427 protein-coding genes, 4 tRNA genes, 1 pseudogene and 1 riboswitch (1 of these 433 cut by a window edge) are annotated in these 458781 nt (G+C 60.2%); of the genes and pseudogenes, 179 read left to right on the top strand and 253 right to left on the bottom strand.

Features of this window, described 5'->3' with window-relative positions:
* Positions 1 to 286: 286 nt before the first annotated feature.
* From ACEN83_RS07395 to ACEN83_RS07150, 50 genes and pseudogenes are all read right to left on the bottom strand, one after another.
* On the bottom strand, positions 287 to 679 hold the full coding sequence (locus ACEN83_RS07395; protein WP_116580361.1) for a DUF2802 domain-containing protein: 393 nt from the start codon (positions 677 to 679) through the stop codon (positions 287 to 289).
* Entirely contained in the window at positions 680 to 1165 is a 486-nt protein-coding gene (locus tag ACEN83_RS07390; protein WP_007980742.1) for a chemotaxis protein CheW, read from the bottom strand.
* 73 nt (positions 1166 to 1238) lie between these two features.
* Positions 1239 to 2174 carry a CheW domain-containing protein gene (locus ACEN83_RS07385; RefSeq protein ID WP_495579890.1) on the bottom strand — a complete coding sequence of 312 codons (936 nt, stop codon included), beginning with the start codon at positions 2172 to 2174 and terminating at the stop codon, positions 1239 to 1241.
* An 11-nt stretch (positions 2175 to 2185) separates the two neighbouring features.
* Positions 2186 to 2299, bottom strand: a pseudogene (locus ACEN83_RS07380) (outer membrane lipoprotein carrier protein LolA); the annotation flags it as partial.
* 1 nt (position 2300) lies between these two features.
* Complete coding sequence (locus tag ACEN83_RS07375) at positions 2301 to 3089, bottom strand: ParA family protein (protein WP_007980740.1); 789 nt, start codon at positions 3087 to 3089, stop codon at positions 2301 to 2303.
* Positions 3090 to 3132: 43 nt separating this feature from the next.
* Complete coding sequence (motD, locus tag ACEN83_RS07370; RefSeq protein ID WP_008052273.1) at positions 3133 to 4023, bottom strand: flagellar motor protein MotD; 891 nt, start codon at positions 4021 to 4023, stop codon at positions 3133 to 3135.
* Positions 4024 to 4035: 12 nt separating this feature from the next.
* Complete coding sequence (locus ACEN83_RS07365; RefSeq protein ID WP_007980738.1) at positions 4036 to 4776, bottom strand: flagellar motor protein; 741 nt, start codon at positions 4774 to 4776, stop codon at positions 4036 to 4038.
* Entirely contained in the window at positions 4776 to 5906 is a 1131-nt protein-coding gene (locus tag ACEN83_RS07360; protein ID WP_429396797.1) for a protein-glutamate methylesterase/protein-glutamine glutaminase, read from the bottom strand. Before ACEN83_RS07360 ends, ACEN83_RS07365 begins: the two co-directional genes overlap by 1 nt.
* Positions 5907 to 5954: 48 nt before the next feature.
* Positions 5955 to 8222 (bottom strand): chemotaxis protein CheA, encoded by a 2268-nt coding sequence (locus ACEN83_RS07355; RefSeq protein ID WP_116580358.1) that lies wholly within the window; start codon positions 8220 to 8222, stop codon positions 5955 to 5957.
* Positions 8223 to 8269: 47 nt separating this feature from the next.
* Positions 8270 to 9058 (bottom strand): protein phosphatase CheZ, encoded by a 789-nt coding sequence (locus ACEN83_RS07350; RefSeq protein ID WP_104449902.1) that lies wholly within the window; start codon positions 9056 to 9058, stop codon positions 8270 to 8272.
* A 21-nt stretch (positions 9059 to 9079) separates the two neighbouring features.
* The gene (locus tag ACEN83_RS07345; protein ID WP_003183998.1) at positions 9080 to 9451 is read right to left on the bottom strand and encodes a chemotaxis response regulator CheY; all 372 of its coding nucleotides are present in this window, start codon (positions 9449 to 9451) and stop codon (positions 9080 to 9082) included.
* 167 nt (positions 9452 to 9618) lie between these two features.
* The gene (gene fliA, locus ACEN83_RS07340) at positions 9619 to 10359 is read right to left on the bottom strand and encodes an RNA polymerase sigma factor FliA (RefSeq protein WP_007975362.1); all 741 of its coding nucleotides are present in this window, start codon (positions 10357 to 10359) and stop codon (positions 9619 to 9621) included.
* Positions 10356 to 11186 (bottom strand): flagellar synthesis regulator FleN, encoded by an 831-nt coding sequence (gene fleN, locus ACEN83_RS07335; protein ID WP_007975361.1) that lies wholly within the window; start codon positions 11184 to 11186, stop codon positions 10356 to 10358. Before fleN ends, fliA begins: the two co-directional genes overlap by 4 nt.
* A 116-nt stretch (positions 11187 to 11302) precedes the next feature.
* On the bottom strand, positions 11303 to 12631 hold the full coding sequence (gene flhF / locus ACEN83_RS07330; RefSeq protein ID WP_495579889.1) for a flagellar biosynthesis GTPase FlhF: 1329 nt from the start codon (positions 12629 to 12631) through the stop codon (positions 11303 to 11305).
* A gap of 11 nt (positions 12632 to 12642) precedes the next feature.
* Entirely contained in the window at positions 12643 to 14772 is a 2130-nt protein-coding gene (gene flhA, locus ACEN83_RS07325) for a flagellar biosynthesis protein FlhA (RefSeq protein WP_007975358.1), read from the bottom strand.
* A 200-nt stretch (positions 14773 to 14972) separates the two neighbouring features.
* Positions 14973 to 16112, bottom strand: a complete 1140-nt coding sequence (flhB, locus tag ACEN83_RS07320; RefSeq protein ID WP_218475347.1) for a flagellar biosynthesis protein FlhB — start codon at positions 16110 to 16112, stop codon at positions 14973 to 14975.
* Positions 16113 to 16115: 3 nt separating this feature from the next.
* Positions 16116 to 16901, bottom strand: a complete 786-nt coding sequence (gene fliR / locus ACEN83_RS07315; protein ID WP_495579888.1) for a flagellar biosynthetic protein FliR — start codon at positions 16899 to 16901, stop codon at positions 16116 to 16118.
* Between the two features lie 3 nt (positions 16902 to 16904).
* Positions 16905 to 17174, bottom strand: a complete 270-nt coding sequence (gene fliQ / locus ACEN83_RS07310; protein ID WP_116580354.1) for a flagellar biosynthesis protein FliQ — start codon at positions 17172 to 17174, stop codon at positions 16905 to 16907.
* Positions 17171 to 17929: a flagellar type III secretion system pore protein FliP gene (fliP, locus tag ACEN83_RS07305; RefSeq protein WP_090324267.1), complete on the bottom strand. Its 759-nt coding sequence runs from the start codon at positions 17927 to 17929 to the stop codon at positions 17171 to 17173. The genes fliQ and fliP overlap by 4 nt, the downstream gene beginning before the upstream one ends.
* Positions 17929 to 18384 carry a flagellar biosynthetic protein FliO gene (gene fliO, locus ACEN83_RS07300; protein ID WP_116580352.1) on the bottom strand — a complete coding sequence of 152 codons (456 nt, stop codon included), beginning with the start codon at positions 18382 to 18384 and terminating at the stop codon, positions 17929 to 17931. The genes fliP and fliO overlap by 1 nt, the downstream gene beginning before the upstream one ends.
* The gene (fliN, locus tag ACEN83_RS07295; protein WP_015096241.1) at positions 18385 to 18831 is read right to left on the bottom strand and encodes a flagellar motor switch protein FliN; all 447 of its coding nucleotides are present in this window, start codon (positions 18829 to 18831) and stop codon (positions 18385 to 18387) included.
* A 66-nt stretch (positions 18832 to 18897) separates the two neighbouring features.
* Positions 18898 to 19866, bottom strand: a complete 969-nt coding sequence (fliM, locus tag ACEN83_RS07290; RefSeq protein WP_015096242.1) for a flagellar motor switch protein FliM — start codon at positions 19864 to 19866, stop codon at positions 18898 to 18900.
* A gap of 9 nt (positions 19867 to 19875) precedes the next feature.
* Positions 19876 to 20376: a flagellar basal body-associated protein FliL gene (fliL, locus tag ACEN83_RS07285; protein WP_116580351.1), complete on the bottom strand. Its 501-nt coding sequence runs from the start codon at positions 20374 to 20376 to the stop codon at positions 19876 to 19878.
* 235 nt (positions 20377 to 20611) lie between these two features.
* Positions 20612 to 21985 (bottom strand): flagellar hook-length control protein FliK, encoded by a 1374-nt coding sequence (locus ACEN83_RS07280; RefSeq protein WP_495579887.1) that lies wholly within the window; start codon positions 21983 to 21985, stop codon positions 20612 to 20614.
* A 100-nt stretch (positions 21986 to 22085) separates the two neighbouring features.
* Positions 22086 to 22385 carry an Hpt domain-containing protein gene (locus tag ACEN83_RS07275; protein ID WP_495580852.1) on the bottom strand — a complete coding sequence of 100 codons (300 nt, stop codon included), beginning with the start codon at positions 22383 to 22385 and terminating at the stop codon, positions 22086 to 22088.
* A gap of 84 nt (positions 22386 to 22469) precedes the next feature.
* The gene (locus ACEN83_RS07270; RefSeq protein WP_495579886.1) at positions 22470 to 24176 is read right to left on the bottom strand and encodes an ATP-binding SpoIIE family protein phosphatase; all 1707 of its coding nucleotides are present in this window, start codon (positions 24174 to 24176) and stop codon (positions 22470 to 22472) included.
* A 5-nt stretch (positions 24177 to 24181) separates the two neighbouring features.
* Positions 24182 to 24481, bottom strand: coding sequence for an STAS domain-containing protein (locus ACEN83_RS07265; RefSeq protein WP_007975342.1), 300 nt, complete (start codon positions 24479 to 24481; stop codon positions 24182 to 24184).
* Between the two features lie 138 nt (positions 24482 to 24619).
* The gene (gene fliJ / locus ACEN83_RS07260; RefSeq protein WP_102699429.1) at positions 24620 to 25069 is read right to left on the bottom strand and encodes a flagellar export protein FliJ; all 450 of its coding nucleotides are present in this window, start codon (positions 25067 to 25069) and stop codon (positions 24620 to 24622) included.
* A gap of 6 nt (positions 25070 to 25075) precedes the next feature.
* Positions 25076 to 26434, bottom strand: a complete 1359-nt coding sequence (fliI, locus tag ACEN83_RS07255; RefSeq protein ID WP_429385789.1) for a flagellar protein export ATPase FliI — start codon at positions 26432 to 26434, stop codon at positions 25076 to 25078.
* Positions 26424 to 27221, bottom strand: coding sequence for a flagellar assembly protein FliH (gene fliH, locus ACEN83_RS07250; protein WP_495579885.1), 798 nt, complete (start codon positions 27219 to 27221; stop codon positions 26424 to 26426). Before fliH ends, fliI begins: the two co-directional genes overlap by 11 nt.
* 4 nt (positions 27222 to 27225) lie before the next feature.
* Entirely contained in the window at positions 27226 to 28245 is a 1020-nt protein-coding gene (fliG, locus tag ACEN83_RS07245) for a flagellar motor switch protein FliG (RefSeq protein ID WP_007983391.1), read from the bottom strand.
* Positions 28238 to 30025: a flagellar basal-body MS-ring/collar protein FliF gene (gene fliF, locus ACEN83_RS07240; protein WP_495579884.1), complete on the bottom strand. Its 1788-nt coding sequence runs from the start codon at positions 30023 to 30025 to the stop codon at positions 28238 to 28240. Before fliF ends, fliG begins: the two co-directional genes overlap by 8 nt.
* 16 nt (positions 30026 to 30041) lie before the next feature.
* A complete protein-coding gene (gene fliE, locus ACEN83_RS07235) occupies positions 30042 to 30368 on the bottom strand; it encodes a flagellar hook-basal body complex protein FliE (protein WP_008021337.1) in 327 nt (108 codons plus the stop codon).
* A gap of 253 nt (positions 30369 to 30621) precedes the next feature.
* Complete coding sequence (locus tag ACEN83_RS07230) at positions 30622 to 32007, bottom strand: sigma-54-dependent transcriptional regulator (protein WP_495579883.1); 1386 nt, start codon at positions 32005 to 32007, stop codon at positions 30622 to 30624.
* Between the two features lie 5 nt (positions 32008 to 32012).
* Entirely contained in the window at positions 32013 to 33218 is a 1206-nt protein-coding gene (locus ACEN83_RS07225) for a sensor histidine kinase (RefSeq protein ID WP_495580851.1), read from the bottom strand.
* A gap of 128 nt (positions 33219 to 33346) precedes the next feature.
* Positions 33347 to 34822 carry a sigma-54 dependent transcriptional regulator gene (locus ACEN83_RS07220; protein ID WP_007975331.1) on the bottom strand — a complete coding sequence of 492 codons (1476 nt, stop codon included), beginning with the start codon at positions 34820 to 34822 and terminating at the stop codon, positions 33347 to 33349.
* A gap of 172 nt (positions 34823 to 34994) precedes the next feature.
* Positions 34995 to 35291 carry a flagellar protein FliT gene (gene fliT / locus ACEN83_RS07215; protein ID WP_495579882.1) on the bottom strand — a complete coding sequence of 99 codons (297 nt, stop codon included), beginning with the start codon at positions 35289 to 35291 and terminating at the stop codon, positions 34995 to 34997.
* 24 nt (positions 35292 to 35315) lie between these two features.
* Complete coding sequence (fliS, locus tag ACEN83_RS07210) at positions 35316 to 35705, bottom strand: flagellar export chaperone FliS (protein ID WP_495579881.1); 390 nt, start codon at positions 35703 to 35705, stop codon at positions 35316 to 35318.
* A gap of 153 nt (positions 35706 to 35858) precedes the next feature.
* Positions 35859 to 37244, bottom strand: a complete 1386-nt coding sequence (fliD, locus tag ACEN83_RS07205) for a flagellar filament capping protein FliD (protein WP_116580343.1) — start codon at positions 37242 to 37244, stop codon at positions 35859 to 35861.
* A gap of 81 nt (positions 37245 to 37325) precedes the next feature.
* Positions 37326 to 37676: a flagellar protein FlaG gene (locus ACEN83_RS07200; protein ID WP_495579880.1), complete on the bottom strand. Its 351-nt coding sequence runs from the start codon at positions 37674 to 37676 to the stop codon at positions 37326 to 37328.
* 75 nt (positions 37677 to 37751) lie between these two features.
* Entirely contained in the window at positions 37752 to 39185 is a 1434-nt protein-coding gene (locus ACEN83_RS07195; RefSeq protein WP_116580341.1) for a flagellin N-terminal helical domain-containing protein, read from the bottom strand.
* 252 nt (positions 39186 to 39437) lie between these two features.
* Positions 39438 to 40367, bottom strand: a complete 930-nt coding sequence (locus tag ACEN83_RS07190; protein ID WP_495579879.1) for a ketoacyl-ACP synthase III — start codon at positions 40365 to 40367, stop codon at positions 39438 to 39440.
* Between the two features lie 315 nt (positions 40368 to 40682).
* Positions 40683 to 42272, bottom strand: coding sequence for a flagellar hook-associated protein 3 (locus ACEN83_RS07185; protein WP_495579878.1), 1590 nt, complete (start codon positions 42270 to 42272; stop codon positions 40683 to 40685).
* A 13-nt stretch (positions 42273 to 42285) separates the two neighbouring features.
* On the bottom strand, positions 42286 to 44298 hold the full coding sequence (gene flgK, locus ACEN83_RS07180) for a flagellar hook-associated protein FlgK (protein ID WP_116580338.1): 2013 nt from the start codon (positions 44296 to 44298) through the stop codon (positions 42286 to 42288).
* Between the two features lie 23 nt (positions 44299 to 44321).
* Positions 44322 to 45608 (bottom strand): flagellar assembly peptidoglycan hydrolase FlgJ, encoded by a 1287-nt coding sequence (flgJ, locus tag ACEN83_RS07175; protein WP_495579877.1) that lies wholly within the window; start codon positions 45606 to 45608, stop codon positions 44322 to 44324.
* 11 nt (positions 45609 to 45619) lie between these two features.
* On the bottom strand, positions 45620 to 46729 hold the full coding sequence (locus ACEN83_RS07170; protein WP_495580850.1) for a flagellar basal body P-ring protein FlgI: 1110 nt from the start codon (positions 46727 to 46729) through the stop codon (positions 45620 to 45622).
* Positions 46730 to 46747: 18 nt separating this feature from the next.
* Positions 46748 to 47443, bottom strand: coding sequence for a flagellar basal body L-ring protein FlgH (gene flgH, locus ACEN83_RS07165; protein ID WP_007975317.1), 696 nt, complete (start codon positions 47441 to 47443; stop codon positions 46748 to 46750).
* Between the two features lie 52 nt (positions 47444 to 47495).
* A complete protein-coding gene (gene flgG, locus ACEN83_RS07160) occupies positions 47496 to 48281 on the bottom strand; it encodes a flagellar basal-body rod protein FlgG (RefSeq protein WP_007975316.1) in 786 nt (261 codons plus the stop codon).
* Between the two features lie 45 nt (positions 48282 to 48326).
* On the bottom strand, positions 48327 to 49067 hold the full coding sequence (locus ACEN83_RS07155; RefSeq protein ID WP_007975314.1) for a flagellar basal body rod protein FlgF: 741 nt from the start codon (positions 49065 to 49067) through the stop codon (positions 48327 to 48329).
* A 264-nt stretch (positions 49068 to 49331) separates the two neighbouring features.
* A complete protein-coding gene (locus tag ACEN83_RS07150; protein WP_495579876.1) occupies positions 49332 to 50894 on the bottom strand; it encodes a sigma-54-dependent transcriptional regulator in 1563 nt (520 codons plus the stop codon).
* Between the two features lie 393 nt (positions 50895 to 51287).
* Between ACEN83_RS07150 and phhA the strand changes: the two genes are divergently transcribed.
* The 6 genes from phhA (at position 51288) to ACEN83_RS07120 (ending at position 55664) form a co-directional block, all read left to right on the top strand.
* Positions 51288 to 52079, top strand: a complete 792-nt coding sequence (gene phhA / locus ACEN83_RS07145) for a phenylalanine 4-monooxygenase (RefSeq protein ID WP_007975312.1) — start codon at positions 51288 to 51290, stop codon at positions 52077 to 52079.
* A gap of 106 nt (positions 52080 to 52185) precedes the next feature.
* A complete protein-coding gene (locus ACEN83_RS07140) occupies positions 52186 to 52542 on the top strand; it encodes a 4a-hydroxytetrahydrobiopterin dehydratase (protein ID WP_495579875.1) in 357 nt (118 codons plus the stop codon).
* Positions 52542 to 53735, top strand: coding sequence for an amino acid aminotransferase (locus ACEN83_RS07135; RefSeq protein WP_495579874.1), 1194 nt, complete (start codon positions 52542 to 52544; stop codon positions 53733 to 53735). Before ACEN83_RS07140 ends, ACEN83_RS07135 begins: the two co-directional genes overlap by 1 nt.
* Positions 53736 to 53961: 226 nt before the next feature.
* Complete coding sequence (locus ACEN83_RS07130; protein WP_007975308.1) at positions 53962 to 54093, top strand: hypothetical protein; 132 nt, start codon at positions 53962 to 53964, stop codon at positions 54091 to 54093.
* 74 nt (positions 54094 to 54167) lie between these two features.
* Positions 54168 to 54365, top strand: coding sequence for a hypothetical protein (locus ACEN83_RS07125; RefSeq protein ID WP_102699463.1), 198 nt, complete (start codon positions 54168 to 54170; stop codon positions 54363 to 54365).
* A gap of 99 nt (positions 54366 to 54464) precedes the next feature.
* Positions 54465 to 55664 (top strand): MFS transporter, encoded by a 1200-nt coding sequence (locus tag ACEN83_RS07120; RefSeq protein WP_495579873.1) that lies wholly within the window; start codon positions 54465 to 54467, stop codon positions 55662 to 55664.
* Here ACEN83_RS07120 and arfB read toward each other — a convergent pair.
* Entirely contained in the window at positions 55661 to 56074 is a 414-nt protein-coding gene (gene arfB / locus ACEN83_RS07115) for an alternative ribosome rescue aminoacyl-tRNA hydrolase ArfB (protein WP_495579872.1), read from the bottom strand. The two genes, ACEN83_RS07120 and arfB, sit on opposite strands and share 4 nt — an antisense overlap.
* A gap of 229 nt (positions 56075 to 56303) precedes the next feature.
* Positions 56304 to 57716 (bottom strand): amino acid permease, encoded by a 1413-nt coding sequence (locus tag ACEN83_RS07110; protein WP_116580333.1) that lies wholly within the window; start codon positions 57714 to 57716, stop codon positions 56304 to 56306.
* 908 nt (positions 57717 to 58624) lie between these two features.
* On the opposite strand from ACEN83_RS07110, the gene ACEN83_RS07105 reads away from it, so the two are divergent.
* The gene (locus ACEN83_RS07105) at positions 58625 to 59587 is read left to right on the top strand and encodes an IS110 family RNA-guided transposase (RefSeq protein ID WP_495580838.1); all 963 of its coding nucleotides are present in this window, start codon (positions 58625 to 58627) and stop codon (positions 59585 to 59587) included.
* 175 nt (positions 59588 to 59762) lie between these two features.
* Here ACEN83_RS07105 and rluB read toward each other — a convergent pair whose 3' ends face one another.
* From rluB to ACEN83_RS07080, 5 genes are all read right to left on the bottom strand, one after another.
* Positions 59763 to 60974 carry a 23S rRNA pseudouridine(2605) synthase RluB gene (gene rluB, locus ACEN83_RS07100; protein WP_495579871.1) on the bottom strand — a complete coding sequence of 404 codons (1212 nt, stop codon included), beginning with the start codon at positions 60972 to 60974 and terminating at the stop codon, positions 59763 to 59765.
* Between the two features lie 236 nt (positions 60975 to 61210).
* On the bottom strand, positions 61211 to 62161 hold the full coding sequence (gene scpB, locus ACEN83_RS07095) for an SMC-Scp complex subunit ScpB (protein ID WP_495579870.1): 951 nt from the start codon (positions 62159 to 62161) through the stop codon (positions 61211 to 61213).
* A gap of 11 nt (positions 62162 to 62172) precedes the next feature.
* Positions 62173 to 62991 (bottom strand): segregation and condensation protein A, encoded by an 819-nt coding sequence (locus tag ACEN83_RS07090; RefSeq protein ID WP_007975301.1) that lies wholly within the window; start codon positions 62989 to 62991, stop codon positions 62173 to 62175.
* Complete coding sequence (locus ACEN83_RS07085) at positions 62992 to 63621, bottom strand: L-threonylcarbamoyladenylate synthase (protein WP_033047950.1); 630 nt, start codon at positions 63619 to 63621, stop codon at positions 62992 to 62994.
* A gap of 13 nt (positions 63622 to 63634) precedes the next feature.
* Entirely contained in the window at positions 63635 to 64498 is an 864-nt protein-coding gene (locus ACEN83_RS07080) for a PHP domain-containing protein (RefSeq protein WP_495579869.1), read from the bottom strand.
* Positions 64499 to 64585: 87 nt separating this feature from the next.
* Here ACEN83_RS07080 and ACEN83_RS07075 point away from each other — a divergent pair, with 87 nt between their 5' ends.
* The 6 genes from ACEN83_RS07075 (at position 64586) to ACEN83_RS07050 (ending at position 68903) form a co-directional block, all read left to right on the top strand.
* Entirely contained in the window at positions 64586 to 65182 is a 597-nt protein-coding gene (locus tag ACEN83_RS07075; protein WP_007975298.1) for a septation protein A, read from the top strand.
* Position 65183: 1 nt separating this feature from the next.
* On the top strand, positions 65184 to 65483 hold the full coding sequence (locus ACEN83_RS07070) for a YciI family protein (protein ID WP_007975297.1): 300 nt from the start codon (positions 65184 to 65186) through the stop codon (positions 65481 to 65483).
* A 111-nt stretch (positions 65484 to 65594) separates the two neighbouring features.
* Positions 65595 to 66008, top strand: a complete 414-nt coding sequence (locus tag ACEN83_RS07065; RefSeq protein WP_116580329.1) for an SH3 domain-containing protein — start codon at positions 65595 to 65597, stop codon at positions 66006 to 66008.
* A 7-nt stretch (positions 66009 to 66015) separates the two neighbouring features.
* On the top strand, positions 66016 to 66693 hold the full coding sequence (locus ACEN83_RS07060; protein WP_007975295.1) for a response regulator transcription factor: 678 nt from the start codon (positions 66016 to 66018) through the stop codon (positions 66691 to 66693).
* A gap of 241 nt (positions 66694 to 66934) precedes the next feature.
* Entirely contained in the window at positions 66935 to 67384 is a 450-nt protein-coding gene (locus ACEN83_RS07055) for a Spy/CpxP family protein refolding chaperone (protein ID WP_495579868.1), read from the top strand.
* Between the two features lie 175 nt (positions 67385 to 67559).
* Positions 67560 to 68903, top strand: a complete 1344-nt coding sequence (locus ACEN83_RS07050; RefSeq protein WP_116580327.1) for a sensor histidine kinase — start codon at positions 67560 to 67562, stop codon at positions 68901 to 68903.
* Between the two features lie 61 nt (positions 68904 to 68964).
* Here the strand turns inward: ACEN83_RS07050 and ACEN83_RS07045 are convergent, their stop codons facing one another.
* Positions 68965 to 69531: an NAD(P)H nitroreductase gene (locus tag ACEN83_RS07045; RefSeq protein ID WP_495579867.1), complete on the bottom strand. Its 567-nt coding sequence runs from the start codon at positions 69529 to 69531 to the stop codon at positions 68965 to 68967.
* A gap of 121 nt (positions 69532 to 69652) precedes the next feature.
* Here ACEN83_RS07045 and ACEN83_RS07040 point away from each other — a divergent pair, with 121 nt between their 5' ends.
* A complete protein-coding gene (locus ACEN83_RS07040; protein WP_258684831.1) occupies positions 69653 to 71107 on the top strand; it encodes a TrkH family potassium uptake protein in 1455 nt (484 codons plus the stop codon).
* On the opposite strand, the gene ACEN83_RS07035 is transcribed toward ACEN83_RS07040, so the two are convergent.
* Complete coding sequence (locus ACEN83_RS07035) at positions 71064 to 72125, bottom strand: AraC family transcriptional regulator (RefSeq protein ID WP_495579866.1); 1062 nt, start codon at positions 72123 to 72125, stop codon at positions 71064 to 71066. The two genes, ACEN83_RS07040 and ACEN83_RS07035, sit on opposite strands and share 44 nt — an antisense overlap.
* A gap of 160 nt (positions 72126 to 72285) precedes the next feature.
* On the opposite strand from ACEN83_RS07035, the gene ACEN83_RS07030 reads away from it, so the two are divergent.
* Together ACEN83_RS07030 and ACEN83_RS07025 are read left to right on the top strand one after the other, a co-directional pair.
* Positions 72286 to 72597 (top strand): Mpo1-like protein, encoded by a 312-nt coding sequence (locus ACEN83_RS07030; protein WP_116580323.1) that lies wholly within the window; start codon positions 72286 to 72288, stop codon positions 72595 to 72597.
* A 27-nt stretch (positions 72598 to 72624) separates the two neighbouring features.
* Positions 72625 to 73215: an HD domain-containing protein gene (locus ACEN83_RS07025; RefSeq protein WP_495579865.1), complete on the top strand. Its 591-nt coding sequence runs from the start codon at positions 72625 to 72627 to the stop codon at positions 73213 to 73215.
* 162 nt (positions 73216 to 73377) lie between these two features.
* On the opposite strand, the gene ACEN83_RS07020 is transcribed toward ACEN83_RS07025, so the two are convergent.
* Positions 73378 to 74193, bottom strand: coding sequence for a UDP-2,3-diacylglucosamine diphosphatase (locus ACEN83_RS07020; protein ID WP_495034411.1), 816 nt, complete (start codon positions 74191 to 74193; stop codon positions 73378 to 73380).
* A gap of 134 nt (positions 74194 to 74327) precedes the next feature.
* Between ACEN83_RS07020 and ACEN83_RS07015 the strand changes: the two genes are divergently transcribed.
* Together ACEN83_RS07015 and ACEN83_RS07010 are read left to right on the top strand one after the other, a co-directional pair.
* Entirely contained in the window at positions 74328 to 75092 is a 765-nt protein-coding gene (locus tag ACEN83_RS07015) for a helix-turn-helix transcriptional regulator (protein WP_495579864.1), read from the top strand.
* Between the two features lie 71 nt (positions 75093 to 75163).
* Positions 75164 to 76057, top strand: a complete 894-nt coding sequence (locus ACEN83_RS07010; RefSeq protein ID WP_495579863.1) for a DMT family transporter — start codon at positions 75164 to 75166, stop codon at positions 76055 to 76057.
* Here ACEN83_RS07010 and ACEN83_RS07005 read toward each other — a convergent pair.
* The 4 genes from ACEN83_RS07005 to recQ form a co-directional block, all read right to left on the bottom strand.
* Positions 76051 to 76338, bottom strand: coding sequence for an Rdx family protein (locus ACEN83_RS07005; protein ID WP_007975281.1), 288 nt, complete (start codon positions 76336 to 76338; stop codon positions 76051 to 76053). The two genes, ACEN83_RS07010 and ACEN83_RS07005, sit on opposite strands and share 7 nt — an antisense overlap.
* A 33-nt stretch (positions 76339 to 76371) precedes the next feature.
* Positions 76372 to 77625 (bottom strand): type IV pilus assembly protein FimV, encoded by a 1254-nt coding sequence (locus tag ACEN83_RS07000; protein WP_495579862.1) that lies wholly within the window; start codon positions 77623 to 77625, stop codon positions 76372 to 76374.
* Between the two features lie 128 nt (positions 77626 to 77753).
* A complete protein-coding gene (locus ACEN83_RS06995; RefSeq protein ID WP_007975279.1) occupies positions 77754 to 78188 on the bottom strand; it encodes a MarR family transcriptional regulator in 435 nt (144 codons plus the stop codon).
* Positions 78189 to 78307: 119 nt separating this feature from the next.
* Entirely contained in the window at positions 78308 to 80434 is a 2127-nt protein-coding gene (gene recQ / locus ACEN83_RS06990) for a DNA helicase RecQ (RefSeq protein ID WP_495579861.1), read from the bottom strand.
* 384 nt (positions 80435 to 80818) lie between these two features.
* Here recQ and ACEN83_RS06985 point away from each other — a divergent pair, with 384 nt between their 5' ends.
* The 5 genes from ACEN83_RS06985 (at position 80819) to ACEN83_RS06965 (ending at position 87522) form a co-directional block, all read left to right on the top strand.
* The gene (locus tag ACEN83_RS06985) at positions 80819 to 81406 is read left to right on the top strand and encodes a UPF0149 family protein (protein ID WP_007975277.1); all 588 of its coding nucleotides are present in this window, start codon (positions 80819 to 80821) and stop codon (positions 81404 to 81406) included.
* 10 nt (positions 81407 to 81416) lie between these two features.
* Positions 81417 to 81812 carry a YbaN family protein gene (locus tag ACEN83_RS06980; RefSeq protein ID WP_007975274.1) on the top strand — a complete coding sequence of 132 codons (396 nt, stop codon included), beginning with the start codon at positions 81417 to 81419 and terminating at the stop codon, positions 81810 to 81812.
* Positions 81813 to 82057: 245 nt separating this feature from the next.
* Positions 82058 to 82765 carry a cysteine protease LapG gene (lapG, locus tag ACEN83_RS06975; RefSeq protein WP_495579860.1) on the top strand — a complete coding sequence of 236 codons (708 nt, stop codon included), beginning with the start codon at positions 82058 to 82060 and terminating at the stop codon, positions 82763 to 82765.
* Between the two features lie 22 nt (positions 82766 to 82787).
* The gene (gene lapD / locus ACEN83_RS06970) at positions 82788 to 84749 is read left to right on the top strand and encodes a cyclic di-GMP receptor LapD (protein WP_495579859.1); all 1962 of its coding nucleotides are present in this window, start codon (positions 82788 to 82790) and stop codon (positions 84747 to 84749) included.
* Between the two features lie 103 nt (positions 84750 to 84852).
* Positions 84853 to 87522, top strand: a complete 2670-nt coding sequence (locus ACEN83_RS06965) for a hypothetical protein (protein WP_495579858.1) — start codon at positions 84853 to 84855, stop codon at positions 87520 to 87522.
* Between the two features lie 95 nt (positions 87523 to 87617).
* On the opposite strand, the gene ACEN83_RS06960 is transcribed toward ACEN83_RS06965, so the two are convergent.
* The 3 genes from ACEN83_RS06960 to ACEN83_RS06950 form a co-directional block, all read right to left on the bottom strand.
* Positions 87618 to 89807, bottom strand: coding sequence for an autotransporter outer membrane beta-barrel domain-containing protein (locus tag ACEN83_RS06960; protein WP_495579857.1), 2190 nt, complete (start codon positions 89805 to 89807; stop codon positions 87618 to 87620).
* A 293-nt stretch (positions 89808 to 90100) separates the two neighbouring features.
* On the bottom strand, positions 90101 to 92077 hold the full coding sequence (locus ACEN83_RS06955; protein WP_495579856.1) for a hypothetical protein: 1977 nt from the start codon (positions 92075 to 92077) through the stop codon (positions 90101 to 90103).
* Between the two features lie 275 nt (positions 92078 to 92352).
* Positions 92353 to 104754: a retention module-containing protein gene (locus ACEN83_RS06950; RefSeq protein ID WP_495579855.1), complete on the bottom strand. Its 12402-nt coding sequence runs from the start codon at positions 104752 to 104754 to the stop codon at positions 92353 to 92355.
* A 587-nt stretch (positions 104755 to 105341) separates the two neighbouring features.
* Between ACEN83_RS06950 and ACEN83_RS06945 the strand changes: the two genes are divergently transcribed.
* The 3 genes from ACEN83_RS06945 to ACEN83_RS06935 all read left to right on the top strand — a co-directional run bounded on the left by ACEN83_RS06945 (position 105342) and on the right by ACEN83_RS06935 (position 110555).
* Positions 105342 to 106700 carry a TolC family outer membrane protein gene (locus ACEN83_RS06945; protein WP_007972522.1) on the top strand — a complete coding sequence of 453 codons (1359 nt, stop codon included), beginning with the start codon at positions 105342 to 105344 and terminating at the stop codon, positions 106698 to 106700.
* Between the two features lie 149 nt (positions 106701 to 106849).
* Positions 106850 to 109009 (top strand): type I secretion system permease/ATPase, encoded by a 2160-nt coding sequence (locus ACEN83_RS06940; RefSeq protein WP_116580308.1) that lies wholly within the window; start codon positions 106850 to 106852, stop codon positions 109007 to 109009.
* A gap of 181 nt (positions 109010 to 109190) precedes the next feature.
* Entirely contained in the window at positions 109191 to 110555 is a 1365-nt protein-coding gene (locus tag ACEN83_RS06935) for an HlyD family type I secretion periplasmic adaptor subunit (RefSeq protein WP_495579854.1), read from the top strand.
* A 145-nt stretch (positions 110556 to 110700) separates the two neighbouring features.
* Here ACEN83_RS06935 and ACEN83_RS06930 read toward each other — a convergent pair whose 3' ends face one another.
* Together ACEN83_RS06930 and ACEN83_RS06925 are read right to left on the bottom strand one after the other, a co-directional pair.
* Complete coding sequence (locus tag ACEN83_RS06930) at positions 110701 to 111297, bottom strand: tRNA-uridine aminocarboxypropyltransferase (RefSeq protein WP_495579853.1); 597 nt, start codon at positions 111295 to 111297, stop codon at positions 110701 to 110703.
* Between the two features lie 5 nt (positions 111298 to 111302).
* Positions 111303 to 112196: a LysR family transcriptional regulator gene (locus ACEN83_RS06925; RefSeq protein ID WP_007972518.1), complete on the bottom strand. Its 894-nt coding sequence runs from the start codon at positions 112194 to 112196 to the stop codon at positions 111303 to 111305.
* Positions 112197 to 112536: 340 nt separating this feature from the next.
* Between ACEN83_RS06925 and speB the strand changes: the two genes are divergently transcribed.
* The 6 genes from speB (at position 112537) to ACEN83_RS06895 (ending at position 118162) form a co-directional block, all read left to right on the top strand.
* Positions 112537 to 113487: an agmatinase gene (speB, locus tag ACEN83_RS06920; protein WP_007972517.1), complete on the top strand. Its 951-nt coding sequence runs from the start codon at positions 112537 to 112539 to the stop codon at positions 113485 to 113487.
* A gap of 9 nt (positions 113488 to 113496) precedes the next feature.
* Positions 113497 to 113919, top strand: coding sequence for a YybH family protein (locus ACEN83_RS06915; RefSeq protein ID WP_102698930.1), 423 nt, complete (start codon positions 113497 to 113499; stop codon positions 113917 to 113919).
* Between the two features lie 55 nt (positions 113920 to 113974).
* The gene (locus tag ACEN83_RS06910) at positions 113975 to 115486 is read left to right on the top strand and encodes a purine-cytosine permease family protein (protein ID WP_495579852.1); all 1512 of its coding nucleotides are present in this window, start codon (positions 113975 to 113977) and stop codon (positions 115484 to 115486) included.
* Between the two features lie 163 nt (positions 115487 to 115649).
* Complete coding sequence (locus tag ACEN83_RS06905) at positions 115650 to 117029, top strand: sodium:solute symporter family protein (RefSeq protein ID WP_495579851.1); 1380 nt, start codon at positions 115650 to 115652, stop codon at positions 117027 to 117029.
* 85 nt (positions 117030 to 117114) lie between these two features.
* On the top strand, positions 117115 to 117840 hold the full coding sequence (locus tag ACEN83_RS06900) for an MBL fold metallo-hydrolase (RefSeq protein WP_495579850.1): 726 nt from the start codon (positions 117115 to 117117) through the stop codon (positions 117838 to 117840).
* Positions 117841 to 117910: 70 nt separating this feature from the next.
* On the top strand, positions 117911 to 118162 hold the full coding sequence (locus tag ACEN83_RS06895) for a phosphopantetheine-binding protein (RefSeq protein ID WP_095963797.1): 252 nt from the start codon (positions 117911 to 117913) through the stop codon (positions 118160 to 118162).
* Between the two features lie 201 nt (positions 118163 to 118363).
* Here the strand turns inward: ACEN83_RS06895 and ACEN83_RS06890 are convergent, their stop codons facing one another.
* Positions 118364 to 118492 (bottom strand): PA1414 family protein, encoded by a 129-nt coding sequence (locus tag ACEN83_RS06890; protein ID WP_007972508.1) that lies wholly within the window; start codon positions 118490 to 118492, stop codon positions 118364 to 118366.
* A gap of 135 nt (positions 118493 to 118627) precedes the next feature.
* Entirely contained in the window at positions 118628 to 119521 is an 894-nt protein-coding gene (gene ptrR, locus ACEN83_RS06885) for a putrescine utilization regulator PtrR (RefSeq protein ID WP_495579849.1), read from the bottom strand.
* Between the two features lie 104 nt (positions 119522 to 119625).
* Here ptrR and ACEN83_RS06880 point away from each other — a divergent pair, with 104 nt between their 5' ends.
* Positions 119626 to 120807: an MFS transporter gene (locus tag ACEN83_RS06880; protein ID WP_495579848.1), complete on the top strand. Its 1182-nt coding sequence runs from the start codon at positions 119626 to 119628 to the stop codon at positions 120805 to 120807.
* On the opposite strand, the gene ACEN83_RS06875 is transcribed toward ACEN83_RS06880, so the two are convergent.
* Both ACEN83_RS06875 and ACEN83_RS06870 read right to left on the bottom strand, forming a co-directional pair.
* Entirely contained in the window at positions 120752 to 121684 is a 933-nt protein-coding gene (locus ACEN83_RS06875; protein WP_495579847.1) for a DMT family transporter, read from the bottom strand. The two genes, ACEN83_RS06880 and ACEN83_RS06875, sit on opposite strands and share 56 nt — an antisense overlap.
* A gap of 179 nt (positions 121685 to 121863) precedes the next feature.
* Positions 121864 to 122700: a CvfB family protein gene (locus ACEN83_RS06870; RefSeq protein WP_007972500.1), complete on the bottom strand. Its 837-nt coding sequence runs from the start codon at positions 122698 to 122700 to the stop codon at positions 121864 to 121866.
* Positions 122701 to 123050: 350 nt separating this feature from the next.
* Here ACEN83_RS06870 and ACEN83_RS06865 point away from each other — a divergent pair, with 350 nt between their 5' ends.
* The 3 genes from ACEN83_RS06865 to ACEN83_RS06855 all read left to right on the top strand — a co-directional run bounded on the left by ACEN83_RS06865 (position 123051) and on the right by ACEN83_RS06855 (position 125113).
* Positions 123051 to 123239, top strand: coding sequence for a PFL_1563 family small protein (locus ACEN83_RS06865; RefSeq protein ID WP_015096330.1), 189 nt, complete (start codon positions 123051 to 123053; stop codon positions 123237 to 123239).
* 204 nt (positions 123240 to 123443) lie between these two features.
* Positions 123444 to 124166, top strand: a complete 723-nt coding sequence (locus ACEN83_RS06860; protein ID WP_116580299.1) for a TorF family putative porin — start codon at positions 123444 to 123446, stop codon at positions 124164 to 124166.
* 77 nt (positions 124167 to 124243) lie between these two features.
* Complete coding sequence (locus ACEN83_RS06855) at positions 124244 to 125113, top strand: DUF6279 family lipoprotein (RefSeq protein WP_495579846.1); 870 nt, start codon at positions 124244 to 124246, stop codon at positions 125111 to 125113.
* Between the two features lie 46 nt (positions 125114 to 125159).
* On the opposite strand, the gene ACEN83_RS06850 is transcribed toward ACEN83_RS06855, so the two are convergent.
* The gene (locus tag ACEN83_RS06850; RefSeq protein WP_493724910.1) at positions 125160 to 125552 is read right to left on the bottom strand and encodes a transcriptional regulator; all 393 of its coding nucleotides are present in this window, start codon (positions 125550 to 125552) and stop codon (positions 125160 to 125162) included.
* A gap of 194 nt (positions 125553 to 125746) precedes the next feature.
* On the opposite strand from ACEN83_RS06850, the gene ACEN83_RS06845 reads away from it, so the two are divergent.
* Together ACEN83_RS06845 and ACEN83_RS06840 are read left to right on the top strand one after the other, a co-directional pair.
* Entirely contained in the window at positions 125747 to 126481 is a 735-nt protein-coding gene (locus tag ACEN83_RS06845; protein WP_104450473.1) for a DUF899 domain-containing protein, read from the top strand.
* 121 nt (positions 126482 to 126602) lie between these two features.
* On the top strand, positions 126603 to 126881 hold the full coding sequence (locus tag ACEN83_RS06840) for a hypothetical protein (protein ID WP_495579845.1): 279 nt from the start codon (positions 126603 to 126605) through the stop codon (positions 126879 to 126881).
* Positions 126882 to 126944: 63 nt separating this feature from the next.
* Here ACEN83_RS06840 and ACEN83_RS06835 read toward each other — a convergent pair whose 3' ends face one another.
* The gene (locus ACEN83_RS06835; RefSeq protein ID WP_495579844.1) at positions 126945 to 128285 is read right to left on the bottom strand and encodes a DEAD/DEAH box helicase; all 1341 of its coding nucleotides are present in this window, start codon (positions 128283 to 128285) and stop codon (positions 126945 to 126947) included.
* A 192-nt stretch (positions 128286 to 128477) separates the two neighbouring features.
* Between ACEN83_RS06835 and ACEN83_RS06830 the strand changes: the two genes are divergently transcribed.
* Positions 128478 to 129776, top strand: a complete 1299-nt coding sequence (locus ACEN83_RS06830; protein ID WP_495579843.1) for a mechanosensitive ion channel family protein — start codon at positions 128478 to 128480, stop codon at positions 129774 to 129776.
* A gap of 81 nt (positions 129777 to 129857) precedes the next feature.
* On the opposite strand, the gene ACEN83_RS06825 is transcribed toward ACEN83_RS06830, so the two are convergent.
* From ACEN83_RS06825 to ACEN83_RS06815, 3 genes are all read right to left on the bottom strand, one after another.
* Positions 129858 to 130724, bottom strand: a complete 867-nt coding sequence (locus ACEN83_RS06825) for a carboxylate/amino acid/amine transporter (protein WP_218501761.1) — start codon at positions 130722 to 130724, stop codon at positions 129858 to 129860.
* A 342-nt stretch (positions 130725 to 131066) separates the two neighbouring features.
* Positions 131067 to 131666, bottom strand: a complete 600-nt coding sequence (locus ACEN83_RS06820) for an FMN-dependent NADH-azoreductase (protein ID WP_495579842.1) — start codon at positions 131664 to 131666, stop codon at positions 131067 to 131069.
* Between the two features lie 242 nt (positions 131667 to 131908).
* Complete coding sequence (locus tag ACEN83_RS06815) at positions 131909 to 132223, bottom strand: hypothetical protein (protein WP_007972481.1); 315 nt, start codon at positions 132221 to 132223, stop codon at positions 131909 to 131911.
* A gap of 49 nt (positions 132224 to 132272) precedes the next feature.
* On the opposite strand from ACEN83_RS06815, the gene ACEN83_RS06810 reads away from it, so the two are divergent.
* The 5 genes from ACEN83_RS06810 to aqpZ all read left to right on the top strand — a co-directional run bounded on the left by ACEN83_RS06810 (position 132273) and on the right by aqpZ (position 137499).
* The gene (locus tag ACEN83_RS06810; RefSeq protein ID WP_008018223.1) at positions 132273 to 133196 is read left to right on the top strand and encodes a PA3225 family LysR-type transcriptional regulator; all 924 of its coding nucleotides are present in this window, start codon (positions 132273 to 132275) and stop codon (positions 133194 to 133196) included.
* 14 nt (positions 133197 to 133210) lie between these two features.
* Positions 133211 to 134014, top strand: coding sequence for an alpha/beta fold hydrolase (locus tag ACEN83_RS06805; RefSeq protein WP_495579841.1), 804 nt, complete (start codon positions 133211 to 133213; stop codon positions 134012 to 134014).
* 3 nt (positions 134015 to 134017) lie between these two features.
* Positions 134018 to 134575 (top strand): peptidylprolyl isomerase, encoded by a 558-nt coding sequence (locus tag ACEN83_RS06800; RefSeq protein WP_095963783.1) that lies wholly within the window; start codon positions 134018 to 134020, stop codon positions 134573 to 134575.
* Positions 134576 to 134669: 94 nt separating this feature from the next.
* Positions 134670 to 136502 (top strand): ABC transporter ATP-binding protein, encoded by a 1833-nt coding sequence (locus tag ACEN83_RS06795; protein ID WP_495579840.1) that lies wholly within the window; start codon positions 134670 to 134672, stop codon positions 136500 to 136502.
* 298 nt (positions 136503 to 136800) lie between these two features.
* A complete protein-coding gene (gene aqpZ / locus ACEN83_RS06790) occupies positions 136801 to 137499 on the top strand; it encodes an aquaporin Z (RefSeq protein ID WP_007972470.1) in 699 nt (232 codons plus the stop codon).
* An 18-nt stretch (positions 137500 to 137517) separates the two neighbouring features.
* Here the strand turns inward: aqpZ and ACEN83_RS06785 are convergent, their stop codons facing one another.
* Positions 137518 to 138642 (bottom strand): GNAT family N-acetyltransferase, encoded by a 1125-nt coding sequence (locus tag ACEN83_RS06785; RefSeq protein ID WP_495580849.1) that lies wholly within the window; start codon positions 138640 to 138642, stop codon positions 137518 to 137520.
* Positions 138643 to 138923: 281 nt separating this feature from the next.
* On the opposite strand from ACEN83_RS06785, the gene ACEN83_RS06780 reads away from it, so the two are divergent.
* Positions 138924 to 140255, top strand: a complete 1332-nt coding sequence (locus ACEN83_RS06780) for a putative porin (RefSeq protein WP_007972467.1) — start codon at positions 138924 to 138926, stop codon at positions 140253 to 140255.
* 216 nt (positions 140256 to 140471) lie between these two features.
* On the opposite strand, the gene ACEN83_RS06775 is transcribed toward ACEN83_RS06780, so the two are convergent.
* The 3 genes from ACEN83_RS06775 to aceK all read right to left on the bottom strand — a co-directional run bounded on the left by ACEN83_RS06775 (position 140472) and on the right by aceK (position 147788).
* Positions 140472 to 141593, bottom strand: a complete 1122-nt coding sequence (locus tag ACEN83_RS06775; protein WP_102698950.1) for a beta-ketoacyl-ACP synthase III — start codon at positions 141591 to 141593, stop codon at positions 140472 to 140474.
* A 341-nt stretch (positions 141594 to 141934) separates the two neighbouring features.
* Positions 141935 to 145846 (bottom strand): ATP-dependent RNA helicase HrpA, encoded by a 3912-nt coding sequence (hrpA, locus tag ACEN83_RS06770; RefSeq protein ID WP_495579839.1) that lies wholly within the window; start codon positions 145844 to 145846, stop codon positions 141935 to 141937.
* Positions 145847 to 146069: 223 nt separating this feature from the next.
* Positions 146070 to 147788 (bottom strand): bifunctional isocitrate dehydrogenase kinase/phosphatase, encoded by a 1719-nt coding sequence (gene aceK, locus ACEN83_RS06765; protein ID WP_495579838.1) that lies wholly within the window; start codon positions 147786 to 147788, stop codon positions 146070 to 146072.
* Positions 147789 to 147969: 181 nt separating this feature from the next.
* Between aceK and ACEN83_RS06760 the strand changes: the two genes are divergently transcribed.
* On the top strand, positions 147970 to 148878 hold the full coding sequence (locus ACEN83_RS06760) for a DMT family transporter (protein WP_126046903.1): 909 nt from the start codon (positions 147970 to 147972) through the stop codon (positions 148876 to 148878).
* A gap of 111 nt (positions 148879 to 148989) precedes the next feature.
* Here the strand turns inward: ACEN83_RS06760 and ACEN83_RS06755 are convergent, their stop codons facing one another.
* From ACEN83_RS06755 to ACEN83_RS06730, 6 genes are all read right to left on the bottom strand, one after another.
* Positions 148990 to 150570 (bottom strand): aldehyde dehydrogenase (NADP(+)), encoded by a 1581-nt coding sequence (locus tag ACEN83_RS06755; protein WP_495579837.1) that lies wholly within the window; start codon positions 150568 to 150570, stop codon positions 148990 to 148992.
* A gap of 34 nt (positions 150571 to 150604) precedes the next feature.
* Positions 150605 to 151600 carry an AraD1 family protein gene (gene araD1, locus ACEN83_RS06750; protein WP_495579836.1) on the bottom strand — a complete coding sequence of 332 codons (996 nt, stop codon included), beginning with the start codon at positions 151598 to 151600 and terminating at the stop codon, positions 150605 to 150607.
* Between the two features lie 53 nt (positions 151601 to 151653).
* Positions 151654 to 152829, bottom strand: a complete 1176-nt coding sequence (locus ACEN83_RS06745; RefSeq protein ID WP_007972458.1) for an L-rhamnonate dehydratase — start codon at positions 152827 to 152829, stop codon at positions 151654 to 151656.
* A 290-nt stretch (positions 152830 to 153119) separates the two neighbouring features.
* Complete coding sequence (locus ACEN83_RS06740; protein WP_428606709.1) at positions 153120 to 154124, bottom strand: 4-hydroxythreonine-4-phosphate dehydrogenase PdxA; 1005 nt, start codon at positions 154122 to 154124, stop codon at positions 153120 to 153122.
* Entirely contained in the window at positions 154121 to 155080 is a 960-nt protein-coding gene (locus ACEN83_RS06735; RefSeq protein WP_495579835.1) for an amidohydrolase family protein, read from the bottom strand. Before ACEN83_RS06735 ends, ACEN83_RS06740 begins: the two co-directional genes overlap by 4 nt.
* Complete coding sequence (locus ACEN83_RS06730; RefSeq protein ID WP_495579834.1) at positions 155073 to 156413, bottom strand: MFS transporter; 1341 nt, start codon at positions 156411 to 156413, stop codon at positions 155073 to 155075. The genes ACEN83_RS06735 and ACEN83_RS06730 overlap by 8 nt, the downstream gene beginning before the upstream one ends.
* A gap of 445 nt (positions 156414 to 156858) precedes the next feature.
* On the opposite strand from ACEN83_RS06730, the gene ACEN83_RS06725 reads away from it, so the two are divergent.
* The 4 genes from ACEN83_RS06725 (at position 156859) to ACEN83_RS06710 (ending at position 161000) form a co-directional block, all read left to right on the top strand.
* Positions 156859 to 157875 (top strand): Bug family tripartite tricarboxylate transporter substrate binding protein, encoded by a 1017-nt coding sequence (locus tag ACEN83_RS06725; RefSeq protein WP_116580280.1) that lies wholly within the window; start codon positions 156859 to 156861, stop codon positions 157873 to 157875.
* Between the two features lie 53 nt (positions 157876 to 157928).
* Positions 157929 to 158462, top strand: a complete 534-nt coding sequence (locus tag ACEN83_RS06720) for a tripartite tricarboxylate transporter TctB family protein (RefSeq protein ID WP_007972449.1) — start codon at positions 157929 to 157931, stop codon at positions 158460 to 158462.
* Entirely contained in the window at positions 158459 to 159988 is a 1530-nt protein-coding gene (locus tag ACEN83_RS06715) for a tripartite tricarboxylate transporter permease (RefSeq protein ID WP_495579833.1), read from the top strand. The genes ACEN83_RS06720 and ACEN83_RS06715 overlap by 4 nt, the downstream gene beginning before the upstream one ends.
* Before the next feature lie 70 nt (positions 159989 to 160058).
* Complete coding sequence (locus ACEN83_RS06710) at positions 160059 to 161000, top strand: LysR family transcriptional regulator (RefSeq protein ID WP_007972445.1); 942 nt, start codon at positions 160059 to 160061, stop codon at positions 160998 to 161000.
* Between the two features lie 70 nt (positions 161001 to 161070).
* Here ACEN83_RS06710 and ACEN83_RS06705 read toward each other — a convergent pair whose 3' ends face one another.
* From ACEN83_RS06705 to cysK, 3 genes are all read right to left on the bottom strand, one after another.
* Positions 161071 to 161934, bottom strand: coding sequence for a DMT family transporter (locus ACEN83_RS06705; protein ID WP_495579832.1), 864 nt, complete (start codon positions 161932 to 161934; stop codon positions 161071 to 161073).
* Positions 161935 to 162400: 466 nt separating this feature from the next.
* Positions 162401 to 163339 (bottom strand): aspartyl/asparaginyl beta-hydroxylase domain-containing protein, encoded by a 939-nt coding sequence (locus ACEN83_RS06700; protein WP_495579831.1) that lies wholly within the window; start codon positions 163337 to 163339, stop codon positions 162401 to 162403.
* 220 nt (positions 163340 to 163559) lie between these two features.
* A complete protein-coding gene (gene cysK / locus ACEN83_RS06695; protein ID WP_116580275.1) occupies positions 163560 to 164534 on the bottom strand; it encodes a cysteine synthase A in 975 nt (324 codons plus the stop codon).
* Between the two features lie 100 nt (positions 164535 to 164634).
* Between cysK and ACEN83_RS06690 the strand changes: the two genes are divergently transcribed.
* Positions 164635 to 165741: a DUF748 domain-containing protein gene (locus ACEN83_RS06690; RefSeq protein ID WP_495579830.1), complete on the top strand. Its 1107-nt coding sequence runs from the start codon at positions 164635 to 164637 to the stop codon at positions 165739 to 165741.
* Here the strand turns inward: ACEN83_RS06690 and ACEN83_RS06685 are convergent.
* Entirely contained in the window at positions 165738 to 166238 is a 501-nt protein-coding gene (locus tag ACEN83_RS06685) for a DUF2442 domain-containing protein (RefSeq protein WP_495579829.1), read from the bottom strand. The two genes, ACEN83_RS06690 and ACEN83_RS06685, sit on opposite strands and share 4 nt — an antisense overlap.
* The gene (locus ACEN83_RS06680; RefSeq protein WP_495579828.1) at positions 166226 to 166456 is read right to left on the bottom strand and encodes a DUF4160 domain-containing protein; all 231 of its coding nucleotides are present in this window, start codon (positions 166454 to 166456) and stop codon (positions 166226 to 166228) included. Before ACEN83_RS06680 ends, ACEN83_RS06685 begins: the two co-directional genes overlap by 13 nt.
* A gap of 206 nt (positions 166457 to 166662) precedes the next feature.
* Between ACEN83_RS06680 and ACEN83_RS06675 the strand changes: the two genes are divergently transcribed.
* Entirely contained in the window at positions 166663 to 167508 is an 846-nt protein-coding gene (locus ACEN83_RS06675) for an AAA family ATPase (protein ID WP_007972431.1), read from the top strand.
* A gap of 12 nt (positions 167509 to 167520) precedes the next feature.
* Positions 167521 to 168699 (top strand): vWA domain-containing protein, encoded by a 1179-nt coding sequence (locus tag ACEN83_RS06670; protein ID WP_007972429.1) that lies wholly within the window; start codon positions 167521 to 167523, stop codon positions 168697 to 168699.
* 280 nt (positions 168700 to 168979) lie between these two features.
* Here the strand turns inward: ACEN83_RS06670 and ACEN83_RS06665 are convergent, their stop codons facing one another.
* From ACEN83_RS06665 to ACEN83_RS06650, 4 genes are all read right to left on the bottom strand, one after another.
* Complete coding sequence (locus ACEN83_RS06665) at positions 168980 to 169903, bottom strand: 5-oxoprolinase subunit C family protein (protein WP_495579827.1); 924 nt, start codon at positions 169901 to 169903, stop codon at positions 168980 to 168982.
* Positions 169900 to 170604 (bottom strand): 5-oxoprolinase subunit B family protein, encoded by a 705-nt coding sequence (locus ACEN83_RS06660; RefSeq protein ID WP_495579826.1) that lies wholly within the window; start codon positions 170602 to 170604, stop codon positions 169900 to 169902. Before ACEN83_RS06660 ends, ACEN83_RS06665 begins: the two co-directional genes overlap by 4 nt.
* On the bottom strand, positions 170601 to 171353 hold the full coding sequence (locus ACEN83_RS06655; RefSeq protein WP_102698968.1) for a 5-oxoprolinase subunit PxpA: 753 nt from the start codon (positions 171351 to 171353) through the stop codon (positions 170601 to 170603). Before ACEN83_RS06655 ends, ACEN83_RS06660 begins: the two co-directional genes overlap by 4 nt.
* 73 nt (positions 171354 to 171426) lie before the next feature.
* On the bottom strand, positions 171427 to 172713 hold the full coding sequence (locus ACEN83_RS06650; protein WP_007972423.1) for an MFS transporter: 1287 nt from the start codon (positions 172711 to 172713) through the stop codon (positions 171427 to 171429).
* 146 nt (positions 172714 to 172859) lie between these two features.
* On the opposite strand from ACEN83_RS06650, the gene ACEN83_RS06645 reads away from it, so the two are divergent.
* The gene (locus ACEN83_RS06645; RefSeq protein WP_116580268.1) at positions 172860 to 173774 is read left to right on the top strand and encodes a LysR family transcriptional regulator; all 915 of its coding nucleotides are present in this window, start codon (positions 172860 to 172862) and stop codon (positions 173772 to 173774) included.
* A 155-nt stretch (positions 173775 to 173929) separates the two neighbouring features.
* Here the strand turns inward: ACEN83_RS06645 and ACEN83_RS06640 are convergent, their stop codons facing one another.
* From ACEN83_RS06640 to ACEN83_RS06630, 3 genes are read right to left on the bottom strand one after another with little or no spacing between them, the layout of a single operon-like run.
* The gene (locus tag ACEN83_RS06640; protein ID WP_007972421.1) at positions 173930 to 174472 is read right to left on the bottom strand and encodes a DUF2937 family protein; all 543 of its coding nucleotides are present in this window, start codon (positions 174470 to 174472) and stop codon (positions 173930 to 173932) included.
* Positions 174473 to 174483: 11 nt separating this feature from the next.
* Positions 174484 to 175260, bottom strand: a complete 777-nt coding sequence (locus ACEN83_RS06635; RefSeq protein ID WP_218501715.1) for a class II glutamine amidotransferase — start codon at positions 175258 to 175260, stop codon at positions 174484 to 174486.
* Positions 175261 to 175292: 32 nt separating this feature from the next.
* Complete coding sequence (locus ACEN83_RS06630) at positions 175293 to 175790, bottom strand: MFS transporter (protein WP_104450503.1); 498 nt, start codon at positions 175788 to 175790, stop codon at positions 175293 to 175295.
* 278 nt (positions 175791 to 176068) lie between these two features.
* On the opposite strand from ACEN83_RS06630, the gene ACEN83_RS06625 reads away from it, so the two are divergent.
* Positions 176069 to 178129 (top strand): S9 family peptidase, encoded by a 2061-nt coding sequence (locus tag ACEN83_RS06625; protein ID WP_495579825.1) that lies wholly within the window; start codon positions 176069 to 176071, stop codon positions 178127 to 178129.
* A gap of 166 nt (positions 178130 to 178295) precedes the next feature.
* Positions 178296 to 178769: a cyclic nucleotide-binding domain-containing protein gene (locus tag ACEN83_RS06620; protein ID WP_116580265.1), complete on the top strand. Its 474-nt coding sequence runs from the start codon at positions 178296 to 178298 to the stop codon at positions 178767 to 178769.
* Here the strand turns inward: ACEN83_RS06620 and ACEN83_RS06615 are convergent.
* Complete coding sequence (locus tag ACEN83_RS06615; RefSeq protein WP_104450506.1) at positions 178766 to 179056, bottom strand: hypothetical protein; 291 nt, start codon at positions 179054 to 179056, stop codon at positions 178766 to 178768. The two genes, ACEN83_RS06620 and ACEN83_RS06615, sit on opposite strands and share 4 nt — an antisense overlap.
* Positions 179057 to 179151: 95 nt before the next feature.
* Between ACEN83_RS06615 and ACEN83_RS06610 the strand changes: the two genes are divergently transcribed.
* The 4 genes from ACEN83_RS06610 (at position 179152) to ACEN83_RS06595 (ending at position 181363) form a co-directional block, all read left to right on the top strand.
* Complete coding sequence (locus tag ACEN83_RS06610) at positions 179152 to 179838, top strand: spermidine synthase (protein WP_007984802.1); 687 nt, start codon at positions 179152 to 179154, stop codon at positions 179836 to 179838.
* Positions 179839 to 179888: 50 nt separating this feature from the next.
* Positions 179889 to 180260: a YajD family HNH nuclease gene (locus tag ACEN83_RS06605; RefSeq protein WP_007898702.1), complete on the top strand. Its 372-nt coding sequence runs from the start codon at positions 179889 to 179891 to the stop codon at positions 180258 to 180260.
* Between the two features lie 174 nt (positions 180261 to 180434).
* Positions 180435 to 180905: an RNA methyltransferase gene (locus ACEN83_RS06600; RefSeq protein ID WP_007993783.1), complete on the top strand. Its 471-nt coding sequence runs from the start codon at positions 180435 to 180437 to the stop codon at positions 180903 to 180905.
* Positions 180906 to 180985: 80 nt separating this feature from the next.
* Positions 180986 to 181363: a YgaP family membrane protein gene (locus ACEN83_RS06595; protein WP_116580262.1), complete on the top strand. Its 378-nt coding sequence runs from the start codon at positions 180986 to 180988 to the stop codon at positions 181361 to 181363.
* A gap of 113 nt (positions 181364 to 181476) precedes the next feature.
* Here ACEN83_RS06595 and ACEN83_RS06590 read toward each other — a convergent pair whose 3' ends face one another.
* On the bottom strand, positions 181477 to 182706 hold the full coding sequence (locus ACEN83_RS06590; protein ID WP_495579824.1) for a hypothetical protein: 1230 nt from the start codon (positions 182704 to 182706) through the stop codon (positions 181477 to 181479).
* 35 nt (positions 182707 to 182741) lie between these two features.
* Positions 182742 to 183191: a YcgN family cysteine cluster protein gene (locus ACEN83_RS06585; RefSeq protein ID WP_116580260.1), complete on the bottom strand. Its 450-nt coding sequence runs from the start codon at positions 183189 to 183191 to the stop codon at positions 182742 to 182744.
* Positions 183192 to 183355: 164 nt separating this feature from the next.
* Between ACEN83_RS06585 and ACEN83_RS06580 the strand changes: the two genes are divergently transcribed.
* The gene (locus ACEN83_RS06580; RefSeq protein WP_116580259.1) at positions 183356 to 183949 is read left to right on the top strand and encodes a nitroreductase family protein; all 594 of its coding nucleotides are present in this window, start codon (positions 183356 to 183358) and stop codon (positions 183947 to 183949) included.
* Positions 183950 to 184180: 231 nt separating this feature from the next.
* Here the strand turns inward: ACEN83_RS06580 and ACEN83_RS06575 are convergent, their stop codons facing one another.
* The 6 genes from ACEN83_RS06575 to ACEN83_RS06550 form a co-directional block, all read right to left on the bottom strand.
* Complete coding sequence (locus ACEN83_RS06575; RefSeq protein WP_495579823.1) at positions 184181 to 185113, bottom strand: D-2-hydroxyacid dehydrogenase; 933 nt, start codon at positions 185111 to 185113, stop codon at positions 184181 to 184183.
* A 119-nt stretch (positions 185114 to 185232) separates the two neighbouring features.
* A complete protein-coding gene (locus tag ACEN83_RS06570) occupies positions 185233 to 185526 on the bottom strand; it encodes a YcgL domain-containing protein (RefSeq protein ID WP_015093929.1) in 294 nt (97 codons plus the stop codon).
* The gene (rnd, locus tag ACEN83_RS06565; RefSeq protein ID WP_495579822.1) at positions 185523 to 186656 is read right to left on the bottom strand and encodes a ribonuclease D; all 1134 of its coding nucleotides are present in this window, start codon (positions 186654 to 186656) and stop codon (positions 185523 to 185525) included. The genes ACEN83_RS06570 and rnd overlap by 4 nt, the downstream gene beginning before the upstream one ends.
* A 123-nt stretch (positions 186657 to 186779) precedes the next feature.
* Positions 186780 to 187430, bottom strand: a complete 651-nt coding sequence (locus ACEN83_RS06560) for a class I SAM-dependent methyltransferase (protein WP_495579821.1) — start codon at positions 187428 to 187430, stop codon at positions 186780 to 186782.
* A gap of 72 nt (positions 187431 to 187502) precedes the next feature.
* Positions 187503 to 189152 (bottom strand): phosphoethanolamine transferase, encoded by a 1650-nt coding sequence (locus ACEN83_RS06555; RefSeq protein WP_495579820.1) that lies wholly within the window; start codon positions 189150 to 189152, stop codon positions 187503 to 187505.
* A 189-nt stretch (positions 189153 to 189341) separates the two neighbouring features.
* A complete protein-coding gene (locus ACEN83_RS06550; protein ID WP_495579819.1) occupies positions 189342 to 190724 on the bottom strand; it encodes a glutamine synthetase family protein in 1383 nt (460 codons plus the stop codon).
* A 485-nt stretch (positions 190725 to 191209) separates the two neighbouring features.
* On the opposite strand from ACEN83_RS06550, the gene ACEN83_RS06545 reads away from it, so the two are divergent.
* The 3 genes from ACEN83_RS06545 to ACEN83_RS06535 all read left to right on the top strand — a co-directional run bounded on the left by ACEN83_RS06545 (position 191210) and on the right by ACEN83_RS06535 (position 194379).
* Positions 191210 to 192394, top strand: a complete 1185-nt coding sequence (locus ACEN83_RS06545; protein ID WP_495579818.1) for a cyanate transporter — start codon at positions 191210 to 191212, stop codon at positions 192392 to 192394.
* Between the two features lie 13 nt (positions 192395 to 192407).
* Complete coding sequence (locus ACEN83_RS06540; protein ID WP_495579817.1) at positions 192408 to 193325, top strand: DMT family transporter; 918 nt, start codon at positions 192408 to 192410, stop codon at positions 193323 to 193325.
* Between the two features lie 115 nt (positions 193326 to 193440).
* A complete protein-coding gene (locus ACEN83_RS06535; protein ID WP_495579816.1) occupies positions 193441 to 194379 on the top strand; it encodes a LysR family transcriptional regulator in 939 nt (312 codons plus the stop codon).
* Between the two features lie 3 nt (positions 194380 to 194382).
* On the opposite strand, the gene ACEN83_RS06530 is transcribed toward ACEN83_RS06535, so the two are convergent.
* Both ACEN83_RS06530 and ACEN83_RS06525 read right to left on the bottom strand, forming a co-directional pair.
* Positions 194383 to 194748 carry a 5-carboxymethyl-2-hydroxymuconate Delta-isomerase gene (locus ACEN83_RS06530; RefSeq protein WP_495579815.1) on the bottom strand — a complete coding sequence of 122 codons (366 nt, stop codon included), beginning with the start codon at positions 194746 to 194748 and terminating at the stop codon, positions 194383 to 194385.
* A 51-nt stretch (positions 194749 to 194799) separates the two neighbouring features.
* Positions 194800 to 195726: a LysR substrate-binding domain-containing protein gene (locus tag ACEN83_RS06525; protein WP_102674441.1), complete on the bottom strand. Its 927-nt coding sequence runs from the start codon at positions 195724 to 195726 to the stop codon at positions 194800 to 194802.
* A gap of 251 nt (positions 195727 to 195977) precedes the next feature.
* On the opposite strand from ACEN83_RS06525, the gene ACEN83_RS06520 reads away from it, so the two are divergent.
* Complete coding sequence (locus ACEN83_RS06520; protein WP_217837472.1) at positions 195978 to 196184, top strand: hypothetical protein; 207 nt, start codon at positions 195978 to 195980, stop codon at positions 196182 to 196184.
* A 48-nt stretch (positions 196185 to 196232) separates the two neighbouring features.
* Here ACEN83_RS06520 and ACEN83_RS06515 read toward each other — a convergent pair whose 3' ends face one another.
* The 6 genes from ACEN83_RS06515 to dapA all read right to left on the bottom strand — a co-directional run bounded on the left by ACEN83_RS06515 (position 196233) and on the right by dapA (position 200347).
* Positions 196233 to 196424, bottom strand: a complete 192-nt coding sequence (locus tag ACEN83_RS06515; RefSeq protein WP_217837471.1) for a YegP family protein — start codon at positions 196422 to 196424, stop codon at positions 196233 to 196235.
* Between the two features lie 233 nt (positions 196425 to 196657).
* Positions 196658 to 196747: transfer RNA gene (locus tag ACEN83_RS06510), tRNA-Ser, on the bottom strand.
* An 83-nt stretch (positions 196748 to 196830) separates the two neighbouring features.
* Entirely contained in the window at positions 196831 to 197544 is a 714-nt protein-coding gene (gene purC / locus ACEN83_RS06505) for a phosphoribosylaminoimidazolesuccinocarboxamide synthase (protein ID WP_007944067.1), read from the bottom strand.
* Positions 197545 to 197572: 28 nt separating this feature from the next.
* Positions 197573 to 198331 carry an MBL fold metallo-hydrolase gene (locus ACEN83_RS06500; RefSeq protein WP_495579814.1) on the bottom strand — a complete coding sequence of 253 codons (759 nt, stop codon included), beginning with the start codon at positions 198329 to 198331 and terminating at the stop codon, positions 197573 to 197575.
* A 4-nt stretch (positions 198332 to 198335) separates the two neighbouring features.
* On the bottom strand, positions 198336 to 199451 hold the full coding sequence (bamC, locus tag ACEN83_RS06495; RefSeq protein WP_116580245.1) for an NlpB/DapX family lipoprotein: 1116 nt from the start codon (positions 199449 to 199451) through the stop codon (positions 198336 to 198338).
* Positions 199452 to 199468: 17 nt separating this feature from the next.
* Positions 199469 to 200347, bottom strand: coding sequence for a 4-hydroxy-tetrahydrodipicolinate synthase (dapA, locus tag ACEN83_RS06490; RefSeq protein ID WP_007979774.1), 879 nt, complete (start codon positions 200345 to 200347; stop codon positions 199469 to 199471).
* A 329-nt stretch (positions 200348 to 200676) separates the two neighbouring features.
* On the opposite strand from dapA, the gene ACEN83_RS06485 reads away from it, so the two are divergent.
* The gene (locus ACEN83_RS06485; protein ID WP_007979776.1) at positions 200677 to 201237 is read left to right on the top strand and encodes a glycine cleavage system transcriptional repressor; all 561 of its coding nucleotides are present in this window, start codon (positions 200677 to 200679) and stop codon (positions 201235 to 201237) included.
* A 10-nt stretch (positions 201238 to 201247) separates the two neighbouring features.
* Positions 201248 to 201721: a peroxiredoxin gene (locus ACEN83_RS06480; protein ID WP_218485718.1), complete on the top strand. Its 474-nt coding sequence runs from the start codon at positions 201248 to 201250 to the stop codon at positions 201719 to 201721.
* Between the two features lie 87 nt (positions 201722 to 201808).
* Here the strand turns inward: ACEN83_RS06480 and ACEN83_RS06475 are convergent, their stop codons facing one another.
* Both ACEN83_RS06475 and ACEN83_RS06470 read right to left on the bottom strand, forming a co-directional pair.
* A complete protein-coding gene (locus ACEN83_RS06475; protein WP_007979780.1) occupies positions 201809 to 202879 on the bottom strand; it encodes an AI-2E family transporter in 1071 nt (356 codons plus the stop codon).
* Between the two features lie 31 nt (positions 202880 to 202910).
* Positions 202911 to 203150, bottom strand: a complete 240-nt coding sequence (locus tag ACEN83_RS06470; RefSeq protein ID WP_007979782.1) for a sulfurtransferase TusA family protein — start codon at positions 203148 to 203150, stop codon at positions 202911 to 202913.
* Positions 203151 to 203248: 98 nt separating this feature from the next.
* Here ACEN83_RS06470 and ACEN83_RS06465 point away from each other — a divergent pair, with 98 nt between their 5' ends.
* Entirely contained in the window at positions 203249 to 204682 is a 1434-nt protein-coding gene (locus tag ACEN83_RS06465) for a M48 family metalloprotease (RefSeq protein WP_495579813.1), read from the top strand.
* Positions 204683 to 204759: 77 nt separating this feature from the next.
* On the opposite strand, the gene ACEN83_RS06460 is transcribed toward ACEN83_RS06465, so the two are convergent.
* From ACEN83_RS06460 to rpoE, 4 genes are all read right to left on the bottom strand, one after another.
* Positions 204760 to 206184: a DegQ family serine endoprotease gene (locus ACEN83_RS06460; protein WP_495579812.1), complete on the bottom strand. Its 1425-nt coding sequence runs from the start codon at positions 206182 to 206184 to the stop codon at positions 204760 to 204762.
* Positions 206185 to 206362: 178 nt separating this feature from the next.
* Complete coding sequence (locus ACEN83_RS06455; protein WP_495579811.1) at positions 206363 to 207322, bottom strand: MucB/RseB C-terminal domain-containing protein; 960 nt, start codon at positions 207320 to 207322, stop codon at positions 206363 to 206365.
* 8 nt (positions 207323 to 207330) lie between these two features.
* Positions 207331 to 207918, bottom strand: coding sequence for a sigma-E factor negative regulatory protein (locus ACEN83_RS06450; protein WP_104450530.1), 588 nt, complete (start codon positions 207916 to 207918; stop codon positions 207331 to 207333).
* A 31-nt stretch (positions 207919 to 207949) separates the two neighbouring features.
* A complete protein-coding gene (gene rpoE, locus ACEN83_RS06445; RefSeq protein WP_003172477.1) occupies positions 207950 to 208531 on the bottom strand; it encodes an RNA polymerase sigma factor RpoE/AlgU in 582 nt (193 codons plus the stop codon).
* A 552-nt stretch (positions 208532 to 209083) separates the two neighbouring features.
* Here rpoE and nadB point away from each other — a divergent pair.
* Positions 209084 to 210700 carry an L-aspartate oxidase gene (gene nadB, locus ACEN83_RS06440; protein ID WP_495579810.1) on the top strand — a complete coding sequence of 539 codons (1617 nt, stop codon included), beginning with the start codon at positions 209084 to 209086 and terminating at the stop codon, positions 210698 to 210700.
* On the opposite strand, the gene ACEN83_RS06435 is transcribed toward nadB, so the two are convergent.
* Together ACEN83_RS06435 and ACEN83_RS06430 are read right to left on the bottom strand one after the other, a co-directional pair.
* Positions 210669 to 211121 (bottom strand): protein YgfX, encoded by a 453-nt coding sequence (locus tag ACEN83_RS06435; protein ID WP_495579809.1) that lies wholly within the window; start codon positions 211119 to 211121, stop codon positions 210669 to 210671. The two genes, nadB and ACEN83_RS06435, sit on opposite strands and share 32 nt — an antisense overlap.
* Positions 211105 to 211359 carry an FAD assembly factor SdhE gene (locus ACEN83_RS06430; RefSeq protein ID WP_007979797.1) on the bottom strand — a complete coding sequence of 85 codons (255 nt, stop codon included), beginning with the start codon at positions 211357 to 211359 and terminating at the stop codon, positions 211105 to 211107. Before ACEN83_RS06430 ends, ACEN83_RS06435 begins: the two co-directional genes overlap by 17 nt.
* Positions 211360 to 211508: 149 nt before the next feature.
* On the opposite strand from ACEN83_RS06430, the gene ygfZ reads away from it, so the two are divergent.
* Positions 211509 to 212450 carry a CAF17-like 4Fe-4S cluster assembly/insertion protein YgfZ gene (gene ygfZ / locus ACEN83_RS06425; RefSeq protein ID WP_495579808.1) on the top strand — a complete coding sequence of 314 codons (942 nt, stop codon included), beginning with the start codon at positions 211509 to 211511 and terminating at the stop codon, positions 212448 to 212450.
* A gap of 34 nt (positions 212451 to 212484) precedes the next feature.
* Positions 212485 to 213306, top strand: coding sequence for an HDOD domain-containing protein (locus tag ACEN83_RS06420; protein WP_495579807.1), 822 nt, complete (start codon positions 212485 to 212487; stop codon positions 213304 to 213306).
* A gap of 114 nt (positions 213307 to 213420) precedes the next feature.
* Here the strand turns inward: ACEN83_RS06420 and ACEN83_RS06415 are convergent, their stop codons facing one another.
* On the bottom strand, positions 213421 to 214809 hold the full coding sequence (locus tag ACEN83_RS06415; RefSeq protein WP_495579806.1) for a sensor histidine kinase N-terminal domain-containing protein: 1389 nt from the start codon (positions 214807 to 214809) through the stop codon (positions 213421 to 213423).
* Entirely contained in the window at positions 214802 to 215473 is a 672-nt protein-coding gene (locus ACEN83_RS06410) for a response regulator (protein ID WP_007979804.1), read from the bottom strand. The genes ACEN83_RS06415 and ACEN83_RS06410 overlap by 8 nt, the downstream gene beginning before the upstream one ends.
* 442 nt (positions 215474 to 215915) lie before the next feature.
* Here ACEN83_RS06410 and ACEN83_RS06405 point away from each other — a divergent pair, with 442 nt between their 5' ends.
* The 4 genes from ACEN83_RS06405 to ACEN83_RS06390 are packed head-to-tail and all read left to right on the top strand — an operon-like array spanning position 215916 to position 219959.
* The gene (locus tag ACEN83_RS06405; protein WP_495579805.1) at positions 215916 to 216893 is read left to right on the top strand and encodes a Bug family tripartite tricarboxylate transporter substrate binding protein; all 978 of its coding nucleotides are present in this window, start codon (positions 215916 to 215918) and stop codon (positions 216891 to 216893) included.
* 58 nt (positions 216894 to 216951) lie between these two features.
* Positions 216952 to 217410 carry a tripartite tricarboxylate transporter TctB family protein gene (locus ACEN83_RS06400; protein ID WP_007979809.1) on the top strand — a complete coding sequence of 153 codons (459 nt, stop codon included), beginning with the start codon at positions 216952 to 216954 and terminating at the stop codon, positions 217408 to 217410.
* A gap of 1 nt (position 217411) precedes the next feature.
* A complete protein-coding gene (locus ACEN83_RS06395) occupies positions 217412 to 218926 on the top strand; it encodes a tripartite tricarboxylate transporter permease (protein ID WP_007979812.1) in 1515 nt (504 codons plus the stop codon).
* Positions 218919 to 219959 carry an AbrB family transcriptional regulator gene (locus ACEN83_RS06390; RefSeq protein WP_495579804.1) on the top strand — a complete coding sequence of 347 codons (1041 nt, stop codon included), beginning with the start codon at positions 218919 to 218921 and terminating at the stop codon, positions 219957 to 219959. The genes ACEN83_RS06395 and ACEN83_RS06390 overlap by 8 nt, the downstream gene beginning before the upstream one ends.
* A gap of 200 nt (positions 219960 to 220159) precedes the next feature.
* Here the strand turns inward: ACEN83_RS06390 and ung are convergent, their stop codons facing one another.
* Positions 220160 to 220852: a uracil-DNA glycosylase gene (gene ung / locus ACEN83_RS06385; RefSeq protein WP_008050720.1), complete on the bottom strand. Its 693-nt coding sequence runs from the start codon at positions 220850 to 220852 to the stop codon at positions 220160 to 220162.
* A gap of 132 nt (positions 220853 to 220984) precedes the next feature.
* Between ung and dspII the strand changes: the two genes are divergently transcribed.
* Positions 220985 to 222097, top strand: a complete 1113-nt coding sequence (dspII, locus tag ACEN83_RS06380) for an enoyl-CoA hydratase/isomerase DspII (protein WP_007979818.1) — start codon at positions 220985 to 220987, stop codon at positions 222095 to 222097.
* Between the two features lie 122 nt (positions 222098 to 222219).
* Here the strand turns inward: dspII and ACEN83_RS06375 are convergent, their stop codons facing one another.
* Together ACEN83_RS06375 and ACEN83_RS06370 are read right to left on the bottom strand one after the other, a co-directional pair.
* The gene (locus tag ACEN83_RS06375; RefSeq protein ID WP_116580232.1) at positions 222220 to 222672 is read right to left on the bottom strand and encodes a hypothetical protein; all 453 of its coding nucleotides are present in this window, start codon (positions 222670 to 222672) and stop codon (positions 222220 to 222222) included.
* 167 nt (positions 222673 to 222839) lie between these two features.
* Positions 222840 to 223097, bottom strand: coding sequence for a hypothetical protein (locus ACEN83_RS06370; protein ID WP_495579803.1), 258 nt, complete (start codon positions 223095 to 223097; stop codon positions 222840 to 222842).
* Positions 223098 to 223380: 283 nt separating this feature from the next.
* Positions 223381 to 223481, top strand: a riboswitch (guanidine-I (ykkC/yxkD leader).
* A gap of 60 nt (positions 223482 to 223541) precedes the next feature.
* Between ACEN83_RS06370 and ACEN83_RS06365 the strand changes: the two genes are divergently transcribed.
* The 12 genes from ACEN83_RS06365 (at position 223542) to ACEN83_RS06310 (ending at position 237424) form a co-directional block, all read left to right on the top strand.
* Positions 223542 to 224609, top strand: coding sequence for a putative urea ABC transporter substrate-binding protein (locus ACEN83_RS06365; RefSeq protein WP_495579802.1), 1068 nt, complete (start codon positions 223542 to 223544; stop codon positions 224607 to 224609).
* A 15-nt stretch (positions 224610 to 224624) separates the two neighbouring features.
* A complete protein-coding gene (locus tag ACEN83_RS06360) occupies positions 224625 to 225440 on the top strand; it encodes an ABC transporter permease (protein ID WP_495579801.1) in 816 nt (271 codons plus the stop codon).
* Positions 225437 to 226225, top strand: a complete 789-nt coding sequence (locus tag ACEN83_RS06355; RefSeq protein WP_116580227.1) for an ABC transporter ATP-binding protein — start codon at positions 225437 to 225439, stop codon at positions 226223 to 226225. Before ACEN83_RS06360 ends, ACEN83_RS06355 begins: the two co-directional genes overlap by 4 nt.
* 13 nt (positions 226226 to 226238) lie before the next feature.
* Positions 226239 to 226964 (top strand): urea amidolyase associated protein UAAP1, encoded by a 726-nt coding sequence (locus ACEN83_RS06350; protein ID WP_495579800.1) that lies wholly within the window; start codon positions 226239 to 226241, stop codon positions 226962 to 226964.
* Positions 226965 to 226975: 11 nt separating this feature from the next.
* Positions 226976 to 227629 (top strand): urea amidolyase associated protein UAAP2, encoded by a 654-nt coding sequence (locus ACEN83_RS06345; RefSeq protein ID WP_495579799.1) that lies wholly within the window; start codon positions 226976 to 226978, stop codon positions 227627 to 227629.
* A gap of 266 nt (positions 227630 to 227895) precedes the next feature.
* Positions 227896 to 231528 (top strand): urea carboxylase, encoded by a 3633-nt coding sequence (uca, locus tag ACEN83_RS06340; RefSeq protein ID WP_495579798.1) that lies wholly within the window; start codon positions 227896 to 227898, stop codon positions 231526 to 231528.
* A 25-nt stretch (positions 231529 to 231553) separates the two neighbouring features.
* Complete coding sequence (atzF, locus tag ACEN83_RS06335; RefSeq protein ID WP_495579797.1) at positions 231554 to 233332, top strand: allophanate hydrolase; 1779 nt, start codon at positions 231554 to 231556, stop codon at positions 233330 to 233332.
* Between the two features lie 216 nt (positions 233333 to 233548).
* On the top strand, positions 233549 to 235042 hold the full coding sequence (locus ACEN83_RS06330; protein ID WP_495579796.1) for a sensor domain-containing diguanylate cyclase: 1494 nt from the start codon (positions 233549 to 233551) through the stop codon (positions 235040 to 235042).
* On the top strand, positions 235029 to 235247 hold the full coding sequence (locus ACEN83_RS06325; protein WP_495579795.1) for a cysteine-rich CWC family protein: 219 nt from the start codon (positions 235029 to 235031) through the stop codon (positions 235245 to 235247). The genes ACEN83_RS06330 and ACEN83_RS06325 overlap by 14 nt, the downstream gene beginning before the upstream one ends.
* 34 nt (positions 235248 to 235281) lie before the next feature.
* Entirely contained in the window at positions 235282 to 235974 is a 693-nt protein-coding gene (locus ACEN83_RS06320; protein ID WP_495579794.1) for a pseudouridine synthase, read from the top strand.
* A gap of 312 nt (positions 235975 to 236286) precedes the next feature.
* Positions 236287 to 237171 (top strand): alpha/beta fold hydrolase, encoded by an 885-nt coding sequence (locus tag ACEN83_RS06315; RefSeq protein WP_007979844.1) that lies wholly within the window; start codon positions 236287 to 236289, stop codon positions 237169 to 237171.
* A 179-nt stretch (positions 237172 to 237350) separates the two neighbouring features.
* Positions 237351 to 237424, top strand: a tRNA-Gly gene (locus ACEN83_RS06310).
* Between the two features lie 162 nt (positions 237425 to 237586).
* On the opposite strand, the gene ACEN83_RS06305 is transcribed toward ACEN83_RS06310, so the two are convergent.
* Positions 237587 to 239233, bottom strand: a complete 1647-nt coding sequence (locus tag ACEN83_RS06305) for a phosphoethanolamine transferase (protein ID WP_495579793.1) — start codon at positions 239231 to 239233, stop codon at positions 237587 to 237589.
* A gap of 345 nt (positions 239234 to 239578) precedes the next feature.
* Between ACEN83_RS06305 and ACEN83_RS06300 the strand changes: the two genes are divergently transcribed.
* From ACEN83_RS06300 to ACEN83_RS06285, 4 genes are all read left to right on the top strand, one after another.
* The gene (locus ACEN83_RS06300) at positions 239579 to 239758 is read left to right on the top strand and encodes a type II toxin-antitoxin system HicA family toxin (protein WP_077184214.1); all 180 of its coding nucleotides are present in this window, start codon (positions 239579 to 239581) and stop codon (positions 239756 to 239758) included.
* Between the two features lie 38 nt (positions 239759 to 239796).
* Complete coding sequence (locus ACEN83_RS06295) at positions 239797 to 240204, top strand: type II toxin-antitoxin system HicB family antitoxin (protein ID WP_495579792.1); 408 nt, start codon at positions 239797 to 239799, stop codon at positions 240202 to 240204.
* Positions 240205 to 240652: 448 nt separating this feature from the next.
* Positions 240653 to 240922, top strand: a complete 270-nt coding sequence (locus ACEN83_RS06290; protein WP_495579791.1) for a short-chain dehydrogenase — start codon at positions 240653 to 240655, stop codon at positions 240920 to 240922.
* Positions 240923 to 241097: 175 nt separating this feature from the next.
* The gene (locus ACEN83_RS06285) at positions 241098 to 241826 is read left to right on the top strand and encodes a class I SAM-dependent methyltransferase (protein ID WP_495579790.1); all 729 of its coding nucleotides are present in this window, start codon (positions 241098 to 241100) and stop codon (positions 241824 to 241826) included.
* Between the two features lie 400 nt (positions 241827 to 242226).
* Here the strand turns inward: ACEN83_RS06285 and tam are convergent, their stop codons facing one another.
* Together tam and ACEN83_RS06275 are read right to left on the bottom strand one after the other, a co-directional pair.
* On the bottom strand, positions 242227 to 242997 hold the full coding sequence (gene tam / locus ACEN83_RS06280; protein WP_495579789.1) for a trans-aconitate 2-methyltransferase: 771 nt from the start codon (positions 242995 to 242997) through the stop codon (positions 242227 to 242229).
* A gap of 164 nt (positions 242998 to 243161) precedes the next feature.
* Entirely contained in the window at positions 243162 to 244247 is a 1086-nt protein-coding gene (locus tag ACEN83_RS06275; protein WP_495579788.1) for a type I restriction endonuclease, read from the bottom strand.
* A 212-nt stretch (positions 244248 to 244459) separates the two neighbouring features.
* Between ACEN83_RS06275 and ACEN83_RS06270 the strand changes: the two genes are divergently transcribed.
* Positions 244460 to 244870, top strand: a complete 411-nt coding sequence (locus ACEN83_RS06270; protein ID WP_102699020.1) for a low affinity iron permease family protein — start codon at positions 244460 to 244462, stop codon at positions 244868 to 244870.
* Positions 244871 to 244873: 3 nt separating this feature from the next.
* On the opposite strand, the gene ACEN83_RS06265 is transcribed toward ACEN83_RS06270, so the two are convergent.
* The 4 genes from ACEN83_RS06265 to ACEN83_RS06250 form a co-directional block, all read right to left on the bottom strand.
* Positions 244874 to 245377 (bottom strand): DUF4142 domain-containing protein, encoded by a 504-nt coding sequence (locus tag ACEN83_RS06265; protein ID WP_495579787.1) that lies wholly within the window; start codon positions 245375 to 245377, stop codon positions 244874 to 244876.
* A gap of 73 nt (positions 245378 to 245450) precedes the next feature.
* On the bottom strand, positions 245451 to 245609 hold the full coding sequence (locus ACEN83_RS06260; protein WP_007976786.1) for a KGG domain-containing protein: 159 nt from the start codon (positions 245607 to 245609) through the stop codon (positions 245451 to 245453).
* A 118-nt stretch (positions 245610 to 245727) separates the two neighbouring features.
* Positions 245728 to 247074 (bottom strand): sensor domain-containing protein, encoded by a 1347-nt coding sequence (locus ACEN83_RS06255; RefSeq protein ID WP_495579786.1) that lies wholly within the window; start codon positions 247072 to 247074, stop codon positions 245728 to 245730.
* Between the two features lie 79 nt (positions 247075 to 247153).
* Positions 247154 to 247792 carry a LysE family translocator gene (locus tag ACEN83_RS06250; RefSeq protein ID WP_007976782.1) on the bottom strand — a complete coding sequence of 213 codons (639 nt, stop codon included), beginning with the start codon at positions 247790 to 247792 and terminating at the stop codon, positions 247154 to 247156.
* 153 nt (positions 247793 to 247945) lie between these two features.
* Here ACEN83_RS06250 and ACEN83_RS06245 point away from each other — a divergent pair, with 153 nt between their 5' ends.
* The gene (locus ACEN83_RS06245; RefSeq protein WP_495579785.1) at positions 247946 to 248185 is read left to right on the top strand and encodes a CopG family ribbon-helix-helix protein; all 240 of its coding nucleotides are present in this window, start codon (positions 247946 to 247948) and stop codon (positions 248183 to 248185) included.
* Complete coding sequence (locus tag ACEN83_RS06240; protein ID WP_495579784.1) at positions 248175 to 248459, top strand: type II toxin-antitoxin system RelE/ParE family toxin; 285 nt, start codon at positions 248175 to 248177, stop codon at positions 248457 to 248459. The genes ACEN83_RS06245 and ACEN83_RS06240 overlap by 11 nt, the downstream gene beginning before the upstream one ends.
* Before the next feature lie 26 nt (positions 248460 to 248485).
* Here ACEN83_RS06240 and ACEN83_RS06235 read toward each other — a convergent pair whose 3' ends face one another.
* Positions 248486 to 249388 (bottom strand): LysR family transcriptional regulator, encoded by a 903-nt coding sequence (locus tag ACEN83_RS06235; RefSeq protein ID WP_495579783.1) that lies wholly within the window; start codon positions 249386 to 249388, stop codon positions 248486 to 248488.
* A 77-nt stretch (positions 249389 to 249465) separates the two neighbouring features.
* On the opposite strand from ACEN83_RS06235, the gene ACEN83_RS06230 reads away from it, so the two are divergent.
* Positions 249466 to 249954 (top strand): DMT family transporter, encoded by a 489-nt coding sequence (locus tag ACEN83_RS06230; RefSeq protein WP_495579782.1) that lies wholly within the window; start codon positions 249466 to 249468, stop codon positions 249952 to 249954.
* Positions 249955 to 250082: 128 nt separating this feature from the next.
* Here the strand turns inward: ACEN83_RS06230 and ACEN83_RS06225 are convergent, their stop codons facing one another.
* The 4 genes from ACEN83_RS06225 to ACEN83_RS06210 all read right to left on the bottom strand — a co-directional run bounded on the left by ACEN83_RS06225 (position 250083) and on the right by ACEN83_RS06210 (position 254853).
* Positions 250083 to 251414 (bottom strand): MFS transporter, encoded by a 1332-nt coding sequence (locus ACEN83_RS06225; RefSeq protein WP_495579781.1) that lies wholly within the window; start codon positions 251412 to 251414, stop codon positions 250083 to 250085.
* A 186-nt stretch (positions 251415 to 251600) separates the two neighbouring features.
* Complete coding sequence (locus tag ACEN83_RS06220; RefSeq protein ID WP_495579780.1) at positions 251601 to 252527, bottom strand: hydroxymethylglutaryl-CoA lyase; 927 nt, start codon at positions 252525 to 252527, stop codon at positions 251601 to 251603.
* Positions 252524 to 253717 carry a CaiB/BaiF CoA transferase family protein gene (locus ACEN83_RS06215; protein ID WP_495579779.1) on the bottom strand — a complete coding sequence of 398 codons (1194 nt, stop codon included), beginning with the start codon at positions 253715 to 253717 and terminating at the stop codon, positions 252524 to 252526. The genes ACEN83_RS06220 and ACEN83_RS06215 overlap by 4 nt, the downstream gene beginning before the upstream one ends.
* Before the next feature lie 227 nt (positions 253718 to 253944).
* Entirely contained in the window at positions 253945 to 254853 is a 909-nt protein-coding gene (locus tag ACEN83_RS06210) for a LysR family transcriptional regulator (protein WP_495579778.1), read from the bottom strand.
* 131 nt (positions 254854 to 254984) lie between these two features.
* Here ACEN83_RS06210 and ACEN83_RS06205 point away from each other — a divergent pair, with 131 nt between their 5' ends.
* Complete coding sequence (locus ACEN83_RS06205) at positions 254985 to 256004, top strand: DUF4917 family protein (protein WP_495579777.1); 1020 nt, start codon at positions 254985 to 254987, stop codon at positions 256002 to 256004.
* Positions 256005 to 256113: 109 nt separating this feature from the next.
* On the opposite strand, the gene ACEN83_RS06200 is transcribed toward ACEN83_RS06205, so the two are convergent.
* The gene (locus ACEN83_RS06200) at positions 256114 to 256656 is read right to left on the bottom strand and encodes a helix-turn-helix domain-containing protein (protein WP_116580204.1); all 543 of its coding nucleotides are present in this window, start codon (positions 256654 to 256656) and stop codon (positions 256114 to 256116) included.
* A 159-nt stretch (positions 256657 to 256815) separates the two neighbouring features.
* Between ACEN83_RS06200 and ACEN83_RS06195 the strand changes: the two genes are divergently transcribed.
* Both ACEN83_RS06195 and ACEN83_RS06190 read left to right on the top strand, forming a co-directional pair.
* Entirely contained in the window at positions 256816 to 257598 is a 783-nt protein-coding gene (locus ACEN83_RS06195; RefSeq protein WP_495579776.1) for an aldolase, read from the top strand.
* Between the two features lie 29 nt (positions 257599 to 257627).
* Positions 257628 to 258515 (top strand): dihydrodipicolinate synthase family protein, encoded by an 888-nt coding sequence (locus tag ACEN83_RS06190; RefSeq protein WP_495579775.1) that lies wholly within the window; start codon positions 257628 to 257630, stop codon positions 258513 to 258515.
* A gap of 134 nt (positions 258516 to 258649) precedes the next feature.
* Here ACEN83_RS06190 and ACEN83_RS06185 read toward each other — a convergent pair whose 3' ends face one another.
* From ACEN83_RS06185 to ACEN83_RS06175, 3 genes are all read right to left on the bottom strand, one after another.
* Positions 258650 to 258994, bottom strand: a complete 345-nt coding sequence (locus ACEN83_RS06185) for a YegP family protein (RefSeq protein WP_495579774.1) — start codon at positions 258992 to 258994, stop codon at positions 258650 to 258652.
* A gap of 164 nt (positions 258995 to 259158) precedes the next feature.
* On the bottom strand, positions 259159 to 259464 hold the full coding sequence (locus tag ACEN83_RS06180; RefSeq protein WP_110662480.1) for a ribbon-helix-helix domain-containing protein: 306 nt from the start codon (positions 259462 to 259464) through the stop codon (positions 259159 to 259161).
* A gap of 14 nt (positions 259465 to 259478) precedes the next feature.
* The gene (locus tag ACEN83_RS06175; RefSeq protein ID WP_007976750.1) at positions 259479 to 260060 is read right to left on the bottom strand and encodes a DJ-1/PfpI family protein; all 582 of its coding nucleotides are present in this window, start codon (positions 260058 to 260060) and stop codon (positions 259479 to 259481) included.
* 339 nt (positions 260061 to 260399) lie between these two features.
* Here ACEN83_RS06175 and ACEN83_RS06170 point away from each other — a divergent pair, with 339 nt between their 5' ends.
* Entirely contained in the window at positions 260400 to 261374 is a 975-nt protein-coding gene (locus ACEN83_RS06170) for a DMT family transporter (protein WP_495579773.1), read from the top strand.
* Here the strand turns inward: ACEN83_RS06170 and ACEN83_RS06165 are convergent.
* From ACEN83_RS06165 to ACEN83_RS06155, 3 genes are all read right to left on the bottom strand, one after another.
* A complete protein-coding gene (locus tag ACEN83_RS06165; RefSeq protein ID WP_495579772.1) occupies positions 261365 to 262579 on the bottom strand; it encodes a class I SAM-dependent methyltransferase in 1215 nt (404 codons plus the stop codon). The genes ACEN83_RS06170 and ACEN83_RS06165 overlap by 10 nt on opposite strands.
* Before the next feature lie 132 nt (positions 262580 to 262711).
* Positions 262712 to 263074, bottom strand: coding sequence for a hypothetical protein (locus ACEN83_RS06160; protein WP_495579771.1), 363 nt, complete (start codon positions 263072 to 263074; stop codon positions 262712 to 262714).
* Positions 263075 to 263076: 2 nt separating this feature from the next.
* Positions 263077 to 263355, bottom strand: a complete 279-nt coding sequence (locus ACEN83_RS06155) for an Ogr/Delta-like zinc finger protein (protein ID WP_007976743.1) — start codon at positions 263353 to 263355, stop codon at positions 263077 to 263079.
* 300 nt (positions 263356 to 263655) lie between these two features.
* Between ACEN83_RS06155 and ACEN83_RS06150 the strand changes: the two genes are divergently transcribed.
* The gene (locus tag ACEN83_RS06150; RefSeq protein ID WP_495579770.1) at positions 263656 to 264081 is read left to right on the top strand and encodes a helix-turn-helix domain-containing protein; all 426 of its coding nucleotides are present in this window, start codon (positions 263656 to 263658) and stop codon (positions 264079 to 264081) included.
* Positions 264082 to 264157: 76 nt separating this feature from the next.
* On the opposite strand, the gene ACEN83_RS06145 is transcribed toward ACEN83_RS06150, so the two are convergent.
* From ACEN83_RS06145 to ACEN83_RS06125, 5 genes are all read right to left on the bottom strand, one after another.
* Positions 264158 to 264514, bottom strand: a complete 357-nt coding sequence (locus ACEN83_RS06145; RefSeq protein WP_218476915.1) for a putative holin — start codon at positions 264512 to 264514, stop codon at positions 264158 to 264160.
* Positions 264501 to 264803, bottom strand: coding sequence for a helix-turn-helix domain-containing protein (locus ACEN83_RS06140; RefSeq protein WP_116580194.1), 303 nt, complete (start codon positions 264801 to 264803; stop codon positions 264501 to 264503). The genes ACEN83_RS06145 and ACEN83_RS06140 overlap by 14 nt, the downstream gene beginning before the upstream one ends.
* 129 nt (positions 264804 to 264932) lie before the next feature.
* The gene (locus ACEN83_RS06135; RefSeq protein WP_116580193.1) at positions 264933 to 265550 is read right to left on the bottom strand and encodes a TPM domain-containing protein; all 618 of its coding nucleotides are present in this window, start codon (positions 265548 to 265550) and stop codon (positions 264933 to 264935) included.
* Positions 265551 to 265578: 28 nt separating this feature from the next.
* Positions 265579 to 266334, bottom strand: a complete 756-nt coding sequence (locus ACEN83_RS06130) for a TPM domain-containing protein (protein WP_116580192.1) — start codon at positions 266332 to 266334, stop codon at positions 265579 to 265581.
* A 122-nt stretch (positions 266335 to 266456) separates the two neighbouring features.
* On the bottom strand, positions 266457 to 267062 hold the full coding sequence (locus ACEN83_RS06125) for a LemA family protein (protein WP_116580384.1): 606 nt from the start codon (positions 267060 to 267062) through the stop codon (positions 266457 to 266459).
* A gap of 262 nt (positions 267063 to 267324) precedes the next feature.
* On the opposite strand from ACEN83_RS06125, the gene bglX reads away from it, so the two are divergent.
* Complete coding sequence (bglX, locus tag ACEN83_RS06120) at positions 267325 to 269616, top strand: beta-glucosidase BglX (protein ID WP_495579769.1); 2292 nt, start codon at positions 267325 to 267327, stop codon at positions 269614 to 269616.
* A 142-nt stretch (positions 269617 to 269758) separates the two neighbouring features.
* Here bglX and ACEN83_RS06115 read toward each other — a convergent pair whose 3' ends face one another.
* The 9 genes from ACEN83_RS06115 to ACEN83_RS06075 form a co-directional block, all read right to left on the bottom strand.
* Positions 269759 to 270916, bottom strand: coding sequence for a phospholipase D-like domain-containing protein (locus ACEN83_RS06115; protein WP_116580190.1), 1158 nt, complete (start codon positions 270914 to 270916; stop codon positions 269759 to 269761).
* Position 270917: 1 nt separating this feature from the next.
* Positions 270918 to 271508: a YceI family protein gene (locus tag ACEN83_RS06110; RefSeq protein WP_495579768.1), complete on the bottom strand. Its 591-nt coding sequence runs from the start codon at positions 271506 to 271508 to the stop codon at positions 270918 to 270920.
* Between the two features lie 103 nt (positions 271509 to 271611).
* Positions 271612 to 272382 carry an IclR family transcriptional regulator gene (locus tag ACEN83_RS06105; protein WP_116580188.1) on the bottom strand — a complete coding sequence of 257 codons (771 nt, stop codon included), beginning with the start codon at positions 272380 to 272382 and terminating at the stop codon, positions 271612 to 271614.
* A 69-nt stretch (positions 272383 to 272451) separates the two neighbouring features.
* The gene (locus ACEN83_RS06100; RefSeq protein ID WP_495579767.1) at positions 272452 to 273900 is read right to left on the bottom strand and encodes an amidase; all 1449 of its coding nucleotides are present in this window, start codon (positions 273898 to 273900) and stop codon (positions 272452 to 272454) included.
* Positions 273897 to 275207 carry a citrate-proton symporter gene (locus ACEN83_RS06095; RefSeq protein ID WP_218485615.1) on the bottom strand — a complete coding sequence of 437 codons (1311 nt, stop codon included), beginning with the start codon at positions 275205 to 275207 and terminating at the stop codon, positions 273897 to 273899. Before ACEN83_RS06095 ends, ACEN83_RS06100 begins: the two co-directional genes overlap by 4 nt.
* 83 nt (positions 275208 to 275290) lie before the next feature.
* Entirely contained in the window at positions 275291 to 276466 is a 1176-nt protein-coding gene (locus tag ACEN83_RS06090; protein WP_495579766.1) for a M20 aminoacylase family protein, read from the bottom strand.
* A gap of 153 nt (positions 276467 to 276619) precedes the next feature.
* Positions 276620 to 276943: an amidase gene (locus ACEN83_RS06085; protein WP_495579765.1), complete on the bottom strand. Its 324-nt coding sequence runs from the start codon at positions 276941 to 276943 to the stop codon at positions 276620 to 276622.
* The gene (locus ACEN83_RS06080; protein WP_495579764.1) at positions 276940 to 278034 is read right to left on the bottom strand and encodes a serine hydrolase domain-containing protein; all 1095 of its coding nucleotides are present in this window, start codon (positions 278032 to 278034) and stop codon (positions 276940 to 276942) included. The genes ACEN83_RS06085 and ACEN83_RS06080 overlap by 4 nt, the downstream gene beginning before the upstream one ends.
* Positions 278035 to 278189: 155 nt before the next feature.
* Complete coding sequence (locus tag ACEN83_RS06075; RefSeq protein ID WP_495579763.1) at positions 278190 to 279068, bottom strand: acyl-CoA dehydrogenase family protein; 879 nt, start codon at positions 279066 to 279068, stop codon at positions 278190 to 278192.
* 155 nt (positions 279069 to 279223) lie between these two features.
* Between ACEN83_RS06075 and olsB the strand changes: the two genes are divergently transcribed.
* Together olsB and ACEN83_RS06065 are read left to right on the top strand one after the other, a co-directional pair.
* Positions 279224 to 279979: an L-ornithine N(alpha)-acyltransferase gene (gene olsB, locus ACEN83_RS06070; protein WP_007976720.1), complete on the top strand. Its 756-nt coding sequence runs from the start codon at positions 279224 to 279226 to the stop codon at positions 279977 to 279979.
* Complete coding sequence (locus ACEN83_RS06065; RefSeq protein WP_495579762.1) at positions 279979 to 280773, top strand: lysophospholipid acyltransferase family protein; 795 nt, start codon at positions 279979 to 279981, stop codon at positions 280771 to 280773. The genes olsB and ACEN83_RS06065 overlap by 1 nt, the downstream gene beginning before the upstream one ends.
* Positions 280774 to 280878: 105 nt before the next feature.
* On the opposite strand, the gene ACEN83_RS06060 is transcribed toward ACEN83_RS06065, so the two are convergent.
* Complete coding sequence (locus ACEN83_RS06060; RefSeq protein ID WP_495579761.1) at positions 280879 to 281448, bottom strand: acyl carrier protein phosphodiesterase; 570 nt, start codon at positions 281446 to 281448, stop codon at positions 280879 to 280881.
* 170 nt (positions 281449 to 281618) lie between these two features.
* Between ACEN83_RS06060 and ACEN83_RS06055 the strand changes: the two genes are divergently transcribed.
* The 3 genes from ACEN83_RS06055 to ACEN83_RS06045 all read left to right on the top strand — a co-directional run bounded on the left by ACEN83_RS06055 (position 281619) and on the right by ACEN83_RS06045 (position 284261).
* Positions 281619 to 281921 carry an ArsR/SmtB family transcription factor gene (locus ACEN83_RS06055; protein ID WP_007983055.1) on the top strand — a complete coding sequence of 101 codons (303 nt, stop codon included), beginning with the start codon at positions 281619 to 281621 and terminating at the stop codon, positions 281919 to 281921.
* A 93-nt stretch (positions 281922 to 282014) separates the two neighbouring features.
* The gene (locus ACEN83_RS06050; protein ID WP_007976713.1) at positions 282015 to 283181 is read left to right on the top strand and encodes an MFS transporter; all 1167 of its coding nucleotides are present in this window, start codon (positions 282015 to 282017) and stop codon (positions 283179 to 283181) included.
* A 30-nt stretch (positions 283182 to 283211) separates the two neighbouring features.
* Positions 283212 to 284261 carry an alkene reductase gene (locus tag ACEN83_RS06045; protein ID WP_102701037.1) on the top strand — a complete coding sequence of 350 codons (1050 nt, stop codon included), beginning with the start codon at positions 283212 to 283214 and terminating at the stop codon, positions 284259 to 284261.
* Between the two features lie 314 nt (positions 284262 to 284575).
* Here ACEN83_RS06045 and emhR read toward each other — a convergent pair whose 3' ends face one another.
* Positions 284576 to 285208 (bottom strand): efflux system transcriptional repressor EmhR, encoded by a 633-nt coding sequence (gene emhR / locus ACEN83_RS06040; protein WP_015093857.1) that lies wholly within the window; start codon positions 285206 to 285208, stop codon positions 284576 to 284578.
* Positions 285209 to 285485: 277 nt separating this feature from the next.
* Between emhR and ACEN83_RS06035 the strand changes: the two genes are divergently transcribed.
* From ACEN83_RS06035 to ACEN83_RS06020, 4 genes are all read left to right on the top strand, one after another.
* Complete coding sequence (locus ACEN83_RS06035; RefSeq protein WP_116580177.1) at positions 285486 to 286643, top strand: efflux RND transporter periplasmic adaptor subunit; 1158 nt, start codon at positions 285486 to 285488, stop codon at positions 286641 to 286643.
* Between the two features lie 3 nt (positions 286644 to 286646).
* A complete protein-coding gene (gene emhB / locus ACEN83_RS06030; RefSeq protein WP_116580176.1) occupies positions 286647 to 289808 on the top strand; it encodes an efflux RND transporter permease subunit EmhB in 3162 nt (1053 codons plus the stop codon).
* Positions 289808 to 291268: an efflux RND transporter outer membrane subunit EmhC gene (gene emhC / locus ACEN83_RS06025; RefSeq protein WP_495579760.1), complete on the top strand. Its 1461-nt coding sequence runs from the start codon at positions 289808 to 289810 to the stop codon at positions 291266 to 291268. Before emhB ends, emhC begins: the two co-directional genes overlap by 1 nt.
* A gap of 436 nt (positions 291269 to 291704) precedes the next feature.
* Entirely contained in the window at positions 291705 to 292964 is a 1260-nt protein-coding gene (locus ACEN83_RS06020) for an OprD family porin (RefSeq protein ID WP_495579759.1), read from the top strand.
* 92 nt (positions 292965 to 293056) lie between these two features.
* On the opposite strand, the gene pcaC is transcribed toward ACEN83_RS06020, so the two are convergent.
* The 11 genes from pcaC to pcaR all read right to left on the bottom strand — a co-directional run bounded on the left by pcaC (position 293057) and on the right by pcaR (position 303916).
* Complete coding sequence (gene pcaC / locus ACEN83_RS06015) at positions 293057 to 293449, bottom strand: 4-carboxymuconolactone decarboxylase (RefSeq protein WP_007976697.1); 393 nt, start codon at positions 293447 to 293449, stop codon at positions 293057 to 293059.
* A gap of 10 nt (positions 293450 to 293459) precedes the next feature.
* On the bottom strand, positions 293460 to 294251 hold the full coding sequence (gene pcaD, locus ACEN83_RS06010) for a 3-oxoadipate enol-lactonase (protein WP_116580173.1): 792 nt from the start codon (positions 294249 to 294251) through the stop codon (positions 293460 to 293462).
* A gap of 12 nt (positions 294252 to 294263) precedes the next feature.
* Complete coding sequence (locus ACEN83_RS06005; RefSeq protein WP_495579758.1) at positions 294264 to 295628, bottom strand: 3-carboxy-cis,cis-muconate cycloisomerase; 1365 nt, start codon at positions 295626 to 295628, stop codon at positions 294264 to 294266.
* A gap of 45 nt (positions 295629 to 295673) precedes the next feature.
* Positions 295674 to 296978, bottom strand: coding sequence for an MFS family transporter (locus ACEN83_RS06000; RefSeq protein WP_116580171.1), 1305 nt, complete (start codon positions 296976 to 296978; stop codon positions 295674 to 295676).
* A 203-nt stretch (positions 296979 to 297181) separates the two neighbouring features.
* Entirely contained in the window at positions 297182 to 297748 is a 567-nt protein-coding gene (gene pcaG, locus ACEN83_RS05995) for a protocatechuate 3,4-dioxygenase subunit alpha (protein ID WP_495579757.1), read from the bottom strand.
* Position 297749: 1 nt separating this feature from the next.
* The gene (pcaH, locus tag ACEN83_RS05990) at positions 297750 to 298454 is read right to left on the bottom strand and encodes a protocatechuate 3,4-dioxygenase subunit beta (protein ID WP_007976686.1); all 705 of its coding nucleotides are present in this window, start codon (positions 298452 to 298454) and stop codon (positions 297750 to 297752) included.
* Between the two features lie 37 nt (positions 298455 to 298491).
* A complete protein-coding gene (gene pcaF / locus ACEN83_RS05985) occupies positions 298492 to 299697 on the bottom strand; it encodes a 3-oxoadipyl-CoA thiolase (protein ID WP_178082415.1) in 1206 nt (401 codons plus the stop codon).
* On the bottom strand, positions 299694 to 300473 hold the full coding sequence (locus ACEN83_RS05980; RefSeq protein ID WP_007976682.1) for a CoA-transferase subunit beta: 780 nt from the start codon (positions 300471 to 300473) through the stop codon (positions 299694 to 299696). The genes pcaF and ACEN83_RS05980 overlap by 4 nt, the downstream gene beginning before the upstream one ends.
* Positions 300473 to 301330, bottom strand: coding sequence for a CoA transferase subunit A (locus ACEN83_RS05975; RefSeq protein WP_007976681.1), 858 nt, complete (start codon positions 301328 to 301330; stop codon positions 300473 to 300475). Before ACEN83_RS05975 ends, ACEN83_RS05980 begins: the two co-directional genes overlap by 1 nt.
* 273 nt (positions 301331 to 301603) lie before the next feature.
* Positions 301604 to 302950 (bottom strand): 4-hydroxybenzoate transporter PcaK, encoded by a 1347-nt coding sequence (gene pcaK, locus ACEN83_RS05970; protein ID WP_116580169.1) that lies wholly within the window; start codon positions 302948 to 302950, stop codon positions 301604 to 301606.
* A gap of 123 nt (positions 302951 to 303073) precedes the next feature.
* Positions 303074 to 303916 (bottom strand): pca regulon transcriptional regulator PcaR, encoded by an 843-nt coding sequence (gene pcaR, locus ACEN83_RS05965; protein WP_007976676.1) that lies wholly within the window; start codon positions 303914 to 303916, stop codon positions 303074 to 303076.
* 688 nt (positions 303917 to 304604) lie between these two features.
* On the opposite strand from pcaR, the gene ACEN83_RS05960 reads away from it, so the two are divergent.
* On the top strand, positions 304605 to 304805 hold the full coding sequence (locus tag ACEN83_RS05960) for a hypothetical protein (RefSeq protein WP_007976673.1): 201 nt from the start codon (positions 304605 to 304607) through the stop codon (positions 304803 to 304805).
* Positions 304806 to 305181: 376 nt separating this feature from the next.
* Positions 305182 to 306657 (top strand): inorganic phosphate transporter, encoded by a 1476-nt coding sequence (locus tag ACEN83_RS05955; RefSeq protein WP_007976671.1) that lies wholly within the window; start codon positions 305182 to 305184, stop codon positions 306655 to 306657.
* 242 nt (positions 306658 to 306899) lie between these two features.
* Here ACEN83_RS05955 and ccoM read toward each other — a convergent pair whose 3' ends face one another.
* The 3 genes from ccoM to ACEN83_RS05940 all read right to left on the bottom strand — a co-directional run bounded on the left by ccoM (position 306900) and on the right by ACEN83_RS05940 (position 307759).
* Positions 306900 to 307010 (bottom strand): cytochrome c oxidase subunit CcoM, encoded by a 111-nt coding sequence (gene ccoM / locus ACEN83_RS05950; protein WP_007976669.1) that lies wholly within the window; start codon positions 307008 to 307010, stop codon positions 306900 to 306902.
* Between the two features lie 145 nt (positions 307011 to 307155).
* A complete protein-coding gene (locus tag ACEN83_RS05945; protein ID WP_086776977.1) occupies positions 307156 to 307317 on the bottom strand; it encodes a hypothetical protein in 162 nt (53 codons plus the stop codon).
* 100 nt (positions 307318 to 307417) lie between these two features.
* A complete protein-coding gene (locus ACEN83_RS05940) occupies positions 307418 to 307759 on the bottom strand; it encodes an aspartate-semialdehyde dehydrogenase (RefSeq protein ID WP_495579756.1) in 342 nt (113 codons plus the stop codon).
* 218 nt (positions 307760 to 307977) lie between these two features.
* Here ACEN83_RS05940 and rapA point away from each other — a divergent pair, with 218 nt between their 5' ends.
* Complete coding sequence (rapA, locus tag ACEN83_RS05935; protein WP_495579755.1) at positions 307978 to 310824, top strand: RNA polymerase-associated protein RapA; 2847 nt, start codon at positions 307978 to 307980, stop codon at positions 310822 to 310824.
* Between the two features lie 157 nt (positions 310825 to 310981).
* Here the strand turns inward: rapA and ACEN83_RS05930 are convergent, their stop codons facing one another.
* A complete protein-coding gene (locus tag ACEN83_RS05930; protein ID WP_495579754.1) occupies positions 310982 to 312328 on the bottom strand; it encodes a spinster family MFS transporter in 1347 nt (448 codons plus the stop codon).
* Positions 312329 to 312596: 268 nt separating this feature from the next.
* Here ACEN83_RS05930 and ACEN83_RS05925 point away from each other — a divergent pair, with 268 nt between their 5' ends.
* Entirely contained in the window at positions 312597 to 312962 is a 366-nt protein-coding gene (locus ACEN83_RS05925) for a YkgJ family cysteine cluster protein (protein ID WP_126049750.1), read from the top strand.
* A gap of 146 nt (positions 312963 to 313108) precedes the next feature.
* The gene (locus tag ACEN83_RS05920; RefSeq protein WP_495579753.1) at positions 313109 to 315325 is read left to right on the top strand and encodes a putative bifunctional diguanylate cyclase/phosphodiesterase; all 2217 of its coding nucleotides are present in this window, start codon (positions 313109 to 313111) and stop codon (positions 315323 to 315325) included.
* Here ACEN83_RS05920 and ACEN83_RS05915 read toward each other — a convergent pair.
* Positions 315282 to 316178, bottom strand: a complete 897-nt coding sequence (locus ACEN83_RS05915; RefSeq protein WP_495579752.1) for an NAD(P)-dependent oxidoreductase — start codon at positions 316176 to 316178, stop codon at positions 315282 to 315284. The two genes, ACEN83_RS05920 and ACEN83_RS05915, sit on opposite strands and share 44 nt — an antisense overlap.
* Positions 316179 to 316374: 196 nt before the next feature.
* Here ACEN83_RS05915 and ACEN83_RS05910 point away from each other — a divergent pair, with 196 nt between their 5' ends.
* Entirely contained in the window at positions 316375 to 318573 is a 2199-nt protein-coding gene (locus tag ACEN83_RS05910) for a hypothetical protein (protein ID WP_116580162.1), read from the top strand.
* A 283-nt stretch (positions 318574 to 318856) separates the two neighbouring features.
* Here the strand turns inward: ACEN83_RS05910 and ACEN83_RS05905 are convergent, their stop codons facing one another.
* A complete protein-coding gene (locus ACEN83_RS05905) occupies positions 318857 to 319162 on the bottom strand; it encodes a DUF2288 domain-containing protein (protein ID WP_102674187.1) in 306 nt (101 codons plus the stop codon).
* Positions 319163 to 319512: 350 nt separating this feature from the next.
* Here ACEN83_RS05905 and ACEN83_RS05900 point away from each other — a divergent pair, with 350 nt between their 5' ends.
* The 5 genes from ACEN83_RS05900 to ACEN83_RS05880 all read left to right on the top strand — a co-directional run bounded on the left by ACEN83_RS05900 (position 319513) and on the right by ACEN83_RS05880 (position 324516).
* Complete coding sequence (locus ACEN83_RS05900; RefSeq protein ID WP_495579751.1) at positions 319513 to 320640, top strand: branched-chain amino acid ABC transporter substrate-binding protein; 1128 nt, start codon at positions 319513 to 319515, stop codon at positions 320638 to 320640.
* Between the two features lie 233 nt (positions 320641 to 320873).
* Positions 320874 to 321797: a high-affinity branched-chain amino acid ABC transporter permease LivH gene (livH, locus tag ACEN83_RS05895; protein ID WP_007976647.1), complete on the top strand. Its 924-nt coding sequence runs from the start codon at positions 320874 to 320876 to the stop codon at positions 321795 to 321797.
* Positions 321794 to 323050: a high-affinity branched-chain amino acid ABC transporter permease LivM gene (locus tag ACEN83_RS05890; RefSeq protein ID WP_007976646.1), complete on the top strand. Its 1257-nt coding sequence runs from the start codon at positions 321794 to 321796 to the stop codon at positions 323048 to 323050. The genes livH and ACEN83_RS05890 overlap by 4 nt, the downstream gene beginning before the upstream one ends.
* Entirely contained in the window at positions 323047 to 323814 is a 768-nt protein-coding gene (gene livG, locus ACEN83_RS05885) for a high-affinity branched-chain amino acid ABC transporter ATP-binding protein LivG (RefSeq protein ID WP_007976644.1), read from the top strand. The genes ACEN83_RS05890 and livG overlap by 4 nt, the downstream gene beginning before the upstream one ends.
* Positions 323815 to 324516 carry an ABC transporter ATP-binding protein gene (locus tag ACEN83_RS05880; RefSeq protein WP_007976642.1) on the top strand — a complete coding sequence of 234 codons (702 nt, stop codon included), beginning with the start codon at positions 323815 to 323817 and terminating at the stop codon, positions 324514 to 324516.
* 162 nt (positions 324517 to 324678) lie between these two features.
* Here the strand turns inward: ACEN83_RS05880 and ACEN83_RS05875 are convergent, their stop codons facing one another.
* On the bottom strand, positions 324679 to 325587 hold the full coding sequence (locus ACEN83_RS05875; RefSeq protein WP_495579750.1) for a LysR family transcriptional regulator: 909 nt from the start codon (positions 325585 to 325587) through the stop codon (positions 324679 to 324681).
* A gap of 106 nt (positions 325588 to 325693) precedes the next feature.
* Between ACEN83_RS05875 and ACEN83_RS05870 the strand changes: the two genes are divergently transcribed.
* A complete protein-coding gene (locus ACEN83_RS05870; RefSeq protein WP_495579749.1) occupies positions 325694 to 326293 on the top strand; it encodes a short chain dehydrogenase in 600 nt (199 codons plus the stop codon).
* Between the two features lie 12 nt (positions 326294 to 326305).
* Here ACEN83_RS05870 and ACEN83_RS05865 read toward each other — a convergent pair whose 3' ends face one another.
* The gene (locus ACEN83_RS05865; RefSeq protein WP_495579748.1) at positions 326306 to 326662 is read right to left on the bottom strand and encodes a hypothetical protein; all 357 of its coding nucleotides are present in this window, start codon (positions 326660 to 326662) and stop codon (positions 326306 to 326308) included.
* Positions 326663 to 326835: 173 nt separating this feature from the next.
* Here ACEN83_RS05865 and ACEN83_RS05860 point away from each other — a divergent pair, with 173 nt between their 5' ends.
* Both ACEN83_RS05860 and ACEN83_RS05855 read left to right on the top strand, forming a co-directional pair.
* Complete coding sequence (locus ACEN83_RS05860; protein ID WP_495579747.1) at positions 326836 to 327504, top strand: COG3650 family protein; 669 nt, start codon at positions 326836 to 326838, stop codon at positions 327502 to 327504.
* Between the two features lie 95 nt (positions 327505 to 327599).
* A complete protein-coding gene (locus ACEN83_RS05855) occupies positions 327600 to 329213 on the top strand; it encodes an NAD(P)/FAD-dependent oxidoreductase (RefSeq protein ID WP_495579746.1) in 1614 nt (537 codons plus the stop codon).
* Between the two features lie 109 nt (positions 329214 to 329322).
* On the opposite strand, the gene ACEN83_RS05850 is transcribed toward ACEN83_RS05855, so the two are convergent.
* Positions 329323 to 330420, bottom strand: a complete 1098-nt coding sequence (locus tag ACEN83_RS05850) for a PLP-dependent cysteine synthase family protein (RefSeq protein WP_178082416.1) — start codon at positions 330418 to 330420, stop codon at positions 329323 to 329325.
* Positions 330421 to 330667: 247 nt separating this feature from the next.
* Between ACEN83_RS05850 and nhaA the strand changes: the two genes are divergently transcribed.
* Both nhaA and ACEN83_RS05840 read left to right on the top strand, forming a co-directional pair.
* Entirely contained in the window at positions 330668 to 331855 is a 1188-nt protein-coding gene (gene nhaA, locus ACEN83_RS05845) for a Na+/H+ antiporter NhaA (RefSeq protein ID WP_258684486.1), read from the top strand.
* Positions 331856 to 332229: 374 nt separating this feature from the next.
* A complete protein-coding gene (locus tag ACEN83_RS05840) occupies positions 332230 to 332706 on the top strand; it encodes a hypothetical protein (protein ID WP_495579745.1) in 477 nt (158 codons plus the stop codon).
* Positions 332707 to 332841: 135 nt separating this feature from the next.
* On the opposite strand, the gene ACEN83_RS05835 is transcribed toward ACEN83_RS05840, so the two are convergent.
* Positions 332842 to 333306: an outer membrane lipoprotein gene (locus tag ACEN83_RS05835; RefSeq protein WP_007971612.1), complete on the bottom strand. Its 465-nt coding sequence runs from the start codon at positions 333304 to 333306 to the stop codon at positions 332842 to 332844.
* A gap of 164 nt (positions 333307 to 333470) precedes the next feature.
* Here ACEN83_RS05835 and ACEN83_RS05830 point away from each other — a divergent pair, with 164 nt between their 5' ends.
* Positions 333471 to 333707, top strand: a complete 237-nt coding sequence (locus ACEN83_RS05830; RefSeq protein WP_217837406.1) for a hypothetical protein — start codon at positions 333471 to 333473, stop codon at positions 333705 to 333707.
* A gap of 5 nt (positions 333708 to 333712) precedes the next feature.
* On the opposite strand, the gene pdxH is transcribed toward ACEN83_RS05830, so the two are convergent.
* The 5 genes from pdxH to dinG form a co-directional block, all read right to left on the bottom strand.
* The gene (gene pdxH / locus ACEN83_RS05825) at positions 333713 to 334360 is read right to left on the bottom strand and encodes a pyridoxamine 5'-phosphate oxidase (protein WP_495579744.1); all 648 of its coding nucleotides are present in this window, start codon (positions 334358 to 334360) and stop codon (positions 333713 to 333715) included.
* Positions 334361 to 334384: 24 nt separating this feature from the next.
* Positions 334385 to 335392: an OmpA family protein gene (locus ACEN83_RS05820; protein WP_495579743.1), complete on the bottom strand. Its 1008-nt coding sequence runs from the start codon at positions 335390 to 335392 to the stop codon at positions 334385 to 334387.
* A 112-nt stretch (positions 335393 to 335504) separates the two neighbouring features.
* Positions 335505 to 336650, bottom strand: coding sequence for a serine hydrolase domain-containing protein (locus ACEN83_RS05815; RefSeq protein WP_495579742.1), 1146 nt, complete (start codon positions 336648 to 336650; stop codon positions 335505 to 335507).
* Positions 336651 to 336842: 192 nt separating this feature from the next.
* Entirely contained in the window at positions 336843 to 339344 is a 2502-nt protein-coding gene (locus ACEN83_RS05810; RefSeq protein ID WP_495579741.1) for a beta-galactosidase, read from the bottom strand.
* 96 nt (positions 339345 to 339440) lie between these two features.
* Positions 339441 to 341585, bottom strand: a complete 2145-nt coding sequence (dinG, locus tag ACEN83_RS05805) for an ATP-dependent DNA helicase DinG (protein ID WP_007971623.1) — start codon at positions 341583 to 341585, stop codon at positions 339441 to 339443.
* 99 nt (positions 341586 to 341684) lie between these two features.
* On the opposite strand from dinG, the gene ACEN83_RS05800 reads away from it, so the two are divergent.
* The gene (locus ACEN83_RS05800) at positions 341685 to 342149 is read left to right on the top strand and encodes a CopD family protein (protein ID WP_495579740.1); all 465 of its coding nucleotides are present in this window, start codon (positions 341685 to 341687) and stop codon (positions 342147 to 342149) included.
* Positions 342150 to 342341: 192 nt separating this feature from the next.
* Here ACEN83_RS05800 and ACEN83_RS05795 read toward each other — a convergent pair whose 3' ends face one another.
* From ACEN83_RS05795 to ACEN83_RS05780, 4 genes are all read right to left on the bottom strand, one after another.
* Complete coding sequence (locus tag ACEN83_RS05795; protein ID WP_495579739.1) at positions 342342 to 343100, bottom strand: collagen-like protein; 759 nt, start codon at positions 343098 to 343100, stop codon at positions 342342 to 342344.
* The gene (locus ACEN83_RS05790; RefSeq protein WP_495579738.1) at positions 343093 to 343371 is read right to left on the bottom strand and encodes a DUF1145 domain-containing protein; all 279 of its coding nucleotides are present in this window, start codon (positions 343369 to 343371) and stop codon (positions 343093 to 343095) included. Before ACEN83_RS05790 ends, ACEN83_RS05795 begins: the two co-directional genes overlap by 8 nt.
* Positions 343372 to 343519: 148 nt before the next feature.
* Complete coding sequence (locus ACEN83_RS05785; RefSeq protein WP_495579737.1) at positions 343520 to 344227, bottom strand: PA1041 family peptidoglycan-binding anchor lipoprotein; 708 nt, start codon at positions 344225 to 344227, stop codon at positions 343520 to 343522.
* A gap of 91 nt (positions 344228 to 344318) precedes the next feature.
* The gene (locus tag ACEN83_RS05780) at positions 344319 to 345008 is read right to left on the bottom strand and encodes a PA1041 family peptidoglycan-binding anchor lipoprotein (RefSeq protein ID WP_007971631.1); all 690 of its coding nucleotides are present in this window, start codon (positions 345006 to 345008) and stop codon (positions 344319 to 344321) included.
* Between the two features lie 189 nt (positions 345009 to 345197).
* Between ACEN83_RS05780 and ACEN83_RS05775 the strand changes: the two genes are divergently transcribed.
* From ACEN83_RS05775 to ACEN83_RS05760, 4 genes are all read left to right on the top strand, one after another.
* Complete coding sequence (locus tag ACEN83_RS05775) at positions 345198 to 345695, top strand: DUF6231 family protein (protein WP_007971634.1); 498 nt, start codon at positions 345198 to 345200, stop codon at positions 345693 to 345695.
* Between the two features lie 2 nt (positions 345696 to 345697).
* Positions 345698 to 346186, top strand: coding sequence for a YchJ family protein (locus tag ACEN83_RS05770; protein WP_218476713.1), 489 nt, complete (start codon positions 345698 to 345700; stop codon positions 346184 to 346186).
* A 75-nt stretch (positions 346187 to 346261) separates the two neighbouring features.
* A complete protein-coding gene (locus ACEN83_RS05765; protein ID WP_495579736.1) occupies positions 346262 to 346756 on the top strand; it encodes an LEA/WHy family protein in 495 nt (164 codons plus the stop codon).
* Positions 346753 to 346965 (top strand): SEC-C metal-binding domain-containing protein, encoded by a 213-nt coding sequence (locus tag ACEN83_RS05760; RefSeq protein WP_015093814.1) that lies wholly within the window; start codon positions 346753 to 346755, stop codon positions 346963 to 346965. Before ACEN83_RS05765 ends, ACEN83_RS05760 begins: the two co-directional genes overlap by 4 nt.
* Before the next feature lie 171 nt (positions 346966 to 347136).
* Here the strand turns inward: ACEN83_RS05760 and ACEN83_RS05755 are convergent, their stop codons facing one another.
* The gene (locus ACEN83_RS05755) at positions 347137 to 347694 is read right to left on the bottom strand and encodes a cysteine hydrolase family protein (RefSeq protein WP_495580848.1); all 558 of its coding nucleotides are present in this window, start codon (positions 347692 to 347694) and stop codon (positions 347137 to 347139) included.
* A gap of 234 nt (positions 347695 to 347928) precedes the next feature.
* Here ACEN83_RS05755 and ACEN83_RS05750 point away from each other — a divergent pair, with 234 nt between their 5' ends.
* The 8 genes from ACEN83_RS05750 to ACEN83_RS05715 all read left to right on the top strand — a co-directional run bounded on the left by ACEN83_RS05750 (position 347929) and on the right by ACEN83_RS05715 (position 357626).
* Positions 347929 to 350379 (top strand): penicillin acylase family protein, encoded by a 2451-nt coding sequence (locus ACEN83_RS05750; RefSeq protein ID WP_495579735.1) that lies wholly within the window; start codon positions 347929 to 347931, stop codon positions 350377 to 350379.
* A 122-nt stretch (positions 350380 to 350501) separates the two neighbouring features.
* Complete coding sequence (locus tag ACEN83_RS05745) at positions 350502 to 351536, top strand: ligase-associated DNA damage response exonuclease (RefSeq protein ID WP_495579734.1); 1035 nt, start codon at positions 350502 to 350504, stop codon at positions 351534 to 351536.
* Complete coding sequence (locus tag ACEN83_RS05740) at positions 351533 to 353203, top strand: ATP-dependent DNA ligase (protein ID WP_495579733.1); 1671 nt, start codon at positions 351533 to 351535, stop codon at positions 353201 to 353203. The genes ACEN83_RS05745 and ACEN83_RS05740 overlap by 4 nt, the downstream gene beginning before the upstream one ends.
* Before the next feature lie 225 nt (positions 353204 to 353428).
* On the top strand, positions 353429 to 354211 hold the full coding sequence (locus ACEN83_RS05735; RefSeq protein WP_056720873.1) for a transporter substrate-binding domain-containing protein: 783 nt from the start codon (positions 353429 to 353431) through the stop codon (positions 354209 to 354211).
* Positions 354212 to 354267: 56 nt separating this feature from the next.
* Entirely contained in the window at positions 354268 to 354996 is a 729-nt protein-coding gene (locus ACEN83_RS05730; protein WP_007971646.1) for an ABC transporter permease, read from the top strand.
* A complete protein-coding gene (locus tag ACEN83_RS05725) occupies positions 354993 to 355703 on the top strand; it encodes an ABC transporter permease (RefSeq protein ID WP_007971647.1) in 711 nt (236 codons plus the stop codon). Before ACEN83_RS05730 ends, ACEN83_RS05725 begins: the two co-directional genes overlap by 4 nt.
* A gap of 26 nt (positions 355704 to 355729) precedes the next feature.
* Positions 355730 to 356848: a succinylglutamate desuccinylase/aspartoacylase family protein gene (locus tag ACEN83_RS05720; RefSeq protein WP_495579732.1), complete on the top strand. Its 1119-nt coding sequence runs from the start codon at positions 355730 to 355732 to the stop codon at positions 356846 to 356848.
* Between the two features lie 13 nt (positions 356849 to 356861).
* Positions 356862 to 357626 carry an ABC transporter ATP-binding protein gene (locus ACEN83_RS05715; RefSeq protein ID WP_007971649.1) on the top strand — a complete coding sequence of 255 codons (765 nt, stop codon included), beginning with the start codon at positions 356862 to 356864 and terminating at the stop codon, positions 357624 to 357626.
* Positions 357627 to 357681: 55 nt separating this feature from the next.
* Here the strand turns inward: ACEN83_RS05715 and ACEN83_RS05710 are convergent, their stop codons facing one another.
* The 3 genes from ACEN83_RS05710 to dcd form a co-directional block, all read right to left on the bottom strand.
* Positions 357682 to 358062 (bottom strand): hypothetical protein, encoded by a 381-nt coding sequence (locus ACEN83_RS05710; protein ID WP_495579731.1) that lies wholly within the window; start codon positions 358060 to 358062, stop codon positions 357682 to 357684.
* A gap of 247 nt (positions 358063 to 358309) precedes the next feature.
* Complete coding sequence (locus ACEN83_RS05705; protein ID WP_033047523.1) at positions 358310 to 358519, bottom strand: hypothetical protein; 210 nt, start codon at positions 358517 to 358519, stop codon at positions 358310 to 358312.
* A gap of 107 nt (positions 358520 to 358626) precedes the next feature.
* Complete coding sequence (gene dcd / locus ACEN83_RS05700) at positions 358627 to 359193, bottom strand: dCTP deaminase (RefSeq protein ID WP_007940589.1); 567 nt, start codon at positions 359191 to 359193, stop codon at positions 358627 to 358629.
* A gap of 353 nt (positions 359194 to 359546) precedes the next feature.
* Here dcd and ACEN83_RS05695 point away from each other — a divergent pair, with 353 nt between their 5' ends.
* A complete protein-coding gene (locus tag ACEN83_RS05695; RefSeq protein ID WP_002554837.1) occupies positions 359547 to 359756 on the top strand; it encodes a cold-shock protein in 210 nt (69 codons plus the stop codon).
* A 160-nt stretch (positions 359757 to 359916) separates the two neighbouring features.
* On the opposite strand, the gene ACEN83_RS05690 is transcribed toward ACEN83_RS05695, so the two are convergent.
* Entirely contained in the window at positions 359917 to 360924 is a 1008-nt protein-coding gene (locus tag ACEN83_RS05690; RefSeq protein WP_495579730.1) for a DUF481 domain-containing protein, read from the bottom strand.
* A gap of 164 nt (positions 360925 to 361088) precedes the next feature.
* Here ACEN83_RS05690 and ACEN83_RS05685 point away from each other — a divergent pair, with 164 nt between their 5' ends.
* From ACEN83_RS05685 to ACEN83_RS05670, 4 genes are all read left to right on the top strand, one after another.
* A complete protein-coding gene (locus tag ACEN83_RS05685) occupies positions 361089 to 361442 on the top strand; it encodes an MGMT family protein (RefSeq protein ID WP_007971652.1) in 354 nt (117 codons plus the stop codon).
* A 44-nt stretch (positions 361443 to 361486) separates the two neighbouring features.
* Positions 361487 to 363046, top strand: coding sequence for an AmpG family muropeptide MFS transporter (locus ACEN83_RS05680; protein ID WP_495579729.1), 1560 nt, complete (start codon positions 361487 to 361489; stop codon positions 363044 to 363046).
* 143 nt (positions 363047 to 363189) lie between these two features.
* The gene (locus ACEN83_RS05675; protein ID WP_495579728.1) at positions 363190 to 364905 is read left to right on the top strand and encodes a proline--tRNA ligase; all 1716 of its coding nucleotides are present in this window, start codon (positions 363190 to 363192) and stop codon (positions 364903 to 364905) included.
* Between the two features lie 19 nt (positions 364906 to 364924).
* Positions 364925 to 365878, top strand: coding sequence for a hypothetical protein (locus ACEN83_RS05670; RefSeq protein WP_218486245.1), 954 nt, complete (start codon positions 364925 to 364927; stop codon positions 365876 to 365878).
* Between the two features lie 89 nt (positions 365879 to 365967).
* Here the strand turns inward: ACEN83_RS05670 and dinB are convergent, their stop codons facing one another.
* Positions 365968 to 367029: a DNA polymerase IV gene (gene dinB / locus ACEN83_RS05665; protein ID WP_007977673.1), complete on the bottom strand. Its 1062-nt coding sequence runs from the start codon at positions 367027 to 367029 to the stop codon at positions 365968 to 365970.
* 301 nt (positions 367030 to 367330) lie between these two features.
* On the opposite strand from dinB, the gene ACEN83_RS05660 reads away from it, so the two are divergent.
* From ACEN83_RS05660 to ACEN83_RS05645, 4 genes are all read left to right on the top strand, one after another.
* Positions 367331 to 367407: transfer RNA gene (locus ACEN83_RS05660), tRNA-Met, on the top strand.
* A 231-nt stretch (positions 367408 to 367638) separates the two neighbouring features.
* A tRNA-Met gene (locus ACEN83_RS05655) sits at positions 367639 to 367715 on the top strand.
* A 278-nt stretch (positions 367716 to 367993) separates the two neighbouring features.
* Complete coding sequence (gene mprF / locus ACEN83_RS05650) at positions 367994 to 370636, top strand: bifunctional lysylphosphatidylglycerol flippase/synthetase MprF (RefSeq protein ID WP_495579727.1); 2643 nt, start codon at positions 367994 to 367996, stop codon at positions 370634 to 370636.
* Positions 370636 to 371931: a virulence factor family protein gene (locus ACEN83_RS05645; protein WP_495579726.1), complete on the top strand. Its 1296-nt coding sequence runs from the start codon at positions 370636 to 370638 to the stop codon at positions 371929 to 371931. The genes mprF and ACEN83_RS05645 overlap by 1 nt, the downstream gene beginning before the upstream one ends.
* A gap of 249 nt (positions 371932 to 372180) precedes the next feature.
* Here the strand turns inward: ACEN83_RS05645 and ACEN83_RS05640 are convergent, their stop codons facing one another.
* Positions 372181 to 374082, bottom strand: coding sequence for a potassium transporter Kup (locus ACEN83_RS05640; protein WP_007971169.1), 1902 nt, complete (start codon positions 374080 to 374082; stop codon positions 372181 to 372183).
* Positions 374083 to 374374: 292 nt separating this feature from the next.
* Here ACEN83_RS05640 and rimO point away from each other — a divergent pair, with 292 nt between their 5' ends.
* The 6 genes from rimO to tsaA all read left to right on the top strand — a co-directional run bounded on the left by rimO (position 374375) and on the right by tsaA (position 379547).
* Positions 374375 to 375712: a 30S ribosomal protein S12 methylthiotransferase RimO gene (gene rimO / locus ACEN83_RS05635; RefSeq protein ID WP_007971167.1), complete on the top strand. Its 1338-nt coding sequence runs from the start codon at positions 374375 to 374377 to the stop codon at positions 375710 to 375712.
* A 112-nt stretch (positions 375713 to 375824) separates the two neighbouring features.
* On the top strand, positions 375825 to 376298 hold the full coding sequence (locus tag ACEN83_RS05630; protein ID WP_495579725.1) for a GNAT family N-acetyltransferase: 474 nt from the start codon (positions 375825 to 375827) through the stop codon (positions 376296 to 376298).
* A 191-nt stretch (positions 376299 to 376489) separates the two neighbouring features.
* Positions 376490 to 377200, top strand: coding sequence for an rRNA pseudouridine synthase (locus ACEN83_RS05625; RefSeq protein ID WP_495579724.1), 711 nt, complete (start codon positions 376490 to 376492; stop codon positions 377198 to 377200).
* A 76-nt stretch (positions 377201 to 377276) separates the two neighbouring features.
* Entirely contained in the window at positions 377277 to 377747 is a 471-nt protein-coding gene (locus tag ACEN83_RS05620; RefSeq protein ID WP_007971161.1) for a YehS family protein, read from the top strand.
* 210 nt (positions 377748 to 377957) lie between these two features.
* Positions 377958 to 378728 (top strand): SDR family oxidoreductase, encoded by a 771-nt coding sequence (locus ACEN83_RS05615; protein WP_258684448.1) that lies wholly within the window; start codon positions 377958 to 377960, stop codon positions 378726 to 378728.
* 120 nt (positions 378729 to 378848) lie between these two features.
* Positions 378849 to 379547 carry a tRNA (N6-threonylcarbamoyladenosine(37)-N6)-methyltransferase TrmO gene (tsaA, locus tag ACEN83_RS05610; protein WP_495579723.1) on the top strand — a complete coding sequence of 233 codons (699 nt, stop codon included), beginning with the start codon at positions 378849 to 378851 and terminating at the stop codon, positions 379545 to 379547.
* A 183-nt stretch (positions 379548 to 379730) separates the two neighbouring features.
* Here tsaA and fpr read toward each other — a convergent pair whose 3' ends face one another.
* Positions 379731 to 380510, bottom strand: coding sequence for a ferredoxin-NADP reductase (gene fpr / locus ACEN83_RS05605; protein ID WP_003443014.1), 780 nt, complete (start codon positions 380508 to 380510; stop codon positions 379731 to 379733).
* Positions 380511 to 380655: 145 nt separating this feature from the next.
* On the opposite strand from fpr, the gene ACEN83_RS05600 reads away from it, so the two are divergent.
* A complete protein-coding gene (locus ACEN83_RS05600; RefSeq protein ID WP_033047456.1) occupies positions 380656 to 381582 on the top strand; it encodes a LysR family transcriptional regulator in 927 nt (308 codons plus the stop codon).
* Here the strand turns inward: ACEN83_RS05600 and ACEN83_RS05595 are convergent.
* From ACEN83_RS05595 to ACEN83_RS05585, 3 genes are all read right to left on the bottom strand, one after another.
* A complete protein-coding gene (locus tag ACEN83_RS05595) occupies positions 381579 to 381941 on the bottom strand; it encodes a diacylglycerol kinase (protein ID WP_015093791.1) in 363 nt (120 codons plus the stop codon). The two genes, ACEN83_RS05600 and ACEN83_RS05595, sit on opposite strands and share 4 nt — an antisense overlap.
* A gap of 76 nt (positions 381942 to 382017) precedes the next feature.
* Complete coding sequence (erdR, locus tag ACEN83_RS05590) at positions 382018 to 382668, bottom strand: response regulator transcription factor ErdR (RefSeq protein ID WP_007971156.1); 651 nt, start codon at positions 382666 to 382668, stop codon at positions 382018 to 382020.
* A 218-nt stretch (positions 382669 to 382886) separates the two neighbouring features.
* Positions 382887 to 383645: a tRNA-uridine aminocarboxypropyltransferase gene (locus ACEN83_RS05585; RefSeq protein WP_495579722.1), complete on the bottom strand. Its 759-nt coding sequence runs from the start codon at positions 383643 to 383645 to the stop codon at positions 382887 to 382889.
* 188 nt (positions 383646 to 383833) lie between these two features.
* Here ACEN83_RS05585 and ACEN83_RS05580 point away from each other — a divergent pair, with 188 nt between their 5' ends.
* Complete coding sequence (locus ACEN83_RS05580) at positions 383834 to 384256, top strand: quorum-sensing-regulated virulence factor family protein (RefSeq protein WP_007971154.1); 423 nt, start codon at positions 383834 to 383836, stop codon at positions 384254 to 384256.
* Here ACEN83_RS05580 and ACEN83_RS05575 read toward each other — a convergent pair whose 3' ends face one another.
* Entirely contained in the window at positions 384257 to 384451 is a 195-nt protein-coding gene (locus ACEN83_RS05575) for a hypothetical protein (RefSeq protein ID WP_007971153.1), read from the bottom strand.
* A gap of 482 nt (positions 384452 to 384933) precedes the next feature.
* Here ACEN83_RS05575 and ACEN83_RS05570 point away from each other — a divergent pair, with 482 nt between their 5' ends.
* Complete coding sequence (locus ACEN83_RS05570; RefSeq protein ID WP_495579721.1) at positions 384934 to 386052, top strand: LOG family protein; 1119 nt, start codon at positions 384934 to 384936, stop codon at positions 386050 to 386052.
* 45 nt (positions 386053 to 386097) lie between these two features.
* On the opposite strand, the gene recX is transcribed toward ACEN83_RS05570, so the two are convergent.
* The 9 genes from recX to ACEN83_RS05525 form a co-directional block, all read right to left on the bottom strand.
* A complete protein-coding gene (gene recX / locus ACEN83_RS05565) occupies positions 386098 to 386565 on the bottom strand; it encodes a recombination regulator RecX (RefSeq protein WP_095965054.1) in 468 nt (155 codons plus the stop codon).
* An 8-nt stretch (positions 386566 to 386573) separates the two neighbouring features.
* Positions 386574 to 387632 carry a recombinase RecA gene (recA, locus tag ACEN83_RS05560; protein WP_007971148.1) on the bottom strand — a complete coding sequence of 353 codons (1059 nt, stop codon included), beginning with the start codon at positions 387630 to 387632 and terminating at the stop codon, positions 386574 to 386576.
* Positions 387633 to 387715: 83 nt separating this feature from the next.
* The gene (locus tag ACEN83_RS05555; RefSeq protein WP_007971146.1) at positions 387716 to 388216 is read right to left on the bottom strand and encodes a CinA family protein; all 501 of its coding nucleotides are present in this window, start codon (positions 388214 to 388216) and stop codon (positions 387716 to 387718) included.
* 79 nt (positions 388217 to 388295) lie between these two features.
* Positions 388296 to 388832, bottom strand: a complete 537-nt coding sequence (locus ACEN83_RS05550; RefSeq protein WP_495579720.1) for a lysis system i-spanin subunit Rz — start codon at positions 388830 to 388832, stop codon at positions 388296 to 388298.
* Positions 388814 to 389377, bottom strand: coding sequence for a glycoside hydrolase family 19 protein (locus tag ACEN83_RS05545; protein ID WP_495579719.1), 564 nt, complete (start codon positions 389375 to 389377; stop codon positions 388814 to 388816). Before ACEN83_RS05545 ends, ACEN83_RS05550 begins: the two co-directional genes overlap by 19 nt.
* A gap of 23 nt (positions 389378 to 389400) precedes the next feature.
* Positions 389401 to 389748 (bottom strand): phage holin family protein, encoded by a 348-nt coding sequence (locus ACEN83_RS05540; RefSeq protein WP_495579718.1) that lies wholly within the window; start codon positions 389746 to 389748, stop codon positions 389401 to 389403.
* Positions 389749 to 389871: 123 nt separating this feature from the next.
* Positions 389872 to 390450, bottom strand: coding sequence for a DUF642 domain-containing protein (locus ACEN83_RS05535; RefSeq protein ID WP_116583010.1), 579 nt, complete (start codon positions 390448 to 390450; stop codon positions 389872 to 389874).
* Positions 390451 to 390460: 10 nt separating this feature from the next.
* Complete coding sequence (locus ACEN83_RS05530) at positions 390461 to 390649, bottom strand: Com family DNA-binding transcriptional regulator (protein WP_116583009.1); 189 nt, start codon at positions 390647 to 390649, stop codon at positions 390461 to 390463.
* A 405-nt stretch (positions 390650 to 391054) separates the two neighbouring features.
* Positions 391055 to 391789, bottom strand: a complete 735-nt coding sequence (locus ACEN83_RS05525; protein ID WP_116583023.1) for a LexA family transcriptional regulator — start codon at positions 391787 to 391789, stop codon at positions 391055 to 391057.
* Positions 391790 to 391999: 210 nt separating this feature from the next.
* On the opposite strand from ACEN83_RS05525, the gene mutS reads away from it, so the two are divergent.
* Both mutS and fdxA read left to right on the top strand, forming a co-directional pair.
* The gene (gene mutS / locus ACEN83_RS05520) at positions 392000 to 394579 is read left to right on the top strand and encodes a DNA mismatch repair protein MutS (protein WP_495579717.1); all 2580 of its coding nucleotides are present in this window, start codon (positions 392000 to 392002) and stop codon (positions 394577 to 394579) included.
* A gap of 142 nt (positions 394580 to 394721) precedes the next feature.
* Positions 394722 to 395045 carry a ferredoxin FdxA gene (gene fdxA / locus ACEN83_RS05515; RefSeq protein ID WP_495579716.1) on the top strand — a complete coding sequence of 108 codons (324 nt, stop codon included), beginning with the start codon at positions 394722 to 394724 and terminating at the stop codon, positions 395043 to 395045.
* Positions 395046 to 395518: 473 nt separating this feature from the next.
* Here the strand turns inward: fdxA and rpoS are convergent, their stop codons facing one another.
* The 8 genes from rpoS to ACEN83_RS05475 form a co-directional block, all read right to left on the bottom strand.
* Positions 395519 to 396526, bottom strand: a complete 1008-nt coding sequence (rpoS, locus tag ACEN83_RS05510; protein ID WP_007970728.1) for an RNA polymerase sigma factor RpoS — start codon at positions 396524 to 396526, stop codon at positions 395519 to 395521.
* Positions 396527 to 396631: 105 nt separating this feature from the next.
* A complete protein-coding gene (locus tag ACEN83_RS05505; protein ID WP_007970727.1) occupies positions 396632 to 397489 on the bottom strand; it encodes a peptidoglycan DD-metalloendopeptidase family protein in 858 nt (285 codons plus the stop codon).
* A gap of 211 nt (positions 397490 to 397700) precedes the next feature.
* A complete protein-coding gene (locus tag ACEN83_RS05500) occupies positions 397701 to 398336 on the bottom strand; it encodes a protein-L-isoaspartate(D-aspartate) O-methyltransferase (protein ID WP_177323519.1) in 636 nt (211 codons plus the stop codon).
* A gap of 41 nt (positions 398337 to 398377) precedes the next feature.
* Positions 398378 to 399127, bottom strand: a complete 750-nt coding sequence (surE, locus tag ACEN83_RS05495) for a 5'/3'-nucleotidase SurE (protein ID WP_258684425.1) — start codon at positions 399125 to 399127, stop codon at positions 398378 to 398380.
* Entirely contained in the window at positions 399115 to 400173 is a 1059-nt protein-coding gene (truD, locus tag ACEN83_RS05490; protein WP_495579715.1) for a tRNA pseudouridine(13) synthase TruD, read from the bottom strand. Before truD ends, surE begins: the two co-directional genes overlap by 13 nt.
* Positions 400170 to 400643 carry a 2-C-methyl-D-erythritol 2,4-cyclodiphosphate synthase gene (gene ispF, locus ACEN83_RS05485; protein WP_495579714.1) on the bottom strand — a complete coding sequence of 158 codons (474 nt, stop codon included), beginning with the start codon at positions 400641 to 400643 and terminating at the stop codon, positions 400170 to 400172. The genes truD and ispF overlap by 4 nt, the downstream gene beginning before the upstream one ends.
* Before the next feature lie 43 nt (positions 400644 to 400686).
* On the bottom strand, positions 400687 to 401538 hold the full coding sequence (fghA, locus tag ACEN83_RS05480) for an S-formylglutathione hydrolase (protein WP_495580847.1): 852 nt from the start codon (positions 401536 to 401538) through the stop codon (positions 400687 to 400689).
* A gap of 85 nt (positions 401539 to 401623) precedes the next feature.
* Positions 401624 to 402736 carry an S-(hydroxymethyl)glutathione dehydrogenase/class III alcohol dehydrogenase gene (locus tag ACEN83_RS05475; protein WP_015093777.1) on the bottom strand — a complete coding sequence of 371 codons (1113 nt, stop codon included), beginning with the start codon at positions 402734 to 402736 and terminating at the stop codon, positions 401624 to 401626.
* 107 nt (positions 402737 to 402843) lie between these two features.
* On the opposite strand from ACEN83_RS05475, the gene ACEN83_RS05470 reads away from it, so the two are divergent.
* Positions 402844 to 403740 (top strand): LysR family transcriptional regulator, encoded by an 897-nt coding sequence (locus tag ACEN83_RS05470; protein ID WP_495579713.1) that lies wholly within the window; start codon positions 402844 to 402846, stop codon positions 403738 to 403740.
* An 84-nt stretch (positions 403741 to 403824) separates the two neighbouring features.
* On the opposite strand, the gene ispD is transcribed toward ACEN83_RS05470, so the two are convergent.
* From ispD to rpsB, 23 genes are all read right to left on the bottom strand, one after another.
* Positions 403825 to 404532 (bottom strand): 2-C-methyl-D-erythritol 4-phosphate cytidylyltransferase, encoded by a 708-nt coding sequence (gene ispD / locus ACEN83_RS05465; protein WP_116583000.1) that lies wholly within the window; start codon positions 404530 to 404532, stop codon positions 403825 to 403827.
* On the bottom strand, positions 404529 to 404807 hold the full coding sequence (gene ftsB, locus ACEN83_RS05460) for a cell division protein FtsB (RefSeq protein WP_116582999.1): 279 nt from the start codon (positions 404805 to 404807) through the stop codon (positions 404529 to 404531). Before ftsB ends, ispD begins: the two co-directional genes overlap by 4 nt.
* Positions 404808 to 404978: 171 nt before the next feature.
* Entirely contained in the window at positions 404979 to 406268 is a 1290-nt protein-coding gene (gene eno / locus ACEN83_RS05455; protein ID WP_015093774.1) for a phosphopyruvate hydratase, read from the bottom strand.
* Between the two features lie 156 nt (positions 406269 to 406424).
* Positions 406425 to 407270, bottom strand: coding sequence for a 3-deoxy-8-phosphooctulonate synthase (gene kdsA / locus ACEN83_RS05450; protein ID WP_007970708.1), 846 nt, complete (start codon positions 407268 to 407270; stop codon positions 406425 to 406427).
* 5 nt (positions 407271 to 407275) lie between these two features.
* Positions 407276 to 408907 (bottom strand): CTP synthase, encoded by a 1632-nt coding sequence (pyrG, locus tag ACEN83_RS05445; protein ID WP_007970707.1) that lies wholly within the window; start codon positions 408905 to 408907, stop codon positions 407276 to 407278.
* A 274-nt stretch (positions 408908 to 409181) separates the two neighbouring features.
* Positions 409182 to 410510: a tRNA lysidine(34) synthetase TilS gene (gene tilS, locus ACEN83_RS05440; protein ID WP_495579712.1), complete on the bottom strand. Its 1329-nt coding sequence runs from the start codon at positions 410508 to 410510 to the stop codon at positions 409182 to 409184.
* 128 nt (positions 410511 to 410638) lie between these two features.
* Positions 410639 to 411586 carry an acetyl-CoA carboxylase carboxyltransferase subunit alpha gene (locus tag ACEN83_RS05435; RefSeq protein WP_007978369.1) on the bottom strand — a complete coding sequence of 316 codons (948 nt, stop codon included), beginning with the start codon at positions 411584 to 411586 and terminating at the stop codon, positions 410639 to 410641.
* A 139-nt stretch (positions 411587 to 411725) separates the two neighbouring features.
* Positions 411726 to 415247 carry a DNA polymerase III subunit alpha gene (gene dnaE, locus ACEN83_RS05430; protein ID WP_007978370.1) on the bottom strand — a complete coding sequence of 1174 codons (3522 nt, stop codon included), beginning with the start codon at positions 415245 to 415247 and terminating at the stop codon, positions 411726 to 411728.
* Positions 415248 to 415324: 77 nt separating this feature from the next.
* A complete protein-coding gene (gene rnhB, locus ACEN83_RS05425) occupies positions 415325 to 415951 on the bottom strand; it encodes a ribonuclease HII (protein ID WP_008057324.1) in 627 nt (208 codons plus the stop codon).
* Between the two features lie 11 nt (positions 415952 to 415962).
* Positions 415963 to 417093, bottom strand: a complete 1131-nt coding sequence (gene lpxB, locus ACEN83_RS05420; RefSeq protein ID WP_007978372.1) for a lipid-A-disaccharide synthase — start codon at positions 417091 to 417093, stop codon at positions 415963 to 415965.
* A 2-nt stretch (positions 417094 to 417095) separates the two neighbouring features.
* Positions 417096 to 417872 carry an acyl-ACP--UDP-N-acetylglucosamine O-acyltransferase gene (gene lpxA / locus ACEN83_RS05415; protein WP_495579711.1) on the bottom strand — a complete coding sequence of 259 codons (777 nt, stop codon included), beginning with the start codon at positions 417870 to 417872 and terminating at the stop codon, positions 417096 to 417098.
* Positions 417869 to 418309, bottom strand: coding sequence for a 3-hydroxyacyl-ACP dehydratase FabZ (gene fabZ / locus ACEN83_RS05410; RefSeq protein WP_007978374.1), 441 nt, complete (start codon positions 418307 to 418309; stop codon positions 417869 to 417871). Before fabZ ends, lpxA begins: the two co-directional genes overlap by 4 nt.
* Before the next feature lie 108 nt (positions 418310 to 418417).
* Complete coding sequence (lpxD, locus tag ACEN83_RS05405; RefSeq protein WP_495579710.1) at positions 418418 to 419473, bottom strand: UDP-3-O-(3-hydroxymyristoyl)glucosamine N-acyltransferase; 1056 nt, start codon at positions 419471 to 419473, stop codon at positions 418418 to 418420.
* Positions 419474 to 419476: 3 nt separating this feature from the next.
* Positions 419477 to 419980 (bottom strand): OmpH/Skp family outer membrane protein, encoded by a 504-nt coding sequence (locus tag ACEN83_RS05400; RefSeq protein ID WP_007978376.1) that lies wholly within the window; start codon positions 419978 to 419980, stop codon positions 419477 to 419479.
* A gap of 45 nt (positions 419981 to 420025) precedes the next feature.
* On the bottom strand, positions 420026 to 422416 hold the full coding sequence (bamA, locus tag ACEN83_RS05395; RefSeq protein WP_495579709.1) for an outer membrane protein assembly factor BamA: 2391 nt from the start codon (positions 422414 to 422416) through the stop codon (positions 420026 to 420028).
* A gap of 72 nt (positions 422417 to 422488) precedes the next feature.
* Complete coding sequence (rseP, locus tag ACEN83_RS05390; RefSeq protein WP_495579708.1) at positions 422489 to 423841, bottom strand: sigma E protease regulator RseP; 1353 nt, start codon at positions 423839 to 423841, stop codon at positions 422489 to 422491.
* A gap of 53 nt (positions 423842 to 423894) precedes the next feature.
* Positions 423895 to 425085 carry a 1-deoxy-D-xylulose-5-phosphate reductoisomerase gene (gene ispC / locus ACEN83_RS05385; RefSeq protein WP_495579707.1) on the bottom strand — a complete coding sequence of 397 codons (1191 nt, stop codon included), beginning with the start codon at positions 425083 to 425085 and terminating at the stop codon, positions 423895 to 423897.
* Positions 425082 to 425888: a phosphatidate cytidylyltransferase gene (locus ACEN83_RS05380; RefSeq protein ID WP_116582991.1), complete on the bottom strand. Its 807-nt coding sequence runs from the start codon at positions 425886 to 425888 to the stop codon at positions 425082 to 425084. Before ACEN83_RS05380 ends, ispC begins: the two co-directional genes overlap by 4 nt.
* Positions 425888 to 426643, bottom strand: coding sequence for a polyprenyl diphosphate synthase (gene uppS / locus ACEN83_RS05375; RefSeq protein ID WP_102699380.1), 756 nt, complete (start codon positions 426641 to 426643; stop codon positions 425888 to 425890). Before uppS ends, ACEN83_RS05380 begins: the two co-directional genes overlap by 1 nt.
* A 13-nt stretch (positions 426644 to 426656) precedes the next feature.
* Positions 426657 to 427214 carry a ribosome recycling factor gene (gene frr / locus ACEN83_RS05370; RefSeq protein ID WP_007978385.1) on the bottom strand — a complete coding sequence of 186 codons (558 nt, stop codon included), beginning with the start codon at positions 427212 to 427214 and terminating at the stop codon, positions 426657 to 426659.
* Positions 427211 to 427954, bottom strand: a complete 744-nt coding sequence (gene pyrH / locus ACEN83_RS05365) for a UMP kinase (RefSeq protein ID WP_003222124.1) — start codon at positions 427952 to 427954, stop codon at positions 427211 to 427213. Before pyrH ends, frr begins: the two co-directional genes overlap by 4 nt.
* A gap of 209 nt (positions 427955 to 428163) precedes the next feature.
* Positions 428164 to 429027 carry a translation elongation factor Ts gene (gene tsf / locus ACEN83_RS05360; protein WP_015093762.1) on the bottom strand — a complete coding sequence of 288 codons (864 nt, stop codon included), beginning with the start codon at positions 429025 to 429027 and terminating at the stop codon, positions 428164 to 428166.
* Positions 429028 to 429216: 189 nt separating this feature from the next.
* On the bottom strand, positions 429217 to 429954 hold the full coding sequence (rpsB, locus tag ACEN83_RS05355) for a 30S ribosomal protein S2 (protein WP_007978390.1): 738 nt from the start codon (positions 429952 to 429954) through the stop codon (positions 429217 to 429219).
* Positions 429955 to 430325: 371 nt separating this feature from the next.
* Here rpsB and map point away from each other — a divergent pair, with 371 nt between their 5' ends.
* The 4 genes from map to ACEN83_RS05335 all read left to right on the top strand — a co-directional run bounded on the left by map (position 430326) and on the right by ACEN83_RS05335 (position 436245).
* A complete protein-coding gene (map, locus tag ACEN83_RS05350; protein ID WP_495579706.1) occupies positions 430326 to 431108 on the top strand; it encodes a type I methionyl aminopeptidase in 783 nt (260 codons plus the stop codon).
* 41 nt (positions 431109 to 431149) lie between these two features.
* Positions 431150 to 433852 carry a [protein-PII] uridylyltransferase gene (locus tag ACEN83_RS05345; protein WP_495579705.1) on the top strand — a complete coding sequence of 901 codons (2703 nt, stop codon included), beginning with the start codon at positions 431150 to 431152 and terminating at the stop codon, positions 433850 to 433852.
* A 115-nt stretch (positions 433853 to 433967) separates the two neighbouring features.
* Entirely contained in the window at positions 433968 to 435167 is a 1200-nt protein-coding gene (gene dapC / locus ACEN83_RS05340) for a succinyldiaminopimelate transaminase (RefSeq protein WP_495579704.1), read from the top strand.
* A gap of 277 nt (positions 435168 to 435444) precedes the next feature.
* Positions 435445 to 436245, top strand: a complete 801-nt coding sequence (locus ACEN83_RS05335; protein WP_495579703.1) for a M12 family metallopeptidase — start codon at positions 435445 to 435447, stop codon at positions 436243 to 436245.
* A gap of 103 nt (positions 436246 to 436348) precedes the next feature.
* Here the strand turns inward: ACEN83_RS05335 and ACEN83_RS05330 are convergent, their stop codons facing one another.
* Complete coding sequence (locus tag ACEN83_RS05330) at positions 436349 to 437980, bottom strand: Na+/H+ antiporter (RefSeq protein ID WP_495579702.1); 1632 nt, start codon at positions 437978 to 437980, stop codon at positions 436349 to 436351.
* A 316-nt stretch (positions 437981 to 438296) separates the two neighbouring features.
* Between ACEN83_RS05330 and ACEN83_RS05325 the strand changes: the two genes are divergently transcribed.
* The 4 genes from ACEN83_RS05325 (at position 438297) to ACEN83_RS05310 (ending at position 441478) form a co-directional block, all read left to right on the top strand.
* Positions 438297 to 438659 (top strand): ArsC family reductase, encoded by a 363-nt coding sequence (locus tag ACEN83_RS05325; RefSeq protein WP_495579701.1) that lies wholly within the window; start codon positions 438297 to 438299, stop codon positions 438657 to 438659.
* Positions 438660 to 438691: 32 nt separating this feature from the next.
* Complete coding sequence (dapD, locus tag ACEN83_RS05320; RefSeq protein WP_015093756.1) at positions 438692 to 439726, top strand: 2,3,4,5-tetrahydropyridine-2,6-dicarboxylate N-succinyltransferase; 1035 nt, start codon at positions 438692 to 438694, stop codon at positions 439724 to 439726.
* A gap of 145 nt (positions 439727 to 439871) precedes the next feature.
* Entirely contained in the window at positions 439872 to 441077 is a 1206-nt protein-coding gene (locus ACEN83_RS05315) for an aminotransferase class V-fold PLP-dependent enzyme (protein ID WP_495579700.1), read from the top strand.
* Positions 441074 to 441478, top strand: a complete 405-nt coding sequence (locus ACEN83_RS05310) for a SufE family protein (protein ID WP_495579699.1) — start codon at positions 441074 to 441076, stop codon at positions 441476 to 441478. Before ACEN83_RS05315 ends, ACEN83_RS05310 begins: the two co-directional genes overlap by 4 nt.
* 110 nt (positions 441479 to 441588) lie before the next feature.
* Here the strand turns inward: ACEN83_RS05310 and tcdA are convergent, their stop codons facing one another.
* Entirely contained in the window at positions 441589 to 442407 is an 819-nt protein-coding gene (gene tcdA / locus ACEN83_RS05305) for a tRNA cyclic N6-threonylcarbamoyladenosine(37) synthase TcdA (protein ID WP_218476567.1), read from the bottom strand.
* A gap of 212 nt (positions 442408 to 442619) precedes the next feature.
* Between tcdA and ACEN83_RS05300 the strand changes: the two genes are divergently transcribed.
* The 4 genes from ACEN83_RS05300 to ACEN83_RS05285 all read left to right on the top strand — a co-directional run bounded on the left by ACEN83_RS05300 (position 442620) and on the right by ACEN83_RS05285 (position 447819).
* Positions 442620 to 445208: a glycosyltransferase gene (locus ACEN83_RS05300; RefSeq protein WP_495579698.1), complete on the top strand. Its 2589-nt coding sequence runs from the start codon at positions 442620 to 442622 to the stop codon at positions 445206 to 445208.
* A 188-nt stretch (positions 445209 to 445396) separates the two neighbouring features.
* Positions 445397 to 446548, top strand: a complete 1152-nt coding sequence (gene dapE, locus ACEN83_RS05295) for a succinyl-diaminopimelate desuccinylase (RefSeq protein WP_015093751.1) — start codon at positions 445397 to 445399, stop codon at positions 446546 to 446548.
* The gene (locus ACEN83_RS05290; RefSeq protein ID WP_217837362.1) at positions 446548 to 447357 is read left to right on the top strand and encodes a putative RNA methyltransferase; all 810 of its coding nucleotides are present in this window, start codon (positions 446548 to 446550) and stop codon (positions 447355 to 447357) included. The genes dapE and ACEN83_RS05290 overlap by 1 nt, the downstream gene beginning before the upstream one ends.
* An 84-nt stretch (positions 447358 to 447441) precedes the next feature.
* Entirely contained in the window at positions 447442 to 447819 is a 378-nt protein-coding gene (locus tag ACEN83_RS05285; protein WP_007978418.1) for a hypothetical protein, read from the top strand.
* Positions 447820 to 447903: 84 nt separating this feature from the next.
* Here the strand turns inward: ACEN83_RS05285 and ACEN83_RS05280 are convergent, their stop codons facing one another.
* Positions 447904 to 448113, bottom strand: a complete 210-nt coding sequence (locus ACEN83_RS05280) for a cold shock domain-containing protein (RefSeq protein WP_007954750.1) — start codon at positions 448111 to 448113, stop codon at positions 447904 to 447906.
* A 236-nt stretch (positions 448114 to 448349) separates the two neighbouring features.
* On the opposite strand from ACEN83_RS05280, the gene plsB reads away from it, so the two are divergent.
* The 5 genes from plsB to ACEN83_RS05255 all read left to right on the top strand — a co-directional run bounded on the left by plsB (position 448350) and on the right by ACEN83_RS05255 (position 453446).
* A complete protein-coding gene (plsB, locus tag ACEN83_RS05275) occupies positions 448350 to 450842 on the top strand; it encodes a glycerol-3-phosphate 1-O-acyltransferase PlsB (protein WP_495579697.1) in 2493 nt (830 codons plus the stop codon).
* Between the two features lie 169 nt (positions 450843 to 451011).
* Positions 451012 to 451350, top strand: coding sequence for a YbaY family lipoprotein (locus ACEN83_RS05270; RefSeq protein WP_007978424.1), 339 nt, complete (start codon positions 451012 to 451014; stop codon positions 451348 to 451350).
* Positions 451351 to 451449: 99 nt separating this feature from the next.
* Complete coding sequence (locus ACEN83_RS05265; protein WP_116582979.1) at positions 451450 to 451848, top strand: YbaY family lipoprotein; 399 nt, start codon at positions 451450 to 451452, stop codon at positions 451846 to 451848.
* Positions 451849 to 451877: 29 nt separating this feature from the next.
* Positions 451878 to 452567 (top strand): DUF4197 domain-containing protein, encoded by a 690-nt coding sequence (locus ACEN83_RS05260; RefSeq protein ID WP_007978428.1) that lies wholly within the window; start codon positions 451878 to 451880, stop codon positions 452565 to 452567.
* Between the two features lie 237 nt (positions 452568 to 452804).
* A complete protein-coding gene (locus ACEN83_RS05255) occupies positions 452805 to 453446 on the top strand; it encodes a hypothetical protein (protein ID WP_495579696.1) in 642 nt (213 codons plus the stop codon).
* Between the two features lie 178 nt (positions 453447 to 453624).
* Here ACEN83_RS05255 and ACEN83_RS05250 read toward each other — a convergent pair whose 3' ends face one another.
* The 3 genes from ACEN83_RS05250 to ACEN83_RS05240 all read right to left on the bottom strand — a co-directional run.
* Positions 453625 to 454971, bottom strand: coding sequence for a Fic family protein (locus ACEN83_RS05250; protein WP_495579695.1), 1347 nt, complete (start codon positions 454969 to 454971; stop codon positions 453625 to 453627).
* A 144-nt stretch (positions 454972 to 455115) separates the two neighbouring features.
* Positions 455116 to 455397, bottom strand: coding sequence for a DUF6124 family protein (locus tag ACEN83_RS05245; RefSeq protein ID WP_495579694.1), 282 nt, complete (start codon positions 455395 to 455397; stop codon positions 455116 to 455118).
* A 602-nt stretch (positions 455398 to 455999) separates the two neighbouring features.
* Positions 456000 to 458781 carry the 3' portion of an efflux RND transporter permease subunit gene (locus tag ACEN83_RS05240; RefSeq protein WP_495579693.1) on the bottom strand. It continues 284 nt past the right edge of the window, so only the last 2782 of its 3066 coding nucleotides appear in the window; the start codon falls outside the window, past its right edge; its stop codon occupies positions 456000 to 456002.

The following is a 458781-nucleotide window of genomic DNA, read 5'->3' as shown; positions in this document are numbered from 1 at the left end:
CTTCCTGGCAGTGTGTATGTTTGAGCAGATCAAACTACTGATCGCTGGATGCGATCACAAGACGGTGGGATCTGAGAATGTTATAGGCAGGAGACTACGACAGCGTAATCCCTGTCTGAGGATAGAGAGTCGGAGCGCGGGGAAGATTGCTGCGCATTCGAGGACGCCTTCGCGAGCAAGCCCGCTCCCACATTCGGTCTTCTGTGAACACAAATTTTGTGTACGACATTGATCCAGTGTGGGAGCGGGCTTGCCCGCGAAGGGGATCTCAGGCCAATCGCAAGAATCAGTTCTTGTGCACTTTGCTCATCAACTCCGCCTCAGCCTGGGTCAAGCCGCAGGACTGGGTGAGTTCGTCGACGCTGGCGCCCATCCCGACCAATCGTGCTGCCTGGGCAAACGACAGGCTGGTCGGGTCACGCTGTTCCAGCTGAGCGAGTTTGTCCGGCAACGGCGCAACGATCGCCCGCAGTTCATGCAGGTCTTCGCCCATGCGCACGTTGCCGTTCTGGTAGTTGTCAACGCGTTTGCCCAGGTCCTTGATGCGCTGGTCGCGCAGCGCATCGCCCTGGGCCTGTTGCGCGGCGATCTGCTTCTGGGCGCGAATGTAGGCCAGGAACATTGCCAGCGTGCCTGCCCAGAACAGGAACAGGACAATGACCGCAACCTCGAGAATCAATCAGATACTCTCCAGTTCCGACCATTCTTCTTCGCTCATCATCTTGTCCAGCTCGACCAGGATGAGCAATTCGTTGTTCTTGTTGCACACGCCTTGAATGAACTTGGCGGACTCTTCGTTACCCACGTTCGGCGCGGTTTCGATTTCCGACTGACGCAGGTAAACCACTTCGGCCACGCTGTCGACCATGATCCCGACAACCTGCTTGTCGGCTTCGATGATGACGATACGGGTGTTGTCGCTGATCTCGGCATTCATCAGGCCGAAGCGCTGACGGGTGTCGATCACGGTGACGACGTTGCCGCGCAGGTTGATGATGCCCAGCACGTAGCTCGGGGCACCCGGGACCGGGGCGATTTCGGTGTAGCGCAGGACTTCCTGGACGCGCATCACGTTGATGCCGTAGGTCTCGTTGTCCAGCTTGAAGGTGACCCATTGCAGGATCGGATCTTCGGAACCTTTTGCCGCCGTTGCCTTGTCATTCATACCCTGACCCCTCAAGAAACCGCCCTGGCGGTGTGTGTTCCGTGCAACGCCATCGAGTGACGTCGCCTGTTGTTTATTTGATGTTTGTCGGTTTGTGGTTCGGCTTGCTGCCGGACATGTGCTTTGCCCCGCCACTGGCGATCAACTCGGCCAACGAGGCGACGTCGAGCAAGGCGCACATGTGTTCAATCACCGTGCCGGCGAGCCATGGCCGCTGACCCCGGTGACTTCTCCATTTGATTTCATTCGGATCCAGACGCAACGAGCGGCTGACCTGATGCACCGCCAGGCCCCATTCATAGCCCTGGACCGAAATCACGTATTGCAGGCCCTGCTTGAAATCGTCGCGGTAACGGTCGGGCATGACCCAACGCGCGGTATCGAGCACCTTGAGGTTGCCGGCCTGGCTCGGCAGGATGCCCAGGAACCATTCCGGCTGGCCGAACAACGGCGTCAGCTCGTGACCGGCCAGGGAGTAGATCGACCCCAGGCATACCAGCGGCACCGCCAGGGTCAAGCCGGCGACATCGAACAACAGGCATTCGAAAGGCTCGGCGGCCCAGGACGGACGACCCTCGGTGTCCACCGGTGGCGGCGTATTGCTCGGTGGCCGATGCACTTCGACGACGGGCGGCACAAGTACCTGAGGCTCCTCGATAACAGGAGTCTCCAGCACTTCGGCCTCTTCGATCGGCGCCACCAGGGTTTGCAACAGCGGCGCAATGGTCGATATCGGTGCCAGAACGGGCTCCGGTGCTTCGATCACGACGACGGAAGTCCTGGCCAAAGGCGCAGTCACCGCAGTGGCTGCCAGCGCGACTTGCTGCGCATCCCGGGCCTGTTCTTCGAGCACGGCAGCCTGGAACTCGTCCAGCACGCCTTGCTCTTCGACGACGCTCAGCGCTTCGACAACCTCGGCCATCTCCTCGGTTGCGTCTTGCAGCAAGTTATCCAGATACGACTGCAACGCCAGTTGTGGGCGCGATGTTGTCTTTACCAGTCGATTCATGAGCGCTCACCTGTAGGAGCGAGCTTGCTCGCGATGAACCTGAGAGCGCCACGGGGTGCCAGGTTTCCCGCGTCATCGTTGACGACCATCGCGAGCAGGCTCGCTCCTACAGGGATCGAGGTCATGTCAGGCCACCTGCGCAACAAGTTGCGCCGCCAGCAGATGCTTGAGCAACGCACGGTAAGCGAGAACGCCACGACTCTTGCCGTCGAACTGCGAAGGCGTCAGCCCGGCACGGCTGGCATCGCGCAGGCGCGTGTCCACCGGGATGTAGCCTTGCCAGATTTCGTCGGGGAATTTGTCGCGCAGCACGCGCAAGGTGCCGAGGGACGCCTGCGTGCGGCGGTCAAACAGGGTCGGCACGATGGTGAATGGCAATGCCTGTTTGCGCGAGCGGTTGATCATCGCCAGGGTGTTGACCATGCGCTCGAGGCCCTTGACCGCCAGGTGTTCGGTCTGCACCGGGATCACCAGTTGCTGGCTCGCCGCCAAGGCATTGACCATCAGCACGCCGAGCAAGGGCGGGCTGTCGATCACGGCGTAATCGAAGTCCTGCCACAGTTGCGCCAGGCTCTTGGCAATCACCAGGCCCAAACCACTCTGCCCTGGCGACTGGCGCTCGAGGGTGGCCAGCGCGGTGCTGGACGGCAACAGGGATATGCGTTCGTCGCTGGTCGACAGCAACAATTGCCCCGGCAAGCCTTGCGGCACGTTGCCCTTGTGCAGGAACAGATCGTAGTTGCTGTGTTCCAGGCTGTCGGGATCGTAGCCGAAGTAGCTGGTCATGGAGCCGTGGGGGTCGAGATCGACCACGACCACGCGCTTGCCCGCCTCGGCCAGCAACCCGGCTAAAGCGATGGAGGAAGTGGTTTTACCGACACCACCCTTTTGATTGGCGACTGCCCAGACTCTCATTCGGATTGTTCCTCCCGGCCGCACGTATCGACCGAGAAATAGCTCAACGTGTTAATGCGGGTGACGGAGAATTGACGGCGTTCTCTCGTACCGGCGACTTGACCGGGGTCGGTGCAGTTTGTGTGCCAGCACGCTTCAATGCGGCATCCGGTTGCGCATGGGCGGTTCCGGTACCGGTCAGGCTGCGGCGAACATCGAGGTTGCGCGACACCACCAGCACCACGCGACGGTTGCGTGCGCGGCCTTCGGCGGTGGCGTTGTTGGCCACCGGCTGAAATTCGCCGTAGCCCACCGACGCCAGGCGACCGGGGTTCACCCCTTGCATCGCCAGCATGCGCACGATACTGGCCGAGCGGGCCGAGGACAGCTCCCAGTTGGTCGGATACTGCGCAGTGCGGATCGGTTGATCGTCGGTGAAACCTTCGACATGGATCGGGTTGTCGAACGGCTTCAGGATCGCCGCGACCTTGTCGATGATGCTGAACGCGATGTCGCTGGGCATGGCATCGCCGCTGCCGAACAGCAGGCTGGAATTGAGCTCGATCTCGACCCACAGCTCGTTGCCGCGCACGGTCATCTGGTTGGAGCTGATCAGGTCACCGAACGCCGCGCTGATGTCGTCGGCGATGCTTTTGAGCGGATCGCTGGCGCCGGAGACACCGGCATCGACCTGGTCACTGTCCTTGACTAGCGGCTTGGCCGGGGTCACGGTCTTCGGCCGCTCGTCACCGATGGGGATCGGCTTGAGCGCGCGATCGGAATCGGTGAAGACCCCGATCAGCGCTTCGGAAATGACCTTGTACTTGCCTTCGTTGATCGACGAGATGGAGTACATCACCACGAAAAAGGCAAACAGCAAGGTAATGAAGTCGGCATAGGAAACCAGCCAACGTTCATGGTTTACATGCTCTTCATGTTGGCGGCGACGTGCCATGAGCCTAGTCCCTTAATCCATGAAGCCCTGAAGCTTCAACTCAATGGAGCGAGGGTTTTCACCTTCGGCGATCGACAGCAGTCCTTCCAGCAACATTTCGCGATAACGCGACTGGCGCAGCGCGATGGCTTTGAGTTTGGCGGCAATCGGCAGCAGCACCAGGTTGGCACTGGCCACGCCGTAGATGGTGGCGACGAAGGCCACGGCGATGCCGTTACCCAGTTGCGACGGATCACCCAGGTTGCCCATGACGTGAATCAGGCCCATCACCGCACCGATGATGCCGATGGTCGGCGCATAACCGCCCATGCTTTCGAAGACCTTGGCCGCTTCGATATCGCGGCTTTCCTGGGTGTAGAAATCCACTTCCAGAATGCTGCGGATCGCTTCCGGCTCGGCGCCGTCGACCAGCAGTTGCAGGCCTTTGCGGGCGTAATTGTCAGGCTCGGCGTCGGCGATACCTTCAAGACCCAGCAGGCCTTCCTTGCGGGCGGTCAGGCTCCAGTTCACCACGCGGTCGATGCCACCGGCCAGGTCGACGCGAGGCGGGAACAGGATCCAGGCGAGGATCTGCATGGCGCGCTTGAAGGCGCTCATCGGTGATTGCAGCAGCGCCGCGCCGATGGTGCCGCCAAGCACGATCAACGCTGCCGGGCCGTTGGCCAGGGCGCCCAGATGACCGCCTTCAAGGTAATTGCCGCCGATGATGGCGACAAAAGCCATGATGATGCCAATCAGGCTTAGAACATCCATCAGATGCACGCCTCGACCAAGTGCTTGCCGATGTCGTCGAGGCTGTACACCGCGTCGGCGAGTTCAGCTTTGACGATGGCCATCGGCATGCCGTAGATCACGCAACTGGCTTCGTCCTGTGCCCAGATCGAACTGCCGCCCTGCTTGAGCAGGCGCGCGCCTTCACGGCCATCGGCGCCCATGCCGGTCAGGACAACCGCCAGAACTTTGTCACCGTAGGACTTGGCTGCCGAACCGAAGGTGATGTCCACGCACGGCTTGTAGTTGAGGCGCTCGTCACCCGGGAGGATTTTCACCGCGCCGCGACCGTCGATCATCATCTGCTTGCCACCCGGCGCCAGCAGCGCCAGGCCTGGACGCAGGATGTCGCCATCCTCGGCTTCCTTGACGCTGATGCGGCAGAGCTTGTCCAGGCGCTCGGCGAAGGCCTTGGTGAAGGCGGCCGGCATGTGCTGGACCAGCACGATCGGGGCCGGGAAATTGGCCGGCAATTGGGTCAACACCCGCTGCAGGGCAACCGGGCCGCCGGTGGACGTACCGATGGCCACCAGTTTGTAGGCCTTGCGTTTTGGCGCGGGCGACGACGTAGCAGGTGCATGCGTACGCACCGGGATCGGTGCCGGTGCCGGACGCGCGGGCGCGCTGCTGGCAAAACTGCCCACGCTGGAAGGCGCAGGCGTCGGCGCTGGTGCAGCGACAGGCGCCGGAGCGCTGTAGTGACTGACACGACGATTACTGCGCGAGATGCTGAGAATCTTCTCGCACAGCAGTTGCTTGACCTTCTCGGGGTTGCGCGAGATGTCTTCGAAATTCTTCGGCAGGAAGTCCACCGCACCGGCATCCAGCGCATCGAGGGTGACCCTGGCGCCTTCATGGGTCAGCGAGGAGAACATCAGGACCGGGGTCGGGCAGCGTTGCATGATGTGCCGCACGGCCGTGATGCCGTCCATCATCGGCATCTCGTAATCCATGGTGATCACGTCGGGCTTGAGGGCCAGCGCCTGATCGATCGCCTCTTTGCCGTTGGTCGCCGTGCCGACGACCTGGATATTCGAATCCGCTGAAAGAATTTCCGAGACGCGGCGGCGGAAAAACCCCGAATCGTCCACCACCAGGACTTTGACTGCCATAAACACTCCATTAGATGGAGCGAGGCCAGGCGCCCCGCTCCACCAGAATCAAATACGCCGTGTGGCGTAACGCTTGAGCATGCTCGGAACATCGAGAATCAGCGCGATGCGGCCGTCACCGGTGATGGTGGCGCCGGACATGCCCGGCGTTCCCTGGAGCATTTTGCCCAATGGCTTGATGACCACTTCTTCCTGGCCCACCAGTTGATCGACGACAAAGCCGATCCGCTGCGTGCCCACCGAAAGGATCACCACATGGCCCTCGCGCTGCTCTTCGTGAGCGGCGGAGCTGACCAGCCAGCGTTTGAGGTAGAACAATGGCAGCGCCTTGTCCCGCACGATCACCACTTCCTGACCGTCCACGACGTTGGTGGTCGACAGGTCGAGGTGGAAGATTTCGTTGACGTTCACCAGCGGGAACGCGAACGCCTGGTTGCCGAGCATGACCATCAGCGTCGGCATGATCGCCAGGGTCAGCGGCACCTTGATGACGATCTTCGAACCCTGGCCCTTGGTCGAGTAGATGTTGATCGAACCGTTGAGCTGGGAAATCTTGGTTTTCACCACGTCCATGCCCACGCCGCGACCCGACACGTCGGAGATCTCGGTCTTGGTCGAGAAACCCGGGGCGAAGATCAGGTTGTAGCACTCGGTGTCGCTCAGTCGATCGGCCGCGTCCTTGTCCATCACGCCGCGTTTCACCGCGATGGAACGCAGGACATTCGGGTCCATACCTTTACCGTCATCGGAAATCGACAACAGGATGTGATCGCCTTCCTGTTCGGCCGCCAGGATCACCTTGCCGCCACGGGCCTTGCCCGAGGCTTCGCGCTCTTCCGGCGACTCGATGCCGTGGTCGACCGCGTTGCGCACCAAGTGGACCAGCGGGTCGGCCAGGGCCTCGACGAGGTTCTTGTCGAGGTCGGTTTCTTCGCCGACCAGTTCCAGGTTGATTTCTTTCTTGAGCTGGCGAGCCAGGTCGCGAACCAGACGCGGGAAGCGCCCGAAGACTTTCTTGATCGGTTGCATCCGGGTCTTCATGACCGCGGTTTGCAGGTCGGCGGTGACCACGTCGAGGTTCGACACGGCCTTGGACATGGCTTCGTCGCCACTGTTGAGACCCAGGCGGACCAGGCGGTTACGCACCAGCACCAGCTCGCCGACCATGTTCATGATCTCGTCCAGACGCGCGGTATCGACCCGAACGGTGGTCTCGGCTTCGCTCGCCGGTTTTTCTGCCGGTGGCGCGGCCGGGGCGCGGGCAGCAGCCGGTGCAGCGGCGGCCGGGGCTTCGGCTTTTGGCTCGGGGGCCTTGGCCACAGGTTTCGGCGCCGCCTTGGCTGCCGGCGCCGCAACCGCAGCGTTCGAACCGTTGGCCGCTGTCGCGGTGCCGACTTCGCTGAACTTGCCTTTGCCGTGCAATTCGTCGAGCAGCGCTTCGAACTCGTGATCGGAAATCAGATCGCTGCCAGCCGCCGCCGCGCTTGGGGCAGCAGGTGCAGGCACCGACGCAATGGCCGACTCCAGTGCCTCGACAGCAAAGTTGCCCTTGCCATGCAACTGGTCGAGCAGTGCTTCAAATTCGTCGTCAGTAATATCGGAACTGTCACCCGGCGCTTTCGGTGCTTCTGGCGCAGCCGGAGCCTGCGCAATCGCATCGACGGCAAACTGGCCTTTACCGTGCAACTGATCGAGCAACGACTCGAACTCGGCATCGGTGATTTCGTCGCTGGCGGCCGCAGTGCTTGCAGGTGCCGCGCTTGCAGGTGCGTGGGCAACCGCCGGCGCCTCGGCCTGTGCCTTGACGGCATTGAGCGAGTCCAGCAATTGCTCGAATTCGTTATCGGTAATATCGCCTGAATCGGCTTCCGCCACCGGCGCTTCGACCACGGCGGCAACAGGCGCAGCAACTACTTCGTCAGCCGATTGCGGCTCGGCCAGACGAGCCAGCGCCGCCAGCAGCTCAGGTGTCGCAGCCGTGATCGGGCTGCGCTCGCGGACTTCGCTGAACATGCTGTTCACCGCGTCCAGCGCTTCGAGAACCACGTCCATCAGTTCCGAATCGACGCGACGCTCACCCTTGCGCAGGATGTCGAACACGTTCTCGGCGATGTGGCAGCACTCCACCAACTCGTTGAGCTGGAGGAAGCCGGCGCCCCCTTTTACAGTGTGAAAACCGCGAAAAATTGCATTGAGCAAATCCGCATCATCCGGACGGCTTTCCAGCTCGACCAGTTGCTCGGACAGTTGCTCTAGAATCTCGCCGGCCTCAACCAGGAAATCCTGAAGGATCTCTTCATCGGCGCCGAAGCTCATCAGGGGGGGTGCTCCTAAAGGTCTAAAAACCCAAAAAACCTGAAACTCTAAAATCCCAGGCTGGATAGCAAATCGTCCACATCGTCCTGACCGGACACAACGTCTTCTCTTTTATCGGCATGAATCTGCGGACCTTCACCCTGAGAGAGATGTTTTTGTGGATCTTTTTCAGCAAGCATCGCTTCACGGTCATGTTCGATGCCCGCAAAGCGGTCCACCTGACTGGCCATCAGCACGAGCTTGAGCAGGTTGCTTTCAACTTCGGTGACCAACTGGGTCACACGCTTGATCACTTGCCCCGTGAGGTCCTGGTAATCCTGGGCGAGCAGGATGTCGTTCAGGTTGCCCGACACCGCGCGATTGTCCGTGCCGCTGCGCACCAGGAAACCGTCGACCCGCCGGGCCAGTTCACGAAACTCTTCTGCGCCGACTTCACGACGCATGAAGCGTCCCCAGTCCGTGCTCAAGGCCTGGGCTTCATCCGCCAGGCTGTTGACCAGCGGCGTGGCATTCTCCACCAGGTCCATGGTGCGGTTGGCCGCGGCCTCGGTCAGCTTGACCACATAGCCCAGACGCTCGGTGGCGTCGGTGATCTGCGACACCTCTTCGGCTTGCGGCATGTGCGGGTCAATCTGGAAATTGACGATCGCGCTATGCAGTTCGCGAGTGAGCTTTCCCACTTCCTGATACAGGCCGCGGTCACGGGTCTGGTTGAGCTCATGGATCAATTGCACCGCGTCGCCGAACTTGCCTTTTTCAAGGCTCTCGACCAATTCGACGGCGTGTTTTTTCAGGGTCGATTCAAAATCGCCCAATGAAGTTTCGTTATTGCCCATAGCTCCCCCGTGGCGCAGTCATCAACCAATGCGTTCGAAAATCTTCTCGATTTTTTCTTTCAACGCCTGGGCCGTGAAGGGTTTGACCACATAGCCGTTAACGCCGGCCTGGGCCGCTTCGATGATCTGCTCACGCTTGGCTTCAGCGGTCACCATCAGCACCGGCAGGTGCTTGAGCTTTTCATCGGCACGCACGTGGCGCAGCAGATCGATACCGGTCATGCCCGGCATGTTCCAGTCCGTTACCAGAAAGTCGATGCTTCCGCTGTTGAGCACCGGAATGGCGGTAGTGCCATCGTCGGCCTCGACGGTGTTGGTGAACCCAAGGTCACGCAGCAGGTTCTTGATGATCCGCCGCATCGTTGAGAAGTCATCAACGATGAGGATTTTCATGTTCTTGTCCAATTCGACCTCCAAGCAGTCTTAAACGCGCCCAGCACCTGGACGCGCCATTTCAATCAATCCGGCAAAGCACTCAATGACTGTCTGGAGCACAACAGATCGGGACCGGCGCAGTTCAACACCACACCAGCCTCTTTCGCAGTGTCCCCACACTGCCTTCAGCGCGCTCGCCACTCCCCCAAACGCCCCCGCAAGCGGGCCGCGCACTGGCTGTGTAACTGGCTGACCCGAGATTCGCTGACTCCCAGGACCTCACCGATTTCCTTGAGGTTCAACTCTTCGTCGTAGTACAGCGCCAACACCAGTCGCTCACGCTCCGGCAAATTGGCAATCGCATCCGCCAGCGCAGCCTGGAAGCGTTCATCTTCCAGGTCGCGTGACGGCTCGGTATGAGCACTCGCGCCATCCTCGTGCAGCCCTTCGTGTTCGCCGTCCTGCAACAGATCGTCGAAACTGAATAACCGGCTGCCCAGGGTGTCGTTCAAAATTCCGTAGTAATCGTCGAGACTCAATTGGAGTTCGGCCGCAACTTCGTGATCTTTAGCGTCACGGCCGGTTTTCGCTTCAATCGAGCGAATGGCGTCGCTGACCATGCGCGTATTGCGGTGAACCGAGCGTGGCGCCCAGTCCCCCTTGCGCACTTCATCGAGCATGGCGCCGCGGATTCGAATGCCCGCGTACGTCTCGAAACTGGCGCCTTTGCTGGCGTCATATTTGGTCGATACCTCAAGCAGACCGATCATCCCGGCCTGGATCAGGTCTTCGACCTGGACACTGGCCGGCAAACGCGCCAGCAAGTGGTAAGCAATGCGTTTAACCAGCGGCGCGTAACGCTCGATCAGCTCGTACTGCGCATCACGAGCCGATTTTTTGTAGAGGTTGTAACCGCTGGCTGTCATAGCACAGGTCCTGCTGTCTGCTGCACGAGACGCTCGACGAAAAACTCCAGGTGCCCGCGCGGGTTGGCCGGCAGCGGCCAGGTATCGACCTTCTGCGCGATGGCCTTGAACGCCAGCGAACACTTGGAACGCGGAAAGGCCTCGTAGACGGCGCGCTGCTTCTGCACGGCCTTGCGCACGCTTTCGTCGTAAGGCACCGCGCCGACGTATTGTAGGGCGACGTCGAGGAAGCGATCCGTGACCTTGGTCAACTTGGCGAACAGGTTGCGCCCTTCCTGCGGGCTCTGGGCCATGTTGGCCAGGACGCGGAAGCGGTTCATGCCGTAGTCGCGATTGAGCAACTTGATCAAGGCGTAGGCATCGGTAATCGAGGTCGGCTCGTCGCACACCACCAGCAGCACTTCCTGGGCTGCACGAACGAAGCTGACGACCGACTCACCAATGCCCGCAGCGGTGTCGATCACCAATACGTCGAGGTTGTCGCCGATATCACTGAAGGCCTGGATCAGGCCTGCGTGTTGCGCAGGGCTCAGATGCACCATGCTCTGTGTGCCGGATGCGGCCGGAACGATACGGATGCCGCCTGGCCCCTGCAGCAGTACATCGCGCAGTTCGCAGCGGCCTTCGATCACGTCGGCCAGGGTACGTTTGGGTGTCAGCCCCAGCAGAACGTCGACGTTCGCCAGCCCCAGGTCGGCGTCCAGCAGCATGACGCGCCGGCCAAGCTCAGCCAAAGCCAGGGACAAGTTCACTGACACGTTAGTTTTCCCGACGCCACCTTTGCCGCCGGTCACCGCGATCACCTGTACGGGATGCATGCTGCCCATGTTATTTCTTTACCTTGTCTTGCATAGACGGAGGCCACATTACTGGCTGCGCGTTCACAAACGGAACAATGCATGGCAGACCATCGATGTAGGTACAAAAACGATTCATTATTACCTCAGCCAACCTGCTTGGTCGGACTGTGGTAGATGTCAGCGAACATGTCAGCCATGGCTTCTTCGCTGGGTTCTTCCTGCATTTGCACGCTGACGGCGCGACTGACCAACTGATGACGGCGCGGCAGATGGAGGTCATCCGGAATCCGCGGGCCATCGGTCAGGTACGCCACTGGCAGCTCATGACTGATGGCCAGGCTCAACACCTCGCCCAGGCTTGCCGTTTCATCCAGTTTAGTCAGGATGCAGCCGGCGAGCCCGCAACGCTTGTAACTGTGATAAGCGGCGGTTAGAACCTGTTTCTGGCTGGTGGTTGCCAGGACCAGATAATTTTTTGAGCGAATGCCACGACCGGCCAGGCTTTCAAGCTGCATGCGCAGGGCCGGGTCGCTGGCCTGCAGGCCGGCGGTATCGATCAGCACCACGCGCTTGCGCAGCAATGGATCCAGCGCCTGCACCAGGGACTGGCCCGGATCGACGTGGGTCACCGGCACATTGAGAATGCGCCCCAGGGTCTTGAGTTGTTCCTGGGCACCGATGCGGAAGCTGTCCATGCTCACCAGCGCAATGTTCTGCGCGCCGTACTTGAGCACGTAACGGGCAGCCAGCTTGGCCAGGGTGGTGGTCTTGCCCATGCCGGCAGGGCCGACCATGGCGATGACGCCACCCTCTTCCAACGGCTCGACTTCCGGGGTCACGATCATGCGCGCCAGGTGCGCCAGCAACATGCGCCAGGCCTGACGAGGCTCCTGGATTTCGGTTATCAGTGCCAGCAGGTCACGCGACAGCGGGCCGGACAGGCCAATGCGTTGCAGGCGACGCCAGAGGTTGGCCTGGTCCGGACGGCTGCCTTGCAGCTGGTTCCAGGCCAGGGACCCGAGTTGTACTTCCATGAGTTCGCGCAGGCTGTTGAGCTCGAAGCGCATCGAGTCGAACGCACGCGGGTCCACGCCACCGGACGCAGGCGCGGCAACCGGTGCGGGGCGACGGGGTTCGTCGTACGTCGGTTCGATCAGCGGCTCGGCGGCGGTCAACGGCAAGCCGGCGAACAACTGGCGGTTGGTCGCATTGTCGCTCTCGCCATCGCTGCGCAGGCTCAATTCGGCCTGGGCGGTGACAATCCGCGACTGAGTCTTGCGCAGCTCGTCCTCGAGCTCCATGTTCGGAACACGCGGTGCCAGCGCCGACAGTTTGTAATCCAGCGCAGCCGTCAGTTCGACGCCCCCGGCAATCCGGCGGTTGCCGATAATGGCTGCATCAGCGCCCAGCTCATCGCGAACCAGCTTCATGGCCTGACGCATATCGGCGGCGAAAAAACGCTTAACTTGCATAAACCACTACCTCAGCCGTTGGGCCCTACTGTCGCAACGATGGTCACTTGCTTGTTGTCAGGGATTTCCTGGTAAGCCAACACGTGCAAACCCGGGACTGCGAGCCGGCCGAATCGCGAAAGCATCGCGCGAACCGGACCGGCCACCAGCAGAATCACCGGCTGACCTTGCATCTCCTGGCGCTGCGCCGCGTCAATCAGCGAGCGTTGCAGTTTTTCAGCCATGCTTGGCTCCAGCAGAACGCCCTCTTCCGAGCCTTGTCCTGCCTTTTGCAGACTATTGAGCAATATCTGTTCCAACCTTGGCTCCAGCGTGATAACTGGCAGCTCCGACTCAGTGCCTACAATGCTTTGCACGATTGCACGGGATACGCCAACCCGCACGGCAGCCACCAGCGCGGCGGTATCTTGACTCTTGGCAGCATTGTTGGCGATGGCCTCGGCAATGCTGCGGATATCGCGAACGGGCACTTGCTCGGCCAACAGCGCTTGCAGCACCTTGAGCAGCTGCGACAGCGAAACCACGCCCGGCACCAGCTCTTCCGCCAGTTTCGGCGAGCTTTTGGCCAGCAATTGCATGAGTTGCTGCACTTCTTCGTGACCGATCAGTTCACTGGAATGCTTGTAGAGTATCTGGTTCAAGTGGGTGGCCACCACTGTACTGGCATCGACCACCGTATAACCGAGGGACTGCGCCTGGGCACGCTGGCTGATTTCGATCCAGACCGCCTCCAGGCCGAAAGCCGGATCTTTGGCGGTAATGCCGTTGAGCGTGCCGTAGACCTGCCCCGGGTTGATCGCCAGTTCGCGATCCGGGTAAATCTCCGCCTCCGCCAGGATCACCCCCATCAGGGTCAGTCGGTAGGCACTCGGCGCCAGGTCGAGGTTGTCGCGGATATGCACGGTCGGCATCAGGAAGCCCAGATCCTGGGACAGTTTCTTGCGCACCCCCTTGATCCGCGCCAGCAACTGGCCGCCCTGGTTGCGGTCCACCAGCGGAATCAGGCGATAGCCCACTTCCAGGCCGATCATGTCGATGGGCGTCACATCGTCCCAGCCAAGCTCCTTGGTTTCCTGGGCGCGGGCCGGCGACGGCAGCAGTTCCTGCTGGCGCTTGACCTCTTGCAGGGCCTGCACCTTGGCGACGTTCTGCTTTCTCCAGAACAGGTAGGCGCCACCGGCCGCCAGTGCCGCCATGGTCAGGAAGGAAAAATGCGGCATGCCGGGCACCAGACCCATCACCGCCATCAGGCCCGCCGAAACGGCCAAGGCTTTAGGCGAGGCGAACATCTGGCGATTGATTTGCTTGCCCATGTCTTCCGAACCGGAAGCACGGGTCACCATGATCGCGGCCGCTGTCGATAACAACAGTGATGGCAATTGCGCCACCAAACCGTCACCGATGGTCAGCAGTGCGTAAACCTTGCCGGCATCGGCAAACGTCATATTGTGCTGGAAGATACCGACCGCCATGCCGCCGATCAGGTTGATGAACAGGATCAACAGGCCGGCAATCGCGTCACCACGGACGAACTTGCTGGCACCGTCCATGGAACCGTAGAACTCGGCTTCCTGGGCGACTTCCGAGCGGCGGGCCTTGGCCTGGGCCTGATCGATCAGGCCGGCGTTGAGGTCGGCGTCGATCGCCATTTGCTTGCCGGGCATCGCATCGAGGGTGAAACGTGCGCTCACCTCGGAAATCCGCCCCGCACCCTTGGTCACCACGACGAAGTTGATGATCATCAGGATCGCGAAGACCACGATACCCACCACGTAGTTACCGCCGATCACCACCTCGCCGAACGCCTGGATCACCTTGCCGGCGGCGGCGTGACCGTCCTGGCCGTGGAGCATCACCACCCGCGTGGAGGCCACGTTCAATGCCAGGCGCAACAGCGTCGCCACCAGCAGGATGGTCGGGAACACCGCGAAATCCAACGGGCGCAAGGCATAGACGCACACCAGCAGCACGACGATGGACAGGGCAATGTTGAAGGTGAAAAACACGTCGAGCAGGAACGGCGGCACCGGCAACATCATCATCGCCAGCATGACCAGCAGCAACAGCGGCACGCCCAGATTGCCTCGACTGAGGTCGGCAATGTTGCTGCGGGCACTGTTGATTAACTGAGAGCGATCCACCGGTTTTCCCCGTTCCTTTAAAGCAAACTTTTGACGCCTGAAGCAGGCGCAGGGCGGCTACTGCAAGAAGCTTTCCAACTTTTGCAAAGGCTTGGAATAGAGGTTTTCGCGGGTAAAAAAGATCGCAGCCTTCGGTGCTCCTACAGGTTCACCGATCTCATGTAGGAGCTGCCGAAGGCTGCGATCTTTTGATTCTGAAATCAGGAATCGCGGCGCAGATCCGGCGGAATCGGCAGGTCGTCCTTGAGCGGATCAGGCCGCTTGCCCTTGCCCGCCCGGTACTGTCGAATCTGATAGACGTAGGCCAGTACCTGCGCAACCGCCAGATAGAGCCCACCGGGGATTTCCTGCTCCAGCTCGGTGGAGTAATAAATCGAGCGCGCCAGCGCCGGTGACTCCAGCAACAGGATCTCGTTGGCCGCGGCGATCTCGCGGATCTTCAGGGCCAGGAAGTCACTGCCCTTGGCCAGCAACACCGGCGCATTGCCCTTATCCGGATCGTATTTGAGCGCCACGGCGTAGTGGGTCGGGTTGGTGATGACCACGTCGGCCTCGGGAATGGCGGCCATCATCCGCCGCTGGGACATCTCACGCTGCAGCTGTCGGATCCGCTGCTTGACCTCCGGCCGCCCTTCCTGGTCCTTGTGCTCGTCGCGCACTTCCTGCTTGGTCATCTTCAGTTTCTTGATGCTTTCCCACAGCTGTATCGGCACATCCACAGCGGCGATAATGACCAGCCCGCAGGCCATCCACAGCGTGCTCCAGCCAACCACTTGCAGGCTGTGGGTGATTGCCCGGTCCAGTGGCTCATGAGCGATACGCAACAGATCGTCGATATCCGCCGACAACACCACAAGGGCCACGAACAGGACGATGAAGAACTTCGCCAGCGCCTTGAGCAGTTCGGCCACAGCCTTGCCCGAGAACATACGCTTGAGGCCGGCACCAGGGTTCATGCGGCTGAACTTCGGCGCCATGGTGCCGGCGGAGAACAGCCAGCCTCCCAGTGAGATCGGCCCGATCAACGCCGCCAGGAGCAAGGTGATCATCACCGGCTGAATCGCCAGCAAGGCAATCTGTCCCGAGTGCAGCAGATAGGTTCCCATCGCACGCTGATCCAGCACCACGTCACGCGACAGGGAAAAGTTCAGGCGCATCAGGTCCATCATCTCCTGGGCAAGCGCCCCACCGAAGACCAGCAGCGCACCGGCACCGGCGAGCATGATCGCCAGGGTGTTGAGCTCCTTGGAGCGGGCAATCTCACCCTTTTCACGGGCGTCCTTTTTCTTTTTCTCCGTGGGGTCTTCTGTTTTGTCCTGACCGCTTTCGCTCTCAGCCATGACTCAGCGCGCCTTTGCCAGTTCGCGTAAAAACTGCAGGGCCTCCGTGGCCAGCGGTTGATACTGATTAACGATGTCCGCCAGCCCGACCCAGACGATAAACAGCCCGAGCACCAGGGTCAGCGGGAAGCCGATGGAGAAGATGTTCAACTGCGGCGCGGCGCGGGTCATCACGCCAAACGCGATGTTGACCACCAGCAGCGCGGTGATCGCCGGCAGCACCAGCAACAGCGCCGCGCCGAGCACCCAGCCGAGTTTGCCGGCCAGTTCCCAGAAATGATTGACCATCAAGCCGCTGCCGACTGGCAGCGTAGTGAAGCTTTCGGTGAGCACCTCGAACACCACCAGATGGCCGTTCATGGCCAGGAACATCAGTGTCACCAGCATGGTGAAGAACTGCCCGATCACCGCCACCGACACACCGTTGGTAGGGTCAACCATCGAGGCAAAGCCCATGCCCATCTGGATCGCGACAATCTGCCCCGCCACCACGAAAGCCTGGAAAAACAACTGCAGCGAGAAGCCCAGCATCGCGCCGACCAGGATCTGCTCGGCAATCAGCAGCAGCCCGCTCAAATCCAGCGCGTTCACTGGCGGCATCGGTGGCAGCCCCGGCGCGATGACCACGGTGATGGCAAGGGCGAAATACAGTCGAATGCGCTTGGGTACCAGGGCGGTGCCGAACACCGGCATGACCATCAGCAAGCTGCCGATGCGAAACAGCGGCAACATGAACGTCGCGACCCAAGTGCTGATCTGGGTATCCGTCAACTGCAGCAGCGATGACATGGCTTAGCCGATGACCTGCGGAATACTGCCGTACAACTGCTGGATGTATTCCATGAAGGTCTGCACCAGCCACGGGCCGGCGACGATCAGCGTCACCAGCATCACCAACAGACGCGGCAGGAAACTGAGGGTCTGTTCGTTGATCTGGGTGGCCGCCTGGAACATGGCCACCAACAGCCCCACCAGCAAACTTGGAATCACCAGCACGGCCACCATCAACGTGGTCAGCCACAGCGCGTCACGAAAGATGTCGACCGCAACTTCCGGCGTCATGGTGAGACACCGCCAAAGCTGCTGGCCAGGGTGCCGATGATCAGCGCCCAGCCATCCACCAGCACGAACAACATGATCTTGAACGGCAGGGAAATGATCAGCGGCGAGAGCATCATCATACCCATGGCCATCAGCACACTGGCCACGACCAGGTCGATGATCAGGAACGGAATGAAGATCATGAAGCCGATCTGGAACGCCGTTTTCAGCTCGGAGGTCACGAAGGCCGGCACCAGGATGGTCAGCGGCGCCTGATCCGGTGTCGCGATGTCAGTGCGCTTGGACAGGCGCATGAACAGCTCCAGGTCGCTGGTGCGGGTCTGGGCGAGCATGAAATCCTTGATCGGCACCTGCGCCTTGGCGACCGCATCCTGGGCCGTCAGTTTTTCTGCCAGATACGGTTGCAAGGCGTCCTGGTTCACCCGGTCGAACACCGGCGCCATGATGAACAGGGTCAGGAACAGCGCCATGCCGGTGAGGATCTGGTTCGACGGCGTCTGCTGCAGGCCCAGGGCCTGGCGCAGGATCGAGAAGACAATGATGATCCGGGTGAAGCTGGTCATCAGCATGACAAACGCCGGGATAAAACTCAGCGCGGTCATGATCAGCAGGATTTGCAGGCTGACCGAGTATTCCTGCGCACCCTGCGCGTTGGTGCCCAGGGTGATGGCCGGGATCGACAGCGGATCGGCGGCGAATGCCAGCGGCGCGGCCAGCATCAGGGCCAGCGTCAAGACGATGCGTAGCGCACCCATTACTTCTTATCCTTCTGATCTTTACCCAGCATTTCCAGCAGGCGCTGCGCAAACTCCGGCGTCGACTTCTCGGTGCTCGGCACCTGGACCGGCTCCTTGAGGACGTGCAGCGCAGTGATGCTGCCAGGGCTCAGGCCAAGCAGAATCTGCTCGTTACCGACCTGCACCAGCATCAGGCGGTCGCGAGGCCCCAGCGCGCGGGAGCCGACAATCTCGATCACCTGCCCCTTGCCGGCCGGACCGGCTTGCTGGACCCGACGCAGCAACCAGGCGAGGAGAAAGATCAGCCCGAGCACCAGCAGCAGGCCGAACACCAGTTGCGTCAGCTGGCCACCCACCCCGCTGCTCACCACCGGCGCGGCAGCCGTGGTCGCCGTTGCAACCGGTTCGGCCGCCAGCACGCTGAACGACATGGCCAGCGCGCCCCCGACCACAGCTCCGAGAAACTTTTTCACTCAGCGCAGCTTCTTGATGCGTTCGCTTGGGCTGATCACGTCCGTCAGGCGGATGCCGAACTTCTCGTTGACCACCACCACTTCGCCATGGGCGATGAGCGTGCCGTTGACCAGCACGTCCAGCGGCTCGCCGGCCAGGCGATCCAGTTCGATCACCGAGCCCTGGTTCAGTTGCAGCAGGTTGCGGATGTTGATGTCGGTGCTGCCCACTTCCATGGAAATCGACACCGGGATATCGAGGATCACGTCCAGGTTCGGGCCTTCGAGGCTCACCGGATCGTTGTTTTTCGGCACGCTGCCGAACTCTTCCATTGGCAGGCGGTTGGACGCCGAATTGCCGGAATCGGCGGCAAGCAATGCGTCGATGTCGGCCTGACCGGCATCACCGGTTTCTTCCAGGGCTGCGGCCCACTCATCGGCCAGGGCCTGGTCGTCTTGCGTGTTCATATTGTCAGTGTCCTCGGCGAGCAAAAGTTCAGAATTCGGTTAATCACGAATGAGTAGGAGCGGCGGTCAACGGCGCTCGATCGGCTCGATCACTTGCAACGCCAGGTTGCCCTTGTGCGAACCCATCTTGACCTTGAAGGCCGGCACGCCGTTGGCGCGCATGATCATTTCTTCCGGCATGTCGACCGGGATCACATCCCCCGGCTGCATGTGCAGGATGTCGCGCAGGCGCAGTTGACGACGGGCCACCGTCGCACCGATCGGCACGTCGACGTCCAGCACGTCCTGGCGCAGGGCATTGACCCAGCGCTCGTCCTGGTCGTCGAGGTCCGACTGGAAGCCGGCGTCGAGCATCTCGCGCACCGGCTCGATCATCGAATACGGCATGGTCACGTGCAGGTCGCCGCCGCCGCCATCGAGTTCGATGTGGAAGGTGGACACCACAATGGCTTCGCTCGGGCCGACGATGTTGGCCATGGCCGGGTTCACTTCGGAGTTGATGTACTCGAAGTTGACTTCCATGATCGCTTGCCAGGCTTCCTTCAGATCGACGAACGCCTGCTCCAGCACCATGCGCACCACACGCAGTTCGGTCGGGGTGAATTCACGCCCTTCGATCTTGGCGTGCCGGCCGTCGCCACCGAAGAAGTTGTCCACCAGCTTGAACACCAGTTTGGCGTCGAGGATGAACAGCGCGGTGCCGCGCAGCGGTTTGATCTTGACCAGGTTGAGACTGGTCGGCACGTACAGCGAGTGCACGTATTCGCCAAATTTCATCACCTGCACGCCGCCGACCGCCACGTCTGCCGAACGACGCAGCATGTTGAACATGCTGATGCGGGTATAACGGGCGAAACGCTCGTTGATCATTTCCAGGGTCGGCATGCGTCCACGGACGATGCGATCCTGGCTGGTCAGGTCGTAGCTTTTTACGCTGCCGGGTTCGGCAGCATTTTCGGTCTGTACCAGACCATCGTCGACGCCATGCAGCAGCGCATCGATCTCATCCTGGGACAGCAGGTCCTGCACGGCCATGTCGTATTCCTACTGCAGTACGAAATTAGTGAAAAGCAACTGTTCGACCACCACTTTGCCGAGCTCTTTCTGCGCCACTTCCTGGACGCTGGCGGTGGCCTTCTGCCGCAGCATTTCCTGGCCGACCGGCGACGCGAGGGTCGCAAAGTCCTGCCCGGAGAACAGCATCACCAGGTTGTTGCGGATCACCGGCATGTGGACCTTGAGCGCCTCCAGATCCGCCGGGTTGCGCGCGAGCATGGTGATGCTCACCTGCATGTAGCGCTGGCGGCCGTTCTGGTTGAAGTTGGCCACGAATGCCGGCGCCATCGGCTCGAAAATCGCCGGCTGTTTGCCGATGGGAGCGGTTTCCGCTACGGCGGCAGGCTTGCTCTGAGCGCTGTGCATGAAGTACCAGGTCGCGCCCACGGACACACCGATCGCCAGCAGCAGGGCCACCACGATCAGGATGATCAGCTTGAGTTTGCCTTTGGATGCGGGGTCTTTTACTGCTGCGTCGCTCTTCGCCATGCCAATAATCCGTCACTATTCGGGTTTTCACAGTCGCACGGCAAGGCAAGAGCAAGTGTTATGCCAGAAGTGTCGGGAGAGGCATGGGTGGGGAGGGGCGCGATTTGAAGAGCACTGCAACCCCCTGTGGGAGCGGGCTTGCCCGCGAAGAGGACGGAACATTCAACATTGATGCTGACTGTGCCGACGCCTTCGCGGGCAAGCCCGCTCCCACAGGGTTATATGTCTGCCGGGATCAGGCGTAGTAATCGACCGCGCTGGAGCCGATCACGCTGGTGGTAGTGGCAGCCACTTCAGCGACGCCTGCGGTCAGGTCGTCATCCATGGAGTCGATACGGCCGCCGCTGGCGCTGGTCCGTCCGGCCTGGCTTTGCCGGGCTTGTTCCTGCCCTTGTTGCGAACCACGGGACTGGTCCGAAACGTTGACATCGACCTGCCCCATGCCCTGCTGCGCAAACATGTCGCGCAAGCGATGGACCTGGCTGTCCAGCGCCTCACGGACGCCCGGATGCGCACTCATGAACGTGACCTGGGTCTGCTGATCGGGAACCATGTTCACCCGAATGTCCAGACGCCCCAGTTCAGCGGGCTGCAACTGGATGTCCGCGGCCTTGAGGTTGGCACTGGACAGGTACATGACCCGGTTCACCACCTCTTCGGTCCAGCCGTTCTGGTGCATGGCGATCGGCTGGTTCACCGGCAAGGCATTGGCTGTCTTCGGTGTGGCCGCCTGTGTCAGTGCTGCCAGACGGTTGGCGAAATCATCGACACGGGTGTCGCTGCCGGCAGACTTGAGATCTTTCAGACCGCCGTCGATCAAGCCGCTGAAAGCCTTGTCGTCACCCTTGCCTGCACTGTCCTTGTCGGCCTGGACATCCAGCATGGTCGACATGCCGGCGGCAAAGCTTTGCGCCGACGTCAGCTCACCGTCAGCCTGGGCTTGCGCCTGTGTCGGTGCGGCCTTTGGCTGCGCCTGACTGGAAGCCGACACGTGACCGCTCTGCTCCATCGCCAGGCGTAACGCCGGCAGGGCGTCGAGTGGATCGGCCTCGGGATCGAAGTCGCCGTCAGCACTGGTCGGCGCCGGAACGCTTGTAGCCGTGATCGCCGCAGCAACCGGCGCTTCAACCGCTGGCTGCACCGCATCGGCTACGGCAGGCGCTGCTGGCGCCGGTGTTACTGGCGCTGGCACCACTGGCTGCATGGCTTGCAGCACCGAAGGATCAAGCGCCGGATCAACCGGCGCGGCATCGACGACCCGAGCCGGGTCGACCCCTGCCGCATCATCGCCGGCGGCCTTGTCGCCAGCCTGCACCGATGCGTCGGCAGGCAAGGATTTGCCGCCATCGGCAACCACTGGCTCCCCGGCGGCAGACTTGTCGTCGCCAGCATCTTTCTTTGCGCCGACACCCGAGGTCTTGTCACGATCAGGCTTGATCGGAGCATCCGCCAGCGCACTGGCCTTGTTTGGGGCCTGATTGGCGTAGACATGGGCAAAGCTTGCGGCCTTGTCCCCAGGCTCTGCGGCCACTGCCGGGGGATTGGCGGAGGCAGCCTGAGTCTTGGCCTGCCTGGAGGCCTGAAGCAGAATATTGGGGGTAACGGGCATGAAACGGTCTCCGCTGCACAGGGCTCGTAAGTACAGTTGGGTTAGATAACTGCAAAGGTCGAGCCAGTTTCACTCGACAGAGACCAAAAGCAGCGCTTGCTCAGATTTTCGCCGGGCAACGCTGTCGCTCAGCTTCGTACAGAGGGCGGATACCGGCGAATTCACCGTCGATTTCGCGGACCAGTTGCTGAACGGCGGCCCATGGCAAATCGTTGGCCCGCTGTTCAAGCTGATGGCAGAGTTCGGTCAGCTTGAGGGCGCCCATATTGCTGCTGCTGCCCTTGAAGCTATGGGCGGCTTCAACGAGCCGTGCGGCACTGTCAGTCGCTCTCAAGACTTTCAGGCGCTCTTCGGAGTCCGCAAGAAAGATATCCAGCAGATCCGGATAACCCTCTTCCATCACTTCCCGCAATGCACTCAGCACGCTGCGATCCACATGTGTGTCGTCGTCCACTTGCTCACTCCTTGATCAAGAATGCGCGGATTATGCCAGAGCCTCCCAGATAAACTCCACGCGTGCACTTCGACCATTGTCGGTCCAGCGGGCGTTCCGCCCCAATTGGCGGATCAGACTGATCCCGCGTCCCGACAGGCGGATGGCGTCCAAAGGCCTTTCCATCACCCGCTCGACATCGAACCCTTCGCCGCTGTCTTCGACCTGAATCGTCAGGCAACCGCCGTTGTCTGTCGGCGCCACCTGCAAATGGACCCGCACATAGCCTTCCTGCAGCTCGCCGAGCCGGGCATTGCGCTCTTGATAATATCGCGCAAAACCCGATGCATTGCGCTTGAGGCTCGAATCCAGCCCCAGCACGCCGTGCTCCAGCGCGTTGGAATAAAGCTCCGCCAATACACTGTAGAGCGCACCGCTCTGAGCCCGCAGGCCATGCACCTCAAGCAGCAACTGCAGCAGATAGGGCAAGGGATTGAATCGCTTGAGCGTGGCGGCGCGGAACTCGAAGCTTACCGACCAGTCCAGCGGGCACGACTGGCCGCTGTCGGAGTAGACCAACGCCGGCGGCGTGATCTGCTCCGGCTCCAGCAAGCTGATTTCGACCATGCTGACATCGTCGCGTGCCTCACCACCGAAATCGCGCAGCGCCTGCTCGATTTCTTCGAACAGCGCATCCGGCTGACGATTGGCGGCGAACACTTGCTGCAATCGCTGCACGCCAAACAACTGTTCATTGGCGCCGCAGGTGTCGATCACCCCATCGGACAAGAGGAACACCCGATCCCCGCGCGCCATGGGAAACACTTCGGTGCGCTCATCGAAGGATTCCGGGCTCAGCACCCCCAAAGGCAGGTGCCGCGCCGGCAGAGGCGTACGCTCGCCACTGGCAATGCGATGCAGGTAACCGTCGGGCATTCCACCGTTCCAGACCTCCACCGAACGACGCTGAAAACTCAGGCACAGCATCGTGGCACAGCAGAACATGTCCACCGGCAGGATGCGCTTGAGCTTGGCATTCATTTCGCGCAGGATTTCCGCCAGACCATAGCCCTTGGCGGTCATCCCGTAGAAGACTTCGGCCAGTGGCATGGCACCCACGGCCGCCGGCAGACCGTGGCCGGTGAAGTCACCCAACATTACGTGCATGTCGCCGGCCGGAGTGAACGCGGCCAGCAACAGGTCGCCATTGAACAGCGCATAGGGCGATTGCAGATAACGGATATTCGGCGCGGCGTTCAGGCAGCCGGCGTGCGCCACCTTGTCGAAAACCGCCTTGGCCACGCGCTGTTCGTTGAGCAGGTAGTCGTGGTGCCTGGCGATCTGGTCACGCTGCTGCAGAACGGTGTCCTGCAAGCGCCGCAAGCGATCCATCGCCTTGATCTTGGCCGCGAGAATCACCTGGTTATAAGGCTTCGCCAGAAAGTCGTCGCCGCCGACCTCCAGACAACGGGCCAGCGCCTCGCTTTCGGACAAGGACGTGAGGAAGATGATCGGCACCAGGGTTTCCCCGGCCAGGGCCTTGATCTGCCGGGCCGCCTCGAAGCCGTCCATGACCGGCATCATCGCATCCATCAACACCAGGTGCGGCTGTTGCTCGCGAAACGCGTCGACCGCTTCGGCGCCGTTGGCCGCCGTCAGCACTTGGTGCCCCTGGCGGCGCAGGATGCTCGCCAACAGCAGGCGATCGGCGGCGCTGTCCTCGGCAATCAGGATCGTCAGCGGCTCCAGTGGCTGCATGGCAATCAACTGATGTCGAACAGTTTGTCGAAGTTGGAAATGGCGAGGATTTTGCGCACGTCGGTACTGCTGTTGACCACGCGGATGTCGGAATCATCGCCACCGGCGTGATCGCGCAGCAAAAGCAGCATGCCCAAGGCCGAGCTGTCGAGGTAAGTGGCGTCTTTCAGGTCGACCACAACCGCCGATAGCTGTTTATCTTCGTAGGACTGACGAAATTCCTGATGCTTGGCGAAATCGAAACGACCCTTGACCGATATCGTCAGCTTTTGCCCATCGGGTGATACTTCTGTAACAACTGGCATGTCATGGCTTCCTTGTCATTTGTAAACCTGCTTGTACAAGGTTTAGCAGTTGGTAGAGGTTGGGGCAAGGCTGGAAATGGCGCAAATCCTGTGGGAGCTTGGCTTGCCCGCGATGAACGATAACGCGGTCCACCTGATTCAATACTGATCCTGCCGTGGCAAGCGCTGGGATAACTCGTCCAACAACTTTTGCTCACGCCTGTCTTCGAGCGCCCGCGCCTCATCGGCATAGCGCTGAACCAGCTTGCGCAGGCCTTCGACCCGGGCAAATGCCTGCTGCCAGGTTTCCCGGGCCTTGTTCAGGTTGTTCTGATGCCAGGCCAGGCTTTGCCGCTGCTGGTCGATGGCCGTGCCCAGCTGCGCCAGGAAGCCCTGATAACCCAGCAACCATTGGCCCGAGACGCCGCCGCTGCCGCGTACGATCCATTGTTCCTGATAGTCGAGACGGAAGGCTTCGAGGTCGGCGAGTTTGCTTTCCGCCAGGCGAACCTGCCCTTGAAAGTGCCCCAGGCGCTGGACCGCGGTTTTCTCGGCCTTTTCGGCCATTTCCACCACCGGCGCCAGCCTGCCTGCCCGACTCTGGGCCATGACCGCTTACCCGCCCGCCGCGGGCGCGAAGATCGAGGCGAGATACGCTTCGCTTTCACCCAGGCTGATGCTGTCGTTGAGGCCCTGGCGCAGGTATTTGACCAGTTGCGGTTGCAGGGAAATCGCCAGGTCGGTCTCGCGATCGCCGCCGGCGACATAGGCGCCGACGCTGATCAGGTCGCGACTCTGTTGATAACGCGACCACAGCTGCTTGAAATATTGCGCACGGGCCATGTGCTCCGGCGACACTACCGCCGGCATGACCCGGCTGATGGACGCTTCGATATCGATGGCCGGGTAGTGCCCTTCCTCGGCCAGGCGCCGGGAGAGCACGATGTGTCCGTCGAGTACACCCCGTGCCGAGTCGGCAATCGGGTCCTGCTGGTCGTCGCCTTCGGACAGCACGGTGTAGAACGCGGTGATCGAACCGCCGCCCTTCTCCGCGTTACCGGCCCGCTCCACCAGCTTCGGCAGTTTGGCGAACACCGAGGGCGGATAGCCCTTGGTCGCCGGTGGTTCGCCGATGGCCAGGGCGATTTCCCGCTGCGCCTGGGCAAAACGGGTCAGGGAATCCATGAGCAACAGGACATTCTTGCCCTTGTCGCGGAAATATTCGGCGATGCGCGTGCAGTACATGGCGGCGCGCAGTCGCATCAACGGCGCATCGTCCGCCGGGGACGCCACCACCACTGAGCGCTTGAGCCCTTCTTCACCAAGAATGTGCTCGATGAATTCCTTGACTTCACGGCCCCGCTCACCGATCAGACCGACGACGATAATGTCGGCCTCGGTAAAGCGCGTCATCATCCCCAGCAACACCGATTTACCGACACCGGTACCGGCGAACAGGCCGAGCCGCTGGCCGCGGCCGACCGTCAACATGCCGTTGATGCAACGGATGCCCACGTCCAGCGGTTCGCTGATAGGCTCGCGCTTGAGCGGGTTGATGGTCGGGCCGTCCATCGGCACCCAGTCTTCGGCCTTCATCCCGCCCTTGCCGTCCAGTGCGCGACCGGCACCGTCGAGCACCCTTCCAAGCATACTCATGCCCATGGGCAGGCGACCGGTATCGGCCAGGGGCACCACTCGGGCACCGGGTGCGATGCCGGCGACACTGCCGACCGGCATCAGAAAGACTTTGCTGCCAGAGAAGCCCATGACCTCGGCTTCCACCTGCACCGGGTGATAGCTGTCGTCATTGATGACCATGCAGCGGCTGCCCATGGCGGCGCGCAGGCCTTCGGCTTCGAGGGTCAGGCCGACCATGCGCAGCAGGCGGCCTTCGAGGATCGGTGCACCCTCCAGTCCCGTGGCCTCGGCGTAGCTGCCCAGGCGCTTGGCGAAACTGGTGCGTTCAAGGCGCATCGGGAACATCCGGAGCTGGAGCGACCGCAGGCTTGCCTTCGATCGGCAGTTCCAGGCTCAGGTCAGGCGCGGCTGGGTGCAGGGCTTGCTCGTGCAACTGGTCGAACAGTTTGTCCATCACCCGCGCGACGCGGGTTTCCACTGTGGCATCGATACGGCTGTGTTCTGTCTCGACCCGGCAACCGCCAGGCAACAACGACTCGTCTTCGACGATCCGCCAGGTTTCTTCATGGCGTTCGCGCAGGGCTTTGACCTGTTCGAAATCCTGCGGGTTGACGTACAGCCGCACATTGCCCACGCCCAGCGGCAAGAGTTTCAGTGCATCGCGCATGACGTGTTCGATCTGCGTCGAGTCGATGGCCAGTTCGCGCTGGATCACCTGTCTGGTGATGTGCTGCACGAGGTCGACCAGGGACTTTTCGATCTGGGTGTCCTGTTCGGCGATGGGCTCGAACAGATGCGTCATCAATTGCTCCAGCGCCGCGATCTTGGCGGTCAGGGCCACTTCGGCTTCCTGGCGGACCTTGAGCGTGGTGCTGTGGAAACCTTCCTTCTCACCCACCGCGAAACCTTCGTTGTAGGCTTCCTGGCGAATGCTTTCGAGTTCTTCGAGGGTCAGTGGCTGGACTTCCTCCAGCGGCACTTCCTCCATTTCTGGCGGCTCGGGTTCCGGTTCAGGTTCCGGCTCGGGTTCCGGCGGGTCGAAACTGGGCAGCGCCCAGGTATCGAAGCCACTGACATCCCTGGCCCGGATCAGGTCAGTGGGTGCATCATCATTCTTGACCATGGTGTTAGATCATTTCCTCGCCGCCCTTGCCGCCGAGAACGATTTCTCCGGCTTCGGCCATACGGCGGGCGATGGTGAGGATTTCCTTCTGCGCGGTTTCCACGTCGCTGACGCGCACCGGACCCTTGGCTTCCAGGTCGTCGCGCAACAGTTCGGCGGCACGTTTGGACATGTTCTTGAAGATCTTCTCCTTGACGCCTTCGTCCGACCCCTTGAGGGCCAGCACCAGCACATCGGAGGACACTTCGCGGAGCAGCGCCTGGATGCCGCGGTCATCGACATCGGCCAGGTTGTTGAACACGAACATGAGGTCTTCGATCTGACCGGACAGGTCTTCGTCGACTTCGCGGATCGAATCCATGAGTTGGCCTTCGATCGAGCTGTCGAGGAAGTTCATGATGTCCGCCGCGCGCTTGATGCCACCCAGGGTGGTGCGCGAGGCATTCGAGTTGCCGGAGAACTGCTTCTCGAGAATCTGGTTGAGTTCTTTCAGGGCCGCCGGTTGCACGGTGTTCAGCGAGGACACGCGCAGGATGATGTCCAGTCGCACTTTGTGGTCGAAGTTGCCGAGCACTTCACCGGCCTGGTCCGGATCGAGGTAGGCCACCACGATCGCCTGGATCTGCGGGTGCTCATAACGGATCACGTCGGCGACGGCGCGCGGCTCCATCCACTTCAGGCTGTCGAGGCCACTGGTGTTGCCACCGAGCAGGATGCGGTCGATCAGGCCGTTGGCCTTGTCTTCGCCCAGGGCCTGGGTGAGCATTTTGCGTACATAGTCGTCGGAGCCAACGCCCAGGCTGGTCTGGTCGCCGACGATATCGACGAACTCGCTCATCACCTGCTCGACCTGCTCGCGGTGCACATTACCCATCTGGGCCATGGCCACGCCCACGCGCTGAACCTCTTTGGGACCCATGTGGCGCAGCACCTGGGCCGCATCGGTGGAGCCCAGGGACAGCAACAGGATTGCGGCTTTGTCGACCTTGGACAGTTTGGCGGCAACGGCTCGGTTATCACTCATCTGCGTTAATCCACTCTTTCACGACCTGGGCCACACGACCCGGGTCTTCGGCCACCAGACTCTTGATTGCGTTCAACTGAGCGTCATAACCCTCGCTCGGGCTCGGCAGCAGAATGCTGGTCGGACCACCAAGGCTGACACGGTCGTTGGCCAGCTCGCCATCCAGACCGCCCATGCCACCCAACTCGACGTCGCTGCCGATACCGGCCAGCTGCTTGCCTTTGCCGCCACCGGTGATGTTGTTGAGCACCGGACGCAGGACACCGAACACCAGCACCAGAATGAACAGCACACCCAGCACTTGCTTGACGATGTCCCAGAACCATGGCTGGGAGTAGAACGGAATATCGGCAATCACTTCGCCGCGCTCGGCGGAGAATGGCATGTTGATCACACTGACACTGTCGCCACGGCTGGCGTCGAAACCGACGGCGTCCTGCACCAGACGGGTGAAGCGCGCCAATTCATCGGCGGTCCACGGCGCACGGGTGGTTTCGCCGTTGGCCGGGTTGATCTTGACCTGATCATCGACCACCACCGACACCGACAGGCGATTCAACCGGCCCTGCTGCTGCTTGGTGTGGCTGATGGAACGGTCGAGTTCGAAGTTCCTGGTCGATTGCTGACGCTTGTCCGCAGGGTACGGAGCAAGCATCGGCTGGCCGGTGGCCGGGTCCATGATTTGCTGGCCGTTGGCGTCGATCAGAGGCTGCCCTGGCTGCACCATGCCGGCCGACGCAGTCGCGCCACCGGTGGTTTGCGGCGCGGAGGCCGGCGATGGCGGCTGGTTGCTCAAGGCACCTGGCACACCTTGCGGACCATTGCTGGCGGTACGTTGTTCGTTGACCGACTGCTCGCTGCGCAATGCCGGTTGATCCGGATTGAACTGCTCGGAAGTCGACTCGACCGCACTGAAGTCCACATCGGCGGACACTTCGGCTTTGTAACGATCATTGCCAAGCACCGGTTGCAGGATGTTGTGCACGCGCTGGGTGAGCATGCTTTCCATGCGACGGCTGTAGTCGAACTGCTTGCCGGCCATGGTCAGTTCGGAGTTTTCCGCCTGATCCGAGAGCAGGTTGCCCTTCTGGTCGACGACGGTGATCTGCGACTTGCTGAGTTCGGGAACGCTGGTCGCCACCAGGTTGATGATTGCCACGACCTGGCCTGGCTCGAGGGAGCGACCGGAATAGAGTTCAACCAGCACCGAAGCGCTCGGCTTGCGCTCGTCGCGCACGAACACTGAACTCTTCGGGATCGCCAGGTGCACGCGGGCACCCTTGACGTTGTTCAGGCTGGAAATGGTGCGGGCCAGCTCGCCTTCGAGGCCGCGACGATAGCGGGTCGCTTCCATGAACTGGCTGGTGCCCAGCCCCTGTTCCTTGTCGAGGATTTCAAAACCGATGTTGCCGTCGCTGGGAGTGACACCAGCGCCTGCGAGTTTGAGCCGCGCACGGGACAGGTCCTCGGCCTTGACCAGCAAGGCACCGGAATTGGGTTCGACGGTGTACGGAATATCGGCGGAGGCCAGGGTATCCATGACCTGCTTGGCGTCCATGCCGGCAAGGCTGCCGTACAGAGGCCGGTAATCCGGCTGTTGAGACCACAGCACCACGGCAAAACCAATCGCCACGCTCGCCGCCAGACCGACCAACAGGCCCACCTGACGCAACATGGTCATCTCGGAGAGGTTTTCCAGGAAGGACAACCCGAACAGCGGCGGTTTGCCGTCTATTGGAGTGGCCTTGGCCGGAACATTATCGGCGACTGCTTCTGCCATGACTCAATCTCGTCCTTTAAACCGGCATCTGCATGATGTCTTGGTAGGCCTGAACCAGCTTGTTGCGCACCTGGGTCAACGCCTGGAATGACACACTGGCCTTCTGCGAGGAAATCATCACGTCTGTCAGGTCGACGCCGCTTTTGCCGATTTCGAAGGCGCTGGCCAACTGAGTGGAAGCCTGTTGGGTGTCGTTCACTTTATTGACGGCCTGGCCGAGCATGTCGGAAAAGCTGCTGCCCGCCACTTCAGGGACGGCAGTCGATTTCGGCGCAGACATGGCATCCATTTGCATGGCGCGCATATCCAGCATCAACCGATTGAATTCAATACCTTGGCTCATGGTCTCTCTCTTTGACGACCCGCAATTTTTTGACACTCACTCGGCGGGTAATGAGGTGTTAGCAACAAGGGTGCCAGCTCCATGGCCACGCTGAACAAAAGCACTCCCGGACTCTGCCCTCAACGGAATCCTGTAGGAGCGAGCCTGCTCGCGATGGACCCAGGAGCGACGTGTTTATCCTGAAACCCCGCGTTATCGTTAACGACCATCGCGAGCAGGCTCGCTCCTACAGGGCCCAGGCGCAGGCCAGCGGTCAGGTGGCGAACAGATACGCTTCCACATCCATGCCGGCATCGCGCATCTGCGCCAGCTTGTAGCGCAGGGTTCGCGGGCTGATCCCCAGGCGCTCGGCCGCCTCTTTGCGCCGACCGCGCTCGGCGCGCAGGGTATCGATAATCATCTGGAACTCACGGCGACGCAGGTCATCCCCCAGCGCACCGGCCGACTCGGACTCAGCCTCCATGGACCGCAGCGGCGCCACAACCGACACAGGCAACGGAGCGCAGGCCACCGGCCCGGCCAGGCAGAAGTCCTGCGGCTGGATCAGACCGCCCTGTTGAAGAATCAGCGCGCGCTGAATCGCGTTATCCAGTTCACGCACGTTACCTGGCCACGGATAACCGATCAGGCACGCCTGAGCCTCGGGCGACAACCTGGCAGCCGAATGCTTCATTTTATTGACGTGCCTGGCCAACAGACGCTCGGCCAACGGCAGAATGTCAGCGGTGCGCTCGCGCAGCGGACGCCAGGCCAGCGGAAACACCGACAGGCGATAATAGAGGTCTTCGCGAAAGCGCCCCGCCGCCACCTCACCCGCCAGGTCGCGGTTGGTGGTTGCGACCACGCGAATATCCAGCGCGATCGGTTTACGCGCCCCCACCCGCTCGACCTCGCGCTCCTGCAGCACGCGCAGCAATTTGGCCTGGAGCCCCAGGGGCATTTCGGAAATTTCGTCGAGCAGCAGGGTGCCGCCGTCGGCCTGCTCGAACTTGCCGGCTTGCGCGGCAATGGCGCCGGTAAAGGAACCCTTCTCATGACCGAACAAGGTCGCTTCGAGCATGTTGTCCGGGATCGCTGCGCAGTTGATCGCAATGAACGGCTGACTGGCGCGATGAGAATGCTGGTGGATGTAACGCGCCAACACCTCCTTGCCCGTGCCCGACTCACCCGAGATCAACACCGTGGAATCACTGCGCGCAACCCGCGCCGCCAGCTCGAGCAACTGCGCGCTCGCCGGCTCGAACGCTACCGGCCCCTCTCCTTCGGCCAGGCCAAGACTGCCCAGGGCATGGCGCGCCACCAGGTCGAGCAACGCCTTGGGCTCGAATGGCTTGACCAGGTAGTCCGCCGCCCCTTGGCGCATTGCATCGACCGCACGCTCGACCGCACCGTGAGCCGTCATCAGCAACACCGGCAACTGCGGCTGCTGCGCTCGCAGCATGCCCAGCAACTGGTGGCCGTCCATGCCTGGCATGTTGACGTCGCTGATCACCAGGCTGAAGGCCTCGCCACCGACAGCTACCAGCGCCTCTTGCGCCGAACCCACCGCCTTGTAATCGTGCCCCGCGAGCAGCAGCGTATCAGCCAGTGCCTCGCGCAACGCGCGGTCGTCCTCGACCAACAGAACCTTGATGCCCATCTCTGTCACTCCGCTCCTTGAGCGTTACTGAACAGCGGCAGGATCACCTGCGCGCAAGTGCCGCGACCGAGCCGCGAACGCAGCTGCAATTCTCCCTGATGCGCACGGGCCACCGCCTTGACCACGGTCAGGCCAAGACCTGTTCCGGTGGTTTTGGTGGTAAAAAAAGGTTCGCCCAATCGCGCCAGAACCGCGGCATCGATACCCGAGCCACTGTCACTGACACACAGGCGCAAGGTGTTGCCGCGGGTGTAGAGGTGAATCTTCAGGCGCAATTGACCGGCACTGGCCTGAATGGCGTTCTCGATCAGGTTGAGGATCGCGCCGACCAGTGTGTCGCGATTGCACAGCAACTCTCCCGAATGACTGTCGCACTGCCAGCGGATCGGCAGATCCTGCACATGGGTCAGTGCGGCCGCCTGCAGCGATTGCATCAGTTGGCCAGGGGTTACGCGGTCGGTCAGCGGCAACTCACCCCGAGCAAACACCAGCATGTCGCGCACCTGGTGCTCGAGCTCGTGCAGGCGCTCCTTGAGACGCCCGGCAAAACGCTGCTGGGTAGCGACCGGCAGCGCTTGCTCGGTCAAATGACTGGCGTACAGCAACGCGGCGGACAACGGCGTGCGTATCTGATGAGCCAAGGAAGCGACCATGCGCCCCAACGACGACAGGCGCTCATGCCGAGCCAATTGATCCTGCAGATGGCGGGTTTCGGTCAGGTCATTGAGCAACACCAACTGGCCAGGCTCGGCGTCCAGCGAGCGCGTGGCGATCGACAGGCGCCGCCCATCCTTGAGGGAGACCTCATGGCCATCGTCTTCGCGCGGCGCAAAGCAGCGGGCAATGACGTGGCGCCACAATTCACCTTCCAGCGGCAGGCCCAGCAACTCGCACGCCGCCGGATTGGCTTCGCGCACGATGCCCTGGGCGTCGATGACGATGACACCGCCAGGCAATAGATCAAGGAGATTTTGCAGGCGGTTGGCCAGGCGTTCTTTTTCCGCCAGTTCCTGCATGCGCTGGGCGCTGACCACCGCCAGTTCACCCTTGAGCTCGGTGACCCGGGCCTCAAGCATGCTGTAGGAATCGGTCAACTGACTGGACATCTGATTGAACAGCGCGAATGCCTGCTCAAGGCCCAGACGGCTCGCCTGCTCTACGGACGACGGCTGCCGCGAAGCATCCCCAAAAGCATCTGAGGCAGGAGATATCTGGGCGGATAGGGGCATGGTGCTCTCTCGCTTGGCTGACCGTCAGTGAAACGGAACGTTGCGAGGGACAAAGCAATACCCATGCCTAAAAAAAACTTCTTATAAATGAATGGGTTGAAAAACAGGCGTCAATCCTCCGCCTGTTCGTCTCCATCACGGCGGCTCATGCCGTACTTGCGCATTTTCTCCACCAGCGTGGTGCGACGAATACGCAGGCGCTCGGCCGCGCGGGCCACGATGCCATTGGCATCATCCAGCGCCTGCTGAATCAATCCTTGCTCCAGGCCACCGAGGTAGTCCTTCAGGTCCAGGCCCTCCGGCGGCAACATGGCGTTGGCCGTGAAGTCCTGGGTATGGCCGTTGATGGCCACGCGCTCTTCCAGATCGGTGCGCAGGCTGTCGACCATTTGCTCGTCTTCATCGTCGACGTAACGGAATTTCTTCGGCAGCTCGACCACGCCGATCACGCCGTATGGATGCATGATCGCCATGCGCTCCACCAGGTTGGCCAGTTCACGGACGTTACCCGGCCAGCCATGGCGGCACAGCGACATGATCGCCGCCGAGTTGAAACGGATCGAACCGCGCTTCTCGTGCTCCATGCGCGAGATCAGCTCGTTCATCAGCAACGGAATATCCTCGACGCGCTCGCGCAGCGGCGCCATCTCGATCGGGAACACATTCAGGCGGTAGTACAGGTCTTCACGGAAGGTGCCGATCTCGATCATGCTTTCGAGATTCTTGTGGGTCGCGGCAATGATGCGCACGTCGACGCTCTGGGTCTTGTTGCTGCCCACGCGTTCGAAAGTGCGCTCCTGCAATACGCGCAGCAGCTTGACCTGCATCGGCAGCGGCATGTCGCCGATTTCATCGAGGAACAGAGTCCCTCCATTGGCCAGCTCGAATCGACCGGCACGGCTGGTGATCGCCCCGGTGAAGGCGCCCTTCTCATGACCGAACAATTCGCTTTCCAGCAACTCGGCCGGGATCGCCCCGCAGTTGACCGGCACGAACGGCGCTTCGCGGCGCTTGGAATGGTAATGCAGGTTGCGCGCAACCACTTCCTTGCCGGTGCCGGACTCGCCGAGGATCAGCACGCTGGCATCGGTATCGGCGACTTGCTGCATCATCTGGCGGACGTGCTGGATCGCCCGGCTGGTGCCGACAAGACTGCGGAAAAGGTTGGGTTCGCGATGACGACCGCGCTCGCGGGCCTGGTCGTACATCTCGCGATAGACCTGGGCACGGTGCAGCGAGTCGAGCAGCTTGCTGTAGCTGGGCGGCATTTCGAGGGTCGAAAGCACCCGGCGACGCTGGTCTTCCGGCAGGTCAATGGAAGAATTATCGCCCATTAACAAAACCGGAAGGAACTCATCCCAGGTCGAGAGTGTCTTTAGCAAGCCCAGAAGTGCACCAGGAGCATTGACCGTCCCGATCAGGACACAGATTACTTCACGACTTGACGACAAAGAGCCGACAGCCTGCTGCCAGTCATGGCTACCGCAGGGTAAATTTTCTTCGCCGAGAAAATTTAAAATCACCGCCAGGTCGCGGCGGCGGACGCTATCGTCATCAATCAGCAGAATTTTGGTTTCACGCCACATGCAATAGCAACTTCCCTAGTCAACTCAATGCCCAAAATGCTGGGGCAAGCTAAACGCTTGCAGGCCTGATATGCCTGAAGACGACTGAATTCTGGAACCAGCCACTAGTTAAGTCAAAAAACCGTGCACAGTCAAATTTATGGCGCACATGTCTGGATTAACTTGAGGTTAATTAACCAAACAGATGGTAAACCTTTGATGCCTTTTGTGCTTGGGTGATCTGCGACATCTCGTCGACTATCGCCTGACGCTCGCCCATCGTCGCCGTCAGCAACTCTTTGTACACCGCCAGCAACCCTTCCAGATTGCTGCGCACCGCGTCTTCGTCGATCGGCGCTTCACTGAGCACCTCGTCGACGCATTCGCGACAGGTCGAATCCAGTTCGCCGATCGCGTCCCAATTACGCGCCGCCAGGGCGTCGATCAGGGCTTCGCGGGTTTCTTCTATGCGCCGCAGTGCTTGACTCATGACGTCATCCTCAGACCCTCGGGCCTATTGATTGGCAATTGCATCCCAACCGCTTTTCAGGGTTTCAAGCAAACCCGATACCTCGTCGATGATCGCCGCATTGTTATCGCGATTGGCTTCCATCAGGCGGGTCATCATGTAGGCGTACAAATTGTCGAGCTGTTGCAGCGACGCCGGATCTTCGGTCTTTTCCGGGTTCAAGCCATCACGCAGGCCGATGATGATGTCCACGGCCTTGCCCAACATCAACCCCTTGAGTGCGGTGTCGCCCCGCTCCATGGCGCCCTTGGCCTGGGCCATGCGGTCCAGCCCGCCCTCCATCAGCATCTGCACCAGGCGATGGGGGCTGGCTTCAGAGATCTGGGCATGGGAATTGACCTTCTGGTATTGGCGAAGGGCTCTCATGGGGTTCATGTTTCTACCTCGTGACAGACAACAGCTTGAAATTGGGAAGGCTCTGATCTTTATGTCGACTGGTCGACACATAACTTTAATGCAGACCCGCCCCGTGAAAAAACCCTGGCGCTGACTTTACAGGCGGCCAGGGTTTTTCATGCCTGATCCAAATCAGCTGTCTTTGGGATTGTTCAGCGCATTGAGCGTGGTCATGATGCTGTCGCTCTGGGCGCGCAGCCTGGCCACCAGGGAGTCCATCGCGGTGTACTTGGCGGTCAGACTTGTTTGCAGGCTGACCATCCGTGCATCGAGGGAGTCCTGCTGCTTCTTCAGGTCGTTCAGGCTATCGCTCAAGCTCGCCGAACGCGCGGCAAAGACCCCGGTAGTTTTCTGCGCGAAGGTGTCGGTAGCAGTCTTCATGCGCGCAAGCAAACCGGTATCGCCCGTAAAAATCCCGTTGATATCGGCGGCATTGGTCTTTGCCGCAGCACTGAACACTTTATCGTCGATCGACAGCAATCCGGTCTTCTGGTCGGTCTCGACACCAAACTGAGCGAGGGATTTCATCTGACCGGTGCCACCCATGGCGTTCAATTCGGTACGCACCGACGATAGCAACGAACGCAGCGACGCGTCGCCCGTGAGCGCACCTGTCGTCAACGAACCATCGGCATTGGTCGTGACCTGTGTCTCGGTGTTGGCGGCCTTGATCAGCGCGTTATAGGTGTCGACAAACCCCTTGACCGAAGACTTCAGCGTCGTAGTGTCGGCCGACACGGTGATAGTGGTTGGTGTTGCCGCACCGCCGCCAGACGGGACCGGAGAAACCCCTGTCAATTTCAGCGTAATTCCGCTCACGGCATCGGCAATGGTGTTGCTCTTCGATTCCATCGCCACACCGTCAAGCGTGTACTTGGCGTTCTGCGGTGTGGTGAGGATCGAGGTGCCGGTTTCCAGACCGGAGTTGCCCGACAGGGTCAGGTCCGAACCGACCCCGGTTTTACTGCTCGTCAGCACCATTCGAGAACCGTTGGCATCGGTCAGGATGTTGGCACTCAAGCCCTGGTTCGCGTACTGGGAGTTGATCGAGTCGCGAACCTGCTGCAACGTCGCGCCAGCGGGAATGCTGACGTCGAAAGTATCGCTGCCCTGCTTGATGCTCAGCGTGGACGGCACCGCCCCGGCATTGACCACCGAGGAAGCGCCATCGGCGTAAACCTTGGTGGAAATTTTCGATGCGGTTGCCAACTGGGTGACCAGCAGCGAGAAATTGCCCGCCGCCGCACCGTTACCGGTGGTCACCGTGGCCACTTTTTCATCGGACGACGTGCCGCTCAACCCGCTGAAGCTGGCGGTGGTTTTCATGTTATCCAACGCCCCACGGAAGGCATCCAGCGCCGCCTGGATTTTGCCGATCGACGACAGCGAGGTGGTTGCTTTCAGCGTCTGATTGTTGATTTGCGTCTGTTTTGGCGCTCTTTCGGAGTCCACCAAAGACTTAACAATCGCCTGGGTATCGATGTTCGAACCAATACCGCTGACCGTTGTACCCGCCATCATCTCTCTCCTTATCCAGTGGCTGCCGTTTTCTTGACCAGGAACGTCTTAAGCAGCGACAGCAACAAAATTCATGCCAGTTCAGACTTTGCCATCAAACAACAAACTACTGGCGTCCGACAGGCTCTGGGCCAGTTTTAGTGCAGCTTCCGACGGGATCTGACGAATCACCAGACCCGTATCGGTGGCGATGACCTTGACCACGACCCGACCCGTGGAGTCATCAATGGAAAAATCCAGATTGCGCTGGGCAGCCTGGACAAACTCCTGAATATCGGTAACCGCTTTTTCCAGCTCGTCACGCTTTGGCTCGGCGCTCGAGGCCTTGAGCGCTTCAGCCTTGGGCTGTTCCGGTTTTCCAGTGACATTCGGCGTTACGCCCTGAAGGGCAACCGCGGGATAGGACTGGTTCAATTTGACGCTCATGTCCATGCCTTATCTCCTCATCATGAAAAAAAACAAAAGGGCGCGTAAACGCGCCCTTCCGTCAGTTACCAAGCGCTGGAATCAACCCAGCAGCTTCAGTACAGCCGATGGCAGCTGGTTAGCCTGCGACAGGATCGCAGTAGAAGCTTGTTGCAGGGTTTGTTGCTTGGTCAGCTGAGCAGTTTCTGCTGCGAAGTCAACGTCCTGGATCACGCCACGAGCAGAAGTGGAGTTGTCCGAGATGCTGCGCAGGTTGGCTACGGTGCTGTCGAAACGGTTTTGTACCGCACCGAGGTCAGCACGCTGGGAGTCGATAGCCGAGATCGCCTGGCTGATCACGTCGATAGCGTTCTGAGCGTTGGCTGCAGTGGTAACGTCAGTGGCCGCAACAGTGGTTTTAACCGAGCTGGCAGCAGTACCGGCGTTGAACAGGTTGGTCACGCCCGCGCCGCTCATCGAGTAGCTGTTGGCGGAGTTCAGGGAAACAGCGCCAGTGATCTGCAGAGGACCGGCAAGGGCGGCAACTGGAGCACCATAGACACCGGAACCGTCTTTGGCTGCAACCGAGATACCGGCGATTGCGTCTGCGTCACCGTTGTCCAGAGTGATGTTCTCACCGGTATCGGATTTAACCGACAGGGTACCAGCCTTGGCATCGTAGTTAACGCTGATGCCCAGTTTGGCGGCGTTGGATTTCAGTTGGTCAGCCAGTTCACCGGTGTTGGTCACACCCACCATGCTCACCGCGGCACCAGTGCCGACTTTAATGGTGAAGTTGGCGCTGGTAGTGATGGCAGCACTGTTGACAGTGAATTGAGCTTCAGTGCTGGCAGTCGCGGTCACGCCACCAACAGCGGCTTTGTTGATCTGCGAAGCGGTAGTCTTCGCCGAATCACCCGCTGTAATGGTGAAGTTTGCGGTCTGGCCACCACCAACGAGAGTTACAGCACCACCAGCTACACCGGTTGCGCTCGGCGCGATCGCCAGGCTTTTCAGCTGCTGGGAGCCGATGTTGTTGGCCGATACGTCGCCCAGAGTCATGTTGATGGTCTGGTTGGCGTTGGCGCCTACCTGGAACTGGGTAGTACCGAAGGAGCCGTCCAGCAGGTTACGACCACCGAAGGTAGTGGTGGTAGCAATACGAGTCAGTTCAGCAGTCAGTGCGGAGTATTCGGCGTTGTTCGACTTACGGTCGTCATCGCTTGGCGAGCCGTTCGCGGAAGCCAGAGCCAGGGTACGCATTTTCTGCAGGATGTTGGTGGATTCCTGCATCGCGCCTTCAGCGGTTTGCGCGATGGAGATACCGTCACCGGCGTTCTTGATAGCCGCGCCCAGGCCGTTGATCTGGCTGGTCAGACGGTTGGAAATCTGCAGGCCGGCAGCGTCGTCTTTAGCGCTGTTGATACGCAGGCCGGAGGACAGGCGCTGCATGGAGGTTTGCAGATTACCGGAAGCTTTGTTCAGGTTGTTCTGAACGGTCAAGGAAGCAAGGTTGGTGTTTACGGTTAAAGCCATGACGAAATCCTCGTTGGATGGATACTGCGGCTTCCGGCCCTGGCAACCGCCTGGTGTGGCCTAGAGAACCTACGTAATAGTTATCGTCGTGAAGAGGCTTTGCTTGAGCGGTTTTTTCGAATTTTTTAGTGGCAGCTTGCCAGCCCTTTATTTTCAAGGCTTTAGAGCCAGAAAGTCGGCGTCAGAAAAACGCAAAACGCCCGGAAGTTTAAATTTCCGGGCGTTGTTTTTTTGTAGCATCGAGTCAGTCGATCAACCGCGATAGAGAATGGCCGAACCCCACGAGAGGCCCACGCCAAAGCCGCTGATGGCAACTCGAGTCCACTTGGAGTCGAAGACGTGGTTCTGCAACAGCAGCGGAATGCTCGACGACACCGTGTTACCGGTTTCAAGCATGTCCTTGACGAATTTCTCCGGCTCACCTTCTTCGAAGCGGCGTGCCACGGCATCGACGATAGCCGCACTGCCCTGGTGAATGCAGAAGGCATCGATGTCGCTCGCCTGCAAATTGGACTCATCCAACAACTCATGCAAATGCGCAGGAACTTTCAACAAGGCAAAGTTGAACACCTGCCGACCATTCATGAAGAACACACCGTCGCTGACCTTGAGGTGCGGTGCGCCGGAACCGTCGGTACCGAACTTCGACTTGCCCAGTTGCCAGACAGCGTTTTCGCCCATCCAGGTGGCGGTAGCGGCATCACCGAACAGCATCGTGGTGTTGCGGTCTTCCGGGTCGACGATCTTCGAATAAGGATCGGCAGTGATCAGCAGGCCATTTTTCAGCCCTGCCGCTTCCATGAAGCCTTTGATCGCATAGATGCCGTAGACGTAGCCAGAACAGCCCAGGGAAATATCGAAAGCAGCGACATGGGTCGGCAAGCCCAGTTTGTCCTGAACGATCGCAGCAGTGTGCGGCAACCCTTCCTCATCGCCATTCTGGGTAACGACGATCAAGCAGTCGATGGATTCACGCTTGAGTTCTGGACTGGCGGCGAACAGCGCATTGGCTGCTTCGACACACAGATCGGACGTTTCCTGATCGACACCCATGCGCGGCAAAAACGCAGAACCGATTTTGCCAAGGATAAAGGTTTCGTCCTTGTCGAACTTTGCACCCTGGGCGTAATTATCAATCCCGGCTGCCGGCACGTAACTCGCTATATTTTTTATGCCAATCATTATGGCTTCCCAATAATAAACAGCTGAACATCGCCGCTCGCTGAATCGAGGGCGTCTACAGTCAGGGCCTGGCCCCCAGAGGAGGCAACATCGGGGCTCAAGAAATACACCTTGAACAGCCCTCCACCTTCACCGCCCGCAGACAGGATACAGTGAAGATGCGCGTTTTGACTGACAGGTCACTCAGGCATCGCTGCTTTATTTGATTTTGTGGTCCGGATCCCGCCCTGCCCGGCCTCGCCCTACCCCCAATAAAAAGCAAAAAAAAAGCCAGCCCCCTGTGACAGGGGCTGGCCGCGAGCGATCAAGACCGACTCAAAGCTTGTTGAACAGGCTCAACTGGGAAACCCTGGCGAAGGCCAGTTGCGCGGCCTGCAGCATGGTTTGCTGCAGGGTCAGACGCGTCAGTACTTCCGCCGGGTCGGCGTTCTTGATCGAGTTGCCCGTCGATTCATTGATCAGGCCGGCGCTGGAGTTCTGGTCCGTCTGCATGTCCATCACGTTACCCCGGGCACCGATCGCGCCACGCGCCAGGTCGACCTGGTTCTTGCCGTTGTTCAGGTTGGCAATGGAGGAGGCTACCGTGTTCTCCAGAAAACGCTGGGCGGCCGGGTTGCCCTGGGTCGGTGCGTCGAGCGCCGAACGCAGCTGGCTGATGGTGTCGAGTACGTTCTGGGTCTGGTGCGTATTGACCGCGATATCGAACTGGTCGCCCGGATTGAGCACGCCGGGAGGAGTGCCGCCACTCAGGGTAAAGTCGACACCGGCCGCTGTCGCCACGCCAGCCACCACGGTCCCGGAGGTTACCGGCGTGCTGCCGCTGGTCAACGGACGAGCGTACAGGTCGAAGGTCCCGGGACCGGTGAACTTCAGGACCGCCCCGCCTTCCGGGAAAAAGCTGTTGTAATCAGCGGCATTGCTCACCGCTGCATTGCTCACGACAACCGTCGATACGTTGCTCGGGGCACGGTTGCTGACGAAGCTGTCCGGTTTGGCCGACAACTCGAAACTGTGAGTGGCGATGAAGCCATCGATGTTGGTGGCGTTATCGCCAGCCTGGGGGGTGATGTCCAGCTTGAACGTCACGCCGCGGAAGTTGATGTCGGAGCCGCCCTTGGCATTCGGGTCGAACACCCCGCCGCCAGTCGCCTCGGCGGTCCTGTCGGCGCCGGCGGCATCGGTGATCACGAACTGGGTGCTGCTGGTGAACTGCAACTTGTAAGGCTCGCCGCCGCGAAAGTTCGCATCGAAGGCCGGACCGGAGTTCACCAGGCCAGGCGACAGCCTGACACGTCCGTCATCGACGGGCGGCGTGAGCATGGTGGTCGAGCTGCGAGCAGCGTTGATCGCCTGCTGGAAAACGTCCCAGCCGGTATCGTTAAGGCCCAGCGACATCGAGTCACCGATCTTCAGCTCTAGCTGAGTCTGGTCACCCTGATAGCTGTAGGTACCGTCACTGTTGCGCACAAACGGCTGGGTATTGTTGCTGGCACCAGAAAAGATGTACTTGCCGTTGGCGTCCTTGCTGTTCATCAAGCTCAGCAATTGCTCTTCGGATTGCTTGAGTTCTGCGGCAATGGATTTGCGGTCATCGTCGTTCAACGAGCCGCCACCGGCACGTACCGCCAATTCGCTGACTTTCTGCAGCACGTTGTTGATGCTGTCGAGCACGCTCTCTTCTTGCGCTTGAGCGGTGTTCAACGAGTTGATGTTGGTGGTGTACTGACCCAACATGGCTTTTTGCTGCTCAAGTTGCAGAAGGCGGGCCGCGCCGACCGGATCATCCGCTGCGGTCTCAAGCTTGACGCCGCTGCTGGCCTGCTCGGCGGTCTTCATCACGTTATTGAGGTTGCGAGAGTAGTTGGCAGCCGTCGTGGCGTAATACTGTGCTGTAGAAATGCGCATGTTCTACGGCTCCTTAAAGGGCATTGATCAGAGTGCTGAAAATTTCCTGCGCAGTCTTGATGATCTGCGAAGACGCCGTGTAGTACTGCTGATACTTGGTCAGGTTGCCGGCCTCTTCATCGAGATCGACCCCCGACAGCGAGTCACGGGCGTTTCGCGCCCCGGTCAGGATGGTGTCAGTGGCGGTGCCGTCCAGTTGAGCCTGCTTGGTCTGGGAGCCGACGCTCGACACCAGGCCACCATAAGCCTCGGTAAAACTCACACCCGGGCTGGTAGCAGTGGCCCCCACCGTTGCCTTGGTTTGCAGACCGAGCAAGGCCGAAGCATTGCGGTTGTCGGTGCTGCCGGCCGCGGTCATGGAAATATTGAAACTGTCACCCGAAGCCGGGCTGCCGCTGACGGTCATCCCCACGCTGAAGGTTTTGGCATTGCCACCGGCATCGGTGTAAGGCACGGCAATGTTCAGGTCGTTGTTCTGGCCTGGCACGATGTTGCCGGTACCGACGCTGTTGCCCTTGGCGTCGAACACCTCGTAGGCCGTGGCGCTGGTCATGAGCATGCGAACCGGCATCGATGCCTTGACCGCCGTCTGCACCTCCAGACGCTGGACCGGATCGTAGATATCCAGGGCAGTGTTGAGTGTCGGCTGACTGACAGCACCGGTACCGTCATTGCCCGAGGCCTTGGAAGAGGTTAGCGGAGCGGCCGTGGCCAGGGTTTTGGCGTCGGTCATGACCGTGGTCATGTCCGCGGCGGAGCTGCGCGTCGGGGTAATCTTGAAGCTGTCGCCAGCGGTGACCGAGCCTGCGTTCAGGCTCAGGCTGAAGCCATCGATGACCGGCTCGGCAGCAGGAGGTGTAGCGAACGCGAAGTTGCCCATGTCGGTGTTATCCGACAAGCGACGCACGTTGTAGCCCGTGGCCGTGATGGTCACCTGATAGTCACTGGCCTGCAGCTTGCTGGTGTCCTTGATGGTGACGTTCAGGTTGCCGGAGGCCGGGTCGTTGTTCGCATTGGCGATGCTGCGCTGACTGATGGCCGCCGCGCTGTTGATGTTGTTGAACAGCGCGGCGCCGAAGTTGCCGTTCTGGTCCAGGCCCTGCCCCAACTGCTTGTTGACCTGATCCGCCACAACCATGGCGATGCGGCCCAGGCTATTGACCGCCGGCGTCAGCACTTCAGAGCGATAGCGCAACAGTCCACCCATCTGGCCGCCGCTCATCACACCCGTGATGTCGATCGACGAACTGCCACGATCCATGATGATCGAGGAACGGGTCGGGTCGGTCGGGTCTGCCGCCATACGCAATTTATTGACCGTGTCGCCGACAACCAACGGCTGGCCGCTACCCAGGTAGACATCCAGTCGGCCTTCGGTTTCGGTGACCTGAGTGCCGACCAGTTCGTTGAGCTGGCGAATGGTTTCGTTGCGCTGGTCCAGCAGTTCGTTGGGCGTGCCACTCGAACTGCTGACTTCACTGATTCTCTTGTTGTACGCCGCGACAGTCGACGCCAGCTTGTTGACCTGTTCGGCCATCGAGCCCAACTGATCGTTGATGTAGGTGTTCTGCTGCGTCAACTGCTGGGATATGGCATTGAAGCGGCTGCTCAAACCCTGGGCATTGGTCAACAGCGCCTGGCGTGCAGCGTTGTCGTTGGAGTTCGCGGACAGCGTCTGCAACGACGAGAAGAAGGACTGCAGTGTCTTGGTGATGCCGGTGCCACTGTCGGACAGCAGTTTGTCCACCTGAGTGGCCTGCCCCAGATAAGCTTGCGCATCACCGTTGAGCGAGGTGGTGGTCTGCAACTGTGCATCGAGGTAGCTGTTGTACACCCGACGCACATCGGCCAGCGTCGTGCCAGTGCCGATGAACACATTGCCGTACTGAATAGAGCCTTTGGTGCCCTGTACAGTTTGTTGGCGCGAGTACCCGACGGTATCGACGTTGGAAATGTTGTTACCGGTAGTCACCAGCGAAGCGTGGCTAGCAGAGAGCCCCGACATCCCGATATTGAGCAAACTCATGGTTCAGACCTTATTCCTTGTGCCTATAAAGGCGTAGTGGAAACGCCCGCCGCAGCGTAGTTCTGGTAACTCGTCATCTGCTTGGCTATCTGCGAAATCTTGCTCGCGTAGTCCGGGTCGGTTGCGTAACCGGCCTTCTGCAACTCGCGTACAAACTGTTCCGGGTTATCGGCCGACTTCACGACATCTTGATAGCGATTATTGGTCTGCAGCAAAGTCACAAGGTCATGGAAACTGTCCTTGTAAGAGTCGTAGGAACGGAACTCGGCCGTCTCCTTGACCATCTGCCCGTTCCTGAATTCGCTGGTGATCGCCCGCGCCGAATTTCCCTGCCAACTATTGCCGGCCTTGATACCGAACAGGTTGTGGCTGCTGCTGCCGTCCTGCTGGCGCATGACCGATTTGCCCCAACCGGTTTCCAGGGCCGCCTGGGCCACCAGGTAACGCGGATCGACACCAATCCGCGCCGCTGCCTCCTTGGCCATCGGCAACATGGTGTTGACGAACTGGTCCGCGGAACTGAAGGCTTTCTTCGGGGGCGCCAGTGGAATCTGCGCCATGGCGCGACCGTAGATCTGCATGCCGCCCGAGGAGGATTGCTGCGCAGTCGCCAGCCAGTCGCCGTTGTACAGAGGTCCCGTGCCGGTGCTTGTCGCGCGCTCAGGCAACAGTGTCTTGTTGATCGTCGTGGCAGCGGGCGTCGCCGAAGGCACCAACCCGGCCAACAGACGATCAGCCAGCTTCGGCGGCAATGCCAGGCGTCGCTGATTGATCAGCGCCATGTCATTGCGATGACCACCCTCACCCGCCTCTTGCGGGGCGTGGACCGAGCGCGAAGCCCACAACGGACGCTGGCCATTGACCCGCGACAGTGGTCCGTTGATTGCCGTCGTGCCGGCCGCCACCGGCGTTTGCACGGCGGCTTTCGCGGCCTCTTGCTTGGCCAGAGACGCTGCGGCGGCTTCACCCGGCGCCAGCGGTTTGTTCTTCGACATCTGGCGCATAAGCACGTCAGCCAGGCCGATACCACCGCCCTCGCGGGACATGGAAACGGCCAGTTGCTGGTCGTACATTTCCTGATATTGCTTGGCCGCCGGGGTGTTCATCGGATTGTCCTGACCCAGCGCTTCGGTGGCCGAACGCATGGACTTGAGCATTTCCCCGAGGAACAGCGATTCGAATTCCTGCGCCACCTTGCGCAGGTTGCCGTCGCTGTTCTTGTCGCCGACCTTGAGCTGATTCAGACGATTGAGGTCCGAGTAGGAACCCGAATCGCTGCTGCTGACCAGACCGCTCTTGCGCATATCCACGATGGCCGTCCTCAGATCACGATCAGGTCGGCTTGCAGGGCGCCAGCCTGCTTCAGCGCTTCGAGGATGGCCATCAGGTCACCCGGTGCCGCGCCGACCTGGTTCACCGCCCGTACGATTTCGTCGAGGGTGGTGCCCGGGCCGAACTTGAACATCGGCTTGGCTTCCTGCTGGGCATTGACCTTCGAACGCGGCACCACCGCCGTCGTGCCATTGGACAGAGGGCCGGGCTGGCTGACGATCGGGTCTTCGGTGATGGTCACGGTCAGGCTGCCGTGGGTCACGGCGGCTGGGGAAACCTTGACGTTCTGGCCGATCACGATGGTGCCGGTACGGGAGTTGATGATGACTTTCGCCACCGCCTGGCCCGGATCGATCTCGAGGTTTTCCAGGATAGACAGGTAGTCGACCCGCTGGCTTGGATCGAGCGGCGCGGTGACGCGAATCGAACCGCCGTCGATGGCCTGGGCCACGCCAGGGCCGAGCATGTTGTTGATCTTGTCGACGATGCGCTTGGCCGTGGTGAAGTCGGAACGGTTGAGGTTCAGCGTCAGGCTGTTGCCCTGGTTGAAACCGCTCGGCACCGCGCGCTCCACCGATGCACCACCGGGGATGCGCCCGGCTGACGGAACGTTGACGGTGATCTTCGAGCCGTCGCGCCCTTCCGCATCGAAACCGCCGACCACCAGGTTGCCCTGGGCCACCGCATAGACGTTGCCGTCGATCCCCTTGAGTGGCGTCAGCAGCAAGGTACCGCCGCGCAAGCTCTTGGAGTTGCCGATGGACGAAACGGTGATGTCGACCTGCTGCCCCGGCTTGGCAAACGCCGGCAGGTCCGCGCTGATCGACACGGCCGCCACGTTCTTCAACTGCACGTTGCCCGAACCCGGCGGCACCTTGATGCCGAACTGCGAGAGCATGTTGTTGAAGGTCTGCAGGGTGAACGGGGTCTGCGTCGTCTGGTCGCCGGTGCCGTTAAGCCCGACCACCAGGCCGTAGCCGATCAACTGGTTGGAACGCACGCCGGAAATGCTGGCAATGTCCTTCAGGCGCTCGGCTTGAGCATTGAAGGCTGCCGACAGCATCAGGGTGGCCACCATAAGGTGTTTGAAGTTCAACATGCTCAACTGGAAAGCCACCTAGAAAGGGAACAGCGGGCTGAGGAAGAAACGGTCGAACCAGCCTGGCTGACTCGCATCGGCAAACGAGCCGGTGCCCGAATAGGTGATGCGCGCATCGGCGACACGGGTCGACGACACGGTGTTGTCGGTCGAGATGTCATCGGCGCGAACCAGGCCGGCGATCCTCACCAGCTCATCGCCGGTGTTGAGCGTCATCCACTTCTCGCCGCGCACCGCGATGATGCCGTTGGGCAAAACATCGGCAACGGTCACGGTGATCGAACCGGTCAGGGTGTTGCCCTGCGCCGCCTTGCTGTCGCCCTTGGTCGCGCGGTCACCTTCGTAGCTGGCACTCAGGCTCAGGTCGCCATCGCCGAACGGGTTGTTGGTGGTGGCGCTGCTGCCGAACAGCGAACTCAGGCCGATGTTGGCCTTGCTGTTCTTGCCGATTTGCGAGTTGGCGTTTTTGCTGGCCTGGGTCCTTTCGTTCAGGGTGATGGTGATGATGTCACCGACCCGGAACGCCTTGCGGTCGCTGTAGAGGTTCTGTTCGAAACCGGCCTGATAGATCGAGCCGTTGTTCGCGGCCGCCGGCAACGGCGTGCGCGGCAACACCGGAGCGTAGTAAGGGTCATTGGGCTTGGGCGTCGAAGGCACGCAGCCTGCGAGCGCGGTGATCCCACTCAGTGCCAGAACAGATACATAGCGATTCATGACCCTACCTCACGGTGTTGCAGGCAGCCTCATGGCCGCCCCATAGACTTGATTACAGATTCTGCGTTACGAACGAGAGCATCTGGTCGGCGGTGGAGATCACCTTGGAGTTCATCTCGTAGGCGCGCTGGGTGGTGATCATGTTGACCATCTCCTCAACGGTGCTGACGTTGGACGTTTCCAGGGTGTTCTGCAGCGTGGTGCCGAAACCGTTCAGGCCCGGTGTGCCGACTTGCGGCGCACCACTGGCGGCGGTTTCCAGGAACAGGTTGTTGCCCACTGCCTGCAGGCCGGCCGGGTTGATGAAGTCGGCGGTCTGCAGGTTGCCGATCACCTGGGCAGCCGGGTTGCCGGCAACAGTGATGGACACGGTGCCGTCGCGGCCGACGGTGAAGGTCTGCGCATCGTTCGGAATGACAATCGCCGGCTCCAGGGCAAAACCGCTGGCGTTGACGATCTGGCCGTTGGAGTCCAGGTGGAAGGTACCGTCACGGGTGTAGGACGTGGTGCCGTCCGGTTGCAGGATCTGAAAGAAACCGCGACCGTCGATGGCCATGTCCAGTGGCTGCTCGGTGGTTTGCAGGCTGCCGGCGGTGAAGTTCTTCTGGGTGCCGACGATGCGCACACCGGTACCCAGTTGCAGACCCGACGGCAGTTCGCTGTCCTGGGTCGACTGGGCGCCAGGCTGACGCTTGATCTGGTAGAGCAGGTCCTGGAACTCGGCGCGGTCACGTTTGAAACCCGTGGTCGACACGTTCGCCAGGTTGTTGGAAATGGTAGTCAGGTTGGTGTCCTGGGCGGACAGACCTGTTTTGGCAACCCATAGAGCCGGAAGCATTCGATTCTCCTCGTGCGCCTGTTTTACGGCGCGACGTTCTGGTGATTAGCTGATCTGCAAGACCCGAGCCATGGCCTGGTCATCGTCTTTGGCGGTGTTCATCATCTTGATGTGCAGCTCGAACTGCTTGGACAAGGCCAGTACCGAGGTCATCTCTTCCACGGCATTGACGTTGCTCGACTCGAGGAACCCGGACACCAGCTTGACGCCGGCATCGGCCTGCGCCGGCTGGCCGTCCTTGGTGTGGATCGAACCATCCAGGCCCTTGGTCATGTTCTTCAGGTCCGGGTTGACCAGCTTGATGCGGTCCACTTCAGCCATCACCCGAGGCCCCTCGCCCATTGCGCGGATGCTGATGGTGCCGTCCTCGCCGACTTCGATCTGCTGCTCCGGCGGCACGGCAATCGGCCCGCCATTGCCCATGACCGGCATGCCGTTGCCGGCACGCAGCACGCCCAGGGCGTCAACGTTCAGGCTGCCGGTGCGCACGTAGCTTTCACCGCCATCGGGATTCTGTACCGCAATCCAGCCACCGCCTTGCACGGCAACGTCGAGGTCGCGGCCGGTTTCCACCAGTGAGCCCGGGGAGAAATCCGTGGCCGGGCGTTCGGACATGGCAAACGCACGCGCCGGAAAGCTGTCACCGAACACCGGCATCGAACGGGCCTGCTCCAGGTCTTTCTGGAAGCCGTTGGTGGAGATGTTCGCGAGGTTGTTGGCATGCGCCTTTTGCGCCAGTGCATTCTGGCTGGCGCCGGTCATTGCCACATAAAGGTACTTGTCCACACTCTTTCCTCTGCCTGCCGGACGTTTGCCGCCCACTGCTGTGTTGCTGAGCCATAAGCAATTTGCAGACCAACTTGTTTTTGGCGGCGCGCGGCCCGGCAAACAGGGGACTTTGAGGAATCAGAGGGGGATGGGGGATTTGTATCAGAGACGAAAAACCGGCGGTGTCATGCCGCTTCGCGGCAATGGATCAACAGATCGCAGCCTGCGGCAGCTCCTACATCGATTTCTGTAGGAGCTGCCGCAGGCTGCGATCTGTTGATCTCAAGTGCTGCTGTCCTTACCCACCTCATAATCACGCAACTTGTTGGCAATGGTGGTATGCGAAACCCCCAACCGCTTGCCCAGTTGCCGACTGCTCGGATGCTCGGAATACAGCCGCTCCAGCACCGCCTTCTCGAAACGCCCGACAATCTCGTCCAGCCCACCCTCCAGAGAAAAATCGCCAAGGGGCTGACGCACGCCATAATCCGGCAGGCGAATATGCTCGGCCTTGACCATGCCGCCATCGCACAGGGAAACTGCCTGGAACAGCACGTTCTCCAGTTGCCGCACGTTGCCCGGCCAGTGGTAGTGGCTGAGCCGGTCCATGGCCGCCGGGGCGAGTTTGGGCAATGGGCAACCGATCTGCCGGCTGGCCTGATCAAGGAAGTGCTCCACCAGCGGCGTCAAGCCGTCGAGGCATTCGCGCAGTGGAGGGATGTGCAGCGACAACACATTCAAGCGGTGATAGAGGTCCTGGCGGAACTCGCCGCGCGCGCACAATTCGGACAGGTCGACCTGGGTCGCGCAGATCACTCGCACGTCGAGGTAGACCTCCTCGTCGCTGCCGACACGACGGAAGCAGCCGTCCTGCAAAAAGCGCAGCAATTTCACCTGCAAGCGCGGGCTCATTTCCCCGACGCCATCGAGAAACAGCGTACCGCCCGCCGTCAGCTCCAGCAGCCCGAGCTTGCCTTCGGCCCGCGCCCCTTCAAAGGCACCGGGGCCGTAACCGAACAATTCCGTCTCGGCCATGGACTCCGGCAGCCCCGCGCAATTGAGCGCCATCAAGGGCGACTGCCCACGCGGACTGGCCAGGTGGCAGGCCCGCGCCAGCAACTCTTTGCCGGTGCCGGTTTCGCCTTCTATCAATAGCGGCGCATCCAGCGGTGCCATGCGCCGCGCTTCACGCACCACTGCGGCCATCACTTTCGAGCTCTGGAAGATGCTGTCGAAGCCACGCAATTCCTGCTTGCGCACGTTATAGATGCGCTCACCCACCCGGTCGGCGCGGTGCAGCGTCAGCACGGCACCGGCCATGGCCTCGCTGTCGTCATGCTCCGACTGCAAGGGCGCGATGTCGGCCAGGAACACATCACCCTTGACCTTGACCCGCAGCCCGTTGATTCGCGACTTGTTGGCGCGTACCAGTTCCGGCAAATCGAAGTCTTCGGCGTAACGCGACAGGGGAATACCCGGCACCTCGTCGACCCGCACCCCCAACAACTGCGCCGCTGCCCGGTTGGCCGCGACGATGGAACCGCCCATGTCGATCGACAACACCGGAAACTCCAGCGCACCGAGCAGGGCATTGAGTTCCATGTGCCGACGCTCGCTGGGCATCAGCCCTACACGCTTGACGCCGAAGACCCCGGCAATCGCTTCGAATTTCGGTCGCAAGGCCTGGAACTGAATGTTGATCAGGTTCGGGCAATGCAGGTAGATGGCGTTGCCATGCTCTCCCCCCACTTCACCACGGGCCACGTTGATCCCGTACTCCACCAGCAGGTTGAGAATGTCGCGCAGGATGCCGATGCGGTTCTGGCAGTGGACTTTGATACGCATGAAAAAGGCCTGAAAAAGCAGTGATTGTGGTTGATGCCTGGCGCGCAACCTGTGGGAGCGGGCTTGCTCGCGAAGGCGGTCTGCCTGATACAGCTACGTTGGATATGCCGACGCTTTCGCGAGCAAGCCCGCTCCCACAGGGGGAAGTGCGATGCACTTTTTGCCAAGGCGCCCATATAGTCGTCAAGATTATGTGACACTCAACGCGCTTTTCAAACCTGCAAATCCCACAACCTGCGCGACAGCAGCCAATACGTAACGATAACTTTACGATTCTTGAGGGTTTTTCCTGCTCAATGCGCCGATCACCTGCTGCAATGCCGCAATCCTTGGGGTATTTCTAGGTCCATAGCAGTACATAACAAGAACGAAATCCCCTAGCAGGAGAGCAGTATGAAGCAGACGCAATACGTGGCTCGCGAGCCCGATGCGCAAGGTTTTATCGACTACCCCGCCGAAGAACACGCGGTGTGGAACACGCTGATCACTCGCCAACTGAAAGTGATCGAAGGGCGTGCGTGCCAGGAGTACCTGGACGGTATCGAAAAACTCGGTCTGCCCCACGACCGCATTCCTCAACTCGGCGAAATCAACAAGGTCCTCGGTGAAACCACCGGCTGGCAGGTTGCCCGGGTTCCCGCACTGATTCCCTTCCAGACCTTTTTCGAATTGCTGGCCAGCAAACAGTTTCCGGTGGCGACCTTCATTCGTACCCGCGAAGAACTGGACTACCTGCAAGAGCCGGACATTTTCCACGAGATCTTCGGTCACTGCCCGCTGCTGACGAACCCTTGGTTCGCCGAATTCACCCACACCTACGGCAAGCTCGGCCTCAAGGCGTCCAAGGAAGAACGCGTGTACCTGGCGCGCCTGTACTGGATGACCATCGAGTTCGGCCTGGTCGACACCCCGCAAGGCCAGCGCATCTACGGCGGCGGCATCCTGTCCTCACCGAAAGAGACCGTCTACTGCCTGTCGAACGAGCCTGAACACCAAGCCTTCGACCCGCTGGAATGCATGCGCACGCCGTACCGCATCGACATCCTGCAACCCCTGTATTTCGCTCTGCCGAACCTCAAGCGCCTGTTCGACCTGGCCCACGAAGACATCATGGGCATGGTCAAGCAAGCGATGCAGATGGGTCTGCACACTCCGAAATTTCCGCCAAAACCAAAAGCTGCGTGAACCGCGACTTTTGCTGACAAGTGAGTCTGTCAGTCACCGTCGCTTTGGTTTAGCGTGACGGCACTGTCGACCGATATAAAAAACACTCGATTACAGGAAACACACCATGTCCACTCTGAACCAAGCCCATTGCGAAGCCTGCCGCGCCGACGCTCCACAAGTCAGCGATGAAGAACTGCCGATCCTGATCAAGCAGATCCCGGACTGGAACATCGAAGTACGCGACAGCATCATGCAGCTGGAAAAGGTCTTCCTGTTCAAGAACTTCAAACATGCACTGGCCTTCACCAACGCCGTCGGCGAGATCTCCGAGGCTGAAGGCCATCACCCGGGCCTGCTGACCGAATGGGGCAAAGTGACCGTGACCTGGTGGAGCCACTCGATCAAGGGCCTGCACCGCAACGACTTCATCATGGCCGCGCATACCGACGAAGTGGCCAAGGACGCCGAGGGGCGCAAGTAATGCACTTCGACGCCATCGGCCGAGTGCCCGGCGACCCGATTCTGGGCTTGATGGAGGCCTACGCGCAGGACCCGAACCCGCGCAAGTTCGATCTGGGCGTGGGTGTCTACAAGGACGCCCAGGGCCTGACGCCGATTCTCCAGTCGGTGAAACTTGCCGAGCAGCGCCTGGTGGACGGCCAGTCCACCAAGACCTACATCGGTGGTCACGGCGAACCGGCGTTCGGCAAGGCAATCAATGAGCTGGTGCTGGGCGCCGACTCGAAGCTGATCAGCGCACAACGCGCCGGCGCCACCCAGACTCCGGGCGGCACCGGGGCCTTGCGCCTGAGCGCGGACTTCATCGCCCAGTGCCTGCCGGGACGCGGCGTCTGGTTGAGCAACCCGACCTGGCCGATCCACGAAAGCATTTTCGCGGCCGCCAAGGTCAAGGTCAGCCATTACCCCTACGTCGGCAGCGACAATCGACTGGATGTCGACGGCATGCTGGCAGTGCTCAACGAAGCGCCCAAGGGTGACGTGGTGTTGCTGCACGCCTGCTGCCACAACCCGACCGGTTTCGATCTGTCCCACGACGACTGGCAGAGGGTGCTGGAGATAGTACGCAAGCGCGAATTGCTGCCGCTGATCGACTTTGCGTATCAAGGATTCGGCGATGGCCTCGAGCAGGATGCCTGGTCAACCCGGCTGTTCGCCGCCGAGTTGCCGGAACTGCTGATCACCAGCTCTTGCTCGAAGAATTTCGGCCTGTACCGCGACCGTACCGGCGCACTGATTGTCTGCGCGAAAAGCGCCGACAAGCTCACCGATATCCGCAGCCAGCTGGCCAACATCGCCCGCAACCTGTGGTCGACACCGCCGGATCATGGTGCGGCCGTGGTCGCGACCATCCTCGGCGACCCGGAGTTGAAAAACCTCTGGGCTGACGAAGTGGAAGGCATGCGCCTGCGTATCGCCCAACTGCGCAGCGGTCTGGTGGAAGCACTGGAGCCTCACGGTTTGCGCGAGCGCTTTGCGCACATTGGCGTGCAACGCGGGATGTTTTCCTACACCGGTTTGACGCCGGATCAGGTCAAGCAACTGCGCGAGCATCACAGCGTGTACTTGGTCAACTCCGGCCGGGCCAACGTCGCAGGCATCGATGCCACACGCCTGGATCTGCTGGCCGAGGCGATTGCCAAAGTCTGCCAATAAACCTGTAGGAGCTGCCGAAGGCTGCGATCTTTTTGAATGCATGGAGAGCAAAATCAAAAGATCGCAGCCTTCGGCAGCTCCTACATTCACCTGTATAGACAATCCCATCCGTCGAAACAAATGGATATAAAAGTCCGTTTGTCATTTTCAGTGCTGTATCCTGCCCAGGCTTTTTAAAAGCGCGGATCTACCAGATCTATCAACAGACTTAGCGAGGAGCGCAACCATGCACGAGATTCCTAATCTCCCCTTCCCAAGCCTGCACGAACCTGAGCAGACGACCACGCAACAAGCCGGTGCCCAACAGCCCGAGCCGAAAGAAGCCACTGACCGCCGCCAGGCTGACAGCGAAGACTGAAATACCCGCCGTACAGACCGTGTGGAAAGCGCTAACATGCGCTTTCCACACTGCCTGAAACGCGAGCCCGCACCATGACCGATGAACTCAGCGAAACCTTTGATGAAAAGCAGGCCAGCGTCCTGATTGGCACCGCCGAGAAAATGATCGAGATCTGGAATCGCCTCTCCCCCGAGAAACAAGCCGCCTTGCTCGCCCGCTTCGGCACCCAGGAAAATGCGCTGGCCGCCCTGGTCACTACGCAACTGGTTGCACCCGTCAAAGCTGAATGACACCGCCCGGCAAATAGTTTTACTTTTTCACAAACAACGACCGTCCACACCGCTATCATAAGCAGCCTATCTATCCTGCTTTACCGTGGACCTTTACCCATGCCTGAAAACCAGCGCCCCCTGGCGGTCACGCTGCAAGTCGTTTCCATCGTCCTTTTCACCTTCATCGGCTACCTGAACATCGGCATCCCCCTGGCCGTATTGCCCGGTTACGTCCACAGCGACCTGGGCTTCGGCGCGGTGATCGCCGGCCTGGTGATCAGCGTGCAATACCTGGCCACCCTGCTCAGCCGCCCCTATGCCGGGAAGATCATCGACAACAAGGGCAGCAAATTGGCGGTGATGTATGGCCTGGCCGGATGCGGTCTGAGCGGCGTATTCATGTTGATCTCGGCCTGGACCCAGAGCCTGCCGACCTTGAGCCTGATCAGCCTGTTGATCGGCCGCCTGGTTCTCGGCAGCGCGGAAAGCCTGGTGGGTTCGGGTTCGATTGGCTGGGGCATCGGCCGGGTCGGTGCGGCGAACACGGCCAAGGTCATCTCCTGGAACGGGATCGCCAGCTACGGCGCACTGGCCGTCGGCGCGCCTCTGGGTGTGTTGATCGTTCATCAACTGGGTTTGTGGAGCATGGGCGTGAGCATTGTGCTGCTGGCCGTGCTCGGCCTGCTGCTGGCCTGGCCGAAAACCGCCGCACCGATCGTTGCCGGTGAGCGCCTGCCGTTCATGCATGTGCTCGGGCGTGTCTTTCCCCATGGCTGCGGCCTGGCCCTGGGCTCCATTGGCTTTGGCACCATCGCCACCTTCATCACCCTGTATTACGCCACGCAACACTGGGACAACGCGGTGCTGTGCCTGAGCCTGTTTGGCGCCAGCTTCATCGGCGCGCGCTTGCTGTTCGGCAACCTGATCAACCGTCTCGGCGGCTTTCGCGTTGCCATTGCCTGCCTGTCGGTGGAAACCCTGGGACTGCTGTTGCTGTGGCTGGCACCGGATGCGCATTGGGCGCTGGCGGGCGCGGCGCTGAGCGGCTTCGGCTTTTCGCTGGTGTTTCCGGCGCTGGGTGTGGAAGCGGTGAATCTGGTGCCTGCCTCCAGCCGTGGCGCAGCCGTCGGCGCCTATTCGCTGTTCATCGACTTGTCGCTGGGGATCACCGGGCCGCTGGCCGGGGCCATTGCGGCGGGCTTTGGTTTCGCTTCGATCTTCCTGTTCGCGGCCCTCGCCGCGTTGAGCGGATTGATACTCAGCCTTTATTTGTACCGGCAGGCACCGAAGCAACGCGAGGCGCGGGACGCCCCCTAGAAGTCGACCTTGCCGCGCCCGGCCTTGATGTTGCCGCGCTTGGTCTTGGATTCGAGGCGACGGGTTTTCGAGCCGAGGGTCGGCTTGGTCGGACGGCGTTTTTTCTCGACCTTGGTGGCACTCTGGATCAACTCGGTCAGGCGCAACAGCGCATCGGCGCGGTTCTGCTCCTGCGTCCGATATTGCTGGGCCTTGATGATCAACACACCGTCGCTGGTGATGCGGCTGTCGCGCAGTGCCAGCAGGCGCTCCTTGTAGAACTCGGGCAAGGACGACGCCGGAATGTCGAAGCGCAGATGCACGGCACTGGAGACCTTGTTGACGTTCTGCCCACCCGCGCCCTGGGCGCGAATGGCCGTCAACTCGATCTCGGCATCCGGCAGATGCACGTTGTTGGAAATCACCAGCATGGAAAAGCGTCCGTATTCAGAACGTGCAGGATACCGCGAAAGAGTCGGACAAACGCGATCCCTGTGGGAGCGAGCTTGCTCGCGATAGCAGTGTGTCAGGCAACGATGATGTCGACTGACACGGCCTCATCGCGAGCAAGCTCGCTCCCACAGGGTTTAGTGTCATACCAAGAATTCGATAGCCACAAAAAACCCGGCACATGGCCGGGTTTGTTGTTTTCGCGCGGAGTTACTTCACTGCCGCCTGCAACGCATGTTGTGCACTGCGCTTGTTCTTGATGCCGTAGCAGACCCACATGAACACGAGCCATACCGGAATCGCGTACACCGATGTCTGGATCCCCGGAATCAATAGCATCACACCGAGAATGAACAACACGAACGCCAGGCAGATGTAGTTGCCGTACGGATACCACAGGGCCTTGAACAGCGGCGTCTGTTTGGTTTTGTTCATGTGCTGGCGGAACTTGAAGTGCGAGTAGCTGATCATCGCCCAGTTGATCACCAGGGTGGCAACGACCAGCGACATCAGCAATTCCAGCGCGTTTTGCGGGATCAGGTAGTTCAGCAGCACCGCGATCAGGGTCACGGCGGCCGAGGCCAGGATCGAACGCACCGGCACGCCGCGCTTGTCGATCTTCGCCAGGCCTTTCGGCGCATCACCCTGTTCGGCCATGCCCAGCAGCATGCGGCTGTTGCAGTAGGTGCCGCTGTTGTACACCGACAACGCCGCAGTCAGGACCACGAAGTTGAGGATGTGTGCCGCGGTGTTGCTGCCCAGCATCGAGAACACTTGCACGAACGGGCTGCCGCTATAGGAATCACCGGAGGCGTTCAGGGTGGTCAGCAAGCTGTCCCACGGAGTCAACGACAGCAGGATCACCAGGGCACCGATGTAGAAAATCAGGATCCGGTAGATCACCTGGTTGATCGCTTTCGGGATCACGGTTTTCGGCTTGTCGGCTTCGGCGGCGGTGAAACCGAGCATTTCCAGGCCACCGAAGGAAAACATGATGAAAGCCATGGCCATCACCAGACCGCTGATGCCGTTCGGGAAGAAGCCACCGTGGGACCACAGGTTGCTCACCGCCGCTTGCGGGCCGCCATTGCCGCTGACCAGCAGGTAGCTGCCCAGGGCAATCATGCCGACGATCGCCACGACCTTGATGATCGCAAACCAGAACTCGGCCTCGCCAAACACTTTGACGTTGGCCAGGTTGATGGCGTTGATCAGCACGAAGAAGCCCGCTGCGGAGACCCAGGTCGGGATGTCCGGGGCCCAGTAGTGGATGTACTTGCCGACCGCGGTCAGCTCCGACATGCCCACCAGGATGTACAGAATCCAGCAGTTCCAGCCCGACAGGAAACCGGCAAAGCCGCCCCAGTACTTGTGGGCGAAGTGGCTGAAGGAGCCGGCCACCGGATCTTCGACGATCATTTCGCCCAGTTGGCGCATGATCATGAAAGCAATGAAGCCGCAGATGGCGTAGCCGAGGATCATCGACGGGCCGGCGGATTTGAGTACCCCGGCCGAGCCGAGGAACAGACCGGTACCGATCGCGCCACCTAAGGCAATCAATTGAATGTGGCGATTTTTCAGGCCGCGTTTCAGCTCGCCTGATTGCGGGTTTTGTCCACTCATGAAAAGGGTCTCACGCAAGGTTTGATGATGTTCAGTAGACGTTGCTGCTCAAGAAAGGCGTTAAGCGGCACCGATCAAACCCCAGCGCAGGCACCAGGAGTTCAGCGTATTTACAACGGTCATGCGTCACCTGTTTGTTTTTATCTGTGACGAAATCGAACCCGACACGCTCGTGACGCGACGGAGTGAACAAGGCGGATAGCCTTGAGGTTTGCGCAGATGCGCAGGAGGTCACAGGTAAAACGCGGCGCATTGTACACCTGTAACCCCCTGCTGCCAGACCCGCTGGACAAGCGTGTCTATGGCCGGGATTGCCTGTGTCCGCCCCGGGAGGCCCGGGCGGCTGCAAAAAATGGGTCAGATCCTTGCGGATCATCGATGGGAAGGGCAGGAAAACCGCCCCTCGCAGAGAGATGGAGATGGAATACGGCGTTCATTGCGCCTCCTTTTTGTTATGCACCTGCACGACAGGCATGGCGCGCATGACACCCTGCATGGAGCGGTGAAACAAGCAGGCTAGAGCGCGGGGAGAAGGACACAAGGCAATAGCGCGTAAGTATTTTCTTACGACATTCGAGAAATGGCGATTTCACGGGGTTAATCCGTGTATTTCGTCAGCATTTCTTTACAGCGCGTAAACCCGGGTTTCCATATTGGAGTGCTCAGTGCGGCGACTGACGCCATCGCGAGCAAGCTCGCTTGTATGGTAGGACTTGAAGGGAGGAGGAGGGACAAGGCTCGATTCTGACTGTTGACGCAGTACAGACCGTGGGAGATATCGCCCCTCCTCCTTTCACCCAAGCGCCGATAAAGAATGCATCTGGCTAGACCGACGATAGGAACAAGCCTGCGCCTCTGGGTGAGCCCTTCAAGTGCTCAAACCTTATCCCGGAGGAAATCCTGTGGCAATGCCGGTCTCTCTATCAAAACCGATCGTGGGTGTGGATGTCGCCAAGAATGAACTGGTGATTTATCAGTCTGATGGTGATTTTCTTGAAGAGATTGCCAACACCAAAACATCCATCAAGCAGTGGCTGAAGGCGTTGTCGGGGACGGTGGCTATTGCCATTGAGGCGACCAACATCTACCACCTGGACTTCGCTGATCTGGCCTATGAGGCCGGTTGCACGATTTACATGGTGGGAGGCTATGAACTCAAACATTATCGCGAAGGCGTGAAAATCCGCGCCAAAACCGACGCGCTGGATGCCAAGCTACTGGCTCGTTACCTGAAGAACGAAGCCGAGGAGTTGCGTCCTTGGACCCCGCCCTCACCGCTGTACCGCCAGCTCCTGAGCCTTTTCCGCCGTCGCGCAGCCTTGGTCCAGGCCAGGGTCGGCCTGGTGCAGAGCTGGTCGAATGAGCCGCTGCTCAAGGCGGCTTTTGCCGAGCAAGTGAAGTCCATGCAGCAGCTTGAGACGCTGATCGAAAAGACGATCAACGATCAGCTCAAAGAAGCCGGTTTGCTCGGTCAATTGAAGCGCTGCCTGAAAGTTGAGGGTATTGGTTTTTTGACTGGGGCCCGCTTGATAACCGCATTTCAGCGAGGGGATTTTAGAAACGCGGATGCATTTATCGCCTTCCTGGGCATGGATTTACGGGTGGCGAAATCAGGACAGAAAGACGCTCGCCGCAGTTTGACCAAGCGCGGTGACCCCGAGGCCCGCCGACTTCTGCACAATGCAGCGATGTCGGCTAGCCGTACGAAAGCCTGGAAAGGGTATTACGAAGAACAAAGAACTCGGGGGTTCAGCACCACTCAGGCGTTGGTGATGCTGGCTCGCAAGCTTGCTCGGGTGGTATTCGCCTTGCTGAAAGGGCAAAGCGAATATCAACCAAAAAGCCAGTTGAGGGCTTTCCCTCAACCATAGAATCTCCCACAGGGAAATGAGTTTGCTCGGAGAATCGCGATCAAAATGTGGGAGCGAGCTTGCTCGCGATGGCGTACTCAAAAACGATACGGACATGAATCCAGACGAAAAAAAACGCCAACCCGAAGGTTGGCGTTTTTAACTTGTCGCTTGCAGCTTGAAGCTTACCGCTGCCTCACTCCGGCTTACGACGACCAAAGCCCGGACGCTGGCCGGAACCGGCCGGTGCGCCACGGCGCTTGCCCGATGGCGTGTCACCGTCGACCAGCTTGATCCCCGGACGCTTCGGCGCCGGCTTGGCCGGGCGCCTGGTGTCGGCCGGGCGATCGGCTACCGGCGTACCACGACCTTCGCCACGCTCGGTACGGCCATTGGCCGGACGTGGCGTGCGTGGACCGCGTTCACCGTCCTGGCGCGCAACAGGCTTGCGACCTGGACGCTCGCCTTCGATCTGCGGCTCGCGGCTGGCACGTGGCGCGGCGGGGGCGGCAGTGGCTGGACGCAGGGTACGCACACGCTCGGTCTTGGCCATCGGACGCGACGACTTGCGCTGCATACGGTCAAGCTTGTCTTTGCTCTTGGCGTTCATCTGCGGCATCGCGACCGGCGTCAGGCCGACCTCGGCACTCAGAATGTCGACTTCGTACTGGCTCATTTCGCGCCAGCGGCCCATCGGCAAGTCGGAGTTGAGGAACACCGGACCGAAACGCACGCGCTTCAGACGGCTGACCACCAGGCCCTGGGATTCCCACAGGCGACGAACTTCGCGGTTACGACCTTCCATGACCACGCAGTGGTACCAGTGGTTGAAACCTTCACCGCCTGGCGCCTGCTTGATGTCGGTGAACTTGGCCGGGCCATCTTCAAGGACAACGCCAGCCTTCAGACGCTCGATCATCTCGTCATCGACTTCGCCACGCACACGTACCGCGTATTCACGGTCCATTTCGTAGGAAGGGTGCATCAGGCGGTTGGCCAGCTCACCGTCGGTAGTGAACATCAGCAGACCGGTGGTGTTGATGTCCAGGCGACCGATGTTGATCCAGCGTCCCTCTTTAGGGCGCGGCATCTTGTCGAACACGGTCGGACGGCCTTCCGGATCGACACGGGTGCATATTTCGCCGTCGGGTTTGTTGTACATGATCACGCGGCGCACCGATTCGGCAGCCTCTTCACGCTTGATCACCTTGCCATCGATGGTGATGGCGTCGTGCATGTCGACGCGCTGGCCAAGGGTGGCGTCTTTGCCGTTGACCTTGATGCGGCCGTGGCTGATCCAGGCTTCCACGTCACGGCGCGAGCCAACGCCGATACGGGCGAGGACTTTCTGCAGTTTTTCGCCTGCTGGGCCGATTGGCTGGTCGTCTTGCTGGTCTTTGATACTCATCTGGGCACCTCCCGGTGTGGTCTGAAATCTGGGTACTTTGGCGAAGGGATCGCCGAAGGGTCGCGAATCATACGCGCATGCGGACGATTGCGCATCACAGACTAGCTGATCAAGGCAAGGTTATGGGTTTTTGCGCCGAACGGTGACGTGGCGAAGGTCAAGATCAAAAGATCGCAGCCTGCGGCAGCTCCTACAGGGGAATCGCATACATCTGTAGGCTGCGATCTTTTGACGCTTCAATCCTCGGATTCGCGGCGTTCGGCTTCGATGGCTTCAGCCAGGGCGAGGGCTTCAGCCTCTTCCTCGGACAACTCCCGTTCGGGTTTCGGTGGTTCGAGGGCGGCAACAGCGGCCAGGAGTTTTTCCCGGGCTTCGACCACGCCGAGGATGTCGTCTTCCAGCTCCGGTTCCATTTCCGGCTCAGGTTCAGGCTCGATGTCGGGCTGTTCCGAATCAAACTCAGTCACCGCGCCATCACGCAACAGATCATCGAAGTCGGTCTTGATCCCCTCCTCCATGCTGTCCAGCTCCAGCAACAGCGTGTGGAAACTGGTTTCTTCCTTCGGTTCTTCCGGCTCGGCGCTGGCGTCGGCCAGCTCTTGCAACCCGGCGGGTACAGGCGCGTCGTCAAAATCGAGCACCGGATCCGGTTCCAGCTCGCGCAGTTCCGCCAGCGGAGGCAAGTCGTCGAGGTTTTTCAGGTTGAAGTGATCGAGGAACGCCTTGGTGGTGGCGAACATCGCCGGTTTGCCGGGTACGTCGCGGTAGCCGACGATGCGGATCCACTCGCGCTCCATCAAGGTCTTGACGATGTTGCTGTTGACCGCCACCCCACGCACGTCTTCGATTTCGCCGCGGGTGATCGGCTGGCGATAGGCGATCAGGGCCATGGTTTCGAGCATGGCGCGGGAGTAACGCTGCGGGCGCTCCTCCCACAGACGCCCGACCCACGGCGCAAATTTCTCGCGAATTTGCAGGCGATACCCCGAGGCCACCTCCTTGAGTTCAAAGGCGCGGCCATCGCAAGACTTGGCAAGAATCGTCAGGGCCTTCTTGAAGACCGGTGGCTCCGGGCGCTCGCCCTCCTCGAAGAGTTCGAACAGGCTTTCCAGGGATTGTGGCTTTCCCGAGGCCAACAGAAAGGCTTCAAGCAAGGGTGCCAGGTCACGGGGTTCAGTCAGGTTCATGTTTCGACTCGTTATTCGGCTCGGGCTCGCACGTGGATCGCGGCAAATGGCTCATTCTGCACCAGCTCGACCAGGGATTCCTTGACCAGTTCAAGGATCGCCATAAAGGTCACCACCACGCCAAGGCGCCCTTCTTCAGCGGTGAACAGCTCGACAAACGGCACGAAACCGCCGCCCTTGAGCCGCTCCAGCACATCGCTCATGCGCTCCCGGGTAGACAGCGCCTCGCGGCTGACCTGATGGCTTTCGAACATGTCGCCACGACGCAAAACCTCGGCCATGGACAACAGCAACTCGGACAGGCGCACGTCCGGCAACAACTTGCGAGCCCGGGCCTCCGGGGCGTCCAGTTTGGGCACCACCACGTCGCGACCGACGCGGCTCAAGCCATCGATGCCTTCGGCGGCGGCCTTGAAACGCTCGTACTCCTGCAAGCGGCGGATCAGTTCGGCGCGCGGGTCATCCTCTTCGTCTTCGATGGTTTCGGCCCGCGGCAGCAGCATCCGCGACTTGATCTCGGCCAGCATCGCGGCCATCACCAGATACTCGGCGGCCAGCTCCAGGCGCACCGACTGCATCAACTCGACGTAACCCATGTACTGGCGGGTGATTTCCGCCACCGGGATGTCGAGGATGTTGATGTTCTGTTTGCGGATCAGGTACAGCAGCAGGTCGAGGGGGCCTTCGAAGGCTTCGAGGAAGACCTCGAGGGCATCCGGCGGGATGTACAGGTCCAGCGGCATTTCCATGACCGCCTGGCCATAGACCATGGCGAAGGGCAGTTCCTGCTGGGCTCCGGCCTGACTGTCGACGGGTTCTACTGCGGACATCTAGGCCTCGACCATGAACGGCGCAGGGTCGCCGCAACCGACGCGGATGACTTCCGGTTCGCCGTCGGCGAGGTTGATCACGGTGGACGCCTTGATCCCGCCAAAGCCGCCATCGATGATCAGGTCGACCTGGTGCTCGAGCAACTGGCGCATTTCATGGGGGTCATACATCGGGTCTGTTTCACCGGGCATGATCAGACTCACGCTCATCAACGGCTCGCCGAGCTGCTCCAGCAGTGCCAGGGCAATCGGATGGCTGGGCACCCGCAGGCCAATGGTGCGTTTTTTCGGATGCAGCAACAGTCGCGGTACTTCGCGGGTGGCGTTGAGAATGAAGGTGTACGGGCCCGGCAAGTGGGCCTTGAGCAAGCGGAAGGTGCCGGTGTCGATCTTGGCGAACAAGCCCAGTTGCGACAGGTCACAGCAAATCAGCGCGAAGTTGTGCTTTTCATCCAGCCCGCGCAAACGTCGCACGCGCTCCACAGCCACCTTGTCGCCGATCTGGCAACCAATGGCGTAGGAAGAGTCTGTGGGATAAATCACCACCCCGCCCTTGCGGATGATCTCGACTGCCTGTTTGATCAGGCGCGCTTGCGGGTTTTCCGGATGAATCTGGAAAAATTGACTCACATTCTCTACCTGTTCAGACGGCGGCAATAACTGGGTCATGTTTGAATCGACACCATAGCGGTGGCAGATCCTCCGGGAGTGGCCGGTATTCACCGATCTCCGACCAGCCTCCGGGGCCATGAAAATCACTGCCGGCGCTGACCAGCAGACCGAACTCGCGGGCCAGAATGGCCAGGCTGCCCACTTGTTCGGCAGGCTGGTAACCATTGACCACTTCGATGGCGTGGCCCCCTGCTTGAATATAGTCGGCAATCAGGCGACGTCGCTTGCTTCGAGTGAATTCGTAGTGCCAGGGGTGTGCCAGGCTGACCCAGGCCTTGGCCGCGCGCAGGGTTTCGACGGTTTCTTCCAGGGTCGGCCAGTGTTGCTTGACGTCGCCCAGTTTGCCGGCCCCCAGCCATTTGCGGAACGCCTCGGCGCGATCCTTGACGAAACCTTCTTGCACCATCCAGTCGGCGAAATGCGGGCGGGCCGGCGCGTTGCCGCTGTCGCCCAGCGCCTGCTGGATCTCCCGGGCGCCATCCAGCGCCCCCGGCATTCCTTTGAGCGCCAGTTTGCGGCTGATTTCCTCGGAGCGTAGCCAGCGGCCATCATGCAATCTGGCGATGGCCTCGACCAACGGCGCGGCGTTCACGTCAAAACCGTAGCCCAGCACATGAATGGTCGCGCCGCCCCAGGTGCATGACAATTCGACGCCGTTGACCAGTTGCATCCCCAGCGTGGTAGCCGCGTCCCGTGCCTCGTCGAGGCCCTCAAGGGTGTCGTGATCGGTCAAGGCCAGGACTCGCACGCCTTTCTCGAACGCCCGCGCCACCAGAACCGCAGGCGCCAGGGCGCCATCGGAGGCCGTGCTATGGCAGTGCAAATCAACATTCACAGGGCTTTGTAACCTCAAATCAGCTGGCGCTATCGCGCGCCCATATGTTTGTTATTATGCCGCCACATCCTGCTTCTGGCTGCCACTGTGAAACAATTCATCGATTTCATCCCGCTCCTGCTGTTTTTCATCGTCTTCAAAATCGATCCACGGGTCGTCGACATCGCCGGCCATGAGGTCACCGTAGGCGGTATCTACAGCGCCACCGCGATGCTGATCGTCAGTTCCCTGGTGGTCTACGGCACGCTGTTCATCAAGCAGCGCAAGCTGGAGAAGAGCCAGTGGCTGACCCTGATCGCCTGCCTGGTCTTCGGCAGCCTGACCCTGGCCTTTCACAGCGAGACGTTCCTCAAGTGGAAAGCCCCGGTGGTCAACTGGCTGTTCGCCCTGGCGTTCATCGGCAGCCACTTCGTCGGTGACAGTCTGCTGATCAAACGCATCATGGGCCACGCGCTGACCCTGCCGGAGCCGGTCTGGACGCGCCTGAACATCGCCTGGATCGCCTTCTTCCTGTTTTGCGGTGCCGCCAACCTGTTTGTCGCGTTCACCTTCCAGAGCTACTGGGTCGACTTCAAGGTCTTCGGCAGCCTGGGCATGACTTTGCTGTTCCTGGTCGGCCAGGGCATTTACCTGTCCCGCCATCTGCACGATGCCGACACCACTACGCCAAAAACCGAGGACTGACATGCTTTACGCAATCATTGCCACAGACGTCGCCAACTCCCTGGAAGCCCGCCTGGCCGCACGGCCTGCGCACCTCGAGCGCCTGCAAGTGCTCAAGGGCGAAGGTCGCATCGTATTGGCCGGCCCACACCCGGCCGTCGACAGCAATGATCCGGGCGCGGCGGGTTTCACCGGCAGCCTGATCGTCGCCGAATTCGATTCCCTGGGCGCCGCCCAGGCCTGGGCCGACGCCGATCCGTACATCGCCGCAGGCGTCTACGCCAACGTTCTGGTCAAGCCGTTCAAGCAAGTCCTGCCGTAACAAATCCCCCACGCGATGAACCTTGTCGGTTCATCGCGTTCTCAATCGCTCATTATTCCTGTTTATCGGCCGACAACTTGCCCAATACTCGTATTGGAATCAGGAGTCGCGATGCGCAAGGGTCCGTTGTGTCTGATGTTGGTCACGTTGTCGATCGTGGCGCCCGCCCACGGTGAAGAATACGCCGAGGGTGGAAACTCGACGCCCCTTTCCTTGAGCGCCGGCAGCCAGATCACCGAGCTGCAGCAACGCTTGAAAGAAAGCGAACGGCAACGGGAAGAACTGAACAAACAATTGCAAACTGTCGATGGCGAACGCGAAAGCCCGCTGCTGGCCCGGTTACGCCAGGAGAATCAGCGCTTGAAGCTGCAACTCAAGGAAGCCCAGGCCAGCAGTCCGCTGCCGCGCCTGCTGACCGACCAGCAACAATGGTTTGTCGTTGGCGCCGGGGTAGCGCTATTGGCGCTGCTCTGCGGTATCTTCGCCAGTGGAGCAAGTCGAAAACGTCGACAATGGCTAAATTGAGTGAGTCATGAGCGAGCTGTTACTGATTGATGATGACCAGGAGCTGTGTGAGCTCCTGAGCAGTTGGCTGAGCCAGGAAGGGTTTCAGGTACGAGCCTGTCACGACGGCCAGAGCGCTCGCCGTGCGCTGGCCGAAACCGCTCCGGCGGCCGTGGTACTGGATGTGATGCTGCCCGATGGCAGCGGCCTGGAGCTGCTCAAGCAGTTGCGCAGCGATCACCCGGATTTGCCGGTGCTGATGCTCTCGGCCCGGGGCGAGCCCCTGGACCGTATCCTCGGCCTGGAACTGGGCGCCGACGATTACCTGGCCAAACCCTGCGATCCACGGGAACTGACCGCCCGCCTGCGCGCCGTCCTGCGCCGCAGCCACCCGGCAGCGGTGTCCAGCCAGCTGGAACTGGGCGACCTGTGTTTCAGCCCGGTGCGCGGCGTGGTCAGCATCGACGAGCAGGAGTTCACCCTCACCGTTTCCGAAAGCCGCCTGCTGGAAGCCCTGCTCAAGCAGCCCGGCGAACCCCTGGACAAACAGGAACTGGCGCAGATTGCCCTCGGCCGCAAGCTGACCCTGTACGACCGCAGCCTGGACATGCACGTCAGCAACCTGCGCAAGAAGATCGGCCCACACCCCGATGGCCGCCCGCGCATCGTGGCCCTGCGCAGCCGCGGCTACTACTACAGCCTCTGAACCTTGACGACACGCGCCCCATGTAGGAGCTGCCGCAGGCTGCGATCTTTTGATCTTGCTTTTTGATCACAATCAAAAGATCGCAGCCTGCGGCAACTCCTACAGGGGAATCGGGCGTTTTGTCAGGTCGGCGGGAAACCGTCTTTACCCAAGCTTTACTCTCCGCTGACCGCCGCTGACCTTGATCTGCGTAATCTGTACTCATCCGGAACGTACCGGGAACGAGACAAGGAGATTCACCATGCGCAAGACTCTTATCGCTCTGATGTTCGCTGCTGCCCTGCCGACCGTTGCCATGGCCATGCCTGAAGGCACCGGCCCCATGGATGGGCCGATGGACGGTTCGCGCCACGGCGGTCAGATGCACGGCATGCACGGCAAAGGCCCGTACAGTGAACTGGACCTGAGCCGCGAACAGCGCGAGCAGATCCGCAAGATCATGGGCGAACAGATGCACGAGCGTAAGCAACTGGTCGATAAGTACCTGGAGAAACTCTCGCCAGCCGACCAGAAAGCCATGAAAGATGAAATGACTGCCAAGCACCAGAAAGCCGAAGCCGATGTGCGTGCGGTGCTGAAACCGGATCAACAGAAGAAATTCGACGAGATCCAGAAAAAACAGGCTGAACGTCGCGCCGAGTGGGCCGAATTCAAAGCCTGGAAAGCGCAACAACCGCAAAAAGCGCAATAATGCGTTAACCCCGGACCCGACGGCTCATCACCGTTGGGTCTGATGCTTTTGACTCAATGTGGGAGCGGGCTTGCTCGCGAAGGCGGTTTGCCAGTTAAAGCATTTGTCGACTGACACACCGCCTTCGCGAGCAAGCCCGCTCCCACACTGATCTGTGTTTGTTTGAGGATTTCCTGTGCGTTCATTGTTCTGGCGTATCCTGGCCAGCTTCTGGCTGGCCATCGCTCTGGTTGCAGGGCTTTCCATCCTGCTCGGGCACATGCTCAACCAGGACGCCTGGATTCTCAGCCGCCACCCCGGCCTCAACACGCTGGCCGAACAGTGGACGCAGACTTACGAAAGTCAGGGCGAAGACGCCGCCCAGGACATTCTCCAGCAACGCAAACGCCAGTATCACATCGACGTTCAGGTGCTTAACGAGAGCGGCGATCCGGTGGTGCGCGGCACCTTCCCCAGACGTGCGGCGGCCTTTGAGGCGCGTCAGAACAATGATGACCGGCGCCTGCCCTGGCGGCGTCTGACCGATGAATTCACCAGCGAAAAAACCGGTGACACCTTCCTGTTCATCTACCGCATTCCCCACCCGGAACTGGACGCCTGGCACCGCGAGAGCCTGCTCTGGCCGCTCAGTGCCCTGGGAATCGCCCTGGTGGTGCTGACCCTGTTCAGCCTGCTGGTGACCTTTTCCATCACTCGCCCGCTCAGCCGTCTGCGGGGAGCGGTGCATGACCTTGGACAAACCACGTATCAACAGAACAGCCTGGTCAAGCTGGCCAACCGTCGCGATGAGTTTGGCGTCCTGGCCAATGACTTCAACCGCATGGGTGCGCGCCTGCAGAGTCTGATTGGCAGCCAGCGGCAACTGCTGCGCGATGTCTCCCACGAACTGCGCTCGCCCCTGGCCCGTCTGCGTATCGCGTTGGCGCTCGCCGAACGGGCCGGCCCACAGGAACGGGAACAGCTATGGCCGCGCCTGACCCGGGAGTGCGACCGACTGGAAGCGCTGATCAGCGAAATCCTGGTGCTGGCGCGGGTCGACTCCGATAACGCCAGTGCTGAAGAGGTGGATCTGAATGCCTTGCTCAACACCTTGCAGAAGGATGCTCAACTCGCTTCACCCGAGCAGCTGGTACACCTCGAGGCCGAGTCGCAACTGAATCTGAAGGGCTGGCCGACCATGATCGAACGGGCCGTCGACAACTTGCTGCGCAACGCCCAGCGTTTCAATCCGGTGGGTGGCCTGCCGATCGAAATGCAGGCGCTGCGCCAGGGCGAGCGGATCGTCGTGACCGTGCGCGATCATGGACCGGGGGTCAGTGCCGAATACTTGAACCAGCTCGGTGAGCCGTTCTATCGAGCACCGGGGCAGACAGCGGCCGGACACGGCCTGGGCCTGGCCATCGCCCGGCGAGCGGCGGAGCGCCATGGCGGCAGCCTGGTGCTGGCCAATCATCCTGAAGGCGGGTTCATGGCCAGCCTGGAATTGCCGTTGGTGCCGGGGGCTGTCGCACAACCGTAAAAGATCGCAGCCTTCGGCAGCAACCCTGTAGGAGCTGCCGAAGGCTGCGATCTTCTGATCTTCAGGCTTTACCGGACCAAGCGCTGACAAACTCGGCCAGGTCGACCTTCTCAGCCACCCGCGGTTCTTTCTGCGGTGTACCCAGGTACAGGAAAGCAATCACCTCTTCCCCCTCCTCCAGACCCAACCCCTTGGCCACATGCGGCGAGTACGCCAGGTCACCGGTACGCCACACCGCGCCAATGCCCTGTGCATAGGCCGCCAGCAAGATCCCGTGGGCCGCACAGCCCGCCGCCAGCAACTGCTCGGACTTCGGATACTTGACGTGATCCTGCAACCGCGCAATCACCACCACCACCAACGGCGCCCGCAGCGGATTATTGCGCGCCTTGTCGATGGCCGCTTCGCTGACTTCGCCGTCCTGCAATTTCGCCGCTTCGACCAGCAGCTCGCCCATTTGCTCACGTGCCGCGCCTTCCACCGTCAGGAAGCGCCAAGGTTGCAAGTGACCGTGATCCGGGGCGCGCATGGCGGCGCCGAACAGCACCTCGCGCTGCTCGGCAGTGGGTGCAGGGTCAATCAGTCGCGGAACGGAAACACGGTTGAGCAAAGCGTCGAGAGCCTGCATCGGCCACCTCCTGAAAAATTTGTGCGGCTATTCTAGCTGTAACTGCCGCAGCAGTGCCGGTTTACATGCCCTGCCTCACGGGTAGAATGGCGCCCTTTCCTCTATCAGCCGAGCGGACCTCATGGCGTTGCCGACCTTACGGATCATTGGTTTCATCATCGGCATCTTCCTGATCACGCTGGCGATCTCCATGGTCATACCGATGGCCACGCTGGTCATTTTCGACCGCACCAGCGATCTGCCGTCGTTCCTCTGGGCCAGCATGATCACCTTTGTCGCCGGGTTGGCGCTGGTGATTCCCGGGCGCCCCGAACACATTCACCTGCGACCCCGGGACATGTACCTGCTGACCGTCAGCAGTTGGCTGGTGGTGTGCATCTTCGCCGCGCTGCCGTTCCTGCTGACCCAAAACATCAGCTACACCGACTCGTTCTTCGAAAGCATGTCCGGCATCACCGCCACTGGCGCAACCGTACTCAGCGGCCTGGACACCATGTCCCCCGGCATCCTGATGTGGCGCTCGTTGCTGCACTGGCTCGGCGGCATCGGCTTCATCGGCATGGCGGTGGCGATCCTGCCGCTGCTGCGCATCGGCGGCATGCGGCTGTTCCAGACCGAATCGTCGGACCGCTCGGAAAAAGTCATGCCCCGCTCGCACATGGTGGCGCGCCTGATCGTGGCGACCTACGTCGGCATTACCATTGTCGGCAGCCTCGCGTTCTGGTGGGCCGGGATGAGCCTGTTCGACGCGATCAACCACGCGATGTCGGCGATTTCCACCGGCGGCTTCTCGACCTCCGACCAGTCTTTGGCCAAGTGGCCGGAGCCTGCGGTGCATTGGGTCGCGATCGTCGTCATGATTCTCGGCGCCCTGCCGTTTACCCTGTATGTCGCCACGTTGCGGGGTAACCGTCGGGCGCTGATCAAGGATGAACAGGTTCAAGGCCTGCTCGGCATGCTGCTGGTGACCTGGCTGGTGCTCGGCACCTGGTATTGGTGGACGACCCAGCTGCATTGGCTGGAGGCGTTGCGGCATGTGGCGCTGAACGTGACGTCGGTAGTGACCACCACCGGTTTCGCGCTGGGGGACTACAGCCTCTGGGGCAATTTCTCGCTGATGCTGTTCTTCTATCTGGGGTTTGTTGGCGGTTGTTCCGGCTCGACCGCGGGTGGTATCAAGATTTTCCGCTTCCAGGTGGCCTATATCCTGCTCAAGGCCAACCTTAACCAGCTGATTCATCCGCGCGCGGTGATCAAGCAGAAGTACAACGGTCACCGCCTCGACGAAGAAATCGTGCGTTCGATCCTGACCTTTTCGTTCTTCTTTGCAATCACCATCTGCGTGATTGCGCTGCTGCTGTCGCTGCTCGGCGTGGACTGGATGACCGCCCTCACCGGCGCGGCCAGCACCGTGTCCGGTGTCGGCCCGGGGCTCGGCGAGACCATCGGCCCGGCAGGCAACTTCGCCACCCTGCCGGATGCCGCCAAGTGGATTCTGTCGTTCGGCATGCTGCTCGGCCGACTGGAGATCATCACTGTGTTTGTGCTGTGTATTCCGGCATTTTGGCGTCATTGACCGCTTCAGGTGCCTGCATCAGCCGCATCCGGTATTCGCCGGGTGTGGCATCGAACCAACGGCGGAAAGCGCGGAAGAAGTTGCTCGGATCGGCGAATCCCAGCAAGTAAGCGATTTCCAGCAAGGTCATGTTCGGTTGCGCCAGATACTGCTCGGCCAGTTCGCGCCGGGTATCGTCCAGCAGAGCTTGAAAACTCGTGCCCTCTTCCTGCAAACGCCGTTGCAAGGTGCGCTGAGAAAGATGCAGCGTCTGCGCCACGGTATCGCGCTTGGGCTCGCCCTGGGGCAACAGGCGGCACAACACCTGCCGCGCCTTGTGCGTCACGCGGCTTTCGGAAAAGCGCGCCAGATACTCGCCGGCAAAGCGGTCATGCAGCAACGCCATGGCCTCATTGGCCGTCGGCAAGGGCGCTTCCATGTCCGAACGCTCGAAAATCAGCGCATCGTAAGGCGCGTTGAACTCCAGCGGTGCATGGAAGGCTTGTCTGTAGGGTTCCGGATTGGCCGGTTCGGCGCCTTGCAGCACAACTTTGCGTGGTTGCAGCGTACGCCCGGTCAACCAGCTGCACAGCGCCAGGGCGCAGGCCAGTGAAGCTTCGGCGCTCTGCCGGGTCGGCGGCAGGTGGTCGCCATGCACCGTCAGAATCAGCGCGTAGCCTTCGTCCAGCAGCTTGAAACTCAGGTCGGCACTTTCGGCGATGATCCGCTGATAGCGCACCAGTCGCTGAAAACCTTCGGCCAGTGTCTGGCTGGACATCAAGGCATAACCGGTCACATGGAACTGCGCCGGTCGCACCACCTTGCCCATGTTCAGGCCGATGGCCGGGTTGCCGGACAGTTCGACCGCGCGTTGCCACAGCCGTGTCATGGAATCTTGCGGGAAGCGCGCATCCGGATCATCCAGTGCCGCGTAGTCGAGCCCCAGCTGCTTGAACAGAACCCGGCAATCCAGGCCGTCCATCTCCAGCGCTTTGACAATCCCCATCGCCCAGCTTGCAGAAGTCGTTCGTTCGCTCATGGCGTTTTCTTACATGGTGAGCCGCATGCGACGGCTATTGACCGAAGGATACTAAAGTGGCGCCTATTGTCACTGGCTGATGCCATTGATCACTCTAGACTCAAATAAGCTACCCGCAGAACAACTTGCAGCCAGAACAATAACCACAGAGATCGCAGTCGTGGAAAACATCAAGCGCTTCAACAGCTTTGCTGAGTTTTACCCTTACTACCTCAGCGAGCACAGCAACAGTAACTGCCGCCGATTGCATTTTATCGGCACGACGCTGGTTATCTTGATACTGGCGCTGACCGTTGGTCGCGGAGCCTGGATGCTGTTGTGGGCCCTGCCTGTAGCGGGTTACAGCTTTGCCTGGGCCGGTCACTTCTTCTTCGAGAAGAACCGCCCGGCAACGTTCCAACACCCCTTCTATAGCCTGCTCGGCGATTTCGTCATGTACCGGGACATGGTGCTGGGGCGCGTTCCGTTCTAGAGAACATCCGTCACAAGAGAGTTGCCTATGAATGCCAATGCCCGCTTCACCCACATGAAGGACGGCACGCAGGAAGACTGGGCGATCATCGCCGCAGACTTCAGTGCCTACGCGCGACAATTGCCGACAAGGATTGTGGCGCACCTGAAGTTACTGGAGGGTGATTTTGGCGGATTCCCGGTGGATCGCCTGACCCATTCCCTGCAAACCGCCACCCGCGCCTTTCGCGATGGTCGCGACGAAGAATACGTGGTCTGCGCCCTGCTCCATGACATCGGCGACACCCTGGGTTCCTACAACCACCCGGACATCGCCGCAGCGATCCTCAAGCCGTTCGTCAGCGCCGAGAACCTGTGGATGGTGGAAAAGCACGGGATTTTCCAGGGCTACTACTTCTTTCATCACCTGGGCATGGATCGGCATCTGCGCGAGCAGTTCCAGGACCATCCGCAGTACCAGGCGACTGTCGAGTTCTGTGCCAAATACGATGCGGCGGCGTTTGATCCGGCGTATGACACGCTGCCATTGAGTTTCTTCGAACCGATGATGGAGCAGTTGTTTGCCCGGCCGAGGAACTCGATCTACAAGGTGGCGATGGAAGAGCAATCGCCGGCCTGATGACCTATGGCGACCATTGTGGCGAGGGGGCTTGCCCCCGTTCGGTGGCGAAGCCGCCGTGAACCTATGAGTGCGATCTATCTGGTGTTCTGCGGTGAATGGCTTTAGGGCTGCTGCGCAGCCCAACGGGGGCAAGCCCCCTCGCCACAAAAATCAAATCAATCAGGCCAACTCTGCAACCTTGGCCGCCTTCAATTGTGCCTCCCGCGCCTGGGCATCCGCCAGCCGATACAGCTCGATCGAACCATCCCAATGCTCGATCAGCGCCGTGCATGACTCCACCCAGTCGCCGCAATTGAGGTAGTCCACCTCGCCCACCTTGCGAATCTCGGCATGGTGAATGTGCCCGCAAACCACGCCGTGCAGTTCGCGCTTGACGCATTCATGGGCGATGGCTTCTTCGAAGTCGCTGATGAAGCTGACCGCGGTTTTCACCTTGTGCTTGAGGTAGGCCGACAGTGACCAGTAGCCGTAGCCATACCGCGCACGCCAATGATTGAGCCAGCGGTTGAGGGTCAGGGTGAATTCGTAGGCCGAGTCACCGAGAAAGGCCAGCCAGCGATGATAACGGGTGATCACATCGAACTGGTCGCCATGGATCACCAACAGATGCCGGCCGTCGGCGGTGACGTGCACCGCTTCGTCCACCAACTGGATATTGCCCAGGATCAGCTTCGAATAGCGGCGCAGGAACTCGTCGTGGTTGCCGGTGACGTAGATCACCTCGGTGCCACGCTTGCTCATGGTCAACAGGCGACGGATCACGTTGGTGTGCGCCTGCGGCCAGTACATGCCGCCGCGCAGTTTCCAGCCGTCGATGATGTCGCCGACCAGGTAGATTTTGTCCGCGTGGTAGCTCTTGAGAAACTGCGACAGGTGTTCAGCCTGGCAATCCCGGGTGCCCAAATGCACGTCTGAAATCCATAGCGTCCGTACGCGTTGCTTACGGGTGGGTTTGGCGAGCTCGGCGCTGGTCATGGGCAACCCTCTGGCAAGTTTTGCCAAGTCTGCCGCGGCCCGGTTAATGGTCCATGACAGCGTCAAGTCAGTCCTGTGACAACGCTAGTGGGCCCGCTCGGTGTAGACTGACGCCCTGAACCGGGAGACCCGCGATGAGACCGATCCTCACGCTCCGCCAATACAGCCACGACCTGATCGTCCACAGCCATGAACACGCGCAATTGGTGTTCGGGCTTTCGGGCGCCCTGGATTTCGAGGTCGACGGCCGCGGCAGCCAGGTGGTCCAGCAGAGTTTCGTGGTGGTGCCCTCCGGTGCGCATCACGCGTGTGGCAGCGCCAATGGCAGTCGCTGTCTGGTGTTGGATGTGCCCAGCGAACAATGGGTTTCGCAGTCGTTGGGTGATCACGCCGAGTCCAGCCGACGCTTGCTCGACAACGCCGGCCGCCTGCCCCTGGACGCGGGACAAAGTCAATTGGTCAGCTGGCTGGCGAACAGTCCGGTCGAGGATCCGCTGATCGCACAACAAGGTGCAGTGCTGTTGCTGGCCAGCCTGAACAACGCCAGGCCCGACACCGTCGGCGGTCGGCGCCTGCCCTATGCCGCGCTGAATGCACACATCGATCAGTACGCGGCGTACCCGCTGCAGGTGGCCGACCTGGCCCGGGTGGCCGGCCTCTCCAGTGCCCGTCTGCATGCGCGGTTCGTGGCTGAATGCGGGCAGACGCCGATGGACTACATCCGCAGCCGACGGCTGCATATCGCGGTGGGCATGCTGCGCAACTCGGCGCTGCCCATCGGCGAAGTTGCCAGCCGCGTCGGCTACAGCTCCCAGAGCGCCTTCGCGGCGGCGGTGCTGCGCGAGTTCGGGGCGTCGCCCGGGAAACTGCGTCGCGAGGCTGGCGACAAAAAACGCTAGTCTGCCGACAGACTTGACGGGCCATTACGCGCTTCAATGAGGCCTCTGTTCGTTTGTCATCAAGGATTGCAATGACTCCCCGTACCGCACTTGGCGCCTTGCATATCGGCGCATTGATGTTCGGCCTGACCGGCGTGTTCGGCAAACTGGCTGCCGCATCACCGGCGATCATCGTGTTCGGCCGTGCCGCTTTTGCCGTGCTCGCACTGGCGTTTTTTGCACGGTTCGCCAGCCAGACGCGCTGGCAGAAACTCGAGGCCGTGGACTGGCGCCGGCTGCTGCTCAGCGGCTTGTTGCTCGCCGGGCACTGGGTGAGTTTCTTCATTGCGGTGAAAGTCGCAGGCGTGGCGATTGCAACGCTCGGCTTCGCCAGTTTCCCGGCCTTTACCGTGATCCTCGAAGGGCTGATCTTCCGCGAGCGCATTCGCGCCAATGAGGTTGTGCTGGTGCTGCTGGTGAGTGTGGGGCTGGTGCTGGTCACGCCTGATTTTGACCTGGCCAGCGGCGCTACCACGGGCCTGCTGTGGGCCGTGGGTTCCGGCTTGTTGTTCGCCCTGCTGTCGCTGACCAATCGTGCCAGCTCCGGGCGCGTCCCGCCCGTGCAGGCGGCGCTGTGTCAGAACGTGGTGGTTGCCCTGTGCCTGCTGCCGGTGGCGGCGCCTCAATTGAGCGAAGTACGCGCCATCGACTGGCTGTGGATCGGCCTGCTCGGTGTGTTCTGTACCGGTGTCGCCCACAGTCTGTTTGTCGCCAGCCTGGCGGTGATCAAGGCACGCACCGCCGCCGTGGTGTTCGCCCTGGAGCCGGTCTATGGCATCACCGTCGCCTGGCTGCTGTTCAATGAAAACCCGACCCTGCGCATGTTGCTGGGAGGTGCGTTGATCATTGTGGCAATAGTGGTATCCAGCAGGCTCTCAGGCAGTTCGAGCAAGAAAGCCGTTACCGCCGAGGTGGCGTCTCACTGAGTGCGGTCGTTGTGTCCCAGGTCGCGGTCCGGGTCGATCCGGTCGCGGACCCGTTGCTTGAGCACTTTGGCTTCAGGGAAGCCGCCGTCCGCCTTGCGCTCCCAGATCTGCACGGCGTCACAGAACACATGAAAGACCCCGCCGGTGCCCGGCACCAGGGAGACTTTGCCGAGGTCGTCTCCAAAGGTGCTGAGCAGTTCCTGGGCCAGCCAGGCCGCACGCAGCAGCCACTGGCATTGCGTGCAATAGGTGATGACGATTTCCGGTTTGTGGGCTGTCATGATGGGGCTTGACTCCAGGGTTTGACGACGCCGCTATGATAGCCCGGCCGGTGACTGTCGAGTCGACTGATCAGGTGGTGCCTCCAACCCGAACGCAGGCTGGATCATGGCCAGCGCCACCGGTTGCCTGGTCTCGCCTGGGCTGATCACGTCCCAACTCGACGCCATGGACAGCTCCTCCAGGTTGAGCCGGTACTCATCGTCAGTGGCGGATTCGCCGGACATGGCCAAACCCGGAGCCGCCGCCACGGCAGCAGCAACCGGGATGGAATGACGATTATCGACCCACTCAAGTTCATCATTGGCTGGCACCCCGTCGCGCTGCGCAGTGGGCGATTGCGTGACGGGCGGCCAGATCACTGGCTCGGTAAAAAACTCAGCCGACGACTCATGTGGCGACGGCAGAGCCTCTGAATCCGAGGCCTGATGCTGCTGGTGCCGACGACGTACAAACCAGCCCAGCGCCAGCAACCCCATCAACGCCGACACACCGGCAATCTGCAACCAGCCAACCCCGGGGGGGTCAGCAATGGCGGGGGCCGGTGCCACTGCATCAGAAACCATGGGTTGCGCCTTTACCTTCTTGAGTTCAGCCAGTTGGGTTTGCAGCTCGGCCAACTGCTGTTTCTGGCCGTCGATCAGCTCATCCTGGCTTTGCAGCTTCGCATTGAGTTCATCGACAGTGGATTGCAGCTGGTGGTTTTGCAGGGTGCTGGCAGCCAGTTGTTCCACGGCGGGATCGACCAAGGAGACGTCAGTTGCTGGCGTCGTTCTTGCCACGGGGGGCGGCGTTTCGACCGGTTGAACCCTGGGGAACGCGGACGCAGTGGAACTGGAAACCGGTTCATCGGTGGCGGGAACAATGCCCGGCGAACCCGGCGGATCGATCAGTACCGTGTACTCGCGCAATAACCGGGCGTTGGGCTGATTGAGCTGCACGAGGAAATTCAGGAAGGGTTCACTGACCGGTTTGCTGGATGTCACCTGGATCACGCTGCGCTTGCCGCGCAGGACCGGGGTGAATTTCAGATTGTCGAGGAAAAAGACCCGGTCGACCCCAGCACGGCTGAACTCGTCTGCCGTTGCCAGGCTCACCGACAGCTCGCCCTCCTCCAGGCCAGCCGCATCCACCAGGGCGATATCGGCACGCAGCGGTTGATTCAGCGCCGAATGCAGGGTGATTTCACCCAGGCCCAGCGCCGGAGCCCATGCCGAGTAAGTGATCGCCGCCCCAGCCAGCAACCCCTGTGAACAACCGCGCACAACCAACCGCCAACACTTGAGCATGAGCATCCTTGAGATCTACAAAAACTACCCGTACGCGTTCGTACATCCGTTACGAACACGATATTGCCGAGTAGTTCTTATAGTCTGCGCAATGCGGTCTCTCAAAAAGCCTGGCAGTCGGTTATGCCTCAGGACTTTTCAAGGTTGCCCAGGATATGCCCGTGAACTCGCATGCACACCTTCAAGTCCGCCTCATCGACGCCTTCGAACAGTTCGTGACGCAGTTGCGTGGCAATGGTTTCAATTTGTTCGATCAGGGGAAGCGCCGGGGCGCAGAGCACGATTTTCTTCGCACGACGGTCTTCCAGCACAGCCTGGCGTTGCACCAGACCCTGGCTTTCCAGACTGTCGAGCAAACGGGCCAGGGTCGGGCCTTCGACGCCAACGCTTTGTGCCAGCTCCCGCTGGGTTGGAGCTTCTTCGAAACGGGCCAGGTGCAGCAGCACCAGCCAGCGCGCCTGGGACAAGCCCATGCCCGCCAGACGGCGGTCCAGTTCGGCACGCCAGCCACGGGACATCTGGGCCAATTGCATGCCAAAGCGGTGTTGATCGGTTAACGGCATAAAACACTCATGGTTAGACTGAAATAAATAAAAACTAATTATTAGTCAGCTAAGCATGAGCCTCGATCCGAGGCAAGGCTTGATCTGTACTGAATCGTTACATCAGCACTACGGATGTCTCAAATCTCGAATTCCGACTGCAAGGCAGCGCGAACACAGTACAAAACCCCTTCGGGTACCCGGCCCGCGAACAGCGCGGCGATCTCGGAAACCGGCGGCAATTCGCCTTCGCCGTCGAGGAAGGCGTCCTGGACTTCACCCATCAGGTCTTCAGGCAGATCCAGCGCCTGCTCCAGCGACAACTGCTGCTTGCCGATCGCTTCGGCCAGCATGGTGTAGACGTTCTTTTCCGAGCACTGCAACTGACCGGCGATCTGCACCGGTGTCATACCGGCCCGCGCCAGCGTGATCAGTTCGTGACGTACGTCGGCCACCGGTTTCGGCGCCTCGACCTGGCCGCCGAGGACTTCGAGGAAAGCCTCGCCGTAACGCTCCAGCTTGCGCGCGCCGACGCCGCTGACCCTGGCCATTTCCGCCAGCGAGGTCGGTTGGCTGCGCAGCATTTCGAGCAAGGTCGAGTCGGGGAAGATGACATACGGCGGCACGCCATGTTCTTCGGCGAGCTTGCGTCGCAGGGCACGCAGGGCTTCCCACTGTTCGCGCTCCTCGCCCCGGACCAGTTGGCTCGCCTGGCTCTTGCTGCTTTTCGCCACGGTTTGCGCCTTGAGGTCGCGACGCAGCTCCAGGGTCACTTCACCCTTGAGCAGCGGCCGGCAACTGTCGCTCAGGCGCAAGCCACCGTAGCCTTCGAGGTCGATGTCGGCCAGACCACGGGCCACCAGTTGGCGGAACAACGAGCGCCATTCGCCCTCAGCCATCGCCTTGCCGACACCAAACACCGAAAGATGCTGATGGCCGAAGTTACGGACCTTTTCGTTGTCCTTGCCCAGCAATACATCCACCAGGTGTCCGACGCCGTAGCGCTGACCGGTGCGGTAGATCGCCGAAAGCGCCTGCCGTGCGGGCTCGGTGGCATCCCAGGTCTGCACGCCATCGACGCAGTTGTCGCAATGACCGCAAGGCTGGGGCATGTCCTCGTCGAAGTAGGCCAGCAGCGTCTGCCGACGGCAGCGGGTTTCTTCACACAGGGAAAGCATCGCGTCGAGCTTGTGCTGCTCCAGGCGCTTGTGGCGCTCGTCGCCTTCGGAGTTCTGCAGCATCTGCTTGAGCATCACCACGTCTTGCAGGCCGTAGGCCATCCAGGCGTCTGCCGGCAGGCCATCACGGCCGCCACGGCCGGTTTCCTGGTAGTAGGCCTCCAGGGATTTCGGCAAATCGAGGTGCGCGACAAAACGCACGTTGGGCTTGTCGATGCCCATGCCGAACGCCACGGTGGCAACCATGATCAGGCCTTCTTCGTTGAGGAAGCGCTTCTGATGGTAAGCCCGCAGATCGTTGGGCAGACCGGCGTGGTACGGCAGCGCCGGAAAACCCTGCTCGCTGAGGAACGCGGCGACTTCCTCGACTTTCTTGCGCGACAGGCAATACACGATGCCGGCATCGCTGCGGCGTTCGGCGAGGAACGCCAGCAACTGCTTGCGTGGCTGCTCCTTGGGCACGATGCGATAAAAGATGTTCGGTCGGTCGAAGCTCGACAGGAAGCGCTCGGCGTCTTGCAGGTGCAGCCGGGTGACGATTTCTTCCCGGGTGCGTTTGTCGGCCGTGGCGGTCAGGGCGATGCGCGGCACGTCGGGGAACATCTCCGCCAACTGGCCCAGTTGCAGGTATTCCGGACGGAAGTCATGCCCCCATTGCGATACGCAGTGGGCTTCGTCGATGGCGAACAGGGAAATGTTCAATCCCTGCAGAAATGACAGCATGCGCGGCTGGACCAGACGTTCCGGCGCCAGATAGAGCATCTTCACTTCACCGCGGCGGATGCGGGCGGCGAGGTCGCGCTGCTGCTCGGCGCTGAGGGTGGAGTTCAACGCGGCGGCGGCCACGCCCAGCTCTTCGAGGGTGGCGACCTGGTCGTCCATCAGTGCGATCAGCGGCGAGACCACCACGGCCAGGCCTTCGCGCAGCAACGCCGGGACCTGGAAACACAATGACTTGCCGCCACCGGTAGGCATCAGGACCAGGGCATCGCCACCGCTGGCCACGCGCTCAATGATTGCACCCTGGCGGCCACGGAAACTGTCGTAGCCGAAGATGTCCTTGAGGACGCGTTGAGCCTGTTCGAGCATAGAAACTCCAAAAATCACCGAAACATCCCTGCAAGGCTGGTTCAGAACCCGCGATGCTGCACCGACAAATCGTAAGTGCGCATTGCATGACGCTTCACATTTCAGCCGTGAAGCCAGCAGGGCATCACAAAACGCGCGAGTATACCCGAGCCCCGGCAGGCATTGGGCACCGCTGATAAGAGGGAATGGACATGATCCTTGTAGGAGCTGCCGAAGGCTGCGATCTTTTGATTTTTTTAAAGACAAGATCAAAAGATCGCAGCCTTCGGCAGCTCCTACAGGGACGGGCGGGGTACATGAGCGGCAAATATGCCGTGCGGCTGGCCCAAGCGCTCAAGAAGGCCTAGAATTCCCGCATCGAACATTCCCCAAGGTAGTCCTTTAATGTCCTTCGCTGAGCAACTAACCCGCCTGCAAGTCTTCCTCGACGCTGATGAACTGCATGACGAGGCGCTGGACTACGTGGCCGCCCACGGCTACCTCACTGCGCTGTCGATCTGTTCCGAAGTGGTCCCGGACCGTGAATGGATCGACGCACTGTTCGCCGAAGAGCCGCATTACAGTGGCGAAGCCCAGCGCGAAGAGATCGAAGCCACGCTGATCGGCCTCAAGGCCCACATCGCCCGCCAACTGGCCTCCGACGAGGAGTTCGAGTTGCCGTGCGACCTGGACCTGGGCGACGACCCGGACGATTCCGAACTGCGCGGCTGGTGCATCGGTTTCATGGAGGGCGTGTTCCTGCGCGAAGAAGCCTGGTTTGAAACCGCCGAAGACGAAGTCAGCGAAATGCTGCTGCCGATCATGGTCGGTTCGGGCCTGTTCGACGAGCAACCGGAGTTCTCCGACATTGCCGCCGACGCCAACCTGATGGACGACATGATCGTGCAGATCCCGGAAGCCCTGACTGCGCTGTACCTGCTGTGCAACGCACCAGACGAAAAACCGGCGATTCTCAAACCCCGCCACCACTAAGGCTCTGCCTATGGACAACCCCATAGGCAACCGCCCCCTGATGTTGCGCTACGTGCTGCTGGCCATCGGCTGGCTGAGCGTAGCGTTGGGGGTCATCGGGATTTTCCTGCCGGTATTGCCCACCACCCCCTTCCTGCTGCTGGCGGCCGCCTGTTTTGCCCGCAGTTCGCCGCGCTTCTATCAATGGCTGGTCGAGCATCCGCGGCTGGGTCCCTGGATTCGCGATTACCTCGACGGCAACGGCATTCCGCTCAAGGGCAAGGTCTACGCCATCGGCCTGATGTGGGCGAGCATCCTGTTCTCCTGCTATCTGGTGCCGCTGCCTTGGGCACGGGGGTTCATGCTGACCAGTGCGGTGCTGGTGACGATCTACATCCTCAGGCAAAAAACCCTGCGCAAATCCTGAAGTCTCCCCCGACCCTTGTGGCGAGGGGGCTTGCCCCCGTTCGGCTGCGTAGCAGTCGCAAAACAGGTGAACGCGGTGTACCAGGGATATCTGGATTGAATGGTTTGGGGTCGCTTCGCAACCCAACGGGGGCAAGCCCCCTCGCCACAAAAAGCCGTCCGCCGAACTCTCTTCCTCCGACGACCTGCCCTCCCCCTGCAAAATCTCCACCTAAACTCCACGAACCTACACTCGAGCAGCCAGACATGGCCCGCAGTCTGCGTAGTCCAGGATGGCCAGCGCTCCGACTTCGGCTCGGCGGCTGGTTGCTGCTGGCCGCTTTGCTGCTGACCGTTTTCAACGGTGTCCGGGCCGACTGGGATTTTGCGCAGATCCTGCAAACCGTGGAAAAACGCTACGGCCCGCTGGGACCGGCACGCAACCGGATCGAGGCGTGGAGTCAGATGCTGCAAAGTGCACGCGGCGCGCCCGAACGTGAGCAGCTCAACGCGGTGAACCGCTTCTTCAATCAGCAGTTGAATTTCCAGGACGACGCGCGCATCTGGCAACAGACCGATTACTGGGCCACGCCCGTCGAGGCCCTGATCAAGGGTGCCGCCGATTGCGAGGACTACGCGCTGGCGAAGTATTTCAGCCTGCGCCGTCTCGGTTTTCCCAGCGAGAAACTGCGCATCACCTACGTCAAGGCCCTGAACCAGAACCAGGCGCACATGGTGCTGACGTTCTACAGCACCCCCACGGCCGATCCACTGGTGCTGGACAATCTGATCGGCGATATCCGCCCTGCCTCCCAACGCAAAGACTTGCTGCCGGTGTACGCCTTCAACGCCGAAGGCCTTTACCTGCCGGGCAAGAACGGCGGCCAACGCAGCAGCGACTCGAAGAAGCTGTCGCGCTGGCAGGACGTGCTGAAAAAGATGCAGAGCGAAGGGTTCGACATCGGCGACGGCTAACCGCCATGGCAAGGAGCGAGACATGACACTGCGTAAACAGTTGTTCCTGGCCATCTGCCTGTTCCTGCTGGTGGCGTTCAGCGGCAGTTTTTTTGCCAGCCTCGAAAGCTCCCGCGAGCAAACCCTCAGTCAGCTGCGTGCCCACGCCCAGGACGCGGCCACCGCGCTGGGGCTGTCGCTGACGGCACAGGTCGATGACCCGGCAATGATGGAGCTGATGGTCAGTTCGATTTTCGACAGCGGTTATTTCAGCAGCATCCGCGTGATCAGGCTCAAGGATCAGCAACCCCTGGTGGAACGCAGCACACCGACAAAAATCGACGGCGTGCCTGACTGGTTCGTCAACCTGGTCAACCTGCGCCCGGAAGGTGGCGACGCCTTGGTCATGCGCGGCTGGGAACAGCAGGCACGGGTCGAAGTGCTGAGCAATCCGCAATTCGCCCTGGCCAAGCTCTGGGACAGCACCCTCGGCAGCCTGATCTGGTTGCTGTTGTGCGGGCTTTTCAGTGCGGTGATTGGAGGATGGATGCTGCGCAGGCAGTTCCGCCCGCTCGACAGCATGGTCCGACAAGCCGAAGCCATCAGTAAACGCGAGTTTCTCAGCCTGCCCAACCTGCCACGCACACCGGAGCTGAAACGGGTGGTGCTGGCCATGAACCAGATGGTTGAAAAGCTCAAGGCGCTGTTCATCGAAGAGGCTGCGCGCAGCGAAAAGCTGCGGGCCGAATCCTATCTGGACAGCCTTACCGGCCTGGCCAACCGGCGCCTGCTCGACGAACAACTGGCCGACCACTTGAGAGTGTGCGAACAGAGCCGCGATGGCCATCTGCTGATGTTGCGGATCAACGACCTGAACGGGCTCAACCAGCGACTGGGGGGCCAACGAACGGACGCACTGATCAGCGCCGCCGGCGAACTGCTCAGACGCCTGACTCAATTGCCGGAACGTCGCACCTGGCTGGCGGCGCGCAATCGCGGTGGCGAATTCAGCCTGCTGACACCGGGTCTGGACGCCGACAGCGCCGCGCGCCTGGCCGCCGATGTCAGCATCAGCCTGGAGAACCTGCGCCTGACCGGCGCCAGCGATTGTATGCCGGTCGCCCACCTGGGCGTTGTCGCCTATCGCCCCGGAGAGCCGATCGGCAACGTACTGCTGCGCCTCGATCAGGCATTGACCGAATCCCGGCAGCGTCCCGAGCGACCCTGGGTATATCTGGGCCACCATGACGCCGCGCCGAATCACTCCCAGCACGACTGGCGCACCTGGATCGACGACGCCTTGACCGAAGGCAAGATGCAGTTGTACTTCCAGCCCGTCGTGCAATGCGCCGACACCCGCCAGGTGCTGCATCACAAAGTGCTGGCACGCCTGCTCGATCCACAGGGCGAAGCGATTGCCGCCGGGCATTTCCTGCCGTGGATCGAGCGTCTCGGCTGGTCGGCACGCTTCGACCTGGCCATGCTCGAAGCCACGCTGGACGACCTGGTGGTCAACCGCAGACCCTTGGCATTGAGCCTGTACGGAAGCACCCTGCGCGATCCGGTGCATTGGCGAACAATCCTCGACCTGCTCGACTCGCTTCCGGAGCTGGCACCGCTGCTGGCCCTGGAAATCGACGAGCACCAGCTGCCCTCCCCCGAAGAACTGCAGCGTTTGAGCCACAGCCTGCTGAACACCGGTTATCGCATCGGCCTGCAACACTTCGGCGGGCGCTTCAGCCAGATCGGCAACCTCACCCAATTGGGTTTGGCGTACCTGAAAATCGATGGGGCGTACATTCGCGGCATTGACGAACAGCCTGACAAACGGCTGTTCATCGACGCAATCTTTCGCGCGACCCACAGCATTGATTTGCCGCTGATTGCCGAGAGGGTCGAGACGCAAGGGGAACTGGAGATCATCCGGGAGCTGGGTGTATTCGGCGCGATGGGGCGGTTGATCGGGTCGCCGGAGCCAGGCAGCCGACGCACCTCCGACCATTGATCGGAAACCACCTCGCACCTGTTATTTATGACAGTAGGCAAGCTATCAGGGCAGGGTTTAAATCATTCGGGCACATTCACTTTTCATGCCCGGAGTCATCATCATGACTGCTAAACCACCGAATACTTCAACACTTACGTCAGAGCCACAAAGTGAAACAACAGCGGAATTGAAATTCGAAGCAGTGCTGGACGAAGAAGGTAACACCGTTGACAGAGGCGGCGTAACTTATTCCAAAGCCCTGACCTTCAAGGGTACGGGCGACTCAGAGAGGAGACTCGAGATTCGCGATGACATAGATCGACTCACTACGGTGGACAGCGGAATTTCAGGAAGCTGGATCAAAGCGCACACACTGTCGGACTTCAAGCGCTACAAGCTTATCGCTATGGAGCTGGATTCGCCTTTTAACTTCTCCAAACCACCGTACCAGATCGTCCTGGCGAGCGAGACGCCGATCATCGACAAAGTCATCGGCGAGAATGGCGAGATTGACGACGGCGATATCTACGACGGCGTCTTGGCGGATATCAAAGGCTTCGCGCCTCCCGGTATGGTAGTTGAAGCCCTCAACCACGGCAGCCCCACGGGCAAGACAGCCACTGTCGATGGTGACGGCCTGTTCAACCTCACCTTCGACGGGCTCACCGCTGGCCGCTACAAAATCACGATCAAGGCCGCCAATGGCAAAGAATCCGGTGTGTTCGAATTCCTTGTCCCATGGGATATAGAACTGATCCTTGATAGGGTCTGCGATTCCCGCGGGAAGGTGATCGCTGAAGACGATACCACCTACGACGTCCGGGCTACGGCCTATGGCGATGCCTGGCCGTGCGAAGGCGTGCAACTGCTCAATCACAACAACCCTGTCGACGGAGCAATAGGGACCGCGGATGAGAACGGACGCTGGAAAATCGATTTTGAGTTGTCCGCCCCCAATTGGTACTGCCTAGCCGTCCAGGCGCTTTATGGCGAGGGTGAAACTTCCAAGCCGCCTTATCGCTTTTACGTGAAGGAGGACGTCAAGCTGAGCCTGGATGACGTCATCGATTCCAAGGGGCCGATCCTTGAGGACGGCACCACCTACGATAAAAGGGTAAGGATCTGCGGCTATGCCAGGCCCGGCAAACGCGTGCAGTTGCTCAATCATGAAAAGCCCATTGGCGGAGCAAACACACCCGCCGATCTGGATAGCGGATACTGGGTAATCGAACTTGATGTGACCGCCCAGCGCACCTACAAAATTACCGTCGAGGGGCTTTACGACGATCACGAAGTCACCAAACCGCCCCGCACCTTTCACGTGGCGCTGGACGTCACGCTGAGCCTGGATGACGTCCTCGAATCCGAAGACGGCCCCTCTGTCCCAGAAGGTGAAACCACCTACAAAGATAAGTTGTTCATCATGGGACATGCCCGGCCCGGTGAGAGCATTCAGCTACTCAATTATGGCGTCCCGATAACAGATGCCATCGCAACTGCCGATCCCGACAAAGGCACCTGGACATATTGGCTCGATGTGAAAGACGGTGACTACAAGCTGACCGCTCGAGAGAACTATGGCGACAACGAAGTCACCGAGCCGCCCCGCACCTTTATCGTGTCAGCCATCATCCAGCCGCACGATACCCGTGTATTCGACACGGACGGCCTGGTCGATGACAACGGTACAACCCCATTCGACTTTGTAGTTGCCAGGGGTTATGCGGCACCGTTAGCGGCGATCAAGCTAAAGATCAACGGAATCATCGACCCGACACCGGAACCAACCGACGAAGAGGGTAAATGGGCCAGACTCGTTCATGATCTGAAATACGGAACCCGATATACGATCATCGCGGTGGCAGACTATAGTGGCAATGCCGAGTCCAACCCTTGGACGTTTACTCCCGAAGCGGCCACCATCGTGCCGATCCTTGGTGAAGTTACTGACCCTGAGGGTAACAAAGTCGGAGGAAGTGAAGGTGGGCCCACACTTCATACGAAATTGACTTTTACCGGCCAAGCCAAACCAAATGGAACAGTCGAGATACTGAATGGTGCCTCCAGTCTTGGTGAAGCCACGGCCGATGGAAAGGGTAACTTCCGAAAAGTTATTTTCGGGCTACCCGAAACTACCTACGACATCAAAATCAGGGGCCTGTACGCCGATAACCCGGAAAGTACTCAGCGCTGGACGTTCACCATTGAACAGGCAGTCAGGCCGACTATCGAGCGCATTTTTGACGTCACAGCCGATATTCTCCCGGACGGTTACACATACGAAACTACCGTGACTGTCGAAGGCCGTGCCCACAGACTACAGAAAGTGCAAATATTTGATGGCGACGACTTTTTGCGTGAGGTGCCGGTCGAAGGCAATAACTCGTTTAAAGCTGAACTTGGCGGATTGAGCTTTAAAAACTACGACCTGAGAATCAAACCGCTTTACGGCAGTGATCTACCTTATTCTGCTGTTCATGGTTTCAGTATAATCACAAGAGGTGTGTTATCCATCGATAATGTCACCGACCCCAATGGAATTCCAATTCCAGATAACGGAAGTATTTCTGAAAACAAAGTGTTTACTTTCAACGGCCGCGGGGCCCCGCCAAACACCTATGTCAACCTGTACCGTGACAACGATATTTTCGCTGGCAGAAGATTGGCTGATGACGATGGAAAATTTCATGTAAACACTGGATCGCATCCACTCGGAGGCCCTTACAAGTTTTACCTGAAAGGTGTGGATGGCCGGACTTCGAAAAACTGGTACATTCGTATATCACGTTAATCAGCTGTGACTCGCAAATCAGATTGTAAAAGCAGTACCTGACAAACGAAAAAAACCGCTTAACGCGGTTTTTTTCATTCCTTTACACCAAGCCATCAAAACCCGTAGCTCAGCCCCAGCGTCATCGACCATGGCTGTTCGTAATGTTTCCCTTTGCCGTAGTCGAGGTCCGCACTCAGCCGTACATTAGACCGCAGGGAAAAGGCCACTCCGCCACCCACCTCAAAACCACTGCCCGACAAATCACTGTTGAGTTCGTTGCCGTTGACATGCACGTTGTCATTGTTGGCAAACTCATGAACCATCGCGACACGCCCGTATGGCTGCACGACGGTACCGCCACCCAGCTTGAAGTCACGACCGGCAGCGACACCCAGCTTGGCGCGCAACGAACGCGTCCGGTCGCCGTCGGCGTCCATGCCGTTGTCCAGGTCATAGCTCGCGCCCTCGATGACGGCGGCCGACAACTGGGCGGAAGGTTTGACCCGCCAGTCATCCGCCAACCGGATGTTGCGACCGACTTCCACCAGGGCGCTGACCGCCGAGTTGCTGTAGTCGCCCTTGGCGCGGGTTCCGTCGCTCAATCGGACTTTCGAATCGTTACGGAAATGGTTGAGTTTCAGTGCACCATCGACGTAGTAGTCGCTGTCCGGAGCCTGCCAGCCAACGTATGGACCGGCGTAGAAGCTGTCGACCGTTGCGCTGCTTCCGCCTTTGAGATCAATGTCCGACTGGCTGTAGCCGGCCAGCACCCCGACGCTCCACGGACCATCGCCCAGACGGGTATCGGCGCCCATGGAAACACCCTGTTGGCGCTGTTGATAGGCCACGCCCGCACCTTCGCCAACGTTGTATTTGTTGCCGTAAGGCCGTACCCAAACGCCATGCAATTTGCCGTCCGATTGCAAGTCACCCATGCGACTTTCGAGTGACTTCAGCTCGCCATAGGAAATGGTCGTCGCGGTGCGGAAAAGCGCCATCGCTGTCTGGGCACCGGAGCTGACCGTTTTGGTGGCGGGGTCGAGGAACCATTCCGTACCGCCGTTGCCATCGGTGGCACTCGCCAGATCGTAGGACCAGGTGCCCAGATCCACCCGCCCGCCGACCAGCGAAAACTGCGCAGTGCCACTGGCGGTGCGCACCAGTGCCAATGGTTGCGTGGCCACCGCATCCGTTCCCGAAGCCGCGACTTCCAGGCCGAATTGACCATTGGCTGCGCCGGTCACATTGAGAAAATCACCGGCACCGGTAGAGAAATCGCCCTTCATGGCAAACGTGCCGGTGCCATCGAGGGTTCCAACGTTCAGTTGACGAAATGCCCCCCCGGCATCACCGAAATCCACCCGGCCGCCATCCATGCTCAGGCTGCCGACGGTGTCATTGCCGGTCATGGTCCAGTTCGACTGGCTGAGGGTGACGCCCGTGACGTTATCCAGGCGACCAGTGAACTGCGAGCCGTTTTGCAGGGTGACATTGGCGGTAGAACCGTCTTCGACCACCACGTCACCGATCATCTGGCCTCGATCAAACGTCAGGTTGGCGGTGCTGGCGTCAGTGACTTGCACGTTGCCTTGCAAGGCGCTGCCGGCCACTCTCATGTTGGCCGTCGATGCACCCAGCACTTCCAGCAGGTTGCCGTTACTGCCCCCCAGCGTGGAACCGTTCAACACTTCGATACTGGCGTCGACACCGTCGTCCACTTGAATCGCCGGCCCATCGCGGCCCACGACGCTTGAGCCGTCCAGCACCAGCGACGCAGTGCCCACGGGTGGATCCGTTTCAAACCGCACACCTGCGGCTTCACCGCTGATTCGCGTATCGGCGGATGCGGTGACGGAGCCTCCCGCCACGACCAGGCCAAAGCTGCCTGCGCCCGTTCCGGTGACTTCGGAGTTGATCAGCGCGAGGGTGCTGAAACCTGTCACCATGGCGCCGGCGGAGCCACCACTGAATACGCTGTTGGCCGCGGTCACGGTCGAACCTGATGTTCCTCGTAGCGTGCGATTGACCAGCAACGCAATGGTGTCGCTGCTGACCGTCGCCCGGTCAATGGTTGCGCGGCTGGTATTGATGGTTATTCCCGCCTGGCCCGGATTGCCGGTGACGGTCGCGCCATTGATGTTCAGGGTAGAACCGGTCTGGACATGGACACTTCGGGTGGTCGCATCGGTCAAGTTCAGCGTGCTGTTGTTTTTCACCGAATAACTGTCAGGTGCAGCCGTTGAATCGATATCCAGGGTGGATCCGTTGTCGACGATCACGGCAGCGAACGCTGTCGAGCTCATCAAAAAAAATGCCGGCACTAATGCCAGCATCCCGTTGGAAGCTGAAATAAAAGGTGGGCGTAACGTTACGTTGTCAGTTGTCATGCTCATGTCCTGTTGATCAATCCGTCCTCACCGAATAAAACCAACTGGAGGACTATGAAGGGGGCGCAAGATAGCGTCACTTCCTACAAAAAAATGTAGGATTAATCTCCAATCGAACTGAAGAGTCCTCATTACCCAAACTGATTTTCAACACAGCGGATAACGTAATGAAAAACGAGAGGCGCCTAAGCGCCTCTCGTTTTTTTCGATCATGGAATACGGCAGAAACCCTCCCCCGGGCGCGTCATGCCCACCCGGAACCACCGACCATCGGACATTGTCTCATGCCCCTCCTGAACGGCATGGCAAAAGATCTCACACCAACCGTTCTTGATTTTTTCGAAGACGTGATAAGTGAAAAATACGCTAAAACCTGCAGCGGCCTCTTCCGCGTTCGGCGTTTTTGTCACGACATCCTCAGCTCCTGGCAACTTCAGGCCCGGCATATTTTTTTCATCCACCCGTATATTCTCGTACCCGATAATTTGAAAGATAACTTGGGTGTCTTTTAGATCTGCCTTTGGCGGAAACGTGACTTCAACGGCCATCGTGCCCAGATCCGCGTTGTATTTTAAAGAACTGCAATACAACTCCGGGCCATCCTCAAACTCAATAAGCTCGACAAAATTAGGCTGTGGCAGGGGAGCCTCGTGAACATAAACCTCGACGTGTCGCACATTCGACCACGCCACTGTGGAGTTTAGATCATGACTGGCAACGTATTCGGCACGTGTTTCCTTATTGTTTCGGCCGGCCTTGATGTTACGAGCGGGGATTCTAAATTCCAGAATCTTCTCGTCGGTTTCAGTACCATCCAGTTCGATAACGCCACCATCCTCTTCGTCGATTGGAGATCCGTTATAATAGAGCTGTATAACATCGCCTTTCTTGTGTCCTTTATAGATATTCACGAATGCGTCCGCGCCCCGATCGGCATCCAGCTTGCTCAGGTAGTTTGGCCGTAACACATCTACGCCCTGAACCGTTATCAGCGGCAAATTCGGATCAGGGTCATTAGGCTTACCGGGATTATCGGGGTCGGGCTGTTCGCCCGGCTTTCTCAGGTCGATCGTCAGTTTCCGGCTATGGGGTCCAGTAGTCGGATAAAGCTTGTTTCCGCGTCTTATTTGCCACTCAAAATCAACTTCCTTCGGACCAGCGTTATCATTGTAAAGATACCGATAAGTCAATGTACGGGAAAACGGAACAGCACTCACATCAGGTTCCAATGGCGGTGTTTGGTTATCAACCATGAACCGCCATTTATCATTTTGTTTGAAATTCAAATAATCGAGAACGGCGCTCACCGGCTCGCGGGCATCCTCGAACAAAATGATGCCATCATCATCATGCAGCTCAACGGTCGCTGACTCTTCAGCCGGGGCAGGGAATAGTGCCACATCAACTTTAAGTTTCGGCGAAGCAGAACTTTTGTTCCCCTTGCGATCAGTCACATAGACAAATAACTCGATTTCTCCTTCGTCTATCCCGATCAAGGATTTGGTCAGTTTTCTTGTGTTCAACGGATCCGGAAAGGTCAAGCGCTCGATGAGCGTCGCCTGATCGTCCGGTTTCCCGACTTCCTTGAACATGAACTCAAGGACATCTCCGATTTTTGCAACCGGGTAGGTCGGCAAGTATCCCAACAGCACATGGTCGACGTTTTCCTCGTCAAAGTACTCGGCCGTAATACCCTCGCTTTTGATCCTGTCAGGAACAATGACCTGGGTGGCAGGAGCAGGGGGAGTAGTGTCTACCCGGATGCACAGCAGCGGTTCCGAATCTTGATCGTTTCCTCGTAAGTAAATACGATACCCCACTGTGTACTCACCCTCGGTGGTCGTCTCACCTGCCGGCACCGTCAATGTTTGTTCGAACCATTCGTCCTGTAACGGCGTTACCCCTTCCAGCATGTTCCCTATCAGGGCGCCATTAAACAGTGCTTGTGCGGTGACTTTTGAGCCGTCCGGATAGTCTGACGTTGGAAACCGTGGGAACCTCAGCTTCATCTCAAGACCTTGATCCCTGGAATGAAGTTGATTACCCGGGTCATCGGCCGTTTCCGGTAGCAATACGATCGTTTCCAGTGTGGGCGGTTTCAATTCTTCTAGAGGACCGCTACGCGTTTTTTTCCTGTGACTGAGTAGTCTTTTTTCTTTGGCGGACAGCTTTTCAGGGACGGTCATTTCAAAGCTCCTTTCAGTGTTGGGCCTTAGCCCACGTCACGACTCAACGCCCAATCCAGAGTGATCGGCGCCTGTTCGAAGCGCAGTACAGAGGAAAATGAACTCTCGATTCGACTGATCGTTGACTCGATTAAAAGGCAGTTACAAATGGCTGGCTACTGTCAGAAATTACAGGTTTTGCTACCATTGGTCGGAGATTCAACGTTGTTTCCGGCAATAAAAAACCCGTCATCCCTTGCACAGGGATGGCGGGTTTTTTCGTTCAGGTTTTCAGGTCACACGGTATCCACCTTCAACGAATGATCGTTGAGCATGCCGTTGATGATGGTCGCCGTGTCATGCCCGCTCGCGACCACCCCACCCGCTCCCGGCGTGACACCGTATTGACTGGCGAGGTTGACGCCGGCCAGGTCGATGGTCTGGTTCGGCGCGGCGCCGGCCATGGCGCTGACGTCGATGCTGGTCACCGTCGACGCCCCGCTGCCGGTGACGGTGAAGTGCAGGTAGTCGTCCAGCGAAGCCGTGGTGCCGTTCTCCCCTTGCAGCAGTTGCGACAGGTCGAGCTTGTCGGTGCCGGGCGTGAAGTCGGTGATCACGTCATGGCCGCTGTTGTCCTTGAGCCACTGGAAGGTGTCGGCCCCCGCCCCGCCGCTGAGGGTGCTGTTGCCCAGGCCGCCAATCAGCAAGTCATCGCCGCCCCCGCCATTGAGGATGTCGTTGCCCAGGCCGCCGTTGATCACGTTGTTGCTGTTATTGCCGGTCAGGGTGTCGTTGAAGTTCGACCCGGTGAGGTTTTCGATACCAGTCAAGGTGTCCGTGCCCGCGCCCAGGGTGTTCTGCGCAGCGAGCAGACTGAGATCGACCGTGACCCCGGCGGTGGCGTGGGCATAGCTGGCCGTGTCGATGCCCGTGCCGCCATCGAGGGTGTCATTGCCCAGTCCGCTGAAGAGCAGATCATTGCCGGCGCCGCCATGCAGCTCGTTGTTGCCGGAGCCGGCAGTGAGCACATCGTTGCCGTCGCCGGCATTGATGATGTTGTTGCCCGTGCCCGCCACCATGACGTCATCTCCGCTGGTGCCGGTGAGGGTGTGGCCGTCCTGATAGCTGATGGTCAGGTTGGCCGAGTCGCTGCCGCCGTGGTTGTCGTTGGCGGTGTAGGTGCCGTGGTAATCCGGGGCAATGTCATGGGCCCCGGCGTAGTTGACGGTCATGGTCAGTTGATAGGTTTCAGAACCGTTGCCGCCGCCACCCGAGCCGTTGGGGATGTTGGTGACGTGGATCTGGTAGGTTCCATCCCCTGTCGCCGTAATGGTCTGGCCGTCCGTGATGGAGGTGAACCCACCGCCGTCGACCGAGTACTCCATGCTGATACGCCCGGCCGCCAGGTTGTGATTCAGGTTGAGGGTTTCGCCATCCTTGAGGCTGACGGTAATGAAGTCGTCACCGGTATTGCTGCCGACCGAACCCAGCGCGCCACTGACCACCAGCATAGCGGTCATGGCCGCCGCGTCGGCGACAAAGGCACTGCGGGCTATGGTCACGGCCTTCGCATTGCTGCCCGTGAAACCGAAGCTCTGGTTGGTCCCGATGAAGTCCGCCCCCCTCGGTATCCAGCCGGTATTGAAGGAAGTCGGTGTCGCCGAGAGCTGATCACCGTTAGGGTCGGTGTCGTTGGCCAGCAATAGTTCGCCCGGTACCACGACGGTGCCCGAGAGCACGTTGGTGATGACATGGTCATCGGCAGCCACTGGCGGTGCGTTCGGTATGACTTTGATCGTCAGGGTGGAGCTGGCCAGATCGCCGTCGTTGTCGCTGACGGTGAATCCGATGTTTTCGGTGATCACCACCGACGTGGCTTTCTGCGAAATGTAGGTGTATTCGCCGGTATCCAGATTGACCAGCAAGGTACCGCTGTTGTTGGTGGCTATGCTCAACGTGTTGTCCACGGTATTGAACGTGCCGTGGTTGACGCTGCCACTGTAGTTCAGCGAGCCCTGATTGCTGTTGGCGCTCGGATCGTAGGTGTACGTGGTGCCGTCCACCGTGATGGTCTTGATGAAGCCGCCGTCGGCACCAAAGGTACCGCCCTCGCCCAGCAGCGAGCCGGTCACCGGTGCGCCGATCACAGTGCCGGACAGCACCGAGTTGAGCTGGTTGAGGTCGGTCACCACCACCGCGTTGGTATCGGTGTGACTGCTGCCGTCATAGGCCAGTGGGTTGAGGTTGGCGTTGCTCACACCGCTGCCCAGGCCGATCGCGTAGTTCTTGATGTTGTTGGCATCGAGGAAAGCTTTCAGCGCGGTTTCGTCGGCGGTGCCGATTTCCTGGCCGGTGGTGGGCTTGCCGTCGGAGAAGAAGTAGCCGACGTTTTGTGCACCGGTCAATTTGCCCGAGGTGTTGAACGCGGTCTGCATGGTCGCTACCGCCGCGTCGTAGTTGGTGCCACCGTTCGCGGTGAGGCCGGCCAGCAGTGTCTTGGCGGTCGCAACATCGACCCACACCGAAGTCCTGTCGGTGGCGCTACTGCTGAAGGTGACGAGTTGCACTTTCACGTCGCCCAGGTCGTCGTATTTATCCAGCAAGGCACTGATGGCCTGCTTGGCCAGTTCCAGCCGTGACAGGCCCGGTACGCCGGAAGGGTCGACCATACTGCCGGAGACGTCGAGCACGATCAGCAGGTTGGAATCGATCTCCACCGCTGCCACCGAGCGATCCGAGGCCACCGCCTTGGGCACGTCATCGACAATGTTGACCACAATGGTGCTGGTGCTGCTGTTGCCCGACGCATCGGTGGCCTTGTAGGTGAAACTTTCAGTCAGACTGTTCGGACCGTCGTTGGCATTCGGCGAGGTTTTTGGCGCCGAGGTCAGGGTGTAGGTGTAGCTGCCGTCGGGGTTGAGCAGGATCTGCCCGTAGGTGCCGGTGGCGCTGCCGACCAGGGTGTAGGTGAGCGCACCGCTGGCACCCGAGACGGATCCGACCAGGGTTCCTGACGCGGTTTCGCCGGTATTGCCCGGGTCGCTGCCGGTGACCGTACCGGCGGCCAGGTCCTGACCGCCCTGGTTCAGGTCGAGGGCTTTTTCGTAGACCGTCACGTCGCTATCGGGGTTGGCCTTGATAATGCTGTTGGCCACATCGATGGTGATGGTGGTGGTGCTTTCATCGCCATCGGAGTCGCGCACCGTGTAGGTGAACGTGTCCGTGGCCCCGGCAGCGCCGACCGAATCCGGGTTGCTGTGATACACCGCGTTGCCGTTGGCATCGAGCGTCAGGTAACCGTAGGTGCCGTTGATCGGGTTGCCCAGCCCGCCGACGGCCGAGGTCGAGGTATTGCTGCCGGCGCGCACGCCGACCACCATCGCCGGACCATCGGCACCGTTGATGTCATTGCCCAGCACACTGATATTGACCGTGCCGCCCTCCGTTACGGACGACGAGTCAGGTTTGGCGTTTGGCAAGTCATCGACGATGTTGACATTGATCTGCCCGTTCGCGATGTCGCCATCGGTGTCGGTTGCTACGACGTCGAAGTTCTCGGTGAGGCTGTTGGCGCCATTGGCGGTTGGATGCGCTTCGTTGTCGTTGAGGGTGTAGCTGTAGCTGATCACGCCGGTGGCCGGGTTGTAGCCGGTGATGGTCAGGGTGCTGCCCAGCGGCGTGACGGCGGTTTGTGGGAAGCCGGCGGCCACGCCTGCGCTGACCACGGTGATACCGCCCACGGTCAGGGTTTGCAGGCCATCGAGGGCGGTCACCGTGAAGGTGCCGTTCTGGGTCAGGGCCGGTGTGTTGGGGGTGGTGCCGTCACTGAGGTTTTTCTCGTAGACCGTCAGCTCGCCGCCATATACATCGAGGCCGCCAAGGGTTACCGGGTCGTCATTGTTGTAGACATTCAGCACCAGGTTCGCCGTGCTGATGTCGCCGTCGGCGTCGGTGAGGGTGTAGGTGAAGGTTTCAGTGCCGTTGCCACCGCCGTGCAGGGCTTTGAAGTCAGCGTCGCTGGTGTTGAGGGTGTAGGTGTAGGTGCCGTTGGCGTTGAGCACCAGGGTGCCGTAGGTGCCGGTGAAGGTACCCGCGGTCACCGGGCCGGCATTCAGGCCGATGGCGACTTTATCGGCACCGATCACGTCGTTGTTGAACACATTGCCGCTGAGGCTCGCCACCGTCTCCGAGGCGGTGCTGGCGTTGCTGTCGTTCAGCGCTTTTGGCATGTCATCGACAATGTCCACCACGATGGTGCTGGTAACGATATTGCCCAGCGAGTCGGTAGCCTGATAGCTGAAAGTCTCGTGCATCACGTTCGGGCCGTCATTGGCGTGCGGAGTGGTACTCGGCGGGTTCGTCAGGGTGTAGGTGTAGGTGCCGTTGGCGTTGAGCTGAATCTGTCCGTAGGTCCCCACGTTGCTGCCAACCAGGGCGTAGGTGATCGCGCCGACGGCGTGAGTGACCGAGCCCACCAGTGTGCCGGAAGCAGTTTCGCCCGTGTTGGTCGGATCGCTGCCGACGACCGTACCGGCAGCCAGATCCTGCCCGCCCTGGCTCAAGTCGAGGGCTTTTTCGTAGACCGTTACATCGTTGTCGCTGACCGCTTTCAGGCAACTGTTGTAGACGTCGATGGTGATGGTGGTGGTGCTTTCGTCGCCATCGGAGTCACGCACGGTATAGGTGAACACATCCACCGCGCCAGGGCCGCTCACCGCGTTAGGCGTGCTGTGATACACGGCGTTGCCGTTGGCATCGAGGGTCAGGTAACCGTAGGTGCCGTTGATCTGATTGCCCAGCCCGCCGATGGCCGAGGTTGAAGTATCGCTGCCCGCACGCACGCCGACCACGGCGCCAGCGGCAGCCGGACCATCGGCACCGCCGATGTCGTTGTCCAGCACATTGCCACTGACGGTGCCGCCCTCTTGCACCGAGTCCGCGTCGGCTTTGGCGGTTGGCAGGTCGTCGATGATGTTGACGTCCAGTGAACCGGTGGCGGTGGTGCCGTTGTCGTCGACCGCGGTCACGACAAACTGCTCAGGCAGGGTGTTCGCGCCGTTGGCGGTTGGGTGCGCTTCGTTGTCGTTGAGGGTGTAGCTGTAGCTCACCACGCCGGTCGCGGCGTTGAAGCCGGTGATGGTCAGCGTGCTGCCCAGCGGTGTGGTGATCGATTGCGGGAAGCCCGCCGCCACGCCCGCCGTGACCACGGCGATGCCGCCCACCGTCAGGGTCGTCACGCCGTCCAGCGCGGTGACGGTGAAGGTGCCATTCTGGGTCAGCGCCGTGGTATCCGGAGCACTGCCGTCGCCGAGGTTTTTCTCGAAGACGGTCAACTCGCCTCCCTCGACGTTCAAACCACCAATCGTCACCGGGTCATCGTTGTTGTGGATTTGCAGCACCAGGTTGGCCGTGCTGGTATCGCCGTCCGCGTCGGTGATGGTGTAGGTGAAGGTGTCGGAGCCGTCGCCACCGCCGTGCAGGGCTTTGAAGTCGGCGTCGCTGGTGTTGAGGGTGTAGGTGTAGGTGCCGTTGGCGTTGAGCACCAGGGTGCCGTAGGTACCGGTAAAGGTGCCGGGGGTGATCGGGCCAGTGCCTTCACCGATGGTTACCCGGTCGGCGCCTTGTACGTCGTTGCTCAGCACGTTGCCGTTGAGGGTCAACAGGGTTTCCGACGCCGTCGAAGCGTTGCTGTCGTTCACGCCTTGAGGCAGGTCGTCGACGATGTTCACGTCGAGGCTGCCCGTGGCCGTGGTGCCGTTGTCGTCGACCAGGGTCACGGCAAACTGCTCAGGCAGGGTGTTGGCGCCGTTGGCGGTCGGGTGCGCTTCGTTGTCGTTGAGGGTGTAGCTGTAGCTCACCACGCCCGTCGCGGCGTTGAAGCCGGTGATGGTCAGGGTGCTGCCCAGCGGTGTGGTGATCGATTGCGGGAAGCCCGCCGCCACGCCTGCCGTGACCACGGCGATGCCGCCCACCGTCAGGCTGGTCACGCCGTCCAGTGCGGTGACGGTGAAGGTGCCGCTTTGGGTCAGGGCCGTGGCATCCGGGGTACTGCCGTCACTGAGATTTTTCTCGAAGACGGTCAACTCGCCGCCCTCGACGTTCAAACCGCCAATCGTCACCGGGTCATCGTTGTTGTGGATCTGCAGCACCAGGTTGGCAGTGCTGCTGTCGCCGTCCGCATCGGTGATGGTGTAGGTGAAGGTGTCCGTGCCGTCGCCACCGCCGTGCAGGGCCTTGAAATCGGCATCGCTGGTGTTGAGGGTGTAGGTGTAGGTGCCGTTGGCATTCAGCACCAAAGTGCCGTAGGTGCCGGTGAACGTGCCGGGGGTGATCGGGCCAGTGCCTTCACCGATGGTTACCCGGTCGGCGCCTTGGACGTCGTTGCTCAGCACGTTGCCGTTGAGGGTCAACAGGGTTTCCGAGGCGGTGCCATTGCTGTCATTCACGCCCTTCGGCAGGTCGTCGACGATGTTCACGTCGAGGCTGCCCGTGGCGGTGGTGCCGTTGTCATCGACGGCGGTCACGGTGAACTGTTCAGGCAGGGTGTTGGCGCCGTTGGCCGTCGGGTGCGCTTCGTTGTCGTTGAGGGTGTAGCTGTAGCTCACCACGCCGGTCGCGGCGTTGAAGCCGGTGATGGTCAGGGTGCTGCCCAATGGTGTGGTGATCGATTGCGGGAAGCCCGCCGCCACACCTGCGGTGACCACGGCGATGCCGCCGACGGTCAAGGTGGTCACGCCGTCCAGTGCGGTGACGGTGAAGGTGCCGCTTTGGGTCAGGGCCGACGTATTGGGGTTGCTGCCGTCACTGAGATTTTTCTCGTAGACCGTGAGTTCGCCGCCGTACACGTTGAGGCCGTTGAGGACCACCGGATCGTCGTTGTTGTGGATCTGCAGCACCAGGTTGGCCGTGCTGCTGTCGCCGTCCGCATCGGTGATGGTGTAGGTGAAGGTGTCGGTGCCGTCGCCACCGCCGTGCAGGGCCTTGAAGTCGGCATCGCTGGTGTTGAGCGTGTAGGTGTAGGTGCCGTTGGCATTCAACACCAAAGTACCGTAGGTACCGGTGAACGTGCCGGGGGTGATCGGGCCAGTGCCTTCACCGATGGTTACCCGGTCGGCGCCTTGCACGTCGTTGGTCAGCACGTTGCCGTTCAGCGTCAGCAAGGTTTCCGACGCCGTCGAAGCGTTGCTGTCGTTCACGCCTTGTGGCAGGTCGTCGACGATGTTCACGTCCAGTGAGCCGGTCGCGGTGGTGCCGTTGTCATCGACCAGGGTCACGGCAAACTGCTCAGGCAAGGTGTTGGCGCCGTTGGCCGTCGGGTGCGCTTCGTTGTCGTTGAGGGTGTAGCTGTAGCTGACCACGCCGGTCGCGGCGTTGAAGCCGGTGATGGTCAGGGTGCTGCCCAATGGCGTAGTGATCGATTGCGGGAAGCCCGCCGCCACGCCCGCCGTGACCACGGCGATGCCGCCCACCGTCAGAGTCGTCACGCCGTCCAGCGCGGTGACGGTGAAGGTGCCGTTCTGGGTCAGCGCCGTGGCATCCGGGGTACTGCCGTCACTGAGGTTTTTCTCGAAGACGGTCAACTCGCCGCCCTCGACGTTCAAGCCACCAATCGTCACCGGGTCATCGTTGTTGTGGATCTGCAGCACCAGATTGGCCGTGCTGGTATCGCCGTCCGCGTCGGTGATGGTGTAGGTGAAGGTGTCCGTGCCGTCGCCACCACCATGCAGGGCCTTGAAATCGGCATCGCTGGTGTTGAGGGTGTAGGTGTAGGTGCCGTTGGCATTCAACACCAAAGTGCCGTAGGTGCCGGTGAACGTGCCGGGGGTGATCGGGCCAGTGCCTTCACCGATGGTTACCCGGTCGGCGCCTTGTACGTCGTTGCTCAGCACGTTGCCGTTGAGGGTCAACAGGGTTTCCGACGCCGTCGAAGCGTTGCTGTCGTTCACGCCTTGAGGCAGGTCGTCGACGATGTTCACGTCCAGTGAACCGGTCGCGGTGGTGCCGTTGTCGTCGACCAGGGTCACGGCAAACTGCTCAGGCAGGGTGTTCGCGCCGTTGGCCGTCGGATGCGCTTCGTTGTCGTTGAGGGTGTAGCTGTAGCTCACCACGCCCGTCACGGCGTTGAAGCCGGTGATGGTCAGGGTGCTGCCCAATGGCGTAGTGATCGATTGCGGGAAGCCCGCCGCCACGCCCGCCGTGACCACGGCGATGCCGCCGACGGTCAGGGTCGTCACACCGTCCAGCGCGGTGACGGTGAAGGTGCCATTCTGGGTCAGCGCCGTGGTATCCGGAGCACTGCCGTCGCCGAGGTTTTTCTCGAAGACGGTCAACTCGCCGCCCTCGACGTTCAAACCGCCAATCGTCACCGGGTCATCGTTGTTGTGGATCTGCAGCACCAGGTTGGCGGTGCTGCTGTCACCGTCCGCATCGGTGATGGTGTAGGTAAAAGTTTCGGTGCCGTCGCCACCGCCGTGCAGGGCCTTGAAATCGGCATCGCTGGTGTTGAGGGTGTAGGTGTAGGTGCCGTTGGCGTTGAGCACCAGGGTGCCGTAAGTGCCGGTGAAGGTGCCGGGGGTAATCGGGCCAGTGCCTTCACCGATGGTTACCCGGTCGGCGCCTTGCACGTCATTGGTCAGCACGTTGCCGTTGAGGGTCAGCAAGGTTTCCGAGGCAGTACTGGCATTGCTGTCGTTCACGCCCTTCGGCAGGTCGTCGACGATGTTCACGTCCAGTGAGCCGGTCGCGGTAGTGCCGTTGTCGTCGACCAGGGTCACGGCAAACTGCTCAGGCAGGGTGTTCGCGCCGTTGGCGGTTGGGTGCGCTTCGTTGTCGTTGAGGGTGTAGCTGTAGCTGACCACGCCGGTCGCGGCGTTGAAGCCGGTGATGGTCAGCGTGCTGCCCAACGGCGTGGTGATCGATTGCGGGAAGCCCGCCGCCACGCCCGCCGTGACCACGGCGATGCCGCCCACGGTCAGGGTCGTGACGCCGTCGAGGGCAGTGACCGTGAAGGTGCCGTTCTGGGTCAGCGCCGTGGCGTCCGGAGCACTGCCGTCGCTGAGGTTTTTCTCGAAGACGGTCAACTCGCCGCCCTCGACGTTCAAACCGCCAATCGTCACCGGGTCATCGTTGTTGTGGATCTGCAGCACCAGGTTGGCGGTGCTGCTGTCACCGTCCGCATCGGTGATGGTGTAGGTAAAAGTTTCGGTGCCGTCGCCACCGCCGTGCAGGGCCTTGAAATCGGCATCGCTGGTGTTGAGGGTGTAGGTGTAGGTGCCGTTGGCGTTGAGTACCAGGGTGCCGTAAGTGCCGGTGAACGTGCCGGGGGTGATCGGGCCAGTGCCTTCACCGATGGTTACCCGGTCAGCGCCTTGCACGTCGTTGGTCAGCACGTTGCCGTTGAGGGTCAGCAGGGTTTCCGACGCCGTCGAAGCGTTGCTGTCGTTCACGCCTTGAGGCAGGTCGTCGACGATGTTCACGTCGAGGCTGCCCGTGGCCGTGGTGCCGTTGTCGTCGACCAGGGTCACGGCAAACTGCTCAGGCAGGGTGTTGGCGCCGTTGGCCGTCGGGTGCGCTTCGTTGTCGTTGAGGGTGTAGCTGTAGCTGACCACGCCGGTCGCGGCGTTGAAGCCGGTGATGGTCAGCGTGCTGCCCAACGGCGTGGTGATCGATTGCGGGAAGCCCGCCGCCACGCCCGCCGTGACCACGGCGATGCCGCCCACGGTCAGGGTCGTGACGCCGTCGAGGGCAGTGACCGTGAAGGTGCCGTTCTGGGTCAGCGCCGTGGCGTCCGGAGCACTGCCGTCGCTGAGGTTTTTCTCGAAGACGGTCAACTCGCCGCCCTCGACGTTCAAACCGCCAATCGTCACCGGGTCATCGTTGTTGTGGATCTGCAGCACCAGATTGGCCGTGCTGCTGTCGCCGTCCGCGTCGGTGATGGTGTAGGTGAAGGTGTCGGTGCCGTCGCCACCGCCGTGCAGGGCCTTGAAATCGGCATCGCTGGTGTTGAGCGTGTAGGTGTAGGTGCCGTTGGCGTTGAGCACCAGGGTGCCGTAGGTGCCGGTGAAGGTGCCGGGGGTGATCGGGCCAGTGCCTTCACCGATGGTTACCCGGTCGGCGCCTTGTACGTCGTTGCTCAGCACGTTGCCGTTGAGGGTCAACAGGGTTTCCGACGCCGTCGAAGCGTTGCTGTCGTTCACGCCTTGAGGCAGGTCGTCGACGATGTTCACGTCGAGGCTGCCCGTGGCCGTGGTGCCGTTGTCGTCGACCAGGGTCACGGCAAACTGCTCAGGCAGGGTGTTGGCGCCGTTGGCGGTCGGGTGCGCTTCGTTGTCGTTGAGGGTGTAGCTGTAGCTCACCACGCCGGTCGCGGCGTTGAAGCCGGTGATGGTCAGGGTGCTGCCCAGCGGTGTGGTGATCGATTGTGGGAAGCCCGCCGCCACGCCCGCCGTGACCACGGCGATGCCGCCCACTGTCAGGGTCGTGACGCCGTCGAGGGCAGTGACCGTGAAGGTGCCGTTCTGGGTCAGCGCCGTGGCGTCCGGAGCACTGCCGTCGCTGAGGTTTTTCTCGAAGACGGTCAACTCGCCGCCCTCGACGTTCAAACCGCCAATCGTCACCGGGTCATCGTTGTTGTGGATCTGCAGCACCAGATTGGCCGTGCTGCTGTCGCCGTCCGCGTCGGTGATGGTGTAGGTGAAGGTGTCGGTGCCGTCGCCACCGCCGTGCAGGGCCTTGAAATCGGCATCGCTGGTGTTGAGCGTGTAGGTGTAGGTGCCGTTGGCGTTGAGCACCAGGGTGCCGTAGGTGCCGGTGAAGGTGCCGGGGGTGATCGGGCCAGTGCCTTCACCGATGGTTACCCGGTCGGCGCCTTGTACGTCGTTGCTCAGCACGTTGCCGTTGAGGGTCAACAGGGTTTCCGACGCCGTCGAAGCGTTGCTGTCGTTCACGCCTTGAGGCAGGTCGTCGACGATGTTCACGTCGAGGCTGCCCGTGGCCGTGGTGCCGTTGTCGTCGACCAGGGTCACGGCAAACTGCTCAGGCAGGGTGTTGGCGCCGTTGGCGGTCGGGTGCGCTTCGTTGTCGTTGAGGGTGTAGCTGTAGCTCACCACGCCGGTCGCGGCGTTGAAGCCGGTGATGGTCAGGGTGCTGCCCAGCGGTGTGGTGATCGATTGTGGGAAGCCCGCCGCCACGCCCGCCGTGACCACGGCGATGCCGCCCACGGTCAGGGTCGTGACGCCGTCGAGGGCAGTGACCGTGAAGGTGCCGTTCTGGGTCAGCGCCGTGGCGTCCGGAGCACTGCCGTCGCTGAGGTTTTTCTCGAAGACGGTCAACTCGCCGCCCTCGACGTTCAAACCGCCAATCGTCACCGGGTCATCGTTGTTGTGGATCTGCAGCACCAGATTGGCCGTGCTGCTGTCGCCGTCCGCGTCGGTGATGGTGTAGGTGAAGGTGTCGGTGCCGTCGCCACCGCCGTGCAGGGCCTTGAAATCGGCATCGCTGGTGTTGAGCGTGTAGGTGTAGGTGCCGTTGGCGTTGAGCACCAGGGTGCCGTAGGTGCCGGTGAAGGTGCCGGGGGTGATCGGGCCAGTGCCTTCACCGATGGTTACCCGGTCGGCGCCTTGTACGTCGTTGCTCAGCACGTTGCCGTTGAGGGTCAACAGGGTTTCCGAGGCGATGCCATTGCTGTCGTCGACCGCTTGGGGCACGTCGTCGGCGATGTTGATGTCCAGCGAACCGGTGACGCTATCGCCATTGCTGTCGCCTGCCACCACGGCGAAGTGTTCACCGAGGGTATTGCCCCCCTCACCGCTTGCATGGGTTTCGGCACCGTTGAGGGTGTAGCTGTAACTGACCACGCCCGTGGCCGGGTTATAGCCGGTGACGGTCAGGGTGCTGCCCAGCGGGGTGGTGATCGACTGCGGAAAGCCTGCCGCCACCCCGCCGCTGATCACGTTGATGCCGCCGATGCTGAGGCTGGTCAGCCCGTCGGGTGCATTGACGGTGAAGGTGCCGCTTTGGGTCAGCGCACCAGGGTTCCTCGCCGAGCCGTCGGCCAGGTTGGCCTCATTGACGGTCAGTTCGCCATTCTCCACCGACAGGCCATCAAGGGTGACCGGATTGTTCGGCACTGGCGGCGTCACTGGCGGCACCACAGGGGTATCCGCCGCTACGGCGTTATTGTCCGGATTAGCGTTCAGGCGTTCTTCGGGAAGTTCGGGAATGCCGTTGAAACCGGCAGTGGGGAAACCAATGATGGGATCGACGCGCCCACCCACTTCTTCGAGCATGACGAAACTATGGCCGCTGCCCGCGATGCCACCCGGTACACCGGCAGTCGTGGTAGGCCCGGCAGCAGTGGCTTCAGCGGTCTGGGTCGGGTCGTCGCCCGCCGCAATGGCTTTTTGCAGCTGCTCGACATCCGTCAGCTGTGCCTGGCTTGGCGTCACCGCCTCGGACGAGTCCACGTGGGGAATCTGATTGGCGAGCAATTGCGGGGTCATCTGCATGCTGCTGCCGCGCCCGAGGGTCAGTTCCTGGCCATTTTGCAGATGCACCGCTACCGCGCCTTCGGCGCCGGTGCTCAGTTGGTCGCCGGCGAACAACTTGTCCCCCTCGACCAGCGCGCGCCGGGTGCCGTCGCTTGCAACCGCGAACACCTGACCGATGACCTTACTGACGATTCCTATGAGCGTAGCCATGTGCACTTCCTCCGCTGCCAACCGCTGTCGGCACCTTGTTTGTGCGAAGAACGTGCTCATGGCTCAAGCGGGTTGTCTGGCGAATCGTGTTCCGGGTCCCGGTTTACTTGAGTAAGCCGTGGCCCCGGCAACGATCTCGCCCAGCCATTCGCTCACGGCGCTGTTTACGGCTTGGGGAAAACTCCTCTGCAATCAATGGCATCGGATCCCTTTGCGCAACAACCTTGCCTGTGAACGATGCGTAACGATCTTGAATCACTCGAGTGACAAAAAACCGTCACTCCCAGATCGCTAGCGTCCCTCCCCTCCAGCACTTCTCCGCTCTATGTCGATAAGTGGATTGGAACTTTTCTCAAACCCCGACGAGCGCCCCAGAGCTCATAAAACAAGGGCTTTCGAATTGAACAATGTGCTGGATTTCGCAGAGCGCATAAGTTTTTTTTGGCATAACCGTTATGAAAAAAATTTCTTAGCTACGCTTCAGAATGTTCTTAGCTCTTTTGTTAAAGTCATGAAACAACTTTACCTATAAATGTCGTCAAATAATTGGCGACTGATAAGCACCATCAGGAATCAGGGAGATGTACATGCGCCTATTAACCCCCCTCTGCAGCGCGGTTCTTTTGGCCATGGCCTGCTCGTCCCAGGCTCAGGCCATGACGCTGACCGAAGCGATCCAGAGCACCATCGCGACGCACCCGGAGCTGGCATCGCGGGTGGACAGCCGTCTGTCGGCTGACGAGGACGTGAAGGTCGCCAAAGGGGGCTTTTATCCATCGGTAGATCTGAACGCTGCTTACGGGCGCGGGTACAGCGATAACACCAACACCCGGGCGCTCGGCAATCACCACACCGAAACCCTCAACTACACCCAGTCGGAATTGCGCCTGCGGCAAATGCTTTTTGACGGGTTCAACACTGCCAACGAAGTGGCTCGCACCAAAGACGTGGTCAACTCGCGAGCCTATTACGCTCAGGGTACGGCTCAGGATCTGGCCCTGCGCACCACCGAGGTTTATCTCGAAGTGCTCAAGCGCCGCGAACTGGTGACCCTGGCCAAGAACAACCTGCAGGCACACTTGCGAGTCAACGACCAGATCGGCCTGCGCACCCAGCGTGGCGTGGGCAGCAACGCCGATGCCGACCAGTCCAGCGCTCGCCGGGCACTGGCAGAAAACAACCTCGACACCGCCGAAGTCGATCTGGCTGACGCCGAGTCCAACTTTTACGCCGTTGTCGGGCGTATGCCCGATGAGCTCGAAGCCCCGCCGTCGATTCGCGGTGAAGTCCCAACCTCCCTGCCTGAAGCCCAGCAGAGCATGGTGGAAAACAACCCTTACCTGAAATCCGCCCAGGCCGATGTGCAGTCGGCCGAAAGCCAATACGAAGTTGCCAAGTCGCCCTTCTACCCACGTCTTGACGCCGAGGCGGCAGTGGGTGCGAACAACAACGTGCAGGGTGACGAAGGCCACGACAACGAGTGGCGGGTCGGCGTGGTGATGAACTACAACCTGTTCCGCGGCGGCAGCGACAAGGCGCGCCTGGCCTCCGACGCGCACAAGATCAACCAGGCCATGGACATCCGCAACAATGCCCTGCGCCAGCTCAACGAGAATATTCACCTGGCCTGGAACGCCATGGTCAATGCCAAGAAACAAACCCCGACCGCCCGTGAATACGCCGACACCAGCAAGCGTGTACGCATTGCCTATCAGGATCAGTTCGGCCTCGGCCAGCGGACCCTGCTTGACCTGCTCGACAGCGAAAACGAACTCTACAACGCCAACCGCCGCTACACCGAAGTGCGCTACACCGAAGAGTTTTCGATGTACCGCGTGCTGGCGAACATGGGTCAGTTGTTGAGCAAGCAACGGGTCGTACTGCCCGCCGACGCAATCGCCCAGACCGAAGTGAAAAACGAAGCTCGTCTGCCTGAAATGAAATAACGAAGTACCCGTGCAGGAGTTGCCGCAGGCTGTGATCCTTTGAACGTGTTTGCTGAAAAGCAAAGTCAAAAGATCGCAGCCTGCGGCAGCGCCTACAGTGAGATATGCAGATATCTGTCAATTGCCGCAGTGCAACGGGAGCAATCAATTTGACCAGCATGGAACCCGGCAACACTGGTGTCGATCCGCGCCTGAGCTTCGATGACCCGCTTCTGGACGGTCTGTTGATCCTCTGCAAACTCCACGGTGCGACGGTCAGTCGCGCCAGCCTCAGTGCCGGGCTCCCCATGGCACACCAACGCCTGAGCCTGGACCTGCTGCCTCGAGCAGCAGCCCGGGCCGGTTTGCAGGCGCGCCTGCTGCGCCGTGACCTCAAGGACATCTCGCCACTCAACCTGCCCGTGCTGCTGTTGCTCAACAACGGCCGCACGGCCGTCCTGCGTCGTTATGCCGAGGACGGCAAGGTGCTGATCCTGCCCAGCGAAGCCGACGGCGGCGAACAATGGCTCAGCCCTGAAGAGTTGGCCGAACACTACAGTGGCCAGGCGCTGTTTGCCCGGCCACGCCACGAACTCGAAGACTTGCGCTCGCCGCTGGTGCCTCGGGTCCAGGCCTGGTTCCGCGATACGCTGAAGCTGTCGAAATGGCTGTACAGCGACGCGATCCTGGCGAGTTTCCTGATCAACCTGCTGGGTCTGATGGTGCCGCTGTTCGTAATGCAGACCTACGACCGCGTGGTGCCGAACCAGGCCACTTCGACCTTGTGGGTGCTGGCGATCGGTCTGCTGATCGGCACCGCTTTCGAACTGGTGCTGCGGGTCGTTCGCGCACACCTGTTGGATACCGCCGGCAAGAAAACCGACGTGATCCTGTCGGCCACCCTGTTCGAGCGCATCACCGGCATGGCGATGAAAGCGCGGCCGGCGACCATCGGTGGTTTTGCCCAAAGCATTCATGACTTCCAGGGCCTGCGGGAGTTTCTCACCGCCGTGACCCTCACCAGCCTGATCGACCTGCCCTTCTGCCTGCTGATGCTGCTGGTGATCGGCCTGCTCGGTGGCTGGCTGGTGGTGATTCCGATTCTGGCGTTTCCTATCACCATTATTTTCGCCATGGTGATCCAGGTACGCCTGCGCGACACCGTACAGAAAAGCCTCAGCCTCGGTGCCGAACGCCAGGCGTTGCTGATCGAAACCCTCAGCGGCCTGGAAACCCTCAAGGCCTGCAGCGCCGAAAGCGAACGCCAGCACAAATGGGAAAGCACCCACGGCGCCCTCACCCGCCTCGACAGCCATGCGCGCAACCTCTCGGCCCTGGCCACCAACGGCACGCTGTTCATCCAGCAGATGTCCGGCATGGCGACCATCGTCGCCGGGGTCTACAGCATCATCGCCGGCAATCTCAGTGTCGGCGCCCTGGTGGCCAGCTACATGCTCGGCAGTCGAGTGCTGGCGCCGCTGGGACAGATCGCCGGCCTGATCACCCGCTACCAGCAAGCGCAACTGACCATGAAAAGCACCGACGCGCTGATGGGCCTGCCCCAGGAGCGCGACACCAGACAACGGCCTCTGGAGCGCACCCAACTGCAAGGCGCGCTGGATGTTGTCGGCGTGACCTTCCACTACAACGGCCAGAACTCTCCCGCCCTGGCCAATGTCAGCTTCAGTGTGAAACCCGGTGAGCGAATCGGCGTGATCGGTCGCAGCGGCTCGGGCAAAAGCACCCTGGCGCGGCTGGTGATGGGTTTCTACGAACCGGAGGAAGGCCAGCTATTGCTCGATGGCCTGGACTTGCGACAGCTGGACGTCGCCGACCTGCGCCATCAGATCGGTTACGTCGCTCACGACCTGCCGCTGCTGGCCGGCAGCTTGCGCGATAACCTGACCCTAGGCGCGCGCTACATCAGTGACTCACGCATGCTCGAAGTAGCCGAACTCACCGGCGTCACCGAACTGGCCCGGCAACACCCGCAAGGCTTCGACCGGCCCGTGGGCGAGCGCGGACAATTGCTGTCCGGTGGTCAGCGCCAGGCGGTTTTGCTGGCCCGGGCCTTATTGCTCGACCCGCCGATCCTGCTGCTCGACGAACCGACCAGCGCCATGGACAACAGCAGCGAAGATATCCTGCGGCAAAAACTCCACGGCTGGGTCCAGGGCAAAACCGTGCTGCTGGTGACTCACCGCACCTCGATGCTGAGCCTGGTGGATCGGCTGGTGGTGCTGGACAACGGACGGATCGTCGCCGACGGACCGAAAGAAGCAGTCATCGATGCACTGCGCAAGGGCCGTGTCGGCTCTGCGGCTGTTTAGATGCGAATACACAACCTGTGGCGAGGGAGCTTGCTCCCGCTGGGTTGCGAAGCAACCCCCTCGTTGTGTCATCTGGATCGCGCCAGCAGTTTTTGCGACGGCTTCACCGCCGGACGGGAGCAAGCTCCCTCGCCACAGGATTGTGTTCGGCACTATTTCTCTTAACTGACGGGTATCGCCCATGTCTGCTCAAACGCCAGATTCAGCGCCCCGAGGCTACTTCAACAGCTTCGGCAAAAGCGCCGAAGTCGAATTCATGCCGGAAACCGCCGGCGCCTCGTTGCAGGACTCACCGCGCTGGTCGCGGATCACCGTGTGGCTGGCGGCGGCGTTGCTGATCAGCGCGCTGGTCTGGGCCAAATTCGCCGTGTTGCAGGAAGTCACCATGGGCGAAGGCAAGGCGATTCCGTCGAGCAAGGTCCAGGTGATCCAGAACCTTGAGGGCGGCATCGTCACCGAGATCTTTGTGCGCGAAGGGCAGATGGTGAACAAGGGCGACACCCTGCTGCGCCTGGATGACACGCGCTACCTGTCGAACAAGGGCGAAAGCGAAGCCGATCGCTACGCCTTGACCGCGCAGGTCGAACGGCTCTCGGCCGAAGCCGAAGGCCGGCCGTTCAAGCTGTCAGAAGAAGTGATCGCCAAGGCTCCGCAAGTGGCCGAAGACGAGCGCTCGCTGTACGAGCAACGGCAACGTCGACTCGCGAGCGAACAGCGCACACTGTCGGAACAACTTCGGCAAAAAACCCAGGAACTGGCGGAGTTCCGCTCGAAACAGGGGCAATTCAGTTCAAGCCTGGCGTTGTTGCAGCAAGAGATGAACATGTCCACGCCGCTGGTGGGCACCGGCGCGGTGTCACCGGTGGAAATCCTGCGCCTCAAACGCAGCGCCGTGGAGATTCGCGGCTCGCTGAACGCCACCACCCTGGCGATTCCCCGGGCGGAATCGGCGATCAACGAGATCAAAAGCAAGATCGACGAGTCGGAACAGACCTTCCGTTCCGAAGCGGCCAAAGAGCTGAACGAGAAACGCACCGACCTGTCGAAAATCACGGCATCGAGCATCGCCATCGACGACCGCGTGACCCGCACTACCGTGGTCTCGCCGGTGCACGGCATCATCAAGATGTTGAAGGTCAACACCATCGGTGGTGTGGTCCAGCCCGGCAGTGACATGGTGGAAATCGTGCCACTGGAAGACAACCTGCTGATCGAGGCCAAGGTCCGCCCGCAGGACGTTGCATTCCTGCATCCGGGCCAGAAAGCCATGGTCAAGTTCAGTGCCTACGACTACACGATCTACGGCGGCCTGAGCGCCAAGCTGGAACTGATCGGCGCCGACACCATCACCGACGACAAGGGCAACAGCTTTTATCTGATTCAGGTGCGCACTGACAAAAACCATCTGGGCGGGGATGTGAAACCGCTGCTGATCATCCCGGGGATGGTGGCGACGGTGGACATTATTACCGGGGAGAAAACGGTGCTCGATTATCTGCTTAAGCCGGTGCTCAAGGCGCGGACCGAGGCGATGCGGGAAAGGTAGGCAACCTCCAAAATCTGCTGTGACTGATCTGCCGCTTTCGCGGGCAAGCCCGCTCCCACAGGTTCATTGGCGTTCGCAAACTATATGTACAACACGAACACTGTGGGAGCGGGCTTGCCCGCGAAGAGGCCGGTACATACACCGATCACTTGTCGGCATGATTACGCTGGTAAACCTCCTCCCCCATCGCCGCAATCTGCCCCTCGATCAACGCTTCGAACGGCTTCAACAACGGCGCAAACGAAGTCGGCGCTTCGAGGGTTTCCAGCGCCTGCACAATCGCCTCCACTGTCGACAACGCCCCCGGCCCCGGTGCCTTGCGCAGCCGATAACGGGACACACCGCCTTCGGCCAGCATCACCCTCGGCAACGCTGCCAGCAGCGGATTGAGGTGCAGCATCTTTCGGGCCTTGCGCCAGGTGCCGTCCGGGACCACCAGCAACATCGATTCATCTGAGGAGCCATAGGCTTTCATCGGCAGCGCTTCTTCGCCCGGAAACAACAACCGCGCCGTATATCCAGGCTGATTCAACAACACCGGCAAATCCTCGAACACCTCGCCCACGATCAACTCGGCATTGTTCAAGCCCAACGCCGCCAACCGCGCCGTATTCAGCGCATGGTTCACTTCGCTCGGATGCTGCAACAGCAACACCCGGGTGCGGCTGTCGAGGCTCGGGATCAACGGGCACAGGCAGTGCGATTGCGGACGCAGGCAGCGCGGGCACTGGATTCTGGACATCTTCTTCACGCCTGATTCAGTTGGGCTTTAAGCAGGTCGCGGAACGTCTGGATCAGCGGCTCGCGGCTACGGCCCCGGCGCACGATCATCGAGAACGGCGCCTGATAACCAAAGGTCGCCGGCAGCAACACCCGCAAGTCGCCCTTGTCGGCCCAGGCCTGGGCGTAGTGCTCCGGCAGGTAGCCGATGTAGGCGCCCGACAGCACCAGAATCAGCTGGGCTTCCATACTTTCCACGGTCGCGGCGCTGTGCTTGAAGCCGTGACGCGCCAGCTCGGCCTGGCTCCAGTAGCCACGGCCGACCATACGCTGCTGGGTGATGACCTGCTCGGGAATGCGCCGCTCGTTGAACAGCGGATGCCGCGTGCTGCAATACAACCAGTGTTGCTCACGGTACAGCGGCATATACACCAGGCCGCTCATGCGTGTGGAAAACGCACCGATGGCCAGATCGAGACGGTTGTCCTGCACGCCGAGCTGCAGTTCGTAAGGGCTCATTACCGACAGGTGCAAGTGCACGGCCGGGTGTTCCTGGCTGTAGGCACCGATGGCTTCGGCGAACGGCAGGGCCTTGTCGCTGACCGTGGAGTCGATCACCCCGAGGTTCAAGGTGCCGCGCAACTCGCCCTTCAGCGCGGCGGCGTACTGCTCGAAGCCTTCGAGTTCGCCCAACAGACGCAAGGTTTCCTGATGGAACAACTCCCCCTTGCTGGTCAGGCTGAACCCGCCACGACCGCGATGGCAGAGCACCAGGCCGAGGGCCGCTTCGAGCTGGCTCATGTAGGTGCTGATGGCCGACGTCGAGAGGTTGAGCTCCTGCTGGGCGTTGGCGAAGCCCTGGTGACGCACCACGCTGACGAAGATGCGCAATAGTTTCAGGTCGGGTAAAGCGTTGGCCATGGGTACTCCTGACACCATTTGATTTCCAGCTGTCTCCCGTAGGAGCTGCCGAAGGCTGCGATCTTTTGATCTTCATTCTTGGCGACCATGAAGCCGCCGAAAATCAAGATCAAAAGATCGCAGCCTTCGGCAGCTCCTACAGGGTTAGCCACCAGCCGTTGAACGAGTGGTGAAGTCTACCGCCGCCCTGGCCATTAGTTTAGAAAAATCTGAACTAAGTATTTGCCCGTAGCGATTCTTCCCGGCCACTACATTTCGCAGAATCGCCCCACAACGGTGCCCGTACCTTCCGTGAACGGCGCAACCCTATAAATAAAACAACGACGATGAGGCCCTACCCGTGGACAAGATTCTTCACCAACCACTGGGCGGCAACGAAATGCCGCGCTTCGGCGGCATCGCCACCATGATGCGACTTCCCCACTTGAATACCGCTGCCGGCCTGGACGCTGCCTTCGTAGGCGTGCCGCTGGACATCGGTACTTCCCTGCGCCCTGGCACCCGTTTCGGGCCTCGCGAAATCCGCGCTGAATCGGTGATGATCCGCCCATACAACATGGCCACTGGCGCTGCGCCGTTCGACTCGCTGTCGGTTGCCGACATCGGCGACATCGCGATCAACACCTTCAACCTGCTGGATGCCGTACGGATCATCGAAGAGTCCTACGACAACATCCTCGAACACGATGTGATCCCCCTGACCCTGGGCGGCGACCACACCATCACCCTGCCGATCCTGCGTGCCATCCACAAGAAGCACGGCAAGGTCGGCCTGGTGCACATCGACGCTCACGCTGACGTGAACGATCACATGTTCGGCGAGAAAATCGCCCACGGCACCACGTTCCGTCGCGCCGTTGAAGAAGGCCTGATTGACCCGGACCGCGTGGTGCAGATCGGCCTGCGCGCCCAGGGCTACACCGCTGACGACTTCAACTGGAGCCGCAACCAGGGCTTCCGTGTGGTTCAGGCCGAAGAGTGCTGGCACAAATCGCTGGAGCCGTTGATGGCTGAAGTCCGCGAGAAAGTCGGTGGCGGTCCTGTCTACCTGAGCTTCGACATCGACGGTATCGACCCGGCCTGGGCACCAGGCACCGGCACCCCGGAAATCGGCGGTCTGACGACCATTCAGGCGATCGAGATCGTTCGTGGCTGCCAAGGCCTCGACCTGGTCGGTTGCGATCTGGTAGAAGTCTCGCCCGCTTACGACACCACCGGCAACACCTCGCTGCTGGCCGCCAACCTGCTGTACGAAATGCTCTGCGTACTGCCTGGCGTAGTCCACCGCTGAGGATGGTTCATGAACGAACGCGATCAGGTTCTGAAAGCCGCCGCCGATCTGGTGTCCGCTTTTGCCCGTAACGATCGCGAAGCCTACTTCGGCGCTTTCAGCGCCGATGCCAGCTTCGTCTTCTACACCCTCGAAAAGCCCCTGCTGTCGCGCGACGCCTACCAGGCGATGTGGGACGGCTGGCGCGCCGAGGATGGCTTCGAGGTGCTCTCGTGCACCTCGAGCAACGCTTTCGTCAGCCTGCAGGGTGACGTGGCGATTTTCATCCATGACGTAGCCACCGAGCTGCGCATGCAAGGGGAGCAGCACTTTAGCCAGGAGCGCGAGACGATTGTTTTCAAGAAACAAGCGTCTGGCCAAGAACAACAAGGCCTATGGCTGGCCTGCCACGAACATTTGTCCGCGATGCCGGAAGGGCTGCCACCCCCTTAGCCAACACAGGTGACGCTCACGCACGATGAGCGCGCCTTTATGATCGGAGCTGATCATGAATAACAACAACAAAGACCAAAGCCTTACGCAAATTGAAACCTACGGGGTCGAACAAATCCCTGACAACGAACGCACCGCAGGCCCGACGGACTTGTTCCGGATGATCTTCGGTGGTTCCAACACCTTTGCTACCGCCGTTCTCGGCAGTTTCCCGGTCCTGTTCGGCCTGTCTTTCCAGGCGGGCGTCTGGGCAATTGTGCTGGGCGTGTTGCTGGGTTCGCTGATCCTCGCGCCAATGGGCCTGTTCGGCCCGATCAATGGCACCAACAACGCCGTGTCTTCCGGTGCGCACTTCGGCGTGCACGGGCGGATCGTCGGTTCGTTCCTGTCGCTGTTGACCGCCATCGCCTTCTTCTCGCTCTCGGTGTGGAGTTCGGGTGATGCGCTGATCGGTGGCGCCAAACGCCTGATCGGCCTGCCGGAAACCGACCTGACCCTGGGCCTGGCCTACGGTCTGTTCGCGATCCTGGTGCTGACCGTGTGCATCTACGGCTTCCGCTTCCTGCTGTGGGTCAACAAGATCGCGGTGTGGAGTGCCAGCCTGCTGTTCCTGCTGGGGATCTTCGCCTTCGCCGGTCCCTTCGATGCGAACTACGCCGGTAGCGTCAACATGGGTCAACCGGGTTTCTGGGCCGCCTTCATTGGTGCTGCACTGGTGGCCATGAGCAACCCGATTTCCTTCGGTGCGTTCCTCGGCGACTGGTCGCGCTACATTCCGCGTGACACCTCCAAGCGCCGCATCATGGCGGCGGTGGTGATTTCGCAGGTCGCAACGTTCATCCCGTTCCTGTTCGGCCTGACCACCGCCACCATCGTAGCGATCAAGGCACCGGACTACATCGCGGCCAACAACTATGTCGGCGGCCTGCTGGCAGTCTCGCCGAGCTGGTTCTTCCTGCCGGTGTGCCTGATTGCGGTGATCGGCGGCATGTCCACCGGCACCACCTCGCTCTATGGCACCGGGCTGGACATGTCCAGCGTATTCCCACGGGTACTGTCGCGGGTCAAGGCCACTCTGCTGATCGGTGTGATGTCGATTGCCTTCATCTTCATCGGGCGCTTCGCGGCCAACCTGGTGCAGAGCGTGTCGACCTTCGCCGTGCTGATCATCACCTGCACCACCCCCTGGATGGTGATCATGATCATCGGCCTGCTGGTGCGTCGCGGCTTCTATTGCCCCGATGACCTGCAAGTGTTCACCCGCGGCGAGAAAGGTGGCCGTTACTGGTTCACCCACGGCTGGAACTGGCGTGGCCTGGGTGCCTGGATCCCTAGCGCGGCCGTCGGCCTGTGCTTCGTGAACCTGCCAGGTCAGTTTGTCGGGCCGCTGGGCGAAATGGCCGGTGGCATCGACATCAGCCTGCCTGTGACCCTGGGCCTGGCCTCGCTGGTGTACCTGGCGCTGCTGAGCCTGTTCCCGGAATCGCGCGAAGTGTTCGGCCCGAATGATGTTCGTAGCCGTGGTGCCAGCGCCGTTGCAAAACCTGAAATACGTCAGCCCGCCTGACACAGATCCACTTGTGGGAGCGAGCCGGCTCGCGAAGACGGCGGCACATTCAACATCGATGTGACTGACCGAACGCCTTCGCGAGCAAGCTCGCTCCCACAGAAAGCAGCCCCACAGAAACGCCTTTGTTTCGCATAAAAAAGACAATCGGAGACACGCCATAATGGCTTTGGATTTATTCGTTGTACTCATCTACGCCACCGCGATGTTGCTGCTTGGCTATTACGGCATGCGCAAGGCCAAGACCAACGAAGACTTTTTGGTCGCCGGTCGTAACCTCGGCCCAAGCCTGTACATGGGCACCATGGCTGCCACCGTTCTGGGCGGCGCGTCCACCGTGGGCACCGTGCGTCTGGGCTACGTGCATGGCATCTCCGGCTTCTGGCTGTGTGCCGCGCTGGGTTGCGGGATCGTGGCGCTGAACCTGTTCCTCGCCAAACCGCTGCTGAAACTGAAGATCTACACCGTTACCCAGGTGCTGGAAAAACGCTACAACCCGATGGCCCGCTCCGCGAGCGCGGTGATCATGCTGGCCTACGCGCTGATGATCGGCGTGACCTCGATCCTGGCGATCGGCACCGTTCTGCAAGTGTTGTTCGGCCTGCCGTTCTGGATCTCGGTACTGCTGGGCGGTGGCGTCGTGGTGATCTATTCGGCCATTGGCGGCATGTGGTCCCTGACCCTGACCGATATCGTCCAGTTCGTGATCAAGACCGTGGGCCTGATGTTCATCCTGCTGCCAATCTGCATGTACCGCGTCGGCGGCTGGGATGAGTTGGTCATGAAACTGCCGGCGGCGAGCTTCAGCTTCACCACCATCGGCTGGGACACCATCATCACCTACTTCATGATCTACTTCTTCGGCATCCTGATCGGTCAGGACATCTGGCAACGGGTGTTCACCGTCAAGACCGCCAAAGTGGCTCAGGTTGCCGGTACCGCTGCCGGTATCTACTGCATCCTCTACGGCCTGGCCTGCGCCCTGATCGGCATGGCTGCACACGTACTGATCCCGGATCTGGACAACGTCAACAACGCCTTCGCCGCCATCGTCAAACTGTCCCTGCCGGACGGTATCCGTGGCCTGGTGATCGCTGCCGCACTGGCCGCCATGATGTCCACCGCCAGCGCCGGCCTGCTGGCCGCTGCCACCACCCTGACCGAAGACCTGCTGCCGAAACTGCGTGGCGGCAAACAGTCGAGCCTGGGCCTCAACCGCCTGGTCACTATGCTGACCGGTATTGTGGTGTTGGGTATCGCCCTGGTGGTCAACGACGTGATCAGCGCCCTGACCCTGGCCTACAACCTGTTGGTAGGCGGCATGCTGATCCCGCTGATGGGCGCGATCTTCTGGAAACGCGCCACCACCGCCGGCGCCATCGCCAGCATGGGCATGGGCTTCGCCACCGCGCTGCTGTTCATGTTCAAGGACGGCCTGGATGCCAACACCCCGATCTACTACAGCCTCGGTGTAGGCCTGGTGAGCTTCGTGGTGGTGAGCTTGATGTCCCGCTGCACGGCAGCAGTGGCCAGCGCTGCCTAAGCTGAACATAACGACTTGATGCTTTCTTCGACGAGTGTGGCGTCGGTTGCCACACTCGTTTTTTTTCGTCTGAAGGAAACTGCCTATGAAGATCGTCAGCCGCGACCAGTGGTTCGAAGTCAAACATCTCAGCGACGGCATTCGCTTGATTCACGAGCCGTACATCCGGCCCTTCTACCGCTGCAACCTCTGGCACATCCAGGGCCGTGACAGGGACCTGCTGCTGGACAGCGGCTCGGGCCTGGTCAGCCTGCGCGAGCAACTGCCGTGGATCACCGAGCGGCCGCTGGTGGCCGTAGCCAGCCACTGCCATTTCGATCACATCGCCGGTCATCACGAATTCGCCGAGCGCCTGGTGCATCCGGCCGAGGCGGACATCCTGGCCGCGCCGGATGGCGACAACGACTTGAGCAAAGCCTTTGTCGGCGACGACATGTTCGAGGCGCACCCTGATTGCCCGCTGTGCTACGCCGAGTACCGGGTCAAGGCCGCGCCGGCCACGGGGTTTGTCGAAGATGGAGATGCGCTGGACCTGGGCAACCGCGTGTTGCAGGTCGTGCACACGCCGGGGCACTCGCCGGGTGGCATCTGCCTGTACGAAGCCGCCACCGAGACCTTGTTCAGCGGCGACATCATCTACGACGGGCCGCTGATCGAAGACGCCTACCATTCCAACCTCGAGGACTACGCACGCAGCCTGCAACGCCTGCATGCGCTGCCGATCCGCACGGTGCATGGCGGGCATTTCGGCAGCTTTTCCGGAGAGCATTTGCGCAGCATGATTGACGAATGGCAGCGCTCACACGGCTAAAGCCTGCTGTACTCAACGGCAGGGACTGCAACGGCAGGGAGAGCTGCACCCACCTCCTCGAAGAACGATCATGAAAGAAGCCGCCCTTCGTGCTGTCGTACATCGCTACATCAGCCGCCTGCTGGAAGGCCGGGATGACTTCGACGACAACGCCAGCCTGGCGCAGTTAGGATTGGACAAAAAAGATATCGAAGAGCTGATCTTCCATCTGGAAGATGAACTGGGTGTGACGGCGTTTACCGTGGAAGAAGACCGGATGCTCAAGACCGCCAGGACGGTGAATGATTTGAGCCGGTTTTTGTTGGAGATTGGGCGGGATTGAGGCTGATCGTCAACGACGTGAATCGTGGCGAGGGAGCTTGCTCCCGTCCGACTGCGCCGCAGTCGCAAAACCTGCAATCCAATGACCTGCTAAAACTCAGTGACTATTTGGGGCTGCTTCGCAGCCCAGCGGGAGCAAGCTCCCTCGCCACAGCAAGCCCCCTCGCCACAGCAAGCCCCTCTCACTGGCGATCCGGAGCCATTACCGGCGTCGCTGCTGGCGCCGACGTTGCTCGTCGTCAGTACGAACAGGCACGGGTTGCAGAGGCGGTTCGATCAAGCCGAGCGCCACGCCCAGGTCATGCAGCCAGTTTTGGATTTTCTCTTTCATGGTGCCCCCTTCAGGGTAGTGCCGAGCGGCCAAAATTCTGTAGCCCCTTCGCACTGATAATAGTCCGAAGTCCTACGCAATGCTCGTGCAAAGTCGCAATGATCTGTTACTGAATCCATCACAATCAGCCAGCGTTCAGGCAATTTCCCGCGCCTGCGTCGGTGCCTGCGGAAAAACCGCCTGCTGCTGTTCGATCCAGGCATTCAGGTTGGCCCCGACCATGCCCTTGCGCCACATCAGCCAGGTGGTCGCGCTGGCAAACGGTTCGGCCAACGGGTGCACGGCTACACTCTCGCGGCCCGGCAAACTGGCGAGCATCGATTCCGACATCAGCGCCACACCGGATCCGGCAATCACACACGCAAGCATTCCCGGATAGGACTCGATCTCCATCGCCCGGCCCATCGCCGCATGGTCATGGGCGAACCAGGCCTCCAGGCGCATACGGTAGGAGCAGCCCTGGCGAAAGGTGAACACCGCGCGACCTTCCACATCCAGCGCGTTGCGCACGGGCGGATGATCGGCCTCGCTGATCAGCACCAGGCGCTCGTCGCACAAGGGCACACCGTCGAGCCCGGCCAGCTCCATAGGGCCATCCACCAGCGCCGCATCGAGCCGACCGGTGAGCAGGCCTTCGAGCAACTCACCGCTGGGACCGGATTGCACTTGCAGATTCACTGCCGGATACAGGCGGTGATAGCGCGCCAACAACCCCGGAAGGTGGATAGCGGCCGTGCTGTACATGGTGCCGAGCACGAAGTCGCCCGCCGGTTGCCCGCCCTGCACCGCCGCGCTGGCTTCGTCGCGCAGCGCAAACAGCTTGGCGGTGTAGTCCAGCAGGACTTTTCCCGCAGGCGACAACTGCAAACGCTGACGCTCGCGCAGGAACAGTTCTACACCCAGTTGCTCTTCCAGCTGTTTGAGCCGGGTCGACAGGTTCGACGGCACTCGATGCAGCCGTTCGGCGGCCCGGGTGATGGACCCTTCCTCCGCCACCGCCTGGAAGATGCGTAATTGGCTGAACTCCACGATATTCTCCAAAAAAGAACAAGTTACTCACTATTATTCATTTTTAAAGAAAGTCAATCAGCCCTAGCCTGACGGTCATCGATCCTCTGAACGGTATCCAGACCATGTCTCCCCTGATTCGCTTATCCGCCAGTTTCGTTGCCCTGATGATGGCCATGGGCATCGGCCGTTTTGCCCTGACGCCGCAACTGCCACACCTGCTCAGCGAAGGTCAGATCGACCTGACCGCCGCCGGGCTGATTGCCGCCGCCAACTACCTCGGTTATTTCATCGGTGCGGTAGACGCCATGTTTTCCCGGCGTCCCGCGCAAGTGCGCCGGCGCTTGCTGGGCGGGTTGTGGCTCTGCGTATTGCTGACCCTGGCGTCGTTCTGGGCCAACGGGTTCTGGTCGCACCTGCTGCTGCGCTTCGGCACCGGTGTGGCCAGCGCCTGGGTGTTGGTGATGATCACCGCACTGAGCCAGCCGCTCGCGGCAGCGGCCGGTCGTCCCCGGCTCGGCGCCCTGGTCTTCGCCGGACCGGGCCTGGGGATTTTTCTCACAGGTTTGTTGGCCCTGGGCTCCAATCTGCTGGGCCAGACTTCCGCCACCTTGTGGCTGGTGTACGCCGCCGCCGGGCTGGCGATGCTGCTGGGGATTCTGCCGTTTCTGCCGCAAGCGAGCGTAACCGCGACCGCTGCACCCGTCGCCAGCGCACCGGGCACTCAAGGCATCGCTCGTCTGGGCTTTATCTACGGCTTGTACGGGTTGGGCTACATCATCCCGGCGACCTTTCTGTCGCAAATGGCCAATGCGCAATTCCATGGCCAATGGCAGGCCGACCTGTTCTGGCCGTGCTTCGGACTTGCGGCGGCTACGGGGGTGGTGCTGGTGAGTCTGCGTCGCCAAAAAGCGGGTGCAACGCGGCGCTGGTTGATGGCAACGTTATGGCTGCAAGCTGCGGGCGTGTTTGCCTGCCTGCTGGCCAACGGTCCGGGGCTGGCATTGGGTGTGATCCTGTGCGGCACGCCGTTCCTGGCCTGCATGCAACTGGTGATCCAGCGATCCCGGGAACTGGCCCCCCATGCCACCCAGCGCAATGCCGGCCTGCTGACGGCCTGCTTTGCCGTAGGCCAGCTCAGTGGGCCATTGCTGGCGGCGCTCAGCAGTCATTTCAGTGGCGGCTTGCAGCCAGCACTGGTGGTCGCCGGCTGCGGCTTGCTGATCGCCGGCGGTCTGTTGCTCGCGCCGGTCAGTGCTGCCCCAGAGCCTTGCGCAAACGACGGCGCAGCCACTGCTCAGCGCTGACAAAGGTGATGCCCGCCAACACCAGCATGGCGCCGAGGATGAAGTTCAGGCTCAGTTTCTCGCCCAGCAGCACGACACCAAAGGTGACGCCAAACAACGGCGTCATGAACGAAAACACCGCGAGGTTCGCCGCCAGGTATCGGCGCAACAGCCAGAACCACACCAGGTAACTGAAGAACGACACCACCACGCCCTGAAACAGCACACTGGTGACCGCCACGGTGGTCAGGCTGACATGGGTGATCTGGCCGCTGAGCAGCGCGATCAACAGCAAACCGAAGAAACCGACAATCAACTGATAGAACAACGTCAGGGTCACCGGCGCTTCCGACAGGCGCGAAGCGCGCACCACCACCGTGGTCGCGCCCCAGGCGGCCCCCGCCAGCACTCCCAAGGCATCGCCCATCAACATGCGGTAATCAAGGTTGTCCCAGGACACCCCGCCGGCAAACGCGATGGCAATCCCGATAAAGGCCAGGACAATCCCCAGCCATTGCAGGGGTCGCAGACGCTCACTGGGCAATAACCAGTGCACACCCAATGCCGTGAAGATCGGCGCGGTGTAGAGGAACACCGACATGTGCGCCGCCGTGGTCAGTTGCAGGCCTTCGGAGATGAAGAAGAACTCCAGGCCGAACAAGGCACCGGCCAGCAGACCGCCGCGCCAGGTCGTACTCACCTGGCTCCAGCCACCCTTCCAGCAGATCAGCAGCCCGACCAGCAACGCCGACATGCCGGAACGCCCGGCCGCCTGCATCACCGGCGCGATATCGGCCGCCGCCCACTTGATCATCACCTGCTGAACGCCCCAGATCAGGCACAACCCAACCATCACTTGCAGGGCAAACCCGTCGGTACTGCGCCGGGTGGCGCTCACCGGAACACCTCGAAGACACAATCCATGGCAAAGACTCGGCAGTAAAAGCAAAACCCCGGCTGGCGATTATCAACCAGAACACCGGAAATAACCCTGTAGGAGGTGCCGAAGGCTGCGATCTTTTGATCCTTAAAATCAAGATCGCAGCCTTCGGCAGCTCCTACAGGGGCAGAGCGGGATCAACTCAGATCAATGCGATCGGCATGAATGACAATCTGGCCATTCTTGTACAACGCGCCAATGGCCTTCTTGAAGTTGCCCTTGCTGACACCGAACAGACTGCTGATCAACGCCGGATCGCTCTTGTCGCTCACGGCCAGGGTGCCGTTGTTTTCACGCAACTTGGCGAGGATCTTCGAGTTCAGGCTGGTAGCCGCTTCCTGGCCGACCGGCTGCAGGCTCAGGCTGATCTTGCCGTCGGCGCGAACTTCCTTGATGAAACCCTTTTCTTCTTTACCGGCGCGCATGAACTTGAAGATTTCGTTCTTGTGGATCAGGCCCCAATGCTTGTTGTTGATGATGGCCTTGAAGCCCATGTCCGTGGCTTCGGCCACCAGCAAGTCCACTTCCTGGCCAGCCGTGTAGTTGGCCGGGGTCTTGTCCAGGTAGCGGTCCAGGCGCGCGGTCGCGGTGATGCGGCGGGTGTGCTTGTCGAGGTAGACGTGCACCACCACGTACTCGCCCGCCGTCATCTGACGCTTCTCTTCGGAGAACGGCAGCAACAGGTCCTTGGGCAAGCCCCAGTCCAGGAATACGCCGATGCTGTTGACTTCAACAACTTTCAAACTGGCGAATTCACCCACTTGAACTTTCGGCTTTTCAGTAGTGGCGATGAGTTTGTCATCGCTGTCCAGATATATAAAAACGTTGAGCCAGTCTTCATCTTCGCTAGGAATATCTTTTGGAATATAACGATTTGGCAGAAGGATTTCGCCATCCGCGCCACCGTCCAGATATAAACCGAAGTTAGTGTGTTTAACCACTTGCAAACTGTTGTAACGCCCGACTAAAGCCATGTCCAATACCCTCATTGCGTGGGCGGCATTCTACCCGGTTTTAAGCGCCGCGTTCGGCCCCCGGCCCGGTGGCGCGAGAAAATCCTTTGAAGACCTTGATTTTCACGGGCTTTCATCGCATGCCTGGCCGCTCGTCAGACCGATCCGGGCATTTACGCCATGCCCAGACAAGCGTAACTCGGCATTTTTCAAGGCATGTTCTTATTTAAAACAGCGGCTTAGACCTATATTTCGAATATTGTCCGAGGACTGATTACCCCGACCTCAGGATTATTGCGAGGGGATATTTGCCAAGCAATTATCAGGTAATTCCTGTACGATGCCTGGCCAAGTTAATTTTCTACAGGTTAATGGCCGCCATGCGCGTAAAAGCATCCACCAGCAAAGCAAAGCCAGCTCCAGCCGTTGAAACCAGCGAGTCGATCAACAGCCAGATCGCAGCGTTTCTCAAGTCCGGCGGTGAAATCCAGCAAATTGCCAAAGGCGTCAGCGGCCAGACGTTCGGCCCGTCCAAGCAGATCACCCTGGGCAAAAAGTAACCCCCTCGCGTCACCTGGTCCCAAAGCGCTTTGAGCCTCGAAGCGCTTGGACTGGAACCCTCGTCACTCCCTCCGCCCCCTTAAAATCCATCGAAATCGACGAACGGCCTTCGCTGCCGATCATTCGCCGGTATCCTTGCACGCGTCTGGATCAAGCGTTTCAGCGGGCTCCCCAGCCTGCCCTCGCTGTTCATGGAGTGACGCATGTTCAAACCTTTCTGTTTATCGGCATTGCTCGGCGGCCTGTTGGTTTGCTCCGCTGCACACGCACAAATCTTTCAGCGTGAACTGGGTGCCTTCGATCTCAAGCTCGGCACCACCCCCACCCGCAGCATGGCCCAGGGCCTGGTCAAACCTTCGGCCGTCGGCTCGTTCCACGGAGGCCTGGACCTGAGCCACGACAGCGGTTTCTACGTGGGCCAATGGTCACCCAGCATGGGCATCAGCCCGGGGAAAGACCTCGAGATCGATTCCTACGCGGGCTTTAAACAACCCTTCGACCAAACCCTCGGCTACGAAGTGGGCCTGATCCGCTACAGCTACCCCGAAGTCACCACCCCTGACAGCCAGGAACTGTTCGGCGGCCTGACCTTGCTCGGCAGCCGTTTCGGCATCGCCTTCAGCAACGACCCGGACAAACAGAACAACACGCTGTTCGCTGACTTGAGCGGCAATCAACCATTCGGTGTCGGCATCAGCCTGAAATACACCACCCACCAATTCAATACGCCAGTGGCGGTGGATGGCGGGTATGTAGGCAGTTTTACCGATTGGTCGCTGAAATTGTCCCGCCCGTTCATGGGCATCGACCTCGACCTGATCTACAGTGACTCCAGCCTGAGCGGCAGCGGTTGCTCGGCCTATGCCGGGCACAACAGCCAATGCGACGGGCTGGTGACGCTCAAGGCCGAACACGCGTTCTATTGATCGGCTGAACTGCCGGCCCCCTCCCGGGTTCACAAGAGAATCAGACCCCGAAGACTGGCTTTCGCAAGGATTCGCCCATGTCCCGCTGGTTCAAACATATCGCCGTCGTGTTGACCGTTACCCTCGCCCTCGGCGCGTGCAGCCGCGTGGGCCTGGCCTACCGCAATCTCGATGTGATCATCCCGTGGACGCTCAGCGACTACCTGGACATGAACGGCGAGCAGAAAAGCTGGCTGGACGTACGCCTGAAGGAACACCTGAGCTGGCACTGCACCACCCAACTACCCGGCTACCTCGACTGGCTGGACCGCCTGCAAACCATGATCGCGTCCAACCAGGTCACCGATGCCGCCTTGCAGGCCCGCGCCCACGAAGCCGAACAGGCGATCGCCGAGACCGCGCGGGAAATCACCCCCTCGGCCATCGAGTTGCTGCAAGGGCTGGATGACAAGCAAGTCGCCGATATGAATGAAGCCTTCGCCAAGGACAGGCGCAAGCGCCAGGAGGAATACCTCAAGCCCACCCTCGACCAGCAGATCAAGGAGCGCAGCGCGCGTATGGAGAAGCGCCTGAACGACTGGCTCGGCCCACTGAACAACACCCAGCAACAGCGGGTCACCACATGGTCCCGGGCCTTGGGTGATCAGAATACGCAGTGGCTGGCCAATCGTGTCCATTGGCAGCAACAGTTCAGTGCAGCCGTTGCGCAACGCCACAGTCAACAATTCCCACAACGAATCGAGACACTTCTGATCAATCGCGAGAGCTTGTGGACACCCGCCTATCGTCAGGCCTTTGCCAACACCGAGGCCCAGGCACGTTCGCTGTTCGTGGATCTCATGGCTGCAAGCACGCCGAGCCAGCGTGAACGATTACTGAAGAAAATCGAGGGTGTGAGGAAGGATTTCAGTGATCTGAAGTGCCTGAAAGCGGCGAAACAAGGCTAAGCGCCCCCCCCTGTGGGAACTCACTCCCACAGGGTGTACGCGTACATCAAGCAATCTGCGCCTTCGACGCCACCTCATCGAATGTCGCTTCATCCAGCGCGTCTTCCTGCTCATCGAGCACCTGCCGCGGGTGATCATTACCGGGAATACTGCTGTCGATCAGGCTCAACAAACGCGAACCCCGCGCCGTCAGAATGTAATTGGCACCCGTGCCACCTTCGTCCTCCGGCCGTGGCTCGATATAGCCACGCAACAGCAGCAGCTTTTCGTACTCGCCGGCCACCGTTTTCAAGTGATCAAGATTTTCTATCGACTCGCCTTCCGCGGCCTTCTGCGCCGCATGCTGTTCGGCGTAAGGCCGCGGCGTGAAGTTGTGGCCCGCGCTGTTTTGCACTTCATGCAGCAAGCGCTCAATCAAGTCCCAGTTGTAAGTCGTCATCCTGATTCAACCTCCGGTGTCCGTTCGATGGATGCCCGTGCATTTGAACGGGCCTTACAGGTTGTGACCGGTACGCCCGACAGCCGTTCAGACGGCCTTTCGCTGACGACCGACCGGCGGTATGTCGAATTCCACCCAAGCCAAACGACTAGGCTGTGTACGTCACCTCCCCGCCCCACGCAGGAGAAAACAACATGAACATCCAGAATCACCCCGTCGTGTCACGGGAAGAATGGCTCGCCGCCCGCAAACAACACCTGATCCACGAGAAAGCCTTCACCCGGGAACGGGACAAACTCAGCGCCGAACGCCGCGCCCTGCCCTGGGTGAAAATCGACAAGGACTACCATTTCCAGGGGCCCAATGGCGAACTGAAACTGGCGGACCTGTTCGGCGGCCGCAGTCAGTTGGTCATCTACCACTTCATGTTCGCCGAGGGCTGGGACGAGGGCTGCCCCGGTTGCTCGTACCTCAGCGATCACATCGACGGCGCCAACCAGCACCTGGCCCACCACGACATTGCCGTGGTGGCGGTTTCCCACGCACCCTTCGCCGAATTCCAGGCCTTCAAGCGGCGCATGGGCTGGAAATTCGACTGGGTGTCGTCGGCAGGATGCGACTTCAACTACGACTTTGGCGTCTGTGCCCGGGCCGAAGAGGTCGCCGCAGGAAAGGCTACGTACAACTACGAAAAAACCGACGGCGCCGAGGAAGAACTCCCCGGTCTCAGCGTGTTTTATCGCAATGAAGCCGGTGAAATATTCCACACCTACTCCACCTATGCGCGGGGGCTGGACATGCTGGTCGGCGCCTACAACTACCTGGACCTGACGCCCAAGGGGCGCAACGAGGAGGAGATCATGGAGTGGGTGCGCCACCATGACAAATATGAGGAACAGGCGAAATCGAGTTGCTGCCACGGTGGATAGACCCAGGCAACGAGGCGCGAAGGGGCCCTGACAACCCACGCAAATATCACAGACTGAACTTTCCCAAAGGGCCAGCGCTCAACCGGATAACCCGCCTTGACCGGAACTGAGGCCCGCCCCCATGAAACCACTGCTGAAGAAGCTCACTCTCGCCGCTGCCCTCGCTTGTGCCCTGCCCGCCTGGGCCTGCACTCCCGAGGAAGCCACCGCCAAACGCGAACAACTGGCCCAGGAAGTGGCCAAGCTCACCGAGCAGAACCCGACCAAGGCCAAAGAGATCAATGACGAGTTGCAAAAAATGGATCTGAGCACTGCCTCGAAAGACTTGCCGGACAAGTGCCAGTTGATCGACCAGCGCTTGAAGGAGCTGGGCGCTGCCGAGAAGAAAACCGAAAGCTGATAGACGCCAGGAATAAAAAAACCCGGACACTGTCCGGGTTTTTCCTGGGTCGCTTACAGTGGCTTACTCAGCCGCTGGCGCTTCCGGCTTGCGGCGCTTGAGCGGCGCCATGCCGTCCTTGCTGACCAGGGAATCGCTCTTCGGCCGGTTGGCGCTCTTGCGCTTGGTCGGGGTCTTGGCGGCAGTTTTCTTCTTGTCGCCCTTGCCGTCGGTCTTTTTCTTCTTCACGCCGACAGCCTTGCCCGAGGCCTTGACCTTCTTCGGTCCGCCGTAGGTGCCCTTGACTTCCTTGATGGTGCGGCGCTCGAAGCTCTGCTTGAGGTAGCGCTCGATGCTCGACATCAGGTTCCAGTCGCCGTGGCAGATCAGCGAGATGGCCAGGCCATCGTTACCGGCACGGCCGGTACGACCGATACGGTGAACGTACTCGTCGCCACTGCGCGGCATGTCGAAGTTGATCACCAGGTCCAGGCCGTCGACGTCCAGGCCGCGAGCGGCGACGTCGGTGGCCACGAGGATTTTCACGCCGCCCTGCTTCAGACGGTCGATCGCCAGTTTGCGATCCTTCTGGTCTTTCTCGCCGTGCAGCACGAACGCTTTGTATTCCTGCGCCACCAGGCGGCCGTAGATACGGTCGGCCATGGCCCGGGTGTTGGTGAAGACGATGGCCTTCTGGTACGTCTCGTTGGCCAACAGCCAGTTGACGATCTGTTCTTTGTGCTGGTTGTGGTCAGCGGTAATGATTTGCTGGCGGGTGGTGTCGTTCAGCTGGCTGACCGCGTTGAGCTGCAGGTGCTCAGGGTTGTTCAGGACCTTGGCGATCATCTCGCGCAAGCCCGAACCACCGGTGGTGGCGGAGAACAGCATGGTCTGCTGACGGTTGGTGCATTCGTCCACCAGGCGCTGCACGTCTTCGGCAAAGCCCATGTCGAGCATGCGGTCGGCTTCGTCGAGCACCAGGACTTCAACTTCTTTCAAGTCGAGGTTGCCGGCGTTCAGTTGCTCGATCATCCGGCCCGGCGTACCGATCAGGATGTCCGGCACCTTGCGCAACATCGCGGCCTGGACCTTGAAGTCTTCACCGCCGGTGATCAGGCCGGACTTGATGAAGGTGAACTGCGAGAAGCGTTCCACTTCCTTCAGCGTCTGCTGGGCCAGTTCGCGGGTCGGCAGCAGGATCAGGGTCTTGATGCTGACGCGGATTTTCGCCGGGCCGATCAGACGGTTGAGGATGGGCAAAACGAATGCAGCGGTTTTGCCGCTACCGGTTTGCGCCGTCACCCGCAGGTCACGCCCCTGGAGCGCCAGCGGAATGGCCGCGGCTTGCACAGGCGTTGGCTCGACAAATTTCAGCTCGGCCACGGCTTTGAGCAGGCGTTCGTGCAGGGCGAATTGGGAAAACACGGGTGCTACCTCGAAGAAATGCAAAAAAACAGCTGCATAGGGTAACGGTTTCGAGCGCTCAGGCCGAGTTTCTTTGTGCAAATGGCGGTAAACAGTTGGTTTTTTGTTGCCTTGTTTTTCCCAAAACGCAATACAAAGCGTCTTAAATGCTCTAATCGCCCCTCGCGCCCTACAGAAGAATCGTTTTTAACCATGGATATCAAACAGCTCTGGATCAACGTCCTGGACCTTTGGGGAGCCCTCGACCAGCACCCGCTCGTACATTCCAGCCTGGCGCTGCTGCTGTTGCTGGCCATTGCGCTGTTCCTCGGACGGGTGGCGCGCTACCTCATCCTTCACGCGGCCAAAATGCTCAGCCGCCAGCCGGCCTTGCACTGGGTCAATGATTTTCTGCAGAACAAGGTGTTCCATCGCCTGGCACAGATCACGCCTTCGCTGGTGATCCAGTTCGGTCTCAATCTGGTACCGAACCTGAGCAAGACCAGTCTGAATTTCCTCGGCAACGTCGCCCTGTCCTTCACCTTACTGTTTCTGCTGCTGGCGGTCAGCGCCCTGCTCAATGCCCTGCTGGACATCTACGCCCGCACCGAACACGCCCGCACCCGCTCGATCAAGGGCTATGTGCAACTGGCGAAAATGGTGTTGTACGTGTTTGGCGCGATCGTCATCGTCGCGACCTTGATCGACCGCTCGCCGCTGTTGCTGCTCTCGGGCCTGGGTGCCATGTCGGCGGTGATTCTGTTGGTCTACAAGGACACGCTGCTGTCGTTCGTCGCCAGCGTGCAATTGACCAGCAACGACATGCTGCGGGTCGGCGACTGGATCGAAATGCCCCAGGTGGGCGCCGACGGCGATGTGGTGGACATCACCTTGCACACGGTCAAGGTGCAGAACTTCGACAAGACCATCGTCTCGATTCCGACCTGGCGCCTGATGTCCGAGTCATTCAAGAACTGGCGCGGCATGCAGGCTTCCGGTGGCCGCCGGATCAAGCGCAGCCTGTTCATCGACGCCAGCGGCGTGCGCTTCCTGCGCGACGACGAGGAGCAGAAGCTGTCCCAGGTGCACTTGCTCACCGACTACATGACCCGCAAACAGGCCGAACTCAAGGCCTGGAACGAGGCCCAGGGCAACGTCGCGGCCATGTCGGCCAACCGTCGGCGGATGACCAACATCGGCACTTTGCGCGCCTATGCGCTGGCCTACCTGAAGAGTCATCCGGGGATCCAGCCGAACATGACCTGCATGGTCCGCCAGATGCAGACCACGGCCCAGGGCATTCCACTGGAAATCTACTGCTTTACCCGCACCACGGCGTGGGCCGACTACGAGCGGATCCAGGGGGATATTTTCGATTACCTGCTGGCGGTGTTGCCGGAGTTCGGGTTGAGCCTGTATCAGCAACCGAGCGGAACGGATCTACGTGCCGGGCTGCTACCAGCGGTGTTGGGCGCCAGCCACATCCCCGAGCCAGAAAAACACGTCATGTAACACCACAAATCTTCTGTAGGAGCTGCCGCAGGCTGCGATCTTTTGATCTTGAAATCAAAAGATCGCAGCCTGCGGCAGCTCCTACGCAGTTTGTGCGCCCTTGCTGATGCCCAACCGACTGATCCACACCGCCAGCAAAATCACCGAACCGCCCAGCAACAATCGCCCCAGTTCTTCATGCTGGTTCCAGATCAGCAGATTGATCAGCAAGCCCACGGGCACATGCAGGTTGTTCATCACCGCCAGGGTCCCGCCATTCACCATGCACGCGCCCTTGTTCCACCAATACAAACCCAGCGCAGTGGAGACCAGGCCGAGGAACAGCAGCACGCCCCATTGCAAAGGCGCTTCGGGCAGGAAGTTCTGTTTGCCGAACAATAGAAACGCCGGCAACGCCACCGCCAGTGCGCCGAGATAGAAATAGCCGAAGCGTCGGTAATGCGGCAGATCGCTCGGGTGGCGGGCGACCAGGTGTTTGTACAGCACCTGCCCGGCGGCATAGGTGAAGTTGGCCAGTTGCAGCAACAGGAACCCCATGAAGAAATCCGGGTTGATCCGGTCAAAGCGAATCACCGCCGCCCCCGCCACCGCCACCAGGGCCGCGACCAGGGCCCAGGGATTGAAGCGACGATTCAGTGCATCTTCGATCAGGGTCACGTGTAGCGGCGTGAGGATGGTGAACAGCAGCACTTCCGGCACCGTCAGTACGCGAAAGCTCAGGTACAGGCAGACGTAGGTCACGCCGAACTGCAAGGCGCCGATCAGCAGCATGCCGCGCATGAACGCCGGCTCCACCGAGCGCCAGCGGGTCAGCGGGATGAACACCAGCCCGGCCAGCAGCACACGCACCAGCACCGCGAAGTAACTGTCGACATGACCGGCCAGGTATTCGCCGATCAAACTGAAGGAAAACGCCTGGATCAGCGTGACAAAAAGTAGATAGCCCATGCTCGCCTCGTTTTGAATGGCGGCGACGATAGCCGGTTTTGCCACTGATCGCGAACGCTAAACCAACACAAAAACTGTGGAAGCGGGCTTGCTCGCGAAGAGGGAGTGTCAGGCGACATAAATGTGGGATGACACACCGCTTTCGCGAGCAAGCCCGCTCCCACAAGGGTTGTATGCCCGCTCAATAATTCCGGGCAAAAAAAAGCCCGATCTCGCTAAAGCGTTCAATCGGGCCAGAGCACTCAGGAGCAAAAAGTGCGAAGGGAGGTTCGATGCGCGTACAGGCTTGAAGGGTTGCGCCAGGTCACTAGACCATCCAGCGATTATCTGGCGATTAACGGGTCAGGCCACTTGCGCAAGCCTGGCGTTCGCCTGGTTCAGGCCTTTCTCCTGGAAGTCACCGCCCAGGTTCATGCCTTCGGCGTGGATGAACGTCACGTCGTGGATACCGATGAAGCCCATGACCTGACGCAGGTACGGTTCCTGGTGATCGGCGGTGCTGCCGGCATAGATGCCGCCACGAGCCGTCAATACGTAGGCGCGCTTGCCTGTGAGCAGGCCTTGCGGACCTGTTTCGGTGTACTTGAAGGTCACGCCGGCACGCAGCACGTGGTCGAGCCAGGCTTTCAGGGTGCTGGGGATAGCAAAGTTGTACATGGGCGCGGCCATGACCAGTACATCGGCGGCGAGCAATTCGTCGGTCAACTGGTTGGAGCGTTCCAGGGACGCCTGTTCGATGTCGCTGCGCTGGTCGGCGGGCTTCATCCAGCCACCCAGCAGGTTGATATCCAGGTGCGGCACCGGCTTGACGGCCAGGTCCCGGACAGTGATCTGGTCATTCGGGTGAGCGGCTTTCCACTGGCTGATGAACGTCTGGGTCAGTTGACGGGAAACCGAGTCTTGCTGACGGGCACTGCTTTCGATGATCAGAACGCGGGACATGGGATGTAGCCTCCATCTGAGAATGCTGTAGGTCGATGGAGAGAAGGTTAAACAGAGTCATATCGATGAAAAAGCGCAAATAACTGCTATAACCCATCAATAAATTCGTTTATAAGCTCAACATACCCTGTGGGAGCGGGCTTGCTCGCGAAGGCGGTGTGTCATTCACGTTGATATCGACTGACACGGCCTCTTCGTCGGAACGCCGCCCGGAGCAAGCCCGCTCCCACAGGAGATTGCTGTCATTTCGGGGTGCAGCTCAGCTCGATGCGCAGCTTGATGATGTTGCGGCTGAATTTGGCGGTGGCATTTTTGTGCTTGCCGGCCGGTACGTCGATCTTGCGGGTACGCGGGGCTTCCGGGCCATTGATGAAAACGGCCTTGCAGCTTGCATCGACGTCGCCGTAGTTGGCCACCTGGATGGAGCCGATGTCGCTATCGGTGTCGTAGGTCTGGTAATCGATCTTCATGCCGTTGAGGTCTTTCTTCACATCGATCGGGTAAGCCATCGCCGTCAGCGGCAGCAGCGCCAGCAGCACACAACAGATTTTTTTCATTCAGCAGCCTCCAGTAAGGGTTGCCAGCTTAGGACAAGAGGAGCTCAACATGAAAGCGCCCCGCGTGACCCTTGATCAATGGCGAACGCTGCAAGCCGTGGTCGATCACGGTGGTTTCGCCCAGGCCGCCGAGGCGCTGCATCGCTCGCAATCATCGGTCAGCTACACCGTGGCACGCATGCAGGATCAGCTCGGCGTGCCGTTGCTGCGCATTGACGGACGCAAAGCCGTGCTGACCGAAGCCGGCGGCGTACTGTTGCGCCGCTCCCGGCAACTGGTGAAACAGGCCAGCCAACTCGAAGACCTGGCCCATCACATGGAACAGGGCTGGGAGGCCGAAGTGCGCCTGGTGGTCGATGCCGCTTACCCAAGCGCCCGCCTCGTCCGTGCCTTGACCGCGTTCATGCCGCAAAGCCGTGGCTGCCGGGTGCGCCTGCGTGAGGAAGTGCTGTCGGGCGTGGAGGAAGTCCTGCTCGAAGGCGTGGCCGACCTGGCCATCACCGGCTTCAGTATTCCCGGTTACCTGGGCGCGGAGTTGAGCGACGTCGAGTTCGTTGCAGTGGCCCACCCCGAGCATCCCCTGCACCGCCTCAACCGCGAACTGAGCTTCCAGGACCTGGAAAGCCAGATGCAAGTGGTGATCCGCGACTCGGGCCGCCAGCAACCGCGGGACGTCGGCTGGCTCGGGGCCGAACAGCGCTGGACCGTCGGTAGCCTGGCCACCGCCGCGACCTTCGTCAGCAGCGGCCTGGGTTTTGCCTGGTTGCCCCGGCACATGATCGAACGGGAACTCAAGGAAGGTACGCTCAAGCTGCTACCGTTGGATCAGGGCGGTAGCCGCAATCCGAGCTTTTACCTGTATTCGAACAAGGACAAACCGCTGGGACCGGCCACGCAGATTCTCATCGAACTGCTGCGCACCTTTGACACCGCACCACTGGACGCCCCGTTCGCCGCCCCCGAACAAGCCTGACACGGAGTGTATGCATGGCCTATTTCGAACACGAAGGTTGCAACCTGCACTATGAGGAATATGGCCACGGCACGCCGCTGCTGCTGGTCCACGGCCTCGGTTCCAGCACCCTGGACTGGGAAAAGCAGATCCCGGCACTGGCCACCCGCTACCGGGTGATCGTCCCGGATGTACGCGGTCACGGCCGTTCGGACAAACCCCGGGAGCGCTACAGCATTGCCGGTTTCAGCGCCGACCTGATCGCACTGATCGAGCACCTCAATCTCGGCCCGACACACTACGTCGGCCTGTCCATGGGCGGCATGATCGGCTTCCAGCTGGGTGTGGACCAGCCGACACTGCTCAAGAGCCTGTGCATCGTCAACAGTGCGCCAGAGGTCAAACTGCGCAGCCGCGACGATTACTGGCAGTGGTTCAAGCGCTGGAGCCTGATGCACGCACTCAGCCTGCGCGCCATCGGCAAGGCATTGGGCAGCAAGTTGTTCCCGAAGCCCGAGCAGGCCGACTTGCGACAAAAAATGGCCGAACGCTGGGCAAAAAACGACAAACATGCTTATCTCGCCAGCTTCAATGCCATTGTTGGCTGGGGGGTCCAGGAACGACTTTCGAAGGTCACCTGTCCAACCCTGATCGTCAGTGCCGACCGTGACTACACACCGGTGGCGCTGAAGGAAAACTACGTAAAACTGCTGCCCGATGCGCGGCTGGTGGTGATCGCCGATTCACGCCACGCCACGCCGCTGGACCAGCCGGAACACTTCAACCAAACGCTGCTGGATTTTCTGACTGCAGTCGACACCACCACTCAGGATCACTGACCCATGCTGAAAAAAATCGCCCTCGCCGCTGGCACCGTCCTGTTTGCCGCCAACCTGATGGCTGCAACGCCCGCCAAGGCGCCGCACGTTTTGCTGGAAACCACCAACGGCCAGATCGAAATCGAACTGGACCCGGTCAAGGCGCCGATCAGTACCAAGAACTTCCTTGAGTACGTCGACAGCGGCTTCTACAACAACACGATTTTCCACCGCGTGATCCCTGGCTTCATGGTTCAGGGCGGCGGGTTCACTCAACAGATGCAGCAAAAAGAAACCAAGGCGCCGATCAAGAACGAACACAACAACGGCCTGGTCAACGTTCGTGGCACCTTGTCCATGGCCCGTACCTCGGTGCCTGACTCGGCCACCAGCCAGTTCTTCATCAACGTCAAGGACAACGACTTCCTTGACCAGGGTGACGGCTACGCCGTGTTCGGCAAAGTGGTCAAAGGCATGGACGTGGTCGACATCATCGTCAATTCGCCAACCACCGTTCGTAGCGGCATGAAGGACGTGCCGGCCGACCCGGTGTTCATCAAGTCGGCCAAGCGCATCGACTGAGACTAAGCTGGACAAGGATGTCCGAGCCGTTGCCGGTGTTTGCCGGCAACGCTCAAAACGTTAAAAGGAGAGCCCGCTCGCGGGCGAACGACCCATGCTTTATCGCCGCTTTGAAAAACTGATCGACGTTTTCCGTGAAGCACCGACGGCGTCCCCGCCGGATCGTGTATTCCCTTTTTATACCTACTACCTCAAGCAGGTCTGGCCGAGCTTCGCCGCCCTGTTGATCGTCGGCCTGATTGGTGCATTGATCGAGGTGGCGCTGTTCAGCTACCTGAGCCGCATCATCGACCTGGCCCAGGGCACGCCGAACGCCAATCTGTTTCGCGAGCACGCCCTCGAACTGACCTGGATGGTGGTGGTGGCGCTGGTGCTGCGCCCCATATTCGTGGGCCTGCATGACCTGCTGGTGCACCAGACCCTGAGCCCCAGCATGACCAGCATGATCCGCTGGCAGAACCACAGCTACGTGCTCAAGCAGAGCCTGAATTTCTTCCAGAACGACTTCGCCGGGCGCATCGCCCAGCGCATCATGCAAACCGGCAACTCGCTGCGTGATTCCGCCGTGCAAGCGGTGGATGCGTTGTGGCATGTGCTGATCTACGCCATCAGTTCGCTGGTGCTGTTCGCCGAAGCCGACTGGCGCCTGATGATCCCGCTGCTGACGTGGATCTTCGCCTTCATCGGCGCCCTCTGGTACTTCGTGCCACGGGTCAAGGATCGCTCGGTGGTGGCGTCCGATGCGCGCTCCAAACTCATGGGGCGCATTGTCGACGGCTACACCAACATCACCACCCTGAAGCTGTTCGCCCACACCAACTTCGAGCAGCAATACGCCCGCGAAGCGATCAAGGAACAGACCGAGAAGGCCCAACTGGCCGGCCGCGTGGTCACCAGCATGGACGTGGTCATCACCAGCATGAACGGCCTGTTGATCGTCTGCACCACAGGCCTGGCCTTGTGGCTGTGGACGCAGTCGCTGATCAGCGTGGGGGCCATCGCCCTGGCCACCGGCCTGGTGATCCGTATCGTCAACATGTCAGGTTGGATCATGTGGGTGGTGACCGGCATCTTCGAAAACATCGGCATGGTGCAGGATGGCCTGCAGACCATTTCGCAACCGGTCAGCGTCACCGACCGCGACCAGGCCAAACCCCTGGCGGTGGCCCGTGGCGAAGTGCGTTTCGAGCAGGTGGACTTCCACTACGGCAAGCAGAGCGGGATCATCGGCGGCCTCAACCTGACCATCAAGGCTGGCGAGAAAATCGGCCTGATCGGCCCGTCCGGCGCGGGTAAATCGACCTTGGTGAACCTGCTGCTGCGCCTGTACGACGTCGAAGGCGGACGTATCCTGATCGACGGCCAGAACATCGCCGACGTCAGCCAGGAAAGCCTGCGCGAGCGCATCGGCATGATCACCCAGGACACCTCGCTGCTGCACCGCTCGATCCGTGACAACCTGCTGTACGGCAAACCCGACGCCACCGACGCCCAACTTTGGGAAGCGGTGCACAAGGCCCGGGCTGACGGTTTCATTCCTGCACTGTCGGACGCCGAAGGCCGTAGCGGTTTCGATGCCCATGTCGGTGAGCGCGGGGTGAAACTTTCCGGCGGCCAGCGCCAGCGCATCGCCATTGCCCGTGTGCTGCTCAAGGACGCGCCGATCCTGATCATGGACGAGGCCACCTCGGCGCTGGATTCGGAAGTCGAAGCGGCGATTCAGGAAAGTCTCGAAACCCTGATGCAGGGCAAGACCGTGATCGCCATCGCTCACCGGCTCTCGACCATCGCCCGGATGGACCGGCTGGTGGTGCTGGAAAACGGCAAGATCGCCGAAACCGGAACCCACACCGAGTTGCTCGCCCATGGCGGCTTGTATGCGCGGTTGTGGCAACACCAGACTGGCGGGTTTGTCGGGATCGATTGAGTCCCGAAACAACACACCGCCCCTGTGGGAGCGAGCTTGCTCGCGATGACGGAGTGTCAGTCGACAGAAATGGCGTCTGATCCACCGCTATCGCGAGCAAGCTCGCTCCCACAGGGATAAGCGTCATACCGAAGATTGAAAAACCGCCAGCCCCCGTCAAACACGGGGCCTGGCGGTTTTTCATGCCTGCTGGAATTCTGAAAAAACCGTGCTGTACTCACTGCAACGTTCTGGAGGTGGTTCTGCAGTCCATCGGCTGGAGGCTCAAGGCAGCATAATCTCGAAAGGGCACTCTCTTATGTCTCTGTTAAAACGTTCGGCGACTGAGTTGGTAGGTACGTTCTGGCTTGTATTGGGTGGTTGCGGCAGTGCGGTGTTGGCGGCGGCTTTTCCAGAGGTGGGGATCGGCTTGCTCGGGGTGTCCTTCGCGTTTGGCCTGACCGTACTGACCATGGCCTTCGCCATCGGCCATATTTCCGGCTGTCATCTCAATCCTGCGGTATCCCTCGGCCTGGTGGTGGGTGGGCGGTTTCCGGCCAGTGAATTGCCGGCCTACATCATTGCCCAGGTCATTGGCGGCGTGATTGCAGCCGCCCTGCTGTACTTCATTGCCAGCGGCAAACCCGGTTTCGAACTGGCGGGAGGCCTGGCGTCCAACGGCTACGGCGAACACTCGCCTGGCGGCTATTCGATGGCGGCAGGGTTTGTCTGTGAACTGGTGATGACCGCGATGTTCATCCTGATCATCCTCGGCGCCACCGATAAACGTGCACCGGCAGGACTGGCGCCGATTGCCATCGGCCTGGGGCTGACGCTGATCCACCTGATCTCGATCCCGGTCACCAACACCTCGGTCAACCCGGCGCGCAGCACCGGCCCGGCGCTGATCGTCGGCGGCTGGGCGATTCAACAACTGTGGATGTTCTGGGTCGCGCCCCTGCTCGGCGCAGTGGTCGGCGGCGTGCTGTATCGCTGGCTGGGCAAGGAAGACAACTGACACGCCCTACGGTGAAGATCAGCCTTGTCGATAAGGCAAGGCTGACTTCGCGTCCTCTGCATAAGCCAGCACCCCCAGCCGCTCCTGCTCCAGAAAGTCTTTCACCGCCGCCTTCAACCCCGGATGCCGCAGGTAGTGCCAGGAATGGGTAATGACGGGCTCGAATCCACGAATCAGTTTGTGCTCGCCTTGCGCACCGGCATCGAAACGCTGGAAACCGTTGACGATGGCGTAGTCCATCCCCTGGTAGAAACAGGTCTCGAAATGCAGGCGATCGAACTCCGCCAGGCATCCCCAGTAACGGCCATAAAAGCTGTCGCCCCCCACCAGGCTGAACGCCATCGCCACTGGGCGTGAACCCTGCCTGGCCAGCACCACGCGAATCGACTCCGGCATGCGTTCAGCCAACAGACTGAAAAACTCCCGCGTCAGATACGGCCTTTGCCGACGCACCGCGTAGGTATTGGCGTAGCAGGCATAGACGAAATCCCATTGCGCCTGACTCAGCTCCCGCCCCTCCAGCCATTCGAACTCGAAGCCCTGCCCGGCCACCTGTTCGCGCTCCTTGCGCATCTGTTTGCGTTTGCGCGAACTGAGCACGTCGAGGAAGTCCTGGAAATCCCGGTAACCGCGATTCTGCCAGTGATACTGACAGCCAACGCGCTGCAACCAGCCGGGCTGCTCGCTCAATGCCGCATCGGTGAATGGATCGGTGAAGTTGATGTGGGCGCTGGAAAGCCCTTCGAGTTCAAGATAGCCCGGCAGGCTTTTCAACAATTCGAAACCGTCTTCGACCGTGGCCGCCAACAGTCGCGGCCCGGTCACAGGACTGAACGGCACCGCGCTCAACAGTTTGGGGTAGTAATCGATGCCGGCGCGTTCACAGGCATCGGCCCAGGCGTGATCGAACACGTACTCGCCATAGGAATGCCACTTGCGATAGCCGGGCAGCGCGGCGATCAGGCGCTCACCTTCAACGTGCAGCAGATGCTCCGGCTGCCAGCCGGAATGGGGGCCGACACTGCCGCTGTCTTCCAGTGCGCTCAAAAAAGCGTGACGCAGAAAAGGCTGGCTCTGCGGCACCATGGCATCCCAGGTCTGCGGGGCGATTTCTGACAGTTTTTGCAGGCGTTGCAACGGCATCACCATCCTCACTCTTTATGGCGTGAAAGCCCCGCGAGTATCGCCTATCGCTCCACATTGCACACGGGCAAAGCGACGACAGTGCTCTAACTCAATGGTTCACGGCGGCGTTTTATCGTCACGGACATGACATCACATTGCCACCGCCCTGTAATAAACCATCGCGATACTGGCGCCTGTTTTTAGAGCGCCGGGTTATATCCCGGCCACAGTTTTCCGCCCCTTACGGTCGGTTGTGCCCCGGATGGCTCTGTCATCCCCTCTCATCTTCGGAGATTGATATGCGTCTTGCTTCCACGAAAACTGCGGCGGCCTTGTGCGGTGGCCTGTTGCTGGCCATGAGTGTTCCGGCCAGTGCCGCAGTCGACGCCAAACTGCTCGACATGCTCAAGGCTAACGGCTCGATCACCAACGCGCAGTACAGCGAACTGCAAGCCGAGCTGGCCAGGGATCAGAAAGAACAGCAGATTGCCCGTCAGGCTCAGCAAGAGACCAACGAGCAAATCGCGGCCACCGCGAAGAAAACCGACACACTGAGCGCCTTCGACCAGAAGCTTGCATGGGCGGCAAAGACCCAGTTCAAGGGCGACGTGCGCTTCCGTCAGGAAAACGTCCACAACGATGGCGTGCCAAACAACAAGGACCAGGACCGTCAGCGCATTCGTGCCCGCCTGGGTGCCTACAGCGAAATCAACCCGCAGGTCGACACCGGCATCCGTATTGCCACCGGCAGCAACGACGACGCTCGCTCGACCAACCAGGACCTGAACAACTACTTCGACAAGAAGCAGATCTGGCTGGACCAGGGTTACATCGACTACCACCCGGACGCGATCAAGAACCTGCACCTGGTTGGCGGCAAGATGCCGCAACAATGGGTGAGCATGGGCGACATCATCTGGGATAGCGACATCAACCCGGAAGGCCTGGCCGTCACCTACAAGTACCCGTTGAGCGGCAGCACCGAGCTGTTCGGTAGCGCCGGTCACTACACCCTCAAGGACAACGTCGACGGCGAAGGCGTGCAGTTCAAGCACGACCTGCGTCTGTACGCTGGCCAGTTGGGTGCGCGCTTCGGCATCACCGACAGCATGAAAATGACCTTGGGCGGCAGTCTCTACGCCTACGACAACGACGACAGCAGCGCCTGCCCTACCTCGGGTACCGTTACTGCGCCATGCGCACTGGCCGTCAACGGCAACAGCCCGGGCGAACGGTTCAAACTGTACGAAGGCTTTGGTCAGCTGGACTTCAGCAACCTGCCGGTTCCGCTGTCGATCTACGGTCAGTACGTCAACAACACCGATGCCAGCAACGACCAGGACACTGGCTGGCTGGCCGGTGTGAAGTCCAAGCTCTACGGCTTCAACGTGGACTACAACTACCGCGACGTACAGCGTAACGCCGTGGTGGGTGCCTTCACCGACTCCGACTTCGCCAACGGCTTCACCGGTTCGCGCGGCAGCAAGCTGAAAGTGAGCTACGACCTGGACAAGAACTTTGCCCTGGGCGCGACCTACTACATGGCGACCTCGGACCAGACCAACGCCAACATCAACAAGAAGGATTCGGACATCAACACCCTGCAACTGGATGCCGAAGCCAAGTTCTGATTCACCCGCTACACGACTCGGGCAAGGAAGCCCGGGCCCCTTTTACAGCCTGGCGTTGATGTATCGGTCCCCATCATCCTCCGATGCATCAACGCGAGACTGTTTTCTCTCCTGCAAAAAAGATCGCAGCCTTCGGCAGCTCCTACAGGGTTGGGTTCACGGTGAATCCGGTCCTGTAGGAGCTGCCGCAGGCTGCGATCTTTTCAAGCCGCAGAATCAGCGCTTGCGCAGCAACACGCTACCAATCGAGTAACCGGCGCCGAACGAGCTGAGCACGGCCAGCGAACCGGCGGCCAGATCGTCCTGGTTCTTGTGGAACGCAATCACGGAACCGGCGGAACTGGTGTTGGCGTAGGTGTCGAGAATCACCGGGGCTTCCTGTTCGGTCGCATCGCGGCCCAGCAGTTTCTTGACGATCAGGTGGTTCATGCTGAGGTTGGCCTGGTGCAGCCAGAAGCGCTTCACGTCGCTGATGTTGAGCTGGTTCTCTTGCAGATGCTCAGCGATCAGCTCGGCCACCATCGGGCAGACTTCCTTGAACACCTTGCGGCCTTCCTGCACGAACAGTTTGTCCTTGGCGCCGATACCCTCTTCCGCTGCGCGGTTGAGGAAGCCGAAGTTGTTGCGGATGTTGTTGGAGAACTTGGTCAGCAGCTTGGTGCTGACGATGTCGAACTGATACTTGGACGTCGCCAGGTCGGCACGCTCGATGATTACCGCGGTGGCGGCATCGCCGAAGATGAAGTGGCTGTCGCGGTCACGGAAGTTCAGGTGGCCGGTGCAGACTTCCGGGTTGACCATCAGGACCGCGCGGGCCTGACCCAGTTGCACGCTGTTGGCGGCGGTCTGGATACCGAAAGTCGCCGAGGAGCACGCCACGTTCATGTCGAAACCGAAACCCTGGATGCCCAGCGCTTCCTGGACTTCGATGGCAATGGCCGGGTAGGCACGTTGCAGGTTGGAGCAGGCGACGATCACGCCGTCGATGTCCGCTGCGGTCTTGCCGGCACGCTGCAGGGCTTGCTCGGCCGCGCCGATGGCCATCTGGCACAGCACCGACCACTCGTCGTTGGAACGCTCCGGCAGACGCGGGGCCATGCGTTGCGGGTCGAGAATGCCGTCCTTGTCCATGACAAAGCGGCTCTTGATGCCGGAGGCTTTTTCGATGAATGCGGCGCTGGATTCGGTCAATGCCTGCACTTCACCGCGTGCAATGGCATCGGCGTTGTCGGCGTTGAATTGCGCGACGTAAGTATTGAAAGACTGGACCAGCTCTTCATTGGAAATGCTGTTGGCCGGGGTGTACAGGCCGGTGCCACTGATGACGACATTATGCATGGTCGTGTCTCTAATCTGTTCAGGCAGAAAGCATTGGCACCGTCGTACCAATACACAAAGGGTCTATTCCCGTCCGGGGACGCAAACCTGGCATCGCTTTATTCCGACCTGCCCGCGACCGTGAAGGCTCAAAACCGCGGGGCCGGCATTTATAGGCGCGAAGTTTGCCATAAACAGTGGGTTTTGGCGCCTTTTTGCTGGATGAACCCTACCTGCGGACCATGCAAAACTGTGGGAGCGAGCTTGCTCGCGATTGCGGCCTGACAGGCAACATAGATGTTGAATGTGATGCCCCCATCGCGAGCAAGCTCGCTCCCACAGGTATTGCACTGGCCTCGGGTCTACGGCTCGACTTGCGACCACTGCTTGTTCAGGCGCTTGTCGGAGATCGGCACCTTGGTTCCCAGTTGCTGCGCAAACAGCGAAACCCGGTACTCCTCCAGCCACCAGCGATACAACTCCAGCTGCGGATCGCGCTTGCCTTCCTGGGCGTGTTTATTGGCGCGGGTCTGGTATTGCGTCCACAGGCCGCTCAATTCACCGCTCCAGACCCGGTCGCGCTGCACCTGGGCAGCGATTTTTTCGAAGCGTTGCTCAATGGCCTTGAGGTAACGCGGCAACTCCTTGAGCCATTGCATCGGTGTTTCCCGGACAAACCCCGGATAGACCAGGTGGCTGAGCTGCTGCTTGATGTCGTTCAGGGCCACGGCCTGCGCCAGGTCGATCTTGCCCTTGAAGCGTTTTTGCAGGCCATGCCAGAGCTTGAGGATTTCCAGGGTCAGCTTCGCCACACGCTCGGCGTGCTCGGTCCAGGCGCCACGCTTGCGTTCGGCCAAGGACGCCAATCCGGCGCCATCGCGTGGCAGCGGGTCTTCGCCTTCGAGAATGCAACTGTCGAGGCTGGCCAGCAGAATGTCTTCCACCAGCGCATCGACACGCCCCATGTCGCGGTACAGCAGGCCCAGCTCGGTCAGGCCCGGCAACTTGCCGCGCAGGAATTTTGCCGACTCGGCCAGTTGCTGCATCAGCAAGCGTTGCAGGGCACGGCGATGCTGGAACTCGGCCTCGGCCGGGGTCGAGAACCGCCCTTCCTTGACCGTGCCGGCTTCTTCCACCAGCGCCGGATAGACCGTCATCGATAGCCCGGCGATCTTCTGTTGGGTTTTCTCGGCCACGGCGGCGAAGACTTTCGGCTCAACCGGTTGCTGGCTCTTGGCGGTTTGCGGCACCGCCAATGCGGCCTGGCTGGCCTCGGCGAAACGCGCCGTCAGTTCGGCCAGATCGCGCCCCTCACCGAGGAACTTGCCTTGGCCGTCGACGATTTCCAGATTCATCCGCAGATGGCTTTCAACCTGCTGCGCCGCCTCGGCCCAGGCTTCATCGCTGACCCGCGCTCCGGTCATGCGCAGCAGCTCGCGACCCAAGGCCTGGGGCAGCGAGCCTTCGGCAAAGGTCATGCGCTGCAAGGCAGCCTTGACGAAGTCCGGCACCGGCACGAAATTCTTGCGCAAGGCCTTGGGCAGGTTGCGCACCAGGGCAATGCACTTGGCTTCGATGACACCCGGCACCAGCCAGTCCAGGCGCTCCGGTGGCAGCATCGGCAACAGCGGTGCCGGCACGCGCAGGGTCACGCCGTCCCGTGGATGGTTCGGTTCGAAGTGGTAGCTGAGGGCCAACTCCAGATCGCCGATGTGCAGCGTATCCGGGTAATGCTGTGCGGTGACCTCACTGGCTTCACGGGCCAGCACATCTTCTTCGCGCATGATCAACAGCTGCGGATCTTTCTGGCTGTTGATCCGGTACCAGCTGTCGAAGGTCGCGGTCTGATGAATCTCCGCCGGCAGGCGCGCGTCGTAGAACGCGTACAGGGTTTCTTCATCCGCCAGGATGTCACGACGGCGGGCCTTGGCTTCCAGTTCGTCGAGTTGCTCCAGCAGCTGTTTGTTGGCCGTCAGGCACTTGGCTTTGGACTGGATCTCGCCGCGCACCAGCGCTTCGCGGATGAACAGTTCACGAGACACCACCGGATCCACCGGGCCGTAATGCACCGGCCGTCGTCCGACCACGATCAACCCGAACAGGGTGATCTGCTCGAACGCAACCACCTGGCCGCGCTTCTTCTCCCAATGGGGTTCGAAGTGGTTTTTCTTGATCAGGTGCCCGGCGAGCGGTTCGATCCAGTCGGCGTCGATCTTCGCCACCATGCGCGCGTAAAGCTTGGTGGTTTCCACCAGTTCGGCGGTCATCAGCCACTGCGGACGCTTCTTGCCGATGCCCGACGACGGGTGAATCCAGAACCGCCGCTGACGCGCGCCGAGGTAATCGCCCTCTTCGGTTTTCTGGCCAATCTGACTGAGCAACCCCACCAGCACCGCTTTGTGCAGTTTCGGATAGTCCGCCGGCTCCTTATTGAGGCTCAACTGCATGTCGCGGCAGATCAGGCTCAACTGGCGATGAGAGTCGCGCCATTCGCGCAGGCGCAGGTAATTCAGGAAATTCTTGCGGCACCAGTTGCGCAGCGGGTTGGCGGTCAGCGCCTGGCGCTGCTCTTCGAATCCGCGCCACAGGTTGACCAGACCGGCGAAGTCCGAGTCGGCGTCTTTCCACTGGGCGTGGGCCTGATCCGCCGCTTGCTGACGCTCCGGCGGACGTTCGCGCGGGTCCTGGATCGACATGGCGCTGGCGACGATCAGCACTTCCTGCAAGCTGCCGAGCTTCGCCGCTTCCAGCAACATGCGCCCCATGCGCGGGTCCACCGGCAGTCGTGCCAATTGGCGACCGAGCGGGGTCAACTGGCTGTTGCGATCCACCGCCGAGAGTTCCTGCAGCAGGTTGTAACCGTCACTGATGGCCTTGCCATCCGGCGGCTCGATGAACGGGAACGCGCTGACCTCGCCAAGGCGCAGGTGCAACATCTGCAAAATGACCGCCGCGAGGTTGGTCCGCAGGATTTCCGGATCGGTAAATTCCGGGCGACCGAGGAAATCCTCTTCGCTGTACAGACGCACGCAGATGCCCGGCTCGACCCGTCCGCACCGGCCCTTGCGCTGGTTGGCGCTGGCCTGGGAAACGGCTTCGATCGGCAGGCGCTGGACCTTGGCCCGGTAGCTGTAGCGGCTGATGCGCGCGGTGCCGCTGTCGATCACGTAACGGATGCCCGGCACGGTGAGCGAGGTTTCCGCGACGTTGGTCGCCAGCACCACGCGACGCCCCGGGTGCGACTGGAAAATCCGCTGCTGCTCGGCCGGCGACAGGCGCGCGTACAGCGGCAGGATTTCGGTGTGCTTGAGCTGGGCCTTGCGCAGCATGTCGGCGGCGTCGCGAATCTCACGTTCACCCGGCAGGAATACCAGCACGTCACCGGGACTGCGGCGCTCACTGCGCTCGTAGGCGGCTATTTCGTCGAGGGTGGCGAGGATCGCCTGATCCACCGTCAGGTCGTCCTCGACGCGGTTACCCTCTTCGTCCTGCTCCAGGGTCAGCGGGCGATACCAGGTGTCCACCGGGAACGTACGGCCGGACACCTCGACAATCGGCGCATCGTCGAAGTGTTTGGAGAAACGCTCCAGGTCGATGGTCGCCGAGGTGATGATGACCTTCAGGTCCGGGCGGCGCGGCAGCAGGGTTTTCAGGTAGCCGAGCAGGAAATCGATGTTGAGGCTACGTTCGTGGGCTTCGTCGACGATGATCGTGTCGTAGCGTTCCAGATAGCGGTCGTTCTGGGTTTCCGCCAGCAGGATGCCGTCGGTCATCAGTTTGATCAGGGTATTGGAATCGCTCTGGTCCTCGAAGCGCACCTGATAGCCGACCAGGGCGCCGAGCGGCGTGCCCAGCTCTTCGGCAACCCGGCTGGCCACGCTGCGCGCCGCGATCCGCCGTGGCTGGGTGTGGCCGATCAAGCCATACTGGCCGCGCCCGATCTCCAGGCAGATCTTCGGTAACTGGGTGGTTTTACCCGAGCCGGTCTCACCGGCGATGATCAGCACCTGGTGCTTTTCCAGCGCCTTCTTGATTTCGTCGCGCTTGGCGGCAATCGGCAAACTGTCGTCGTAACGAATCACCGGCAGGCTGGCGCGGCGCGCCAGCACCTGCTCACAGGACGCCTGCATGCGCGTCACCCACTGGCCCAGTTTGGCCTCGTCGGGTTTCTTGCGCAGCTCAAGCAACTGCCGCCGCAGCCGGTGGCGGTCGGCGAGCATGGCGTGATCGAGGTTTTTCAGCAGTTTGTCGATGGAGGGCGATTCGTCGGTCATCGGGTACGCAATTCAGTCGTCTAGTGGCGCAGGGTGGCGATTGTCGCAGATTTGCCATGGATTGGCTGGTTCTCCTGTAGGAGCTGCCGAAGGCTGCGATCTTTTGATCTTGCTTTTCAAAGATGTCGAAAAAATCAAGATCAAAAGATCGCAGCCTTCGGCAGCTCCTACAGGAGTTTGATGTGATCGTTCCCATGCAGAGCATGGGAACGATCAGGTTGAATTATTCGTTGTCGAGGCCTTTGCGGCGATACGGGAACACGTCGATCACTTTGCCGGCGCGAATCGCCTCCTGCAGGCTTTTCCAGTAATCGGCGTTGTACAGCTCGCCATGCAACTGATCGAACAACTTGCGCTGCCCCGAATCGGCAAACAGGAACGGCGGAAACTCTTCCGGGAACACATCCAGCGGCCCGATCGAGTACCAGGGTTCGGACGCCATCTCGTCTTCCGGCGTGCGCGGTTGTGGGATGTGGCGGAAGTTGGCCTCGGTGAGAAAGCAGATTTCGTCGTAGTCGTAGAACACCACCCGGCCGTGACGGGTGACGCCAAAGTTCTTCAGCAGCATGTCGCCGGGAAAGATGTTGGCCGCCGCCAGTTGCTTGATCGCCAGGCCGTAATCTTCCAGGGCTTCGCGCACCTGCGCTTCGTTGGCGTTTTCCAGATACAGGTTCAGCGGGGTCATGCGCCGTTCGGTCCAGCAGTGACGGATCAGCACCGTGTCGCCTTCCACCGACACCGTGGAGGGTGCGACGTCCAGCAGTTCCTCCAGGCACGCCGGGTCGAACTTGCCCAGCGGGAAACGGAAGTCGGCGAATTCCTGGGTATCGGCCATGCGCCCGACGCGATCGACGCTTTTCACCAGGCGGTACTTTTCGATCACTGTGGCGCGGTCGACGTTTTTCGATGGCGAGAAACGGTCCTTGATGATTTTGAACACGGTGTTGAACCCCGGCAGGGTGAACACGCTCATGACCATGCCGCGCACACCGGGGGCCATGATGAACTGGTCGTCGGTGTTGGCCAGGTGATTGATCAGCGCCCGGTAGAACTCCGACTTGCCGTGCTTGTAGAAGCCGATCGAGGTGTACAGCTCGGCGATGTGCTTGCCCGGCAGGATGCGCCGCAGGAAGCCGATGAATTCCGCCGGCACCGGCACATCCACCATGAAATACGAGCGGGTGAAGGAGAAAATGATCGACACGTCCGCTTCGTCGGTGATCAGCGCATCGATCTGAATACCGCGACCTTCCAGGTGCAGCAAGGGAATTGCCAGCGGCCATTGCTCGTCGGCGGTGTAGATGCGCCCCACCAGGTACGCACCTTTATTGCGGTACAGCACCGAGGAAAACAGCTCGACGCTCAACTCCGGGTCCTTGCACACCCAGTCCGGCAGGTTCTCGCGCAGTTGCGCTTCGAGGCGCTTGAGGTCACCGGACAGGTCGGCGTAATCCTCGCTGAAGCGGTAGTCGGCGAAGATGCTGGCCAGCATCGCCGAGAGTTGGCCTTGCGGCTTGTAGGTGCGGGTTTGCGCGGCCCGGGCACGGCGCAGGCTCGGCCGGGTGGTGTGGATGAACATGCAGCCGTCGCTGATCAGGTCATGGCTGAACAGCCCGCAGAAGATCGAGTTGTACCAGGTCTCGGACAGTTCATCGTCGAAGCGCAGGTCGATCAGGCTGATGTAGGCACTTTTCACCAGTGGCCAGCAGCTGACGTCCAGGGTGTCGGCGTCAAACGCAGTGCGCAGCCGCTCTACCGTTTCACTGACTTTATCTTCGTACAGATTGATCCGCGCCGCCGACGCCGATTGCGTCTCTTGCCACCGGGCCTGTTCGAAGCGGGCCCGGGCACCGTCGGTGATCTGCCGGAAATGCTCGCGGTAATCGTCAAAGCCATCGAGGATCAAGCGGGCGATGTCGGCGGCTGGCCATTGCTGCGGCATGGTGAGACCTCTGCGGGAATTCGGGAGGCTTGAGCTTAGCCAGTGAACCGGGTGCAGGAGAAGCGTAATTTTCCAGGCGCCGCGTCATCGACGCCCTGAAGAGTTCAATGCCCGGTTTTCGGTTGCCATCGATCACGCACTCAGCAACACTTTCGCCCCTTCATCATGGAAGGAACGCGCTGTGAACCCCGTCGATATTTTCCGTTTACTGTCCCTGGCGGCCATTTGGGGTGCGAGTTTTCTGTTCATGCGCATCATCGCCCCGGTGATCGGCTCCCTGCCCACCGCGTTTTTCCGCGTATCGATTGCCGCCGTCGGGTTGCTGGTGATTCTTGGCCTGATGCGCATCAGCTGGGATTTCAAGGGCAAACTCAAGACCGTGATGCTGCTCGGGGTGATCAACTCCGGCATCCCCGCGACCCTGTACTCCGTTGCCGCGCAGGTGCTGCCTGCCGGTTACTCGTCGATTTTCAATGCCACGACCCCCTTGATGGGCGTGCTGATCGGCGGCCTGTTTTTCCATGAAAGGCTCACTGGCGCCAAGCTCGGTGGCGTATTCCTGGGGTTGTTCGGCGTGGGCGTGCTGACCCGTGCCGGTCCGGTGGCGTTCGATATGGCACTGCTGATGGGGGCCGTCGCCTGCCTGCTCGCCACCACGTGCTACGGATTTGCCGGATTCCTGGCCCGCCGCTGGCTCGATCAGGCCGGCGGTCTCGATAGTCGTTTGTCGGCACTGGGCAGCATGCTTGGCGCGACCTTGTTCCTGCTGCCGCTGTTCGGCTACAGCGTGATCAGCCAGCCACCGGCGAGCTGGGGCGGCTGGAGCGTATGGCTGTCGTTGCTGGGCTTGGGGCTGGGCTGCACGGCGTTTGCCTACATTATTTACTTCCGGCTGCTGAGTTCGATCGGCCCGGTGAAGTCGATGACCACGACCTTCCTGATCCCGCTGTTTGGCGTGTTGTGGGGCGCGCTGTTTCTCGATGAGCCGCTGTCGATGGCGCATATCTATGGCGGGGTGTTGATTGCGTTGGCGTTGTGGCTGGTGTTGAAGCCGGCTGCGGTGAAGCCGGGTTTGGTGGCTGAGCGGTAGAGTTGTTGCGTGGCGGATGACGCTTTCGCGGGCAAGCCCGCTCCCACAGGGTTTGCGCGGTCCTTGTGGGAGCGGGCTTGCTCGCGAAGGCGATAGACCAGACACCAACAATCACAAAGCGGAAATACTCACCTCCCCATCCACCAACCGACGAATCCCCAGCGGATTGCCGTTCTGCAACGCCTCGGGCAGCAGCGCGTCCGGATAATTCTGGAAGCATACCGGCCGCAGGAAGCGATCGATCGCCAAGGTGCCGACCGAGGTCCCCCGCGAGTCGGATGTCGCCGGATACGGCCCGCCATGCACCATGGACTCGCAGACTTCGACGCCGGTCGGATAGCCGTTGAGCAGGATCCGCCCGACCTTCTCTTGCAACAGTTCCGCCAGCCAGCGGTACTCCAGCAGTTCGTCGGCTTCGCCAATCAAGGTCGCGGTCAATTGCCCACGCAAGCCCTGCAATGCTGCCGCCAACTGCGCCCGATCCTCGACCTCGATGACGATGGTGGTGGGCCCGAACACTTCCTCCTGCAGCAATTCATCGCCCTTGAGCAACAGGCCGGTATCGGCCTTGAACACCTGCGGCTGCGCCTGATTGCCCTGTTGCGGCCGGCCCGCCAGATGGCTCAGGCCCGGATGTTCGTGCAGTTCGCCAAGGCCCCGGTTGTAGCTGGCCAGCGTGCCGGCGTTGAGCATGGTTTGCGCTGGCTGCTGGTTCATGTGGGCGCAGAAAGTCTCAAGAAAAGCACTGAACTGCGGCGAGCGCACACCAATGACCAGCCCGGGATTGGTGCAGAACTGGCCACAGCCCAGGGTCACCGAACCTGCCAATTGCGCCGCGATCTGCTCACCGCGCACCTCGAGGGCTTGCGGCAGCAGGAACACCGGATTGATGCTCGACATCTCGGCGAACACCGGGATCGGCTGCGGCCGGTTTGCGGCCATGTGGCTCAGGGCATTGCCGCCCTTGAGTGAACCGGTGAAGCCAACTGCCTGAATCGCCGGATGCTTGACCAGCCATTCACCGACACCGCCGCCGTAGATCATGTTGAACACACCGGCCGGCATACCGGTTTTTTCCGCGGCACGGATGATCGCGTCAGCCACCCACTGTGCGGTTGCCATGTGCCCGCTGTGGGCCTTGAACACCACCGGGCAACCGGCGGCCAGTGCCGAGGCGGTATCGCCACCGGCGGTGGAAAAGGCCAGCGGGAAGTTGCTCGCGCCGAACACCGCCACCGGCCCCAGGGCGATGCGGTACTGACGCAGATCCGGACGCGGCAATGGCTGGCGATCCGGCAAGGCACGGTCGATGCGCGCACCATAGAAGTCGCCGCGACGCAGTACCTTGGCGAACAGGCGCAACTGGCCGCTGGTGCGGCCACGCTCACCTTGGATACGCCCGGCCGGCAACGCTGTCTCGCGACACACGGTGGCGACGAACTCATCGCCCAGCCCGTCGATTTCATTGGCGATGGCGTCGAGAAACCGCGCGCGTCTTTCCGCACTCAGGTTGCGGTAGGTCGGGTATGCCGCAGCCGCGGCTTTGGCAGCGGCATCCACTTCGGCTTCGCTGGCCTGGAAGAAGGTGCCGGGCAAGGGCTCGCCAGTGGTGGCGTCGAGGCTTTGCAACTGCAACGTGCCGTTGGCGCTGCGGCGACCACCGATGTAGTTGTGTCCAGGAAACAGGCTCATGTGGATTCCTTGATCGATTGCAGACCTACGGGGGTCAGAGTGTGCGTACCTGACCGATAGCCAAAGGCTGGGCGCTCTCGCCGATGCCGTTGACCAAAGGCGCGCCGAACTCATCGAGACTAATCTGGAAGCTGTCCCCCGGCTGGGTCTTCACACCGTCGGCAAACGACAGCGTGGCGGTACCGAAGTAGTGCACATGAACATCGCCGGGACGCAAAAACTGCGCGTACTTGAAGTGATGAAATTCGAGATTGGCCAGGCTGTGGCACATGTTGTCTTCGCCGCTGAGAAACTCTTTTTCCCAGATCGTCTGGCCGTTGCGCGTGATGCGGCTGGTGCCGACCAGATGCCTGGGCAACTCACCGACGCGCAGCTCCGGGCCAAAGGAGCAGCAACGCAGTTTCGAATGAGCGAGATACAGGTAGTTGCGCCGCTCCATGACGTGGTCGGAGAACTCGTTACCCAGCGCGTAACCGACACGGTACGGCTGGCCGTCGTCGCCGATCACATACAGGCCGGTCAGTTCCGGCTCCTCACCGGCGTCCTCGGCAAACGGCGGCACCGGGAAATCCGCACCGGGACGCACGACGATGCTGCCGTCGCCCTTGTAGAACCACTCCGGTTGCGCACCGACCTGCTCCGCCGCCGGTTTGCCGCCCTCCAACCCCCACTTGAACATGCGCATGGTGTCGGTCATGCCGGCTTCGACTTCACCGTCGTGCTGGTGCATTTTGTCCCGCGCCGCAGCGCTGCCCAGATGGGTCAGGCCGGTGCCGCTGATCAGGCAATGGGCAGGGTCTTCGTGGTCCAGCGGTGGCAGGACCTTGCGCTGCTGCAACAGCTGCGCGTAATCCGGACCGGGTTCGCTGCCGCGCCGGGCGATTTCTTCTTGCAGGCTGCACTGGGCACGGATGGCGGCCAGGGCCAGTTCACGGGTACTGCGGGTATCGCGCAGCACCTGGACCCAAGCGCCCTCAACCACGCCAACCTGGCGTTGCCCGTCGCTGTTTTCAAACTGAATCAGACGCATGTCGGTCCTCCGAAAAGTCGTGGTGGGCGCCGCGAGAAAGCGGCGCCGGACGGTCACTCGATGATGTTGAAATCGCTCAGGTACTCATCGGAGATTTCCAGGCCCAGACCCGGCTTGTTGTCATCCAGCTGGATGTAGCCGTTGACCGGCTGCGGCTCGCCCTTGAACACGTAGTAGAAGAGCTCGTTGCCGACTTCGACGTCGAACACCGGGAAGAACTCGGCCATCGGCGAAGCCGTGGTGGACATGGTCAGGTGGTAGTTGTGCATCTGCCCGGCATGGGGGATGACCGGCACCGACCAGGCCTCGGCCATGGCGTTGATCTTGCGCGCGGCGGTGATGCCGCCGACGCGGTTGGTGTCGTACTGGATCACGTCGACGGCGCGGCGCTCCAGCAGGTCTTTGAAGCCGTAGGAAGTGAATTCATGTTCGCCGCCGGAGATCGGCATGATCCCCATCTTCTTCAGCTCGATGTAGCCTTCGATGTCGTCGGCGATCACCGGTTCTTCGAGCCAGCGCGGCTCGAACTCGGCGAGTTTCGGCAACATGCGCCGGGCATACTCGAGGGTCCAGCCCATGTAGCATTCGAGCATGATGTCGACGTCGGGGCCGGCCAGCTCCCGCAGGGCGCGCACCTGTTCGATGTTGCGGCGCATGCCCGCCGGACCGTCCTTCGGGCCATAGCCGAAGCGCATCTTCAGCGCGGTGAAACCCTGGTTCAGGTAGCCCTGCGCTTCTTCGAGGAACAGGTCGAGGTTGTCGTTGGCGTAGAGCTTGGACGCGTAGGTCCAGATCTTTTCCTTGGTGCGCCCGCCGAGTAGCTTGAACACCGGCTTGTTCACCGCTTTGCCCATGATGTCCCAGATCGCGATGTCGATGGCCGAGATCGCCGCCATGCCGATGCCCTTGCGCCCCCAGGCGTGGCTCTGGCGGTACATTTTCTGCCAGATGTATTCGTTGTCGAACGGGTCTTCGCCAATGGCGATCGGCGCCAGGTAGGTGTCGATGATTTCCTTGGCCACGCGCGGCGCCAGGGCACAGTTACCGATGCCGACGAGGCCGGTGTCGGTCTCGACTTCCACCACCAGCCAGCCGTGGAAACGGAACGAGCCCATGGCGTCGCCGCGCTCGAAGAGAATGTCGCTGGCGTTGGTGCAGAAGTGCGCCTGGGGTGGCACGACTTTGCCTTTCCACTCGAAAACGCGGGTACGGATCGCTTTGATTTTCATGAATACGGTTCCTTGCGCTGCCGGCTTCTTGTCATTGTGAGTCGCTGCGCACTGCCGTTCGGGTGGCGGTCTTGCGCATTCGATGGAGCGACTTTAGCCAGCGGCCAAGGGTTGCGGATAATCACTTATGCGTATCCGGCGATAACCTGGGGTGATAGCGGAATCCGGTTATTGGGCGTTTCAGGTTATCGGGTGACGCAAAAAAGATCGCAGCCTTCGGCAGCTCCTACAGAGGAATGCGATCCCTTGTAGGAGCTGCCGAAGGCTGCGATCTTTTGACCTTTCAACAATCAGTAACTGTTGCCACCCATCCGGCACGCAATCTCGAACGCCTGGCGTATCGCGCCGACATTCGCCTTGCCCTGCCCCGCGATGTCGAACGCGGTGCCATGGGCCGGGGTGGTGATCGGGATCGGCAGTCCGCCCTGCACCGTCACCCCACGGGAGAACCCCATCAGCTTGATCGCGATCTGCCCCTGGTCGTGGTACATGGTCACCACCGCGTCGAAGGCACTGGCATCGCCCTGGACCTTGAGGAAGATCGTGTCGGCCGGATAAGGTCCGTCCGCCGCGATCCCCAGTGCCTGCGCCGAACGTACCGCCGGGCCGATGATGTCCAGTTCCTCGCGACCGAACGAACCGTTATCACCGTTATGCGGATTCAGCCCGCAGACGCCGATGCGCGGCTTTTCCAGCCCGTTGCGCTTGAGCGCGGTGTCGATCAATTGAATCGCTTCGACCACCCGTTGCTGGCTGAGCAGGCCCGGCACATCGGCCAGGGCCACATGGGAGGTCACCCGCGAAGTCCAGAGATTGTCGAGCACGTTGAATTCGCAGAACGGTCCATGGAAATCCAGCAACTCGGCGAACCAGTGCAGCTCATCGCTGTGGGCCATGCCGGCCATGTGCAGTGAAGTCTTGTTCAATGGCCCGAACAACACGGCGTCGGTGATGCCCGCTTCGGTCAGGCGCAGGGCTTTTTCCAGGGTGTCGAGGCTGTAGCGGCCTCCGATGACGCTGGCCTCGCTCCGCGGAAATTCACCGAGGGTATCACCGCGAAAGTCATAGAACAGCGGCGTGTCATCGACGAATGCTAGCTGCTCCAGGGACTCGACGCGACGATAGGGAAATTCCATCCCGGCAATGCGCATGCCGCGACGCATTTCCGCTTCGTCGGCGATCAGGATCACATTGGCCTGGGCACGCACTTCAGGCTCGCCCAGCAGGCGCGCGATCAGCTCAGGGCCGATGCCCGCCGGGTCCCCCAGGACCATCGCGATGGTGGATTTGCTCATGCTTCACTCCTCAAGGGTTCAGGCTGCGCCCGGTCGTTGGCGCAAGGCTCGCAGCGATAGACCCGCTGCGCGTTGCTGTAGAAAAGTCGTTCCTGATCGGCTGTCGGCAGATCGGCGACGATGGATTTGAAACCGCTGTAGATGTCGTCGAACGAGCCGCACAGGCTGTCCACGGGGAAGTTGCTGGCGAACATCGCCCGGTGGCTGCCGAACATGGCGATCACCTCGCGCACGATCCAGGCGTTGTCCTTGGCGCGCCAGCGCTGGCCGCCCTGCCCCAGGCCGGAAATCTTCACCTGCACGTTCGGCCACTGCGCCAGCCGCGCCAGCGCCAGACGCCAGCCCGCCAGGCCTTCGGCACTGCGGTCATTGGGCAAACCGGCGTGGTTGAGAATCAGCGTGATGCCGGGAAAATCCCGGGCCAGGCGTTCGGCCTCGTGCAGGTTCCACCAGGGCGTCTGCAAATCGAAATGCAGCCCCAGCCCTTCGAGCGCGGCGTAACTGCGGCGCCAGTGTTCGTCACTCATCAGGCTGCGCAGGTGCCCCACCTGCGCCGGCGCGATCGGGCCACCGGGTTTGTGGCGCACGCTGCGCACATGCTTGAAGCGCGCCTGTTCGGTGAGCACATCGATAGCGTCCGGATGATCGAGCCAGGCTTGCGCCACGACCGCATTGGGTACGCCGTAGCGGGCGGCCAGTTGCTCGATGAAACGGGTTTCGCCAATCGGGTCCTGCGGGTTCCACTCGGTCTCGACGTACACCGTTTGCACGACGTTATGCGAACCTGCATCGGCGAAGTAATCCTCGGGAAAATAGCGGCGCTTGATCGCGCTGTAGTCTCCGTAGCGAAAGGGTATGATGGCCTCGGGGGCAAGCCATGGGTGGTCGTTGACGGTCGGGTCCCAGAAGTGATGATGGGCATCGATGATCGGGCCGTTCCACAACGCGTTAGTCATGACGCACCTCGTCGAGGCTGATGAACAAGGTCGCGAGCACGAAGACTGCCGAGCACGCCGCGAAGAACCCGAGCACCGGGGCAAAACCACCGGCCGCTTGCAGAATCACCCCCACCAGGATCGGCACGGCGATGCCGCCGGTGCTGCCGGCCATGTTCATCACGCCACCGATCAAACCGACCCGCGCCGGCGCCGCCAGCAGCGCCGGGAAGCTCCAGTAGAGGCTGCCCCACATCAGGAAGAACGCGGTCATGGCCAACAGCGCCACCGCCGCAAAAGGATTGCTCAAGGTCGGCAGCAACAGGAATGCGCCGAGGGCCACCAGCCCGGAAAACGCCAGCAGGCTCTTCACCGCCACCCCGCGACTCACGCCTTTGCGAATCAAGCCATCACAGAGGAAACCTCCGGTCAACGAACCCAGGGCACCGCAGACAAAAATCACGAAGGTCGCCGCACCAATCCCCTTGATATCGAAACCCCGGGCCTGGGCCAGGTAACTTGGACCCCAGGTCAGCAGGCCGAAATACACCATCGCCCAACTCGCCCTGCCGATCAGCAAACCGCTGAGCGAGCGTGGCGCAATACCCAGCCCCTTGACCGGCGCCCGGGCCGCTTCGGCGGCGGGCGTGGCGCGGCCGGCGTTGATTTTCTCAAGCTCCGCCGCATTGACTTGCGGGTGACCGGCCGGGTCATCGCGCAGATAACGCCGCGCCAGCCAGGCCAGCACCAGGGTGGCGACACCGGCGATCACGAAGGCCAGGCGCCAGGAGTCCAGCGAGGCAATCAGCCAGGCAATGATCAACCCGCCAAGGGCCACGCCCAACGGGCTGCCGCTGTCCATCAACACCGCGCCGCGACTGCGCTCGCTCGGGGCCAGCCACAGGGAAATCAGCTTGCCGCCCGACGGGAACAGCGGTGCTTCGGCGGCGCCCAGTGCAACCCGGGCAAACAACAACGACAAGCCGCCCGTGGCAAACGCCGCCAACACCTGAAACGTACCCCACAACCCGGTGGACCAACTGATGACCCGGTGCGGGCCGAAGCGGTCGATCAGCCAGCCGCCGGGAATCTGCAACAGTGCGTAGGCCCAGAAAAAGCTGCTGAGGATCAGCCCTTGCAGGCTCGGTGACAGGGAAAACTCATGGGCGATGGTCGGCATCGCAATGGACAGCGACACCCGGTCGATCAGGTTGACCATTGTCAGCGCGAAGATGATCGCGAAGATCCGCCAGCGTACGTTGCTGGCCTTGACGGCGCAGCTCTGCGCGGGTGCCGCGGCCTGGGGCTGGATATCCGCGCCGGCCAGGTTCAGGGATGCACTGGAACGAGCCATGGTGCGTACCTCTTTTATTATTTTTGTGGGGACTGCAGCGCCGCTTCCTGGCGACATTTGTGAGCACTATCGAAGGCTCGCTGATAACCGTCTAATCAAAACTTGAAATCAGGCGATAGCCTCGGGTTATGTCATGACCTGCTTTCAACGACCTTTCAACGTTGCCACGCATGCTTTTCTGTAGGAGCGAGCCTGCTCGCGATGACCTTCAACGAAAACACGTGCTTCCTGAATTAACGCGGTGCCCTCGAGTCCATCGCGAGCAAGCTCGCTCCTACAGTAGTCAGCAGTTTGCCGAGCTATAACCCCAGGCTATCGGTGTATGTATTGTTTTGACTAGACGCCGTGCCCGCACCTTCACACACTCGGGCCAGGCTTGCGGCTTTACCGCGCAAACAAGCCGCTCATAACAATTACAAGAACATGAATACGAGGCTCTTCCATCATGCGAAATGCATTCGTCCGTCGTACATCCCGTCTGTTTCTTGGTTGCGCACTGATCGCCGCCGGTACCCTTCCCGCTCTCGCCAACGCCGCCTGGCAACCGGACAAGAACGTCGAAATCGTCGTCGCCGGTGGTCCCGGTGGCGGTACCGACCAGCTCGGTCGCCTGATCCAGTCGATCATCACCACGCACAAGCTGCTCGACGTGAACACCATCGTCCTCAACAAGGGCGGTGGCAACGGCGCCGAAGCCTTTCTCGACCTGAAAATGAGCAAGGGCGATGCCGACAAACTGGTGATCGGCACCAACAACATCTACCTGTTGCCGCTGGTGTCCAAGCTCGGCTACGAATGGCAGGAACTGACCCCGATTGCCGCCGTGGCCGAGGATGACTTCATTCTCTGGAGCTACAAGGGCGCGCCGTGGAAAGACGCGAAAAGTTTCTACGACGCGGTCAAGGCCGACCCGTCGAACCTGCGCATGGGCGGCAGCCAGTCCAAGGACGTCGACCAGACCCTGACCCTGCTGCTGAACCAGACCAACAACAGCAAACTGGTGTACATCCCGTTCAAGAGCGGCAGCGAAGCCGCGACGCAACTGGCCGGCAAGCACATCGCCGCCAACGTCAACAACCCAAGCGAGAGCATCAGCCAATGGCGTGGCGATCAGGTCGAGCCGCTCTGCGTGTTCAGTAAGGAGCGCATGGGCTATACCGACAAAGTCGCCGGCGACAAATCCTGGGCCGACGTCCCGACCTGTCACGAACAAGGCCTGGGCATCGATCAGTACCGCTTCCCGCGTACCGTGTTCATGCCCGGCGACGTCACCGCCGAGCAGCGCGCGTTCTATGTCGAGTTGATGCGCAAAGTCACCCAGACCGATGAGTTCAAGGCTTACGTGAAGCAGAACGCCCTGGTGCCGACCTTCCTCGAGGGCGAGCCGCTGACCGCCTACATCGAAAAAGACACCGCCCGCGTCACGCCGGTGTTCAAAGAGGCCGGCTGGCTGAAAAACTGAGTTGCTCACGGCCGCCCGCCCTGCGTACGGCCGTCACCTCTGGAGGTGCTTTCATGTCCCATTCTTCGGATTCACCAGCGCTGGTCGGTACGCGCTGGGTCGAGCTCGGCCTGGCACTCTTCACCACGCTGATCGGCGCGGTGGTGATGTTCGGCAGCGTTGAACAGGGTATCGGCTGGGGTGATGCCGGCCCCGAGCCGGGTTACTTTCCCTTCTACATCGGCCTGATGTTGAGCGCCGCCAGTGTGGCCAACGGCGTGTTGACCCTGGTGCGCTGGCAAGCCCTGGGCATTTCATTCGTCAGCCGCAGTGCGTTCAGGCAAGTGCTGTCGGTGTTCGTGCCCATCGCGCTATTCGTCGGTGCGATGCCGTTCACCGGCATCTACGTCGCTTCGGCCTGCTTCATTGCCTGGTTCATGTGGCGTGACAAGGTCCGCGCCAAGCCGTACGGCAAATGGATGATCGGTAGCGTGTCCCTGGGCGCGGTGCTGGCCAGTTACCTGATTTTCGCGCTGTGGTTCAAAGTGCCGCTGGATGCCGGCCCAATGGGCGACTGGATTGCCCTGGCCGGGAGACATTTCAAATGAGCGAGTTCGATTCCCTGCTGCAAGGCATGAACCTGATCCTCACGCCGGGCCATATCGGCCTGATGGTGATCGGCGTGCTGCTGGGCATTCTGGTCGGCGTACTGCCCGGTCTCGGTGCCCCCAACGGCGTGGCGTTGCTGTTGCCGCTGACGTTCACCATGTCGCCGGTCTCGGCGATCATCCTGCTGTCGTGCATGTACTGGGGCGCGCTGTTCGGCGGCTCGATCACCTCGATCCTGTTCAACATCCCCGGTGAGCCCTCATCGGTGGCGACTACCTTCGACGGTTATCCGATGGCCCGCGAAGGCCGCGCCGCCGAAGCCCTGACCGCCGCGTTCAGTTCGGCGTTGCTGGGTGCGTTGGCCGGCGTGTTGTTGCTGACGTTCCTCTCGACAAAAATTGCCGCGTTCGCCATGTCCTTCAGTTCGCCGGAGTTCTTCGCGGTGTACCTGTTGGCGTTCTGCACCTTCATCGGCATGAGCAAGAACCCGCCGCTGAAAACCGTGGTGGCGATGATGATCGGTTTCGCCATGGCCGCCGTCGGCATGGACACCGTGTCCGGCAACCTGCGCCTGACCTTCGACCAGCCGATCCTGATGACCGGCATCAGCTTTGAAGTGGCGGTGATCGGCCTTTTCGGCATCGGCGAAATCCTCTGCACCGTGGAAGAGGGACTGGTGTTCCGCGGCGAGCATGCGCGGATCACGCCCATGGTGATCCTGCGCACCTGGGCCAGATTGCCGCGTTACTGGTGGACGATTGTGCGCAGCACCCTGGTCGGCTGCTGGATGGGCATCACCCCTGGCGGACCGACTGCCGCGTCGTTCATGAGCTACAGCCTGGCCCGGCGTTTCTCGAAAAACCGCGACAACTTCGGCAAGGGCGAAATCGAAGGGGTGATCGCCCCGGAAACCGCTGACCACGCGGCCGGCACCAGTGCCCTGCTGCCGATGCTGACCCTGGGCATTCCCGGTTCGGCGACTGCGGCGGTGATGCTCGGGGGCCTGATGATCTGGGGCTTGCATCCGGGGCCGACGCTGTTCGTCGAGCAACACGATTTTGTCTGGGGCCTGATCGCCAGCATGTACCTGGGCAACGTGGTGAGTCTGATCGTGGTGCTGGCCACTGTGCCGCTGTTCGCTTCGATCCTGCGCATCCCGTTCTCGATCATCGCGCCGATCATCATCATGGTCTGCGCCATCGGTGCCTACTCGGTGCACAACTCGTTCTTCGACGTGGTGCTGATGCTGGGCTTCGGTGCGCTGGGTTATCTGTTCAAGAAACTCGGCTACCCGATTGCACCGCTGGTGTTGGCGGCGGTGCTGGGCGACAAGGCAGAAGATGCGTTCCGTCAGTCGATGCTGTTCTCCGACGGGCACCTGGGGATTTTCTGGTCCAACCCGTTGGTGGGCAGCCTGACCACGGCGGCGCTGCTGATGCTGTTCTGGCCGTTGATTTCCAGAGCGCTGCAAACCCTGATCGGCCTGCGCAAACCCCAGGTCGCCAAGCCAAAATCGGTGCTGTGACACGCCAAAGCTGGCAACACCTGGCATTTGTTGTCAGGCTTGCCGCAGGACTTTTTTGCGAGCACGGCCCATGACCCGAATTCCTGCTGCCAACGTAATCCACAGCCGACTGCGCCTGCGCCAACTGCGGCTGATGCTGGCGTTGCAGGAATTCGGCTCGTTGCGTCGCGCCGCCGACCACATCGGCATGACCCAACCGGCCGCGACCAAAATGTTGCATGAAGCCGAGGACCTGTTGGGCGTCGAGCTGTTCGAACGCCTGCCCCGGGGCATGCGCTCTACCCCGTTCGGGGAAACGGTCATTTATTACGCACGCATGGTGTTCGCCGAACTCAGCGGCATGCGTGAAGAGCTGGTCGCCCTCGAATCCGGCAACCTTGGCCGGGTCGCGGTCGGGGCCATTCCGGCACTGGCTTCGGGGCTGCTGACGCGCACCATCGCCACCTTGAAACAAAGCCATCCACGCTTGTCGATGAGCATTCAGGTCGACACCAGCGATGTGCTGGTGCAGGCGTTGCTGCAAGATCAGCTGGATATCGTATTGGGGCGGATACCCGCCGGTGCCCGGGCAGAGGAGTTGCTGTTCGACAGCCTTGGCGAGGAAGCGCTGTGCGTGATTTCCGGCGCACAGAATCCACTGGCCAAAGCCACGCAGTTGAGTTGGGCCGAATTGCAGAACATGACCTGGGTACTGCAACAGCAACCCAGCCCGATGCGCGCGATCATCAATCAGGTGTTCCACAACGCGCGGGTCGACATCCCGAGCAGCATCGTCGAAACCACGTCGATCATGACCTTGCTGTCGTTGATTCAGCAGACCGACATGCTCGGCGTCACGCCGGTGTCGGTGGTCGAGGACTATCCCGGTCGGGATCTGCTGGCGGTGTTGCCGATCAAGTTCGAAGCGCGCCTGCCACCGTACGGGTTGATCACCCGGCGTCATCGCATTCAATCGTCGGCGATGCAGGCATTCATGAATTCGGTACGCGCCGAGCATGCGCTGAGCAAATGACAGGCAAAAGATCGCAGCCTGCGGCAGCGCCTACAGGTACGGCTGCGATCTTTTGATTTTCTTGCCCGGCCTACGCTGTTTTACGGAACACAAACACCAGCCCGACGATGATCAACAGCATGCCGAACAGGCTCAACAGCGCCAGGCGATTGCCGAAGACCAGATAGTCCATCACCGCCGTCACTGCCGGCACCAGGTAAAACAGACTGGTGACGTTCACCAGGTTGCCCCGGGCGATCAAGCGGTACAGCAACAGCGTCGCCAGCACCGACACCACCAGCCCCATCCATAGCACCGGCAGAATGAAACCGCTGCTGTGTTCGAAGTGAAACGGCTGGAAAGGGACGAAAATCCCGCACAACAGCAGCCCGGCGAGGTACTGCACCGGTAGCGTGCCGAGAGGATTTTCAGTGATGCGTTTTTGCATGATCGAACCGAACGTCATGCTCACCAGCGCGAGCAGACCGAAAAGCATCCCGGCCAGCGACATCCCGGCCAGGCCGATACCCTGGTAAACCACCATGATCAGACCGGCCAGCCCAAGCGCCAGACCGAACATCCGGCTGGCTGATCGTTGACGTTCCATGATCACCACCGTAAGGATCGGCTGCACGCCCATGATGGTCGCCATCACTCCGGGGGTGACTTTAAGGTCGAGGGCCAGCAGATAGAAAATCTGGTAGCCCCCCAACAACACCACGCCGGTGGCCATCGCATACAGCATCGGCTTGCCGCCCTTGGGCAACTTCAGCTTGAACAACGGCACCAGCAACACCAGCCCGCATAGGGCGATGACGAAACGAAACATCAGGAAGGCGAAGGGTGACGCGTGGGCCAGCCCCCATTTGGAGAAGATCGCCCCGCTGCTCCACAGCAGCACGAACAGGCTCGTGGACGCCGCCGCGAGCGCGTTTTTTTTCGAAAGGACAAACATGAGTACCACCTGTAGTCAGGCAAAAAGCCAACTCAGCAAAAGCTGAAATCCAGTAGTTTTTTCAGGCGGGCGCGGGAACAGCAGAAGTCAGCTGATCAGCCCGAAATGCCGACGCCTGGCGGTGATACGACTGCGCACACCGGCGTGCTACTGACAGGTGGGGGGTAATGACTGATCTGCCCGGGCTGCTGATTCCCGCACGGCACGACGCCAGCGTTGACCGCTGAATCGACTACCGCGTTGAGGAGGAATGCAGGCATTGGGCTGATCTTTGCTCGAGGGATAAAAAGTGAGTCCGAAACTCACCGTGTGCCGACTATAACCAGCGTTCGACATGGATTGCAACGAGTTGGTCAAAAGGCCATTAACGACCGTCGATACAGTGCGGCTGAAGGGGGTAGCCGGTATTTCTCGGCAATAAAAAAACCGCTCACAACGAGCGGTCTTTTTAATTCCGTATCCGGCTTCAACCAAACAACCAATACCCCAACAACGTCAGCACCGCTACCGCCAGCACCGGGCGCAGGACACGGTAAGCCTTGGGATTGCGCCGCTTCCATTGCTTGACCACACCACTGAATCTATCGCTGGAGTTCTTGCTCCAGGCGTAGGCCTTGTTGATCCCGCCCACACGTTCGTCATCCAGGTTCTGAGGGGCGGTGGCGCGCCCCAGCCAGGCGCTGATACCGCGATTGATACGGGTCATGAAGCGATTGTTCAATGGACGTTCGATATCGCAGAACAGGATGACCCGGGTCTTTTGCGTTTCATTCTTGACCCAGTGCACGTAGGTCTCGTCGAACATCACGTCCTCACCATCGCGCCAGGCGTAAACCTGACCGTCGACAAAGATGCGGCAATCATCGGAATTGGGGGTGGACAGCCCCAGGTGATAACGCAGGGAGCCGCCAAACGGGTCGCGATGCGGGTTGAGGTGGCTGCCGCCCGGCAGCAGCGCAAACATCGCGCCCTTGACGTTGGGAATGCTGCTGACCAATTCCACGGTTCTCGGGCACAGGACTTCGGCAGAAGGCAGCGGTTTGTCATACCACTTGAGATAGAAACGCTTCCAGCCCTTCTTGAAGAACGAGCCAAAACCGGCGTCGTTGTTCTTTTCCGCCGCACGAATGTACCCCTCGTCGAACAAGTGCATCGCTTCGTCGCGGATCACTTCCCAGTTGTCCTTGAGCACATCCAGTTCGGGAAACTTGCTGCGATCCAGATACGGTTTGGAAGGCACACCGGAAAACAGGTACATCAAGGCGTTATAGGGTGCGAACAGTGCCGAATGGTTAACGAATTGGCGCAAAACCGGCAGACGCGCCTTACCGCGTAAGTGCACATACAGGGTGCTGCCGAGAAACAGCAACAACAACGAGGCTTTCGCGGCAAACGAAAAGGTCATCAACAACTCCTTTGAAGATAAGCGACTTTGCACCAGGTCCATTGCCCGACGAGGCTTGCGGCATGATAAACACTGCCGGTCCGGTAAAAAACCTGCACTTTTCAACATTCAATGTTAACGAATGTGCAACAAAGCATTTCTTAACATGTGGCACCTGAACGGCGGCTGATGTGAATCCCTCATCAACCGCCGCCAGCCACGATCCGCCATTGTTTGGCGCTTACTGCTGATTCTCCTGTTCGGTAAACAGATCACTGAACAACATGCTCGACAGATAACGTTCACCGGAATCCGGCAGGATCACGACGATGGTCTTGCCCTGCATTTCCGGGGTCTCCGCCAATCTTACGGCCACGGCCATGGCAGCGCCGCAGGAGATCCCGCACAAGATTCCTTCTTCCTGCATCAAGCGCAAGGCCATGGCCTTGGACTCTTCGTCACTGACCAGTTCTACCCGGTCGACGATCGACAAATCGAGGTTCTTCGGCACAAAACCGGCACCAATGCCCTGGATCTTGTGCGGGCTCGGTTTGATTTCTTCACCGGCCAGGGCCTGGGTAATCACCGGCGACACCACCGGCTCCACCGCCACCGAGAGAATCGGTTTGCCCTGGGTATTCTTGATATACCGTGAAACCCCGGTGATGGTTCCACCGGTTCCGACGCCTGCCACCAGCACGTCGACCGCGCCATCGGTATCGTTCCAGATTTCCGGGCCGGTGGTTTTTTCGTGAATGGCCGGGTTGGCCGGGTTGTCGAATTGCGCCGGCATGAAGAAGTTCGACGGGTCGCCGGCAACAATTTCACCGGCTTTTTCGATAGCGCCCTTCATGCCTTTGGCCGGTTCGGTCAACACCAGCTCGGCACCCAGTGCCTTGAGTACCTTGCGACGTTCGATGCTCATGGACGCCGGCATGGTCAGCATCAATTTGTAGCCACGGGCGGCGGCCACGAACGCCAGGCCGATACCGGTATTGCCGGAGGTGGGTTCGACGATGGTCATGCCCGGCTTGAGTTTGCCGCTGCTCTCGGCATCCCAGATCATGTTCGCGCCAATCCGGCACTTGACCGAGTAACCGGGGTTGCGCCCTTCGATCTTGGCCAGAATGGTCACACCACGCGGCGCAATGCGATTGATCTGCACCAGCGGCGTGTTGCCGATGGAGTGGGCGTTGTCAGCGAAAATGCGGCTCATGGCTGGGTCCTTAACGACAGCATTGAAATAGGGCATCAAGGTAAGCCCTCTTGCCCGCAGGCGTCCAGTCGGGTCGAACGTCCGCCTGTCAGTGCAGTCAATGGCTTTAGATCGCCAGAGATTTGCCGCCATGAAACGTCGATACAGCTGGCCCTTGTGGACCCTCATCGGCCTCGTTGCACTGCTGATAACGTTGCACATCGCCTTGCCCTATCTGGTGCGCGACTACCTGAATGAGCGGCTGGCGGACATGGGCGACTACCGGGGCCAGATCACCGACGTGGACCTGGCCTTGTGGCGCGGGGCCTACAAGATCAACGGACTGAAAATCGTCAAGGTCGATGGCAAGGTTCCGGTGCCTTTCGTCAACGCGCCATTGATCGACCTCTCGGTGAGTTGGCACTCACTGTGGCATGACCACGCGGTGGTGGCCAAAGTGCAGTTCATCACGCCCGAGGTCAACTTTGTCGACGGCGGGGCCAACAAGCGAAATTCCCAGACCGGCCAAGGCACCGACTGGCGTGCCCAATTAGGCAAGCTGCTGCCCATTACCCTGAACGAAGTGCGGATCAACGACGGCAAGATCAGTTTTCGCAACTTCAACTCCAAACCACCGGTGAACATGAACGCTACAAAGGTGGATGCCCGTATTTTCAACCTGACCAACGTGGTCGACACCAAAGGCAAACGCGACGCACGCTTTGAAGGCAAAGCCTTGCTGCTGGGGCACGCGCCACTGGAAACCACGGCCACTTTCGATCCCTTGAGCGACTTTGAAGACTTCGAGTTTCGCTTGCGTACCACGGATATCGAACTCAAGCGCCTGAACGACTTCGCCGCGGCCTACGGCAAGTTCGACTTCAATGCCGGCCATGGCGACGTGGTGATCGAAGCCCAGGCCAACAAGGGGCGACTGAGCGGCTATATCAAGCCGCTGATGCGCGATGTTGACGTGTTCAACTGGCAGCAGGACGTGGAAAACAAGGACAAAGGGTTGTTCCGCTCAATATGGGAAGCCCTCGTCGGTGGAACCGAGACGGTCCTGAAAAACCAGGGCAAAAACCAGTTTGCGACACGGGTCGAGCTCAAGGGCAATGTGCATCAGCAAGATGTCAGCGCATTCCAGGCTTTTTTGCAGATTTTACGCAATGGTTTCATCCAGGCGTTCAATGCGCGGTATGAACGTCCCAAGCCGGATGCCGGCTAATTTTTGCGCGTGACCACGTACCGACCAGTGTCTTCTGCCGCGCGGGGCGAATTCGATTGCTGTTGCAGGAAATCCCAACCCAGGCAGGCCAGGGCCAAGGATCTCGGCACCGCTTCGCGACCACTGCTGTATCGGGTGATGCTGCGGCTACTGACCCCCAGCGCTTGAGCCGCCTGATTGAGCGATAACCCGGTGCGAGCACGCCAATCGATAAAGATTCGGGTGTTTTCGTCGGCGGCATTCTGCGCCAGGGCATCCAGGTAGAGAGTGTCTGCACCGATCTGGATATCCAGCTCAGGCCATTCGACACTCCAGCCATCGTCACCCAACGCTGCATGATCAAAAGCCTCTCCCTGCAATGGTTGCAGGCCTGGATAGGCCTGCAGGTCGCGGCTCAAATCAAGCAGCAGTTGCTGACCATCGATAAACGTCAGCGCCAATCGGTAATCCGGTAATGCTTGCACTGCCGATAGCCTTGGTCGTTTCATGGGTAACATCGTTTCCAGTCCTCCAGCAATTGAGTCCGATGGGCTCTGACCCACTCCAAAGCTTCCCTGAGAATCAGCGGCGGCGCCTTGCCCACCATCACTTCGACAGTTTCCAGGCTCAACATGACGTCCAGCCCGCCACCCGTCAGATGAACATGGGGGGGTGGATGATCCTTTTCGCGCAATTGAATGCGGTATGTGTCGCGAAATCGGTACTTAGTAGACATGCCCGGTAAAATATCGCCAAAATGGCGATATCTCAATACTGGCCAGCAGCCGAGACCGAGTCAAGATGTGACGCTCCATTCAGAGACTGAATAAGCCGTCTGCGTTCACAGTCGACCGGGCAGCGCGTTATAGTCGGGGCTGACCCTTTTATTGCGCCCCCCGCCCTGCCTCGTTCAGGTCGGCGTTACCGTTCGAGGATTAGCAGATGAAGTTCGAAGGCACCCAGGCCTACGTCGCCACCGATGACCTGAAGCTGGCGGTCAACGCCGCCATCACCCTGGAGCGGCCATTGCTGGTCAAGGGCGAACCGGGCACCGGCAAGACCATGCTCGCCGAGCAACTGGCCGAATCCTTTGGCGCCAAGCTGATCACCTGGCACATCAAGTCCACCACCAAGGCTCACCAGGGCCTGTACGAGTACGACGCGGTCAGCCGCCTGCGCGACTCGCAACTGGGCAACGAAAAAGTCCACGACGTTCGTAACTACCTGAAAAAGGGCAAGCTCTGGGAAGCCTTCGAATCCGACGAGCGGGTCATCCTGCTGATCGACGAAATCGACAAGGCCGACATCGAGTTCCCCAACGACTTGCTGCAAGAACTCGACAAGATGGAGTTCTACGTTTACGAGATCGACGAGACGATCAAGGCGAAAAAGCGTCCGATCATCATCATTACCTCCAACAACGAAAAGGAACTGCCGGACGCCTTCCTGCGCCGCTGCTTCTTCCACTACATCGCGTTCCCCGACCGCACCACCCTGCAAAAGATCGTTGACGTGCACTACCCGGACATCAAGAAAGACCTGGTCAGCGAAGCGCTGGACGTGTTCTTCGACGTGCGCAAGGTGCCGGGCCTGAAGAAGAAGCCTTCGACTTCCGAGCTGGTGGACTGGCTGAAGCTGCTGATGGCCGACAACATCGGCGAAGCGGTGCTGCGCGAACGCGATCCGACCAAGGCCATCCCGCCGCTGGCCGGCGCCCTGGTGAAGAACGAACAGGACGTGCAATTGCTTGAGCGTCTGGCGTTCATGAGCCGTCGCGGCACCCGCTAAGAGGCTGATGCCATGCTGCTCAACCTGTTCAATGAAATGCGCGCAGCCAAGGTGCCGGTTTCGGTACGCGAACTGCTGGACCTGATCAACGCGCTGAAACAGCGCGTGACCTTCGCCGACATGGACGAGTTCTATTACCTGTCCCGGGCGATCCTGGTGAAGGACGAAAAGCATTTCGACAAGTTCGACCGGGCGTTCGGCGCCTACTTCAATGGCCTGGAAAAGCTCGACGACCACCTACAGGCGCTGATCCCTGAAGACTGGCTGCGCAAGGAATTCGAACGCTCGCTGACCGACGAAGAACGGGCGGCGATCCAGTCCCTCGGCGGCCTGGACAAACTGATCGAAGAGTTCAAGAAACGCCTCGAGGAACAGAAGGAACGCCATGCCGGCGGTAATAAATGGATCGGTACCGGCGGCACCAGCCCGTTCGGTTCCGGCGGTTTCAACCCGGAAGGCATTCGGGTCGGCGATGCCGGCAAGCGCCAGGGCAAGGCGGCCAAGGTCTGGGACCAGCGCGAATACAAGAACCTCGACGATTCAGTGGAATTGGGCACGCGCAACATCAAGGTCGCCCTGCGCCGCCTGCGCAAGTTCGCCCGTCAGGGCGCGGCGGAAGAGCTGGACATCGATGGCACCATCGACCACACCGCCAAGGATGCCGGGTTGCTGAACATCCAGATGCGGCCGGAGCGGCGCAACACCGTCAAGCTGTTGCTGCTGTTCGACATCGGCGGCTCGATGGACGCCCATGTAAAGATTTGCGAGGAATTGTTCTCGGCCTGCAAGACCGAGTTCAAGCACCTGGAGTACTTCTACTTCCACAACTTCATTTATGAATCGGTGTGGAAGAACAACATGCGCCGCACCTCCGAGCGCACCTCGACCATGGACCTGCTGCACAAGTACGGCGCCGATTACAAAGTGATCTTCATCGGCGACGCCGCCATGGCGCCCTATGAAATTACCCAGCCGGGCGGCAGTGTCGAGCACTGGAACGAAGAAGCCGGTTACGTGTGGATGCAGCGGTTCAAGGAAAAGTACAAGAAGCTCATCTGGATCAACCCCTATCCGAAGGACACCTGGAGTTACACCTCCTCGACCAACATCGTGCGAGACCTGATCGATGACCAGATGTATCCACTGACCTTGCGAGGGTTGGAGGAAGGGATGCGGTTTCTGTCCAAATAAAGCTAAAAGATCGCAGCCTGCAGCTCCTACACCGATCCCTGTAGGAGCTGCCGCAGGCTGCGATCTTTTGATCCTCAAACTTTAAAGTGCTGCAGCTACACGATCTGCTCCCGATGCGCGACTTCCTGCACAACGGGCTTGAGTCGAACCGCCCGCAGACCCTTCGCGGGCTGGAAGAAGGGATGCGGTTTCTGTCCAGATAAAGCTAAAAGATCGCAGCCTGCGGCAGCTCCTACACCGATCCCTGTAGGAGCTGCCGCAGGCTGCGATCTTTTGATCTTCAAACTTTAAAACGTTGCAGATATTCGATCTGTTCCCGATGCGCGACCTCTTGCACAACGGGCTTGAGTCGAACCGCCTTCCCCGGCAAGTACTGCGCCAGCCGCGCCAGCGCCAACGGCGTCAACGCCCCCAGACGCGGATATCCACCAATGGTCTGCCGATCATTGAGCAACACAATCGGCTGCCCGTCGGGCGGCACCTGCACGGCACCCAACGGAATGCCTTCGGAAATCATCGGCTTGCCCTGGTACTGCAGCGCCGTACCCAGCAGGCGAATACCCATCCGGTCGGCACGGCTGTCGAGGTGCCATACGCTGTTGAACGCATCGAACAGGCTCTGCCCACTGAACTCGCCGATCTGTGCTCCGAGGACCAGGTCCAACGGCGCATCAAGGTTCAGGTCCGGTCGTTGGTCTGCGCTCAATTCGCGCAGCAACATCACAGGGTTGCCCGAATAGCTCAAGCTCGCCCCTTTATCCAGCGCTCGGCCCATGCCGTCCAGCCCGCCGAGTTCCTCCCGGACCACCGTCGCGCTACTGCCCAGCACTTTCGGCGCATCAAACCCGCCCGGCGCCGCCAGATAAGCCCGGGCTCCGAGCAGCGGCTGAGTGAATTGCAAACGCTGGCCTTTGTGCAGCCTGAAACTGCGCCACGGGGTCAAAGCCTCGCCGTCCACCCGCGCGCCAAGATCCGCTCCGGCCAAGGCCAGCACGCATTCGTCTTCAGCCACCACGGTGAATCCGCCGAGGGTGATTTCGATCACCGGTGCATCCAGTCCGTTGCCTAATAGCCAGTTGGCCCAGGACATCGAACGCCAATCGGCTGCTCCGCCCTGGGTCACGCCCAGATGCCGCACGCCGAATCGACCGGCATCCTGCAACAGGCACAGCGGCGTACTCGCTTCAATTATCAGACGGCTCATGCCTGTGCCTCCAGAGGCGTATCGTCACCCCCCAGGTTAATGAACTCGGCATGGCCGACCGCTTCGAACCGTACGGTGTCACCGGGCTGCATCAGGCTGTAGCCGTCACGGTTGCGGTCGAACAATCTGGCCGGCGTGCGGCCGATCAGGTTCCAGCCGCCCGGCGACACCACCGGGTAAGCCGCCGTTTGCCGCTCGGCGATGCCGACACTGCCGGCCGCGACTTTCTTGCGTGGCGTGTTCAGACGCGGCGCAGCGAGCACTTCTTCCACCAGCCCCATGAAGGCGAAGCCCGGTGCAAAACCCAGGGCGAACACCTGATATTCACGCTCACTGTGGCGGCGGATCACCTCCTCCACCGCCAATCCGCTGCGCTGCGACAACAGCGTCAATTCCGGTCCGACGCTCAAGTCGTACCACACCGGCAACACATGACAGGTACCGCGAGTACGCGCATTGGGCGACAGATCGATCAGCGCCTGGGCGATCAGTTCCCGTGCCTGGCTCGGGCTCAATGCCGTCAGGTCGTAATGCACCATCAATGTGGTGTAGGACGGCACCAGATCGATCAGGTGCCCGGCAAATGCCATGCGCAGACTTTCACTGGCCGCGAGCATCCATGGCATGTTGTTTTCGGCAATTTCATCGAACAGGCGCACCATCAGGCAATCCAGCGCCACCACTTCCACCCGCAGCTTCATGACGCACTCTGCCGGTTCAAGGCTTCACGGATGCGTTGTACGGCAGCGACCGAACTGGCGTTGTCGCCGTGCACGCAGAGGGTGTTGGCCTGCAAATGCAGGGCGCTGCCGTCGCTGGCGGTGAGCTGATCGCCACGGGCAATGGTCAGCGCCTGTTCGATGATTGTTTCCGGGTCGTGATGCACCGCGCCCGGCAGTTGTCGCGAGACCAGCCTGCCGGCGCTGTCGTAAGCGCGATCGGCAAAAGCCTCGAACCACAGCGTCACGCCGTATTCATCGCCCATTTGTTGGGCCGCGCTGTTGTCGCGGGTCGCCATCAGCATCAATGGCAGCGTGCGGTCGTAGGACGCCACCGCTTGCAAAACGGCGCGCAGCTGCGCCGGGTTGGCCATCATGTCGTTGTACATCGCACCATGGGGTTTGACGTAGCTGACCCGGCCGCCCTGGGCCCGGCAGATGCCGTCGAGGGCGCCGATCTGGTAATGCAGGATGTCTTGCAGTTCCTGGGTGGCATAGGCCATGGAGCGGCGGCCGAAGCCCACCAGATCCTGATAGGCCGGATGCGCGCCGATTTGCACACCGTGGCTGAGGGCCAGGCTGACGGTCTTGCGCATGATGCTCGGATCGCCGGCGTGAAAACCACAGGCGATGTTGGCGCAATCGATGAAGGGCATGATTTCGGCGTCCAGACCCATGGTCCAGCTGCCGAAACTCTCGCCGATGTCGCAGTTCAATAGCAGGCGGCTCACACTGAACACTCCTGTAGGCTTTATTCTTTTCAGCTGCGGGACATATCTGTAGGACAGTCCCGCAGGTTATCAGTTACTGGGCGTCGAGTTGCTTGCCACGGGTTTCCGGCAGGCTCAGGGCCGCCAGAATCACCACACCGTAGGAAACCGCCGCGAAGGCACCGATGCCCACGCTCAGCGGTACGGTCTGGCTGAGCAGGCCGATCAGCAGCGGGAACAACGCCGCCAGCGCACGCCCGATGTTGTAGCAAAAACCCTGGCCCGAACCGCGAATGCGCGTGGGGAACAACTCGGTCAGGAATGCGCCCATGCCACTGAAAATCCCCGAGGCGAAGAAGCCCAGCGGAAAGCCCAGCCACAGCATCACGCCGTTGCTGACCGGCATTTGCGTGTACAGCAAGACAATGGTGAACGAACCGACGGCGAACAGGATGAAGTTCTTCTTGCGTCCGAGGATGTCGGTCAAATAAGCGCTGATGACATACCCCACGTAGGAGCCGACGATCACCATCGCCAGATAACCGCTGGTATTGAGTACGCTCAAACCGCGTTCGTTTTTCAGGAAAGTCGGTAGCCAGGACGTGATGGCGTAGTAGCCGCCCAATGCGCCGGTGGTCAGCAACGAAGCGCGAATCGTGGTGAACAGCATGCCGGGGGCGAAGATCTCGTAGAACTTCGACGGGTTGCTCGGCTCCTGCCGGGCCTTGGCTTGACGATAGATTTCCGGGTCCTTGACTAGACGGCGGACAAAAATCACGAAAATCGCCGGCACGATGCCAAGGATGAACAGCGCGCGCCAGGCGTCTTCCGGTGGCAATACCGAGAACAGCAGCGCATACAGGATCGCCGTCAACCCCCAACCCAGCGCCCAGCCGGATTGCACCATGCCCACAGCCTTGCCGCGGTCCTTGGCGCGGATCACTTCACCGATCAGCACGGCGCCGGCCGTCCACTCGCCGCCGAAACCGAAGCCCATCAGGGTCCGTGCAATCAGCAGTTGCTCGTAGCTCTGGGCAAAGCCGCAGAGGAAGGTGAAGAAGGCAAACCACAACACGGTCAGTTGCAGGGTGCGTACACGACCGATGCGGTCGGAGAGAATCCCTGCGACCCAGCCACCGATGGCCGAGGCGATCAGGGTACTGGTGTGAATCAGCCCGGCCTGGCCGGTGGTAATGCCCCACATGGCAATCAGGGTCGGCACCACGAAGCTGAGCATCTGGGTGTCCATGCCGTCCAGGCCATAGCCGATCTTGCAGCTCCAGAAGGTGCGGCGTTCCTGCTGATTGATGTTGCGATACCAGTCGAAAGGTCCCGGGCGAGCCGTGGCTTTCGCGATGACGGGGGTGTCGGGCGCACTCATGGCAAATCTCCGCGCTGATTTTATTGGTATTGTTCTGAGCCCCGACGACGCCTATCGTGGGAACCGGATGCGTCGATTTTTGGACGCGCCCCCCCACTGCGTCCAACTAATAAAAACCCGCCTTAGACATAAGAAATCTTTATCCCATGAACCTGAAGTTTCTCGAGACCTTTGTCTGGGTCGCCCGACTCAAGAGTTTCCGCCTGACCGCCGACAAGCTCTTCACCACTCAGGCTTCGATCTCCAGTCGAATTGCGGTGCTTGAAGGCGAGCTTGGGGTGAAGCTGTTTCTGCGTGATTCGCGCGGCGTGAGCCTGACGCCCGAAGGCCTCAAAGTGCTCGATTACGCCGAGCAGATGCTGGACACCATGCAGGCGCTCAAGCAGTCGATCGAGACCCGTTCGAGCAAGGCCGGACGGGTGCGCATCGGCGTGATGGACACGGTGATCCATACCTGGCTCAGCCCGTTGGTGGCGCAGATGACCGATCACTACCCGCTGGTGGAAATCGAGCTGGTGGCCGATACCTCGCTCAACCTCTGCGATCAGCTGCAAAAAGGCTTTCTCGACGTGATCCTGCAAACCGACCTGCTGCGCCAGGAAAGCGTGCGCAGCCTGGAACTGGCCAGCCACCCCATGGGCTGGATCGTCGCCAGCAATTCCATCTACAACCGCGAGTACTCGGGCATCGCTGACCTGGCGGGCGAGCGGATCATCACCTATTCGAAAAACTCCCATCCGCACCAGGAAGTGCTGGCCCTGATGCAGGCCAATGGCGTGATGGCGCCGCGACTGAACTGCGTGAACTCGGTGTCGGCGATTACCCGGCTGCTGCGCGACGGATTTGGCATTGGCGCGTTGCCGCCGGTGCTGGTGGCCGAAGAGCTGGCACGGGGGGAGTTGACCCTGCTGGACATCGATCAGCGACCACCCGACTTGCAGGTGGTGGTGTCGTGGCGGGTGGGTGTGGAGTGGGTCGAGGAGATTGTGGCGTTGTGTCAGCAGGTACTGGAGGGGTATGCGCGGAAAGTGGGAGAGCGCTACATCACCCTCTCCAGTTGATGGCATCCTGTGGCGAGGGGGCTTGCCCCCGTTGGGTTGCGAAGCAGCCCCAATACCCATCAACCAAATCATTCAGGTAAACCGCGGCTACCAATTCTACGACTGCTGCGCAGCCGAGCGGGGGCAAGCCCCCTCGCCACAGGAACCGCACGCTGTTACAACCCGCGCAAATCCCGCTCTTCGATCGGCCGGCTCTGGCGAAGGCGTTTGCCGCCCAGCACCACCCAGTCGATCAGCCGGAACAGGCACTCGATCCCGAACGACAGCAGCAACGCGCCGCTCATGCCCCAGATCATCGCTTCGGGCGTCAACAGGATCTGGTAGCTGTAGCCGTTCCAGGTTTCCTTGCGGATGTCCGGATCGGCGGCCAGCACCACTTGCAGGAAGCGGATGTACCACGGCCCCTGCATCGCCTGGAACTGTTTATCCAACGCCAGTTGACGGGTCAGCAGGTTGCTCAGGCTGTCGGCATCGCTGCGAAAGATCGGGTCCTCGCTGGCGCGGTAATGCGCGACCAGCGCCTGCATGTCGCCCTTGAAGAACTGGTTGGCGGTGTTCTGGAAGCCGCTCAACCCGGCTTGCGCCTCGATCAGATGGGCTTCGACCCGCTTGGCGTAATCGTTGATGAACCCCGGCACCTGGACACCGATCAACAAGCCCGCCGCAAACAACACCAGCCGTAGATAACTGAGCAACATGCAAGGAGTCCTTATTCGGTCGTGCCCTGGCTGACGCATTCGCCGCGTCGCCACAGGCTCCATTGACCCGGTTCGTAGCGGGTCCAGGTTTCGTTTTCGGTCAAAGGTTCGGTGGCGATGACGGTGACCACATCGTTGGGTGTGGTTTCGGCCTGAAAGTCGACGATCACGTCGACGTCTTTCAGGCGCGCCGGGCCAAAGGGGGCGCGGCGGGTGATCTGCGCCAGTTTGGTCGAGCAATAGCAGAACAGCCAGTCACCGTCGCTGAGCAGGCAGTTGAACACGCCTTTGCTGCGGTACTCGGCGCAAGCGGCCACCAGGTCCGGCAGCAACACTTCGACCTCGACCGGTTCGGGGAACGCCGCACGCACACGGTTGAGCAAATCGCAGAATGCCGCTTCGCTGTCGGTATCGCCCACGGGGCGGTAGAAACTGGCCGTTGGCTGAAAATCCGCCAGCTGGCCGTTATGGGCGAAACACCAGTTGCGCCCCCACAGCTCGCGGACGAACGGATGGGTGTTGGACAGGCAGACCTTGCCGACGTTGGCCTGGCGGATGTGCCCGATCACCACTTCACTCTTGATCGGATAGCGCTGCACCAGGTTGGCGACTTCCGACTCGCAGCTGGCCGCCGGGTCCTGGAACAGCCGGAGCCCACGGCCTTCGTAGAAGGCAATGCCCCAGCCATCGCGATGCGGGCCGGTGCGGCCGCCGCGCTGCATCAGCCCGGTAAAGCTGAACACGATATCGGTCGGGACATTGGCGCTCATGCCCAATAACTCACACATGTTCGGACTCTCGCTCAATCGCAGGGGCAAGGTTACAGACGGGGTTCGACTCGCATCCGCTGAGGATTGCTCGGCACGGGCGGACGACCGTAACGATCATCGCCGGCACCGCCAAACGGTTGATCATCCTCAGGTTCTTCGGCACGAACGGCGGCTTTGGTGGCAGCCTCACGCTCCTTGCGGGCGTTGGCGGCGCGTTCGATGGGGAAACGGATCGCCACCAGCACCAGATAAAGGCCGAATGCGATCATGCCGTACATGAACAGATCGGAAATGGCCCGCCAGGCGTTGTTGCCGACCTTGAACAGCAGGTCGAGTGCGGTAATGGCGACGGCTGGTGCGACTTTGTCCTTCACCGGGTCGATGATGGTCGGGCTGAACAGCAGCACGACCATCAGCAGCCGCAGTGGCTCACGCAGCCAACGCCACATCCAGCGGGTCAAGCGCATCCACACCAACAGGCAGCCCAAAGCGGCAAAGGCGTAGAGGCCCCAAGCGATCAGATAGTCGTTCTCGGTCATGGTGTCCATGGCAAGGCAGGCAAAGAGGCGCTTATGATAACGGCTTTTCGCCCGTCAGGCTGCATCAATGCCTGACTGTTGAGCGCTATCCATGTGGGAGCGGGCTTGTGTGGCGAGGGGGCTTACCCCCGTTGGGTCGCAAAGCGGCCCTAAAACGAGTCATTGCGATATTGAGTCAATAACGCGGTACCTGTTTTACGACTGCTTCGCAGCCGAACGGGGGCAAGCCCCCTCGCCACACAAGCCCGCTCCCACAGGTTGCCAAGCCCCTTGCTCGAGAGTCCTTCATGCCCCTATCCGCCAACATTCACGACGCTCCGATTGCCCACAAGGCTGATGGCTCCGATCCGTATGCCTGGCTGCAAGAGCGCGACACCGATGCAGTACTCGACTATCTGAAAGCCGAAAACAGCTATCAGGAGGCGCAAACCGCCGACCAGGCCGGGCTGCGCGAGACCCTGTTCGAGGAGATCAAGGGACGGATTCTCGAGACCGACCTGTCCCTGCCCTCGCCCTGGGGACCGTATCTGTACTACACCCGCACCACCGCAGGCGATGAGTATGCCCGGCACTACCGCTGCCCGCGTCCGGCCGATGACAGCCTGACCCTCGACGAAAGCCGCGAACAACTGCTGCTGGACCCCAACGAACTGGCCAACGGCGGCTTCTTTTCCCTGGGTGCGTTCAGCATCAGCCCGGACCATCAGCGCCTGGCCTACAGCATCGACTCCAGTGGCGACGAGATTTACACGCTGTTCGTGAAGGAATTGTCCGACGGCCGCGTCAGCGAGCTGGAGTTCCAGGACTGCGACGGCAGCATGACCTGGGCCAACGACAGCCTGACGCTGTTCTTTGGCGAACTGGACGACACCCATCGCCCGCACAAGCTGTATCGCTATCGACTGGACGGCACGGCGGCCGAAGAAGTGTTCCATGAGCCGGACGGTCGCTTCTTCATGCATTGCTACCGTTCAAGCTCCGAGCAGCAACTGCTGCTGTCTGTGGGCAGCAAGACCACCAGCGAAGTCTGGGTCCTCGATGCCTCCCGGCCCCAGCAGGCGTTTACCTGCCTGGCGCCACGGGTTGAGGATCATGAGTACGACGTGGATCACGGCGCACTCGACGGACAATGGACCTGGTTCATCCGCACCAACCGCGACGGCATCAATTTCGCCTTGTACACGGCCGTCGATACCGGCGCCGCGCCCACCGAAGCCGACTGGCAGAACCTGATCCCCCATAGCGACACGGTGATGATCGACGGCATCAGCCTGAACACCGGGGCCATGACCCTCAGCCTGCGGCTTGGCGGTTTGCCGGTCATTGAAGTACACCCACAAGGCCTGGCGCCTTATCGCGTGCAATTGCCGGATGCAGCCTACAGCCTGCACGTGCAAAACAGCCTGGAGTTCGAAAGCGAGCGGATTCGCCTGCGCTACGAAGCGTTGAACCGTCCGGCGCAAATCCGCCAGCTCGAGCTGGCGACCGGCGAACAGACAGTCCTCAAGCAAACCCCGGTGCTCGGCCCGTTCGACGCCGACGCCTACATCAGCCAGCGCCTGTGGGCCACGGCGCCGGACGGCACGCAAGTGCCCATCAGCCTGGTGATCAAACGTACCGACCTCGGCAAACCGGTGCCGCTGTACCTCTACGGTTATGGCGCCTATGGCGAAAGCCTCGACCCATGGTTTTCCCATGCGCGCCTGAGCCTGCTGGATCGCGGCATGGCGTTTGCCATTGCCCACGTGCGTGGCGGCGGCGAACTGGGGGAAGCCTGGTATCGCGCCGGCAAGCAGGAGCACAAGCACAACACCTTCAGCGACTTTATCGCCTGCGCCGAACACCTGATCGCCCAAGGCTTCACCACTGCACCGCAGTTGGCAATCAGCGGCGGCAGCGCTGGCGGCTTGCTGATCGGCGCGGTGCTCAATCAACGGCCGCAGCTGTTTGGCGCCGCCATCGCCGAAGTGCCGTTCGTCGACGTCCTCAACACCATGCTCGACCCTGACCTGCCATTGACCGTGACGGAATACGACGAGTGGGGTAACCCTGAAGAGCCGGACGTTTATGATCGGATCAAGGCCTACGCACCGTACGAAAACGTCACTGCGCAAGCATATCCGGCGATCCTGGTGATCGCCGGTTACAACGACAGCCGCGTACAGTACTGGGAAGCGGCCAAGTGGGTGGCGAAACTGCGCGCGACCAAGACCGACAGCAATCCGCTACTGCTCAAGACTGAACTGGGTGCCGGGCATGGCGGGATGAGCGGACGGTATCAGGGATTACGTGACGTAGCGCTCGAATATGCATTTTTGTTCAAGGTATTGGGTATAAACCGGCCTTGATTGCGCACGGATACAACACCAATCCCTTGTAGGAGCTGCCGCAGGCTGCGATCTTTTGACTTTGATTTTTCAAGATCAAAAGATCGCAGCCTGCGGCAGCTCCTACAGGGATTGGCGGTGGCTTCAAACCTGGAATAGAACCAGACAAACAAAAGACCGTGACGACATGTCTGAATCAACCTTTCTGAACAACGAAATTCGCGACTGGCTGATGGATTGCGGCCTGTTCAATCAACTGTTGCCGGCGGACTTCGCCGCGGCCTCGGGCTACTTCAGTATCAGCACCATTGCCCAGGGCGAGGTGATCTTCCAGGAGGGCGATGCCGGCAGCTTCATGTGCATCATCCATACCGGTCAGGTGGCGGTGCAGAAAACCACCGCTGACGGGCAACGAGTCACCATCGCCACGTTGCGCAGCGGCCGCTCGTTCGGGGAAATGGCCGTGCTCGACGGCGAACGGCGCTCGGCCAGTTGCGTGGCCGCCAGTAACTGCCAGTTGCTCAACCTGGGCAAGGATTCGCTGGAAAAGATGCTCAACGATGCACCGAAAATCGCCGCCAAGATCATCCGTGCCCTCGCCGTCTCCCTGTCCAAACGCCTGCGCATGGCCGACGGTCAATTGCTGTCGCAGCAGGTCTAGCCACCCGGTGATTTGACTTTCGGCGGGTTCGGTTCGATTCCCGGCACAGGCTGATCCTTGGTTGGCGGGCTGGGCATTTCAATCGGCACCAACGGCGGCCCGCTACTGCCGGGGCCGACTTTCGGCAAGGGCGCCGGGCTGATTTGCGGGTAAGGCGTGGGCGTGGCGGTGCCGGGCGAACCGGGTATCGGCGCGGGGCTGACGGGAATCGTTTGCAACTGTTGGGCCTGCGCTGCAGTTATCGAGAGCGCGGCCAGGGCAATGACCGTTAGAATGGTGCGCTTCATCAATGGCTCCGTTGGCCTTGTCGTCATGAACAGGCTACTCCCAACTGCGTCTGTTTGCCCTCCCGAGTTCTGCCAATTTTCTTCAAGTGAGCCCCATGAAACGTTTCGTTCTGCTGGACACCACCCCCATTCCTGAAAACGGCGGTGCCCTGTGCCTGTTCGAATATGGCGAGGATTTCGTCATCAAGATCCAGGGTGGCGACGGCGGACAATTGATGAACACGCGCATGCACGGCTCCGAGGATGCCCTGGCCGAGATCCCCTGCCGCAAAGTCGCCGGCCGACCGAATTCACGGGTGCTGATCGGCGGCCTGGGCATGGGATTCACCCTTGCCTCGGCGCTCAAGCACCTGGGCAAGACCGCCGAAGTGGTGGTCGCCGAGCTGGTCCCTGGTGTGGTTGAGTGGAACCGTGGACCGCTGGGCGAAAAGGCCGGCAACCCGCTGCTCGACCCGCGCACGGTGATTCGCATGGAAGACGTGGCCAAGGTCCTGCAAGCCGAACCCCAGGGCTTCGATGCCATCATGCTCGATGTCGACAACGGCCCCGAAGGCCTGACCCAGAAGGCCAACAGCTGGCTGTACTCCGCCGCCGGCCTGAACGCCTGTGCCAAGGCCATGCGCCCCAAAGGCATACTGGCGGTCTGGTCGGCCAGCGCCGATCGGCAATTTTCCGACAAACTGAAGAAAGCCGGCTTCAAGGCCGAGGAAGTGCAGGTCTTCGCCCACGGCAACAAGGGCACCCGCCACACCATCTGGATTGCCGAGAAGCTCAAGGGCTAGGCTAAACTTCACCCTATAACCGTCATCAGTCTTTCTACAAAGGTGAACCCATGAGTTCGTCCACCCCGACCAACACTTCGAAGCTGGATCGCATCCTCGCCGACAACCAGCGCGACAAGGAAATGGGCTACCGCGACAAGGCCCTGAAGATGTATCCGCACGTCTGTGGCCGCTGCGCCCGTGAGTTCTCCGGCAAGCGCCTGAGTGAACTGACCGTGCACCACCGCGACCACAACCACGACAACAACCCGCAGGACGGCTCGAACTGGGAGCTGTTGTGCCTGTACTGCCACGATAACGAACACTCGCGCTATACCGACCAGCAGTATTTCGACGAAGGCTCGCTGAGCACGCCGAAAATCGCCAAGGCCACGCATAACCCGTTTGCGGCGTTGGCGGGTCTCATGAAAAAAGAAGATTGAAAATCTTCAGTGCCTGAACTGGCCTCTTCGCGAGCAAGCCCGCTCCCACACAGATCAAATGTGGGAGCGGGCTTGCTCGCGAAGGCGGCCTTAGCTACACCGCCAATCTCCGAACTGACCACTGCCGCCCAATCCCCGTATAATCGCGCTTTTTTCCCGAAAGGCGCCCCGCTCGTGGCAGACAAACGGTACAGCTGCATTGGTTTGTATAACCCCAAGTCACCGGAGAACGTCGGTTCGGTGATGCGCGCCGCTGGCTGTTATGGCGTGGCGTCGGTGTTCTACACCGGCAAGCGCTATGAACGCGCCGCCGACTTCGTCACCGATACCAAGCGCGTGCACTACGACATCCCGCTGATCGGCATCGATGACCTGAAGAAAATCCTGCCGCTCAATTGTGTGCCCGTCGCCGTGGAACTGGTTGAGGGTGCCCGCCCTCTACCGGAATACACCCACCCGGATCGCGCGCTCTACATCTTTGGTCCGGAAGACGGCTCGCTGGATAAGGAGATTCGCGACTGGTGCGAAGACGTGGTCTACATTCCGACCACCGGTTGCATGAACCTGGCCGCCACGGTCAACGTCGTGCTCTACGACCGCATGTCCAAGGGGCTCAATACCCGCTCCGGACCAAAATTCCGCTGAATCGCCGCACATCCGATTGAACGAGCTGCCCGCCCCGGCGGTCAGCTGGACTATCGATCACTGAAGCCTGGAGACAGACCATGAGCGAACTCAAACGCGTCGAGCGTATCGAATCCACCCCCTTCCAGAGCCCTTCCGAGCAGAACGTACAGGGCTGGGAACGCATCGGCTCCCTGGCCGGCGGCGTGGTGATGGTGGGCAAGGGACTGCGTCGTGGCGGGATCTTCGGCCTGATCCAGGTGGCCATCGGCGGCGTAGCCCTGGCGCGCGGCATTACCGGCCACAGTTCGGCGAAAAGCCTGCTGGAGAAAAGCCGCCGGGACATGGATAACGTGCGGGCGAAAATCCAGCGGGCTGGCGAGGAGCTGAGCCAGTTGAAGGCCAATGCCGAGGCGGCGACCAAAACTGCAACCGTGACGGGTAATGATTCGTTGAAGTCGCCGAAAGCCGGGGTTTGATCCAACAGTTTCGGTGAGGCTACCGGCCTCTTCGCGAGCAAGCCCGCTCCCACAGGGGATTTGTGTACGACACAGATCCCCTGTGGGAGCGGGCTTGCTCGCGAATGACGGTGTTACTGAATCAACTCGGTACTGAGCACTTTTGAAGACCCACCTATCACGCTCTCGCTGAGCTGAACAAACGCCTGGGTATCGATATCCCCCAGCCGCATCGCCCCGCGCAACACATCATCCAGCGAACGCTTGTTGTGGGTTTTCAGGCGAATCTCCTGGTCCAGCTCCTGCAGCAACACCACCGCCCTGGCCACCTGCACCGGGTTGACCCGATCACTGCGCAGCGTGGTGACTTTCTGGCTGGTCTTGACCAGTTTACCGTGCAGGCTCTCGTAGCGTTCATCGCTCATGCCGCCGGCCCGGCGCACCAGTTCGATGGCGTAATACTCGGCAAAGCCTTCGCCGATCCAGTCACTGCGCTTTGTGCCGTTGATCCGTCCGAACACCTGGGCCAACTCGCGGACCAGGGCGCTGGTGCCGCTTTCGCTGACCAATGGCAGGTGACTGTTGAGGTAGATCGACTCGTGCGCCGACCGGCTGCCACGCCACATCGGATCATTGGCCCCGACGATCAACAGTTTGCCCGGGTGTCGCGGGTACACCGCCTGCACTTGCGGCCAGACGAAGGTCAGCAGCGTCAGCACATCCATACGCCGCATGCCCTGCCCTAGCGGCGAGGCGACGGTGACTTCAGTCTCGCCCAGACGAGTCCGGCGGCTGCCAAGCTGGCCGGCGAGCATCCAGCCCGTGGGCCGGTCGAACAGTCTGGAAGGGTTATCGATACGGAACTTGTTCTGGCCGATCCGTGGCCACGCGGTTTCAACGCTTTTCCAGCCACCGGGCAGCTCGAATTGAAGGCGTGAAACCAGCTCGACGCCATCCTGTTGATCGAGCCTGGCAGCCGGCACCAGATCGTCGCCGCGCATCAATGCCCAGTTTGGCGTCATGCGCGTGTCAAAGCTGCCGTTCTTGCGCCCGTGGTTGATACTCACCCGATACGTCAGGCTGGCCTTGTCGGCCGCTGGACGCCAGACACCCCGCGCCGCTTTGCCAGGGGGCAATTGCCATTGGCCGTCGGCCTTGAAATCGCTGTAGTGGCTGCCATCGCCAAGGTCGAAATCCAGGCTGCGTACCGCCGAGCCTTGGGCGAGCGTCAGGCGCACTTCGGCTTGATCGCTCTGCGGCAACAGGCGCACGTGATAATCCAGATCGACCTTATTCGCTGCCCATACGGGCGCACTCACGGCCAGTAATCCAACGCCCCACGCCTGCCGCCATCCCACAGCCATACACACTCCTTCGTGAAAGGTTGAGCCTCTGGCAGTCAGCCGGCGCGGAAAATCAGGTGATCTTCCCAGTCGTCTTCCGGCACGCTGCCTTCGGCGAGCATGCGCCCGGACTGGGAAATCCGCTCGTGATGCACGGCATCGCGATCACCGCACACAAGGTGATGCCACAACGGCAGGTCCTTGCCTTCGCTGACCAGGCGATAGCCGCACGTCGGCGGCAGCCATTTGAATTCGTCGGCCTTGCCCGGCGTGAGCTGGATACAGTCCGGCACAGTGGCACGACGGTTAGGATAATCCGTGCACTGGCAGGTTTTCAGGTCCAGCAGTTTGCAGGCGATGCGCGTGTAATAGACGCTGTTGTCTTCTTCGTCTTCAAGCTTTTGCAGACAGCACAATCCACAGCCGTCGCACAGCGACTCCCATTCCTCCTGATCGAGTTGATCGAGGGTCTTGCGTATCCAGAACGGTTCTACTTTGGCGGCCATGGTTCGAGCATCGACATCAGGTGGTGAAAAGGCCGCCAGTCTAGTGCCCGTAGCCCCGTGGGCCAAGCATTGGCGACTGTCGGTAGAACGGGCTTGTCAGTTTCTGCGCTGCCAAGTAGGGTTTTTCGTCGCTCCCACTTTCAAACGTAGCAAGGAATCTCTTGATGAGTGCCAACCCACGCGTTGCCGATTACACCATTGACCCTCAGTTCACCGATCGCTGGTCGCCCCGCGCCTTCACGGGCGAAGCCATTGCCGAGGAAACCCTGCTGAGCTTCTTCGAAGCCGCGCGCTGGGCACCCTCGGCCTACAACTCGCAACCCTGGCGCTTCCTTTACGCACGTCGTGATACGCCGAACTGGGAGCGCTACCTGGGACTGCTGAACGAATTCAACCGCAGCTGGGCGCAACATGCTTCGGCCCTGGTGATCGTGATTTCGAAAACCACCTTCGTCGCGCCTGGCGCCACCGAGGAAACCCCGGCCCTGTGGCACACCTTCGACACCGGTTCCGCCTGGGGCCACCTGGCCCTGCAAGCGAGCCTGAGCGGCTGGCACACCCACGGCATGGCCGGCTTTGACCAGGAACTGACCCGCAAGGAGCTGAACATTCCTGAAGGCTACGCCCTGCACGCCGCCGTCGCGGTGGGCAAGCTGGGGGACAAGGCCAGCCTGGCGGAGTACCTGCAGGCCCGTGAAGTACCAAGCCCGCGTCGTCCGTTGAGCGAGCTGGCGGCTGAAGGCGACTTCACTCTCTAACAGCAAAAGATCGCAGCCTTCGGCAGCTCCTACAGGGTGATGTGTACACCTGTAGGAGCTGCCGTGTAGTGGTCGATCTTTTTTCGCCACGCCTCAATACCCGCGATCGAAGTCCACTTCCCCGCGCAACACCTCTCCCCACCTAAAACGCCCGCAGGTTGACGACGAATACAGGGTGTACACACAACCCTGTAGGAGCTGCCGCAGGCTGCGATCTTTTTTCGCCTAGCCTCAATACCCGCGATCGAAATCCACTTCCCCGCGCAACGCCTCTCCCGCCTGAAACGCCCGCAGGTTTTCGACAAACAGCTTCACCATCATCGACGGCGAAGTCGGTGCCGAGCTGTGGCCGGTGAGCAGCAGGCCCCAGGCTGTCCAGAACGGATGCCGCTGGGGCAATGGCTCCTGACGGCAGACGTCGATCACCGCGCCCGCCAGATGCCCTTCCTTCAAGGCTTCCACCAGATCCGCATCGACCACCGCCACACCGCGCCCGGCGTTGATGAACAAGCCGGTCGGCTTGAATTGCCTGAACAGCGCCGCGTCGTAGATATCGTGGGTTTGCAGCGTGTTCGGCAGCAGATTGACCACGTAATCGACTTCACCGACCAGCCGCGGCAGATCCGCCAGTGCACCGACTTCGATGAACGGCGCCTGTTCCCGCGCGCTGCTGGCAACGCCATACAGCTCGACCCCGAACGGCACGAGGAACTGCGCGACACTCTGACCGATATCACCGGTGCCGACGATCAACACCTTGCGCCCCGCCAGGCTCTGGCCATGGCGGCTGTCCCATTTGCGCTCGACCTGGCTGACCAGTCGCGCCAGCACTTCACGTTCGTGACCGAGCATATAGGTGAGCACGTACTCGGCCATGACTTGCCCGAAGATGCCGACTGCACGGGTCAATCGATAGTGCCGTGGCAAGCCATCGGCCAGCAGCGGCGTAATGCCGGCCCAGGTCGATTGCAGCCATTGCGGTTGATGGCCCTGGCGCAACAGGGTCGCCAGCAGATCAGGCTGGCCGAGCCACACCGGACAATCGGCGGCCTGGCTGGCCAGTTCGGCGGAATCACCGCTGGTCAGCACCTCCAGGTCCGGTGCCGCCTCGCGCAACAGTTGGGCGTACACGGGATGGTCGTGTTCAGCAATCAGGACGCGCATGCTTCAAACCTTTCAAAAACGGTGCAGACGGCGACCGACAGAGCGCTGCTCGGTCGATGCTGCCATCGCTAAAATCAATCAGTGTTTCATAACCACTCTGAACAGAGCCTGTCTGCCATTCACACCGGATCGTTGCGGCGCAACAATTCTTCCGGCAAGTGTTCGATGTACTCGTCTTCGGCAGGCGGCATTTGCAGGTGATAACCCTGTTTCTCGAGGTTTTCCAGCACGACAGCGATGTCCTCGCGCGACAGCTTGCGCTCGGGGCTGAGCACCAGGTCGAACGCGTGTATGGCCTTGCCGAAGGCTGCCATCAGGGGTTCCGGCACGCGCTCCAGAGCATCGCTCTTGAGCACATACAGGTACATTTCGTTTCTTTTCGAGCTGCGGTAGATGGAGCAAATACGTTTCAAGGCTGTTCTCCGGCGGTGACCAGGCTGTCGAGCAGCGCCTGGCCCATCAATTCGCGGCGCCAGCCACGCAGCGAATCAGGCAATTGGTAGGGACCATTGGGGAAGCCGCTCTTGAGCAGCGCTTCAAGGGTTTTCTTGCGCAGCATCAGTTCCGGCGCAATGTTCAGGCGCTCGGCCTCGGCCTGACCGATGGCTTTGAGCTGCTTGAGCAACACGGCAGCGTCCACCGGCAGCGGCTCCGGCACGGCTGGCGGCCATTGATCTGGCGACACACTGCCAGAGCGCTTGATCAGATCAAGCAGAAACTCACCATCCTGACGCACAGTACGCGGGTGCATGTCTTCGATTTTCGCCAGGGCGCCGAGGTTATCCGGTTGCGTACGCGCCAGCGGCCACAACGAATGCTCGCGGATGATCCGGTTGCGCGGCAGATCGCGGGCACGGGCTTCCTTTTCACGCCAGGCGCAGAGTTCACGCAATACCGCGAGTTGGGCGCGCGATAGCTTCCAGGCCAGCTTGGCATCGCGATAGACCTCGTTCGGATCGATCTCGCGGCGCAGGTTGGCCACCAGTTCGGCACCGTCCTCCAGAACCCAGGCGTATTTCTCGTCAGACAGCTTTGGACGCAGCTTTACGAAGACTTCGGCCAGGTGCACGGCGTCTTCGGCGGCATAGCTGATCTGGGTCTCGGAGAGCGGACGCTGCAGCCAGTCGGAACGGGTTTCACCCTTGGGCAGGTCGATGCCGAGCACTTCCTGCACAAGGCGCGAATAGCCCATGGAGAAACCGAGGTTCAGGTAGGCGGCCGCCAATTGCGTATCGAACAGTGGCGCCGGCAGGCTACCGGTCAGGCGTAGCAGGACTTCGAGGTCTTCGCTGCACGCGTGGACAACCTTGAGCACGGCCGGGTTTTCCAGCAACGCGGCCAGAGGTTGCCAGTTGTCGATGGTCAGCGGATCTATCAGGTAGGCACGTTCGCCATCGCCGACCTGCAGCAGGCCTGCGATCGGGTAGAAGGTGTCGACCCGCATGAATTCGGTATCGAGGGCAACGAATGGCAGTTGCTGCCACTCGGCACAAAACCGACCGAGGCTATCGTTGTCGCGAATCCAGTGAATATCGATGGCCACACGGCTCTCCCTTGAAGAATGGCGCGCAGTATATATCGCCCCCGGCGATTTCCGCGCATCCACTGAACAAGAGCGTTAGCGAAAATGACTGCGTGACATGAAGAATAGTCCGACAAGCTCGGCCTAGCTGGTCTTACCCAGCACGTAGACCCGCATCTGTGCACAACCGGGAAAAAAATCCTGATGGCTGAGCAAACGGAATCCCGCCTGCCTGAACTCGCTTTCGACCCCGGCCTTGCTCGGTAATGGCCCCTCCACGCTGGAATGCGCGCCCTTGAATAGGCCATCGAGGCGCACCGCGACGATCACCGTATCGCGACTGACCCGGTAAAACTCGCCCAGCATCGCCAGACGATATTCCGGACTGTAAAGGTGCTGAAACAGTTGCATGCAAAAAATGCAGTCAACCGCGTTTTCCGACAAACCAATCGAGAAGGCGGAGCTTTGAAAGGTCTTGATCCGCTTCAGCAGGCTTTGCGGGTGATGTGTGCGGGCATGATCGAGGATGTCCTGGGACGGGTCCGTCGCGAGGATCACCCGATTCGCATGTTCGGCCAGCACCGACCAGAAACGCCCCACCCCGCAGGCCACGTCGAGGATCAGCCCCGGTTCACCAGCGACCTTGAGTGCATTGCGCACCAGACGCGCCTCGCGCCAGTGCGTCAGCCGCCCGGCCAGGCCCGGCGCTTGCGGCTGAAGGCAGACGCGCGCGTGTTCCTGATCGTAGCGCCGGGCAATCTCAAGCTCGATGGCGGATGGGGGTTGAGCGGACATGTGCAATGGCTCTTGATAAACGTTCAACAGGCCGCAGGTCGGCAGCCACCGAGTGAAACAAAATCGGAGCACTCAATCCTTGGCCAGCACGCCGTCAGTCACCGGCCCACGACATCCGGCAAACATGTCCAGATCCTGGTTGTAGACCTTGCTGTTGACCTCCAGCAGTCCAAGCATCGAATGGAACAGGTTGTCCTGGCTCAGAGGCTTTTCACGACTCTGTTGCAGGCAGCGGGTATCTACCGCAAACGACTGTTTATAGCTGTCGGAGAACCAGGCAAACATGGCCACATGTTTTTGCTGCTCCGGTGCCAGCATGTAAGGCGTGCCGTGAAGGAACAAGTTGTACTCGCCCAGGGATTCACCGTGGTCCGACAGATACAGCATCGCGGTGTCCACTTTGGACTGGTTAGTGCGCAGCAGATCGATCAGGGTCGACAGCACGTGGTCGGTATAGACCAAGGTGTTGTCGTAGCCATTGACGATACTTTCGCGACTGCAATTGTTCAGGGCATTACTCTCGCAAACCGGGGTGAAACGCTCGAACTCTTTCGGATAACGCTTGAAGTACTCCGGACCGTGACTACCCATCTGGTGCAATACCAGCACGGTATCCTTGTCCAGGGTATCGATGAAATGTTGCAGCCCCTGCAGCAGGATTTCGTCGCGGCATTCACTGTTGGCGCACAATGCCGGGTCTTTCAGATTGCTGACGTCCTGAAGGGTGACGCGATCGCACGTACCCTTGCAGCCCGACTGGTTGTCACGCCAGATCACGTCGATACCCGCATGCTTGAGCACATCCAGCAGGCCTTCTTCGTTCTTGGCCTTGCTGGCGTTGTAGTCCTTGCGCCCCATGTTGGAGAACATGCAAGGCACCGAAACGGCGGTTTCAGTTCCGCAGGAATGCACATCGGTGAAGGCGATCAGGCCATCTTCCTTACTCAGATTGGGCGTGGTGTCGCGGCTATAGCCAAAGATACCGAAGTTCTCCGCCCGGGCACTTTCCCCGACGACAAGCACCGTCAGGGATTTGCGCCCATGAGTTTGCCAGAGCGTATTGCGTCGGGCATCTTCACCGATCTTCACAAAGGGTTGCCGCGCAGTCGCTACTTTCTCGCGCAATAAACCGGCAGAGGCACCAATGTAGTTGCTTGGCACCACCATCAGGCGCAACTCGTGGTGATTGCGAAACAGCGAAGACAAGCCTTGATAGTTAACCAGTGCAACACCACCAATGACGGCCGCAGAAGCAAATACCACTAGGACTTTACTGAGCAGCTCACGGTGCCAGCGACGATAATTAATCGGTGCCTTCCACAATAGCCACGACGGCAATACACCGAGCAGTACAATATAAACAAACAACTTGAGCGACAGTAAGTCGCGCACTTCCGTAGCATTGGTTTCAGCGAAGTTACGCAACATGCCGGTGTCGATCAGGACACCATACTGGCTCATGAAATACGCCACGCCCGCGCTGACCATGAACAGCAGGGTCAGGAGCGGCTTGAGTACCGGCCGGAAGGCCAGCAGGGACAGCACGATGTTGAAGGCCGCGAATATCATCACCCCGAAGGCCACGCGCATGACCATGCCTTTGCCATCGGACGTGGTGATTTCGAACAGGTGTTGCCAGAGTACAAAGTTGAAGCCAACCAACAAAAATGCACTGGCAATCAGTGTCACCCATTCGGGGCGCACGGCTTTAATCTTAAACATGAGGTTCGGCGAGTCCTGAAAAGAAGTGCCTTCGGTCAATGTGAAAATTTCATTGACCGAGACAATTCTAATTTTAGGTAGCCAACCATCAATTTTTTGTGAAAAAGAAGCCAACAATTAGTTGGCTTATAACACCTGCCAGAAACTTCAGACTATTTGAGAATGGTTCAGCTCGGGTTCAGTTTCGGCTCAAGCCTGATGCAGGTACCAGCGCCAGTCCTGCTCCCCGACCTCCCCCATGAACTGGCGATACTCGGCGCGCTTCACCGCCAGGTAGACACCGAGGAACTCGCCGCCGAAGGCTTCCCTGGCCCAACTGGAACCTTCCAGCGATCGCAAAGTGGTCAGCCAGTCCGTCGGCAACAGTTTCGCGGCCTGGGCGTAGCCATTGCCCTCCACCGGCGCACCCGGGTCGAGTTGTTCGCGGATACCGCGATGAATACCGGCCAGAATCGCTGCAGCCGCCAGATAGGGGTTGGCATCCGCGCCACAAATTCGATGCTCGATGTGCCGGGAATACGCCGGCCCGCCAGGAACGCGCAAGCTCACGGTGCGATTGTCCACCCCCCAGGTGGCTGCCAGCGGCGCATAGCTGTTGGCCTGGAATCGACGGTAGGAATTGGCGTTGGGGCAGAACAGCAACAGCGAGTCGAGCAAGGTACTGAGCATGCCGGCGACAGCCTGCTTGAGCAAAGGCGTTCCATCCGGGGCTTCGCTGGCAAAGAGGTTGTTGCCGTCCTTGTCCGCCAGACTCACGTGCATGTGCATCCCGGTGCCGGCCAGGTCATCGAATGGCTTGGCCATGAAGCACGCCGTCATGCCGTGCTTGTGCGCCACCCCTTTGACCAGACGCTTGTAACGCACCGCTTCGTCCATGGCCTGCAACGCGTCGGTGCGGTGTTCGAGGGTGATTTCCACTTGCCCCGGCGCGTATTCGGAAATGGCCGTGCGTGCTGGAATCCCCTGGAGCTTGCAGGCGCTGTAGAGATCGGCCAGGAACGGCTCGATCTGTTCAAGCTCGCGCAATCCATAGACCTGGGTGCCGCGCGGACGCCCGCCATCGACATCCCGTGCCGGTTGCGGCCGGCCATTGCTGTCGCGTTGCTGATCCAGCAGATAGAACTCCAGTTCCGCCGCCATCACCGGGTAATAGCCGTCTGCCTGCAACCCTTCGATGACTTTCGCCAGCAAGTGACGGGGATCGGCAATGGTAGCGGGCATCCCCTCAGTCGGGTGCATGCTGACCTGCACGGCCGCGGTCGGTATCAGACGCCACGGCATACGCGTGAGGCTGCCGCTGATCGGGTAGGCCCGGCAGTCGATATCGCCGACATCCCAGACCAGCCCGGAGTTTTCCACGTCATCGCCGTTGATGGTCAGACCGAGGATGGTACTCGGTAATGGCCGCCCGCTTTCATACACCGCCAGCAGCTCGTCACGGTGCAGCAGCTTGCCCCGCGGCACACCGTTGTTGTCGAGGATGAACAGCTCGAACATTTCAATATCCGGGTTCTGTTCCAGAAAAGTCAGGGCTTCAAGCCGGGTGGCGAACGAGGTCGTGGCACAACTCATGGGAATTCTCTTTTTCCGTGTTTGACGGGTGCACAAAGGCACACGCACTTTAATTCCGGTACCTACCGGAATATGTAGGAACGATCAGCGGAAAAAGCAGGAATCCGGCGGGCGCGCATGTCGGCAATGCCACAGCGCCCAGAAGGCCAGTTCAGAAGGAAGTGCAGAGAGGCTTGGCGCGGTGGCGGGCGTGAATCGACGACCAAGGCTCGACGCACGAGCGCCGATGGTTGCCTTGAAGTGGATTGCGACTGGCCAACCGTCCATAGAGAGAACCGCAGAAAACAGATGACCGGCAGCGTCACACGATGGGTTCAGTCGTTAAATCAGGATTTGAAGAACCTTGGATGTCGAATGGCTAAACATTCAACGGCGTCCGTATGACCGCACTCTTATTTAATTTCCAAATACATCACCAGACTTTCTGATTTGCGGCCTTGCAGCCTCGCGCGCCTAATCGCAACCCTACCGTTCAAGGTCCGATCATGGAAAACACCCGCGCGACTACCCGCCCTGCCCTCTGGTTGATGTTCAGCATTGCTCTCGTCGCCCTGAACCTGCGTCCCTCCATGGCCGCCGTCGGGCCGTTGCTCTCGGCGATTCGCGAGGACATCCCGCTGAGTTTCAGCCTGGCTTCACTGCTGACCCTGTTGCCGGTCATGGCCATGGGACTGGCGATGTTTTTCGGACTGCGTGTCAGCGAGCGTCTCGGTGAACAGCGTACTGTCGTACTTTCGTTGCTGATCATCGGCATGGCCACGGTGTCGCGCCTGTTTGTCGATTCGGTAGGCGAATTGATCCTCAGCGCCGTACTGGCAGGTATCGGCATCGCCCTGATCCAGGCCCTGATGCCTGCGCTGATCAAATCCCGCTTCAGCGACCACGTTGCCCTGTGCATGGGTCTCTACGTCACATCGATCATGGGCGGTGCCGCCATGGGGGCGTCCTTTGCGCCACTGGTGATGGCGTCTACCGGCAGCTGGCGCATGGGCCTGGCGATCTGGGCCGTTCTCGCCGTGCTGGCATTGCTCTTCTGGCGCAGCCAAAGCACAAGGATGCCAACACTGGATTCGAGGGCATCCCGCAAAGGATCGTTCTTCGCCAATTCCCGCGCGTGGTTACTCGCGATCTTCTTTGGCCTGGGCACTGCGTCCTACACCTGCGTTCTGGCCTGGCTGGCGCCGTACTACGTGGAAAAGGGCTGGAGCGAACAACACGCCGGATTGCTGCTCGGGTTTCTCACCGCAATGGAAGTGCTGTCGGGCCTGCTGACGCCCTTCATCGCCAATCGCTGCCGCGACCGCAGAGTCGTGCTGATGGTCTTGCTGGCACTGATCATCGCCGGTTTCTGCGGACTGATTCTGAGCCCGCAGCACTTGAGCCTGATGTGGCCATGCCTGCTGGGGCTGGGCATTGGCGGGCTGTTCCCGATGAGCCTGATCGTATCGCTGGATCACCTGGACAATCCATTGCGCGCCGGTGGCCTGACTGCATTCGTACAAGGCATCGGCTACCTGATCGCCAGCCTGTCGCCTCTGCTGGCAGGGATCATCCGCGACCGGCTCGGCAGCTTTGAATGGGCCTGGTGGTCGCTGGCGGCGGTCATGGCACTGATGATGTTGATGGTTTTGCGCTTCAACCCAAGGCACTACAGCCGCCACATCCACTGACCCGGAGCCTGCCATGAAAACCACCGGTTTCGCCGCCGCTCACGCCAGCATGCTGCTTTGGGCCTTGCTGATTGCCGCCTCGTTTTCCGCGGCGGCGCAAGTCAGCCAGGCCATCGACCCGATCCTGCTGACCGGCTTGCGCCTATTGTTCTGCGCCTTGGTGTTTCTGCCGCTGTTGCTGCGTGAAGGCAATGCCGTCATGACCGCCCGCGGGCTGCTGGGTCACGCGGTGCTCGGCCTGTTGTTGGCGTTGTACTTCGGTTCGCTGTTCGAAGCATTGCGCTACACCTCGGCCGTCAATACAGGAACGATGTTTACGCTGGTGCCGCTGATGACCCTGGCTTTCGAGGCCGTGCTCATACCTGACAGCCGCCTGAAACAACGGATTGTGCCGATGCTGCTCGCCGCTGCCGGGGCGGTGCTACTGATCATGAAAGGCACCGGCCCCAACGACTTTCCATCGCCGTATGCGCTGACCGTGTACGGCATCGGTTGCCTGGCGATGGCACTTTACGCCCCTCTAAGCCAACGCCTGAAAGCCAATAGCCTGAAGGGGCGCGGGCCGGTGCCCATGACGTTCTGGAACATGCTGTTCGGCGCACTGTTTCTGCTGGTGTTCTGCGGATTCAGTGGTGGTTGGCGCTCGGCATCATTACTGACGCTCAACGATTTCTATTGGCTGATGTACCTGGCGGTGTTCGCCACCCTGGCGACGTTCTGGCTACTGCATCAGGCCATCGGCGTGATCGCGCCATCCTCGGTGATTTCCTACATCTACCTGAGCACGCTGTTCATCACCTTGTTTCACTGGTTTTGGGGACGCCAGATGCCGCTGCCGCTGGAGTTGGCGGGCGCGCTGCTGGTGGGCATCGGCATGTTCGCGCTGTTGATCTCCAGCCGCCGCGCCGTGTCGGCGATGGTCCAGAGTTGAAGGGTTCCAGGGCAAAACTTCCTGCAAGGCATTTTCCCTGTTCGCTCATTCCGCTAGGATCGTTCACTCACCCTGGCACACGGTCAGTGCAAGGGGACGCAGCGAGACGCAATGGATGCTGAACAGTAATTCGCTTAGAAAACTCGACATGCAGGACCTCATGGTGTTCGTCGCCGTGTACGAGCAGAACAGCGTCACCGGCGTATCGGAGATGCTTAGCGTCAGCCAGTCCACCGTGAGTTACTGCCTGAAAAAACTGCGCAACAGCTTCGAGGACGAACTGTTCATCCATACCCGTATCGGCGGTATGCAGCCCACAGGCAAGGCCAGCGCGATGTACCCTCACGTGCTGAAAATCCTGGAAAGCATCAATTTGTGCCACGCCGGCTCACCCGCGTTCGACCCTGGCCTGCAAGCCGTGACGTTCAACCTCTGCGCACCGGAGTATTTCGAGCAGTTGATCCTGCCGCGCCTGTTGAAAACCTTCGCCCTCGCCGATCTTCCGGTGACGGTCAATGTGCTCAAACTCGAAGCCGACATCCCTGCCGAAGCGTTGCGCGAAGGCAGTCTCGACCTGGTGATGTGTTTCGGCCCGAACTTTCATCGCAGCCACGTCGATTTCAAATCCAGGACGCTGCTCGAAGATGATCTGGTCTGTGTGTTCGACAAACGCGCCACCCCGGCGGAACCGCGTTTGAGCCTGCAAACCTATGTCGAACGTCGACACGTATTCCCGACACCCTGGACGTCCGCCACCAACATGGTCGACGGCTGGCTCGCGCAGCAGGCCAAACAGCGCCAGATCGTCGCGCGCGCCAACAGTTACAGTGCAGCGCTGAAGCTGATTACCGGCACCGACTATGCCCTGACCCTGCCCCGGCGCATCCAGCGGCTGCTGGCCAGTACCGACACCTTCAATCACTGTGAAGCGCCCGAGGGTCTACCGGGTTTCACCCTCGACATGCAGTGGAGCCAGCGGGTCGATCAGGACAGCGCCAACACCTGGCTGCGAGCGCAAGTGATCCAGGCCTGCGCCATGCAGGAAACGGCCTGATACTCAGTGGCTGATGGCGGTCTTGCTGTAGGAATCGCGATCGATGTCGAGAATCTCCACGCACAACTGGACTTCAACACCGCGCGGCCACTCACACAAGTCCTGAACCACCGCCAGCAGGCTTTCGGAGAGTTGTTTCTTGATTTGTGCGGAACGCCCACTCAACAGTGCCAGTTTCACATGCACGAATGCCCGTTCAGCCAAAGTAGTACCGACCTTGAACGTCTCGACCCTGACCGCGCGGCTCTTGATGTCGAATTCGGCAGCAAACTGACCGGAACCCACCAGCGTATTGTTCAACCGCATCAACGCCACATCGGCATTCAGGTCAGTCAGGTTGGCGGTGTATTCCATGTGCAGGTGAGGCATGAGTTGGCTCCTGGAAGGGGATGGAAAGGTCGTACGTATAACATGCCCCGTTCATTCGGGCAGCGGCAAAACGGCACGCTCACTCATGAACGCCTCCAGGCGCGAACGTAACCAGCGCTCGGCAGGGTCGGTATCGACATGACTGAGCCAGACCATGGACAGGTCCAGGGTCGGTGTCTTGAACGGAAAGGGCTCCTTGAACAGCATGCCCGAAGCAGCCATCGCCTCGGCGGTGTAGTCCGGCAGGCTGGCGATCAGGTCCGTCCCGGCGAGCAGTGCGGGCAACGAACTGTATTGCGGTACCGAGAGCACCACCTGGCGCGTGCGGCCGATTTCCGCCAGCCACTCGTCGGCATAGCCACTGACGTTGGCGGTATGGGACACCAGCACGTGCGGTCGTGCGCAATATTCGTCGAGCGTCAGCGGAGTGTCGGAAGCATCGGCGCGCAAAATGCTGGGCTGGATATGCCGCAGCAACTTGCGCTTGGCATTGGCCGGCAAGCCACGGGTCTGGCTGATACCCACCGTGATATCGCCGGACGCCAGCAAGTCGGGAATCCGCCAGTAATCGACATGCTGCACCACAAACACCACCTTTGGCGCTTCCTGGCGCAGGGTTCGCAGCAACGGCGGCAACAGGCCGAACTCGACATCGTCGGACAACCCGATGCGAAACGTCATCGTGCTGCTGGCCGGATCAAAATCATGGGTCAGGCTCAAGGCCACGGACAAGGAATCCAGCGCCGGCGACAGGTGCCTGATGATCTCCTCTGCCCGTGCCGTCGGCTCCATGCGATGGCCAACACGGATGAACAGCGGATCATTGAACATCGCACGCAAGCGGTTGAGCGCCGAGCTGATGGTCGGCTGACCGAGAAACAGCTTCTCCGCCACCCGAGTGACATTGCGCTCCAGCATCAGCGTTTCGAATACCACCATCAGGTTGATATCCGCCTTGCGAAGTTCGTTGCGATTCATCCAGTGTCCCCAATCCCCAAATCTGCTGACAGTTTAGGTAGCCGGGGCAACTGCCGTCCATTCAACTCAAGTTCAACAGCCTGACGGGGTTCACGTTTAAGCAAAATGCCTGCCCACGCCTTGTCCTACAGCCTCTTCCTTTTTACCTGAAACCTCTGGCAGTTAACCCTTGGGTCCCTAAGCTCAGCGGCGCACGAGGGGAAAAACCAGCCTCGTCATCCAAAACACGCGTTATCAAAAGGAGCGGCACCATGGCCAGAGACAAAGCCAAAGACGACAAGCACTTCAACTGCACCCAGCCCCACGAAGCCGACTACGTCGCCGGCTTGTACCCGCACGCAAGGGATGAGGTCAAAACGTTCCTCGCCTCGGCCTGCAAGGACAAATCCCTGCACAACTCCACCCACAAGGACGTCTACGAACTGATCAAGAGAAAACTCGGTCATTCCCAGCCATAAGCCGGTTGAAACGAAGCTGCTCTCAACGAGCAGCTTCACCACCCTCAGCTAGATTTCCTTGATAGGGGTCTGCTCGCAGGTCCCCTTGATCAAATTGATTGCATGCAGGCAATCAGCCTTGTTGACGTAAGCCTCACCGCTGGCAATCGTTTCATGATTCCCCGCCCTTAAACGCCATCGCCATTGGCCCTTGCCAGTCAGGACGGTGCCGCGGATTTGCCTGTAAATCTCAAAATACATTGCTCGCTCCATGCGATTGCCGGTGACTGCAGGTCAGTGACCTGCGCAAGCAGAGTAAAGGAGGAGTTCCCGGAGCGATTACTTTCAATGTCAGGGGATATTTCGCACCGCAGCCCCTCGATGGCAGGGAGCACAATGGATTCGGACAGGATGTCGGCAGCGATAGTCACTGAAAAAGCTTCAGAAACGAAAAAGCCCCGTAACTTTTCAGCTACGGGGCTTTTTCAATGTAATGGCGGAGAGATAGGGATTCGAACCCTAGGTACCGGTGAAGGTACAACGGATTTCGAATCCGTCCCATTCGGCCACTCTGGCATCTCTCCAACGGCGCGCATCATAACAACACTTTCGCCGGAAGCGAACCCCCTAAGCGAAATATTTCTGTGCTTTCAGATGCTTGCGTCGGTTAAAGCGGTACGCCCAGACGGTTGGCGACTTCTTCGTAGGCTTCGATGACGTCACCGAGGCCCTGACGGAAGCGGTCCTTGTCCATTTTCTTGCCGGTAGCCTTGTCCCACAGACGGCAGCCGTCCGGGCTGAACTCGTCGCCCAGCACGATGGAACCATCGTGGAACACGCCGAATTCCAGCTTGAAGTCGACCAGCAGCAGGCCGGCGTCGTCGAACAGCTTGCTCAGGACTTCGTTGACCTTGAGCGACAGTTCTTTCATGCGAACCAGTTGCTCGGCGGTGCCCCAACCGAAAGCCACGACGTGGGATTCGTTGATGAACGGGTCGCCCTTGGCGTCGTCCTTCAGGAACAGTTCGAAGGTGTAAGGGTTGAGCTTCATGCCCTCCTCGACACCCAGGCGCTTGACCAGGCTGCCAGCGGCGTAATTACGCACGACGCACTCGACCGGGATCATGTCCAGCTTCTTCACCAGGCATTCGTTGTCGCCCAGCAGTTTGTCGAACTGGGTCGGCACGCCGGCCGCTTCGAGCTTCTGCATGATGAAGGCGTTGAACTTGTTGTTCACCATGCCCTTGCGGTCGAGCTGTTCGATACGCTTGCCGTCGAACGCCGAAGTGTCGTTGCGAAACAGCAGGATCAAACGGTTAGCGTCGTCGGTCTTGTAAACCGACTTGGCTTTGCCGCGGTAGAGTTCTTCACGTTTTTCCATGATGGGCTCCGCTTGCTAAGTAGATGGGCTAGGCGATGTGACGCCAGTCGAGCCCTGAATCTTGATCGGCCAGTTGCAGCCAGTCCGGGTCGCACCCGAGGGTGTCGACAAAACATTGCCGGGCCAGCTGCGGCAGGTTGTTCTTGCTGCTCAGATGGGCCAGGACCAGGTGTTGCAGGTCCTTCCAGCCCAGCTCGGCCACCAGGAATGCCGCCTGATGGTTGTTCAAATGTCCCAGTTCACCGCCCACCCGCTGCTTGAGAAAGTACGGGTAATGACCGCGAGCCAGCATGTCCCTGCAATGGTTGGACTCGATCATCAATGCATCGAGGTCCCGGTAACCGTCCAGCACCCTGTCGCAATAGGAGCCCAGGTCGGTCAACAGGCCGAAACGCCGTGAACCGTCACTGAAGACATACTGCGTCGGTTCCTGTGCATCGTGGGCCACGGCAATGACACCGATGCTCAAGTCGCCGATCTGCAACTGCTCGCCGCCGGCCAGAAAGCCTGCGGGTTCAATCGGTTTGCGCATCCCGCGCAAGGTCCCGCGACTGAGGTAGACAGGCAGATTGTAGCGCCGAGACAGCAAACCCACGCCATGCACGTGGTCGGCATGTTCGTGGGTCACGAGTATCGCGCTCAGCTGCGCAGGGTTCACACCCAGTCGCAGCAGGCGTTTTTCGGTTTCCCGCAGGGAAAAACCACAATCCACCAGCACGTACGTATCAGCGCTGGCTATCAGCGTGCCGTTCCCTTGACTGCCGCTGCCGAGAACGGCAAAACGCATAGGATCAGCCCAGGTTGTCTTGAATCTTGCTCAACACTTTACGCGCCACATCTGCCGGCGCCACGGTGTTGATGTTCTTCTCGACGGTGACCTGGACGTTCTCGCCAACCTTGCTCAGGCGAACCTGATAACGCTCGGCGCGAGCTTCCAGCTCTTCCTTGCTCGGCGCAGTGCCGAACAGGCTGCTGAGGAAACCTGGCTTGTCGTCTTTGCTCTCGGCTTTTTCGGCCAGGTTGATGTAGTACAGGCCCAGGCTGCGGTTGATGTCCTCAACGCGCCATTCGCCTTGTTCCAGCGCACGACCTACGCTCGACCAGGCACGGTCAAGGTCGGTACCGACGTTCAGCACAGGGTTGCCGCTGCCGTCTTCGCTCAGGCTGACACGGCTGGGCGCGTCGAAATCACGCGAAGCCAGCATGGAGACCGAACCGCCCTTCTCCGAGATACGGCTCATGCTCGCGAGCATGTCGTCGACCAGTGCCGCGTCCAGGCCAGTGTTGACCGAACGGTTGGTGAACTCGACGTCGGCGGTGCTGCCGGCTGGACGCTCGGCGCTGACCACGTAGACTTCACTGGTGTTGCGCTGCACGCCCGGCTCGATGCGCACCCGCACGCGGGTTTCGCTGTCGGTGCTGACGCCGGCCGCGCTCAGGCGCTTGGCCATGGCCGCAGACAGTTCATCGGAATGCTGCCAGGTCGTGGTGAATTCGCCGGTTTGCGGGCGCTGTTCATCCAGACGGAAACCGTTGTCCTGGAAGAACTGAACGGCCACAGGCCAGATTTCGGCAGGCGGATTCTGCGCCAGGATCGAGCTGGTGCCGCCGCTCTTCTGCAGCGAATAGGGACTGGCGTCGGCTACCGCCGTCAGCGGCTGTGGACGAGGAACGACGTATTCGCCCGTAGCGGTGTCATCGGCCACGTTGCGCGGGATCGGCAACAGCGGATCCAGACGCTTGGCGGTATGGATATCCGGCGGAATTTGCATCGGTGCAGTCTGTTGCGCTTCCAGGTAATCGCTACCACGGTCACGGAAATAACCTTCCGGGCCCCAGATCCATCCGCAGCCACTGGTGCTGGAGATAATCAAGGCAAGTGCGGAAAGTCCGGCCATTCGCTTCATGCGTTGTACTTCCTCAATTAAACCAGGACGCTGCACTGGCGCAGGGCCGTGCGGAGCGTTTCGTGACAAGGTGCGCTCAGCCAGGTCAGCGGCAGGCGAATGCCTTCGTGCATCAGGCCCATTTCGACCAAAGCCCACTTCACCGGAATCGGGTTGGCTTCGATGAACAGGTCCTTGTGCAGCGGCATCAGTTTTTCGTTGATTGCCCGTGCAGTCTCGGCATCACCCTTGAGGGCGGCCTCGCACAGGTCGGCCATTTCACGCGGTGCGACGTTGGCGGTGACGGAGATGTTGCCCTTGCCGCCCATCAGGATCAGCTCGACCGCGGTCGGATCATCGCCGGACAGCACGATGAAGTCCTTGCTGACGCCATCGAGGATGGCCTTGGCGCGCTTGAGGTCGCCGGTCGCTTCCTTGATACCGATGATGTTCGGCACGGTCGACAGGCGGATCACGGTCTCGGCCTGCATGTCGCAGGAGGTGCGGCCTGGCACGTTATAGAGAATCTGCGGGATGTCGACCGCTTCGGCGATGTGCTTGAAGTGCAGGTACAGGCCTTCCTGGGTCGGCTTGTTGTAGTACGGCACGACCAGCAGGCAGGCATCGGCGCCGGCTTCCTTGGCATTGCGGGTCAACTCGACGGCTTCGCGGGTCGAATTGGCGCCGGTACCGGCAATCACCGGAATGCGACCATTGACCTGCTTGACTACCGCTTTGATGACGGCGATATGTTCATCGACATCAAGGGTTGCCGATTCGCCGGTGGTACCGACGGCGACAATGGCATGGGTGCCGTTTTCAAGGTGGAAGTCCACGAGTTTGCTGAGGCTGTCCCAGTCAAGACGCCCCTGTGCATCCATGGGAGTGACCAGTGCCACCATACTGCCCGCAATCATGAAACCGCTCCTGCCGGAAAAAGAGAGCCGTAATGGTACTGGCGCCAAGTTGCTTGCACAAGCGAAGTACTGTGCTGCCGCCATTCCCCTTGGCGCCGGTTTTCGCTACCCTTCAGACTTTGATCGTTACAGACAAGCTCGTCCGTCGGGTTTCAGCCTCCATTTTCGGCATCACAAGTCCTGATCCAGCGTTGCCACGTCTCGCTCCCGCTCCGGCGGAGCCTGTTCGCAACCTGTCACTGGGGACTTTCTGAGTTCGCATCCGCAGGCTCGCTCCCGACCAATCAGCCTTTAGACGTACCGACCGCTCATCGCTTTAGGAATGCTGCATGTCCACCCCCACAGTTCGCGAACAATTCCTTGTTATCAGTGCCCTCGGCGCCAACCCCATGGAGCTGACCAACGTCCTGTGCCGCGCCAGCCATGAAAACCGCTGCGCCGTTGTCACCTCTCGCCTGACCCGTCATGGCGAATGCAGTGCCCTGGTGCTGGAAATCTCCGGTAGCTGGGATGCCCTGGCGCGCCTGGAAGGCAGCCTGCCCGTGCTGGCCAAGCGTCACGCATTCACCGTCAACGTGGTGCGTAGCGCCGCCCTGGAAAACCGCCCACAGGCCTTGCCGTACGTCGCTTATGTCAGCTCGGCCTACCGCTCGGACATCATCAACGAGCTGTGCCAGTTCTTCATGGACCACAATGTCGAGCTGGAGAACCTGACCTGCGACACCTATCAGGCTCCGCAGACCGGCGGCACCATGCTCAACGCCACGTTTACCGTGACCTTGCCGGCCGGCGTGCAGATCAGCTGGCTGCGCGATCAGTTCCTGGATTTCGCCGACGCGCTGAACCTGGACGCCCTGATCGAACCCTGGCGCCCACAGAACCCAATGTAAGGAAGCTTTCATGGCCGTTGCCATCGACCAACCGGTTGCCGATTTCGAAGCCCCCGCCACCAGCGGGCAGACCGTCAGCCTTGCAGGCCTGAAGGGCAAGCAGGTGGTGATCTACTTCTATCCGAAGGACAGCACGCCGGGCTGCACCACCGAGGGCCAGGGCTTTCGTGACCAGTATGCGGCGTTCAAGGCCGCCAATACCGAAGTGTTCGGCGTCTCTCGCGACAGCCTGAAATCCCATGAGAACTTCAAGTGCAAACAGGAATTCCCCTTTGAGCTGATCAGCGACAAGGACGAAGCCATCTGCCAGCTGTTCGACGTGATCAAGCTGAAAAAGCTGTATGGCAAGGAATACATGGGCGTGGATCGCAGCACGTTCCTGATCGACAAGGATGGCGTGCTGCGTCAGGAATGGCGTGGTGTGAAGGTGCCGGGGCATGTTGATGCTGTTCTGGCAGCGGCTCAGGCACTGAACAAGGCCTGATATCGAAAAAGATCGCAGCCTGCGGCAGCTCCTACAGGGATGGTCATCAATCCTGTAGGAGCTGCCGCAGGCTGCGATCTTTTTGATTTACAACAATGGCGCCACTTCCGGCTCCTTGCGCGGCCAGGCATCCAGCACTGCCTTGAACAGCGTCGCCAGGGGAATCGCAAAGAACACCCCCCAGAAGCCCCACAGCCCGCCAAACAACAGCACTGCGCAGATGATCGCCACCGGGTGCAGGTTGACCGCCTCCGAGAACAGCAAGGGCACCAGCACGTTGCCATCAAGCGTCTGGATGATTCCGTAGACCGCCATCAAGTAGATGAACTGATCGCTCCAGCCCCACTGGAACAGCGCAATCAGAAACACGGGTACAGTCACCACCACGGCGCCGACATAAGGCACCACCACCGAAATCCCCACCAGCAGTGCCAGCAACGCCGCGTAGTTGAGTTCAAGAACGACGAAGGCGATGTAGGTCACGCCACCACAGATGAAGATCTCGATGACCTTGCCGCGAATGTAGTTGGCGATCTGCCGGTTCATTTCATGGGCGACCCGGGTGATCAGCGCCCGCTCACGGGGCAGGTAACCGCGCACCCACTGGCCGATCATGGCCCGGTCCTTGAGGAAGAAAAACACCAGGATCGGCACCAGCACCAGGTAGATCATGATGTTCACCAGCAAGGGCAGGCTCGACAGCGAGAACGTCAGGGCCCACTGACCAAACTTGCCGATTTCGCCGCGCGCCACTTCGATGGCCTGCAGTACTTGCTCATCGGACACCAGATGCGGATAACGCTCGGGCAACAGCAGCAACAGTGACTGCCACTTGGCGAGCATGCCGGGCAACTCGTTGAACAAGGTGATCAGTTGATGCCACAGCAACGGCACGACCACCACGATAAATACCAGCAACAACCCCATGAACAACGCAAAGACCAGCCCCACCGCGACCCCGCCCGGCACACGCAGGCGTTCAAGCGTCACCACAAGCCCCTGCATCAGATACGCCAGCACCATTCCGGCGAGCACCGGCGCCAGCATGCCGCCCAGGGTCAATACGGCGGTGAACGCCAGAAACAGCAGGACAGCCAACACCACCGCTTCTTCATCGGAAAAATAGCGCTGAATCCAGTCGCGTAACACTTTGAACATCAATAATCCTTAGGAGCAAACGCAGCAGACTTCAGGCTTTTTTCAACCAGTAGCGGTAGACACCCGCCTCATCTTCTTCACGAAGCAGGGTATGACCAGCCAATCGGGCAAAGGTGCGAAAGTCGCGCTGCGAACCTGCATCGGTGGCGATGACCTTGAGTACCGCGCCACTGGCCAGCCGGTTGAGCTCCATCTTGGCCTTGAGCAACGGCAACGGGCAATTCAGGCCGCTGGCGTCCAGTTCAACGTCATGCTCTACAGCATCGGTCATTGCATCACTCCGGGTCAGGTGGTTGAGTTGCCTAGAATATCTGGTCGCAACGCCGGTGTCCGGCTACAGTAAGGTCTTTGTCGACTAAGGCTTTGTGCATGACATTTTTGCGCCCTACCCTGCTGACGCTCGCTTGCCTGCTCGCCTCACCGGGCTTCGCCGACGACCTGCCGTCACTCGGCGACGCCAGTTCTGCCATTGTCTCGCCACAACAGGAATACCAGCTCGGCCGCGCCTGGCTGGCCATGTTGCGCAGCCAGGTTTCGCAGCTCAACGATCCGCAACTCAAGGATTACGTGGAGTCCAGCGTTTACCGTCTGGTGGAGACCAGCCAGGTCACCGACCGGCGCCTGGAGTTCATCCTGATCAACAGCCCGCAGCTCAACGCCTTTGCGGCGCCGGGCGGGATAGTCGGGGTCAACGGTGGCTTGTTCCTTAATGCCCAGACCGAAGGCGAATATGCCTCGGTACTGGCGCACGAACTGGCTCACTTGTCGCAGCGCCACTTTGCCCGGGGCATCGAAGCACAAAAACGCATGCAAGTGCCGATGATGGCGGCATTGCTGGCGGGTATCGTGGTAGCAGCCGCAGGTGGCGGTGACGCCGGGATTGCAGCCATTGCCGGCACACAGGCGGCGGCCATTCAGGAACAGCGACGATTCTCTCGCCAGAACGAACAGGAAGCCGACCGTATCGGCATCCTCAATCTGGAAAAGGCCGGTTACGATCCCCGCTCGATGCCAACCATGTTCGAGCGCCTGGGGCGTCAGTACCGCTACGATGCCAAGCCGCCGGAGTTCCTGCTGACTCACCCGGTCACCGAATCGCGTATTGCCGACACCCGCAACCGTGCCGAACAGTTTCCAACGGGCGGTATTGAAGACAGCATGCGCTACCAACTGATCCGCGCACGCGTACAGCTGATCTATGAGGAAAGCCCGGGGCTCGGTGCCAAGCGCTTCCGCGCCCAGCTCGACGAGAACCCGAAAAACGACGTGGCGCGCTACGGCCTGGCGATCGCCCAGATCAAGGGCGGTCAACTGAACGAAGCCCGGGAAAACCTCAAGCAGTTGCTGGCCAAGGCACCGAACGAAATCATCTACAACCTCGCTCAGGTCGATCTGGACATCACCAACAATCGCCTGGCGGATGCCCAGTCCCGGGTTGACCGGTTGATAACCCAGTACCCTGGCAACTACCCGCTGAATCAGATGCGTGTCGACCTGCTGCTCAAGCAGAACCGCACCGCAGACGCGGAGAAAGCCCTCGAAGGCCTGCTCAAGTCACGGCCGGATGACCCGGACGTGTGGTATCAGGTTGCCGAGACGCGTGGCCTGTCGGGCAATATCATCGGCCTGCATCAGGCGCGCGCCGAATACTTTGCCCTGGTCGGGGACTACAAACAGGCCATTCAGCAACTGGACTTCGCCAAACGCAAGGCCGGCAGCAACTTCCCGCTGTCTTCGCGGATCGACGCGCGGCAACGCGAGCTGATGGAACAGGAGCGCATGATCAAGGACATGATGGGCTGACGCCCTCGCAGACAATCAGTCCGGACATAAAAAAACCGCCTCTTTCGAGGCGGTTTTTTATTCAGCCATCAACCGGGTTATTCAGCCAGTTTGAAGGTGATGAAGCTCGCACGACCTTGACGCAGTACCCGCATCGACACCGAACGGTTCTTTGGCAGCGCCTTGGCGATGTCCGCGAACTCCTTGGCGGAACCGATGGCCTGGTTGTTCAGGTGGGTGATCACATCACCCGGCTGCAGACCGATCATGGCGGCAGGACCGTCCTGCACTTCCTTGATCACCACACCACCTTTGAGGTCGTAGGTTTTCTTCTGGTCGTCAGTCAGTTCGACCACGGAAACACCAAGGCGATTGCTGCTGCGCTCGATGCTGGATTTTGGCTCGGCGCCCATTTCCTTGTCTTCATCCGGAATGGCACCGACGGTCAGCTCGACATTTTTGCGCTTGCCGTCACGAATGACTTCCAGATCGGCCTTGGCACCAGCCTTCAATGCGCCAACAAGATGCGGCAGGTCGGCCGACATGACGATTGGCTGACCGTTCATGCTCAGGATCACGTCGCCCACTTGCAGGCCACCCTTGGCAGCCGGGCCATCATCCTGGACCTGGGCAACCAGCGCACCCGCCGGTTTCTCCAGGCCGAACGACTCGGCGAGGTCCTTGCTCACTTCCTGAATCACCACGCCCAACCAGCCACGGCTGACCTTGCCACCGGATTTCAGCTGATTGGACACATCCATGGCCACGTCGATCGGGATTGCAAACGACACGCCCATGAAGCCACCGGAGCGGGTATAGATCTGCGAGTTGATCCCGACCACTTCACCGTTCAGGTTGAACAGCGGGCCACCCGAGTTACCCGGGTTGATCGGCACGTCGGTCTGAATGAACGGCACATAGTTTTCGTTCGGCAGACTGCGACCGACGGCGCTGACGATGCCTTGGGTCACCGTGTGGTCGAAGCCGAACGGCGAACCGATAGCAACCACCCACTGGCCGGCCTTCAGGTCCTGGGATTTACCGAGCTTGAGCACCGGCAGATCCTTGCCTTCGATTTTCAGCAACGCCACGTCGGAACGTGGATCGGTGCCGACGAGCTTGGCCTTCATTTCGCTTCGATCGGCCAGACGGACGAGGATTTCGTCCGCGTCGGCGATCACGTGGTTATTGGTCAGGATGTAGCCGTCAGACGAGATGATAAAACCCGAACCCAGGGACGTTGCCTCGCGTTGACGGTCGCGAGGAGAACGCGATTGCGGCGGCATGCCCCGCTCGAAGAATTCGCGCAGCATTGGCGGCAGGCCTTCAAGGTCGGGCATTTGCTGGCTGACTTTGCGATCCGGCAGCTTTTGCGTGGTACTGATGTTCACGACCGCGGGCGAGGCCTGTTCGACCAGTTGCGTAAAGTCAGGCAATTCGACCGCTTGGGCGGTGACCGCCTGACCGAGCACCAGCACGGTGGCAATAATGGAAAGGTAGGACTTCAAGCGTGGTATCGACATACGGCTCCCGTTACGACGAGCAGGGTTAAGCGATATGGAGCAAGGAACACCGGGAACAATACGCCGGTATTTTTGTTCCGGGAACAACAAACAAGGCCAGAGCCGAGGGGCTCTGACCTATAAGAAATTTACGGGATTTTTGCAAATTGAAATGCTCACGAAACATTTCGAATTCTGCTCACTGCTGGGTTGCAGTGGCATCGGTGCGCATTGAAAGCGCTATACGTTCAGCAGTACCGACCGGTATCTCGCCGACGACAGTCACCATCATGTCACCCTGTGCCGTGGTCAAGCGCCGGGAAACCGCAACGGTCGGCCCCAACTGAGTACGGGTGTCGGTGACGGTTGCACCATTCAACGGTTCGAGGAATACCGAAAAACGCGCCAGTCCATCGTCGTACATCAGGCTGTTGACCTGGGTCTTGGTCTGCGGATCCTTGCGAGCGGTGCTGCTGGTCAGCTCGAAACCGGGTGGTAACCAGTCGGAATGCCAGACCTGGGCAGCCTTGACGGCAGAGGCCTTGTCACTGTCGAGGTTGACCGGCTTGCAATCATTGCTGGCCTGCAGATCCTTTTCGGAAGGAAGGTCGGCCGTATCCAGTTGCGTGAACTGGAAGCGCTCCAGCAACCGCCCCTTGTCGTCCAACAACAAAGACTTCAGAGGCAGGCCGGTTTCTTTGTCCAGATGCAGTTCAAAACCGTAGCGGTGCTGGTCGCGGGGTTTGAGCGATACGATCACCGCCGAACGCCCAGCGACACGCGACTTGCCGATGACGGCAAGGTCATACCAATTCTTGAGCTTTTGAGGGTCGAGTGCACGGGCAGCGGAGTTGGGGGAGTCCCCAAGCCCTGCTATCAGTGTGCCGCTGACGCATTGAGTATGCCCATCAATGCGAACGACTTCCTGAGCGGAGCCGTCGAGCTGGATCAATCGCTCGCGGACCTTTCCATCCTGGACCAGGTGCCAGATGTTATGGGTAGAAAAACTACCGTTACGCTCGTAGACGAAAGTACCCTGAAAGCTTTGCTGCTGCTCTGCCTGGCCCAGGCGGGTCAACCAGTCCTGGGCATCATCAGCCTGGGCTGGAACGATGAACCAGCCGCTGAGCAGAAGCGAAAGTAGAGGTATGGCGCGCATGATCCTCCTTAACGGTTTTCCAGACTTGCCGCACGAGCGTAAGGCAGAGCGCTCTCAGTACCTTTCAGTGCAGCCTGTTGTGCATGTTGGCGCAAGTAGCCTGGCAGACGCTGATCGTGCCAGCCTGGTTGACCTTGCAAAACGCCATTGGCCATTGGGCCTGTAGCTTCCGAACTCTCATTGTAGCCTGCCAGGACAGCAGGGCCTTTTACTTGAGGAACGGCCAGTGCGGGTTGAGCGGATTGCTGGGCCAGTTCGGCACCTGCGATCTCATCCTGGTTGTACAGACGCACACCGGCCAGTACCGCCAGGGTCACCGAGGCTGCGACCGCCAGACGACCCAGGCTGCGCCATGGACCGCGGGACGCTTTTGCCGGTGAGGCTTCATCAGCCAGGGCAGCAGAAACAGCCGCAGCGATGTCCAGGCGTGGAAGCAGCAGATCCTTGTGCATCACTGCCCGAGCGATCTGATAACGAGCCCAGGTGTCACGGGTTTCAACATCGTCGCAGGCATTCAATACCCGACGCAATTCCAATTCGTCCGCTTCGTTATCCATCACTGCGGACAGCGATTCCTGCAGGGCTTCACGACTCATGGCGTTCCTCTCTTGGCTGTCGCCGCTGTCTTTAGTTTTCCTGCAACAACGGCTGCAGGGCTTTGTCGATGGCCTCCCGGGCGCGGAAAATCCGGGAGCGCACGGTGCCTACCGGACATTGCATGACGCTCGCAATGTCCTCGTAACTCAGACCATCAAACTCACGTAAAGTTAAAGCCGTACGCAAATCTTCCGGCAGTTGCTGAATGGTTCGATGGACGGTGCCTTCGATCTCATCCCGCAGCAAAGCCCGTTCTGGCGACTCGAGATCCTTGAGGCCATGATCGCCATCGTAGAACTCTGCATCTTCGGAACTGACATCGCTATCCGGCGGCCGACGGCCGCGTGAAACCAGATAGTTTTTCGCCGTGTTGATGGCGATGCGGTAAAGCCACGTATAAAACGCGCTGTCTCCGCGAAAATTTCCAAGTGCACGGTACGCCTTGATAAAGGCTTCTTGTGCCACATCCTGGGCTTCATGGGTGTCGTGCACAAAACGCACGATCAACCCGAGAATTTTGTGCTGGTATTTCAGCACTAGCAGATCGAAAGCACGCTTGTCGCCGCGCTGAACGCGTTCGACCAGTTGCTGATCCTCTTCCTGGGTTAGCATGAACACTCCTCGATGAGCTCGGAGGAGGCTTGCAGAAGTAAACCACCAGACTTGCAAACATAGACTCGGGCTTTTCGCAAAAGTTCTCCCCCTCCAGGCAAGTTTCCTGCGGGCTCTGATTTGGCACGCACGAAAAGCGCAGCGCGAGTGGGCCCGGCTGCGCGAATAATCTTGTCATCGGATTCTTCGCCAGGGATCGAGCTGCAATCCCGTACTGAATCCGACGCTGTCCCTTGTTTCAGGCAACGGTCTATTGATCTTGGCACTTTGGCAAAAGTTCCAAATATTTATAGCTGCGCCGAACCGACATTGTGCAACCGTGAAGCGAAAAAGACTGTTAAATCGGCGATACAGTCATTCTCGCGCGCAACGGGCAGAAAAACATCCGACGAAGCGCCCGACATTTTGCGTCACAGTAGTTTCACAATGCCATGCTGGCTCGGGTATTGTGCCGTCCCCCCCCTCTATATACTAGTGGGCTGTGCGGCTGACTCGACTCGCCAGTCCAGCTGCGCCACCCCCGACCCGGGTCGCTTTGAGCGGAATCCTGAAATGAGCCAACAGTTTCAACACGATGTTCTGGTAATTGGCAGCGGTGCTGCCGGCTTGAGCCTTGCGCTGACCTTGCCCGGTCATTTGCGCATTGCCGTATTGAGCAAAGGCAACCTCGCCAATGGCTCGACGTTCTGGGCCCAGGGTGGCGTTGCCGCCGTGCTGGACGACACCGATACCGTTGAATCCCATGTCGATGACACCCTCAATGCCGGCGGCGGCCTGTGCCATGAAGACGCGGTGCGCTTTACCGTCGAGCACAGCAAGGAAGCGATTCAATGGCTGATCGACCAGGGCGTGCCCTTTACCCGCGATGAACACTCGAGCAATGAAGATGGCGGGTTCGAATTCCACCTGACCCGCGAAGGCGGTCACAGCCATCGGCGCATCATCCACGCCGCCGATGCCACGGGCGCTGCCATTTTCACCACCCTGCTCGAGCAGGCCAGGAAACGGCCGAACATCGAACTGCTGGAACAGCGGGTTGCGGTAGACCTGATCACCGAGAAACGCCTCGGACTCGAAGGCGACCGCTGCCTCGGTGCTTATGTGCTCAATCGCGGCACCGGCGAAGTCGATACCTATGGTGCCCGCTTTGTGATCCTAGCCTCAGGGGGAGCGGCCAAGGTTTACCTGTACACCAGTAACCCCGACGGTGCCTGCGGCGATGGCATCGCCATGGCCTGGCGCTCGGGCTGCCGGGTGGCGAACCTGGAATTCAACCAGTTTCACCCCACCTGCCTGTATCACCCGCAAGCCAAGAGCTTCCTGATCACCGAAGCCCTGCGCGGCGAGGGCGCCCACCTGAAGCTGCCCAACGGCGAGCGCTTCATGCAGCGCTTCGATCCACGGGCAGAGCTGGCGCCACGGGACATCGTCGCCCGGGCCATCGACCATGAAATGAAACGCCTGGGTATCGATTGCGTCTATCTGGACATCAGCCACAAGCCCGAATCCTTCATCAAGACGCACTTCCCGACGGTGTATGAACGCTGCCTGGAATTTTCCATCGACATCACCAAACAGCCGATTCCCGTGGTCCCCGCTGCGCACTACACCTGCGGTGGCGTGATGGTCGATCAACAGGGCCGCACCGACGTGCCGGGACTGTACGCCATCGGCGAAACCAGTTTCACCGGCCTGCACGGCGCCAACCGCATGGCCAGCAACTCGCTGCTTGAATGTTTCGTTTATGCCCGCTCGGCGGCCACGGACATTCTCGAGCAGTTACCTCGTGTTCCGATGCCCGCCCCCCTTCCCGCCTGGGATGCGAGCCAGGTCACCGATTCCGATGAAGACGTGATCATTGCGCACAACTGGGATGAGCTGCGGCGGTTCATGTGGGACTACGTTGGCATCGTGCGCACCAACAAGCGCCTGCAACGGGCACAACACCGCGTGCAATTGTTGCTGGATGAAATCGACGAGTTCTATAGCAACTACAAGGTCAGCCGGGATCTGATCGAGCTGCGCAACCTGGCCCAGGTGGCCGAGCTGATGATTCTGTCAGCCATGGAGCGCAAGGAAAGCCGTGGCCTGCATTACACCCTCGATTACCCGGACATGTTGCCGGTCGCGCTGGACACTATTCTGGTGCCGCCCACCTACGTCGGCTGAACTTGAGCCGGACCCGCAGGCGTCGGTGCACATCCGCCGCCTGCGCATCCCGGGGCACGCAAATGGCCCTGACCCGGCGCTCACCCCGCAGACGGAAACGCAAGACCACCACCAATGGCAACGCCAGGCTGTCCGGCCTCAGCTGCACGGGCTGCCAACCCTTGGCCTGACTCCACAACTGCCAGCCATCGGCATCGCGCCGCAAGCCGCAAATGGCCTGCGGATGGGTCAGCAAGATTTGCCGGGGCAACAGCCAGGCGCCGTGAGCCACGCACAGCACAACGCCGAGCAAACTGGCCCAGAGCGGAATCGACAGTAAAAACAACGAACCCAGCGCGAACAGCTGGGCCAGCAGATACGCCGCCAGCAACTGCCGTGAGGCATGCCAGCGGCATTCGAACGAATTACTTGGGCTGGACACGATCCAGGATCATGCGGACCATGCGTTGCAGCTCGGGATCTTCCGATTCACTGCGTTCCATGAACCAGCCGAACATGTCCTGATCCTCACACGTCAGCAGTCGGACGTACAACGCGCGATCCACCTCGTTGAGCGTTGCGTAAACCTCTTTCGTGAACGGTACCAGCAACACGTCAAGCTCAAGCATGCCACGGCGGCTGTGCCAAAAGAGGCGGTTCAGTTCAACATCTTCGACCATGGAGCGCTCCTCAAATAGGCCGCAAGTATACAGGCCCGCGCCCGGTCGAACAGTCGGCTTTGGTCGGGCACCGATGATCCTTTGTGAACTACCCATTTCGAAGGCGGCCCCTTATGATGTCCACCAGACTTTTTACCCTGCGATGACCCATGGCCGATTCTGCTTTTTTCTGCACGCTTTCTCATGAAGGTGTTCTCGCGGTCCGCGGCGCGGACGCCAGCAAATTCCTGCAAGGCCAACTGACCTGCAATCTCAACTACCTGAGCGATTCCCGGGCCAGCCTCGGTGCGCGCTGCACGCAGAAAGGCCGGATGCAATCGAGTTTCCGCATCCTGCTCGAAGGTGACGGCGTGGTCCTGGCCATGGCCACCGAATTGCTCGAACCGCAACTGGCGGACCTGAAAAAATACGCGGTGTTCTCCAAATCGAAACTGACCGACGAGAGTGCCGCCTGGGTCCGCTTCGGCATTGACCATGGCGACGCCGCACTGGCCAGCCTCGGCCTGGACCTGCCGCCGGAAACCGACAGCGTCGTGCGCAACGACGGGCTGATCGCCATCCGTGTCTCACCGCAACGCGCCGAGTTGTGGGTTGCTGCCAGTCAAGCCGATGCGGTCAAAGGCAAGCTGTCGGCGGTGCTGAGCGAAGGTGACCTGAATCAATGGTTGCTGGGCCAGGTCCGTGCCGGGATCGGCCAGGTCATGCCCGGCACCCGCGAGTTGTTCATCCCGCAGATGCTCAACCTGCAAGCCGTCGGTGGCGTGAGCTTCAAGAAAGGTTGCTACACCGGCCAGGAAATCGTCGCGCGCATGCAGTACCTGGGCAAACTCAAGCGCCGCTTGTATCGCCTGCAACTGGCTGCCGGCGAGCTGCCGGAACCGGGTACGGCGCTGTTTTCCCCGACCCATGGCAGCTCTATCGGCGAAGTGGTGCTGGCTGCCCGCGCCGGGCAAGGCATTGAGCTCATGGCGGTGTTGCAAGCCGAAGCAGCAGACAGTGGAGACATCCACCTGGGCGCGCTCGAAGGGCCGTCCTTGCAGCTGCTCGACCTGCCTTATGAACTGGACCGCGATCGCGAAATCCAGCAATAACGGCAGCACTTGGCGTTACACCTAGAGAGATTCAATGAGCGAGCTGGCGGAAAAGGTCCAACAGGATTTGGTTGAGGCCATCAATAACGATGACCTGGTTCTGCCAACGTTACCGGAAGTGGCCCTGCAAATTCGCAAGGCCGCGGAAAACCCGGAAGTCAGCGTCAGTACCCTGAGCAAAGTGATCGGCCGTGATACCGCGCTGTCGGCGCGCCTGATCAAAGTGGTCAACAGCCCGCTGTTGCGCGCGACCCAGGAAGTGACCGACCTGCACACCGCGATCACTCGCCTGGGCATCAACTACAGCTGCAACCTGGCGATCGGCCTGGTCATGGAGCAGATTTTCCACGCCCGCTCCGACGTGGTGGAACAGAAAATGCGCGAAGTCTGGCGCAAAAGCCTGGAAATCGCCGGCGTCAGCTATGCCCTGTGCCGCAGTTATACCCGGCTCAAGCCCGACCAGGCTGCTCTTGGCGGGCTGGTGCATCAAATTGGCGTGCTGCCGATCCTGACCTACGCCGAAGATCACTATGAACTGCTGTCCGACCCGGTCAGCCTCAACCATGTGATCGACCGGATACATCCCCTGATCGGCGAAAAACTGCTCAAGGTCTGGGACTTTCCCGACATGCTGGTGCAGGTGCCGCAGCTCTACCTGAATCTCAAACGCCAGTCGGCGCAGATCGACTATGTGGATCTGGTACAGGTGGCCAGCCTGTATTGCCACAAGGACACCGACCATCCGTTCGCTCGTATTGACCCGTTGAGCGTGCCGGCCTTCAATGCGCTGGGCATCGACATCGACGACGAGGCGATGTGCGCCGACCTGGAAGAAACACGGTCGATGTTTTACTGATCAAGGACCGCGTCGCCCCCTTCGCGAGCAAGCGCGCTCCCACATTGAACCGAGTCGCCGCAGATCAAATGTGGGAGCGGGCTTGCTCGCGAAGAGGCCAGAACAGACACCGCATCACTCCCCCGCAACAAAACTCACCCGCACCTTCAACCCCGCCCGCTCTCCATCGTGCAGGCTGATCTGCGCCAGATGCGCGCGACAGATCTCGCCGACAATCGCCAATCCCAACCCTGAACCGGCCACTTGCTGATTGCGCCGGTAAAAGCGTTCGAATACCCGGTCGCGCTCCTCAAGAGGAATGCCGGGGCCATCATCTTCGACTTCCAGCACGGCGGGAGCCGAGACCCGCAGAATCACATTGCCGCCCGGCGGCGTGTGAGCCAGTGCGTTATCCACCAGATTGCTCAGCAGTTCGTTCAATAGCGTCGGCTCGCCCCGCAACCAGACGGGTTCATCCGCTTCCAGCGCCAGCGCGATGCCGCGCTTGTGGGCCAACGGCGCCATGGCCATGCCCAGTTCCCGAGCCAGTTGACTGAGGTCGAGCAACTGCGCGCCCCCCTCGGCAATCGCCCGGGCGCCATTTTCGACCCGTGCCAGGGAAAGCAACTGATTGGCCAGATGGGTCAAGCGGTCAGTGCCTTGGGCGGCGGTCTCCAGCGTGCTGCGCCAGGTCTCGGGCTCGGCCGCGCGCATGCCCAGCTCCAGTCGCGCCTTGAGGGCTGCCAATGGCGTGCGCAGCTCGTGGGCGGCATCGGCAATGAATTGCGCCTGCTTCTCGAACTGTCCACGCAGGCGCTCGGTAAAGTGATTGAGGGCGCGCACCAGCGGCCACAATTCGCGCTGCACTTCCACCAATGGCAAGGGGCGCAGATCGTCCGGCTGGCGCTCTTCCACCGCCGTGCGCAAGCGCTCCAGCGGGCGCAACGCAGCACTCACCGCAAACCACACCAGCATCAACGCACCGATTGCCAGCATGCCCAGGCGCAGCAACGTATCTGCCGCCAGACTGCGGGCCATGCTGACGCGCGCTTCATCGGTTTCGGCCACGCGGATTTCCGCCATGCCGTTCATGTTGGGCTCGCTCACGGGCTTGAGCAGGCTCACCACGCGCACGTTCTGCCCGCGGTACTGGGCGTTGTAGAAACGTGCCAGCGCCGGATAGTCATCGGTGCGCGGCGTTCCCGGCGGTGGCGCGGGCAGGTTTTCGTAACCGGAAATCAGCTTCTGATTGATATCGTTGACCAGGTAGAAAATTCGCCCGGCACTGTCGTAGGCAAAGGTATCGAGAGCCACGTAGGGCACGTCGGCACTCAGGGTGCCGTCGCGCTGGGAGACGCCGGCGGCGATGGTGCGCGCCGAGGCCAGCAAGGTCCGGTCATAGGCCGTGTCGGCGGCTTCACGACCGTTCCAGTAGGCGCTCAACCCGCTGGCCAGCATCAACACCACCAGCAACAGCGCCAGGTTCCACAGCAACCGCCAGCGCAGGCTGCTGGGCTTATGCATCGCGGCTTTCCAGCAAGTAACCGAGGCCACGGAAGGTCACGATGGCGACCGGCTGGCCATCCAGTTTCTTGCGCAGGCGGTGCACGTAGATTTCGATTGCATCGGGACTGGCCTCTTCATCCAGACCGAAGACTTGCGACGCCAGTTGCTCCTTGCTCATCACCCGACCGGGGCGCGCGATCAGGGCTTCGAGTACCGCCTGCTCGCGAGAAGTCAGGGTCAGCAATTCTTCACCAAGAGTGAAACGTCGGGTTTCCAGGTCATAGGCCAGCACACCACAACGCTGGATACGTTCACCGCCCAGCACACTGCGACGCAGCAACGCCTTGACCCGGGCTTCGAGTTCGGTCAGTTCGAACGGCTTGGCCAGGTAATCGTCGGCGCCCAGGTTCAGGCCATGGACCCGATCCTTGACGTCGCTGCGGGCGGTCAGCATCAACACCGGCAGGTTCTTGCCCCGCGCCCGCAGGCGCGCCAGCACTTCGAAACCATCCATGCGCGGCAAGCCGACATCGAGGATCGCCATGGCGTATTCCTCGCTGCCCAGCGCCAGGTCGGCGGCCACGCCATCGTGCAGGACGTCCACGGTCAGCCCGGTGCTCTTGAGCGCCTGGGCGACACTTTCGGCGAGCTGCAAATGGTCTTCGACGAGCAGGACACGCATGGATCTATACCTCGTTCAGGGATGGCCGACGCCATTCTTTGGCGCGGAGTTTACAGCCGCAATCACCGCTGTGAAGCCCGAAAAACCGTGAAAGCCCGCTGAAAGGTTAGCGAAAGGTTGGGTCGTTAGAGTCGCCCCACGGATGGTTTCGACTGCCGACCATCGAATCGTAGTTTGAAAACGTGCTTTGACATGTAACTACCGAAAAACGCCTCGAAGCGTTTTCGCCAATAAAAACAATAAACGAGGTACTGCACCATGCTGTCCACACAGCTTCAGGCTTGCCCGCCCCGCCCTTTCTCTTGCTCCCCGATGTTTACGCTTGCCAGCGCCGAAGCCGGCTGCCCGTCGTTCGATCCGTGCGGATTCGATCACGTCGGCGCCGCGCGAAAGCGTCGCACCTGAATCATCCCGAAAAACAAAAACTCCACTGGAGACAAAAATGAATCGTTCAATGCGCCGTTTCGCCCTCGCCGCCAGCTGTGCGCTGTTCGCCGGCCAACTCATGGCCGAGCCTAAACGCCCGGAATGCATCGCCCCGGCCTCGCCCGGTGGCGGTTTCGACCTGACCTGCAAACTGGCGCAAAGCGCGCTGGTCAACGAAAAACTGCTGACCAAACCGATGCGGGTGACCTACATGCCCGGCGGTGTCGGCGCGGTGGCGTACAACGCGGTGGTCGCCCAGCGTCCTGCCGATGCCGGTACGTTGGTGGCCTGGTCCAGTGGTTCGCTGCTGAACCTGGCCCAAGGCAAGTTCGGTCGTTTCGATGAAAGCAATGTGCGCTGGCTGGCCGCCGTCGGCACCAGCTACGGCGCGATCGCGGTGAAGAGCGATTCGCCCTACAAGACCCTCGACGATCTGGTCCAGGCCCTGAAGAAAGATCCGAGCAAAGTGGTGATCGGTTCCGGCGGCACCGTCGGCAGCCAGGACTGGATGCAGACCGCGCTGATCGCCAAGGCAGCCGGGATCAACCCGCGCGACCTGCGTTACGTCGCCCTCGAAGGGGGCGGCGAGATCGCCACGGCCCTGCTCGGCGGTCATATCCAGGTTGGCAGCACCGACATTTCCGACTCCATGCCACACATCCTCAGTGGTGATATGCGCCTGCTGGCGGTGTTCTCCGACAAGCGTCTGGACGAGCCGGAAATGAAGGACATCCCGACCGCCCGCGAACAAGGCTACGACATCGTCTGGCCGGTGGTTCGCGGCTTCTACCTGGGGCCGAAGGTCAGCGACGAGGACTACGCCTGGTGGAAGGACTCCTTCGACAAACTGCTGGCTTCACCGGAGTTCGCCAAGTTGCGCGACCAGCGTGAACTGTTCCCGTTCGCCATGACCGGCCCGGAGCTGGACACCTATGTGAAGAAGCAGGTCGCGGACTACAAAGTGCTGGCCAAAGAGTTCGGCCTGATCCAGTGATCGTCTCTGTCTAGCGGCTGCGACTCCGTTTGGCGGAGTCGCGGCACAGGAGTTCCTCATGCTCTTACAACGCATTTTTGCTTCGGTGCTGTTGCTGGCCTGTCTCGGCTTGGCATTGATGGCGTGGCCGTACCAAGCGGCTTTTTCCTACGAACCGGTGGGGCCTCGGGCTTTTCCATTGCTGATGCTCGGCCTGATGGGCTCAGCGCTGTTGTACATGGTGTTCCGTCCGGCACCGATCAAGCACAGTGCCGACGAGCCGCCGCTGGATCGCGAAACCCTGACCAAGATCGGCATCTGCGTGGTGCTGTTGCTGGTGTTCGCCGGCACCTTCGAGCCCCTGGGTTTCATCGTCGCCAGCATCCTGATCGGCGTACCCATGGCGCGACTGTATGGCGGTCGCTGGGTGCCAAGCATCGTGATCATCAGCTTGATGGCCGTCGGCCTCTACCTGCTGTTCGACAAGTTGATGGACGTACCGCTGCCCTTGGGCGTGCTCGACGTTCTGGAGAACTGATATGGATACTCTTGGCTATTTGGGTCAGGGTTTCGGCGTCGCGCTGAGCCCGTACAACCTGGTGACTGCACTCTGCGGCACCCTGATCGGTACAGTGGTCGGCCTGTTGCCGGGCCTGGGGCCGATCAACGGCGTGGCGTTGCTGATCCCGATCGCATTCGCCCTCGGCCTGCCACCGGAGTCGGCACTGATCCTGCTGGCGGCGGTTTACCTGGGTTGCGAATACGGCGGCCGGATCAGCTCGATTCTGCTGAACATTCCGGGCGAAGCGTCCACCGTGATGACCACCCTCGACGGTTACCCGATGGCCCGCAAAGGCCTGGCCGGTGTAGCACTGTCGCTGTCGGCATGGAGCTCGTTCATCGGTGCCTTTATCGCGACCTGCGGCATGGTGCTGTTCGCCCCGCTGCTGGCGAAATGGGCGATTGCCTTCGGCCCCGCGGAATATTTCGTACTGATGGTGTTTGCGATTGTCTGCCTCGGCGGCATGGCCGGTGACCGTCCGCTGAAGACGTTCATCGCGGCGCTGATCGGCCTGTTCCTGTCGACCGTCGGCATCGACGCCAACAGCGGTGTGTATCGCTTCACCGGGGACAACATTCACCTGACCGACGGCATCCAGTTCGTCGTGCTGGTGCTGGGCTTGTTCTCCATCAGCGAAATCCTCCTGCTGCTGGAAAAAACCCACCACGGCCAGGAAGCGGTCAAAGCCACCGGCCGGATGATGTTCAACTTCAAGGAAGCGGCGTCGGTGTTCGTGGTGAACATCCGTTGCGGTGTACTGGGTTTCATCATGGGCGTATTGCCGGGTGCCGGTGCGACCCTGGCCAGTGCCGTGGCCTACATGACCGAAAAACGCATGGCGGGTGCCAAGGGTACTTTCGGCCAGGGTGACATGCGCGGCCTGGCGGCGCCGGAAACCGCCATCGGTGGCGCGGCTTGCGGTGCGCTGGTGCCGATGCTGACCCTCGGCGTTCCAGGTTCCGGCACCACGGCGGTGATGATCGGTGCATTGTCGCTGTACAACATCACCCCGGGCCCGCTGCTGTTCCAGCAGCAACCGGACATTGTCTGGGGCCTGATCGCTTCGTTGTTCATCGCCAACGTGATGCTGGTGATCCTCAATATCCCGATGATCCGCATCTTTACCCGCATCCTCGCCGTGCCGAACTGGGCACTGGTGCCGGTGATCGCGATCATCACCGGGATCGGTGTCTACGCGGTGCACGCGACAACGTTCGATCTGTTCCTGATGATCGGCATCGGCATCTTCGGTTATATCCTGCGCAAGCTGGACTTCCCGCTGTCGCCGGTATTGCTGGGCTTCATCCTCGGAGGATTGATGGAACAAAACCTGCGCCGCGCCCTGTCGATTTCCAACGGTGCGCTGGAAATCCTCTGGTCGAGCCCGATCACCTTCGGTTGCTGGATCCTGACGGCGATCATGCTGCTGATGCCACTCATCCGTATCTGGCGCAAACGTTCGGCCGCGCAACGCATCATCCCCGATGTCTGATCGAACACCGCTCAAAGCCTGGTGGGGAACCCCGCTGGTCGGCCTGCTGGGCGGTTACCTCGCCAGCCAGGTCGGCTGGCCTTTGCCGTGGATGGTCGGCTCGTTGCTGGCGATCATCCTCGTGCGTTGCCTGACCCCCTGGCAACTGGCCGAAATCCCTGGCGGCCGCAAGTGCGGCCAGTGGATCGTCGGCATCGGCATCGGCCTGCACTTCACCCCGCTGGTGATGGAGCAGGTGCTGAGTCATTTCGGCCTGATCTTCTTCGGTGCGTTGGTCACCAGCCTGTCCGCCGTAGTCGGCGTGTGGCTGATGCGCCGTACCGGTGAAGATCGTGCCACCGCGTTCTTTTCCAGCATGCCCGGCGGTTCCGGGGAGATGGTCAACCTCGGCGCGCGCAATGGTGCGGTGCTCAGCCATGTAGCGGCGGGGCAAAGTTTGCGGGTGTTGGTGGTGGTGCTGTGCGTACCGGCAGCCTTCAAGTATTTGCTGGGTGACGGTGCGCCGATTGCCCACGCGGGCAGCATCGATTGGCGCTGGCTGGCGGTGCTGTTTCCTGCTGGCGCATTGGCGGCCTGGATCTGGGAACGCCTGCGTCAACCCAACCCCTGGCTGTTCGGGCCGTTGCTGGTCAGTGCAGCGGTCAGCATCGGCTGGGACCTGCACATCGGCTTGCCCAACGGCGGCAGCCAGATCGGCCAGTGGTTGATCGGCAGCGGTCTGGGCTGTCACTTCAATCGGCAGTTTTTCCGGCGTGCGCCTTCGTTCATGGGCCGCACCTTGCTCGGCACGGTGCTGACCATGTTGATTGCGACTGCCGCAGCACTGGGCTTGAGTGCGCTGACCCACCTGGATCTGCGCTCACTGACATTGGGCATGATGCCGGGCGGTATTGCCGAGATGAGCCTGACGGCGGAGACCCTGCAATTGTCGGTACCGCTGGTGACGGCGATGCAGGTGATGAGGTTGTTGTTTGTGCTGTTTTTGGCGGAGCCGTTGTTCAAGTACTGGAACCGGGAACCAGACGAGTCCTGACGCATTTTTTGTGGCTGGTGATGACTGTGGCGAGGGGGCTTGCCCCCGCCGGCCGGTCCGCGCTCGGGCGAAGCAGTCGTAAAGCCTGCGCACACGAGTAACCCTGCCTATCAAAAGCTGGGACCGCTACGCGCTCCAACGGGGGCAAGCCCCCTCGCCACAGCAAGCTCCCTCGCCACAAAGGCCCGTCGGGGCAATCATCAAACCGGCGGCAACCGCCACTCGATCGGCGTCTCGCCATTCTGCTCCAGAAACTTGTTGGTGCGGCTGAAGTGCCCGCAACCGAGGAAGCCGCGATAGGCGGACAGCGGTGACGGGTGCACCGAGGTCAACACCAGGTGCTTGGTCGCATCGATCAGCTTCTGCTTGCTCTGGGCATGGGCGCCCCACAGCATGAACACCAGGTGCGGCTGCTGTTGGCTGACCACCTCAATGACCCGATCGGTGAAAAACTGCCAACCCTTGTCCTTGTGGGCATTGGCGTTGGCGCGCTCGACGGTCATGGTGGTGTTGAGCATCAGCACGCCCTGATCGGCCCAGCTCTGCAGGTAGCCATGGTTGGGGATGTCGATGTTCAGGTCGCGCTTGAGCTCTTTATAGATGTTCACCAGCGACGGTGGCGCCGGCACGCCGGGTTGCACCGAGAAGCACAAACCGTGAGCCTGGCCCGGGCCGTGATAGGGATCCTGGCCGAGGATCACCACCTTGACCTTGTCCAGCGGCGTGGAATTGAGCGCGTTGAAAATCATCGGCCCAGGCGGATAGATCTCCTTGCCGGCCGCCCGCTCCTGTTGCAGGAAGTTTCGCAACTCTGCCATGTAGGGCTGGTCGAATTCGGCACGCAGTGCCTCCTTCCAGCCCGGTTCGAGTTTGATACGGTCGTCAGCAGTCATGGTTACATCCGGCAAAAACAATGGGGCGAACCCTAGGAAAGCTCACCACGCTTGTCAATTGATCTGATGCAGATCCGGCACTTTCCCACACAGCGATCATACTTAACCCTCAAATTCCCGATCGAGGTCACGATGAATCTGCACTTCGAAGAACTCACCGGCACCGACGGCGCGCGCATCGGCATCGCCAGCCTAGATGCCGAAAAATCCCTGAACGCCCTGTCCCTGCCGATGATCAACGCCCTGCGCGACCGCATGGAAGCCTGGGCCAAGGACCCGCAGATCGTCTGCGTCCTGTTGCGCGGCAATGGCGCCAAGGCCTTTTGCGCCGGCGGTGAAGTGCGCAGCCTGGTGGAAGCCTGTCGCGTCCACCCGGGTGAAGTACCGCCACTGGCTGCGCAGTTTTTTGCGGCGGAATATCGCCTGGACTTCAAACTGCATACCTACCCCAAGCCGTTGATCTGCTGGGGACACGGCTATGTGCTCGGCGGCGGCATGGGACTGTTGCAAGGCGCGAGCACCCGTATCGTCACGCCGAGCAGCCGCCTGGCCATGCCGGAGATCAGCATCGGCCTGTACCCGGATGTTGGCGCCAGCTGGTTCCTGTCGCGCCTGCCCGGCAAGCTCGGGTTGTTCCTGGGCCTGACCGGCGCGCACATGAACGGCCGCGATGCCATCGATCTGGACCTGGCGGATCGTTTCATGCTCGATGAACAGCAGCCGGAGCTGATCGAAGGCCTGCTGCAACTGAACTGGCAGGAACAGACACCCATGCAGCTCAACAGCCTGCTCAAGGCCTTGCAGCAGGAAGCCGTGGCGCAAATGCCCGAAGCCCAGTGGTTGCCGCGCCGTCGGCAGATCGACGAGCTACTGGATGTCAGCGATGTGCGTTGCGCCTGGAAGGCCATCAGCGCCCTGCGCGACCACAGCGACCTGTTGCTCAGTCGCGCGGCCAGGACCCTGAGTGAAGGCGCGCCGCTGACCGCACATCTGGTATGGGAACAGATCATCCGGGCCCGGCACCTGTCGCTGGCCGAAGTCTTCCAGATGGAATACACCCTGAGCCTCAACTGCTGCCGTCATCCGGAATTCAGCGAAGGTGTGCGTGCGCGGTTGATCGACAAGGACCAGAAGCCGCACTGGCACTGGCCGGATATCAACAACGTGCCGGACGCGGTGGTCGAGGCGCATTTTCACAAGGCCTGGGAAGGTCGGCATCCGCTGGCGGATTTGTCCGAGTACTAGAGCCTGGACATAAAAAATGTGGGAGCGGGCTTGCTCGCGAAAGCGGTGTGTCAGTCAACATCAATGTTGCTGAAATAACGCCTTCGCGAGCAAGCCCGCTCCCACATTAGAACTGCGATTGGCTATCGATGGCCGCCCCGTCCGTTGTGATCGCCACGCCCACCACGATTGCTGCGCCCATCATGACCGCGATAGTCGTTGTTCCAGCCTCCGCGGTTACGGCCGTCCCAGCCATGGTTCTGATGCGCGCGGTAGTCACCCCGCGACGGCTGGTAATAACGAGGGGCCGACTGGTAATGGCGCGACGGTTGATACATCCGCGGCTGCGAGTAATAACGCGGTGTCGGCTGGTAATACCGCGCAGGCGGCATGTAGTACCGGGGCGGCGGTGTGTAGTAACCGCCGCCATTGGAGTAGTAGGAACTCCCTCCGGCGTAATAGGTTGGCGATGGCGAGGTATAGACCTCGGAACTGTAATAACTGCCTCCTTCATCGTAGTAAGGCACGCACCCACCCAGTGACAATCCCAATACAGCAAGCAGAAGAATTCGCCGTAGCGTTTTTTGACAGAGCATGGCGGCCTCCTGGACCGCGGGTGAGCCACACCAGCGACGCTGGCAGGCGACAGTCAAATGTTCGCTGACTGTCGAAAGATCAGACATCGAATTCGGGATCTGGTGCGTCCCTGAAACAAGTAGAAACATCTGCCCGATGAAAGGTTTTTCATCCATTCACGCCCTGATTAACGGTGTCCCCCGTGATATCCACCACCGTGATGTCCACCGCCGTAATACCCGTGGCCACGGGAGTAACCATGCCCACCGTAGTAATAGGCGCGATAACCACCGTAATAACGCGGACCGTAGTAACCGTAGTAATAGGGCGAGTAGTAACCGGGGTAGTAATAAGATTCCCCGTAGACGTCGGCGGGACCGTCGTAGTAGTAGCAGCCAGACAGTCCGAGACCAAGCACTGCCCCCAACAACAATCGACGTAACATGGCGGCCTCCGTAAAGACCTGTGACAGCAGTCGGCACACACCGACTGACATCTGTTTTGACTGGCAATCCCCTGCCAAGTGCGACGTTGCACCCACCTTCTGATCAGCGGCGGACAGGTTCCAAAGCGGTGCACCCGCGCACCATCACAAGGCAGTGCGCCCCTCCCATCAACACCGTCGACCGCCCTGTCGCCCACGCTAGAGCGCTCGGACCAACTTGGCACGCCTCTCGCTTTAACAACTGCGTGCAGGAGTCAATACAGGTTCGCGGCACCACAATTTGCAAATGGCTGACTAGGGTTCCGGCTCGCAATTGCGAGTGACTGGTCCGAGAGTTGGCGACCTCCAGTTGAGGTTACACGGCGGGACAAAAGCCCGGGAGACAAGCCACCGTTAGCGGTGCCGCTGCCGTCCTGTGCGTCCTTGATCAACTGGAGAACCACCATGTCCCAGCTTCGTTTACCCGCCCTGCTCGCCGCTGCGTTCGCCGCCCTCGTGAGCTTCTCGTCCCAGGCAGCCCAGAAAGACCACTTCAGCGTGTGCTGGACCATTTACGCCGGCTGGATGCCGTGGGAGTACGCCGGCAGCCAGGGCATCGTCGACAAATGGGCGAAGAAGTACGGCATCCAGATCGATGTGGTGCAGCTCAATGACTATGTCGAATCGATCAACCAGTACACCGCCGGCCAGTTCGACGGCTGCACCATGACCAACATGGATGCACTGACCATTCCCGCCGCTGGCGGCGTCGACAGCACCGCGCTGATCGTCAGCGATTTCTCCAACGGCAACGACGGCATCGTGCTCAAGGGCGAAGGCAAGAAGGTCGCCGACCTCAAGGGCATGGACGTCAACCTGGTGGAGCTCTCGGTCTCCCATTACCTGCTGGCCCGGGCGCTGGATTCGGTGGACCTCACCGAGAAAGACCTGAAAGTGGTCAACACCTCCGATGCCGATATCTCGGCCGCCTTCAACACCGAACAGGTCAACGCCGTCACCACCTGGAACCCGATGCTCTCGGATATCAAGGCCAAGCCCGCAGTGACTGAAGTGTTCAATTCAAGCCAGATCCCCGGCGAAATCATGGACATGATGGTGGTCAACTCCGAGACCCTCAAAGACAACCCGGCCCTGGGCAAGGCACTGACCGGTGCCTGGTTTGAAGTGGTCGAGTTGATGAACGCGAAAAACGCCGTCGGCAAAGCCGCACTGGAACACATGGCCAAGGCCTCGGGCACTGACCTGGCGGGTTTCCAGGCGCAACTGGACACCACCCGATTGTTCGCCACGCCCAAGGAAGCCCTGGCATTCAGCACCAGCAAGCAACTGCCGGAAACCATGCGCAAAGTCGCCGAGTTCTCCTTCCAGCACGGCTTGCTCGGTGAAGGCGCCAAGGACACCAGCGCGGTCGGCATGGCCTTCGCCAACGGCGTGACCAGCGGCGACAAGGGCAACCTCAAGCTGCGCTTCGACCCCAGCTACGTGCAGATGGCCGCCGACGCCAAGCTGTAATCAGGAGAACCGGCCATGCGCCTGATCAACCGTCACCCGGACCGCCCGAGTCGCCTGTTGTTGGTGATCCTGCCCTTCGCCCTGGTGCTGTTCGCCTATTTCATGGGCTCGGCCGAGCGACTGGCGGACAACCCCAACGACAAGCTGCTGCCCAGCGCCGTGCAGATGACCGATGCGGTGAAACGCCTGGCCTTCGTGGCCGACACCCGCACCGGCGACTACCTGCTCTGGGAGGACACGGCATCCAGCCTGCAACGCCTGGCCATCGGCCTGGGCATCAGCGCCCTGGCCGGGCTGTGCCTGGGCATCGCCGCCGGCACCCTGCCGCTGTTCGGTGCGCCGTTGTCACCCTTGCTGACGGTGCTGTCGATGGTGCCGCCGCTGGCGATCCTGCCGATCCTGTTCATCGTCTTCGGCCTGGGGGAATTGTCGAAAGTGATGCTGATCGTCATCGGTATCACCCCGGCGCTGGCCCGGGACCTGGAACAGCGTGCCCAGGAGATTCCCGTGGAACTGCTGATCAAGGCCCAGACCCTCGGCGCGTCAACCTGGACCCTGATGCTGCGGGTGGTGCTGCCGCAACTGCTCCCACGGTTGTTGATCTCGCTGCGCCTGATGCTCGGCTCGGCATGGCTGTTCCTGATCGCCGCCGAGGCCATCGCCTCTACCGACGGCCTTGGCTACCGGATCTTCCTGGTGCGCCGCTACCTGGCGATGGACGTGATCTTGCCCTACGTGGTGTGGATCACCCTGCTCGCCTGGCTGATGGATTGGGGCCTTAAACGCCTGACCCTGCGTGCGTTCCCCTGGTATGAGGGGGCCGCCAAATGAGCTTCATCACCGTTAAAAACGTCTGGCAACAATACGCCGATCAAGTGGTGCTCGAAGGCCTCAACCTGAACGTCAACGAGGGTGAGTTCTGCACACTGGTGGGTGCGTCCGGCTGCGGCAAATCGACCTTCCTGCGCCTGCTGCTCGGCCAGGAACGTGCCAGTCGCGGCGAGATCCTGCTCGACGGCCAGCCCTTGGCCGGTGAACCGGACGCCAGCCGTGGCGTGGTGTTCCAGCGCTACTCGGTGTTCCCGCACCTGAGCGTGCTGGACAACGTCGCCCTCGGCCTCGAACTGCCGCGCTCGCCCTTGCTCGGGCGCCTGTTCGGCAGCGCTAAAAAAGAGGCCCGCGAACAGGCCTCGGTGCTGCTGCACAAGGTCGGCCTCGGCCATTCGCTGGACAAGTACCCGGCGCAGCTCTCCGGCGGCATGCAACAACGGCTGGCCATCGCCCAGGCGCTGATCATGAAGCCGCGTGTATTGCTGCTCGACGAACCCTTCGGCGCCCTCGATCCGGGCATCCGCAAAGACATGCACGCTTTGCTCCTGGAGCTGTGGCGCGAGACCCGGCTGACGGTGTTCATGGTCACCCATGACCTGTCCGAAGGCTTCAGCCTCGGCACCCGCCTGCTGGTGTTCGACAAGGTCCGTCTCGACCCGCATGCGCCCGGTCGCTATGGCGCACGCATCACCTACGACATCCCTTTGAACAGCGACCGCCGCGCCCAGTGCAGAGCCGTCGACGCCCTGCCGCTGCCGGTGGCGGGCACGCTTCGTATCGCTTAGAGGATTTTTCACAATGACTGATTCGACTCAGCTGTTCCCGCCCTTCGCCGAAGAAATGCTCCCCGGCGGCGGCCATCGTTCCTTCGTGCTCAAGCGCGGCCAATTGCTGCGCCTGACCGACCTGCGCGGCGGCGCCAACGTCAGCCTGACATTGCTCAACGCCAATGAAAAAACCGAGCGCCTGAACCTGCCCGACAGCCTCAAATGCCAACACACCGCCAAGCTCACCGCCAGCCATTGCCTGTACTCGGACATGGGCCGTGTGCTGGCCGCCATCACTGCCGACACCTGCGGCTGGAGCGACAGCCTGGGCGGCGTGCTCTGCGCCGAAGAAGTGGCAGAAAAATACGGCGCGGGCCGCTACCAGGAACTGCGCAACGGCTTCTTCCGCAACGGCACCGACAACCTGCTGGTGGAACTGGGCAAGTGGGGGTTGGGCCTGTCCGACCTGCTGATGACCCTCAACCTGTTCAGCCGCGTGAACGTCGATGACGCCGGGCGCTTCCATTTCGTCGAGGGCAATTCCAAGGCTGGCGACTACATCGAGTTGTACGCACCGATGGACACCCTGGTGGTGCTCACCGCCCTGCAGCATCCGATGGACCCGTCGCCGGAATACGCGCCGAAACCACTGAAGCTCAGCTGGATGAACGCCGACGCCAGCGTCGCCGAACACTGCCGCACCTCGCGCCCGGAAAACGAGCGCGGCTTTATCAACACCGACCGTCTGTTCGCCTGAGGATCGCTGCCATGTCACTCGCAATCGCTACCGCTGCCGTTCACACAAGCAGGCAACCAGACACCGCGATCTACCGCGCCACCATCCCCGCCGGCGAACCCTGGCTGATGGAGGTCAAGGCCGGCCAGACCCTGCGCATCCTCGATCTGGAAGGCAATCAGGCCGTCGACACCTTGTTCTACAGCGTCGCCAATCCCAGGGAGCGCTACGACGTGCAGCGCACGTTGCGCCGGCAGAACAGCGTGTACCTGAGCACCGGCAGCGTGCTGTATTCCAACCTCGGCAAACCGATGCTGACCATAGTCGCCGACACGTGCGGGCGTCACGACACCCTCGGCGGCGCCTGTGCGCAAGAGAGCAACACCGTGCGCTACGCCCTGGAGAAGCGCTACATGCACAGCTGCCGCGACAACTACCTGCGCGCCTGTGTCCACGACGGACGCCTGGGCAAGGGCGACATCGGACCGAACATCAACTTCTTCATGAACGTACCGGTTACCGCTGACGGTGGCCTGACCTTCGAAGACGGGATTTCCGCGCCGGGCAAGTACGTCGACCTGCGCGCCGAGATGGACGTGATCGTGCTGATCTCCAACTGCCCGCAACTGAACAACCCGTGCAACGCCTACAACCCGACCCCTGCGGAGCTACTGGTATGGAACTGAAACTCGCGCGCTTGCGCCGCTGGCTGTTCACCCTGTGCCAGGCCCGTTCAGGCCAATGCATTAAATAACCACCCCTGTAGGAGCTGCCGCAGGCTGCGATCTTTTGATCCTGATCTTAAAAACAAAATCAAAAGATCGCAGCCTTCGGCAGCTCCTACAGGGGGGCGTTTCAGTCATCCGGGACGACCCGGGTGCATTTCGAAAAACTGCGGGACGGCCCGCATCCCAGTCGGGGCTGATGCGCAATCGCCTCCGGGGGTTATGCCATGTTCGAAAAAGTCCTGATTGCCAACCGTGGCGCCATTGCCTGCCGCATCCTGCGGACCTTGCGTGAACTGCACGTGCAGGGTGTCGCCGTTTACTCCGAAGCCGACGCGGCCAGCCTGCACATCCTGCAGGCCGACGAGGCGCACAGCCTCGGTGAAGGCGCCGCCGCCGGCACGTACCTGGCGGTCGATAAAATCCTCGCCATTGCCAAAGCCAGCGGCGCCACCGCGGTCCATCCCGGTTACGGCTTCCTCTCGGAAAACGCCACATTCGCCGAAGCCTGCGAAGCCGCCGACATCGCCTTCATCGGCCCGACACCGGAACAACTGCGGGTGTTCGGTCTCAAGCACACCGCCCGCGCCCTGGCCAAACAACAGGGTGTGCCCATGCTTGAAGGCACCGAGTTGCTCGAGAGCCTCGACGCCGCACTGATCGCCGGTGAACAGGTCGGCTACCCGGTAATGCTCAAGAGCACCGCCGGCGGTGGCGGCATCGGCATGCGCGTGTGCCGCAGCGCGGCCGAGTTGAGCGAATCCTTCGAAGCGGTCAAACGCCTGGGCCAGAATAATTTCAGCGACGCCGGGGTGTTCATCGAGAAGTACATCCAGCGCGCCCGTCACCTGGAAGTGCAGGTGTTCGGCGACGGTCGCGGCGAAGTGATCGCCCTTGGCGTACGCGACTGTTCGGTGCAGCGGCGCAACCAGAAAGTCCTCGAGGAAACCCCGGCACCGAACCTGCCCGCGGGCATGGCCGATGACCTGTGCGCGGCGGCGATCAAACTGGCCAAAGCGGTGAACTACCGCAGCGCCGGCACCGTGGAGTTCGTCTTCGACAGCGAAGCCCAGCGCTTCTATTTCCTGGAAGTGAACACCCGTTTGCAGGTAGAACACGGCGTCACCGAACAGGTGTGGAGCGTCGACCTGGTGCGCTGGATGGTACAACTGGCGGCCGGTGAGCTGCCGCCACTGAGCGATCTGGTACAGGGTTTGAAGCCGCAGGGTCATGCGATTCAGGCGCGGTTGTATGCCGAGGATCCGGGGCGTGATTTCCAGCCAAGCCCCGGTTTGCTCACGGCGGTGAATTTCCCTGACGCCGATGGCAAACGACTGCGCATCGACACCTGGGTCGAAGCGGGCTGCGAGATCCCGCCCTACTTCGACCCGATGATCGCCAAGGTCATCAGTTGGGCGCCGACGCGCGAAGAGGCCACTGAGGATCTGCATCAAGCGCTGGGTGCCAGCCTGCTCTACGGGGTGGAAACCAACCGCGATTACCTGCGGCAGATTCTGGTTGATGCGCCTTTCGCCAGCGGCCAGCCGTGGACCCGTTGCCTGGAAGGCCTGGTCTATCAGGCCAACACGTTCGAGGTACTCAGCGCCGGTACGCAAACCAGTGTTCAGGATTATCCGGGGCGCCTCGGTTACTGGGCGGTCGGCGTGCCGCCTTCAGGGCCGATGGACAGTCGAGCGCTGCGCCTGGGTAACCGTTTGCTGGGCAACGAGGAAGGCGCGGCGGCGCTGGAAATCACCATGAGCGGGCCGTTGCTGCGCTTCAATTGCGAGGCGGTGGTGGCGGTGACCGGGGCGGTGATTCCATTGCTGCTCGACGGTCAAAGCGTGCCGATGAACACTGCGCTGGTGGTTCCGGCAGGCGCCTGCTTGAGCCTCGGCACCATCGCCGGCGCGGGCGCGCGCAGTTATCTGTGCCTGCGTGGCGGCCTGCAGGTACCGGATTACCTGGGCAGCAAAAGCACCTTCACCCTGGGGCAATTTGGCGGGCACGGTGGCCGCGCCTTGCGGGCCGGTGACGTATTGCACCTGCCGGAGCTGAATGACCGCAGCGCCGGTCAGCAACTGGCTGAAGAGCAGGTCACCGAGTTGCCGGCAGTTCGGCAGATTCGCGTGATCTACGGCCCCCACGGTGCGCCGGAATACTTCACCGAAAACTACATCGGCACCTTCTTCGCCACCCAGTGGGAAGTGCATTTCAACTCCAGCCGCACCGGTGTGCGCCTGATCGGGCCGAAGCCGGAATGGGTGCGGGCCGACGGTGGGGAGGCGGGTTTGCATCCGTCGAACATTCACGACAATCCGTATGCGATTGGTGCGGTGGATTTCACCGGGGACATGCCGGTCATCCTCGGCCCGGATGGCCCAAGCCTTGGCGGGTTCGTGTGCCCGGTGACGGTGATCGAGGCGGATCTTTGGCAGTTGGGGCAACTGAAGGCCGGGGACAAAGTGCAATTCATCCCGGTCGATATCAAAACCGCCCGCGATCTCGCCCGCAAATGGGATACCTGTGGGAGCTGGCTTGCCAGCGATGAGGCCCGACCAGACACCGCATCAACTTCATCGCTGGCAAGCCAGCTCCCACAGGGGATGGTGTCGCCTGTGGTGCTGGATATCGGTCAGGGAGATACGCGGCTGGTTGCACGACTGTCGGGCGACACGCATTTACTGCTGGAAATCGGCGCCCCCGAACTGGACCTGGTCCTGCGCTTCCGCGCCCACGCCCTCATGCAAGCCCTGGAAAGCCAACACCTGCACGGCGTGATCGACCTGACGCCAGGCATCCGCTCACTGCAAGTCCACTATCAACCCGAACAAATGTCACTGGCCGACCTGCTCGGCATCGTCGCCGGCGAATGGGACGCCGTGTGCGCCGCCAAGGACCTGCAAGTACCCTCGCGCATCGTCCATCTGCCACTGTCCTGGGATGACCCCGCGTGCCAGTTGGCCATCGAAAAGTACATGACCACAGTGCGCAAGGACGCGCCCTGGTGCCCGAGCAACCTGGAGTTCATCCGGCGCATCAACGACCTGCCGAACCTCGATGAAGTGCAACGCACGGTGTTCGACGCCAGTTACCTGGTGATGGGCCTGGGCGACGTTTACCTCGGCGCGCCGGTCGCCACCCCGCTCGATCCGCGCCATCGCCTGGTCACGACCAAGTACAACCCGGCGCGCACCTGGACCGCGGAAAACTCGGTGGGCATCGGTGGCGCGTACATGTGCGTCTACGGCATGGAAGGCCCCGGCGGTTATCAGTTTGTCGGGCGCACGCTACAGATGTGGAACCGCTACCGCGAAGTCGCCGCGTTCGATGGCAAGCCATGGTTGCTGCGGTTTTTCGACCAGATCCGTTTCTACCCGGTCAGCGCCGATGAATTGCTGCGCATTCGCCAGGATTTCCCCCTCGGGCGCTTCCACCTGAACATCGAACACAGTCAGTTGAACCTGGCGGATTACCAGGGGTTTCTGACGCAGGAAGCCGAGACCATCGGCGCGTTTCGCGAGCAGCAAAAAGGCGCGTTCAATGCCGAGCGTGAACGCTGGATCGCCAGCGGCCAGGCGCATTTCGACAGTGAAGAACCGGCCCCGGAGACGACCGAAGAGGCGCCGCTGGCCAGCGGTCAACAGAGCGTCGACAGCCACATCGCCGGCAACCTCTGGCAGGTTCAGGTCGAGGCCGGCAAGCGCGTCGCGGCCGGTGATGTGCTGGTGATCCTGGAGTCGATGAAGATGGAAATCCCCCTGCTCGCCCCCATGGCCGGCGTGGTGCGCGAGGTGCGCGTGCAACCGGGTTCGGCGGTGCGCGCCGGACAGCGCGTCGTGGTGCTGGAACTTGATTGAACCCATTTTGAAAAGGACTGACACCATGAATATCAACCTGCAACTCGACGCCCTGCGCAGCGCCTACCGCGACGGCAGCCTCACCCCCCGGCAATTGCTGACGAACCTGCGGGACAAAGCCGCCGCGCTGAATCCGGACTATCACCTGTTCATCCACTTGCTCAGTGTCGATGAACTGGAGCCGTACCTCGCCGCCCTCGAGGGTCGCGACCTCGACAGCCTGCCGCTGTACGGCGTGCCATTCGCGATCAAGGACAACATCGACCTGGCGGGCATTCCGACCACGGCGGCGTGCCCGGCATTTGCCTACGTGCCGGAGCGTTCGGCGACCATCGTCGAACAACTGCTGGCCCTGGGTGCGATTCCGTTGGGCAAGACCAATCTCGACCAGTTCGCCACCGGGCTCAACGGCAGCCGCTCACCTTATGGCGCATGCCCCAACAGCGTGTTACCGGAGTATCCGTCGGGCGGCTCCAGCGCCGGATCGTCGCTGGCGGTGGCGCTCGGGGTCGCGAGTTTTTCCCTGGGTACCGACACCGCCGGCTCCGGGCGCGTGCCGGCGGCGTTGAACAACCTGGTCGGCATGAAAGCCACCAAGGGCCTGATCTCGACGGCCGGCGTGGTACCGGCCTGTCGTACGCTCGATTGCGTCACTACGTTCACCGCCACCGCGCGGGAGGCCAGCCGGTTGCTGGCGCTCACCGCACGCCTCGACCCACGGGACGAATACAGCCGCAGCAACCCGCTGTGGAACGACGGCTCGGCGTTCGGCACGCCACGGCCGTTCCGGTTCGGCGTGCCACGTGCACAGGACCTGCAATTCTTTGGCTGCCCTGAAGGCCCATTGTTGTTCGGTGATGCCATCGACCGTCTCAAGGCCTTGGGTGGCGAAGCGGTGGAGCTTGATCTGTCGCCGTTTCTGGAGGCCGCACGTTTGCTCTATGAAGGCCCGTGGGTGGCCGAGCGCTACAGCGTGGCCGGGGAGTTGATGGCACAAAACCCCGAGGCCGTGTTGCCGGTGATTCGCGCTGTATTGGCCAAGGCACCCGCCGTCGACGGCGTGCAGACCTTCCGTGCCCAATACCGGCTGCAAGCGCTCAAGGCACTGTGCGACACGGCGCTGGAAGGCCTCGATTGTGTCGTCACGCCCACCATCGGCCGCCCGGTGTCGCTGGCGGAACTCAAGGCCGAACCGGTACTGCGCAATTCGGACCTCGGCTACTACACCAACTTCATGAACCTGCTCGACTACGCCGCCGTCGCCGTACCCAGCGCGTTCATGGACAACGGCCTGCCATGGGGCGTGACTTTGTTTGGCCGGGCCTTCACCGATCAGTATCTGTTGAGCGTGGCGGATGCCTTGCAGCGCCAGCAAGGCCTGGCCGCTCCTGCACCGGCGCCGGTAGCCCGCCATGATCGGGCGCGGCTGGTGGTCTGCGGCGCGCACCTGGACGGGCTGGCGTTGAACTGGCAGCTCAGGCAGCGCGGCGCCCGGTTGCTGGAAACGACCTTCAGCTCGCCGGATTATCAACTCCATGCCCTGGCCGGCGGCCCGCCGTTGCGTCCAGGCATGGTCCGCGTGAAGGATGGCGGCGTGGCGATTGCGGTGGAAGTCTGGGAGTTGCCCAGCCGAGAACTGGGTTCGTTCCTGACCGGGATTCCGGCACCGCTGGGACTGGGCAAGGTGCAACTGGCCGACGGCCGCTGGGAGAGCGGGTTTATCTGCGAGGCGTACGGGCTGGAGGGTGCGGTGAACATCAGTCATTTCGGCGGCTGGCGGATGTACCTGAAAACCCTCCCCTGACCCACCTCCCGTAGGAGCTGCCGCAGGCTGCGATCTTTTGATTTTGCTCTTTCAAGGATTAATAGAGAGCAGAGTCAAAAGATCGCAGCCTGCGGCAGCTCCTACAAGGACGGCGAGTAATCCATGGGAGCGACCATTCGCGGCGCATATGGGGCAGTTATTTCCCGGCAGTACCCTTAGAATGCTAGCCATCGGATGACTGCCAATGGAATTGCCATGCTGCTTCGCTCGCCGCTGTACTCTCAACGCTCGTTGGTGCTCACGCTGGTCGCATTGCTGGGCGCAGGCTTCCTCGCCACCTCCTTTCTCAGTTACTACGCCTCCCGGGCCTCGATCCGCGACAATATCGTCAACACCGAACTGCCGCTGACCTCGGACACGGTCTACTCGGAAATCCAGAAAGACCTGGTCAGGCCGATCCTGATCTCCTCGATGATGGCCCGCGACACCTTCATGCGCGACTGGGTGGTCAACGGTGAAAAGGATTCCGACCAGATGACCCGTTACCTCAACGAGGTCATGACCCACTACGGTGCCTACACCGCCTTTTTCGTCTCCAACACCAGCCTGACTTACTACCACGCCAAGGGTGTGCTCAAGCAGGTCAAGGCCACCGAGCCCCGCGACGCCTGGTATTTCCGCGTGCGGGACATGAAGGATCCGTACGAAATCAACGTCGACCCGGACCTGGCCAACAAGGACAACCTGACCTTTTTCATCAACTACAAGGTCTACGACTACAACGCCCGGTTCATCGGCGCAGCCGGGGTTGGCCTGACCGTCGACGCCGTGATCAAGCTGATCGACAAGTACCAGCAGCGTTATCAACGCAGCGTGTACTTCGTCGACAACTTCGGACGCCTCGTACTGACAGGTGCCGAAGGCGGTCCGCAAGGTGCGCGCATCGGGCAGAAACTCGGTGAGCTGGACAGCATGAAGGACCTGGTCAACCGGCTGCCAAAACCCCATAGCGGCAGCTACGAATATTCCGTGCAGGGCCAGGGGCACTTCCTCAATGTGCGGTTCATCCCGGAGCTGAACTGGTACCTGTTCGTCGACAAACGCGAGGACAGCGCCCTGGGTGAAATCCGCCAGTCGCTGTACCTCAACCTGCTGATCTGCCTGCTGGTCACGCTGACCGTGCTGGCCCTGCTCAACCAGGTCATCAGGCGCTTTCAGGACAGGATCCAGGCCCAGGCCACCCTCGACAGCCTGACCGAACTGCCCAACCGTCGCGGCTTCGACCTGTTGGCCATACAGGCCATGCAAGAAGCCCGGCGCGAGCCCAAACCGCTGACCGCCTTGCTGCTGGACCTCGACCGTTTCAAGGTGTTGAACGACACTTATGGCCACTTGGCCGGCGATCAGGTATTGAATGGCTTTGCCCAGGATCTGAAGAGCTGCCTGCGGCACTCCGACATCGTCTGTCGCTGGGGCGGTGAAGAGTTCATCGTGCTGCTCAAGGACACCGATGGTGACACCGGTCTGATAATTGCCGAGAAAATTCGTCAATACGTGGAGCAACAGCGCTACACCTACAATGGCCAGATCTTGCAAGTGACCGTCAGCATCGGCCTGACCACCCTGCAGCCCGATGACACCTTGCACACCCTGCTGTCACGGGCGGATCATGCGATGTACCGGGCCAAGCAAAGTGGCCGTAACCGAACCTGCGTGGAAATGGCTCACTCCATCCATGAACCAGCCTGACCTCTGCCCCGCCTGCGGCGCACCCAACGACTGTACCCTGGCCGACCCGCGAACCGCCGACCGCGCCTGCTGGTGCTACGGCGTCAGCATCGACCCGGCCGTGCTCCAGGCGCTGCCGGCGCAACTGCGCAACGCCTCCTGCATGTGCCCGCGCTGCGCCGAGGTCGAGGCGCAGTTGCAAGCAGCGTCCGAATCGATCAAGTAAGATGCGCGGCCCTTTCTTCACTGATCCCTAAGTCATGCGTGTCGACCGATTCCTCAGCAACCTGCCGTGCTTCAACCGTAAGCAGGTGCGCCTGTTGCTGGTGGAAAAACGCGTCAGGATCGACGGGAAAGTCGTCAGCGACCCGCACAGTGAAGTCCGCGAGTTCAGCCGGGTCGAAGTCGACAGCGACGTGCTGCAAGTCGGCAAACCCCTGCGCCATTTCATGCTGCACAAACCCGCCGGATGCGTCAGCGCCACCCGGGATCCACAGCACCCGACCGTACTTGATTTGATCCATGAGCCGGACAAGGACGAACTGCACATCGCCGGGCGCCTGGACTTCAACACCACCGGCCTGATGCTGATCACCAACGACGGCAGCTGGTCGCGGCGCCTGACCCAACCGCAGACCAAACTGCCCAAGGTCTATTACGTCGAAACCGAACAGGACATCGGCCCTGAATACGCGATCAAGTTCAACGAAGGGCTGTACTTCGCCTTCGAAGACCTCACCACGCAACCCGCCGGGCTGGAACTGCTCGGGCCGAAAAGCGCGCGCCTGAGCATCGTCGAAGGCCGTTATCACCAGGTCAAGCGCATGTTCGGCCACTTCAACAACAAGGTGATGCGCCTGCACCGCGAACGCATGGGCCCGTTGGCGCTCGACGATGCGTTGAAACCGGGCGAATACCGCCCACTGAGCGATGAAGAGATCGGATTGATCTAAGCAGGCGACCGCTGAGCAGAAGTTGTCGAACAATTTACCAATGGCACTTGCGCGATGACGTGACCCCTGCTTGAATCAGGACGTCGGCCGAAATGTGACCGATGAGTCACCTCATACTTCTAAGAAACTTTTTGCCGGTAGGAACCCAAGGGTTCCGGCCTCACCCGGCAGACTGCCCGCCAATAACAATACCCGTCGACCGGACTGCATTGGATCGACATGGGCCTCTCAAATTCCAGGCGTATGCCTACCTGTCACAAAGCTCGTGCAATCTCTATTGCGCGCATACCCGCTTGCCAGGAGTCTTATGACATGAGGCCAGAAATCGCTGTGTTGGATATACAGGGTCAGTATCGGGTTTACACGGAGTTCTATCGCGCAGACGCCGCAGAGAAGACCATTATCCTGGTCAACGGCTCGATGGCCACGACTGCGTCGTTTGCACAAACCGTGAAAAACCTCCATCCGCAGTTCAACGTCGTCTGCTACGACCAGCCCTATGCAGGCCGGTCAAAAGCCCACAACCTGCACGAGAAATTGCTGACCAAGGAAGTCGAAGGGCAGATCCTCCTGGAGCTGATCGACCACTTCGCCGCCGAACACGTGCTGTCGTTTTCCTGGGGTGGCGCCGCGACCCTGGTCGCCTTGGCCCAACGGCCACGGCGCATCGAAAAAGCCGTGATCAGTTCGTTCTCCCCGGAGATCAACGCGCACATGCTCGACTACCTCGAGCGCGGCGTCGATTACCTCGGCAGCCGGGATGGCGACCGGGTCGGCAACCTGGTGAACAGCACCATCGGCAAACACCTGCCGACCCTGTTCAAGCGCTTCAACTATCGGCACGTCAGCAGCCTGGCCGATCATGAATACGGGCAGATGCACTTCCACATCAGCGACCTTCTGCACAGCGATCGCCAATGCTTTTTCAAAGCGGCGGAAAAAATCAACGTGCCGGTACTGTTCATGAACGGCGAATGGGACGAGTACACCGCCGCCGATGGCGCGCGGTTGTTCGCCAACCACGTGCAACACGCCACCTTCACGACCCTTCAGGCCACCGGCCACTTTCTCGACATGGAACACAAAGCCGCCTGCCGAGACAGCCGCAACGCACTGATGGGGTTCCTGAAACCGGCCCAGCACGATAGCCGACCGCGTTACCACTACGTCCAGGACCACCATGCATTGGCACTCTGAAACAGAGTCATCGCGAGCAAGCCCCGCCCTGCTGAATCAAACGTATTCTGCAGGCGCGAGGCTTGCCCGCGATCGACCGTCATGCGGTCCATGCATCGTTTCACCTGCGCTAAAGCCATCTGGGGCAAAGAAAAACTTCAAATCTCCGCGCGTATCTGGTACAAAGTCAGCCGCTCTGAGCGGGTGTCGTATAATGGCATTACTCCAGCTTCCCAAGCTGATAACGAGGGTTCGATTCCCTTCACCCGCTCCACTATTTTCAAGGCTTTCAGCTGCGCCTGTACGCATCGTCAACGAGCTGAGGGCCACATTGGGGGACGTTCAGTCTCACCATCAAGCGGCATACCAAATCTTCCCCTCGCCATACCCGCCACGCCACTTCATGCTGCCCCCGTCGGAAAGCGATCTGGCCGGTTTAAAGTGCATCAAAATCAAACGATGGAACATACCCTGTGCCGAGCAGGTATGGACATTTCGACGTCACAAAATCATTGCTAAGCAAATCATCCGCACTCCTATATTCACTCGTGAGAACACCAGTGAAATTTAAAAGTGTATGCGACAAGGACGAAATGCTAACTCTTTGATTCTCCCTCTCCTTCAACTTTGAAAGCTTGAGCGCTTGCTGGCCTGAAATATTATCGGATGCCCAGACAAACGACGAAACCGGCAGATCATACTTATTGCCAATTCCATGACCCAACAACCCTCGGCTATCATCCATGATATTTTCGCCATGATCCGATGAATAAACCAATACCGATGGTTTTTTGCTCAACCTCAACTGTTCAATAATTGAGCTTAACAGCCAGTCCGTATACAAGATGGTATTATCATATTCTGCGATCATTTTATCTTTTGCGCTATTGGTTGACGGCTTGAATCTTTTGAAATCTTCTGGATACCGGCGCGAGTAATCGAAATGACTGCCCTTGATATGGATAAATATGGCTTGTTTTTGCGCATCGCCTTTGTTTAATATTTTTTGATATTCCGGCATCAATACTCCGTCATAGCTCCTTTCAAAATACTGCCAATTTTGTGCCTCTGCTGCTATTTGCGGAATGATTCCGCCGAAACTATCGACTTCCTGCACTGACAACCAATAGGTCATGTAACCGGCTGCGCGATATATACCCACCAAGGATTTTTTTGACGCAATCGCATTCCAATCCGATATGGGCTCAAGGCTGAGCATTGAGGGAACAGCGACCGCCGTATAGGGGGCGGTGGTACACATGCGATTGAACTTGTAAATCCCTGCCAGCTTGTCGAGATTTGGGGTGGTCTGCTTGTCATATCCGTAGAGAGACCAATTTTGCGGCCGCGATGACTCACCGATTACAAAAACAACAGTCTCTATATTTGACTCATTCGAAACACTGGTTATTTTCACCTCCGATTCCTGGCGCTGCTTGATAAAGTGCTCTGATTGCAAATACAGATGAGCCGTGAGGCCTATTTGCGACAAGTACCCGATGGGCGTGCTTTGATCTTTTGCAACGAGATCCAGTACCGCATGTTTCCCGAAAGAATTGACCTTGACCGTTTTATAAAAATACGCACCATACCCCAAAAGCAATGCGCTAATGGCCAAAACGAAAAAACCCTTGTTTTTATACAACTCACGCTTATACAAGCCTATGAGTCCTGCCCCATAGCAAGCGACGAATATTATCAAAACGATGGTAAGCGGCCGCCAATAAGTCGACAAAAAATCGCTGGCCTCCTTGTAGTTGTTCAAACCTATAAACACATAGGCCGCCGTGAATCTCGCATTGAAATTCAGAACAAGGAATAGATCGACGACCGCCAACAAATAGAACGGAAACAGAACGACGTGTGTTTTGAATTGATTGAACGACGCAAATCGAATCACCAAAAGCCACAACACTGAAATCGCAGCGGTATATATGGCCAACAAATCAAATTTCGAGTATCGATGGTTTGTGATCAGTCTAACTATCAGCGGTGACAACAAAAAAGCCCACAACACTAAATTCGGCCATTCCGCTTTAAAAACGCTTATTGGGTAATCGATGGCCTTTACCGATATTTTCATAGTTGAGCTGTTCTCGTCGGATACCCACCTGCTGCCCAGAGATTAGCTCAGTTGGCGTGTAGCGCCACGAGGCTCACCCTGCATTCGCAACAGCGCAGAGTCGACCTGCCAGGCCAAGCGCTCGTATAGTTTTAGTGGCCATCGGGACTCGCAGGCATTTACGGAAAAACCTCGAAATACACAAAATAGGTCATTGCAGGCTTGCCCAAGGCCTCTGCCGCAGAGCCCTTCTAGACTCGATTCCTGTCGCTTTGTTCGCCAAGCCGATGATGGCTTGGTGGTTATAGTGTTGATTACAGAATTTCAGTAGGTATAGTAACCACAAGCACACCACAGGGAGGTGATGTGAATAGCCGATTTTTGATAAGCCAACTCGTTGCGGACGGCTGGTATCTGGTGCGAATCAGAGGCAGCCATCATCACTTCAAGCATCCGACCAAGCCCGGGCTGGTGACGGTCCCTCACCCAAAGAAAGACCTGCTCAAGAAAACGGCCATCAGTATTTTGCAACAGGCGCTGCTCTAAGGAGCCCGACGCGCCAGCGTCCGCGGAGGACAATGAACATGCTGTACCCAATCGCTATTTCAATGGGCGACGAACAACACGCTTGGGGCGTGGAAGTCCCCGACATTCCGGGGTGCTTTTCCGCTGGGGAAGACCTGGATGACGCGATGGCCATGGCACGGGAAGCCATTGAAGGCCACTTCGAGATTCTGGCTGAGGATGGTTCGCCCATTCCCCCTGCCAACAAAGTGACCCTGCACGCAGCCAATCCAAAATACGCCGGGTGTGCATGGGCACTGGTGGACATCGACGTCACCAAATATCTGGGCAAGGCCCAGAAGCTGAACATCACGTTGCCGGGCTACCTGCTCAAACGGATTGATGAGTACGTACTGCATCACCCGGAAGAGAAAAGCCGTTCGGGTTTTCTCGCCTCGGCAGCGATCAAGGTGTTGCAGCAGAGCTGAAAACCTTGCTTTTGACATGAATAAACCGGTCCCAAGTGGCCGGTTTTTTGTGGGCGGGATTGGGCGAAGTACTCGCCAAAGTCAGAGTGAAAGTCCGATTTTAAAAGGCATGCAGGCGATCAACGCCAGAAAAAGCAACGTCCTACACGACACTGGGAATTGTCCGTACACTTGCGCATTGCTGTGCCTTTGTCATGAGACCTATAGTCCGACCGCGCCCAAATGGCGTATCGGGTTTGGCGACTCGATGCCGTGGTACAGGAGCCTCCGAGAGTTTCTCGGAGCGCTTTTGAACGCAGTTGGCTGCCTGTTTTTTGGTAGCTGCGCGTGGGAGACCTTCGGGTCTGCCGGTTTTACCATGGTCCGGTTCGCCAACCCGCGTACAGCTACCACCCTATTGTTTGGCGACGATTGAGTGGTGCATCCTCCTCCAACATGGTAATCACTCATGAATGAATACATGGCTTTAACCAGCAATGCCGACGACTTGCCCTCACTGTTCGTCAACACCACACAACCTCTGCACTCACTGCTTAGCACCGCCAGTTACCGCATCCGAGCGGTAACGCAGCTCCTCGAAAACCTCGCAATGCGCGGCGACCTGACCTCTGACACCCTGGTGCTGAGCGACTTCGCCTTGCTCTGCTGCGTGCCGTTGCGCGATGGTTGCGATGTGCTGGATGTGATCGCTCGACGCATGGATGCAGAGCCGGCGTAGGATTGCACCGGGCCGCATGCTGTTGTGGCGAGGGAGCTTGTCGGATCGCCGAACCGTCCCGTTGGGTCGTGAAGCGACCCCGAACAGGGACTGCTGCGCAGTCCAACGGGAGCAAGCTCCCTCGCCACAGATGCCTTCACTTATCATGTGAACACCTCAACAGAGCAACCCGAACATGACCCAAAACATCTACGACGACCCTCAGTTTTTCCAGGGCTACAGCCAGATGGCCCGCTCCATCGGCGGTCTCGATGCCGCGCCGGAATGGCCGGCGCTGAAGGCCATGCTGCCACCCATGCAGGGTCTGAAGGTGGTGGATCTCGGTTGCGGTTACGGCTGGTTTTGTCGTTGGGCCAGTGAGCAAGGCGCTGACAGCGTGCTCGGTCTGGATGTTTCGCAAAAGATGCTGGAGCAGGCGCGCAAAACCACCGTCGCATCAAACATCCGTTATGAGCGCGCCGACCTGGAAGCCCTCGATCTGCCGGTCGGCGGTTTCGACCTGGCCTACAGCTCCCTGGCGCTGCACTACATCAAGGACTTGCCGGGGTTGTTCGCCAATGTCCACGCGGCGCTCAAGCCCGGTTCGCAGTTCGTGTTTTCCATCGAGCACCCGATCTTCATGGCACCGCGCAACCCTGGCTGGATCATCGATGCCGAGGGCCGCAAGGGTTGGCCGGTGGACGGCTATCAGCGTGAAGGCGAGCGCGTCACCAATTGGCTGGCTGCCGGCGTGATCAAGCAGCATCGCACCATTGGCACCTTGCTCAACCTGCTGATTGCAGCGGGTTTCAGCATCCGTAATGTCAATGAATGGGGGCCGAGCGATGCCCAGGTGGCGGCGCAACCGGCGCTTGCCGAAGAGCGCGAGCGGCCGATGATGATGCTGGTCGGCGTCCAGCGCTGAGCCACGCGCGTATCTTTTGCGTATAGATCCCGGCAGGCAAATAAAGAAACCGTAGCGCGGCGTTGAGCCCGGAAACAGATCCCTTATTCTCCCGGCTCATCCATCGCCCAGAGATCGACATGCACAATTCAGAGTTGGGAATCATGATCATTTCATTGATCGGGTTGTTCGGCTTTGCCTCGTTTGCTTTTGAATACTTGAGCGCCCGACGCTCGAAAAAGAAGTAGGAGCAGCCGGTCGACGCTCGACTGCTGGCGATGGTCTTCAACGATAACGCGGGCGAACTGGATAAACGCGGCGCACTCGAGTCCATCGCCGGCAAGCCGGCTCCTACAGGTATTGCGCCATCCATGTTTCCCGGGAGGGACGGAAGATACTCATCAACTGTCCCTTTTTCGCATCAGCGGGTCGCGACGATGAACAGTCGCGGAAACGGCAACAGCACCGAACCATCGGCCAAGGCCGGATACGCCCGCTCGATAGCCACCTGATATTGCTTCAGATACTGCGCCCGTTCCGCCTCGTCCAGCGGTTCCAGAAACGGCCGCAAGCCACTGCCCTTGAACCACTCAACCACGCCAGACGCGCCGCCCGCGAGCGGATGATGGTAGGTGGTGCGCCACACATCGACGCGTGAGCAACAGGCCTTGAGTATCGAGTAATAACCACTGGCATCGGCCATCTCGGTCCGCTGCCCGGCGGCGCCCGCCAGTTTGCCGACCCATGGACCGTCAGCGGCGACTTCACGCATCAAGCGGTGCGAAGGTTCATTCAGGTTGTCGGGCATCTGGATCGCCAGGCTGCCACCCGGTGCCAATTTACTCACCAGTGAAGGAAACAGCGCCGCGTGATCGGGCAGCCACTGCAACACTGCGTTGGCGAAAATCACATCGAAGGGGCCTGCGTCGTTCCAGGTGTCGATGTCGGCGATGTCGAACTGCACCTGCGGCAAGCGCTTGCGTGCGGCCTCGATCATGTCGGTCGAACTGTCCAGGCCGCGGACCGTGGCGCTGGCAAAACGCTCGACCAGCAACTCGGTGGAGTTACCGGGGCCACACCCGATATCGATGGCCGAACGCACATCCCCGGCGGGGATGGCCGCCAGCAGGTCACGGGCGGGACGGGTGCGTTCATCTTCAAAAGCGACGTACTGTTTGGCGGACCAACTCATTGCGTTCTCCTGTCGGTGCGTTGTCCTGGCCGAGGCCAGCAACCGGATCGCTACGATACCTCGACTGACAAGCTCTGCTCCATTCCACTTTTGGTGGGAATCTTCGCTAAGCGTTTCAAAAAAAAACCGGCGTGATTAGCCGGTTTTTTTACTTGATACGGGCCTTAATCGTAATACCCGACAGTTTTCTTCAAATGATCCGAGTACTCGTAAATGTCATCGACGGAATTGATTGCATGCCGGGTTTCATTCTTCTCTTCGTCAAATATGCCGATGTATTTCTGCGATCGGTTGAAGTGCAGTCGGCAGATCGGTTTACGGTTGTTGTCGTCGAGCAGGATGCCAAAGTAACTCTGTGTGTCGCGCTGAACAATCCGCTTGGCATCAACAACCGACCGAACCACGGCACGGACGATGTGATAGCCCTCAAGCTCTTCCAATGTCGTCAGAACCTTGTCCTCTGATTCATCTCGAACATCTGTCTGTTCAGTTTCACCAGTAGCGACCGGTAAAGAGGCCAGCGCAGGCTGGATGGCACCACTCATAGCCGACTTTAGCCTGTCATTGATTTGGTCATTGAGAAACTGCACCACAGCCTTTCTCGTCAGCTCATGGAACTGCTCGCGGACCTTTTGAGTAATCACCCCGTCGTAAACCCGCGAAGCAAACACCTTCACAAAATCGTCGTCAGGCTTGCTGACCTGGGATGCAATCACCTTTTTGATCTGGCTGACGTACTTCAACTCACCTGCTGCGCTGATGATTGACTCCACATCGAATGCAGACTTGGTGAGTTTCACCAGTTCTGGGACGGAATACTCGTCGATATCCAGCAGGTCGAGTTCGAGAAACGGCTTCTCGTCCATTTTGTTGGGTGCGTCCAGGTCAGTGAAAAATTTATAGACCTGACCATTGGTGAGAATGGAGATTCGAGCGCTGGTGACATGAAAGTAGCGGAACAGCTGGGAGGCGTGATTGATGTGCAGTGGCTCTCGAATTTTTTTGCATTCAATGAGGATCTGAACCTCACCAGCCTTCATGATTGCGTAGTCAATTTTCTCGCCTTTTTTCGTTCCAACATCGCAGACGAATTCAGGTGTCACTTCCGTCGGATCGAAAACGTCGTAGCCCAGTACCGTGCTGATAAAAGGCATGACAAAAGCATTCTTGGTCGCTTCCTCCGTTTGAATGGCTGAGCTCTGCAAACGAACTTTGGCAGCGAGACTTGCTAACTTTTCGAAGAATTCCATGAGTAGCCTCTTTTTCGGTTTCGATCCGTATGAACACATGCTGGCAAATTGACTGCCATTGATACTAGACACAAACCTACACAAAGGAAGATTCCCACCGAGAAATCGGATCTCGCCCACTCCCCTGCTTCAATGGGTTGCAACTCCAGCCGAATTTTCATCCCACCGTCGCTGTCACAAATTCAGGCGTCCTCCCTATAAGGAACACGGTCATGAAGTTCGCAAAAATCGCGCAGAAACTCGCCCTCTGGGCCGGTAGCCCCAAGACGTTCCTGGGGGCGATCACTCTGATTTGTCTGTGGGGGCTGAGCGGGCCGATTTTTCATTTCAACGATACGTGGCAGCTGATCATCAATACCTCGACCACCATCATCACGTTCCTGATGGTGTTCCTGATCCAGAACACACAGAACCGTGACACGGACATTTTGCATTTGAAGGTCGATGAGTTGCTTCGGGTGACGAAAGAGGCGCAGAACGCGATGCTCGGGCTTGAAGCGCTGGACCTCAAGGAGCTGGAGAAGCTGAGGAAGCACTACCGCAGCCTTGGTGAAGGCCTGACCATTGACCTGGACGGCACCGTCGTCCAGGAAAAAGGTCAGCAAAACCTGAAGAATTGCTGATGATCAGCTTTTGGCTTGCAGGGCCTTGGCCATTTGCAGATGATTTTGCAATTTGGGCAGGGTTTCTTCGGCGAACGCCTTGATTTGCGGCACGTCGGTGGTCTGCGCTTCCTGCTGCAACCGTTCGATGGCTTGCTGTGTGGTCTTCACCTGGCTGGCCGTATAGGCCTCATCGAAAGTCGCCCCCTCCATGACTTGCGGCATCAGGGCTTTGGCCTTTTCGACAATTTCTTCGCGTGGCGCTACCGGTAAATCCAGTTGTCTGGCGATTTTCGCCAGGTGCTGGTTCGCCGTGGTGCGGTCGTTGATGACGACGATGGTGTAGTCCTTGACCTCTTTGGACTCGGACTTCTGGTGTGCCAGGCGACTGGCCTCGATGTCGGCCATGCCTTGGGCCGACGCATCGTCGATGAATTCGGCGGGGGACTGGGCAAAGACGTTGCTGGCAAACAGGCCCAGTAACGTGGCAAAACTGGCATTACATAATCGGGTGGCCATCCGTTTCATGGTCGCGCCCTCCTTTTTCAAATTCAAACGGGAGCTTGCGCCCCCGCTTCTCAATCAAAACCACCTGCATCCATTACTTGGATTTCTGTCCGGGTTTGCGGCCCATATCGGGTTTCGCAGGTTCTTTATCGACAGTCGTGGTGGTGGTTTTCCCACCCTTGCGACCGGCTTCAGAGGCCTTCGTTCGATCGTTGGCGAAGTTTCCCGAGTTCGAGTTTCTTGAATTAGGCATGATTCTCTTCCTCTTGGTGGTAGTCGCGGCGAGCTGGCGCCCGCATAGAATCTGAATTTGCGCGTGCCAAAAGGTTTAGAAAAATACGTGGACAGCACGACGAACGGTGTACGGCCTATCAGACCATTCGCAGGTGATGCTCACGTTTGGCGCAGTACATCGCCTCATCGGCATGCCGGAATAATTGCTTCTCTTCGGTGCCGTGATCGGGGTATCGGGCGACGCCGATGCTGGGATGGATGCTCAGGTTGTGCCCGTCCAGACGCAGGGGCCGGGCCAGGACCTGACGGATTTTTCCGACCACGATGTCGGTATCGTCTGCGGCATGAATGCTGTGCAGCAACACCACGAATTCATCGCCGCCTATGCGGGCCACGGTGTCGGTTTCCCGCACGCAGCCCTTGAGCCGGTTGGCCACCGCTTGCAGCAGCATGTCGCCGACCGCATGGCCATGGGTGTCATTGACTTGCTTGAAGCGGTCGAGGTCGACGTACAGCAGGGCCATGCGCCCGCCGTCCATGCGGGCCAATTGCAATGACGCCTTGAGGCGGTCGCGCAACAGCTCACGGTTGGGTAACTGGGTCAGTTGGTCGTACTGGGCCATGTGTTGCAGGCGAGCGTGCAGCTGTTTGCGCTCGATGGCCGTCGCGACCTGGGCGCAGACGTACTGCAGCAGTTCCTTGTCCTGCTCGGTGTAGCGCTCGCCGCCCGGAACGCTTTTGACGATCAACGCGCCGATGGTGCCGTTCTGCGAGTTCAGCGGCACACCCAGCCAACAGGGTGCGCTCTGCCCGGTCATCAGCGCTCCGAAGCCGGCAGGCGGCGTGCACGGGTCCGGGGTCAACAGGATCGGTTGCCCCGTGCGGATCACTTCGGTGCACACCTGCCCGGTCATGGTTCCGGGCAGTTCGGGTTGTGGCTCCTGGTCATCGACGTGATAAGGGAAATTCAACTGCGCACAGTGCTCGTCGTACAGCGCCACGGAAAAATTCAGCGCCGGCAGCCACTCGCCGATGATCATGTGGATGCGCCTGAACAACGCCAGCAGATCCTCCGCCGCGTGGGCCGCTTCGGATATCGCATACAACGCGGCCTGCCGGGATTCGGCCTGCTTGCGCTCAGTGATGTCGCGGGCCACGGCAATGCGTAACTGGTCGACCTCGGACCAACGTGCCGACCAGAGGATGTGCACCACACGGCCATCCTTGCGCAGGTAGCGGTTTTCGAAGTTGAGCTTGGGCTCGCCGCCCATGATTTCCCGGGCGGCATCGAGGGTACGCATGCGATCTGCGGGGTGCACCATGTCGATCATCAGCTGACCGATCATTTCATCGGCGCTGTAGCCGAAAATGCGCTCGCACGCCGCACTGACAAAGACGAAGCGGCCCTGCTTGTCCACCGCACAAACGGCGTCCAGCAACAGATCGATATAGCTCGCCAGTGGCGCGGAATTCCGGTTTTCCATGGTTCAGCGTGGGTGTCCGGATAATGCAGCGCTCATCAATCATCCCTGCCCGGTCGGCCTTGCTTCCCTGTCATCACTTTCAAGCCTTGTTCGGCATCAGCCCCGGCAACGCATGGACCAGCGCGTTGATGGCAAAGCCGATGAACATTACCCCGCACAACCGGGTGATCGCCAGTTCATGACGTTGATACAAGGTGCGCACCCGCCGTGCCCCAACGATGCCGATGAGAATAGCGTAGGCAAGCAATCCACCGACGAAGCTCAGGCCGATCAGTGCCGGCAGCATTGACCAGTTGAGCAGTTCCGCGCGGCTCGACAACAGCGCCGTGAATGTCGCCACCGCCACCGGATAAGCCTTGGGATTGGTCAGGCCGAACAGAATGCCATGCCAGAACGGCTGCCGCGCCGGGCCCTGTGGCGTATCACCATTGCTGCGTCGGGCACGCACCGCGCGCCAGCCGAGCCAGAACAGGTACAGGCCGCTGAGCACCCCCAGCACGTCGAACGCGGTGCTGCCGATCTCCCGCGCACCGACAATCGCGATCAACGCCGTGCTGCACCACACCACATCGCCGAGCAAATGCCCGCACAGAAACCCCGCCCCGGCCCGTCGCCCATGGGCCGCGCCAATGCCGAACACCGCCAGCACGCCCGGTCCCGGGGTGATGCCGTAGATAAATCCCGAGGCAAGCACGGCCATTAGTAGCGATGGGGTCATGGGAAGTCCTTGTGTACTGCTGGGTGAATGGTGGCCAGTCTATATCAGGTCATTACCTGTCGACTGAAACATCTCGACAGACGAACGGGCTGTGCCCGCCCCTCGGATGACGGTGTAGTATGTTGTATTACAAACCACTACATCGAGACCACCATGTCAGTTATGTCTCTGCGCATACCAGACGAAATCGCCGATACCCTCGCGAGTCTTGCTAAAGCGACGGGCCGCAGCAAATCATTTCTGGCCGTGGATGCACTGCGTGAATACCTGGCCCGTGAAGCGTGGCAAATCGAGGAAATTCAGAAAGCCTTGAAAGAAGCCGATGAAGGTGACTTCGCGACACAAGAAGAAGTGAACGCAATGGCTGACAAGTGGACGGTGAATGCGCGTTGAGTGGTTGCGTACGGCGTTAAAGAATCTGGATGACGAAGCCGCGTACATCGCCGTCGAAAATCCTGAAGCTGCAGCAGATTTCGTCCAGGCAATTCTCGCCAGTGTCGATCACCTTGCCCGATTTCCAGCGACGGGTCGTGAAGGACGCTTACCCGGCACCCGGGAATGGATCATGGCTGATCACCCCTATTTGATTCCCTACCGGGTTCGCCAAGGTCGGCTTCAGATACTACGAATTTTTCATACGCGTCGCCTGCCACCTTCCAATTGGTAAAGGCAATTTAGAAAAGCCTGTAGCGTTCAATCCCCTCCCCCAATCCTCTGACTCAACCAATTCAACGCCTGATCCCCGCCCCGCCGCTTGTGCCAGACCAGTACGAAGGTAAACGACGGAATCTGGAACGGCGGTGGCAAGACGACCAGTGAGGACAGATCGATATCGCGCAAGCCTCGCGATGCAACGGTGAGAATCAGGTCGGTGCCGCTGATGAGCTCCGGAGCGACGCTCCAGTGCGGCAGGCTGACAGCCACACGACGACGTTCGCGCATTGCGGTCAACGCGCGCTCGATTTCCGGGGTGCCGCTGCCGCGCATTTCCAGCAGCACATGGGGTCGAGCCAGGTAGGTGGGCAGGTCGAGCATACCGTCGGCGGGCAGGCTTTTGCGGTCCACCAGGCAGGCGTAGTGCTCTTCGAACAGCGGCGTGCTGCGCAATTCATTGGGCATTTCCGGGAACACACCCATGGCGATGTCAATATCACCGTTGAGCACGCCGTCGAGCATGCTTTCGCGGCTGCCATGGCTGATTTGCAGGTCAATGCCCGGCGCTTCGCGACGCAAGGTCCGGATCAGCCCCGGCAGGACAATGGCGGCGCCATAGTCGGACATCGCCAGGCGGAAGGTGCGCCTGGCGGTGGCCGGATCAAACGCGTTCGGCGCCAGCAGCGCTTGCACCTGGGCCAGGGCTTCGGTCAGCGGTGCCACCAGTTCCAGCGCTCGCGGCGTCGGTACAAGGCCGGCTCCGGCGCGCACCAGCAGCGGATCGCCGAGCAGGTCGCGCAATCGCGCCAGCGCATGACTGACCGCTGGCTGGCTCAAGTGCAATCGCTCGGCCGCCCGGGTCACGTGTTGCTCGGTGAGCAAGGCGTCGAGGATCACCAGCAGGTTGAGGTCGATGCGTCGAAGATCATTCATTTGCTGCATGTTCTGGATAACAAAACGGAATTTAAATCTGCGCGACGAATACTCTAGAGTCCAGCAAAACCTGTGGGAGAACGATCATGAGTACGTTGCATTGGGCCGGTCTGGTGGTGCTGGCAATGATTGCCGGGGCGGTGGTGCCGTTTCAGAGCGCGATCAACGTCAACCTCGGGCGCGGGCTGGGCCATCCGTTATGGGCGACGCTCGCCTCGTTGCTGGTCAGCGTTATCGTGCTGTTGCCGATCATCGTTGCGCTGCGCTTGCCGTTGCCAACACTGGCCTTTATCGGCAAGGCGCCGCTGTGGATGTGGGCGGGTGGCGCTTTTGGGGTGTGCTTCATTTCCCTGGCATTGGTGCTGCTGCCCAGGCTCGGTGCCGCGGGGTTCATGGCATTGGCGCTGGCGGGGCAAGTGGTGGCGTCGTTGTTGCTGGATCACTTCGGCTGGTTTGGCCTGGTGGAGCGGCAGGTCACCTTGCCCAAGGTGTTCGGGGTGGTGCTGTTGATGGGCGGGGTGGTGTTGATTCAGTTTTTTGATGCGCCGGCCAAAGGTTTGGCGACGGTGGGTTGAGAGGACAACCGACAGTCAAATGTCGGCTGTCAGTCAGTCTTCGCGGGCAAGCCCGCTCCCACAGGGGATATGCGGTCACTGTGGGAGCGGGCTTGCTCGCGAAAGCGGTTTATCTGGCAACGTAGATTTCAGGCCTTGTCGAGTGTGCGCAACTTCTGCGGCAACCCCCACAGCAACAGTGCCACCGCGATCAATGCGCAGACACCAATGACATACAGCGCCGGCGTGGTGCTGCCGGTCAGGTCCTTGATCCGGCCGACCATCACCGGGCTGACGATGCCGCCGAACTGACCGAGGGTGTTGATCACCGCAATCCCGCCCGCTGCACCCGCGCCGGCACCGGCCAGCAGTTTCGGCGGCAAGGTCCAGAAGCTCGGGATGGAGGCGATGATCCCGGCACCTAGCAGGCCCAGCGCGACGATCAGGAAGGTCGTGTGGCTGGCGAAGATCCCGGCACAGAAGAACCCGACCGCACCGACGCCCACCAGACCGGCAACATACTTGCGCCGCTCGCCGGAAGCATCGGACAGGCGTCCGATCACCACCATGCTGATGGCGCCGCAGATGTACGGGATGGCGGTCAGCAGGCCGATCATCACCGGACTTTCGGTACCGGCGCTGCGGATCAGTTGCGGTGCCCAGAAATTCAACCCGTAGGACGCCACCTGGATCAGGAAGTAGATGAGCCCCAGTGTCAGGAAACCCGGAATCCGCAGAGCGGCGAGCAACGAGCCACCGCTCTTGTGCGGCTCATGCTGGGCGATGCGGCTGGCCAGCAAGGTCTTCTCCGAAGGCGTCAGCCAATGGGCGTCTTCGATGCGGTCCTTGAGCAGGGTCAGCACCAGCAATCCGAGGCCGATGCACGGCACGCCGCCGAGCAGGAACAACCAGTGCCAACCGCGCATATCCAGAAAGCCGTCGAGGTGTTGCAGCACCAGGCCCGAGAACGGCGCGCCTACAAGGCCGGCGAACGCCGACGACAGGAACAGCATCGAGGTGATGCGTCCGCGATAGTGCTGCGGGAACCAAAGGGTCAGGTAATACAGTACGCCCGGGGCAAAACCCGCCTCCATCGCGCCGATCACGAAGCGCAGCACGTAGAACTGCCATTCGCTGTTGACGAACACCATGGCCGCCGTGGCCAGGCCCCAGGACATCATGATCCGGGCGATCCAGCGCCGGGCGCCGACCTTGTACAACATCATGTTGCTCGGCACTTCGAAAATCACATAACCGACCACGAATAATCCGGCACCCAGGCCGTACGCGGTGTCGCTCAGGCTCAGGTCGGCCTGCAGCTGAAACTTGGCGAAGCTGATGTTGATGCGATCGAAAAAAGCGAACAGGTAGCAGACCATGATCAGCGGCATCAGGCGCCAGGCAACTTTGCTGACCAGGGCTTTTTCGGTGTCGTGGCTAACGGACGGGCTCGCGCTCGCCTCCAGTGCATTCAGGCTCATTGCGGTTCTCCAGGCGGACTTCCCGTGGGTGTCCGATTGTTTTTGTTGTCTGGTTGAGTAGCTCAGCGAAAGTGCTTTTACTGTGGGAGCGAGCTTGCTCGCGATTGCGTCGGGTCAGCCAACATTGATGTTGACTGTGACTCAGTCATCGCGAGCAAGCCCGCTCCCACAGGGTTTTCAGTTGGGTCAGGAAGGTACGGGGTGCAGGTCACAATTGCGCCCGGCCTTGGCCAGTTGCCCCGGTACTTCGTGGCCGAGCAGCGCCGGCAGTCCTCGGGACAGTTTCAGCAGCAGCGGCAGATCGATGCCGGTGTGAATGCCGACTTCATCGCACAGGTTCACCAGGTCTTCTGTACAGATGTTGCCCGAGGCTCCCGGTGCAAACGGGCAGCCGCCAAGGCCACCCAATGCGGCGTCGAAACGTCGGGCACCGGCCTCGTAGGCGGCCAGCACATTGCACAGACCGAGGCCACGGGTGTTGTGGAAATGCAGGGTCAAATCCGCCGGGGACACCCGCTGCAGCACCCGGCGCACCAGTCGCTCGACCTGGCGCGGATTGGCCATGCCCGTGGTGTCGGCCAGGGTGATGCCCCGGATGCCGAGCTCCTGATAGGCCTCGACGATTTGCAGGACGCGGTCCTCATCGATCTTGCCCTCGAACGGGCAGCCGAAGGTGGTGGCGATACTGCCATTGAGACGCACCGGGCTTTCGCCAACGAACCGCACGATCTCGCCGAACGCTGCCAATGAATCCTCACAACGCATGCGCATGTTCGCCAGGTTGTGGGTCTGGCTGGCGGACATCACCAGGTTCAGCTCATCGGCACTGCACGCCAGCGCCCGTTGCGCGCCCTTGAGGTTGGGGATCAGGGCGACATAGATCACCCCCGGCTGCCGGGTAATGCCCTTGAACACCAGCTCGCCATCGCGCAGCGCAGGAATGGCCTTGGGCGACACGAACGAACCGGCTTCGATGCGGCTGAATCCGGCCAGCGACAGTTGATCGATCAGGGCAATCTTGTCGTGGGTTTCAACCCAGGTCGGCTCGATTTGCAGACCGTCGCGCGGGGACACTTCCTGCACGATCAGGCTGTCGGAATAATCGCTGATCATTGCACCACTCCTTCGACTTTCAGGCGTTCGATGTCCATCGCGGTGAGGCCCAATTGCGCGAGGATGCCGTCGGTGTGCTGGCCCAGCCCGGGGCCGGACCAGTTCACGCCGCCGGGTGTCTCGGAGAGTTTCGGCACGATGCCCGGCATTTTTACCGTGGCGCCACCGGGCAGCTCGGCATTGAGCAGCATATCCCGCGCCTGATAGTGCGGATCGGCGACGATGTCGACCACCGAGTAGATGCGTCCAGCCGGGACTTCGGCAGCTTCCAGCGCGGCCAGCACCTCGTCGATGGGCAGGCTGCTGGTCCAGTGGGTGATGGCGGCGTCAAGCTGGTTGCTTTTGGCGGCACGCCCGTCGTTGTGGGCGAATTCCGGCGCCTCGGCCAGATCGGCGCGGCCGATGGTGTGCATCAGGCGCTTGTAGATCGGATCGCTGTTGCCGGCAATCACCACGTAGGCGCCATCGGCGGTCAAATAGGTGTTGGACGGCGCGATCCCCGGCAAGGCACCGCCACTGCGTTCACGCACATGGCCGAGCATGTCGTATTCCGGCACCAGGCTTTCCATGACGTTGAATACGCTTTCGGCCAGGGACACATCGACGATCTGCCCGCCGCCCTGCCCGGTCTTGACCCGCAGCAATGACATCAGCGCACCAATCACCGCATGCAGCGAAGCCAGGGAATCGCCGAGGCTCACGCCGACCCGCGCCGGCGGCGAACCGGGGGTGCCGGTGGTGTAGCGAATCCCGCCCATGGCCTCGCCTATGGCACCGAAACCCGGACGATCGCGGTACGGGCCGGTCTGGCCGTAACCGGAAATCCGCACCAGGGTCAGGTTGGGGTTGAGGGCGTGCAACACGTCCCAGCCAAGGCCGAGTTTCTCCAGGGCGCCGGGGCGCAGGTTTTCGATCAGCACATCGGCGCTGGTTGCCAATTGCTTGACCAGTTCGATGCCTTCGGGGGATTTGAGGTTCAGCGCCAGGGACTTCTTGTTGCGCGATTGCAGGTACCACCACAGCGAGGTGCCTTCGTGCAGCTTGCGCCATTTGCGCAGGGGGTCGCCCTGGCCCATGGCTTCGATCTTGATCACCTCGGCGCCGAACTCGGCCAGCATGCGCGCGGCGAACGGCGCGGCGATCAGCGTGCCGATCTCGATCACCTTGATTGCACTCAGGGGGGCAGTCATCGCGGGGTACCTCTTGTTCTTGGAATATGAGCCAAGGCTAGAGGACTGATGCCTGATGAATCCAACCTTCAGTTGGCAACGGGCGTTAGCGAAATGCGAACGCCCCGGGGAGATTACTGTGACCTCAGGGCCGCCTTCGCGAGCAAGCCCGCTCCCACATTTGGAACGCATTCCAATGTGGGAGCGGGCTTGCTCGCGAAGAGGCCGGCCCAGTCAACAAAAAACTTTCAGACCGTCCCCCGCAAATGCTCAAACAACATCCGGCTCACCGGCGACAGCAGCGCCTCATCGCGCACCACCAGAATCAACGCCCGATCGGACCATTCGTCCGTCAACGGCACCGCGTGCAAACCCAGCGCCCGGCCAAACAATTCATAGGCCCGCTGCGGAAGGATGCCGATCCCCATGTTGGCCTGGACCATGCGGCACATGGCATCGAACCCCGGCACATGAATGCGCACCCGCAACATCTTGCCGGCTTCGCGGGCCGCTGCATGGGTACGCATGTTGATCGAACTGGCGGCATGCAACCCAACGTAATCGCTGCCCAGCGTATCGGCGAACGCCACGCTCGACCGGTTCGCCAAGGGATGGTGCGGCGGCATCAGCACCACCAGTTTGTCCTGGCGATACAGCACGCTGTGCAGGCCCTTGATGTCGCTGTCGATGGAACAGATGCCGAGGTCGGCCACCCCGTCGAGCACGCCCTGAATCACCCCGGCGCTGGGGCGTTCTTCGAGGTCGGTCTTGACCTGTGGGTGACGCTCGGAAAAATCCCGCAGGTCCTCGGGCAAAAACTGAATGATCGCGGACAGGTTGGCGAGCATCCGTACATAGCCACGCACCCCGTGGCTGTGCTCGCCCAGTTCGAGGCCCATTTTCTCGACGTTGAACAGCATCTGCCGGGCATGGTGCAGCAGGGTTTCACCCGCCGGTGTCAGGGACATGCCCTTGGCCTGGCGCACGAACAGGCTGATGCCCAGCGCCTCCTCCAGCTCCATCAAGCGCTTGCTCGCCGCCGAGACGGCAATTGCCTCGCGCGACGCGGCACGGGTCAGCGTGCCCTCTTCATGGACGGCGACGAACAGTTGCAGAGTGATCAGGTCGAGACGGCGGATCAGGCTTTTTTGCAGCATCGGGTACTCGGCGAATTCGGCTCGGGCGAAGTCGCAGCATAACGTTCTTCGCCCGCGTCGTGCCGTGGTCGGGCAGCCGGTCGTGATAAAGTCGCCGCCCAAAGACCTTTTGCCGTGAGACGAAGACCGCAATGACCGATTTCCAGGATGTCGATGCCCAACTTGAAGACTGGAACGCCTTGCGCAGCACCGCTTCGTTCAGTGCTTTGCTGGTGGGCAACGGTGCCAGTCGCGCGGTATGGGACGATTTCGGCTACGAGTCGCTGTTCGAAAATGCCCGCACCGTTGAAGAAAAACCCCTGAGCCCGTCCGAGCTGAGCGTGTTCGACGCGATGCAGACCCGCAGTTTCGAGCAGGTACTGAGCGCGTTGAAAACCACCAGCCGGGTCAACAAGGCCCTGGCCGTCAGCTCCGCCGCCCCGCGTAATCGCTATTACGCGATCAAGGAAGCGCTGATCAACACCGTACATGCGGTGCATATCCCGTGGCGATTGGTGGTGCCTTCGACGCTGGCGACGATCAATCAGGAACTGGCCCGCTACCGCACGGTGTTCACCACCAATTACGACCTCATCAACTACTGGGCGGTGCAACACCAGCCCGAGGCGATCACCGATCTGTTCCAGGGGGCCGAACCCGCTTTCGATCTGAGCGACACGGCCACCGACAAAACCCGTTTGCTGTACCTGCACGGCGGTCTGCACCTGGTGCGCAACCAGGACGGCACGGCGCGCAAGTTAATGTCGACCGAGGGCACGTTGCTGGGCAACTTCGCAATCAACAACACGATCAAGACCCTCGACGACGTGCCACTGTTCGTCAACGAAGGGCCGAGTACGGACAAGCTCAAGACCATCCGCAGTTCGGACTATCTGTCGTTCTGCTACGAGCAATTGCTCGGTCACGACCAGGCGCTGTGCATCTTCGGCCATGCGCTGGGGGAGCAGGACAGCCACATCATCCACGCCTTGCGCCTGGCGAAACCGCAGGTGCTGGCGATCTCGATTTACCCGCGCAGCAAGGCCTTCATCCAGCACCAGAAGCGGCATTACGCGAAGGTGTTTGAGGGGACGGGGGTTGAGTTGCGGTTTTTTGATTCCAAGAGCCATGCGTTGGGTGGCCCCAAGTTATCGGTTCCAGTCGAAGTTTAGTACTGACCGATCTGACGCTTTCGCGAGCAAGCCCGCTCCCACATGGGATCTGTGTCATTCACAAATCCCATGTGGGAGCGGGCTTGCTCGCGAAGCTTTTACAGTCAACTCATTCCTCGGTGCTATGCACCACCACCAGCAACTGCGCCTGTACCTCACCCACCGAACGAATCCGGTGCGGTTTTTGCGCATTGAAGTGCAGCGCATCGCCACGATCGAGCAGCACGCGCTCGTTCATGAAGTCCACTTCCACCCGCCCCTCGTGGACGAACAGAAACTCCTCGCCCAGATGCTCCTTGAAGGTCTTGTCGGTGAACTCCGCCGGCGGGTAAATGATGAACGGCAGCAGGCTGCGTTCACTGACCTGATGGGCCAGCACCGCGTAACCCGGATTGTTGCCACTGGCCCCCAAAGGTTGCCGTTCGTGGCTGCGCACCAGGCTGTAGCTGTCGAGGCTGGCGTTGTCCTCAGAGAACAATTCCTCGACCTTCACGTTCAGCGCCTTGGCCAGTTTCAACGCCGCCGCAATCGATGGCGTGTTCAACCCGCGCTCGACTTTCGACAGGTAACTCTTGGTCATGCCGGATTGTTCGGCCAGCGCTTCCAACGTCACGCCAAGTTTTTTTCTTAGTAATTTCAAACGGATAGACATGTGGAGCAATTAATCCATCAAGGAGGCGACGATTTGTCCTTGCTAATGACACAAAGTGTCATTTAGGCTCTTTAGTGTCATTTGCGCTCACCGACGACTTTGCGAGGAACCGGTGAGCGGCAAACCCGACGTCCATTGAATCACCCAAAGGACACCGATATGGCCAAGACATTAGCACTGCCCAAAGAGCAACTGGTCAAGCACGCGCTGAGCCAAATGCAAAATACCCTGGCGGATAATACGTGGACCGCCCGGCAAAAGCTGGCCCTGACCTGCCGCATTCTGTTCGAGCACGGTCACGATTCCGGTCTTGCCGGGCAAATCACCGCCCGTGGCCCGCAGCCCGGCACTTACTACACTCAACAACTGGGCCTGGGTTTCGACGAAATCACCGCGGGCAACCTGCTGCTGGTCAACGAAGACCTGGAGGTGCTCGAAGGCCACGGCATGCCCAACCCGGCCAATCGTTTTCACAGCTGGGTATACCGCGCCCGTCCGGATGTGAACTGCATCATCCACACCCATCCGACCCACGTTGCAGCCTTGTCGATGCTTGAGGTGCCGCTGCAGATTTCCCACATGGACCTCTGCCCGCTCTATGACGACTGCGCGTTTCTCGAAGGCTGGCCGGGTGTGCCGGTGGGCAACGAGGAAGGCGAGTTGATTGCCGGGGCACTGGGCGACAAACGGGCGATCCTGCTTTCGCACCACGGCCAATTGTCCACCGGCAACACCATCGAGGAAGCCTGTGTCATCGCGCAACTGATCGAACGTGCCGCGAAGCTACAACTGTTGGCGATGAGCGGGGGGACCATCAAGCCGATCATCCCCGCGCTGGGCCGCGAAGCCCATGACTGGATCGCCCGGCCGAAACGTCACGCCGCCGCTTTCAACTACTACGCCCGGCAGAGCCTGCGCCAACACGCCGATTGCCTGAACTGACCCCAGACCTTTTTGAACGGAGAGACACCATGTCCAGCGCAAACATTCACGGCATCATCGGCTACACCATCACCCCTTTCACCGCCCATGGCGAAGGCGTTGACCTGGACGCCCTCGGACGCTCCATCAACCGCCTGATCGAGAGCGGCGTGCACGCCATCGCACCGCTGGGCAGCACCGGTGAAGGTGCCTACCTGAGCGACGCGGAGTGGGATCAGGTCAGCGAATTCAGTATCAGGCACGTGGCCAAACGCGTGCCGACCGTCGTCAGCGTGTCCGACCTGACCACCGCCAAAGCGGTGCGTCGTGCGCGCTTCGCCGAAGCCCATGGCGCCGATGTGGTGATGGTGCTGCCCGCGTCCTACTGGAAACTCAGTGAAGCGGAAATCCTTGCCCATTACCGCGCCATCGGCGACAGCATCGGCGTGCCGATCATGCTCTACAACAACCCGGCCACCAGCGGCACCGATATGTCGGTGGACCTGATCCTGCGCATCGTCAAGGCCGTGGAAAACGTAACCATGGTCAAGGAGAGCACCGGCGATATCCAGCGCATGCATCAACTGCAACGTCTCGGCGACGGCCAGGTGCCGTTCTATAACGGCTGCAATCCGTTGGCCCTGGAGGCCTTTGCCGCTGGCGCGAAAGGCTGGTGCACCGCTGCGCCGAACCTCATTCCGCAGCTCAATCTGGATTTGTATGAAGCGGTGCTGGCCAACGATTTGGCCAAGGCCCGGGAGCTGTTCTACCGCCAGTTGCCACTGCTGGATTTCATCCTCAAGGGTGGCTTGCCGGCGACGATCAAGGCGGGTTTGCGGGCAACGGGTCTGGAGGTGGGGGATCCACGGTTGCCGGTGTTCCCGTTGGGTGAGGCGGGTTGTGCTCAGTTGCAAGAGCTGTTGAAAACCCTGCGCTGATTCTCAGCCACACACAAAACCAAAAAATGTGGGAGCGGGCTTGCTCGCGAAGAGGCCGTCACATTCAGCATATTTATTGAATGTTGCACCGTCTTCGCGAGCAAGCCCGCTCCCACAGGGGATGTGCGTTGATCTCAAAGCACCGGCAGCGTCTTGTCCTTGACCACCTTGGTCGGGCCGTTGGCCTTCACGCTGGCGATACCTTTCTCCATGGCGGCGTCGGAGGAATAGGTTTCGCTGCTGCCGATGATCTCGTGGTTACCCGCCTTGAGGTTGAAATACGGGTGGCCGTCCTTGGTGGTTTTTTTCTCGTAGCGCTCACCCAGCGGGCTGTTGGCCTGGACCGAGGCGATGCCTTTGTCGGCGGCGGCGTGGGTGGTGTACAGCTCGCTGGTCAGTATGGTCTCGGCGTTGGCGGCCTTGAGGACAAACCTGAACTGGCCATTGCTGCTTTTGCTCACTTCATACCATCCGGACATGCTGTTTCTCCTTGGCGATTGAGAGGTTGCGCGCTTCACAGTAAAGACCAGCCCCTGGCTTCTGTCGCCTGTACCGGCCCCTTCGCGAGCAAGCCCGCTCCCACAGGGATCATATTGAACCTGTGGGAGCGGGCTTGCTCGCGAAGGGGCCGACGCAGTTTTGACTACTTCACCACTGCCCGCACCACCGACAACTCCGGCGCCTGCGTCCGCCGCTGGCTCAGATACCGCGTACAGCTCACCCGCAGGAACGAAGCAAAATTGACCACCTCGCCGCGATAGTCCATCACCTCTTCATACAGCTTGGCGATCAACTGATTGGTGGTCATGCCGTCGACCTCGGCGATTTCGCTGAGGATGTCCCAGAACTGATTCTCCAGGCGCAGGGTGGTGACCACCCCGCAGATGCGCAGCGAGCGGGAGCGCGATTCGTAAAGAATCGGGTCGGCTTTGACGTACAGCTCGCACATGGACATGTCCCTCGTTACAGCGTGATTTTGGTACCCAGCAACCCCAGGAAACCGGCCAGCCAGTTCGGGTGCGCAGGCCAGGCCGGCGCCGTGGCCAGATTGCCCTGAACATGGCCGTCCGTCACCGGGATGTCGATATAGGTACCGCCCGCCAGGCGCACTTCCGGAGCGCAGGCCGGATAAGCGCTGCATTCGCGGCCTTCGAGAATACCCGCTGCCGCCAGCAACTGCGCGCCATGGCATACAGCGGCGATCGGCTTGCCGGCCTGGTCGAATGCGCGCACCAGTTCCAGGACCTTTTCGTTCAGGCGCAGATACTCCGGCGCACGGCCGCCCGGAATCAGCACCGCGTCATAATCGGCAGCGTTGACCTTGGCGAAGTCGAAGTTGAGGGCAAACAGGTGACCGGGCTTTTCGCTGTAGGTCTGGTCGCCTTCAAAGTCATGGATCGCCGTGCGCACGGTCTGGCCAGCGGTTTTGTCCGGACAAACGGCGTGCACCGTGTGACCGACCATCAGCAGCGCCTGGAACGGCACCATCACCTCATAGTCTTCGACGTAATCACCAACCAGCATCAGAATTTTTTTCGCAGCCATGGGGAGGACTCCTCTGGAAGTGGGCGTGCAGGAGTATTCAAGGTAGTCCTTATCCGGTGGGCCGGGTAACAACCGGCTACTACGAACACATACAACCCCGTAGGAGCTGCCGAAGGCTGCGATCTTTTGATCTTGATCTTGATCTTGATCTTCAGTGATCCGTTTAGCCGCGAATTTAAAAGCAAGATCAAAAGATCGCAGCCTTCGGCAGCTCCTACGCGGTGCTCGCATTACTCGCAAACTGTACGGATAACTCTGCACCTAGCTGTAACAGCTCGAAAGCCAGCATTTATGGCTAGATGAAGGCATCTCCCATCACCCACGATTCTGGTTGCCATCATGTCCTCGCGCGAAAACACCGGCATGGCCCTGGGCCTGCTCGGCGTTGTGATCTTCAGCCTCACCCTGCCCTTCACGCGGATCGTCGTGCAGGAACTCCACCCGTTGCTCAACGGTCTGGGCCGGGCAATGTTTGCGGCGGTTCCGGCGGCATTGCTGTTGCTCTGGCGCCGGGAAAAATGGCCGACCTGGAAGCAGGTCAAAGGCCTGACGCTGGTGATGGCCGGGGTGATCCTCGGTTTCCCGGTGTTGTCGGCCTGGGCCATGCAAACCTTGCCGGCGTCCCACGGTGCGCTGGTCAACGGCTTGCAGCCGTTGTGCGTGGCGCTGTACGCCGCGTGGTTGTCCCATGAACGACCTTCGAAAGCCTTCTGGGCCTGCGCCGCATTGGGCAGTGCGCTGGTGCTCGGTTATGCGCTGATCAGCGGTGCCGGCAGCATTCAGGCCGGTGACCTGCTGATGCTTGGCGCCATTGCCGTGGGCGGGCTGGGCTACGCCGAGGGAGGCCGACTGGCCAGGGAGATGGGCGGCTGGCAGGTGATCTGCTGGGCGCTGGTACTGTCGACGCCGCTGTTGATCGGCCCGGTGGTGTATCTGGCACTGCAACACCAGGGCGGGATTTCCGCCAGGACCTGGTGGGCCTTCGGTTATGTCTCGCTGTTTTCGCAGTTCATCGGCTTCTTCGCCTGGTACGCCGGGCTGGCCATGGGCGGCATTGCCCGGGTCAGCCAGATTCAGTTGCTGCAGATCTTCTTCACCATCGCCTTCTCGGCGTTGTTCTTCGGTGAACATGTGGAGCCGATCACCTGGCTGTTTGCCGGTGGGGTGATCGTGACAGTGATGCTGGGGCGCAAGACAGCGGTCAAACCCAGTGTGGGAGCGGGCTTGCTCGCGAATGCGGCGCCACATTCAACATCAATATCGACTGACCCAACGCCTTCGCGAGCAAGCCCGCTCCCACAGAATCAGAGGTAGCCGTCCGCGCGCAGCAACGTTTCCAGGCAATGCTCGCTGATGTGGTAGAAATCCTTCAGTTCCTGAATCTTCGCCAATAGCTGGGCCGGTTCCACCGGCTCGGCGCGCTTGACCGCCAGGATCATCTTGTTCTTGTTGGTGTGGTCCAGCGAGATGAACTCGAACACCTTGGTCTCGTAGCCGCAGGCCTCCAGGAACAACGCGCGCAAACTGTCGGTGACCATCTCCGCCTGCTGACCCAGGTGCAAGCCGTATTGCAGCATCGGCTTGAGCAGCGCCGGGCTCTGGATTTGCAGGCGGATCTGTTTGTGGCAGCACGGCGAGCACATGATGATCGAAGCACCGGAACGGATACCGGTGTGGATCGCATAGTCGGTGGCGATATCGCAGGCATGCAGGGCGATCATCACGTCCAGCTCGCTCGGTGCCACGCTGCGCACGTCACCGCACTTGAACACCAGGCCGGGGTGTTCAAGCCTGGCGGCTGCGGCGTTGCACAGGGTAACCATGTCTTCACGCAGCTCGACGCCGGTCACCTCGCCTTCGGCCTTCAAGGTGTTGCGCAGGTAATCGTGGATGGCGAAGGTCAGGTAACCCTTGCCCGAACCGAAGTCCGCCACGCGCACCGGTTTGTCCAGCGCCAGGGGTGACGAGGTCAGTGCATGGCTGAACACTTCGATGAACTTGTTGATCTGCTTCCACTTGCGCGACATCGCCGGGATCAGTTCATGCTGCTTGTTGGTCACTCCAAGGTCGGCGAGAAACGGCCGGCCCAGGTCAAGAAAACGGTTTTTCTCACGGTTGTGCTCGGCCGATGGCACTTCGCGCAATTGCTGAGGTTTGCTCTTGAACAGCGATGACTTGCCCTTTTTGCTGTATTCGAGCTGGGCTTCGTCGGTCAACGACAACAAATGCGCATTTTTGAACGACGCCGGCAGCAACCCGGCAATGCTCGCCACGCCTTCGGCCAGCGGCAGGTTCTTGGTGATATCGCGGGTCTTGTAGCGATAGACGAAAGACAGGCAAGGCTGCGCCTTGACCGTCACCGGCTTGATGATGATCCGCTGCAGGTCCGTTTCATCGCCCACATACTTGGCCAGCACCAGTTTGATGAACGCATTGTGCTCGAGGCTGGCTTGCAGCAGTTCGATGAACTGGGCGTGATGATCCGGCGCGAGGCTGGCGGGAGTGGCGGTGACGGACATGAAAAAACGGCCTCAGGCGATACAAATCGGAGAATGCCGGTATTTTAAGGGGGACGAGGACTTTGGGCACGGGGTTATTTTGTGGCAGGTCCCAGTCACGCAGCCCAGGACCTCGATACAAGCGTTGAAGCCTCAGGGTTCCACCAGGCGTAGCTTGCGATTGTTCGGTGAATTGATGATGTGTTTGACAATCAGTCCCACTGGCACTGCCCAGGTCAGGCCATTGGCAGGGTCCGTCACCACGGCGACCGTTTCGGAACTTGCATCGATGTCCAGGCGCCGACGGTCGTTGCACGACTTGAGTACGCCATAGGCACGGCTAACCAACCTTTCCGCCAGGAACATCGGTACATCCATATTCTGCAGATGCTTCACCGCGCGACAAAACAGGACTTGATCATCGATCCCCCCTTCACTTTCATGACGCCCCAGAAACGCCTGGGCAATAGCCAATAGCTCCTCATTCAAATCTGCATTTTCATTGATGACCTTCATGCTCACGTCTCCTGCGACACTTCTGTCGTGCCAGGACTGACGGCAACAGGCCGGGAGGCACGGCGCAAATCGGGTCCGGCGCAAGGCAGGCGTACGGCCGGATTGGGCATGCCACTGGGCGAAAGCTCATGGGTCATTTCAAATTCGGCACGTACGGACCAACCGCAAGCTTCCGACGTGCATTGCAGATACGCCACCCGCAGGAAAATATGTCGGCCTTCGCTGGTGCGGATGCGCATCCGGCTCAAGCAGTGCGGGCACACCATTTTATAAGTACTCATGCTTGAATCCCGAGGGTCATTGGGTGGCAATCAACCTGATCAAACGCAATACTGCTTGAGGCGTTCATCGCGGCGCTCCGGGCTTGCGAACAGTGTCTGCCAGGCATAAGGAACTGCTTCGGGCAGACGCGTAATGGGGTCGAGCCATGCTCGTAGGAAATCACCCTGATACCATTAGGAAGTTTCGACATCGTATTCTTCTGACTCATCTTTGATGATTGATTACTTACAAGAAAAAAAGTACTCATTACGCATAAATTAGGCACTCAAAAAGCATATGTCAAAAGGAAGAGGCTCAAATTGCGTAGCAAAAAATCACAAGCTGTTCTGGCTCGTCTAAAGCAAGTTACCGGCACAAAAACCGATGCTTCTTTATCTTCCGCACTACAGATCAGTCCACAAACCCTTAGTAGCTGGCGAGGCCGCGACAGCACACCATACTCATTATGCGTAGAAATCGCGCAAACCCGGGGAATATCCCTTGACTGGTTGTTGCTGGGCGAAGGGCCGATTCTGAGGCAAGCAGTTACTGATTCTTCGCAGACCGCTCAGGAAAGCACGACACGGGAAAACACCATTCTCGCGCTCTGGCGAATGCTCGATGAAAACGATCGCGGCGCCATACAAAACGCACTCGAGGAAAAACAACGACTGCGTGATATGGAACTCAGGCTTTCCGAAATGGCCGCTATCCTGGCAACACTCAAACCTTCGAATGAAACCTGATGAACGGTGTCATCCGAAGTTGCATGGCTTCAAGAAACGCCCGTCCCGGTTATCAAGGCAATCCCATTCACGATCCTCATCTTCGTCCTCTCAGGTGTCGAATGATTTCGCCGATACCGGCACCATCGATCCATTGCATGAATTTGATGCTGATAGGAATAACGATCAGCGCGCAAAGAAAGGCCGTTACACCCTCTGTCAGGAATGGCGCCAGTGGATGTGCGACAGGCGTAAAGAGGTAACCGACGCCCGCAGACAGCAACCAGGAACCGATGCGCTGCCAGGCCTTGAAGCTGGTGCGTGTGGTGGTGACCAGCCACGCGCCGAGCATCGCACCGAACAGTACCTCGCCATTGACCACTGGCAGCGTTGCAATGCCCATTCCCAACATGAGCCCATTGATACCGTTGTAGGCCGAATCAGTCAGGCTCATGCGCACCTCGCGCAACAACCGAGTCCACCTGGATCGCTCCCGACTCGATCGCCCTGAGCAATGCGCACGTGCGCGAGCTGACGTCGAACTTTCGGCGAATATTGGCGAAGTGAAAGTTGACGGTAGATTCCGTGCAATTCTCGATCCTGGCGATTTCCCAGGAAGTTTTGCCCTTGAAACACCACATCAGGATTTGCGTTTCTTTCGCCGTCAGTTTCGCCTTGGGCTTACTTCCCTCAGCGCCCTTGGCTGCCTGTGCCAAAGAGTCAATCGATTGTCGGGTTGCCATAAGAATCCCTCTTCGCGGGAACGCCCGTCGCTGGGCGTCCACTGTTGGAGAGAAATACTGACGACAAGGCCGAACCCGGACAATTGGCGGGAGTTGTAGCGGCGAGCGCTACACAACACCTGAGAGGACTTAGCCGAGTACCACCAAGCGGTTCGGCAGTTCATTGCGTACATGGGTCACGGGCACGTGCACCTTGAGCAGCTCGCCGCAGGCTTCGACGCAGCTGACAAAACCCTGCAACGTCTGCCCCTGCTTCACCTGTTGGGTGAAGGTGGCGACGATGGCATCCCAGTTCTTGTTGTCCAGACGACGGGAAATGCCTTCATCCACCAGAATCTCCACATAACGCTCGGCTTCGGAGACGAAAATCAGTACACCGGTGCTGCCTTCGGTGTGGTGCAGGTTCTGCTCCAGGAACTGCCGGCGCGCCAGGTTCGAGGCGCGCCAGTGGCGCACCGAGCGCGGGACCAGATGGGTAGTGACTTTCGGCAGACGGAACACCAGGCACAGGACGATGAAGATGGCCCATTGCACCAGCAGCAGGCTGTGCATGGTCAGCCAGCCGGTGAGGTAATGCACGATGCCCGGCACCAGCAGCGCCAGCAGGCTGGCCCACAGCAACGGGATGTACGCATAGTCGTCGGCGCGGGCCGCGAGCACGGTCACCAGCTCTGCGTCGGTGTCGCGCTCGACCCGGGCGATTGCCTCGGCGACTTTGCGTTGTTCGTGTTCAGTCAGTAATGCCATGTCGTGAAATGCCTGCTCATTTTTATTATCACCAGCCGCCGGACGAACCGCCCCCGCCGAAACTGCCTCCACCGCCGCTGAAGCCTCCACCTCCACCGCCGCCGCCAAACCCGCCACCGCCAAAGCCGCCCCCGGATCCTCCGGAGCCGCCCCGGCCGGCGGGAAGGATACCGAGCATCTGACACACAAAAACAGTCAGGATGAACAGCATCACCAAAAACACCAGCAACCCGGGATGCCGCGAGACAAAATCGTCCCCTGGATCGCCTCTGGATTCATACGCCGTGGAGGGTTCGTCCAGGGGATTGCCACCCAGCACCACCAGCATCGCCGCCACGCCGTCGCTGATGCCTTTACTGAAGTTGCCGGTCTTGAATGCCGGGGTGATGACCTGGTTGATGATCACTGAACTCTGGGCGTCGGTCAGGCGATCCTCCAGGCCATAGCCGACTTCGATACGCAATCGGCGCTCGTTCCGGGCGACGATCAGCAGGGCGCCGTTGTTCTTGTCCTTCTGCCCGATCCCCCAGTGGCGGCCGAGCTGGTAACCGAAGTCGGCGATGTCGGTGCCCTGCAGGTCCGGCAACGTCACGACCACAAGCTGCTCTCCGGTGGCCTGTTCATGGGCCTGAAGCTGTTGGTTGAGCTGCTCGCGCACCACGGGCTCGATCATCTGCGCGTTGTCGACCACCCGCCCGGTCAGCGCCGGAAAACTCAGTTCGGCCCGGGCCGTGATCGCCACCACCCACAACAACAGCATCAGGCCCGCTTTCAACACGCGCATTGGCTACCTCTTCCATCCCGAACCTGGTCTGTAGGAGCTGCCGCAGGCTGCGATCTTTTGATCTTGCTTCTACAAAATAAAGTCAAAAGATCGCAGCCTTCGGCAGCTCCTACAGGGTTGCTTCAGAATTTGACTTGCGGGGCCTTTTCCGAGCCCGGCGTGGCTTCGAAGGTCTCACGCACCGGCAGGTCGCTGTACATCACCGTGTGCCACAGGCGACCGGGAAAGGTGCGGATCTCGGTGTTGTATTTCTGCACCGCGAGGATGAAATCGCGCCGGGCCACGCTGATGCGGTTCTCGGTGCCTTCGAGCTGCGATTGCAGGGCGAGGAAGTTCTGGTTGGCCTTGAGGTCCGGATAACGCTCGGAGACCACCATCAAACGGCTCAAGGCGCCACTGAGCTGATCCTGAGCCTGTTGGTACTGCTTGAGTTTTTCCGGGTTGTCGAGGGTCGAGGCATCCACCTGGATCGACGTCGCCTTGGCCCGGGCCTCAATGACCGCGGTCAGGGTCTCTTCTTCATGTTTTGCGTAGCCCTTGACCGTTTCCACCAGGTTGGGAATCAGGTCGGCGCGCCGCTGATACTGGTTCTGCACCTGGCCCCAGGCGGCCTTGGCCTGTTCGTCGAGGGTCGGGATGTTGTTGATGCCGCAGGCGGTCAGCAACGTGGCCAGCATCAGCAGCGTGACGACCTGCAAACGCGAGCGGTAGGTTGGACTTGCATTCATCAGGATGTCGCTCCCTTGTACATTCATGAAAAAACCGACCGTGAAACCTTCTGGGCCGGCTCTTGGGGCATAATCGCCCGCGCCTCTGGATTGCAACGGGCCGATGGGCTAAAAAGAGGCCCTGCGCGAAAACGCATCCGCCACCTGGCTGTCGTTTTTTGGCTCTGATTTTTTGAGCCCGCACCCGAACAACAATAGACGCTCCCTAAATTTTGGCTGGCCGGCGTGCATATCGCCGTTTGGGCCCTTGAGAAAACTATTCATGAAGAAGCTGTGTTTGCTGGGCCTGTTCGTCAGCCTGGCCAGTCATAACGTATTGGCCGCCACGACGCCCGCACCCCTGGAGAACAAGGAAGCCTTCGTCAGCAACCTGATGAAGCAAATGACCCTCGATGAAAAAATCGGCCAGTTGCGCCTGATCAGCATCGGCCCGGAAATGCCTCGCGAAATGATCCGCAAGGAAATCGCAGCGGGCAACATCGGCGGTACGTTCAACTCGATCACCCGTCCGGAAAACCGGCCGATGCAGGACGCCGCCATGCGCAGCCGCCTGAAGATCCCGATGTTCTTCGCCTACGACGTGATCCACGGCCACCGCACCATTTTCCCGATCCCGCTGGCCCTGGCCTCGAGTTGGGACATGGATGCCATTGGCCTGTCCGGGCGCATCGCCGCCAAGGAAGCCGCGGCTGACAGCCTCGACATCACCTTCGCGCCGATGGTCGACATCTCCCGCGACCCGCGTTGGGGCCGTACTTCCGAAGGCTTCGGCGAAGATACGTATCTCGTGTCGCGCATTGCCGGCGTGATGGTCAAGGCGTTCCAGGGTACTGGCGCGAACGCGGCCGACAGCATCATGGCCAGCGTCAAGCACTTCGCCCTGTACGGCGCGGTCGAGGGTGGCCGCGACTACAACGTGGTCGACATGAGCCCGGTGAAGATGTACCAGGACTACCTGCCACCGTACCGCGCCGCCATCGATGCCGGCGCTGGCGGGGTCATGGTCGCGCTGAACTCGATCAACGGCGTGCCGGCCACCGCCAACACCTGGCTGATGAACGACCTGCTGCGCAAGGAATGGGGCTTCAAGGGCCTGGCCGTCAGCGACCACGGGGCGATTTTCGAGCTGATCAAGCATGGCGTTGCCGCCGACGGTCGCGAAGCGGCGAAGCTGGCGATCAAGGCCGGCATCCACATGAGCATGAACGACACCCTGTACGGCAAAGAGTTGCCAGGGCTGCTGAAGTCCGGCGAGATCCAGCAGAGCGACATCGACAACGCCGTGCGTGCGGTGCTCGATGCCAAGTACGACATGGGCCTGTTCAAGGATCCGTACCTGCGCATCGGCAAGGCCGAGGACGATCCGGTCGACACCTACGCCGACAGCCGCCTGCACCGCGCCGAGGCCCGTGATGTGGCACGCCGCAGCCAGGTGTTGCTGAAGAACCAGAACCAGACCCTGCCGCTGAAGAAGACCGCGAAAATCGCGCTGGTCGGTCCGCTGGCCAAGGCGCCCATCGACATGATGGGCAGTTGGGCCGCCGCGGGTAAGCCTGCGCAGTCCGTCACCCTGTTCGACGGCATGACCAACGCACTGGGCGATAAATCGACGCTGATCTATGCCCGTGGCGCCAACATCACCAGCGACCCGAAAATCCTCGGCTACCTGAACTTCCTCAACTTCGACGCCCCGGAAGTGGTGGATGACCCGCGCCCGGCGAACGTGCTGATCGACGAAGCGGTGAAAGCGGCCAAGGATGCGGATGTCGTCGTTGCCGCCGTTGGCGAATCCCGTGGCATGTCCCACGAATCGTCGAGCCGCACCGACCTGAACATCCCGGAAAACCAGCGCGAGCTGATCCGTGCCCTGAAAGCCACCGGCAAACCGCTGGTGCTGGTGTTGATGAACGGTCGCCCACTGACGATCCTCGAAGAGAAAGAACAGGCTGACGCGATCCTCGAAACCTGGTTCACCGGCACCGAAGGCGGCAACGCCATTGCCGACGTGCTGTTCGGCGACTACAACCCGTCGGGCAAACTGCCGATCAGCATCCCGCGTTCGGTCGGCCAGATTCCGACCTACTACAACCACCTGACCATTGGCCGGCCGTTCACCCCGGGCAAGCCGGGCAACTACACCTCGCAGTACTTCGATGACACCACAGGTCCCCTCTACCCGTTCGGCTATGGCCTGAGCTACACCGAGTTCAGCCTGAGCGACATGGCCCTGTCGTCGACCACGCTGAACAAGACCGGCAAGCTCGACGCCAGTGTCACGGTGAAAAACACCGGCAAGCGCGACGGTGAAACCGTGGTGCAGTTGTACATCCAGGACGTGGCAGGCTCGATGATCCGTCCGATCAAGGAACTGAAGAACTTCCAGAAAGTGATGATCAAGGCCGGCGAACAGAAGGTCGTGCACTTCACCATCACCGAGGATGACCTGAAGTTCTACAACACCCAGCTCAAATACGCGGCGGAGCCGGGCAAGTTCAACGTGCAGATCGGCCTGGATTCAGAGGACGTGACGCAGCAGAGTTTTGAGTTGCTGTAAACCCGGCAACAACGCAATACAAATGTGGGAGCGGGCTTGCTCGCGAAGACGGAGTGTCAGTCAATGATGATGTCGACTGACAGACCGCTTTCGCGAGCAAGCCCGCTCCCACATTAGGTTTCTGGTGTTTGAAGGATTGGGATCAACCGCGTCGATCCAGCAGATTCACCACCACCCGATCCACCCATCCCCACACCCGCTGCTTGACCCGTTTCCACAGTGGTCGGCGCTTCCATTCCTCCAGGCTGACTTGCTCGCTCAACCCGAAATCCCGTTCGAAACTCGCCGCCACCGCTCGGGTCAATCCGGGGTCCAGTGCTTCCAGGTTGGCTTCCAGGTTGAAGCGCAGGTTCCAGTGATCGAAGTTGCACGAACCGATGCTCACCCAGTCGTCGATCAGGACCATTTTCAGGTGCAGGAAACACGGCTGGTATTCGTAGATCTTCACCCCGGCCTTGAGCAGTCGCGGGTAGTAGCGATGCCCGGCGTAGCGCACGGAGGGGTGATCGGTACGCGGGCCAGTGAGCAGCAAGCGCACATCCACGCCGCGGGCAGCCGCCCGGCGCAGGGAACGGCGGACTTTCCAGGTCGGCAGAAAGTACGGCGTGGCCAGCCAGATCCGTCGTTGACCGCTGTTCAGGGCGCGCACCAGCGATTGCAGAATGTCTCGGTGTTGACGGGCGTCGGCATAGGCCACCCGGCCCATGCCCTCGCCACTGGACGGTACACGGGGTAACCGCGGCAAGCCGAAATGCGAGGCCGGCCGCCAGGCGCGGCGATGGCGGTTGGCGATCCACTGACGATCGAACAGCAGCTGCCAATCGAGCACCAGCGGGCCGGTGATTTCCACCATCACTTCGTGCCATTCGCTGACGTCTTCGCCCGGCGTCCAGAACTCATCGGTGACGCCCGTGCCGCCGACCACGGCCAGGCTCTGGTCCACCAGCAACAATTTACGGTGATCGCGGTAGAAGTTGCCGACCCAGCGTCGCCAGCTCAGGCGATTGTAGAAACGCAGCTCCACCCCGGCGGCCATCAGTCGCTGGCGCAAGGCCAGGGTGAAGGCGAGGCTGCCGTAATCATCGAACAGACAGCGCACCCGCACACCGCGCTCGGCGGCCTGCACCAATGCCTGGACCATGGCTTCGGCGCAAGCGCCCGCCTCCACCAGATACAGCTCCAGCTCCACCTGTTCTTCTGCGCGGGCAATCGCCACCAGCATGCGCGGAAAAAACTGCGGGCCATCGATCAGCAGTTCGAAGTGGTTGCCTTCGCGCCAGGGAAAAATCGCTCCAGCCATGTCAACGCGCCGTAAAAATCAGCACCGCACCCACCGGCACCGAAAGACTGATGGCCGAGAGGCCGGCCATTTTGCGCAACGTTTCCAGACCCGGTGCCAGATCGAAATCCTCGGCGTTGACCACCAGCGGTTCGAGGGTCACCACCTGGAAGCGCCGGTCATCGAGACGGGTGGCCAGCAGTTCGGCCTGATACTCGTGTTGCCTGCCGTGCAGGTCGACCATCAGCGGCAGGCGCAATTCCAGCTGCGCACCGGGAGCGAGGTCGTTGATCGGGCGCAGATCGATTTTCGTGGTGATCAAGGCGTCGGGGAACCGCTCGACCTGGAACAGCTCCTTGCGCATGCGCTCATCGCGCAACGGGATGCCGCTGTTGATCGACTCCAGTTCGACTTCCACCTGCGCCAGCCCCTGGGGGTCGACCTTGCCGTGCAGCACCAGAAAGCGCTGCACTTCGGAAACATTGGCGTTTTTGGTGCTGACAAACGACAGGCGTGAAGATTCGCCATCGAGGTACCAGTCGGCGCGGGCCGACAATGCAGCACCCGTCAGCAGCAGAAAAACGAGGGATCGGAGGGCGGAGCGCTTGAACATAGAGACTCGTAAGGCAGAGAAACCTGTGCTGAACCTTAACCGGCCTGCCACAGGTTGCAAGAAATGTGTTGCCTTGAGTCTCTAAACCACCACAAGTTCCAATTCAGGCCATCGCCTGCTGCACATTGCCAATGGTCGTGGCCAGGCTGTTGAGGTGCAGGTTGAGTACTCGCTCCACCGGCGCCTGATCCATCGGCCAGTGCAGCGCCATGCTGCCGACCAGGCGGCCATCGGTGCGGATCGGCAGGGCCACCGCGCGAATCAGGAACGGCAGGCGCACCGGATACTCCCAGTAACCCTCGGTGCGCTGGCCGAAGCCTTGATGCAATGCCTGCTCAGTGGTGTTGAACAGGGACTCGTCCGTCATTCGCTCACGGCTGGCCAGACGCTCCACTTCATGGCTGTCCAGCTCGCCAAGGCAGGCCCGCCCCATGGCCGAATGGAACAGGCTGGCGTGCTGGCCGACGATCTGGCAGTTGTTCGGGTATCGCTTGCGCAGCACCGTCGGGATCGCGCTTTCCATGACTTCGATCCGCTCGCCGTCAAAGCACGACAGGTCCGCCACCAACCCGGTGCGCTCACTCAACTCCAGCAACAGCGGCGCGGCGTTTTCCACCAGACGCCGCTTGAAGCGCTGCTGACTGTCACCAAACAGGCGCTTGGCGCACAAGCGATAACGCCGGTCGCTCAGGCCGCGATAGATCCAGCCCTGCTCCTGCAAGGTCAGCAACATGCGCGACACCGTGGCCTTGGGCAGGCTCGTCAGGTAGTGCAACTCCTCCAGCCCCAAAGCCTGATGCTCACCCAGCAACTCGACAATCGCCAGGGCGCGCTCGACGGAACGCACGCTACCGGTTTCTGCCTTGCTCTCCATAGGTTCGATCTCCCTAAGCGCAGATGGATGATCACTTTGCGCAGCAAGATGCGGGCCTGTCCGCTGGGCTCACGCATTTTGCAGACAACCGGGCGGGCAGCGCTTGACCCATTGAGTCAACTGCTCATGGGCATACGCCAGTTGTAAAACCGCAAGGTCAGCCTGGGCCCGCCCCATGATTTGCAGGCCCATCGGCAGTCCGGCGGGGTTGAACCCCACCGGCACACTCATGCTCGGCAACCCGGCCAGGGTCGGCCCGATCACCACTTCCATCCAGCGGTGGTAGGTGTCCATGGCGTGCCCGCCAACAACGCGCGGCCAAGGGGTTTGTGCATCAAAAGGAAACACTTGGGCGGTGGGCAACAACAGGAAGTCGTAACGATCGAACAATTCGTTCAGTGCTCGATACCACTCGCTGCGACTGACCGAGGCCTGATAGACATCCGCCGCCGTCAGACGCAACCCGCCCTCGACTTCCCATCGGGCTTCGGGTTTGAGGTGTTCGCGTTTTTGCGCATCGGCATACAACCCGCCGAGGCTGCCTTGCACCAGCCAGTGGCGATGCACCAGCCAGGTTTGCCACAGGCGTTCCATGGAGAAATCCGGCTGGCAGGCCTCGACCTTGCAACCCAGCGTGGCGAAGTCCTGCAACGCCGATTCACACAGGCTCATGACACCGGGCTCCATCGGCAGGTAGCCGTTGTAGTCCCCCAGCCAGCCGAGCCGCACATCCCTGAAATCCTGCTGCAACGACTGGTGAAATATCCCCGGATCTTCAGTCAGCGACAACGGCACACGCGGATCGTACCCGGCCTGGGTGCCGAGCAAACGGGCAACATCGGTGACCGTACGGCCCATCGGTCCTTCGGTGGCCAGTTGCTGGACAAACATCTCAGGTCCGGGCCCGAACGGCACACGCCCCAGGGACGGACGCAATCCATAGACGTTGTTGAACGCCGCCGGATTGCGCAGCGAACCCATCATGTCGCTGCCGTCGGCCACCGGCAGCATGCGCAACGCCAGCGCCACCGCCGCCCCGCCGCTACTGCCACCGGCAATCAAGGTCGGATCGTAGGCGTTGGTGGTGGTGCCGAACACGCTGTTGTAGGTTTGCGAGCCGAGGCCGAATTCCGGGACGTTGCTCTTGCCGATGATGATCGCCCCGCAGTCGCGCACCCGCGCCACGCTGATGGCGTCGTGTTGCGCAACCTGCTCGGCGAACAGCGGTGAGCCCATCGTGGTGCGCAAACCGGCGGTGGCCGCCAGGTCTTTGACCGCCTGCGGCATGCCGTGCATCCAGCCTCGGGACTGGCCCCGGTCGAGTTGGCGATCACACTCGTCGGCCTCTGCCAGTAATGCCTTGGCCGGGCGCAGGGACACCAGCGCATTGACCTGTGGATTGAAGCGTTCGATCTGCGCCAGATACGCCTGCATCACCTCGCGACAGGACACCTGCCGCCCATGAATGGCCCGGGACAGCGCATCGGCGTCCATTTCAACAATCGGATTGCTGCTCAAGGTTTCACCCCAAGATTGAGTTCAACGGATCTTTTTGCCCGCGGTGCTTCTTGCATGCAGTAGGTGCCGAGCAACGTCAGCAAGCAGGCGAACAACACGTAGAACGATGGCGCCACCGGAGTCGCCAGGACCTTGCTCAGCCAAGTGACGATCAGCGGCGCGAACCCGCCGAAGACCATGACCGCGACGTTGTAAGCCACCGACACACCGGTGGAACGCACTTCGATGGGGAACTGCTCGGCCAGCGCGGTCGGAGCCGGGCCGAAGAAACCGCCGATCGCACTGCACAGCAACAGTTGCATCACCAGCAAACGCTCCACCGACGGCGCCGCCGCCACCCACACGTACAAGGGATAAACCATCAGGAAAAACGCCAGGGTGAAGGCCATCAACACCGGGCGCCGGCCGAGTCGGTCCGACAGTGCGCCAGACAACGGAATGATCACGGTCATCAGCGCCACCGCGAGCATTTGCACCAGCAACACCTGATCCAGCGGCAGGCCGAGATTCTTGTGGGCAAAGGTTGGCATGTTCACCAGCACCACGTAGAACGACACGGTCGCGCCACAGGCCAGGCCCATGGACACCAGAATGCTGCGCGTGTGTTCGCGGAGCACTTGCATCAGGCTTGGGCTCGCGCCTTTGGCCTGTTTGCGTGCTTCGAGAAACTCCTCCGGTTCCTCCATGTGCTTGCGAATCCACAGCCCGACCGGGCCGATCAGCAAACCCAGCACAAACGGAATCCGCCAGCCCCAGCTCTCCAGTGCCTCAGGGGACAGCAGATGGGTGAACAATGCGACCATCGCCGCCCCGGAGAACACCGCCAGGCATTGCCCGACCAATTGCCACGAGCCGTACAAGCCCTTGCGGTGCGCCGGTGCGCTTTCCACCAGGAACGCCGTGGCGCTGGCGTATTCGCCGCCCGTGGCGAAGCCTTGCAGCATCCGCGCGACCACGATCAACAGTGGCGCACCCATGCCGATAGCGGCGTAGTTCGGTGCAAACGCAATCAGTGCGATGGAGACAGTCATCAGGCGAATGATCATCTGCATCGCCGCCTTGCGCCCTTTGCGGTCCGAATACATCCCCAGCAGGATGCCGCCCACCGGACGCATGAAGAAGCCGACGCCGAATGTCGCCAGGGCCATCAGCAAGGAGGCGTATTCGTCGTCAGAGGGGAAAAACTGCCGGGCGATGATGCTGGCCAGAAAGCCGTAAACGATGAAGTCATACCATTCCAGCGCGTTGCCGATAACCGCGGCGACCACCTGCCGGGTGCGCGAAACGCCTGTGCTCGAAGTCTGCATGGGGGGAACTCTCCAAAAACCTGTTGGGTAACGGCGGGCACGGCAGCGCGCACCCGGTCCGGCGGCAGTAGAAAGTGAGGAAATCAGGCCGGCTTGAGCCAGCTCTCGGTCAGTGCGCCCCAGTACGCGGCACCGGTCAGCAGGATGTCGTCGTTGAAGTCATACGCGGGATTGTGGACCATCGGCCGCGACACGCCATTGCCGATGAACAGGTAGGCGCCGGGGCAACGTTGCAGCATCCAGGCGAAGTCTTCGCTGCCCATGAGTTTGGGGGTATTGCCATCGACCGCATCGGCACCGACCAGATCAACGCCGACTTGCCTGGCGAATTCGGTTTCGGCTGCATGGTTGACCAGCACCGGGTAGGCCGGACGATGTTCGATGCGCGAACTGCAACCGAAACTCCGGACCTGGGATTCGATGATTGCGCGCACGCGTTCGAGGGTCTGTTCGCGCACTTGGGCATTCAGTGCCCGCAAGCTCAGGCGCAGGATTGCCTGTTGTGGAATGACGTTGGCCGCCTCCCCCGCCTGCAACGCGCCCACCGTGACCACCGCCGCCTGTTGCGCATCGATGTTGCGCGCGACCACGGTCTGCAGGGCCATGACCACGCTGGCCGCCGCCACCAGCGGATCGACTGCCAGATGCGGCATCGAACCGTGGCCGCCGACACCTTCGATGGTCACGTCAAGCAAATCCTGCGAGGCCATCATCGGCCCCTCACGAAAACCCAAATGGCCGGCGGGTAGCCCCGGCATGTTGTGCATGCCAAACAGCGCATCGCAGGGGAAACGTTCTAGCAGGCCATCGGCAAGCATCGCTTCGGCACCGCCCTGGCCCTCTTCGGCAGGCTGGAAAATCAACGTCAGGGTGCCGTCGAACTGGCGTGTCGCCGCCAGGTAGCGCGCCGCGCCCAGCAGCATCGTGGTGTGGCCGTCATGCCCACAGGCGTGCATGCAACCCTGATGCTGGCTGCTGTAGATTGCACCGGTGTTCTCGATGATCGGCAGCGCATCCATGTCCGCCCGCAAACCGAGTCTGCGCGGGCTACTGCCATTACGCAGCACGCCGACTACACCGGTCTTGCCGATACCGGTGTGCACCTCGTAGCCCCAATCCGCCAGGGATTTGGCCACCAGCGCCGAGGTGCGGTTTTCCTCGAAGCCGAGTTCCGGGTGGGCGTGGATGTCCTGGCGGGTGGCGTGCAGATCGCTGGCCACGTCGTTGAGCCAGGCAAGGATGTGCTGATATCGGGTCATGACGATTGTCCTCGGGCCGGGTGTAGTCCCGTTCTTGTTGTTCGCAGTGATTTCGCGACACGTCAAAGGCAGGTCGCGCTCACCGCCAGATAACCGCGAGTCGCGCGCCAGGACAATCGAATGTGGTTCCACAGAGTGGAACCTGAAGGGATATCAGGGCTGCAAGCGGCAGCCCTGGCGCTCGCTGACCCACACCGCGCCGTTGCTGCGACCCATGCCGCTGACCGTGACACGCTTGCCGGTCGGGTCATCGGTAAGGCCGCTGGCGGGCAGCCACTGTTTCACATAACCGTGGCAGTACTCGGTGTCATTGTTCATCACGTAGCGGCACGAACAGTATTCCTTGGCGGTGTAGGCGCTGATGATGTCGGGGAACGCCCACAGCGCCACCCGCTCGTGCCAGATCCAGCCGAGCAAGGCGATCAGCACAATCAGCAATAGCGAACTGACCGGTCGACGACGGATGAACCCGGTCATGGCTGCACCTTCCCGGCAAAGGCCTTGAGCGCGAGCCTGAGCAATTCGTTGTGCCGGTAACTGCCGTCGCGGTCATCGCCGTAGCGGACGATCACCAGCTGTTCACTGGGGATCACATACATCGCCTGCCCCCAATGCCCCAGCGCCGCGAAGGTATCGGCGGGGGCATCGGGCCAGGGTTGTGCCGCGCCCTCAACCGCTCGATTGAGCCACCAGTGGCCGCCGGGGACGGCATCGTCTTCGTGGGCATGATAGCGAGCGAACGGCTCGCGGTTGAACGCCACCCAGTCCTTGGGTAGCAGCTGCCTGTCTCCCCAGCGCCCCTCGCGGGCCATCAACAGACCGACCCGGGCCAGATCCCGTGCCGTCAGGTAGGCATAGGACGACGCGACGAACGTGCCGGCGGCATCGGTTTCCCAAACGGCGTGGCGAATGCCCAGCGGTTCGAACACTGCAGTCCATGGATAGTCGGGATAGGGGTCGGGGCCGACGATGGTTTTCAGCGCGGCGGACAACAGGTTGCTGTCGCCGCTGGAGTAGCGGAATACCTGACCCGGCGCTGCGTACGCAGCATGCGCCGCAGTGAACGCGGCCATGTCGTGGTGCCCGCGGGTGTAGAGCATGGCCACCACCGAAGATTTCAGCGGGGCGTATTCGTAGTCCTCCTGCCAGTCCAGGCCCGAGGCCCAGTGCAGCAAGTCAGCCATGGTCATGTCGGGATGTTTTTGCAGGGGCGGATAAAACTTCGCCACCGGGTCACCGAGTTTGAACAAGCCTTCGCCATAGGCCATGCCGAGGACCGTAGCCATCAGGCTCTTGCTGATCGACCAGGTCAGGTGCGGCGTCTCGGCCGTCGTCGGGCCGGCATAGCCTTCGTAGAGCAACTGGCCGTCGCGGATCACCAGCAAGGCATCGGTGCGAATGCCCTGGCGAGTGCTGTCATCGCGGGACGGGAAGGCGTAGGCCTCCAACGCTTGAAGCGCCGGGCCGGTCGGCGTCTGGGTGGTCGGCCATTGCTCGGCGGGCCAGTTTTCAGCCTGGGCCGTGAGGCTGAGCAACAGCAGGAAAATCAGGGACAAGCCTTTGGGCATGGCGGGGGCTCACAGGGAATAACCGGGTCAGCCTAGCCCAATTAAATGACACTCACGCGACCCCTGTAGGAGCTGCCGAAGGCTGCGATCTTTTGATCTTGCTTTTAAAAACAAAGTCAAAAGATCGCAGCCTTCGGCAGCTCCTACAAGGATCGTCAAAGGCCTGCCAGTGCCTTGGCCAACCTCTTCCCCCGGGCTCCCGCCGCCAGATCCATCACCGCTCGATCGCGCTGCCACATCGCCGCCCACTCCGGGGGCCCACCGGCCAGGGCCTCATTCACCTCAGTCTTGAGCGCGTCAAACTGCGCGAACAACCCGCCAAGCACCACATGCCCGGCCAGACTGCTCGGTGGCTGGCGGCTGGTTTCCGCGCACCCTGCCAAAAGCCCCAGCAGACGCAATTGCAAGGATGGCGGCCAGGCACAGTCCTGGCCGACCCCATGCAGCCACGCCGTCATGGCACTCAGTACATAGATGTCTTCCAGCGTGCGGAACGGTTTGACGTACGCATCCCAGCCGTCCCCGGCGAGCAATTCGCACAAGGCATTATCCAGAAACAGCCGGCCGTGGCTGATGTCCGGCATCAACGGAATCGGCGCCAGTTTTTCCACTCGCACACCCGGCTCATCGCGATAGATCACCGCCAGGCTCAAGCGCGGATCGGTGCCGGGCTCCTCGCTGCGTGCCGCCACCAGCAACCAGTCGGCGGCATCGCCGGCGGTGACGAAATCCTTGCGTCCGCTCAGGCGCAAACCGCTCAGGCGGGTCTGCATGTCGGCCGGGCGCAGGCTGCGCTGTTCGGTGGCGCACAACGCGCCGAGGCTCAGTGGCGCGCTCGGCCAGAGCATGCGCAATGCCGCTTGATACCCCACCAGAAACGCCAGCCCCGGCGTCGCCATCCGCCGCCCGCCCAGCACGGCCAATTCAAACGGCGTGACCGTGCCCAACTGCTGCAACAAGGTCGCGAAACCTTCGGCAAGGTCCGGGTTGGCGGGCAAGCGATCACGGCGGTTCAACAGGGTTTGCCAGGGCATAAGAGGCTCCTCGAGGGCTGTCATATAAGCATCACCAAAGCTTAATGGCGATGACACCGGGGCTACATAGCCTGACTTTGCACAACACGGCTAGACAAAGAAAGTCGATTCGCTGTAGCCCAAAGACGGGTGAGCAGCCCGCACGGAGATTCGCCATGACTCAGATCGCCCGCATCAGCGACACCGCCAACGAACGCCGCCTGCAAGCCGAACGCCTGGTGGGCGCCGAGGCGCTGCAGGAAGCCCAGGCCTTGCGTTTCAACGTGTTCAGCGGCGAATTCAACGCCAAGCTCAAGGGCGCTGAACTGGGTCTGGACATGGATGACTACGACGTCCACTGCGCCCACATCGGCGTGCGTGACTTGAACACCGGGCGCCTGGTGGCGACCACCCGTTTGCTCGACCACACGGCTGCCAGCAGCCTGGGCAAATTCTACAGCGAAGAAGAATTCAGCCTCCACGGCCTGGTGCACCTGCAAGGCCCGATCCTGGAAATCGGTCGCACCTGCGTCGACCCGGCCTACCGCAACGGCGGCACCATCGCCGTGCTCTGGGGCGAACTGGCCGAAGTCCTGAACCAGGGCGGCTACAGCTACCTGATGGGCTGCGCGAGCATTCCGATGCAGGATGGCGGCGTGCAGGCCCATGCGATCATGCAGCGTCTGCGCGAACGCTACCTGTGCACCGAACACCTGCGCGCAGAGCCGAAAAACCCGCTGCCAAGCCTGGACATCCCGTCCAACGTAATCGCCGAAATGCCACCGCTGCTCAAGGCCTACATGCGCCTGGGCGCGAAGATCTGCGGCGAGCCGTGCTGGGACGAAGACTTCCAGGTCGCCGACGTGTTCATCCTGCTCAAGCGCGACGAACTCTGCCCGCGCTACGCCAAACACTTCAAGGCGGCTGTGTAATGAGCCGGTTGCGGGTGTACGCGCGAATCGCGCGAGTGCTGATGGTGGTGACGCTGGGCCTGGGCATGGCCAGTGTGTTCGGCGTGTTCGAACGCCTGGGCCTGGCCCATTCGATGGCGCGTCGTCAGCGCTGGTCGCGATTTTTCATGGCCCGCCTGGGCAACGCCCTGCCCTTTGACGTGACCGTCCACGGCGAGCTGCCGAAGACACCGATGCTCTGGGTCAGCAACCATGTGTCCTGGACCGACATTCCGTTACTGGGCATGCTCACGCCGCTGTCGTTCCTGTCCAAGGCCGAAGTGCGCACCTGGCCGGTGGCCGGTTGGTTGGCGGCCAAGGCCGGCAGCCTGTTCATCCGTCGCGGCTCGGGTGACAGCCAGTTGATCCGCAAGCAGATGACCCGCCATCTGGAACAGGCCTACCCACTGCTGATGTTCCCGGAAGGCACCACCACCGATGGCCGTGCGCTGCGCACCTTCCATGGTCGCCTGCTGTCCGCCGCCATCGACTCCGAAGTGGCGCTGCAGCCGGTGGCGATCCGTTATGTGCGTGACGGCGAGCCTTGCGCGCTGGCACCGTTCATTGGCGACGATGATCTGCTGTCGCACCTGATGCGCCTGTTCGCCAATGACCGTGGTGGCGTGGAGATTCATCTGCTCAAGCCAATCGCTTGTGAAGGCCGGGAGCGCGCGGCGCTGGCGTTCGAGGCGCAGCAGGCGGTGCAGAAGGCGTTGTTTGGGGAGGTGTCCAAACCGGTCGAGCCACGTCGTGCCGGCGAACTGATCGCCGCATAACACACCCCTGTAGGAGCTGCCGCAGGCTGCGATCTTTTGACTTTGATTTTTTAAAAACAAGATCAAAAGATCGCAGCCTGCGGCAGCTCCTACAGGAGATTTGTGTCAGCGGTTCTGCGCAAAATCCTGCAACTGCGGATAGAACAACCGAAAGTCCTCGCTCAACGGTTCATACAACTGCCGCAACTCCTGCATTGCCGCCGCCAGTTCCTCCGGCCGGGTCAGGCGCCGCGAGATCCCGCGCAACACCTGCTCCAGCACTTCGAATTCCTGATACGAGCCCAACCAGTCATTGGCCACCATGTGCGGCGCAATCTTCGCCAGCCGCTCCGGCAGTTGCCGCTCACTGGACAGCACGCGATAAACGTCCGAAGTGAACAGCTCCAGAGGCCGATCGGCATACAGCCTCCAATCCCGGGCCAGGCAATGGTCGAAAAACACGTCGAGCACGATCCCCGCATAGCGACGACGGGTCAGGGAGAAACGCGACAACGCGACATCCACCAGAGGATGGCGATCGGTGAACACGTCAATGCTGCGGTGCAACTGGATAGCCCCCTCGATGTCCGGAGCGAACTGCCCTTGCAGGCGTCCCTTGACGAAATCGCCATACAGACTGCCGAGCAATTGCCCGGGACGCTGGCCACCGAGGTGAAGATGTGCGAGATAGTTCATGGGCGCAGCTTAGCACTGCCCCCTTGTCTTGTTACACTCAACGTATCGTTATAACTCGATATACCGAAATGTGAGCTGGTCAGAGCCAAATCATATTTGTATATCGCGAAATACCGATTTAAAGTTCGCCTCATCGCGATATAGCGTTTTACACATCACGAGCCCACATCATGACCATCAATCTCGACGAAATAATAAAAGCCCTGGCACACCCAGTACGGCGAGAAATCCTGCACTGGCTCAAGGACCCGACCGTCGAATTTCCCGACCAGTCCCACAGCAACGAGCACGGCGTTTGCGCCGGGCAGATCGATCAACGTTGCGGCCTGTCGCAGTCCACGGTGTCGGCACACCTGGCGACCCTGCAACGCGCCGGCCTGATCAGCAGCCGCAAAGTCGGCCAGTGGCATTTTTTCAAACGCAATGAGGAAACCATTCAGGAGTTCCTCAAAACCTTCAGTAAAGAGCTCTGACCCTGTGGGGGCGTTCTCAATTGGTTTTCATACAGCGCCGGGAAAACCAATTGAGAACGCCCCCCACGTCAGCAAGCCAAAAGGAATTAAACGATGCCCCTCTCGCTACTCATCCTGGCCTTGAGTGCCTTCGCCATCGGCACCACCGAGTTCGTCATCATGGGCCTGCTGCCCAACGTGGCGGCCGACCTCGGTGTGTCGATTCCCGGTGCCGGATGGCTGGTGACCGGTTACGCCCTGGGCGTGGCCATCGGTGCGCCGTTCATGGCGCTGGCCACCGCACGGTTGCCGCGCAAGGCCGCCCTGGTGGCGTTGATGGGCATCTTCATTATCGGCAACCTGCTCTGCGCAGTGGCCGGCGACTACAACGTGCTGATGTTTGCCCGTGTGGTCACCGCGCTGTGCCACGGAGCCTTCTTCGGCATCGGTTCGGTGGTGGCTGCCGGCCTGGTGCCGGCGAACAAACGTGCCTCGGCCGTGGCCCTGATGTTCACCGGCCTGACCCTGGCCAACGTCCTCGGCGTACCGCTGGGCACCGCCCTCGGCCAGGAAGCCGGCTGGCGTTCGACCTTCTGGGCCGTGACCGTGATCGGTGTGATTGCACTGATCGGTCTGATCCGCTTCCTGCCGGCCAAGCGCGACGAAGAAAAACTCGACATGCGCGCCGAACTGGCTGCACTCAAGGGCGCTGGCATCTGGCTGTCCCTGAGCATGACGGCACTGTTCGCCGCCTCGGTGTTCACCCTGTTCACCTACGTCGCGCCGCTGCTGGGCGAAGTCACTGGCGTCTCGCCCCGTGGCGTGACCTGGACCCTGATGCTCATCGGCCTGGGCCTGACGGTAGGCAACATCATCGGCGGCAAGCTGGCCGATAAAGGCATGGCCGCGACCCTGATCGGTGTGTTCGTGACCATGGCCGTGGTGTCCACCGTGCTGACCTGGACCAGCGTCGCGCTGATCCCGACCGAAATCACTCTGTTCCTCTGGGCTACCGCGTGCTTCGCCGCCGTACCGGCGCTGCAAGTAAACGTGGTGACGTTCGGCAAAGCCGCACCGAACCTGGTGTCGACCCTGAACATCGGTGCTTTCAATATCGGCAACGCCCTGGGTGCCTGGGTCGGCGGCAGTGTGATCGCCCATGGCTTCGGCCTGACCAGCGTGCCACTCGCGGCAGCCGTACTGGCGGTACTCGCCCTGCTGGTGACCCTGATTACTTTCCGCCAGAGCGGCAATCCCGATCTGGCACCTGCTACCCACTAATCACCTGAAACCTCACGAGGGTTGTACTTCATGACGACTATTTTCGATCCAATCAAACTGGGCGACCTCGAGTTGGCCAACCGCATCATCATGGCACCGCTGACCCGCTGCCGCGCCGACGAAGGCCGCGTACCCAACGCACTGATGGCCGAGTACTACGTACAGCGTGCGTCCGCCGGGCTGATCCTCAGCGAGGCGACTTCGGTGACACCAATGGGCGTCGGCTACCCCGATACCCCGGGCATCTGGTCCAACGATCAGGTACGTGGCTGGTCCAACGTGACCAAGGCCATCCATGGCGCGGGCGGCAAGATCTTCCTGCAGTTGTGGCACGTGGGTCGCATTTCCCACGGTTTGTACCTGAACGATGAAGCCCCGGTAGCCCCGAGTGCCATCCAGCCCAAGGGCCACGTCAGCCTGGTTCGTCCGCTGGCCGACTTCCCGGTGCCGCGCGCCCTGGAAACCGCTGAAATCGCCGACATCGTCGACGCTTACCGCGTCGGTGCCGAGAACGCCAAAGCCGCCGGCTTCGACGGTGTGGAAATCCACGCCGCCAACGGTTACCTGCTCGACCAGTTCCTGCAAAGCAGCACCAACCAGCGCACCGACAACTATGGCGGTTCCCTGGAAAACCGTGCCCGCCTGCTGTTGGAAGTGACTGACGCCGCCATCGAAGTCTGGGGTGCCGGCCGTGTAGGTGTGCACCTGTCGCCACGCGCCGACCTGCATGACATGGGCGACGACAACCTGGCCGAAACCTTCACCTACGTCGCTCGCGAACTGGGCAAGCGTGGCATCGCCTTCATCTGCTCGCGCGAAAAAGAAGGCGCCGACAGCCTCGGCCCACAACTCAAGGAAGCTTTCGGCGGCCCTTACATTGCCAACGAGCGTTTCACCAAGGACAGCGCCAACGCATTGCTCACCAGCGGCAAGGCCGATGCAGTCGCCTTCGGCGTACCCTTCATTGCCAACCCGGACCTGCCGGCACGCTTGAAGGCCGACGCACCGCTTAACGAAGCGCGCCCGGAGTTGTTCTATGCCAAGGGCCCGGTCGGCTACATCGACTACCCGACGCTGTAAGCGGCAGCCATTGAAACGCAAAAGCCCCGACTCGAAAGAGCCGGGGCTTTTTGCTACCGGAACAAATTTCATGGCTTTGACTCCATCCCTGTAGGAGCTGCCGAAGGCTGCGATCTTTTGATCTTGATTAGGGTGATGATGCCATCGCCGAAGATCAAAAGATCGCAGCCTTCGGCAGCTCCTACAGGGACTGACACAAATTCCCTACAAAATACTGAGCTTGCTACCTGTCATCGCGCCAAGGGTACGTATATAAAAGCACCCCATTAATAAACATCGAGCGCTGACACGCCGGCCCGATTACGAATTTTGTTTCATTTGCGCAGGCTGGGGCTCAAGCGCAGCATGTCCAGCCCGGTATCGACCCATCGTTCGGCTTCGGTGTGCAATTCAAAACTGTCGGGGGCCAGCAACCACTGGTACAGGATGCCGTCAATGTATGCATGCAAGCTGATCGCGGCGCGGGCGGTGTCGAGGTTTTCCGGCAACTGCCCTCGATTGACGGCATTGCTCAGGGCCAGACCGATTCGCACGTTGCATTCGAGGCTGGCTGACACACGCTGCTGGCGCAGGTCGCACATTTCATCGGTGAATTCGCACTTATGAAAAAGAATCTCATTGATGCGTCGGGTTTTCGGGTCCAGCGCAATTTGATGAAACAAATGAATCAACAGCTTGCGCATGCAGCCCAGGGGATCGAGTTCGTCTTCACTCTCGCTGGCCTTGGCCATTTCTTCCAGCGGCTCATGCAAGGTGTCGAGCATGGCCTGCACCAGATCCGCCTTGTTGCTGAAATGCCAGTAAATGGCCCCACGAGTGACGCCGGCCAGAGTGGCGATGTCCGCCAGGGTCGTACGCGCCACGCCTCGCTCGTAAAAGGCCTTTTCGGCCGCCACGAGAATTTGCGCGCGGGTTTCCTGAGCTTCCTCTTTGGTACGACGGACCATGGCAGTACAACCTCAATCAGGGTGCTTCAGCGATGTCTGAATATCAGCTGAATAAAAGTGGGGCGAACGTTCTGGGGGTTCGTCCCCGGCCTACAATTCCAACCTTTCAACAGCGTGTGTAACGGCTTCTGTAACGACGTGGATACGCAGCCCGGGTATTTACAAACAGCCATGTACGTAAGTATATTACTTAGCAAGCTACTTATCCACTCGGCAACCATATTTCACCCTTCCACCTTTCTAGTGCGCACGTTGCGCGCCTGACCCGAGGATTTTCATGCAATTCAAGCCAGCTGTTACCGCTCTGGTCGCCGCCGTCGCCCTGGCATCGCTGCTCAGCGGATGCAAAAAGGAAGAGGCAGCACCGGCCGCCCCACCCCCTCAGGTCGGCGTCGTGACTCTGCAACCGCAATCATTCACCCTGACCTCCGATCTGCCCGGCCGTACCAGTGCGTTCCGCATTGCCGAAGTCCGTCCTCAGGTCAACGGCATCATTCTCAAGCGCCTGTTCAAGGAAGGCAGCGACGTCAAGGCCGGCCAGCAGCTCTATCAGATCGATCCGTCGGTCTATGAAGCGACATTGAAAAGCGCCGAAGCCAACCTGCGCTCGACCAAATCGATTTCCGACCGCTACAAGCAACTGGTCGACGAGCAGGCTGTAAGCCGTCAGGAATACGACACCGCCGTGGCCAACCGCCTGCAATCGGAAGCCGCACTGCAAACCGCGCAGATCAACGTGCGCTACACCAAGGTCTATGCCCCGCTGACCGGCCGCATCGGCCGCTCCTCGGTGACCGAAGGCGCGCTGGTCAGCAATGCCCAGGTCGATGCGATGGCGGTGATTCAGCAAATCGACCCGATCTACGTCGACGTGACGCAGTCCTCGGTCGAGCTGCTGCAACTGCGCCGCGAGCTGGAAAGCGGCCGCCTGCAAAAAGCCGGCGACAACGCGGCCTCGGTCAAGCTGACCCTGGAAGACGGCAGCGAGTACAAGCTGGACGGCAAGCTGGAATTCTCCGAAATCTCGGTTGACCAGACCACCGGTTCCGTCACCCTGCGCGCCATTTTCCCGAACCCTGACCACACCCTTCTGCCTGGCATGTTCGTGCACGCCAAGTTGCTGGCCGGTGTGAACAGCGCGGCGATCCTGGCCCCGCAGCAAGGCGTGACCCGCGACCTCAAGGGCACCCCGACCGCGCTGGTTGTCGGCCCGGACAACAAGGTCGAACTGCGTCAACTCAAGGCCAACCGCACCGTCGGCAACCAGTGGCTGATCGAAGACGGCCTGAAGGCCGGCGATCGCTTGATCACCGAAGGTCTGCAATTCGTCAAACCCGGCATCGAAGTCAAGGCCAGTGAAGCGACCAACGTAGCCGTAAAGAACCCGGCCCCCGCTCAGACAGCTGATAAAGCCTCTGGCGGAAAAGGGGAGTAAACCATGTCGAGATTTTTTATCGACCGTCCGATTTTCGCCTGGGTAATTGCCCTGGTGATCATGTTGGTCGGGGCACTATCGATCCTGCGGTTGCCGATCAACCAGTACCCGAGCATTGCGCCTCCGGCGATCGCCATTTCCGTGACCTACCCGGGTGCTTCGGCACAAACGGTACAGGACACCGTGGTTCAGGTGATCGAGCAACAGCTCAACGGTATCGACAACCTGCGTTATGTCTCGTCGGAAAGTAACTCCGACGGCACCATGACCATTACCGCGACCTTCGAGCAAGGCACCAACTCCGACACCGCGCAGGTTCAGGTACAGAACAAGCTGAACCTGGCCACCCCGCTGCTGCCGCAGGAAGTGCAACAGCAAGGTATCCGCGTCACCAAGGCGGTGAAGAACTTCCTGCTGGTGATCGGCGTGGTGTCGCGTGACGGCAGCATGACCAAGGACGACTTGTCCAACTACATCGTGTCGAACATGCAAGACCCGATCTCGCGGACCGCCGGTGTCGGCGACTTCCAGGTGTTCGGTTCGCAGTACGCCATGCGTATCTGGCTCGACCCGGCCAAGTTGAACAACTACAACCTGACTCCGATCGACGTCAAGACCGCCATCGCGGCGCAAAACGTCCAGGTCTCGTCCGGCCAGCTCGGCGGCCTGCCTGCCCTGCCCGGCACCCAGCTGAACGCGACGATCATCGGCAAGACCCGCCTGCAGACCGCGGAGCAATTCGACAAGATCCTGCTCAAGGTCAACAAGGACGGCTCCCAGGTTCGCCTCAAGGATGTCGCCGAAGTCGGCCTGGGTGGCGAGAACTACAGCATCAACGCCCAGTTCAACGGCGCCCCGGCTTCCGGCCTGGCGGTGAAACTGGCCACCGGTGCCAACGCGCTCGATACCGCCAAGGCCCTGCGCACGACCATCGATAGCCTCAAGCCCTTCTTCCCGCAAGGGATGGAAGTGGTGTTCCCGTACGACACCACGCCGGTGGTGACCGAGTCGATCAAAGGTGTGGTTCACACCCTGGTCGAAGCGATCGCGCTGGTGTTCCTGGTGATGTTCCTGTTCCTGCAAAACTTCCGCGCCACCGTGATCACCACGATGACCGTGCCGGTGGTATTGCTCGGTACATTCGGGATCCTCGCGGCCGCCGGTTTCAGCATCAACACCCTGACCATGTTCGGTATGGTGCTGGCCATCGGCTTGCTGGTGGACGACGCCATCGTCGTGGTGGAAAACGTCGAACGGGTGATGAGCGAAGAAGGCCTGTCACCGAAGGAAGCCACCAAGAAATCCATGGGCCAGATCCAGGGCGCACTGGTCGGTATCGCCCTGGTGTTGTCGGCGGTTCTGCTGCCAATGGCGTTCTTCAGCGGTTCCACCGGTGTGATCTACAAGCAGTTCTCGATCACCATCGTCTCGGCCATGGCCCTGTCGGTACTGGTTGCGTTGATCTTCACCCCGGCGCTCTGCGCCACCATGCTCAAGCCGATTCCGAAAGGCGAGCACGGCGTACCCAAGCGTGGTTTCTTTGGCTGGTTCAACCGCAATTTCGACCGCGGCGTTCGCGGCTACGAACGCGGTGTGGGCAATATCCTGCAGCGCAAGATCCCGTACCTGCTGGCGTATCTGCTGATCGTGGTGGGCATGATCTGGCTGTTCACCCGCATTCCGACGGCGTTCCTGCCGGAAGAAGACCAGGGTGTACTGTTCGCCCAGGTGCAAACCCCGGCCGGCTCCACAGCCCAGCGTACCCAGGTGGTCGTGGATGAAATGCGTGAATTCCTGCTGCGCCCGGGCAAGGATGGCGGCGAAGGCGATGCGGTGAACTCGGTGTTTACCGTGACCGGTTTCAACTTCGCCGGCCGTGGCCAGAGTTCGGGTATGGCGTTCATCATGCTGCGTCCGTGGGACGAACGTAACGCCGACAACAACGTGTTCAAGGTGGCGGCCCGTGCCCAGCAGCACTTCTTCACCTTCCGCGATGCCATGGTGTTCGCCTTTGCACCACCGGCGGTACTGGAGTTGGGTAACGCCACCGGTTTCGACGTGTTCCTGCAGGACCGCGCCGGTATCGGCCACGAAAAACTGATGGAAGCGCGCAACCAGTTCCTTGGCATGGCCGCACAAAGCAAGATCCTGTCTCAGGTGCGTCCGAACGGCCTGAACGACGAACCGCAATACCAACTGGAAATCGATGACGAGAAGGCCAGTGCCCTGGGCATTACCATCGCCGACATCAACAACACCCTGTCGATTGCCCTGGGCAGTAGCTACGTCAACGACTTCATCGACCGTGGTCGGGTGAAGAAGGTTTACGTGCAAGGCCAGCCAGGCTCTCGAATGGGCCCGGAAGACTTGCAGAAGTGGTACGTGCGCAACGCCCAGGGAACCATGGTGCCGTTCTCGGCATTCGCCAAGGGCGAGTGGATCTACGGTTCGCCGAAACTGGCCCGTTACAACGGCGTGGAAGCGATGGAAATCCTCGGCGCCCCGGCACCGGGTTACTCCACCGGTGAAGCCATGCTCGAAGTCGAAGCCATTGCCAAGAAGCTGCCGGCCGGTGTCGGTATTTCCTGGACCGGCCTGTCGTACGAGGAACGTCTGTCCGGTTCGCAAGCGCCGGCGCTGTACGCCTTGTCGCTGCTGATGGTGTTCCTGTGCCTGGCGGCGTTGTATGAAAGCTGGTCGATTCCGATCGCGGTGATGTTGGTGGTACCGCTGGGGATCATCGGTGCACTGATGGCCACCAGCCTGCGCGGTTTGTCCAACGACGTGTATTTCCAGGTAGGCCTGTTGACGACTATCGGCCTGGCGGCGAAAAACGCCATTCTGATTGTCGAATTTGCAAAGGAACTGCACGAACAGGGGCGTAGCCTGCGCGACGCGGCAATCGAAGCCTGCCGCATGCGTCTGCGACCGATCATCATGACCTCCCTCGCCTTCGTCCTGGGTGTGGTACCACTGGCGATATCCACGGGCGCAGGTTCGGGTAGCCAGCATGCAATCGGTACCGGCGTGATCGGCGGTATGATCACGGCCACTGTGCTGGCGATCTTCTGGGTCCCGCTGTTCTTCGTCACCGTGTCGTCCATTGGCCAGCGTAAGATTGCCGACCCGGATGACGCTACTGAAACTCCTAAAGAGGCTGGCTAATGAGCAAGTCGCTACTCTCCCTGGCAGTCGCCGCCTTCGTGCTCGGTGGCTGCTCGCTGATACCAGATTATCAGCAGCCTGAAGCACCGGTGGCGGGGCAATACCCGCAGGGCCCGGCCTATGCGCCGGCCCAGGCACCGGCGCAAGCGGCAGCCGAGCAGGGCTGGAAGCAGTTTTTCCACGACCCGGCGCTGCAACAGCTGATCCAGGTCGCCCTGGAAAACAACCGTGACCTGCGTGTCGCGGCCCTGAACATCGACGCCTTTGCGGCTCAGTACCGCATCTCCCGCGCCGACCTGTTCCCGGCCGTTTCGGCCAATGGCACCGGCAGCCGCCAGCGTCTTCCGGCTAACGCGTCGCAGACCGGCGAAGCCGGCATCACCAGTTCCTACTCGGCAACGGTTGGCGTCAATGCCTACGAACTCGACCTGTTCGGTCGGGTTCGCAGCCTGAACGAGGAAGCGTTGCAGAAGTACTTCGCCACCGAAGAAGGCCGGCGCAGCACGCAGCTCAGCCTGGTGGCCAGCGTCGCCAACGCCTACCTGACCTGGCAGGCCGACAAGGAACTGCTGAAAGTCACCCAGGACACCCTCGCCGCGTTCGAGGAGAGCTACAAGCTCACCGCGCGCAGCAATGAAGTGGGAGTCGCCTCGGCCCTGGACCTGGCGCAGTCGCGGACCTCGGTGGAAAACGCCCGTGCGCAACTGGCCCGTTACACCCGCCAGGTCGCCCAGGATGAAAACAGCCTGGTACTGCTGTTGGGTACCGGCGTCCCGGCCAACCTGCCAGCGGCCAAACCGTTGAACGACGATCTGTTGGCCGAAGTACCGGCCGGCCTGCCGTCGGACTTGCTGCAACGTCGTCCGGACATCCTCCAGGCCGAGCACAACCTCAAGGCGGCCAACGCCAACATCGGCGCGGCACGGGCAGCGTTCTTCCCGAGCATCAGCCTGACCGCCAACGCCGGGACCCTGAGCCCGGACCTGTCCGGCCTGTTCAAGGGCGGCTCGGGTACCTGGCTGTTCCAGCCGCAGATCAACCTGCCGATCTTCAACGCCGGCGCCCTGAGCGCCAGCCTGGATTACTCGAAGATCCAGAAAGACATCGGTGTGGCGAACTACGAGAAGTCCATTCAAACGGCCTTCCAGGAAGTCGCCGACGGCCTGGCCGCACGCGGGACCTACACCGACCAGGTACAGGCACAGCGTAATCTGGTCAGCGCCAACCAGGACTACTACCGCCTGGCCGAGCGTCGTTATCGCATCGGTGTCGACAGCAACCTGACGTTCCTCGATGCCCAGCGTCAGCTGTTCAACTCCGAACAGAATCTGATTACCGATCGCCTGGCGCAGTTGATCAGTCAGGTCAACCTGTACAAGGCACTGGGTGGTGGCTGGAACGAACAGACGGCGAAGAACGAGCCGTTGAAGGAAGAAGCGCCGAAGATGAAGTATTTCTGATAGCGCTGTGAAAACACGAAGCCCACCGATTGGTGGGCTTTTTGTTGGCTGCGGGAAAAGGTGTACTGGCCGTACGGGCCCCATCGCGGGCAAGCCCGCTCCCACAGGGTCACTGTGGTTCACAATTTTGTATACGACACGGACACTGTGGGAGCTGGCTTGCAAGCGATGAGGCGCGCAAGAACAGCACAATAATCACCGTCAATCTAATGTTCGATAATCGCCCAAAACCCGCTTTTTACGATTGAACCATCCAGTACATTCCACGCACCATCCGAACCACAAAACCAATAACAACAGGTTCGACACCATGCCCCCGCGCCCTGCCCTCCCCGGCTGATCCGCTTCGCTTTTCATGATTTCGACTGTTCGTCTGCAACCCCCGGGTTGCGGCATCACCCCGTTTCATCCCCAAGAATTAGTGAGACCCGAGCCCATGACGCCTTCTCCCGCGCCGTACTTCGTTCCCAGCCTGATCGCCATTGCCCTGGCCTGCGCGGCCCTGCCCGCCAGCGCCGAGGAGTCGGGCTTTGTGGAGGGCGCCAAGGTCAACCTGAACCTGCGCAACTTCTACATCAATCGCAACTTCACCAACCCGACCAAGGCCCAGGGCAAGGCTGAGGAGTGGACGCAAAGTTTCATCCTCGACGCCAAGTCCGGGTTCACCCAGGGCACCGTCGGGTTCGGCATGGATGTGCTGGGTTTGTACTCGGTAAAACTCGATGGCGGCAAAGGCACTGGCGGGACGCAACTGCTGCCGCTGGACCATGACGGCCGCCCTGCAGACAACTTCGGCCGCACCAACGTGGCGCTCAAGGCGAAGCTGTCGCAGACAGAAGTCAAGGTTGGGGAATGGATGCCGGTGCTGCCAATCCTGCGTTCGGACGACGGTCGCTCATTGCCGCAAACCTTCCGTGGCGGTCAGATCACCTCGAAAGAAATCAACGGACTAACGCTGTACGGCGGCCAGTTCCGTGCCAACAGCCCGCGCGACGACAGCAGCATGAGCGACATGTCGATGACCGGCAAAGCTGCGTTCACCTCCGACCGCTTTAACTTCCAGGGCGGTGAGTACGTGTTCAATGACAAGCGCACCCAGATTGGTCTGTGGAACGCCGAGCTCAAGGACATCTACAGCCAGCAGTTCGTCAACCTGATCCACAGCCAACCGCTTGGCGACTGGACCCTGGGCGCCAACCTGGGTTTCTTCTACGGCAAGGATGACGGCAGCGCCCGGGCCGGTGAGCTGGACAACAAAACCCTGTACGGTTTGTTCTCGGCCAAATACGGCGGCAACACCTTCTACGTCGGCCTGCAGAAACTCACCGGCGACAGCGCCTGGATGCGGGTCAACGGCACCAGCGGCGGCACCCTGGCCAACGACAGCTACAACTCCAGCTACGATAATGCCCGGGAGAAATCCTGGCAGGTGCGCCACGACTACAACTTCGTCGCCCTTGGCGTACCGGGCCTGACCCTGATGAACCGCTATATCAGCGGCGACAATGTGCACACCGGCAGCATCACCGACGGCAAGGAATGGGGACGTGAGTCGGAACTGGGCTACACCGTGCAGAGCGGTGCGCTGAAGGACCTGAACCTGAAATGGCGCAACTCGACCATGCGCCGGGATTACAGCAATAACGAGTTCGATGAGAACCGGTTGATCATCAGCTATCCGATCAGCCTGCTGTAAAATCAAAAGATCGCAGCCTGCGGCAGCTCCTACAGGGGTTCACACCCTCCTGTAGGAGCTGCCGCAGGCTGCGATCTTTTTTAAGCCCTGACCTATTCCCGCGACTCGACCCCCAACTCATCCCACACCGATTCGGCCAGGTGGAAGGTCGCATTGGCCGCCGGAATGCCGCAGTAGATGGCGCTCTGCATGATCACTTCCTTGATCTCGCCACGGCTCACGCCGTTGTTGGCGGCGGCGCGCAGGTGCAGTTTGAGTTCGCCCTCGCGGTTCATGCCGATCAGCATGGCGATGGTGATCAGGCTGCGGGTATGGCGCGGCAGGCCCGGACGGGTCCAGATGTCGCCCCAGGCGTGGCGGGTAATCATCTCCTGAAACTCCGAGTTGAACTCGGTCAGGGTCGTCAGGCTGCGGTCGACATGCGCGTCTCCAAGGACCGCGCGACGGACCTTCATACCCTCGTCATAACGTTGTTTTTCGTCCACGAAAATCCCCTCAATCAGCCGACAGAAACGCCAGCACGCGCTCGCTGAACGCATCACCTGCCTGGACGTTGGACAAATGCGCGGCGTAGAACTCGGCGTACTCGGCCCCGCGCACATGCTCCTGAATGAAATGCCCACCGGATGGCGGCGTCACCGCGTCTTCGGTCCCGGCAATCACCAGCAACGGCGCCTTGATCGAGGACAACCGCTCGCGGAAATCGGCATCACGCACCGCCGCGCAATTGGCCGCATAGCCTTCGGGCGAAGTGGCCGCGAGCATGTCGGTAATCTGCTTGGCCGCCGCCGGGTTGGCGGCAGAGAAATCCGGAGTGAACCAGCGGGCAATCGAGGCATCGCGCAAGGCAACCATGGCCGCCTGACCATCACGCAGGACCATTTCGATACGCGGGTTCCACACTGACGGATCGCCGATTTTCGCTGCAGTGTTGCATACGATCAGCTTGTTCAGGCGCTCGCCGGCATTGATCCCCAGCCACTGGCCAATCAGCCCGCCCATGGACAAGCCGCAGAAATGCGCGCGCTCGATGTGCAAGGCATCCAGCAAGGCGAGCACGTCGCGGCCCAGTTGCTCGATGCTGTAAGGTCCCGGGGTCACCAATGACTGGCCATGACCGCGAGTGTCAAAACGCAACACGCGAAAATGCTCGGAGAACGCCGGGATTTGCGCGTCCCACATGTGCAGGTCGGTGCCCAAGGAGTTGGACAGCACCAGCACCGGCGCATCGACCGGTCCATCCAGTTGGTAATGCAGTTCGCCCTCGGCGAGTTGTACAAAAGCCACAGCAATTCTCCTTCAGGCAGTCAATGCAGAATGTTCGGCCACCGCCCGCTCGACCCAGGTTTGGGCCTGGCCGAGGTAATGGGCAGGGTCCAGCAGATGATCGAGTTCAGCCGCCGACAGTTCGGCGGTCACTTGCGGTTCATCGCCAAGCACCGCACGCAGGTGACGCTGTTCGGCCACCGCGCGTTTGCAGCAGCGTTCGAGCAGATGGTGTGCGGTATCGCGGCCAACCCGTTGGGCGAGGACAATACTCACCGCTTCGGCGAGCACCAGGCCCTGGGTCAGATCGAGGTTGTGCGCCATGCGCCCGGCATCCACTTCCAGCCCCTGGGTGATCAGCAACGCTTGCTGCAGGCTGCCCGACACCAGGCAGCAAATCTCCGGCAGGGTTTCCCACTCGGCATGCCACAGGCCAAGACTGCGCTCGTGTTCCTGGGGCATGGCGCTGAACAGTGTCGAGAGCAAACCGGGTACACGCGTCGCCGCGCCGATCAACACCGCCGCGCCCACCGGATTGCGCTTGTGCGGCATGGTCGAGGAGCCGCCCTTGCCCGGCGCCGAAGGTTCGAACACTTCGGCGGCTTCGGTTTGCATCAGCAGGCTGACGTCGCGACCGAGCTTGCCGAGACTGCCGGCGATCAACCCGAGCACCGCGCCGAACTCCACCACACGATCGCGCTGGGTGTGCCACGGTTGCTCGGGCAAGGTCAGTTGCAGCTCTTCGGCCAGCGCCTGGGCAATCGGCATGGCCTGCTCGCCAAGTGCCGCGAGGGTGCCGGACGCACCGCCAAATTGCAGCACCAGCAGACGCGGTTTCAATTCGGCCAGGCGCTGGCGACTGCGGGTCACGGCGCCCAGCCAACCGGCGATTTTCATGCCGAGGGTCACCGGCGTCGCATGCTGCAACCAGGTGCGCCCGGCCAATGGCGTAGCCACATATCGTTCGGCCTGCGTCGCAAGGGTTTGCCCAAGTTGCGCCAGATCGTTTTCGATCAACTCCAGCGCACGACGCAATTGCAGCACCAGGCCGCTGTCCATCACATCCTGGCTGGTCGCGCCCAAATGTACGTAACGCTCGGCCTCGGCATTCTGCGCAGCGATCTGCTTGCCCAGCGCCTTGACCAACGGAATCGCCGAGTTACCCGCCGTGGCAATCGCCTCGCCCAACGCCGCAAAGTCGTAGAGCCCGGCGCTGCAAGCCGCTTGAATCGGCGCGACAGCACTCGTCGGAATCAACCCGACCCGCGCTTCGGCCCGGGCCAGTGCCGCTTCGAAATCGAGCATGGCCTGGACCCGGCCCTGATCGCAGAACACGTCACGCATATCGCGGGCAGTGAAATAGGCATCGAACAATTGATTGCCCGGTCGCTGGTTCATAAACAGTTCCTGAAGGCGCGGGCCTTTGCGGCCCGCGCGAGAAGATCAAAGATCGTGATGCAGATACTTCGCCTGTTTCGGCAGACGCAGGCTGAACAGGAAGGCTATCGCCATCATCACCGTTACATACCAGTAGAAGGAGTTTTCCATGCCCACGGCCTTGAGGCTCAAGGCCACATATTCCGCCGAACCACCGAAGATCGCATTCGCCACCGCATACGCCAGGCCGACACCCAATGCACGCACCTCCGGCGGAAACATCTCGGCTTTCACCAGGCCACTGATCGAGGTGTAGAAACTGACGATTGCCAGCGCCAGGGTAATCAGCACAAAGGCCAGGAACGGACTGCTGACACTTTTCAGGCTCAACAGGATCGGCACGGTGCACAGTGTGCCGAGGGCGCCGAACCAGAGCATCGAGTTACGCCGGCCGATCTTGTCGGCCAGCATGCCGAAAACCGGTTGCATGCACATATAGAGGAACAGCGCGCCGGTCATGATGTAGCTGGCGGTCTTGGCCGGCATGCCGGCGGTGTTCACCAGGTACTTCTGCATGTAGGTGGTGAAGGTGTAGAAAATCAGCGAGCCACCGGCGGTGTAGCCGAGTACGGTGATGAACGCTGCCTTATGGTCCCGGAACAGCGCGCCGATGCTGCCGGCGTCCTTGTTTTCGCGCATTTCCTTGCTGGAGGTTTCTTTCAGCGAACGACGCAGATACAGCGAAACCAGCGCCGCCATGGCGCCAACCACGAAGGGAATCCGCCAACCGTAGGCACGCAACTCCTCTTCACTGAGGAACTGTTGCAGGATCACTACCACCAATACCGCCAGCAGTTGCCCGCCAATCAGCGTCACGTACTGGAAGGATGCGAAGAAACCGCGCTGCCCCTTGAGGGCGACTTCACTCATGTAGGTGGCGGTGGTGCCGTACTCGCCACCTACCGACAGGCCCTGGAGCAAACGCGCAAACAGCAACAGGACTGGCGCCCAGATCCCGATGCTGCTGTAGGTCGGCAGGCAAGCGATAAGCAACGAGCCGAAACACATCATCAGAATCGAGATCAACATCGAATTCTTGCGCCCGTGCTTGTCTGCCAACCGACCGAAAATCCAGCCACCGATCGGTCGCATCAGGAACCCGGCGGCAAACACGCCCGCAGTATTGACCAACTGCACCGTGGGGTTGTCGGAGGGGAAAAAGGCCGGTGCGAAATAAAGCGCACTGAAGGCGTAGACGTAGAAGTCGAACCATTCGACCAGATTACCGGACGAGGCACCGACAATGGCGAAGATCCGCTTGCTGCGCTCCTCACCGGTGTATAGCGGTTGTGTAGCGGTGGTCGTTGTCATTGTTTTCTACTCAATGGGGACAGTGAGAGTCTAGACATACTTTGCAACAGTCCCGTTCCACAGATGCATCAGCGACGTAGATCCCGTGTAGGAGCTGGCTTGCCAGCGAAAGACGCAAAAGCGACCCGGTTAACCAGTCAATCCGCGTAATCGTTAACGACCATCGCTGGCAAGCCAGCTCCTACAGGGATTTCGGTGTTCACTTAATAATCGAAGAACACCGTCTCCGCATCAGTGCCTTGCAGAATCACATTCCACTGATAAACACCCGACGTATCCTGCTTGGCCAGCAAGGTACCGCGACGCTCGGCCGGCACGCATTCCAGCAACGGGTCGTTGACGTTGGCCGCCTCTCCATCAAAGTAGATCCGTGTCAGCAGGTGCTTCACCAGACCGCGGGCAAACACCAGTACCACCAGGTGCGGTGCCTGAGTCGTGCCTTTGAGCCCCTCGACCGTTCCCGGCTTGATGGTGGTGAAACGAAAACGCCCTTCGGCATCCACCGGCACCCGGCCAAAGCCTTCGAAATTCGGGTCCAGGGGTTTTTCCTGGTCGTCCTCCGGATGGTCATACTTGCCCGCGGCATTGGCCTGCCAGACTTCCAGCATCGCGTCGTTGACGATGTCGCCATTGCCGTCGAGCACTTGTCCGGTGATCGCCACGCGCTCGCCCAGGGTTTGTTCGACGGTCAGGTCTTCGCGGTTCAGCCAGGTCAGGCCGATGTGGTAGTACGGCCCGACGGTGTGGGACGTGGTCGCAGTCAGCGTCATCTTATTTCTCCATCGGCGTGGCGTCGCGGCCGCGCAAAACGATGTCCCAGCGATAACCGAGGGCATAGGACGGGATGGTTTTTTCCAGGTCGAACGAGGCGATCAAGCGCTCTTTGGCGCGGGTATCGGGCACGCAGTTGTAGATCGGGTCGTACGCCAGCAGCGGGTCGCCCGGGAAATACATTTGCGTCACCAGGCGCGTCAGGATGCTCGGCCCGAACAACGAGAAATGGATGTGCGCCGGGCGCCAGGCGTTGTGGTGGTTGCCCCACGGATACGCACCGGGCTTGATGGTCTGGAACTGGTACCAGCCATCGGCGTCGGTCACCGTACGGCCCGTGCCAGTGAAGTTCGGGTCCAGCGGCGCGTCGTGCAGGTCACGGGCATGGGCATAACGACCGGCAGCGTTGGCTTGCCAGATCTCCACCAGAATCCCCGGAACCGGCAGACCGTTTTCGTCCAGCACGCGGCCGTGGATGATGATGCGCTCACCCTGTGGCTGACCTTCGTGCTGAGCGGTGAGGTCATTGTCCTTCTCGTTGACGCGCTCGGCGCCGACGGTTGGCCCGGTGATTTCCGACAACGAATGGGGCAGAAACACCAACGGCTTGGATGGCGAGCGCAGGTTGGTGGATTGATAGGTCGGGTGCAGGTACTCCGGTTGAGTACCCTCCTGCGGGCGACGGTAACCAGGCTTGTCAGTCATTACTCTTTCCTCAGTTCTTGTTAGCCGACAGGGTGTGTCAGACCCGTTCGATTGCCAAAGCCAGGCCCTGGCCGACACCGACGCACATGGTCGCCAGACCTTTCTTGCCACCGGTTTTTTCCAGCTGATGCAACGCCGTCAGCACCAGACGCGCACCGCTCATGCCCAACGGATGGCCCAGGGCAATCGCGCCACCGTTCGGGTTGACCTGGGCGGCATCGTCGGCGATCCCCAGTTCACGCAGCACCGCCAGGCCCTGGCTGGCGAAGGCTTCGTTGAGTTCGATCACGTCGAAATCGCTGACTGCCACGCCGAGGCGCTCGGTCAGTTTGCGCACCGCCGGCACCGGGCCGATGCCCATCACCCGCGGTGCAACACCGGCGCTGGCCATGCCCAGCACTTTGGCGCGGGCGGTCAGGCCGTGTTTCTTCACAGCTTCGGCCGAGGCCAGGATCAATGCGGCGGCACCATCGTTCACACCCGAGGCATTGCCGGCGGTGACGGTTTTGTCCGGGCCGTTGACCGGTTTCAGTTTGGTCAGGGCTTCCAGGGTGGTGTCGGCGCGAGGGTGCTCGTCCTGGCTGACCACGGTCTCGCCTTTCTTGTGGGCAATCCGCACTTCGACGATTTCTTCGGCAAAGAACCCGGCGGCTTGCGCGACGGCAGTGCGCTGCTGGCTGCGCAGGGCAAAGGCGTCCTGATCTTCGCGGGAGACTTTGTAATCGTCGGCCACGTTGTCAGCGGTCTGCGGCATCGCATCCACACCGTATTGGGCTTTCATCAACGGGTTGATGAAGCGCCAACCGATGGTGGTGTCTTCGAGTTTCATGTTGCGCGAGAACGCCGCGTCGGCCTTGCCCATCACGAACGGCGCACGGGACATCGACTCGACGCCGCCGGCAATCGCCAGCTCCATCTCGCCGCTGGCGATGGCGCGGAACGCGGTGCCGATGGCATCCATGCCCGAAGCGCAAAGGCGGTTGAGGGTCACGCCGGGAATGGTTTCCGGCAGCCCCGCCAACAGCAGCGCCATGCGCGCAACGTTGCGGTTGTCTTCGCCGGCCTGGTTGGCGCAGCCGAGGAACACCTCGTCCACGGCGCTCCAGTCCACCGACGGGTTGCGCTCCATCAAGGCCTTGATCGGCACGGCGGCCAGGTCGTCGGCACGCACCGTCGACAGACCACCGCCGAAACGGCCGATGGGGGTACGAATCGCGTCGCAGATATAAACATCACGCATCACGCTTCTCCGGGGGCTTGGCCGTGGGCCGCTGCAGTACGGGCTTCGAGATCGCGCAGCGCGGTCAGTTCGACGTCGGTCGGCTCGGCGGTGGTTGCAACGCTGTCGGCAAAGCGAATCGCCCAACCGGTGGCGGCGACCACTTGCTCGCGGGTCACGCCCGGGTGCAGTGCAGTGACCACGAACTCATGGGTGCCCGCTTCCGGCTCCATGATGCACAGGTCTGTAATGATGCCGACCGGACCAGCGCCTGGCAGGCCGAGACGCTTGCGCGAATCACCGCCCTCGCCGTGGCCGACCGAGGTAATGAAGTCGAGTTTGTCGACAAAGGAGCGCGCCGACTGCTTGAGGATAATCAACACACTCTTGGCGGAACCGGCAATCTCCGGCGCGCCACCGGCACCCGGCAGACGCACTTTCGGTGCGTGGTAATCGCCGACCACGGTGGTGTTGATGTTGCCGAAGCGGTCAACCTGCGCCGCACCGAGGAAACCGACGTCGATGCGCCCGCCCTGCAGCCAGTAGCGGAAAATCTCGCCGGTCGGGACCACGGTATCGGCGGTTTCCGCCAATTCACCGTCACCGATCGACAGCGGCAATACGCTCGGCTTGGCACCGATCGGACCCGATTCGTAGATCAATACCACATCAGGCGAAGACGTCAGGCGCGCCAAGTTGGCCGCTTTCGACGGCAGGCCGATGCCCACGAAGCACACAGAACCGTTCTTCAGGCGGCGAGCGGCGGCGACGGTCATCATTTCATTGGTGGTGTAAGTCATTACTTCGCCTCCGAAGCGGCAGCCAGTTTGGCCTGGAACTCGCTGAAGTCAGCGCTGCCGTGGATGTATTCGTTGATCCACGCGGTGAAGGTTTCACGGTCGCGGGCAATCGGGTCCCAGGCCTGGTAGAAGCGGTTGTCGCGTTCGGTGTAACCGTGGGCGTAGGACGGATGCGCACCACCTGGCACATGGCAAACCGCGCTCAAGGCCCAGGTCGGCAACACGCAGGCGTTCATCGGTGCATTCAGGTCGTCGACGATCTCTTCAACGGTGACGATGCAACGCTTGGCGGCCAGTGCGGCTTCTTTCTGCACGCCGAGAATGCCCCAGAGCAGCACGTTGCCTTTGCGGTCGGCTTTCTGCGCATGGATCACGGTGATGTCCGGACGCACCGAAGGCACGGCGGCCAGCACTTCACCGGTGAACGGGCAGGTAACGGACTTGATCAGCGGGTTGACCTTCGGCAGGTCGGAACCGGCGTAGGCTCGCAGCACCGCGAATGGCAAGCCGGAAGCGCCGGCGACGTAGGCATTGGCCAGGTCGGCATGGCTGTGTTCTTCGATTTCCAGCGGGTGCGGCCACTGCTTCTCGACGGCGTCACGCAGGCGATGCAGGGAGCCGACACCGGGGTTGCCACCCCAGGAGAAAATCAGCTTGCGGGCACAACCGGCACCGATCAACTGGTCGTAGATCAGGTCAGGAGTCATCCGCACCAGGGTCAGGTCTTTCTTGCCCTGGCGAATGATTTCGTGACCCGCAGCAGTCGGGATCAGGTGGGTAAAGCCTTCGAGCGCGACCGTATCGCCGTCGTTCACGAATTGCTTCACCGCGTCGTGCAGCGAAAGAATTTCAGCCATTGGGGCAGGCTCCCGTTTGTTGTTAACCGACAGTGGAAGAAGGCGCCGATGCGCAGCGCCGGAATGACTGAAGGTTAAGCCTGTGTAAAACGTCAAACAATCCGATAATCGACTAACCGTTCGATAATCGAACATATTGTTGCCTGACTATCTTTATCGGTGCCCCCCCAAAAGATCGCAGCCTGCGGCAGCTCCTACAGGTGTATGAATTCCCCTGTAGGAGCTGCCGCAGGCTGCGATCTTTTCTGGCTACACCCCTATTTCAACCCGGGATCAGGTCGCATCCGCATGACTGACCATGCCCTTGATCACAACGGCCGTGGTCGCCAGTGCCGCCGGAATCACCAGCGCCGTCAGCACTTGCTCGAAGTTCCAGCCCAGCCCCAGCAGCGTCGCGCCCATCCACGCCCCGAGGATGGCGCCGAAGCGGCCGATCCCGAGCATCCACGACACTCCAGTGGCCCGCCCCTGAGTTGGGTAAAACCGCGCCGCCAGTGACGGCATCGCCGATTGCGCACCGTTGACACACATCCCCGCCACCAGCACCAGCGTCGCCAGTATTGTGATGTTGCCCAGGCTCTGCCCCACCGCGTAGGCAAACACCCCGGCCAGCAGGTAGAAAATGCCGATGACCTTGTGCGGATTGAACCGGTCCATCGCCCAGCCCACGCCCACCGCACTCAGCACGCCACCGAACTGGAACAACGCGCCGATGAAGGCGGCCTGTTCCATGCTCGCGCCACTGTCGCGCATCAGCGTCGGCAGCCAGCTGGTCAGCAGGTAGACGATCACCAGGCCCATGAAGTAGGTCAGCCACAGCAGCAAGGTGCCGACGCTGTAGGTGCCGGAAAAGATCACCGCAAACACATTGCGCGCCTTCACGGTCTTCTGTTCCGGCACGCTGAAGCTGGACGCCTGGGCCACCACCGTCGGGTCAATCGGCGCCAGTGTCTTGCGTACCTTGTCCGTACCGCGGTTACGCACCACCAGGTAACGCGCCGACTCCGGCAGCCAGAACAGTAATACGACGGCGAGGATCAGCGGCAGGACTCCGCCGATCAGCAACAGGCTGTGCCAGCCAAAGGCCGGAATGAGCTTGGCCGAGATAAAGCCGCCGCCGGCCATGCCGAGGTTGAAACCGCAGAACATGCTGGTCACCAGCAAGGACTTCTTGCGCTCCGGGGTGTACTCCGACAGCAGGGTCGTTGCGTTCGGCATGCCGGCGCCCAGGCCCAGCCCGGTTAAAAAGCGCAACACCAGCAATTGCTCGACGTTGGTGCTGTAGGCCGAAGCCAGGCTGAAGGCACCGAACAACAACACCGCCCCGACCAGTACGACTTTTCGCCCAAAGCGGTCAGCCAATGGCCCGGAGCCCAGTGCACCAAAGACCATGCCGATCAGAGCCGCGCTCATCACCGGACCGAGGCTGGCGCGATCGATTCCCCAATCCTGCGACAGAGCCGGCGCAATGAATCCCATGGCCGCGGTATCGAGGCCGTCGAGAAAGACAATCAGGAAACACAGGATGACTACCCGCCACTGGTAGCGCGAAATGGGCTGAGCATTGATGAAGGACTGCACGTCAAGGCAGTTTCCTACAGCAGACTGGGGCTGGTTCATTATTTTTATTCCGTGGATCACAGTCGAAAGGGGCCAGCCGGGGCTGACGCAGACGCGACAGTAATGACCCACAGGAAACAGCGTCAATTCGCCAAACGTAACTCTGTGCGTTTATCGAACAGCTTAGGTGAACAGTTGGCTACTGAGGTCGCGGCTGGCACTCAGCAGGCCAGGCAGGAAGCGTTGTTCCAGCTCGTTACGACTGACTCGCCCGGCGTGGGTGCTGACATTGAGGGCCGCGACCACCTGGCCGGAGGCGTCGTACACTGGGACGGCAATTGAGCGCAGTCCCTGCTCAAGTTCCTGGTCGACAATGCACCAGCCTTGCTGTCGGACCTCTTGCAGGCATTCGAGCAATGCCTCGGGGGTGTGAATCGTGCGACTCGTCTTGGCCTGCAGTTCGGCGTGCTCCAGGTATTCGCCCAGCGAGGTGTCATCCAGTGCAGCCAGCAGGATCCGCCCCATCGACGTGCAATAGGCCGGCAGGCGCCCACCCACCGACAGGTCCACCGAAATCAGGCGCTGGGTGGTCGCGGAGCGGGCGATGTACAGAATGTCGTCACCTTCCAGCGTGGCCATGTTGCAGGCCTCGTGCAGCTGTTCGCTCATGCGGTCCAGGTAAGGCTGGGCGGAAACCGCCAGCGGCGTTGATGACACATAGGCATGGCCGAGGGTCAGCACTTTGGGCAGCAACGAGTAGGTGCGGCCGTCGGTGGTGGCGTAACCGAGTTTGATCAGGGTGTGCAGGCAACGGCGCACGGCGGCGCGGGGAATTTCCGTGCGGTGGCTGATCTGGGCGATGGTCAGGTGCCGTTTGCGTTCCTGGAACGCTTGCACCACAGCCAGGCCACGGGCCAGGGACGTCATGAAATCCGGGTCGCCGGTCAGTGCCTGGATCCGTTTGGCCGGCGAGGCAACGATGGGGGGAGCCACTGAAGCGAAGGAATTGCGCATTTGATCGTTCATACAAGGTCCTTTTACCCACTCGGATCAGCGACTATTACAAAGGGCTACCGCCTGGTGCTCAAGCCCGGCCCGTCAACTCCGGGCGATTATCGAACGATCGACCGATAATCGCAATCAGCCGTACCAATCAGCCCGTCCGCTGATGTCCGGTTTTTCACTGGATCACCAACTCGTTTACAGCCGATCGACCCAGGAATTAATGAGGCATTCTAAATACCGTAACTTGTTCGACTTAATGGCGTCAGAAAGGCATCACAGCAATCAGGATCAGTCGACGTTCTAGTAGAACGTAAAACTCAGCACAACAAAACTGCGCCCCCAAGACCGGCTTTTAACTCTTTGGAGATAGTGTTCTTCAAATAGGCCGCTATAATACAATTCAGTAGCACTCCGGTTTTTTTACTTGCCGGACCTGCTACCCGGCAATGTGATGTTCCATCTCCGTTGCCCGTTGCAAGCGCCAGAACTGCATTGCACTGCCTTGCCAGTGCGCTTGCTGAAACAGGAAACTGAAGCTACGTCAGCTGTTTATCTCTGGTGCCGTGGCCGCCTGTGGACATGAAAGTATTGATCCCGGTTGTCGCCAAAACGATGTCTTGACGGGCATTGCCCATTCGACGGACGTGATCAATCGATTTGATGCAGCGCGTTTTCACCAGAATTTATCCCAACTCAATCAGGTAGCACTGTGACGAAAGACGAACTGCGCGCGGAACTAGAGCGCCAGGAACAACGCTACAAGGAAGTTTACGGCGGAGAAGTCACCACTTACGCCGCTCAACCCGAACCGGAACGCAAACCCTGGCGTAAACGCGCCACCGTTCAGGATCAGGTTTTCCAGCAAGAACTTGAAAAAATGGAAAAGGAACTCAAAGCCGAAGAGCCATGACTGCTTCGGCCTGAACCTTACAAGGATCTGGCTCTGCACCTGTTAAAAGCGGGATGTAGAGAGGTCGCCTTGCGCGCCCGCTACGAGCGGGCTGCGGCCGCTGCCCTCCCCGAGTGAAGGCAGATTTTGATATCTGACGTATTTCTCAGATATTTCTTACAGGCATTCGACCCCATCCTTCAGCGGCGCGAATCCCTTGCCGCCGCGATCTTTTCAAGCAAAATCAACAAGTTAAAAAACACAGCAAAACCCTTGGGCTTTGGGTGCCGCAGCAAAAAAATTCGTTGAAGAATGTTACCGATGAGCAGCTAGTGCATTGATTAGCAGTCTTTTCTGGCATAATCGCGCCCCCTTATGACCGGGTCAGAAAACCTTCATGATCGATTTATTCAGCGGACTGGATGCTTGGGTGCTTGTGAGCCTCTTGCTCGCCCTGGCCTTTGTCCTCGCCTTCGAGTTCATCAACGGCTTTCATGACACTGCTAACGCGGTGGCCACCGTTATCTACACCAAAGCCATGCCGCCTCACCTGGCGGTGTTTTTCTCAGGGGTGTTCAACTTCCTCGGCGTGCTGCTGGGCGGGGTCGGCGTGGCGTATGCCATCGTCCACCTGCTGCCGGTAGAACTGCTGATCAATGTGAACACCGGTCACGGACTGGCCATGGTGTTCTCGTTGCTCGCCGCCGCCATTACCTGGAACCTGGGCACCTGGTACTTCGGTATTCCCGCTTCCAGTTCCCACACGCTGATCGGTTCGATCCTCGGTGTCGGCCTGGCCAACGCCCTGATCAACGATATTCCGTTGGCCGACGGCGTGAACTGGCAAAAGGCGATCGATATCGCCATGTCACTGGTGTTCTCGCCAATGGCAGGTTTCCTGATCGCCGCGTTGATCCTGATCGGCCTTAAATGGTGGCGTCCGCTGTCGAAGATGCACAAGACACCGGAACAGCGCCGCAAGATCGACGACAAGAAGCATCCACCGTTCTGGAATCGCCTGGTACTGGTGATCTCGGCCATGGCCGTGAGTTTCGTGCACGGTTCTAACGATGGTCAGAAGGGTATCGGCCTGATCATGCTAGTCCTGATCGGTATCGTGCCGGCGCAGTTCGTCCTCGACCTGAACAGCACGACCTATCAGATCGAGCGTACCCGCGACGCCACGCTGCACCTGAGCCAGTTCTACCAGCGCAACTCGGAAACCCTGGGCGAGTTCCTGGCCCTGGGCAAGAGCGTGGAAGGCGATCTGCCGGAGAAATTCCGTTGCAACCCGCAACAGACCGAACCGACCATCACCGCCCTGCTTGGTACCCTCAAGGGTGTAGCCGACTACCACTCGTTGCCGTCGGAAAGCCGCATCGAAGTACGTCGTTACCTGCTCTGCCTCGACGACACGGCGAAGAAGGTCAGCAAATTGCCAACCCTCGGCGCCCGTGAAAAGGCTGACCTGGACAAGCTGCGCAAAGACCTGACCACTACCACTGAATATGCCCCGTTCTGGGTGATTCTGGCAGTGGCGCTGGCCCTGGGCCTGGGCACCATGGTTGGCTGGAAACGCGTGGTACTGACCATTGGCGAGAAGATCGGCAAGCAAGGCATGACGTACTCTCAAGGTATGTCGGCGCAGATCACCACCGCCAGCCTGATCGGCCTGGCGAACATCTTCAGCCTGCCGGTTTCCACCACCCACGTGCTGTCCTCGGGCGTGGCGGGCACCATGGTCGCCAATAAAAGCGGCCTGCAAGGCGGCACCGTCAGAACCATCCTGATGGCCTGGGTATTGACCCTGCCAGCCACTGTGGCCCTGTCGGCCGGGTTGTTCTGGCTCGCTTCGAAGGCGCTTGGCAGCTGACAGGCAGCCAAACGAAAAAGGCGCGCTCCGCAAGGAACGCGCCTTTTTTATTACCGCCCCCCCCCTGTAGGAGCTGCCGCAGGCTGCGATCTTTTGATTTTGTTTTTTAGAAGCAAGATTAAAAGATCGCAGCCTGCGGCAGCTCCTACAGGGAATATCGTACAAATCTGCAGGCAAAAAAAAGGGCAACCGAAGTTGCCCAAAATGCCTTGCGTGCTCATTACATCCAGAAAGAACTACGGTTACTTCCGCTTGTGCGAATCCTTCCAGATAAAAAGTCCGAACCCTGCAAAAAACACAAACATGAGGCTGACAGTCAGCACTCCGGCGATCACCACGTTGTCGAAAAACATGACGCGTCTCCTGCACTTGCCCTGTTGCGATAGAGCCAAGTTAACCAAACGGGCAGGAGAGAATATTGACCGGGATCAATGTCGCCCGAGACTGGGCAAGAGGAAGGGGAAAGTTTGACCCGCATCAATGAATGCGGGGGGAGGATCAGCGTTTTTTCGGTTTGTTTTTCGGCTTTTTCTTTACCTTGCCCAACGGCATGGCTTGTTCGAACGCCTGGCGAACTTCATTGAGCCGTTTGTCATTGAGGTCATGAACACGCTTGGCGCGTTCCGCGTTGAGGTCAATCAGTTTGTCGTCTTGGCTCATGGCAGTCAGTGCATCGCTTGAAATGAGTTTCAGCCGCCGTGGCGTTCGGCAACCCTGCGCCAATAATGCGGCCTGACGGCCGCGCTGACCAGCCGCGTGCTCAAATCTCGATGTCGACCCACAGCCCCTGGCGCGGTTGATCTTCCATCAACGGCGCCACCGGCACTGTGTTGTCGGCATTGAGTTCATCCCCGGGAATCGCCAGGTGCGCCTCGGGATCATGATCGGCCTCATGGCGACGCCCTTCCTGCTCCTGCCTGCGGCGCTGTTCCTCGCGCAGCAACAGCCCATCCTCTTCAGGATTGCGCTTTTGCAGGTCGATGGTGCTTTCACTGGAGCTTTCCTGCACCGGCACCACCGGTGGAATATCCGGGCGCTGGCGGATCGGATCAGTCTGTGAAGTGATCGGCACGGCACTCAAGGGGAGCATCGGTGGCAGCATGGTTTTCAGTCTCCTGTCAGCAAGGTTTCGGCTGCGGGGATGGCGACTTGAGCCATCTGTCGCAAACTGTGACTCAATTGGCACTCAATGGTGCAGTCAACGGCGATCCCTGCGCAGGTGGGCTAACGTAAGACTGTGAGTTTTTCTGAGAGTCCTTTGGCCCTGAAGCCCTCATTCCGTTAAGATAGCCCGCTTTTTCAAGGTGGGAGTCAGGCAGCATGGCGCAGCAGTATCAACCGGGGCAACGCTGGATCAGTGACAGCGAAGCCGAGCTGGGTTTAGGCACCGTTCTGGCACAGGACGGCCGCTTGTTGACCGTGCTCTACCCGGCCACTGGCGACACCCGCCAGTACGCGCTACGGAATGCGCCTCTGACCCGCGTGCGGTTTTCGCCGGGTGACTCCATCACTCACTTCGAAGGCTGGAAGCTGACCGTCCGCGAAGTCGATGACATTGATGGCCTGCTGGTTTACCACGGCCTCAACGGGCAGAACGAAGTAGTCACCCTGCCGGAAACCCAACTGTCGAACTTCATCCAGTTCCGCCTGGCCAGCGACCGTCTGTTCGCCGGCCAGATCGACCCGCTGGCCTGGTTCTCCCTGCGTTATCACACCCTGGAACACACCAGTCGCCAGTTGCAGTCCTCTCTCTGGGGCCTGGGCGGCGTGCGTGCGCAACCGATCGCGCACCAGTTGCACATTGCCCGCGAAGTCGCCGACCGTATCGCGCCGCGGGTTCTGCTGGCCGACGAAGTGGGCCTGGGTAAAACCATCGAAGCCGGCCTGGTGATCCATCGCCAGTTGCTCTCGGGCCGCGCCAGCCGTGTGCTGATCCTGGTTCCGGAGAACCTGCAGCACCAGTGGCTGGTCGAGATGCGTCGCCGCTTCAACCTGCAGGTCGCGCTGTTCGACGAAGAGCGCTTCATCGAAAGCGATGCCAGCAACCCGTTCGAAGACACCCAACTTGCGCTGGTAGCGCTTGAGTGGCTGGTGGACGACGAGAAAGCCCAGGACGCACTGTTCGCGGCGGGCTGGGATTTGATGGTGGTCGACGAGGCGCACCACCTGGTGTGGCACGAAGACCAGGTCAGCCCTGAATACTCGCTGGTCGAGCAACTCGCCGAAACCATTCCCGGCGTACTGCTGTTGACCGCCACCCCGGAACAACTGGGCCAGGACAGCCACTTCGCCCGTCTGCGCCTGCTCGACCCGAACCGTTTCCATGACTTGCAAGCCTTCCGCGCCGAGAGCGAAAACTATCGCCCGGTGGCCGAAGCCGTTCAGGAGTTGCTGGATCAGGGACGCCTGTCGCCGCAAGCCCACAAGACCATCCACGGTTTCCTCGGCAATGAAGGCGAAGCCCTGTTGGCCGCCGTCAACGATGGCGACACCGAAGCCAGCGCGCGCCTGGTGCGCGAATTGCTCGACCGTCACGGCACCGGCCGCGTGCTGTTCCGCAACACCCGCGCCGCCGTGCAGGGTTTCCCGGAGCGCAAACTGCACCCGTACCCGCTGCCGTGCCCGGACGAATATCTCGAACTGCCGCTGGGCGATCACGCCGAGCTGTACCCGGAAGTCAGCTTCCAGGCCCAGCCGGACGCCAGCGAAGAAGAGCGCTGGTGGAAATTCGACCCGCGCGTCGAGTGGCTGATCGATCAGTTGAAGATGCTCAAGCGCACCAAAGTGCTGGTGATCTGCGCCCACGCCGAAACCGCCATGGACCTGGAAGACGCCCTGCGCGTGCGTTCCGGCATCCCGGCCACGGTGTTCCATGAAGGCATGAACATCCTCGAGCGTGACCGCGCCGCCGCCTATTTCGCCGACGAAGAGTTTGGCGCGCAAGTGCTGATCTGCTCGGAAATCGGCAGTGAAGGCCGCAACTTCCAATTCTCCCATCACCTGGTGCTGTTCGACCTGCCGTCCCACCCGGACCTGCTGGAACAACGTATCGGTCGACTGGACCGGATCGGCCAGAAGCACATCATCGAACTGCACGTGCCGTACCTGGAAACCAGCCCGCAAGAGCGCCTGTTCCAGTGGTACCACGAAGCGCTGAACGCGTTCCTCAATACCTGCCCGACCGGCAACGCCTTGCAGCACCAGTTCGGCCCGCGCCTGCTGCCGCTGCTCGAAGAAGCCGACGATGGCGAGTGGCAAGCGCTGATCGACGAAGCCCGCACTGAGCGTGAGCGCCTGGAAGCCGAGCTGCACACCGGTCGTGACCGCTTGCTGGAGCTGAACTCCGGTGGCGCGGGCGAAGGCGATGCATTGGTGGAAGATATCCTTGAGCAGGACGATCAGTTCGCGCTGCCGATCTACATGGAAACCCTGTTTGACGCCTTTGGCATCGACAGCGAAGACCATTCGGAAAACGCCCTGATCCTCAAGCCGAGCGAAAAAATGCTCGACGCCAGCTTCCCGCTGGGTGACGACGAAGGCGTGACCATCACTTACGACCGCAACCAGGCGCTGTCTCGCGAAGACATGCAATTCATTACCTGGGAGCACCCGATGGTGCAGGGCGGCATGGATCTGGTGCTGTCCGGCTCCATGGGCAACACCGCCGTGGCGCTGATCAAGAACAAGGCGCTGAAGCCGGGCACCGTGTTGCTGGAACTGCTGTACGTCAGCGAAGTGGTTGCCCCGCGCTCGCTGCAACTGGGCCGCTACCTGCCGCCGGCTGCCCTGCGCTGCCTGCTCGATACCAACGGCAACGACCTGTCCGCCCGCGTGTCGTTCGAAACCCTGAACGACCAGCTCGAAAGCGTGCCGCGCGCCAGCGCCAACAAGTTCATCCAGGCCCAGCGCGACCAGTTGACGCCACGGATCAACGCCGGTGAAGCGAAGATCCTGCCGCGCCACACTGAACGTGTCGCCGAGGCGCAACGTCGCCTGGCCGCCGATACCGACGAAGAACTGGCGCGCCTGACCGCCTTGCAAGCGGTCAACCCGACCGTGCGCGACAGCGAACTGGTGGCTCTGCGCAAACAACGCGAGCAAGGCCTGGCCATGCTCGACAAGGCTGCGCTGCGACTGGAAGCGATTCGGGTGTTGGTGGCGGGTTAACAACCCTCCTCCACCGCTATAAAAAGAAGGCCCGCAGCGATGCGGGCCTTTTGTTTTGGATCAACATCAAAAGATCGCAGCCTTCGGCAGCTCCTACATTAGGTCGGCGTACACCTGTAGGAGCTGCCGAAGGCTGCGATCTTTTGATCTTTACACCTTATGCCGTCACCGCCTCTATCTGCGGATCAACCGCCACCAACCCCTCCTTCATCCGCTTGGCATCGCGCACAAAACACTGCGAAGCCAGGAACAGAAACACCACGGTAAGCAACAGCGCCACCGGAATCAGGTACATCGCGTCATGCAGGCCAACCGCCTTGAACGCTTCGGTCATCTGCTCGGCGCCAGCGGCGAGCATCGCCGTGTGGGCGAAGTGATCGGACAAGGCTCCGACCACCACCGGCCCCAGGCCACCGCCCAACAGGTACAAGCCGGCAAAGAACAGCGCCATGGCCGTCGCCCGCAAGCGCGGTTCGACCACGTCCTGAATCGCCGTGTAGACGCAGGTGTAGAAGTTGTAGGCGAACAGCCAGCCGACACTGAATACGGCGACGAACACACCGATCTCGATTCGCCCGGAATGCAGCGCCCATGCGGTGCAGATCGTCGAAATCACCAGACTGAAGGCGGCAAACAATAGCCGCCCGTTGGCGACCCGCTGGTGAATCTTGTCCGCGATCCAGCCACCGAGGGTCAGGCCGACCAAACCGGTCACACCGACAATAACCCCGGTCGCCACTGCGGCTTCCTGCAACGGCATGAGGAAGTAGCGTTGCAGCATCGGCACCAGAAACGAATTGCAGGCATAGGTGGCGAAGTTGAAACACAGGCCCGCCATCACCAGCCACAGGAAGGTTGGTACGGCCAGTACCCGACGGATCGGTCGATCGATCTTTGCCTGCGACACCTGAACGCTCTCGGCGGCACCGCGTTTCGGTTCCCTGATGAAAAACATGAAGATCGCCAGGATCAACCCCGGCACCGCCGCGATAAAGAACGGCGCGCGCCAGCTATCGAAGGCCTTGACCATCGCACCGATGGTGAAGAACGCCAGCAACAGCCCCAACGGCAGCCCCAGCATGAAGATGCCCATGGCCCGTGCCCGGCGGTGCGCCGGAAACAAGTCGCCGATCAGCGAGTTGGCGGCTGGCGCGTAACTGGCCTCGCCGATGCCGACGCCCATGCGCACGATCAGGAAGCTCCAGAAACTGCCCACCATGCCGTTGACGGCCGTCAACCCGCTCCACACCGCGAGCCCCCAGCCCATCAGCTTGCTGCGCGAGCCGGTATCGGCCATGCGCCCCAGCGGCAAGCCGGCAATGGCGTAGACGATGGTGAATGCCGTACCGATGATCCCCAACTGGAAATCACTGAGGTGCCACTCCATGCGAATGGGCTCGATGATGATGGCCGGGATGGTGCGGTCGAAAAAATTGAACAGGTTGGCCAGGAACAACAGGAACAGGATGCGCCAGGCATTGGCCGCTTGGGTCGAGTTCTGCATGGGTCCGTCTCTTTTATTGTTTTTGGGGCGTCACTGCCCCCGGACTTTGCAATCTAGACAGGCCGGCCACACCTGTCTTTCATTATTCGCCAGGCTGATACCTGTCCATGGTGCACAACCTGTGGGAGCTTTCGCAGGACGGGTATTTCGCAGCTCGTCCGGCCGATGAAAAATACCTCTCGCCCCCCCTTCCCAAGCCGTTGCCGAAGCCTAGAATAGCGGCCTTGATTCCCCCCTGTGTCTCCACTCCTCCTTACGATAATCGCCCATGTCCGAAGCCAGTCCGTGTCTGAATTGCGGTGCCTGCTGTTCTCATTTTCGCGTGTCATTTTTCTGGGGTGAGTGCGCCTCGTCCGGGGGGACGGTACCCGATGAGCTTGTCGAGCAGATCAGCCCCAGCCGGGTCGCGATGATCGGCACCGGCTGCAAACCCGTGCGCTGCACCAGCCTGGTTGGAGAGGTGGGCAGTACGGTGCAGTGCTCGATTTACGAAAAACGCTCCAGCACCTGCCGGGAGTTCGATGCTTCATGGGTTGATGGCCAGGCCAATCCCGATTGCGACGCGGCCCGTGCCGCATTCGGCTTGCCGGCCCTGCAACCGGTGTTCGAGACGCCTCAGAAGCAAATCGCCTGAGTAATAGCACCAATCGCTATTAGATTAATGTCAAAATATTTGGCACCAATGTGCCACTACCGCTTGCGCTCCATCCATGCCCTCTATACTCCATGACATTCGCTGGCGCTCTTGCACCGGCCCGAGGGATAACGATGGGGCATGCTATGGAGTGGCTTGGTCTGCATTTCATTACCGAGCTACCAGAGAGTGGGCAGGTCATACTCAATTGCACACATGACCCTTTTCTGGTGCTGCTGGCTTATCTGGTCGCCTGTGTCGGCTGTTTCGCGACACTGGACATGGCCGAACGGGTGGCCCACGCGGAAAAAACCGCGTCCCAAACGCGCTGGCGCTGGGTGGGCAGCGGCTGCCTGGCGGGCGGTATCTGGGCCATGCACTTCGTCGGGATGCTGGCTTTCCAGGCGCCTGTCGACCTTCACTATCAACTGCCCGTCACGGTGTTCTCGCTAACCATCGCGCTGCTCGCTGCGTGGCTGGCCATGCATACCCTCAGCCTTCCCGATCTGAGCTTTCGACAGTGCCTCAAGGCTTCGATCGGGATCGGCCTGGGTATCGCGACCATGCATTACGTGGGCATGACGGCGATGCACTCCAGTGCCGCAGTCTATTACCATCCAGGTCTGTTCGCCCTTTCCATCGCGATCGCGATCGGTGCCGCGCTGGCAGCCCTGTTGCTAGCCTGGTATCTGCGCAACGGCGCCGGCATGCTGCATCAGCTTTTCAAATACTGCGCCAGCCTGCTGCTCGGGGCAGGCATCCTCAGCATGCACCTCACCGCCATGGCCGCCTTGAATCTGGTGTTGCCCAACGACAGCCTGCCAGTGCAAACCGGCGAACACAGCCATATGCAACTGGCGTTGACCGTGACGGTCATGACCCTGCTGATCATCGGGAGCAGCATCAGCGCGGCACTGGCGGACAAGAAACTGCAACACAAGGACCACGACCTGCAGCGGGTCAACTCCCTGCTCAGCCAACTGGACCAGGCGCGCATGTCGCTGCAGCAGGTGGCGCACTACGATGCGCTGACCAACCTGATCAACCGTCGCGGGTTCAACCAGATCTTCGCCGAAAAACTCATCGAGAAAACCAACGAAGGCGGGATGCTGGCAGTCCTGTTCCTGGACATCGACCATTTCAAGCGGATCAACGACAGCCTTGGCCACGACGCCGGAGACGAACTGCTCAAAGTGCTTGCCGCACACATCAAGAGCTCGGTTCGCAGTCACGAGGATGTGGTCGCACGCTTTGGCGGCGACGAGTTCTGCCTGCTCATCGACCTGCATGATCGTGACGAAGCGCGACAGTTGGCCCAACGCATCATGCTGAAAATGAAGGACCCCATCGAGCTGGCCGGCAGGCGCATGGTGATGACCACCAGCATCGGTATCAGCCTGTTTCCGGAAGACGGCAAGACGTGTGAGGAACTGTTGAAGAACGCCGACCTCGCGCTGTATCAGTCCAAGGGCAGCGGCCGCAACGGGTTGAATTTTTTCAGTGCCAACCTGAAAACCCGCGCCACCCTCGAGCTGCAACTGGAAGAAGAGTTGCGCCACGCCCTGCGTGAGGACACCGGCCTGATGCTCTATTACCAGCCGATCTATGACCTCAAGACTGGTCAGGTCAGCAAGCTCGAAGCCTTGATCCGCTGGCAACATCCGGTCCACGGATTCCTCGTGCCGGATCGTTTTATCGCCATCGCCGAGGCCAATGGCCTGATCGCCGAGCTGGACAACTGGGTGCTGCGCAAGGCCTGCGAAGATCTGGGCGAGCTGTCGCGCCAAGGCTGTGCAGACCTCAAGATCGCCGTGAACTGTTCGCCCCTGAACCTGGCGCGCGAAGAACTGGCCGATGAGATCGAGTACGCGTTACGGGCCGCCGGTGTCGAGCCCCACCGGCTGGAACTGGAAGTCACCGAAAACGCCTTGATGGGCAATATCGCCAACACACTGGTGTTGCTGCGGCAGATACGCGCCCTCGGCGTATCGCTGTCGATCGATGACTTCGGCACCGGTTATTCATCCCTGGCCTACCTCAAGCGCTTGCCGCTCAACACGCTGAAAATCGACCGTTCGTTCATCCAGGACATTCCCAAGGCGACCCAGGACATGGAGATTGTCCAGGCCATTATCGTCATGGCCCATACCCTGCAACTGCAAGTGGTCACCGAAGGGGTCGAAACCTTCGAGCAATACCAATTCCTGGAAGAGCATGGCTGTGACTTCGTTCAGGGCTATTTGCTCAGTCGGCCAGTGCCACTGACCGAGTTACTCCCGGTGCTGAACGAAATCAACCAGCGCAAGCACACCTACACGGTCACGGCGCTGAGTCTGGCTCACGGTACATCTGCACTAATGTAGACGGGTCCTTTTCAAGGAAACCCTGACTCCCGTGAAGGCGCATCAATTGCGCGGCCAGACCGGTGATCGGTGTCGACGAGCCCTGCTCACGGGAAAACTTCACCGCGGCATCCAGATCCTTGAGCAAGGTGCGCACGTGCCACTTGACCGGTTCGAAACGGTTTTCAGCCATCTGCGGGGCCAGGAACTGCAAGGGCCTGGAATCGGCAAAGCCGCCGGCCAGCGCTTCGGCGATCAGGCTTGCATCAACCCCGGAGCGCTCCGCCAACGCGACCACTTCAGCGATCACCAATGCATTGCAGGCAACGATCATCTGATTGCACGCCTTGGTCACCTGCCCCGCCCCGACACCGCCCATGTGTGTCACACGTTGCCCCAGGCTCAACAGGACAGGCCGGACCCGTTCCAGATCCTGTGCGCCACCGCCGACCATGATTGCCAGGCTTCCCGCTTCTGCACCGACCACGCCACCGGACACCGGCGTGTCGAGCCAGCCCATGCCGGTTCTGCCGGCGAGGTCTGCGGCCATCTCCCGCGTTGCGGTAGGCTCCAGGCTGGAAAAGTCCACCAGCAGCTGGCCTTTTCTTGCCCCCTCGACAATGCCCGCCGGACCAAACACTACCTCGCGCACGACCGCCGTATCCGCCAGGCACAACATCACCACGTCAGCGTGCTGGCACAGTTCGGCCGGGCTGGCGACCTGGCGTGCGCCAGCCTCGACCAGAGGTTTGCACTTGTCCGGATTGCGATTCCATACCGCCAGCGGATACCCCGCGGCCAGCAGTCGCCGGCACATCGGCAACCCCATCAGGCCGATCCCGGCAAACCCCAGCGAAGGTAGTGTTGACATCATTTAGCCTCCTTTTGATTAAAGATCGCCAAATACTGGCCGATTCATCATGACTTGGGAAAGGATTCCCCCCGAGCAATGCTCAGGCCAACGACCAAGGCATGGTCCAGGTGCGCGCTGAAAAAAGACGCGATTCCACTCCGTGACGGGTCGACGACAGAGAGTCGGCCAACCAATCAGCCCAGGTAGATGGCGAACAATGACTTCTAAAAACAACCCGGCCACTGCGGTAACCGATCTGACGTTGAGCCCCGCGGCCAACAGCCCGTCATCACCGAAGCCATTGATTCAATCCCGCCCGTTGGCGACCCAGCAATACCTCTACTTCACCGAAACCAACACCGACCGTATCCTCGATAACCTCGACGGCCTGCGCGACATGGTGTTCCCGCGACCACCGCATCCGGAAGGCGACAGCGAACAACACAGCGACCAGGAATTCCCCTCGGTGTGCCTGATCGGCCTGGGCCGCTGCGGCTCGAACATTGCGCTGGACGTGGCAGAGCTGGTGTATAACGCCCGCAAGTTCTACCTCAACGAATTCAACAACGAAGATCGCCTGTCACCGGACAAGCGTTTTGCCGAAAAGGGCTACAGCCCGGCCCAGTGGATCCGCAACAACCTGCGCCTGGGCCAGAACAAGAACACCAAACCGGTGTTTCTGGTCGAGCCGCTGGTGATGCTCGGCGACCTGGACAAGGACATCGCCGGACGCATCCGTTTCTCACGCAAGGGCGAGAAAAGCGGCTTCCTGCGCGACTACAGCAAAATGAAAATCATGGACTTGTCGGAAGTCCACGCCGGTGGCGCCGGTAACGCGCCGATCCTCGGCCAGTACCTGGCCAAGATCATCCTGAACAAGGACACCCAGCGTTTCTCCAGCCCAGACTGGAAAATGATTCACTCGTACCTGATCGACAGCTGCGGCATCAAGGCCAACCAGTCGCGCCTGTATTTCTCGATCTTCAGTGCCGGCGGCGGTACCGGTTCGGGCATGGCCTCGGAGTTCGGCCTGGCCCAGCAGCACTCGTACATGAACAAGACGTTCGACACCAAACCGATGGACGAGCACGACAGCAAGAGCGGCCACTCCTTCGTCTTCGAACCGATCTTTACCAGCGGCATCTGTGTACTGCCGAACATTTCCGATCACCGCAGTGAAATGTCCGAGGCCCTGCACATCAACGCCGGCCGCCTGCTGTGCAAATACCTGTCGGAAGAGTGGGACTTCTCCTACAACTTCGCCAACGAAGACAGCAGCGAAGCCAGCGTCATGGGCCGCATCCGCCCATGGAACGCGATGATGCTGATTTCCAACGACATCATGCGTTACGCCGAAGAGAACGATGACGGCAATATCCAGAACATTGATGTCAATGCCATGGAAAAGCACGCCAACCAGTACATCTCGCAGCAGATATTCAACATTCTGACGGCTCAGGCAGTTACCACCGACTACGACCAGAACTACTTCCGTCGGGCCGGCATCGACATCGGCGAAACCATTCGCCTGGACGCCAACGACCTGTTCATGAGCCTGGCCGGCCCGGTGGCGATTGCCTATGCCGAGTCCGTGGTGCCGGAAACCCCGCCGCCAAGCAGCGACAAGTTCAAGGTGTTCGAGAAAGAGCCGGCGCGCCTGAACATCGACGACCTGTTTTTCCGGTCGATCGACCTGCCGCACTTCAACAAGGTCACCCAGGCCATCGAAGGCATCAGCCTGTTGCCGATCGAGTCCAAGCGCTATCGCGCGTCGCTGGAGCAGTACAAGAACTCGGGTTACGACGCGGCGGCCCTGCACGACCTGCACTTCTTCAAGAATTGCTCGTCGGTGGTGTCGATTGTTTCCTTGCCGAAGGACTACAAGCTGTCCTACATGGACCTGAACCGGTTGAAGACCCACCTCAACAGCCTGTTCCCCAACACCACGCTCAAGCGCTACGCGCTGGTGATCGGTGCCTCGGCCAACCTGTCCCTGACCACCCTGATCGCCAAGAGCCCGTGCCTGTCGGACGATTTCCTGACGCTGATCGTAGCCTTTATCAAACGCTGCTTTGCGAAGCCTGCCTACCGTTTCGACGAAACCCTGGACAACTCGATCCTGGACTTCATCGTCCAGGAAGAATTCGACGAAGGCCGTATCGACGACTTGCTCAATGAATTCGAGAACCCGGCGAAGATCCTCGATACCAACTGGTACGCGATCAAGCCGATGTACGAGAAGAAATATCGCGAGCTGATCAACGACAAGGACAAATTCGTCTCGATCAACGACATCCGTCTGTCGCGCGATTGCGTGAAGAAAGCGATCAAGTACCTGCGCGAGATCTATCGTCACCGCATTGGCAAGACCAAGGTTATTTCGCTGAATAACCATACGGGCAAGACCGCTTACTAAGCGTCGCCCCATTCGCGAGCAAGCCCGCTCCCACATTCGACTGCATTCCTTCTGGAAGAACACGGTTAAATGTGGGAGCGGGCTTGCTCGCGAAGGCGGCCTTGAATTCACCACTAATCAACATTCAGAAACAATTGAGCAGCCGTTCAACTGCTCTCCCAACTGTTCCCGTTACGTTTACGTCACCGTGAGGCTGTGGCCTTTCTCTACGGCAACATGCCATCACGCTACTCGGCTACACACTTTCCTGCGGAAAAGGCGCGCACCAAGCCGGTGCATGCTTTTAAACCTGCGCCCTTTCCTGGATCAGAATCCACGGCGAAACAACCACCGCCCACAACTGCGGATCACGTTCAAAAAGATCCAGCGCCCGCGTTTCAGACAGCTTGGCGAGCTTGTCGGCAGCCAGCCAGGCAGCCACTTTCTCCCCTTCATCCTGGGCCACGGCCTCGGCGGCGGCGATCAGATCCAGGCCAGGATCGACCCACAATAGGGCACCCTTGGCAAAGAACGGCTCCAACTCTTTCCAGGTAATAGATGCGGTTTCACCAAGCAGTTTGGCATAGAGGGTGCTAGGTTCTTGATTCATGGGACTGTCCGGAAAAGAAATCGACGCAGATGATAACGTCGGTGGACTGGCAGAAAAACCCGGTTGCAATTGAGTGACCGAAATGAAAAGCGCAGGAAAGCCAGGGAATGCACTGAATACGGCTATAAGCCCCTCAACGCCCCGCCGCAATTCTGTCTTTTTCTTTCAATAAAGCGACACTTGCAGGTTTTGCCCCTCGGCGCTGCCTTCCCAGGCTGACAATCGGCGCTCTACACTGTACCGGTACAGTTGCCGAGGGGCTTTTCCGGGGAATGTCGTAGATATCTGACCCGGTTCTGCTGCTTTCGGCGCCAGGACTATAAAAACTACAACAGTAAGAGTGGAGCACTATGACTAAGGCTACTAAGCAGATTTCCAAACTGTTTGCCGCTATGGTTCTGGCCGGGGTTGCCAGCCATTCGTTCGCAGCTGACACCATCAAGATCGGCATCGCCGGCCCTAAAACCGGTCCTGTAGCCCAATACGGCGACATGCAGTTCAGCGGCGCCAAAATGGCCATTGAACAGATCAACGCCAAAGGCGGCGTAGACGGCAAGAAACTCGAAGCCGTTGAATACGATGACGCCTGTGATCCAAAACAAGCGGTAGCGGTCGCGAACAAAGTCGTCAACGACGGCGTCAAGTTCGTGGTTGGCCACCTGTGCTCCAGCTCCACTCAACCGGCTTCGGACATCTACGAAGACGAAGGCGTGATCATGATCACCCCGGCCGCCACCAGCCCGGACATCACCAATCGTGGTTACAAAATGGTGTTCCGCACCATCGGTCTGGACAGCGCCCAGGGCCCTGCCGCCGGTAACTACATCGCCGACTTCGTCAAACCGAAAATCGTTGCTGTCCTGCACGACAAACAGCAGTACGGTGAAGGCATCGCCACCGCCGTGAAGAAAACTCTGGAAGGCAAAGGCGTAAAAGTCGCCGTGTTCGAAGGCGTCAATGCCGGCGACAAAGACTTCTCCTCGATGATCGCCAAGCTCAAGCAAGCCAACGTCGACTTCGTCTACTACGGCGGCTACCACCCAGAGCTGGGTCTGATCCTGCGTCAATCCCAGGAAAAAGGCCTGAAAGCCAGGTTCATGGGTCCGGAAGGCGTGGGTAACGACTCCATTTCGCAGATCGCCAAGGACGCTTCCGAAGGCCTGCTGGTAACCCTGCCGAAATCCTTCGACCAGGATCCGGCCAACATTGCCCTGGCTGACGCGTTCAAGGCCAAGAAAGAAGACCCGAGCGGTCCGTTCGTGTTCCCGGCCTACTCGGCTGTGGAAGTGATCGCCGAAGGCATCAAGGCTGCCAAGTCCGAAGACTCCGCCAAAGTGGCTGAAGCCATCCACAAAGGCACCTTCAAGACCCCGACCGGCGACCTGAGCTTCGACGAGAAAGGCGACCTGAAAGACTTCAAATTCGTGGTTTACGAGTGGCACTTCGGCAAACCAAAAACTGAAGCCAAGCCTCAGTAAGGCGTTGCCTGACTGACTGCCAATAAAGCCCACGGCGTGCCGTGGGCTTTGTTTTACGAACGTACTTGGGCCGCGCTGGCGTGATCCGCCAGTCTCCCCACCTGAAAATCTCAAAACCGTCATCAGCGGTTCGCTGGCAAACCCCGAATTCGAAGTGGATGCAGATCCACGGGGCTCGGGCGGGAAAATGACTCCACCAGTGAAATGCGTATCAGGTTTTTAGGAGCGCTGTAATGCCTGACATCTATCACTTTTTCCAACAGCTGGTTAATGGCATGACCATTGGCAGCACGTATGCCCTGATCGCCATCGGCTATACGATGGTCTACGGCATCATTGGAATGATCAACTTCGCCCACGGCGAGGTGTACATGATCGGCTCCTACGTGGCGTTCATCGCCATCGCCGGGCTGGCCATGCTGGGCCTCGACAGCGTTCCGCTGTTGATGACCGCCGCTTTCCTTGCAACCATCGTTGTCACCAGTGCCTATGGCTACAGCATCGAACGGATCGCCTACCGCCCCTTGCGCGGCAGCAACCGTCTGATCCCGCTGATCTCCGCCATCGGCATGTCGATCTTCCTGCAGAACACCGTTCTGCTGGCGCAAGACTCCAAGGACAAATCCATCCCCAACCTGATTCCGGGCAATATTGCCTTTGGGCCAGGTGGCGCACATGAAGTGCTGATTTCCTACATGCAAATCGTGGTGTTCGTGGTGACCCTGGTCGCCATGCTCGGCCTGACGCTGTTCATCTCCCGCTCTCGTCTGGGCCGCGCCTGCCGCGCCTGCGCCGAAGACATCAAGATGGCCAACCTGCTGGGTATCAACACCAACAACATCATCGCCCTGACCTTCGTCATCGGTGCCGCGCTGGCGGCCATCGCCGCCGTGCTGCTGAGCATGCAATACGGCGTGATCAACCCGAACGCCGGTTTCCTCGTCGGCCTCAAGGCCTTCACCGCAGCGGTACTGGGCGGTATCGGCAGCATTCCGGGCGCCATGCTCGGCGGGCTCGTCTTGGGTGTGGCGGAAGCCTTTGGTGCCGATATCTTCGGCGACCAGTACAAGGACGTCGTGGCGTTCGGCCTGCTGGTTCTGGTGCTGTTGTTCCGGCCAACCGGCCTGCTGGGCCGTCCGGAGGTTGAGAAGGTATGACTAGGAATCTTAAACAGGCGCTGTTCAGCGCCTTGCTGGTGTGGGCCGTGGCCTACCCGGTACTCGGTCTGAAGCTGACCATCGTCGGCATCAACCTCGAAGTTCATGGCACCAGCGACGCCACCCTGATCACCATCGCGGTGTGTTCGGTGCTGATGTTCCTGCGTGTGCTGTTCGACCAGCAGATCAGCTCGGCCTGGCGTTCGTCGCCAAGCATGCCGCTGATTCCGGCCAAGGCCAGCAACTTCCTGACCCTGCCGACCACGCAACGCTGGATCATCATCGCGCTGATCGCCGGCGCCCTGGTCTGGCCGTTCTTCGGCTCCCGCGGTGCGGTGGATATCGCAACCCTGGTGTTGATCTACGTGATGCTCGGCCTCGGCCTGAACATCGTGGTCGGCCTGGCGGGCCTGCTCGACCTCGGTTACGTCGGTTTCTATGCCGTCGGCGCCTACAGCTACGCGCTGCTGTCGCACTACTACGGCCTGAGCTTCTGGATCTGCCTGCCGATTGCCGGCCTGATGGCGGCCACCTTCGGCTTCCTGCTAGGTTTCCCGGTACTGCGCTTGCGCGGTGACTACCTGGCGATCGTGACCCTGGGCTTCGGTGAAATCATTCGTCTGTTCCTGCGCAACCTGACCGGCCTCACTGGCGGTCCGAACGGCATCAGCAACATCGAGAAACCGACGTTCTTCGGCCTGACCTTTGAACGCAAGGCCGCGGAAGGCCTGCAAACCTTCCATGAGTACTTCGGTCTGGAATACAACTCGATCAACAAGGTGATTTTCCTTTACCTCGTTGCGCTGTTCCTGGCACTGGCTGCACTGTTCGTCATCAACCGTTTGCTGCGCATGCCGTTGGGCCGTGCCTGGGAAGCGTTGCGTGAAGACGAGATCGCCTGCCGTGCGCTGGGCCTGAACCCGACCATCATCAAGTTGTCGGCCTTCACCCTGGGTGCGAGCTTCGCCGGTTTCGCCGGCAGTTTCTTCGCCGCTCGCCAGGGCCTGGTGACGCCGGAGTCCTTCACCTTCATCGAGTCGGCGATCATCCTCGCCATCGTGGTGCTCGGTGGCATGGGCTCGCAACTGGGCGTGATCCTCGCTGCCGTGGTGATGATCCTGCTGCCGGAAATGATGCGTGAGTTCAGTGAGTACCGCATGTTGATGTTCGGTGCCTTGATGGTACTGATGATGATCTGGCGCCCTCAGGGTCTGCTGCCCATGCAACGTCCTCACATGGAGCTGCGCAAATGAGCCGCGAGATCCTGAAAGTAGAAAACCTGAGCATGCGCTTCGGCGGCTTGCTGGCGGTCAATGGCGTGGCCTTGAGCGTGAAAGAGAAACAAGTGGTGGCATTGATCGGCCCTAACGGCGCCGGCAAGACCACCGTGTTCAACTGCCTGACCGGCTTCTACAAGCCGAGCGGCGGCAGCATCCTGCTGGACGGCGAGCCGATCGAAGGCCTGCCGGGTCACAAGATCGCCCTCAAAGGCGTGGTGCGCACCTTCCAGAACGTACGGTTGTTCAAGGACATGACCGCGGTCGAGAACCTCTTGATCGCCCAGCACCGTCACCTGAACACCAACTTCCTGTCCGGCCTGTTCAAGACTCCGTCGTTCCGCAAGAGCGAGCGCGAGGCCATGGAATACGCCGAGTACTGGCTGGACAAGGTCAATCTGCGTGAGTTCGCCAACCGTCCGGCCGGCACCCTGGCCTACGGTCAGCAACGTCGCCTGGAAATCGCCCGCTGCATGATGACCCGTCCGCGGATCCTCATGCTCGACGAACCGGCCGCCGGCCTGAACCCGAAGGAAACCGAAGACCTCAAGGCGCTGATCAGCGTGCTGCGTGAAGAGCACAACGTGACCGTCCTGCTGATCGAACACGACATGAAACTGGTCATGAGCATTTCCGACCACATCGTCGTGATCAACCAGGGTACGCCCCTGGCCAACGGCACGCCGGAACAGATCCGCGACAATCCTGAAGTGATCAAAGCCTACCTGGGGGAAGCGTAAATGCTGCAGTTCGAAAACGTTTCCACCTTCTACGGCAAGATCCAGGCCCTGCACAGCGTGAACGTCGAAGTCCGCCAGGGCGAGATCGTGACCCTGATCGGCGCCAACGGTGCCGGCAAGTCCACGCTGCTGATGACGCTTTGCGGTTCGCCGCGGGCCCACAGCGGCAGCATCCGCTACATGGGTGAGGAACTGGTCGGCCAGGACTCTTCACAGATCATGCGCAAGAGCATTGCCGTGGTGCCGGAAGGTCGTCGGGTGTTTTCCCGGCTGACCGTGGAAGAAAACCTGTCGATGGGCGGTTTCTTCACCGCCAAAGGCGACTATCAGGAACAGATGGACAAGGTCCTCGGACTTTTCCCACGCCTGAAAGAGCGCTTCAACCAGCGCGGCGGCACCATGTCCGGCGGCGAACAGCAAATGCTCGCCATCGGCCGTGCCCTGATGAGCAAGCCCAAGCTGTTGCTGCTCGACGAGCCGTCGCTGGGTCTGGCACCGATCATCATCCAGCAGATCTTCGACATCATCGAACAGCTGCGCAAGGATGGTGTGACGGTGTTCCTGGTCGAGCAGAACGCCAACCAGGCGCTGAAAATCGCTGACCGCGCCTACGTTCTGGAGAACGGCCGGGTAGTGATGACAGGCACTGGTGAAGCGCTGCTGACCGATCCGAAAGTGCGTGAAGCGTACCTCGGTGGCTAAGCCTTTGCGGTAAAACAAAAAACGGCCTTTGCAGGCCGTTTTTTTATGCCTGCAAATACGATCCTTGTAGGAGCTGCCGCAGGCTGCGATCTTTTGACTTTGACCTTTTAAGATCAAAAGATCGCAGCCTGCGGCAGCTCCTACAAGGGTCCGTGTGTGGGTTCAAAGTCGATCCAGCGCTTCCCCACTGCGCTTGAACCAGCCGATCAAATAATCCGCCAGCACCTGCGTACGCTTGGGCAATCCACCCTGATAAGGATGCACCAGGTACATCGGCATGCTGCGGGTCTGATAGTCGCGCAGCAGCCATCGCAAACGCCCGTCCGCCAGCTCCGCTGGCAAACAGTAGGACGGCAGGCGCGCAATACCGGCGCCAACCAGTGCGGCTTTCTTCAACAGGTTGTAGTGGTTGCTGGCAAACGGCCCCGACACCCGCACCCGCAACAACTCATGCTGCTGGTGATACAGCCATTCTTCGCGGCCGCTGTAATGGCTGTTGAGCAGGCAGCGATGTTCGGCCAGCGCCTGGGGTGTTTGCGGTTCACCGTATTGCTCCAGATAAGCCGGGCTGGCACAGGTCAGTTCCTGCCACGCCAGCAATGGGCGCGCGACCAGCCTCTGGTCAAGGGCCACGTCAGAGCGGATCGCCAGGTCGAATCCGTCCCGGGACAATTCGCGGTAGCTGTTGTTGAGCTCCAGCTCGATCTGCACCTGGGGATACTTTGTCGAGAACTCCAGCAACAGACCATCGAAGAAGGTTTCCCCGAGCGACACCGGTACCGTCATCCGCACCGGGCCGGCCATGTCGTCCTTCAAACGCGCCAGGGCCTGACGTGCCCGCTCGACTTGCACCACCAGCGCCTGTGCCTGGGGCAACAACGCAGCGCCAGCGGCGGTCAGGCTCAAGCGGCGAGTGGTACGTTGCAACAGCACCACGGAAAACTGCGCTTCCAGCTGGCTGATGCGCTTGGACAACTGGCCTTTGCTGCAACCGAGCTGCTGCGCCGCCAGGGTGAAACTTCCCGCTTCGATCAATACGGCGAACGCGGCCAGGTCATCCATCTCGCTCATGGATTGTTTCCATTTGAAAACCAAAGGTTGCCTATTAGCGCGCTTATCTACAAAAAAAACCACCCTACACTGATACCTCGTTCAACCCATACGAGGATCAACCCCCATGAAAATTCTTTTGATCGGCGCAAACGGCACCATCGGTTCGGCAGTCGACAAGGAACTGTCGCAACGCCACGAAATCATCCGGATTGGCCGCAACAGCGGCGACTTTCAGGTGGACATCAGCGACAGCGCCTCGATTCGCAAACTGTTCGACCAGACAGGCAAATTCGATGCCCTGGTGTGTGCCGCTGGCAACGTGACCTTCGCACCGCTGAGCGAGATGACCGAAGAAAGCTTTGCCCTGGGCCTGAAAGACAAGCTCATGGGTCAGGTCAATTTGCTGTTGATCGGCCGCGACTTCGCCAATGACGGTGCGTCGTTCACCTTCACTACCGGCGTACTCAGCCACGACCCGATTCGCAGTGGCGCCTCGGCGGCACTGGTCAACGGTGCACTGGACAGCTTCGTTCGCGCCGCCGCCATCGAACTGCCGCGCGGTCTGCGGGTGAACTCGATCAGCCCCAACGTCCTGGTCGAAGCCATGGGCAAATACGCGCCGTACTTCCGAGGCTTCAAGCCCGTGCCTGCGGCGGATGTGGCCTTGGCCTACGCCAAAAGCGTGGAAGGCCTGCAGACAGGTCAGACCTTTCACGTAGGCTGAGCCGGTTCAAGCTCAATCAACCAAGGTGGGCAATAGGTCTTTGGCGATGGCTTTCGGGATAAACACCTGGAACTTCGCGCCCAAGGCCGATTGCACCGTCGCCGTAGTAAGCTTCCAGCCATTGATCGACAGCGTCAATTTCTGGCCTATCGATTCATGGGTAATGCGCGTCATACGCTCAGCTGCTTCAGGACTGAGCGTGACATTCATTTCATATCCCGAATGAAGCCTGTCGCTGTCCTTCAACAGCAACTCCATCCGGGTGAAGTCGGTTGCCGAAGACAAATTGATCTCGGCAGCGTGACTGCCCGTGGCTCCCGTCATCACCATCAGAAACAACCCGATCTTCCAGCCCATTGCCTGTTTCATATCCGCCTCCTGCAAAAAAGCGGCAGCTTACCTTTGGCTTCCTGACACTCGGCATTGGAATAATTCACAAGATGTTGCCGCAAATCGCCCTTCCCTTTGCCAGAGCCCCACTCCAGCCTTGTGATGAACGGTCAGCCTGAGTAACGTGGCAGCACTTGTCAGGAGACCCCAAGATGCGTGTTGCCCGTTCCTTAGTCCTCGTTGCCCTGCTTCCGCTGTTCGCCGCTTGCCAGTTGTTCGAAGGTGAGCGGCAGAACGCCTCCCATGTCGGCCAGACACGCATGCAAGGCCAGTTGACCGCGGCGGACGGCAAACTGCTGTTCCAGCCGTGCAACCAGTCGGCGCGCTACGTGGTCAACGACACCGGCGGTACCAGCGTCCTGCAGCAGGCCGCCAGCCTGGCGGACAAACAGGGCAAGCTGTTCGCCGACGTGCGCGGGCGGGTTGTGGCCGGCAGCGGTGGTGACGGCCAGCTCGATCTGGAGCAGTTGTACCGCGTCGAGCGCTCGGGCAACGCGTGTGAGGATCCGAATTTCAAGCTGCTGATCCTGCGCGCCGCCGGCCATACCCCGGAGTGGAGCGTGAAAGTCAGCGGCAAAGGCATGGTCCTCGACCGGGCCGGCCAGCCGCCGTTGGCCGTGCCTTACGTCGAAGAGCAACTGGGCGATGGCCGTTTCAACCTCAGCACCGAAGCCAACAACCAGCACATTGAACTGTGGGTTGCACCGCAACGCTGCGTCGACAGCAGCACCGGCAGCATCCAGCACATGAGCGCCGAGCTGCGCATCGACGGCCAGGTACAGCACGGCTGCGGGTATTTCGGCGGATCGCGCGACGACTGATCGTTTAAGCCTCACGGGCCTGGGCCTTTGCGGCTTATAATCGCGGGTTTCAAACGCCCTGGCGCAGTTGTGCGCCCCGCGAACCGGATCCCGCCATGTTACGAATCACCGAACTCAAGTTGCCGATCGACCATCCCGATGATGACCTGCGCCCTGCCATCGTGCAACGCTTGGGGATCGCCAGCGATGACCTGCTCGACTTCACCTTGTTCAAGCGCAGCTACGATGCGCGTAAAAAGTCCTCCGAGCTGTGCTTCATCTACACCATCGACCTTGAAGTTCGCGACGAGGCGGCGGTGCTGCACAGGTTCGCCGATGACCGTAACGTCAACGTGGCGCCGGATGTCAGCTATAAAATGGTTGGCCAGGCACCGGCCGACCTGAGCGCACGTCCGATCGTCGTCGGCTTCGGTCCGTGCGGGATTTTCGCCGGGCTGCTGCTGGCGCAAATGGGTTTCAAGCCGATCATCCTCGAACGTGGCACCGAAGTCCGCCAGCGCACCAAGGACACCTGGGGCCTGTGGCGCAAAAGCGTGCTCAACCCGGAATCCAACGTGCAATTCGGCGAAGGCGGCGCAGGGACATTCTCCGACGGCAAACTGTACAGCCAGATCAAGGACCCGAAGTTCCTCGGTCGCAAGGTCCTGCACGAGTTCGTCAAGGCCGGCGCACCGGAAGAAATCCTCTACGTCAGCAAGCCGCACATCGGTACATTCCGCCTGACCGGCGTGGTGGAAAACATGCGTGAGCAGATTCGCGCCCTGGGCGGCGAAGTGCGCTTCCAGCAGCGTGTCACCGACGTGCTGATCGACGATGGCCAACTGGTCGGCGTCGAGCTCAATGGCGGCGAACAGATCCATTCGAAGCATGTGATCCTGGCCCTCGGCCACAGTGCACGCGACACCTTCCGCATGCTCCACGGCCGTGGTGTGTACATGGAGGCCAAGCCTTTCTCGGTGGGTTTCCGCATCGAGCACCCGCAGTCGCTGATCGACCGCGCGCGGCTGGGCAAGTACGCCGGGCACCCGAAACTCGGCGCCGCCGACTACAAACTGGTGCACCACGCCAAGAACGGCCGTTCGGTCTACAGCTTCTGCATGTGCCCAGGCGGCACCGTGGTGGCGGCGACGTCCGAGCCGAATCGCGTGGTCACCAATGGCATGAGCCAGTACTCGCGAAACGAGCGCAATGCCAACTCCGGAATCGTTGTCGGCATCACGCCGGAAGTCGATTATCCGGGCGGCCCGCTGGCCGGTATCGAACTGCAGGAACGCCTGGAATCCCACGCCTTTGTGCTGGGCGGCAGCAACTACGAAGCCCCGGCGCAACTGGTCGGCGATTTTATCGCGGGCAAACCGTCCACCGAATTGGGCAGCGTCGAACCGTCCTACAAGCCTGGCGTTGCCCTGGGTGATCTGGCGCTGGCACTGCCGGCGTTCGCCATCGAAGCGATTCGCGAAGCCTTGCCGGCATTCGAGAAGCAGATTCGCGGTTACTCGCTGCACGACGCGGTGTTGACCGGCATCGAGACCCGCACCTCCTCGCCGCTGCGTATTACCCGCAATGAGTCGATGCAGAGCCTGAACGTGAAAGGCTTGTTCCCGGCCGGTGAAGGTGCCGGTTATGCGGGCGGGATTCTGTCGGCGGGTGTGGACGGGATTCGGATCGCCGAGGCTGTGGCTCGGGATATCCTTGGCCTTGAGGTTTAAGGTTTAAGGTTTAAGGTTTAAAGCAAAAGATCGCAGCCTTCGGCAGCTCCTACAGGATTTACACCATCCTTTGTAGGAGCTGCCGAAGGCTGCGATCTTTTCATTTGTGTCAGATATTGGCGCGCAGCACGCTCGCGGGCAGCGGCTCACCCCGCTCTACCGTCGCCGCGACCGAAGCCATCAAACCACTCAACTCATAGCCCTGGGCCTTGAGCCACTGCGGATCGTAATAGGTCGTGGCGTAGCGTTCGCCGCTGTCACACAGAATCGCCACCATCGACCCCATCTCCCCTGCCGCTTTCATGTGCTGAGCGGCCATCAGGGCGCCGATCAGGTTGGTCCCGCTCGACCCGCCCACATGGCGTCCCAGGCGCTCCGCCAGGTAGTGCATGGCCGCCAGTGACAGGGCATCCGGCACCTTGACCATGGCGTCGATCACCTTGGGCAGAAACGATGCTTCCACACGCGGCCGGCCGATGCCCTCGATCCGCGAACCGTGGTCCAGTCGCAGGCTGGCATCGCCGGTCTGGTAGTAATCGAAGAACACCGAGCGCTCGGCATCGGCACAGAGTACACGGGTGCAATGCTGGCGATATCGCACGTATCGACCCAGTGTGGCCGTGGTGCCGCCGGTACCGGGGCTGGAAATCAGCCAGCTCGGCTCGGGATGCTGCTCGAATCGCATCTGCTGAAAAATCGACTCGGCAATGTTGTTGTTCGCTCGCCAGTCGGTGGCGCGCTCGGCGTAGGTGAACTGATCGATGAAGTGCCCGTCGTGCTCACGAGCCAGGCGCTCGGACTCGGCGTAAATCTGGGTCGGGTCGTCGACCAGATGACTTTGGCCACCGTAGAAGGCGATCTGCGCGATCTTTTCCTTTGAGGTCGTTGCCGGCATCACCGCAATGAACGGCAAACCCAGCATGCGCGCAAAGTACGCCTCGGAGATCGCCGTGGATCCGCTGGAAGCCTCAATGACCGGCGCACCGGGTTTGAGCCAGCCGTTACACAGCGCATACAGGAACAGCGAACGGGCCAGACGGTGCTTGAGGCTGCCCGTGGGGTGGCTGGACTCATCCTTGAAATACAACTCGATGCCCGGAAAGCCCGGGAGCGGCAAGGGGATCAAGTGGGTGTCGGCGCTGCGCTGGAAATCGGCTTCGATGATCCGGATCGCCTCGCGGGACCACTGTCGGTTGTCGCTCATGATGGTTTTCTCGTTGAATCGGGCAGGAGTTGGCCTTTGTACGAGGCCCATCCAACAAGCTTAGGAAAAATCCTGCATCCGGCACAGGTACAGCTGAGATCCAATACGCCAGACAACTGCTAGGCTCAGCTCGCTGGCAACGGATCACTCTGTAACGGTATATAACAAAAAAGAATATAACTTTTGTTTTAACAACTAACGGTACTTGTTAGGGTGTAACACCTTTTGAATTCACAGATGGAGAGCGACCTTGCCTCTGCGTAGCACTTTCACGCGTTTCTTTCAGTTGGAAGCTGCCAGCGGTCTGTTACTGATCGCCGCTGCCGTTCTGGCTCTGATCATCAACAACTCACCGCTGTCGTGGCTGTACAACGGCCTGCTGGACACTCCTGTGGTGGCCCAGATCGGCGCACTGAAAATCGCCAAGCCGTTGCTGCTATGGATCAACGATGGCCTGATGGCGCTGTTCTTCCTGCTGATCGGCCTGGAAGTGAAGCGCGAAGTCCTCGACGGCCAGTTGTCCAAACCGTCGCAAATCGTCCTGCCCGGCGCGGCGGCCATTGGCGGCATGGTGGTGCCGGCGCTGATCTACTGGTACCTCAACCGCGACACGCCACCGGCCCTCAACGGCTGGGCGATCCCGACCGCAACCGACATTGCCTTCGCCCTTGGCGTGCTGGCGTTGCTTGGCAAACGGGTTCCGGTCTCGCTGAAACTGTTCCTGATGACCCTGGCGATCATCGACGACCTCGGCGCGATCATCATCATTGCGATCTTCTATTCCGGTGCCCTGTCGACCCTGTCCCTGGCGCTGGCCGCCGCCTGCATTGCGGCGCTGATCGGGATGAACCGGCTTGGCGTAGTCAAGCTCGGGCCGTACATGATCATTGGCCTGATCCTCTGGGTCTGCGTACTCAAGAGCGGTGTCCACGCCACACTGGCCGGCGTAACCCTGGCCTTCTGCATTCCGCTGCGCACAAAAAATGCCGAACCTTCGCCACTGCTGACTCTGGAACACGCCCTGCACCCGTGGGTCGCCTACGGCATCCTGCCGCTGTTCGCCTTCGCCAACGCCGGCCTGTCCCTGAGCGGCGTCACCGTCGAAAGCTTCACCCATCACGTTCCCATGGGCATCGCCATCGGGCTGCTGCTGGGCAAGACTGTGGGTGTCTTCGGCCTGACCTGGCTGGCCGTGAAAACCGGTATCGCCGCCCTGCCCCAAGGCGCCAATTGGGGCCAGATACTGGGCGTGGCGATTCTCTGCGGCATTGGTTTCACCATGAGTCTGTTCGTCGGTTCACTGGCCTTCGAGCCGGGCGTGAGTGATTTCGCCGGAATGGACCGCATGGGAATCCTGACCGGTTCGATTCTCGCCGCGCTGATCGGTTATGCGGTGACCGCGATGGCGAGTCGCAAGCGTGAGTTGCAAACCGCATAATCTTGAATCGCTTCATCAGTATGTCGGGAAAAAGAGGGAGCTATTGGCAAATGCCTGTCAGTTAAGCCCCGGACATTGTGGGAGCGAGCTTGCTCGCGATGGCAGACTGTCAGGCACCCCTTGTTTGACTGTCCAGCCGTCATCGCGAGCAAGCTCGCTCCCACAAGGTTTGCGGTGATCAAACGCTAAACTGACTGGCATTAGAGCTATTGGCTCCCTCTTTTTCTTTCTGTCGTTACCTACAGGATTGTCGGATTCGTACTGCAGTCATTTCGGACGCTGCTGGCATCAACCTCCAAACCCCCAGGCTAACTTTGCGTTCCGGACCCTGTGACTCAGGACAGATCGACAGCAAAACAGTTAGGGAGAAAATGATGGAGCTACGCCAAGAGTTGATGCCCCCGCAACTCGACGAAACGAGGGTTGTTCGGCTTGCAGCTATCGCAGCCGAAATTGATGGTGGAGAGAGGGATGAGACCGCGAGTCAGTTGGCTGAGTTTAATCGCGAAGCCATGACAAATCTGACGTTTCTCGATTTTCAAGGCATTTACGGAGGTCAGGATCACGATACGTGGGTTCGCAAGGTGTTGGCAGGACCGTATGAGTACCGTCTGACAGATATTACTCGATCTGAACTGATCGAAATGGCCGGACGGGTCATGGATGCCGAAATACCGGAGCATGCCCAGTATTTCTGGTTAAAGATGTTGGAACTCAATATTCCCGATGCGCGCATATCCGATCTTTTTTTCTGGCCGGGGGAGTATTTTGGCGATGGGGACAATTCTCGCGAACTCACAGCGGAGCAGATTATCAAGATAGCCCTGAGAAATAGCGATTTCGCAGATTGACGCTTCCATCTACATAAAAACTGAAATTGGCAGGATGGCGACATCTCAGCCCCCCAAGATAGTGTGGTCCCTCCCTAAAAGACAAACCCCCGACCAGTCGCCTGATCGGGGGTTTCCTTTTAAGCGTCTTGCCGCTTAGTGCGAAACGCGGCTGGTGCCATTCACACTGGCGATGCGCACACGTTCGCCAACACGGAACACTTCGTTCGGCTGAACTTCCTGAACGTAGGCGCGCATGCTGCCATCGTCTTCGCGCACGGTGATTTCCACGCCCTGGGTGCGGGTCATGCCCTCTTCTGCGGCCGAACCGATCAGGCCGCCGGCGACTGCGCCGATGACCGCAGCAACGATACTGCCTTTGCCGCCACCGATGGCGCTGCCGCCAACGCCGCCAACCACTGCGCCTGCAGCGCCGCCGATCGGGGTTTTGGTGCCTTCGATTTTCACCGGACGCAATGCTTCGATGGTGCCCATGCGAACGGTCTGCACGCGACGCGCCTCGTCACGGGAGTAGGAGTCACCGGTCAAGCTCGATTGGCAACCAGTGAGCAACATCGCCATCGTGGAAAAGGAAGCAACCAGCAGAACAGACTTACGCATAGCATCAACTCCAAAGAAACAGATGTTCATTAAACTCCGCAGCTTGACGCCTGTCACGGCACCGCCCGGGTAAAATTGTTTTGATTCAGGCTCCGTTAAGGCGCCTCCACGAACTCACACAGTAGCGGCAAATTCGGAAAACCGCCCACAGGCCAAGGATTTCAATGGACTACTTTATCATCGTCGTCACGACGGTTGCCGGTTTGTACTTCCATTGGTGGCTGTACGTACGGATCAAACGCTGGATGGACCGCGATCTGGCGCTAGCGCTGGCTGGCAAGGATGAGCAGAAAAAAGCCTTCATGCTCGAACAGTTGGCGAGTGCCCAGGCGCAGAAGATCAAGCGTCGAGACCTGCCGAAGTGGCTGGAGGCCGCTGCGGCAGGCTATCCCGATCGGTAGACTGTTCAGGGTGCCAGACGTTCAAGAATCCAGTCGGCGCCCTGCTGGCGGTAATTGAGGCGATCGTGCAGGCGACTCGGGCGGCCCTGCCAGAACTCGATGCGCTCCGGCAACAGGCGATAACCACCCCAGTGTTCCGGGCAATGCGGCTGGGTGTCGCTGAAACGTTGCTGGGTGTCCTTGAGTAGCGCTTCGAGCTCGCCACGATCGGCGATCACGCGGCTTTGCGGCGATGCCCAGGCCCCCAGGCGACTGCCCAGTGGACGGACCTGATAATAGGCGTCGGACTCCTCGGGCGTCACTTTCACCACCCGCCCTTCGATGCGCACCTGGCGCTCCAGCGCCGGCCAGAAAAACGTCATGGCCGCGAACGGGTTCGCGGCAAGATGCTGGCCTTTGGCGCTTTCGTAGTTGGTGAAAAAGGTGAAGCCCTGCTCGTCCAGGCCCTTGAGCAACAGAATGCGACAGTGCGGTCGACCGTCCTGGTCGACGGTGGCCAGGGTCATGGCGTTGGCTTCCACCGGCGCCTGCTCGGTTTTCACCGCGTCGGCGAACCACTGGTGGAACAACGCAAATGGCTCGGCCGGGGCTTGCGCCTCGGTCAGGCCGTCACGGGTGTAGTCACGACGCATATCAGCCAGGCCCTGGGTCATGGCGCATTCCTTTTGGTTAACGGATCACTGCTTTGCAGTATCAGTGGCGGCGACTTTCTTGTCAGCCGTGGAGGCTTTGGCTGGCGTGGTTTTCTTCGCCGGCGTTGCGGTTTTTGCAGGTGCTTTCTTGGCCGCCGTTTTTTTCGCCGGGGCTTTTTTCGTCGCTGGAACAGCAGCCTTTTTAGTCGCCGGGGCCGGTGTCACAGGCTTGGCGACCGGCTTGACGTCAGCGGCTGCAACCATGTTCACAGGGGCCGGGGCCGGCATGTTGTACTTGCTCAGCAGCGCGACCATGGTGTTCTGCGGGGTCACCAGCAGTTCCACACGGCGGTTCAACGCACGGCCTTGCGCACTGTCGTTGGCGGCACGCGGCGCATCACCGCCCAGGCCACGCAGCATCAGGCGATCACGCTGCAAGCCACTGAGACGGAAAATCGCCGCAACGGACTGGGCACGTTCCTGGCTCAGTTTGACGTTGGCAGGCGCCGCGCCGGACGTATCGCTGTGGCCGAGGATCAAGACAGCGGTCTTTGGATCGGCTTCAAGGATCTTGGCAACGCGGGTAAACGGACCGAGCGTGACCGGCAGCAGCATGGCTGGACGATCAGGGTTGAACGAGCCTTCGACCGGTGCAGTTACTACCAGCACGTTTTCGCGGCGCTCGAGTTGCAGGTTGCTGTCCTTGACCGCCTCGCGCAGACGCGGTTCGTAGTCGTCAAGCCAGGCCTGGGTGACTTTCGGGTCGGGCATCGGCACGGCTTTGGCGGCACTCTGCTCGTTGCCGCCAAACGGCCACCACCACTTGCTGCCGCTATCGGTTTCGGCCTTGGCCACCGCCACGGGTTTGACCTCAGGTTTTACCTCCGGCTTGGCCGCGGGCTTGCCGGCGCTGTCGTCGGAACCAAACGGCCAGTACCAGTGGCTGGCGCTTTCAGTCTTCGCGACAGGTGCCGTCGCGTCTTTCTGTGGAGTCTGTGCGCAACCGGTAATGGCGAAACACAGGGCCAAAGCGAGGGTTTTATTGGATGACATTGGATATCCACAAAAATGAAGTCAAAAAATCAGGCCACGACGGCCCGCACAAACTGACGCTTTGAAACTGAAAAGGCTATCGGGTTCCAGCCCTGGAGACCGATAGCCGCTTTTACAGACAAGTGGCCAGAACCCGCACCAGCTTTTGCGCGCGCGGGTCCATCAAGACGTAGGGGCCCAGGGTATTTGTCACAAATCCGAAGGCTACATCGTGTTCCGGGTCGGCAAAGCCGATGGAGCCGCCGGCACCCGGATGACCAAACGCCCGCGGGCCAAGGCCGAAGGTGGCATTGGCAACGTCCGGTTGATCAAGCATGCAACCCAGGCCGAAACGGGTCCGGGTCAGTAAAGTCTTGTCCTCGCCGAGGCTGTGCTCACGAGTCAACTCATCGAGCATTTCGCTTTCCAGCAGGCTGCCATCGAGCAGGCCGGCGTAGAAGCCGGCCAGGCTACGGGCATTGCCATGGCCATTGGCGGCTGGCTGCTGCATGCGTCGCCACTCGGATTTGTTGGTGCTGGTCATGATCGACGGCGGGTTGGTGAACGCCCGGGTCGTCATGGCCGTTGGCTCACGCATGGTCACTTGCAGCAGGCGCTGGGCGGCGGCATCGCCGACATTGCCCTTGCCCCGCGCAATGTGGGCCACGCGATAGAACTCTTCGTCGGCCAACCCCACATGGAAGTCCAGGCCTAACGGTTTGGCGACCCGCGCGACAATGGATTCCCCCGGCCCACGACCGTCGGCACGACGCAGCAATTCGCCGACCAGCCAGCCATAAGTGATCGCCGCATACCCATGGCCTTCGCCCGGCGTCCACCACGGCGTTTCGCCAGCCAGGGCGTCGACCATGGTTTGCCAGTCGTAGAGGGCTTCGGGGGCCAGTAATTCGCGCAATGCCGGAAGACCGGCCTGATGGCAGAGCAATTGTCGCAGGGTGACGGACGCTTTGCCGGCCGCGGCAAATTCGGGCCAGTAGCGCGCCACCGGCGCATCCAGTTGCAGCTTGCCTTCGGCCACCAGTTGCAGCGCGGTGACGGCGGTAAAGGTCTTGGTGCAGGAGAACAGGTTGGCGATGGTGTCACTGTGCCAGGCCTCGGCCCCGTCCTTGTCGGCGGTGCCGGCCCACAGATCAAGGACGGTTTCGCCACCAATCCGAATGCACAATGCTGCGCCACGCTCCTGGGGATCGTCGAACAGCGCCGCGAAAGCCTCTCGCACCGCTTCGAACTTAAGCTCGTAATGACCCTGAATCTGCACCCGCAACTCCCCCGGATTAACGCTCTACAAAGTGGCGGGCATTGTTCCAGCCCTTGAGGGTTTTGGGAACAGGGTTGGGCTGGGCGGTCCATTCAAGATCAAAAGATCGCAGCCTTCGGCAGCTCCTACAGTGGCAAGGCGTACCCCCTGTAGGAGCTGCCGAAGGCTGCGATCTTTTTCAGGTGTCAGAGATTAATGGCCCTTCCCCGAATGCCCACCTGCATGTTCAGCGCCCTTCCCCGGCCCCTTGCCGGCCTCGGCCTTGCGACCGCCCTCGGCGTCGTGGCTGGCTTTGTCCGCGTCGGCCGCAGCCCTCCCGGCCTCTTTGCCCAATTGTTCGACCGTCGCCAGGTTGCTCTTGCGCACGCTGTCGACAAAGCCCTGGAACGGCAGATCCGTGATCCCCACCAACCCGAAGTGACCGTTTTCACCATCAAGCAGACGCCCGGTGACCGGTTGATCGAGGTACTGGAACCAATGAACACCGACAATCGACGGCTCGCTCATTGCCTGCTTGAGGAAGTTGGCATATGCCGCACCACGGTCCTCCTCCTTCGCCAACGGCGTGACGCCACCCCAGAACGGCCCACGATCAGCCGAACCGACATTGAACTCGGTGATCAGCACCGGTTTGTCGAGACTGCGCAACTTGGCGAAGTCGTAACCATCCTGGGGTTGCAGGGTGTACATGTTGAAGCTCAGCACGTCGCAATACTGGGCGCAGGACTCCACGGCTTCCGGCGTGCTGATGGCGAAACGGCCACCGAGCAGCAGCTGGTTTGGCGCGTGCCACTTCAGAGAGTCGGAAATGGTCTTGAAGTAAGTGTCGGCAAAGACCTTCTGGAAGTATTTGAAGTCGGCTTCGATTTCCGGGTGCTCGGCGCTCGGCAGCGGTGGCACGAATCCCGGATCCTCCATCAATTCCCAGGCGGGCAGATCAATGCCCCAGGCTTTCGACAGGCCAGCCTGATTGCGGTACTTGTCCCGCAGTTGCTTGAGGAATGCACGCTTGGCCGGCACGTCGGTGGTCATTTTCAAGGTGCCGTAGGCCAGGGCATAACGGGCTTTCGGATCATCCCCGGGACCGGCCCAGGCCAGTTCGTTGTCGGCGTAGTAACCGATCAGCCACGGATCGTCACGATGGTCGCGGGCGGCAATCGCCACTGCTCGCTCGGTGGCCATGGCAAAACGCGGGTCGAACGGATCGGGCATGCCGCCCCACCAGTCGGTACCGGTGCTGATGCTGGCATAGTCGCCGACGATCGACAGCGGCAGGGTGTATGGCACGCGATCGGCATTGCCCAGTACCGGGGCGCTCCAGTTGCCGATGGTGTTGAAGCCCCAGGCCTGCAGGCGATCAAGGGTGTGACTGGCCCAGCGTTGCTCGTCGAACAACGCTTTGCACGGTTCGACAGGTGTTGGCTCTGCCGCTGTTGTTATCGTCGCTTCAGTCTTGGCGGCTTCGGCGACGCCTGACTCGGCGGTTGCAGAAACGACAGGTTGCTCCGCAGCCTTGGTCGCTGTCGCTTCAACCGCATCCGCCTTGGCCGCCGCGGCCACGCCTGCTTTGGTTTCGCTGCCCAACGCGCAAGGATCGCCATACAGACGTTGCAGGTTGGCACCATAGAAGTCGTACCAGCGCCCGGCATTGTAGCCGCGCCCTTGATCGGCACCATTGCCGCCACGGTTGTTGCCTTCGCCGTAGTGGCTGGCCAACGCCTCGTCAGCCTTGGGCAGGGACTCGAACATCCACTCGCGACCGGCCACATAGGTCTGGTTGACGTCCGGGGCCAGGGTATTGACCCCGAGGGAATAGAACGGGTGGCCTTCAGGTGTCACCAGATACCAGCGACCGTTGCGCTTTTCGGTGCGGAAAAAGCCGCTGGCCTTGAATGACGGGCCATTGGTCAATCCACCGAACTTGTCCAGGGAAGACTTCTCACGTTCAGCCAGCCAGGTTTTCAGTTGATGCTGTTCCTTGGCGGCGGCGCTTTTCAGCTGCTCGTCGCTGCTGACTTTTTCCGGCCATCTGGCCCGAGTCGACTGGCCGTACGCATCCACCAACCCGCCATACACGGCCTGGGTGACCGACTCGCCGTCCTGCACGCCAAAGCGCTCCAGCAGGATGCTTTGCGCGGCTTTGGGCTGGTCCATCGACAACGTCACGGACACCACCTGGCTGCGATCCAGCTCACCGGCGCTGCTGGCCAGCAACACACGCTGGCCCTCAACGGTCATCGGCATCGGCGGGCCGGCCTTCATGCCCTGGCTCAGCGGCGATGTCGCTTGCAGCGGCACCAACAGGGTTTGCGCCGGTCCGGCCGGCAGATCGACGCGACTGACCAGGGTCTTGCCGTCATTGCTCTGAATGGTCACGTACAGGGTCAACGCCCAGTTCATCGCGCTCTGGATCCGCAGGCTCATGACGCCCGACTGCGACCAGTCCCAGGCACCGGTTTGCGGGGCCAGACGCAACGTCGGCCGGGCGACCGGGTTGAAGGTCACCCGGCGCAGCACTTCGCCTTCAGGGGTTTGCTCGGCGTTGGATTGCGGCAGGCTGGCGTCCTGTGTCGCCACCTGGACTACGTCGGCGGGGCGCACAAAGTTGAACAGCGTCTGCTGGCTGGCAGGTGCAGCCAACAGCGGTGTTGCGAACAACAGGGCAAATACGGCAGGCAACGAACGGCAAATCATGAGAACGAAATTCTCCCTAACGACCTTCAATGGGCCAGTGAAAAAGCGGTGGCAGAGAGATAGACAACGCGGTGGGCAAAACTGCCCACCGGTGCTTCAGGAAATTTCTCGACGGAACGGCGGCAACGCGTTGAGGATGGCTTTGCCATAGCGCTGGGTCACCAGGCGCCGGTCGAGCAAGGTGATGGTGCCGCGGTCTTCTTCGGTGCGCAGCAAGCGACCGCAGGCCTGGACCAGTTTCAGCGAGGCGTCCGGTACGGAGATTTCCATGAACGGGTTACCGCCACGGGCTTCGATCCATTCCGACAGCGCCGCTTCGACGGGATCATCGGGTACCGAGAATGGAATCTTGGCAATGACCACGTGCTCGCAATAGGCACCGGGCAAGTCGACCCCTTCGGCGAAGCTGGCCAGGCCGAACAGCACGCTGGAATCCCCGCCATCGACTCGCGCCTTGTGCTTGTTCAGGGTTTCCTGCTTCGACAGGTTGCCCTGAATGAACACTTGCTTGCGCCAGTCGCGGTCCAGGCCATCGAACACGTCCTGCATCTGTTTGCGCGAGGAAAACAGCACCAGCGTGCCCCGCGAGCCCTCGACCAGTTCCGGCAGATCACGAATGATCGCGGCGGTATGTGCCGCTGCATCACGGGGATCGGCGTTCAGGTTCGGCACCCGCAGCACACCGGCGTCGGCATGATGGAAGGGGCTCGGCACCACCGCCGTCACGGCTTTTTTCGGCAGCCCGGCGCGCATGCGGAAGCGGTCGAAGGTACCGAGGGCGGTCAAGGTCGCCGACGTCACCAGGCAGCCATACGCCACGTTCCACAGGTTGCGCCGGAGCATTTCCGCCGCGAGGATGGGACTGGCGTTGACCTCGATATCGAACAGCGAACCGCTTTCGGCCAGGGTCAGCCAGCGGGCCATGGGCGGGTTGTCTTCCGGGTCTTCGACGGTGAAGGCGGTCCACAACTCCCAGTTGCCGGAAGAGCGCGACAGCAGGCTGCCGAACAGCGGGTACCACTCTTCAGCCTGGTTGCTGGCGATGCCAATGTTGACCTCGCCGTCCATGCCTTCCTTGAGCAGGTCGGTCAGGCGGGTGAACAAGTCGGTCAGCCGTGCGAAGCCTTTCTTCAGTTCGATGCCCATTTCACGCATGTGCTCGGGAATCACCCCGCCGACGAATCGGTGACGCGGGCGCTCGCGGCCTTCGACGTCTTCGCCGGGTTTGAAATCGGCGATCTGTTCGCACGCGGTGAACATGAACTGCTGCTGGGTCTTGATCTCCCGCGCCAGCTCCGGCACCTGCTCGATCAACTTGCCCAGGTCGCCCGGCAACGGGTGCTGGGCCAGCAATTTGGTGAGGTTCTTGGCGGTGGTTTCCAGCCAGTCGGCGGTGGAGCGCAGGCGCGTGTAATGGGCGAAGTGGCCGATGGCCTTGTCCGGAAGGTGATGGCCTTCGTCGAACACGTAGATGGTGTCGCGCGGGTCCGGCAGTACGGCGCCGCCGCCCAGGGCCAGGTCAGCCAGGACCATGTCGTGGTTGGTGACGATCACGTCAACCTTGCCCATGCCTTCGCGGGCCTTGTAGAAAGCGCACTGGCCGAAGTTCGGGCAATGACGGTTGGTGCACTGGCTGTGATCGGTGGTCAGGCGCGCCCAGTCGGCGTCTTCCAGGGCAGTGGACCAACTGTCGCGGTCGCCGTCCCACTTATTGCCGGCGAGCTTCTCGATCATGCTGGTGAACAGCTTCTGGCTGGCCTCGTCGACCTCGATCTTGAAGCCTTCTTCTTCGAACAGTTGCGCAGTGGCAGTCTGCGCGTGGCCTTCCTGGAGCAACATGTCGAGTTTTGACAGGCACATGTAGCGCCCGCGCCCCTTGGCCAGGGCGAAGCTGAAATTCAGCCCGCTGTTGCGCATCAGGTCGGGCAAGTCCTTGTAGACGATCTGCTCCTGCAGGGCCACGGTGGCCGTGGCGATCACCAGGCGCTTGCCGGCGGCCTTGGCCGTGGGGATCGCCGCCAGGCTGTAGGCCACGGTCTTGCCGGTACCGGTACCGGCTTCCACTGCGACAATCGCGGGGTCGCCACTGCGCCGGCCTTCGTCGTCGGTGTCGATGTCACCCAGGACCTTGGCGATTTCGGCGATCATCAGGCGTTGGCCGTATCGCGGTTTGAGGCTCTTGGCTTCGAGAAAACGCGAGTAGGCGCCCTGGATCGTGGTTTTGAGTTCGGTGCTGATCATGGATTGTCGGGCGCAAAAAACGCTGGATAAATTTTCAGTGGTTCGGATCGACGGCTATCATACCCCGCTAATGAATCCTGCGCAGAACGGAGTATCCGAATGACACCTTTTAGCCTCATATATAGCCTGCATGTACTGGCGGCCCTGGTCTGGGTCGGCGGCATGTTTTTCGCCTGGATGGTCCTGCGCCCCGCCGCGATCACGGCACTTGAAGGCCCTGCCCGGCTGAAGTTGTGGGTAGAAGTGTTTCAAGGTTTTTTCCGCTGGGTCTGGGTGGCGGTGGTGCTGTTGCCGGTGAGCGGCGTGGGCATGCTGCATATGCACTTCAACGGCTTTGAAGCCGCACCGCGCTATGTGCAAGTGATGATGGGCCTGTATGTGGTGATGACCGCGCTGTTTATCCGCATTCAGGCGCTGATGCTGCCGGAGTTGCGCACCGCCGTGGCCGAACAGGATTGGCCGGCGGGTGCCAGTATGCTGGGGCGGATTCGCCGGTTGGTGGGGATCAATCTGTTGGTGGGGTTGGCTGTGGTGGTGATTGCGGCGGCTCGGCCGATGTTTTGAAGTAGCTGTGGCCGGAGTTGCTGTTGTGGCGAGGGAGCTTGCTCCCGCTGGGGTCGCGAAGCGACCCTGATTCGGTATCCGCAATTTCTCTGAAGGTATGCGTTGCCCGGTTTGCGACGGCTTCGCCGCCGAACGGGGGCAAGCCCCCTCGCCACAAGCAAGCTCCCTCGCCACAGTAGTTCCTGGTTAACTTTATAACCGCTGCACAGTTACCGAACCAGCGGCGCCTTCAGACCCCGGCTGGCCGTCGGCGCCAGGTTTGCCGCTCTTGCCACCATCGGCCTTGTAGACCAGGCAGCCCTTGGCCTTGCCGCCCGCCCCCGGCTTGCCACCCGGGCCAGCCAGGCCGCCGGCACCGCCAGCTACCTGCACCTTGATCCGGTCTGCCGGAAAGTCGTGCGGCACCGACAGCCTGACCAACGCACCCGGCGCGCCTGGTTGACCATTGCTGCCATCACTGCCATCGGCACCGTGACCGGCCTGGCCCCAGGTGCAGCCAGGGTCCTGACCGTTGGCGCCATCCAGGCCGACAAATCCCGGTGCGCCTGCACCGCCTCGAGCGTCCACCAACAATTGTGGTGCATTCAGTGTCTTGATCTGCAAATCAAGATTGCGCCCGGAGCGGGCGGCTTTCTGATAGGTTCCGGGCGCGCCCCGCGCGGTTATCTGGCTGCCTTCGGACAAATCAGCGCGACGGACCTTCAGCGCCAGCGCTTGCTCTCCCGGCACAATGGCGATGCGCGCTTCACGCCCCAGATGCAATTCACCCACGGTGACTTCGGTGACGTTGGAAGGAATCAGCAAGGTGCCGTAATCAGCCACTTCCAGGCGTTCCAGTTGCAGGGTGCTGGCGGTGTTGGGCAAACGCATCAGCGAGTTGGGTTCGACACTCACCACCTGTGCGCTGGCCAAAGGACTGATGAGTGCGGCGAGCAGACAGAGTTTACGCATGGGAAGCCTTCGAAGCGCTGGGGGCTGGAATGGTTTGCAGGTGGAATACACCGAAAATGACGATCCTCAGGCGGTCAAGCCAGGGATGGGCGCGACCTCGCAGACTGCGATAGCACAACAGTGCTTCCAGAAGATGGATGAACCCCAACAGGCCGCCGGCCAGATTGACCAACGAGTGCAGCGGAAAGACAAATGGCGTGAGCTGGTTGACCAGCACCACCAACCAGAACAGCAGGGTCAATAACCGCCCCAGCCCCCATAAGACCTTCATATGCTCCCCCGATGAGAATTATTGTTTGGGCGCACAGTAACGGCTTACGCGCGGGATAAGCCAGAGGGCAATGGAAAAATCTTCATGAACGCCGCCGAACGGCCGTCGCAGCGCTCACAACTGTCGCTCGACGGCTCTATCTCTTGGCTCAGCGGTTTATATGCAGCTCTACGCGACGGTTTTTCGCACGTCCTTCTTCCGTTTCATTGTCGGCAATCGGCTGACTTTCGCCCTTGCCTTCGCTGGTGACTTTGTTCGGCGCCACACCCTGGCTGATCAGGTATTCCGCCACGCTGCTGGCGCGTCGCTCCGACAAGGCCTGGTTATAGGCATCCGACCCCACGCTGTCGGTATGGCCGACCACCTTGATGCTGACCACATCGGCATCCTCGAACTGGCTCATCATCGCATCCAGTTCACTCTTGGCCGTCGGGGTCAAGTCGGATTGATTGAAGACAAACATCACATCGCTCAGCGTAATGACTTGGGTTTGCGCAGGCTCGGTCTGGACGCGGTCCGGGTACAGCGGCACCGGGCAACCGCGATGGTCGACCAGGGTATTGGCGGGAGTTTCAGCGCAACGGTCACGCCGGTCGAAAACGCCGTCGCCATCTTCGTCGCCATCCTGGGCATAGCAGATCAAGCCGCCGGACAAGATACCCAGCGCCGCCCCACCCGCGGCCCAGGCGCCACTCTCGATCGCGCCCAGGCCACCGCCGACCAGGCCGCCGATGAGGCTGCAGATTGGCCAGGTACGTTGATTGAGGGGGGCAGTGCCATCGCTGTGGGTCGCGCAGCCGGTCAAGAGGCTGCCAAGTAGCAGAACCGGCAAGACGGTCCTTGTGAGAACGATCATATTGAAAGCTCCTGTGTCACCGGCCCATACCGGTTACACAGGAGTAAAGACCCGCATCCGCGACTGCACAAGGCGCGGATGCGAGGGGGAGTCAACGCTGGATTTTGATTTCCGTACGACGGTTCTGTGCACGACCGTCAGCGGTTTTGTTGTCCGCAACCGGCTGGCTTTCACCGGCACCGACCACCGACACGAAGTTGCTGCGAGGTACGCCTTGCTCGATGAGGTATTCAACCACCGAGTGGGCGCGTTTATCCGACAGTTTCTGGTTGTAGGCGTCGCTGCCCACGCTGTCGGTATGACCGGTTACGGTCAGTTGAGCAGTCGGGGCTTCGGCTTTCAGGCGAGTGGCAATCTTGTCGAGGACCTGTTTATCGGACGAGGTAAGCGTGGCTTTATCAAACTGGAAGTGAACGTCGCGGATGACGATGGTTTCTTCCTTGACCACAACCGCTTCTTCGACCACAGGCGCTGGTGGTGGGCAACCGTTGGCATCGACATGAACGCCTTTAGGCGTGCCCGGGCACTTGTCGCGACTATCCGGCACACCATCGCCGTCTTCGTCGCCATCACCGTGCACCCAGCAATAAGCCGCTGCCGTACCGCCAACGAGCAGAGCACCATACCCTGCCCATGCCGAGCTTTCGGTCGCACCGAGGCCCGCACCCACGACACCACCAACCGCCGCACAGGTCGGCCAGTCGGTTTTCTGCAAACCTGCGCAACCAGTCAACACACTGGTTAGCAGAACCAAGGGTAATGCTGTCCGAACTATGCTCATCTAGTTTTCTCCTGAAGGATCGGCTTAGAACCGATTCAGGTAGTAAAGACCCGAGTATTAATCTCCGCCAGCAATAGGCCATGCTCTTTATTCAGGCATTAACGGCAGCTTGGCGCATTTGTCGCCAAGCCGCTCTAGGCCCGAACGTCCGGGCAGGCTAGTCTTGGCAGATCTGATTGAGGATCTTCGATGATTGCAGGTATTTCTTCACGCACACCGCAGCAGGCACTGGCCGCGTTACTTGACCGATATGCCCCCGCGCGCCTGTTGTTGATCGGCGCCAGCGAGTTCCCGGCACTGGAAGCATTCAAACTCGCACACCCGGACAGTTGCGTTGCTTTCGCGGCCCCAGGCCCATTGCCCGACGAGTTGGCGGCCCGCCGGTTCGACCTGGCCCTGGTGGTTGATTGCCTGGAGCATTTGCCCAAACGCGACGGCCTGAACCTGTTGGGCGGCATCCGCAACCTCAACGCCAGCCGCATCGCCGTGCTGGCGGATCTGCCGGCCTGTGGCTGGCAGGAAACCGACTTCTTCTCCCTGGCCCTGCAAGCCAGCGAACGCTTTCAACGGGACGAACAGGTCTTGACCCTGTTTACCTACGATCTGCTTGAATACAAACAAGTCCCCGACTGGCTCAATTCACGCTTCTGGGCCAATCCGGAAAACTTTGGGAAATACTGGTGGTAGCGATGAGTACATCCATTTGCCCTTGCGGCAGCGGCACCCTGCTTGACGCCTGCTGCGGTCACTACCATGCCGGACACCCGGCGCCATGCGCCGAAGCCTTGATGCGCTCGCGCTACAGCGCCTACGTGCTGGGGTTGGTCGACTATCTGGTGGCCACCACCCTGCCCGCCCAACAGGCCGGCCTGGACCGTCAATCGATCAGCGACTGGAGCGCGCAAAGTACGTGGCTGGGCCTTGAGGTGGAAAGCTCCGAAGTGCTGGGTGGCCAGCCTGAACACGCTTTCGTGACCTTCACCGCGCGGTGGCACGACAGCAGTGGCGAGCACAGTCATCGAGAGCGCTCATCGTTCGTACAGAACACCGGGCGCTGGTATTTCATCGACCCGACCGTGCAACTCAAACTCGGGCGCAATGACCCCTGCCCGTGCGCCAGTGGACAGAAGTTCAAGAAATGTTGTGCGGGATACTTCAGCAGCCAGTCCATGGAGTGACGGTCCATCACGCAGGAGCTGTCGAAGGCTGCGATCCTTTGGGTCTAGACTGGGACTCAAGGGAGAACCACCACGATGATCATCCGCCGCTGCACACGCTGTCTGCTCACCCTGTTCCTGACACTGGGACTCGGCGGCTGTGCGTCGTGGTTCGACGACGACTTGCCGGACCCCGAGGTCCATCTGGTGAAGGTCGAGGTGGTCAGCGCCAAACTGCTGGAGCAGAAATTCCTCCTGCATTTTCGCATCGACAACCCCAACGACAGCGACCTGACGGTGCGCAGCCTGGAGTATCGCGTTCACCTGGGTGACATACTGCTGGCCGACGGGGAGTACGAACACTGGTTCACCATCAGCCCCAGGCACAGTGCCTACTTCAAGGTGCCGATCCGCACCAACCTGTGGTCCAAGGTCCGGGACCTGGCCAAACTGCTGAAAAAATCCGACCAACCCATTCCCTATCGTCTGGAAGGTGAACTGGAAACCGGTATATTCATCGCCCACTACGTGCACCTGGCACGCAATGGCGTGATAATCGCCGCCGATTTAATTCCGGAGCAACACCGATGACCCAGCAACCCCATGTCCACGGCCCTGACTGCAACCACGATCACGATCATGACCATCACCACCATGATCACGACCACGGCCATGTCCACGGTCCGAACTGCGGCCACGCTCACCAGGAACCGGTGCGCAATGCCCTGAAAGACGTCGGCCGCAACGATCCGTGCCCATGCGGCAACGGCAAGAAATTCAAGAAGTGCCACGGCGCTTGATGCTTCGGGCGAAGACTTGCTTCGCCTGTTGAATCGTCTTCGCGAGCAGACCTGAGCTGTGAATGCAGTTTCCTTTTGGGAGCGGGCTTGCTCGCGAAAGCGGTGTGTCAGGCGAAAACGATGTTGAAGCTGAGGCCCTCTTCGCGAGCAAGCCCGCTCCCACATTAGTTGTCAGTCACCCATCAGAAGGGTGGCAGCGTTGACCACCGTCGCATACTCGCCATGCAGATTCCCCAGCGACATCGCATGCACCTCTTCGGCGCTATGGGCACGGCCGAAAAAATCATTCTTGTCGAAGGTAAAGCACGCATCCTCGGCCACCCAGGTATCAAACCCCAGGTTGCCCGCGGTGCGCGCCGTGGACTCCACCGAGTTGTGGGTCGCGACGCCCACGATGATCAACTGCCCGATCCCCGCCTCGCGCAACTGCGTTTCCAGACCCGTTGCACAGAACGCATCCGGCACCTGCTTCTGGATCAAGCGCTCACCGGCCATTGGCGCGAATCGCTCCTGAAACTCCACTCCCGACTGCTGCGGCCAGAACACCGAGTCCTCCGAGCGGGACAGGTGCTGCACATGGATCACCGGCCGAGCGGTGCGCCGCCAATGAGCGAGCAATTCCAGCATGCGCTCTTCGGCCTGAGGATTATTCCTGCGACCGAGCCTGGGGTGGAGGATGCCTTTTTGCTGATCGATGATGATCAGTGCCGCGTTTGCCTTGAGCTCCATGCCGACTTTTCTCCAGGATTGTTGACCGTGTCGCACTTCAACATCACCGGTAACGACTGGCAAGCCACCCTTGGGAGTCAAAAGATCGCAGCCTTCGGCAGCTCCTACGGAGATACGCCGATCTTTGACAAATCCTGAAATAACCTCTTGCCCCGCTTGCGCGGCCATCGCCTGCTCACTAACGTAGCGCCTTTATTGCGCCCCACCGCCTCTACCCCCCGCAGGAGCTTTGCCATGGCCTCGCCAGCCCTTACTCATTTTCTACCCCGGTTCGGCGTTGCCGCAGCAGTGGCGGGCGTCTTGAGCCTGACCGGTTGTCAGAACTTCAATGCCCAGGACACCCTCCCGCCGACCTCCGGCGTGCAACCGCTCAAGGGCCTGGCGCAGAACGTTTCGGTGCGCCGCAATGCCATGGGCATGCCGCTGATTGAAAGCAACAGCTTCCACGACGCGCTGTTCACCCTCGGTTACGTGCATGCCAGCGACCGCATCACGCAGATGGTCACCCTGCGCCTGTTGGCCCAGGGCCGATTGGCCGAGATGCACGGTGCGGACCTGCTGGATGCCGACCGTTACATGCGGGCGGTCAACCTGAAGAAAAGTGCCGGCGAGTTGTACAAGGCCTCTTCGCCGCGCCTCAAGCGTTTCTTCGAAGTCTATGCGCGGGGCGTCAACGCCTACCTGTTCCGCTACCGCGACAAACTGCCGGCGGACCTCGCGGCCACCGGCTACCAGCCTGAATACTGGCAGCCGGAAGATTCGGCGCTGATTTTCTGCCTGCTGAACTTCAGCCAGTCGACTAACCTGCCGGAAGAAATTTCCTCGCTGGTACTGGCCCAGACCGTCACCACCGACAAACTGGCGTGGCTGACGCCGTCCGCCCCCGACGAAAAACTGCCGGTCGCCGAGAGCGAAAAACTCCAGGGCCTCAAGCTCAACGGGCAAGTACCGGGCCTGGCCGAACTCAGCAAAGCCACGGGACAACTGTCGGACCTGAACCTGCTGGGCGCCACCTCGTCGAACAACTGGGCCATCGCCGCGCAACGCAGCCGCAGCGGCAAGAGCCTGTTGGCCAGTGACAGTCATGGCCCGCTGGGCGTGCCTTCATTGTTCAGTTACGTGCAGATTCGCGCGCCGAAATATCAGGCGTCCGGCGTGACCATCGCGGGCCTGCCGATGGTGCTCGGTGGTTTCAACGGTAAAGTGGCGTGGAGCATGGCGTCCGTGATGGGCGACAACCAGGACCTGTTCCTGGAGAAGATCAAGCGCCAGGGCAACGGGCTTACCTACGAAAACGCCGGGAAGTGGCAGCCGGCGATCGTGCGCAACGAAACCTATTTCGTCAAAGGCCAGCGGCCGATTCGCGAGGCGGTGTACGAAACCCGCCATGGCCCGCTGCTCAACAGCGCCCAGGGCACCACGCTGGCCAATGGTTTCGGCTTGGCCCTGCAGATGCCGAACTTCACCGACGACAAGACCCTGGACGCATTCTTCGACCTGTCCCGCGCCCAGAGCGCCGAGAGAGCTTCGGATGCCAGCCGCGAAATCCGCGCCATCGCACTGAACCTGGTGTTTGCCGATGCCAGCCACATCGGCTGGCAGGTCACCGGCCGCTACCCGAACCGCCGCGAAGGCGAAGGCCTGCTGCCCTCGCCGGGCTGGGAAGGTCGCTACGACTGGGACGGTTATGCCGACCCGATGTTGCACCCGTACGACCAGGACCCGGCCCAAGGCTGGCTCGGCACCGCCAACCAGCGGGTCATTCCCCATGGCTACGGCATGCAGCTGTCCAACTCCTGGGCTGCTCCGGAGCGCGGCGAGCGCTTGGCCGAACTGGCCGGCGCAGGCAAACACGACAGCCGTAGCCTGATCGCCATGCAGTACGACCAGACCACGACCTTCGCGGCCAAGCTGAAGAAAATGTTCGAAGCGCCGGGCATGGCCCAGCCACTCAAACAAGCCATCGACGCCTTGCCGGCGGCCGATCGCGCCAAGGCACACGAAGCCTACAGCCGCCTGATGGCGTTCGACGGCAAGCTCAGCCCGACTTCCACCGATGCGGCCATCTACGAACTGTTCCTGCAGGAAAGCAGCCGGCAGATCTTCCTCGATGAACTGGGCCCGGAAAGCAGCCCGGCGTGGAAGGCCTTTGTCGCCGATGGCAAGTTGTCTTACGCGGCCCAGGCCGATCACTTGCTCGGGCGTGAGGACAGCCCGTTCTGGGATGACGTGCGCACCGCGCAGAAAGAAGACAAACCGGCCATCCTCGCGCGCAGTCTCGCCGCAGCGATCAGCGCCGGCGACAGTCAGTTGGGCGGCGATCACAAGGCCTGGCAGTGGGGCAAACTGCACCGCTATGAGTGGAAGAACAGCAGCGGCCAGACGGTACGCGGTCCGCTGCCGGCCGGTGGCGATCACACCACACTCAACACCGCCGCATTCGCCTGGGGCCAGGACTTCAACACCACGCTGGCGCCCGCCATGCGCTTTATCGTCGACTTCGGCCAGTCCGAACCGCTGATGGCGCAGAACGGTACCGGTCAGTCTGGCAACCCGGCCAGTGCGAACTACCTCAACAGCATCGAACCCTGGCTCAAGGGCCAGTACATGAGCCTGCCGATGCAGCCGCAAAACTTCGACAACACCTATGGCAAGAATCGACTGACGCTGACACCCGGCAAGTAACGCTGATCCCTGTGGGAGCGGGCCCGCTCCCACACTCGTATTTCATCCGCCCATAAGCCCGATAGAACTTCTCGCCCCGCGCCGACCTCATACCTAACAAGTCTCTCCACTCTGGCAACGCCATGGACCTTGTTATCTCGCGTCCCGAAGGTTTGTACTGCCCTGCCGGCGACTTCTATGTCGATCCGTGGCGACCGGTCGAACGCGCCGTGATCACCCACGCCCACGGTGACCACGCCCACGCCGGCAATCAGCACTACCTGGCGGCAGCGCCGGGCGACGCCATTTTGCGTGTGCGACTGGGCCAGCACATCAACCTGCAAACCCTGCGCTACGGCGAACGCCTGCTGCATCACGGCGTGTTCCTCAGTTTTCATCCCGCCGGCCACGTACTCGGTTCGGCGCAGGTACGACTGGAATACGGTGGAGAAGTCTGGGTGGCTTCCGGGGACTACAAGACCGAGCCCGACGGCACTTGTGCCGCGTTTGAACCCGTACGCTGCGACACCTTCATCACCGAGTCGACCTTTGGCCTGCCGATTTACCGCTGGCAACCCCAGCTACAAGTGTTTGCCGAGATCAATCAATGGTGGCAAGCCAACGCGGCTGTCGAAAAAACCAGCGTGCTGTTCTGTCATTCGCTCGGCAAGGCCCAGCGCATTCTCCATGGCATCGACGCACGACTGGGCCCCATTCTCGTGCATGGCGCCGTGGAACCCATCAACCGGATCTACCGCCAAGCGGGGGTTCATTTACCGCCCACGATGGATGCCGCCGACATCAAAAAGAGCGACCCGATGATGCGCAAGGCGCTGGTACTCGTGCCGCTTTCGGCGGCGAACAGCAGCTGGATGCGTCGCTTTGTCGATTACAGCGATGGTTTCGTCAGTGGCTGGATGCGCTTGCGCGGAACACGTCGGCGGCTCGGTGTAGACCGAGGTTTCGTCCTGTCCGACCACGCCGACTGGCCAGGTTTGCTGTGGGCCATCGAACAGACCGGTGCCGAACGGGTCATGGTGACCCATGGATCGAGCGGCGCACTGGTACGCTATCTGCGCGAGCAGGGGCTTGATGCCATGACGTTCGATACCCGATATGGTGAAGACGAAGAAGACCCCGCCCTCGCCGAGGCCGAACTCGCCGAGGTACTGCCATGAAGGCATTCGCTGAGCTGTATGCCAGGCTCGACGCCTCGACATCGAACAATGCGAAACTGGCGGCGATGCAAAACTACTTCGCCGAGGCTGCACCGGAAGATGCCGCATGGGCGGTGTACTTTCTGTCGGGAGGACGTCCCCGGCAATTGGTACCTGTGCGGGTACTGCGCGAACTCGCGGTGGCGCTTTCCGGTTTGCCACAATGGCTGTTCGAAGAGAGTTACCAGGCCGTCGGTGACCTCGCGGAAACCATTTCGCTGATCTTGCCGCAAGCGCCGCACCGATCAACCGATGGGCTGGCCACGTGGGTGGAGGACAAGCTGTTGCCACTGCGCGGCGAAACACCGCAATCCCTCGCGCAAAAGTTACCGCAGCTGTGGGCGCAACTGGATCGGGAAAGCCTGATGGTCTGCATCAAACTGATCACCGGCAGCTTTCGCGTGGGGGTGTCCAAATTACTGGTCACCCGCGCCCTGGCAGCCATGGCCCGTCTCGACAGCAAACGCGTGGCGCAGCGGCTGGTGGGTTACACCGATCAGGCCCACCGCCCCAACGCCGCCAGCTACCTGAAACTGATCGCCGCCGAATCCCCGGATGAGCATGCCCAGCGTGGCGGCCAGCCCTACCCGTTTTTTCTCGCCCATGCCTTGTCGTCGCCCGTGGAACAATTCGAAGCGCTGCTCGGTCCTGCACGGCACTGGCAGGCGGAATGGAAATGGGATGGCATTCGCGCCCAGGTGATCAAGCGCGGCGGGCGACTGTGGATCTGGTCGCGGGGTGAAGAGTTGGTCACCGAACGCTTCCCTGAACTGGACAGTTTGATTCTGGGCCTTCCCGACGGGACAGTGATCGACGGCGAGATCGTCGCCTTGAGATCTGCGCCAACCGGCACCGAAAAGGCTTTTGAGCCCGCAGTGCAACCTTTCGCCCTCCTGCAACAACGAATCGGTCGCAAGACCCTGGACCGGAAAATCCTCGATGAAGTCCCGGTGGTGCTGTTTGCCTTCGATTTGCTCGAATGGCAGGGAGAAGACTGGCGCAACCGGAGTCAGGCCGAGCGTCGTGCACAACTGGAACGGGTGGCCGCTGACTGCGCCAACCCTCGTTTGCGTCTCTCGCCATTGTTGACCGGCGACACCTGGCTCGACCTCGCCCGCCAGCGCGAGGCATCCCGCGCCCTCGGTGTCGAAGGCCTGATGCTCAAGGCGCGCGATGCCCTGTACGGCGTCGGCCGGACCAGGGACATGGGCGTGTGGTGGAAATGGAAAGTCGACCCGTTCAGCGTTGACGCCGTGTTGATCTATGCGCAACGGGGGCAAGGGCGCCGGGCCAGCCTCTACAGCGATTATACGTTCGCCGTCTGGGACGGCCCGCCAGAGGCCAGTGAACGCACCCTGGTGCCGTTTGCCAAAGCTTACTCAGGGCTCAGCGATGACGAAATCCGCCAGGTCGACAGCATCGTGCGCAAGACCACCGTGGAAAAGTTCGGCCCCGTGAGCAGCGTCCAGCCAAGCCTGGTGTTTGAATTGGGCTTTGAGGGAATCGCCCTCTCCCGTCGTCACAAGAGTGGCATTGCCGTGCGCTTTCCACGTATGTTGCGCTGGCGCAAGGATAAGTCGGTCGACGAAGCCGACAGTTTGACGACCCTGCAAAATCTGCTCAGCTAACCCTTCTATCCGTCCTCAAATATTTTTCTTTTTGAGTCGAACTGGTGCGGCCATTTCCCTGCGCCCGTTTTCGTGCATAAATCTGTCTCCGGCTATTTCCAGACACCTTTTAAAACGCTTGTTCGGCACTCTGGTTCGGAAATTGCTACTTTCAACAGGTCTTACGCTTTCCAGTAACAATAATTCTGCGCCACGAGCGCTCATATTGGTTTTAGGGATTGAATAATGAAAAAAGCATTGCTGACCCTTTCTGCACTGGCATTGTGCATGGCTGCTGGCTCCGCCATGGCGAAAGAATACAAGGAACTGCGTTTCGGCGTTGACCCTTCCTACGCACCGTTCGAGTCGAAAGCGGCCGATGGCAGCCTGGTAGGCTTCGACATCGATCTGGGGAACGCGATCTGTGCTGAACTGAAGGTCAAGTGCAAGTGGGTCGAAAGTGACTTCGATGGCATGATCCCTGGCCTCAAAGCCAACAAATTCGACGGCGTGATCTCGTCGATGACCGTTACCGAAGCCCGTGAAAAAGTCATCGACTTCTCCAGCGAACTGTTCTCCGGCCCAACCGCCTACGTGTCCAAGAAAGGTTCGGGTGTGACTGAAGACGTCGCTTCGCTCAAGGGCAAGACCGTCGGTTACGAACAAGGCACCATTCAGGAAGCCTACGCCAAAGCCGTTCTGGACAAGGCCGGCGTGAAAACCCAGGCCTACGCCAACCAGGACCAGGTCTACGCCGACTTGACTTCCGGTCGTCTCGATGCAGGGATTCAGGACATGCTGCAAGCCGAACTGGGCTTCCTGAAGTCGCCACAGGGCGCCGACTACGATGTCAGCAAGCCGGTCGACAACGCTTTGCTGCCAGCCAAGACAGCCATCGGCATTAAGAAAGGTAACACCGAGCTGAAAGCACTTTTGGATAAAGGTATCAAAGCGTTACACGATGATGGCACCTACGCCACCATTCAGAAGAAACACTTTGGCGATCTGAATCTGTACAGCGGCAAATAATGCCCGGCGCCCATCTCGCGATGGGCGCTTTTTTCATCCGATCAGGTTGCTGATTTATGTTCGAAAACCTATTAGAAAATCTGGGGCTCTCTGCCTTCAGCCTCAAGGGCTTCGGTCCGCTGCTGATGCAAGGCACCTGGATGACGATCAAGTTGTCGGCGTTGTCGCTGTTGGTGGCCGTGTTGCTCGGGCTGCTCGGTGCCAGTGCCAAGCTGTCAAAAGTCAAACTGATGCGCGTGCCTGCCCAGCTCTACACCACCCTCATTCGCGGCGTTCCGGACCTGGTCCTGATGCTGTTGATCTTCTACAGCCTGCAAACCTGGCTGACCTCCTTTACCGATTACATGGAATGGGAATACATCGAGATCAACCCGTTCAGTGCCGGGGTCATCACCCTGGGCTTCATCTACGGTGCGTATTTCACCGAAACCTTCCGTGGCGCGATCCTCGCCGTCCCACGGGGTCAGGTCGAAGCGGCCACCGCTTATGGCCTCAAGCGCGGCCAGCGTTTCTGGATCGTGGTGTTCCCGCAGATGATGCGTTATGCCCTGCCGGGGATCGGCAACAACTGGATGGTGATGCTCAAGGCCACCGCCCTGGTGTCGATCATCGGCCTCGCCGACCTGGTCAAGGCAGCCCAGGACGCCGGTAAAAGTACCTATCAGCTGTTTTACTTCCTGGTGCTTGCCGCATTGATCTACCTGGTGATCACCAGCGCGTCCAACTTCATTCTGCGCTGGCTTGAGCGTCGTTACTCCGCCGGTACCCGGGAGGCCGTACGATGATCGAACTTCTGCAGGAATACTGGAAACCCTTCCTCTATAGCGACGGCAACAACATTACCGGCCTGGCCATGACCATGTGGCTGCTCAGCGCGTCGATCTTCTTCGGTTTTCTCGTGTCGATCCCGCTGTCCATCGCCCGTGTATCGCCGCACTTCTACATCCGTTGGCCGGTGCAGTTCTATACCTACCTGTTCCGTGGCACGCCGCTCTATATCCAGTTGCTGATCTGTTACACCGGGATCTACAGCCTGGCCGCCATTCGGGCCCAGCCAGTACTGGACGCATTCTTTCGCGATGCGATGAACTGCACGATCCTGGCCTTCGCCCTGAACACCTGCGCCTACACCACGGAGATTTTCGCCGGGGCAATCCGCAGCATGGCCCATGGTGAAGTGGAAGCGGCCAAGGCTTACGGCCTGACAGGCTGGAAGCTGTATGCCTACGTGATCATGCCGTCGGCCCTGCGTCGCTCGTTGCCGTACTACAGCAACGAAGTGATTCTGATGCTGCACTCGACCACCGTGGCCTTCACCGCGACCATCCCGGACATCCTGAAAGTCGCACGGGACGCCAACTCGGCAACCTTCCTGACCTTCCAGTCGTTCGGCATCGCCGCGCTGATCTACCTGACCGTCACTTTTGCGCTGGTCGGCCTGTTCCGCCTTGCCGAACGCCGATGGCTGGCCTTCCTCGGGCCGACCCACTAGGTCTCAACCTGCTTCAGGAACAACAGATGCGCCACCAGAAACATGACCTGCTGGCCCCGCTGCCGGGGACCGCACGACAGATCCACAGTTTTCATTTCGGCCCACAACCGGCCAACGGCAAGATCTACATCCAGGCCTCCCTGCACGCGGACGAAATGCCCGGCATGCTGGTGGCCTGGCACCTCAAGCAACGCCTGGCGGAGCTGGAAGCCGCCGGTCGCCTGCGTAGCGAAATCGTGCTCGTGCCCATCGCCAACCCGGTGGGCCTGGAACAGGTGCTGATGGATGTGCCGCTGGGCCGCTACGAGCTGGAAAGCGGCCAGAACTTCAACCGCTGGTTCGTCGACCTCAGTGAAGAAGTCGGCAATGCGATCGAGGGCAAGCTCGATGACGATCCGCAGCACAACCAGCAACTGATCCGCAGCAGCCTGCGCGAAGCGCTGGCCCGGCAGTCTGCCGACACCCAACTGCAATCCCAGCGCCTGACCCTGCAACGACTGGCCTGTGACGCCGACATGGTGCTCGACCTGCATTGCGACTTCGAAGCGGTCGCGCATCTGTACACCACCCCGGATGCCTGGCCGCAGGTCGAGCCGCTGGCCCGTTACATCGGCGCCGAAGCCAGCCTGCTGGCGACGGACTCTGGCGGTCAGTCGTTCGATGAATGCTTCACCCTGCTGTGGTGGCAGTTGAAAGAGCGCTTCGGCGAACACTTCGACATTCCACCGGGCAGTTTTTCGGTGACCGTCGAATTGCGCGGTCAGGGCGATGTCAACCACCCGCTGGCCAGCCTCGACTGCCAAGCGCTGATCGACTACCTGATCCATTTCGGCGCGATCGCCGGTGAACCTGCGCCCCTGCCCGACTTGCCCTATCCGGCGACCCCGCTGGCCGGTGTGGAACCGGTAGCCACGCCTGCCGGCGGGCTGCTGGTGTTCACCGCACTGCCGGGGCAATACCTGGAAGCCGGGCAACTGATCGCCGAGGTCATTGATCCGATCAACGATCGCGTCACTCCCGTCCACTGCTCCGCCGCCGGGCTGATGTACGCCCGCTCGCTGCGCCGCATGGCCACTGCCGGCATGGTGATCGCCCACGTCGCGGGCACCGAAGCCTATCGCAGCGGCTATCTACTTTCGCCTTGAGGATGCACGCCCCATGTACAAATTGACCATCGAAGGCCTGCATAAAAGCTATGGCGACCATGAAGTCCTCAAAGGCGTTTCGCTCAAGGCCAAGACCGGCGACGTCATCAGCCTGATCGGCGCCAGCGGCTCGGGTAAAAGTACCTTTCTGCGTTGCATCAACTTCCTGGAACAACCCAACGACGGCGCCATGAGCCTCGACGGGCAGAACATCCGCATGATCAAGGATCGCCACGGCATGCACGTGGCCGATGCCGAGGAACTGCAGCGGATTCGCACACGCCTGGCCATGGTGTTCCAGCACTTCAACCTGTGGAGCCACATGACGGTGCTGGAAAACATCACCATGGCGCCGCGCCGGGTGCTGGGCTGCGACAGGAAAGAAGCCGAGGACCGCGCCCGGCGCTATCTCGACAAGGTAGGGCTGGCCTCCCGTGTGGCGGACCAATACCCGGCGTTCCTGTCCGGCGGCCAGCAACAACGGGTGGCGATTGCACGCGCACTGGCCATGGAACCGGAAGTCATGCTGTTCGACGAACCGACCTCGGCGCTGGACCCGGAACTGGTGGGCGAAGTGCTCAAGGTGATCCAGGGCCTTGCCGAAGAGGGCCGGACCATGATCATGGTGACCCACGAAATGAGCTTTGCCCGCAAAGTGTCGAGCCAGGTGCTGTTTCTGCACCAGGGCCTGGTGGAGGAAGAAGGCGCGCCGGAAGACGTGCTGGGTAACCCGAAAAGCGAGCGGTTGAAGCAGTTCCTCAGTGGCAACCTGAAATAACCACCGGCAGCAAGAGTGGAAGCCGGCTTGCCCGGCTTCCACCATCCATCAGCCGTTATGCCCCCGCTTGGTTTTCCAACCTGAAACTGCCATTACTCACTTGCAGACCATTAGCGTCCGTCCCGCTGAAGCGTCCGGCAAACTCCGCGTCACCGCCCACCGTCAACTCGAGCGTTCCTGGATAAAGCTCAGCCTCCGAGTTACCGGTCACATGGATGACCTTGGGAGTTGTCCCGCTGAGCTCCAAGCTGAAGCTGCCACTCTGGATGCCTATCGGCAAGTACACTAAAAACGCTGTCCCCTGACCGTTATCCGCCTCAATGCAATGCGCATTCAACGTCGGATAAAAATTGAGTCCATCCATTACGCGAAACTGCGTGGAGCCGTCTGTCGTGATGACCTCGGCACTCATATGCCCCGATCGATTTGTACTCATCTGAATGTTCCTTTTCATATTCGTAGTTAACTGCCCGATGCCCTGTTAAAGACACCAGGCACGTAGCTCGCAGATATAACCACGACCGTGCCCGTCGATTGGTTTCCACGACAGACACAGTTACTTCCGAATTTGTGCAGGCCGATTCAGACGCTACGTTCGTGAATTGCAAAAAAAAACAGGTGCGGATCCGCTTGATGAAGACACCCACAACCGTTCACCGAACATGAATGGCGGACTTCGAAAATCAGGCAACAGGCGCAGGCGGCGGCTCATCCGGCAGGGTTGGCTCTCCCGGCTCGTTGGGCTGCTCGTTCGGAGTATCAGGATCAGGCTGGCCGGGGATGCCCCCTGCCATGCTGACGGGCGGATGTGCCAATAACGACCAGGCCAGAACGCCAACCTGATTGGGTTCAAGCCTTGCCAGCTCGGCACTGATTCGCGGATCGATCTTCATTCGGCGCTCCTGGGCGATGGCCCGACCCGCCTTGCGCGGATCGGAACAGTACACTCCATAGAGTGTACGCCCGCCCAGGAATTCCCGACATTTGTCGGACGGTTGACTCAGGTGCGCGGCAGGGTCACGCCACGCTGGCCCTGATACTTGCCGCCACGGTCCTTGTAGGACACTTCACACTCTTCGTCCGACTCGAGGAACAGCATCTGTGCCACGCCTTCGTTGGCGTAGATTTTCGCCGGCAGATTGGTGGTGTTGGAGAACTCCAGGGTCACGTGACCTTCCCACTCAGGCTCGAGCGGCGTGACGTTGACGATGATGCCGCAGCGCGCGTAGGTGCTTTTACCCAGGCAAATGGTCAATACATTGCGCGGAATGCGGAAATATTCGACGGTGCTGGCCAGGGCGAAGGAATTCGGCGGAATGATGCACACGTCGCTGTGGATGTCGACGAAGCTGCCGGCATCGAAGTTTTTCGGGTCGACGATGGCCGAATTGATGTTGGTGAACACCTTGAAATGATTAGTGCAACGCACGTCGTAGCCGTAACTCGACACGCCGTAGGAGATCACACGGCTATCGTCGCTGCCGCGCATCTGGCGCTCGACGAAAGGCTCGATCATGCCGTGTTCCTGCGCCATGCGGCGAATCCACTTGTCCGATTTGATGCTCATGGCGGGTGTCCTGAATTGCGAGGTCGAAAAATTCTGTCCGGCATCTTACCGGGCGCGCCGCCGGGTTCAAAGTCCGGGGTGCAATTCTCGCTGAACAGGCAGGAATTACGCGCGTTGGCGACGAACCGTCACACCGCCGATCCTTAAAACAGAGAAACCTTCGCAAGAAGCATTGGCACGTCTCGGAAAAAGGGTTAAGGTGGCGCCACTGTGCTGCTTGTGTCACTGAGAATCTCTACACGATATGTTGAATTTCGATCCAACCATCTACAAGAATTTTTCCTGCTCTTTGCACTCAGTCTCGGCCAGGGTTCTTCCTGAGTCGCAGTTATCTTTGTTCAAGGAGTTACACCATGTCTAATCGCCAAACCGGTACCGTTAAGTGGTTCAACGATGAAAAAGGCTTCGGCTTCATCACCCCACAATCCGGTGACGACCTGTTCGTTCACTTCAAAGCTATCCAGTCCGACGGCTTCAAAAGCCTGAAAGAAGGCCAACAGGTTTCTTTCATCGCTACCCGCGGTCAGAAAGGCATGCAAGCTGAAGAAGTTCAAGTTATCTAACTTGTACTTGCTTTAGTAAAAAGCCCCGCCCTCAACAGCGGGGCTTTTTTGTGCCTGTGTGTTTTTCACAGGTAAAAAAGATCGCAGCCTGCGGCAGCTCCTACAGGGTATGCATAACACCCCTGTAGGAGCTGCCGCAGGCTGCGATCTTTTTAGCGTCTTACCAGGTCACGCCAAACCCTGCGGTGTAGCGTGTCTTGTCCAGATCCGCATCGTCGGTGCCGCTGATGATGTCCCGCTCCGCCTTCAGGTTCAGCGAAGCCCAGTCAGTCACCTTGTAGCGCAACCCCATCTCGGCATCGAGTGCGTAGTCAGCCACACCCGACAACGGCTTGCCGACCTCACCATTGGTGAAGAACTCCACACGCTTGCCGATCAGGTAGCGGTTGTAGTCCCACGTCATGGCCAGGGCGTAGAAATTTTCCTTGCTGCCATCGGCGAACTCATAGTCCGTGCGGTTGACCAGCGAGCCCAGGGAGAACGCCCCGAGTTCGTTATCCCAGAACTGATAGCCAGGGCCCGTACCAACGGTGCGTTGACGGGAAAGGTCTTCGACCTTGTCGCGTTTGTACACCAGGCGCCCCTGCCAGAACCATTGCTCGGTCAGGAACCGGTCGATGGAATACTCGGCCCGCCAGTTGTCCGTGGTCACCACGCCGTCCTGGAACTCGCGGTTGTATTCGCCTTCAGCGGTATGCCGCCAGCGACCGTGGCGCGCAGTGGTCTTGAAATCGATGTCGTAGTCATCGGTGTCGTTTTCCGCCCGCTGATAATCCAGCGCGACATCGACATTGCCTTTCCACACCAGATCCTCGACCACCGGTTTTGGCTTGAGAATCTGCTGAATGCTTGCCAGTTCGACCGTCTTCGGCGCCTCGCCATTGGCCAGCGTGACCTTGCCGGCGTCCGCCGCTTTCAGCGACTTGGCTTTCTCGCCCGTGTAGGCATCCTGCTTGACCAGCAACTCCTGATCACTGTCCAGGGTCTTGACCTGCTTCCAGTCGATCGTCACCGCACCGGCATACTCGGTCTGGATCAGCAGCTTGCCGCCATCGAACAGCGTGATCTTGCCACTGAGCTTGTCACCGTTCTTCAACCACACGGTATCGGCTAGCAAGGGAGTGGAGGCGCCAAGGACAGCGAGACATAGCAGGGATCTGGACAACATAAGCAAAATACAGGCGCTCGGGATTGCGAAAAAATCGGCATTATCCGTAGGAATAAGGCCCTGACAAGGACTGACCCGACTATTTCTATTGAGTTCATTTCTCAAGCCCCCGTGCAGGAATTACTCTACAGACGGTAAAGCAGACTTCTTCAGGACTGACGGACGTGACCGATCCAACCGATGAACCCGAGAGCGCAGCGCAAATCCGACGCACGGCGCTGTACCTGACTCTGGCGCAAGTTCCCGAGGGCAAAGTCGTCAGCTACGGCCAGTTGGCCGAGCTTGCAGGGTTGGGTCGCGCCGCTCGCTGGGTAGGCCGCACGCTCAGCCAATTGCCGAGCGACAGCAAACTGCCCTGGCACCGCGTTCTGGGCGCAAACGGGCGTATCAGCCTGCCGGTCGGCAGCCCTTCGGGCGATGAGCAGCGTGCACGATTACGCATGGAGGGCATCAGTGTCCTGAATAATCGTGTTGATATTCAGCGCCATGGCTGGCGTCCGGTAGAGCACAGCGGTTAGAGTGCGCGCTTTGTTTCCGTATTTCTTGAGGCAGACTCCAGCCCATGCCCCGTAAAACCTGGCGCGCCGCGCTCGCCGCTTATGCCAGCCCCTCGACACTCGTGCTGTTGCTGCTTGGCTTCGCCGCCGGCCTGCCCTACATGCTGGTGTTTTCGACACTTTCGGTCTGGCTCCGTGAAGCCGGCGTGGCGCGTGAAACCATTGGTTATGCAAGCCTGATCGGCCTGGCCTATGCCTTCAAATGGGTCTGGTCGCCCTTGCTCGACCAATGGCGACTGCCATTGCTCGGCAAACTCGGCCGACGACGATCCTGGCTCGTATTGTCCCAGGCACTGGTCATCCTGGGCCTGATCGGGATGGGTTTCTGTGACCCGCAAAAGCATCTGTCCTGGCTGATCGCCATTGCCGTGGTCGTCGCTTTCGCATCAGCGACGCAAGACATTGCAGTAGACGCCTATCGCCTGGAAATCGCCGAAGACAATCGCCAGGCCGCCCTGGCCGCCAGCTACATGTCCGGTTACCGGGTCGCTGCGCTGCTGGCGACCGCAGGCGCGCTGTACTTCGCCGAAGGCTTTGGCTCCACCGGCTTCAACTACAAGCATTCGGCCTGGGCCGGCACTTACATCCTGTTCGGCGCGCTGATGGTCCCGGCACTGCTGACATCCCTGTTCATGCGCGAACCACCCGTGCCGTTGCGCACGCAACTGCAGGCCGGGCGCTACAGCTTCATGCATCAGCTGGCCTCGGTGTTCGTGCTGATCATTTTGCTGGTGTCCGTGCCCGCCATGTTCACCCAGCTCTACAACACCGACTTCGCCAGCGTACTGTTCGAAGGCGTGAGCCTGCTCGACCTGCTGCTCGAAGACCGCGCATTCCTGCGGGCCATCCTCTACATCACGCTGACCGCCCTGTGCCTCTCGGCCATGGGTCGTCGCGGCCTGGCGCCGGTGCTGACGCCGGTCAACGACTTCATCCTGCGATACCGCTGGCAAGCGCTGCTGTTGCTCGGCCTGATCGCCACCTATCGCATGTCCGATACGGTCATGGGGGTGATGGCCAACGTTTTCTACATCGACCAGGGCTTCACCAAGGACCAGATCGCCAGCGTGAGCAAGATCTTCGGCCTGATCATGACCCTGGTCGGCGCCGGCATGGGCGGCTTGCTGATCGTGCGTTTCGGCATCCTGCCAATCCTGTTCATCGGCGGCATCGCATCCGCGGCGACCAACATCCTGTTCCTGATGCTCGCCGACATGGGTCCCAACCTGAACATGCTGGTACTGACCATCTCCCTGGACAACTTCAGTTCAGGCCTGGCCACCTCGGCCTTCGTGGCCTACCTGTCGAGCCTGACCAACCTCAAGTTCTCCGCCACCCAGTACGCCCTGCTCAGCTCGATCATGCTGTTGCTGCCACGCCTGATCGGCGGCTACTCAGGGGTCATGGTGGAGAAGTTCGGTTATCACGATTTCTTCCTGATTACCGCCCTGCTGGGCGTCCCGACCTTGCTGCTGATCGCCCTGCACTGGTTCCAGGAGAACCGCCGCGCAGGTCCGACACCCACTCCGGAGCCGCTGCGGACGCCGGTTGCCGAAGAATCGTAGGTTTTTTACGCAGGAATAATCGCGGAGGGCCGAGTGAATCGCGCCCTCCTGCCACACCACCGACCGCACGCCTGTACGCCAGCGGATCTCGCCCGTACAATGCTCCGTCATTTCTCGTCATCAGCAATCGATAACGGCCAACCATGCGCACCAGTCAATTTTTGCTCGCCACACAAAAAGAAACGCCTTCCGACGCGGTCGTGATCAGCCATCAGCTGATGCTGCGCGCCGGCATGATCCGCAAGCTTGCCTCGGGCCTGTACACCTGGCTGCCGATGGGCTTGCGGGTCATGCGCAAGGTCGAAGCCGTCGTTCGTGAAGAAATGAACGCCGCCGGCTCTCTCGAAGTGTTGATGCCGAGCACGCAACCGGCCGAGCTGTGGCAGGAATCCGGGCGCTGGGAAGAGTACGGCCCTGAATTGCTGCGCTTCAAGGATCGCCACGGCCGCGACTTCTGCGCCGGCCCGACCCACGAAGAAGTCATCACCGATCTGATGCGCAACGAGTTGAGCAGCTACAAGCAGCTGCCGATCAACCTGTACCAGATCCAGACCAAATTCCGTGACGAAATCCGCCCACGCTTCGGCTTGATGCGCGGCCGCGAATTCATCATGAAGGACGCCTACTCGTTCCACGCTGACCAGCCTTCGCTGCAGGTCACCTACGACCGCATGCACCAGGCCTACTGCAACGTGTTCACCCGTCTGGGCCTGAAGTTCCGCCCTGTTGAAGCCGACAACGGCTCCATCGGCGGCGCCGGCTCCCACGAGTTCCACGTGCTGGCCGAGTCCGGTGAAGACGACATCGTCTTCAGCAACGGCTCCGACTACGCCGCGAACATCGAGAAAGCCGAAGCCGTGCCACGGGAAACCTCGCGCGCCGCTGCGACCGAACAACTGCGTCTGGTCGACACGCCGAACGCCAAGACCATTGCGCAACTGGTCGAAGGCTTCGACCTGCCGATCGAGAAAACCATCAAGACCCTCGTGGTGCACGCCGAAGAGAAAGGCAAGCTGATCGCCCTGATCATCCGTGGCGACCATGAGCTGAACGAAATCAAGGCCGCCAACCAGCCAGGCGTGGCCAGCCCTCTGGTCATGGCCTCGGAAAGCGAACTTCGCGAAGCCATTGGCGCCGGCGCCGGCTCCCTTGGCCCGCTGAACCTGCCACTGCCAATCATCATCGACCGCTCGGTCGAACTGATGAGCGACTTCGGCATTGGTGCCAACATCGACGACAAACACTACTTCGGCGTGAACTGGGAGCGCGACCTGCCTGTTCCGACCGTTGCCGACCTGCGCAACGTCGTGGCCGGTGACCCGAGCCCGGACGGCAAAGGCACCCTGGAAATCAAGCGCGGCATCGAAGTCGGGCATATCTTCCAGCTGGGCAACAAGTACAGCAAAGCGATGAAGTGCGAAGTACTGGGCGAGAACGGCAAGCCGGTTACCCTGGAAATGGGCTGCTACGGCATTGGCGTGTCTCGCGTGGTGGCGGCTGCCATCGAGCAGAACAACGACGAAAACGGGATCATCTGGAGCGACACACTCGCGCCGTTCCAGATTGCCCTGGTGCCGCTGCGCTACGAAACCGAGCAGGTTCGCGAAGCCACCGACAAACTGTACGCGGAACTGACCGCTGCCGGCTTCGAAGTGCTGCTGGACGACCGTGACAAGAAAACCAGCCCGGGCATCAAGTTCGCGGACATGGAACTGATCGGCATTCCACACCGGATCGTGGTCAGCGACCGCGGCCTGGCCGAAGGCAACCTGGAATACAAGAGCCGTACCGAGGCCGACGCACAAGCGCTTCCGGTCGCCGAGGTACTGTCCTTCCTTCAGGCCCGCATCCGCCGCTGATAGCAGATATAGAGACGTCATGTTCAAGCGAAACACCTTAGGCCTCGGTGGCGCCGCCTTGTGCGGCGCCCTGCTGGTCAGCGGCTGTGCCAACCACATGTCACAACGTAGCGAGCACGAGGAACGGGTCGAGCGCAAATTGCTCGATCACAGCCTGCAGATCGATGTCGGTGAGCCCAAGGTGCTTGAGCTGCCGCAACGGCGGGTGAAAATCCACGAGCAGAAGACTTTCGAAGTCACCGAGTACGAAGTCACGCGTCACTATGACCGCTATACGCCGTACCAACCCTGGCGGGAGATCTATGAAATCCCGCTGGGCGCGGTGGCCGTGGTGGCGGGTGTCGGTGCCAACGTGGTCAATGTGTTCGCCCTCGGCAATCTGCCGGACAGCGTGACCAAAGACTGGCTGAGCTACGGTTTCGCCGGGCTCAACCCGTTCATGAACGTGCAGTCCCATGGCCGAGCGCAGCAGAACCTCGCCGGTATTGATGAAGTCCAGCGCGACAAACGCACGGAGTACTCAAGCCTGCCCTGGAGCGAGCGCCCGGTCGAGGTCAAGGCCGGCAAGGAAACCTTCGAGCTGACCACCGACAAAAACGGCGTGTTGCGCTTGAATCTGTTGGATAACCCGTTCGCTGAACATGACATCAATCATCTGAGCCGCTTGCTGATTCGTGTTGAGGCTGCTCAGGACAACGTGCACACCGATGCCACCCTGGCCGTCAGCAGCACCTTGCGCAGCAAGCTCTATGAGGCCCACGGGCTGATTTATGACGATCTCGAAGGCGACGAAGTCAGCCAGTGGGTCCACCGGGTCAAACGCCTGTCGGAGCTGGGTCTTGAAGAAGAAGCCAGTGAGCTGGAACAGAGCCTGATCGAGCTGACGCGCAACGATCCCGAATTGCAGACCGAGTTCCTGAAGTCGCTGGCCCGCAACGGCGAGCGACTGGTGGCGAATCCGGGGCTGAACTAACCAAAAGATCGCAGCCTGCGGCAGCTCCTACAACAGATCGCATTCTTCTGTAGGAGCTGCCGCAGGCTGCGATCTTTTATGTTACAGGCCTACCGCTCAAACAACTCCATCTGCTCGAACCCGCCCCGCAAGTCCTCCAGCCGCACGCCCACGCCCAACAACCGCACCGGTTTACCGCCACGATTGAAGGCCTGGGTCAGCATCAACTGATAACTTCCCAGATCCCGCCCTGCCCCGGCCTGCTCCAATGTCGTCTGCGTGAAGTCGTGAAATTTCACTTTGACGAATGGCTTGCCCGGACGATAACTGCTGTCGATTCGCGCCATGCGACCGGCCAGGGTCTCCAGCAGCTCGGGCAACTTATCCAGACAACTCTTCAGGTCCGGCAGGTCAACGTCGTAGGTATTTTCGACACTGATTGACTGACGACGACTGTCATTGTGCACCACACGCTCATCAATCCCACGGGCCAGGCTCCAGAGTCGCTCGCCAAAGCTGCCGAACTCACGCACCAGCGCCAACTTGTCCCATTCGCGCAATTGCAGGCAATCCGTGATTCCCAGCTTGCCAAGCTTGTCGGCGGTGACTTTACCGACTCCGTGCAGCTTGCTCACCGGCAAGCCACTGACAAAGTCCTCGACCTGATCCGGAGTGATGACGAACAGTCCGTTGGGCTTTTTCCAGTCACTGGCGATCTTGGCCAGAAACTTGTTCGGCGCCACGCCCGCCGACACGGTGATGTGCAACTGATTGGAGACCCGGCGCCGGATGTCCTGGGCAATTCGCGTTGCACTGCCAGCGAAATGCGCGCTGTCCGACACATCGAGGTAGGCCTCATCGAGCGAGAGCGGTTCGATGATCTCGGTGTAATCGCGAAAGATCGTGTGGATTTCCCTGGACGCTTCTCGATAGGCATCCATGCGTGGCTTGACGATGGTCAGGTCCGGGCACAGCTTCAAGGCATGCCCTGAAGACATCGCCGAACGCACCCCATACGCCCGCGCCTCATAATTACAGGTGGCGATCACCCCGCGCCGGTCCGCCGACCCGCCCACCGCCAGTGGCTTGCCGGCCAGACGCGGGTCGTCACGCATCTCAATGGCGGCGTAGAAACAGTCACAGTCGACGTGGATGATCTTTCGCTGAGTCATGGCAAAGCAGAGTTCATGGCAAGGAAAAGGCGTATTGGTGTGACGGACATCCAGTATCTCACCGACACCTGTATATAGCACCAGTAGTCTGAATGTTCTTTTCGAGGCGTGGGAAATGTCGTTGGTAAATTTATTTTTTCAATCAGAAAAACATTCCCGATAGAGCCGCAGGCCTTGCCCCGCCTGCCTCACAGGCTGACCAACCCACTCATCGGCAAGCTAACCGATTGAAGATGAACAGGTTTTATATGAATTGCAGGTTGACACCCCAGCGTATCTCTATAGAATGCCGACACACAGACGCGGGATGGAGCAGTCTGGTAGCTCGTCGGGCTCATAACCCGAAGGTCGTCGGTTCAAATCCGGCTCCCGCAACCAAACATCAAAAAAGGCTACTCGAAAGAGTGGCCTTTTTTGTGCGTGCCTGTTTTGTAACGCCGGCAGCGAAACTCGCCATCCCTGCTGGCCCGAGCAGTCAGCAGAAATCGTTCTGATTCCGAAACTTAGGCGAAGACTGCGACCGTTTGCCGCGCTTTAACGTTTATTTGACCTGGTTCGGGATTAACGGTTGACACCCTGACGATTCTCTATAGAATGCCGCCACACAGACGCGGGATGGAGCAGTCTGGTAGCTCGTCGGGCTCATAACCCGAAGGTCGTCGGTTCAAATCCGGCTCCCGCAACCAAACATCAAAAAAGGCTACTCGAAAGAGTGGCCTTTTTTGTATCTGTTGAAAAAGTCCTTTCGCAACAATGATCTGTCACTGTGCAGCAAGCCGTTTGGGGCCACCCATGCGCCGGGTTCAGACTATGCTCTATCGCAGGCTGAAGCCTTCACGACTGATGTCGCGCCGTCCCCGCCGCCCGGTGATAGGCGTTAATATTTGTGATTATTTTTTTCTACAGGGATTGGTAACTTGGCTGGATACCCCCATCCTGTCGCGCACAATCCAAGAGGTGATTGATGCGCGCCAACTCGTCTGATTCACAAGACACTGTCACAGCGACACAACCGATCAAGGCTGAGCGTTTGCGCCTGCTTGATCGATTGAGCAAATACCGTCAACCCATTGGCCTGGCGGTCACCCTGCTGTTGTTCGCGATCGCGTTGATTGCCTGTCGCCACCTGCTGAGCGAACTCGACCTTTACGCGCTGCACGACTCGATCCTCGAAGTTCCAAAACCTGCCTTGTTGGGCGCCCTGGGCGCAACCGTGGTGGGCTTCATCATTCTGCTCGGCTACGAATGGTCGGCCAGCCGCTATGCCGATGTGAACCTGGCACCGCGCACGCTGGCACTGGGCGGGTTCACGGCCTTTGCCATCGGCAACGCCATCGGCCTTTCAATGTTGTCGGGCGGCTCGGTGCGTTATCGCCTCTATGCCCGTCATGGCCTGGGAGCAGCTGAAGTCGCGCGCATGACGCTGTTTGCCAGCCTCTCGCTGGGTTGCGCCCTGCCGCCGCTGGCCGCCCTGGCGACGCTCAGCGACCTGCCTGCCGCCGCCACCGCCCTGGGAATCTCCGAGACATTGCTTGGCATAGTGGCGAGCGCCGTGCTCGTGCTGTTTTCGGTGCTGGCCATCGGTATCTACCGTCGCCGGTTGCCGGAACAGCCTTACCCGGACAACCTGCTGGTCAGGATCGGGCGCCGCAAACTGCGCCTCCCCGGGACTCGCCTGACGTTCCTGCAACTGATCATCACCGCCCTGGACGTTGCCGCCGCCGCAACGGTGCTCTATCTGTTGCTGCCGGAAACGCCACCCTTCGGTGCGTTTCTTCTGGTTTACCTGTTGGCGCTGGCCGCTGGCGTGCTCAGTCATGTGCCGGGCGGTGTCGGGGTGTTCGAGGCGATCTTGCTGGCAGCCTTTTCCGACACACTGGGTGCTGCGCCGCTGGCGGCCGCCCTGCTGCTCTATCGCTTGATCTACGTGGTCCTGCCCTTGCTGGTGGCCTGCCTGCTGTTGCTGGTCAACGAAGGTCAGCGCCTGTTCCAGACTCGCCAGACATTGCGCGCGGCCTCGGGCCTGGCGGCGCCGATACTGGCGGTGCTGGTGTTTTTGTCCGGTGTTGTCCTGCTGTTCTCCGGCGCCACCCCGGAAATCGACACCCGCCTGGAACACATCGGTTTTCTGATCCCCCATCGATTGGTCGATGCTTCGCACTTTGGCGCCAGCCTGGTCGGCGTGCTGTGCCTGTTGCTGGCCCAGGGCCTGCGCCGCCGGTTGTCGGCCGCGTGGATGCTGACCACCATCCTGTTGCTGGTCGGCGCCCTGCTCTCACTGCTCAAGGGTTTCGACTGGGAAGAAGCCAGCCTGATGGTGCTGACGGCGAGCCTGCTCGGGGTATTCCGCCGCTCGTTCTACCGCCCCAGCCGTCTGACCGAAGTACCGTTCTCGCCGCTGTACCTGGTGGCCAGCCTGTGCGTGCTCGGGGCGTCGATCTGGTTGCTGCTGTTCGCCTATCAGGACGTTCCGTACAGTCATCAACTCTGGTGGCAATTCACTCTGGACGCCGATGCCCCTCGCGGCCTGCGTTCGCTGCTCGGGGCCGCCGTGCTGCTGGTCGTGGTGTCGCTGACCTGGTTGCTGCGCACCGCACGTCCGGTCATTCACCTGCCGACACCCGAAGAGCTGGAGCGCGCCAGCAAGATCCTCATGGCCTCCGCGCAACCCGATGGCGGCCTGGCCCTGACCGGTGACAAGGCGCTGCTGTTCCACCCCAACGACGAGGCGTTCCTGATGTACGCCCGTCGCGGCCGCAGCCTGGTGGCGCTGTATGACCCGATCGGCCCGGGCCAGCAACGGGCGGAAATGATCTGGCAGTTCCGCGACCTGTGCGACATCCACCACGCCCGCCCCGTGTTCTATCAAGTGCGCGCAGAGAACCTGCCGTACTACATGGACATCGGCCTGACCGCGATCAAGCTCGGCGAAGAAGCCCGGGTCGATCTCAAGCGTTTTGATCTCGAAGCCAAGGGCAAAGAGATGAAGGACCTGCGCTACACCTGGAACCGTGGCACCCGTGACGGCCTGTCGCTGGAGATCTTCGAGCCGGGCCAGGCGCCGATGGATGACCTCAAGGTGATTTCCGATGCCTGGCTGACCGGCAAGAACGTCCGCGAGAAAGGTTTTTCGCTGGGCCGTTTCAGCGACGACTACCTGAAGTATTTCCGCATCGCGGTGATTCGTTTCGAAGGACGCCCGGTCGCGTTCGCCAACTTGCTCGAGACCTACGGCCACGACCTGGCCAGCCTCGACCTGATGCGCGCGCACCCGGACGCCCCGAAGCTGACCATGGAATTCATGATGGTCGGCCTGATTCAACATTATAAAAACCATGGATACGCGCGTTTCAGCCTGGGCATGGTGCCGTTGTCGGGGTTGCAACCCCGTCGCGGCGCGCCATTGACCCAGCGCTTGGGCTCGATGGTATTCCGCCGTGGTGAGCAGCTGTACAACTTCCAGGGCTTGCGCCGCTTCAAAGACAAGTTCCAGCCTGATTGGGAACCCCGTTATATGGCCGTGCCCGCCGGACTCGATCCGCTGGTTGCGCTGGCCGACACTGCTGCCCTGATCGCGGGCGGCCTGACCGGATTGGTGAAACGCTGATGATTCAACGCTCCTTGCGGTATGTATTGGGCACACTGGTGATAGTGGCCCTGATTCTCGGTGGCGGTTTCTGGTACCTGAAACGTCCGGCGCCGGAACCGACCCTCGAATCCCTGACCCCGACCGATGGTGCGGCGATGACCCGCGTCATCCCCGGTACAACACCTCGCGCCCAGGTGCTGGTGGCGGTCAACGAAGACCAGAAACTCAGCGACAAGCAATTGATGACCCTGAGCCGCAGCGGCTCGGCGCAGATTGTCCAGGTGATCCTGCCCAAGGACTGCCTGCTGCAAAGCCGCGCCCTGCAATCGGGCCTGAGGGAACTCAAAGGCCCGGCGACCCTGGTCAGCGGCATCGGCCCGGGTGCCGTGCTGGCCTGGCGCTGGTTGTCCGAGCAAAAGGACGACAAGGCTTACGCCGTCTCGGTCGACCTGGCCCTGGAAAAGGGTGGCTGCACTCACCTGCTGCCCAAAAGCGCGGCCCACGGCCATTGGCTGGCAGCGTGGAACGACAACCCGGACGACACCAGTGCCGGCTTCGTGCGTGATCAACCGAACGCCGAAACCAGCATCAGCGACTACGACATCAACCTGCCGCAAGTGCTGAACAACGAACTGCGCAAGATCCTCGTCGGTGGCGACAAAGCCGCTGGCGGCCTGCAAATTCCGGTGGTCGAAGTGCCCGCCGGTCAGGCCAGGGACACCGTGACCCTGTTCCTGTCCGGTGACGGCGGCTGGCGCGACCTCGACCGCGACGTGGCGGGCGAGATGGCCAAGATCGGCTACCCGGTGGTGGGCATCGACACCCTGCGCTACTACTGGCAGCACAAGAGCCCTGAGCAAAGCGCGCTGGACCTGGCCGAACTGATGCAGCACTACCGGCAGAAATGGGGCACCAAACGCTTCATCCTGACCGGATACTCGTTTGGTGCCGACGTTCTGCCGGCGATCTATAACCGCCTGGCCGAATCGGAACAGCAACGCGTCGACGCGATCATCCTGCTGGCCTTCGCCCGCACCGGCAGCTTCGAGATCGAAGTCGAAGGCTGGCTCGGCAACGCCGGCAAGGAAGCCGCCACCGGCCCGGAGATGGCCAAGCTGCCAGCCGCCAAAGTGGTATGCATCTACGGTGAAGAAGAAACCGACGAGAGTGGCTGCACCGATAAGACGGCGGTAGGCGAAGCCATCAAGCTGCCTGGCGGCCACCACTTCGACGAGAACTACCCGGCGCTGGCCAAGCGTCTGGTGGAGGTGATCGAGAAGCGGCAGCCGAAGGAAACGGCGGCTACAGAGTGATCTGACAGCCCGCAAAAAGCCCCCGCTGCCTTACGGTCCCGGGGGCTTTTTCATTCTGGAGCACCACAGATCCCCTGTGGGAGCGGGCTTGCTCGCGAAGGGGGCGTGTCAGTCGACATAGATGCAATTTGACACACCGCTTTCGCGAGCAAGCCCGCTCCCACACTGAATTTCCATAGTCTTCCCGTTTTGCACGCACCCACAAAAAAGCCCCCGCCGCCGCAAGGCAACGGGGGCTTTTTTGGTCACTTACATCTCGACCTGAGTACCCAACTCAATCACCCGGTTCAGCGGCAGATTGAAGAAACGCAAATTGCCGTTGGCGTTCTGCAACATGAAGGCAAACAGCGCCTCGCGCCAACGAGACATGCCTTCGAGCTTGGAGGCGATGACCGTCTCGCGACTGAGGAAGTACGTGGTGCGCATCGGGCTGAAGTCCAGTTCATCGAGATGACACAGCTTCAACGCCTTCGGTACGTCCGGCTCGTCGGTGAAGCCGAAGTGCAGGATCACCCGGAAGAAACCTTCGCCGTAGGAATCCACCTCGAAGCGCCGCGTCGGCGGTACCCGCGGGATGTCTTCGTACACCACCGTCAGCAGCACCACTTGCTCATGCAGCACCTGGTTATGCAGCAGGTTGTGCAACAGCGCGTGGGGCACGGCATCCGGCCGCGCCGTGAGGAACACGGCAGTACCCTGAACGCGATGGGGCGGTTGTACCGCGATACTGCTGATAAAGATCGGCAGCGGCAAACCACCCTCATCGATGCGCTCGACCAGCAACTGCTTGCCGCGTTTCCAGGTGGTCATCAGCACAAACAGCGCGAAACCGGCGATCACCGGAAATGCACCGCCCTGAACGATTTTCGGCACGTTGGCGGCGAAGTACACACCGTCTACCAAGAGGAAACCCAACAGGATCGGCACCACAAGCACCGGTGGCCACTTCCAAAGCAGCAGGATCACCGCGGACACCAGGATACTGGTCATCAGCATGGTCCCGGTCACGGCCACGCCGTAGGCCGAGGCCAGGGCGCCGGAGGATTCGAACCCCAGCACCAACAGCACCACGCCGACCATCAACGCCCAGTTCACCGCGCCGATGTAAATCTGGCCCTGTTCGGCACTGGAAGTGTGCCGGATGTGCATGCGCGGAATGTAACCGAGCTGGATCGCCTGACGGGTCAGGGAGAACGCGCCGGAAATCACCGCTTGCGAGGCAATCACCGTGGCCAGGGTCGACAGGCCGACCAGCGGGATCAGTGCCCAGCTCGGTGCCAGCAGGTAGAACGGGTTACGGGCAGCTTCCGGATCGCCCAGCAGGAGCGCGCCCTGGCCGAAGTAGTTCAGCACCAGCGCCGGCAGCACGAGGATGAACCAGGCACGAGCGATCGGCTTGCGACCGAAGTGGCCCATGTCCGCGTACAGCGCTTCGGCACCGGTCAGTGCGAGCACCACGGCACCGAGAATCGACAGGCCCATGCCCGGATGCACCATGAAGAAACGCACGCCCCACACCGGGTTCATCGCTTCCAGGACTTCCGGATGCTGGCTGATGCCATAGACGCCCAGTGCACCCAGCACCAGGAACCAGGTGACCATGATCGGCCCGAACAGAATGCCGATGCGCGCGGTCCCGTGACTCTGGATCAGAAACAGCGCGACCAACACCACCAGTGACAATGGCACCACCCAATGGTCGATGCCTTCGAATGCCAGCCCCAGGCCTTCAATCGCCGAAAGCACGGAAATCGCCGGGGTAATCATGCTGTCGCCATAGAACAGCGCCGCACCGATCAGTCCGCAAACCACCAATAGTGTGCGCAACTTCGCGTGGCCCGCCGCCGCCCGCCGGGCCAGTGCGGTCAGGGCCATGATCCCGCCTTCGCCCTGGTTGTCGGCGCGCAGGACGAACATCATGTACTTGATCGACACGACCCAGATCAGCGACCAGAAAATGAGTGCCAGAATCCCCAGCACCCCGTCATGGTTGACCGGCACGCCATAGCCTCCGGAAAACACTTCCTTGAGGGTGTACAACGGACTGGTGCCGATATCGCCATAAACCACCCCGACTGCCGCGACCAGCATACCGATCGGCTTCACCGCCGAATGCTCTGCACCGGCAGCCTGACTACTTGCCTGACCCATCCACCACTCCTACTTCTCAGACCCGGGCTTCTTTGAAAGAAGCACTATGCTTTGTCGTGCAGCATGCGCTGTTTTACTTCAGGTTACAGACGTTTTGTTGACTGTAAAAAACCAGTAAAGCGTAACGGCGCGAAGCATAGCGCAGCACTCGTCGTATTTCCCTGCATAAAGCTGGTCAAGTGGGCTTACCATCGCTAGAATTGCGCACTTTTTGACCAGAGGCGCCAAATAAGCGCCCGTCCGTCGTCTTGCCGCACTCGGCACGAGGCGTCACAAAATACCGAGGTTAGACATGTCCACCACTCCTGCGTCGGCCAATCCAAAGGTTGGCTTCGTATCCCTGGGCTGCCCCAAAGCACTGGTCGACTCCGAGCGCATCCTTACCCAGCTGCGCATGGAAGGCTATGACGTTGTCTCCACTTACCAGGACGCCGATGTCGTGGTGGTCAACACCTGCGGCTTCATCGATTCGGCCAAGGCCGAGTCCCTGGAAGTGATCGGCGAAGCCATCAAGGAAAACGGCAAGGTCATCGTGACCGGCTGCATGGGCGTCGAAGAAGGCAACATTCGCGACGTACACCCGAGCGTGCTGGCCGTGACCGGTCCGCAGCAGTACGAGCAAGTGGTCAACGCCGTGCACGAAGTCGTGCCGCCACGCCAGGACCACAACCCGCTGATCGACCTGGTGCCGCCACAAGGCATCAAGCTGACTCCGCGCCACTACGCCTACCTGAAGATTTCCGAAGGCTGCAACCATAGCTGCAGCTTCTGCATCATCCCGTCGATGCGCGGTAAACTGGTCAGCCGTCCGGTGGGCGACGTCCTCGACGAGGCCCAGCGCCTGGTCAAGTCCGGCGTCAAGGAACTGTTGGTGATCTCCCAAGACACCAGCGCCTATGGCGTCGACGTGAAATACCGCACCGGTTTCTGGAACGGCGCGCCGGTGAAAACCCGCATGACCGAACTCTGCGAAGCCCTGAGCACCCTCGGCGTCTGGGTTCGCCTGCACTACGTTTACCCGTACCCGCACGTTGACGAGCTGATCCCGCTGATGGCCGCCGGCAAGATCCTGCCGTACCTGGACATCCCGTTCCAGCACGCCAGCCCGAAAGTGCTGAAGTCGATGAAACGCCCGGCCTTCGAAGACAAGACCCTGGCACGCATCAAGAACTGGCGCGAAATCTGCCCGGACCTGATCATCCGTTCGACCTTCATCGTCGGCTTCCCGGGCGAAACCGAAGAGGACTTCCAGTACTTGTTGAACTGGCTGACCGAAGCCCAGCTCGACCGTGTCGGCTGCTTCCAGTACTCGCCGGTAGAAGGCGCACCGGCCAATGACCTGGACCTGGAAGTCGTCCCGGACGACGTCAAGCAGGACCGTTGGGAGCGCTTCATGGCGCACCAGCAGGCCATCAGCTCGGCGCGCCTGCAAATGCGCATCGGCCGCGAGATCGAAGTGCTGGTCGATGAAGTCGACGAGCAAGGCGCCGTGGGCCGCTGCTTCTTCGACGCCCCGGAAATCGACGGCAATGTATTCATCGACAACGGCAGCAACCTCAAGCCAGGCGACAAGGTCTGGTGCAAAGTGACCGACGCCGACGAATACGACCTGTGGGCTGAACAGATCTAAACGCAAAAAATACAAAAAGCCCCGCTCTCTTGACGAGATGCGGGGCTTTTTTACGGCTATCGTTTGCACATGGAAGGATTCCTATCAACCACTGCATAAGAGGCAGACGGGCATGCGTCAGCATTCGGTCATCCACACGCCGAAACTCGGCGACTACGAAGAATTGACCCGGGTCTGGGAGGCCTCGGTGCGCGCCACCCACGACTTCCTGCCGGACAGCTACATCGCACTGCTGAAAAATCTGGTGCTGACCCGCTACCTCGACTCGGTGATGCTGATCTGCACCAAGGATTCGAGCCAGCGCATCACCGGATTCGCCGGCGTCGCGGCAGGCAAGATCGAAATGCTCTTCATCGACCCCGACCATCGCGGCCAGGGCCTGGGCAAGAAATTGTTGCGTTATGCCCTGGAACACCTGAACGCCGATGAACTGGACGTCAACGAACAGAACCCGCAAGCCCTCGGCTTTTACTTCAAACAGGGTTTCGAGGTCATCGGTCGCTCGGAAGTCGATGGCATGGGCCAGCCGTATCCGTTGCTGCACATGCGTATGCGTCATCCAGAACAACTCACACGCAGTGGCTGACACAACCAGGAACCAAATGTGGGAGCGGGCTTGCTCGCGAAGAGGCCATCAAATTCAACATCGATATTGGCTGATAAACCGCTTTCGCGAGCAAGCCCGCTCCCACAAAACGCCTCACGGTGCAAATGGAACCGGGATTAACCGGCGCCAGGCAGGTACAATGCCTACCCCCTTTTTGTTACGGCCCTGACATGACTGACCCGATTCGTCTCTCCAAACGCCTCATCGAACTCGTCGGCTGTTCCCGTCGGGAGGCTGAGCTGTTCATCGAGGGCGGCTGGGTCACCGTCGACGGCGTGGTCATCGACGAGCCGCAATTCAAGGTCGACACCCAGAAAGTCGAGCTTGATCCAGAAGCCAAGGCCACCGCGCCGGAACCGGTGACCCTGTTGCTCAACGTGCCGGCCGGCATGGATGCATACACCGCCATGGCCACCCTCGGCGCCGAGACCCTGAGCGAAGAACACCGCTACGGCAAGCGTCCGTTGCGCGGGCACTTCCTGCGCCTGACCGCCAGCACCGACCTGCAGGCCAACGCCAGCGGGCTGCTGGTGTTCACCCAGGACTGGAAAATCCTGCGCAAGCTCACCGCCGACTCCAGCAAGATCGAGCAAGAGTATGTGGTCGAGGTTGAAGGCGAGATGGTGGCTCACGGCCTCAACCGTCTGAACCATGGCCTGACTTACAAGGGCAAGGAGTTGCCGGCGGTCAAGGCCAGTTGGCAGAACGAAAACCGCCTGCGCTTTGCCATGAAGAACCCGCAACCGGGCATCATCGCCCTGCTGTGCCAGGCCGTGGGCCTGAAGGTCGTCGCCATCCGCCGCATCCGCATCGGCGGCGTGTCCATCGGCAAAGTGCCCGTGGGGCAATGGCGCTACTTGTCCGGCAAAGAGAAGTTCTAAGGCTATCCGCGCCGCCACACTTTTCGGTGCTGCTGTTTTCGGCGGCACCCATAGCTGAATTATCAGGACCGCACACATGATTCATAACGACGTACTGCGCAGCGTGCGCTACATGCTCGACATCAGCGACAAGAAAGTCATCGAGATCATCAAGCTCGGCGGCCTGGACGTGACCCTGGCAGACCTGGTGACCTATCTCGACAAGAAAGAGGAAGACGAGGAAGGCTTTGTACGCTGCCCGGACGAAGTCATGGCACATTTCCTCGACGGCCTGGTGATCTTCAAGCGCGGCAAGGACGAAAGCCGTCCGCCGCAGCCGATCGAAGTGCCGGTGACCAACAACATCATCCTGAAAAAGCTGCGGGTCGCATTCGAGCTGAAAGAAGACGACATGCACGCGATCCTCAAGGCCGCCGAGTTCCCGGTGTCCAAGCCTGAGCTGAGCGCGCTGTTCCGCAAGTTCGGCCACACCAACTATCGCCCGTGCGGCGACCAGTTGCTGCGCAACTTCCTCAAGGGCCTGACCCTTCGCGTTCGTCCCCAATAAACCACCGCCCCCCCTGTAGGAGCTGCCGCAGGCTGCGATCTTTTGATCTTGTTTTTAAAAATCAAAATAAAAAGATCGCAGCCTGCGGCAGCTCCTACACAGGTGGTTCAGGGCTTGGCCGTATGGCCATTCATTCCGCGCAAAAATAGTGGCTCCGTTTCGAACGGCTGACGACTAGGGTATCAAGACCCTCAGCTCTCAGGATTCGCCATGCATCCCTACTTCTCCCTGCAAGGCCGCACCGCCCTGGTGACAGGCGGCACCCGTGGTATCGGCAAGATGATCGCCAAGGCCTACGTCGAAGCAGGCGCCACCGTGTACGTCTGCGCCCGCGACGCCGAAGCCTGCCGGCAAACCGCCGACGAACTCGGCGCGCTTGGACACTGCCACGCCATGGTTGCCAACCTCGCCACCGAAGAGGGCGTCCTGCAACTGGCCACACGCCTGGGGGAGCAGATTTCCCATCTGGACATCCTGGTGAACAATGCCGGCACCACCTGGGGTGCACCACTGGAGAGCTACCCGATCAAGGGCTGGGAAAAAGTCATGCAGCTCAACGTGACATCGGTGTTCAACTGCATCCAGCAATTCCTGCCCCTGCTGCGCAAGGCCGGTTCAGCGCAGAATCCCGCGCGAATCATCAATATTGGTTCGGTGGCCGGGATTTCATCCTTCGGCGAACAGGCGTATGCCTACGGGCCGAGCAAGGCGGCGCTGCATCAACTGTCGAGGATTCTGGCGCGCGAACTGGTGAGCCAGCACATCAATGTCAATGTGATCGCACCGGGTCGTTTTCCGAGCAAGATGACCCGGCACATTGGCGATGATGAACAGGCACTGGCCGAGGATACGGCGCTGATTCCAATGAAGCGCTGGGGCCGCGAGGAAGAGATGGCGGCGCTGGCGATCAGCCTGGCGAGTACGGCCGGAGCCTATATGACGGGGAATATCATTCCTCTGGATGGCGGGTTCAGCCTTTAAAAGATCGCAGCCTGCGGCAGCTCCTACAGAGGAATTCGTTCTGCGTAGGAGCTGCCGCAGGCTGCGATCTTTTGATCTTTAAGGCATCATCCCGGTCTGACTCCGCCTCGACCTCAAACCATGACCTACAGCGTTTCCCCCATCGGCTTCGTACGCTCCTGCTTCAAGGAGAAGTTTGCCATTCCGCGCCAGCCACAACTGGCCCCGGCCGCCCGTGGGGTACTGGAGCTGGTGGCTCCGTTCGATCAAGGGGACGCCGTACAGGGCCTGGAGCAGGTCAGCCACGTGTGGCTGCTGTTCCTGTTCCACCAGGCCCTGGAGGAAAAGCCTCGCCTGAAGGTCCGCCCTCCTCGCCTCGGCGGCAACAAATCCATGGGCGTGTTCGCCACCCGCGCCACCCACCGCCCCAATGGCATCGGGCAATCAGTGGTGAAACTGGACAGGGTCGAAGCCAACCGCCTGTGGATCTCGGGCATCGATCTGCTGGATGGCACACCGATTCTCGATATCAAGCCCTACGTGCCCTACGCCGACATCATCGATACAGCCGCCAACAGCATCGCCAGCGCTGCGCCAAGGCTGATTCCCGTGCAGTGGACGGACTCAGCGCTGCTGCAGGCTCACGAGCATGCCCGGCGCCTTGATGAGCCTTTGGTCGAGCTGATCGAGCAATGCCTGGCACAGGATCCCCGCCCGGCCTATCAAATACCTGCACCCGAGCGGGAATACGGCGCGCAGTTCTGGGACCTGGATGTGCGCTGGCATTACCCGACACCGGAGCTGATCCGCGTCCTGGAAGTCATACCCGCAAAGGGCTGAACGCTGGAAACGAATAAGCCCGCCTGACCTTCCCAAGTCATGCGGGCTTTTCAGATGCGCTGCAAATCTACTGTAGGAGCGAGCCTGCTCGCGAAAAACCTGAGGACGCCGCTGGGTATCAAGCTTCCCGCGTTATCGTTGACCTCCATCGCGAGCAGGCTCGCTCCTACACGTGACCTGCGGTCACTTCTCTACGAACGCACGCTCGATCAGGTAGTCACCCGGCTCGCGCATCCGCGGCGAAACCTTCAGGCCGAAGCTGTTCAGCACTTCGCTGGTCTCGTCGAGCATGCTCGGGCTGCCGCACAGCATGGCGCGGTCGTCCTGCGGGTTGATCGGAGGGAGGCCGATGTCGCTGAACAGCTTGCCGCTGCGCATCAGGTCGGTCAGGCGGCCTTCGTTCTCGAACGGCTCGCGGGTTACGGTCGGGTAGTAGATCAACTTGTCACGCAGGGCTTCGCCGAAGAATTCGTTCTGCGGCAGGTGCTCGGTGATGAACTCGCGGTAAGCGACTTCGTTGACGTAACGCACGCCGTGGCACAGGATCACTTTTTCGAAACGCTCGTAGGTTTCCGGGTCCTGGATAACGCTCATGAACGGCGCCAGACCGGTACCGGTGCTGAGCAGGTACAAATGTTTGCCAGGCTTCAAGTCATCCAGCACCAGCGTGCCGGTAGGCTTCTTGCTGATGATGATCTCGTCGCCTTCCTTCAGATGCTGCAACTGCGAAGTCAGCGGACCATCAGGCACCTTGATGCTGAAGAACTCGAGATGCTCTTCCCAGTTCGGGCTGGCAATCGAGTAAGCGCGCATAAGCGGGCGGCCGTTGGGCTGTTGCAGGCCGATCATCACGAACTGACCGTTCTCGAAGCGCAGGCCCGGATCACGGGTGCACTTGAAGCTGAACAGAGTGTCGTTCCAGTGGTGAACACTGAGGACACGCTCGTGGTTCATGTTGCTCATGTACGTGGGACTCCTGGAGATTGGTCTGCGCGTGTTCGGTGTGCTCTGCAAGAAAGCCAGCTCTGCGCAATTGCATCGCATTCTAAAGGCAGAGACAATATCTGTTAAATGGATTATTAAGATAAGGGTTATCGGTTATATCGATATGCGATTTACTCTCCGTCAACTTCAAGTATTCGTCGCCGTCGCCCAGCAGGAAAGCGTGTCCCGTGCTGCGGGCCTGCTCAACCTCTCGCAATCGGCGGCGAGCACCTCGATCACCGAACTGGAGCGCCAGTGCAGCTGCCAGTTGTTCGACCGCGCCGGCAAACGGCTGAGCCTGAACGCCCTTGGTAAACAACTTTTACCGCAAGCGGTCGCCCTGCTCGACCAGGCCAAGGAAATCGAAGACCTGCTCAATGGCAAGTCCGGTTTCGGCTCGCTGGCCGTGGGCGCGACCCTGACCATCGGCAATTACCTGGCCACCCTGCTGATCGGCAGCTTCATGCAGCGCCATCCGGAAAGCCAGGTGAAGCTGCACGTGCAGAACACTGCCAACATTGTGCAACAGGTGGCCCACTATGAAATTGACCTGGGTCTGATCGAAGGCGACTGCAGTCACCCGGACATCGAAGTGCAAAGCTGGGTCGAGGACGAACTGGTGGTGTTTTGCGCCCCTCAGCATCCGCTGGCCAAGCGCGGCACGGCCACCATGGACGAGTTGAGCCACGAAGCGTGGATCTTGCGCGAACAGGGCTCCGGCACACGGCTGACCTTCGATCAAGCCATGCGTCATCACCGTTCTTCCTTGAATATCCGCCTGGAGCTTGAGCACACCGAAGCGATCAAGCGCGCGGTGGAGTCAGGTTTGGGGATTGGCTGCATTTCCCGGCTGGCTTTGCGCGACGCATTCCGCCGCGGCAGCCTGGTGCCTGTCGAGACGCCGGATCTGGATCTGGCGCGACAGTTTTATTTCATCTGGCATAAACAGAAATATCAGACCTCGGCGATGCGCGAGTTCCTCGACCTGTGCCGCGCCTTCACCGCCGGGGTTCAGCGCAGCGACGAGATCGTACTGCCGACGATCGCTTAGAGCAGGATGACCGCCCACACCAGGGCAATCATGCTCAATGCCACGAACTGGGCGGCACTGCCCATGTCCTTGGCATTCTTGGACAGCGGGTGCCGTTCAAGGGAAATACGGTCGATAGCCGCTTCCACGGCCGAATTGAGCAACTCGACGATCAACGCCAACAGGCAGACCGCGATCAACAACGCCTGTTCGACCCGGCTGACATTGAGGAAGAACGACAAGGGAATCAGGATGACGTTGAGCAATACCAGTTGCCGAAAGGCGGCTTCGCCGGTGAAGGCTGCGCGCAGGCCATCCAGCGAATAACCGGAGGCATTGAGAATACGTTTCAGACCGGTCTGGCCTTTGAAAGGTGACATAGAGTGGGCAACTGACAAAAAAGGAAGTGGGAAAGCTAGTTCAACCAAAGTCAAAAAAGCGTGAAGTAACCAGCCTTTAGTGGCTGGAAGTTGACTCAAGTTGTTGCAAGAGCAGCGCGGCCTGGGTCCGGGTCCGTACATTCAGTTTACGGAAAATCGCGGTCACGTGCGCCTTGATAGTCGCCTCGGAAACACTCAGCTCGTAGGCGATCTGCTTGTTCAGCAAGCCTTCGCAGACCATGGTCAGCACCCGGAATTGCTGCGGTGTCAGGCTGGCAAGGCCTTCGCTGGCCGCCTTGGCCTCTGCCGAAACGCTGACCGCTTCGAACGCCTGCGGTGGCCAGAACACATCGCCATCGAGGACCGCACGCACGGCTTTCTGGATCACACTCAAGTCGCTGGATTTGGGAATGAAGCCACTGGCGCCGAACTCACGGGACTTGACCATGATGGTCGGTTCTTCCTGGGCCGAGACCATGACCACCGGAATCTGCGGGTACTGACCGCGCAGCAGGACCAGCCCGGAAAAACCGTAGGCCCCCGGCATGTTCAAGTCCAGCAGCACCAGATCCCAGTCGGACTTTTCCGTCAGGCGGACTTCCAGTTCGGCAATGCTCGCCACCTCCACCAGACGGACATCCGGGCCAAGGCCCAGGGTCAACGCTTGATGCAAGGCACTACGAAACAGCGGATGGTCATCGGCAATCAGGATTTCGTATGTGGCCATTTTTCAAATGATCCTGTTTTTCATGGGACGCCCGATGTATTCGGAGCTCGCCAAAGCACCTCAAGGCACAGCCATGGAGCTGCACTGACCAGGCACGTTCAACGCAAGAAACGCCATTGCAAACGCTGGCCGCACCCTGATCGGCGCCAAGCATGCCCAGCGAAGCCGGGGTGGTCAAGCAGCATGCCCGGTACAGTTTATTGCAGTATGAGCGACAATCAGTCCATCAAAGGAGTGACCGACTGGACATAGGGCATCAACTCGGCATGCGCCGGGGTCGAAACGTTCATGTCCAACTGATGTTTGGCGTCGAGGTAATGCTGGCTGAACACATCAAAGTAGGCATCCAGCGCCGAGGCTGCGTCGACATCGCCCGCAAGGTCGAGACACAGCGCCGCCACTTCCGCCGTGCACAGATGCTCGCTACGGGTCGAGCGACGCAACCGGTAGCGCGAGAGTTTTTCGGGCAGCAGGCTGAGGATCGGCAATCGATCGAAATAGGGGCTCTTGCGAAAGATCTTTCGCGCCTCGGTCCAGGTCGCGTCCAACAGAATGAACAACGGACGCTTCGTGCCATCGACATCCACACTGTTTGTCACCCGCTCAGGCTCGACATATTCACCCGGAAACACCAGGTAGGGCTGCCATTGCGAGTCGGACAACAGCGCCAGCAACTTCGGATCGACCTCCGTACGGGACCAGATGAAGGCGTGGTTGTCAGGGACCACGTCGGCGATCAGCCAACCGGTGTTGCTTGGTTTGAACACTTCCTTGTTGGTCATGATCAGGCATACGCCGGAGCGGGTCGCGACCTGCGGACGCCATGCGCACAGGCAGTGGCTCTCGATCACCCGGCAATCACGGCAACGCGGCGCACGCCAGCCACGGGCCTGAATCGGCTTGATGCCCTCCTCCTCACGCTGATCGCGCAAGCGGGCTACGGCATTCATGGCAAAGCGCGCGGGGGTGGGGCTCATAGCGGACAACGCCCACAGAGAAGGAAACTCGACACGAAACACACTCGACAGGGTAAAAAGTGCCAGCAGTTTACCAGACCGCCCGGCGCAAGCCTGTACCGTCCAGCCCGCCTCCCCTATAATTCGCCGCCACTGAACGCACAGTCACGTGACGGGTCAAACCCCCATCACTGAACCAGGAGAGTTTCATGCTGCGCCTTATCGTTCCTACCGCGGCCATTTTGCTGGCGTCGTCCCTCAATGCCCAGGCTGCGTCCTTGAAAGACACGGAACTGAACAAAATGCTGCAAAACGTCGCCACCCAGAGCAGCGTCGGCACTCCACGAGCGATCAACGAAGACATTCTCGATCAAGGCTACACCGTTGAAGGCAAACAACTGATCAACCACCTGAGTGTGCAGAGCAGCCACGCCGACAAGATGCGTGCAGACCCGAAGGCGGTGTACTTCCAGTTGGGCGCTTCTGTCTGCAGGAACGAAGGGTTTCGCAAGCTGATGGCCAAGGGCGCGATCATGCGTTACGACTTCACCGAGGTGAAGACCAACCGTCCAGTCGGCTCCGCCAGCTTCCAGGAATCGGATTGCCTGCAACCGGCCAAGAAGAAAAAGTAATCACCGGGAATTGGCGCGCCGCTGTTCATCTTCGGCGCGCAATTCTGCCAGCAGCGCCTGCAAGTAATGCGAACGGCGTTCGCCGCCACGCAAACGCCGGCAGCACTCCTCTTCGAGGCTCAAATGATTGGCCTCGGCTGACGACTTCAACAATCGATACAGTTGCGTATCGACCTCCAGAACGACTCTGGCCATGGTTTCCCGCCTCCCTGCACTTCACTCATGTTTGAGCGATTAAATCCTTGAACTGCATGTACCGTGCGCCCTGCCGTTGACGCAAAGTTGTCGTGTGGCACCTGTAACTTAGTAAATCAGAGTGCGGCCCATGCGACGCCTGTTCAGACGAGCGGTGAAACCACCTTGCAAATCGTCAATAAGCGGTTGCCAGCAAAGACGTTGTGGCGCAATGATCAAACAGCGCAAATCATTGTGAAGGTCTAGATTTCAGGTATCCACCTTCACTTTTTCAGGGCTGGAAAGGGGGCTGGCCGTCGCTTACCGTGTTGTGCGATTGTTTCTTTCATCCAAGGGAAAAACAGAACCTGTTTGGATGATCCGATGCCTTTCGGGTCAATTAGATCGCCCAGGCATGGGCCTGGGCAGACAGCGACACATGAAGTGTCGTGGCACCGGCGTACGTTGTCAGGCCGAGGGTTCTGTGCAGAAGGAGAAGTTGAATGCCTTACCAACCGAATGACCTCCTGAGCCGTCATTTTGAAGAAAGCGGCCACGACCTCCTCAGCAAGGTCGAAGAACAACTCAAGCTGATTTCACCCAACAGCCCGAACATCCCGATCTACCGCGACATGATCCTGACCGTGCTACGCATGGCCCAGGAAGACCACAACCGCTGGAACGCCAAAATCACCCTGCAAGCCCTGCGCGAACTGGAACAGGCCTTCCGCGTGCTCGAACAATTCAAGGGACGGCGCAAGGTCACTGTTTTCGGCTCGGCCCGTACCCCCATGGAACACCCGCTCTACAGGATGGCCCGGGAACTCGGCGCCGCTCTGGCGCGCTCGGACATGATGGTCATTACCGGTGCCGGTGGCGGCATCATGGCCGCCGCCCACGAGGGCGCCGGCCTGACACACAGCCTGGGGTTCAACATCACCCTGCCCTTCGAGCAGCATGCCAACCCCACTGTCGACGGCACGACCAACTTGCTGCCCTTCCATTTCTTCTTCACCCGCAAGCTGTTCTTCGTCAAGGAAGCCGATGCCCTGGTGCTGTGCCCGGGCGGCTTTGGCACGCTGGATGAAGCCCTGGAAGTGCTGACGCTGATACAGACCGGCAAGAGCCCATTGGTGCCCGTGGTGCTGCTCGACGCGCCGGGCGGTAAATTCTGGCAAGGCGCACTGGACTTCATTCACCAGCAACTGGAGGAAAACCATTACATCCTGCCCACTGACATGAAGCTGGTGAGACTGGTCTACAACGTCGAAGAAGCGGTAGAGCACATCAACCAGTTCTACAGCAACTTCCACTCCAGTCGCTGGCTCAAACATCAGTTCCTGATTCGCATGAATCACTCACTCAACGACCAGGCACTCGAACACATGCAGGAGGCTTTCGCCGACCTGCGCCTGAGCGATCATTTCCATCAGCACGCTTATAGTGGCGAGGAACACGACGAAGCCGAATTCAGCCATCTGGCGCGACTGGTCTTCAACTTCAACGCCCGCAATCATGGCCGCCTGCGCGAACTTGTGGACTACATCAACCTGCCGGAAAACTGGGCACAATCAAAATCCCAGGCACAACAACGCACGCGGGAGCCGTCAAAGGTTACGTGAGGCATAAAAAAACGGCCCGCTATCGAAATAGCGGGCCGTTTCAGTTCAGTCGTCCATCCCTCGACCGCTGAACAGGCGGTTGATCATTTCCATGGAGTATCCCCGATACGCCAGGAATCGGCCTTGCTTGGCGCGCTCCCGGACATCTGCTGGCAATTGCCCGGAGAATTTACGTCGCCAGGTGTCGGCCAGTTGCTCCTGCCAGTCGATACCGCTCTCACGCAGGGCAAGTTCAATATCGGTGCGCTGCAGGCCGCGCTGGCTCAACTCTTCACGAATGCGTAAAGGGCCATAACCGGAACGGGCGCGGTAGGAAACGAAACTTTCGAGGTAACGGGTTTCAGACAACAACCCCTCTTCCGTCAACCGGTCGAGTGCTGTTTCGATCATTTCAGGGAGGGCGCCGCGCTGACGCAGTTTACGCGTCAGCTCGACTCGACCGTGCTCGCGTCGTGCGAGCAGGTCCATTGCGGTTCGCCGCACCGCGACGAGTGTATCGAGTACGGCGGTCATCGCTTCGATCAGATATCAGCGTCAACCAGGTCGTCTTCGGTCTCTTTGACCGCAGAAGCTTTGGCGTCTGCTACCGATGCCGGGGACAGGAGCTTGTCACGCAGTTGCTTCTCCAGCTTTGCCGCGACTTCCGGGTTGTCCGCCAGGAACTTGGCCGAGTTGGCCTTGCCCTGACCGATCTTGGTGCCCTCATAGGCATACCAGGCGCCGGACTTCTCAACGAAACCGTGCAGAACACCCAGGTCGATCATCTCACCGTTGAGGTAGATGCCCTTGCCGTAAAGAATCTGGAACTCGGCCTGACGGAACGGCGAAGCCACCTTGTTCTTCACGACCTTGACGCGGGTTTCGCTACCGACGACTTCATCACCTTCCTTCACCGCGCCAGTACGACGGATGTCCAGACGAACCGATGCGTAGAACTTCAGCGCGTTACCACCGGTGGTGGTTTCCGGGCTGCCGAACATCACGCCGATCTTCATGCGGATCTGGTTGATGAAGATCACCAGGCAGTTGGCGTTCTTGATGTTACCGGTGATTTTACGCAGCGCCTGGGACATCAGGCGGGCTTGCAGGCCCACGTGCATGTCACCCATTTCGCCTTCGATTTCAGCCTTTGGCACCAGGGCGGCCACGGAGTCGACGATGATCACGTCAACCGCGTTGGAACGCACCAGCATGTCAGTGATTTCCAGGGCCTGCTCGCCGGTGTCCGGCTGGGAAACCAGCAGGTCGTCGACGTTGACGCCCAGCTTGCCGGCGTACTCAGGGTCGAGGGCGTGTTCGGCGTCGACGAATGCGCAGGTCGCGCCGGCTTTTTGAGCCTGGGCGATCACGGACAAGGTCAGCGTGGTTTTACCGGAAGATTCAGGACCGTAGATTTCAACAATACGGCCTTTTGGCAGGCCGCCGATGCCGAGAGCGATGTCCAGACCCAGAGAGCCAGTGGAAATGGCCGGGATCGCCTGACGGTCCTGATCGCCCATACGCATTACGGCACCCTTGCCGAATTGACGTTCGATCTGACCCAGGGCCGCAGCCAAGGCTTTCTTCTTGTTGTCGTCCATTAAAGTCCTCACGTAATCAATAAGGCCTGACGGCCAACACCTGTATAAGTAGCCAGTATTATTCCACAGCGATTCCGGATCGCCTACCCCTGATTTGAGATTTCTGCCGCGGCATAGCGCAGCAGCCCCTCTAGCGCGGCCTTCACCGTTTGTCGGCGCACCTCGTCGCGGTCACCGGCGAAGTGTTGCAACTCGCTGAACACTCGCTCGCCCACGCCCCAGGCCAGCCAAACCGTCCCCACCGGCTTGCTCGGCGAACCACCGTCCGGCCCGGCTACGCCACTGACCGCCACGGAAAAATACGCGCGACTTTTCTCCTGCGCGCCCCTGGCCATCGCTTCGACCACCTCGCGGCTGACCGCCCCCACCGTGGTGAACAACTCCACAGGAACATCCAGTTGCAGGTTCTTCTGCAGATTGGAATAAGTGACGTAACCGGCCTCGAACCACGCCGAGCTGCCCGGAATACGGGTGATCGCCTCGGCAATCCCGCCTCCGGTGCAGGACTCGGCCGTGGAAACGTGGGCATTGAGAATCTGCAATTGCCTGCCAAGGTCAGCGGCGAGCTGGGTAATTACTTTCACGGTCATCTCCTGATGGGGCGGGATGGGTTAACCGTACACCAGCAGACTGCACTTGCAAGCGACTGGACCGATCAAAATGTTAGTGCGCAAGCGCTCTGACATAAGCCTGACAAGCCTGCAAGGCAATCAGTCCGCGGTCGCCGGCGTCGGTAATGGCGATAATTCGTCGAGCATGCGCCGGGTCAAGTCGGGCGCGTACGGCGCCATGATCCACGCCGCCGGGGCCGGAGGTGCCTGGCACTGCACGGTCGGGGGCAACATCGCCTGCATCGAGGAGGACTGACAGGCGCAGATCAGCAGTGGCAAGACGATCGCGCAGGCGATCCTGATCACGCTGAACATCGCTTAGCACTCGGTAATGTTTTTTTTCGCTGGTGGACAATTGCTGCTCCAGGGAGAGGCGCCTGTCCTGCTCCGCCTGCCTCTGGGTTTGAGCAACCAGGGTCAGTTGATTCAGCGTTTCATGGTGCAACCTGGCCTGTTCTTCCAGTCGCCCCGCGTAGCGCCAATCCTGAATACGCCAGGCCAGCGCCGCCGAGCCGCCCGCCAGCACCACCAGTAAAACAACACTGACGGCCGTTTGGTAAGGCGCCGAAATCAAACCGAAGGCTGACATAACACTGCCCTCGCCCGCGCCCATAGCTGCAAGCGATCCTGTAGCCCGTTCAAACCGCCGTTGATACGGCGGGTGATGCTGTTGAACTGGTCGCGATCGGCCAATTCGTTCAGACCGTTTTGCGCCCAATACCACGCAGCGGATTCAGCAGCCCATTGCGGTTGCTCGAGCAGTTCAGGCGCGGCCAGCAGACGTTCGTCGCCGAACAGGCCGAGGCTGCACTGACGGTAGTTGTTGCGACCGGTGACCTGAATCAAGCCTCGTCCGCGGTACTTCTGGCCGTCGCGGTCAGGTTCTGCGGTATTGCCAAGGCGAACAGCCAGGGCACCCCTATCGTACTGGCTCAGGTACTGATCGCTGCCCAACTCCCGCACGTTCTGCAACTGCCCGGACTCATGACCGACTTGCGCGAGGAACGCAGCGATGCGCTTGGGCGTGTTGATGCGGTGATTAGCCATGGCAATTTTGAGAGCAGAAATAAAAACGCCCGCTTGGGTGCGGGCGCCTGGCATGATTTTGAGAAGTTGCCGTTCAGTCAGCGGCATGGTTTGACCTCTACTATTTATGATTATCTGTCGGAGCGGTTATCCTGCGACGGTACATCGCCAACACCGATTCGCATGGCCGCCCAACGCTCATAAAGCCTGATGGCCACGTCGGCACCGGCCATCGCTGTCAGACATCCAAATGCACAGGCTGCCCAGATCGACATGCCAGCGGCGTACAACAGCATGATCGCCGAGACGCCGCAGATCATGCAGGCCCCGGAGCGCAGGGCCAGGCGCCGTAAGAGCGACCAGCCGCGGGCACCTTCCTTGTCTGCGCGCCACATTTCGCCGGACACCCCGCCCAGCAAGGCGAGGACGATGACGAGCCAGATCGGAATGTCCAGCAACGCTTGATGCTCGTTTGTCATGTCACGCCTCCCAGGGTGATTGATGAATGCAGGGATTCAGCGAAGAGCGGCGCCCGGGACCCGGCGCCGCATGCAATCGCAACGTTGTCACCGCAAGTGCGGATGGAAAAACACCGCTGAAAATTACAGGGCCTCGACGACTACATTGTCGATGAAGGCGTAATTGCCATATGGGTTCTGCTCGTTAGAGAAGGCCAACGTCGTTTGAGGAGTGGTCGCGGTGAAATCGTAAGTGATGGTGCCCCATTCGATCGCAACACCTTGGGCAACCGGAGTATTGAAGCTGACGGTTTCCCCAGCCACCTTTACCTGAACAACACCGTCGCCGGCACGGCTAGCGTATCGCGAATTACCCGCACTGAAGGTCAATCGATACCTGGCCCCGACCACCGTGGCAAAGTTCTGCTGGATTCCCCCGCCATTGCGATAAACGTAATTCGCGAGGTCAACCATCGAAGTGCCGTCAGGACCTGTGGAACCGGCGATTGCAGCGGGCGTCAAGTACTCGATACCGGACAGAAATGTCGTCCAGCCAGTGATGAGGTTTGTTTGCGCGGTGGTATCAAGGACACAGGTAGTGCTGCAGCCAGGTTGTTCAAAGCTACCATTGACCAGGAGATTAGCCGCAACCGCACTACCTCCGAAACCAAGTAGCGCAGCGGTCAGCAAGAGCGGGGCAATGTGTTTTTTGATTTCGATCATGCGTGTTCACCTATTGAGAAGAATGATTGATCAAAGCTGTCGATACAGCTTCCGTGTCGCTCACAGGCGATCGCTCGAGGCTCTGGGCCTTCACATGATTCAATGTTCCGCATCGAGAACATTTGATCTGGAGTTCCGTGTAGTCGCCCGTCCGGGCAAGAAGTTTTTGGCAATGTCCACATCTGCAATCTCTCAACATCTGCTTTGCCTTTGAATTTCTGTCGGGCCTTCGCGCCAGCCTTTCGGCCAACCGGGGCTGTATGTGCCCACCTGTTTTTTTCCCGACCGCGGTCCCTGCCCGCCGGATAACTGCTTCTGGTGCTTTACGCTGCACACCCGGGTCAGTTGCCAACCCTCTGAACCGTTAAGGCCGGTTCATCGCTGCCTGTGTGGTGGAACTAAAGAGCTTCGTTTCGAGCTGCTTTGTCGAGCGGCTTGAGACAAAGAATATGCATGGATGCATATACAGTCAATGCACAAATGCATTTATTTATGCATTGGTTTTGCGCTAACGCATGAAAGCCCCAGCCACACAGGTCATGACGCGTTTTGGGCAGGCGAAAAAAACCCGCTCGTGAGCGGGTTTTATCGAATAGAGCGGTTGTCAGCGGGCGTACATGCCCCACCAGAAGACATGACCGAGGATGACGATCTGCTCTTCCTGGATTTCCTGGAAGCTGTAGTCCTCGTCCGGATGTTCGTCGCGGTTGAAGCTGCGCAGGCGAATCCCGGTCGGCAGGCGATACAGCTGTTTCACCCGAAGTTGTCCGTTGTGATTGATTGCATAAAGGTCGCCGTCAACGATATCGCCAATGCCGCACTTGCCGGCATTGACCCCGACCGTCGCTCCGTCACGCAGTACCGGCAACATGCTGTTGCCCCGCACTGTCACGCACTTAGCCTGATCGAACTGAACGCCGTTATGGCGCAGGCTACGTTTGCCGAAGCGCAGGCTAGAGCGCTCGCTTTCTTCGATGACGAATCTTCCCGATCCTGCGGCCAATTCAACCTCGCGAAGAAAGGGGACCGACACCTCGTCGTCATCGACAGGGGTATCGTCGTCCCACAGGCTTATATCCTTGAGTTCCGAATGCACAGGAGCGCGCCCGGCATTGGCGGCAGGCGCGACGTCCGCGCGACCTCGCAATTGATCGGTGCTCACGGCGAAGTACTCGGCGATCTTCGAAATATGTTTATCCGAAGGATCGACGATCTTCCCGCTGAGAATGCGCGAGAGCGTGGATTGAGGCACGCCGGTACGACGGTGAAGCTCCGTGGGGGAGATCCCGTGCTGGTCGAGCAATGCTCTTAAGACAGTAGATACGTTGCGTTTGTGCATACCGCGCATAGTGCTGGTTATTTTCGCAGAAAACAAATGCCCAATTGCATAATCGATGCATAACCTGTTTTTTGCATCGTAAAAGATGTCACCCGGCCGCGATGCCTGCGTCGGGTAGAGCGCCCATGGTAACCTTGCGCCCATCGCGGAAAAGCCCGGCCGTTGCCCCGCTTTTGCCCCACCTCTTTCAACGAGCTTCCTGACAATCCGATGAATAAAGCCGTCTCCGACCTGTCCTCCCACACCCCCATGATGCAGCAGTACTGGCGCCTGAAAAACCAGCACCCGGACCAGCTGATGTTCTACCGCATGGGCGACTTCTACGAGATCTTCTATGAAGACGCGAAGAAGGCTGCCAAGTTGCTGGACATCACCCTGACCGCCCGCGGGCAGTCGGCGGGGCAGGCGATTCCGATGTGCGGCATTCCTTACCATGCCGCCGAGGGTTACCTGGCGAAACTGGTGAAGCTTGGCGAGTCGGTGGTGATCTGCGAGCAGGTCGGTGACCCGGCCACCAGCAAAGGGCCCGTGGAGCGGCAGGTCGTGCGCATCATCACGCCGGGGACGGTGAGTGACGAGGCGTTGCTCGACGAGCGTCGGGACAACCTGATCGCTGCCGTCCTGGGTGATGAGCGTCTGTTCGGCCTGGCGGTGCTGGACATCACCAGTGGCAACTTCAGCGTGCTGGAAATCAAGGGCTGGGAAAACCTGCTGGCGGAACTGGAGCGGGTCAACCCGGTGGAACTGCTGATCCCGGATGACTGGCCCAAGGATTTGCCGGCGGAAAAACGCCGCGGTGTGCGTCGCCGTGCGCCGTGGGATTTCGAGCGTGATTCGGCGCTCAAAAGCCTGTGCCAGCAATTCTCGACCCAGGATCTCAAGGGCTTTGGCTGCGAAAACCTGACCCTGGCCATCGGCGCCGCCGGTTGCCTGCTGGCCTACGCCAAGGAAACCCAGCGCACCGCCCTGCCCCACCTGCGCAGCTTGCGTCATGAACGCCTGGACGACACCGTAGTTCTCGATGGCGCCAGCCGTCGCAACCTGGAGCTCGATACCAACCTGGCCGGCGGCCGCGACAACACCCTGCAATCGGTAGTGGACCGTTGTCAGACCGCCATGGGCAGCCGCCTGTTGACCCGCTGGCTGAATCGCCCGTTACGCGATCTGACAGTGCTGTTGGCGCGCCAGACCTCGATCACCTGCCTGCTCGACGGTTACCGTTTCGAAAGACTGCAACCGCAGCTCAAGGAAATCGGTGACATCGAACGGATTCTTGCGCGGATCGGCCTGCGCAACGCCCGCCCGCGCGACCTCGCCCGCTTGCGTGACGCCCTCGGCGCACTGCCGGAACTGCAAGTGGCAATGACCGAGCTCGAAGCCCCGCACCTCCAGCAACTCGCCACCATCACCAGCACTTACCCGGAACTGGCGGCACTCCTAGAAAAAGCCATCATCGACAACCCGCCCGCGGTCATTCGGGACGGCGGCGTATTGAAAACCGGCTACGACAGCGAGCTCGACGAGCTGCAATCGCTCAGCGAAAACGCCGGGCAATTCCTGATCGACCTCGAAGCACGGGAAAAGGCCCGCACCGGCCTGTCCCACCTGAAGGTCGGCTACAACCGCATTCACGGTTACTTCATCGAGCTGCCAAGCAAGCAGGCGGAGTCGGCACCCGCCGACTATATTCGCCGCCAGACGCTCAAAGGTGCCGAGCGCTTCATTACACCGGAACTCAAAGCGTTCGAAGACAAGGCTTTGTCAGCCAAGAGCCGCGCCCTGGCCCGCGAGAAGATGCTGTACGAAGCACTGCTCGAAGACCTCATCGCCCAACTGCCGCCCTTGCAGGACACCGCAGGCGCCCTGGCCGAACTGGACGTCTTGAGCAACCTGGCCGAGCGTGCACTGAACCTCGACCTGAACTGCCCGCGCTTCGTCAGCGAACCGTGCATGCGCATCAGCCAGGGCCGCCATCCGGTGGTCGAGCAAGTGCTGACCACCCCGTTCGTGGCCAACGACCTGAGCCTGGACGACAACACGCGCATGCTGGTGATCACCGGCCCGAACATGGGCGGTAAATCCACCTACATGCGTCAGACCGCTCTGATTGTGCTGCTGGCGCACATCGGCAGCTTCGTGCCGGCGGCCAGTTGCGAATTGTCGCTGGTCGACCGCATCTTCACCCGGATCGGTTCCAGCGATGACCTGGCCGGCGGGCGCTCGACCTTCATGGTGGAAATGAGCGAAACCGCGAACATTCTGCACAACGCCACCGAGCGCAGCCTGGTGTTGATGGACGAAGTCGGGCGCGGCACCAGCACCTTCGATGGTCTGTCCCTGGCCTGGGCGGCGGCCGAACGCCTGGCGCATCTGCGTGCCTACACGCTGTTCGCCACCCACTACTTTGAACTGACCGTCCTGCCGGAGGCCCAGCCGCTGGTGGCCAACGTGCACCTCAATGCCACCGAGCACAATGAACGCATCGTGTTCCTGCACCACGTGCTGCCGGGGCCGGCCAGCCAGAGTTATGGCCTGGCCGTGGCACAGCTGGCAGGCGTACCGACTGAAGTCATTACCCGCGCCCGCGAGCATTTGAGCCGCCTGGAAGACACCGCCCTGCCCCATGAGTCGCCAGCACCTGCCAAAGGCAAACCGGCTGCTCCACAGCAAAGCGACCTGTTCGCCAGTCTGCCGCACCCGGTGCTGGATGACCTGGCCAAGCTTGATCTGGACGACATGACACCACGTCGTGCTCTCGAATTGCTCTATACACTAAAGACACGGATCTAACGCAGCGGCTTGCAAGCTGTTAGAATCTCGCGCGGTTTGGGATGCTGCTGGCTAATAGCCTGGCCAGCAGACTATCGCTCCCGAACCTGGCGACCCCTACGAGAAGGGGCGCAGCAAGCCGCGCCTGAGGAGAAAATTAGAAATGACCTTCGTCGTCACCGACAACTGCATCAAGTGCAAGTACACCGACTGCGTAGAAGTCTGTCCGGTGGACTGCTTTTACGAAGGCCCGAATTTCCTGGTGATTCACCCGGATGAGTGCATCGATTGCGCGCTGTGCGAACCTGAATGCCCTGCCGTGGCTATCTTCTCCGAAGATGAGGTTCCGGCCGGCATGGAGAACTTCATCGAGCTGAACGCTGAGTTGGCCGATATCTGGCCAAACATCACCGAACGCAAGGATCCTTTGCCTGATTCCGCTGATTGGGATGGCAAGCCAGGCAAGATCGCAGACCTCGAACGCTGATTACCCCCGCGTTCGCGAAAAAGGCCCCACAAGGGCCTTTTTGCTTTTCTGCGGGCAAAAAAAAAGGGGCGGTTTGACCCGCCCACATTTTTTCCCTATTCCCTGTGTTCCTTTTCATCATCCTGATGAATCGCGTCCTGCGATTTCCATATCCCTCATCCTTGAAGGTCGTGTCTGTCCGTCGACACAACCTCAATACTAGAGTGTTCCCCTGCGGGATCAATCGCCCCCTGGCGCGAAACCCAGCTGTCACACGTCATTAATAATAAAAAATAGCCATATGAATCAAAAATATAAAAACGAAAAGCGTTCAACATGGACGATTGCCAGGGTGTAAAAATAACGAACACTTACGCAAGTGTAAGCCTGGGCTTACAGCACGAAACCAAAATCCGGAGGGGATTCGGTCTATTGATCAGGCAATAAAAAACCCCGAGCCAGTCGGGGTTTTTCATGCCATCGCAGTGAGAGCCTTATTGGAACAGCGACTCACTCGACAGACCATTTTTTTCCAGGATCTCGCGCAGTCGCTTCAAGCCTTCCACCTGAATCTGCCGGACCCGCTCACGGGTCAGGCCGATTTCCAGGCCGACGTCTTCAAGGGTGCTGCTTTCATGACCGCGCAGGCCGAAGCGGCGTACAACCACTTCGCGTTGCTTGTCGGTCAGTTCCGAGAGCCATTGATCGATGCTCTGGGACAGGTCGTCGTCCTGCAACAGTTCGCATGGATCGGTCGGGCGGTCGTCAGTCAGGGTGTCGAGCAGGGTTTTATCCGAATCCGGACCCAGCGAGACGTCGACGGAGGAAACCCGCTCGTTAAGGCCGAGCATACGCTTGACCTCTCCCACCGGTTTTTCCAGCAGGTTGGCGATTTCTTCGGGTGAGGGTTCATGGTCGAGTTTTTGCGTCAGTTCGCGTGCAGCCCGCAGGTACACATTCAGCTCTTTGACCACATGGATCGGCAGCCGGATGGTCCGGGTCTGATTCATGATTGCGCGTTCGATGGTCTGGCGAATCCACCAGGTCGCGTAGGTCGAGAAGCGGAAGCCGCGTTCCGGATCGAACTTCTCCACCGCCCGGATCAAGCCGAGGTTGCCCTCTTCGATCAGGTCCAGCAGCGACAGCCCACGATTGACGTAGCGTCGGGCGATTTTCACCACCAGTCGCAGGTTGCTTTCAATCATGCGCTTGCGCCCCGCCGGATCGCCACTTTGCGACAGGCGCGCAAAATGAACTTCTTCTTCGGGTGATAGCAGGGGAGAAAAACCAATTTCATTGAGATACAACTGCGTGGCATCGAGTGCCCGCGTGTAATCAATGTACTTGTGTTGTTTCAACGATGCGGAGTGTTTGGATTTGGCACGAACGGAAGGTGGAGCCGCCCCTTCATCATTCGACATCGAATCCGTATCGATGCCGCTCTCCATCAGGAGAACCTCATCGTCGATGTCAAACTCCGGCACTTCTTTACTGAGAGCCATTGTTATAGTCCTTTGGTGAGTTCGACCTCAAGCTCAAGCGGCGCCTTTCTCCCTGGCAACGCTGGAGCCTGTCCCCTCTACGCGACGGAACAGGCTGGTAAGCGATCAACGACGTGGCAGGAATTGCAGCGGATCTACAGGTTTACCTTGACGGCGAATCTCAAAATGCAGTTTCACCCGGTCTGTACCCGTTGACCCCATTTCGGCAATTGTCTGTCCGACCTTGACCTGCTGCCCCTCCCGAACCAACAGCCTGCGGTTATGTCCGTAGGCACTGACGTAGGTTTCACTGTGCTTGATGATCACTAATTCGCCGTAGCCCCTTAAGCCACTCCCGGCGTATACCACCGTCCCATCAGACGCAGCTAAAACAGGCTGTCCCAAATCTCCGGCGATATCAATTCCTTTATTCAAACTACCGTTTGAAGAGAATTTTCCAATCAGAATGCCATTAGATGGCCATCCCCAGCCCGTCGGGGCTGGCCCCGGAGGAGGCAAAGGAGCGGGGGCCGGCTTGCTCGCGACGGACGGTACAACCGTCGTTGTGCTGGTGGTCGTACCGTTTGCCGAACGACGGATGACCGTGGTTTTACTCGACGACGAAGGTGTTGAACTGGACGAGCTGACCACCGCCGTCGACGTTGAATCGGTACGACCATCAAAGCGAATTGTCTGACCCGGATGGATGGTGTAGGGCGCTGGAATATTGTTTCGGGCCGCCAGGGCCTTGTAGTCCCAGCCGTAACGGAAGGCAATGGAAAACAGCGTGTCCTTGGGACGCACCACGTATTGCCCGGTGGTGACCGCCGGACGCTGAGCCGCGGCATTGTTGCGATCCACGACACGAACATCACTGGATTTGTTGCTGGAACAACCGACCAGCAATGTACTCAAGACAAGGCCAGTCACCAGGCGCTGAAAGCTCGTTTTACTCATACGCTGCGCAATGACTGTGAGACTCACCCGCCGCTCCCTCTGTGGTGGCTGAAAATGTGAAATACCGGAGTCCGGCATGAACTGTCGCAAGTATAACGGGCCGTGCACGCTTTACCTTTAATGTGGCGAATCGTTGTCGCGCACACGTTTGCTGCCTGAAGATGAATCCCGTTGAAGCAATCGATGCCGCTGTAAGACAAAGGCAATCGAAGAGAATTCAGCGCGCCGAAACAAATGCTCAGGCCAATGGCCCATTGAGCAATGGCACGAAGCGCACAGCCCCCAGAACATGCCTGGAAAAACCTTGTTCCTCACGGATGATCAGCATCAATTGCTGGACTTCACCGGCCCCCACCGGGATCACCATCCGGCCTCCGGGTGCCAACTGGTCAAGCAATGCCTGGGGCACGTCAGTCGCCACGGCAGTGACGATAATCCCGTTGTACGGCGCCAGTGCCGGCCAGCCTTCCCAACCATCGCCCCAGCGGAACACCACGTTGCGCAGGTTCAGTTCGACCAGACGTTCCTTTGCCCGATCCTGCAGAACCTTGATGCGCTCGACCGAGAACACTCGCTCGACCAGTTGCGACAGCACCGCCGTCTGATAACCCGACCCGGTGCCGATTTCCAGCACCTTGTCGAGAGGACCGGCCTCCAGCAGCAGCTCGCTCATGCGCGCCACCATATAAGGCTGGGAGATGGTCTGGTTGTTGCCAATCGGCAGCGCGGTGTCTTCATAGGCACGGTGCGCCAGCGCTTCGTCGACGAACAGGTGACGCGGGGTCCGGCGAATGACCTCCAGCACCTTCGCGTTGGAGATGCCTTCTTCATACAGGCGCTGGATGAGCCGCTCCCGGGTTCGCTGGGAGGTCATGCCGATACCGCGACGCAGCATATCGTCTTGTTCGCGACCCATCAGCGCAGCCCCTCCAGCCAGCCGTCCAGACTCCTGAAGGCATCATTGAAGGTGCGATCCAGCTGCAGCGGCGTGATCGAAACATATCCCTGCATCACCGCATGGAAATCGGTCCCCGGACCACCGTCCTCGGCATCCCCCGCCGCGGCGATCCAGTAACCGGACTTGCCCCGTGGATCTACCACCTTCATCGGTGCTGCGGCTCGGGCGCGATGCCCCAGGCGAGTCAACTGAATACCGCGGATACGGTCCAGCGGCAAATTGGGAATGTTCACATTCAGTACCGTTCGCGGTGGCAGATCCAGCTCGGCATGGGCTTCGACCAGCTTGCGCGCGAAATGGGCAGCGGTGGGAAGGTTCTCTACCTGGCGTGAGACCAGCGAAAAGGCAAACGAAGGGTGTTTCAGGAAACGCCCCTCGAGGGCCGCCGCCACCGTGCCGGAATACAGGACATCGTCCCCCAGGTTCGCGCCCAGGTTGATACCGGAAACCACCATGTCCGCTTCGCGCTCCAGCAGGCCGTTGAGGCCAAGGTGCACACAATCGGTTGGCGTGCCGTTGAGGCTGATAAAGCCGTTGGCAAGGGTTTGCGGGTGCAACGGACGGTCGAGCGTCAGCGAACTGCTGGCGCCGCTCTTGTCCTGGTCCGGGGCGATAACCACGCACTCGGTGTAATCCGCCAACGCAGCATAAAGCGCGGCGAGACCGGGTGCTGTTACCCCATCGTCGTTAGAAATCAGAATACGCATGGGCTGTCCGTCTGCCCCACCGGCACCAGATCAACAAGCTCGCGCACCAATACGGTGGCGAAGCATCCGGCCGGCAGGACGAATTCCAGTTGCAGAATGTCAGGCTCGGGATAATGCCACGTCAACCCGCCAATGGGCAGCCGCAGGATGCGACGTTCGTGGCTCATACCGGCGTTGATCAGCCAATCACGCAAATCCGCTTCGCGTGCGGCGATGGCCTGCTCCAGTTCATGGACAGCGCCCGTGGCCGGCGAGTCACCTTCGCCCCACTGCGGACCGGTCGGGTGCAGATCGAGAATCGCCAGGCGCGGGTCGCTGCACTCGGCTTCGCCTGCCGGGAAAAAACTGCGGCTGTCGGTGAACGCCAGCAGATCGCCCACCTGGGCACGTTGCCAGGTGCCGTCGGCGACACGTGCGGCCAATACCTGGTTGAACAGAAAACTGCGCGCCGTGGAGAGCAGCCGCGAGCGTACGTTGCGCTGCTCCGGCAAGGCCTTGCGCGCGGCCCAGGCGCGAGCATCGACGACGTTGCCGCCGTCATGGCCGAAACGCTGGGCGCCGAAATAATTGGGGATGCCTTGTTTGGCGATCAGTTGCAGGCGCTCTTCAAGCGCAGGCTTGTCACCGGCGAACTGCGTCAGGCGCAAGGTGAAGCCGTTGGCAGAGTGCGCGCCACGTTGCAGCTTGCGCTTGTGGCGAGCGGTCTTGAGGATCTTCAGCGTATCGTTTTCCGCGGCTTTCAGATCAGGGTCGGCCTTGCCCGGCAGCTGCACGCTGAACCACTGGCGAGTCAACGCCTGACGGTCCTTGAGCCCGGCATAACTGACGGTACGCAAAGGCACGCCCGCAGCCTTGGCAATCCGTCGCGCCGCCTCTTCAGTATTCAGGCCGCGCTTTTCCACCCAGATCCACAGGTGCTCGCCTTCGCCACTGAGGGGAATGTCGAGGACTTCGTCGACCTGGAAATCTTCCGCGATCGCTTTCAGGACGGCCGTGCCGAGGGCTTCACCGTAAGCCCGCGGGCCGAGCAATTGCAGTTCGTTCATGCGCGCAGCAACAAGGCAACGGAGTGCACGGCAATGCCCTCTTCGCGACCGACAAAGCCGAGCTTTTCGGTGGTGGTAGCTTTCACGTTCACTTGATCCAACTCTACTTGAAGATCCGCGGCAATCAGCGCGCGCATCGATTCGATATGCGGGGCCATTTTCGGTGCCTGGGCGACGATGGTGTTGTCGACGTTGCCGACTTTCCAGCCCTTGGCATGGACTAGCTCGACGACGTGACGCAACAGCGCACGGCTGTCGGCGCCCTTGAATTGCGGGTCGGTATCCGGGAAATGCTTGCCGATGTCGCCCAGCGCCGCGGCGCCGAGCAAGGCATCGCTCAAGGCGTGCAAGAGGACGTCACCGTCAGAGTGGGCGAGCAGCCCGAAGCTGTGTGCAATGCGCACACCGCCCAGAGTGATGAAATCGCCTTCAGCGAAACGGTGCACATCATAGCCGTGGCCAATACGCATAAAAAAACGCCCCGATTTTTGTCAGGGCGTGATTCTACCTGCATTAGCCAACCAGAGCATGCGCGTGATGCCGCAAGTGCTCTTCGATGAAACTGGCGATAAAGAAATAGCTATGGTCATAGCCCGGTTGCAGGCGCAACGTCAGCGGATGACCGGCCAGTTTGGTCGCCTGTTGCAAGGCTTCAGGCTTGAGCTGGGTGGCGAGAAAATCGTCGCGATCCCCTTGGTCGACCAGCAGCGGCAGCTTTTCATCGGCCTCGGCAATCAATGCGCAGGCATCCCATTCACGCCATTTCGAACGGTCCTCTCCCAGATAGCGGGAGAAGGCTTTCTGCCCCCACGGGCAATCCATCGGATTGTTGATGGGCGAGAACGCCGATACCGAACGATAACGCCCCGGGTTGCGCAAAGCACAGACCAGCGCGCCGTGGCCACCCATGGAATGTCCGCTGATGCCGCGCTTGTCCGACGCCGGGAAATGGGCTTCAACCAATGTCGGCAATTCCTGCACAACGTAGTCATGCATCCGATAGTGTCGCGACCAGGGTTCCTGGGTGGCATTCAGGTAGAACCCGGCGCCGAGGCCGAAGTCCCAGGCGCCATCCGGATCGCCCGGCACATCAGGACCGCGAGGGCTGGTGTCCGGCGCGACGATGATCAGCCCCAACTCGGCGGCCATGCGCATGGCGCCGGCCTTCTGCATGAAGTTCTCGTCGGTGCAGGTCAGGCCGGACAACCAGTACAGCACCGGCAGCTTGCCGCCCTGCTCCGCCTGCGGCGGCAGATAGACGGCGAACACCATGTCGCAGCCGAGCACTTGCGAGCGATGGCGATAGCGCTTGTGCCAGCCACCGAAGCTTTTCTGGCAGGAGATGTTTTCCAGGCTCATGGGAATCCTCCCAGCTGCAAGCCACAAGCTTGAAGCTGCAAGTCGAGGCGCGCTCTCTTGCAGCTCATGGCTTGCGGCTTACCGCTGCTTTTTAGAAATGAATGACGGAGCGGATGCTTTTTCCTTCATGCATCAGGTCAAACGCTTTGTTGATATCTTCCAGGCCCATGGTGTGGGTGATGAAGGTATCCAGCGGAATCTCGCCGGTCTCGGCCATTTCCACATAGCTCGGCAACTCGGTACGGCCACGCACGCCGCCGAACGCCGAACCGCGCCAGACGCGGCCGGTGACCAACTGGAACGGACGGGTGGAGATTTCCTGGCCGGCACCGGCAACACCGATGATGACCGACTCGCCCCAACCCTTGTGGCAGCACTCCAGTGCCGCGCGCATCAATTGCACGTTGCCGATGCACTCGAAGGAAAAGTCGACGCCGCCGTCGGTCATGTCGACGATGACTTCCTGGATCGGACGATCGAAGTCTTTCGGGTTCACGCAATCGGTTGCACCCAACTGTTTGGCGATCTCGAACTTCGCCGGGTTGATGTCGATGGCGATGATGCGGGCAGCCTTGGCTTTGACCGCGCCAATCACAGCCGACAGACCGATGCCGCCGAGGCCGAAAATGGCCACGGTATCACCCGGTTTCACCTTGGCGGTGTTGAGCACGGCGCCGATACCGGTAGTGACACCGCAACCCAGCAGGCAGACTTTTTCCAGTGGTGCTTCCTTGGCGATTTTCGCCACGGAAATCTCCGGAAGCACGGTGTACTCGGAGAAGGTCGAAGTACCCATGTAGTGGAAAATCGTTTCGCCCTTGTAGGAAAAACGCGAAGTGCCGTCCGGCATCAAGCCTTTGCCCTGGGTCGCGCGAATCGCCTGGCAGAGGTTGGTCTTGCCCGACAGGCAGAATTTGCACTGGCGACATTCCGGGGTGTACAGCGGGATCACATGGTCGCCTACCGCCACGGAAGTCACCCCTTCGCCGATGGCTTCTACGATCGCCCCGCCTTCGTGACCGAGGATCGACGGGAAGATGCCTTCCGGATCAGCACCGGACAAGGTGTAGGCATCGGTATGGCAGACACCGGAGGCCACCACGCGCAGCAAGACTTCGCCGGCCTTGGGCATGGCGACATCGACTTCAACGATTTCGAGGGGTTTCTTGGCCTCGAAGGCAACGGCGGCGCGCGACTTGATCATGATGGCTCTCCAGTGAATAAAAACGAGACAGGGAGTGTAATCCATGGCTCAGCGATGAATAATCGACGTAAATGCAAAATATTATTGCCACACAGGGATAATCATCGATGTCCGAAAACCGCTGGGAAGGGATCGACGAGTTTGTCGCCGTTGCCGAGTGCAACCAGTTCACCGCTGCGGCGGAACGTCTGGGGGTTTCGTCCTCCCATATCAGTCGACAAATCGTACGCCTCGAAGAGCGCCTGCAAACCCGTTTGCTCTACCGCAGCACCCGCCGGGTCGCGCTGACCGAGGCCGGGCAAACGTTCCTGCAACATTGCCAACGCTTGCAGGACGGCCGCGAAGAGGCGCTACGCGCGGTGGGTGACTTGACCAGCGAGCCCAAAGGCATGCTGCGCATGACGTGCGCCGTGGCTTACGGTGAACGCTTCATCGTGCCGCTGGTGACCCGCTTCATGGGGCTGTATCCGCAATTGCGCATCGATATCGAATTGACCAACCGGCAACTCGACCTGGTACATGACGGCCTCGATCTGGCGATCCGCCTCGGGCGCCTGCAGGATTCACGGCTGGTGGCCACCCGCCTCGCGCCACGGCGCATGTTTCTCTGTGCATCACCCTCCTACGTTGAGCGCTACGGCCGGCCGCACAGCCTGTCGGAACTCAGCCGCCACAACTGCCTTGTCGGCAGTTCGGATCTTTGGCAACTGGAGCAGAACGGGCGGGAATTTTCCCAGCGAGTCCAGGGAAACTGGCGCTGCAACAGTGGGCAAGCGGTACTGGACGCGGCGCTACAGGGTGTGGGGTTGTGTCAGTTGCCGGACTATTACGTGCTGGAGCATTTGAAGAGCGGCGCATTGATTTCGTTGCTGGAGGCGCATCAACCGCCGAACACCGCGGTTTGGGCTCTTTATCCACAGCAACGGCATTTGTCGCCGAAGGTGCGCAAGTTGGTGGATTTTTTGAAGGAAGGGTTGGCCGAGCGGCCGGAGTATCGGGTTTGAGATCAAAAGATCGCAGCCTTCGGCAGCTCCTACAGGGGGGATCCGTACCCGAACCCTGTAGGAGCTGCCGCAGGCTGCGATCTTTTAACGACGATTAGCCCAACGCTGCCTCAACCATTCAAGATCTTCGGGACGCGTCACCTTGAGGTTATCGGACCGCCCTTCGATCAGGCGTGGTGCCGAACCGGCCCACTCCATGGCCGAAGCTTCGTCGGTAATAACGGCATCGGCCACCAGGCTGTCCGCCAATGCCCGATGCAACGCCCCAAGGCGAAACATCTGCGGCGTGTAGGCCTGCCAGATCACACTGCGATCCACGGTTTCGAGCACACGACCGTGCTTGTCGACCCGTTTGAGCGTATCCCGTGCCGGAACCGCCAGCAGTCCGCCAACAGGGTCGTCAGCCAGTTCAGCCAGCAGCTTGTCCAGATCGTCACGACTTAGGTTCGGCCGTGCGGCATCGTGAACCAGTACCCAATCCTCATTATCAGCGCCCTGCGCATGCAGGTGCAGCAAGGCATTGAGCACCGACCCGGAACGTTCGGAACCGCCTTCGACCCGGGCAATACGCGGATCTCTGGCACACGCCAGGTTCGGCCAATAAGGATCGTCGACAGCAAGACTGACCACCAGGCCTTTCAGGCAAGGATGATCAAGGAAACAGCCGAGGCTGTGTTCGAGAATAGTGCGCCCGCCCAGTTGCAAGTATTGCTTGGGACGGTCCGCGGCCATACGGGCACCGACGCCCGCGGCAGGAATCACGGCCCAGAAGGCCGGTAACGTCTGGTTCATTGCGCCAGCTGGTAAAGGGTTTCACCATCCTTGACCATGCCCAGCTCATGGCGAGCCCGTTCTTCAACGGTCTCCATGCCCTTTTTCAACTCACTGACTTCGGCGTCCATTACCCGATTGCGCTCCAGCAATGTCTGGTTCTCAGCTTGCTGATCCGCGATCTGCTGCGTCAACTCGGCCACTTGCGCCAGACTGCCGTTTCCCACCCACAGGCGGTACTGCAGGCCAGCCAGCAACAAAAGCAGGATGAGGAACAACCAATTGGGACTGCGCATCGAATATCAGGTATCCAGTGAAAAAAGACAGCCATGCCAAACGTGAAGCTTCTGATAGCACGAAGCCTGGAAGAACCAGGCTTGTGCTGATAAGGCATCAGATTAGTGGCAAAAACGTCGCTGTAGCGATTTTTCCGACACAATCCGGTGTCTTTTTTACCACGTACTTACTCAGCCGCGGAATTCGCCGCGACCGTTGTACTTGGCCTTGCCGTTCAACTGCTCTTCGATACGCAGCAGTTGGTTGTACTTGGAAACGCGATCGGAACGGCACAGGGAGCCGGTCTTGATCTGGCCAGCCGAGGTACCCACGGCCAGGTCGGCAATGGTCGAATCTTCGGTTTCGCCGGAGCGGTGCGAGATCACGGCGGTGTAACCGGCAGCCTTGGCCATCTGGATGGCTTCCAGGGTTTCGGTCAGGGTGCCGATCTGGTTGAACTTGATCAGGATCGAGTTGGCGATCTTCTTGTCGATGCCTTCTTTCAGGATCTTGGTGTTGGTGACGAACAGGTCGTCGCCTACCAGTTGGGTCTTCTCGCCGATCTTGTCGGTGAGGATCTTCCAGCCAGCCCAGTCGGACTCGTCCAGGCCATCTTCGATGGAGATGATCGGGTAACGCTCGGTCAGGCCTTTGAGGTAGTCGGCGAAACCTTCGGCGGTGAATACCTGGCCTTCGCCGGACAGGTTGTACTTGCCGTCTTCGTAGAATTCGCTGGCCGCGCAGTCCAGGGCCAGGGTCACGTCGGTGCCCAGCTTGTAACCGGCGTTGGCCACGGCTTCGGAGATCACTTTCAAAGCGTCTTCGTTGGAAGCCAGGTTCGGCGCGAAACCACCTTCGTCACCGACGGCAGTGCTCAGGCCACGGGCCTTCAGCACGGCTTTGAGGTGGTGGAAAATCTCGGTGCCCATGCGCAGACCTTCCGAGAAAGACTTGGCACCAACCGGCTGAACCATGAATTCCTGGATGTCGACGTTGTTATCGGCGTGCTCGCCGCCGTTGATGATGTTCATCATCGGAACCGGCATCGAGTAGACACCCGGGGTGCCGTTCAGGTTGGCGATGTGAGCGTACAGCGGCAGGTCCTGGTCCTGTGCTGCGGCCTTGGCGGCAGCCAGGGAAACGGCGAGGATCGCGTTGGCGCCCAGGGAACCTTTGTTTTCAGTACCGTCGAGCTTGATCATTGCCAGATCGAGCGCTTTCTGGTCGCTTGGGTCCATGCCTTTCAACAGGTCCTTGATCGGACCGTTGATGTTGGCTACGGCCTTCAGAACACCCTTGCCCAGGTAACGGCTCTTGTCGCCATCACGCAGCTCGAGCGCTTCACGCGAGCCAGTGGAAGCACCGGACGGCGCGCAGGCGCTGCCGATGATGCCGTTATCGAGAAGCACGTCCGCTTCCACGGTGGGATTGCCACGGGAGTCGAGAACTTCACGACCTTTGATGTCGACGATTTTAGCCATTGTTGTAAACACTCCAAAGTTGACGAAAACGACGCAGCTGTAGGAAATCTTTGATCGTCGGCAAGCGAGGTGCAGCGGGCAGTCTTGCAGACGACAAGGCTCAGGCCCGAGGGCCAGAGCGTTAAATCGTGCGGTACTTTACCGGAGAATTGAGGATTACGCGGTTTCTACCGTCGGAAAACTCTTCACCAGTTCGTCCAGGGCTTTGAGCTGGGCCAGGAATGGCTCCAGTTTGTCCAGGCGCAAGGCGCAAGGACCGTCACATTTGGCGTTGTCCGGATCCGGGTGGGCTTCCAGGAACAGGCCGGCCAGCGATTGGCTCATGCCAGCCTTCGCCAGGTCGGTGACCTGGGCGCGACGACCACCGGCGGAATCGGAGCGACCGCCAGGCATTTGCAGCGCGTGGGTCACGTCGAAGAACACCGGGTATTCGAACTGCTTCATGATGCCGAAGCCGAGCATGTCGACGACCAGGTTGTTGTAGCCGAAGCTCGAACCACGCTCGCAGAGAATCAACTGATCATTACCCGCTTCCACGCACTTGTTCAGGATGTGCTTCATTTCCTGAGGGGCGAGGAACTGGGCTTTCTTGATGTTGATCACGGCGCCCGTTTTGGCCATTGCGACCACGAGGTCGGTCTGGCGCGACAGGAAGGCCGGCAACTGGATGATGTCGCAGACTTCAGCGACGACCGCGGCCTGGTCAGGCTCGTGGACGTCGGTGATGACCGGCACGCCAAAGGCTTGCTTGATGTCCTGGAAGATGCGCATGCCTTCTTCCAGGCCAGGACCACGATAGGAGGTCACAGAAGACCGGTTCGCCTTGTCGAAACTGGCCTTGAACACGTAAGGGATACCGAGCTTTTCGGTGACCTTCACATACTCTTCGCAAACCTGCATGGCCATGTCACGGCTTTCCAGCACGTTCATGCCGCCGAACAGCACCATGGGTTTGTCGTTGGCAATCTCGATGTCGCCGACGCGGATGATCTTCTGTGCCATCGGGGTTACGCCTTCTTCTGGTGTTGAGCCAACGCAGCCTTGACGAAACCGCTGAACAGCGGATGACCGTCGCGTGGCGTCGAGGTGAACTCAGGGTGGAACTGGCAAGCGACGAACCATGGATGATCCGGTGCTTCAACCACTTCAACCAGTGCGCCATCCCCGGAACGACCGGAGATTTTCAAACCGGCTTCCATGATTTGCGGCAGCAGGTTGTTGTTCACTTCGTAGCGATGACGGTGACGCTCGACGATCACGTCCTTGCCGTAGCAACCATGAACCAGGGAACCCGGCTCCAGCAGGCAATCCTGCGCACCCAGGCGCATGGTGCCGCCCAGATCGGAAGCTTCGGTACGGGTTTCGACCGCGCCGGTGGCATCTTCCCACTCGGTGATCAGGCCCACGACCGGGTGGCCGCTTGCACGATCGAACTCGGTGGAGTTGGCGTCTTTCCAGCCCATCACGTTACGGGCGAACTCGATAACGGCCACTTGCATGCCCAGGCAGATACCCAGGTATGGAACCTTGTTTTCGCGAGCGTACTGGACGGCAGTGATCTTGCCTTCAACGCCACGCAGACCGAAGCCGCCAGGTACCAGGATGGCGTCGACGCCTTCGAGCAGCGCGGTGCCCTGGTTCTCGATGTCTTCGGAATCGATGTAGCGCAGGTTGACCTTGGTACGGTTGCTGATGCCGGCGTGACTCATCGCTTCGATCAGCGACTTGTAGGCGTCCAGCAGCTCCATGTACTTGCCGACCATGGCGATGGTGACTTCGTGCTCAGGGTTAAGCTTGGCGTCGACCACGGCTTCCCACTCGGACAGATCGGCACCGCCGCATTGCAGGCCGAAGCGCTCGACGACGAAATCGTCCAGGCCCTGGGAGTGCAGGATGCCCGGGATCTTGTAGATGGTATCGGCGTCTTCCAGCGCGATCACCGCACGTTCTTCAACGTTGGTGAACTGCGCGATCTTGCGACGCGACGACACATCGATCGGGTGGTCGGAGCGGCAGACCAGCACGTCTGGTTGCAGGCCGATGGAACGCAGTTCCTTCACCGAGTGCTGGGTTGGCTTGGTCTTGGTTTCACCGGCAGTGGCGATGTACGGCACCAGTGTCAGGTGCATCAGCATCGCGCGCTTGGCGCCGACTTCGAAACGCAGTTGGCGGATCGCCTCGAGGAACGGTTGCGACTCGATGTCACCCACGGTGCCACCGATCTCGACCATGGCCACGTCAGCGTCGCCGGCACCCTTGATGATGCGGCGCTTGATTTCGTCGGTGATGTGCGGGATCACCTGGATGGTTGCACCCAGGTAGTCACCACGGCGCTCTTTGCGCAGCACGTGTTCGTAGACACGGCCGGTGGTGAAGTTGTTGTTCTGGGTCATGGTCGTGCGGATGAACCGCTCGTAGTGGCCCAGGTCCAGGTCGGTCTCGGCGCCGTCGTGGGTGACGAACACTTCACCGTGCTGGAACGGGCTCATGGTGCCCGGGTCGACGTTGATGTACGGGTCCAGCTTCAGCATGGTGACCTTAAGTCCCCGCGCCTCCAGGATGGCCGCCAATGATGCCGATGCAATGCCTTTCCCCAATGAAGAAACAACACCGCCCGTGACGAATATGTAGCGCGTCATGAAAAACCCTAGAAGTCTGCGTTAAAGCGGTCCGAGCCGCCGGGGAAAGCGAAGGAAGGCCGAAGCCCCCGATCACCTGCATTAATCACAGTGCACCTTTCAAAAAAACCGCCGCGTTGGGACAGACCGGGAAATGAATCACCGGTTCGTTGCTCGCTACACATTTTTTGGAATCGCCCAGCAAAGACTGCTTGGTAATCGGCAACTCCTGCAATTCAGGCGAATCCACAGAAGTTGTATCAAGAAGGGAGCGTAGTCTACCGGAAAGCCCCTTTCAGCTCAAACCTTGATCTTCGTTCAGTGGCTGCCAATGCAAATGCCAGTTACCGATCGCACCACCATCGAGCCCGTTGAGGTTCGCTACCGCCAGCAATTGCCCGTCTTTGTAGAGCAGCGGCAATCTGCCGCGCACGAAGGACGGTACAGCGTTTTCATTGAGCAAACGTTTCAGATCCCGATGGCCACGGCCTGGCAACGCCATGACCTCTCCCCCTTCACGATAGCGGATCTGTAACGGGCCATCGGGGATTTGCCCGGTGAGCGACAGCATGCCGTTGTCCGGAATTACCAGTGGTGAACGCGGGTCCTGCCACGTTCCGGCGACAGGCAGAGGGCGCAACCAGCGGCCCGACAACCACCAGATTCGCCCGCCAGCCCGATGCAGCTCGCCATCGGCCAGCCGCCACACCGGGCAGGCATCGCCGCTGGCGTCGCGCAAATCCTCCCAACCCGACCAATGGTCAGTGTCCGGCAGGCGGGTCAGCGGTTCGAGCCAATGACTCAAGGCATTGCGCTGGCGGGCAGCGGAGAGTTGTGCAAGCGACGCCAGCTCAAGGGATCGCAAGCCCAGCCAGGCGAACTCACTGACAGAGTTGGCCTCACGCAAATCCATGTCTGCCAGTTCTTCGAGCAACCCCTGCGCTTCACTCAGATGCGCTGCGCTGCGGGCCATGGTTGCCACCGCTTGTGGCCAGCGCCGGGTCAATGCGGGGAAGACTTGATGCCGCAGGTAGTTGCGCGAGTACTGCCGGTCTTCGTTTGAAGGATCTTCGATCCAGTTCAAGCCATGCTCGTCGGCATAGGCCTCCAGTTCAGCCCGCGTGACATCAAGCAATGGCCGCAGCAGATGGCCCTTGCCCAACGGGCGTTGACGCGGCATACCCGACAGCCCGCGCACGCCGGCCCCACGCAACAAACGGAACAACAAGGTTTCCGCCTGATCGTCGCGGTGCTGGGCGGTCAGCAGCACGTCATCGGCTTGCGTCACAGAACTGAAGATTGCGTACCGCGCATCCCGCGCTGCCCGCTCCACACTCGCCCCCGGTTGCACCGTCACCCGCTCCACCTGCAACGGGATGCCCAGTTCGTCGCAGACCGACTGACAATGTTGCGGCCATGCGTCTGCCGCAGCCTGAAGACCGTGATGGATATGGATGGCGCTCAGGCTCGGGAGGGATTCGGTGTTTGCGAGATAGGCAAGCAGATGCAGCAGGACGGTGGAATCGAGACCACCGGAGAATGCAATTCGCCAATGTGCAGCATGGAGCCATGGCTCAAGATTCAGCAAAAGCCGGGAAGGCAGATCACTCTTCGAAGGATTCATAGAGATTGACCGCTTCTAATGGAGCCCTGTAGGAGCTGCCGAAGGCTGCGATCTTTTGACCTTGATTTAAAAAACAAGATCAAAAGATCGCAGCCTTCGGCAGCTCCTACAAGGTGCAGCGAGGTCCGTTAGAGACCGTAGCTCATCAGACGATCGTAACGGCGCTTGAGCAGCGCGTCGTTGTCGAACTTCTTCAGCATCGCCAGCTGCGAGCTCAGCTCGGCGCGGATCGATGCAGCGGCAGCAGCCGGGTCACGGTGTGCGCCACCCAATGGTTCGCCAATCACCTTGTCCACGATGCCCAGACCCTTGAGGCGCTCGGCGGTGATGCCCATCGCTTCTGCGGCATCCGGTGCCTTCTCGGCGGTTTTCCACAGAATCGAAGCGCAACCTTCCGGCGAAATCACCGCGTAGGTCGAGTATTGCAGCATGTTCAGCTGGTCGCAGACACCAATCGCCAAAGCACCACCGGAACCACCCTCACCGATCACGGTGGCGATGATTGGGGTTTTCAGGCGCGCCATGACCCGCAGGTTCCAGGCAATCGCTTCGCTCTGGTTGCGCTCTTCAGCGTCGATGCCAGGGTAGGCGCCCGGGGTGTCGATGAAGGTCAGGATCGGCATCTTGAAGCGTTCGGCCATTTCCATCAGGCGGCAAGCCTTGCGGTAGCCTTCCGGACGCGGCATGCCGAAGTTGCGGCGAACCTTCTCGCGCACTTCACGGCCCTTCTGGTGGCCGATGACCATGACCGGCTTGTCGTCCAGACGGGCGATGCCGCCAACGATGGCCGCGTCGTCGGAGAAGTGACGGTCACCGTGCAGTTCGTCGAACTCGGTGAAGATGTGTTCGATGTAGTCCAGGGTATACGGACGTTTCGGGTGACGTGCCAGGCGTGCGATCTGCCAACTGGTCAGCTTGCCGAAAATGTCTTCGGTCAGCGTTTTGCTCTTGTCCTGCAGGCGGGAGATCTCATCGCCGATATTCAGCGAATTGTCATTACCGACCAAGCGCAACTCTTCGATCTTGGCTTGCAGGTCGGCGATCGGCTGTTCGAAATCTAGAAAATTCGGGTTCATAGGCGTCCGTCTTGGGTCGAGTCCCAAGGAGTCTTGGGCCGGCCGGTTGTCTATTCGCGCCCTACCTTAAGGGACAGGCGCGTTGAGGTCGAGATTAAAAATTCAGGTTTGGGTCAGGGCAATCTGATAGCACTGACCGTCAACGGTATTGGAGGAAGACGTTGTCTCGCCCGAACTGGTCACGCAGGGCTTGAATCAACGCATCCGCCGGATCGATCCGCCAGCCCTCGCCGAACTGCAACAAGGCCTTCGCATCAGGGCTGGTGTAGTCCATGGTGATCGGGCATGCACCGCGGTGACGCTTCAACAACTCGCCCAACCAGCGTAGCTGATCGCCCTTGAGATCCTTGGCATGCAACTTCAGGCGCAGGCTTTCGGCCAGGTTGGTGCGCGCATCTTCCATGCTCATCACCCGTTTGACCCGCAACTTCAGGCCGCCGGAGAAGTCGTCGTTGCTGACCTCGCCTTCGACCACCACCATCGCGTCGGTCTGCAACAGTGACTGCGCCGAATGGAACGCCTCGGAAAACAGCGAGGCCTCGATCCGCCCGGAGCGGTCGTCAAGGGTGATGAACCCCATCTTGTCGCCCTTTTTGTTCTTCATCACCCGCAAGGCGATGATCATCCCGGCAACAGTCTGGGTATCACGCGCTGGTTTCAGATCGATGATGCGCTGACGGGCGAAGCGACGGATCTCACCCTCGTACTCGTCAATCGGGTGACCGGTCAGGTACAGGCCGAGGGTATCTTTCTCGCCCTTGAGACGCTCCTTGAGGGTCAGCTCCTTGGCCTTGCGGTGATTGGCGTAGACGTCGGCGTCTTCTTCGACAAACAGGCCGCCAAACAGGTCCGAGTGACCGCTGTCCTGGGTGCGCGCGGTCTGTTCGGCCGCCTTGATCGCTTCTTCCATGGCCGTCAGCAGCACCGCGCGATTGCGGTCGATATTGGCCTGGTAGGCTTTCTGCTCATCGTGGAAGTACGGCCCGAGGCGATCCAGGGCACCGCTGCGGATCAAACCGTCGAGGGTGCGCTTGTTGATGCGCTTGAGGTCGACCCGGGCGCAGAAATCGAACAGATCCTTGAACGGCCCCGCCAGACGCGCTTCGGTGATGGCCTCGACCGGCCCCTCACCCACGCCCTTGATGGCCCCCAGGCCGTAGATGATCCGGCCTTCGTCGTTCACCGTGAACTTGAACTCGGAGGTGTTCACGTCCGGTGCGTCGAGACGCAGCTTCATGGTCCGCACTTCTTCGATCAAGGTCACGACCTTGTCGGTGTTGTGCATATCCGCCGAGAGTACCGCGGCCATGAACGGCGCCGGGTAGTGCGCCTTCAGCCACGCAGTCTGGTAGGACACCAGGCCATAGGCGGCGGAGTGCGACTTGTTGAAGCCGTAACCGGCGAATTTTTCCACCAGGTCGAAAATGTTACCGGCGAGGTCCGCGTCGATGTTGTTGGTGGCGCAACCTTCAATGAAACCGCCGCGCTGCTTGGCCATTTCCTCGGGCTTTTTCTTACCCATGGCGCGACGCAGCATGTCCGCACCACCGAGGGTGTAGCCGGCCATGACTTGGGCAATCTGCATCACCTGTTCCTGATACAGGATGATGCCGTAGGTGGGTGCCAGTACGGGCTTGAGGCCTTCGTACTGGTAGTCCGAGTGCGGGTACGCCAGCTCGGCGCGACCGTGCTTGCGGTTGATGAAGTCGTCCACCATGCCCGATTGCAGCGGGCCCGGACGGAACAGGGCCACCAGTGCGATCAAGTCTTCCAGGCAGTCGGGCTTGAGCTTTTTGATCAGCTCCTTCATGCCCCGGGATTCAAGCTGGAACACCGCCGTGGTTTCGGCTTTTTGCAGCAAGGTGTAGGTCGGCTTGTCGTCCAGCGGAATGAACGCGATATCCAGCGGCGGCTCGTTGACCTTGGCGCGGTCGCGGTTGATGGTTTTCAGCGCCCAATCGATGATCGTCAGAGTCCGCAAACCGAGGAAGTCGAACTTCACCAGACCGGCCGCTTCAACGTCGTCCTTGTCGAACTGGGTTACCAGGCCATCGCCCGCCTCGTCGCAGTAGATCGGCGAGAAGTCGGTCAGTTTGGTCGGGGCGATCACCACGCCACCGGCGTGCTTGCCGACGTTACGCACAACGCCTTCGAGCTTGCGGGCCATCTCCCAGATTTCCGCGGCTTCTTCATCGACCTTGATGAAGTCGCGCAGGATCTCTTCCTGCTCGTAGGCCTTTTCCAGGGTCATGCCGACTTCAAACGGAATCATCTTCGACAGACGATCCGCCAGGCCATAGGACTTGCCCTGCACGCGCGCCACGTCACGGACCACAGCCTTGGCGGCCATGGAACCGAAAGTGATGATCTGGCTTACCGCGTTGCGTCCGTATTTCTCGGCCACGTAGTCGATCACCCGATCGCGACCGTCCATGCAGAAGTCGACGTCGAAGTCGGGCATCGATACCCGTTCCGGGTTAAGGAAACGTTCGAACAGCAGGTCATATTCCAGCGGGTCGAGGTCGGTGATCTTCTGCACATAGGCCACCAGCGACCCGGCACCCGACCCACGGCCAGGACCTACCGGCACGCCGTTGTTCTTGGCCCACTGGATAAAGTCCATCACGATCAGGAAGTAACCGGGGAAGCCCATCTGGATGATGATATCCAGCTCGAAATTCAGCCGGTCGACATAGACCTGACGCTTGGCTTCATAGTCTTCGGTGGTGTCCTTGGGCAGCAGGACGGCAAGGCGTTCTTCCAGGCCATCGAAGGACACCTTGCGGAAGTACTCGTCGATGGTCATGCCATCGGGGATCGGGAAGTTGGGCAGGAAGTGCGTGCCCAGCTTCACTTCGATGTTGCAGCGCTTGGCGATCTCGACAGTGTTTTCCAGCGCTTCGGGAATGTCGCTGAACAGCTCGGCCATTTCCTCGGCGCTTTTGAGGTACTGCTGATCGCTGTAATTCTTCGAACGCCGCGGATCGTCGAGGGCACGGCCCTCACCGATGCAGACGCGGGTTTCGTGGGCGGCGAAGTCTTCCTGTTTGATGAAACGCACGTCGTTGGTCGCCACCAGCGGCGCACCGAGCTTCTCGGCCAGGGCCACGGCACCGTGCAACTGTTCTTCATCGTTGGGGCGGTTGGTGCGCTGGATCTCCAGATAGAAACGATCCGGAAACACGTCCATCCATTCGCGGGCCAGGGTTTCAGCCTCAGCGGGGTTGCCGCTGAGCATGGCCTGGCCGATCTCGCCTTCTTTGGCCGCCGACAACATGATCAAGCCGGCGCTGGCTTCAGCGACCCATTCGCGCTCGATGATGATTGCGCCATTGCGCTGACCTTCGATAAAGCCGCGGGAAATCAGTTCGGTGAGGTTGCGATAGCCTTCAGCATTCATCACCAGCAGGCTGATCCGGCTCAGCGGGTTGTCCGGATCCTTGTTCGACAACCACAGGTCGGCGCCGCAGATCGGCTTGATCCCGGCACCCATGGCGTTTTTATAGAACTTGACCAGGGAACACATGTTGTTCTGGTCGGTAACCGCCACGGCAGGCATGTTCATGCCGACCAGGGTCTTGACCAGCGGCTTGATCCGCACCAGACCGTCGACCAGGGAGTATTCAGTGTGCAGGCGTAGGTGAACGAATGAAGCCGGCATAGTGATCCTGTCTGAGAACGTAAAGACAACAAGGCCCGGATTGTACCGGGCCTTGGTAAAAAAAATCAGCCTTGCGACTAACTCTCGATGAGACTTTCCCGTGCCTCATACGCCAGCCGCACCGGGGCAAACGAACGCCGGTGAATCGGGGTCGGGCCAAGACGGGCGAGCGCCTCGAGATGAACGGGGGTCGGGTAGCCCTTGTGGCCACCGATGCCGTAGCCGGGGTAGATCAACTCGAACGCGGCCATTTCCCGGTCGCGACTGACCTTGGCCAGAATCGATGCGGCGGCGATGGCTGGAACCTTGCTGTCGCCCTTCACCACAGCTTCGGAACGCATTGGCAGTTTCGGGCAGCGGTTGCCGTCGATCATCGCCAGCTTCGGCTGGACGTGCAGCCCGGCCACGGCGCGCTGCATGGCCAGCATGGTGGCGTGCAGGATGTTCAGTTCGTCGATTTCTTCGACTTCGGCGCGAGCGATGCACCAGCTCAGGGCTTTTTCGCAGATTTCGTCGTAGAGCTTTTCGCGACGGGCTTCGGTGAGTTTCTTCGAGTCGTTCAGGCCGAGGATCGGGCGGTTCGGATCAAGAATCACCGCCGCTGTCACTACCGCGCCACAGAGCGGGCCACGACCGACTTCATCGACGCCGGCAACCAATTCTTCGACTTCAGCGACCAAGGTAAAGTCCAGCCCCATCTGCATGTTCGTTTTACTCATTCTACTTGGCCGATCAGCTTCAGCACTGCGTCCGCAGCCTGGTTGGAGGCATCCAGACGCAGGGTCCGGTGAATTTCATCAAAACCACGGGTCTGCTCTTCCCCACCCTCGATCAAGGGCGACAAGGTCTGGGCCAGCGCTTCGACCGTGGCATCGTCCTGCAACAACTCGGGCACCAACAGGCGCTGAGCCAACAAGTTCGGCAACGAAATGTAGGGGCTTTTCACCATGCGCTTGAGAATCCAGAACGTCAGCGGCGCCAGGCGATAGGCGACCACCATCGGCCGCTTGTACAACAATGCTTCAAGCGTCGCGGTACCGGAAGCAATCAACACCGCATCGCACGCTGCCAAGGCCAGATGCGACTGTCCATCGAGCAGGGTCAGTGGCAGGTCGCGACCGGCCAACAGCTCTTCAAGCTGTGCACGACGTTGCGCACTGGCGCAAGGCATGACAAACCGCACACCCGGGCGCAATGCCCGCAGGCGCTGCGCGGTATCGAGAAACAACGCACCCAGCCGGCCAACTTCACCGCCACGGCTGCCAGGCATCAACGCCACCAGCGGCCCGTCAGGCAAACCGAGCTCGGCCCGCGCAGCCGCGCGATCGGCTTCGAGCGGAATGGCATCGGCCAGGGTATGGCCGACGAACCGCACCGGCACGCCTTTCTCTTCATAAAATTTGGCTTCGAACGGGAACAGCGTGAGCATCAGGTCGCAGCCTTCGCGAATCTTCAGCACGCGCTTCTGCCGCCAGGCCCACACCGACGGACTGACGTAATGCACGGTCTTGATACCGGCCTGACGCAGTTTGAGTTCGATATTGAGGTTGAAGTCCGGCGCATCGATACCGATGAACACATCGGGTTTCGCGGCGATCAGGTCGGCGACCAGCTTCTTGCGCCGCGCCAGCAACTCGCGCAACCGGCCCAGCACTTCCACCAGGCCCATGACGGACAGACGCTCCATCGGGAAATACGAGGTCAGGCCTTCAGCCTGCATCAACGGACCACCAACACCGATGAACTCGACGGCCGGGTGACGAGCCTTGAGCGCGCGCATGAGGCCCGCCCCCAGAATGTCACCGGAAGCCTCACCCGCTACCAGCGCAATACGCAGATTAGCCATGGTTAGCGGGTGATGCCGCGAGTCGAAGACTGGATGGAGTCACGGAACACAGCCACTTCCGGATACTGGGCGGACGGCTCTGCCAGCTCGGTAAGCGCCTGCTCCACGGTCAGGCCCTGGCGGTACACCACCTTATAGGCACGACGCAGCGCGTGGATCGCATCTTCGCTGAAACCCCGACGGCGCATGCCCTCGAAGTTCATGCTGCGGGCTTCGGCAGGGTTGCCGAACACCGTGACGTACGCTGGAACATCCTTGCCGATCGCCGTACCCATGCCGGAGAAGCTGTGGGCGCCAATGTGGCAGTACTGGTGAACCAGGGTAAAACCGGAGAGGATGGCCCAGTCTTCCACATGCACATGGCCCGCCAGCGCGGTGTTGTTCACCAGGATGCAGTGGTTGCCAATCACGCTGTCGTGGCCGATGTGGGCATAGGCCATGATCAGGTTGTGATCGCCCAGGGTCGTTTCCGAACGATCCTGGATGGTGCCACGGTGGATCGTCACGCCTTCACGGATGACGTTGTGATCACCAATCACCAGGCGGGTTTCCTCGCCCTTGTACTTCAGGTCAGGTGTGTCCTCACCCACCGAGGAAAACTGGTAGATGCGATTGTGCTTGCCGATTCGGGTCGGGCCCTTGAGGATCACGTGCGGCCCGATGACTGTCCCCTCGCCGATTTCCACACCTGCGCCGACGATCGACCACGGGCCGACCTCGACGCCGTCAGCCAGAATGGCTGTCGGATCGATGATTGCACGAGGGTCAATCAAACTCATAGTTTGCGTTCCGCGCAGATGATTTCAGCGGAGCAGACCGGCTTGCCATCGACCGAAGCCTGGCATTCGAACTTCCAGATCTGACGCTTGCAGCTGATGAACTTGGCTTCAAGGATCAACTGATCGCCTGGCAGAACCGGCTGGCGGAAGCGCAGCTTGTCGGAACCGACGAAGTAATAGAGGGTGCCGTCGGCCGGTTTCACGTCGAGCATCTTGAAACCAAGGATCCCGGCAGCCTGAGCCATGGCTTCGATGATCAATACGCCCGGCATGATTGGATGCGCGGGGAAGTGACCATTGAAGAACGGTTCGTTGATGCTGACATTCTTGTAGGCGCGAATGCGCTTGCCTTCAACATCCAGCTCCACTACCCGGTCCACCAGCAGGAACGGGTAACGGTGAGGCAGGTATTCGCGAATCTCGTTGATGTCCATCATTTCGGGGGGAAGCCTATGTAAAGATTGGGAGCGCGCGACTGACGCACGTTCCGCTAGCAAATCAAGGAGGCAGTCTAGCGGCTGTGCACACTTGATATGGAAATGGTATCAGCCATCTGATGAAGCATTACCGTCAGGGGTCACGTCCCCTACTTGCTTTTCCAGCTGTCGCAGGCGCCGCGCGATGTCATCGAGCTGACGGATGCGAGCCGCGCTTTTGCGCCATTCGGCTGCTGGCTGCATGGCCGTACCGGAAGAATAGGAACCCTTTTCGGTAATCGAGTGGGTCACCATGGTCATCCCGGTGATGAAAACGTTATCGCAAATTTCGATATGCCCCACCAGCCCTACACCGCCAGCGAGCATGCAATGCTTGCCGATCTTGGTGCTGCCGGAGATCCCGACACAGGCCGCCATGGCGGTGTGATCACCGACCTGAACGTTGTGGGCGATCTGGATCTGGTTGTCGAGCTTCACACCATTACCGAGAATGGTATCGGCCAATGCGCCGCGGTCGATAGCGGTATTCACGCCAATCTCGACATCGTCACCGACCAGCACACCACCAATCTGGGCAATTTTCTGCCAGACACCTTTCTCATTGGCAAAACCGAAACCTTCGCCACCGAGCACGGCACCCGACTGAATGACCACACGTTTGCCGATGCGCACGTCATGGTAGAGCGTGACCCGCGGGGCCAGCCAGCCGCCTTCGCCGATTTCGCAACGGGCACCGATGAAGCAATGCGCACCAATGGTCACGCCGGCAGCAATTCGTGCCGAGCTTTCGATCACCGCAAAGGCACCAATACTCGCAGCCGGGTCAACCACCGCGTCCTCGGCCACAACCGCTGTCGGGTGAATACCGGCAGCCGCTTTCGGCTTTGGATCGAACAGATGGGAAACACGCGCGTAGGCCAGATACGGATCAGGCACCACCAGCGCATTACCGGCAAAACCTTCGGCATCAGCAGCCTTCAGCAACAGCGCTGCGGCCCGGCTGTCTGCCAGGTATTTACGGTATTGAGGGTTTGCGAGAAAGCTCAACTGAGCTGGGCCAGCCTCCTGCAAGGTGGCTAGCCCAGTAATTTCTCTCTCCGGGTCGCCACGTAGCGTGGCGCCGAGGAACTCGGCCAACTGGCCGAGCTTAATGGTCACGGTCATGGATTACTTCAGCTGATTCATGCGCTCGATAACCTGGCGGGTGATGTCGTACTGAGGCTTGACATCAATCACTGCGCCACGCTCGAAGACCAGGTCAAAAGCACCTTTCTTGATAACTTCTTCCACAGCGCTGTCCAGTTTCGGCTTGAGCTGCTTCAGCATTTCACGGTCGGCAACGGCTTTGGCTTCGTTCAGTTCCTTGGACTGGAACTGGAAGTCACGGGCCTTTTGCTTGAATTCAAGCTCCAGACGCTCGCGTTCGCCCTGCTGCATTTTGTCGCCACCGGCCATCAGGCGGTCCTGGATACCCTTGGCGCTGGTTTCCAGCGCCTTGAGCTTGGTCAGCTGAGGACCGAACTTCTTCTCGGCATCCACGGCGTATTTCTTGGCCGCGTCGGACTCCAGCAGAGCCATCTGATAGTTCAGAACTGCAATTTTCATGTCGGCAAATGCCGGACCAGCGACCAGGACGCTGGCCAGGAGAACCAATTGAGTCAACTTACGCACGATGCACTCCTACAAAATTCATTGTCGTTATCTTGGGTCAGACGCTTAGAACGTCTGGCCGAGGGAAAATTGGAACACTTGAGTCTCGGCGTCATCCGGTTTCTTGACCGGCATGGCCAATGCAAAACTCAAAGGACCCAGTGCAGTGACCCACGTCACACCTACACCAACGGAACTGGCCATATTGCTCAGGCTAATGTCGTTGCACTGCGTATTGGACTTCGACGCAGGATTTGTATTGGTCGTCTGATCGCATTTGGAGTCGAATACGTTACCCACGTCCCAGAATACCGACGTACGCAGGGAACGTTGATCCTTGACGAACGGCAGCGGGAACAGAATCTCCGCACCACCTTGAATCAGCACATTACCGCCGAACGGCAGTGGGTCCTGATCCGGGTCAGCTAGAGTGCCAGGGTTGCCAGTACTGTCTACGCCACGGCTCGGAGTACTGCGTGGACCCAATGTACTGTCCTTGAAGCCACGAACCGAGTTGAAACCACCAGCATAGTAGTTTTCATAGAATGGCAAGCCGTCAGTCGAACCATAACCATCGCCATAACCCAATTCCGTGTGCAGGCGCATGGTGTAGTTTTCAGACAGAGGCTGGAACAACTGACCACGATAATCGAGCTTGAAGAACGACAGGTCGCTACCCGGTACGGTGACCTCCGCCGTCAGGCTTTGAGAATGACCACGAGTCGCCAAAACGCCTTTGTTCAGGGTGGACTCGGACCAACCGGCCGAAGCCTTGAAGTTCAGGTACTTGTCGCCTTCCCTGTTAACGAAGTCGAAGATCTCGTCGACGGTGTAAACGCCAGTCTTGATCGTGTCCTCTTGCGCATTCAGGCCGAAGGTCAGACGCGAAGTCTCGCTGATTGGATAGCCGACACTGACACCGGCACCCAGGCTGTCTACGGCGTAGCTGGCGACGTCAGTATCGAGGTCATCGTAGTTAGTCGTGCGGTAGAACGCGTTGTAACCCAGGCTCACGCCGTCGGCGGTCCAGTAGGGGTCGACGAAACCGAAGTTGTAGCGGGTCTGGTATTCGCTTTTGGTCAAGCCGACGCTGACCTTGTTACCGGTACCCAGGAAGTTGTTCTGGGTGATCGAACCACCGAGGATCAGGCCGGCGCTCTGGGCGAAACCGACACTGGCGGTAATCGAACCGGAGGCTTGCTCTTCAACGCTGTAGTTGACGTCCACCTGGTCATCGACACCCGGTACGGCCGGAGTTTCGACGTTGACCTCCTTGAAGAAGCCCAGACGCTCAAGACGGGTCTTGGATTGATCGATCAGGTAGGTCGAAGCCCAGCCGCCTTCCATCTGACGCATTTCACGACGCAGCACTTCGTCTTCGGACTTGGTGTTGCCGCGGAAGTTGATGCGATTCACGTAGGCACGCTTGCCCGGATCGACCGCGAACAGGATGTCCACGGTGTGATCTTCATCGTGCGGTTGAGGCACGCCGTTGACGTTGGCGAAGGTGTAGCCTTCGTTACCCAGGCGACGGGTGATCAGCTCGGAGGTGGTGGTCATCAGCTTGCGCGAGAACACCTGGCCTTTTTGCACCAGCAACAGGGACTTGATCTGGTCTTCAGGGACTTTCAGGTCGCCGCTGAGCTTGACGTCGCGAACGGTGTATTTCTCGCCTTCGTTGACGTTGACGGTGATGTAGACATGTTTCTTGTCCGGCGTAATGGAAACCTGGGTCGAGGCGATATCCATGTTGATATAGCCACGGTCCAGGTAGTAGGAACGCAGACGCTCCAGGTCACCGGACAGTTTTTCACGGGCGTACTTGTCATCGTTCTTGAAGAACGACAACCAGTTGGTGGTCTTGAGTTCGAACAGGTCGATCAGGTCTTCATCCGGGAAGACCGTGTTGCCCACCACGTTGATGTGCTGGATAGCCGCAACGGTACCTTCGTTGATGTTGACCTTCAGGCCAACACGGTTACGCGGCTGCGGCACCACTTCGGTGTCGACGGTAGCCGAGTAGCGACCTTGGGCGACGTACTGGCGCTGCAGTTCGTTACGCACACCTTCAAGGGTGGCACGCTGGAAGATTTCGCCTTCGGCCAGACCGGATTGCTTGAGGCCTTTCATCAGGTCTTCGGTAGAGATCGCCTTGTTGCCTTCGATCTCGATACTGGCGACCGACGGGCGTTCGACTACCGTGATGACCAGGACGTTGCCATCGCGGCCCAGCTGGATATCTTGAAAGAAACCGGTTTTGAACAACGCACGAGTGGATTCCACCAGGCGACGATCATCCGCCTGTTCACCGACGTTCAACGGCAAAGCACCAAAGACGCTACCCGCGGAGACCCGCTGGAGGCCATTGACGCGAATATCAGAGATAGTGAAGGACTCGGCGTGAACTTCGGCGATCATCAATACGGTGAGAACCGCAGTTAGCAGCAGACGTTTCATGAAGTCCTTTCTTATTCCAACTGGCAATAAACAAACTGCCGCAAAATGCGGCAGATTCGCAATTCAGCGACGTTACAGACGACCCAGATCATTAACCAGAGCGAGCAACATCACTCCGATCACCAAACTGATGCCAATCTGTATCCCCCAACCTTGCACCCGATCCGACAAGGGACGACCACGCGCCCACTCAATCAGATAAAACAACAAATGCCCCCCATCCAGCACAGGAATGGGCAGCAAATTCAGAACCCCCAGGCTAATACTCAGATAAGCAAGGAAATTCAGGAAATCAGCAACACCCGACTGGGCCGAAGCGCCCGCCACTTTAGCAATGGTTATCGGTCCACTCAAGTTTTTTACCGAGAGCTCGCCGAACAACATTTTCTTCAGTGAATCGAGGGTCAGCACGCTCATGGTCCAGGTGCGCCGAGCCCCCTCGCCAATCGCTGCCAATGGTCCGTAACTGACCTCGCGGATCATCTCCGGCGGCCAATCGACAGCCTTCACCCCTGCCCCCAGGTAGCCGCTGGGTGACTTGCTCTCGCCGCGAGCGACAAGTGTCACCGGGACGTCGATTTGAGCACCGTCCCGCTCAACCCGCAGCATGATTTTGGTATCAGGATGCATACGGACGGTATCGACGACCTGCTGCCAGTCATCCAGCGTACGACCATCGAGCGCCAGCAACCGGTCACCGGTCTTCAGGCCGGCAGCCTGGGCCGGCCCCTTTGGATCGAGTTCCGCCAGAACAGGCGGCAATGCCGGGCGCCACGGGCGAATCCCCAACGAATGAATGGGGTCTGGCTCGTCAGCCCCTTTGAGCCATTTATCCAGCGCAAGTTCACGTGGCGAGTCGGTCGTCGAGCCTTGCTCGCGAACCATTATCTGCAATGAACCGCTTTCCCCCAGGCGACGAACCAGTTGCAGATTCACCGCCGCCCAGCCGGAAGTCGCCTCGCCATCAATGGCCACGATTTCCTCGCCCGGGTTCAAACCTGCCTTGGCCGCAATACTGCCGGACTCGACAGCCCCGATGACCGGACGCACCTGCTCGCTGCCGAGCATTGCCAGCGCCCAGAAGAACACAAATGCCAGCAGGAAATTGGCAATCGGCCCCGCTGCCACGATGGCAATACGCTGACGAACGGATTTGCGATTGAAGGATTGACCAAGCTGATCGGGCGGCACTTCGCCTTCGCGCTCGTCGAGCATTTTCACGTAGCCGCCCAACGGGATGGCGGCAACGACAAATTCGGTACCCTGCCTGTCGTGCCAGCGCAGCAAAGGCATGCCGAAGCCTACGGAGAAGCGCAGCACCTTGACCCCACAGCGACGCGCGACCCAGAAATGGCCGAACTCGTGGAAGGTAACCAGCACACCCAGAGCGACCAGGGTGCCGACAATCATATAGAGCGCGCTCATCTACTTTCTCCGCAATCCTATCCGCTGCTGCCTGGGTCGACTATCTGCAGCATTTACCGCCCGTGACGGCTCAACCATTGTCCGGCCAGCGATCGCGCTTTCGCGTCTGCCGTGAACACTGCCTCGAGATCATCCACTGCCACGACGGGCTCCAGACTCAGTACTTCCTCGATGATACTCGCGATTTCCGGGTAACGAACCCGCTCGTCGAGAAATGCCGCCACCGCCACTTCATTTGCCGCATTGAGCATGGCCGGCGCGCTGTTACCTGCCTCGGCGGCCTGGCGAGCCAGACGCAAACAAGGAAAACGCTCTTCATCGGGCGCCTGGAAGTCCAGCCGCGCAATGGCAAACAGATCCAGCGGGGCCACACCCGAGTCAATCCGCTCCGGCCAGGCCAGGGCATTGGCGATGGGTGTGCGCATGTCCGGATTACCCAACTGCGCCAGGACCGAACCATCGACGTAGTCGACCAGCGAATGAATCACGCTTTGTGGGTGAATCACTACCTCGACCTGGGATGGTTTGGCATCAAACAGCCAGCAGGCCTCGATCAGCTCAAGCCCCTTGTTCATCATACTGGCGGAGTCAACGGAGATTTTTCGCCCCATGGACCAGTTCGGATGCGCACACGCCTGATCAGGTGAAACATGCGCCAGTTCAGCCAGTGGCGTCTGCCGGAACGGACCGCCGGAAGCCGTCAGCAAAATCCGGCGAACGCCGACCGCCTCGAGGCCACGAGCATAATCGTGTGGCATGCACTGGAAAATGGCGTTGTGCTCGCTATCGATCGGCAGCAATACCGAACCGCTCTTGCGCACCGCCTGCATGAACAGCGCGCCAGACATGACCAGCGCTTCTTTATTAGCCAGGAGGATTTTTTTGCCCGCCTCGACCGCCGCCAGCGTCGGGCGCAATCCTGCCGCACCGACGATGGCCGCCATGACCGTATCGACCTCCGGATCGGAAGCGACCTGACACAAACCTTCCTCACCCACCAGAACACGGGTTGGAAGACCCGCCGCGCGCAAATCATCCTGCAAGGTGCGGGCAGCCGCGACCTCAGGCACTACGGCAAATCGCGGGATATGGCGCACGCAGAGCGCCAGCAGTTCACTCAAGCGAGTGAAGCCACTCAAGGCAAAGACCTGGTAACGATCAGGATGACGAGCGATGACGTCGAGCGTACTCAGGCCAATCGAACCGGTTGCCCCCAGAACGGTAATCTGTTGCGGGCGGCTCATGGGGCCGCCATCCACAACAGCACAGCGAACACCGGAATGGCCGCCGTCAGGCTGTCGATACGATCCAGCACGCCACCGTGACCTGGTAGCAGATTGCTGCTGTCCTTGATCCCGGACTGACGCTTGAACATGCTTTCAGTGAGGTCGCCCACCACCGAAATGAACACGATCAGAGCAGCACAGATCAGCCCCTTGAACAGCTGCGCCACCGTCCAGTCGCGCACCAGTGCAACGAGCGTGGTAATGACCAGGCTCAGCGCCAGCCCACCGTACACGCCCTCCCAGCTTTTGCCCGGACTGACCTGCGGCGCGAGCTTACGCTTGCCGAATGCACGACCGGAGAAGTAGGCGCCGATATCGGCCCCCCAGACCAGCACCATCACGGCCATGATCAGCCAGTTACCCAGCGGGTACTGCTTGATCTGTACCAGACCCTGCCAGGCCGGCAGGAGAATCAACAGGCCGATCACCAGCTTGGTCGCCGCATTGGACCAGTGCTCGCTCGAACGCGGATAGGTCAATACCAGATACGTCGCCACCGCCCACCACAGCACCGAAGCGCCCAATACCCAAGGCGCCAGCCCGGGCAGGATGTACATGACGAACAGCATCAAGGCGACCACAGCGGCAAAGCCGACACGGAACGCTTGACCAGCGAAACCCGCCAGACGCGCCCACTCCCATGCACCAAGGGTAACTACCAGCCCGATGAACAGCGCAAAACTGGAACCTTCAAGCAGGAAAAACCCGCACAGGGCAATCGGCAGCAGGATCAGTGCAGTGATGATTCGTTGTTTAAGCATTAAACCCGGGCTCCAGCCTCGACCTGCTCGCTCGTTTTACCGAAGCGGCGCTGGCGGGAAGCGTAATCGGCCAGCGCATTGCGCATGGCATCGTGTTTGAAGTCCGGCCAGAACAGGTCGGAAAAATACAGCTCGGCATAGGCCAGCTGCCAGAGCAGGAAATTGCTGATGCGATGCTCGCCACCGGTACGGATACACAAGTCAGGCAACGGCAGATCACCTGTGGCCAGGCAGGTCTGCAGCAGATCAGGCGTGATGTCTTCCGGACGCAAGTGCCCGGCCTGAACCTCTCGTGCCAGTCGTTGCGCCGCTTGCGCGATATCCCACTGACCGCCGTAATTGGCGGCGATCTGCAGGACAAAACGATTGGCGCCAGCCGTCATGGCCTCGGCTTCGCGCATGGCAGCCTGCAGCTCGGGATGAAAACGCGAGCGATCACCAATGATGCGCAGGCTGATGTTGTTGTCGTTGAGGCGCTTGGCCTCACGACGCAGCGCCTTGAAGAACAGGTCCATCAAGGCGCTGACCTCATCGGCCGGACGCTGCCAGTTCTCGCTGGAAAAGGCGAACAGGGTCAGCACCTCGACCTTGGCCTCGGCACAGACTTCAATGACCGCACGTACCGCATCCACGCCTGCTTTATGCCCGGCGACACCTGGCATAAAGCGTTTTTTCGCCCAGCGATTGTTACCATCCATGATGATCGCGACATGGCGCGGCACCGCGGACGGTGCAGTCTGCTTGGTCTTTTCCATGAAAAGGCGACCCTTATACGGCCATCAGGTCTTTTTCTTTCTCCGCCAACTTAGCGTCGATTTCAGCTACGAACTTCTTGGTCAGATCGTCGATCTCGCCAGTGGCGCGACGCTCTTCGTCCTCGCTGATTTCCTTTTCCTTGACCAGATCCTTCAACGAGCTGTTCGCATCGCGACGGATGTTGCGCACGGCAACACGGGCATCTTCAGCCACATCACGGGCCTGCTTGGTGAAACCGCGACGGGTTTCTTCGGTCAGGGCCGGCATGCTGATCAGCAGCAGCTCACCAAGGTTGGTCGGGTTCAGGTTCAGGCCTGCACTGCCGATCGCCTTGTCGACAGCGCCCAGCATGTTGCGCTCGAAGGCAACGACTTGCAGGGTACGGGCATCTTTGACGGTGATGTTGGCCACTTGCTTGATCGGGGTGTCGGAACCGTAGTACGGCACCATCACGCCTTCCAGGATGCTCGGGTGCGCTTGACCGGTACGAATGCGGCCGAAGTTGTGCGCCAGCGATTCCACGGACTTCTGCATGCGCTCTTTAGCGTCTTTCTTGATTTCGTTGATCATTGTTGGCCTTCCTCGATCAGGGTTCCTTCAGCGCCGCCATGCACGATGTTCAGCAGGGCGCCGGGCTTGTTCATGTTAAATACGCGTAGCGGCATCTTGTGGTCGCGACACAGGCAAATGGCCGTCAGATCCATCACACCCAGCTTGCGATCCAGCACTTCATCGTAAGTCAGATGATCGAACTTCTCGGCATGCGGGTCTTTGAACGGATCAGCGGTATAGACGCCGTCAACCTTGGTGGCCTTGAGCACGACATCGGCATCGATTTCGATTGCACGCAGGCAGGCAGCCGAATCCGTCGTAAAGAACGGGTTGCCGGTACCGGCCGCGAAAATCACCACGTCCTTGGAGTTCAAGTGACGCATGGCCTTGCGGCGATCATAGTGATCGGTCACGCCAACCATGGAAATAGCGGACATCACGATGGCCGAGATGTTGGCGCGCTCAAGGGCGTCGCGCATGGCCAGGGCGTTCATCACAGTGGCCAGCATGCCCATGTGGTCGCCAGTGACCCGATCCATGCCAGCCTTGCTCAGCGCTTCACCGCGAAACAGGTTGCCACCACCGATAACCAGACCGACCTGTACACCGATGCCGACCAGCTGGCCAACTTCCAATGCCATGCGATCCAGAACTTTCGGATCGATCCCGAACTCTTCCGAGCCCATCAGGGCCTCGCCGCTGAGCTTGAGTAGAATGCGTTTATAGCGAGCCTGATAACCACTGCCCTGCTGAGCCATTGCGAATCTCTCCTGCGGCGTATTTTAAAAATTCTTTGCGAGCTGTTTACAGCTGGCGTTCACTCTAGCTTGGCGCTGCTTCAGCGCCATCGGAACATGGCTTTGTAAGCCAGTTCCAAAAGGAAACCAATAAAAATTGGTGCCCCATCTGAAAAGAGGCTGCGCGCGTGAGCGGGCAGCCTCTTCTGGGCGACAGTTAAAAAACCGTCTTATTGCTTGGCGGCAGCCAGCTGGGCAGCAACTTCTTCTGCGAAGTTGTCCACTGGCTTCTCGATGCCTTCGCCTACCTTGAAGTAAGTGAAGGAAACGATTTCAGCGCCGGCTTTCTTGGCCAGAGCACCAACGGTGACTTCCGGGTTCATGACGAAAGCCTGCTCGACCAGGCTGGCTTCAGCCAGGAACTTGGTGATACGACCAGCGATCATCTTCTCGACGATTTCAGCTGGCTTGCCTTTCATCTTGTCTTCGTTCAAGGACAGGAAAACGGCTTTTTCGCGCTCGATGGCTTCTGGCGAAACCTGCGATGGCAGCAGGAACTCAGGGTTGCTTGCCGCCACGTGCATGGCGATCTCTTTGGCCAGCTGAACATCGCCGCCCTTGAGAACAACAGCAACACCGATCTTGTTACCGTGCAGGTAGGTGCCGACAACGTCGCCCTCTACGCGCACCAGGCGACGGATGTTGACGTTTTCGCCAACTTTGGCAACCAGTGCTTCACGAGCCGATTCCTGAGCGGCGATCAGCGGAGCTGCGTCGGTCAGTTTCTCGTCGAAGGCTTTCTCTACGCTGGCAGCAACGAAGTTCTTGAAGTCGTCTTGCAGGGCCAGGAAGTCGGTCTGCGAGTTGACTTCCAGCAGCACGGCCGCCTTGTCGTCGGCCTTGATGGCGATAGCGCCTTCAGCGGCAACGTTGCCGGCTTTCTTGGCGGCCTTGATGGCGCCCGAAGCACGCATGTCATCAATGGCTTTCTCGATGTCGCCGCCAGCCTTGGTCAAGGCCTTTTTGCAGTCCATCATGCCTTCGCCAGTACGCTCGCGCAGTTCTTTGACCAACGCTGCAGTAATCTCTGCCATTTCAAAATCCTCTTGGATAGGTTTTCAACCATTCCACCCGATCGAACGGGCGATCAATTCTTCCCGAACCACCCTTGTTAGCTGCCGCACGTTACAGATAGAACAGTGGGCGCCGACAAATGGTTTTCGAGGTGGCAAAAAGGGGGCCAAGCCCCCTTTTTGCTTACTGAGTCAACGCCAAGGCGTCAATTACTCAGCTGCTGCTACCGGAGCTTCTTCAACGAACACTTCGGTGCCGCCGGCAACGTTGTTGCGGCCACGGATAACGGCGTCAGCCATCGAACCCATGTACAGCTGGATAGCGCGGATTGCGTCATCGTTGCCTGGGATGATGTAGTCAACGCCTTCCGGGCTGCTGTTGGTATCGACTACGCCGATGACCGGGATGCCCAGCTTGTTGGCTTCGGTGATCGCGATGCGCTCGTGATCAACGTCGATAACGAACAGAGCGTCTGGCAGACCGCCCATGTCCTTGATACCACCCAGGGAACGATCCAGCTTTTCCAGGTCACGAGTGCGCATCAGCGCTTCTTTCTTGGTCAGCTTGGCGAAAGTACCGTCTTCGGCTTGAACTTCAAGGTCACGCAGACGCTTGATGGAAGCACGGATGGTCTTGAAGTTGGTCAGCATGCCGCCCAACCAGCGGTGATCGACGTACGGCGAACCGCAACGTGCTGCTTCTTCAGCAACGATCTTGCCAGCGGAACGCTTGGTGCCGACGAACAGAATCTTGTTTTTGCCCTGGGCCAGACGCTCTACGAAAGTCAGAGCTTCGTTGAACATTGGCAGGGTTTTTTCAAGGTTGATGATGTGGATCTTGTTACGCGCGCCGAAAATGTACTTGCCCATTTTCGGGTTCCAGTAACGGGTCTGGTGACCGAAGTGCACACCGGCCTTCAGCATATCGCGCATGTTGACTTGGGACATGATAGTTCCTTAATAAGTCGGGTTTGGCCTCCACGTATCCCAATGACCAACCAGCAGCATCAGCTGAAGGCACCCAGGTCATCGTGTCGACACGTGTGTGGATTTAGGCTTTTCGGGACATCCCCGGAAAGCGGCGCATTTTATATCACAAGGCAGGGCAAAACGGAACCCGGATTCTGAAATCCTGGCGAACGCTTTGCGCCATCCCTTGGAATCCTCCAAGAATGCACCATTCTATAGAGAGAAGCGATGCACACAGGCGCAGATTTGCGCTGATCGTCTGGTAGAATCGTATTTTTCAGGGCTGCGAAGACCCATCGCGCAATGCCCTTTCCGTTCAGAAAGCGCCGCCTGGCGCAGAGAGAGCCTGTATGACCGTCACCCTCAAAACGCCCGAGGATATCGCCAAAATGCGTATCGCCGGCAAACTGGCCGCCGATGTGCTGGAAATGATTGCCGAACATGTCAAGCCGGGCGTTACTACCGATCAATTGAACCAGATCTGCCACGACTACATCGTCAATGAGCAGAAAGCCATCCCTGCCCCGCTCAACTACAAGGGCTATCCAAAGTCGATCTGTACGTCGATCAACCATGTGGTCTGCCACGGCATCCCGAACGACAAGCCGCTGAAAGACGGCGATACCCTGAACATCGACGTCACCGTCATCAAGGACGGCTACCACGGCGACACCAGCCGCATGTTCCACGTCGGCACCGTGCCGGTCTGGGCCGAGCGCCTGTCCCAGGTGACCCAGGAATGCATGTACAAGGCGATTGAAATCGTCAAGCCCGGCTGCCGCCTGGGCGACATCGGCGAAATCATCCAGAAGCATGCTGAAAAGAACGGATTCTCGGTGGTTCGCGAGTTCTGCGGCCACGGTATCGGCAAGGTGTTCCACGAAGAGCCGCAGATCCTGCACTACGGCCGCGCCGGCACCGGCATGGAACTCAAGGCCGGCATGACCTTCACTATCGAGCCGATGATCAACCAGGGCAAAGCCGACACCAAGGTTCTGGGCGACGGCTGGACCGCGATCACCAAGGATCGCAAGCTCTCGGCACAGTGGGAACACACCCTGCTGGTGACCGAAACCGGTTACGAGATCTTCACCCTGCGCAGCGATGACACCATCCCTCGCGTTTCGGCCTGATCTCGCCAGCGTATCTCGCCTATAGAAAGGAAAGCCAATCGATGCCGCAGGTGGATCCCGAACTCTTCGACAGAGGCCAGTTCCAGGCTGAACTGGCCCTGAAGGCAAGCCCGATCGCGGCCTTCAAGAAGGCGATCCGCCAGGCCCGCGAAGTGCTCGACGCACGTTTTCGCAATGGCCGGGACATTCGCCGGCTGATCGAGGATCGCGCCTGGTTCGTCGACAACATCCTGCAAAAGGCCTGGGAGCAGTTCAGCTGGAGCGAGGACGCCGACATCGCGCTGGTCGCGGTCGGTGGCTACGGCCGCGGTGAATTGCACCCATATTCCGACATCGATTTGCTGATCCTGCTGGACAGCGCGGACCACGAAGTTTTCCGCGATTCCATCGAGCGCTTTCTGACACTGTTGTGGGACATCGGCCTGGAGGTCGGCCAGAGCGTGCGCTCGATAGAAGAGTGCGCCGTCGAGGCCCGCGCCGACCTGACGGTCGTCACCAACCTGATGGAAAGCCGCACCATCGCTGGCCCCGAGCGTTTGCGCCAGCGCATGCTGGACGTCACCAGCACCGGGCACATGTGGCCGAGCAAGGACTTCTTCCTGGCCAAGCGTGCCGAACAAAAGGCTCGCCACCACAAGTACAACGACACCGAATACAACCTGGAACCCAACGTCAAAGGCTCACCCGGCGGCCTGCGGGATATCCAGACGATTCTGTGGGTGGCCCGTCGCGAGTACGGCACCCTGAACCTGCGGGCACTGGCCGGCGAAGGTTTCCTGGTCGAAAGTGAAAACGCCCTGCTGGCCTCTTCCCAGGAATTCCTGTGGAAGGTTCGCTATGCCCTGCACATGCTCGCCGGTCGCGCCGAAGACCGCCTGCTGTTCGATCACCAGCGCACCATTGCCGGGCTGCTGGGGTTCAAAGGCGACGACGCCAAGCAAGCCATCGAAAATTTCATGCAGCAGTATTACCGGGTGGTGATGAGCATCGCCCAGCTCAGCGACCTGATCATCCAGCACTTCGAGGAAGTCATCCTCGCACCGGAAGACGAGACACCACCGCAGCCGATCAACTCGCGCTTCCAGCTGCATGATGGCTATATCGAAGCACGCAACCACAACGTTTTCCGCCGCACGCCGTTCGCCATGCTGGAAATTTTTGTATTGATGGCCCAGCAGCCGGAAATCAAGGGCGTACGTGCAGACACCATTCGCATGCTGCGGGAAAGCCGTCACCTGATCGATGACGACTTCCGCAACGACATTCGCAATACCAGCCTGTTTATCGAGCTGTTCAAGTGCAAGATCGGTATCCACCGCAACCTGCGGCGAATGAATCGCTACGGCATCCTGGGTCGTTATCTGCCAGAATTCGGCTTTATCGTCGGACAGATGCAGCATGACCTGTTCCACATCTATACCGTCGATGCCCATACCCTGAACCTGATCAAGCACCTGCGTAAGTTGCAGTACACCCAGGTGTCGGAAAAATTTCCGCTGGCCAGCAAGCTCATGGGCAAGCTGCCCAAACCCGAGCTGATCTACATGGCAGGCCTGTACCACGACATCGGCAAAGGCCGGCATGGCGACCACTCGGACGTCGGCGCGGTCGACGCCGAGGCGTTTTGCCAACGTCACCAGTTGCCAGTTTGGGACAGCCGCCTGATCGTGTGGCTGGTGCAAAACCATCTGGTGATGTCGACCACCGCCCAGCGCAAGGACCTGTCCGACCCGCAGGTTATCCACGACTTCGCACAGATCGTCGGCGACGAAACCCGCCTTGACTACCTGTATGTGCTGACCGTTGCCGACATCAACGCCACCAACCCGACGCTGTGGAACTCCTGGCGCGCCAGCCTGCTGCGCCAGCTCTACACCGAAACCAAGCGCGCCCTGCGACGTGGCCTGGAAAATCCGGTGGATCGCGAAGAGCAGATCCGCCAGACCCAGAGCGCCGCCCTGGACATTCTGGTGCGCGGCGGCACCGACCCGGACGACGTCGAGCAACTGTGGGCGCAATTGGGTGATGACTATTTCCTGCGTCACACCGCCGGCGATGTGGCCTGGCACAGCGACGCGATCCTCCAGCAACCGGCCGATGGCGGACCACTGGTGCTGATCAAGGAGACCACCCAGCGCGAGTTCGAAGGCGGGACCCAGATCTTCATCTACGCCCCCGACCAGCACGACTTCTTCGCCGTGACCGTGGCCGCGATGGACCAGCTTAACCTGAACATCCATGACGCCCGGGTCATCACCTCCAGCAGCCAGTTCACCCTCGACACCTACATCGTGCTCGACACCGACGGCGACTCGATCGGCGACAACCCGGCACGGGTCAAACAGATCCGCGACGGCCTGACAGAGGCCCTGCGCAACCCGGACGACTACCCGACCATCATCCAGCGCCGGGTACCGCGCCAGCTCAAGCATTTCGCCTTTGCACCACAGGTAACGATCCACAACGACGCCCAGCGGCCGGTGACGGTGCTGGAACTCACGGCACCCGACCGCCCGGGCCTGCTGGCGCGGATCGGCACGATTTTCCTGGAGTTCGATCTGTCGCTGCAAAACGCCAAGATCGCCACCCTCGGCGAGCGCGTGGAAGACGTGTTCTTCATCACCGACGCCCACAATCAGCCGCTGTCCGACCCGTTGCTGTGCAGTCGCCTGCAGGATGCGATCGTCGAACAGTTGAGCGTCAACCAGGAACCCGATATCAAACTGTCGCGCATCAGTATCTGAATCAAACCCATCCCCTGTAGGAGCTGCCGCAGGCTGCGATCTTTTGATCTGCTTTTTAAGATCAAGATCAAAAGATCGCAGCCTGCGGCAGCTCCTACATTGAACGAGGCCCCTCATGAACAACGCTTTATCCCAGCTGCAGCCCTACCCGTTCGAAAAGCTCCGCGCCTTGCTCGGCAGCGTCACGCCCAACCCGGACAAGCGCCCTATTGCGCTGTCCATTGGCGAGCCTAAACACCGCTCGCCGAGCTTCGTCGCCGAAGCGCTGGCCAGCAATCTCGATCAGATGGCCGTATACCCGACCACCCTCGGCATCCCGGCCCTGCGCGAAGCCATCGCCGCCTGGTGCGAACGTCGCTTCGATGTCCCCAAGGGCTGGATCGATCCCGCGCGCAACGTGCTGCCGGTCAACGGCACCCGCGAGGCGCTGTTCGCCTTCACCCAGACCGTGGTCAACCGTGGCGATGACGCGCTGGTGGTCAGCCCGAATCCGTTCTACCAGATCTACGAAGGCGCGGCGTTCCTCGCCGGGGCCAAGCCGCATTACCTGCCGTGCCTGGACGAAAACGGTTTCAATCCGGATTTCGACGCCGTTTCGCCGGACATCTGGAAACGCTGCCAGGTCCTGTTCCTGTGCTCGCCAGGCAACCCGACCGGCGCACTGATTCCGGTCGAGACCCTGAAAAAGCTGATCGCCCTGGCCGATGAGCACGACTTCGTGATTGCCGCCGACGAGTGCTACAGCGAACTCTACTTCGACGAACAAACGCCGCCGCCAGGCCTGCTCAGCGCCTGCGCAGAACTGGGCCGCAAGGACTTCAAGCGCTGCGTGGTGTTCCACAGCCTGTCCAAGCGTTCGAACCTGCCAGGCCTGCGCTCGGGTTTTGTCGCCGGCGACGCCGACATTCTCAAAGGCTTCCTGCTTTACCGCACCTACCACGGCTGCGCGATGCCGGTTCAAACCCAGCTGGCCAGCGTTGCTGCTTGGAATGACGAAGTGCATGTGCGCGCCAACCGTGCGTTGTATCGCGAGAAGTTCGATGCGGTACTGGAAATCCTCAGCCCGGTGCTGGACGTACAGCGCCCGGATGGCAGTTTCTACCTGTGGCCGAATGTGGCCGGTGACGACGCAGCGTTCTGCCGCGACCTGTTCGAGCAGGAGCACGTGACCGTGGTACCGGGTTCTTACCTGTCGCGGGATGTCGATGGCGTCAATCCAGGCGCCGGGCGCGTGCGCATGGCGCTGGTTGCACCATTATCAGAATGCGTTGAAGCGGCAGAACGTATTCGCGACTTTATCACTCGCCGCAACTGACACTGACAAGGCCTGTGCTGTGCAACGCAGTACAGGCCGTTCATCAGCAACAACATCTCACATACAGCAACTTTACAACGCGACTCTCATTTAAATAATCTCCAACTCGAAACCAATTAATTGAGTGAACTAAACCTCGAGAAGGAGAGTGAAAATTCCAGATAAATCCCCCTGCAAAGTTATATAAAAGCCCCACCAAAAAACCGTAAACAAACCAAACCAAAAGATCTCATTCCAAACAAACTACAACCGACAAAAGACATGGACGTCACCCCCTATGAAAATTGGAACTTGCAGCATCCTTGAAAGCATTGACCCGATTGCATCCTATGAGGCCGCGATCAGTGAGCGCAGTGATAATGCCGAACCCAACACTTCCAGACGCACCAAGAGAAGTGTCGCTGTGCATACTACTTTCTGGAAGCCTGGCCGCACCCTGAAAATAGCCATGTACGACGAAGACCAGAATACCATCGACAAAGTCAAAAGCATTGCGAGCAAATGGATAGAAAATGCCAATTTGAAATTTGAATTCGTTTCAGGAGCGGTAGGCGATATTCGTATTAAAATCATGCCTAGCAAAACCGGCACTTCTATATCCCAACTTGGCACAGATGCACTGTTGCACCCTCCTGAAGAACCCACAATGACGATAGGTTTAGCTTTAGAACATGCTGAATTTGAAGCCACTATATTACATGAGTTTGGTCATGTACTCGGCCTTCACCATGAACATCAGCACCCGGACGCAGATATTCCCTGGGATCTGGAAAAAGTTTACGTATGGTATAAAGAAGAGTTCAACCTTGAACGCGCAAGAGTTGACTCAGACGTTCTCCCCCTACCCCGCCGAAAAAACTACACCTATGGTGATTACGATCCCTTGTCAATCATGCATTACGACATCGATAGCAGACTTACCATAAACAACTGGAGCCACCCAGGAGGCTCCACACTAAGCAAGAAAGACCTGGAGGTAATCCGCAAGATTTACCCTCACGGGACAACATACATACCCCATTCACTGATTGAGTTACTTAACAAAATAAAGGCGCCGTTTATTGGCAGTTCCAGTTAAAACGTCCTGAAGATATCCTCCAACAAACCGACCGTTTCTTGAGGACTATTATTTTCAATGTATCTTCCATGTACGCCACGCAACAATGGAAACATGCACATTATTACTTGACCGTTCCAAGCTTGGCCTCACTCAGATCAAGCTCCCCCAGCACCTCACGCAACACGTCATCGCCAATCTGGTGCTGACGACTGAGTCTGTACAACTCAAGGCGCTGCGCCCGCAGCGCCTTCACCCGCAAGCGCCGCTCCAGCAAGTCCATCTGAAAGGCCAGGGCCTGGGCTTCGGCTGAATCGTTGAACACCTCCAACTGGTGTCGGTACTCGGACATGATCCGCGCCTTGAGTTCGGCGGCCAGCGCAGACTGGGCGGCGTCCTGCGGGTTGACCTCTTCTGTCTCAAGCGCATGAATGGCCGCTTCGGCGGTCTTGCGCCAGGCGTCACGCACCTCATTGCGCCGCTTGTCGTCCGGGCTGGCTTCGATGCCGCGCAACAACAGTGGCAGTGCGATGCAGGCCGCAATCAACGACAGCAGAATCACCCCGGCGGCGATGAATATCAGCAGATCGCGCTCGGGAAACTCACTGGCGCCCATGAACATCGGCACCGACATCACACCCGCCAGCGTCACGGCCCCGCGCACACCCGCCACAGTCAGCAACCAACAGGATCGCGCCGTCGGCACATGGGTCACCTCACCCTTGCCGCGCAGGCGCCGCAGCAGCACCGACAGCCGCCAGATGCTTTGCACCCAGACGAACCGCAAAACCAGCAGCACCAGGAAAATCGCCACCACATCCAACCCGCGATACAACAACGTCGGCCATAACGAGGTTTCGTGACTGGCCACCGCCTTGATGATGTCCGGCAACTGCAGGCCCAACAGCAGGAAAATCAAGCCGTTGAAGGCGAATTCCAGCAATGACCAGACACTGCGATTGAGCAGGCGCGTGTTGGTCTGGCGTGGCAGCAGATCGAGCCAGCTCTGCATCATCCCCGCCGCCACCGCCGAGAGGATGCCCGACACGTCCATGCGCTCGGCCAGCACGTAGGCCGCAAACGGCAGCAACAACATGAACACCACGTGCGTCGCGGGATCATCCCAGCCGCGCGCGATCATCCACGCCCGCAGACGGCCAACCAGCCAGCTCAAGGCCACCCCGACGGCCAGCCCGCCGACGGCGACCAGCACGAACGTCAGGCTGGCATTGGCCAGTGAGAACACGCCGGTGACCGCCGCCACCAAGGCAAACTTGAACGTCACCAGGCCCGAGGCGTCGTTCATCAGCGCCTCACCCTGCAAGATGTGCATCAATGGCGTGGGCAGCCGATTGCGGGAGATGGCCGACACCGCCACCGCATCCGTCGGCGACAGCACCGCCGCCAGGGCAAACGCCACCGGCAACGGCACACCGGGCAGCAGCCAATGAATGAAATAGCCGGCGCCCACCACGGTAAACAACACCAGGCCCACCGCCAGGGTCAGGATCGGTCCGCGCAGGTGCCAGAATTCGCGCTTGGGCATGCGCCAGCCGTCGGAGAAAAGCAGCGGTGGCAGGAACAGAAACAGGAACAACTCGGGATCCAGGGCCACATGCAGCCCCAGAGTCGGCCACGCAAGCAATGCCCCGGCGGCGATTTGCACCAGCGGCAACGGCAGCGGGATCACCCGTCCGATCAGGCGCGAAACGCCGACCAGCATCAACAGGATCAGGACGGTGTAGGCGGTTTGCATAAAGCGTGGTTCCCGGACAATCGACAGCTTTGAAGTGCCATATTAGCTGCTTAGACTGTTTGGGGACCCTTGCACCAATGTCGCACAACGGAATACCGCCCTCCTGTAGGAGCGAGCCTGCTCGCGATGGTCGTTAACGATTACGCCGGCTGCCTGATACCCCGCGGCGCTCTCTGGTTCATCGCGAGCAAGCTCGCTCCTACAAGGTGCTACGCCATGACAAAAATACAAACCCGACCACAGCCGCCGCGAAACCGTCCGGCCATGGCATAATCCTCCACCTTTTATTTCCAGCACCTGCAAAGGGGGCAATTCCTTGACCGTTTCAAGCAAAACGTTGCACCTTTTCGGCATCAAAGCCTGCGACACCATGAAAAAGGCGCGCACCTGGCTCGATGAACACGCTGTCAGCTATGACTTTCATGATTACAAAGCGGTCGGTATCGACCGTGAACGCCTGACCCAATGGTGCAGCGAGCACGGCTGGGAAGTGGTGTTGAACCGTGCAGGCACGACCTTTCGCAAGCTTGACGACGAACGCAAAGCCGATCTCGACCAGACGAAAGCCATCGAACTGATGCTCGCACAACCTTCGATGATCAAGCGCCCGGTGCTCGATCTCGGTGACCGAACCCTGATTGGCTTCAAGCCAGACATCTACGCGGCCCCGCTCAAGTAAGCAGCCCGTTCAATTTTGTTAGAGGTATTCACATGTCCACTACCCTGTTCAGCCTGGCCTTCGGCGTCGGCACTCAAAACCGTCAAGGCGCATGGCTGGAAGTGTTCTACGCCGCCCCGGTTCTCAAGCCATCGGCTGAAGTCGTCGCCGCTATCGCACCGATCCTGGGCTACACCGAAGGCAATCAGGCCATCGCATTCAGCACCGCCCAGGCCTCGCAACTGGCCGAGGCCCTCAAAGGCGTCGACGCCGCCCAGGCTGCCCTGCTGACCCGCCTGGCCGAGAGCCACAAGCCGCTGGTTGCCACCCTGCTGGCTGAAGACGCCCAGCTGTCGTCCACCCCGGAGGCGTACCTCAAGCTGCACCTGCTGAGCCATCGCCTGGTCAAGCCTCACGGCCTGAACCTGGCCGGGATTTTCCCGCTGCTGCCGAACGTGGCCTGGACCAGCCAGGGCGCTGTCGACCTGAGCGAACTGGCCGAACTGCAACTCGAAGCCCGCCTGCGCGGCGAGCTGCTGGAAGTGTTCTCGGTGGACAAGTTCCCGAAAATGACCGACTACGTGGTTCCGGCCGGCGTGCGTATCGCTGACGCTGCGCGTCTGCGCCTGGGCGCCTACGTGGGCGAAGGCACCACCGTGATGCACGAAGGTTTCATCAACTTCAACGCCGGCACCGAAGGCCCGGGCATGATCGAAGGCCGCGTATCCGCCGGCGTATTCGTCGGCAAGGGTTCGGACCTGGGCGGCGGCTGCTCGACCATGGGTACCCTGTCGGGCGGCGGCAACATCGTGATCAAGGTCGGCGAAGGCTGCCTGATCGGCGCCAACGCCGGTATCGGCATCCCGTTGGGCGACCGCAACACCGTCGAGTCGGGCCTGTACGTGACTGCCGGTACCAAGGTCGCGCTGCTGGACGAAAACAACCAACTGGTCAAAGTGGTCAAGGCCCGTGAACTGGCCGGCCAGCCGGACCTGCTGTTCCGTCGCAATTCGGAAACCGGTGCCGTGGAATGCAAAACCCACAAATCGGCCATCGAGTTGAACGAAGCGCTGCACGCTCACAACTAAGCGTCACACGATGACCCTGTAGGAGCTGCCGCAGGCTGCGATCTTTTGATCTTGTTTTTTAAATCAAAGTCAAAAGATCGCAGCCTGCGGCAGCTCCTACAACGTCAGGCGTTCCCCCCGCCCATGTTCACCAGGGCCCGATAACATGATGATTCTCTCTCCCTGGCGCGCCGATTTTCCGGCCATCGCCGCCCTGCAGCGCCAAGGCCAGACCTATCTGGACAACGCCGCCACCACGCAAAAACCTCAAACCCTGCTGGACGCCCTGGCGCACTACTACGCCAATGGCGCAGCCAACGTGCATCGGGCGCAACACTTGCCCGGCGCCCACGCCACCCAGGCGTTCGAGGACAGCCGTCGCAAAGCCGCGCAATGGCTCAATGCTGGCGATTGCGGGCAGATCATCTTTACCCACGGCGCGACGTCCGCGCTGAATCTCCTGGCCTATGGCCTGGAACATCTTTTCAATCCTGGCGACGAAATCGTCATCAGCGCCCTGGAGCATCACGCCAACCTTTTGCCGTGGCAGCAACTGGCGCAGCGTCGCGAGCTGAAGCTGGTGATCCTGCCGCTGGATGCCAACGGCGTGATCGACCTTGAAGCCGCCGCCGGTTTGATCGGCCCACGCACGCGCCTGCTGGCCGTCAGTCAACTGTCCAACGTGATTGGCGCGTGGCAACCGCTGTCTCAATTGCTGGCACTGGCCAAGGCGCACAACGTCCTGACCGTGATCGATGGCGCCCAGGGCGTGGTCCATGGCCGCCACGACGTACAAGCACTAGGCTGCGATTTTTATGTGTTCTCCAGCCACAAGCTCTACGGTCCCGATGGCCTGGGCGTGCTGTTCGGGCGCAATACAGCGCTGCAACAGCTGCGTCCCTGGCAGTTCGGCGGTGAAATGGTGCTCGATGCCAATTATCACGACGCCCGCTTTCGCCCGGCCCCTCTGGGCTTCGAGGCCGGGACGCCGCCGATTGCCAGTGTGATCGGCCTGGGAGCAACCCTGGATTACCTCGCCGGGCTCGATCAGGACGCTGTGTCCGCCCATGAAACGGCGCTGCATGCCTGTTTGCTCAAGGGTCTTGAGGCACGTCACGGCATCCGCTTGCTGGGCAAGCCGCAGGTGGCACTGGCCAGTTTTACCGTCGAGGGTGTACATAACGCCGACCTGGCGCATTTGCTGACTGAACAAGGGATTGCAGTGCGCGCAGGCCATCACTGCGCCATGCCGCTGCTCAAACGCTTTGAACTGGCGGGGGCGATTCGGGTGTCATTGGCGCTGTACAACGACTCCGAAGACCTGCAACGGTTTTTTGAAGCCCTGGATCAGGCGCTGGAGCTGCTGCGATGAACCTGCCTGCCGATGCCGTGACCGCACTCGATACCTTTGGCAAAGCCGCCGGCTGGGAACAACGGGCACGCCTGCTGATGCAATGGGGCGAGCGCCTGCCTGCCTTGAGCGACGCGCAGATGTGCGACGCCAACCGGGTGTACGGTTGTGAAAGCCAGGTGTGGCTGGTGGGCGAATTGCGCGACGGCCAATGGCGGTTCAGCGCCAACAGCGATGCACGGCTGATTCGCGGGTTGGTGGCGTTGCTGCTGGCGCGGGTCAACGGCTTGTCGGCGGCCCAATTGCAGCAGGTGGATTTGCCGGACTGGTTCAATCAGTTGGGATTGGGGCGGCAATTGTCCGAATCCCGCAGCAATGGCTTGAATGCGGTGCTACAGCGGATGCGCGAGCTGGCCGCCTGATCACCCCCAAACGCCCTGTAGGAGCTGCCGAAGGCTGCAATCTTTTGACTTTGCCCTTTTAAAAACAAGATCAAAAGATCGCAACCTGCGGCAGCTCCTACAGGTCGAGCTTAGGCTTGGGGCTTGATGCGTTCCGCCGGGCGCCGCACACCGGCCACGATCTTGTCCACAGCCTTGGTCGCCGCGACCATGCCGAAGGTCGCCGTCACCATCATCACCGCGCCAAACCCGCCGGCGCAGTCGAGCTTCACGCCATCACCGACAAAACTCTTCTGCAGGCAAATGCTGCCGTCCGGTTTTGGATAACGCAGTTGCTCGGTGGAAAACACGCACGGCACGCTGTAATGGCGGGTCACGGTGCGTGAAAAACCGTAGTCGCGGCGCAGCGTAGAGCGCACTTTCGACGCCAGCGGGTCGTTGAACGTGCGGTTCAGGTCGCAGACCTGAATCAAGGTCGGGTCGATCTGCCCTCCCGCACCGCCGGTCGTGATGATCTGGATCTTGCGACGCTTGCACCAGGCAATCAGCGCAGCCTTGGCGTTGACACTGTCGATGCAGTCGATCACGCAGTCGATGTTCGGCGTGATGTACTCGGCCATGGTGTCGCGGGTGACGAAGTCCGGTACCGCGTGCACCGTGCAGTCCGGGTTGATCCCGCGCAGACGCTCAGCCATCACCTCGACCTTGGGTTTGCCGACGGTACTGTCCAGCGCGTGCAACTGACGATTGGCGTTGCTGACGCAGACGTCGTCCAGATCGAACAGCGAAATCTCGCCCACGCCACAACGGGCCATGGCTTCCGCTGCCCAGGAACCGACACCACCGACGCCGACAATCGCCACATGGGCTGCGCGCAGGCGCTCAAGGCCTTCGATGCCATACAAACGGGCAATGCCGGCAAAACGCGGATCTTCTGTACTCATGACCATTACCCCAAAAACCGGCGCGCATTATAGGGCTTCGCAGCAACAAGATTTAAGTTTCAAGCGACAAGTGTAAGAACTTATGTGAAAGCCAATTGCCCAACGTCAGGCATTTCCCTGTCCGATGTACGTTCAGTGAGCTGCCGGTGTAGGATGCGCGCCCTTTGGCGGCAGCCAACCGTTCCTTCGTTCCACAGCCTTTGGAACCTGAAATAACCATGTCATCGCGTAAATTTGGACTCAACCTGGTCGTGGTGCTCGCCATCGCGGCCTTGTTTACCGGCTTCTGGGCGCTGATCAATCGCCCGGTCACCGCCCCCAACTGGCCGGAGCAGATCTCCGGTTTCTCCTACTCACCGTTCCAGCAAGGACAATTCCCACAGAAGGATCAGTATCCATCCGACGATGAGATGCGCCGTGACCTGGAGATCATGAGCAAGCTGACGGACAACATCCGCATCTACTCGGTCGATGGCACCCTGCAAGACATCCCGAAACTGGCGGAAGAATTCGGCTTGCGGGTGACACTGGGGATCTGGATCAGCCCGGACCAGGAACGCAACGAACGGGAAATCACCCGCGCCATCGAAATCGCCAACTCCTCGCGCAGCGTGGTTCGTGTGGTGGTCGGCAACGAAGCGATCTTCCGCAAGGAAATCACCGCCGCCGAACTGAGCGTGATGCTCGATCGCGTGCGCGCCGCCGTGAAGGTGCCGGTGACCACGTCCGAGCAATGGCACGTCTGGGAGGAACACCCGGAACTGGCCAGGCACGTCGACCTGATCGCCGCGCACGTCCTGCCTTACTGGGAATTCATTCCAGTAGACAAGGCCCAGCAGTTCGTTCTGGATCGCGCCCGCGACCTGAAAAAGATGTTCCCGAAAAAGCCGCTGCTGCTGTCCGAAGTGGGCTGGCCGAGCAACGGCCGCATGCGCGGTGGCGCCGATGCTTCGCCCGCAGACCAGGCGATCTACCTGCGAACCCTGGTCAACAAGCTCAATCGCCAGGGTTTCAACTACTTCGTGATCGAAGCGTTTGACCAGCCGTGGAAAGCCAGCGACGAAGGTTCCGTCGGCGCCTACTGGGGCGTGTTCAACGCCGCGCGCCAGCAAAAGTTCAACTTCGAAGGCCCGGTGGTGGCGATTCCGCAATGGCGCGTACTGGCCATCGGTTCGGTGGTATTGGCGCTGTTGTCGCTGACCCTGCTGATGATCGACGGCTCGGCCCTGCGCCAGCGTGGTCGCACCTTCCTGACCTTCATCGCGTTCCTCTGCGGTTCGGTGCTGGTGTGGATCGGCTACGACTACAGCCAGCAATACAGCACCTGGTTCAGTCTGACAGTGGGTTTCCTGCTTGCCCTCGGTGCGCTCGGGGTGTTCATCGTGCTGCTGACCGAAGCCCATGAATTGGCCGAAGCGGTGTGGGTGCACAAGCGCCGCCGCGAATTCCTGCCAGTGGAAGGCGATTCCGGCTACCGCCCGAAAGTGTCGATTCACGTGCCTTGCTACAACGAGCCGCCGGAGATGGTCAAACAGACCCTCAACGCCCTGGCCAACCTCGACTATCCGGATTTCGAAGTCCTGATCATCGACAACAACACCAAGGACCCGGCGGTCTGGGAACCGGTGCGCGACTACTGCGCCACCCTCGGCCCGCGCTTCAAGTTCTTCCACGTGGCACCGCTGGCCGGCTTCAAGGGGGGCGCGCTGAACTACCTGATTCCGCACACCGCCAAGGACGCCGAGGTGATTGCCGTGATCGACTCGGACTACTGTGTCGACCGCAACTGGCTCAAGCACATGGTGCCGCACTTCGCCGACCCGAAAATCGCCGTGGTGCAGTCGCCGCAGGACTACCGCGACCAGAACGAAAGCACGTTCAAGAAGCTCTGCTACGCGGAATACAAAGGCTTCTTCCATATCGGCATGGTCACCCGCAACGACCGCGACGCGATCATCCAGCACGGCACCATGACCATGACCCGTCGCTCGGTGCTCGAAGAGCTGGGCTGGGCCGACTGGTGCATCTGTGAAGACGCCGAACTGGGCCTGCGCGTATTCGAGAAAGGCCTGTCGGCGGCGTACTACCACACCAGCTACGGCAAAGGCCTGATGCCCGATACCTTCATCGACTTCAAGAAACAGCGTTTCCGCTGGGCCTACGGAGCGATTCAGATCATCAAGCGCCACACCGCCAGCCTGCTGCGCGGCAAGGACACCGAGCTGACCCGCGGCCAGCGTTACCACTTCCTCGCGGGCTGGTTGCCGTGGGTGGCGGACGGCATGAACATCTTCTTCACCGTCGGTGCACTGTTGTGGTCGGCGGCAATGATCATCGTGCCGCAACGGGTCGATCCACCGCTGCTGATCTTCGCAATCCCGCCGTTGGCGCTGTTCGTGTTCAAGGTAGCCAAGATCATCTTCCTCTACCGTCGTGCGGTCGGGGTGAACTTGAAGGATGCCTTCTGCGCGGCGCTGGCCGGTCTGGCGTTGTCTCACACCATCGCAAAAGCGGTGCTGTACGGCTTCTTCACCAGCAGCATTCCGTTCTTCCGCACACCGAAAAACGCCGACAACCATGGCTTCTGGGTAGCGATTTCCGAAGCGCGCGAAGAGTTGTTCATCATGTTGCTGTTGTGGAGCGCGGCGCTGGGGATTTATCTGGTCAACGGCATGCCGAGCAACGACATGCGCTTCTGGGTCACCATGCTGCTGGTGCAGTCGCTGCCGTATCTGGCGGCGCTGATCATGGCGTTCCTGTCGTCGCTGCCGAAACCTTCGACAGAGGCTGCGCCCGCGACGGCGTGATCGGTTATTGGATAACGTTAAACGGCGGCCTTCGGGTCGCCGTTTTGCTTTAGAATGATCGCCCTTTTGCACTGTAGGAGTTGCCGAAGGCTGCGATCTTTTGATCTTGATCTTTCAAAAGCAAGATCAAAAGATCGCAGCCTTCGGCAGCTCCTACAGGTTTACTGTGCGTACCTCGGAGTTTTCACATGACGGCCCACGCCGACCTTTCGCCGACCCTTCAACTCGCCATCGACCTGATCCGCCGTCCGTCCGTGACGCCGGTCGACGCCGATTGCCAGAAGCAGATGATGCAGCGCCTGGGCGATGCCGGTTTCACCCTGGAACCGATGCGCATCGAGGATGTGGATAACTTCTGGGCCACCCACGGCCAGGACGACGGTCCGGTGCTGTGCTTCGCCGGCCACACCGACGTGGTCCCGACCGGCCCGGTGAGCGCCTGGCAGATCGAGCCGTTCAACGCGCTGATCGACGAACACGGCATGCTCTGCGGCCGTGGCGCCGCCGACATGAAAGGCAGCCTCGCCGCCATGACCGTCGCGTCCGAACGTTTTGTCGCCGACTACCCGAATCACAAGGGCAAAGTCGCATTCCTGATCACCAGCGATGAAGAAGGCCCGGCGCACCACGGCACCAAGGCGGTGGTCGAACGCCTGGCCGCGCGCAAGGAGCGTCTGGACTGGTGCATCGTCGGCGAACCGTCGAGCACCACCCTGGTGGGTGACGTGGTCAAGAACGGCCGCCGCGGCTCCCTCGGCGCCAAGCTGACCGTGCGTGGCGTGCAAGGTCACGTGGCTTACCCGCACCTGGCGAAGAACCCGATCCACCTCGCCGCTCCGGCGCTGGCCGAACTGGCCGCCGAGCATTGGGACCACGGCAACGATTTCTTCCCGCCAACCAGTTTCCAGATCTCCAACGTCAACTCCGGCACCGGTGCGACCAACGTGATCCCGGGTGACCTGGTGGCGGTGTTCAACTTCCGTTTCTCCACCGAGTCCACCGTCGAAGGCCTGCAAAAGCGCGTCGCCGATATCCTCGACAAGCATGGCCTGGACTGGCACGTCGATTGGGCCCTGTCCGGCCTGCCGTTCCTCACCGAGCCGGGCGCGCTGCTGGACGCGGTGTCGTCGAGCATCAAGGACATCACCGGTCGCGACACCAAGGCGTCCACCAGCGGCGGCACCTCCGACGGGCGCTTCATCGCGACCATGGGCACGCAAGTGGTTGAGCTGGGCCCGGTCAACGCGACCATCCACCAGGTCAACGAGCGCGTACTGGCAGCCGACCTCGATGTGCTGACCGAAATCTACTACCAGACCCTGATCAAGTTGCTCGCCTGATGCTTGCCTGCCCTATCTGCAGCGCACCGCTCAATGCGGTGGACAACGGTGTGGTCTGCCCCGCCGGGCATCGTTTCGACCGTGCGCGCCAGGGTTACCTGAACCTGCTGCCGGTGCAGCACAAGAACAGCCGCGACCCTGGGGATAACCAGGCAATGGTCGAAGCCCGCCGCGACTTCCTGAATGCCGGGCACTATGCGCCGGTGGCCAGGCGTCTGGCGGAACTGGCCGCCAGCTATGCGCCGCAGCGCTGGCTGGACATCGGCTGTGGCGAGGGCTACTACACCGCGCAGATCGCCGAGGCGCTGCCGGATGCCGAAGGTTATGCGCTGGACATCTCCCGCGAAGCGGTCAAACGCGCCTGCAAACGCAACCCGCAGCTCACCTGGTTGATCGCCAGCATGGCGCGGGTGCCGTTGGCTTCCGGCAGTTGCCAGTTCCTCGCCAGCGTCTTCAGCCCGCTGGACTGGGAAGAAGCCAAACGCCTGCTCAGCGTCGGCGGCGGCCTGATGAAAGTCGGGCCGACCAGCGGCCACCTGATGGAATTGCGCGAGCGGCTGTACGATGAGGTCCGCGAGTACATCGACGACAAGCACCTGGACCTGGTGCCGGAAGGCATGGCGCTGGCGCATAGTGAAACCCTGGAATTCAAACTGACGCTCCACAGTGGTCAGGACCGGGCGAACCTGCTGGCGATGACACCTCACGGCTGGCGCGCCAGTGCCGAACGCCGTGCTGCCGTTATCGAGCAGGCCGAGCCGTTCGAGGTCACCGTGTCGATGCGCTACGATTATTTCGTTCTTCAATAACTTCAAACATTTTTGGTCTTGGGCAACGGCTCAAGGCCGGCTAAATCCGCGAATGGATTTTTCAGACCCGCAGTGAGGACATCCATGCGCCAGCCCGATATCGAGATTTACCTGAAAGACGCCGACGTCGATCACAAAGCCATTGCCGCCTGGCTCGGCGCGGCACTTGGCCCGTGTTCGGATTGGGTGCAGAAGGGCCAGACCTACAAGTGCAAGGCCGGCAATGTGCCGGTGACCTGGCTGCCAAAAGCGGTCGGCAAGTGGAACAGCCTGTACCTGGAAAGCGACCAGACCCCATGGGACGACGACATCGCCTGCGCCCGCGCCGCGTTTGCCGCGCTGAACGTCGAAGTGCGTTGCGCGCCGGGAACCTGGGTCGAGGAAGAAGGTGAAGAGACGGCGGACCGCTGGATTCGCATCAGCGCCGATGGTGAAGAAGAGATCACCTGGAAGACCGCTTAAAGCAAAAAGATCGCAGCCTGCGGCAGCTCCTACAAGGTTATGGTGCAGGAGCTGCCGCAGGCTGCGATCTTTTGAACTTAAAGGTTACAGCCCTACAACATCCTCAGCCTGCAACCCTTTCTGCCCTTCGACCACCGCATACTCAACCTGCTGGCCTTCGGTCAGCGAGCGGTGCCCCTCGCCACGAATCGCGCGGTAGTGCACGAACACGTCCACTCCGTCCTCGCGCTGAATGAAGCCGTAGCCCTTGGCGTCGTTGAACCACTTCACGTTGCCGGTTTCGCGTGTTGCCATTTGTTCATACTCCCTTTTTATTATTGATCGGGCTTTTCGCAGGAAAGCCTCGGGAACGTCAGCCTGCGCATACCGGTCCCATGAGGGCAACGGCGACAGAGCGCCGAGTATATGACAGACGCTGAAACTCTCAATAGCACTTTACTTCGCCGCTTTTTTGCCGATTTTCGACGAATCCGGCACACTACGCAGCGCCCGAGCAAACGCTTGGTTTCATTCACTCATGCAGAAGCCGTATGACCCGTTCCCCGTTCCGCCGTCTTGTGTTTGGCACCCTGCGCCGACTGTTGTACCTCTGGGTTCGCTCGGAGACGATCAACCAGTCGTCGTTCACCCTCAACCTCGACCGCAGTCGTCCGGTGTTCTACGTCCTGCAAAACCCCTCGCTGACCGACCTTGCCGTGGTCGACACCGAATGCAGCAAGGCGGGTCTGCCGCGCCCGGTGCTGCCGGTATCGGTGGGCAACCTGCTGGAACCGGCCGCGTTCTTCTACCTGACGCCGGACCCGGACTGGCTCGGCCGTCAGGACAAGCGCGGCGCACCACCAACCTTGACCCGCCTGGTCAGCGCCCTGAGCCAGAACGCCACCGAAGACGCGCAGATCATTCCGGTCAGCGTGTTCTGGGGTCAGTCGCCGGACAGCGAAAACAGCCCGTGGAAACTCCTGTTCGCCGATAGCTGGGCGGTGACCGGGCGTCTGCGTCGTTTGTTGAGCATCATCGTGCTGGGGCGCAAGACCCGCGTGCAGTTCTCCGCACCGATCCACCTGCGCGAACTGATCGAGCACAACAAGGGCCACGAGCGCACCGTGCGCATGGCCCAGCGCATCCTACGGGTACACTTTCGCAACCTGAAGGCGGCGGTGATCGGCCCGGACATTTCCCACCGTCGCAACCTGGTCAAGGGCCTGCTGAACCAGCCGCAGGTCAGACAAGCGATCCTCGACGAAGCCGAACGCGAGAACATTTCACCGGAAAAAGCCAAGGCCCAGGCCCTGCGCTATGGCAACGAAATCGCCTCGGACTACACCTACACGGCCATCCGTTTTATGGAAGTGGTGCTGAGCTGGTTCTGGAACAAGATCTACGACGGGATCAAGGTCAACCACATCGAAGGCGTGCAGAAGGTCGCCCAGGGTCACGAAGTGATCTACGTCCCCTGCCACCGCAGCCATATCGATTATCTGCTGCTGTCCTACCTGCTGTTCCGCAACGGCCTGACCCCGCCGCACATCGCCGCCGGGATCAACCTGAACATGCCGGTGATCGGCGGCCTGCTGCGTCGTGGCGGCGCGTTCTTCATGCGCCGAACGTTCAAGGGCAACCCGCTGTACACCTCGGTGTTCAACGAATACCTGCACACCCTGTTCATCAAGGGCTTCCCGGTGGAGTATTTCGTCGAGGGTGGCCGTTCGCGCACCGGGCGCATGCTGCAACCCAAGACCGGGATGCTGGCGATCACCCTGCGCAGCTTCCTGCGCTCATCGCGCATGCCCATCGTCTTCGTGCCGGTGTACATCGGCTACGAGCGCGTACTGGAAGGCCGGACCTACCTTGGCGAGTTACGCGGTGCGGCCAAGAAGAAAGAATCGATCTTCGACATCTTCAAAGTCATCGGCGCACTCAAGCAGCGCTTCGGCCAGGTCGCGGTGAACTTCGGCGAGCCGATCAAACTGGCGGAATTCCTCGACAGCGAACAGCCGAACTGGCGCCAACAGGAACTCGGCCCGCAGTTCAGACCCGCCTGGCTCAACGAAACCACCAACCGCCTCGGCGAGAAGGTTGCCCGGCATCTGAACGAAGCGGCGGCGATCAACCCCGTCAATCTCGTTGCCCTGGCGCTACTGTCCACCAGCCGCCTGGCTCTGGATGATCGCGCCATGGCGCGGGTGCTCGACCTGTATCTGGCGCTGCTGCGCAAAGTGCCGTATTCGCCACACACCACCCTGCCGGACGGTGACGGCCGCGCGTTGATCGAGCACGTGAAAGACATGGACCTGCTGTCCGAGCAGAGCGATGCCCTGGGCAAGATTCTGTATCTGGACGAACAGAACGCCGTCCTGATGACCTACTACCGCAACAACGTATTGCACATCTTCGCCCTGCCGGCACTGCTGGCGAGCTTCTTCCAGAGTGCCTCGCGCATGAGCCGCGAACAGATCCTGCGCTACACCCGCGCGCTGTACCCGTACCTGCAAGCGGAGCTGTTCATTCGCTGGTCGCTGGACGAACTGGACGGGGTGATCGATCAATGGCTGGAGGCGTTCGTCGAACAAGGCCTGCTGCGTTTCGAGAACGATGTGTACCTGCGCCCGGCGCCAAGCTCACGGCATTTCGTGTTGCTGACGCTGCTATCGAAAAGCATCGCCCAGACCCTGCAGCGCTTCTACATGACCGTGTCCCTGCTGCTCAACAGCGGTCAGAACAGCATCAGCGCCGAAGAACTGGAAGACCTGTGCACGGTCATGGCCCAGCGCCTGTCGATCCTGCATGGCCTGAACGCCCCGGAGTTCTTCGACAAGAGCCTGTTCCGCCACTTCATCCAGACGATGCTCGACCTCGACGTGCTCAAACGCGATGAAGCGGGCAAGCTCGGTTATCACGAACTGCTCGGCGAACTGGCCGAAGGCGCGGCCAAACGAGTCTTGCCGGCGGAGATCCGCTTGTCGATCCGGCAAGTGGCGTTGCATCGCAGTGAAGATGCGGCGGAGTTGGTGACGCCAGTCTGACTTACTCACATCTCTGCGCGGAAGTTTCATGGCTGAAGCAAGGACGCTTCTGGCTCATGCCACCACTTTTTCGTCCCTGCTCGCAGGAATCCCCCTACATAGCAAACGTTGCCTCGACCCTATGCTGGACGCTCGTCACTACCGACGATCAATCGATAAGGAAATCAATATGAGCAACGAACTCCTCAGCATCAGCGGTAAAGTGTATTTCCTGGAAAATACTGTACTGCGGCGTAACTCGACTCTTTATGTCCGTCTGGAGGATGTCAGTCTGCAAGATGTCGCAGCAAAAGAGCTGGCCGTACAGATCACTACCAATGCAGAAAAAGCCGGGCTGAACTTCAACCTGACGTACAAGCTTGCTGATGTCCTGCCCGGCCATCGCTATGCACTCAGCGCGCGCATCAACCACGAAGACCATCTGCACTTCATCTCCACTCAAACTCACCCGGTGGAACTGGGTGTCGATCATGTGAAGGAACAGGAAGTACTGGTCCAGCTCGTCTGAGAACACTCCCCAGGCAAGTTAGGCGATATCCTCGGTAAAATCCGTTAAATTGTCGTTGGCGCCGGTCTTCTTCGGGCGCCGATGACAAGGATCCGCTTCATGAAAAAACTCTCTCTCCTCGGGCTTGCGGTTTTGCTCGGCGCCTGCCAATCCCTGCAACCTGCCCCGAAGGCCAGCCTCGACGGCGAAGTCTTTTACCTGCAACGCAGCGCCCTGCCGCCCACCGCTACCCTGAGCGTGAGCTTGCAGGACGTGTCTCTGGCCGACGCACCGGCCATTGTCCTCGACGAACAGAACGGCCCGGTCAAAGGCCAGGTGCCACTGCCGTTTCATCTGAGCTACGATCCGGCGCAGGTCAAACCCGGCCATCGCTACTCAGTCAGCGCGCGCATCGAAGTCGATGGAAAGCTGATGTTCATCACCACCGAAAACCATGCCGTGCGTCTTGATGGCAAGGACCCGCAACCGCTGAAAATCCGCGTCGACGCCGTTCGCTAATTCTCTCTTTTCTGAACAAGGAAGCTGCCATGCTCCGCCCTACCCTTCGTTTTGCCGGCCTGTGCGCAGGTTTGATGATCTGTGCCAACGCCCTGGCGCTCTCCCTCAGCGACCTGTCGCAGAAAGACGCCACCGGCGGGCTCAAGGACGCACTCACCCAAGGCGCGCAACTGGCCGTGAAACAACTCGGCACCCCGGGCGGTTTCAGCAACAACCCGGAAGTAAAAATCGAACTGCCGGGCAAACTGGGCAAGGTCGCCAGCAAAATGAAACAGTTCGGCATGGGTGACCAGGTCGATGAACTGGAAGCCAGCATGAACAAGGCGGCCGAAACCGCCGTGACCCAGGCCCAGCCAATCCTCGTCGATGCCGTGAAGAAAATGACCGTGGAAGACGCCAAGGGCATCCTCAGCGGCGGCAACGACTCGGCCACCCAATATCTGAACAAGACCAGCCGCGAACAGATCCGCGCCAAGTTCCTGCCGATCGTCAAGCAAGCCACCGACAAGGTGGGCCTGGCCCAGCAGTACAACTCGTTCGCCGGGCAAGCGGCGACCATGGGCGTAGTGGACGCGAAGAATGCCAACGTCGAAAACTACGTCACCGAACAGGCGTTGAATGGCTTGTTCGAAATGATCGGCAAACAGGAGGAGACCATCCGCCAGAACCCGGCGGCGGCGGCGACCAGTTTGGCAAAGAAGGTATTCGGCACGCTCTAGGTCCCGAGAAACCGCTGTGGCAACGAGCCTGAACGGGTGCGCTGCATTGTAGTGAAGATGCGGCGGACCTTATCGAGCGCAACTGACCGTCACCTTTCCCGGAAACAGGGACGTTTCCGATCAATCCCATATGCGATTCGCCTTCTCACAGAGAGTTTTTCCTACGCAAGGCTTGATTGCGTTGGGGGTACGCTCAGCGCTCGTCATTTCGACGAACCAACGGATAAGGAAATCATTATGACGCAACATACAATCAACGCACTCTTGCACTTTCCTCCGGACTACGAAGTACCGGAAGGCTGCGACATCAATATCAGAGTACAAAACGTTACCGACAGAACCAGGCCAACCCTTCACGGGATATGGGGCAGCAACACACTTCCCTCGGCACGCCCCATCAATTTCGCTGTCCATGTCGCTTCAAACCGGTATGACGTCGGAAGTCGCTTTGTCATCAACGTAAAAATCTCCCATCAGAACACCGCGCTCTTGCTGGATATAGAGCGAGAGTTCCATTGGGCAGGTGGGGATCACGATACAGACATTTACTTGAGCCCCTTGGGCTACATCGCCGTGGAAAAGACCTGGATGCCGAGGATTGGTTACCCTGCGGACTCGAAACTGTATGTAAATCTGATTGAACCCGCTAGCGATGAGAACGACGAGACCCTTGTGTGTGAAGGGGTCGGCTTGACCGCGGAACCCAATTTCTATCTGAAATATGACCCCTCCATGATCAAACCGGGCCGACGTTACAGGCTGGTCGGTTCATTTGAGACCTATGGCCAGCGTCGACTGTCGCTGGGACTTCATCCAGACAATCTGATACTGAAACCAAATGATGTTGTTCCTCTTCCAGGTTTCGGTGCCTCTACCTAAAAACCTGCGGATCGACACTTGACGCAAGATCCACTTATTTCATGTCACAGGCGTCAGTATTCTACTGGCGCCTTCGATATGGAGCTGCTCATAAAAACACTGATCCTGGGCGACCACGGGCGTAGTGGACGCGAAGAATGCCAACGTCGGGAGTGGGCCTGTTCGCTCCCACATTGGTTCAGGTCACGGAGGCAGGTCGTAGAAAAAACACCCACTCCTGTCCCATCTTCCGTTTCTCAAATAACTTCAACTCGACCAGCCCATTCAATGTGGCTGATGCCGTGTTGTAAGAGCACCCCAGGTTTTCCTTCACATTGACCGCAGTAAATTCCTTGGCCATTCCGCTCTTGGCCACTTGAAACACGGCCCGCTGATTCTCCGTGAGTTGCTCGAGAAAACCACTGTCCCGCAACCATCGATCAAAGCACTCGGCATCAACCAGACTTTTCCGATACGCCTCGGTAAAACTGCCCACGGCACGCAGCACCACCGAACACTGGAAATCGATGAAATACGTCAGATCCAGATCATCCGCCTCGGTATCCAGGTATGAGCGCCCGTACTTCACCGGTGCATTGCGTAGCAAGACGCTGATCGCGATGTAGCGGAACGCCGAAAAGTCATTCTTGAACATGAACCAGTAAAACAGCGCCCGCGCGACCCGACCGTTGCCGTCACGAAAAGGATGCTCATAACCCAGGGCAAAATGCAGAGCGATGCCTTTGATCAAAGGATGAAGGTAATCCGCTTGATGGAGGTTGTTATGGGAATGGTTGATCCATTGCGCCAGCGCCTGCAAACGCAACCCGATACCTGCTGCGGGCGGCGGCGTATGAACGGTGTTGCCCTCGCCATCCTGCACCACGACATCATCACGGCTTCTGAACCCCCCCGGCGAATACTGCAGATCATCGATGCCCTCGACGCCGACGCGGTGCATCGCCGCGATCAACTCAACGCTCAAAGGCTCGTAGCGCTGCTCCCAGGCGAAGTTCATCATCTTGAAATTACCGATGACCATTCGCTCGTCCGGCGTACGCGGCAGGCGATGACGCTTGAGCATGTCCTTGGCCACACGTGTCGTGGTTGCCGCGCCTTCGAGCTGGCTGCTACTGATGGCTTCATCTTCAATCAGGTCATTGAGCAGATAGCTGAAGTGCGCACGCTCGCCGATCTGGCTGGTCATGTACTCCAGCACGGCCGTAGTGGTTTGCCGGTCTACTGCGGAAATAGCCTTTTGCGCCAGTGGCGTCAGCACGAATTGCAGCCACCGCACCGGATTACCCAATGGCAAAAGACTCGAATACTGCGCCGTCCGGGCTTTCTTGACCAAGGCCCAGCACAAACTGGAATCCAGACCCGGTGCCCAGCGATAGCGCAACGCATCGAATGGCAGATAACGCCCCTGATCGTCCAAGGGCTTGAGCAGAGCCAGGTAATCCGCGAGGCGTTCCTTGTGAGGCGACTGCCCTAGCCGATCAAACACCGGGTCGGTCCGTCCCCGCAACCTGGGTGGATTCTTCATACGCACTGTCTCAAACATTCACAAAACCGGGGTTTGAGTACAACACCTGGGCTCATGAGCCTCAATATCAGACGGGTCCGAGATAAATGTAGGAACAATGAGGGCCCGCTGATGGGTACAGGTTCAGCGGGCTTCTTCGTATTGCTATTGCTGCTGATCCAACTGATCGAGCACGCGATTCACTGATAGTTGCGCCAGGACAATCATCTGCTGAATGCCGAGTGCCAGATTGCAGGTTGGGCCGGCCAGGATGGACGACAGTTCGGTTGCCATTACATTGGCTGAAGCGAGGGTTTCGTAGGCATGGACCAGCAAGGTTTCGGAGTCGACGCCTGGGTGGATGGTGAAAATTGGGCAGGGGCGGTTTGAAATTCTCGTTTGTTTCTCGGATTCAGAGGCAGAGTAATCAGGACAGCCTTTGATCATTGCGAAGCTCCCAAAGTAGGCGCCTAACGACTATTCGCGGGCTTGCAGTCCCGGTCGCTGAATTGGCAGCGACGGACAAAGGCTAGAGATCGTGCTTCTGACGGGCAAGCTGAAAGTCTTGTGGGAATGGTCTGAATGGTTGGCTTGGGCGGTAAACGTTGTTGACTGTCAGGACGCCTTCGCGGGCAAGCCCGCTCCCACAGGTGCCTACCGACCGACCTGGTACTGATGGGAGAGTGTTTCCCTGTAGGAGCTGCCGAAGGCTGCGATCTTTTGATTTTGATTTTTGACAATGTCGAAAGGGCGGAAGATCAAGATCAAAAGATCGCAGCCTTCGGCAGTTCCTACAGGCCGAGCGTTAGCTCGCCTGCAGCTCTTGATCTTGATCCACCCGCCCCCTCGGCAGGCCTCGTTCCGGTGTTCATCCGGGGAATGGCGCGCAGCGCCGTTCGACGCAGTCGAACTCATTGCATGCAGGTCGAAGCGAAGCCGACCGGAGGGCAATGCCCCCGGATGAATGCCGGAGCGAAGGAACCCCGAGCCTCAGCGAGGGGGGGGCGAGACCGCCAGCCGCCACTACCGAAGAAACGGAAATGCCCCGATCAAACAGACTCCTTCCTGACCCGGAACCAGGCCGCATACAACGCCGGCAAAAACAGCAGCGTCAACGCCGTAGCCACAATCAACCCCCCCATGATCGCCACCGCCATCGGCCCGAAAAACACGCTGCGCGACAACGGAATCATCGCCAAAACAGCAGCGAGCGCCGTTAGCACAATCGGCCGGAACCGCCGCACCGTGGCCTCGATGATCGCCTGCCAGGGTTTCAATCCGGCAGCAATGTCCTGCTCGATCTGATCCACCAGAATCACCGAGTTACGCATGATCATCCCCGACAAGGCGATAGTCCCCAGCATCGCCACGAAGCCGAACGGCTGGCGGAACACCAACAGAAACAGCGTCACCCCGATCAACCCCAGCGGCGCCGTCAGAAACACCATCGCCGTGCGCGAGAAACTGCGCAGTTGCAGCATCAGCAAGGTCAACACCACCACGATGAACAACGGCACGCCGGCCTTCACCGAGTTCTGTCCGCGCGCCGAATCTTCAACGGTGCCGCCGACATCCAGCAAGTAGCCGTCAGGCAGTTCGGCGCGGATCGGATCGAGGGTCGGCATGATCTGCTGCACCAGTGTCGCCGGTTGCTGCTTGTCATAGATGTCGGCGCGAACCGTCACGTTAGGCAGGCGGTTGCGGTGCCAGATGATGCCCTCTTCAAAGCCGTATTCCAGGGTCGCGATCTGCGACAGCGCGACGCTGCGACCGTTATCGGTCGGCACCGCCAGGCTCGGCAGCAATGACAGCTCGGTGCGTTCATGCACGGTGCCGCGCAACAGGATCTCGATCAACTCGTTGTCTTCACGGTATTGACTGACGCTGGAACCGGTGAGGGAGCTTTGCAGAAACTTCGACAGGTTCGCCGTGCTCACGCCCAGCGCCCGCGCGCGGTCCTGATCGATGTTCAGGTACACCACCTTGCTCGGTTCTTCCCAATCCAGGTGGACGTTGACCACATGCGGGTTCTCGCGAACCTTGGCCGCGACTTTGCGCGCCAGCGCCCGCACCTCCTCGATGTGCTCCCCGGTCACACGGAACTGTACCGGGTAACCAACCGGCGGACCGTTTTCCAGGCGCGTGACCCGCGAGCGCAGAGCGGGGAATTGCTCGTTGAGGGTTGAGATCAACCAGGTGCGCAGGGCTTCCCGTTCTTCGATGGTTTTCGCCAGGACGACAAACTGGGCGAAACTCGCCGCCGGCAGTTGCTGATCCAGCGGCAGATAGAAACGCGGCGAACCGGTGCCGACGTACGCCACGTAATTGTCGATCCCTGCCTTGTCCTTGAGCAGTGCTTCGAGGCGTTTGACTTCATCGGCGGTGTTGCTCAGCGAAGCACCTTCGGCCAGTTTCAGATCGACCATCAACTCCAGGCGACCCGATGCCGGGAAGAACTGCTGCGGCACAAACTTGAACAGCACAATGGAGGCGATGAACAACAGCACAGTCGCGGCGATCACGGTTTTGCGCCAACGCACGCACCACTCCACCAGACGCCGGACGCGCTGATAGAACGGCGTGGCATAGGGATCGGGTTGGCCGGCACCGTGCTTGGCGGCGTGAATTTTCGCCAGGTCCGGCAGGAGTTTTTCCCCGAGATACGGCACGAAAACCACCGCGGCCACCCACGACGCCAACAGCGCGATGGTGACCACCTCGAAGATCGAACGGGTGTATTCGCCAGTGCCCGATTGCGCCGTGGCAATCGGCAGGAAGCCGGCCGCGGTGATCAGCGTACCGGTGAGCATCGGGAACGCTGTGCTGGTCCAGGCGTAACTCGCGGCTTTGACCCGGTCGAACCCCTGCTCCATTTTGATCGCCATCATTTCCACGGCGATGATCGCGTCGTCCACCAGCAAGCCCAGCGCCAGTACCAATGCACCGAGAGAAATCTTGTGCAGGCCGATGCCCAGGTAATACATGCTGGCAAACGTCATCGCCAGCACCAGCGGAATCGCCAGGGCCACCACCATGCCGGTGCGCACGCCGAGGGAGAAGAAGCTCACCAGCAACACAATGGCCAGCGCCTCGACCAGCACTTGCACGAACTCGCCCACCCCGGTTTTCACCGCCGCCGGCTGGTCGGAGACTTTGCGCAGCTCCATGCCGGCCGGGAGGTTTTTCTGGATGCGGGCGAATTCGACTTCCAGTGCCTTGCCCAATACCAGGATGTCTCCGCCGTCCTTCATCGCCACCGCCAGGCCGATGGCGTCCTGCGCCATGAAGCGCATGCGCGGCGCCGGTGGATCATTGAAACCACGCCGCACATCAGCCACATCGGAGATACGGAAGGTGCGATCACCGACGCGGATCGGGAAGTTCCTGATCTCCTCGACCGTCTGAAAATTCCCCGTGACCCGTAGCTGCAGTCGCTCGCTGCTGGTTTCGAAGAAGCCTGCCGTGGACACCGCGTTCTGTTCTTCAAGGGCTTGCTGGACGGCCGCCAGCGGCAAGCCGAGGGTAGCGAGCTTGACGTTGGAGAGCTCGATCCAGATTTTCTCGTCCTGCAACCCCAGCAGTTCGACCTTGCCCACATCCTTGACCCGTTGCAGCTGGATCTGGATACGGTCGGCGTAATCCTTGAGCACGGCGTAGTCGAAACCCGCGCCGGTCAGGGCGTAGATGTTGCCGAACGTGGTACCGAATTCATCGTTGAAGAACGGCCCCTGAATCCCCGGCGGCAGGGTATGACGGATGTCACTGATTTTCTTGCGCACCTGATACCAGAGCTCCGGGATCTCTGCCGAGTGCATGGAATCGCGCGCAATG

This window comes from Pseudomonas sp. Pseusp49 (assembly GCF_059491875.1).
This window is presented reverse-complemented; position numbering and strand designations above follow the sequence as displayed.

Bases quoted from the DNA above. Each gene is read 5' to 3' on its own strand.
- ACEN83_RS07390 (WP_007980742.1), bottom strand. From the start codon at position 1,165: ATGAATGACAAGGCAACGGCGGCAAAAGGTTCCGAAGATCCGATCCTG.
- ACEN83_RS07385 (WP_495579890.1), bottom strand. From the start codon at position 2,174: ATGAATCGACTGGTAAAGACAACATCGCGCCCACAACTGGCGTTGCAG.
- ACEN83_RS07375 (WP_007980740.1), bottom strand. From the start codon at position 3,089: ATGAGAGTCTGGGCAGTCGCCAATCAAAAGGGTGGTGTCGGTAAAACC.
- motD (WP_008052273.1), bottom strand. From the start codon at position 4,023: ATGGCACGTCGCCGCCAACATGAAGAGCATGTAAACCATGAACGTTGG.
- ACEN83_RS07365 (WP_007980738.1), bottom strand. From the start codon at position 4,776: ATGGATGTTCTAAGCCTGATTGGCATCATCATGGCTTTTGTCGCCATC.
- ACEN83_RS07360 (WP_429396797.1), bottom strand. From the start codon at position 5,906: ATGGCAGTCAAAGTCCTGGTGGTGGACGATTCGGGGTTTTTCCGCCGC.
- ACEN83_RS07355 (WP_116580358.1), bottom strand. From the start codon at position 8,222: ATGAGCTTCGGCGCCGATGAAGAGATCCTTCAGGATTTCCTGGTTGAG.
- ACEN83_RS07350 (WP_104449902.1), bottom strand. From the start codon at position 9,058: ATGGGCAATAACGAAACTTCATTGGGCGATTTTGAATCGACCCTGAAA.
- ACEN83_RS07345 (WP_003183998.1), bottom strand. From the start codon at position 9,451: ATGAAAATCCTCATCGTTGATGACTTCTCAACGATGCGGCGGATCATC.
- fliA (WP_007975362.1), bottom strand. From the start codon at position 10,359: ATGACAGCCAGCGGTTACAACCTCTACAAAAAATCGGCTCGTGATGCG.
- fleN (WP_007975361.1), bottom strand. From the start codon at position 11,186: ATGGGCAGCATGCATCCCGTACAGGTGATCGCGGTGACCGGCGGCAAA.
- flhF (WP_495579889.1), bottom strand. From the start codon at position 12,631: ATGCAAGTTAAGCGTTTTTTCGCCGCCGATATGCGTCAGGCCATGAAG.
- flhB (WP_218475347.1), bottom strand. From the start codon at position 16,112: ATGGCTGAGAGCGAAAGCGGTCAGGACAAAACAGAAGACCCCACGGAG.
- fliR (WP_495579888.1), bottom strand. From the start codon at position 16,901: ATGTCATCGCTGCTGCAGTTGACGGATACCCAGATCAGCACTTGGGTC.
- fliQ (WP_116580354.1), bottom strand. From the start codon at position 17,174: ATGACGCCGGAAGTTGCGGTCGACATCTTTCGTGACGCGCTGTGGCTG.
- fliP (WP_090324267.1), bottom strand. From the start codon at position 17,929: ATGGGTGCGCTACGCATCGTCTTGACGCTGGCCCTGATGCTGGCCGCG.
- fliN (WP_015096241.1), bottom strand. From the start codon at position 18,831: ATGAACACGCAAGACGACCAGGCCCTGGCCGATGAGTGGGCCGCAGCC.
- fliM (WP_015096242.1), bottom strand. From the start codon at position 19,866: ATGGCCGTGCAGGACCTGCTGTCCCAGGATGAGATCGATGCGCTGCTG.
- fliL (WP_116580351.1), bottom strand. From the start codon at position 20,376: ATGGCGAAGAGCGACGCAGCAGTAAAAGACCCCGCATCCAAAGGCAAA.
- ACEN83_RS07280 (WP_495579887.1), bottom strand. From the start codon at position 21,985: ATGCCCGTTACCCCCAATATTCTGCTTCAGGCCTCCAGGCAGGCCAAG.
- ACEN83_RS07275 (WP_495580852.1), bottom strand. From the start codon at position 22,385: ATGGAAGAGGGTTATCCGGATCTGCTGGATATCTTTCTTGCGGACTCC.
- ACEN83_RS07270 (WP_495579886.1), bottom strand. From the start codon at position 24,176: ATGCAGCCACTGGAGCCGCTGACGATCCTGATTGCCGAGGACAGCGCC.
- ACEN83_RS07265 (WP_007975342.1), bottom strand. From the start codon at position 24,481: ATGCCAGTTGTTACAGAAGTATCACCCGATGGGCAAAAGCTGACGATA.
- fliJ (WP_102699429.1), bottom strand. From the start codon at position 25,069: ATGGCCCAGAGTCGGGCAGGCAGGCTGGCGCCGGTGGTGGAAATGGCC.
- fliI (WP_429385789.1), bottom strand. From the start codon at position 26,434: ATGCGCCTTGAACGCACCAGTTTCGCCAAGCGCCTGGGCAGCTACGCC.
- fliH (WP_495579885.1), bottom strand. From the start codon at position 27,221: ATGGTCAAGAATGATGATGCACCCACTGACCTGATCCGGGCCAGGGAT.
- fliG (WP_007983391.1), bottom strand. From the start codon at position 28,245: ATGAGTGATAACCGAGCCGTTGCCGCCAAACTGTCCAAGGTCGACAAA.
- fliF (WP_495579884.1), bottom strand. From the start codon at position 30,025: ATGGCAGAAGCAGTCGCCGATAATGTTCCGGCCAAGGCCACTCCAATA.
- fliE (WP_008021337.1), bottom strand. From the start codon at position 30,368: ATGAGCCAAGGTATTGAATTCAATCGGTTGATGCTGGATATGCGCGCC.
- ACEN83_RS07230 (WP_495579883.1), bottom strand. From the start codon at position 32,007: ATGGGCATCAAGGTTCTGTTGGTCGAGGACGACCGCGCGTTGCGCGAG.
- ACEN83_RS07220 (WP_007975331.1), bottom strand. From the start codon at position 34,822: ATGTGGCGTGAAACCAAAATTCTGCTGATTGATGACGATAGCGTCCGC.
- fliT (WP_495579882.1), bottom strand. From the start codon at position 35,291: ATGAGTCAAGCACTGCGGCGCATAGAAGAAACCCGCGAAGCCCTGATC.
- fliS (WP_495579881.1), bottom strand. From the start codon at position 35,705: ATGAACCCCATGAGAGCCCTTCGCCAATACCAGAAGGTCAATTCCCAT.
- fliD (WP_116580343.1), bottom strand. From the start codon at position 37,244: ATGGCGGGTACAACGGTCAGCGGTATTGGTTCGAACATCGATACCCAG.
- ACEN83_RS07200 (WP_495579880.1), bottom strand. From the start codon at position 37,676: ATGGACATGAGCGTCAAATTGAACCAGTCCTATCCCGCGGTTGCCCTT.
- ACEN83_RS07195 (WP_116580341.1), bottom strand. From the start codon at position 39,185: ATGGCTTTAACCGTAAACACCAACCTTGCTTCCTTGACCGTTCAGAAC.
- ACEN83_RS07190 (WP_495579879.1), bottom strand. From the start codon at position 40,367: ATGATTGGCATAAAAAATATAGCGAGTTACGTGCCGGCAGCCGGGATT.
- ACEN83_RS07185 (WP_495579878.1), bottom strand. From the start codon at position 42,272: ATGCGCATTTCTACAGCACAGTATTACGCCACGACGGCTGCCAACTAC.
- flgK (WP_116580338.1), bottom strand. From the start codon at position 44,298: ATGAGTTTGCTCAATATCGGGATGTCGGGGCTCTCTGCTAGCCACGCT.
- ACEN83_RS07170 (WP_495580850.1), bottom strand. From the start codon at position 46,729: ATGTTGAACTTCAAACACCTTATGGTGGCCACCCTGATGCTGTCGGCA.
- flgH (WP_007975317.1), bottom strand. From the start codon at position 47,443: ATGAATCGCTATGTATCTGTTCTGGCACTGAGTGGGATCACCGCGCTC.
- flgG (WP_007975316.1), bottom strand. From the start codon at position 48,281: ATGCTTCCGGCTCTATGGGTTGCCAAAACAGGTCTGTCCGCCCAGGAC.
- ACEN83_RS07150 (WP_495579876.1), bottom strand. From the start codon at position 50,894: ATGCGTATCAAAGTCCACTGCCAGAACCGCATCGGCATCCTGCGCGAC.
- phhA (WP_007975312.1), top strand. From the start codon at position 51,288: ATGAAGCAGACGCAATACGTGGCTCGCGAGCCCGATGCGCAAGGTTTT.
- ACEN83_RS07140 (WP_495579875.1), top strand. From the start codon at position 52,186: ATGTCCACTCTGAACCAAGCCCATTGCGAAGCCTGCCGCGCCGACGCT.
- ACEN83_RS07135 (WP_495579874.1), top strand. From the start codon at position 52,542: ATGCACTTCGACGCCATCGGCCGAGTGCCCGGCGACCCGATTCTGGGC.
- ACEN83_RS07130 (WP_007975308.1), top strand. From the start codon at position 53,962: ATGCACGAGATTCCTAATCTCCCCTTCCCAAGCCTGCACGAACCTGAG.
- ACEN83_RS07125 (WP_102699463.1), top strand. From the start codon at position 54,168: ATGACCGATGAACTCAGCGAAACCTTTGATGAAAAGCAGGCCAGCGTC.
- ACEN83_RS07120 (WP_495579873.1), top strand. From the start codon at position 54,465: ATGCCTGAAAACCAGCGCCCCCTGGCGGTCACGCTGCAAGTCGTTTCC.
- arfB (WP_495579872.1), bottom strand. From the start codon at position 56,074: ATGCTGGTGATTTCCAACAACGTGCATCTGCCGGATGCCGAGATCGAG.
- ACEN83_RS07110 (WP_116580333.1), bottom strand. From the start codon at position 57,716: ATGAGTGGACAAAACCCGCAATCAGGCGAGCTGAAACGCGGCCTGAAA.
- ACEN83_RS07105 (WP_495580838.1), top strand. From the start codon at position 58,625: ATGCCGGTCTCTCTATCAAAACCGATCGTGGGTGTGGATGTCGCCAAG.
- rluB (WP_495579871.1), bottom strand. From the start codon at position 60,974: ATGAGTATCAAAGACCAGCAAGACGACCAGCCAATCGGCCCAGCAGGC.
- scpB (WP_495579870.1), bottom strand. From the start codon at position 62,161: ATGAACCTGACTGAACCCCGTGACCTGGCACCCTTGCTTGAAGCCTTT.
- ACEN83_RS07090 (WP_007975301.1), bottom strand. From the start codon at position 62,991: ATGTCCGCAGTAGAACCCGTCGACAGTCAGGCCGGAGCCCAGCAGGAA.
- ACEN83_RS07070 (WP_007975297.1), top strand. From the start codon at position 65,184: ATGCTTTACGCAATCATTGCCACAGACGTCGCCAACTCCCTGGAAGCC.
- ACEN83_RS07065 (WP_116580329.1), top strand. From the start codon at position 65,595: ATGCGCAAGGGTCCGTTGTGTCTGATGTTGGTCACGTTGTCGATCGTG.
- ACEN83_RS07060 (WP_007975295.1), top strand. From the start codon at position 66,016: ATGAGCGAGCTGTTACTGATTGATGATGACCAGGAGCTGTGTGAGCTC.
- ACEN83_RS07055 (WP_495579868.1), top strand. From the start codon at position 66,935: ATGCGCAAGACTCTTATCGCTCTGATGTTCGCTGCTGCCCTGCCGACC.
- ACEN83_RS07045 (WP_495579867.1), bottom strand. From the start codon at position 69,531: ATGCAGGCTCTCGACGCTTTGCTCAACCGTGTTTCCGTTCCGCGACTG.
- ACEN83_RS07040 (WP_258684831.1), top strand. From the start codon at position 69,653: ATGGCGTTGCCGACCTTACGGATCATTGGTTTCATCATCGGCATCTTC.
- ACEN83_RS07035 (WP_495579866.1), bottom strand. From the start codon at position 72,125: ATGAGCGAACGAACGACTTCTGCAAGCTGGGCGATGGGGATTGTCAAA.
- ACEN83_RS07025 (WP_495579865.1), top strand. From the start codon at position 72,625: ATGAATGCCAATGCCCGCTTCACCCACATGAAGGACGGCACGCAGGAA.
- ACEN83_RS07020 (WP_495034411.1), bottom strand. From the start codon at position 74,193: ATGACCAGCGCCGAGCTCGCCAAACCCACCCGTAAGCAACGCGTACGG.
- ACEN83_RS07015 (WP_495579864.1), top strand. From the start codon at position 74,328: ATGAGACCGATCCTCACGCTCCGCCAATACAGCCACGACCTGATCGTC.
- ACEN83_RS07010 (WP_495579863.1), top strand. From the start codon at position 75,164: ATGACTCCCCGTACCGCACTTGGCGCCTTGCATATCGGCGCATTGATG.
- ACEN83_RS07005 (WP_007975281.1), bottom strand. From the start codon at position 76,338: ATGACAGCCCACAAACCGGAAATCGTCATCACCTATTGCACGCAATGC.
- ACEN83_RS07000 (WP_495579862.1), bottom strand. From the start codon at position 77,625: ATGCTCAAGTGTTGGCGGTTGGTTGTGCGCGGTTGTTCACAGGGGTTG.
- ACEN83_RS06995 (WP_007975279.1), bottom strand. From the start codon at position 78,188: ATGCCGTTAACCGATCAACACCGCTTTGGCATGCAATTGGCCCAGATG.
- recQ (WP_495579861.1), bottom strand. From the start codon at position 80,434: ATGCTCGAACAGGCTCAACGCGTCCTCAAGGACATCTTCGGCTACGAC.
- ACEN83_RS06985 (WP_007975277.1), top strand. From the start codon at position 80,819: ATGTCCTTCGCTGAGCAACTAACCCGCCTGCAAGTCTTCCTCGACGCT.
- ACEN83_RS06980 (WP_007975274.1), top strand. From the start codon at position 81,417: ATGGACAACCCCATAGGCAACCGCCCCCTGATGTTGCGCTACGTGCTG.
- lapG (WP_495579860.1), top strand. From the start codon at position 82,058: ATGGCCCGCAGTCTGCGTAGTCCAGGATGGCCAGCGCTCCGACTTCGG.
- lapD (WP_495579859.1), top strand. From the start codon at position 82,788: ATGACACTGCGTAAACAGTTGTTCCTGGCCATCTGCCTGTTCCTGCTG.
- ACEN83_RS06965 (WP_495579858.1), top strand. From the start codon at position 84,853: ATGACTGCTAAACCACCGAATACTTCAACACTTACGTCAGAGCCACAA.
- ACEN83_RS06960 (WP_495579857.1), bottom strand. From the start codon at position 89,807: ATGAGCTCGACAGCGTTCGCTGCCGTGATCGTCGACAACGGATCCACC.
- ACEN83_RS06955 (WP_495579856.1), bottom strand. From the start codon at position 92,077: ATGACCGTCCCTGAAAAGCTGTCCGCCAAAGAAAAAAGACTACTCAGT.
- ACEN83_RS06950 (WP_495579855.1), bottom strand. From the start codon at position 104,754: ATGGCTACGCTCATAGGAATCGTCAGTAAGGTCATCGGTCAGGTGTTC.
- ACEN83_RS06945 (WP_007972522.1), top strand. From the start codon at position 105,342: ATGCGCCTATTAACCCCCCTCTGCAGCGCGGTTCTTTTGGCCATGGCC.
- ACEN83_RS06935 (WP_495579854.1), top strand. From the start codon at position 109,191: ATGTCTGCTCAAACGCCAGATTCAGCGCCCCGAGGCTACTTCAACAGC.
- ACEN83_RS06930 (WP_495579853.1), bottom strand. From the start codon at position 111,297: ATGTCCAGAATCCAGTGCCCGCGCTGCCTGCGTCCGCAATCGCACTGC.
- ACEN83_RS06925 (WP_007972518.1), bottom strand. From the start codon at position 112,196: ATGGCCAACGCTTTACCCGACCTGAAACTATTGCGCATCTTCGTCAGC.
- ACEN83_RS06915 (WP_102698930.1), top strand. From the start codon at position 113,497: ATGAACGAACGCGATCAGGTTCTGAAAGCCGCCGCCGATCTGGTGTCC.
- ACEN83_RS06910 (WP_495579852.1), top strand. From the start codon at position 113,975: ATGAATAACAACAACAAAGACCAAAGCCTTACGCAAATTGAAACCTAC.
- ACEN83_RS06905 (WP_495579851.1), top strand. From the start codon at position 115,650: ATGGCTTTGGATTTATTCGTTGTACTCATCTACGCCACCGCGATGTTG.
- ACEN83_RS06900 (WP_495579850.1), top strand. From the start codon at position 117,115: ATGAAGATCGTCAGCCGCGACCAGTGGTTCGAAGTCAAACATCTCAGC.
- ACEN83_RS06895 (WP_095963797.1), top strand. From the start codon at position 117,911: ATGAAAGAAGCCGCCCTTCGTGCTGTCGTACATCGCTACATCAGCCGC.
- ACEN83_RS06890 (WP_007972508.1), bottom strand. From the start codon at position 118,492: ATGAAAGAGAAAATCCAAAACTGGCTGCATGACCTGGGCGTGGCGCTC.
- ACEN83_RS06880 (WP_495579848.1), top strand. From the start codon at position 119,626: ATGTCTCCCCTGATTCGCTTATCCGCCAGTTTCGTTGCCCTGATGATG.
- ACEN83_RS06870 (WP_007972500.1), bottom strand. From the start codon at position 122,700: ATGGCTTTAGTCGGGCGTTACAACAGTTTGCAAGTGGTTAAACACACT.
- ACEN83_RS06865 (WP_015096330.1), top strand. From the start codon at position 123,051: ATGGCCGCCATGCGCGTAAAAGCATCCACCAGCAAAGCAAAGCCAGCT.
- ACEN83_RS06860 (WP_116580299.1), top strand. From the start codon at position 123,444: ATGTTCAAACCTTTCTGTTTATCGGCATTGCTCGGCGGCCTGTTGGTT.
- ACEN83_RS06855 (WP_495579846.1), top strand. From the start codon at position 124,244: ATGTCCCGCTGGTTCAAACATATCGCCGTCGTGTTGACCGTTACCCTC.
- ACEN83_RS06850 (WP_493724910.1), bottom strand. From the start codon at position 125,552: ATGACGACTTACAACTGGGACTTGATTGAGCGCTTGCTGCATGAAGTG.
- ACEN83_RS06845 (WP_104450473.1), top strand. From the start codon at position 125,747: ATGAACATCCAGAATCACCCCGTCGTGTCACGGGAAGAATGGCTCGCC.
- ACEN83_RS06840 (WP_495579845.1), top strand. From the start codon at position 126,603: ATGAAACCACTGCTGAAGAAGCTCACTCTCGCCGCTGCCCTCGCTTGT.
- ACEN83_RS06830 (WP_495579843.1), top strand. From the start codon at position 128,478: ATGGATATCAAACAGCTCTGGATCAACGTCCTGGACCTTTGGGGAGCC.
- ACEN83_RS06825 (WP_218501761.1), bottom strand. From the start codon at position 130,724: ATGGGCTATCTACTTTTTGTCACGCTGATCCAGGCGTTTTCCTTCAGT.
- ACEN83_RS06820 (WP_495579842.1), bottom strand. From the start codon at position 131,666: ATGTCCCGCGTTCTGATCATCGAAAGCAGTGCCCGTCAGCAAGACTCG.
- ACEN83_RS06815 (WP_007972481.1), bottom strand. From the start codon at position 132,223: ATGAAAAAAATCTGTTGTGTGCTGCTGGCGCTGCTGCCGCTGACGGCG.
- ACEN83_RS06810 (WP_008018223.1), top strand. From the start codon at position 132,273: ATGAAAGCGCCCCGCGTGACCCTTGATCAATGGCGAACGCTGCAAGCC.
- ACEN83_RS06805 (WP_495579841.1), top strand. From the start codon at position 133,211: ATGGCCTATTTCGAACACGAAGGTTGCAACCTGCACTATGAGGAATAT.
- ACEN83_RS06800 (WP_095963783.1), top strand. From the start codon at position 134,018: ATGCTGAAAAAAATCGCCCTCGCCGCTGGCACCGTCCTGTTTGCCGCC.
- ACEN83_RS06795 (WP_495579840.1), top strand. From the start codon at position 134,670: ATGCTTTATCGCCGCTTTGAAAAACTGATCGACGTTTTCCGTGAAGCA.
- aqpZ (WP_007972470.1), top strand. From the start codon at position 136,801: ATGTCTCTGTTAAAACGTTCGGCGACTGAGTTGGTAGGTACGTTCTGG.
- ACEN83_RS06785 (WP_495580849.1), bottom strand. From the start codon at position 138,642: ATGCCGTTGCAACGCCTGCAAAAACTGTCAGAAATCGCCCCGCAGACC.
- ACEN83_RS06780 (WP_007972467.1), top strand. From the start codon at position 138,924: ATGCGTCTTGCTTCCACGAAAACTGCGGCGGCCTTGTGCGGTGGCCTG.
- ACEN83_RS06775 (WP_102698950.1), bottom strand. From the start codon at position 141,593: ATGCATAATGTCGTCATCAGTGGCACCGGCCTGTACACCCCGGCCAAC.
- hrpA (WP_495579839.1), bottom strand. From the start codon at position 145,846: ATGACCGACGAATCGCCCTCCATCGACAAACTGCTGAAAAACCTCGAT.
- aceK (WP_495579838.1), bottom strand. From the start codon at position 147,788: ATGCCGCAGCAATGGCCAGCCGCCGACATCGCCCGCTTGATCCTCGAT.
- ACEN83_RS06755 (WP_495579837.1), bottom strand. From the start codon at position 150,570: ATGAGCCTGTTTCCTGGACACAACTACATCGGTGGTCGCCGCAGCGCC.
- araD1 (WP_495579836.1), bottom strand. From the start codon at position 151,600: ATGCGTCTGATTCAGTTTGAAAACAGCGACGGGCAACGCCAGGTTGGC.
- ACEN83_RS06745 (WP_007972458.1), bottom strand. From the start codon at position 152,829: ATGAAAATCAAAGCGATCCGTACCCGCGTTTTCGAGTGGAAAGGCAAA.
- ACEN83_RS06740 (WP_428606709.1), bottom strand. From the start codon at position 154,124: ATGAGCAAATCCACCATCGCGATGGTCCTGGGGGACCCGGCGGGCATC.
- ACEN83_RS06735 (WP_495579835.1), bottom strand. From the start codon at position 155,080: ATGACTAACGCGTTGTGGAACGGCCCGATCATCGATGCCCATCATCAC.
- ACEN83_RS06730 (WP_495579834.1), bottom strand. From the start codon at position 156,413: ATGGCTCGTTCCAGTGCATCCCTGAACCTGGCCGGCGCGGATATCCAG.
- ACEN83_RS06725 (WP_116580280.1), top strand. From the start codon at position 156,859: ATGCGAAATGCATTCGTCCGTCGTACATCCCGTCTGTTTCTTGGTTGC.
- ACEN83_RS06720 (WP_007972449.1), top strand. From the start codon at position 157,929: ATGTCCCATTCTTCGGATTCACCAGCGCTGGTCGGTACGCGCTGGGTC.
- ACEN83_RS06715 (WP_495579833.1), top strand. From the start codon at position 158,459: ATGAGCGAGTTCGATTCCCTGCTGCAAGGCATGAACCTGATCCTCACG.
- ACEN83_RS06710 (WP_007972445.1), top strand. From the start codon at position 160,059: ATGACCCGAATTCCTGCTGCCAACGTAATCCACAGCCGACTGCGCCTG.
- ACEN83_RS06705 (WP_495579832.1), bottom strand. From the start codon at position 161,934: ATGTTTGTCCTTTCGAAAAAAAACGCGCTCGCGGCGGCGTCCACGAGC.
- ACEN83_RS06700 (WP_495579831.1), bottom strand. From the start codon at position 163,339: ATGACCTTTTCGTTTGCCGCGAAAGCCTCGTTGTTGTTGCTGTTTCTC.
- cysK (WP_116580275.1), bottom strand. From the start codon at position 164,534: ATGAGCCGCATTTTCGCTGACAACGCCCACTCCATCGGCAACACGCCG.
- ACEN83_RS06690 (WP_495579830.1), top strand. From the start codon at position 164,635: ATGGCTTTAGATCGCCAGAGATTTGCCGCCATGAAACGTCGATACAGC.
- ACEN83_RS06685 (WP_495579829.1), bottom strand. From the start codon at position 166,238: ATGTTACCCATGAAACGACCAAGGCTATCGGCAGTGCAAGCATTACCG.
- ACEN83_RS06680 (WP_495579828.1), bottom strand. From the start codon at position 166,456: ATGTCTACTAAGTACCGATTTCGCGACACATACCGCATTCAATTGCGC.
- ACEN83_RS06675 (WP_007972431.1), top strand. From the start codon at position 166,663: ATGAAGTTCGAAGGCACCCAGGCCTACGTCGCCACCGATGACCTGAAG.
- ACEN83_RS06670 (WP_007972429.1), top strand. From the start codon at position 167,521: ATGCTGCTCAACCTGTTCAATGAAATGCGCGCAGCCAAGGTGCCGGTT.
- ACEN83_RS06665 (WP_495579827.1), bottom strand. From the start codon at position 169,903: ATGAGCCGTCTGATAATTGAAGCGAGTACGCCGCTGTGCCTGTTGCAG.
- ACEN83_RS06660 (WP_495579826.1), bottom strand. From the start codon at position 170,604: ATGAAGCTGCGGGTGGAAGTGGTGGCGCTGGATTGCCTGATGGTGCGC.
- ACEN83_RS06650 (WP_007972423.1), bottom strand. From the start codon at position 172,713: ATGAGTGCGCCCGACACCCCCGTCATCGCGAAAGCCACGGCTCGCCCG.
- ACEN83_RS06645 (WP_116580268.1), top strand. From the start codon at position 172,860: ATGAACCTGAAGTTTCTCGAGACCTTTGTCTGGGTCGCCCGACTCAAG.
- ACEN83_RS06640 (WP_007972421.1), bottom strand. From the start codon at position 174,472: ATGTTGCTCAGTTATCTACGGCTGGTGTTGTTTGCGGCGGGCTTGTTG.
- ACEN83_RS06635 (WP_218501715.1), bottom strand. From the start codon at position 175,260: ATGTGTGAGTTATTGGGCATGAGCGCCAATGTCCCGACCGATATCGTG.
- ACEN83_RS06630 (WP_104450503.1), bottom strand. From the start codon at position 175,790: ATGGACACCATGACCGAGAACGACTATCTGATCGCTTGGGGCCTCTAC.
- ACEN83_RS06625 (WP_495579825.1), top strand. From the start codon at position 176,069: ATGCCCCTATCCGCCAACATTCACGACGCTCCGATTGCCCACAAGGCT.
- ACEN83_RS06620 (WP_116580265.1), top strand. From the start codon at position 178,296: ATGTCTGAATCAACCTTTCTGAACAACGAAATTCGCGACTGGCTGATG.
- ACEN83_RS06615 (WP_104450506.1), bottom strand. From the start codon at position 179,056: ATGAAGCGCACCATTCTAACGGTCATTGCCCTGGCCGCGCTCTCGATA.
- ACEN83_RS06610 (WP_007984802.1), top strand. From the start codon at position 179,152: ATGAAACGTTTCGTTCTGCTGGACACCACCCCCATTCCTGAAAACGGC.
- ACEN83_RS06605 (WP_007898702.1), top strand. From the start codon at position 179,889: ATGAGTTCGTCCACCCCGACCAACACTTCGAAGCTGGATCGCATCCTC.
- ACEN83_RS06595 (WP_116580262.1), top strand. From the start codon at position 180,986: ATGAGCGAACTCAAACGCGTCGAGCGTATCGAATCCACCCCCTTCCAG.
- ACEN83_RS06590 (WP_495579824.1), bottom strand. From the start codon at position 182,706: ATGGCTGTGGGATGGCGGCAGGCGTGGGGCGTTGGATTACTGGCCGTG.
- ACEN83_RS06585 (WP_116580260.1), bottom strand. From the start codon at position 183,191: ATGGCCGCCAAAGTAGAACCGTTCTGGATACGCAAGACCCTCGATCAA.
- ACEN83_RS06580 (WP_116580259.1), top strand. From the start codon at position 183,356: ATGAGTGCCAACCCACGCGTTGCCGATTACACCATTGACCCTCAGTTC.
- ACEN83_RS06575 (WP_495579823.1), bottom strand. From the start codon at position 185,113: ATGCGCGTCCTGATTGCTGAACACGACCATCCCGTGTACGCCCAACTG.
- ACEN83_RS06560 (WP_495579821.1), bottom strand. From the start codon at position 187,430: ATGTCCGCTCAACCCCCATCCGCCATCGAGCTTGAGATTGCCCGGCGC.
- ACEN83_RS06555 (WP_495579820.1), bottom strand. From the start codon at position 189,152: ATGTTTAAGATTAAAGCCGTGCGCCCCGAATGGGTGACACTGATTGCC.
- ACEN83_RS06550 (WP_495579819.1), bottom strand. From the start codon at position 190,724: ATGAGTTGTGCCACGACCTCGTTCGCCACCCGGCTTGAAGCCCTGACT.
- ACEN83_RS06545 (WP_495579818.1), top strand. From the start codon at position 191,210: ATGGAAAACACCCGCGCGACTACCCGCCCTGCCCTCTGGTTGATGTTC.
- ACEN83_RS06540 (WP_495579817.1), top strand. From the start codon at position 192,408: ATGAAAACCACCGGTTTCGCCGCCGCTCACGCCAGCATGCTGCTTTGG.
- ACEN83_RS06535 (WP_495579816.1), top strand. From the start codon at position 193,441: ATGCTGAACAGTAATTCGCTTAGAAAACTCGACATGCAGGACCTCATG.
- ACEN83_RS06530 (WP_495579815.1), bottom strand. From the start codon at position 194,748: ATGCCTCACCTGCACATGGAATACACCGCCAACCTGACTGACCTGAAT.
- ACEN83_RS06525 (WP_102674441.1), bottom strand. From the start codon at position 195,726: ATGAATCGCAACGAACTTCGCAAGGCGGATATCAACCTGATGGTGGTA.
- ACEN83_RS06520 (WP_217837472.1), top strand. From the start codon at position 195,978: ATGGCCAGAGACAAAGCCAAAGACGACAAGCACTTCAACTGCACCCAG.
- ACEN83_RS06515 (WP_217837471.1), bottom strand. From the start codon at position 196,424: ATGTATTTTGAGATTTACAGGCAAATCCGCGGCACCGTCCTGACTGGC.
- purC (WP_007944067.1), bottom strand. From the start codon at position 197,544: ATGGAAAAACGTGAAGAACTCTACCGCGGCAAAGCCAAGTCGGTTTAC.
- ACEN83_RS06500 (WP_495579814.1), bottom strand. From the start codon at position 198,331: ATGCGTTTTGCCGTTCTCGGCAGCGGCAGTCAAGGGAACGGCACGCTG.
- bamC (WP_116580245.1), bottom strand. From the start codon at position 199,451: ATGAAGCGAATGGCCGGACTTTCCGCACTTGCCTTGATTATCTCCAGC.
- dapA (WP_007979774.1), bottom strand. From the start codon at position 200,347: ATGATTGCGGGCAGTATGGTGGCACTGGTCACTCCCATGGATGCACAG.
- ACEN83_RS06485 (WP_007979776.1), top strand. From the start codon at position 200,677: ATGTCCACCCCCACAGTTCGCGAACAATTCCTTGTTATCAGTGCCCTC.
- ACEN83_RS06480 (WP_218485718.1), top strand. From the start codon at position 201,248: ATGGCCGTTGCCATCGACCAACCGGTTGCCGATTTCGAAGCCCCCGCC.
- ACEN83_RS06475 (WP_007979780.1), bottom strand. From the start codon at position 202,879: ATGTTCAAAGTGTTACGCGACTGGATTCAGCGCTATTTTTCCGATGAA.
- ACEN83_RS06470 (WP_007979782.1), bottom strand. From the start codon at position 203,150: ATGACCGATGCTGTAGAGCATGACGTTGAACTGGACGCCAGCGGCCTG.
- ACEN83_RS06465 (WP_495579813.1), top strand. From the start codon at position 203,249: ATGACATTTTTGCGCCCTACCCTGCTGACGCTCGCTTGCCTGCTCGCC.
- ACEN83_RS06460 (WP_495579812.1), bottom strand. From the start codon at position 206,184: ATGTCGATACCACGCTTGAAGTCCTACCTTTCCATTATTGCCACCGTG.
- ACEN83_RS06455 (WP_495579811.1), bottom strand. From the start codon at position 207,322: ATGCGCGCCATACCTCTACTTTCGCTTCTGCTCAGCGGCTGGTTCATC.
- ACEN83_RS06450 (WP_104450530.1), bottom strand. From the start codon at position 207,918: ATGAGTCGTGAAGCCCTGCAGGAATCGCTGTCCGCAGTGATGGATAAC.
- rpoE (WP_003172477.1), bottom strand. From the start codon at position 208,531: ATGCTAACCCAGGAAGAGGATCAGCAACTGGTCGAACGCGTTCAGCGC.
- nadB (WP_495579810.1), top strand. From the start codon at position 209,084: ATGAGCCAACAGTTTCAACACGATGTTCTGGTAATTGGCAGCGGTGCT.
- ACEN83_RS06430 (WP_007979797.1), bottom strand. From the start codon at position 211,359: ATGGTCGAAGATGTTGAACTGAACCGCCTCTTTTGGCACAGCCGCCGT.
- ygfZ (WP_495579808.1), top strand. From the start codon at position 211,509: ATGGCCGATTCTGCTTTTTTCTGCACGCTTTCTCATGAAGGTGTTCTC.
- ACEN83_RS06420 (WP_495579807.1), top strand. From the start codon at position 212,485: ATGAGCGAGCTGGCGGAAAAGGTCCAACAGGATTTGGTTGAGGCCATC.
- ACEN83_RS06415 (WP_495579806.1), bottom strand. From the start codon at position 214,809: ATGCATAAGCCCAGCAGCCTGCGCTGGCGGTTGCTGTGGAACCTGGCG.
- ACEN83_RS06410 (WP_007979804.1), bottom strand. From the start codon at position 215,473: ATGCGTGTCCTGCTCGTCGAAGACCATTTGCAGCTCGCCGAAAGTGTC.
- ACEN83_RS06405 (WP_495579805.1), top strand. From the start codon at position 215,916: ATGAATCGTTCAATGCGCCGTTTCGCCCTCGCCGCCAGCTGTGCGCTG.
- ACEN83_RS06400 (WP_007979809.1), top strand. From the start codon at position 216,952: ATGCTCTTACAACGCATTTTTGCTTCGGTGCTGTTGCTGGCCTGTCTC.
- ACEN83_RS06395 (WP_007979812.1), top strand. From the start codon at position 217,412: ATGGATACTCTTGGCTATTTGGGTCAGGGTTTCGGCGTCGCGCTGAGC.
- ACEN83_RS06390 (WP_495579804.1), top strand. From the start codon at position 218,919: ATGTCTGATCGAACACCGCTCAAAGCCTGGTGGGGAACCCCGCTGGTC.
- ung (WP_008050720.1), bottom strand. From the start codon at position 220,852: ATGACTGCTGACGACCGTATCAAACTCGAACCGGGCTGGAAGGAGGCA.
- dspII (WP_007979818.1), top strand. From the start codon at position 220,985: ATGAATCTGCACTTCGAAGAACTCACCGGCACCGACGGCGCGCGCATC.
- ACEN83_RS06375 (WP_116580232.1), bottom strand. From the start codon at position 222,672: ATGCTCTGTCAAAAAACGCTACGGCGAATTCTTCTGCTTGCTGTATTG.
- ACEN83_RS06370 (WP_495579803.1), bottom strand. From the start codon at position 223,097: ATGTTACGTCGATTGTTGTTGGGGGCAGTGCTTGGTCTCGGACTGTCT.
- ACEN83_RS06365 (WP_495579802.1), top strand. From the start codon at position 223,542: ATGTCCCAGCTTCGTTTACCCGCCCTGCTCGCCGCTGCGTTCGCCGCC.
- ACEN83_RS06360 (WP_495579801.1), top strand. From the start codon at position 224,625: ATGCGCCTGATCAACCGTCACCCGGACCGCCCGAGTCGCCTGTTGTTG.
- ACEN83_RS06355 (WP_116580227.1), top strand. From the start codon at position 225,437: ATGAGCTTCATCACCGTTAAAAACGTCTGGCAACAATACGCCGATCAA.
- ACEN83_RS06350 (WP_495579800.1), top strand. From the start codon at position 226,239: ATGACTGATTCGACTCAGCTGTTCCCGCCCTTCGCCGAAGAAATGCTC.
- ACEN83_RS06345 (WP_495579799.1), top strand. From the start codon at position 226,976: ATGTCACTCGCAATCGCTACCGCTGCCGTTCACACAAGCAGGCAACCA.
- uca (WP_495579798.1), top strand. From the start codon at position 227,896: ATGTTCGAAAAAGTCCTGATTGCCAACCGTGGCGCCATTGCCTGCCGC.
- atzF (WP_495579797.1), top strand. From the start codon at position 231,554: ATGAATATCAACCTGCAACTCGACGCCCTGCGCAGCGCCTACCGCGAC.
- ACEN83_RS06330 (WP_495579796.1), top strand. From the start codon at position 233,549: ATGCTGCTTCGCTCGCCGCTGTACTCTCAACGCTCGTTGGTGCTCACG.
- ACEN83_RS06325 (WP_495579795.1), top strand. From the start codon at position 235,029: ATGAACCAGCCTGACCTCTGCCCCGCCTGCGGCGCACCCAACGACTGT.
- ACEN83_RS06320 (WP_495579794.1), top strand. From the start codon at position 235,282: ATGCGTGTCGACCGATTCCTCAGCAACCTGCCGTGCTTCAACCGTAAG.
- ACEN83_RS06315 (WP_007979844.1), top strand. From the start codon at position 236,287: ATGAGGCCAGAAATCGCTGTGTTGGATATACAGGGTCAGTATCGGGTT.
- ACEN83_RS06305 (WP_495579793.1), bottom strand. From the start codon at position 239,233: ATGAAAATATCGGTAAAGGCCATCGATTACCCAATAAGCGTTTTTAAA.
- ACEN83_RS06295 (WP_495579792.1), top strand. From the start codon at position 239,797: ATGCTGTACCCAATCGCTATTTCAATGGGCGACGAACAACACGCTTGG.
- ACEN83_RS06290 (WP_495579791.1), top strand. From the start codon at position 240,653: ATGAATGAATACATGGCTTTAACCAGCAATGCCGACGACTTGCCCTCA.
- ACEN83_RS06285 (WP_495579790.1), top strand. From the start codon at position 241,098: ATGACCCAAAACATCTACGACGACCCTCAGTTTTTCCAGGGCTACAGC.
- tam (WP_495579789.1), bottom strand. From the start codon at position 242,997: ATGAGTTGGTCCGCCAAACAGTACGTCGCTTTTGAAGATGAACGCACC.
- ACEN83_RS06275 (WP_495579788.1), bottom strand. From the start codon at position 244,247: ATGGAATTCTTCGAAAAGTTAGCAAGTCTCGCTGCCAAAGTTCGTTTG.
- ACEN83_RS06270 (WP_102699020.1), top strand. From the start codon at position 244,460: ATGAAGTTCGCAAAAATCGCGCAGAAACTCGCCCTCTGGGCCGGTAGC.
- ACEN83_RS06265 (WP_495579787.1), bottom strand. From the start codon at position 245,377: ATGAAACGGATGGCCACCCGATTATGTAATGCCAGTTTTGCCACGTTA.
- ACEN83_RS06260 (WP_007976786.1), bottom strand. From the start codon at position 245,609: ATGCCTAATTCAAGAAACTCGAACTCGGGAAACTTCGCCAACGATCGA.
- ACEN83_RS06255 (WP_495579786.1), bottom strand. From the start codon at position 247,074: ATGGAAAACCGGAATTCCGCGCCACTGGCGAGCTATATCGATCTGTTG.
- ACEN83_RS06250 (WP_007976782.1), bottom strand. From the start codon at position 247,792: ATGACCCCATCGCTACTAATGGCCGTGCTTGCCTCGGGATTTATCTAC.
- ACEN83_RS06245 (WP_495579785.1), top strand. From the start codon at position 247,946: ATGTCAGTTATGTCTCTGCGCATACCAGACGAAATCGCCGATACCCTC.
- ACEN83_RS06240 (WP_495579784.1), top strand. From the start codon at position 248,175: ATGCGCGTTGAGTGGTTGCGTACGGCGTTAAAGAATCTGGATGACGAA.
- ACEN83_RS06235 (WP_495579783.1), bottom strand. From the start codon at position 249,388: ATGCAGCAAATGAATGATCTTCGACGCATCGACCTCAACCTGCTGGTG.
- ACEN83_RS06230 (WP_495579782.1), top strand. From the start codon at position 249,466: ATGAGTACGTTGCATTGGGCCGGTCTGGTGGTGCTGGCAATGATTGCC.
- ACEN83_RS06225 (WP_495579781.1), bottom strand. From the start codon at position 251,414: ATGAGCCTGAATGCACTGGAGGCGAGCGCGAGCCCGTCCGTTAGCCAC.
- ACEN83_RS06220 (WP_495579780.1), bottom strand. From the start codon at position 252,527: ATGATCAGCGATTATTCCGACAGCCTGATCGTGCAGGAAGTGTCCCCG.
- ACEN83_RS06215 (WP_495579779.1), bottom strand. From the start codon at position 253,717: ATGACTGCCCCCCTGAGTGCAATCAAGGTGATCGAGATCGGCACGCTG.
- ACEN83_RS06210 (WP_495579778.1), bottom strand. From the start codon at position 254,853: ATGCTGCAAAAAAGCCTGATCCGCCGTCTCGACCTGATCACTCTGCAA.
- ACEN83_RS06205 (WP_495579777.1), top strand. From the start codon at position 254,985: ATGACCGATTTCCAGGATGTCGATGCCCAACTTGAAGACTGGAACGCC.
- ACEN83_RS06200 (WP_116580204.1), bottom strand. From the start codon at position 256,656: ATGTCTATCCGTTTGAAATTACTAAGAAAAAAACTTGGCGTGACGTTG.
- ACEN83_RS06195 (WP_495579776.1), top strand. From the start codon at position 256,816: ATGGCCAAGACATTAGCACTGCCCAAAGAGCAACTGGTCAAGCACGCG.
- ACEN83_RS06190 (WP_495579775.1), top strand. From the start codon at position 257,628: ATGTCCAGCGCAAACATTCACGGCATCATCGGCTACACCATCACCCCT.
- ACEN83_RS06185 (WP_495579774.1), bottom strand. From the start codon at position 258,994: ATGTCCGGATGGTATGAAGTGAGCAAAAGCAGCAATGGCCAGTTCAGG.
- ACEN83_RS06180 (WP_110662480.1), bottom strand. From the start codon at position 259,464: ATGTGCGAGCTGTACGTCAAAGCCGACCCGATTCTTTACGAATCGCGC.
- ACEN83_RS06175 (WP_007976750.1), bottom strand. From the start codon at position 260,060: ATGGCTGCGAAAAAAATTCTGATGCTGGTTGGTGATTACGTCGAAGAC.
- ACEN83_RS06170 (WP_495579773.1), top strand. From the start codon at position 260,400: ATGTCCTCGCGCGAAAACACCGGCATGGCCCTGGGCCTGCTCGGCGTT.
- ACEN83_RS06165 (WP_495579772.1), bottom strand. From the start codon at position 262,579: ATGTCCGTCACCGCCACTCCCGCCAGCCTCGCGCCGGATCATCACGCC.
- ACEN83_RS06160 (WP_495579771.1), bottom strand. From the start codon at position 263,074: ATGAAGGTCATCAATGAAAATGCAGATTTGAATGAGGAGCTATTGGCT.
- ACEN83_RS06155 (WP_007976743.1), bottom strand. From the start codon at position 263,355: ATGAGTACTTATAAAATGGTGTGCCCGCACTGCTTGAGCCGGATGCGC.
- ACEN83_RS06145 (WP_218476915.1), bottom strand. From the start codon at position 264,514: ATGAGCCTGACTGATTCGGCCTACAACGGTATCAATGGGCTCATGTTG.
- ACEN83_RS06140 (WP_116580194.1), bottom strand. From the start codon at position 264,803: ATGGCAACCCGACAATCGATTGACTCTTTGGCACAGGCAGCCAAGGGC.
- ACEN83_RS06135 (WP_116580193.1), bottom strand. From the start codon at position 265,550: ATGGCATTACTGACTGAACACGAACAACGCAAAGTCGCCGAGGCAATC.
- ACEN83_RS06130 (WP_116580192.1), bottom strand. From the start codon at position 266,334: ATGCGCGTGTTGAAAGCGGGCCTGATGCTGTTGTTGTGGGTGGTGGCG.
- ACEN83_RS06125 (WP_116580384.1), bottom strand. From the start codon at position 267,062: ATGAATGCAAGTCCAACCTACCGCTCGCGTTTGCAGGTCGTCACGCTG.
- bglX (WP_495579769.1), top strand. From the start codon at position 267,325: ATGAAGAAGCTGTGTTTGCTGGGCCTGTTCGTCAGCCTGGCCAGTCAT.
- ACEN83_RS06115 (WP_116580190.1), bottom strand. From the start codon at position 270,916: ATGGCTGGAGCGATTTTTCCCTGGCGCGAAGGCAACCACTTCGAACTG.
- ACEN83_RS06110 (WP_495579768.1), bottom strand. From the start codon at position 271,508: ATGTTCAAGCGCTCCGCCCTCCGATCCCTCGTTTTTCTGCTGCTGACG.
- ACEN83_RS06105 (WP_116580188.1), bottom strand. From the start codon at position 272,382: ATGGAGAGCAAGGCAGAAACCGGTAGCGTGCGTTCCGTCGAGCGCGCC.
- ACEN83_RS06095 (WP_218485615.1), bottom strand. From the start codon at position 275,207: ATGCAGACTTCGAGCACAGGCGTTTCGCGCACCCGGCAGGTGGTCGCC.
- ACEN83_RS06090 (WP_495579766.1), bottom strand. From the start codon at position 276,466: ATGACCCGATATCAGCACATCCTTGCCTGGCTCAACGACGTGGCCAGC.
- ACEN83_RS06085 (WP_495579765.1), bottom strand. From the start codon at position 276,943: ATGACCGGGTTCATCCGTCGTCGACCGGTCAGTTCGCTATTGCTGATT.
- ACEN83_RS06080 (WP_495579764.1), bottom strand. From the start codon at position 278,034: ATGCCCAAAGGCTTGTCCCTGATTTTCCTGCTGTTGCTCAGCCTCACG.
- ACEN83_RS06075 (WP_495579763.1), bottom strand. From the start codon at position 279,068: ATGCCCTGGCAAACCCTGTTGAACCGCCGTGATCGCTTGCCCGCCAAC.
- olsB (WP_007976720.1), top strand. From the start codon at position 279,224: ATGACTCAGATCGCCCGCATCAGCGACACCGCCAACGAACGCCGCCTG.
- ACEN83_RS06065 (WP_495579762.1), top strand. From the start codon at position 279,979: ATGAGCCGGTTGCGGGTGTACGCGCGAATCGCGCGAGTGCTGATGGTG.
- ACEN83_RS06060 (WP_495579761.1), bottom strand. From the start codon at position 281,448: ATGAACTATCTCGCACATCTTCACCTCGGTGGCCAGCGTCCCGGGCAA.
- ACEN83_RS06055 (WP_007983055.1), top strand. From the start codon at position 281,619: ATGACCATCAATCTCGACGAAATAATAAAAGCCCTGGCACACCCAGTA.
- ACEN83_RS06050 (WP_007976713.1), top strand. From the start codon at position 282,015: ATGCCCCTCTCGCTACTCATCCTGGCCTTGAGTGCCTTCGCCATCGGC.
- ACEN83_RS06045 (WP_102701037.1), top strand. From the start codon at position 283,212: ATGACGACTATTTTCGATCCAATCAAACTGGGCGACCTCGAGTTGGCC.
- emhR (WP_015093857.1), bottom strand. From the start codon at position 285,208: ATGGTCCGTCGTACCAAAGAGGAAGCTCAGGAAACCCGCGCGCAAATT.
- ACEN83_RS06035 (WP_116580177.1), top strand. From the start codon at position 285,486: ATGCAATTCAAGCCAGCTGTTACCGCTCTGGTCGCCGCCGTCGCCCTG.
- emhB (WP_116580176.1), top strand. From the start codon at position 286,647: ATGTCGAGATTTTTTATCGACCGTCCGATTTTCGCCTGGGTAATTGCC.
- emhC (WP_495579760.1), top strand. From the start codon at position 289,808: ATGAGCAAGTCGCTACTCTCCCTGGCAGTCGCCGCCTTCGTGCTCGGT.
- ACEN83_RS06020 (WP_495579759.1), top strand. From the start codon at position 291,705: ATGACGCCTTCTCCCGCGCCGTACTTCGTTCCCAGCCTGATCGCCATT.
- ACEN83_RS06005 (WP_495579758.1), bottom strand. From the start codon at position 295,628: ATGAACCAGCGACCGGGCAATCAATTGTTCGATGCCTATTTCACTGCC.
- ACEN83_RS06000 (WP_116580171.1), bottom strand. From the start codon at position 296,978: ATGACAACGACCACCGCTACACAACCGCTATACACCGGTGAGGAGCGC.
- pcaG (WP_495579757.1), bottom strand. From the start codon at position 297,748: ATGACGCTGACTGCGACCACGTCCCACACCGTCGGGCCGTACTACCAC.
- pcaH (WP_007976686.1), bottom strand. From the start codon at position 298,454: ATGACTGACAAGCCTGGTTACCGTCGCCCGCAGGAGGGTACTCAACCG.
- ACEN83_RS05980 (WP_007976682.1), bottom strand. From the start codon at position 300,473: ATGACTTACACCACCAATGAAATGATGACCGTCGCCGCCGCTCGCCGC.
- ACEN83_RS05975 (WP_007976681.1), bottom strand. From the start codon at position 301,330: ATGGCTGAAATTCTTTCGCTGCACGACGCGGTGAAGCAATTCGTGAAC.
- pcaK (WP_116580169.1), bottom strand. From the start codon at position 302,950: ATGAACCAGCCCCAGTCTGCTGTAGGAAACTGCCTTGACGTGCAGTCC.
- pcaR (WP_007976676.1), bottom strand. From the start codon at position 303,916: ATGAACGATCAAATGCGCAATTCCTTCGCTTCAGTGGCTCCCCCCATC.
- ACEN83_RS05955 (WP_007976671.1), top strand. From the start codon at position 305,182: ATGATCGATTTATTCAGCGGACTGGATGCTTGGGTGCTTGTGAGCCTC.
- ccoM (WP_007976669.1), bottom strand. From the start codon at position 307,010: ATGTTTTTCGACAACGTGGTGATCGCCGGAGTGCTGACTGTCAGCCTC.
- ACEN83_RS05945 (WP_086776977.1), bottom strand. From the start codon at position 307,317: ATGAGCCAAGACGACAAACTGATTGACCTCAACGCGGAACGCGCCAAG.
- ACEN83_RS05940 (WP_495579756.1), bottom strand. From the start codon at position 307,759: ATGCTGCCACCGATGCTCCCCTTGAGTGCCGTGCCGATCACTTCACAG.
- rapA (WP_495579755.1), top strand. From the start codon at position 307,978: ATGGCGCAGCAGTATCAACCGGGGCAACGCTGGATCAGTGACAGCGAA.
- ACEN83_RS05930 (WP_495579754.1), bottom strand. From the start codon at position 312,328: ATGCAGAACTCGACCCAAGCGGCCAATGCCTGGCGCATCCTGTTCCTG.
- ACEN83_RS05925 (WP_126049750.1), top strand. From the start codon at position 312,597: ATGTCCGAAGCCAGTCCGTGTCTGAATTGCGGTGCCTGCTGTTCTCAT.
- ACEN83_RS05920 (WP_495579753.1), top strand. From the start codon at position 313,109: ATGGAGTGGCTTGGTCTGCATTTCATTACCGAGCTACCAGAGAGTGGG.
- ACEN83_RS05915 (WP_495579752.1), bottom strand. From the start codon at position 316,178: ATGATGTCAACACTACCTTCGCTGGGGTTTGCCGGGATCGGCCTGATG.
- ACEN83_RS05910 (WP_116580162.1), top strand. From the start codon at position 316,375: ATGACTTCTAAAAACAACCCGGCCACTGCGGTAACCGATCTGACGTTG.
- ACEN83_RS05905 (WP_102674187.1), bottom strand. From the start codon at position 319,162: ATGAATCAAGAACCTAGCACCCTCTATGCCAAACTGCTTGGTGAAACC.
- ACEN83_RS05900 (WP_495579751.1), top strand. From the start codon at position 319,513: ATGACTAAGGCTACTAAGCAGATTTCCAAACTGTTTGCCGCTATGGTT.
- livH (WP_007976647.1), top strand. From the start codon at position 320,874: ATGCCTGACATCTATCACTTTTTCCAACAGCTGGTTAATGGCATGACC.
- ACEN83_RS05890 (WP_007976646.1), top strand. From the start codon at position 321,794: ATGACTAGGAATCTTAAACAGGCGCTGTTCAGCGCCTTGCTGGTGTGG.
- livG (WP_007976644.1), top strand. From the start codon at position 323,047: ATGAGCCGCGAGATCCTGAAAGTAGAAAACCTGAGCATGCGCTTCGGC.
- ACEN83_RS05880 (WP_007976642.1), top strand. From the start codon at position 323,815: ATGCTGCAGTTCGAAAACGTTTCCACCTTCTACGGCAAGATCCAGGCC.
- ACEN83_RS05875 (WP_495579750.1), bottom strand. From the start codon at position 325,587: ATGAGCGAGATGGATGACCTGGCCGCGTTCGCCGTATTGATCGAAGCG.
- ACEN83_RS05870 (WP_495579749.1), top strand. From the start codon at position 325,694: ATGAAAATTCTTTTGATCGGCGCAAACGGCACCATCGGTTCGGCAGTC.
- ACEN83_RS05865 (WP_495579748.1), bottom strand. From the start codon at position 326,662: ATGAAACAGGCAATGGGCTGGAAGATCGGGTTGTTTCTGATGGTGATG.
- ACEN83_RS05860 (WP_495579747.1), top strand. From the start codon at position 326,836: ATGCGTGTTGCCCGTTCCTTAGTCCTCGTTGCCCTGCTTCCGCTGTTC.
- ACEN83_RS05855 (WP_495579746.1), top strand. From the start codon at position 327,600: ATGTTACGAATCACCGAACTCAAGTTGCCGATCGACCATCCCGATGAT.
- ACEN83_RS05840 (WP_495579745.1), top strand. From the start codon at position 332,230: ATGGAGCTACGCCAAGAGTTGATGCCCCCGCAACTCGACGAAACGAGG.
- ACEN83_RS05835 (WP_007971612.1), bottom strand. From the start codon at position 333,306: ATGCGTAAGTCTGTTCTGCTGGTTGCTTCCTTTTCCACGATGGCGATG.
- ACEN83_RS05830 (WP_217837406.1), top strand. From the start codon at position 333,471: ATGGACTACTTTATCATCGTCGTCACGACGGTTGCCGGTTTGTACTTC.
- pdxH (WP_495579744.1), bottom strand. From the start codon at position 334,360: ATGACCCAGGGCCTGGCTGATATGCGTCGTGACTACACCCGTGACGGC.
- ACEN83_RS05820 (WP_495579743.1), bottom strand. From the start codon at position 335,392: ATGTCATCCAATAAAACCCTCGCTTTGGCCCTGTGTTTCGCCATTACC.
- ACEN83_RS05810 (WP_495579741.1), bottom strand. From the start codon at position 339,344: ATGATTTGCCGTTCGTTGCCTGCCGTATTTGCCCTGTTGTTCGCAACA.
- dinG (WP_007971623.1), bottom strand. From the start codon at position 341,585: ATGATCAGCACCGAACTCAAAACCACGATCCAGGGCGCCTACTCGCGT.
- ACEN83_RS05800 (WP_495579740.1), top strand. From the start codon at position 341,685: ATGACACCTTTTAGCCTCATATATAGCCTGCATGTACTGGCGGCCCTG.
- ACEN83_RS05795 (WP_495579739.1), bottom strand. From the start codon at position 343,100: ATGCGTAAACTCTGTCTGCTCGCCGCACTCATCAGTCCTTTGGCCAGC.
- ACEN83_RS05790 (WP_495579738.1), bottom strand. From the start codon at position 343,371: ATGAAGGTCTTATGGGGGCTGGGGCGGTTATTGACCCTGCTGTTCTGG.
- ACEN83_RS05785 (WP_495579737.1), bottom strand. From the start codon at position 344,227: ATGATCGTTCTCACAAGGACCGTCTTGCCGGTTCTGCTACTTGGCAGC.
- ACEN83_RS05780 (WP_007971631.1), bottom strand. From the start codon at position 345,008: ATGAGCATAGTTCGGACAGCATTACCCTTGGTTCTGCTAACCAGTGTG.
- ACEN83_RS05775 (WP_007971634.1), top strand. From the start codon at position 345,198: ATGATTGCAGGTATTTCTTCACGCACACCGCAGCAGGCACTGGCCGCG.
- ACEN83_RS05770 (WP_218476713.1), top strand. From the start codon at position 345,698: ATGAGTACATCCATTTGCCCTTGCGGCAGCGGCACCCTGCTTGACGCC.
- ACEN83_RS05765 (WP_495579736.1), top strand. From the start codon at position 346,262: ATGATCATCCGCCGCTGCACACGCTGTCTGCTCACCCTGTTCCTGACA.
- ACEN83_RS05760 (WP_015093814.1), top strand. From the start codon at position 346,753: ATGACCCAGCAACCCCATGTCCACGGCCCTGACTGCAACCACGATCAC.
- ACEN83_RS05755 (WP_495580848.1), bottom strand. From the start codon at position 347,694: ATGGAGCTCAAGGCAAACGCGGCACTGATCATCATCGATCAGCAAAAA.
- ACEN83_RS05750 (WP_495579735.1), top strand. From the start codon at position 347,929: ATGGCCTCGCCAGCCCTTACTCATTTTCTACCCCGGTTCGGCGTTGCC.
- ACEN83_RS05745 (WP_495579734.1), top strand. From the start codon at position 350,502: ATGGACCTTGTTATCTCGCGTCCCGAAGGTTTGTACTGCCCTGCCGGC.
- ACEN83_RS05740 (WP_495579733.1), top strand. From the start codon at position 351,533: ATGAAGGCATTCGCTGAGCTGTATGCCAGGCTCGACGCCTCGACATCG.
- ACEN83_RS05735 (WP_056720873.1), top strand. From the start codon at position 353,429: ATGAAAAAAGCATTGCTGACCCTTTCTGCACTGGCATTGTGCATGGCT.
- ACEN83_RS05730 (WP_007971646.1), top strand. From the start codon at position 354,268: ATGTTCGAAAACCTATTAGAAAATCTGGGGCTCTCTGCCTTCAGCCTC.
- ACEN83_RS05725 (WP_007971647.1), top strand. From the start codon at position 354,993: ATGATCGAACTTCTGCAGGAATACTGGAAACCCTTCCTCTATAGCGAC.
- ACEN83_RS05720 (WP_495579732.1), top strand. From the start codon at position 355,730: ATGCGCCACCAGAAACATGACCTGCTGGCCCCGCTGCCGGGGACCGCA.
- ACEN83_RS05715 (WP_007971649.1), top strand. From the start codon at position 356,862: ATGTACAAATTGACCATCGAAGGCCTGCATAAAAGCTATGGCGACCAT.
- ACEN83_RS05710 (WP_495579731.1), bottom strand. From the start codon at position 358,062: ATGAGTACAAATCGATCGGGGCATATGAGTGCCGAGGTCATCACGACA.
- ACEN83_RS05705 (WP_033047523.1), bottom strand. From the start codon at position 358,519: ATGAAGATCGATCCGCGAATCAGTGCCGAGCTGGCAAGGCTTGAACCC.
- dcd (WP_007940589.1), bottom strand. From the start codon at position 359,193: ATGAGCATCAAATCGGACAAGTGGATTCGCCGCATGGCGCAGGAACAC.
- ACEN83_RS05695 (WP_002554837.1), top strand. From the start codon at position 359,547: ATGTCTAATCGCCAAACCGGTACCGTTAAGTGGTTCAACGATGAAAAA.
- ACEN83_RS05690 (WP_495579730.1), bottom strand. From the start codon at position 360,924: ATGTTGTCCAGATCCCTGCTATGTCTCGCTGTCCTTGGCGCCTCCACT.
- ACEN83_RS05680 (WP_495579729.1), top strand. From the start codon at position 361,487: ATGCCCCGTAAAACCTGGCGCGCCGCGCTCGCCGCTTATGCCAGCCCC.
- ACEN83_RS05675 (WP_495579728.1), top strand. From the start codon at position 363,190: ATGCGCACCAGTCAATTTTTGCTCGCCACACAAAAAGAAACGCCTTCC.
- ACEN83_RS05670 (WP_218486245.1), top strand. From the start codon at position 364,925: ATGTTCAAGCGAAACACCTTAGGCCTCGGTGGCGCCGCCTTGTGCGGC.
- dinB (WP_007977673.1), bottom strand. From the start codon at position 367,029: ATGACTCAGCGAAAGATCATCCACGTCGACTGTGACTGTTTCTACGCC.
- mprF (WP_495579727.1), top strand. From the start codon at position 367,994: ATGCGCGCCAACTCGTCTGATTCACAAGACACTGTCACAGCGACACAA.
- ACEN83_RS05645 (WP_495579726.1), top strand. From the start codon at position 370,636: ATGATTCAACGCTCCTTGCGGTATGTATTGGGCACACTGGTGATAGTG.
- ACEN83_RS05640 (WP_007971169.1), bottom strand. From the start codon at position 374,082: ATGGGTCAGGCAAGTAGTCAGGCTGCCGGTGCAGAGCATTCGGCGGTG.
- rimO (WP_007971167.1), top strand. From the start codon at position 374,375: ATGTCCACCACTCCTGCGTCGGCCAATCCAAAGGTTGGCTTCGTATCC.
- ACEN83_RS05630 (WP_495579725.1), top strand. From the start codon at position 375,825: ATGCGTCAGCATTCGGTCATCCACACGCCGAAACTCGGCGACTACGAA.
- ACEN83_RS05625 (WP_495579724.1), top strand. From the start codon at position 376,490: ATGACTGACCCGATTCGTCTCTCCAAACGCCTCATCGAACTCGTCGGC.
- ACEN83_RS05620 (WP_007971161.1), top strand. From the start codon at position 377,277: ATGATTCATAACGACGTACTGCGCAGCGTGCGCTACATGCTCGACATC.
- ACEN83_RS05615 (WP_258684448.1), top strand. From the start codon at position 377,958: ATGCATCCCTACTTCTCCCTGCAAGGCCGCACCGCCCTGGTGACAGGC.
- tsaA (WP_495579723.1), top strand. From the start codon at position 378,849: ATGACCTACAGCGTTTCCCCCATCGGCTTCGTACGCTCCTGCTTCAAG.
- fpr (WP_003443014.1), bottom strand. From the start codon at position 380,510: ATGAGCAACATGAACCACGAGCGTGTCCTCAGTGTTCACCACTGGAAC.
- ACEN83_RS05600 (WP_033047456.1), top strand. From the start codon at position 380,656: ATGCGATTTACTCTCCGTCAACTTCAAGTATTCGTCGCCGTCGCCCAG.
- ACEN83_RS05595 (WP_015093791.1), bottom strand. From the start codon at position 381,941: ATGTCACCTTTCAAAGGCCAGACCGGTCTGAAACGTATTCTCAATGCC.
- erdR (WP_007971156.1), bottom strand. From the start codon at position 382,668: ATGGCCACATACGAAATCCTGATTGCCGATGACCATCCGCTGTTTCGT.
- ACEN83_RS05585 (WP_495579722.1), bottom strand. From the start codon at position 383,645: ATGAGCCCCACCCCCGCGCGCTTTGCCATGAATGCCGTAGCCCGCTTG.
- ACEN83_RS05580 (WP_007971154.1), top strand. From the start codon at position 383,834: ATGCTGCGCCTTATCGTTCCTACCGCGGCCATTTTGCTGGCGTCGTCC.
- ACEN83_RS05575 (WP_007971153.1), bottom strand. From the start codon at position 384,451: ATGGCCAGAGTCGTTCTGGAGGTCGATACGCAACTGTATCGATTGTTG.
- ACEN83_RS05570 (WP_495579721.1), top strand. From the start codon at position 384,934: ATGCCTTACCAACCGAATGACCTCCTGAGCCGTCATTTTGAAGAAAGC.
- recX (WP_095965054.1), bottom strand. From the start codon at position 386,565: ATGACCGCCGTACTCGATACACTCGTCGCGGTGCGGCGAACCGCAATG.
- recA (WP_007971148.1), bottom strand. From the start codon at position 387,632: ATGGACGACAACAAGAAGAAAGCCTTGGCTGCGGCCCTGGGTCAGATC.
- ACEN83_RS05550 (WP_495579720.1), bottom strand. From the start codon at position 388,832: ATGTCAGCCTTCGGTTTGATTTCGGCGCCTTACCAAACGGCCGTCAGT.
- ACEN83_RS05545 (WP_495579719.1), bottom strand. From the start codon at position 389,377: ATGCCGCTGACTGAACGGCAACTTCTCAAAATCATGCCAGGCGCCCGC.
- ACEN83_RS05540 (WP_495579718.1), bottom strand. From the start codon at position 389,748: ATGACAAACGAGCATCAAGCGTTGCTGGACATTCCGATCTGGCTCGTC.
- ACEN83_RS05535 (WP_116583010.1), bottom strand. From the start codon at position 390,450: ATGATCGAAATCAAAAAACACATTGCCCCGCTCTTGCTGACCGCTGCG.
- ACEN83_RS05530 (WP_116583009.1), bottom strand. From the start codon at position 390,649: ATGTTGAGAGATTGCAGATGTGGACATTGCCAAAAACTTCTTGCCCGG.
- ACEN83_RS05525 (WP_116583023.1), bottom strand. From the start codon at position 391,789: ATGCACAAACGCAACGTATCTACTGTCTTAAGAGCATTGCTCGACCAG.
- mutS (WP_495579717.1), top strand. From the start codon at position 392,000: ATGAATAAAGCCGTCTCCGACCTGTCCTCCCACACCCCCATGATGCAG.
- fdxA (WP_495579716.1), top strand. From the start codon at position 394,722: ATGACCTTCGTCGTCACCGACAACTGCATCAAGTGCAAGTACACCGAC.
- rpoS (WP_007970728.1), bottom strand. From the start codon at position 396,526: ATGGCTCTCAGTAAAGAAGTGCCGGAGTTTGACATCGACGATGAGGTT.
- ACEN83_RS05500 (WP_177323519.1), bottom strand. From the start codon at position 398,336: ATGACCTCCCAGCGAACCCGGGAGCGGCTCATCCAGCGCCTGTATGAA.
- surE (WP_258684425.1), bottom strand. From the start codon at position 399,127: ATGCGTATTCTGATTTCTAACGACGATGGGGTAACAGCACCCGGTCTC.
- truD (WP_495579715.1), bottom strand. From the start codon at position 400,173: ATGAACGAACTGCAATTGCTCGGCCCGCGGGCTTACGGTGAAGCCCTC.
- ispF (WP_495579714.1), bottom strand. From the start codon at position 400,643: ATGCGTATTGGCCACGGCTATGATGTGCACCGTTTCGCTGAAGGCGAT.
- ACEN83_RS05475 (WP_015093777.1), bottom strand. From the start codon at position 402,736: ATGATCAAGTCGCGCGCCGCCGTTGCCTTCGAGGCCAAGAAACCCCTC.
- ACEN83_RS05470 (WP_495579713.1), top strand. From the start codon at position 402,844: ATGTCCGAAAACCGCTGGGAAGGGATCGACGAGTTTGTCGCCGTTGCC.
- ispD (WP_116583000.1), bottom strand. From the start codon at position 404,532: ATGAACCAGACGTTACCGGCCTTCTGGGCCGTGATTCCTGCCGCGGGC.
- ftsB (WP_116582999.1), bottom strand. From the start codon at position 404,807: ATGCGCAGTCCCAATTGGTTGTTCCTCATCCTGCTTTTGTTGCTGGCT.
- eno (WP_015093774.1), bottom strand. From the start codon at position 406,268: ATGGCTAAAATCGTCGACATCAAAGGTCGTGAAGTTCTCGACTCCCGT.
- kdsA (WP_007970708.1), bottom strand. From the start codon at position 407,270: ATGGCACAGAAGATCATCCGCGTCGGCGACATCGAGATTGCCAACGAC.
- pyrG (WP_007970707.1), bottom strand. From the start codon at position 408,907: ATGACGCGCTACATATTCGTCACGGGCGGTGTTGTTTCTTCATTGGGG.
- tilS (WP_495579712.1), bottom strand. From the start codon at position 410,510: ATGAATCCTTCGAAGAGTGATCTGCCTTCCCGGCTTTTGCTGAATCTT.
- ACEN83_RS05435 (WP_007978369.1), bottom strand. From the start codon at position 411,586: ATGAACCCGAATTTTCTAGATTTCGAACAGCCGATCGCCGACCTGCAA.
- dnaE (WP_007978370.1), bottom strand. From the start codon at position 415,247: ATGCCGGCTTCATTCGTTCACCTACGCCTGCACACTGAATACTCCCTG.
- rnhB (WP_008057324.1), bottom strand. From the start codon at position 415,951: ATGCAGATGGGGCTGGACTTTACCTTGGTCGCTGAAGTCGAAGAATTG.
- lpxB (WP_007978372.1), bottom strand. From the start codon at position 417,093: ATGGCTAATCTGCGTATTGCGCTGGTAGCGGGTGAGGCTTCCGGTGAC.
- lpxA (WP_495579711.1), bottom strand. From the start codon at position 417,872: ATGAGTTTGATTGACCCTCGTGCAATCATCGATCCGACAGCCATTCTG.
- fabZ (WP_007978374.1), bottom strand. From the start codon at position 418,309: ATGATGGACATCAACGAGATTCGCGAATACCTGCCTCACCGTTACCCG.
- lpxD (WP_495579710.1), bottom strand. From the start codon at position 419,473: ATGACCGTGACCATTAAGCTCGGCCAGTTGGCCGAGTTCCTCGGCGCC.
- bamA (WP_495579709.1), bottom strand. From the start codon at position 422,416: ATGAAACGTCTGCTGCTAACTGCGGTTCTCACCGTATTGATGATCGCC.
- rseP (WP_495579708.1), bottom strand. From the start codon at position 423,841: ATGAGCGCGCTCTATATGATTGTCGGCACCCTGGTCGCTCTGGGTGTG.
- ispC (WP_495579707.1), bottom strand. From the start codon at position 425,085: ATGAGCCGCCCGCAACAGATTACCGTTCTGGGGGCAACCGGTTCGATT.
- ACEN83_RS05380 (WP_116582991.1), bottom strand. From the start codon at position 425,888: ATGCTTAAACAACGAATCATCACTGCACTGATCCTGCTGCCGATTGCC.
- uppS (WP_102699380.1), bottom strand. From the start codon at position 426,643: ATGGAAAAGACCAAGCAGACTGCACCGTCCGCGGTGCCGCGCCATGTC.
- frr (WP_007978385.1), bottom strand. From the start codon at position 427,214: ATGATCAACGAAATCAAGAAAGACGCTAAAGAGCGCATGCAGAAGTCC.
- pyrH (WP_003222124.1), bottom strand. From the start codon at position 427,954: ATGGCTCAGCAGGGCAGTGGTTATCAGGCTCGCTATAAACGCATTCTA.
- tsf (WP_015093762.1), bottom strand. From the start codon at position 429,027: ATGGCAGAGATTACTGCAGCGTTGGTCAAAGAACTGCGCGAGCGTACT.
- rpsB (WP_007978390.1), bottom strand. From the start codon at position 429,954: ATGTCCCAAGTCAACATGCGCGATATGCTGAAGGCCGGTGTGCACTTC.
- map (WP_495579706.1), top strand. From the start codon at position 430,326: ATGACCGTCACCCTCAAAACGCCCGAGGATATCGCCAAAATGCGTATC.
- ACEN83_RS05345 (WP_495579705.1), top strand. From the start codon at position 431,150: ATGCCGCAGGTGGATCCCGAACTCTTCGACAGAGGCCAGTTCCAGGCT.
- dapC (WP_495579704.1), top strand. From the start codon at position 433,968: ATGAACAACGCTTTATCCCAGCTGCAGCCCTACCCGTTCGAAAAGCTC.
- ACEN83_RS05335 (WP_495579703.1), top strand. From the start codon at position 435,445: ATGAAAATTGGAACTTGCAGCATCCTTGAAAGCATTGACCCGATTGCA.
- ACEN83_RS05330 (WP_495579702.1), bottom strand. From the start codon at position 437,980: ATGCAAACCGCCTACACCGTCCTGATCCTGTTGATGCTGGTCGGCGTT.
- dapD (WP_015093756.1), top strand. From the start codon at position 438,692: ATGTCCACTACCCTGTTCAGCCTGGCCTTCGGCGTCGGCACTCAAAAC.
- ACEN83_RS05315 (WP_495579700.1), top strand. From the start codon at position 439,872: ATGATGATTCTCTCTCCCTGGCGCGCCGATTTTCCGGCCATCGCCGCC.
- ACEN83_RS05310 (WP_495579699.1), top strand. From the start codon at position 441,074: ATGAACCTGCCTGCCGATGCCGTGACCGCACTCGATACCTTTGGCAAA.
- tcdA (WP_218476567.1), bottom strand. From the start codon at position 442,407: ATGGTCATGAGTACAGAAGATCCGCGTTTTGCCGGCATTGCCCGTTTG.
- ACEN83_RS05300 (WP_495579698.1), top strand. From the start codon at position 442,620: ATGTCATCGCGTAAATTTGGACTCAACCTGGTCGTGGTGCTCGCCATC.
- dapE (WP_015093751.1), top strand. From the start codon at position 445,397: ATGACGGCCCACGCCGACCTTTCGCCGACCCTTCAACTCGCCATCGAC.
- ACEN83_RS05290 (WP_217837362.1), top strand. From the start codon at position 446,548: ATGCTTGCCTGCCCTATCTGCAGCGCACCGCTCAATGCGGTGGACAAC.
- ACEN83_RS05285 (WP_007978418.1), top strand. From the start codon at position 447,442: ATGCGCCAGCCCGATATCGAGATTTACCTGAAAGACGCCGACGTCGAT.
- ACEN83_RS05280 (WP_007954750.1), bottom strand. From the start codon at position 448,113: ATGGCAACACGCGAAACCGGCAACGTGAAGTGGTTCAACGACGCCAAG.
- plsB (WP_495579697.1), top strand. From the start codon at position 448,350: ATGACCCGTTCCCCGTTCCGCCGTCTTGTGTTTGGCACCCTGCGCCGA.
- ACEN83_RS05270 (WP_007978424.1), top strand. From the start codon at position 451,012: ATGAGCAACGAACTCCTCAGCATCAGCGGTAAAGTGTATTTCCTGGAA.
- ACEN83_RS05265 (WP_116582979.1), top strand. From the start codon at position 451,450: ATGAAAAAACTCTCTCTCCTCGGGCTTGCGGTTTTGCTCGGCGCCTGC.
- ACEN83_RS05260 (WP_007978428.1), top strand. From the start codon at position 451,878: ATGCTCCGCCCTACCCTTCGTTTTGCCGGCCTGTGCGCAGGTTTGATG.
- ACEN83_RS05255 (WP_495579696.1), top strand. From the start codon at position 452,805: ATGACGCAACATACAATCAACGCACTCTTGCACTTTCCTCCGGACTAC.
- ACEN83_RS05250 (WP_495579695.1), bottom strand. From the start codon at position 454,971: ATGAAGAATCCACCCAGGTTGCGGGGACGGACCGACCCGGTGTTTGAT.
- ACEN83_RS05245 (WP_495579694.1), bottom strand. From the start codon at position 455,397: ATGATCAAAGGCTGTCCTGATTACTCTGCCTCTGAATCCGAGAAACAA.